The organism is Maribacter sp. Asnod2-G09, from assembly GCF_045063795.1.
Taxonomy (GTDB): domain Bacteria; phylum Bacteroidota; class Bacteroidia; order Flavobacteriales; family Flavobacteriaceae; genus Maribacter.
The window spans coordinates 807,400-1,268,772 of sequence record NZ_JBEFOA010000005.1; the positions used below are offsets into that span (position 1 = coordinate 807,400).

Sequence of the window (461,373 nt, forward strand, 5' to 3'; positions counted from 1 at the left end):
TGCCACATATGGAGGGCAAAATTCTGATTATGTCTTAGAATCTGAAAACAAATTTACAATGTTACAAGGCAACAAAGGTATTTTGTATGTAGATAAAAATGATACAGAAATAAAACTAAAGGTTACACCTATTAATGATCCTTTAGCTGAGGGAGATGAAACTATTACGCTTAAATTAATAGATGCGTTCGGGTATTTTTTAAATGTAAATGAAGCCTCTAGCCTTACCATTACTGATGATGACGAAGCCGATTACGTAGCCTATTTTAAAAATGAAATAACTACCCTTTTTGAAAATAATGAAAGTACAAATGAAGGTGAACTTATTTTCACCCTAGATTACCCCAACTCAACAGATACAGAAATAAGAATAGATTTTAGTATTGGCCAAGAAGAAGGCTCAGCAACCTTTAATGAAGATTATAAACTTTATTATATAAATACTTTAAATGAGCGTACAGAAATTACTGTTTTGGAAAATCTGTATATTACTATACCCATTGGAGAACAAGAAGGTAGATTAATTATAGAAATTTTAGAAGATACTTTGTATGATGAAATAGATGAACTTATATCGATAACTATTGATGATAGTGAATTTTATGAAACACAGGACCCTAGTACTAATAGTATAGTTATTAAAAATGAAGGGGAAGATGGCACCTCAACCATTTCAATTTTTGCAGAGGTCATAAGCTCATCTTGTGAAGGTGAAAATAATGGGCGTATTGGTTTAACTAATCGCTCCAATTATACGTTTAATGCCATTATTTCTAATGAAAACGGCATACTTTCAGATAAAACGACGGAACTTCCACCAACTAACGAGTCCCAAGAAGTAAGTTCAACATTTAGTAATCTCGCTCCAGGCACTTATAGTATATTTTTAGAATACAACGGTAATCTTCCTTTACCCGTAAACTATATACCGCCTTCTTTTGAACTAACGATTAGAAATCCGTCAGATCCTATTTTAATTGGGGCTACCATAGATGAAGGATTTAGAATAGCGAAACTACAAATAGAAGGCAGCAGTTCTTATGAGGTAGTTAGAAATAACGAGGTTTTTAAATTTAACTTAGGTTCAACTAATAAGACCATATTAGAAATTCCTATGACAAATGGTTTGAATTCATTTGAAATAAAAGGTGAGTCCGACTGTCAAAAAACTATCAAAACAAATCTATTTTTAGATGCGTTAAGTCCATATCCAAACCCTACAGACCATATGATATATCTGGGCGGTTTTCAAGATATAAACTCTACTAATATTTCCATTTCTGATTTAACAGGTAAATTGGTTGTTCATGAAGAAAATAAAGATATTAAGAATGGTGTATTAGAAATTGACCTAAGTGAACTATCGAATGGAGTTTATATTCTACATATTAAAATGCAGACCGGACCTAGTCTTGATTTAAAAATCGTAAAAAAATGAAAAGTAAACTAATTCTACTATTAATTTGCCTCTCAGCCATTTTTTCTTGTTCTGGAGAGTTTATTGCATCAAAAAGTGGCTTTATTAACCTAAGTGCACCAGATGGTAAATGCGAAGAAGGCAGTAATGACCCAACCAATGAAAATAAATTGAAAATAGTTTTTAGTTGGGATCCAAGTGAAAGTACTTTTGAAAATGGAGAACTAATTATAAAAGATAATCAAACTAAAGAAACGGTTGAAACACTACCAATTAATGTGAATGATTTGTTCACAGAGATTACTTTAGACCGAAACAAGTGGTATTCATGGCAAATAAGCGCAACAGAACAAGGTGCAAGCAAACCAGTTTTAAGTGATGAAAAAATGTTTTACAGTGAATTGATCTTAGTTGAAAATGCCCCATATCCCGTATTAATAAAACCTATACAAAATAATACCGAACAAGTAATATTTGAATGGGAAAGTCCACAAGAAGATCCATCACGAGATAATTTACGGTATAAAACATATTACACGGACAAAGCTGTTAGTGAAGATACTCCCATATCATCTTTAACTTTTGTGGAACGTGAAGTAGATGTTACGTCGAGTACGTATCCAAAAAGGGTGACAATTTCTACCAGTTTATTAGAGGCAGGAATAAACTATTTAAAAGTGGAAAGTATATTAACTAATCAAAATAACACTGAACTAAAATCAACATCGTATTGGAAATTTACTGTATCATCTAACCCTTAAGAAATGAAGGTTTTGAACAACATAGTAGTAGTTAAATTAGTACTCTTTATGTTCATTGGAATATTTGAAAAGTCCTATTGCCAATCCAAAAATCAAGACTTATTCAAAGACAAAAATTTATTAAGTCTAAAACTCCAATACACCAACAAACAAATAAAAAAGGAAACAGATAAACATAATGCTGTTTATACAGACTTAATCTATAAAACCGCAACTGGCTGGGACACCATTCCTGTTTACCTAAATGCCCGTGGAAATTTTAGGAAAGCAAATTGCTATTTTCCTCCTTTGAAAATGAATATTAAAAAATCATTTTCAAAGAATACAGTATTTGAAGAGCATAAAAAATTAAAACTTGTTTTGCCATGTTTACTGCAATCTAGAGGTAATGATGATGTACTAAAAGAGTACTTAGCCTATAAAATTTACGAAATAGTTTCAACTGAACATTTTAAAACACGCTTAGCATCAATAGAATATAAAGATACCCGAGGTGTAAAATCTGAAATTCACCCACTGGCCGTATTTATTCCAGAAAATTTACGCAAATCAACCATTTATGAAGAGGAAGAAGCATTTGCCTCTAAAAAACCAAAGACACATATACTTAAAGCAATTGTAATAGAAGACGATAAAGTAGTTGCAAAAAGGAGTGAAGCAAAAGTATTAGATAGATTTGTACACCCATTAAACCAAGCCGAAATACCATCTGTTACTAATGCCTTTTTTCAGTTTATGATCGGGAATACAGATTTTTCAACTGCCTATCAGCATAACCAAAAATTACTGTTCAAAGAAGGCGAAACAATACCTGTACCTTATGATTTTGACATGTCGGGCTTAGTAGACGCCAGCTATGCTGTAGTTTCTAATATTCAAAATACTGAACTTGACATTACAGATGTAAAACAACGTACTTACAGAGGCTTTAAAAGAGATGAAAAATTATTTCAAGAAGTACGTCAATTATTTCTAGATAAACGCCCAGAAATATATGACCTCATTGAAAGCCTTGAAATATATTTTGAAGACAAAAGAAGTCACGCGAAAGCTGAAGATTACATCAAAAGCTTTTATGCCATTTTAAAAAATGATTCTAAATTTAGGTCTCAAATTGTAAATGCCGCTAGATTAAAATAAGACGAACTACTTCAAATAAGATTTAAATTTCATCTTTGTGTTCACCCACCTTACAAGGTGTTTATAAAACTTGATGAAGCCAGCACTGAAAAAAGTAACTGCTATAATCGGAGTTGATTTTAAAACCACCCCATTTTTAAATAACAGTAAGGTAACCCACACCAAAAGAACAGCAAAAAGAAACAAAATAGTCTTTCTTACGGTTCGATAACTGATTTTTAAACGCTTAGTAAGCCAGATAAAATAAATACTTGCCAAAAAACTACAGAGAAAAGTAAGTACAACAATCCAAAATGTTGATACCTTATACATAAACTTATCTGTAATAAGCATAGCAATAATGTTGGCGTGAATAACAAGGCCGTTCATATCTGGAATGCTTTTACCCGAGGTAATATGATTTAAGGGTGTAAAATGCTTATCCTCCACATCAAAAACATTACCGGTAGGGCTTCCTAAATAACCTAATAATACAATTTTATCATGTATGATACTCTTATCATCCAACCCCATAAAATCATCAATAGTAAAGTAAAGAAAGTGGTCTAGATCTCCTTGATAATTAATAACTCGAGCTTCTTTTAACTTCTCGTCTAATTTATTAGATTCCCATTTTTTATGAGATAAATATTCTTGTGCAATTACTTTAGAAAAAGATTCATATGTAGTATTAAATTGTTGCCTTTCACTTTCAAATTCGCGTACTACAGTATTTTCACTATCAAACGTAAAATTTACGAAACCGGGTTCTTTATGAAACCTAAAAAAGGGATGATTAGATATAATTTCATCGTTTGAAAGTACTAATGAAGTAACAACTCGTTCTTTTCTAAGATAAATAGCCAACAAAGTATCTTCCTTGCTTTTTTGAAATTCTTTTAAAATTACATCGAACCCTATGACTTTTGGTTTTGCATCCAAAACCTGCTCCATCACCTGCGCAATCTCATATCTACTCTTATGCTCAACATTGATAAGTATTATATTAGGATTGATATTTTCATTCTTATTTAAACGTTCGGAGTAATAGACATCTAAAAAACTGAAATCTTTTACAGCTTTCGATAATGGATTAAAAAAAGAGGTGTTGAAAAAAAGAAGTGACAAGAAATAACAAACCAGCAAGGATAATAGCGTACTGAACAACCCGTCACGTACCAACACCCATTTACTTAACTTCTTTTTTTTCTTTTTAGCCATTGACCTTAATTATAGTATTACTCACAGAACTTATAATCTAAACAGATTGCTTTCTTTATGTCATCTTCAGAAAAGCCTAAAATTTTCAATGCTAAGATTAGTGCTTCCATTTCCTTTTTTAGCTCTGAATGAGATTCTTTGGTTAAAAGTTCAAAATTGTTGAATTTAATCTCATTAAAATCTGGAAAAGGTGAAGTGGTCACCGCCCATCTATAGGACTTACCAGGCTTTAATATTAAATTATCCTTATATAATATCAATGAATTTGATGTCGTACCTAATTTAGTAATGTGATTAGTGTCCAAATCTTGTAAATGAAAATATGTAGTTAATGAATCTGTTCTATTTTCCCAAGAGAAATTTATTTCAGGAACGTACCATTTGATGCTATCCATGGGTTCTGTAAGTTTAATATTTCTATCTTCTCTATACACAACACCGGGTTGTTGTCTTGATTCTTGCTTATTGGTGAATTGCCTCCATACGTAAGAAAAGTACTTTGAAGTAAATGATTCGTTCTCGGATTTTTTTCTAAAATTCTGAAGAGAATTATAGCTATATCCACGTGGTTCTTTTAATTCGAACAATTCTCCTAATCGATTTATCAAGAAAACGGTATCAAGTTTACGTAAGGTTAACGTATCGGATTTTCTAAAAACTGCACCACGTTGCACTGGCAAATCAACGTTAAAAAATGGTTGTCCAGATTTTTTAAAAATATAGAAGCTATTCTGTGCAATTGCCATATTTGAAAAAAGCAGCAACATAAAGCAAATAAAACCTAATCGTGATAGAAATAACCTTCCCATTTGTATTTTTTATATAAATAATGTGATAATTTTTTATAATATCCTATAAGTCCCAAACTAAAGACGACCACTGCGGTAATTACCGTTATTTTAAATAATATTCCGTTCTTAAAAAACAAAAGCGATATCCATGTAAAAATTGCGATGAACAAAAGCTGCACTAAGTTTAATCTTAGAATATAACTTGCTAATTGTCGCTTGTTTAAATATATAAAATAGGCTAACCCTACGAACGTTAACAGAATAGTTAATAATACTAATACCCAATTAGGCACAATTGTAATATAATTATTCGTCAACAGCATTTGAATAATATTGGCGTGTATAATCAAACCAAATGTATCTGGCGGACTTTTACCTACAAACTTCTTATTCATTGGAGTATAGTGCTTATCTTCAATATCATAGATATAATTATTTTCATTGCCCAAGTATCCTACCAAAATAATTTTATCTTTTAAAAATGGCATAGTTTCTTGATCTACAATATCTTTTCTTTCTAAAATCAAAAAGTTATCTCTATTGCCCGTATAATTGATAGGACGTTCTTTTTTTAAAAAAAATTCATGCCTACTTAGCCAATTATTTTGAAGGTATTTTTGCGCTACTAGAACAGGAAACGAAACCAAGGTTTGTGTATCCTTGTCCATTATGCCTTGAAAATTTCGTATTACAATAGATTCTTTATTAAAATTGAAATTGGAATAGCCTTTATTTCCTTCAGTATTAGATATGGAACTATGTGTTTCTATTTCTTTATCACCAAATATTGCGTAAGCAAAAACAAAAGCATCATTTTTTAATTTATTTGCTAAAAAATTATCCCAAACAGGATCTGTTTTTTCTTTAAAGATGACGTCCAGTCCTATCACTTTAGGCTTATGCTTCTGTACCTCATCCAACAGGTCTGCTATTTCTTTTCTATTAAGGCGATCTATGTTGACCAAAACAATTTTGTCATTCAGATCAAAATTATCGTCGTTTAATTTTTCAGCATAATACAAATCTAAATAGCTAAAGTCTTTGAAAGCATTTTTAAAGGGATTAAAGAAACTAAGATTTAACCCAATTATGGCAACTATAGCTACCACTAAAAAACTAAAAAGCATACAGAAAAAAGCTTCTTTAAAAAGTAAAAAGCCATTAGGTGGTGCTATTTTTCTTAATAGTGTTTTTATCAAAATCTTAAGGGTTAAGTTTACATTTTCTTAAAAAATGAAGATAATTCTTTTGAAAGAAGCATCAATTTTTGCCCCTCTAAATTTATAAAACTCATTCTTTCAAAATCTTTATCGATCATTAAACTTAATCTCCCTACATCACTCTTTATTAAAAGTTGTTTATACGGTTCAAAATCGGTCTCAACTGGGACTACCGCCCAATCATAAGAGGCATCATTTTTTAATAAGGACAATAATGCCTCCGTGCTCCTTTCGTTCAAGGTATCTTTTAAAAACAATTTATTAGAGTATTCATCCTTTGTTCCTGCTATCAATTGTTTCTTAATTTCATAGTCTACTATTAAATTGGCCCGTTTTAGAATATTAAAATTTTTTTCTTGAAGTATAGCCGATATATACTCGCTTTCATTATTTTCAATAGTATCTCCTCCACTTTTTAATACTTTATCTTGACAGTTACAGGATACTATTGCAAGCAAACCAATTACGACTATTTTGAGTTTTAACATGATTAAGACCTTTTAATATCTAAAATCATCATTGCCATGGAGCCTTCATCAAATTCAGCTTTAAAACCTATCTTTTCTTCATTCAACTCTATTTCATCTTTATTGATAAGCTTATCTTTAAAAATAACATAGAATTTATCTAAAAGCTCTCCTTCCATTTCATCCAATTGCTTTTTTACATTGGGCAGATCTATTTTTTCTAAGGAAAAAATAACGACTGTATAATCTGATTCTACATCTTCGTTAAGTGCAAAAAAAACTTTTGCGTTTGGCTTAGTATAAGGAATTATAACTTCTGCATTCTCAGCATTAATGTACGGACTAATAGAGTCGTTATGAGGAAAAAGTAAAGAACTAGGATTCTTTTTATCTACACCCAGAACATACACATAAGAAGGTGTATTCACTTTTGCCTTTATTCTATATCTGGTACCTTTAGGGTATGTTACCTCGGTTGAATAGTCGCCAATACTCTGCACCTCTTCCTCAACAACCACCTGTTGAAAACCATAAACAGAGCTTGTATAATCACTTTTTCCCATGTTTACGTTCATGTTAGAGCCATCTCTTAATATAAGCTCTAACTCTCCGGCCAAAATTGTTTTCTCTTTTGGCTCTGTTGTATTGGGAATCATCTCAAAGGCATACCTAGTATATTTTGGAAAATCTTCATATCTGATCCACATAAAACCGTCATTACCCCAGGTAGGTCCCCAACTATTCACTATCTCAAAAGATCCACCATATTTATCATCGTCATAACCAATGACACACATGGCGTGACCAACATCTGTTCCTAAATTATCTGGTTCAAAAACGGTCTTAGCGCTATAAAAAGAATTCTCGACCTTAAAACCTATAATTACCGGATTACCGTTTAAAAGTGAACGTTTTACACCATCTACTTTAACCTCTTCAGGTTCATCTGCCCCAAAAATTCTTGTAAAATCCTTAATTTTATTATCACCCGCAATCTCCAAAAGACTTTCAGGAATAGTGGTCTCGCACATTACATTAAAATCTTTGTAATAAGGCACTCCCTTATCTACCATGGTTTCCATAGCCTTACCAATAAACGCACCACCTTGGCAATTATAATCGTCCTGAACATTTGCATTTAAGTATGTGAAAACCGGTGAAAATGCATTTTCCGTAATAGTTGCTACTTCCTTGATATTCTTTAACCGTGCTTCTAATATTGTTCTACCATAATAAGCACTAGACCAACCAACACATGTACCATAGCCGCCTTGGTCTTTAATTGTAGGTACAAACTGTTTTAATGAGGTCGATGAAATCTCGGTTACCACATCTTGAAAAGCAACATTTCTCGCCTTTAATGGGGTTTTCTCGTACGCTTCATCATCAAATAACAAACCTGTTCTTGGTTGATTTTGACCCCAAGAAATACAACTGATAAAAAATGAAATGAATAATAGTGTTCTCATATGTAGATATTATAATGTTCTGAGAACAATTTAACATATTTTTTACAACCTAAAGTACCCACTATTAGGTATTTATCGATAAAATACGCTCATTATCAATTCTTGTAGTATATTTCTTAATTTAAGATGAAAAAAATTAAATTATTATGAGATTAAATTTTTATTGATTTCTTTTCTTAAGTAATACCCAGTAACAATAGTTGCCAGAACATCTGCAATGGGGAAGGAAATCCACACTCCCAGTTCACCAAGGTAATTAGGTAGTATTAGAATTAAAGGAATAAAGAAAAAGCCTTGCCTACTCAATGTCAATAACAAAGCTGGCACAGCCTTACCAATCGCCTGAAAATAAGCGGCACCAATTAGCTGAAGTGCAATAATCGGCGTAGCTGCAAATACCCAACGCATGGCAGATGGTGTATTCTCCATAACAAATGCGTTCGTAGTAAGTTCTAGCGCACTCATATTTGGTTTATCACTTAAAAAGAGTCCAGCGATTTCTGCAGGGAAGATCATGAGTCCTGTGAAAACTATAGTAGCTAACATTGCAGCAAATTTTATGGCGGTATAAATAGACTCCTTTACCCTATCATACTTTTGAGCACCATAATTAAACCCTGCAATAGGCAAAAAACCTTGTGTAACACCGAATACGGGAAAAAGCGCAAACATCAACATTCTACCTATTATAGCGTAAACAGCCACCATTGCTTCACCTCCTAAATCAAAAAGAATATTGTTCATCAGTAAATAGATGATACTTACTACCGCCTGACGAGATAGTGTCACTACCCCTAGCGAGCTAATTTCTTTTATAATCGAAAAGTCGATACTGAAATACTGGGCACTCAGTTTTAATTCGGAGTTTTTAGACAGAAAAAAATATAAGATATAACTAAAACACAAAAAGTAACTTATTGTAGTTGCCCAAGCGGCACCTGCCATTCCAAAATCTAAAACATTGATTAGCACATAATCTAAGACCAGATTCCCAATTGACGGAATAATCATCGCTATCATGGCAAACTTAGGCTTGCCTTCTGCCCTAATTACAGTATTGCCCATCATATTAAGTGCTAAAAATGGCACACCATATAATACGATAACATAGTAGATTTTAGCAAGCTCGAAAATGGAGCCTTTACCACCAAAAGCAGGTATTAGGGTATCTACATAAGTTAGCCCCACTGCCACCATAATTACAGTGATCAGTATGGTAAACGAAATTTGGTTACCAAATGTACGCAGTGCCTTTTCTTTATTATCAGCACCTAATGCACGCGAAATAATACTGGCACCACCAATACCGATAGCCATACCCAAAGCACCTATAAAAAAGGAAATAGGCAGTACAACATTTATTGCGGCAATGGCAATAGAACCGATCCAATTACCCACAAAAATAGAATCGACCAGTACGTTTAGCGACATTACCAATATACCTATACTTGCAGGTAATGCCTGTTTAATGAGCAAACTTGATATAGATTCCGTGCCCAATTGTTCTGCGGAAACGTTTGCCATTAGTGTGGTTTTTAATTAATTATATGCCTAGATCAAATTGCTAAACCGTAATCTCTTTATTTTGTTGAATTGCTGTTGCAATATGGTCCCATAAATTAAGGCGTTGTTGCAACGCTTTTTCAGAGCATTCTAAAACGTCATGCCATTTAGTCTCATCATCTCCGCATAATTCTTGAATCATTTTTAGTGATATCGGACCGTGGTCATCTCCATCTAACTCAATATGCCTTCGTAAATAGTACTCCAATTTAGGATATGCATCTTTACCAGCTTGATCAACAATTTTCAGGAACATATCCGGTATTAAATCTTCTCTACCAAAAGTAAATGCAGCAGCAATTTTATGAGGTTGTTGCGTATTAATAGTTTCAAAAGTAAAACTCAAGAATGACTTAACCGCATCATTCAAATCAGAATTATCAATTGTTTTAAGAACGCCATTCAACTCATTCATTCCATTTAGAAAACCTGATATTTTAGTAGTATCCGCGCCTACCTCAACCATAGCGTCCAGGTACATTTCATAATGACTTTTTAAAACACCCAACTCATTAACATCAGTTTCCTCTTCAAGAACGATCTCATTAATAAACCGTGCGGTATTTGTATTCTTTACCGGTTTCCATGGCAATGAAGTACAAGTTAAATTAATCTGTAATGCCTTTAAAAGCGACATAAAATCCCATACGGCATATACATGGCTTTCCATGAATATTTGTACATCAGTTACTGATTTCAGCTCCGAATAAAGTGCATGATTTCTTAATTGTTCTCTTAACGGTTGTAATATAATTTCTATTTCTTCGATTTTCATAGCAGTGATTGTCTAAGAATTATAATATTTTATGTGCTAGGCACTACATCTAGTTGATCAGTTGCTTGCCAATCATTTACCCACTTCGCCATTACATTTACCCAGGCATCATTATCGTTCATACAAGGAATATGCTTGTATTCCACACCACCAGCTTCCATAAACTGCTCTTTACCTTCCATTGCAATTTCTTCCAATGTTTCTAAACAATCACTCACAAATGCAGGGGTGATCACAGCCAACTTTTTCTTGCCTTCTTTAGCTAAGCGCTCAAATTCATAATCGGTATAAGGCTTTAACCATGGATCACCAGCCAAACGTGATTGAAACGAAGAGCTCACTTGCTCTTCCTTTAACCCCAAATATGCCTTTACCATTTCGGTAGTATCATAAACTTGGTGTCTATAACATGTATTATGGGCAACAGAATTTACGTTACAGCATGTACCGTCAATTTTACAATGAAAACTAGTAGGATCACTTTTACGAATATGACGTTCAGGAATACCGTGGTATGAAAACAAAATATGGTCGTAGTCAAAGCCTTCTAATCCGTCTTTTATACTCTCTGAAAGCGCTTTAATAAACTCCGGATGCTTATAAAAAGCTGGTAACGTAGTAATTTTCATTTCAGGAAAGCCTGCTTTTTGCTCTTCCAACACTTTTACGACCACCGTTTCAAAGCTAGACATCGCATAATGTGGATATAACGGAACCAGAAGTACATCGTCAACACCTTTATCTTTTAACTCTTGCATTGCCTTTTTAATAGACATGGTGCCATAACGCATACCTAAAGCCACTGGCATTTCGGTCTGTGTTTTTAATTTATTGGAGAATCGCTCAGATATAACAACTAACGGAGAACCTTCTTCCCACCATATTTTAGCATACGCTTCAGCAGATTTCTTTGGTCTGGTCTGCAAAATAATTCCCCTTACAAGAATTGTTCTTAACCATTTTGGAGCATCGATAACTCGCTCATCCATTAAAAATTCATCTAAATAGGGCTTAACATCTTTTGCAGTAGGACTTTCTGGAGAACCCAAATTGACCAATAATATACCTTTCATAGCGTATGTGTTTATTATTTGATTGCAAAAATAACACATGCAAATCGATGATATTTTAATTTTCGGCAATAGTTTTTCTATACTCTCATAAAGCAATCTAATAACTGCCTAAATAATTTTTAGTGCTGTTTAATTTTAGTAAGTTGTAATTCATCAAAAACTATAACACATTTTATAATGAATACATTTTTTGATACTGTTCCTAAAAGTGCCCTATATCTGTTTCTAGCTTCTACCTTAGGTATTCTTATTGCCTACTGGATTGTTTCGTACTTTATTAAAAAATATGGCAAAGATCCAAAATATCTATTGCCCAATGGAGCGTTTAGAAAAATTAGTCGACCCATTCTATTCATATTCCTTTCCATATTAATTCGTTCACAATCGTTACGTACGCTATTTCAAGTGGAGCATCATGAATATTGGTTTAAAAAAACGAGTACTATACTATTTATCGTTTCTGTAACCTGGCTGCTACTCAATTTATTGAAAATTGCAAAAAGTATAGTTGTCAATAATTATGATGTCAATGTCAAAAACAACCTGAAAGCCCGCCAAATATACACGCAGTTCAATATTCTAGAACGCATATTTATGATTACCATAATCATACTAGCAGCAGGTGCTGTACTTATGAGTTTTGAAAGTATTCGCGAATTAGGGGTCAGTATTTTTGCCTCTGCAGGTGTAGCAGGTATAATTATAGGTTTTTCAGCGCAAAAAATGATCGGTACCGTTTTGGCAGGTATTCAAATTGCCATTGCGCAACCTATTAAAATAGATGATGTAGTTATCGTAGAAGGAGAATGGGGTCGTATCGAAGAAATAACGCTAACATATGTAGTAGTGAAGATTTGGGATAAAAGAAGACTGATTGTACCCACGCCTTACTTCATTGAAAAACCTTTTCAAAACTGGACCAAGACTTCATCTGATATTTTAGGGACTGTTTTTCTTTATACCGACTACAACATATCTTTTGATGCGCTTAGAGAAGAATTGACCAAAATCTTAGAAAGTACAGACCTTTGGGACAAAGAAGTAAATGTACTTCAAGTAACGGAGAGTAAGCAAAATTCAGTAGAAATTAGAGCTCTTATGAGCGCAAAAGATTCCCCAACCGCTTGGGATTTGCGTGTACTTGTTCGTGAAAAATTAATTACATTTCTTCAGCAGAATTATCCAGAGAGTATTGCGCGAAATAGGGTTTTGCTAGAAAAATCTACCGATAAGAATAACAATTCATAATTTAGCTAGACCTTCTGTAATTTTAAAAAAATAAAAGACTTACGTTTTTAAGTACTAAATTCATATTTAATTAATCATTATTCCGTGAATAACCATACCAACACTACAAGAATAGCTCCCCAATTAATTGATACTTTAAAAATAGAAGGAAATAAAATTTTAAACGCTTGTAAGGCCTTAAATAGAAACACGAAATTTAGACCAGGTGTAAAATCGATCACTCATAAAGAATACCATAATATTGACTACACTGCTCAAAATATTATACTATTCGACCTACTCAAAATATACCATCTCTTTGCTTCAACTAACCAGAACACCTCTTTAACTAGCAAATTCATATTAATATATATTTATGAAAAGTTTCAAGGAAAAGATCTTTCTGAAAACTATAATTCTAAGATTCTTCAGCAACTACCCTCCTCAAAACAATTCGATAAAAATATTGAGGTAATTGAAAATATCTCTTTTTTTCAACCTATAGATGACATTAACGAAGAATTTTCTTCAAGTATCATCTTAAAAAAAATAAACAGTAATGAGTTTCTAAATATTGCATCGTTTTTAAATAGAATGGCATTATTAATGGCTCAATCTGACGGTAAAGTTTCTAAAGAAGAAAAAGATGCACTCGCTACTATTTCTAATAAAATAAACAACCCTAAACTACATATAGCGAATTCAAAATATGAAGATGTGCCCATCGATGACACATTAGAAAAGGTGATGACCGAGCTACATGAGCTTATCGGACTTGAGGAAATTAAAGAAAATGTCGAGAATTTAACCAACTTTTTAAAAGTACAGAAGCTACGTAAAGAGAACGGACTAAAAGTAAGTCAGAACTCCTTACACACCGTATTTATGGGACCTCCTGGAACAGGAAAAACTACTATTGCTCGCATGTTGGGTAGAATTTTCAAGCATTTAGGATATTTAAAAAGAGGTCATTTAGTGGAAACTGATCGGTCAGGCTTGGTAGCTGGTTATGTTGGGCAAACTGCAATTAAAACTGATGAAATTATAAGTGCCGCCACTGATGGCGTTCTATTTATTGACGAAGCATATTCTCTAACTTCTGGAGGATTAAATGACTTTGGATCAGAAGCTATAGAAGTACTCTTAAAACGTATGGAAGATTTAAGAGAGAATCTAGTTGTAGTAGTTGCTGGTTATCCTGACGAAATGGAAACCTTTATTCAGTCGAACCCTGGTTTACAATCTCGATTTAATAGATATTTCACCTTCGAACATTACAAACCTGAAACATTATTAGAAATTTTCAAGTTAATTGCTAACAAAGCTGATTTTAAACTTACAGAAGATGCAGAAGATAAAATTTCAGAAATTATTACCAGGGTATATGAAAAGAAACATCGTGGGTTTGGTAATGCCAGAACCATGCGTAATCTTTTTGAAAAAATAATTGAGCAACAAGCAAATAGAATTGTACTTATTGATTCGATTACCGAAAATATTTTAATCACCATAACAGAAGAAGACGTTCCTGAAATTTTAAAAACGGTAAAAGAGATCGTTGTTTTTAATGATTGATAATTAAATAAAAAAAATGACCACACAAGACCTAATTGATTGGTTTAGCAACAACCATATTTTCGCTATCGCTTATTTTGCAGTAATAATTATAGTTGCCTTACTATCAAATTTATTAGTAAATAGAAATAACATTTCAAATATTAAATATGTCATGTCAGTTTTGGTTTATGGCGTTACCATCCCTGGTGTTTTGGCAATTTTACTACTTCTTTATAGTATATTATTTTTACGAGCCAGTATCTTAAATGTAAATATCGTTGCTCACTTTTTACCAATAGTGGCAATGATTATAACCCTAATTATTATAAGTAGAAAAGTAAAAATGTCTCAGCTACCTGGTTTTGGTAAACTATCGAGCCTCATTATATTAATTTCTATAGTATTCATGCTGATTTTTGTACTTCAGCGAACTTATTTCGGAGTTATAATTTTAGGTGGCTTTACCCAAATGCTTGTAGTTTTTGCCGTTTTATTTATAATTCTAAAAATAGCATGGTCTAAATTGAGTAAATAACAGGCTAATTGTAACAAAAATTCATTTTAGGCTACATATAATAGTAACAACTATTTAGCGTTAGCAAAGTACCAAAGGTGATTCAAAGACTATAATTACTAAAAAATACATAAATTTAGACCTACATTTCTTGTAAGGGAAAAATTTTACCAACCAAACCCGTTTTAATGGCAAAAGAAAAATTTAATTGGAAAGCACTTTTTGTAAATGATGAAAATGCATCAACAGAAAAAGAAATAATTCCTCAAGAAGAAGAAAAAACAATTTCCTTTCCATCGGATTCAAATTCCGCTTCAAAAAATAAATTTCCTAATAAACCTACGACACAAACAGCTGTAGACAATTCAGTACTAGGCAAAGTAGTTGAAATGTATGAATCTGGTTTTGACTCTTTGAACAAACCCGGATACGACTTTTACGAATTTTTCAAAGCAATTAAGTCCGTAGGCAAAAATGATTCTTCTGTTTATCAAATGGCCTTTTCTATGGCTAAAGGGATCGATGCGAATGTTTCGAAAGAGTCTCTTTTAGAACAGTCTAACTTTTATATTCAAGAAATAGACAAAGTTCATCAACAATACCATGGTAAAGGGCAAGCTAAAAAAACCACTATCCAGAATGGTTTAAAGAGTAAAAAAGAAAGCCTTACTTCTGAAATCTCAGATTTAGAAAATAAAATTTCTGAATTACAGATACAGCTAAGTAACAAAAAAAATCAATTACAATCGATTGATTCTGATTTGATAAAAGACATTTCAGATGTAGAACAAAAAATTGTGGCTAACAATTTGGCAAGAACCAAAATTCTTGACACAATCAATGTAGTAATTGAAGGAATAAAAAACAATCTATAATAGAATAGAATGAACACAGCAGAATCAAAAAGTCACATTCTCGATTTACCGATTTTAAAACATTTCGATGATGAAAAGGGTGAGATTTCATTAAACCCAAATAATTGGCGTAATGGAGAAAAAGGCTTAAATGCAGCTTTAAAAATCGCTTTATTTGCGGCACTTGGCTACGGTGCCTGGGTATATATACTACCTCCGCTATTTACGGCACTTGGGCAGATCATTGCGTTAGCCGGCGTAGCAGTTTTTGTCATATTCTTTATTATGATGCTACCCGTTATTCTTAAAGGATTGAGAAGAGCAACAAGAAGCATTCATAAATCTTTAATACGTTATGATCCTTTTGGAGAATTACAGGAGCAAAAAGTAAAAATGCTAAAAAACCGAAAGGTTTTCAAAGAATCTAAAGCAAAGATAAAGGCTCTAAAAAGCAATATGGAAGCGGAGTCTTACAAAGCTGAAAAAGAGGCAAAAGATTATCAGACCAGAGTTGTTTCGCTACAAAAACAAGCCCAAAAGTTAAAAACTGAAATGGAGCGAATTGTAAGAGAGCGTGGGTCAGCAGGCAAAGACACCGATGAATATGTTGAGTTACATAGCAGTTTAGCGAAAAAATTATCAGAATCGCAACGCGTAACCCACCAGTTAGAACAAAGTAAAAGTTTTATTCAAAAATATGGCAGTAGAGCACATGTTATGGGTAAACTAGACCGTAAGCTAACCTTGGCAGGTACTGCTATTGATATTAAAATATCTGATTTTGAAGTTACTATTCAAATGCTAGAAAAAGAGTATGCTTTCGCAAAATCTGCAAAAGAAGCTACTGAAGGTGCAAAATCTGCAATGCATTTTACAAAAGACTGGGAACTAGAATACGCTTTAGATGTTATTACGGAGACCATCGCGATGGATATTGCCAGAACTCAAGAAAACCTATCTGACATTGATATGCTAACCAGCAAATACGATGTTGATAGCGATGAACTATATTCGCAACTTGATACTTTAGCCGATAAAATTAAAACGGGTAAAGATTATGTTCCAGATTCAGGTAAATACAATAACCCGAATTACAAATTAACTACTGAAGACAAGCAAGAAAGCGGTGGTTTTGGAAAAATGTTTGACTAATCATAACTATATAAATACAATTAAAAATGGGTAAAATTTTAAGGATTAAAAAACTTACTACGCTATCAGAACTTATTATCGCTGTTATACTATTAGGCGGTATTTTAGGTGCAGTATACTACTTTGCTCCTGGCTTAAGAGTTGGTGAGGCCAAAGTACTAGAAGGCATTAATGTTGACAAAAAAGAAGTTAACAATGTCATTACTTCTGCTAAGATGGAATTACCATCTAAAAGTGAATCTAGTGCTGTAGAAGATCAACCTTTAGTGCGAATTGCAGCATATGCATGGAACGCACAATCGGGTATCATCGTAGCTAACGGCGGACCGAAAACAACAAAAGGTTCTTTAATGGAACAAAACGGCGTTAATCTTGAAATTATTCGTCAAGATTGGCTTTCTGAACTTCGTAACATGCAAATGAAATTTGTTGAAGAATACGATCGAGGTGAAGAATTTCCTGATGCTGATAAAAGTGCATTTGCTATCATAATGATGGGTGATGGTGCTCCTTTCTATATCAGTACAATGCAACAAGCATTAGATGATAAGTTCGGAAAAGACAAATATCATGTACAAGTAGTAGGTGCTGTAGGTATTAGCTATGGTGAAGATAAACTGATAGGCCCACCAAGCTGGAAAGTTGATCCTAAAAGCATGAAAGGTGCTTTAATATCTACTGTTTTAGGTGATGGTGACTGGGTTACTGCTTTGAACTATGCTTTTGCAAACGGACTTAAAGTTAACCCTGATTCTAATACATATGATCCAGAAGCGGTAAACTTTTATCCCTCTCAAGATGATGATTATATCAAGTCTGCAGAAGAGTTGATTAAATCTCAAAAATCTGGCTGGACCGTTCCTTTGAAAGAAGTTAAAAACGGTAAATTAACTGGCAAGACTATCAACAAAAAAATCGACGGTTGTGCTACTTGGACACCTGGTGATAAAATGGTTTTTGATGCCTTGAGCGGATTTACTGATATCGCGTCAACTAAAGAATTCAACAATCAAATGGCTACTACTGTAATTGCAGTTAAAGAATGGTCAGTTGCGCATCCAAAAATTGTAAGTAATATTTTGAAATCTGCACTTACTGCTTCTAATCAAATGAAGCAATATGACGAGTGGCAAGTAAGAGCTTCAGAAGCTGTTGCTGAAACTTATGACTTAGAAACACCAAAGTACTGGTATGATATGTTTAAAGGTCAAAAGGGCAGTAAGAATGGTATTGATTACAACATGGGTGGTTCAAGAGTATTTAACTATTCTGATGTTATGCAGTATTATGGTATTACAGATGGTACAAATAGATACAAAGCAGTTTACAACCAAGTATCTAGTTATTTATTAGAGTTGAATCCTTTTGGGTTTAATGAATCTGTAAAACGAATTGTACCTTATGATGAAGCAGTTAATCTGTATTTTATAAAAAACATCAACGATATTGAATCGGGCACAGCTTATAAAGCCGATTACACGAAAGAAGCAACTGAAGTTTTAGCTTCTGGTGAGTGGAATATTAGTTTTGATACTGGTAGTGCTAATATCTCTGCTTCATCTGCAAGCACTTTAGAAAGCATCTATAACTTATTGGTACAAGCAGAAGACACGAAATTAAAATTAGAAGGTCATACAGATGATACTGGTTCTGCTGAAGCAAACTACGACTTGTCTCAAAGACGTGCACAAGCTGTTGTTACCTTCTTAAGAGGTAGAGGAATTCCACAATCTCGTTTCCAAACCGTTATTGGTAAAGGGGAAGATGAACCTGTAGCTGCAAACACTAGTAATAGTGGTAGAGCTAAAAACAGACGTGTTGTTATAGAATTATTAAAATAACATTCGCTTATTAAGATTTAATGACCGTCCCAAGAATGTGAAGAACATTGATTTTTTCCTTTTTGGGACGGTTCTTTTTTATAGAACTAGTTTATCATAAATCAAATGAAGAATTTATTTATTCCTTTTGAAAATATTGGCAAGAAACCAAGGCTATCAATTGCTGTAGGTTGGGTAGTACTGGTATTGGGTATTTGGTTTCTTTCAAGCATGGGAGAACGACACTTATTTCCGTCTCCACAACAGGTTTTACAAGGTTTTACCGAATTATATAACGAAGGGCTAGTCGTTCATATCGGCAGTTCGTTATTACTTTGCTTTTCAGCAATTGCTATTGCTATTGTAATTTCGTTAGTTATCAGTTATTTATCTACTGTACCGATTCTCAAACCTGTTGCCATTACCATTAGCAAGCTAAGATACCTTCCTTTAACAGGTATTACATTTTACCTAGCCATTCTTATAAGCGATGCTAGATCCATGCAAATATGGGTTCTGGTCGTTTTTATGAGCACCTATTTAACGACGTCATTGTTAAGTATGTTAAATGCTATTCCGCAAGAAGAATTTGACCACGCAAGATCATTAGGTTGTAACCGTTGGGAAGTTCTTTGGGAGGTTGTTGTAAAAGGTCGCATAGATTATGTAATTGATGTAATACGACAAAATCTTGCAATTGTATGGATGATGTTAGTTACCGTAGAATCGATTCTTGTAGCAGCTGGAGGTTTAGGTTTTTTAATCAAAAACTCAGACAAGTTCATGAATCATGGTAGAATTATAGCATTACAAATTGTTATACTAGCAGTAGGTCTTTTTATTGACTTCATTTTAAACTACCTAAGAAAAGCATTTTTCAGATATTCTAAAATATAATACCATGGCGTACGATATGCAAAATACCTTATTATACGTAGAAGACTTAAGTGTTGCATACGGTGATAAGACAATTATAAAAGATATTAACCTAACTGAAAAAGATGTCATTCGCGAGGGCAAAGTTACGGGGCAAGTAATCGCTATTGTTGGTCGTTCTGGGCGAGGCAAGTCTACACTATTTAAAGCACTTACCGGTTTAGTTAAACCCACAACAGGTAAAGTACTTATTGCAGATACGAACACCGGTACTGAAAACGATGCCAAAGAAGTAAACGAAGGTGATATAGGCTTTGTAGACCAAAAGTATACCTTGTTTCGAAACAAGACTGTTTATCAATCATTGCTATTTGCACTACGCAAGAAAAATATGCCGAAAGAGAAAAAGCATGAACAGATAATGACTTATTTAAAAGAGTGGGGATTAGAAAATGAAAAAGACAAATACCCTAATGAATTGTCTGGCGGTCAAAGACAACGAACGGCAGTAATTGAACAAATTTTCTGTTCGGGTCATTATATGGTTTTAGACGAACCTTTTTCGGGCTTAGATATCGGTAACATTGAAGATGTAAAAAAGGCTTTTAATCTAATTACCTCTTCTCATGAATTCAATACAATCATTTATTCTACGCACGACATTGAGTTAGCCGTTGAATTGGCAGATAGTATTTATGTCATAGGATACCCTACAATTGAGGGTAAAAAAATGGATTATGGCACTATAGTAAAACATTTTGATATGAAAGAAATGGAACTCGCTTGGAAAGATTTCGGACTTGATCATATTGAAGTGGTAAAACAAGTTAAAAACAGCATGCTAAGCTCTTAGTATTTTATTCACTGTTATGAAATATTTCTCTTTAATACTCTTTTTCCTTTTAGCTACTAACAGCATATTAGCGCAACAAATCACCTGCTCCCCTAAAGACAAGGCAGCCGTTGAAAGCAAACTAGCTGAAATTGACGGAATGTATAATGGTGATTTCGGCGAAACTATGGTGAACGTTGGTAAATCGTTTATGAAAACGCCGTATGTAGCCAAAACACTAGAGATCGGAGATACCGAAACATTGGTCGTTAATCTTCATGGTTTAGACTGTACCACATTCGTTGAGAATGTATTAGACTTTTCTAAGCTGTTGAGACAAGATGATCTGTCATTTGATGCATTCGTCAAAAACCTAGAAGTTATTAGATACAAAGATGGCGAACTAGAAGGTTACGCATCGCGTTTACATTACTTTTCTGAATGGATTGCCAACAATGCAGAGAAAGGACTTCTAAAAGATATTACCGGTGAAATTGGTGGTGCAGAAATCACCAAGGATATTAATTTCATGAGCACCCATAGAGATCTATATCCGTTTTTGTCGGATGATGCTAATTTCTCAAAGATCAAAGCTTCTGAAAACTATTTAAACAATCAGGCTATTTGTGTACTGGCACAAGATGAAATTGCCAAGAATGAGCATCTTATTCAATCTGGGGACATTATTGCATTAGCCACTTCTATAAACGGATTAGATGTTACCCATACCGGAATTGCAACCCGTGAAAAAGATGGCAGAATTCATTTACTACATGCATCGACCGGATCAATGGAGGTGGAAGTTTCTAAAAAACCGCTTGCAGAATATTTAAAAGGCATAAAAAGCAACACCGGTATGATGGTTGCGAGACCACTATAACTTTCTAACTACCTGCTAACGCTAATAAGTATTTTTTAGGTGTCGTATTATACTTCTTCTTGAACGCCGCTATAAAATGACTAGAGGTACTATACCCTACTTTGAGTCCGATTTCATTGACATTATACTGACCGGTTTCTAAAAGACGCTTTGCATATTCCATCTTATGATCAAATAAAAAGCTGTAGACCGAATCACCATAAATTTGCTTAAATCCTTCTTTCAGGCGTTTTAAACTCAAACCTATTTCACTTGACAGCTCAGCCAAAGTTGGTGGCTCTGCCATGTTAGCTAATATGATTTCTTTAGCTTTTTTAATCTTTTTCACATTTTCCTCATCTGCTAAATATGGGCATTGTTCAATATCTGCATTGGGGCTCCTATTAAAGTACAAGGCTATCAACTCGTAAATCTTACCTTTTACATAAAGCGATTTTATAGAAGGATGTAAATTATAGTTCACAATCTGACTCAAAATAACTGCTATCGAAGGTGAAAATGGTTCTTGAGAATAGTACTTTTTCTCCTTGTTATCTGAGCTTAAAAACGGAATATAATCTGCCTCTGCAGTGAATAAAGAATGAAACTTTCGCAAGGTCATTACCACAGAAACTAACGATGATTTTGGACTAAGACTTAAATTCAAAGGCAAGTCTAACTGCGTGTTATACAGCAACAAAGAATTCTCTTCTTTGACATCTAAACTATAATTACCTTGATTAAAGTTATAGCTACCACTACCCTTTAAACAAAAATGAATCTGAATAAATCGCTTGTTGATTTCACGGGTGTACTGCATAGCAACATCTTCCTCATTCTGAAATTTGAGTACGTAAAATCCGTCTTCAATTAAAACTTCGTCGTATGACCCTTGAGCGTTACTTTTTACATCCATTTTCTTAAATATATTTTATATCTATTTAGAAAGCATCTAAATAAAATAGTCCTTATTCGTTGAAACCATCATAAAATTATGGCTAATAAACTGATATTTATCATATTTTGACTAAAAATTCGGCAGACGATACTAATTGTACCGCTAGCGTTGTTTTTATTGGATGGATGCTCATATTTTTGTATCCGCTTTATGAAGGACTATCACATTTCTAAACATAACTCATTTTACACCATTGGTCTTAACTACAAAAAGGCTGATGCTGAGGCTCGTGGTAAATTTAGTTTAGACGAAGTGGCTGTAAAATCACTTTTAGTACAAGCTAAAGAACAGGGCATTGATGGGTTATTGGCAACATCAACATGTAACCGTACAGAGTTACATGGCTTTGCGCAACATCCTTTTCAACTTATAAAATTATTATGCGACCATTCTAACGGAACCGTTGAGGCGTTTCAAGAGGTAGCATATGTGTACAAAAATAAAGAAGCTATCAATCACCTCTTCAGAGTAGGTACAGGATTGGATAGCCAGATACTAGGCGATTTTGAAATCATCAGTCAATTAAAGCAAAGTTTTAAGCGTTCTAAAGAATTGGGTATTGCCAATCCGTTTATTGAAAGACTTTGTAATAGCATAATACAAGCGAGCAAGCGTATAAAGAATGAAACTGAAATTTCATCTGGCGCAACATCTGTTGCATTCGCATCTGTGCAATACATTATGCGTAATGTTGACAATGTTACCGACAAGAATATTCTTTTATTCGGAACCGGAAAAATTGGTCGTAATACGTGCGAGAATTTAATAAAGCACACTAAAAATCCGCATATCACCTTAATAAATAGAACTAAAGATAAAGCTGAGCAAATAGCAGGTAAGTTCAACCTAAAGGTGAAAGATTATGGCGATTTACAATCAGAAATAAGAACTTCAGATATTTTGGTAGTTGCAACAGGTGCACAAAAACCTACGATTACCAAAGAATTAATCTATACGAACAAACCATTATTGATATTAGATCTTTCCGTACCAAAGAACGTCGATGATTCTATTTCAGAAATGGACAATGTTACGGTAATTCATTTAGATCATTTATCTCAAATGACCGATGAAACCTTAGAGCGCAGAAAGCAATTTATTCCAGATGCAGAGGCTATAAACGAAGAGGTGAAAAATGATTTTAACCAATGGTTAGAAACTAGAAAATTTGCCCCAGTAATTAAGGCGCTAAAGCAGAAATTGAAAACTATTAAGGACGAAGAGTTAGACTACCAATCTAAAAAAACGGTCGATTTTAATTCGCACCAAGCTGATGTAGTAACCAATCGCATCATTCAAAAAATAACCAAACAATTTGCAAATCATCTAAAAGATGACACGGTAGATTCCAATTCAAGTTTAGAATTTATCCAAAAAGTATTTCAATTAGAATTGGACGAAAAATGAGTAAAGTAATACGATTAGGCACACGCGATAGTGAATTAGCCCTATGGCAAGCAAATACCGTAAAAAAACAACTTCAAGCATTAGGTCATAAAGTAAAATTAGTCCCTGTGAAATCTACGGGAGACCTAATTTTAGACAAACCCCTATACGAATTAGGAATTACGGGCGTGTTTACCAAAACATTAGATGTTGCCATGATCAATGGTGATATTGATATTGCCGTTCATTCTATGAAAGATGTACCGACTGCCTTGCCAGAAGGTATTGTAAAAGCTGCTGTTTTAAAACGCGGTAATTACATGGACATTATGGCGTTTAAAGACAATGAAGAATTCTTAGGTTCTCGCGATGGTGTAATTGCTACAGGTAGCTTGCGTAGACAAGCACAATGGCTAAATAGATACCCAACACATACGGTTGTAGATTTAAGAGGGAATGTCAATAGACGTTTAGAAAAACTGTACGAAAATGAATGGAACGGTGCAATTTTCGCTGCTGCCGGATTAGAACGCATTGGTTTAGAACCAGAAAACACAATCGGACTTACTTGGATGTTACCTGCCCCTGCACAAGGTGCTATCATGGTAGTTGCTATGGAAGAAGATGAAGAAATTCGTGAAGCATGCGCACAACTAAACCATGAAGAAACGGATACCTGTGTAAGTTTAGAAAGAGAATTTCTTAGAGAATTAGAAGGTGGTTGTAGTGCACCGATTGGAGCATTATCATATATCAATAAAGAAAATATAGTTACCCTAAAAGGTGTTTTATTGAATGTTGATGGAAGTAAAAAACTGGAAGCAGAATTGACCGCACCACTTGGTAAGCATCAAAATTTAGGTATCGACTGTGCGAAAAGTATTTTAGCCAGAGGTGGTAAACGATTAATGACCGAACTGGCAAATGCCGGATTAGAAGTCAACGTTTTTTCAACCAAAAAATTGACTCCGCCACAACAGTTGCTATTAAACATATCTGTGAATGCCGATTCAGATGATTTTATAAAAATTAATCCGAATCGTATTTCTCCTATTATCTTAAAACAGCCTCATAAAAATGTTGTTTTCACCAGTAAAAATGCGGTAGAAGCAGTATTGGCAAGTAGAGATGTTGCTGAGTTAGACTTTGAAAACATCTATTGTGTTGGCAGAAAAACACGAAGATTAATAAAAAACACTTTCGGTAAGGTGACACATTATGAAAATAATGCAAAAGATTTAGCCAACCATTTAGTGGAGTTTATTGATGGTACCGAGGTTACCTATTTTCATGGCAATCTAAGTTTAGAAGAACTACCAAGTATTTTAGAGGAAAACAATATTGAAGTTAATGCTATAGAAGCTTACCGAACTAAACTTTCAGGTAAAGCAATACCAAAAAGTGCAAAAGGGATTCTATTTTTTAGTCCGTCGAACGTAGAAAGCTATTTAAAAGAGAATTCTACAGACAGAGTAGCATATTGTATTGGTGAAACCACTGCAAAAGCAGCTAGGGAACATTTTAAAGAAGTTAAAGTTGCCAAAATACCTACTGTAGAAAGTGTTATTGAGTTGGTGAATGCAGATTATAAGGATTAGCTGTTGGCTGTTGGCTGCTAGCCATTGGCTTTTTTTAATAAATTATGAGGGACTTTAAAAAGCTTGAAATATGGAAAAATGGAATCACCATCGTCAAGCATGTTTATAGTTTAGCTCAAAAGTTGCCAAGCGAAGAAAAATTCGGACTTAAAAGTCAACTTTCAAGAGCAGCAGTATCAGTTCCTTCTAATATTGCAGAAGGATGCAGCCGAAATAGTGAAGTTGAATTTAAAAGATTTTTAGAGATTGCACTAGGTTCTCTTTTTGAAGTAGAAACTCAATTAATAATATCAGAAGAATTGAAATTTTTAGATAGCGAAGAATTGAAATCCATTTTTGACTTGATTTCAATAGAATCTAAAATGATTAATAGTCTAATTAGTAAAATAAAAAATAGCTAAAAGCCAAGGGCTAGCAGCTAAAAGCTATTACAAGAATATGAGCTTAAAAAACGACTTATTTCTAAAAGCCTTAAAAGGTGAAACGGTAGAAAGACCACCAGTATGGATGATGCGTCAAGCAGGTAGATATTTACCTGAATTCATGGCCATCAAAGAAAAATATGACTTCTTTACCAGATGTCAGACTCCAGAATTGGCATCAGAGATTACGGTTCAACCTATTCGTAGATACGGTATGGATGCCGCTATATTGTTTAGTGATATATTGGTAATTCCACAGGCAATGAACATTCATGTGGAGATGAAGCCGAATTTTGGTCCGTATTTACCGAACCCTATTCGTAGTCAAAAAGATTTAGACAGTGTTATTGTACCAGATGTTCACGAAACATTAGGTTACGTAATGGAAGCTATAAAAGCAACTAAAGAAAAATTGAACGACGAAGTTCCATTAATCGGTTTTGCAGGATCCCCTTGGACGATTTTATGCTACTGTGTACAAGGTCAAGGAAGTAAAACGTTTGATAAGGCTAAAGAGTTATGCTTTACCCAACCCGTTGTTGCACACGAATTACTTCAGAAAATTACAGATACAACCATTGCATATTTAAAAGCAAAAGTTGCTGCAGGCGTAGATGCGGTTCAAGTATTTGATTCTTGGGGCGGCATGTTATCGCCTACCGATTATCAAGAATTCTCATGGCAATACATTCAGCAAATTATCGATGCTTTAAAAGATGAAGCTCCGGTTATTGTATTTGGAAAAGGATGTTGGTTCGCACTAGGTGATATGGCAAAATCAGGCGCTTCTGCATTAGGTGTCGACTGGACCTGTTCTGCTAGAAATGCCCGTTATTTAAGTGGTGGCAAAATTACCCTTCAAGGTAACTTTGATCCATCTCGTTTGTTGTCTCCGCCTTCTGAAATCAAGAAGATGGTACACCAAATGATTAATGAATTTGGTAAAGACAGTTACGTGGTTAATTTAGGCCATGGTATTCTACCAAATGTTCCTGTTGAAAATGCCAAGGCATTTATTGATGCTGTAAAAGAATACAAGCAAGATTAACCCTAACAGGTTCAAAAAGCTTTAAAGTAGCCGATATAATAATCGCATAATGAATTCATTTCAACTACCAGATTTCGAAATTAATCCGATTTCAGAGAGAGATGGATGGCGTTTGTGCGATTTTATATCTGCCAATGCAGACCATATAAAAAGATACTTTCCTAAAACGGTAGCTGCAAATCTTAATCCGACCTTATCCAGTATTTTTGTACTTGAAAAAGTATCTGATTTTCTATCTGGCAAAGAGTACCTATTCACACTTAAAGAACCAGAAAACAGAAAAATTATAGGGCTGGTTTATTTAAAAGAACTCAAACGAGCAGCAAAAATAGCTGAAATTGCCTATTGCATATCCTACGACCTCAACAATAAAGGTTTTGCCACACAAGCAGTCAAAACCATATCAGAATGGGGCTTTAACGAACAACACCTACAGCGACTTAGAATCATAGCTCATAAATCTAACCTTGGTAGTATTAAGGTAGCAGAAAATTGTGGTTATCTTTGGAAAGAGACACTATTGAAAGAACACACTCCGCCTAACGAAGACCCGTTAGATATGGAACTTTATGTTTTACAGAATGAAAGATAAATTTTACGCTTACATAGAACAACTTCAAGATACTATTACTTCAAAATTAGAAGAAGTGGACGGTACAGCTACTTTTAAAGAAGACATTTGGGTACGCCCAGAAGGAGGTGGTGGTCGTACCAGAGTTATTGAAAACGGAGCAGTTTTTGAAAAAGGTGGCGTAAACATATCCGGAGTACATGGAGAGCTTCCGGATAGTATGAAGGCATATTTTGGAGTAGAAGATGCTAATTTTTTTGCCTGCGGATTAAGTTTAGTATTGCATCCAAAGAATCCGATGGTACCTACAGTTCATGCCAACTGGCGTTATTTTGAAATGTATGGTAAAGACGGCGAAATTGTAGATCAATGGTTTGGTGGCGGTCAAGACTTGACTCCGTATTACTTATTTGACGAAGATGCCGTTCATTTTCATGAAGTTTGCAAAACAGCTTGCGATAAACATAATCCTACATTCTACGACACCTATAAAAAACGTTGCGATGAGTATTTCTGGAACACCCATAGAAACGAAGCTCGCGGACTAGGTGGTCTATTTTTCGACTATTGCAAAGCAACTCCTGAGATGGACATGCAAGACTGGTATAACTTCGTAACCGAAGTGGGTAATAGCTTTTTAGATTGTTATGTACCAATCGTTATAAAAAGAAAAGATTTAGAATACACTAAGGAACAAAGGGACTGGCAAGAGATTAGAAGAGGTAGATATGTAGAATTCAATCTAGTTCATGACAAGGGTACGCTATTCGGTTTAAAGACAAACGGTCGAATAGAAAGTATATTAATGAGCTTGCCGCCACATGTACAATGGGTCTATGACCATCACCCAGAAAAGGGCAGTGAAGAAGAGCGTTTACTTGACGTATTGATGAAACCAAAAGAATGGGTGTAAGAATCATTCTATTTTGGATTATGCTATGCTTTACACAAGTAAGTATTGCTCAAAATTCACATTACAAAGAAGCTTTTCCTGATAAGGTAACTGTTCGGTTGTCTTTACAGACCACTTCTAATAGTTTTACTCTTAGAGATAAGATAACACGTGCAAAAACCGAGTTTATACCCAACGATAAAAGTTATTTAGGGCTATCCGTTCTATTTCGCTTTTTAGAGGTTGATTTTGGCTATGCACCTAACTTTCTCGCCGAGAATAAAGACAACGGAGATTCTAAACTAATCACCTTCAATATTCGAACATTTTTCGGTCAATACATGCAGACCTTAGATATCTACAAGCAAAAGGGATTCTTCACTAGAACATCTGAATTTACGTTGCCTGTAGATGATTTAAGAACATTTAAAATCGGAGGCACCTCTAGTTATATTTTTAATCCTGATTTTTCGTTTCGTGCTATCGGGTTTCAGAATGAATGGCAAAAGCAAAGTGTAGGTAGCTTTATTCCAAGTATATCATATTACTACACCAAGTTTAGGCTAGAAGATCCTATAATCGATAATCAATTGGAAAAATCTTTAAAGGTTGCTATTGGTCCCGGGTATTATTACAACTGGATTTTCGATGAAAACTACCTCGTTTCTGCTGGTGCAACTGGCGGATTAGGTTTTAACTATTCTAGCACAGATGGAAATTCTTCGTTTAATGGTTTAGCACAACTGATTTTTAGAATGACAGGAGGTTATAACTCAGAAAATTTCTTTAGTGGCATAAATATCAATACACAACTATTAAGTCACACATCTGATGAGAATTTCATTTTAGACGACTCCATAAGCTTTCTTGAGTTTTATGTAGGCTATCGATTTGATGCACCCAAGAAATGGATTCAAAAAGCTGATGAGATAAGTCGTAAATTCGGACTAGAATAATCAAAGTCAGAGCAATCAATTGATGCAATCGTTTGAGAATAACTGTAACTTTATAGTCAAGACTCGAAGCATTATCATCTAGATTATCGAATAAATCTCAATTACATGAAGCAAAAATATATCAAATAGACGCCTTCACCTCTAAGTTATTTGGCGGCAATCCGGCTGCAGTTTGTATTCTTGAAAAATGGTTAGAAACCGATTTAATGCAAAAGATAGCTGCTGAGAATAATTTGGCTGAAACAGCTTTTGCGGTGAAGAATACTAATCATTATGAGCTACGTTGGTTTACCCCAGAGATAGAAGTGGACTTATGTGGGCACGCTACCCTTGCAACTGCCTTTACACTCTATAATTACTACGGTTACAATGAAAATACCTTACGGTTTATTTCCCCAAGAAGCGGAGAGTTGTTAGTCCAAAAAAGTGAATCGGGATTATTAACTATGGATTTCCCTACGGATGATTTAATTGCAGTTTCAGAACAAATCAACATATCAAAAGCTGTAGGAAAACAACCGTTGGAAACATTCAAGGGCAAGACCGACTATATGCTTATTTATGAATCTCAGGAAGCAATAGAATCCATAGAACCTAATTTTCATTTATTGAATGAATTAGATTGTAGAGGGCTTATTGTTTCGGCAAAAGGCAACGATGTAGATTTTGTCTCACGCTTTTTTGCACCGCAATGCGGTATTCCAGAAGATCCTGTTACCGGTTCTGCGCATACTACTTTAACACCGTATTGGTCAGAGAAATTGAATAAGAAAATAATGACCGCCAAACAACTATCTGAACGTGGTGGTGATTTAGAATGTGAATATCATGGAGACCGCGTAAAAATATCGGGTAATGGAGTTTGTTACTTAATTGGCGAAATAGAAATATAGAATCTTTATCACTCTATTTAACCAATACAACGGCTTATAAAAGTTATCGAAAAGTAAAAACCTGTCCGCTTTATGACAATTGCCATTAACGAACAGGTTTATACTTGAACTCTTCTTAACTAATTTGAAAAAACTACTCTTCTACCGTTTCTAGATTATCATCAGAATTACGATCGATCAACTTGTTATACGGATCAATACCCGCTTTTAATGGTTTTTCATCAGTAACGATAGTAAATGTATTATCACCTGCAGAAAGCCACTTTAATTCAAAATAAAATGGGTTCTTGATAGTTACCCCATCATCACCGGTGATATCTTCTCCAAAGAGCCCTACATCTACCAAGTTCTTTTTATCATCAATCAGTTTTTCTTTACCCGTATCATCATAATAAATCTTCTTAGAATTTACTGTGAAAGTGGTTTCCCATTTGCCATTATCTAGCTTTTTGGTTTTAGCATCCATCACACGATTTTCATAAAGAACTATCTCTTTGAAACCGTCATCAACCTTGTATTTTAAGGAATCTGGAGTAACATTATAAATTGCTTTGTAAAAATCTTCAGAAGTTGGGTATACCCCTTTTTCAAAATACTTGTACTCATTTAAAAACTTCTTGAGTCCGGCATTTATGACATCCTCGCCAATAACATCTTGTAAATCATACATGATCATAGAACCTTTTTGATACCAAATATGCTGAGCGGTCTCTACATCAATTAATGGGCGTTCAGGTTTAAAGCTGAATGACCTTCTAGTTAAATATATATCTAAAGAGGGTTTTAAGAATGCTTTAATTCCATTTTCGCCATATTCTTGTTTCATGGTCATTAACGAAACGTACTCTGCCAAGGTTTCTGAAATAATGTTTGAGCCAGAAGTATTACTAGGCGTTACAATATGACCCCACCACTGATGGGCAATTTCATGAGACGTTGTACTGAAAGCATGATTTAAACTTTCTAAATTGGAATAATCTGCCACGAACCCAAAATCTTCAGAAAAAGGTATGGTAGTCGCAAATGACTGAGCAAAAATGGTATGTGCCGGAAACTCAATAATTCTTACTACCGAATAAGGATATTCATAAAAGTTATTGGAATTATAATCTAAAGACACCTTTACCCCTTTGATAAAGTGCTCTAAGTTATTTTTATGTTTTGGAGAATGATAAATCTCTATATTCACTTTTTTACCGCTAGGCGCTATCCAAGTATCTTTTTCGATCTCATAATCAGCTGAGACAAAACTGAAAAAATAATCAGACTTCTCTTCCATCTTATAATTATAATAGCTTCTGTCGTCATGATCCCATTTTTCGGTCAGAATTCCTGGCGCAACTGCTATTTGTCCTTTTACAGTACTAACGGTAGCTTCAAAATTCATAAAGTGACTATCCTCATTAAATCCGTTTTTCCTTACTGCCACACTATCCGTTCTTGGAGGTAAGATAAAATCCAGTTCTTTTAAACCATATTTTGTTCGCACTCCGTTTTCTATCAGTTTTCTTTCATAATGAAATGAAGGAAATATGCCGTCATTAAAAAAAGTTCCATTTCCTAAAATATCAGTTTCTCTGCCCATTGCAAAGCCATGAGTACGTGCTTTTGTTTCTATAATTAAGTTAGCTGTATCTTTTGGTTGCAAGGGTTCTGGTAGTTTATACAGAAATAAACGATTAACACTGTCGCTTACTACAGGTTTAATTTCGTTTCCATTATAAATAACATTCGTAATCTTTGTATCTGAAATAGGAAATCTAACCTCCATCATTACAGTATCAATAGGTACTATAGAAGGATTAATTACGGTAAAATCTCCCTTTGCATCTACCCCACGGGTCTCTGGAAAAATATCCACATTAGCTTTTAAATCTATTATCTCAATATGCGGCTTATCTATAAACCTAGTATACTTTTTTTCCGCTTCTGCATTAAGCTCTTCCCAATAATCTCCATTTTGTAAATTATTCAAAACTTTAAGGTTATAATAACTATAAGCCCCTACTGTAAAGAATGCAAAAACAAATAATAATGTATAAGTCAGTGTCTTTCCCCTGAACCTTTCTTTGGCAATTTTAAATCTTTCTTTCATAGAAGAATAGAAACCTCTATTCCATAAAACAACTCCAATGCTTGCTAAAATTGCAGTAAAAAGTATCCAATAAAAACTCAACCAAAATTGCCCTGTTAAATAATGTCCAAATCCGTTTAAATCACTTAAAAAGCTAGATGTTGTTCGTCCAAATATCAATAAAGGATTATTACTTCTAAACGCAAGCCCTAAGATTATTGGCAAACCGAAGTATATAATAACAACTAAAAAATGACCTAAAAATTTATTGTTCACCAAAACGTGAATAAAGAATGCCAATAACACGATAGCTAAATAGAAAGGAAATGTATCTGTAAGACTATAAGTCAAATACATACCTAACTCAAAATTAAAATAACCGTTACCTATTTGGTATAAAATACCTACAACTATATTTAGCAATGCTAGTAATAAAGCAACCCCTATAAGAGAAACTATTTTTGACAAATAAAGTGTTGAGTTGGTTACAGGTAAGGCATCATAAAACTCAAATGTTTTATTTTTACGCGTTCTATGCACGGCTTCACCAGCATAAATAATTAGAATAATTATAGAGAATACTAATAAAATGCTACCATTATTTTCAACCATAAACCTTGTTAATGGCAATGAAGGCGTACCTTCAATCTGATTAATTTGATAAGTTGAAAAAATAGCAGATATTACGGCAATTACTATTAAAACCAGAAATACAGTCTCTCTGATAACTGATAAAAATTCTATCTTACTTAATGACCACAAGTTCTCTCTTTGTGCTTTTTTACTAAAACTCTGCTTTACATTTACTGTTTCAGAGACTTCATAAACATCATCGTTTTCTTTATTACTTTTCTTTTTACTAGAAGTTAAAAAGCCTTTGTAAGAAAATTTTAATAGGGTAAATATGAAGATAATAATACCGACACTCAACCATAAAAGCCTATTAAGCATAAATTTACCTGTCAGCGCCAACTGGGTTGTATTTAACTCTGATACCGACCAGTATTTAGTTAAATATCCATAAGCAGATTCACCAAAAGGATCTACGTAGACACTTAGCCATTGCGTATCTAATGATACCATTAATTGACTTGCTACCGTAGTAATAATCAAAAGTAAAATACCCCCTAAATACAATATGGACATGCGCTTAAAAAAGGTCATCAAGCAAAAGAAGATACTTCCTACTAAAAAAGCATTAAACATTAAAAAATATACAAACGGAAAAAAGTAAGACCAAAAATTAAAATCGGTGTAGGTGCCATAATCAGGTCGATCTAAAATTACACCAAGAACATATCCAAACATTGCACCAAACATGGCTGCCAAATTCATTATAGTAACAATAGTAAAGCTTCCCCAAAAACGACCTAGAATATAATTTTTTTCTGATATTGGAAAAGAAAAATAGGTCTGCGCGGTTTTGTGCTCTTCATCTCTATATACAGGTACTCCCATTATAGCAGCATAAAAAAACAATGCCAATATACTTAGCACTCCGAATACACCTACAATGTTATTAGGACTATTGGTAAACTGTGCCGTGTTAGATTTATCAAATACCGCAAGAAGTAAGGGTATTAGAAACATAATAAATATGTAGATATAAGTGACCGGTCGTCTAAGCCTATACTTTAGCTCAAATAAGAATATTTCTTTCATATTAAACAGTTTGAGGTTGGTTAATACTATAGAAATAGAAGTCTTCTAAATTATTGGCAACTTCTTCAAACCCTTCACCTGGCACGCCTTCTGCGTATACATTTACATATAAATTACCACTACGTAAATAAGTGGATAATACATTATATTCTGACTGGTATTTTTCAACTTCTTCCTTAGCAATATTTTTACGGAATACTTTGTTATTTAATGTATTTGAGAGTTCTAACGGATGACCCTGCACCACTACACTACCCTCATTAAATACAGCCATATTTGTACATAGATTAATAACATCATCTACAATATGGGTTGATAGTATTACTACGGAATCTTCACCAAGTTCACTTAATAAATTATGAAAACGGTTACGTTCTAAGGGATCAAGACCAGCTGTTGGCTCATCTACAATAATCAATTTAGGATTACCGATCAATGCTTGAGCTATGCCAAAACGTTGTCTCATACCACCGGAGTAATCACCTAGATTACGCTTACGGAATTTGTAGAGGTTTACTTTATTCAATAAATCGGCTACATATGCCTTACGATCCGTTTTACTTTGTATCCCTTTTATTTTTGCGATATGATTTAGCATCATCTCTGCAGATACTTTTGGGTAGACTCCAAAATCTTGAGGTAAGTAACCCAACACCTTTCTAAGCTCATCCGGTTCACCGAAAACGTCAATATCATTAAATTCAATATGACCACTATCTGCCTGTTGTAATGTAGCAATAGTTCTCATTAAAGAGGACTTGCCTGCCCCATTAGGGCCCAGTAAGCCGAACATACCGGTACCAATTTCTAGATTAACATTGTTTAAGGCTTTTGTACCGTTTGGGTACGTTTTATTCAAATTTGTAATCGAAAGCATATTATTTAAGGTTTGATGGTTAGCATTCAGTTTATTTATAAGTATTCAAAATTTTAGAAATGTTACATTTTTTGTAGTTTCTTCCGCAGAGTAAGTGTAATTAATACCTTACAAGCAAGTAAAAGCATTCCATATTTATAAAAACCAGGAAGCCAAAATACATACAACAACTTAGCTATTAGATAATTAAAAAATATAAACATAGCGCTAGCTTAAAAAGTGAGGTTTAATGATAATTTCTTCTTATTAGTTAAAGCTATTCAGATAATTTATACATCTGAATAGCTTTATTTGATGACTTGTTTGGGAGTTTACAAGCTGTTTAAATACCCAACTACTTCTGTTGCTCCAGAAACTTTTGCATAATCTAAGGCTGTTGCTCCAATTTTAGATTCTTTTGAAGTGCTTGCACCCTCTGCAACTAATATTTTTACAATATCTAATTGGTTGTAACGAGCGGCGTACATTAAAGCTGTCATTTGAGCTCCGGTGTTAGAGACTTGCTCTATATCTGCTCCATAAGCGATAAAACTTTTCACAACCGCTACATCATCTTTAACAATCGCTAATACCATTGGCGATATATGCGTAATATTTGTTTGGTTGATTTTAGAGATTCTATTTCCTGAGTCAGTGTTTGCACTTACTGTGTTAAATACTGTACTAACTAAAATGCCGAATACGATAATTGATTTTTTCATGATTTAAAATTTAAGATTAAAATGTTTGTTTTTACTGAATTCAAAAATGTCCAGGCAGCTATTAAATTGTTAGCTAAATACGATCGTAAAATTTTTAAAGCTGAACGGATATCTTTTCGTAAAGAAAAGGCTGTTTCTCACTTAAAAACAAGTCACACTACCCTAAATTTATAAAAATAGGGCGCCCAAACTATATTTAAATATTTGATTATCAATTATTTAAATTGATTGTTGCTAAAAAACATGAAATACTTTCAACATTATCTAAAAGAGGAATTTAACCCTCTTTATTGATGTTTTTTATAAAAGTAGAAGGTGACAAACCTGTACTTTGCTTAAAGTATTTAGAGAATGAGTCGGCACTTTTATACCCAATTTCTTCTGCAATGGCTTTTACCGAATAAGAGCGGATTTGCTTATTTGTTTTTAGTTCGTTTATGATATAATCAATTCTAGTATCATTTACAAAAGCAGAAAAAGTAGTCTCTAGATTGTTATTAATAACATTGGAAAGGTAAGAGGTATTTGTTTTTAATTTCTTAGCAGTATTATACAAAGTGGTTTTTTGTTTTAGAAAAAAGCCTTGCTCTTGTAGTTCCTTAATTTGACTAATTAATGCTTCAATCTTCTCGTCTTTTATTTCAGTAGTATTGATACTATGATCAAGTGAATTGCTTAATGGAGTTTTGTTCTCTGTTCTTAGCATTAATGCCTCAAACCTTTTCTTTTCTCTTTTTTGTTTCCATAGAAAAACCGCTATAGAAAGCATTACAATTGCTATAATAGCACTCCATAAATAAACTACTTTATTCTTGTAACCTTTAGTGTCGTTATTACTTTCAATAAGTATACGTTGTTTATCTATGTCATAAAGATTATCTAACGTATTAAATTTAAACGAATTATAGGTTTCTAGAGCTTTATAATATTTCTGCTCATATTCTTTTCTTAAGTCATCTTCTCCCTTCTTTTTATAAATATCTATATATAATTTATAGAAATCTGGAGAAATATATTTTTGTTCCTTTAAAAAAATTGGTCGACTCTTAATCAAATTTAAATTGTTCAATGCGCTATCTACTTCGCCCAAGGTAAGATGGGCTTTACTTTTATTGATAAGCAAAGGAGAATCATATTCATTGAACCTATTAAATACCCAATGACTATATATTCTATAATTATCAATAGACGCTCTAAATTTTCCATCTTTAAAATCAATATTGGCCTCGTTTTTTAATAATAAAAAATGTTCTCGTCCATCCCCTGTAGATTCATCAATATTGTTTTCATATATTTCTCTATAAAATAACGTAGAATCTTTCATTCCCAGTTCATTATATAAATTCGACAAATCTAAGAACTGACGATGGTACACGGTATACCATCTTTTTTTTAAAAAATCTCCCTTAACATTAAGAAGCTTTAATTTAATATCTAATGCAACTCTGTATTTACCAATTATCTCATAGAACAATGCCATTTCTATTTCAGATAGAATAGCCAAATACTCATAATTACTATCATTAATTAATTGTGCCAAAGATTTAAATAGCTCAAAAGATTTATCGTATTCATAATTATTTTCATATGCACTAGCCAAATAAAAATCAGAAAGTACCGCTTCGTACGCAAAGTCATTTTTCTCTGCCATTCTACGGGCAATATGGCAGTTATTAATAGCTTCATCATACAAACCCTCAGCAATTTGAAAATCAATTAAAACCAGGTATATCGTTACTTGTTCTTTGATATTATATTTATCAATATTATTGAAGATTTTATTCATTTCAATTAATCTCTGTTCTCCTTTCTCATAAGGTTCATTGTAGATTTTTTGAACATTGGTAATCAAGCTATCAGATATACCCTCCATATCTTGCTGAGCATGAATTTTCTCAGCATGCCCAATAAAGATTAATAATAGAATAATGATGGATTTATACCATCTCAAATTTTGAAAACTCATTTAACTTTCCTTATTCAATTTTTTAATATACGATGATGGCGACAAGCCTGTATTCTGCTTAAAATACTTAGAGAATGAGTCGGCACTTTTATACCCGATCTCCTCGGCTATAGCTTTTACCGAATACGAGCGCAACTGCTTATTCGTTTTTAGTTCATTTATGATATAATTGATTCTTATATCATTTACAAAAGCAGAAAAAGTAGTTCCTAAATTATTGTTGATAATCGTCGAAAGATAAGAAGTGTTGGTTTTTAATTTCTTGGCTGTATTATGTAGTGTGGTTTTTTGTTTTAGAAAGAAACCTTGCTCTTTTAGTTCCTTAATTTGACTAATTAATGCCTCTACCTTCTCGTCTTTTATTTCAGTAGTATTGGTGCTAGGTTCAAGTGAGGTACTAAGTGGTGCTTTGTTCTCCGTTCTTTGCATTAATGCCTCAAACCTTTTCTTTTCTCTTTTTTGTTTCCATAGAAAAACCGCTATAGAAAGCATTACAATTGCTATAATAGCACTCCATAAATAGCCCACTTTACTCTTGTAACCTTTAGTATCGTTACTACTCTCAATCAGTATTCGCTGCTTGTCAATATCATATAGATTATCTAGCGTATTAAATTTAAACGAGTTATAGGTTTCTAGAGCTTTAAAATATTTCTGCTCATATTCTTTTCTTAACTCTTTTTCGCCCTTTTTTTGATATATATCTACATATAGTTTATAAAAATCTGGAGAAATATATTTTTCTTCTTTTACAAATGATGGCATACTTTGAATCAAATTTAAATTGCTCAACGCACTATCCACTTCGCCTAAAGCAAAGTGAGCTTTACTCTTTTTAATAAGTTCGGAAGAAATATATCCATTGAATCTTTTGAAACAAAAATTAATGTAATTTCTATATTTGTTTACAGCATTAGAATAATCCTCATTAGCAAAACTGATATTAGCTTCATTATTTATTAAAAGTTTTCGCTCTATGGAATTTTCAGAATATTCTGCAATTGTATTTTCATACAAGTCTCTATAGAAATAAGTGGAGTCTTTAACACCAAGTTGGTTATATAAATTTGCCATGTATATCGGCTGTGCTATATACCAAAACTTACTTCTATTTTTTAATTTTTCTCCTTTATTAAAATAAATATTCAACCTAATATCTAAGGCCTCTCTATACTTACCAATTAACTCGTATAAATCTGCCATTTCTAATTGTGACAAAATAGCTAAGTACTCATAATCACCATCATCAATCAATTGAGCCAATGATTTAAACAATTTAAAAGAATTGTCATAATTATAATTAAATTTAAGAGCTCTTGCTAAATAAAAATCAGAAAGCACAGTTTCATAAGCAAAACCATTTTCGCTAGCCATATTATGTGAGATATGGCAGTTTTTAATGGCTTCATCATACAACCCTCCTGACATTTGAAAATCTATTAAAACCAAATAGATGGTAACCTGTTCTTTAATATTATACGTATCAATATTCTTGAATATTTTATTTATCCCAGATAATGTTTGTTCACTTGTATCATAAGATTCTTTGTAAATTTCACGTATCTCAGTAATCAAACTGTCCGATATACCCTCTAAGGCTTCTTGAGCATGTATTTTCTCAATAGACCCAATAAAGATTAATAATAGAATAATGATGGATTTATACCATCTCAAATTTTGAAAACTCATTTAACTTTCCCTATTCAATTTTTTAATATACGATGATGGCGACAAGCCTGTATTCTGCTTAAAATACTTAGAGAAGGAGTCCGCACTTTTATACCCAATCTCCTCGGCTATAGCTTTTATCGAATACGAGCGCAACTGCTTATTCGTTTTTAGTTCATTTACGATATAATCGATTCTAATATCATTTACAAAAGCTGAAAAAGTAGTGCCAAGGTTATTATTGATGATATTAGAGAGGTAAGATGTATTCGTCTTTAATTTCTTAGCGGTATTATATAGCGTAGTTTTTTGTTTTAAAAAGAAACCATCATTTTGTAATTCGTTTATTTTATAAAGAATGGAAGTTACCGTTTTATCTGCCAAGTTTACATCTTGAACTTCGGTTGTGTTTTTAATAGTTTGATTAAACTCCATACTACTCCGCTTCATCAGTTCGTCAAACTTTTTGGCATCTCTCCTTTGCCTAATTACCAAAAATAAGGTGGCTATTAATACGATTACAACTACGGCCACCCACAAATATTTTATGTATTGCTGAAGTTTTGACTTTTCCACATTTTCTTTTACCTGAACCTCTTTTGTTTTTAAATTATGTAATTCGTCAATTGTTTTAAAAGCAAATGTGTTACGTCTTTGTTGAGCTTGGTCATAATTTTTTAAATATTCACTTGCCATTTCCTGCTGACCTTTAGCAGAATAAATATCATAATAAATTCTATAATAATCAGGATTTAAATACCGTTCAAACTTCGAAAATTCATCCATTTCTTGAATTGCTTCTAAGGTTATTAAAGCACTATCAAGTTTTCCTAATTCCACATAAGAGCGACCTTTTTTTATCAATGTCTCCTTATCTTCTATTCCAAAATCAATTTTAATAAGCTCTTCATATTTCTTGTATTTCTTTATAGCCTTTTTAAAATCATTGTTATAGTAAGCCAAATTACCCTCATACCAAGGAATAAAATCAGTAACCAAGGTTGGTTTATGAGTCTCAGTTAATTTATGATATTCTCTTAAGTATATTTGAGCTGAATCCTTTTTATTGAAAGAATTATAGAGATCAGCAATATCAAGCGAAACCCTCTGCCAATACACATTATTAATTGAATCTTTTCCTAATTTATAAGCGTCAATATATAATTTTAAGGCTTGATCCTTTCTTCCAATTATTGAATTCAAATGGGCAAAATCGCTCATTGTTATCCACTTATAAGAATGGTTAATTGGCAAAACATTATACTCCTCTCTCGTAATTATATTTGAATATACATTAAATGCATTTTCATACTCATAAATAGACACATAGGCTTTGGCAAGAATTAAATTAGCTTGTAAATAAAGTTTGTCATAACTATTCTCCTCACTTAACGTTACCGCTTTTTTAAGATTTATGATAGACTCTTTAATTTCACCATTAAATAACATCACATTACTGGTCTCCACATAAATTTTTACTTTCTCTTGAGGTTCTTTGAAATCATCTATCTCTTTAAGTAATTTTTGAGATGCAATAACACTCTTCTTATAGTCCGTTACGCTTAATTCGTAAATAGAATCTATTCTTTGTTCCAATTCAATATTTACAGATTGAGCAGAAAGATTATATAGTAATGAGAATATGAATAAGGTACCCAGCCAAACCTTTCTAACTCGACTCTCTTTAATCAATATTGTAATCAATTTACACTAGAATAAGAATTCGCCTACAAATTATAGCTTTAATTTGAAAACAGCGCCTTTTAACAGGCTTCTCTTATTCAATCAAAAGAACTTGAATAAAAATTTCTATTGGGCACCGAAATCTGAGACAATATATTTCTCCTCTGACTTCTTATAGCTACAGCTGGTGAAAGAACCCATATTGGCTTTCATTAGGCATTAAGAATCTTTTAACCGCTACCCTAATAAATTAAGCAAAAACCCCCGTCCCCATTATTCAAATTCCCCTATTTTTGTATAACTTCAAGATACATATGTTTTGACTGGGTAAAGTCTAAACTTTACAGAGAAAAAGCGATAAAGCGTTTGAATATAAATATTCAGGTATGGCAAAAAAAGGCAAGGCTAAAAATACGGTGAACAAAGCAAAGCATACCAAGCTAATGGATCGTAAGAAGAACAAATTGAAGAAAGAAGCCGCGTTAAGAAAAGAACGTTTAAAAGAAATTATTAGAAAGAGTAAAGAATCTGAATAAGCAATAAAATATAAAATTATGTACCCACTTATACGCCCAAGAAGATTACGTAGCAATGAAGCCATTAGAAGTTTGGTTCGTGAAACCATTATTTCGCCAAGTGATTTTTTAGTACCGTTGTTCGTTGTTGAGGGCAAAGGCATTAAAGAAGAAATACCTTCTATGCCCAATTACTACCGCCTTAGTTTAGACAATTTAACCAAAGAGGTCAAAGAACTTTGGAAAATGGGATTACGCTCGGTTTTACTTTTTGTAAAAGTACCCGATAACTTAAAGGACAATAAAGGTTCTGAAGCGTTGAATGAAAACGGATTAATGCAACTTGCCATTAAAACGGTTAAAAATGCATGTCCGGATATGTTGGTCATGACAGATGTTGCCCTTGACCCCTACTCTTCTTACGGTCATGATGGTATTGTTGCTGACGGTGAAATTTTGAATGATGAAAGTGTAGCCATTCTAGCGGAAATGAGTGTTTCTCATGCCAATGCAGGTGCTGATTTTGTTGCGCCTAGCGACATGATGGATGGTCGTATTCTTAGCATTCGTGAGGCTTTGGAAGATGAGGGATATTTAAACACCGGTATTATGGCCTATAGTGCTAAATATGCTAGTGCTTTTTACGGTCCGTTTAGAGATGCATTAGATTCTGCTCCTGTAGATATTAAAAATGTACCTAAGGATAAAAATACCTATCAAATGGATTTCGCAAACCGATTTGAAGCTATTCGTGAGACTCAAATGGATATTGATGAAGGTGCGGATATCGTTATGGTAAAACCAGGACTTTGCTATTTGGATATAGTTCGTGAAATTAAGAACGAAGTAGATGTGCCAGTTGCCGTTTATCAAGTTTCCGGGGAGTATGCCATGGTAAAAGCTGCCGCTGAAAAAGGATGGTTAGATCATGATGCGGTAATGATGGAACAGCTGACTGCCATCAAACGCGCAGGTGCAAATATCATCGCGAGTTATTTCGCTAAAGATGCCGTAAAACTCTTAGGATAGTCAATTACCTGAAGTACTGTTCATGAATAAAATATTTTTTATACTATTTGGTTTAATTAGTTGTTTGGCTGTTTCTCAAGAGACAACTAGCAAACCGCTTTTGCTTCCAGTGGGTTCTAGTTTGCAAGCATCTTCTTTGGCTGCTTACGGCTTGGATTCTGCTTATGTATATCGTAAAGTAGACAGTATTGTAACAACTGGTATAAAAAATAACGCTTTCCCAGGTGCTCAGGTTTTAATCGCCAAAGATGGGAATATTATTTTTCATGAGGCATACGGATTTCACACCTACGATAGCATTCAGCCTGTAGCATTAAATGACATTTACGATTTAGCTTCGGTCACCAAAATTTTAGGTCCGCTACCTGCAATTATGAAATTGGTTGATGAAGGTAAGCTAGATTTAGATGTTCCCTTTAGCACCTATTGGAAACCTTGGAAAAAACAAGAAGATAAAGCAAATATTACGCTTCGGGAGATTTTGGCGCATCAGGCGGGACTTCAACCTTATGTGGTATTCCTAAATGAAACTTTAAAAAATAACGGTCAGTTTAAAAAGAGGTTTATCCGCAGAAAATCGAATAACAGATTTAGCAATGAGGCATTTGATGGCATCTATGTAAAAAATAGATTCCACCGAAAAATGTACAAAATCATAAATCGCTCCGAAGTTTCGGCTGAGAAAAAATACAAATATTCCGGACTCACCTTTCTAATTTTTCCTGAGCTCATTACTCAAATTACTGGTGTTTCATATGCAGATTATATGGAGCAGGAATTTTACAAACCACTTGGTATGAAAACCTTCGGTTTTCTTCCAAGTACCAAAAATTTTAGCAACAAAATAATCCCTACAGAAGTAGATACTATGTACAGACATACGCTAACCCAAGGTTGGGTACATGATGAAAATGCCTCTTTATTAGGTGGTATTTCTGGCAATGCAGGTCTGTTTGGTACTGCAGATGATTTAGCGATTATTATGCAGATGTTTGTTCAAAACGGCCTTTATGCCGGCAAGCAATACATCTCTGAAAAGACGATTAAAGAATTTTCAAAAGTTCAATATCCAGAGAATGACAATAGAAGAGGTTTAGGTTTTGATAAGCCTTATTTGAATAACAATACCTTCAAAATTGCCGATACCTACCCTGCACCAGAAGTTGGCGCATCTAGTTTTGGTCATAGTGGCTTTACCGGCACTTTTGTATGGGCAGATCCAGAAAACGAATTAGTGTATATATTTCTATCAAATAGAGTGTATCCTACGAGAGAAAATCGCAATATTTACAACTTAAATATCCGCCCATCCATCCAACAAATATTTTATCAGGCATTTGATAACGCAAAACAGCACCAACCTTAGCATTTTTATTAATATCTTCGATTCATAAAACAACCCCATGGGACTACTACTTTTTTACGCATTCATTTCTATTTTCTTCTCTTTTCTGTGTTCTATATTAGAAGCAGTATTATTGAGCATAACGCCAACATTCATTAATGTAAAAATGAACGAAGGTCATGCCTATGCCAAAAAACTAGAGATACTTAAAAAAGATGTTGATCAACCCTTAATCGCCATTTTAACTATAAATACTATTGCCCACACCGTTGGTGCAATTTTGGTGGGTGTGCAAGCGAAAGTTGCCTATGCCGAATTATACGGTAGCGAAACCAAATCATTTTTAGGCATCACCTTTACAGAAGATTTAATGGTTGGTGTGGTTTCTACTATTATGACCATACTTATTTTGGTAGCGTCAGAGATTATACCAAAAACTATTGGTGCTACATATTGGAAACAATTGGCTAATTTCTCTACCAAGGCTCTAAATATTATGGTTTTGGGCTTAAAATATACGGGTCTGTTATGGTTGCTTCGTCTTTTTACCAAAATGGTAGGCGGTGGCAAACACCATGGTAGTGTATTAAGTCGCGAAGATTTTCATGCGATGACCGATATGGCACATGAAGAAGGTGTTTTTGAGAAGTCTGAATCTACGATTATTAAAAACTTATTGAAGTTCGATGAAGTTTTGGTGAAAGACATTATGACGCCAAGAGCGGTAATGAAAGTAGCATCTGACGAGAAAACGATTGCTAATTTCTTTACTGATAATCCGAAGTTGCGTTTTTCTAGAATCCCTGTGTATACCGATAATATGGATAATATTACCGGTTTTGTTTTAAAGGATAATGTTTTGGAAGAAATGATCAACCAGAACGGAGACATTCCGCTGAAAGATATTAAACGCGAAATTTTAGTAACCCGTAGAAGTACACCGATACCCACCTTATTTGAAATATTCATTGAAAAACGTGAAGCAATTGCTCTTGTTGTAGATGAATATGGTTCTGTAAGTGGTATTGTAACTATGGAAGATGTTATTGAAACCCTTCTAGGGCTCGAAATAATGGACGAGAGCGACAATGTTGCCGATTTGCAGAGTCTTGCTCGCAAAAACTGGGAAAAACGCGCTCAGGCAACGGGAGTAATAGAAAAGCCAACGTCACCAGACGAATAAATAGTAAATACCACTATGGCCGATGTTGCTTACATACAAACACCCCTTGGCGTTGCCAAAATTATGGGCGACACTGACGGCCTTACTTCTATAACCGTTTTAAATTCCGATGAACCCCTTACAGATGTTATACCGGAATCTTTAGAAGATGCTGTGTATCAACTGAACGAATATTTTGAAGGCACAAGAACGCAGTTTGACCTAAAACTGAACCCGTACGGAACCGAGTTTCAAAAGAAGGTTTGGGTGGAACTGCAGAACATACCTTACGGAAAATCGAAGTCTTATTTAGAGCTTGCCAAATTATTAGGTGATCCCAACGCCACCAGAGCTGCCGCCTCTGCAAATGCTCGAAATCCGTTATGGATCGTGGTGCCTTGCCATAGAGTTATTGGTACTGATGGTTCACTTACGGGCTACGCTGGCGGATTGCATAGAAAACAGTGGTTATTGAACCATGAGAGTCCGTTTAAGCAGCAAAGTTTGTTCTAAAACAGCTTATTTATTCCACCAAAAAACAAACTACTTGGTTTGTTTCCTTTCAAAATTCCGCTTCTTACATCGTACATCTTGCATTTTGTCGATTCAATTGCGATTGCTATCGTTGCTTTCCAGAACTCTCCACACATTTAAGCAGTAAAAAACAGACTGGTTGGTTGGTTCGTTGTTTTTAAGGTGATTCTCTTCTCTGTTCTACTTCTGGGTAATTAATTCTATAAAATTTATGATGATTATGGTTTTCCGTAATGGAATGTGAAGTGATAATTGTAGGTTTATTCTTTAGTAGTATATTAGCTAGGTACGCTTTAACCACCAAAACAAGAAATAAACGTACCCTGGTACGTTTATAAGTACGTTGGCATTAATTGTGAAAGACTGTAACATTCTTCCCCATTTATTATCTTATATGAAATTCAATCAATCAAAAAAATGAAAAAAGGACTCCTAGCATTATTCGCATTATTAATTTTTATCTCTTGTAACGATAACAAAACTGAAAAAGGAAGAATATTGGTTATAGTTTCAAATACAGAAGACATGGGCGACCCAGAAAAACATTTTGCTGGGAACAACCTTTGGGAAGTAGCTCCTCCATATCATATTTTTGTTTCTCATGGATATAAAGTTGATTTTGTTTCACCAACAGGAGGAAAAGTACCTTTCTCAATGGATCCTGTTGGAATAAGCAGTTATACTATAAAGTATGAAAATTTTAATGGCAATGTTGAAAATTCATTAACGCCTGATTTAGTAGATTATAAAAACTATAAAGCCGTTTTTATTGGTGGCGGATATGGACCATTATTTGATGTATCCAATAACAAAGACTTATTATCAATAATAGCCAAAATTTATGAAAATGGAGGAATAGTTGGAGGTTGCGGACATGGTCCTGGTGCTTTTGCAAATGTCAAACTTAGTAATGGTGATTATATGGTCAAAGGTAAAAAAGTAACTGGCTTTCCAAATTCGACTGAGATTACTAAAAGTTGGGCTAAAGAAGGTACTTTATTGCCTGTAATGCTGGAAGACCAATTGAGGGAAAATGGAGGAATATTTCAAACTAAAAGTAATTTGAATGATAAGCATGATGTTGTAATTGACAAAAGGATTGTATCAACCATGTTTCTTCCTTCTTCAGCAATAGTTGCAAAAGAAATGATTAAACAAATAGAAAACTAATGCCAACAATACCTATAGCAAATAGGGCAAAAAGAGCTGATTTTAATGGCTTGGGCGTGTTTGCTAAGTCCGCCAAATCTTTTGGATTTGGCAATTAAAAAATGAAACTAATTACAAAACAAAAAGCTCTGGCTCGTAGACCAGACGGAAACGAAAAGTTTCCTTGCCTGCCCTACTTGCCATAGCCGCACCGTTAGTTAACGTTTAAAAAAATTATGAATAACAAAATAGGAAATAAACTTTCTGAAACATTTGAGTTCAATAGAACATCCTTTTTATCTAAAATGGAATTACATCCTTTGTTTGAGGAATTTAAACCTTTTGTCTCTGAAATAAATATTGAAAATTTAACCTTACAATTTCACTCAGAAATCGATATCAATATTACTGAGTGGTGGACAAATAAGGAAAAAAAAGTCGATTTAGAATCTAAAATTTTTGCAATTCTATTTACCCATAGAGATTTATGCGCCAAAGAACCTGAAGCTTATGTTTATGGAATAAATGAAACAAGAACACCACTTAAGTTACAACTAGAGCCTTATCATCTGGATTCACACGACTATGCTGATGGATACTATGCAATGCCTGGAATAACATTAGGTTTCTGTAAAGAGTTGCATAAACTAGATTGGACAAGTTTAAAGAATACCGATTATGAAGATGTTGATTGGTATGAACTAGATGGTAGATTAGAATTATTTAATACTTATAAATTTGCAATAAAATTAGCACTCCATAACGCTCTAAAAAAACTAATGTCACAAAATAGATTTAGTAAAATTAACTCTATAAATCCTTTGCATTTTTTAATACAGGAGTACGATGAACAAGTATACCCCCTATTGTTTATGGAATAAAAACGAACTCCCAATATAGAACAGAGCTGAAAAACAAACCAATCTCTCTTTAGCCCGACAAAATACTTTACCGTTTCAATTCAAATAAAAACGAAACCAAAACAATGGAAATTTTACAAAACGCTCTATAAAGCAGTATTTTAGATGAAATTTAACAAAGAAATTTTTAATGATTTAAAGCCAGTTTTAAAAAATAAAGGGTTAGCAAATTCAAATTATTCAGAGCATAATGGAGGTTTAGATTTTTATAAGTCCAATAAGGATAGTGACTATAGATTAACATTAGACCTAGGTCTTGATAAGAAAGGATTTGTCAATATTTATGGAAGGATTTCTTTTCCCTACATTATAGATATACTAAGTACATTTATAGAGCTAAGACCAAATATTTATGAAGCTATAGTAGTGAACTACGATTTATATAAAAACAAAGATAACTGGACTAAAATCTTTAAAGAACTTGGAGCACTTCCTCTTCAAACACCTTTTGATATTCAGAAATTTGAAAATAAAATAATAAATCACGTAGATTCTTATATTTTACCATTTTTTCAAAAATTTTCTAATATTCAAGATGTAAATGATAAAATTTTAAATCTTTTACCAATAGAAGAATATGCGAACTATATACCTGGACAGACTAATTTTAAAGTTCTTATAATAATGAAATTATGTAATAGCTCTAAATATATTGATTTTAAAGAATGGGCATTAGAGGCTTATAATCAAGGTGTCAAGATAAATCCAACTAGATATGGAAAAGATCATGAATCATTAAAGGCATTAGTAAATTATCTTGACAATGAAGATTTTAAGGAATTACTTGATGCTGATTATGGAAACGATAGATTCTAAATTGAAATGAGAAAAGCCGGCAGGTAACAAATAACGGAATTAAAAAACAAACAAATTCTTCTTTAATCTGAGACAATAGTATTCTAAGCTCATAGATTCTAAAATCAATAAACAGAATACGCTCATAACCGTGTTTTATAACTTTACCATGAGAAAACTTCAATGCTATCTTTTAATTCTTTTGCCCATTCTAGCATTTTCGCAAGCACCTGAAATACCAAAAATTGACTTTAAATCTAATGCAGAAGAAGTAAACAGGTATGTTGAGCTATTTGGCTTGAATGATGCAGACGCATTGGTGGTTCGCCTCGCCTACTCTATACTGCCGCATATAGAACCAGAATCAAATTATATCGTTTACTTCAACAACGGTAAGGTAAGGCGCTTCAGAATTAATGAGTCCGCCCAACCAATGGCTTCCCCTAACATAAAGAGGATACGTGTTAAGAAAAAAAAGTATTCAGAGTATTGGGCATTTTTGAATCTCTGTGCTAGTGAAGGAAAATTCAATATAGACCAAAGTCAATTAGCGACCTTAGGAGAAAAAGCGAACTCATGGAAAAACGCCATAAGTGGCGGACAAACCTATACTTTCGGTTTATACCAAGGCGAAAATTATACAAAATATAAGAGCTTTTTACCATCTATGTTCACGGATGAAGAATATCCGGGATTCAAAGATAAACGTAAGTTAATCTATGTGATGGAAGGCTTTAAAAATCTCACTGAAGACTAATACATAATCGTTCCTTTTTAAAACTATGAAGTCATCTAATGCTTTGCATTGAGGATTACAAAACTGCCCAGTAAACAGTGGTAATTGAACCATGAGAGTCCGTTTAAACAGTAAAATTTGTTATAAAACAGCTGCTTTACCCAGCTAAAAAACAAACCACTTGGTTTGTTTAGCGCTCCAAATACCCATATAACTTCGTACGCCTTGCATTTTGTCGATACAAAGGTGAAGATTGCCGTTTACATCCAGAATTTTGAACTTATTCTACCAGTAAAAAACAGACTGGTTGGTTGGTTTGATGTTTTCAGCCATTTCTATTGAATATGGTTTATGGTCAGGGTTTTCATTCAGGAATGTACCGAGTCAATTGTAGGTTTATTCTTTAGTGGTATATTAGTGTACTCATAAATCAATTACATATACTCATTAATATTTAGGGATATGTGTAATTGTACACATAGCCATACGTTAGCTGTAATGTAAAAACCGAGATTGAAGAAACTACTCATAATAATATTGACAATGAATATATTTAATCTTTTCGGGCAAAGTAAGCCGAAAAATGACCCATATTGGGAATTCAATAAATCTGAACATTTTAAACCAAATCTAGAAAAAGGCGACTTCTTCAAATTAACAGGTTTTGATTTTGGTTGGTTTGTTCTTGAACCAATTTCAGAATATATCCAAGATGCAAATGGTGAACTCAAAAAAGGCAAAAATCTATCTTACGGTCAAAAAGCATTGTATTATTGGTGGTATGTTGATGCTCAAGTAAATAATGGTGGGTTTACTCAATATTATTATAATGATTACGGAAAATACACACCAACAGTCATAAAGGCATTAAAGCATATCGGAGACGATAAAATGGCTGAACTTGTGAACCGTTCTTACGAATTATATCTAAAAGAAAACAGGAAAATCAAAGATGCTAGACTTGGAGGTTGGGAAGAATTTAGCAACCTATATAGAGAAATCAAAGATTTTGATGATTTAGATGATGAATACTATAATCTAAATAATCAAACGATGAAAAATATTGAGAATTATATTCGCAAGAATCCTAATGAAATATGTTTAGATGAAGAAGGCAATGAATTTGACCTAAACTTTTCAGGAGAACTTAAAACATACCATTCAAACAAAAAGATTAAAGAGCTAATTCCACTCGAAAAAGGTGTCGTTTCAGGAACATTTAAAAGTCACTTTGAAAATGGAACATTAAGTGAAGAAATTTATTTCTATAAAGGCGAGCAAACTGGAGAAAGGATTGAATATTATGGAAATGGCAATAAAAAATATTCCATAACTAAAGACTTATCAAAAAATCAATTTGAACATTTATGGTATTTTGAAAACGGAAATTCTAAAAAGTTAGAACATAAACAATTAGACAAAGACGAAAGAGTTGGAGAATATAAAGAATGGCACGAAAACGGACAACTTGCCGAAACTGGTAATTACATATCAGCATATGAGCGTGACGGAGAATGGCTAGAATACCATAAAGACGGAAATAAAAAAATTGAAGCCGAATTTAAAAATGGTAATTTTTTAATTCATAATTGTTGGAATGAAAAAGGAGAACAAATCTTATCAAATGGTACTGGTCTTTATGTAAATGAATATTCGATTTATGATGGAGAGATTGACAGAAACGAACAGGAATATAAAAACTATAAAAGGGATGGAATACAGAAATCCTTTAAGAATGATAAATTAAACTTATACCAAGAAATGGTAAATGGTAAAGAACACGGAATAACAAAATCATATGACGAAAATGGAAATCTTGAATATGAGGCTGTTTATGAGAATGGAGTTGAAAAATCAAGAAAAGAATACAAAAACGAATAAAATACTACAGCTAACAATGTATAAAAAACATAGCTAGTAAGTGCTAAACTTAAAGTTCGTGCATACTTGCAAACACCGCCAAATTTTTAAATTTGGCTTTTAAAGAAAAAAGATAAAAACAAAATTAAAAAATTCGGCTCAGTATTAAACCGAAAAATAGTAGCATTTAACACGCTACGTTTCTTATACTAACCGTTAGCAAATATATGAATAAGGAATCGCCTATTTTAAAAGACCTAAAGCATTTAGAATATATAAGCAAGAACAAGCCCGATATTGTTTCTGGACTAATTGATAAAGGATATAATGACGATGAAATTATAAAAGAATTAGATAATTACGAGTTTAAAAACAATTGGAATGGCAACTATTTTGGTTTCATATTATTAGCTATATCTGGAGTTTTACTCTATTTCATAAAACCTGTTCGTGGTTTTTTTGAATACAAATTTAGTTCAAGTGGAGATTTTTTGAAATTAAACGAATTGGTTCTTAAGCCTTTTTTAGCTCTATTGTTGATTTTCATTGGTATCAACATTATAATAAACAGAGGTTATGTTAATAGAAATCTTAAACTAATAAGCATAGCATTTTTATTATTCTTTTGTTTCTCAATTTTAAGGGCTGGTACTATAAATAGTAATCCATTAACAATTATAGCTTCAATAGTAGCAATAGTTACCCTATTGAGTTTTAAATTAAATAACTCTAAAAAATCTGATGGTGAGGTTTTACTTAATTACATAAAATCTGAAAAGTCTAATAAAAATGCACTCAAACAAATATTTTACAAAAAATGGAAAGGTTCTTCCATATTCGTTTTCCTATTATTATCTTTTATTCTTTTTATCATTACCTCAATTTCAATAGATTATAATGATCCCGAAAAAATGCATATTCCTGTTTTATTAAGAAAGCCATCATCACTTGAGAAGATATTATTAATTACATCTAAAATATTACTTTTTGGGAGCTTTATTTGTGCTCTATTAATGAATATTAATTTTAAGATGTTCAAGCTTGTCTTAATAGGATTAATGGTGATATCTGCTGGACATATAATTACTTCTTTCACTCATATAGATTTTCAACCGACAATATATCCCGCGCTAATGATACTTTTGTCCGGAACTTTTAAGCTTCTGACAAAAAATACTTTTGCTAATAAAACCTAAACCTAATGCGGAGTTCAGGGCAAAACCGAAAGGTCTGTGTATATTTATAATGTTGCTAATCTCGATAGAAATCGGGAATGGATATAGCTTTAGAACAAGAAAAACAATAAACTTTAACTACGTCGGCAGACCTGCCGGCAGGCAGGCGGAAAAGAATAGTTTCCTTGCCACTGCACTACCCTTAACCAAACCTTTAGCTACAAATCGCCAAAACAAAAATGATAATAAAACAGTTAATTTTAGGTTTCACATTTGGAATATCAATGACGTTTATCTCTTGGATAGTTGGAATGGTAATTAATGGACTATTTATGAAAACTGAATACTATGAAAAAGTATCGAATCTGAATTTTATAAAAAATAAAGGACTGAATAAAAGAATTGGAATTAAGAACTTTAAATGGGTTGTGAAAAACACTTTTTTTAAGTTTTTCAATCAGAAAATAAAGTTGGAAGATAAAAACGCTGATTTAACTGAAATCAGAAGCGAAATGATGCTATCTGAAATTAGTCATTTAATTGGTTTTTTATTTGTTTCAATTGTTGCTTCTTATAAATGTATAACGACTGGTATATTATTCGGACTGGCAATGATGATACCGAATATATTAATGAATCTTTATCCTTCTTTATTACAACAAGAAAATAAAAGGCGAATTGATAAAATATTAAACAGAAAGATGAAAACTGTAGCTAACAATGTTTAAGAGAACATAGTGCTTTTGTTCTCAATCAAAAGTTCTGCGCTTATTAACAAATTCGCCAAATATAAAATTTGGCTTTTACTAAAATGATAAAACAAGATACTTAACTTGAATGAACTTCAGTTGATTTTACTTTTACTGATTTATACATTTTATAAAGTTTGATGAATGCTAATAACTCAACACCTACAATAACAAGATGAATAATTAAATCCATTGTAGGGGAAGCGGGTGCATTAACCAATGGAAACAAAGGATCTATAATTGTTTCAAACCCCTCGCGTAATATATTCATTATGAACATTACCAAGAATAATTTTATATCTTGAGAAATCATAATTATTATTGATACAATTGCCATTACAGCAGTTCTTGCAGCAAATTCGTAAGCGAGATTATAGTCTGCGACAGTTTCAATTGTAATTCCTGATGCTATAACTGCCTTATGGTCGAGTAAGAATTGATATACCTGTGAGAACATAATTAGTATTAATACTCCCTGTAAGATATTAATCCAAAGTGGAATTTTTGTTTTCATATTGTACCTATTTATAGATTGGTTACACAAAGTTACTTTTATTAGTAACTAATAGTTACTTTTGAATGAAAATTACATTCAGAATAACAAAAAAGTAGTTACTTATAAGTAACCATTGAAAGACTATGAAAGAAAAGAACCTCCAAAATTGTCCCCTTACTCAAGCACTTTTGGTAATTGGAGGAAAGTGGAAGCCAATAATAATTTCTCATTTACGAAAATCACCAAAACGTTTTGGACAACTAAATGCATTGATACCTAATATTTCAAGAAAAGTTTTAACAACTCAATTACAAGAATTGGTTAGAGATGAATTGTTAACTCGCCATAGTTACGCAGAAACACCACCTCGTGTTGAATATCGACTTACTGAAAAATCGAAGGAACTTGTACCTATTTTTCAATCCATGTCAGAATGGGGTATGTATTTGGTTGAGAAGAATAGTGAAAATAAAAGCGCTACTTAAGAAAGTACTGAGCTGAAAAATAAATAAAAACCTAGCTCAATCTATCCCCACAATTTCTATCATAATCTAAACCTGTTTTAGCTATTCCGTAAGCTTATTTAATCAATTTGTTCTAGACTGAAATAAAGCTAATTTTTGTTCTTTACTTATAAAATTATGCTGTCATATAACGACTAGTATTGACGGCTATGTTTACTAGCTGTTAGCTGCACAGAAAACGATGCTTATTAAACCATAAGAGCCCTTTTAAGCAAAAAAATTAATTCTTAAACACATGTGTTAACCAATTAAAAAACAAACCACTTGGTTTGTTAAATACTCCAAATACCCATATAACTTCGTACGCCTTGCATTTTGTCGATACAAAGGTGAAAATTGCCGTTTGTTTCCAAAATTTTGAACTAATTCTACCAGTAAAAAACAGACTGGTTGGTTGGTTTGATGTTTTCAAGGCAATTCTCTTCTGAGAGCTATTAATGACAATTAATTCCATCTATTTAATAGCGATAATGGGTTTTCATAATAGAATGTAAGATGTAAATTGTAGGTTTATTCTTAAATAGTATATTCGCTAAATACCACTTAACAACAAGACAGGAAATAAACGTACCGTGGTACGTTTATACGTACTTTAGGTAACATTAAAAAAACAAATGACAGACAACAATTTAAGTAAAAAGGTTAATTTTCTAATTTTCTATTCAATAATCAGTACAACATTCTTTTTATTATTTATAGTGTATTTAAATATTCAAAAAAATAAAAATCTTGATGAGTTAACAGTTAAACGTATAAACATAGTGGATGAATCTGGAACTAATTTAAGAATGGTCATCAGCAATGAAGTTCGACAACACCCAGGAATCATTAATGGAGAAAAACTCAAACCTCGAGAAAGACCGTCAGGAATTATTTTTTTTAATTCTGCTGGAGATGAATGTGGAGGATTAGTATATGATGGTAATGATAATAATGCAGGGATGGTTCTATCAGTAGACAAATTTCGTGATGACCAAATTATGCAACTTCAGTATATGGAAAATACAAAAAACAATGCAAGAAAATATGGATTGCAATTATGGGATTACCCTAAGGAAAACACCAACCAAGAACGAAACAAAAGGTTTGAAAAATTAGATTCAATTAACGATAAACTTTTAAAGAAAAATGAATATCAAAAAATGAGACTTGACAGCTTACTAATGGAAGACAGACTATTTATAGGAAAAAATTTCAACAAAGATGTTGGACTATTCATTAATGATAAAACAGGAAATCCAAGAATCAAAATATACATTGATAATAATGATACGCCTAAAATTGAACTTTTAGATATAAACGGAAAAACGATAAAATAACATCACCTAACAAGGCATATAATTAATGCCCTCCGGGAAACTAATCATATACTAAAACGTTACAACAAATAGCTCCAAAAAAAATAATTCATTAATGGAAAAAGTATCTGAATCTTTAAAAAATATCATTGGAAAATGGGTAGTTACAGAACTAACAAACCAGCATACTTTTTATCCACCTAATGAAGATGCTTTAAATCATATTAGTGAATGGCAATCTTTTGATATTAATAAAATTAAAGAAATCCCGAGTAATTTTCTTCTATATGGAATCGGAAAGGAGAACATTGAAATTAATCCTTTGACTGACATTCAAATTGAATTCACAGAAATCTTTAGGGCTAAATTGACATATCACTTTAAAATTTATTGCAAAGACAAAATTCTTAAAGAAATTTTTTGGGAGATTTCAACAGAAACTGAATATTGCGATTTAAGTATAGTCATGGGGGAAGTATATAATTATGCTCGATGTAAAATTGAAAAACTTGATGATAATGAATTGATACTAATAGAGAGAATTGACAATAACGAGTCGGATACTTATTTTCACAAAATCAAACTTAAAAAATTAAAGCAATCAAAAGGTTTTTTAAAACGTTTGTTCAATAGAAATTAAAATAAAGAATCCTAAAATCTTAAATGGAATTCCTATCTATTTGGAATTGAATCAGAACTTGCTTACTCGAATCCGTCGCAACTTGTTGTAAAAAACCTATACATAATACGGACTTTAGGGTTTAAACGGAAAGGTCTGTGTATATTTATAAGGTCGCTAAATCTTATAGATTTAGCTTTGAACAAGAAAAATAAAACTAAACAATAAGCTTTAGCTTAAGCGTTATCAAACTGCAAATAAAAGATGATATTAAAAAGAATTTTATTGATAGTTATTCTTGGAGTGGTGTTCTTAGGTTGCGAAACTGACTCGCTACCTTGTGAGGAAGGGTATATAGAATTACCAGGTCAAAATGGACCTGTTTGCGTGCCTGAAGGAGAGGTAAGAGCTGTTAACATGTCAACACCCCTAAGTTCAAATAAACGATAATAATATGCTGGTTAAAAATGCCATTTCTAGAGAAGACCTTGAAACCATTAAAAAGTGTAAAGCTTCAATGGAGCATATAGGTTGGGGTATAAAAGGAGTTAATATTATTGGAAACTCTTTAGAAACAGGAGCTAGATTTATTCCTGAAAAAGCGTTAAATATCCTTCAAAAATCTACAGAAAAAATATTGTTGGGATTACTAAAGGCTAATCTCCTTACCATTTCAAAAAACAAACAGTTAAAAGAACCTTCTAGTATTACGTATAAAGCTATAGTTATTGGCTCAGGAACAGTTGGTGGGTTTTTTGGTTCAACTACGGGCATTGGAACAGCCATTTTCGCTTCTGAAATGACCATTACCACAAAGTATATTTTACGAAGTATTATGGATATAGCTAGAAGCCAGGGTGAGGATATTTATTCCCTTGAAGGGCAAATGCAATGTATGGAAGTATTTGCGCTAGGAGGCAAGTCAAAAGATGATGATGGTATTGATACAAGCTATTATGTAGCACGCGCTGCTTTGTCATCAACTTTAAAGAATCTTACTTCGGCTAGCTTACAAGCGGCTATTAAGACTGCTGCAAATAGTTCTGTTGTTTTTGGTTCTAGTGCTATGAATAAATTCATCTCCCAAATAGCAGCGAGATTTAGTGTATTAATTAGCGAGAAGTTTATGGCACAAGCAGTTCCAATTGCCGGAGCACTAGGTGGCGGTTCTATGAACTTTATTTTTATCAATCATTTTCAGAAAATGGCTACTTCACACTTTACACTAAGAAGGTTGGAGCGTAAATATGGTGAAGATGCTGTGAGGAAGGCATATTCAAAAATCTAAAATAGCTCTAAAACTAACAATAAACCGGAAGATGAACTTCCTACTCAGTCACAAGTGTTACGCCGGACTTCTAACTTGGATGAAAAATAACTTAAACGGAAAAAAACGTTGGGTAAAAATTGCTATGATTAATAAGGACTTTAGGTCAAAACCGAAAGGTCTGCGTTTATTTTTGAAGTTGTTAGTTTAGATAGCTATCGAAAATGAATTTAGTTATTAAACAAGAAAAAGCAAATCATTAATCTATAGCTTCGTCGGTAGAAATAAAATTATTAATTTACTACTAAGTTCTTAGCTTAATCTAAATGTTAACTATCATCTAAAAACCGCTATGAAAATAAAACCATTTAAGTTAGAAAGGTATTATACCTTACACGAACATAGTGCTAAATATTCGTTGTGCAATTCTGATTGTGAAGCAATGACAATAGCCGATTTACTTTCATTAGAAAATGGAGCAAAAGAAGCGTTCGGAAACACTTGGTTGGGTTATACCCATACGCAAGGTAGTCCAGAATTAAGACGAGATATTACTTCAATTTATAGCAAAATAACGGCAGAGGATGTCATTGTTTGTACAGGGGCACAAGAACCAATTTTCTTGTTTTCCCATGCTGTGCTAAACTCAGACGATGAAGTTATAGTGCAAACACCTTGCTACCAATCTTTACAGTCAGTACCAGAAAGTATAGGGTGTAAGGTGTTGAGTTGGCATGTACGTTACGAAAAAAACGTCCCTTGTTTTGATATTGAAGCGTTAAAAAAAATGATAACTAACAAAACCAAAGTTATTTATTTAAATGCGCCACATAACCCTACTGGGTTTCTTTTTACAAGAGAAGAACAACAAGCAATTATAGAACTCGCAAGAATTAATAATATCATCATTTTTTGCGATGAAGTTTACAGAGAATTAGAACACAAACCTTCATTTGCAATTCCTGCTTTTGCAGATGCTTATGAAAATGGTGTTTCTATAGGTGTTATGTCTAAAGCATATGGTTTACCTGGTTTAAGAATAGGATGGCTAGCAACAAAAAACCAATCCATTTTAGAAAAAGTAGCTATTCTTAAAGAGTATACAACCATTTGTAATGCCGGACCAAGTGAATTTTTAGCAGGTGTTGCATTACGAAACAGGCATGCTATTTTAGATAGAAATCTAAAAATAATACAAGACAATCTTCCGCTTTATGATACCTTTTTTAAAAAATACGCAGACTTGTTTTCTTGGTATAAACCAAATGCCGGACCAATAGCTTTTGTAAAAATGCACTTTGATACTAATGACATGGATTTTGCCGAACAAGTGCTTAAAGAAAAGAGTGTATTAATACTTCCTAGTGGCGTGTATGATTTTAACGGCTATTTTAGAATAGGTTTTGGTAGACAAAAAACACCGGAGGCATTAGAACAATTTGAATCTTTTGTTTTAGAAAATTTAATGGGCAAATGATAAATATAACCTACGAACAAATAAACGATCTATTGAAAATAGAGGATTTATTTGAACCGGTAAAACAGGCATTTATTAACTATAACACATCATCGCTTATTGGGATTCCCGTAAGTTTACTTCACTTTCCCAATAATGCGGATACACATATAAAGACCGCTGCTATAAAAGGATATGATTACTTTTCTATAAAGGTAGTTTCTATGTTTCCTGACAATGCAAAGCAAAACCTATCTCCTTTTAGTGGCGCTATTTTTCTGTTTGATGCTAAAACAGGTTTTCCTACTGCCATTTTAAACGATAAAGGTATTATTACAGATTTAAGAACTGCAGCAGCAGGTGCTGTAATTACCAATTTTGTAGCTTCAGAATCTTCAAAATCAGTTGCTGTTATTGGTACTGGTATACAAGCATACCATCAAGTATTTGCTTTGGCGAAACTAAGACGAATCAATACACTTAACATTTATGGTCGTAGCAAGGAAAAAGCACTTTCATTAAAAGAAAAACTGACTCATTCTTTTCCTGACTTGAAAGTAGATGTAGTTGACAGCGTAGAGAAAACAGTAAAAGAATCTGAAATAATCATTACCACTACGTCAAGTAAAACACCTCTTATAAAGGGTGAATGGTTGCAGAAAGGACAACACATAACTGCAGTTGGTTCTGACGATATATATAAAAATGAAATGGATAGCGATTGTTTTAATGTTGCCGATACTATTTTTATTGATAGTCTAGAACTAAATAAACAATATGGGGAATATGCTCATGCAATAAAATCTTCACCACGTCTAATTGATAAGACCTTAGAGTTTGGTAATGCTTTTCAGAATACAGCATTTAAACATTCTGATAATAAAATTACAATAGCAAAACTGGTTGGTGTAGGAATCCAAGATCTGGCAGCATCGATTGTTGTAATGAATAAATTAAACAACCCAAGTTGATTCTTAAATAAAGAAGAATCACTTACCAATCACCCTGGCAGATCGCATAAAAACAGTAGTTATTAAACCATTAGAGCCTAGGTAAACTGTAAAGTTTCTCCTAAAATAGCTGCTTTACACAAACAAAAAACAAACCGCTTGGTTTGTTAAGGACCACAAACGCCTATTTAACTTCATATGCTTTGCATTTAATCGATACAATTACAATTGCTATCGTTATTTTAAAGAATATTTACCACATTTTAGCATCAAAAAACCAACTAGTTGGTTGGTTTTTTATTATTAAGGTAATTAGGTTCTGAATTTTATTATTGGCTTATAATACAGCGTTTACACGTCTCTTTTACAAACAAAAAACACTTACCGAATAGCAAAAAATGCTCTCTTTTGTTCTTTCTAATTAATAATTAAAATCACCTATTTCAATAGAAGTCAAACTAAGCTGTAAAAGACATAGGGCTGGTGTTCTGCTAAAACAAACAGGCAAATTTCTACATACATATACTTATTACACTACACTGACTTAAGTCATTCTTTATCCTTTGAACTAAAACTAATTTTGTTTAAAATAAAGTACGGTAATACGACAAGGAATCTAATTAATTTTTTGATTCTGTGTTTTTCAGAAAACCATACAGATTTCTTTAAGGTCGGGTTTGTTCATACAAGATTAGTTGCAAAACAATCGAAATTTAAACTACCACTTACTCTTAAACATAGTAACACTTTAATCAACAAAATTTTAAATTATGAAGGATTCTAATATTTATTTAAATGGCTTAGGATTAAGTTCTTTATCAGTTGCTGTCTACTTAATTCAGAAAGCCGGTTTTAACCCAGAAAATATTCACATTTTTGAAAAAAACCCAAAAACTGATTTAGTTGGAGGATCAATGGATGCATCTGTTAAAATGATCGACGGCAAACCTGTTTACCTTATGCGTGGAAGTCGCATGTACGAAGACAAAGTATATTGCTGCACAAAAGAGCTGTGGTCATTAATACCTTATGACGAACTTGGGTCTTGTTTAGACGACTATAAGCGTAATGCTGCAGAATGCAATATGAACACTGTGGTTAGACTACTACATGCAAACGGTGAGAAAGATACAGGACACGACCTCGGCTTAGGTACTAAAGAAGCTCTTGAAATGGCTCGATTAATAGAGATACCAGAATCAAAGATTCCGGCAGACGCCAAAATCACCGATTATTTCAGCGAAGACTTTTTCAAAAGTAATTACTGGTATATGTGGCGTGCGCTATTTGCTTTTCAGCCATGGCACTCTGCGATAGAGATGAAACGTTACATGAAACTATTTTACCACCGTATGTCTGATATGGATAAAATGACCTCATTAGAACGTACACGTTACACAAACTACCACTCGTTCGTACTACCTGCTATTAAACTCATCACAAAAAAAGGAGTTCAAATACATTATAATACTTGTATTACAGATGTAGATTTCAAAGAAAGTAATGATAAACGCTGGGTAGAACGCTTACATTTAAAAAATGCAGATGGTAAGGTATTAGATGCAATAGAGGTTAGACCAGAAGACAAAGCATTCTTAACTATTGGCTCAATTGTATCAAATCACTCTTATGGTTCACATGATAAGCCTGTAGCTACAGCACCCGTAGAAAAACCAGGCGAAGCATATGAATTATGGCAAAACATAGTATCAAAACAAGCAGACCTTGGCAGACCAGACCGCTATTTACGTGATGTTTCGCTTTCTAGAATGATGCACTTTACGGTAACTTTTAGAGGAAACCTTTTTGAAAGAAAATTTCAATGGTTAGTTGAACGACCAATGGGAGTACAAAGTCCCTTGCCTTTAACACAATCTCCATGGATATTGCACATACACACCTATCGCCAACCCTTTTTCCCTGGACAAGCGGAAGATACCTGCGTAATTTGGGTTTCTGCTTTAGGTGAAGATAATCTTGGTCAATTTGTAAAAAAACCAATGTATGAATGTACTGGAAAGGAAATTTTAGAAGAGCTTTTAGGACATTTATGGGGAGATCTAGACGAGAACGAAAAAACAGAACTTCTTGAAACATCGTACTGTGTGCCTTGTAGATTACCATACGGCATCTCTCAGTTTCTACCTAGAACCGAAGGGGACAGACCACCAGTTGTCCCAAAAGGTTCGCAAAATTTTGCGCTCTTAGGGCAATTTGTTGAAATACCAGACGGTATAGTTTTTACGACTGAATATAGTGTTCGTGGGGCAATATTAGCAATTAACGAATTAGTTGACTCGTCTATTGAGCCTCCTAAAATGTACTTTGGTCAACATCATTTATGGGATAATTTAAAAAATGCAAAAGCAATTTTAGGTTAACCACCTAAACTTTTTCTATCTTCAAACCAACGGTGTTTTTATCGTTGGTTTGAAGATTTATAATTAGAAAGCATTATTGCATCTTAATGATGTTATAAATAACGATTTACAATCTTTCATACCATCTGTTCTAACAAAACACTGAGGCAAAATAAATACCATAAAGATACATCTACTATCAAAAAAAGAGTTTCTAATTAATGAGCGCCAAAACAGCGACCAAAAATAACCTAAAAACCTACTGGCTTACTTTTATCAATAGTTCTGCAGGGCGTTGGTTTAAGAAAGTTATCATATTGATTATTTTCTCTTTGATCATAAATCATTTATCGACACCAGAAAGTTTTCCTGGTAGTGATGTATATAGATTCCCCATTGAAGGTTTTTTGGCATCTATTGTTTTGTGTATTCTTATAGGCATCATAACCGAGGTTAACTTTCAATATTACAAGAGGAAGCATTTCATTAAAAAAGTTGAAATCACAACTATTATATGGTTTATGGCTTCAACCTTAGGATATATTACACTCATGTATATTCCTGTAAATTTTATTTTTAGTCTAGTCGTAGACGGTGAAATTGAGTTCTATTATTTACTAATAGGTTTACTGATTACCTTACTATTGAGTTTTATTCTTATAGGGTTGTCGTATGCCCAAGACATTTACAATTTATATAAGTCATCTATAAAAGATGCTGTTGTAACCATAGAAAGCGGTGCAAAAACCACAAAACTCGCTTATGAAAATATTGCATGTTTTTTTAGTGAAAATAAAATAGTATTTGCTGTTAAAAATGATGGCACAACAATAAGCACCGATTTTATATTGAATGAGCTGGAAGAAAAAATAAACAATCAATTGTTTTATAGAGCCAACCGGCAAATTATAGTTCACAAAGATGCTGTAGAAGAAATAGAAAAAATTGAAAATGGCAAATTACGTGTTCAATTAAAAGCTGCTATTGAAAACGATGCTATTAAAGAAATAAATATCAGTCGGTACAAGCGAAAGGAATTCATGAATTGGTTTCAATAAAAATTATCGACTATTCAGTTATTAATATACTACCATTCAGTAAGAACATAAGTATTTAAAAGGGGTTTCAGCGTTTTTGTTCATTAATTCGCTTAGAATTTAAAAACTAAAACAATGAACAAAGTTACCTTACGTCAAATAGTAATTCCATTAATTACCATTGCAGTTATCTGCTTTATATGGTTTGGACCACTACAATTAAGTTATATAGAAAACATCGTTGTTTCTATAATAATCATCTTATCAAATTATATAGAATACAAAGGAAAACCATTTTCAGCGCTAGGCTTTCGACGAGAAAAATTCACGATAAAAAACATCTTAGTACTAGCACCTTTACTTGCTTTAGGTCTCTTTACTTTTTATGTCTTTTTACTGGTTCCTGGAGTTACAAAACTCACAGGAGTTCCCATAGATTATTCTAGTTTTAAAGAATTAGAAGGAAATCTCACCGCTTGCTTGATTGCTGTAGTAGTCGTGTGGGCTACTGCTGGGTTTGGAGAAGAAATTATTTTTCGTGGTTATTTTATGAGACAATTTGTAAAATTCTTTGGAGAAAGCAAATTCAGCATAGTTCTTAATATTGTCTTATTAGCTTGTTTTTTCGGCTTTATGCATAGTTACCAAGGAATTACCGGACAAATAGTTGCAGGTACCGTAGGAGGGCTCATAGCGCTGATATTCTACCTACGTAAATACGATTTATGGTTTGTAATTGCCGTACATGGTTTTTTTGATACCATATCGTTGATTTGTATTTACTACGGATTGGCATAATGAGAACTGGATACACTAGTTACATCATCACCTACCTTGATTAGATATTCACTGTGCATCTTATTTCATAAAACAATAACCCTAACAACAACGGATATAGGTTCATAATGAAAGATTTGCGTTTTACGTGTCTGCGAGCAGAAACATAAAACGCAAATCTTCTTAAATTCATAACGGATAGTAAGAAATAGATCATTCTAACCTCGCATTTTAATACCAAAAAACAAACCACTTGGTTTGTTTGGCTCCTGAAACACTCATTTAACTTCCTACTCTTTGCATTTTATCGATAAAATGGTGAAGGCTATCTTTTGTCTCAAGAATTTTGGGGACATTTTGATTATAAAAAACAGACCAGTTGGTCGGTTCGTTAATTATAAGGTAATAATCTTTATAATGTACTTCGTGACTAATTAAACCTAATTTTAGATTAGGAGTATCCTTAGAAAATATCAGCCGAACCGTAAACCACACTTAAATTTATTCGTGGATTACCATATTTCTTCTAAAAATATATTTTATCCCACTTATTTACGTTTAATCAATAGTTGGTTTAGATTTTAATCTATACCAGTATACTTAAACCTTTTAACAAATAGGAAGTCTAAGTAATAACTTATAACCTTTTCCCCATGCATTTTCTGAAATCAGTATCAGTTATCTTTTCCTTTACAACAATAATTAGCTGTAGTAATGATGACCAAAACACAACAACAGCAACAACAACTTGTTTTTCAGACCAAGTCTTAGACGATACAAGAGGCGATTGCAATACAACTTTGGCTTTTAATTCTGAGTTTGAGGAGTCCATGTCAGGTGGTATAAGAACAATCACAGCAAATAGTATTCCTGAACATATGGTGGGGATTTTTGGTGGAGGTCCTGGATCGCTAAATCCCAATGCTATTTCAGAACAATCTGAAACGTATAACATCACTCTAAACCCAACTGCTGCTTCAAGCTTTACTCCTTTACTTTCTACAACTGGCGTAGGTACAAATGTAGGTCCGCAATATTCTTTTGGCGTTTTATTAAATGGGGTGGAATTAGATCCTGTAGCTGCCGAGCCCTTCCCGCACGAAGGAATTATGAGTGCTAATGTAAATTGGGAATGGAATTTAGAGGCTTTAAATGTTAACTTAGGTTTAGACTGTAATAATGCACATGTTCAACCCACAGGAAAATATCATTATCATGGTTCACCAACCCTTTATTTGCAGAATTTAAATATTCCAAATGATCAAATGACTTTAGTTGGATACGCGGCAGACGGATTTCCTATTTATTATAAGTATGCATTTACAGACGCTTCGGATAATTCATCTTCTATAACTGAAATGACATCAAGTTACCAACTAAAAACGGGCAATAGAACAGGAGATGGAATAACTGCACCTTGCGATACGTACAATGGAGTTTACTCTAATGATTATGAATACAGTACAGGCTTAGGGACTTTAGATGAAGCCAATGGTAGAACTGGTGTTACGCCAGAATACCCATTAGGAACCTATTATTATGTAATAACTGATGAGTTCCCTAGCATCCCAAGATATTTTAGAGGAACACCTTCTAATGATTTTAAAATTGGTGCGTAAATGAAAAATATATTGATATGCTGTTTTGTATGTCTGTACAGTAGTTTAGTAGTAGCACATGAAACAAATGAAGCCTTTTTCGTAATTACTCAGAAAGAGAACACCATTGAAATTAAAGCTGAGTTTCCTTGGACAATGAGAAATGCTCTGATAGCATACAATCCTTCCCTTGAAAATACGGCGAGCAAAAAAGATTTTGAGCATACTTTTATTGAATACATTAAAGCAAATCTCATTCTAAAAAATAAATCTGGAGAGCTACTTCAATTTCAAAATTATAAGGAGTTAGATAATAACGGGCATTCTAATCAAAACAGTTATTTAATAGTCTTTAACGGTAGTAATTTATTTGAAGTCACCAATACAATTATGTTTAACGTTTATGACAATCAAGTCAATTACAACAAATTAGCAATCAGTTCAAAAACGTATAAAACCTCAAAAGCAACAAATCATTTTAATGTAAATCAAAAAATGCCATCAGGTAATTGGTATTTCCTTCTACTAATAATACCATTTATATTTTTGGGGTACAGATTTTATCAAAAAAACAATGACCACGGTATGAATAGTTAATTGTCTCGGTTTTAATTTGCTGAATGACGTGCTTTATTACCTAGCTAAGTATACCCTAATATGCTTAAAAATTTAAAACACAATAAACTCATCACAACATCAATTAAAATTGTCTGCTTTTATCAGATATAGGAAATTAAAATTCCCTATATCATTGAGTTAGTCAAAAGCGAAATTGTGTTAATTTCCTACTTATTAGTATCTTACCTTTCTATGCCTGATAAAATACATCTTGAAAATATCTTGTTTTTAGATATAGAAACCGTACCAGAAAAAAGTTCTTTTGACCAGTTAGATGAAACTACACAAGAACTGTGGGCGCACAAATCTCAATACCAACGAAAAGATGATGTAACGGCAGAAGAATTCTATGAACGTGCCGGCATATGGGCAGAGTTCGGTAAAATCATCTGTATTTCTGTAGGTTATTTTACGTTTCAAAAAGAGGTTCGCAGTTTTAGAATTACCACGTTTTATGGTGAAGAAGCTAAACTTCTACAAGATTTCAAAGGTTTACTAGACGAACATTTTAATCATATCAAGAATGTGCTGTGTGCTCATAATGGTAAAGAATTCGACTTTCCGTATATCGCTAGAAGAATGATTATTCACGGTATATCGCTACCTCAAAAACTAGACTTATTTGGCAAAAAACCATGGGAAATTCCGCATATAGACACCATGGAGCTGTGGAAATTTGGTGACTACAAACATTTTACTTCGTTAAAACTTATGGCACATGTGCTGGGCATACCTTCACCCAAAGAAGATATAGATGGCAGTATGGTACGTGTGGTATACTATGAACAAAACGATTTAAAGCGTATAGTTACCTATTGCGAATTAGATGTGCTTACTACTGCGCAAGTGTATCTAAGATTGCGAAATCAACCACTATTAACTGATATAGAGGTAAAGAAAGTAGCTAATGAATAGCATCTTGTTAAAATTAGCATCCATTCATATAAAAATAGCACTAATGATGTAATTTTGTTAGTAACAACATTTGTTCAAAAACGAGCCATATCTATGAAAAAAATCATCTTATTATTCTCTGTAGTTTTAGTACTGGCAAGCTGTTTACAAGAAAAGGAAATAAGCTCTATACATCCTGAAAACTGGACGAAGAGAAAAGCGACGGTCAATGCTAAAGATTCATTAGAATATGGGAAGTCTTATTTATCTATCTATTCTCAAATTTATAGTAGTTCTGAGCATAAGACCCATAATTTAACGGCAATGGTCAGTTTACGGAATACCAGCGATGTGGATACTATCTACCTAACTAAGGCAGAGTATTTTGACACTCATGGCGTATCATTACGTAATTACTTTACCCACCCTATTTATTTAGCTCCATTAGAAACTGCCGAAATCATCATAGATGAAATGGATGTGGAAGGTGGTACCGGTTCTAACTTTATTTTTGAATGGCATGCGCCAAAAGACTGTCCGGAGCCATTATTTGAAGGCGTTATGAATTCTACCGTTGGTCAACAAGGACTTTCATTTACTACACAATCTAGAAGAATAAAATAGGGTTCTAGTACTTATAGAATTTTGTGCTTTTACTTACCTCAGCATCTTGAATTTGTAATATATACAAACCTGAAGGTAAATCTGAAACATTGATTCTAGCATCTGATGCTTTATCCATTTTCAATGCAACACCACATGTACTCATTATTCTATAGGTAGCAGTATCAGACGTTTTTACATTCAATTGTATTTCATCTACCGCAGGGTTTGGATACACGCTAAACGCAATATCAGAATCTGCACTTAAAGCATTTAAGGTTTCCAACTCGGTTTCCGCACCTTTAAAAGTAAATGTTGCTACTTCACTAAATTCAGAAGCGATGTTCTGTGAGCAGAATGTTCTTAATCTAAAAGAATACGTAGTATCTGTCAACAAACCCTTCCAGCTAAAGTTATTTACAGAAATATACTCTGTAGACCATTCTTGTTGGTGAACTTCTTTATACTGAATTTCATAAAGTGCATCTTCTGAAGCATTCCATGCTAATTTTACGGTAGACATTTCAGCTTCATCAAGACCAACTTCTGGCGCATTTATAGAACAGGTTGTCATAGCAACACCCGAAACGATCAATGAAAAATCTTGCATAGCGTTTACAAGTTCATCTTTATGGGTAACAGTAATAGTATACGTACCATTTGCATTAGGTATTTCAACTCTTTCAAAAGGATCTACTTTGTTATCGCCTTTTGTGGCTGCGCTAGCTGCCTGAGCAGGATTCAATTTCCAAGGCAAAAAAGTTTGTCCGTTTTTAGTAATTCTAATATCAAGATCATTTACCAATGCTGCAGTAGTATTGTTCAATTCACCCGAATTAATAAAACTAGATTGTATATCTGTCCAAGAAATTGAAGCGATCAATGTTTCGTTACCTTCTGCAGTTACATCAAAAGAAAATGAATTTCCGTTTTCTAATGTCTCTTCGGCAATGTGGCTAGAGAAATCTTTGTTATTTAAAACCTCAGCAGCGGTTTTCGAATTCATGATTCCCCATCCCATTTTATAATCTGGACCTAAATCTTCAATATCATCTGCAGTATGTAAAGCCAAACCTTTTAAAGTGGCTGCTTTCATATACGCACCATATAATTCTTTATTGTACTGTTGTAACAACAATAATGACCCAGTAACACCTGGTGTAGCCATAGAAGTACCAGAAGAAGTTTCATAACTAGTATTACTAGCCGCATCTGTAGAAAGAACAGCACCACCGTTACCAGCAATGTCTGGCTTTATTCTACCATCATCAACCGGACCAAAACTACTGTAGGTACAAACATCAGCAGTTTTTAAATTTCCGTTTCCATCAATCTTAGAATTGGCACCAGCAACAGTTATATTATTTTTTGAAATGGTAAAACCTAACAATACATCAAAACCATCAGCTGTTTTACCGTATGTAGGTTCTAAGTTATCTCTACTCTTTTGTGCATTACCTGCAGCAGTTACCATTAAGTAGTAAGGAGCGTTGTACATAATCTTGTCCCAATCTTGAGCTACTTTCGTATAAGCACCAAAATACCAGTCTGGCACACGATCAGCCTTAATACCGTAAGAGTGGTTAGAAAGTAGAAGTCCGTCAGCAGCAGCTTCTGTTACTTCAATCTTATCTCTTGTCCAATCATGCGATACTACATTGGCCATATTTGCTACACCTTTAGCATCTCTTTTAAGTCCTGTAGAAATTATACTTCCTGTAACATGGGTAGCATGTGTATCAACCTCAGCATTATCATCACCAATAGTAACCCTAGATGTATATTCAATATGATTTTCTAACGCTACACCAGCATCCCAAACACCAACTTTCATTCCATCTCCATCTAAGTGAAGTCCCATTAAACCATCTGTATTTAATGTACTTGCTCTAGAAACCAAACCAGCCTGATCAGAATAAGTTTCATAATATAAAGGACTACCATCTACCCCTATACCCTGCAATTCGATTTTTTTACCGTTCGCTAAAGTTTCTTTGATTTTCCAGTTGTTCAGTTTTGCTACCTCTTTAAGATGAGTTCTTTCAAGAGCATACTCAGAAACCAAATTAGACTTGAAATTTGCCAATTCGGTTCTCTTGTTATTTTCAGCAATTTTCAATCGTTGTTGCGAAGTTTGCGCAGTAATAACATTTGTTGCCGAGAACACAAAAAGCAGCAGTATTAAGATACTACTTTTAAGGTAGGTTAAGTTGTAGGTAGTCAACATAGGTTTTAAATTGTAGGATTTGGACTACAAACATATTAACCTTGTTGAACGTTTCGGTGAATGACCTCTTTTATTCGACGAAATACTTAAACATAATGTTGAACCTGTTGTGAAACCATCATTTTATGATGTGTAAGATTTTTCTCTCGATATACGGTACTTTAAGAATTGAAGGTAAACATCGCATAAACCGGAAAATGATCGCTGTAACCACCCATATACCGATCAGATACAAAAGTTCTGTAGGGCGTACCTTTATACTTTCCCTTTTTCTCTTTTAAAGACTTATGATCAAAAATTGCCGCACTATCGAAACTATGCGTATTCTTTTGATTGTTAAAAAATGAATTGGACACTAAAATCTGATCAAACATATTCCATTTACTACCATAAACAGAAGATCCCTTACTATTAGGTATATGTATTTTCTCGAAAGGATTGAACAAAGATGCTTCCTCTTTTAAAATCTGCATACTCTTAGAAGAAGGGTCATCATTAAAATCGCCCATCACAATAATATTGGGATCCAATTCGGTTTCCTTTATTATTTTAATTTTCTCAACTATTTCGTTGGCAGCGATTACACGCTTGTATTCTGTTTCTACACCACCATCTCTTCTAGATGGCCAATGGTTTACAAACACATGTACCAACTCTTTATTTAACTCTCCCTTTACATATAGTATATCTCTCGTAGTATCTCTAACTCCCCCGGCATTATCGACCAGTAATAACAATGGTTCTGAATGTAAAACTTTAAAAAAACGCTTTCGATAAATAAGACCTGTATCTATACCCCGTTCATCTGGTGAATCGTAATGTATAAATCCATAATCCAAATCGTCCATAGCATCGGTATCTAACAATGCTTTAAAAACACTATTATTTTCGGCTTCGGCAACACCTATTAGTGCAGGTGGGTAAGGGTGATCTTCTTCGCCGATCTTAGCTATCGTCTTCGAGAGTTTCTCTAATTTACGCTGGTATCGCTCTACAGTCCACTTTTTTGCACCATTAGGTGTATAATCTTTGTCTAAAATTTTAGTATTGCGCTCTGGATCAAATAGATTCTCTAAATTGTAGAATGCAATCGTATAACGCTGTTTTTTTGTCTTTTTCTTAAAAAATGGAAATCGCATGTATTATTTTAAGGAGAAACTAACTCTAGAGAAGCAAAGAGACATTCGAGGAAAATTAATTTAATATTCATCGGAAAGGCTCAGAGCACAAAATCTCGATTATCGAGTCAATAAAAATACGAAATAGCTTATCGGTAAATGCTTAATTTTACACTTTACGGAATTTTATGATAGAAAAGAAGAGTATAGATTATGAAAAAGCGGTTCTTATTGGTATCATCAATAAAGACCAAAATGAAGAAAAGGTAAAGGAATATCTAGATGAACTAGAGTTTCTTACCTATACTGCTGGTGGTGAAGTTTTCAAACGCTTTACCCAACGTATGGATATTCCAAATCCGAAAACCTTAATAGGTACAGGGAAAATGGAAGAAATCGAAAAATACGTTGATGAGCATGAAATTGGCTCGGTAATTTTCGATGATGAACTTACACCTGGACAACAACGTAATATTGAAAAACAATTACGTTGTAAAATTATTGATCGTACCAGTTTAATATTGGACATTTTTGCGCAGCGTGCACAAACAAGTTATGCTAGAACACAGGTTGAACTTGCACAGTATGAATATTTGCTGCCAAGACTAACCGGATTATGGACACACCTTGAGCGCCAAAAAGGGGGTATTGGTATGCGCGGACCTGGGGAAACCGAAATTGAAACAGATAGACGTATTGTACGTGATCGTATTACCTTACTTAAAAAGAAGCTTAAAAAAATTGATCGCCAAATGGAGACCCAAAGAGGTAACCGTGGTGCTTTGGTGCGTGTTGCTTTGGTAGGATATACCAACGTTGGTAAGTCTACATTAATGAATGTGATCAGTAAGAGTGAGGTATTCGCCGAGAATAAACTATTTGCCACATTAGACACTACAGTAAGAAAGGTTGTTATAGGAAATCTCCCTTTTCTATTAAGTGATACAGTAGGATTTATCAGAAAACTACCTACACAGCTTGTAGAAAGCTTTAAAAGTACGTTAGACGAGGTGCGTGAGGCAGATTTATTGCTACATATAGTAGATATCTCTCACCCGCAGTTTGAAGAGCATATAGAATCGGTAAATCAGATATTATCTGAAATCAAAAGTTCAGATAAGAAAATGATTATGGTATTCAATAAAATTGATCAGTACGAGCACGAAACCATTGATGATGACGATTTAATAACCGAGCGTACGGGAAGACATTTTACCATTAATGATTGGAAACAAACTTGGATGGAAAAAGTGGGCGACCGTGCCATTTTTATATCAGCATTGAACAAAGAAAATCTAGATGAATTTAGAAAACGTGTGTATGACGAGGTAAGAGATATTCATGTTACACGTTTTCCGTATAATAATTTTCTATATCCAGAACATTTAGACGAGTATTAAATGTCAATTATAAACGAAATGATGTAGTTCATCGATGAAATTAAACCGATGGTAAATCTCACCACATTATGAGATCAGTTCACAACATAAATTGTTTGCAACAAGACCATATGAGTTAATTTTACAGTGTACTTAAGATAAGTCTTGACCCCAAATCGATATTTAACTTATGAAAACTAAAAAGTAAAACCCCAAATTTTACGATAATTACTTAACCGAAAAAAGCCCTCTATATAGAGGGCTTTTTTATTATATACTATTTTCTAAAATACTATCTAAGACTACAAAGAGTAGTTAAGACCTACTAAGAAATACGTTTGTAACTTGTTGTCAACAGTATCAAAAGTTTCAGTAGGTGTATCAGTTAATGCGAAATTTAAAGCTTCTTGCTTGTTATCACGTAAACCGAATTCAAAACCTAAACCAATACCGTTCCATAACGTGTAACCAAAAGAGTTGATCCAAGTTAAGTTAGAAAGGTCACCGCTTTTATAGCTTTGAAACATAGAAAGGTTAGACTTAAAGTTAACCGCACCAATTTGTCTCGTGTAATCAGCAACGATTTTAGCACCTAAAGAAGATTCAAAAACTGCATCGTTATCACTAAATACGAAGTTGTAGTTTAATGGGTGAATTACAACAACTAAATCAGTAATAGGAGTCCAAGTAGCACCAACACCTACATCAAGGTATCCTGGATCGTTAAAGTTGTTCAATATTGTGGTTCTATATTCTGCTAAACCAGAAATAGCCCACTTTTCGTTCAATTTTCTACCGTAAAGAGATGAGATGTTAAATACATCAGTACCTTGTTTGAAACTGTCATCATCAGTATCATCGTTCTTATCATCGAACTTTACCCATCCTAAATTGATATTACCAGAGTTTCTCCAGAAGAATTTCTCTTCGTTCAAATTAGCAAAAGCATTTACAGTTACACCAATGTTACCAGAAGATAAATCTGGAGTACCTTGACCGTACCAGTTGTTAAAGCTACTAAGGTTTGCACCAATAGTACCGAATGCACCTTTTTTCCATCCTGGTAATGCGTCTATAGCACCTTGAATAGCGTCGGCTCTTCCTTGAATAGCTGCGATAGAATCTTTCGCTGCACCTAATTGACCTTTTAGTTCTTCTTCTGTCTGAGAAAAACCAACAGTTGCAACAAATGCAAGAGCTAGAGTTAATACAATTTTCTTCATAATAATTAATGTTTATAATTTATAGTGGCGCAAAGGTAATAATACTTGAGAACTTCTTTAAGCACGATTATGTTATTTTCTTTTATATAATGGCACAGAAGAGCAAGCTTCGCCATACATAATAGACTTTGCAACCGGTTTTAAACGCTCTGCAAGAAACAGATATGCGTTAGCAGGTACAGGTTTTTTACTGCATCCTTTTATAATAATTAACTTATCTTGATACTCAGAAACATCAAGATTCTCAATTATAGATTGATAAATACTAGTTTCTAAATCTACTAAAGTACCTTGAATTGCCTTTTTGGCTATACCACTAAGTTTAACGCTTAATAATAAATATGCCCAACCGGGTACTATAGCATCGGTAGAACATTGCATAGCAACATAAGCACCCTCATATTGAGACCAATCATGTGCTTCAGCAAAAGCCCTGAATTCTTTTTCCTTCAGTATAAAACCTTCAAAAAGCCAGTCTTTAATATCCAGCACTACTCTTTTACCCTGCGGATAGTATTCTTCTAGGTTAAAAGTAATCAGTTTGCTTTGGGCAACTTTATTTACAATTTCATCTTGCATAAAGGCATCTTTTAAATTGAGAAAACAATCTATTTAAAGAAGTCCTAATTCTAATTTTGCTTCTTCGCTCATTAAATCTTGTGTCCAAGGTGGATCAAAAGTAATTTCAACCTCAGCATCTTTAATAGCATTTAATGATTTCACCTTCTCCTCTACTTCTGCAGGTAAACTTTCTGCAACCGGACAGTTTGGAGATGTAAGCGTCATTAAAATTTTTACCTCATTATCTTCATTTACTAAAACATCATATATCAATCCTAATTCATAGATATCTACAGGAATTTCTGGATCATATATAGTTTTTAAAATCTTAACGATTTTCTCTCCTAATTCTGCGCTGTCTTCAGCTATATTTTCATCACTCATAATCTTCTAGTCTTCAATTTGTGTTTGATACGCTACTGCGTATAACTTTAGTTGTTTGATCATACTTACCAAACCGTTTGCCCTTGTAGGCGACAAATGCTCTTTTAACCCAATTTCATCAATAAACTGCGTATCGGCATCTAAAATATCTTGTGGTTTTTGGTTGCTAAATGCACGTATTAGAATGGCAATTATACCCTTGGTAATTATAGCATCGCTATCTGCTGTGAATACCAATTTATTATCTTCTAATTCGGCATGTACCCAAACCTTACTTTGACAACCTTTAATAATGTTATCGTCAGTCTTAAACTCTTCGTTAATTAATGGAAGTGACTTACCAAGATCGATCATGTACTCATAGCGCTGCATCCAATCATCGAACATAGAAAATTCATCTATAATCTCTTCCTGTATCTCTTTAATTTCCATTGCTTTATTTTATGCAAAAATACGATAACAATTGAAGGATTTCAAACCTTAACATTACCTGTTAAACTTTGTATTACAACAACATACTTTTTGCTTTCAAAACACCCGCAACAAGTACATCTACTTCTTCTTTGGTATTATAGAAAGCAAAACTAGCACGTACGGTACCTGGTATTTTATAGAAATCCATAATCGGTTGTGCACAATGGTGCCCTGTACGAACGGCAATACCCAACTTATCTAAAATACTACCAATATCATATGGGTGAATGCCTTCGATATTGAATGAAATAACAGAAGTCTTGTTTTTAGCCGTACCGTAAATTTTGAGTCCGTCTATCTTCAGTAACTCTTGCGTAGCATATTCTAATAACTCATGCTCGTATTTGGCAATTTCATCAAAGCCAATGGCATTCATATAATCTAATGCAGCACCAAAAGCGATACCACCACAAATATTAGGGGTGCCAGCTTCAAATTTATGTGGTAGATCGGCATAAGTAGTTTTTTCGAAAGTAACCTCTGCAATCATTTCACCACCACCTTGGTAAGGCGGTAATTTATTTAGCCACTCTTCTTTACCGTACAACATACCTTCACCTGTTGGTCCACAAATTTTATGTGCAGAACAGGTATAAAAATCAACATCTAAAGCTTGTACATCTGCAACTAAATGCGGCGCAGCCTGTGCACCATCAATTAATACGGCAGCCCCAACTTTATGAGCTTTTTCTATAATTTCTTCTATCGGATTAATAGTCCCTAAAGCATTTGAAATATGATTACAAAAAACCAATTTCGTTTTATCATTTAAAAGTTCTTCATAAACATCCATTCGTAATTCCCCTTCTAGATTCATAGGAATTACTTTTAAAACAGCACCAGTACGCTCACATAACATTTGCCACGGCACAATATTAGAATGATGCTCCATCGCAGAAACGATAACCTCATCTCCTTTTTTGATTAAAGAAGCGAATCCGTTTGCAACAAGGTTGATACTATGGGTAGTACCTGAAGTAAAAATTATCTCATAAGATTTAGCAGCATTAAAATGCTTCTGAATCTTTATTCTAGCTTGTTCGTATTTATCGGTAGCTTCTTGTGAAAGTGTATGCACCCCACGGTGAATGTTAGCATTGTAGTTCTGATAATAATCTACTATTGCATCTATTACCTGCTGCGGAGTTTGCGATGTAGCGGCATTGTCTAAATAGACCAATGGCTTACCATTTACCTCGCGCTTAAGAATTGGAAAATCTTCCCTTATTTTTTTAATATCTAACATAGTCAATCTTCTTATATACAAAGATACCCGATAATGAAAACATATCGGGTATAGTACATTATCCTTTTGTGATAATCTGTGTTTACAGAGAATTAGAAACGAAATCCGACACCGGCTTTTATTAGACTGCCGTTATCATCATAATCATAGCGAAAAGTCTCGCCATTAATAACAGTATCTCCTTTTTTATTTATATTGATGTAATCATATTGAATTTGAAGGAAGAATCTCTTAGAAATATCATATGACAAACCTAAATTCAAGTTTAACCCTCCATCGGTAGAATTATCGTCAACTTCAGTATTACTACCGCTGTTATAATAATAATCATCTTTAACTATAGTATAACCCAACGCAATTTGAGGCTTAAGTTTCGCCAATCCTGGAATTGCCAACTCAGCAAACACTTTCGGCTGAATTAAAAGTTTTTTCACCTTATAATCATTTACCACATCAACATCCTCTTGACTACCATAAGTCCATTCATCATGGTTTTTTAAAAATGCAGCATTAAGACCGGCGCCAATATTTACTGCACCTAACTGAACAAATCGATATTTAATACCAAAATCTACTACACCATTCAATTCACCAAATCTTAGATTATCTGAAATATTTAAAGGGTAATTAGCCTCAACACTCCATTTCTGGTCTTGAGCATGTAAAACAATAGCGGTAAATACTAAAAATGAGGTAAGTAAAAGTCGTTTCATAAATTTCAAGTTAATTATTTATATGACGAAAATAACTAATTGACAATGTAAGAAAATACAACGGTTCGTTAAGAATAACCTAACGAACCGTTAATTTTAATTGAATAAAATAATGAATATCTTACAAATCGAACCCAAGGTTTACCCCTAGCTTCTCCGCAATCAATTTATTTATTCTTGTCTTAAGCTCAGGAATACGAACAGTAGATAATACATTATTAGCAAATGCATACATCAATAATGCTCTTGCTTCTTTCTTTGGTATACCTCTAGACTGTAAATAGAATAAAGCATCTTCATCTAACTGACCAATAGTACAACCGTGAGAACATTTTACATCATCTGCAAAAATCTCTAATTGTGGTTTTGAGTTAATGCTTGCTTTATCACTAATAAGAATATTATTATTCTTTTGGAAAGCATTTGTCTTTTGAGCAATTTTATCAACGATAATTTTACCATTAAAAACACCTGTAGAGCTATCGCCATAAATTCCCTTATAATCTTGATGACTTTCGCAATTTGGCTGCATATGATGCACTAATGTGTAATGATCCACATGCTGTTTTTCTCCTAGAATAGTAACACCATTCATGGTAGAGTCTATATATTCACCGTTCTGATAGAAGTTAAGGTTGTTACGAGTCAATTTACCACCAAAAGAAAAGGTATGAACATTAACAACACTTTTGTCTTTTTGATCAACATACGTGTTATCGATTAATGAAGCTGTAGCCGCATCATTCTGAATTTTATAAAAATCAACGATAGCACTTTTTGCAGCGAATATTTCGGTTACTGCATTAGTAAGTGTGTCGTTCGATGTTAAACTCTGGTGACGCTCAATAATTTGAACCTCAGCATTTTCTTCTACTACAATTAAATTTCTTGGTTGTAATAAAAGAGAAGCCTCATTACCGGTAGAGAAATGTAATATCTCAATTGGTTTTTTAGGCATTTTATTCTTCGGTATGTAGATATAAGCCCCTTCTCTACTAAACGCAGTGTTTAAAGTAGTTAAAGATTCATCTTTAGATGCGATTTTATTAAAATACACATCAATTACCTGCTTGTACATAGGCTTTGTAAGCGCTGCACTCATTAAACAGATATCAACACCATCATGCGTAGTTTCAGAAAGGTAAGAGCTATAAATACCATCAACAAAAACAATTTTGTAGGTATCAATTTCGTGAATAAAATAGCGTTTTACATCTTTATATTCCAACGCATTCTGTTCCTTAGGAAATATGCTGAAATCTATTTTTTGTAAACTATTTAATGAAGTGTATTTCCAAGCCTCTTCCTTTTTAGAAGGAAATCCTTTTTCCTCAAAGTTTTTTATCGCCGCCATACGAACATCGTGTACTGGATGTTCAACATCCACGTTGTTCTCAAACGCCATAAAAGAGGAAATCAATTTATCTTTTAAATCCATATTTTTTCAGTTGCCAGTTTACAGTAGCAGTTGGCAGTTCGCAATCTCTGATTACTACCAATGAATACTGTATACTTAATTACACCGCCGTTTCTTGCTTTAACCAGTCGTATCCTTTTTCTTCAAGCTCTAGAGCAAGTTCTTTACCACCAGATTTTACTATTTTACCATTGTGTAAAACGTGAACAAAATCAGGCACGATATACTCCAATAAACGTTGGTAGTGTGTAATTAATATTACAGCGTTATCCTTACTTTTTAGTTTGTTAACTCCGCTAGCAACAATACGTAAAGCATCGATATCCAATCCAGAATCGGTTTCATCTAATATACCAACCTTTGGCTCTAACATTGCCATTTGAAAAATCTCGTTTCTCTTTTTCTCACCACCAGAAAAACCTTCGTTCAATGATCTAGATAAGAACTTACGGTCAATTTCTAATAACTCAGATTTTTCACGAATCAGCTTCAACATATCCTTTGCAGGCATATCTTCAAGACCTTTAGCCTTACGAGATTCGTTGATTGCAGTTTTCATAAAGTTGGTTACAGAAACACCTGGAATCTCAACTGGATATTGAAAAGAAAGAAAAACACCTTTGTGTGCTCTCTCTTCTGGAGAAACTTCTTCTAAATCTTCACCACTTAATTCAATTGAACCTTGAGTAACCTCAAAACGCTCGTTTCCGGCAATTACAGAAGCTAATGTACTTTTACCAGAACCGTTAGGGCCCATTATAGCATGTACTTCACCTGCTTTAACCTCTAGGTTTATTCCTCTTAATATCTCCTTATCGTCTACGCTAGCATGTAGATCTTTAATTTTCAACATAATGTGTTACTTTAAATATTGTGGCGCCAATGGCGTTTTACTAAAATCTTAATTACTTTTTATCCTACAGAACCTTCTAAACTAATTTCCAATAATTTCTGTGCCTCAACAGCAAATTCCATTGGTAGTTTATTTAATACTTCTTTACTAAAACCATTTACAATTAATGCAATTGCTTTTTCAGTATCTATACCTCTTTGGTTACAGTAGAAAATTTGGTCTTCACCAATTTTACTTGTAGTAGCCTCATGCTCTATCATTGCTGTTTTGTTCTTTGCTTCGATATACGGGAAGGTATGTGCACCACATTCGTTACCCATTAACAAAGAATCGCATTGAGAGAAGTTACGAGCTCCTTCGGCACGGCTATTCACCTGTACCAATCCGCGGTAACTGTTTTGAGATTTACCTGCAGAAATACCTTTAGAAATAATAGTACTCTTGGTGTTTTTACCAAGATGAATCATTTTTGTACCTGTATCTGCTTGTTGGTAATTGTTCGTTACGGCAATAGAATAAAATTCACCGATAGAATTATCTCCTTTTAAAATACAAGAAGGATATTTCCATGTTACTGCAGAACCTGTTTCAACTTGTGTCCAAGATACTTTCGCATTTTTCTCGCAAATAGCTCTTTTCGTAACGAAGTTAAAAACACCACCTTTACCCTCACTATTACCAGGGAACCAGTTTTGAACAGTAGAATATTTTATCTCAGCACCATCTAGGGCAATTAGCTCTACTACGGCAGCGTGTAATTGATTTTCATCTCTTGATGGAGCTGTACAACCTTCTAGGTAACTTACATAACTATCTTCATCAGCAATTAGCAACGTACGCTCAAATTGACCTGTACCTGCTTGATTGATTCTAAAATACGTAGAAAGCTCCATTGGGCATCTTACCCCTTTCGGAATATAACAGAACGAACCATCGGTAAATACAGCTGAATTTAAAGCTGCATAAAAATTATCTTTTTGTGGCACTACAGAACCAATGTATTTTTTTACTAACTCTGGGTGCTCTTTTATCGCCTCTGAAATAGGCATAAAAATAATTCCCTTTTCCGCCAGTGTCTTTTTGAAAGTTGTTGCTACAGAAACAGAATCGACAACAATATCGACAGCTACATTTTGTAACTTCTTTTGCTCATCAACAGAAATACCAAGCTTACGATACATTTCTAACAAGTCTGGATCTACATCGTCTAACGTTTTGTTAGGGTCAGCAGATTTTGGCGCAGAATAATAACTGATTTTCTGAAAATCTGGTTTATCATAATGCACATTCGCCCATGTAGGTTCTTCCATACTTTCCCAAATACGAAAAGCTTCTAAACGCCACTGAGTCATCCATTCTGGTTCTTCCTTTTTCTTTGAAATCGCAATAACAATTTCTTCGTTTAAACCAATAGGAAATGTATCAGACTCAATATCTGTGTAGAAACCGTACTCATACTCTTTGGTTTCCAATTCTTTCTTTAATTCTTCTTCTGTATATGCCATATATTCATAGTTAATAAGCTAAAAGTAAATGAGTTAAAAATTAACTACATCTCTTTTTAACGTATTTAATATAGTTCGCTAGCTGTTTCGAAATTACAACAACTTGCTCTCTATACTCTATTAATTCTCTTTTATCAAAATATCCAATTTCTTCCATTACATTAAAAAGATTCCTAACTTCTCCCGAAGAACCTTTTGAAAAATAAAGAAATCTAATCAGCTCTTTATCTGTTTCTCGCTCAAAACCTTCAGATATATTATTAGAAATTGAAATAGTTGCTCTTCTTAATTGATCAACCATTGCAAAATCACTTTTCAAAGATTGTTTTTCAAGCAACTTATAGATTTTACCCGTAAAAGTTATTGATAATTTGTACACTTCTAAATCTTCAAAAGAACTATACATATTAACTTTTACTTTTTTACTTTTTACTGTTTAACTTAATTTCACAATGAAAAACTCTCGCCACAACCACACGTTCTTTGAGCGTTAGGATTGTTAAAAACAAAACCTTTTCCGTTTAATCCACCAGAGTATTCCAACACCGTTCCTACTAAATATAAAAAGCTTTTTTTGTCTACAATAATTCGCACGTTGTTGTCTTCGAATACTTTATCAGCGTCGTCTTTCTTATCATCGAAGTTTAACTCATATGATAATCCACTGCATCCGCCACTCTTTACTCCAACACGTACATAATCCGTCGTAGCATCAAAACCCTCTTCTGTCATTAGGTTGATTACTTTCTGTTTAGCCGTTTCTGATACTTGAATCATAATTAACTAGATTTAATCTAAATAGTTTACAAATATAAGTCATAAGTCCGTTTTTTCCATAGAACCTAACATTATTATAACGTATATATTAATAGAGAAATACTATACTTAAAAAGAACATGATAGTTATAATTGAAGAAGAACAGCTACTTGATTTTATTGAGCATTCCACATCGAACAAAACTAAATTCATTCTTTTACAACGTTACTGCACTTGCGCCTGTCTATACATAACAATTAAATATCACAAAATTTGATAATTCTTAATGTAAGTGTCATTATTCCATCACCGAAAAAAGCTAAGAAAGTGTTAAAAGCCACACCCAACCAACTCCTTAATCCACTAATTATCAATAACTAAACCTAAAAAACATGGTGAATTAAATTTCAAGCTAGCTCTAAATAGGGTTCAATCTAGCAGAATTGAGTTACCTTCAATACCAAATCAAACAACAACAACTTATTATGTCACACAACAAATCAAACGACAAAAACAACACCCGCCGAAAATTTATGAAGAATACCGGTATGGCGGCAGCCGGTTTTATGATTGTACCTAGACACGTTTTAGGCGGAACAGGGTTTGTCGCACCAAGCGACAAATTAAATATTGCCGGTATTGGCGTTGGTGGTAAAGGTCAAAGCGATATCGCTTCTTTTGCTGAGAGTCCGAATGTAAATATCGTATCACTTGCCGATGTAGATAACAGGCAAGCAATTAGATCTAGAGAAGCTTTCCCGAAGGCAAGTTATTTCAATGACTTTAGAGAAATGTTAGATAAAGAAGGCAAAAATATTGATGCCGTTTCTGTATCTACACCAGATCACAACCATGCCGTTGCAGCTTACCAGGCAATGTCTATGGGTAAACATGTTTACGTTCAAAAACCATTGACGCATGATATTTGGGAAGCAAGAATGTTGACCGAAGCAGCCAAAAAATTCAAAGTAGTTACACAAATGGGTAACCAAGGTGGTTCTGGTGACGGAGTTCGTACTATGAAAGAAATTTATGATACAGGCATTATTGGTGAAGTACATACCGTAAAATGCTGGACAAATAGAGCTATTTGGCCACAAGCATTACAAACACCTACCAAAAAAGACAAAATTCCGAAAGGCTTAAACTGGGATCTTTGGTTAGGCACTGCACAAATGCGAGATTACAATAATGCCTACCTGCCTTTTGACTGGAGGGGATGGTCAGATTTCGGAACAGGTGCACTTGGTGATATGGCATGTCATATTATGGACCCTGTTTATAGAATATTACCAATTCTATATCCTGATACCGTAGAATGCAGTGTTTCTGACTCGTTCAGCGGCAATTTTCAGTATAAAGACTACCCAAAGAGTTTCCCGAACTCCAGTAAAATACACTTAAGCTACCCAAGAACCGATGGCAAAGGAAAAATAAAAGTTACTTGGATGGATGGCGGATTATTACCTGAAAGACCAGAAGAACTAGGCGATGACGAAGCTTTAGGAAACTGGGATGGTGGCGTATTATTCATTGGTACAAAAGGAAAATTAATGGCAGATTGCTACGGTGCTAATCCGAGGTTATTACCATTAACACTTAACGAACAATTTGAAGTAGAACAAACTATAGCACGAGTACCAGAAGGCCATTATTTACAATGGGTAAATGCTTGTATGGCAGGCTACGGAAATGCAGAAACGAGTTCTTCTTTTGATTATGCTGGTCCGTTTACGGAGAGCATCCTTATCGGAAACTTAGCATTAAAATCATATTTTGAAGTAGACCCAACAGTTGAAAACCAAAGTTTTTGGGGTGGCGGAAAACAATACCACGGAAGAAAACGTTTACAGTGGGATGCAGCAAATATGAAGGTCACCAACTTCGAACCTGCAAACAAATATGTAAAACGTACTTACAGAGATGGATATTCGGTAGGATAAGACCAACATACAGTTACAATTTCAATAGTAAATCCGAAGCTTTTCAGCTTCGGATTTTTTTATACCATTCATCTTGTTTTACTTCTTATTTTTGCAACATGCTAGAAGATAAAGAACAAGAAAGAACATCGTTAGAGAAATTAGGTGAATTCGGACTCATAGAACACCTGACTAAAGATTTTAAAATCAAACAAGAATCTACCGTAAAAGGTATTGGTGATGATGCTGCAGTTTTAGATTTTGAAAACAAAAAAACAGTTATAAGCACAGATCTTTTAATAGAAGGGGTACATTTCAACCTTGCCTATATGCCATTAAAGCATTTAGGTTACAAATCTATAATGGTCAATCTTTCTGATATCTATGCCATGAACGCAACAGCAACTCAGGTAACTGTTTCATTGGCTGTTTCAAACAGATTTCCATTAGAAGCACTTGAAGAATTTTACGCTGGTGTGGCAACAGCATGCAAAGCATATAATGTCGATTTAGTTGGTGGTGACACCACCTCATCAAAAACAGGGTTAATGATTAGCGTTACCGCAATTGGTATCGCAAATGAAGAAGATATTGCTTACCGCTCAGGTGCTCAACCAAACGACCTACTAGTTATTAGTGGAGACTTAGGTGCTGCATACATGGGGCTACAAGTATTAGAGCGTGAAAACGAAGTTTTTAAAGTAAACCCAAATAGTCAGCCAGATCTAGAGCCGTATTCTTATATCGTTGAAAGACAATTAAAGCCTGAGGCTCGTAAAGACATTCCTGAACTATTGAAAAAATTAGATGTTCACCCAACATCAATGATCGATATTAGTGACGGACTTTCATCAGAGATACTACATTTAAGTAAAAGTAGCGGATTGGGTATTGACTTGTACGAAGACAAAATTCCTTTAGACCCAACGGTAATTTCAGCTTGCGAAGAGTTTAAAATGGATAGCATCCTTGTTGCACTTAGTGGCGGCGAGGACTATGAATTATTGTTCACGATAGACCAAAAAGAATTCACGAAAATTAAGGGTAATCCAAACTTGACCGTCATAGGGCATACCACAGGAAAACACGAAGGGGCATTCTTAATTTCTAGGAATAATACGAAGATTCCTTTAACCGCACAGGGTTGGAATTCATTTAGCTAAAAAAGGATTGATTATGATATAAATTCGTAGTTTGGGGCATGGAGAGTTATAGTGTATAAATGGAAACTGTTCTGAATGTTGGTTTTGGTATTGGAATCTTGATGTTTTTTTTACTATTGTTTAAAAAAGCAAAACAACAAGGAGATTACTTCTTTCTTGGTTGGATCGGCATTATGCTTTGCCAAGTCGCTTTTTACCAAATTACCATCTATCAATTTGAAATTACAGGGTTTTGGGCTATTTCTTTTTTTAGCCTTCCTTTATTGGGTGCGCCAGTCCTTTACCTTTATATTTTACATCTTACAGGACACAAAGTATCAGCTCGAACTATACTCTTCCATTCGAGCATATATGGTATTTATGTTATTATCCTATACGCTGCACAACAATATTGGGATACGTTAATAATAGCAAAAGACGGCTATCTACTTATTCAAAAAAGTGATACATTTTGGTCCCGATTGTATGCAGTTCCTTTAGCAATTTCTGGGCTTTTGTATTGTGTTTGGGATTTACTAATTCTAAAAGAACATAGAACCTCAATTACCACTCTATTTTCATTTCAGGAAAAAATAGATTTAAAATGGTTAACCTACGTTGTCAATTCATTTTTGATACTTTTCGTAATAACTTCAATTTGGATTTTTGGAGCTACTCAGTTTCAATTATTCCCATTAAAAAATGCATTTGCATTGGTCGGAATTTCATTAAGCTTAATGCTAATTGCTTTTGGATTTTACGGATTCAAACAAACTGCTGTGTTTTCCAGCATTGATTTTTCTCAAAACAATTCGCCAATACATAACTCTCCTGAAAAGCTAAAATCCCCTTATTCAAAATCAGGATTGACAGATGATAAAATTGAAGTTTTAGCGCAACAATTAGCAATTTTTATGATTCAGGAAAAACCATTTATGAACGAGAATCTCAATTTATCGCTACTTGCAGATAATTTAAATATTTCTCCATCTCACTTATCACAAGTCATAAACCAATATTATAAAATTAACTTTTATGATTACATTAATCAATATCGTGTTGAAATGGCTAAGACTATGATTAAGTCCAATGACTATGACCATCTTTCAATTTTAGGAATTGCATTTGAATGCGGTTTTAAATCAAAATCTTCTTTCAATCGATATTTTAAAAAAAATACAGGTAAAACTCCCTCCCATTTTAACTCTTAACCTCTTTTTTACAGGTGCCAACCGATAGGGTAGGTCGTGAAGATTATTATCTAAAGGTAATATTGCTTAAAACTTTAAAGTTATGAGCGACTATACTTTTACACACCAATTAAATATTTTGATACATGTTATTTCAGGTTGTTTAGCAATGGTAATGGGCATCATTGCTATGATAGCATCAAAAGGAAATAAAACACATAAGAAAAGTGGCATCTTATTTCTTGTGCTGATAGCTATTGTAATAATAACAGGGCTTATTGGGGTTTTTATTTTTAAAGTAAATACATTTCTTTTAGTACTTACATTACTGAGTGGATATCAAGCGTTTTCTGGATATAGAGTTTTAGGAAATAAAAAAAGCTTACCGAAACTATTAGATATTATTGTAGCAATAACAGCTTTGGTGTCCGGACTATATTTCATGCACTATATTGAAACGATTGGCTTAATATGGGCATCTGGGATTATTTATAGTACAGTAGCAGCATTATTTTTAATAATCGCTTATGATTTCGTTAGATATTTTCTACCTAAAAACAAATATAAAAATCGATGGCTTTATGAACACATCTATAAGATGATTGCTTCATTTACAGCTCTACTAGCAGCTTTTATTGGTACAGTTTTACCAGAACACAAACCTTATAGTCAATTTTTACCATCTATATTTGGAACGCTATTGGCAATAGGATTTATTCTCTTTTTTTGGAGAAAGAATAAAATCAAAAAAATATAGCCCAAAAAGAATTCCCGAAAATTAAGGGTAATCCAAACTTGACCGTCATAGGGCATACCACAGGAAAAGACGAAGGGGCATTCTTAATTTCTAGGAGCAATACGAAGATTCCATTAACCGCACAGGGTTGGAATTCATTTAGCTAAAAAAGGATAAACTATGCTACTTGTTGTGTTGCAGTAGTCGCAGTATGTCTTCTTTGATAAATATGTTCTAAAGTTCTATTGATATCTTGTAATTCAGGTGTTAAAACAGAAAGGTTACCACTTACATCGGTAGTTACTTCTTTTTGACAGTGAATACATTTGTACTCTTTTATATGAGACGTCACTTTTTTAGAAATTGAATAGTGATGGCCGAAGATGCTGCAGAATATTTTTTTCATGCTGTAGGATTTTATGCAAAAATTCGATTTGGGTAATCGAGAAAATGCGATTATATATTAGATTGAATTTCAAGGAAATTAACTTATGTTTTGTTTCCTTTGGTTAAAGTACAGCATATTAAAGGCCTGTACCAGTAATTGTTGTGAGTTTTACCTAACCTGTTGTCAATGCCCTTTTTTTTGGTGTTTCAGAAAATGAAAAACCTTGCCTTACCTGTTATTTAATAATCTTTCACTTAATTTGCATTCATGTTTAAAAAGAAGGAAACCCTCGTTACAGCCTTTGCTTTGTTCTCTCTTTTTTTTGGAGCCGGCAATCTAATTTTACCTCCATTATTAGGCTTTAATTCTGGCGACCAATGGCTCATAGTTACCATAGGTTTCGGACTATCTGCAGTAGCGATTCCGGTACTTGGTATTTTGGCACATGCAAAACTTCAAGGAACACTCATAGATTTTGGGAATAAAGTATCGCCAACCTTCAGTTTAATCTATGCCTTTTTCATTTATGCCATTGCTATTGCACTGCCTAGCCCAAGAACGGCTTCGGTAACACACGAAATGGCCATTCAGCCCTATTGGGATATCTCATCTTGGGTTACAAGTAGCGTTTACTTCGCTTTGGTTTTATTATTTGCCTTAAACCGTTCTAAAATTTTGAACATACTAGGTAAAATATTAACGCCTGCCATAATTCTAATTCTCCTTTTAGTGATTGGGATTACCGTTTTCTCTTTTCCTTTCGAATTCGGAAGCACTGCTATTGCTAGTCCGTTTACAAACGGAATACTAGAAGGCTATCAAACATTCGATGCTATTGGTGCTGTCGTGGTTGGCGGAGTAATTATCATATCTATCAATTTAAAATATACCCATGCCTCATACGAGGATAAAAAACTACTGATACGCAATGCCGCTTGGTTTGCTGGTTTATCGCTGTTTTTAATTTATATGGGACTGATACTTTCTGGATCTTTAGTACATTCTGTATTCGATGCCGATACCACGAGAACAGAAATATTATCTGGTTTAGCCATACAGAGTTTAGGTAATATTGGTAACTTATTTCTAAGTATTCTTGTTGGTTTGGCTTGTTTTACAACTGCTGTAGGGATTGTTACGGGGACAGCAGATTTTGTGGCGTCTAGATTTAATGACTCCAAATCTATTTATACGATAACAGCAATTTTAGGTAGTGTACTAGGTGTTTTAGTGGGGCAATTTAATGTCGCCTATATTATTGCTGTAGCCATACCTTCATTAATGTTTATTTATCCGATAACCATTATTCTAATTCTATTGAATGTATTGCCAGACAAATATGCATCTGTTTTTGTTTTTAGAGCGGTTACGATTACCACCATCATATTTAGTATTCCAGATTTCTTAGGTAGTATAAGCGCATTATCGCCCGCAGCAGACACCTTCTCTTGGATTCCTCTGCAACAATATAGTTTGGGCTGGGTATTGCCAGCTTTAGTTGTGTTTATGGCAATCAATGTAATAGGTAGAAGAAAGTCTCAATAAATTTTGATATACCTATTACCTATTTTTTCTCTTTTTCGAATAATAGTAAAAAGCATACGCGATTAAAATCATTACCACCAAAGGTAGATAGGTGCCGATAACGACACCTATCTCATAAGCACTACTAGGTGCTTCTTTAATTTTCTCTTCAATTTCGGAAGCCTCTTGAAGGAATATAAATAAACTCATATTTAAAACTCTATTTCTAAACTAATGGGACAATGATCACTGCCCATTACCTGATCATGAATTTCGGCAGATGTCACCTTATCCCAAATAGATTCACTTACCAAAAAGTAATCTAAACGCCAACCAACATTTCTACCACGTGCACCACCTCGTGCACTCCAAAAGGTATATTTATCGAACGTAGTAGGGTGTAACTTTCTAAAGCTATCTACCAAATTTACTTCTTTCAGCATGTGTTCAAATCCGTCAATTTCGACTTGTGTAAATCCCGATGTTTTGTTATAATTACTTTTCGGGTTTGCCAAATCATTCTCGGTATGTGCTACGTTAAAATCGCCTGTAATTATTAAAGGTTTTGATTTTGATAGCTCCCTTAGGTAGTTGGTGAAATCTTTATCCCATCCGGCACGGTAATCTAAACGTTTTAATCCGCTACCACTATTAGGTATGTACACGTTGATCAAGTGAAAATGTTCAAATTCAGAATGTGTAATCCTTCCTTCTAAATCATGTTCTTCAATACCCATGTCCTTATCGAACTTCACAGGTGCTTGTTTAGATAAAATTCCGGTACCAGAATAGCCTTTTCGTTCTGCACTATTGCTAAAAAGCTCGTAATCGGTAATATCTTTCAATGCTTCTGCTACCTGATCATCTTGCGCCTTGGTTTCTTGAACACAAAATACATCGGCATCAAAATCTTTTACGATGTCTTCGAATCCTTTTTTTACAGAAGCTCTTATGCCATTAACGTTCCACGATACTAATTTCATTCTATGCTCTTATTTGTTCATTAATTCTTCAATCTCATCTGCTTTGATCGGAATATTAGCCATCAAGTTAAAAGGTGCTCCCTTTTCTTGAATGACTACATCGTCTTCTAAACGAATACCCATATTCTCAGCGGGAATGTAAATACCTGGTTCTACAGTAAATACCATATTTGCTTTCATAGGTGTTTTCAATGCTCCGTAATCATGTGTATTCAAACCAATATGGTGACTAGTACCATGCATGAAGTATTTTTTATACGCAGGCCATTCAGGATTTTCATTTTGTACATCGGCTTTATCCAATAAACCTAACCCTAAAAGTTCAGAAGTCATTAATTTACCACATTCCTTATGATATTCTGCCCAAAGCGTACCAGGTACCAACATTTTAGTAGCATCGTCTTTAACACGTAACACAGCATTATACACCTCTTTTTGGCGTTTGGTAAATTTTCCGCTTACAGGTATCGTTCTGGTCAAATCACTAGAGTAATTAGCATACTCCGCTGCAACATCCATCAGAATTAAATCGCCATCATTACAAGGCTTATTATTCTCTAAATAGTGCAATACATTCGCATTATTGCCAGAAGCAATAATGGGTTGGTAAGCAAAACCTTTAGATCTATTTCGCACGAATTCATGTAATAGTTCTGCTTCAATCTCATATTCCATCACACCCGGTTTCACAAAACCAAGCAGTCTGCGAAATCCTTTTTCGGTGATATTACATGCGGTTTGCATAATATCAATTTCCTCAGGTTCCTTAATTCCTCTAATCTCTTGAAGAATAGGATTACTCTTTGCAACCTTATGTGCTGGATATTGATGTTTATATTTTTCAATAAATCGGTCTTCACGAGTTTGCGTTTCTACCGCTTGTCTATAATGCTCGTTAGTATTGAAATAAATAGTTTCAGCCTCGGTCATTAAATCAAAGAATATTTTCTCGAAATCTTGTAACCAACAAACTGTTTCAATACCAGAAACTTCCGTAGCTTTCTCTTTCGTTAATTTTTCACCTTCCCAAATAGCAATATGCTCATTTGTTTCGCGAACGAACAGCACCTCGCGATGCTTTTTATTAATCGCATCAGGAAAAAGCACTAAAATAGTTTCTTCTTGATCAGCCCCAGAAAGGTAAAAAATATCTCTATGTTGCTCAAAAGGCAACACACTATCTGCGCCTATTGGGTAAATATCATTAGAGTTAAAAACGGCAATGCTTTTAGGCTGCATGCGGTCCATAAACTTCTTTCGGTTCTTTATAAATAGGGAGTTAGGTATTTGATCGTATTTCATGAATTCTTATTTTGATATAAAATTACGCATTATGTGTTGTTTCCTTAAAAAATAGGGCATAGAATTGTAAGATTTACAAGAACACCTACTCATATTCTTAACTACAAATTGGCTAACTTGTATACCTAAACCAAACACAAACAACTCATGAAAAAAATCGCTTACCTATTAATAGGCGCTTTGTGCCTACAGGCATGCTCAGAAACCAAAAAAGAAGAATCACAAGCTGAGTTATTTACACGTATTGATACCGAAATCAAAGCAAATTCTAAAGGCTATAGTTCATTAAAAGAAGCTACTGAAACCATTGGTCACCGACTTACGGGTTCTACCAACGGTGCTAAGGCAGAAGAGTATACCTATAATAAATTTAAAGAATACGGTTTTGAAGATGTAGCCTACCAAACTTTTGAGGTAGAGGCTTGGGCAAGAGGCGAGGTTTCTTTACAGATTAATGATGAAGATATTAAAGTAGTTACTTTAGGTCACGCACCTGTAGAAGCACACGTTACCGGCGAAATTGTAGATATGGGTAATGGTCTAGATGCAGATTATGCCGCAAACCCAGATGCCGTTAAAGGAAAAATTTCCTTAGTATACATTAATATTTTACCAGATAGCGAAGAAGGATTGAGCAACTTACACCGTAGCGAGAAAACAGCTTTAGCCATAAAATATGGTGCTATTGGTATCATCATCATCAACCAAGTTGACAATGGAGTTTTATTAACAGGTACTGCATCGGTTACGGGAGAATTGATTCCGATTCCTGCTGTGTGTATTGGGAAAGAAGATGGTATGGCGTTGAAGGAAACTTTAAAGACAAAAAAGGCTACTGCTAAAATTGACATGACCAATACAAGTGATGTTATAAAAGCAAGAAACGTTGTAGCAACATTACCAGGGTCAGAGATTCCGCAAGAAGAAATTGTTATTGGCGGACATTTAGATTCTTGGGATTTAGCTACCGGTGCTATTGATAATGGTATTGGATCATTTGCTGTTTTAGACATCGCAAGAGCATTCAAAGCAAATAACCTTCATCCAAAACGTACTGTAAAATTTGTAATGTTTATGGGCGAAGAGCAAGGGCTACTTGGATCAAAATTTTTAGTAGAACAGGCTATTGAAAACAATACTATTGAGAACATTAAATACATGATGAACTTAGATATGTCTGGGAACCCAATTGGGATGAATGCCGGCGGAGAATTGGATAACGAGCAATTCTTTGCAGATTTAGGAGCTGCTATTCAAAAACAGGATACTATTTATCAAAATAAGTTTTCAAACAAATCTGGTTTGCATAGTGATCACCAACCGTTTATGCTAGAAGGTGTGCCAATTTTATCTGTTCACAGTAATCTGGACCGTTCTATTTACGGATGCTACCATTCTGATTGTGATGATTTTAATTTGGTAAATGAAGACCATATGAAAAACACCGCTCGTTTTGGTACAATGATGCTTTATGCCGTTGCAAATGCAGATACATTACCCGCTACGAAAATGGATAGCGAAACCACTAAAGAATTTATGATCAAGAATGATTTAAAGGAAAAATTAATCATTGGTAATGAGTGGAAATGGGAAGAATAAGTTCACTTAAAAAAATTATAATGAAGCAGGGTATTGTTCCCGCACTACTCTGCTTCTCTTTTTTAACAGGATGCTCTCAGCATACTGGAGAAAAACCAGTGAACTATTTTGATATTGTTCGTCCAGAATTTACGGGTCAGCTGGCATACAAGACCACCGATTTTGTTGAAGATTATTGGCGTGTTGTGGGTAATACGGGTTTTAACAAAACAATATACATTCTTGCAGATAGTTTACAAGCTGCAGGTTATGTTTTAGAGGAAAAAGCAAAAGAAAGCGACCGACTAACTTATCGTATTGAAAAGCGAGAAATGACCCACCAAACATGGGAACCTATATCAGCATCTTTACAAATTGTAGGAGAAGAAAAGCCATTGCTACTTTCAGAAACGAATCGGAACATGACCTATTTAAATTCAGTTTCTACTCCAAAAGAAGGAGTAAAAGCTGAAGTTGTCTGGATAAATTCTATGGATGATTTAGAGAACATTTCATTAAAAAATAAAGTTGTTTTTGCTGAAATGGGTGTTAGGCGGTTGTACAAATTAGCTTTAGAAAAAGGTGCCATTGGTATTCTTACGTATGATAATCCGGATTATTTGCAACCAGAAAAAAACAAGACCTCTATTCAGTTTAGAAGTCTTCCTTCTCAAGATGATGGTAATTTCTGGGGCATTGCACTATCCTACGAAGCAAAAGAGAAATTAGTAGCGCAACTTAAGAAAGGAAAAACTGAAGTTCTAGTTAATATTCAGACCAAAAGATACCCATCCGAAGAACTCACTATTGTTGCAGATATAAAGGGAAGCGAATTGCCCAACGAACGTTTGGTGTACAGTGCCCATATTCAGGAACCTGGCGCAAATGACAATGCTACAGGTGTTGGCACGCAGTTAGAAATGGCTAAAACAGCCGCTAAATTGTTTGCCGAAAACAAAATAGAATTCAAAAGAACCATGACCTTTTTATGGGGCGATGAAATCATTTCTACCAACCGGTATATTCAGGAAAATCCAGAACGTGCAAAAGTCATTAAATGGGGCATTAGCCTAGATATGGTGGGTGAAAACACTGCAGTAACTGGCGGTACATTCTTAATTGAAAAAATGCCTGACCCAAGTGCTATTTGGACACGCGGAAAAGATAAACATAGCGAATGGGGAGGTGAGGTTTTGAAATTAGCAGATATGAAACCGCATTACCTGAACGACTTTATCATTTCTACTTTCAAAGAGCAAGGTGAATATGCCAATTGGATAATAGAAACCAATCCGTTTGAAGGCGGCAGCGATCACACTCCGTTTTTGCAAGCAGATATTCCCGGACTTTTACTTTGGCATTTTACGGATCAATTTTACCATACCGATAACGACCGTTTAGATAAGGTATCTCAAGAAACTATGAAAAATGTGGGCACTGCAGCTTTAGTGAGTGGGCTGCAACTGGTAAACGCGTCAGATACATTTGTACATGAACAGATTAAAATTTTAAAAGAACAGGCTTTTGTTCGACTAGAAGACGAGTCAAAATTAAGTCTATTAGCACTTAAAAACGGCAGTAAAATCGACGAGGAAAAGCAAATTATTTCTGCTTGGGAAGATTGGTATGTTAAATCTCTCAGTTCTATAAACGATATAAATACCAATAAAAATTCAGCCGTTAAAACTGCTATTTCAAATGCCCAAAATGAAATACAGCAAAAATCGAATGAATTAAAAAAAGCGCTTCAATAAAAATTTATTTAGCATCACAGTACAATTTGCCAAGGGTATAAGTAATCAGTAACTTACCATCAGTATGATCAAACAAATGAAAATGAAAAACTCTTTCCTGTTATTTCTAGCCAGTATTACTATTGTATCGGCACAAATTCAACCCACTTCTTCACAAAAAGTTGATGAATCTTTAGTTGCAAAAAAAGTGATGGAAACCAATTCTCTGGTTAAAAACATTCCATTAAAAAATATTGGTCCGTCTGTAATGAGTGGTCGTGTTGTTGATTTGGCGGTCAATGAAAATAACCCTACAGAATACTATGTAGCCTATGCCTCTGGCGGTTTATGGTATACCAATAACAACGGTAATACTTTTACCCCAGTGATGGATGAAACTCAAACACAAAATCTTGGTGACATTGCAGTTCACTGGCAAAGCGGAACTATTTGGGCAGGTACTGGCGAGAATAATTCATCGCGTTCATCGTATGCAGGTATCGGAATACTAAAATCTACCGATAAAGGTAAAACTTGGCAACATATGGGGTTATCAGATTCGCACCATATTGGGCGTATTGTCGTGAATCCGGATAATCCAAATGAAGTTACCGTTGGTGTAACAGGTCATTTATATTCGAACAACAAAGAACGTGGTATTTACAAAACTACTGATGGCGGTAAAACATGGAAAAATACCTTATTCATAAATGACAAAACAGGTATGATTGACGTTGCAGTTTCCCCTAATAATTATAACATTCAATATGCTGCGGCTTGGCAAAAAGACAGAAAAGCTTGGGATTTTATTGGTAACGGCGAAGGTTCTGGTATTTATAAGAGTACAGATGCAGGCAGTACTTGGACTAAAATTTCTACTCCCACAAGTGGTTTTCCTACTGGTGACGGAGTAGGCAGAATAGGTTTGGCAGTTTTTGATGATAATACCGTTTATGCTGTTCATGACAGTCAGTTTAGAAGAAACGCATCCAAAGAAAAAAAAGAGAAGCAAGTTGGTTTGACCAAAGATGATTTTAAATCACTCTCAAAAGAACAGTTCTTAGATCTTAACGATAAAGACCTAAATGAATTTTTAAAGACCAATAATTTTCATGAAAAATACAGAGCTGCCAACGTAAAACAAATGGTACGTAGCAATGCCGTACAACCAACAGACCTTGCTTTGTATTTAGAAGATGCAAATTCTATGTTATTTAATACCCCTGTTGTTGGGGCAGAAGTATATCGTAGTAATAATGGTGGTACCACATGGACAAAGCAAAATGAAGATTATATAGACGATTTGTTCTATAGCTATGGATATTATTTTGCACAAATAACCGTAGACCCAAATAATGTAGATGCCATCTATTTATCTGGCGTTCCTATTATTTCATCAAAAGATGGTGGCAAAACATACACTTCTATAAATGGCGATAATGTACACTCTGATCATCACGCAGTCTGGGTTAACCCGAATTTACCGGGTCATTTAATTAACGGAAATGATGGCGGAGTAAATACTAGTTATGATGACGGTAAAAATTGGTTTAAAAACAACTCACCAACCGTAGGTCAATTTTATGCTATTGCCGTAGATAATGAAAAGCCGTACAATGTTTATGGTGGTCTTCAAGATAATGGCGTTTGGATGGGTCCGAATAATGCCGAAGAAAACACAAAATGGCAACAAACAGGTCAATACCCTTGGAAATCCATAATGGGTGGAGATGGCATGCAAGTACAAGTAGATAATCGCAATGCTAATATCGTTTACACGGGATATCAATTTGGGAATTATTTCAGAATCGATTTAGAAAATGACCTTCGCAATTATATTCAGCCAAAGCATGAGTTAGGTGAGACTCCCTATCGTTTCAACTGGCAATCTCCTATCCTATTATCACCCCATAATCAAGATATTTTATACATGGGAAGCAATAAGCTGCATCGCTCTTTAAATAAAGGTGATACTTGGGAAACCATTTCGGGCGATCTAACCCAAGGCGATAAAAAAGGTAATGTAGCATTCGGAACCTTAGCGACCATATCAGAATCTCCATTCAAATTCGGATTGATGTATACCGGTAGTGATGACGGCTTAATTCAATGCACAGAAAATGGTGGTGGAAATTGGGAAGTTATTTCTAAAAACCTACCTCAAAACTTATGGGTAAGTCGCGTAGTTGCTTCTAAACATGAAAAAAATAGAGTGTATGCTACTTTAAATGGCTACCGATCAGATGATTTTACACCTTATATATATGTAAGTGAAGATAAAGGTGCTACTTGGAAAAACATTTCGGCAAACATTCCAACTTCTGCAGTAAATGTAATTATTGAAGATACCGAAAATGAGAAGGTGTTATTTGTAGGTACAGACAATGGTTTATATGTCAGCTTAAACGGTGGCACATCATGGGAATCTCTTCAAAACGGAATGCCCAATGTTGCGGTACATGATTTGGTAATTCAAAAAGAAGCCAAGCATTTGATAGTGGGTACGCACGGTAGAAGCATTTACAAGGCAGATATTTCAGCATTGCAAAATATGACAACTGAAGTACTGGAAAAAGCATTACATACTTATCCGCTAGAAAACATAAAGCATTCTAACCGTTGGGGGAATTCATGGAGCTCTTGGTCAAAGGCAAGTACACCTGGTTTAGATGTCACTTTCTATTCTGATAGAGATGATGTGTACCAAGCTAAGATTAAAACATCTGACGACATTGTAGTTAGTGAAACAGAAATTATAGCGAATAAAGGACTAAATATTCTGTCATACGACTTAGCTTTTTCAAAAATTGGAAAACTAAATTACCTTAAAAAGCACAAAACCGTATTGAAGCAAGCTGATAACGGAAGTACTTATTTACCTAAAGGATCATACGTTGTTGAAATTAAAGGAAACGGTACCAGTGAAAACATCACTTTCGAAATAGAGTAAAAAATGAAGATAGTAGATTGGAATACACTGCCAGATTTAGGAGTAAGCCATAATGCGGATATTAAAAAAAGAACATTAATCAACCGTGGCGAAATTCCGCAATTGATGATGTATGGCACTGCCGTTTTTAAACCTGGTCAACAAGTAGAATTACATCAACATGATACGATGTTCGAAGTATTTCATATACAAACCGGTAAAGCAATTTTTACTATCTCTGGCAAAGAGTACCAAGTAGGCGCAGGAAATTGCATAACCATAGAACCAGGTGAAATTCACGGCCAGCACAATCCTTTTGATACAGATGTTACTTGGACCTATTTCGGAATTGCAACAGATTAAGAAAAACCAATTATGGAATTAACTTTAGGGATACCAGCACTACTTTTTCCAGCTATTTCGTTGACTATGCTAGCCTATAATGCTCGTTATTTAGCCATTGCAGCCTTAATTCGACAATTACATCAAAAATATCAAGAAACGGCATCGCAGTCCGTTGGTTTACAGGTACAAAAATTAAGAAAGCGACTTACCATAATTAAGAATATGCAGGCAACTGCTATTGTAAGCTTCCTTTTGGCCGTAATTACCATGACCTTAATTTATGCGGAATTCACCTTTTGGGCTAATTTGGTATTTAGTATAAGTTTATTTGCACTTATGATTTCATTGGTGCTTTCATTGATCGAAGTTCAATTATCGACCAAAGCCTTAGAAATTCAGTTGAAGGATATGGAGAAATAATGGTTACTCATCAAGTAAAGAATCCTAACTAATAACCTTACCGTTCGTCGATGTTTTTATAAGCTATTAGGTTAATATCTAGTATCTTTACCGCCTGACATAAATAGGCATGAAAAGAGTTCGAGAACTCGAATTATTTAATCAAATCAGAGAGATAAGAGAGTTTGAATTTGGAGTGTTTTATTTCTTCAAAGGAGGTATTGTTATATCTGAAATGAATGAAGGTGCTAAATTCAAGTGGAAGAATGCAAAAAAAGCAGTCTACGCAGCACAAGAAATCTATGAAAAGGGTATTCCATTAATTTATATTGCCAATAGGGTGAATAAATATCGTGTATCACCTTTTGAATGGTTCAAGTTTCACAAAAATCGTTTTGACATGCAGTATATTGCTTCAGTCGGTGCATTAAAAAACAATATACTCAGCTCAATATTGAAACAATTGATTTTTCCAAAAAGAATTCAAACATTCACAGAATTAGACGAAGCTGTAACCTGGGCGCTACATATCTCAAAAAAAGCACATTAGCTAGTAGTACTCCAAATCGATTTTTGTTCAAGAATTCGCATTTTAAACGAACTAATTCGAGAAAATTCTTAAACACACGAAAAATACATTTTAAAATCAATCTAAATAGACATACTAAAACTGCTTAATTCTTGTTAATAACTAGCTTGTGATGTACATTCGCATATAAAATTAACGACTAATGAGCGGATTTTTTAAATCTTCGATTGGTAGAAAGTACGCAATGGCGCTTTCTGCTTTCTTTTTAATGTTTTTTCTACTTCAGCATTTTGCAATAAACATCTTATCGGTTATAAGTCCCGATGCGTTTAATGAAGCTTCGCATTTTATGGGTACTTTTTGGGCCGTACAATATGTTTTGCAGCCTGTTTTAATTTTCGGTGTTATTTATCACTTTGTGATGGGTTTCATTTTAGAAGCTAAAAACAGAAGTGCAAGAGTAAAAACATACGCAAAAAACAATGGTGCTGCCAATTCATCTTGGATGAGCCGTAATATGATTTACAGCGGATTAGCTATTTTGGCTTTCTTAGTACTTCACTTTATCGATTTCTGGATTCCAGAAATCAACACCAAATTTATTGATGGAGACATGACCGGTTTGCTACCGAACGGTGAAGGATTCAGATACTATGAGGAACTTGCTCATAAATTTGAAAATCCATTACGTGTTGGTGCATATGTAATTGCCTTCATTTTCTTATCGCTACACCTTATGCATGGTTTCAGTTCTGCATTTCAGTCTGCCGGTGCATCTAGCATGAGAAAAGAAAAACTACAATTGTTTGCTAAAGTGTACTCGATCGCAATTCCGTTAGGTTTTATTTTCATTGCACTTTTTCATCATTTTAATCATTAATACCTATTACTTATGTCTGTATTAGACTCAAAAGTACCTAAAGGTCCGTTGAAAACGAAGTGGACCGATTATAAGAACCATATAGATTTAGTTAACCCTGCTAACAAACGTAATATTGATGTAATCGTTGTTGGAACAGGATTGGCAGGTGGTTCTGCTGCTGCAACTTTAGCAGAATTAGGCTATAATGTAAAAACATTTTGCTACCAAGATTCTCCAAGAAGAGCTCACTCTATTGCTGCACAAGGTGGTATTAACGCTGCAAAGAACTATCAAGGTGATGGTGATTCAACTTACCGTTTATTTTACGATACCGTAAAAGGTGGTGATTATCGTTCTAGAGAAGCAAACGTATATAGATTAGCAGAAGTTTCTGCAAATATTATTGACCAATGTGTTGCCCAAGGTGTACCATTTGCACGTGATTATGGCGGACTTTTAGACAACCGTTCTTTCGGTGGTGTATTAGTTTCTCGTACTTTCTATGCTAAAGGACAAACTGGCCAACAATTATTGTTAGGTGCTTATTCGGCAATGAACAGACAAATTGCACGTGGTAAAATTACCCCGTTCAATCGTCATGAAATGTTAGATGTAGTAAAGGTTGATGGTAAAGCTCGTGGTATTATTGCTCGTGACTTAGTTACTGGTGAAATAGAACGCCACTCTGCACACGCAGTAGTTATTGCTTCTGGTGGATACGGAAATGTTTATTTCCTTTCAACAAATGCAATGGGTTCTAACGCTACAGCTGCTTGGAAAATACACAAAAAAGGAGCATTTTTCGCAAACCCTTGTTATACTCAAATTCACCCAACATGTATTCCTCGTTCAGGAGATTATCAGTCTAAACTTACGTTGATGTCTGAATCTTTACGTAATGATGGTCGTATTTGGGTTCCTAAAAACATGGATGATGTTATGGCAATTCGCGAAGGCAAGAAAAAGCCGACCGATTTGTCTGAAGATGAAAGAGATTATTACTTAGAAAGAAGATACCCTGCATTTGGTAACTTGGTTCCACGTGATGTTGCATCGAGAGCTGCAAAAGAACGTTGCGATGCCGGTTACGGCGTAAATGCAACTGGCGAAGCTGTGTATTTAGATTTTGCTTCTGCAATTCAACGTTACGGTGTTGAGCAAGCTAAAATCCATAACATTTCTGACGCTTCACCAGCAAAAATATATGAATTAGGTGCCGCTATCGTAAAAGCGAAATACGGCAACTTATTTCAAATGTATGAGAAGATCGTTGATCAAGATCCGTACAAAACCCCAATGATGATTTACCCAGCGGTACACTATACCATGGGCGGTGTTTGGGTTGATTATAACTTAATGACTACTGTAGAAGGACTTTACTGTATAGGAGAAGCAAACTTCTCTGATCACGGTGCAAACAGACTTGGTGCTTCTGCCTTAATGCAAGGTTTAGCAGATGGTTATTTCGTATTACCATATACTATTGGTGATTACCTATCTCACGAAATTCGTACAGGTAAAATAGCAACCGATACTCCAGAATTTGATGCTGCTGAAAAAGAAGTAACAGATAAAATTAATTTCTTTGTAAACAACAAAGGGTCTCACTCTGTAGATTATTACCATAAAAAATTAGGTAATATCATGTGGGAGAAATGTGGAATGTCTCGTAACGCTGAAGGCTTAAAAGAAGCAATGGCAGAAATTAAGGCTTTACGTGAAGATTTCTACAAGAACGTAAGTGTACCTGGTACTGCAACCGAACTAAATGCAGAATTGGAAAAAGCGGGTCGTGTAGCAGATTTCTTAGAACTGGGTGAGCTATTCGCCAAAGATGCTTTAGAAAGAGAAGAATCTTGCGGTGGTCACTTTAGAGAAGAGTCTGTTGAGATCGGTGGAGAACAAGCAGGTGAAGCAAAACGTAACGATGTTGATTTCGCGTTCGTTTCTGCATGGGAATATAAAGGAGAACCTGGTGATGCCGTTTTACATAAAGAGGAGCTAGAGTTCAACGAAATCGAATTAAAACAAAGAAGTTATAAATAAATAGTATTGAGCTATTACATATGATTTACTTCATAAAATAATACTCATTACTCAATACTTAAAATATGAATCTGACATTAAAAATTTGGAGACAATCAAATGCCCAAGATAAGGGTAAAATGGTCGATTATAAAGTGACAGAGATTTCTGAACATATGTCATTCTTAGAAATGATGGATGTTCTTAACGAACAGTTGATTAATAAAGGTGATGAGCCTGTAGCTTTTGACCACGATTGTAGAGAAGGTATTTGCGGTATGTGCTCTATGTTCATTAATGGAGAAGCACATGGTCCAGATAGAGGGGTAACCACATGTCAATTGCACATGCGTATGTTCAAAGATGGCGATACTATTACTATTGAGCCGTTCAGAGCAAAAGCATTTCCTGTAATTAAAGATTTAGTTGTTGACAGAAGTTCATTTGACCGCATACAACATGCTGGTGGGTACATTTCTGTAAACACTTCAGGTAACACTCAAGACGCTAATGGTATTCCAATATCTAAGCACGCTGCAGATGAGGCAATGGATGCCGCGACATGTATTGGTTGTGGTGCTTGTGTTGCAAGTTGTAAAAATGCTTCAGCAATGTTGTTTGTAGGTGCTAAAGTATCTCAATACGCATTATTACCACAAGGTCAAGTAGAGGCTGTAGATCGTGTTAAAAACATGGTAGCACAAATGGACCTTGAAGGTTTTGGTAACTGTACCAATACTGGAGCATGTGAAGTAGAATGCCCGAAAGGAATTTCTTTAGAAAACATCGCAAGAATGAACCGTGAGTTCTTAAGCGCTAACGTTAAAAGTTAGACTTAACAATCATAAAGTTTTAAAAAATCCCGACCGTAAAGGTTCGGGATTTTTTATTTTTAAGATATGTCAGAAGGCTATCCCAAAGAAAGAATTAAAGTACCTAGGTTCAATGAAGAATCTGGTTTCTACACTACCCCACAGCGCTCAAAAATAATGAGCAAAATAAAAGGGAAAAATACCAAGCCTGAACTTGCATTTAGAAAAGCATTATACGCTGCCGGATATCGCTATCGCATAGATTACAAAAAGCTGATCGGTAAACCTGACATTGCCTTGCCTAAATACAAAACGGTCATATTCATTGATGGGGAATATTGGCATGGCAAAAATTGGGAAGAACGTAAACCAAAGGTGAAAACCAATCGAGAATTCTGGATTGCCAAAATAGAACGAAATATACAGCGCGATGATGAAGTAAACAGAGAACTTAGTCATTTAGGATATACGGTATTCAGGTTTTGGGAATCTGAAATCAAAAAAAATATAGATGACTGCTTAGCAACTACCCTTGATCATTTAAATACCGTGCAAATGAGCACAAAATGAGTTTTATAAAGTTCATTTAATAAATGTTTAACCCTTGTAAACCCTTATTTAATATAGCCTTAACGGATATCAGCATGTATGATTAGTAACTTAGTGATTAACAAAATTATTAATCGTAAAAACTATATAATATGAAGAGAATAGCAATATTAGCTACAAATGGATTTGAAGAAAGTGAATTAAAATCTCCAAAAGAAGCCATGGAAAAAGAAGGCTTTAATGTGGAAATTGTAAGTTTAGAAAAAGGAGAAATAAAAGGTTGGGCAGATGGTAATTGGTCTAACAGCTATAAAGTAGACAAAACACTAAACGAAGTTAAAGCTGAAGATTACAATGCCTTGGTTTTACCAGGTGGGGTTATCAATCCAGATTTATTAAGAAGAGAAGAAACAGCATTGGACTTTGTACGCGACTTTTTTAAATTAAAGAAACCAGTAGCCGCAATTTGCCACGCTCCTTGGACACTGATTAGTGCCGGAGTGGTAAAAGGAAGAAAAATGACATCGTTTAATTCCATAAAAGATGATGTAATCAATGCAGGAGCCAATTGGGTAGACCAAGAGGTCGTAGTTGATGAAGGATTTGTAACCAGTAGAAATCCGAATGATTTACCAGCTTTTAATTCCAAATTAATTGAGGAAATAAAAGAAGGAAAACATGAAATGCAGCATGCATAATTCATTCTAATGGAATTGATAAGCCCAACCAATAGGTTGGGCTTTTTTTATGTCCGTATTTAAAATTCATACATTTACTATTATGGATTATACACCACTTACCAAAGCTTCTAAATTACCCGATATAAAAACTACCATTTTTACAACCGTTGGCAATCTTGCACGTAAACATAAGGCTATTGATCTATCTCAAGGTTTTCCAAATTTTCAGGCTGATAGCAAATTAAAGGCATTGGTAAGTGAGGCGATTAACATCGGTTATAATCAATATGCACCCATGCAAGGGTATTACGGACTTAGAGAGGTAATATCAGACAAAATCACAACACTACACAATTACGAGTATAATCCTGAAAGTGAAATAACGGTAACCGTTGGCGCCACACAAGCCATTTTTACGGCAATTACAGCATTTGTCAACAAAGGTGACGAGGTAATTGTTATAAAACCAGCATACGACTGTTATGAGCCTGCAATCGTCTTAAATGGAGGAATACTATTTTATGTTCAATTAGATGCTCCAGATTATAAGATAGATTGGACAGCCTTTCAAAATAAGATTACCGATAAAACCAAAATGGTCATCATAAATACGCCTCATAACCCCAGCGGAACAATTCTTACCAAATGGGATATGGAACAGTTAGAGAAGATATTAAAACCCACCAATATTATTCTTTTGAGCGACGAAGTTTACGAACATATCATTTTTGATGGACAAGTGCATGAAAGTGCTTCGCGATTTCCAGATTTAGCCAACAGGAGTTTTGTCTGCGCTTCTTTCGGAAAAACATTTCATGTAACCGGTTGGAAAATGGGCTATTGTGTAGCACCAGCTGAACTGATGGCTGAGTTTAGAAAGGTGCATCAATTTGCGGTGTTCTGCGTAGATCATCCGGTGCAACGGGCATTGGCTATCTATTTGAAAAATAGATCACACTATCTAGATTTGAACAATTTTTACCAACAAAAACGAGATTTCTTTCTTGAAGGAATAAAATCGTCCAAATTCAAGTTTAAACCATCCCAAGGCACTTATTTTCAATTATTAGATTATACCAATATTTCAAATGAAGAAGATGAAGTAATTGGAAAGCAATTAATCACCGAAAACGGCATAGCATCTATACCAATCTCATCTTTCAATGTTCATAATAGAAATGATCATATGTTGAGATTCTGCTTTGCTAAAAAACAGGAAACTTTAGAAAAAGCAGTAGAAATTCTATGCAAGCTCTAATACCTATTTACTAAAAAGCAGCATTTACCTTAGTCATAAATTCACCAATTTTACTAGGCTCTAACCAACGAGTTACCACGACTACATCATTCTCTTTATCTATTACGATAAAGTTACCGCCAAAACCTGCAGCATAGTAGATGTTTTCTGATAGACCTTCCCAATGTCTAGCGCCCTTTTTATTTAACCACCACATGTAGCCATAATTTGCATTAGGTGTTGAAGGGGTAGTAGCTTTTTTAATCCAATTTTCTGAAATCAATTGGTCATTCTTCCATTTACCATTATTCAAGAACAACATACCAAAACGAGCCATATCTTCTGCGCTAATGAATATTCCTGCCCCTGAATGTCCGCCGCCAGTAACCGACTTCATTTGAAGTCCGTCAATCTCTGTCCAAGCATCATCATAACCAAACCAACGCCATGAAGAAGATGCATCGATTTTATCCATAATTTTTTCTTTTAAAACCAAAGGCATTGGTTTACGCCATACATGTGTAAGTGAATATGCCAATACGTTTACACGCACATCATTATATTCCATAACAGTACCTGGTACTTTAGGTGTTGCCAACTTCCAATCATCAATACCGCCTTCACTTGGTGGTCGATCTGCCCAATCTTTTCCTCCCCAAAGTTCACCAGACCATGCGGAGTTTTGTTGCAATAAATGTTCCCAAGTAATTTTAGAATTATGTACACCGTCAAAAGTGCCGTCCCAGATGTAGTCACCTACCAAATTCTTAGTATCAGTAATTAGCTTTTCATCTTCGGCAAGACCTGCCATGGTACTCAAAAAACTCTTGGTAACACTGAAAGTCATATCAACTCTTTTGGTATCTCCCCATTGAGCGACTACATATCCATTTTTAAGAATCATGCCTGCAGGACCGCCACGTTTTTTAGTCGGCCCTAATATTTTATGAAACGGTTCTTTTTCAAAGCCTTTTACAATAGCAATACGCAAATCTTTGGAGCCTGAATACTCATTTGCCTCTGCAAAATCAACCGCTTCATTTAGTTTGGCATCTTTAATTTTAAAATCTTTTGGTGCTTTTATTTCCCAGTCTGCATTTCGTTCTGGAAAGTAATATTCTTGCCCCTGTAGATTTAAAAAACCAAGGAGGGCTACGAAGGTGATAAAATGTAATTTCATGAAAGTTAGTTTAAAACTACAAGGTACTTAAATTGAAACGCATTAACCAATCTGTTTGCTCATCTGAACCTATAAAATATGGATGAGTATCGAATTTTTGAAATCCGTGGTGTTCATAGAATTTTATGGCGCGTTTATTCTCTTGCCACACACCTAGCCATAACATTTTCTTGTTTCGTTTTTGAGCAATAGTTTTAATGTGATGTAGAAATTGTTCCCCTAAACCCAAACCTTGATGCTTAGCTAATACATAAATACGCTCCAACTCCATACTATCATCTTTCTTTAATTCTGACTGTGCATCATTCACATTTAACTTAAAGTAACCAACAACTTCATTATTAGCATAAACAAAGTAAAAATTGCTATTAGGGTTAAGTAGTTCTCCTTTAATCGTTTCTAATGCAAAGGCTTTTTTAATGTAGATTTCAAAATCTTTTGGGTCATTATCTTTAGCAAAGGCAGTAACAAAGGTTTGTTCTGAAATTGACCTCAATTGATCCAGTTCTTGAAGAGAACATAAAGTATAAGTAAGTACCATACCCCTAAAATAAAAAAAGGAGCAAATTACTTTGCTCCTAACCGGGGGAAATTTTATAAAATGGTTGATTTGATAACTTTTCTGTTTCTAGTACTGCATGTTTATAACATGCAATTGTTCGTGGGCATTTTTCAATTGCGAACTTTTATTGTTTTTCGGCAAATATTTTACCTTCTGTTCTCATAAGTATTGTTCCTTCATCTGTCTCTTGCATTTTTACAAAATCATCGGGGAAATCAGTACCTGGGTAGCTGACTATGTATTCGTCACCGTTTACACTCCAGCTAAAATCTGTTAGATAAACCACTTGTCCATCTTTGTAACCATGAAATCTACCTAGATAGACATCATTAAAGATCCATTCTTCATTATCAACAACCATTTTATTCGTATTGGTAGCGGTTTTCACCGTATGGTTCCAAATGCCAATAATAGGATCGTTATTTTCTTCAATTTTTGAACAAGAGGTAACAAGTACCAACAAGATTAGGCAACTAAATACATACTTCATTTTAGGTTAAGTTTTTCAAAGCGATTTGGGATTCACTTTTTATTACACTTCAAATATATGTAGTCTTTTTCTTACAATAAAGTATTTGTGGTAAAACTTCTTAAAATTGTGGTGAACCTAGACAAGTTAGTTCATCAACCTTAAAATTAAAAGTTTAATTATAGGTTATTAAAATTCTCGTCGTCTAAAAAAAGGCAAAAAAAAAGAGCGACTTATTAAGTCGCTCTTTTATAATTTCGTTAAAGTAATTTATAACATAAATAACTTTTTGGTAAGTCTTAGAAATCCACTAAAGAAGTCATTTCTATATACTTGAATTTTATGTTCGTTTGCTGTGTGATTAATTTGAGAGTTCATGACGGTTAAGCAATTAATAGGTTATGGGTTTCATTGAGGTCTAAAGATACATCTGTTGTTCTCAAATATGACAATAAATGTTGTGTACCGAATATAACCTGTTGTGAAAAATATGAAAAGCTTATTTCATCGATGATTTACCCAACCCTATTAAAAATTCATCTCTGCAACTTCTCCTCTAATTATTAGATTACCTTCAGTCGCAGCTTTGATGTCATCTACCGAAACACCAGGCGCTCTTTCTAACAGTAAAAAGCCATCGTCTATAACCTCGAGTACTGCCAAATTAGTTACTATCTTCTTAACACAACCTACCCCTGTTAAAGGAAGACTACACCTCTTTAATAGTTTAGATTCACCTGCCCTATTGGTATGCATCATCGCAACGATGATATTCTCTGCCGATGCTACAAGATCCATAGCACCACCCATACCTTTTACCATTTTACCAGGAATTTTCCAGTTGGCTATATCACCGTTCTCAGCAACCTCCATAGCGCCAAGTATGGTAAGGTCTACATGTTTACCTCTAATCATAGCAAAACTCATTGCAGAGTCAAAATAAGATGCGCCAGGTAGCGCGGTAATAGTTTGCTTACCGGCATTTATTAAATCTGCGTCTTCTTCCCCTTCAAAAGGAAATGGACCCATACCTAGAATTCCGTTTTCACTTTGAAACTCTACACTAATATCTTCACGAACATAATTAGCAACTAGGGTAGGAATACCAATACCTAAGTTTACATAATAACCGTCTTCCACTTCTTGTGCAATTCTCTTTGCAATTCCGTTTTTATCTAACATGCTCTTATTTTTGACGTACCGTTCTTTGTTCTATTCTTTTCTCGTAATCTTTTCCTTGAAAAATGCGTTGCACGAATATTCCCGGAATATGTATTTGGTTTGGATCTAGCTCTCCTTCAGGTACTAATTCTTCAACCTCAGCCACAGTAATTGTTGCTGCACCACACATACATGGATTAAAATTTCGCGCAGTCCCTTTAAATATTAAGTTACCGGCAGCGTCACCTTTCCAAGCTTTTACAAAAGCAAAATCTGCCTTAAATGCTTCTTCTAATATGTACATTTTCCCATCAAATTCACGCACCTCTTTTCCTTCTGCCACTTCTGTACCATAACCAGCCGGAGTGAAAAAAGCAGGAAATCCAGATTGTGCAGCTCTACATTTTTCAGCCAATGTACCTTGTGGTGTTAGCTCAACCTCTAACTCTCCACTTAACATCTGTCTTTCGAATTCATCGTTCTCGCCAACATAAGAAGATATCATTTTTTTAATTTGATGTTGCTGCAACAATAATCCTAAGCCAAAATCATCAACTCCCGCATTATTAGAAATACAAGTGATGTCTTTTACACCTAAATTGACCAATTCACTTATCGCATTTTCAGGTATACCACAAAGTCCGAATCCCCCTAACATAAAGGTCATTCCGTCTTTTACTCCTGCTAATGCATCGGTTACGTTTGCTACTGTTTTACGTATCATTCTTTATTAAATTATCTAGTCACTAAATTACCCATTTAAAATGGATTAAATAAAAAAAGGTCTTGGTTTACACCAAGACCTTTTCATTAATACGATAGTATATGATTAGAAATCTAAATCTTCTAGATCATCTTCAATATCATTATCTTCTTTAACATCGGCTGCAAACTCATCGCAATTAATTTGTATCGACATATTACTTGGCTTCTCAAAATCTTCTTTAGAAATACCTAGCTCTTCGTCTGCATAATTCTTGGTCATATACAATCCCCATATTGGCAGCGCCATTGAAGCACCTTGTCCGTATGTAATACTTTTAAAGTGAACAGCTCTTTCTTCACCACCTACCCAAACACCGGTAACTAAATTAGGAACCATACCCATAAACCAACCATCACTATTATTCTGTGTAGTACCTGTTTTACCCGCAATAGGGTTCGTTAATTTATAAGGGTAACCCGTAATAATTTCATCATACTCAGGTCTCCACTTATTATAACCTGTAGTACGTAATCGTGTACCTGAACCCCCTTGGGTAACACCTTTCATTAGATCTAAAATAGCATAAGAAACATCTTTACTCAAAACATCTTTAGTTTCAGGAACGTATTCATATAAAACGGTACCATCTTTATTTTCTATACGAGTTACCATTACAGGTTTTACATATACCCCTTGGTTGGCAAAAGCACCATAGGCGCCTACCATGTCATATACATTAACGTCTACAGTGCCCAGAGCAATTGAAGGAACTTCTGGTATATCTCCAGAAAGACCGAGGTTTCGTACCATACTAACAACAGATTTTGGACCAACCTCATCTATTAATTGTGCTGTAACTGTATTTACAGAATTAGCTAATGCCTTTTTCAACGTATAGCTATTACCTGAATATTTAAGGTTAGAATTTCTTGGACACCATGGTTCAACATTACCGTGCTTACCAGCTTCGATACAATACTGCGTATCTGGGCGAGTTTCACAAGGAGATAATCGTAATTGATCTATAGCCGCAGCATAGACGAAAGGCTTAAAAGTAGAACCTGCCTGTCTTGCGCCCTGTATAACATTATCATATTGAAAATGCTTGTAATTGATACCACCAACCCATGCTTTCACATGACCGGTTTGTGGCTCCATAGACATCATTGCCGTTCTTAAAAAGGCTTTATAATAGCGAATGGAATCTCTTGGAGTAAGAATAGTATCTTTTTCTTTAGTCGGACTCTTCCAATCGAAAACGGTCATTTCGGCTTTCTTATCAAAAGATTCACGAATCTCTTTTTCAGATTTACCAGCAGCTTTCATGATTTTCCAACGCTCAGAATTCTTCATGGCTCGCTCCATAATTTTCTTCGTTTCCTCTGGAGTAATATCTAAGAAAGGTGCTGTTTTATTCCTATCTGGTGTATTTTGATGAAAAAATTCCGCTTGTAACTTTGTCATATGCTCATTGACCGCCTCTTCTGCATTAGCTTGCATTTTAGAGTCAATAGTCGTGTAGATTTTTAGTCCGTCTAAATACAGATTATACTTGTCTGGTTCATCACCTATCGCAGGTTTTGGATTCTTATTAATCCAATCTTTCATAAAACGCTGTAGATACATTCTAAAGTAAGTAGCTAAACCTACACTATGCGTTTCTGGATTATAATTAATATCCATCTTCATAGCCTGTAAAGAATCTTTCTCTACTTCAGAGATATATTCATATTTAGCCATTTGAGCTAAAACAACATCTCTACGGTCTTTCACCATTTCTTCCCTACGCATAGGGTTGAATAGGGATGAATTTTTGAACATACCCACCAACATGGCAGACTCTTCAATTTTAAGGTCTTTAGGTTCTTTACCAAAATAAATACGTGCAGCAGAACGAATACCATCGGCATTATTACCAAAATCATAGATATTAAAATACATACTAATGATTTCTTCCTTGGTATAACTACGCTCTAATCTTATCGCTAAAACCCACTCTTTAATTTTTTGCTGAATTGTTTCTAACTTATTTCTAGAACGAACCCCTACAAAAAGTTGCCGTGCCAATTGTTGTGAAATGGTACTTGCTCCACCCTTACTTCCTAAATATGCGAAAGCCCTAACAGTACCTCTGGCATCAATACCAGAATGGTCTTTAAAACGAGCATCTTCAGTTGCAATCAAGGCATTGACCAAGTTATCTGGCAATTCTTCGAACTTTACATCGGTACGGTTATCATCTAAATAAAATTTACCCAACAAATTACCATCAGAAGAGATGATTTGAGAAGCTAAATTTGTCTGCGGATTTTCTAAATACTCGTAAGAGGGCAGTTCACCGAAAAGTCCCCAAGAAGCAGATAGGAAAATTAATGCCACAATAGCAATACCTGAGCCAAACAAAATCCAAAACCATAATATGAATTTCGAAAAACTATTCGTTGTTTTTTTCTTTACCTCTTTTGCCATTGTTTACGGGGTGCTTTTTGTTACTTCTATACCTACATCTGTAATACCTTCTAGACCTATAATTCCAGAAACATTACCATTTTTACGCATCGCCTGTGATACCTCTATAGTATATACGCCAGAAGATGAAAAAACGATGTTTTCTTTATACCATAATTTATTTTCCTTGATACTGCCACTGCCCTTACCAAGCCAAGTACCATCTGGCAAAGACATTGCATATTCTAAAGTGTCTTTAGTTACCTCGCCTTCTGGTGTTGTCAATGCTGCAATGATAAATAGATTGCTATATGGGAAAGTATTGTCATTACGAACGTTGATAAAGATATCATGCGGCGCAATTGTATCCATTTTAGAAAGTGAAAATTCTAGCACATTATCTTTGTTCCAAACACCGTCTTCTAGTGTTCGGTACTCAGTTTTGATAATATTACTGTCACAAGAAGCAAATAGCACAAGTGCTAAAAAACAACAAGATATACTACGCATCTTTCTTTTGATTTCTATTACGATTTCTGTTCTTGTTCTTATTTCGGTTGCGATTTTTGTTCTTATTCCTATTTTTATTATTGTTTCCGCCACCTTTTGGTCTATCGAAACGTGTAAGGCTATCTTGCCCTACTACATTTTCGAAAACAACTTTTTCTTCAACGGCAATTTCCATTGCGTACATCTCTAAACTAGCTACTTTCTCTTTCTTTTTATTCTTCTCTAAGATTTCGTTTACCTGATCTTTAGAAAGTACATGCCAATTAGCAGGATCATCTCTATATGAAAACCACAGCATTTCTTTAAAAATATCAGTTTTCTGACAGAAAGCGAGTCCTTTTTCAGTGAATAATTTTGTGTCTTGAGCAGGAAAATCTTTAAGAGCATCAACATAGACATCTAGCTCATAATTTAAACAACACTTTAGTTTACCACATTGACCAGCAAGCTTTTGCGGATTCAATGATAGTTGTTGGTAACGTGCTGCAGAAGTACTTACAGACCTAAAATCTGTTAACCATGTTGAACAACACAACTCTCTACCACAAGAGCCAATACCACCAAGCCTTTGTGCTTCTTGACGATACCCAATTTGACGCATTTCGATACGAATACCGAACGCCTTTGCCATATCTTTTATCAACTGACGAAAATCTACACGTTCATCTGCCGTATAATAAAAAGTAGCTTTAGAGCCATCGCCTTGAAACTCAACATCAGAAATCTTCATTTGAAGTTTTAAGATAATGGCGATTTCACGCGCTCTTTTCTTAATTTCTTCTTCTCGATCTCTACATTTTTGCCAAATATCTATGTCTTTCTGACTAGCTTTTCTGTAAACTTTCGGAGCTTCTTCATCAGTAAAAGACACCTTCTTTCGCTTCATTTGCACACGTACAAGCTCACCTGTTAAGGTAACCATACCAATGTCATGACCTGATTGTGCTTGTGTGGCAACTATATCGCCTATGGAAAGTGAAAGATTTTCTGTGTTCTGAAAAAACTCTTTTCTACTATTTTTAAATCGTACTTCAACAAAATCGAATGGTCGTTCCCCATTAGGGAGCGACATATTTGAAAGCCAGTCAAAGACTGTCAGTTTATTGCAACCATCTGTACCGCAAGTACCGTTATTCTTGCATCCCTTTGGTTGTCCATCCTTACCGGTAGAACAACTACTACAACTCATATTATATATATTGGTTTGGTCGAATCTTATAAAATTCACCAAAAAAGGTTCATAAAAAACTTATAGGTAAAGATACAGTTTTTTTAATGTGAAATAAAAGTGAAATTAGCGGTGAAGGTTTTAAATAGCGACTTTACCAATAACCTAAGACCATTTCAAAAACATAAAAAGGCAACGAAAAACGCTGCCTTTTTATACTATATTGTATAGTTTAATGACTTAAACCTTATTAAATCATAAAGCCTACTTTTTAAACTTCAGCACTTCTGATCGGCCTTTTTTAAATATCTTATTGCTTACAACCTTACCTTTTCTCAACGCTTTTTGTTCTTCAAAAGGTAATTCATGTACTTCTTTACAAGTGTCTGAACAGCAATTATTCATTTTTTCAGCACAAGATGGGCATTGAATAAATAATAAATGGCAAGCTTCATTGGCACAATTTACATGCTCATCGCAAGGCTCGCCACATTGATGGCAATTAGCAATAACGTCATCACTAATACGCTCTCCCCTTCTGTGATCAAAAACGAAATTTTTACCCTTGAATTTATTTTCAAGATTGTTCTTCTCTACTTGTCGCGTGTATTCAATGATTCCGCCTTCTAACTGATATACTTGTTCAAAACCTTTGTGTTTGTAATAAGCACTAGCTTTTTCGCAACGAATTCCGCCAGTACAGTACATCACCAGTTTCTTATCCTTTTTATGATCTGCTAAATCTCGTTCTATAATATCAAGTGAATCTCTAAACGTATCTACATCTGGTGTAACGGCATTTTTAAAATGGCCTATTTCACTTTCGTAGTGATTACGCATATCTACGAGAACCGTATCAGGATCTTCAATAAGTTCATTGAATTTTTCAGCACCAACGTGAATACCCTTATTAGTAACATCAAAAGAATTGTCTTCTAACCCGTCAGCTACAATCTTCTTGCGCACTTTCACTTTCAATTTTAAAAACGAAAGGTTGTCTTGCTCTATGGCAATATTAAGTCGAACATTCTCTAGAAAAGAAATACTATCTAAATGCTCTTTAAAAACATTGAAATTTTCCGCTGGAACAGAAAGTTGGGCATTTATACCCTCATGAGCGACATAAATTCGCCCAAGAACATCCATATCGTTCCAGTTGATAAAAAGGTGGTTTCTAAAAATGTTGGTGTTACCAATGTGTGCATAGGTATAGAAAGAGATAGTAAGGCGTTCCTTACCCGCTTCTTCAATTAAAGCTGCTCTTTCTATTGCACTTAACGTATTGTACAGTTGCATGCTATACTAATATTTTAAGTCTGCCAATTGGCAGAAGGTTTATAGAAAAATTTTGAATGACAAAAATAGCTATAATATTGAAAAATGCACCTATTTTATTGCCGCTAACCACATTAGTTCATAAAAAAAGAGCCTTGTTTATAACAAGACTCTTTATCGACTATTCCATTTTTTTCTTTTTCATAGCCTTCTTAAAGAATAGAAAAAGGATATAGCCACCTATAATCGCCGACACTAAAAACAGCGATTTATAACCAATGAAGTAACTTCTATTTTATAAAAGATAGTAATTGCTTAAAATGGTTGCGTTATCGATTCAATATTATTCAAATCAAAAAAGATTTGGTAATTTAGCTTTCCAAAAAAATAGAAAATGAGTTCTGAAAAAGAAGCAAAATTAAAAGCATTAAAGTTGACCCTTGACAAAATGGATAAGACCTACGGTAAGGGCGCTGTAATGAAAATGGGCGATAGTGTTGTTGCAGATGTTGAAGTGATACCTTCTGGCTCATTAGGTTTAGATATTGCCTTAGGCGTAGGGGGTTACCCAAGAGGTCGTGTAATTGAAATTTACGGACCAGAATCTTCAGGTAAAACAACCTTGACTTTACATGCGATAGCAGAAGCGCAGAAAAATGGCGGTATTGCAGCATTTATTGATGCAGAGCATGCTTTTGACCGTTTTTACGCTCAAAAACTAGGTGTAGATATAGACAACTTAATTATTTCTCAACCAGATAACGGTGAGCAAGGTTTAGAGATTGCAGATAACTTAATTCGTTCTGGAGCAATCGATATAGTAGTAATAGATTCAGTTGCGGCATTGACACCTAAAAGTGAAATTGAAGGAGAAATGGGAGATTCTAAAATGGGTCTTCACGCTCGTTTAATGTCTCAAGCACTTAGAAAATTAACCGGTTCTATCAGCAAAACAAACTGTACCGTTATATTCATTAACCAATTACGTGAAAAAATTGGTGTAATGTTCGGTAACCCAGAAACTACTACTGGTGGTAATGCACTTAAATTTTACGCATCTGTTCGTTTAGACATTAGAAGATCTACACAAATAAAAGATACAGATGGTAATGTTCAAGGTAACAAGACCAGAGTTAAGGTTGTTAAGAATAAAGTAGCACCACCTTTCCGTACCACTGAATTTGATATTATGTATGGCGAAGGTATTTCTAAAGTTGGTGAGGTTATCGACTTAGGTGTTGAATATGAAATAGTAAAAAAGAGTGGATCATGGTTTAGCTATGGTGATACAAAATTAGGTCAAGGTCGTGATGCGGTTAAAAACCTACTTTTAGATAACCCTGAATTATTTGAAGAATTAGATGGCAAAATTAGAGAAGCCATTGCTGCTTTAAATGCTTAAATTTAGTTTTATTTAATTAAACATAAATGAGTTAACGCAACCATTGCACTTCATTCTCATCTTAAAACAAAACAGTTATATGATGAGAAATAAGTTGATGCTGTTGACCTTGGTCATAGCATTTATATGCAATGGTTGTTCTATTGATGATGATGACGCCAATTTCCATTTTACAGCATTGGAGATTGTCGATGCAGAAGTGCCAGAATCTTTTATTCTTAATGAGACTTATAAGATTTCTGTAAATTATTTAAAACCTGATAGTTGTACAAACTATGAAGGTTTTGACGTTGTTAAAGATTCCCTGACCATAAGAAGTGTTGTTGCCATTGGCGCAGTAAGAACTGATATTGATGATTGTATGGAAGAATTAATTCAAGAAACGGCGTCTTTCAACTTCCAGGTAATTTATACCGAACCCTATACATTTAAATTTTACAAAGGCGATAATAGTGACGGAGAGGCAGAATATATGGAAATTGTCGTTCCAGTAAACAACCCTTAAAACAACCAACCATTTGTGAGTCTAGAAGAACTCATACATAATTGCAAAAAAGGAGACCGTAAAGCACAGGAGCTGTTATATAGAGCCTATGCCACAATTCTCTATGGTATATGCCTAAAATATTCCAAATCTAAATCGCAGGCAGAAGACACCCTACATGATAGTTTTATGACGATTTATGATAAAATAGGTCAGTTTAAAAATAAAGGTTCTTTTGAAGGTTGGATGAAAAGAATTACCGTAAATACTGCGCTACAAAAATATAGAAAGCAAGAATACCTTAATGTAGTTACAGATAATACCGAAGAAGAAGTTACGGTAGATAATGTTTATGATGACATCAGTTTGCAAACGTTGCTAAGCTACATTCAAGAATTACCTAATAAATACCGCGCTACATTCAATTTATATGTAATGGATGGCTACACGCATAAAGAAATTAGTGTATTGTTAGGCACCACAATTGGCACCTCAAAATCTAATCTTGCTAGGGCACGCGCATTATTAAAAGAAAAAATAGAAACTAAGATCACGCAATCCATTGTAAGTATCTTAATTATAATATCAACACACTTTTTATAATCTTGGTGATTATAGATAGAAACAGTACTAGATGCAGAAGAAGAATATAGACGAACTTTTCCGAGATAAGCTGTCGGACTTCAAGCAAACACCAGACAATAAAGTTTGGCGTGCGATTGATGCGTCATTGAACAAAAAGAAGAAGAAAAGGATCATACCTTTATGGTGGTCATTTGGGGGTATTGCTGCTGCTATAATGATTGGTTTATTAGTATTTAATCCGTTTACAGAAAAACACACTAGCAATGAAATTCTGGTGGACACCGATAATGAATCAAAAACCATTCTTGATATTCAACCGGATACTCAAAATGAAATTTTTATTGATTCCATAGATACTACTACCAATGCTGTAGTCGAACAAAATATAGTTAGTGACAGCGAAGCGAACAGTGCTAAAAACAAGGCACTGAACAATCAGCAAGAATCTAATAAGATTTCTGCTCAAAAGACTAAAAACAGTTATAACAGGAATATTGAACCTAAGAAAGATGCTATTGCTGAAAACAATAAAAACGTTTCAGAAAATAGCAATTCTACGAATGAGACCTTAGTTACACAAAATAGACTGACAAAAGGTGTTGGCTCTAGTGATTCAAAAAACACATCTATCAGCAATCAGAACACCGAAGAAGCAATTGCTACCACAAACAAAGATTCTGATGCTCATTTAGATTATAATCTTTCAAAATCAGAAAGCACGGTAGCTGAAAATAGCACTATTGAAGAAGTTACCGAAGAACTTGAATCGAACAAGAAATCTATTTTTGATGAGATTGAAGATCAAGAAGAACTAAAAAAGAAAAAGCTAGCGAGCAACAGATGGTCTGCAGGCCCCAATGTTGCACCCGTATATTTTAATGCCATTGGCGAAGGCTCTCCGGTAAATTCAATTTTTAGTCCTAATGCAAAATCAGGAAATGTAAATATGAGCTACGGAGTTTCGGTAGCATATTCAGTCACGAAAAAATTGACAATACGTTCCGGGATCAATAAAGTAGACTACGGTTATGATACTGAAGATGTTGCTTTTTCATCTTCATCAAGCTTAGGTTCTAATAATGGTCAATTAACGAATATTGATTATGCTGAAACCTCTAGTACTTTAAAGATTTCTAGCAATAGGGTTGCTTCAGAAAAATTCAACACTACGAATTCTACCCAAGACATCACTGCAAAAAGTCCGACTAGAGAAGGCTATATGTCACAACAATTCGGCTATCTTGAATTACCAGTTGAATTAAATTATGCGCTTATAGATAAGAAATTTGGCATTAACCTTATTGGTGGTGTTAGCTCTTTATTTTTAATTGACAATGCAGTATCATTGACTTCTGGTGAACTAACTACTGAAATAGGAGAGGCTAATAATATAAACGACCTAAATTTTAGCGCCAATATGGGTCTTGGTCTCAATTACAATTTTTCTCCAAAGGTGCGATTTAATGTAGAACCGATTTTTAAATATCAATTAAACACCTTTTCTGAAGTAAACGGCACTTTTAGACCATATTCAGTTGGGGTATATAGCGGACTTACTTTTCAGTTTTAAAAGAAGCGCATTTATTGGGCTAACTATTTTTAGTTAAATCATTAAGTATCGTTTCCCTAACGCTTGTTCTTAGCTCTGCAGTATCTTCTGGGCGAATGGAATGTGTTTCAACAAATGAATGCACTTTAGCCCTACACTTACCAGGACCACCGCTTAAGAATGTAAAAGAGAATCTTTTCTTGTTATCATAAAAGGTCATAGGTACGACTGGTATTTTATGGGCTATGGCCATTTTAAAAGCACCATCCTTAAATTTATCTAACAATATATGTTCTTCGGGCACACCACCTTCAGGAAAAATACAAATACTTAACCCCTGTTGCAACCTTCTTTGCGCCCTTCTATACACAGCAGTTCTACTTTGTGTATTATCTCTATCTACCATTATACATACCCGTTTATAGAAGAATCCGAATAAAGGAATTTTAACTAACTCCTTCTTGCCAACAAATACAAAGGGGTTTCTACTTACTACAAGCATCAACATAATGTCAAGCATACTCGTGTGGTTCGCCACCAACATATAACTCTTTCTTTTCACTAAACGCTGCTCATATTTCACTTTTGGAAAGCAAAACATACCATACAGTATAAATCTAGCCCATAGGTTTCTGGCCATCCAAAAAAATTGCGGATACCATGCTTCTCTTGAGGCAAAAAGGACAAGGAAAGGAAAAAAGAGTAAAATAGGAATGGCTACTAAAATATAAAACCAAATGCGGTATATCGTTTGACCGGCTTGTTTAAGCAATTTAAGCATAAATCAAAAGTAGTAATTTAGGATAGTTTTTTCCTATTTGTTTTACCTTTGCTTTTATACAAATTAAGATAATGGCAAGAATTTTAACAGGTATTCAAAGTACAGGAACACCACATTTAGGAAATATTCTAGGCGCGATCAAGCCTGCAATAGATATGGCAAATGATCCTTCTAACGAATCTTTCCTATTTATTGCAGACATGCATTCATTGACACAGATCAAAAATGGTGCAGAATTACGTCATAACACCTATGCTGTTGCTGCAACTTGGCTTGCCTTTGGCCTGGATTTTGAAAATACCGTTTTTTATAGACAGAGCGATGTACCACAAACTACAGAGCTATCTTGGTACCTAAGCTGTTTTTTTCCGTATCAGCGTTTAACACTTGCTCATTCTTTTAAAGATAAGGCAGATAGGTTGGATGATGTAAATGCCGGACTCTTCACTTACCCTATGTTAATGGCTGCAGACATTCTATTATATGATGCAGATATTGTACCTGTTGGTAAAGACCAAATGCAACATATAGAAATGACCAGAGATGTCGCTTCTCGTTTTCATGCACAATTAGGTGAAACTTTTGTTATACCTGACGGAAAGGTGCAAGAAGAAACTATGTACATACCAGGTACCGATGGTGCAAAAATGAGTAAGAGCAAGGGTAATTTAATTAGTCTTTTTCAGACGGATAAAAAATTACGTAAACAAATAATGGGAATACAAACAGATAGTACACCAATGGAAGATCCGAAAGATCCTACGAACGATAATATATTCGGGCTATACAAACTACTAGCTAGCCAGCCTCAAATTGAAGAAATGAGCGCCAACTACCTAGCCGGAAATTATGGCTACGGTCATGCAAAACAAGCACTTTACGAAGTGATTGTAAATAAGTTTGAAGAACCTCGTGAGAAGTTTGAATACTACATGAACCACCTAAATGAAATTGACGACGCACTTGCATTGGGAGCAGAAAAAGCAAGAAAAGTAGCTGATGGCGTATTAGAAAGAGTTCGTGAAAAGTTGGGATATTAATTAATAATCCAGAAAACTACAAATATTAAAAACCGACCAATAGGTCGGTTTTTTGTTTCAATTACCACCGAGTCAGCTGCAAGTTTCTCGATTTAGAATGGCATAATATCGACAAAGTGATCAATTAGTTCATGCTACACTTTGAATATTCAAAAAACAAACCGTGTGGTTTGTAAAATATCAAATTGCCTCAAACAATTTTCCTGGTAAAGGTCTGATTACACCTTTCATTTCCATAGTCAACAAGGTCGAAGACGTTCTATAAATAGGCAGCTTACAATCTAAGGCGATACTATCTAAAATTTGCTTCCCATTATTCTGTAGGTAGGTGTAAATATTTTGTTCGACCTCATCTAGCTCAATAAAAAGCTGTCTCTGAATGGTCTTATTCTGTTTTTCAGCTATATCCCAATCTAGCAGATAAATTAAATCTGCAGCTGAAGTCATTACATGTGCTTTTTGCTGCTTAATTAGATTATTACAGCCCAAACTATATTTATCTGTTGTTCGACCTGGCGCGGCAAAAACATCTCTATTATAACTATTGGCAATATCAGCGGTTACCAGACTTCCGCCTTTTTCGGCAGATTCAACTACTACCGTAGCCTCACTTACACCGGCAATAATTCGGTTACGTTTTAGAAAATTTTCTCGTTCGGGGCTACTGGTACTCCAGAATTCGGTGTAGAATCCGCCATTCTTTAAAACATCGGCTTGATACTTAGCATGAACCTTTGGGTAGATTTGATTTAAGCCGTGAGCCAAACATCCTACGGTTTGCAGCCCATGTTTTACGGCTTCCCTCTGAATGCAAATATCTACTCCGTATGCAAACCCACTAATAATGACCGGATCTAACGGAGCAACTTCCTCAATAAACTGTTCGCAAAAAGCCATTCCGTAACTCGTAATATTACGGGTACCGACAACGCTAATCAATTTACGATTCTGCAAATCGATATTTCCTTTCTGAAATAAAAGAATAGGTCCGTCAATACAATGCTTTAAATATTTAGGATAATCTTCATCTAAAAAATAGGTACAACTAATATCGTTTTTGAGTACATAATTATATTCTGACTCGGCAGCTTCTAAATGTTCTAAGTCGAATAAATGTTTAATTGTATGGGTACCGATACCATCGATTTTTAGAAGATTTTGCTTTTTATCTTCGAAAATTGCGGAAGGACTACCACAATGTGAAATTAATTTCTTCGCAAGGATATCTCCAATATTCGGAACATGTTGTAACCGAAGTATTGCAACAAGTTCATCAGCAGTATGTTGTGTAGTTTTCATTTCTTGTTCACAAATAAGCGAAAAAAATATGTTAATAAAAAGTTACCGAAGGTGTTTTTATACCTCATTATTTTCTTCATATTTGTGATCCGATGGTTTTAGAACACTATATAAGCGATTTACTTTATAGGTACAACTGTGTTGTTGTTCCTGGATTTGGAGCATTCCTTACCCAAAAAAATTCTGCCAAAATAAACGTGGTTACCAATACGTTTAGCGCACCAAATAAATCTATTGTTTTCAATAGACAGCTGATCTCAAATGATGGGCTTTTGGTTTCTTATGTATCAAATGCAGAGAAGGTTTCATATGAAACAGCATTGGTTGAAATTGAAAAGCAAGTGAAAACTTGGCAAGAAGTTTTAATACAAGAAACTTCTTTACACCTTAAAAATATAGGTTCTTTAGCTAGAAACCATGAAGATAAAATATTGTTTCAACCTGCAAATGAAACAAACTATTTAACCTCTTCATTCGGACTTTCGAATTTCAACTCTATACCTGTAACTAGAGAGGTATTAAAAGAAGAGATTGTAGAACTTGAAGAAAAAATACCGTTCGTTATAAGTCCTGAACGTAGAGAAACTAGCCGTTTTAGACCTTATTTAAAATATGCTGCTATTCTAATGCTAGCATTTTCTACAGGCGTAACCGGTTATCGTGCATACCAACAAAAAAATACAAACGAGCAAGTTGCAAGACAAGATGCTGAAGAGTTTGTAAACAAACAAATACAAGAAGCTACCTTCTTCGACCTATCTCCATTAGAATTACCAACGGTTACCGTTGAAGCTACTACAACTTCAAAACCAGCTATCAACAAAGATGAGGCTACGCACTTTATAGTTGCAGGTGCTTTTAGAGTTAGAGGTAATGCTGATAGAAAAATCGAACAGCTTAAGGCAAACGGATTTAATGCTGGTTATTATGGCACGAATGCTTACGGACTTCACATGGTAACTTTTGATAGTTATACCAATGCAAACGATGCTTTAAAAGCATTGCGTGAAATTAAAAGTACGCAGTCAAAAGATGCTTGGTTATTAACCGAAAAATAAACCTACACACATTTTATTAGTACCCATGATGCCCGTATCTTTGCGGAAAATTTCTAATTAATGGAAGCAAAGACTCCTACAGCATCACGTACAACAATGACCGATTTGGTTCTCCCAAGTGAGACCAACGCACTTCAAAATTTATTTGGCGGCGAATTATTGGCACGTATGGATCGTGCAGCTAGTATTGCTGCCGGTAGACATAGCCGTAGAATTACTGTTACCGCTTCTGTAAACCATGTAGCTTTCAACTTGGCAATACCACTTGGTAGTGTTGTTACTGTCGAAGCAGCCGTTTCTAGAGCCTATAACACCTCAATGGAGGTCTACATAGATGTTTGGATAGAAGACCGCTACAGTGGCAAGAGTACTAAGGCAAATGAAGCTATTTATACCTTTGTAGCTGTTGATGAAACAGGCACGCCAACTGAAGTACCTGAATTAACGCCAGAAACTCCCCTAGAGATTACCCGTTTTGAAGGTGCACTTCGTAGAAAACAATTAAGTTTAGTATTGGCGGGTAAAATGACGCCTGACAATGCAACAGAACTTAAAGCTTTGTTTACGAAGTAAATAACCTTATCTTATTTTTATAATTTCGTTTGTTGTAATTGACAAAGAAAGTTTAAATTCGATCATTAACTCATCGAAACTTTCACTTGAGATTGAATCCTGCAAAGCCGAATCTCTCGTATAAACTTATAGAAACAAAATTATAATGAAAGACGGGATAATAAACTGGAATGTTGACCCCGAAATCTTTACTATATTCAACACTTTCCCTATTAGATACTATAGCCTCTCATGGGCTTTGGGTTGTGCTCTTTGCTATTTAATTGTCAAGCAAATTTATCGAAAAGAGAATATACCATTAGAAAATTTGGAACAACTGACAATGTATATAATTGCCGGTGCATTTCTAGGAGCGCGACTGGGACATTGCTTTTTCTATGAGCCACACTACTACCTTCAAAATCCACTTGAAATACTCTTACCAATTAGAAAAGTTGGAGAGTCATTTGAATTTATAGGTTTTCAAGGACTTGCAAGCCACGGCGGATTAGTAGGAATAGTTACAGCAATACTATTATATGCCAAAAAAAGTAAAACAAATGTACTATGGATAATGGACAGAATTGCACTTGGAACCTCTATTACTGCTGTATGTATTAGGATAGGAAATTTTATGAATTCCGAAGTTTATGGAAAACCTACAAATGGTGATTGGGGAGTAGTTTTCGAAAGAGATGACCTCATTCCAAGGCACCCAACACAACTTTATGAGGCTGCATCCTATTTACTGATTTTTTGTGTTCTTTTGTTTATCTACAAATCCAAAAAAATTAAAAGACAAAATGGGCTTATGGTCGGTGTTCTTTTTATTTTAATGTTTGTAGGACGATTTATGATTGAATTTGTTAAAGAGAATCAAGTTGAATTTGAAGATTCTTTTACTTTAAATATGGGACAAATTTTGAGTATTCCACTTATTCTTTTGGGGATTGCAATTACATTCTACAGCAAAAAGTCAAAAAGTTTTTATTCTTAAAAAAAATTAATCTTAAGTGCATTTGTAGAAAGCTGTTCATTTTAAATTTATTAATTATTAAGAACTAAAATCCGCCAAACGTAGTAAACATTGAAATTCATGAAAAAATACGTTGTAATCATTTTGGCTCTTATCACTTTATTTTCTTGCAAAAATCCAAATAAAACAAAGCAAGAAACTCTCGTAAAAACTGAATTTGAAGAAATAATTAATCAAGAATACGAGCTAATTAAACCCACTGAAAATGCAAAAAAGGTTTTAATTCTTTTTCCAGGATTTCCTCATAAAGCAGAAAACACTAAAAAAGAATTCAAAATACTTAAATATGCGAAAGAGAGTAACCTTGCAGTTATTTTCATGAACTACAATCAAAAACTGTGGCTTGAAGAAAATGAAAAGATTGCACTGGCAAAGCAACTAAAAAGCATATTAATACAAAACAACCTCCCTTCAAATGATGTTTATATTGGTGGATATTCAAGCGGAGGAAACGTTTCTTTATTGATTAGTTCATTCTTAAATGAAAATAAAAACTTTAAACTTAAACCTAAGGGTGTTTTTATTGTAGACTCACCTATAGACTTGGCTGCTCTTTACAAAAGCTCAAAAAAGAATCTAAAACGAAAGTTTTCAAAAGTATCAGTTACAGAAAGTAATTGGATAATTGAAAATTTGGAAAGTAAATTAGGAACTCCAAATGACAATATTTTAAAATATCAACAATACGCAGCTTATACTTCTGAAACTAAAAATATTGACAATCTAAAAGGCTTGAAAAAAACTAAAATTCGACTTTATACTGAACCAGATACACTTTGGTGGAAAAAGAACAGAATGGCAGATTATGACCAATTGAACAGTTATTACATCAAAAGCCTTTCTGAAGACTTAAAAGAAGCAGGATTTAACAAAGTAAAATACATACCAACACAGAATAAAGGATATCGAGCTAACGGAGAGAGGCATCCGCATAGTTGGTCTATTATTGATAGAGTAGAATTGATTGAATGGATAAATGAATGAAGATTCAGTTCAGATTATACCTGTTATTTTAAATTTGATAAAAAGCCAAACAAATCAACTTAGCCTATATCAAACTACATCAGCAACCCTTCTTACTAAATAGCCTCTCGGTACAAATCTTTTTCTAACTCCGACTGCTCTAAATCTACTTTAAAAGAAAGGTCCATTTCACTAGTGTTTACAATATTCCAAATATAAAGAGCAGCTAAACCAATGCTCCCAAGTATGAAAAAGGTGATGGAATAGGCAATTAGTCCGCCGTAGGCCAAAGCCAAACATGTAGCTAAGAACGCAACATATACCACTATTGGTTTAAGAGACCAGTTCAAATTAAAACTTGATGGTTTAGTAGTATTCTTCTCTATTTGATTTTGAGTAGACTCTGAATTTAAAGTGATTGTGCTGTTCATAATAGTTCCCTTTTACTAATTAATACAGTAAAATTCGGAAAAATTCGTCAACCCACACCTACATAATACTATGAATATCAATATGATAACTCAGAATTAAAGATATCATATTATTTAAATAACAGAAAAATAGTATTGATAATATTGCCTACTAAAAATTGAAGTTATCGGGATCGGGTCCAATACGTTCTCCTGTTTCCAATCCGTCTAAAAAGGCAATATCGGCATCAGATAGCTCAAAATCAAAAATATCGGCATTAGATGCAATTCGTTTTGCATGTACGGATTTCGGAATTGCAACAATACCTTTTTGAAGATTATAACGCAGAATAATCTGTGCCACGCTCTTGTTGTACTTTTTGGCTAAATCTGTACAAATATCCAATTCAAAAACCTTACCCTGCATAAACGGAGACCAAGACTCGTATTGAATTCCGTTATCGGCACAAAAATCGATTAAGTCTTGTTGTACCAAATGCGGGTGAAACTCCATTTGGTTCACCATAGGTACAACGGTACAATCGTTCATAACATCTTCTAAATGATGTTTCAAAAAATTACTTACTCCGATTGCTCTAATCTTCTTTTGAGCGTACAAATGCTCTAAAGCTTTCCAAGTTTCTTTGTATTTACCTCCAACCGGCCAATGAATTAAATATAAATCTAGGTAGTCAACACCTAAACGTTCTAAACTCGCATCAAAAGCTTTTAATGTCTCTTCGTACCCTTGGTCGGCATTCCAAACTTTGGTAACTAAAAATATTTCACTTCTATCTATTCCGCTTTCACGTATACCTTTACCTACACCTACTTCATTTTTATAAGCCGCAGCGGTGTCGATATGACGATACCCAAATTGAAGTGCGCTCTTAACCGCTTCAACAACTTCTTCATCATTATCTGATTGATAAGTTCCTAAACCTAAATAAGGCATCTTAACCCCATTACGTAATTCAAAACTTCCTTTAATATCTGTAATAATAGGTCCGTTTTTCATAAGAGTAAATTTTAAAGACGATACACCCAATCTTCTGGATTAAGACGAGAGGTATCTTGGTATAAGTAGAATTTTAATCGGGTTTGACCATTGTTCTTATTGGTGTACACCACACCAAGTTCTTCTTTACTAGTTACTTTATCTCCTTTTTTCACGTACAGTTCAGAAAGGTTGTAGTATGTACTAATAAAGTTACCATGTTTAATTTGTACCCCTTTATTACCGCCTGGTACAGCCAAAATAGCGATGACTTCCCCTTCAAAAATTGCACGAGCTTTTGAGCCCTCATCAGTAGCAATGATAACTCCGTTACTTTGGTGCTTGATCCCTGGATAAACCGGATCGGCATAAACTCCGAAACCTTGACTTTTAATTCCTTTTTCAACAGGCCAAATCAATTTACCTTTATTTGCGGAAAAGTTATTTGCAATGACGGTAGCCTCTGGAGTTAACACGAACTTACTTGAATTTTTGGTAGTACTTCCTGTTTTTTTATTGGAAGCTGCAATAGCACTTCTGATCAGTTTTTCAATTTGCTGATCTATTTTTCTAGATTCTTTCTTCTTCTTATCTATAGCGCTGGTATACTTACTCTCATTTTTACGAATTGTACCTAATAATGCTTTTTGAGTCTGTATTTCAGCAAATAATTGATTTTTCGCTTTTTTGTTTTGAGCCAGTAATACCTCTTTTACTTTACGCTCTTCATTCAAATCTGCATTTAAACGTGAAAGCTCTTCAGTTTTAGTCAATATCTGCGCTCCCTGCTCTTTTCTATAGTCTGTATATTGCTTCATATACTGAAGTCTTTTAAAGGCCTGAAAGAAGCTTTCTGAAGACAACAAGAACATTAATCTATTTTGTTTTGATTTGTTCTGATATGACTTCTGAATCATTTTAGCATACTCGTCCTTTACCTCTTGCAGCTCTGTCTTTAGCTTACCAATATTTCTGATGTTGGTGTTGATCTGCCTGTTCAACAAGTTTGATTGTTGATTGGTAACTCGAATTAATTGTTGGCGTACGGTAATCTTTTTATCCAACGCCTCCATCTGATCCAGAACATTCCCTTTCTCCTTTTTCTCAGCAAAAAGTAATCGGTTGATATCGCGTATTTCAGTTTGCAGCTGCTCGCGTTTTTCCTCTAGGGCTTTTTGCTCACTAGTTTGCGCAAAGGCGGATACCGTAGTGAACAGCACTAATAGAAAAAAACCATATTTAAATTTGAACAACATCTGCTTACAACTCTATTTCATTAAACCCTTTTGGTATTGAATATGGAAAGTTAACTTTTCCGTTCAATTCTAAATTTTTAAACTCCAGGTCAATCGTATTCATCTTATCCTTACTTATAGCCTTTACCATAATCTCATTAGGCAAAACCTCTTTATCTATACTTTGATAATTTTTATACGTAATTTCTAACAAACGTTTGTCCGCAGGTTGGGATAACTGCTGCAAAGCCATTTTAAAATTCTTAGGCTCTATTTGAAACAAGGTTTTATACAAAGTGCCCTGTTGCTTCGGAGTAAGTCTGTAGGCGTCTTCAGATATACCAATATCATACTTCTCATCTCTTAAATTTACAATTGCCTGACCGGTCAGTAAATTTTGTAGAATAGAAAAGTCTACCTCGGTACCCAATAAATCACTTAAATATGAAAAGTCGCCATCAAAATATTCGTTTTGTAATTTGTTGTAAAACGATACTCGATCCGGAGTAATATAAGCTTTAACAATCCCTAATGGAGCACTCATCCAAATGGCTTTATCTTTTTCCATTCGTAGGCTGACGGAAACACCTTGAGAAGATTCTCCATCTGAATAATTAATTTTTACCCTACCTGCCAATGTTTTAAAACCGGCTTCATTTTGGTAATGGGCTTTTATCACTGATTTAGATGATAATTTAGCGTCTACCGTACCACCAGAAATCACCTTTGTACTTTTACAAGATGCCATAAAAATTATAGCAACCATTAGTAAAGCATATTTAATCTTCATCATATTCAAAAACTTCGTCATTTAAAATCCCGATTTAATTTTACTAAGGTACATATTTGCTTTAGACGTATTATTGGTCGCGGTATATGCATTCGCCAATTCTTTATAAACAGCATTTTCTAAGGTTGCATCATCAATAATGTAATCTAAAGCAGTCTCTAGAATATCTATAGCATCTTTATGTTTCAGCGCTTTATTTAAAGCGGCTCCGTTGGCATAATAGAAATACGGTTGAGAAGGAAAACGCTCCATTGCCTCTTCGGTCGTTTCAAGTAAAACATCATTGTCAGAAGCTGAACTTAGCATACCCTCAATCTTAGATTTATAACCTGCTACACTATTTAGATCTTCAGAAGACTCCGTTCTCTTTACATCTGCTACAGCTACTGGTATGATTTCTTGTTTCGCAATCGAGTCATTAATTTTCTGCTCTAAATACTTTTGTTTTTTAGACGTTTTAATTCCTTTTAAAACAGACTTTGCAGTAAGGTAATCTTCATTTAAAAAATAGATTTCTGCCAAATTACCCCTTAGCTCAACATTACTCCAAGGTAATTCTGCTTTCACATCTTCTAGTACAGATTTTCTAGCATCAACGACATTAACCAAAGTTTCTGCGTACCAATAGTTTTCTGGTTCTCCGTTCAATGCTTCTAATGCATACTCTTGAGCGAGTATAAATTGTTTATCGTACAAATGAAACTTGGCAAGTTCAAAAGTAACAACGGTATTTTGTGGTTGTAGACGTTTACATTCTAAAAAGTAGGTAATGGCACGGTCATAATTTCGTATGCCCATTTGCTTTAGTCCTTCGAAAAAATTCTCTTGAAAAGTATCTGAGTATTCCTCTAGAAAAACTTCAGCACTTTGCTCTACCTCTAATTCTTGATTTTCTTGCGCATAGGTCACTCTCGGTGTAACAAAAACACCAACAAGCAAACCCAAAAAAATCAATTTCTTCATCTTTAGTATATAAATCTACTTTACACCTGTACTACCAAATCCGCCTTCACCTCTTGCGGTTTCAGACAGGCTATCGACAAGATGCCAATCGGCACGTTCATGCTTGGCAATGACCATTTGTGCAATTCGCTCTCCGTTTTCAACTACAAAATCTTCACTACCAAGGTTTATCAGTATCACTCCGACTTCACCTCTATAATCAGCATCAATTGTGCCAGGAGCATTAAGTACGGTTACTCCTTTTTTAGCAGCAAGACCACTTCTAGGTCTTACTTGAGCTTCAATACCTACAGGCAACTCAATGAAAAGACCAGTTGGTATAATGGCTCTCCCTAAAGGTTGTAATGTAACAGCTTCGGTAAGGTTCGCTCTTAGATCCATACCTGCAGATGCGTTTGTTTCGTAATGCGGTAAGTCGTGATTCGACTTATTAATTATTTTTATGTTCATCTATTTAAATATAATTTTTTAAGATTCTGAAACTCCAATTTATATACCAAGCCTAAGAACAACAATAATAGCGGTATACCCACAAAGAGGTTTCTATCAAATATGTAAAATGAAAGAATAGAAAACAATATAGATATTCCTAAATAAAAGATAATTTTTCTGAAGTTATAAGGGATAGGATAATACATACGCCCGAAATAAAACGAAAGCAACATCATGGTGCCGTAAGCCAATAAAGTTGCCACGGCAGATGCCATATACCCAAAATAAGGAATGAAAATTAAGTTTACGATTATAGTCAAAACCGCGCCGATCATAGAAATATAAGCTCCGAATTTTGTGCGATCGGTCACCTTATACCAAACAGAAAGGTTGTGATAAATACCTAAGAAAAAAGCCGCTAATAAAATTAATGGCACTACGGGCATCGCTTCCCAATACGCTTCATCACGCACAAAAAGAACCTTTAACACATCAGAAAAAACGACTACTGCCAACAATATGATACTCCCTAATACTACAAAGTAATTGGTTATCTGAGCATATGCTTTCTGTGGATTTTTTGTATCTGAATGACTAAAAAAGAAGGGTTCAATTCCCATTCTAAATGCAGTGGCAAATAGCGTCATAAATACGGCTAATTTTACACAAGCCCCATACTTACCCACTTCATCACTAGCGATTTCTATAGGTAATATCTTCTCCAGTAAAATTTTATCCAATACTTCATTTACGGTAAATGCAATACCCGCTATCATTACCGGCATGGCATACTTTATCATTTTCTTCCAAATATCCATATCAAAAACATATGGTCGTCGTAGATAAACCCTTAACATTAAAACTAATGTGACAGCACTTGAAACCAAGTTAGAAATTAAGATGTATGAAATCTCAAAATCTGGTTTGTAAATAGAACCTAAGAAACCTGAACTATCTGTAGCTGCAATTTTGGGTAGAAAAATTAAGAAAAAGGAATTCAACCCTAAGTTCAAGACAACGTTAATCAATTTTACTATGGCATAACGCATAGGTCTTTCATTTGCCCTTAACCAAGCAAACGGAATTATAACTAAAGCATCTAAAGCTAATATCCAAAAGACATAGCCTATATACTCATTTGATATTTCGAGAACATCTGATAACGAAGATTTAAACAGAAACCCAATGAGCATAAATAGTAAAGTTGACCCCAAAATGGACAACAATGATGTCGAAACCACTCTTTTTCTATTTTCTGTATCCTTATAGAATCTAAAAAAGGCAGTCTCCATACCATACGCTAAGAAGACATTGAAAATAGCAAAATAGGCAAAAATCACAACGACTTCACCATATGAACCTGGCTTCATTACACCGGTATAAATAGGAACCAATATAACATTAAGCATCCTTGGCAAGACAGTTGCCAAGCCATAGATTGCAGTTTGTTTAAAAAGTTTTTTGAGTGGATTCAAGCACTATACATTCAGGCGATAAAAGTACCTATTAAAAGCCTAGTTACAAAGTTAGTTTTTGGGTGCCCCCTTATAAATTAATGGTTGTTTTTGTTTTATGCCCTTTACCTTAGCATATTTCATTTCTCCATTTTCATTATAACTTACAACAGCTTCATCTGTATTTAATTTTAAATCTAATGTTTCAGATGATTCAGGATTGTTGTTAGGTATTCTAACCACAATCATCTTTTGGTTATCTACAGTATTTACAAGTGCTTTTACCTGCTTACCACGAAAATAAACTTCATTTAATTCAACATCAGAATTTTCAAATAGTGAAACCGGAATACGTAATTCGGTACCAGAGCCACTTTCTTCTCGACCGCCAGCATACTGCTGACATGTAGCATTACCAATCTCAAACGGAGTTTCTACTTGTAGTTTTTTCTGCGAGGTACAACTGGTTAAACAAAGACAAAAAATTAAAAAGCAACTAAGTACGTATTTCATTAGACCCATATTATTCTTATAAAGATAATAAGTAATATGGGTTTAATAAGTCATTTAACATGGCTATCGCAAATTAATGGCTTAGTCCTCTAATTGTAATTGTTTCAATTTTAAGAGTTCACTCTTTGCTTGTTTGTATAAAAACACAGAGAAGACCACTAAAAATACTACTGATGAGCATAGAATATAGATATAAAATCCGTTTGATAAAGTAGCCTTAAATAAGGGCAATAAAATTATAAACCCAACGGTATAAATTCCAACAGCCAAAGGTGTAACTACGTAATGTGTATATTTTCTAAAACTATAGTAACTGGTTAAATCGCTACGAAAAGTATTTGATTCTTTGCTGAAATTAATAGTTCTTAACCTCTTTAAACTATACAATTCAATAGCTATTCTAACCGCTAAACTACCAATCATTAAACCTATACCTAGTAAAAACGTAGTGCTTTTATAACCGGAAACATAAAGTAGAAACGCAACCAAAATGATAATCGTGATGGTCAAAACTACGTTACCTGTTCGTTGTTTTTGTTCTATGGATTTTACACTTTTTAAAAGCGCTTGAAATCCGTCTTCGGTGGCAGAAACTGTAGTTTGGTTCTGCCATTTTTTCTGTAAATCTTCAAAATTATTCATTATGGACACATTTTGTAAGTTGTTGTTTTATTCTATGTATTCTAGTACGGATGGCTTCATGCTTGATTCCCATTATCTCTGAAATCTCTAGCTGCGGTAATCCCTCTAGTTCCAATAATATTATAGCCTTATTGGTACTAGTTAATTTATTGATGCATTTGTAAAGCTGAACCAACATATCTTCTTTTTCTGTTGTGTTATCAACAGAATCGCTTATCTGAAGATTATCAATTTGCAAATTTTTATCCTTTTTACGTTCTCGTCTTATTTCTGCCAAGCATGTATTTACACAAATTCGGTAGATCCAAGTTGAGAGTCCGCTTTCATTTCTAAATCCGTCTAAATTCTGCCAAACCTTAATAAAAGTTTCTTGAGCTAAATCTTTGGCAACAGACTCGTTACCTACCGTATACCCCATGCACAATCGCATAACCTTGGGGTAGTTTTCCTTATAGATCTTTTGATATGTAATTTCTTTAGACCCCATTAGTTGTTCAACGCATTTTTAAGATTCTCGATAAACCATTGTGGTTGGTCATACATGATAAAGTGAGATGACCCATTAGCAAATTCAATGGTGTATTTGGTAAGCGCTTTATATTGTAGGTCATAAGTAGATTTCGCCATTTCTAAGCCATAAGGTTCTGTAGCGGCAAGTATGGTAACCGGTGCATTGATCTTAGCCAAATCTTCGCGTAAATCTAACTTTAATAAATCGGTATAACCATAGACATAGGTTTCTCTATCTGCCTGGATCATCCAATCTTTTATTCTTTCTTGATTTGATTGTTCTTTAGTCATACTATTCGCCATTTGTTCTGCCATTGCTTCAAAATCGGTATCGTGCATAGCTAATAGTTGTTTGTTATATGGAGAATCATACACCATGTATTCACTTTTATAATCTGGCATCATTAAAGCACCTGTTGAAGGTAAAGCATCGACAATGATTAGTTCTTTATATGAATTGCCATCTACTGCCATCCACAATGCCAATGCCCCACCTAAGCTATGACCAACTAAAACAGCGTTGTCTAATTCTTTTTCAGAAATATAGTTAACGACTCCTTCTTTAATTTTGGGTAACCATGGTTTTTCAATAGCAGGTACATCACCGAAGCCGGCAAACGTAAATACATGACATTCGTAATCTTTTGAAAGCTCTGCAACTGTAGCTTCCCAAACATCACCGGTACACGTAAAGCCAGAAAATAAAAGTATTGGTTCTCCTTCACCAGTAACTTCAACTTCAAAAGTTTTGTCTTGCGCAGTTATTGAAAATGAAGTCAGAATTAGTAATCCGAATAATAAAAATTTAATTGTTTTCATCGTAAGAGTTTTTGTTTTGTTCACCCTTTAGATTCAAAAATTAAAAAATGTTACGTCTTAAATTGAAAAAAAAATTATTCCAACTCTAAATCCATCCTTTTCATGGCTGTAGATGCTAAAATAAAAGCCGCTAAGAGAAATACTGCCGCTAAAGCATACGGTGCGCCAGGAAAGTAAATTGACGCCTCTGGTCGTATAAAATAGTAAAATACAGGAGCAAAGATTAATTGACCGAGTATGGCAGTAATACTAACCAGACCGGTAATGGATCCTTGCAAAATACCCTGTTCCTTTTCAGAAACTTGATTAGAAATTACACCTTGCACCGTAGGACCAGCAATACCACCTAATGCATACGGTATTAAGAATGCATACAGCATCCAAGGTTCTTTTGCGAATGAAAAAAGAAACATCCCAACTGTCCAAAGTAGAAATCCGAATATGATGACTTTACGCTTTCCAAATTTCGTTACAATTTTACCTACTAGATACCCTTGTACAATAGCCACAAATAGACCGACCACCATTAACGACAATCCTATTTGCTTCGGATTCCAATCATATCGCTCAATACCGTAATACGACCATGTTGATGGCAATGCCTGACCAGCAAGATTCGCTAAAAAGAAAGCAGATATCAATAATAAGATGCCTTTATAGTTTCGTAAGGCGAATAAAGAAACCCCGGGAATCATTTTTGAAAAATTGATTTGCCTTCTATTCTCTGGAGTCAAAGATTCAGGAACAAAGAAATACCCAAAAAGGAAATTGGCAAATGTTAAGCCTGCCGCAATGTAAAATGGAAGTCGAATATTAATCTCTCCGAAAAATCCGCCAATACCCGGACCGATTATAAATCCGATTCCGAATGCCGCACCTATCAATCCGAAATTCTTTGCCTTATTTTCTTTGGTACTTACATCTGCGATATAGGCAGAGGCAACGGTGAAACTAGCACCTGTAATTCCTGCTAAAAAACGACCTAGAAATAACCAGGTGATTGTTGGTGCCCAAGCATGAATCAAATAATCGATACTTAAACCTAAAAGTGCCAAAAGTAATATAGGGCGTCTACCAAATCGATCAGATATTTCGCCTAACACCGGTGAGAACAAAAACTGCATACCCGCAAAAGCAGTAGTCAGCCACATTCCGTAAATAATAGCCATGTGATTACCCTCTCCCGTTAACTCCATAATCAAATCTGGAATAATAGGAAGAATGATACCGATACCAATAACATCAACTAAGATGGTGATGAAAATAAAGAGTAAGGCGGTTTTTTTAGATTTCATGGTCAAGACAAAAGTCGGGTAAAAAAAGTAATCTTAAACCTATAAAAGCAAAAACCCCACTTTTAGGTGGGGTTTTCAACACTATATATTTTCAAGCTTTATATGACATCACTTATGTTAGTCACTTAATACAATAGAAGTATTAGTTATTTAATGCTTCTGCACCACCAACGATTTCTAAAATCTCGTTAGTAATAGCTGCTTGTCTTGCTTTGTTGTATGTTAATTTCAATTGATCACGCATTTCTGTTGCGTTATCGGTTGCTTTGTGCATGGCAGTCATACGAGCACCGTGCTCACTAGCGAATGAATCTCTAATACCTTTATACAATTGTGTTTTTAAAGATTTAGGAATCAATTGTTCAATGATCTCTAATTTCGAAGGCTCAAAAGTATAATCTGCACTTGCCGTTTCTTCAATTTCTAATGGTACAATTGGTAAAAACTGCTCGGTCATTACAATTTGAGTAGCTGCATTTTTGAACTTGTTATATACGACTTCAATACGATCATAAGTACCTTCTGTAAAAAGGGTCATTAAGCTTTCTGCTATCTCCGCAACATTATCAAAGGTTAAATCGTCATATACTTCGCTATGATTTGCGATTACATTGAAACGTTTTCCTAAAAAATCATTTGCTTTTTTACCGACAGCAACAAAATCTACCGATTTACCAGCATAAACATTATCTGCAAGATTAACCGATTGCTTTAAAATATTGGTATTAAAAGCTCCACAAAGACCTCTGTTAGAAGTAACGGAAACAATTAAAACCTTATTCACAACTCTATTATCGGCATAAACACTACCAGAATCACCTTCTAAACTAGCACTTAAGTTCTGTAGTAGCTCAGTTAATTTATCTGCATAAGGTCTCATTGCCGTAATAGCATCTTGCGCCTTTTTCAATTTTGCAGCAGATACCATTTTCATAGCACTGGTAATCTGCATCGTTGAAGAAACCGATGAAATCCTATTACGTATCTCCTTTAAATTTGCCATTTTATTCGGTATTTAGTATAAAGTACAAAGTATTAAGTAATTATAACACTTTGTACTTCATACTCAGTACTCAGTACTTTTTTAGTTCTTATATTTCGCAGAAAGCTCTTTACAAACAGAAGTCAATGTATCGGTAACCTCATCGGTTAACTTACCTGACTTCAATGTATCAAGAACACCTCTGTGCTTAGCGTTCAAAAACTCTAAGTAATCACGTTCGAATTCTTTTACTTTCTCTACAGGAACATCTCTTAACAAGTTCTTAGAACCTGCATAGATAATTGCAACCTGATCTTCAACAGTAAATGGATCGTTCTGTGCTTGCTTTAATATTTCAACGTTTCTACGTCCTTTTTCAATAACGTTCAACGTAGCTGCATCTAAATCTGAACCGAATTTAGCGAACGCTTCCAATTCACGGAATTGTGCTTGATCCAATTTCAATGTACCTGCAACTTTTTTCATTGATTTAATCTGAGCGTTACCACCAACACGAGATACAGAAATACCTACGTTAATTGCTGGTCTTACACCTTGGTTGAATAAATCTTGCTCTAAGAATATCTGTCCGTCAGTAATAGAAATTACGTTTGTTGGAATATAAGCAGAAACATCACCTGCTTGTGTTTCAATAATAGGCAAAGCCGTTAAAGAACCTCCACCTTTTACCATTGGCTTTAATACCTCTGGCAAATCGTTCATTTCTTTTGCGATATCATCATCATTGATAACTTTTGCTGCTCGCTCTAATAATCTAGAGTGTAGGTAGAATACATCACCTGGGTAAGCCTCACGTCCCGGTGGTCTTCTTAACAAAAGAGAAACCTCACGGTAAGCTACCGCTTGTTTAGATAAATCATCATATATAATTAATGCAGGACGACCTGTATCACGGAAGTACTCTCCAATAGATGCTCCAGTAAATGGTGCATATACTTGCATTGGCGCAGGATCAGATGCATTAGCAGCTACAATAGTAGTATAAGCCATTGCTCCTTTATCTTCCAATACTTGAGCGATACCGGCAACAGTAGATGCTTTCTGACCTATGGCAACATAGATACAGTAAACAGGCTCACCAGCATCATAAAATTCTTTTTGGTTTAGAATGGTATCGATACAAACTGTAGTCTTACCAGTTTGACGGTCACCAATAACAAGTTCTCTTTGACCTCTACCTACTGGGATCATCGCATCAATTGCTTTAATACCAGATTGCATTGGTTCAGTTACGGGCTCTCTATAGATTACCCCTGGAGCTTTACGCTCTAATGGCATCTCATAAGTATCGCCAGAAATAGGTCCTTTACCATCAATAGGGTTACCTAAAGTATCCACTACACGACCAACAATACCTTCACCAACTTTTACAGAAGCAATACGTTGTGTACGTTTTACGGTATCACCCTCCCCAACTGATTTAGAAGGTCCTAAAAGAACCACGCCAACGTTGTCTTCTTCAAGGTTCAAAACGATACCTTCAAGTCCGCCTTCGAACTCAACTAATTCTCCGTATTGAGCATTAGCTAATCCGTAGATTCTTGCGATACCATCACCTACAGTTAATACAGTACCTACTTCGTCTAAAGTAGCGGTAGCATCAAATCCTGATAATTGTTTCTTTAAAATTGCTGATACTTCAGCGGCTTTTACTCCTGCCATTTTTTACTTATTTATTTACAAGAACTATTATAATATTCTATTAAAGTATTTATATCCTCAATACTCGTATAATCCAAATCTTTGAAGGACTCAGGTAAACTTGAGCAATCTTCTAAATACTTTTTTAATCTTTCAAAATTTCTGTCCGCATTAGCGGTAATAAAGTTATATCCCCTATCCTGTACCTTAGTTTTTATTCCTTTTGCATCGGTTAAAGGTTTTTTGTAGAAAATAATTTTATCAGATTCTGATAAAACATAATAGTAAGATGAGTAATTAAAATTAAGACTAACTGCCGCTATGGCCGCCTCAAACTCGTCCACGTTAGTTTTAAAGCCTACATATTTACCAGCCGAATTACCTTCATCTATATAAAATTGTGTTCCCCTACTAGACTTGAAAGTCTTTGCCTTGTCCTTTCCCTTCTCATTAACATATGCAACATAAACTTCTTTTCCGTACTTTGAATTACCACCAACTTCCGCAACATTCTTGAATACCACTGATTCATCTTTCGCTGGATTAATCAACTCTTCAAAATTTATAGAAATTTTGCCTTCAAATTTTTCTCCTTCATCATCTATTACAAAACCTTGTTTTGCATAAATGTTTGGAGAAAGCAGTTTTCTTGCCTTATATCTTTTTACCGCCTCACTAAGCTTAATAGCTTTATACTCTTCATAGCCAAGATCTAAAATCGAATCTTTATTCTTACCTATAATTAGGTTTAATATTTCTTCCCTTATTTCCTGCTGATCCTTTTCAAAAGCGATGTTGGTATTATCAGACCTAAAATAATAATAATCATTTCCATAAAAAATAGCAACAAACTCATTTCTACCACCAGTAGGGATTAGCTCTAAAATTTTCTTATTAAAACGTTCACCAACTATAATTTTTGTGGTGCTTTCCTCAATCATGTCCAAGTTCTTCGGAAGAATAATTTTACCTAAATACTGATCATCAGAAGCTCTTTTGATTTCTCCTGTTTCTGACAGCTTATATAGTGGTCTCCTTCTATCAACCGTGGCTTTCATTTCAGCAAGCATTTTATCATTTTCTGCTTTCGCCATGTTGTAATCACCTGATAACTCTGGTCTATTAATAGCAAAAAAAGAATCTAAATTGGCAAGTCCATCTGTCGTTATCAAATTATATGCTTTTGCTAAAAGAACAGTAATTTGTTTTGAATTATTAGCAAAATTTAATGTGAACTCCATTCTAACGTCAGCGCTGTTTCCTTTGTTATCCGAAAGTTCTAACCATCTAAATCTATTATTTTCTTTTTCTCCATATATAATATAATCATGAAAAATAACATTTAAAGATTTAGAGCCATCAAAAGAAGTATAGGTGAACAAACTATCTTTTTCTACCAATTTGGCAACTTCACTCTTACCTAAGGTAACTATATCATTCTTAATTTTAACTTTACCATCAAAACCTTCACCATAGCTATCTATTTCTGGACCACCATAACCTGTCCTTTTTTCTTTATTTTGACTGGTTTTACCGACTTTGAAAAAATCTTCTAGACCAGATTGGTTTACACCAGATTCTGTAAACAAGTCAAAATTTCTACCCAATGACAACCCAATAGTATTCATAGGATCCGTTGACATCCCAACCATGTTATAATCTACAATATTAACCGTTTTAAACTCTGATGATGTTACGGTCATCCAATTATTTCGGTTCAAATCTATACCAGCTCCAGAGTTATTTACTTTAATATCTAAAATTTTCTTTCCAGATAAGTCTTCTATTGCATATAACATTTTATCTTCATCTACCTCAACTATTTTAGCAACATCTACTTTATTTACAACTATTTTGTCTTTACTTACTTTAATCTTAACTTTTTTTTGTTGACTAAAAACAACAGAACAAATAGTCAGAAAAAGTACCGAAAAAGAATGTTTTAAACTCATAATTGAATATTAAGGAAGTTATAGACTATTTGAAAATTCTCTTTTTAAATTATTAAGCTTGTTGCTTACGCTAGCATCATACTGTAAATCTCCAACTCTTAAGATGAAACCTCCAATTATACTTTCGTCAACCTTACTTTCAATGGTAACTTCATTACCGGTAAGTGCAGCAACTTTCTTTAATATTTTCTTCTCCATTGTAGCATCTAAAGGTACAGCAGTCGTAACATATGCTACATCTTTACCCTTTAATTGCTCATTGATGATAATGTATTTTAAGGCTACTTCGTTTAGCATTCCTAAACGTTTGTTGTCTACCAACATATTAATAGCACCTTCTGTAATAGAATGACTGTCCTTGAAAATTTCAAGTAATGCACTCTTTTTCATAGCACCAGAAACAACCGGACTAGCCAATACATCTCTAAGTTCTTTACTACCTGAAATAGTAGTGGTGATTGAACGCATATCTTTCTCAACAGCATCCAAGGCTTTATTATCCTTGGCCATATCCAATATTGCCTTTGCGTAACGTAATGCAGCTCTAGATTCGCTCATTATTTCTTTTAGTTAAGTTTTATATCGCTCAACATTGTATCTACCAACTTCAATTGCTTGTCGTTACTAGATAAATCTTCTTTCAATACTTTTTCTGCTATAGCTACAGACAATTCAGCAACCTGACTTTTAATGTCAGCAACAGCAGCTTTTTTCTCACTTTCGATTGCAGCTTGTGCTTGCTTCAACATTTTATCGCCTTCTAACTTCGCTTGCTCTTTAGAGTCAGAAATCATTTTTTCTTTGATTTCACGAGCTTCTTTCAACATCCCCTCACGTTCAGCACGCGCTTCTTGAAGCATCTTCTCATTATCAGCTTGTAAGTTCTGCATATCGGTACGTGCTTTATCAGCAGCAGCCAATGCTTCTTCTATACCAGCCTCTCTTTCGTTCAACGAATTCAAAATTGGTTTCCAAGCAAATTTTACCATTAAGAAAATTAATGCCAATAATAATATTGTTTGAACAACAAACAAACCTGGTGAAAAATCGTTCAATAAAACTTCCATATCCTAATCTTTAAAATCTAAATCAATAATTAAAAAAAACATTTCCTGTAACCAACCGTTACAGGAAGATGTCTTTGGGTTTTCGTGTTCTTATTTTCCTAAGAACAAAGCACCGAATGCTAAACCTTCTAAAAGTGCAGCTACGATAATCATCGCAGTTTGAATTTTTCCTGCCGCTTCTGGTTGACGAGCAATACCTTCCATTGCTTTACCACCGATTTGGCCAAGACCTAGACCTGCTCCGATAACGATTAAACCTGCTCCAATTAAATTGTAAGTTACCATACTAATTGATTTATATAATTAAATTAAAAAAAACTCTTGTTAAATAAAATCTCCTCTTACATCTTCAGCATCTGCCACTTCATGACCATGAGAATCATGCTCATGCTCGTGTTCATGTTCTGCAACCGCCATACCTATAAATAAGGCTGAAAGTGCAGTAAAAATATATGCCTGTAAAAAGGCAACCAACACCTCAATAAGGGTGATGAAAAATGATAAAACCAAAGATAAACCTGTTGCACCAACAACACCTAAACTTTTCTTAAGTGTAAACATGATCGCAATTAAACTCATTACTACAATATGCCCTGCAGATATGTTTGCGAATAAACGTACTAATAAAGAGAAAGGCTTAATGATAAATGCACCAGCTAATTCTATAATAGCTAATATAGGCTTCACGAAAACAGGTACACCTGGCATCCACAAAATGTGCATCCAATAATCTTTATTACCACTAACTGTATAGATAACCAAAGTAAATATTGCCAAACAAGCTGTTACTGCAATTTGACCCGTTACATTAAATCCGAATGGGGTAAGTCCCATTAAGTTTAGTATCCATATAAAAAAGAATACTGTTAAAAGATATCCTGTAAATTTTCTGTAATGCTTTTCACCAATATTTGGTCTTGCAATCTCGTCTCTTACATAAAGCACTAATGGCTCTAACACTCTACCAAAACCGGTAGGTATTTTTTTCTTTCCGTATTGTTTCGCCAGTGATGAAAAGGCCAATAACATTAATAGACCTACTAATAACACACCAACAACACTTTTGGTAATAGAGAAATCTAATGCTTTATGAGCGTTCGTTGCATGGTGCTCCTCATCAAAACTAACTGATGTTGCGCCATTATCTAACTCATAAATTTTACTGTGAAGTTTAACGAATTTAGAACCGTTTCTTTCAACTACAACCTGCCCGTTATCATCATGATGAAATTCTGATGACATGAAAGTTGCCAATCCGTTGCTTGACCAAAGAATTACAGGAAGCGGAAAACCAACGTGCTTTCTTTCTCCTGCATCGTTAGAATATGAAAACAAATGAAAATCGTGAGAATCTTTAAGGTGATGTAAAATATACTCATCTACCTGTTCCTTAGTACTAACTGTTCCTTCTGGTTCGGTATCAGATATAGCGAAACTTTGCAATGAAAAACAAAGTATTAGAAGTTGTAATAAGGTTTTAATCGTATTTGAAACTTGCATCATTAGTTCTTTATCAAAAAATTTAGCTCCTAGAAATTTTGCGCAAAAGTAGTTAATTATTGCATAATCTACCCAATTTTAAAGCTTTAAAATTTAGAGTCTTTTTTTGCGCATAATTTTCGAAATAAAAAACACTTCTAGAAACAAAAAAATAATCACCGGTATAAGCAGCGCACCCCTATATATTTGAGGCATAATCAGTTCCCCTAAGAGGTAAGGATAAAACAGTGCAGCAAAAATTGTAATCTTAAAAACCAGCACACCCATATACATAAAACCTAATTGTTCAAAAAATGAATTGTTTTTTGAAGTAATTAAAAATATGACGACCAATGTTAAGGAAAACAGGAAGTGAAATGTGTATGCTTTGATCAAAAGCGGACCAAAATAAGTTGGCGGATCTACCAAGACCAAATCTTGTAGAAAATAAGAAGTCGCGCCCACAACAGTGAACACGACTATATATAAAATGATATTTTTTAGCAACGTTTATTTATTTAACGCCATAACTTTTTTTATGACTAAATAGATTGACAAAAATACAGCAAGTAAAGTAAATGTGTCTTCTAAAAACGTTTTTTCAAATTTTTGATCTAACCATTCCCCTAAAAGATTACCCAAGAAAATAGTGACACCCATTTGTATGGCAACACCAGATAAGCTTGCGGCATTTCTTAAAAGTTCAGAATTGTCATTACGAGGCTTTTGCGGCTCCATTATTAGAAGATTTTAAACCTGCAGCACCTTTACCGCCACCCATAGTACATGAAGCGTTAAATGTAGCACCTGGCTCAACAGCCAACTTATTTACCGATACGGTACCTTCTATTACTGCAGAAGATTTTAAAGATAATAGGTCAGACACTAAAAGCTCGCCATTAAAGCTACCTTCGATATCTGCATTTACACATTCTACTTTACCATGAATGTAGCCATCTTTACCGATAACAACTTTACCTGAAGTTTTTACATTTCCATCTAGCTTACCGTCTATACGAAAATCTGCTTCAGATATTATATCTCCTTTAATTTTGGTATTCTTCTCTATTCTGTTAGGTTGACCTCCTACTTCATTCATAGCTCTAGGTTTTTGTCTGTCTGAAAACATTGTTCACGGTTTTGGGGTTAAAAGCGTATTTCTATAATCGATAATATTCTTGTGTACTTGAATAATCTTATAGTTCTCCGATAAAACTACAAAATTCTCATCAGCAACGAGGTAATCCTTATTGTTTTTTAGTAGCTCGGCATACCCAAGGGCAAAATCTTTAGATTTAAATCCGTGTACTACTACAAATTGGTCTTCTAGATTATAAATATCTCTAGAAACTATATTCTTATATCTAAGATCTACGATAGATTGCTCTAACAATTCTATCAACTTTAAAGCCTGTTCGGTATTACTTCTTTTAAACGGAAAAACTACTTTCCAATTCGATGTTCCTTTTGAATCTGTCTCGGGAGAAAATTCTTTTGGCTCTAACTTAGGAAGCTGCTCTGCAATCATCTGTTCAGCCTTTTTACCTTCCGGATTATTAGGGTACGTCAACGCCACATAATTCAATGCTTCTTTAAAAGGTTCAAAACCTTGAAGTCTACCAATTGCATTAGCCTTCAGCATCTCAAATTTTGGAACAATAGGGTCGCCGGTAAATCTATTAATGTTTTCCTCTGCACCTGTAATTACCTGTAAATACTGTTGTTCTTTATATTGTTTGAATAAACTCTCATAGCGCTTCTCTGGACTATCAGAACTATCTGCCAATACCGCTTGCGGATTCAATAGAATCTCAGCATATCTAGAGTCGGCATGGTTAGCAATAATGTCTGCCTTCATAGTCTCTTTCAACGGACTATCAACTTCTTCGTAAATCTTGTAAAGATTATATTTTGAAGGAAGAATCAATCGTTCTTCAGCATTAGATGCCAATACATCTTCTAATTTGGCAGCTGCCAACAGATTCTCGTTAAACTTCTCTTTATATATTAATCCTAATTGATAGTTAGCAAAATTACGTTCTGTCTTTAAGCTGTCAATAACAGCAACATCTGTAGGCAAACGGTCCATATAATAGTCTAAAGAGAATTTCTCATCTTCACTTACCACACTTAAACTATCGTTAGCACTTGTTGCATCTTGTAAAGCAACATTTTCAGTATTTATTACCGATTTGTCCGACCAACGCCAATCATCTGTCAATTCTCTATTGCCCCAACGATTCTTGAAATCGTTCTGACCATAACCTAAACTTGTAATATTATAGAAATAGAATTTACCTTTATTTTCTTTACCACCTTTACTATTGCTAAATGCAGCAAAACCATCGGTAATTCTTTCTTTCTCTTTTTTCTGTGCAGCTTCTTTTGCCTTCTGTAATTCTTCAATATGCTTTCCAAAATAAGCCAATTGCTCATCTTTAGACATTTGATAAATTGTAATTACACTGTCAGAATACTGAACGATGTCTTCGTATTTAATAACATCTTCCAAATTGTCGCGCTTCTTTTTAATAGCACGAAATTTTTTGGTGTTTTCATTAAGGTTGGTCAATACACTATCGTAATATGCACCAGCCGGTTTATAAACACTTTCATCAAAATTATATTCCGCTAAATTCTCGTAATTCAGTGCATTCAATTTTGGCTTGTTTTGCGAAGCACGTAAAGATTTATTGAAATAAACCAACGCCAAACTATCAGACTCTTGCTTTAAATGAAACTCTGCCAATTGTCTGTAAATACCATCTAAAAATGGTCTATTCTCTCTGTTGAGTTCTAATTTGGTCAAATACTCCAGTACCTCTTCTTTATTTTCAGCTGTAACCTCGGTATTCTTTAATTTTTCAATTTCGGCATTGATCATGTACACACGTGGCGACTTTCTATTTAATTCAATAACCTTGTCAAATGCGTAATTAGCACTGTCTTTAAAGCCTAGTTGATTATATAACTGACCTATAATATAATAGTACCTTCCTTTCTCTGGATTTTTTGTAGTGTAGTGCGATGCTATCTTAAGATTTTGAACTGCCGTATCTGGTGCATTTAGATTAATAAACGCTTGCGCCATCATTGCTCTTGCATCTGCATATTCTTGATCTTTTAAACGCTCATATTTCATTAAGCGTTTTAAGTTCTTTATTGCTAGATCATCGTTTTCTAACCTGATGTTTACTTTCTCTCTCCAAATACTAGCTTCGTTTAGCTTATCGCTTTCAGAATATTTGTTTAGTACATAATTGAAAGATTCTAATGCCGGAATGTAGCGTTCATCAAAATATCTTGCTTTCCCTAAAAGAAGAAAAGCTTCATCTATTTGTGGGTTTCGTTCTTCATCTTTAATATCCATACTATGGCGTTGAATAGCCTTAGTGGCTTTTTCTTCTGCAATAAGGAAATTAGGGTTGTTGTCTTCTGAGTCCAATTTAATTTCGCCGCTAACCTCTAAACGTTCTATAGGCAAGACTTCAAAATAATCATCTTGATAGGTATCGTTCAAAGTTTCTCGACCTTGTTCAAAAGCAATGTTACCATTATACAAGGTATTGTATTTGGTATTGAGCGCATGCCAGTTACGGTTTACGAACTTGTCTTTCTTAACAGAACATGCATTAAAAAGCATACTCGTTAAAAGACTTGATAAAATAAGTTTGTTTCTAAGATTCAAAATAGTTGATCTACGTATGTATGTTTAACTTAAAAACAACCAGATTATTATACCGTTCATCGGTAAACCGCATATTTATTTTTTAGCATTCGTAACATTTATAGACTACTACAACTGATTTTTACCGACCATGTAGTTTGCTTTGAATTATAATGACCAACAATCTATCTAATTACTGCAGATAATCTGATCAAATATGTATTCATCGGATTTTAGTTAGATCTCCTTAAAACATAGAAATGAAAAACCGACCTAATGGTCGGTTTTTAAATTTTACTATGAAATTTTGATGATTACTTACTTTCGATGAGTTCTAAATAGATTTCATTTTTAACATGACCGCCATTCTTAATTGCTATTACGATTCTTGACAGAAGCTCTTTAATTTCTAATAAGGTATTTGAGTTAGGAATTTTCCTTGTCAAATACATACCTCCGCCTTCTAAATCAAAAAATTTCAATTCTTTAATTAAAGAGTGTTTTCTATACCATGAATAATCACCCTTATTCTCAAGATAAACTGTTATTCTTATTTCGTTAGTACCTACCATGCTAAGACTTAAGTATACTTGTTTATTATCATTGAGATATAAATTGAAAGTAAAAATCTCATTTGAATATAACTTATACAAAGCATCGTCTACATATTGAGTTTCGAACGAAATCGGCTTATTTTTAGCCTTTAATAATGCTTCTAGTTCACTTTCCTTTTCACGTATTCTAATTTCATAGGCTTGGTTAAAGTAACTTAGTTTTCCTTTTTCTTCAATCTTAGTTTTATAATATTCAATTTGATCTTTTACTCTTTTAATCTTCGGATACTTTGAATCTTGCAATGTTAAAATAGCATCCAACTCATTCTTCAATCCACGCAAAGCAACCACATCAAACTCAATCTCGTCGTAAAAATGTAATTCTAGATTTTCATCGATTTGAGCTTGTATTCTAGTAATTTCCCATTGATAAAAATCAATTAAAGAATCTAAATCAGACGTCATTTAACTAGTTTAAGTATCTATAAAATTAAATAAATCAGTTTATTCCACAACTACCTGTGCACTCTCTGCACCAAAAAATACCTCTAATTCTTTTAAGGTTTCAGCAGATGTTTCAATGTCTTTGACTACTTCTCCTTTGTTCAATACCACTATACGTTCGCAAACTTCGGTTACGTGAATTAAATCGTGACTAGATACTAAAACGGTTACGTCTTTTTGTTCTGCGAGTTCTTTAATGATTTGCTTTAGACGAATTTGAGTTGTTGGATCCAAATTTGCAAAAGGCTCATCTAATATCACCACTTTAGGGTTTCCTATAAAAGAAGCTACAATACCAGCTTTCTTCTGATTTCCTTTAGATAAATCTCTCAAGTACTTCTTTTGACCTAAAATTTCGCCGTGAAAGAAATCTTGATATTGTGCCAATAATGCATCTACATCGGCTTTATTTTGACCGCGAAGGTCGCCTATAAAGTAGAAATACTCTTCGGGAGTCAAGTACCCAATCAGAAAAGTTTCATCTATAAACGATGATGTAAATGGTTTCCAATCTTCACTAGTGTTTACCTGAACATCATTATTAATGATATGACCTGTACTTGGCTGAATCAAATCTAACAACAAACTGAACAGCGTTGTTTTACCTGCCCCGTTATTACCCACCAAACCAAAACTTTGCCCCGTTGGAATGTTTAAAGATTCAATATTAAGAACTTGTTGTGAACCGTATTTCTTTGATAAATTTTCTATTGTAATCATAATCTTATTATTCTAATTTTTTAGGATGAAATGAAATGCGTCAAATGAAAAACCTTAACTCGCCTTCTCTTTAAAACCTGCAATCATTCCGTATTTCTTTTTCTTGTACTGTTCCGTGATCAAATCGATCAAGTAGTTCTTCATGGCAAAACCAATAATGCCTAGAACTGATAATATTCCGACTGCAACTTCTATATTAAAGATGTAATAAAAAATGGAAAAGATAATTATAGGAACCACCATTACCGGAAGCATAACCAAAAACTGAGTAGCACTTGCGCCTTGCATATTCCCAAACGGACTCTGATCTAATTCGATTCTCTTTTTATTAAATGAACCAAAATATAAAATGACCGGTATATTTACTCCTAAATTATACAATGCACAGCCAAAATTGATAGCAAACGCATCCCAACCGAAGTAAACATAGGGTAAGGTCAATAAAAACATAAATACTACACTTACCGTAATTAAAGATACTTTAGATTCTAAATACTTTCGCATAGGAATATTTTGCGACATCATCATGCTATAATAACTACTATCCCAAGCAGGAATAAACTGACCGAAATTACTTAAGAAAATACCTGTCATAAAAACGCCAACAAAAGCTTTCATCGGCATCATACTACTATACACATCTTGAGTGTAAAATATCAATCCGTAGAACACCATAAGTAAGGAAATATACACTTGAGACTTCGTTCTTTTATTTCTCCAAATCATTTTCAGATCAAGCTGCAAGAAAGAGCCCATCTCTCCAAAACGCTTTGTCCAAGACATATCTGAGGTATTTGCCTCTACTGCCTTTGTTTTAAGCTTTGCATCCAGATAAATTTTATCTCGCAAGAACTTATAATTCACATAATATATAAGAGCTGACAAAGCAATAGGAATCAATACCGTAATTGGGTATGCATAAAGCGCATGAAAAATAGGCGCAAAAAACTCTTTTATAGAAAACACTCCGAAATAATCCAATCCGAATCCTAAGACAAGAATACTACCTATGCCAATAAGAACCTTATCATTCTTATTAACAAGCAAATTCATATAGTTAATACTTAATACAATGCCTATAATACCAACTATCCATAGTAAAACATTTAAAACAGGGTAGTCATTAAATAGTAATACAATTGCAAAGGGCACTACAAAGAATAACGTCAATAAATTATAGATAGATGCCGCTGATCTACCTAATATATAATGTGCAATGGTACTTTTCATAACAGGAGTGGTCAAAAATGGTTTTATATCCATCACCGGAAGTTTCTGCATGAAATACCTTAAGAATAATTCAATTAAAATCCAGTAAATGAAATATTGGCTAATGCTCCACATGGGGCTCTGATCTGGGAATATTTCTTTTAAAAGAAAGTACATTCCGCCACCGGTAACTGCTAGCGATAAAAGCAGGTATACACCCATAAAGCCCATGAAAATTTTTATTCCCAGGCTTTTACCAAGGTTAGAGGATCTAAAAAAGGATTTCCATTGTAATGAAGAAAAACGTTTAAACATTCGGTTGGTTTTAGTATTCAGAATATAAGTAAGAAAAATCTTGAGTTTGTTACAAACAAAATTCAAAATATTCTTTAAGCTCCTATTTTATACCTTACTATATATCCATCAAAAATTAACCGATTAATTCCCCTTTCTTCTTATTCAAAAACTCCTTTTCCAAGGTATTTGAAGTTTGTAAAAGTGCTTTATCTAAAAAAGAAATTGCTAGTTCTTTCTCTCCTTTTTTGATATAATATTCGGCATAGCAACCGTAAAATAAATACGCTCTTTGTCCTAAATCAGATACATCTATACTATTTAGTAAGCGGAGTGTTTTTTCAAAATCACTCAATTGAAGACACACCGTAGCATGATTTAGAAGTATGAATGGATTGGGTTCAAACGCATACAACTGTTCATACCAATAAGCTATTTTTTTCCAATTGGTTTCCTCAAATGTCTTAGCATTTAAATGTTCTGATGCTATAGCTGCTTCGTAATGATACACAGAAGTGTCGTCATATTCAACTGCTTTATTCATAGCACTATTTCCCATTTTAACTAATGGAAAATACCATTTGGTACGGTCTTGCTCTTTCAAATTAACTATTTGATTATCAATGGATATTTTACTTTCTAATCGAGACATGTGAAAACATAGTAACGAAAAAAGTGCATACAAACTTCCGCTTCTAAATTGCTCTTTTTTCAACAGTAACTGACATAGACGAATAGCTTCACCACACAAATCTTCCTTGATAAGTTTATCTTTATTAGTAGAATGAAAACCTTCATTGAAGGTCAAATAAATAACTTCCATTACCCGTATCATTCGGTCATGAACAGCTTCGGGATTTGGATATATAAATTGAATATTGTTCTCTCGAATAGATTTCTTAGCACGGGTTAATCGCTTGACAATTGTATCTTCTTTGGTTAACAATGCTGAGGCAATTTCTTTAGTACTGAAACCTGAAATTGTTTTTAGCGCAAAAGCAATTTGCTCGTTAGGGTGTAAATTGGGGTGGCAGGCAACGAAAATCATGCGTAACTGACTATCGGCTACTTCATGGTCTAAAAAAAGTTCATCAATCTGTAACGTAGAAGCTCCTGAAGTAATAGTGAGGTTTCTATTCTTTTCTGCTTGTATACTCCGCAGAATATCAATGGTTCTGTTTTTAGCAACTCGGTTCAGCCAAGCTTCTGGGTTTTCGGGAATCTTTGTCCGCCATTGAGAGGTTGCTTTTATAAAAGTATCCTGTACCGCATCTTCAATACTTTCTATATAAGATAGTCCAAAAAAGCGGGTTAAAATAGCGACCATCTTCCCGTAGTGATGTCTAAAAAGATGGTCAACTACTTTATGTTTCATACATCTTATTGTTCAAAAACCATTACTTCCCTGATTTCAACAGTTCCGTCTAAATCATAATCTGGATAATCTTCAGCAATCTTAACCACTGCATCAGCATTTTCAGCTTGTACAATGTAATAACCGCCAATCAACTCTTTGCCTTCTATTAAAGGAGCATCAGTTACAGTACGTTTCGGACCAGAAACTCTTTTTACATGCGGAACTAAAGCGTCACCACCTTTTACAATACCTTGAGCCATCATTTTTTCATTCCAAGCGAACCATTTTCCCATTCGTTCTTGCAACTGCTCTGGCGATAAACCTAATTCTTGGTAATCCGCACCAATAAAAATCATCATAAAATCTTTCATAATTTAACTGTTTTAGTTTTTACATAGAACTCGCTTTAAGTTCTTATTGTTTACCCCATGACGTTACCGAAATCAAATTAGGGACAATTTTTAGATATTTTTTTTAAAAAGATAATTTAAACTGAAATACCTGTCAAAAGCATAGAGAAATTCACTTTTTTGACAAATGTCATATTTTATCGCAAAAGCATGCTTAATTTTGTAAATCGATTTAAAGAAACCAACATATGTCGCATTTTCACCCATTAACGGTAAAACATATTAAGAAATTGACACCAACTTCTGTTGCCGTTACATTCTCAATTCCGAAAGAATTGGCACAGACTTTCGCCTTTACGGCAGGTCAGTATATCACCATAAAAAAAGAAATTAAAGGTAAAGAACTTAGAAGAGCATATTCTATTAGTTCATCTCCTGAAAAAGATGGGATCACCATTGGTATAAAAAAGGTAGATAATGGAGGATTCTCAAATTACGCCAACTCAGAATTAAAAGTAGGCGATACATTAGAGGTGATGGAACCAGAAGGTCGTTTTGTATTCAATACAACCAAAGACGTTCAGAACATTGCTGCTTTTGCTGCGGGTAGTGGTATTACGCCTATAATGAGTATTGTAAAATCTGTTTTAGATAGTAACCCAAAGAATACATTTGTTTTGGTTTACGGAAACAAATCTTACGAAGAGACTATGTTTTACACCGATTTGGTAAAACTAGAACTAGAATATGCCAATCGGTTTTTTGTATACTTCACCAACAGCCAGACTCGTGAAGACAAGGCTTTATTTGGTAGAATAGATACCTCAACGGTAAATTATGCTTTGTTAAATAAGCATAAGAATGTTGATTTTGATGGCTACTATTTATGTGGACCAGAGGAGATGATCCGTTTGGTACAAGATACTTTGGTAGAGAATGAAGTGGATAAGGATAAAATCCATTTTGAGCTTTTTACTCCCACAGAAATAAAAGAAGAATTACCTATACAAGCAGATGGTCAAACTTCGGTTACCGTTCTTGTTGACGATGAAGAATTTCAATTTACGATGGATAAGAAAACAGTGATTCTTGATGCTGTTTTAAAGGAAAATATAGATGCCCCATACTCATGTCAAGGCGGAGTATGTAGTAGCTGTATTGCCAAAGTAACTGAAGGAAAGGCAGAAATGGTAATGAACCAAATTCTAACCGATAAGGAAATAGCAGACGGATTTATTCTTACCTGCCAAGCACACGCTACTACACCTACTATTAAGGTAGACTATGATGATGTTTAGGTAAGTACTAAATAAACTTTCTAAAAACGTCTTTGCGAACGTAGTGAAGCAATCTGTGAGATAGTTTCGTACTTCGCAAAGACGTTTTTTTATCTAATAACTATTCCGGAAACATCGTTTCAAATTTTCTCACCGCAGTCTCATACCCAATTGCATAGGCTTTTTCGATACCTCTTCGATCTAATAACCCAATATGTTCCAATTCTTGCGATTCGAGGATAAGATGACAATTATTGATTTTTTGTCGGTTAATCGCATAAATCATTAAACCGGTTACTCTGCCTGTCAATTGAAACGAATTGTTCAAATGCTTTTTCTCTAATTTAGAAACTACTGATACATTACTACCTATTACATATTCTACCCTAGACAAAACCGGCTCTGAAGGAAAATTATTCATTATTCCGCCATCGGCATATAATTCACCTTTATACTCCACCGGACTAAAAACAGGTGGTAATGCTGCAGAAGCTAATAAGGGTTTTATCAATTCACCTTTGTCAATAAAAAGCTCTTCTCCCTTTTGCAAATTGGTGGCTACTACATGAAGCTCTCTATTCAAAGCCTCAAAACTATCATCTGGAAAATACTGCTTAAAAGAAGATATGTAACTTTCACTGTTTAATAAACCCGGTTTTGCGACCGCGAAATAATTGTATTTAAAAAGCGGAGTCTCCTTAAAAAAACGGAGCATATCAATAACTGGTTTATCTGCTGCGTACAAAGCGCCTACTAAAGCACCAATACTACTTCCAGATACAACATTGGCCTCTAGACCAAACTCTTGCATTGCTTTAATTACCCCTATGTGTGCCATACCTCTAATGCCCCCACCGGAAAGCACTAAACCTACAGACTTTGAACCTATTTGCATCTATCTAGAATTAACTCAAAAAAAATGCCGAACGGATACTATTATCCGCTCGGCATAAAATTAATCATTAATGCGGACTATGAATCTAATCCGAAGGCATAATAATATTTACTTCCGTCTTCATAAATACCTTCTAACATAACTCCACCTTTTTTACCCTCAAGCGCAGATGCTACATCATCAATATCTTTTACACGTTTACCGTCAATATGCGTAATAATAAACCCTTCACGCATTTGGGTTTCTTTCTTGACTTTCCCAGGATATAATTTAGTAACCTGAACAGCACCGTCTAAACCAAACTTCTTTCCTAACTCTTTATCGACATTCTCAAAATCGGCTCCAAGTAGGTTGAATACTTCTTTATCTTCCTTCTTTATAATATTGGTACCACCTTGAGAGTTATGAAGCTCTACATCTAGCTCTTTTTCTTTACCGTTTCTATTTACTACAATAGTCACTTTATCACCTGGTCGTTTACCTGCAATAATTTCTTGCAGTCTTGGTGATGTAGCCGTTTCTTTACCATTTACACTAATAATAATATCTCCAGATTCAATACCTGCCAAATCTGCACCACTATCTTCACCTACTTGCTCTACCCAAACTCCTTTGGTAAAATCAACATCTTTCTCTTTGGCCAAGTTACTATCCATAGTTCTAATGGTTACCCCTAGCATACCACGTTGCACGTCACCATATTTTAAAAGGTCTTCAACCACTTTGGTAACTATATTACTAGGTACTGCAAATCCGTAACCTGTGTAAGTACCGGTTGTACTAGCAATAGCCGTATTAATTCCGACCAAATTACCGTCAAGATTCACTAGCGCACCACCACTGTTACCAGGGTTAATAGCTGCATCTGTCTGTATAAAACTTTCTACGGCAAATTTATCGGCATTAATATGAATATTTCTTGCTTTGGCACTAACGATACCTGCAGTAACCGTTGAATTTAATCCAAGCGGATTACCTACAGCCAACACCCATTCACCTACTTCTACATCATCTGAATTTACCAATGACATAGTTTTAAGATTGTCAGCCTTAATCTGTAAAAGTGCTAAATCTGTAGTTGGATCCGTACCTATTACGGTAGCCTTGTACGATTGATTGTTATATAAGGTAACCTCAACCTCATCTGCATTGTCAATTACATGATTATTGGTTACTATATAACCTTTGTCGTTAATGATAACTCCTGATCCCGTACCAACCCTAGGTTGCGAACTCGTACCTTCTGGAGATTGTCCTTTAAACATATCACCAAAAAACTCTTTAAAAGGGTCTGGCAATTCCCTAGCTCCTTGATTTTGATAGGATGATCCCGTTTGGGTTGATTTAATATGCACCACAGCATCTAGAACCTTCTCTGAAGTATCGGTAAAATCTAACGGTTTAATATTTCCTTCGTTATCCTTTGTATACAACGCATGTGCACCAGGAACAGATTCAACCACCGTTACTCCTGTGTTTTCTTTTTCGTTTTGTTTGTTCAATTGTATTACCCCTAAACTAACTGCAAGGGCAATAACCGCTGAGAAGAGGTAAACCTTCCAAGCGCCTTTGGTATTTGTGTCTGATTTCATATATAATTAATTTTTAAAATTCTTCTGATGTCTTAATGGCAAGAGCTATGCCATGTCTATGTCTGTCAATGCTAAAAAATATCTAAAACTTTTTGAAATTTTAAGGGATTTTTTAGACTAAGCAGTTTGTAACCTTAAATTTTTGTCAAAATAGACATTAAAAACAAGTTACTAATCCGATTTATGGGCATGTTTATAGTCGAATATGAAAAGTAGGATAATAAATAGGGGACTTAAAACCGACCACATGGTCTAAAACTGACATTTTGACTTAAAGTAAGATATTTCGTCTATTTTAATGATACAAATTAGTTATACTTAGAAAACCTTTGCTTTATTTTTACGTAAGTTTAACAACGAGAAAGAAAATTTAATTGAATTCACAGGGTACTACTGCAATTTTGGTATTTGCCAATTCCGCCAAAGAAGACTTGGCGAATAAGTCAATTCCTAAAGGTGAGCAATTATTTGATGTACTAACCAAAACCACTCTTAAAAAAGCAAAAAACACAGGTTTACCTGTTTTTCATTTTTCAGATAAAAATCAAGTTGGCGCTACTTTTGGCGAACGTTTTACAAATGCTATTGCTACTGTTTTTGATAAAGGATTTTCTAATTTAATTACCATTGGTAATGATACTCCCCATTTAAAAACACAACATCTTAAACATACTGCTAATCAATTAGCTTTAGGTAAAACTGTAATTGGTCCTTCTATTGATGGCGGTTTCTATTTATTAGGTTTACAAAAATCTAACTTCGATGTTGCTGAATTTCAAAATTTACCATGGCAACGATTCAGCTTATACCACCAAATTTCATTGTGGTTACAAGAAGAATCGTCTGAATTAATAAAATTACCTGTTCTACAGGATTTGGATAACGAAAGAGATTTACATTCCATACTATCGTTTTCCTTTGGTCTATCATCCACTTTGTTATTGTTGATTATAGGTTTATTAATAAGAAACAGAAGTCTATTCTACGCTAAACAGAACTTCTCAACTCTATTACCTAATAGCTTTCTTTACAATAAAGGCTCCCCTGTAGTTTCATTTATCTAAATCCCCCTTTATCCAATAGTTGGGTAAATGAAAACTCAGTCCAAAGCTATATATGAAACACTTATTACTAGTGTTGACATTGTTTATGATAAACATGGTCAATGCTCAAGAAACAATTACAGGTATTGTTAAAGATACCGATGGGAATACGATACCATACGTAAATATTCTATTGTCTGGCACCGTTACTGGATCGACTACCAATGAAAATGGTTTTTATAATATAAATGTACCCAACCTATCAGGCGAAATTGAATTCTCCGTTTTAGGATTTGAAACTCAAGTAGTTTCTATAAACAATAGACGAACCATAAATATAACTTTAAATGATTCTTCTGAAATTTTAGACGAAGTAGTATTGACTGCATTAGGATTAAAGCGAGAAACAAAAGAATTGGGTTATGTCGTTCAAAGTTTAGATGCCAAGGGAGTTACGGAGGTAAAATCTGTAAATTTCTTGGATAACCTTTCGGGGAAATTAGCAGGTGTAACTATTAACCAAGGCGCAACTGGCGTTGGTTCTTCCTCAAAAATTACTATTCGTGGAGAAGCTTCTTTCTCGAATAACAATCCGCTGTTTATTGTAGATGGTGTGCCGATAAATAACAACTCAGTCTTCAACTTTACCAATGAAGCAGCAGCCGGATTTCAAGAAATTGATTTTGGAAATGGCGCTATGGATGTGAATCCTGATGATATTGCCGAAGTATCAGTATTAAAAGGACCTAGTGCGGCGGCATTGTACGGTACAAGAGCATCTAATGGAGTCATAATCATAGAAACCAAAAGCGGGAAGAATTCGAAAGGATTAGGTGTGAGCTACAACACCAGTTTCTTTGTAGATTCAGCATTTCAATTACCCGATTTTCAAAATGAATACGGACAAGGGAATTCTGGTGAGTTTGCTTTTGTAGACGGATTAGGTGGTGGAACCAATGATTTAATAACCTACAGTTGGGGACCTCGTTTAGATGTTGGTAACCTTATTCCTCAATATGATAGTCCCGTGACATTGGCAGATGGTACCATTGTTCGCGGTGGCGATACTGCGCTTTATAATGGGAATACAATTACACCAACGGAATTTAAATCGAACCCTGATAACTTGAAGGATTTCTATGAAACCGGAACAACGTTAATTAATAATATCGCTATTTCTAACGGATTTGAAAAAGGTAACTATCGTCTTTCGTTTACGGATTTAAGAAGTGAGTCTATAATACCGGGAGTTAATTTAGACCGACAAACCGTAAGTGCACGTTTAAATTTTCAACCGATTGATAAATTACGCATCAATTCATCTATCAGTTATATCAATTCTAATAGTGATAATAGACCTTCTAATGGGTATGGATCTGAAAATGCCAATTATTCTTTAGTTGCTTGGGGTCCGCGCTCTTTAAACATTGAAAATTTAAAAAACTACTGGCAACCCGGTTTAGAAGGCATACAACAGTACTCATATAATTATACGTTTTTCGATAATCCGTATTTTATTCTTAATGAAAATACCAATTCGTTCAATAGAGATCGTGTTTTCGGAAACATCTCCGCTAGCTATGATATTACAGCGCATATAACGGCATCTATACGAACCGGAATGGATTATTCTAGCGAACTACGCCAACTGAAAAGAGCCTATAGTTCTAATCGTTTTTCTAATGGCGCTTATGCAGAGCATGATGTTTTCTATAGAGAAGTGAACACCGATTTCTTGTTGAACTATACAAATCAATTCAATGACTTTAAGGTAGATGTATCCCTCGGCGGAAATCGTTTAGATCAAAAGGCATTCACCTCACAAGCGCAAACCACAAGCTTAGCACAACCAGGCATATTTAGATTATCTAATGCAGCTTCACCTGTTGAAGTATTCGAGTTTGAATCGAATAAAAGAATAAACAGTTTTTACAGTTTAGCAAAATTCGGGTACAAAGATTACCTTTTTTTGGATGTCACAGGCAGAAACGATTGGTCTAGTGCTTTGGCAACTCCATTTTCAGTAGATAATACCTCATTCTTTTATCCATCGGTATCCAGCAGTTTTATATTATCTCAAGTGGTTGCTTTACCTAAAGCAATTTCATTTGCAAAACTAAGGGCAAGTTGGGCACAGGTTGGTAATGATACAAATCCGTATCAGACTACAGGTGCTTTTGTAGCGCAGACACCGTTTAATGGTCAACCTACTTTCAGTAATTCAAACACGATTGCAAATGCTAATCTACAACCAGAATTAACATCATCATTCGAAGTAGGCGCAGATGTTCGTTTGTTTGGCGACCAACTAAGATTTGATGTTTCTTACTATAATGCATTGACCAAAGACCAAATCATTTCTTTGCCCATAGGTATTTCCTCAGGTTATACGCAGCAAGTGGTTAATGGTGGTGAAGTTCGTTCTAAAGGAGTAGAAATTATTTTAGGTATATCGCCTGTTATAAGTCAGAATTTAAAATGGAACAGCACCTTAAATTTTAGCACGAATAAATCAACGGTAGAAAGTTTACCACAAGATGAAGGACGACTAACACTGGCATACTCTAGAATTTACGACAGTCAAAACCAAACGGTATTTTTACAGGCAGAAGAAGGTGGTCGCGTTGGTGATCTATACGGAACTGGATATTTGAAAAATGAAAATGGCGATTTTATCCTTACGGATGAGGGTAGATACATACCTGATAACGAACTCCAAAAATTAGGGAATTACAATCCCGATTTTATGTTAGGTTTTAATAATCAATTCAATTATAAAAACTGGAATATGGGTTTCCTTTTCGATTGGCGACAAGGCGGAATCATAGTTTCCAGAACAAGAGCTTTGGGTAATGTTGGGGGTCAGTTGGCAGAAACAGCAAACAGACCAGAAGAAGGAATTGTTCCCGAAGGCGTTGTGAATACAGGTACTACAGATAATCCTGTTTATACACAAAATACCGTTGCTGTAACGGCAGAAAGTTACTACCGTCAGTTTTATGACAGAAACCACGAGGAAAACAATACCTATGATGCTTCCTTTTTAAAGCTGCGTCAAGTATCCATTGGTTATACGTTTGACAATCTTAGTCTTTTCAATCAAGATGCAACATTGAGTCTATCACTTATTGGAAAAAACCTATTTGCAATTACAGAGAATCCGCATTTTGATCCAGAGCAATTAGCTGTTCAGGGACAAGGATTTATTAGCGGTGTAGAAGACATGTCATACGCCACCACCAGAAGCATTGGTTTCAAAGCCGGATTTAATTTTTAAGAAAAAGAAGATGAAACATATATATACCATTCTAATCTTGTTGTTGGTCGTTGGCTGCACAAAAGATTTTGAAGAAATTAATACGAACACCAACGATCCGGTTACGGTACAACCAAGCCTATTGTTAAGACAGGTTATCTATGACTTTGGTGAACAAATGTCTTATGAAGGTTTTACGGCAGGCAATCTCTTGGGTCAATACAGCACGGCATTAGATTTTAACCTGTTTGATCGTCATGATTTAAAGTCGCCGCAACTGGGAGGGAATCCGTGGCCTATATTCTATCAGAATTTACGTGATAATGAAATTATTCTGAATCTATCTCAAGAGAATACTGCATATACTGTTTATGAAGGTCCCGCAAGAATTATGAAAGCGTATATGGCGGCTGGCTTAACAGATTTATTTGGTGACGTTCCTTATTCCGAAGCATTTAAAGGAGATACTGAAACCGTGACTCCCACCTACGACACTCAAGAATCTATTTATATGGATGAAGATGGTGTATTCGATAATCTAGATAAAGGAATTTTAGCCATACAGAACTATACGGGAACCATAGCGTTAGAAGGTGATATTTTATTCAATGGCGATTTAGACGGATGGATCCGTTTTGCAAATTCGTTAAAGATTAAATATTTAATGCGTGTTTCAAGTAAAATGGATGTTGCTTCTCAATTGCAGGCAATCGCAAGTGAAGGTAATTTCATTGACGATAACAGCGAAAATGCCATTTTCAACTTTACCGATAGTGAGCCGAATAGCTTTAGACTCGCACAACTTAGGGTTGGTGATTTTAATAATTACGTGCTTTCTGAAACGATGGATGAAATTTTGACAGATTTAAACGACCCACGTATCGCACAATTGTATCAACCATTTGCAAATAGTACAAATGGTGGTTATAATGGATTATTAAATGGGATTGATGCTTCTGCCGGAGTATCCTTAGCTGATTACTCTTTATTAGGCGCTATTTTCAGAGAGAATACAGGACTTTTAGACGCCAACTTCATGACAAGCATGGAAACTCACTTTCTATTAGCGGAAGCTGCAGAAAAAGGTCTTATAGCTGCCGATACCGAAACACTTTATAATATGGGCGTAACACAAGCCTTTGAATATTGGCAAGTAGATTTACCGGCTGATTATTTAACCGTTGACGGAGCTTTAAGTAATGGAGACGCTTTAGAGAATATCATTACTCAAAAATGGATTGCAAATAGCATTAACGGTTATGAAGGATGGATTGACTATCGTAGAACAGGTTTTCCTCAATTGAAAACAATCTCGGCTAGTTTGAACAATGATTTGATTCCGATTCGCATGCCTTACCCTGCTGAAGAAGAAGCTTTAAATAATGCCAATTATACCGAAGCTTCAAATAAAACGGAAGGCAATAGTATAAATGTGGCTGTTTGGTGGGATGATGATGCCCCCTAACCCCCAAAGGGGGAATTAAAAAGTCCTCCTTTAGCTTCACTAAATGAGAAGAAGTTTTAACTAATTGAAACATTGAAAAGAAATATAATTTAATGAGTTACACCAGTATCATAGCATTTTATGAAACTCCCCCTTCGGGGGCTGGGGGGCTTTTAGCTTTGCTGCAATGGGGATTAATAATAGCATCAAGTTTGGTGTTGTTCTTCCTTTCTCCGTGGGCAAAAGATACCAATCAGTTTTTTAAAGCGGTTCAAAAGAAGAAAGCGCCCAATGCCTTCATGTTAATGGGTAGCTTAATCATCTCTTGGATATTCGCCAAAAGCATAACCAACGCCGCAAATTTAGGGTTAGACTTTGGTATTGTTGGTGGTGTTGCTTATGCTGGGTATTATCTATCATTTGCCGTAGCGGGTCTTGTAATTTATAAGATGAGACTACATGGAAAGTACACTAGTATTCATCATTTCTTATCCTCTAAATTTGGTAAATCAGCAGTAAATATTTTTTCTATTTTAATAGCATTTCGCTTATTTAATGAGGTATGGAGCAATACCATGGTTATCGGATCCTACTTTGGCGATATGGGTACCAGTCCATATTATTGGTCCATTTTAGTATTTACAGCACTAACATTAGCTTATGTTCTAAAAGGTGGCATGAGCAGTTCCATTTTTACCGATGTTGTCCAAATGGGGCTATTTTCCATTCTTTTAGCGGTAATACTGTTCACTATTTTCGGGAAGGATAATGCCATCACCACTACCGAAGTCGTTAATTCAGGTATTTGGTCATTTGAAACAGGTTTAAATTTATTGTTCGCAGCCCTATTGCAATCTTTCAGCTATCCCTTTCATGACCCTGTATTGACAGACAGAGGTTTTATCAGTAGTCCGAAAGTAACATTGAAAAGTTTTTTATGGGCAAGTGTACTAGGTGCTATTTGTATCATTTTATTTAGCATTATTGGCGTTTATGCCCAGTCTCAAGGTATGCAAGGTCAGGCTGCAGTACAAGTTGGTAAGGCATTTGGAACCGTAATATTGTTAGTCATCAATTTCATCATGATAACCTCAGCAGCATCTACCTTAGACTCCACATTTTCATCATTTTCAAAATTATTGGCATTAGATTTAAACTTAGGGAATACATTAAAATTTGGTCGTTGGTCTATGGTAGCAATTGCTGTTTTAGGCACCATACCAGTTTTTTTAGATGCAGAAATATTATCTGCTACGACAATTAGTGGAACCATGGTTATAGGGCTAACTCCTGTATTCCTTTTTTGGAAGGATAAAGCACCCAAAATTAGTTTTCACCTAAGCGTTTTTATAGGATTGCTATTTGGGTTCCTTTTAATTTTTAACTGGTTTCCAGACGATTTGATTTTCACGACCGGCAAGTATGCCGATTTACTTTGGATTAATTTTTGGGGCATTTTATGTTGCCTATTCGTTTATATAATACCTACATGGATAAAGAAATAAAACATATTGGTGCCAAGAACGGAAAGCTATTGCTTTTTGGTGGCGTGTATAGTAATCTACAAGCTTTAGAGCAACTGATTTCGATAGCCGAAGAGGCGGGAATTCAACCAGAGAACTGTATAAGTACCGGTGATATTACCGGTTACTGCGCACAACCTGAAGAAACGGTGCAACTGTTTCAAAAATGGGGTGCACTTAGTATTGCTGGCAATGTAGAATTACAACTTGCCAATGATAGCGAAGATTGTGGTTGCGATTTTAAGAGTGGTAGCCGTTGCGACGATTTTTCTAAAATGTGGTTTCCGTATACAAAGGGACATTTATCGCAACAGTCTTTAGCTTGGATGAAGCAAATACCAGAATACATCAGTTTTGACTATGGCAGCAAAAAAGTTACAGTAGTCCATGGAAACTATGGTAATACTTCAGAATTTGTATTCAAATCAAACGCCACAGAAAGTAAAGAACGTTGTTTTCAAGAGACCAATAGTGATATAATCATTGCTGGTCATTGTGGTTTACCTTTTCATCAAACTATAAAGGAAAATTTATGGTTGAATCCTGGTGTTATTGGTATGCCGGCAAATGACGGCACTACTCGAGTTTGGTATATGATTCTGAATATCGAGGACGGAGAAGTTACCTATAGCCATCATTCATTCGAATATGATGCCGAAACCGCACAACAGTTAATGTATAAAAATTACCTTCCTGAAGCCTATGGCGATACACTTACCTCTGGCGTTTGGGACAATATGGAAATACTCCCTGAAATCGAAAAAATGGGACAGGGAATTCCGATTCATTTTAACCAAGAACAAAAAGATTCAATAAAACCTAAAACACAAAAAAAGATGGCAAATACGTACTATGATCCAGCAGATTTAAGAAAATTCGGAAAAATAACAGAGTGGAGCGAAGAGCTTGGAACTAAATTTTTCGATTATTATGGTAAGGTTTTCGAAGAAGGCGCACTAAGTGCTAGGGAAAAGTCCCTAATTGCATTAGCAGTTTCGCATGTAGTTAAGTGTCCGTATTGCATTGATGCCTATACCAAAGACGGATTGCAAAAAGGGATTACGAAAGAAGAGATGATGGAAGCAGTACATGTTGGTGCAGCCATAGAAAGCGGAGCGACATTAGTGCATGGTGTACAGATGATGAATAAGTATAATAAATTGTCCATGTAAATTTCGTTGTTGGTTATTCGTTGATGGTTGTTGGTAGCAGCCTTCTTTAATAATAAATACATTGAAATTAAAGCTAGTTTAAAAAATATTGCAAATGGAATATTCATTATGAATATCCACGGTTAAGAAAAAGTAATTAATTGTTGTCATGTTAAAGTTTGAAGCATTTACAAAATGCCAACAACGAACAACGAACAACGAACAACTAAAAAATGGCTACAAAATCATTAAAAGCTAAAGGGAACGAATTAGCAGTTTCCAACAAACAATTAGAAATATTGAACGGAGGCATATTTGCTGATGGAGAGCTTCCTTATTTTAAAGATAAGATTGCCGAAATTGGTCACTTCCCGTTACGACCTAAAAAGCTGGAAATCTTGCAAATCAATGTGGGTTACATGTGTAATCAGGTTTGTGAGCACTGCCACGTAGATGCTGGTCCGGATCGTAAAGAGATTATGACGCGTGAAACAATGCAGCAGTGTTTAGAGGTCATCAAAAATACAGGAGCTCACACCTTAGATTTAACCGGTGGTGCACCAGAAATGAATCCTGATTTTGAATGGTTCGTAGAAGAAGCTGCAAAAGCCGGTATTAAAGACTTTATTGTTCGTTCTAACCTTACCATAATTAGAGCTAACAAGAAATATTATCATTTACCAGATTTCTTTAAAAAGCATAACGTACATGTAATTTCTTCCATGCCGCACTATACCCGTGGTAAAACGGATAAGCAAAGAGGAGACGGAGTTTTTGATAAGTCGATCAAAGCATTGCAAGAACTAAACGAAAGAGGTTATGGTTTGCCAGGTAGCGGACTCCGGTTAGATTTGGTTTATAATCCGTCGGGGGCATACCTACCAGGTGATCAAGCAGCAATGGAAAAGGATTTCAAAAAAGCCTTAAAAGAGGATTTTGACATTCAATTCCATAATCTTTTTGCCATCACGAATTTACCCATTGCACGTTTCTTGGATTATTTAATAGCGTCGGAGAATTATGAAGATTATATGTATGCTTTAGTAGAAGCTTATAACCCCTCTGCAGTAGAAAATGTAATGTGCACCAATACCATTTCTATTAGTTGGGATGGTTGGTTATACGATTGTGATTTTAACCAAATGCTAGATTTAAAAGTAGCTAGTAAGGTGAAACATATTAAAGATTATAATGAAGACTTGTTGAACGATAGAAACATTATCATATCACAGCATTGTTATGGTTGTACAGCAGGTGCAGGTAGTAGCTGTCAGGGTACTGTTGCTTAACACATTCAGAGACAAAATTTAAGAACCGTTTGATGCTTTAAATTGAACGGTTTTTTGTTTTTAATTCCCTAATAACACTATAAATCAACTAAATACAACACATACAGAACTGACCACTTAGTTTGTTTAGTAGTGTAAAAACGATGTTATACACCGATAAAATGTACGTTTATCGAAAAAAAATGCATCTAATCTAGAAATCCTGATGCTTTTTACTAATCTGACGTTCTATAAAAAGACCACATGGTCGGATTTACCCAAATCTAAATATTATGAACAAGAGCCTTAAGCGCATGGCTACCATGCAACGATTACAGAACACCGGATTAGAGTTGTTTTATGCCCAAGGGTATTACGATACTAGTATAGATGATATTCTAAAAAAGTTAGACCTTTCTAAGGGGGCATTTTATTATCATTTCGATTCTAAAGAAGACTACTTCGTACAAATCATTCAAAATTTATTGGCACGTAAAATCTATAGTACTTTAATAGAACCTATAGAGGGTCACGATAACCCGCTAACATTAATAACAAAATGTTTTGATGATGCCATGGAAACTGCTGTACATAACGAAATGGATTACGGGTGTATTTTAAGTAATTTCTTAACTGAATTCAACGGAAAGAATGAGGTAATTATGCGTCACTTAAATGAGATTGTTACCGTTTGGGAAGTAAATTTAGTAACAACGTTACAAAAAGGTAAATTCAATGGCTATTTAGATCGTCATGTAGATTGTGAAGCCGCGGCTACTTTTTTAATGAGCTCTTATTTCGGAGTTAGAATTTTAATGACCAGTGCAGCACCATCAGCCAAAAAATACAGATTTATGTCTCAGTTACGTCAATACTTTAAAAGTATAGAAGCCAAGCCCGTTAATTCTTAAACTGAAGTACTTAAAATTCCATTCATTTTCTGAACGATTGTTTCTGGTAGTATAGTTTCCATAACCTTATCATAACCATCAGGATATTTATTACCATAAATTGAAGTTGGTATTGCAGGGTATTTTATTCTATCGGATAAAAGTGCATGATGCTTTGGCTGATTAAAAGGGGAAAAACCTGCATACGGATGAGTAACGCCCCATATTGTTACGGTTGGCACACCAAACATAGCGGCTAAATGAGCATTTCCACTATCCATCGCTAGCATTAACTGAAGATTAGATATTAAGCTCAATTCGTCTGAAAATGACAATTTGCCTGCTGCATTTGAGCAATTGTTAAATTGAGATTCCCATTTTGCTAAAACCTCAATTTCCTTTTTCCCTCCTCCAAATAAAACTATTGAATATTTATTGGAAGCGTTAAGATCACTTAAAACTTTCTCCATCAATGGTAATGGATACATTTTCCCGCTAAAAGCTGCAAATGGCGCAACACCAATCAGCATCTTTTCTTCAAACTTGATTAAGCTTTTTGCTGAATCAGGAATTGGTCTTTTAGATAAGGTTTCCATCTCACTTATAGTAACAGGATAACCAAGCTTGCTAAAAACCTCAGCATAGCGTTCAAAAGTAGTTGGTAAAGGGTTAAAAGATATTCGTTTTGGATTTACCAAAGCTTTCTTAGCTGCCCTTCCCTTATCCACTTGAATGAATGGAATGGTAGATAGTTTAAAAAACTGTTTTAGAATAGAACTACGTAGAACATTATGCAAGTCTGCAACTGCATCAATCTGTAACGCCTTTAATTCTTTGTATAATTTCCAAAGACCCAAAATGCCTTTGTGCTTTACTTTTACATCAGCATTATAGACCTTTACATTAGGTATGTTGGCAAATATTGGCGCAGTAAAGGCTTTTGTTAAAACGGTGATTTTTACTTTGGGATATTTTTTAATGATACCCATAATAACAGGCACGGTCATAGCTACATCACCCATTGCGGATAGTCGAATGACCAGAATATGAATAGTTTTATTTGTTGCCACGAAGGATGGGGTTTAGTTCCTCATCATTATACATCTTCATTTGCTTATATACCTTCATATATTTTACACCACTTTCAATATCTGCAAGCAAATGGTCTATCGCTAAAGAAAGGTCGTTTTTCTGTTCAAGTAAAATTTCTAATTTAGCTTGGCATTTTTCTCTATGTTCTAAAGAAGCATCTGCTCTAGTAGCCTCTTGATTCATATGATAGATTTTCAACGCCAAAATAGACAGGCGATCTATTGCCCAAGCAGGGCTCTCTGTATTAATAGTAGCATCTGCCTTAACATCTACCGATTGGTATTTATTAAGAAAATAACTATCAATGAACTCCACCAAGTCAGTTCTGTCTTGATTACTAGCATCAATTTTACGTTTTAAAACTAAGGCGTCGTCTGGATTTATATCCGGATCTCTAATGATATCCTCATAATGCCATTGAACGGTATCAATCCAGTTTTTGCGATAAAGCAAATGCTCTATATCCTCTTTCGAATAAGGATTATGAAAACTTTGATACACATCATCTACTATGTGATATTTTTCAATACTGGTATTAAATATATTAAATGCGAATTCGCTAAACATATGAGCTGTTTTTAACAAAGATAAAGTTTAAAGCATAAACCTAAAGTTTCACAACAAAAACTATGATGGGTATTAAAATACTAGAAACAAGAATTAATTCTAGAAACTTGGGTTTCTTAATAGATTCAAGATAGTTGACGATGAAAATTACCGAAGGAAAAAAGGTAATCATCACGGCATTGTTATTTTTAGAAGTAACTAGCACGTTAACGACCAAGCCTATTACAAACGAAAATGCAATAAGTCTCATAACAATAACCTTACCCACACCCGATTTACTCAAGTGTACAAAAGCAGAAAAAGCAAGAGCTATATTGAATAAGGCATATAATGTCATTTTTAGGCTAGTCCACCATTTAATGGGGAATATAGCGTCATAGTTAATTGCAAAATCATAATGCTCTAGAATAAAATTAGGTTTGTCAAGTAAAATTAATATACCATACAGTATCATGAGAAAACAAAAACCTACCGATATGATTACCAACCAATTTCGAATGTTTTTTGGTTCATAAATATATATTGCGACAAAAACTAATAGCAAATAAAGCAAAGCCCATTCATAGAAAACACTTGAAATGCAGATCCAGAGTGAGGCGTCAAAAATTTTAAGTTTAATATTCTTTAGAGATTTAATACTTAGCAATCGCCTCATCGCGAGCAATAAGAAAAAACTGGTGAAAATGGCATTATTATCACCTAGCGTCTCAGGGAAAACCACAAAAAGCAGGGTGAAAAACAAAATTGCAAAAGAATTTGTACTCGTAAGTTTGTTACGTTTAACAACAAAGTCAACAATAAAGACACTGAATAATAAAATGGTCAAAATACCGATTGACGGGGCAATTTCTACATTGCTCATCGATAAATCAAAGAGGTAAAATTGGACTGACCAGTAGAAAAGAAACAAAAAAACCAGAAGAATGATGAAATTCACCGGTTTTGTTTTCTCAAAAATGCTTGAAATCATCTAAGCTTTTTATATTTTTGCTGGTAAATATAGTAATAAGATGAAATCATTTTTTGAAGGTATCGCAGATTTGTTCGTAAATGTACTATTTGCACCGTTAGATTTTTTACGTTTTGCAGATAGCTGGGCTTTGGCAAATATCCTAAATTGGGTATTTATGCTAATAGGTTCTGTAGCATTTGTGTATTGGATGCTTCAATTGAAAAAATATAACGATAATGGTGAAGAAGATAAGTCGAGTACTTCTCACTCTTACTTATAATATCAAATTAAATCTGTTATCAGTTTTTAATCTTTAAAAACTGATAACAGATTATTGATTAAAGATCAAAACCTAGATCTTTTCTATAATTCATTCCTTCGAAGGAAAGTTTTTCTACATTTTTATACGATTGCGCCAGTGCCGATTTAAAATCACTGCCAAAAGAAGTAATCGCCATTACCCTACCACCGTTAGTAACTACTTTACCATCTTTAAGTGTAGTACCTGCGTGAAATACCAGTGATTCTGTAATAGAATCAATACCGGTGATTTCTTTTCCTTTTTCGTATGAACCAGGGTAGCCACCAGAAACAGTCATAACTGTAGTAGCTGTTCTATCATCTAACTGCAAATCTATTTCAGATAATTCCTGATTAGCAACAGCTTGTAGCAATTCTACCATATCGTTTTGAATACGCGGCAAAACCACTTCAGTTTCAGGATCACCCATTCTAACGTTGTATTCAATAACCTTAGGATCATCACCAACTTTTATGAGTCCGATGAAGATAAAACCTTTATATGGCATCTTATCCTTTTTAAGCCCTTCTACCGTAGGTTTTACAACTCGTTGCTCAATCTTATCCATAAAGGTCTTACTTGCGAAAGGAACCGGCGAAATAGCTCCCATACCGCCAGTATTGAGTCCGGTATCACCCTCACCTATTCTTTTGTAATCTTTTGCTGTTGGTAGCACTTTATAACTATCACCATCGGTTAGCACAAAAACACTTAGTTCAATACCATCAAGAAACTCCTCTATAACCACAGTTGCGCTAGCAGCACCAAACTTCTCATCAACCAACATTGATTTTAATTCAACCTTGGCTTCGTTTAAGTCATTGAGAATAACTACACCTTTACCAGCAGCCAATCCGTCAGCTTTCAAAACAAACGGAGGATTTAATTCTTCTAAAAATTTAAATCCGTCTTCCACTGTCTCAGCTGTAAAGCTTTTATACTGAGCGGTAGGTATTTCATGACGCATCATAAACTCCTTCGCAAACTCTTTACTACCTTCTAAAGTGGCCGCCAATTTTTCAGGACCAATAACAGCCACATTTTTTAATTCTTTGTCATCAAGAAAAAAATCATGAATTCCGTTTACCAAAGGATCTTCTGGACCCACCATAACAAGTTGAATATTCTCCTTTAAAACTAATTTTTTAATAGCTTCAAAATCATTTACACCAATTGGTATGTTTGTTGCGATTTTTTCTGTACCGGCATTTCCTGGTGCTACAAATAGTTTTGATAGTTTATTACTTTGTGCCAATTTCCAAGCAAAAGTATGCTCACGACCACCTGATCCTAGAATTAAAATATTCATTTTATTAATTTTTGCAAAAATACTTCTTGCTCTTTTAAATTTTTATTTAGTAGAGAAATCTCTATGCTCTTTCTTCTGTAAGTCTTCTTGAGACAAGGATTTGAAATAATCGTATACGATTTTTAATCCTTCTGCTCTATGAACTTTCGGTTCCCATCCCAGAATTTCCTTCGCTTTTGTAATATCCGGTTGACGTTGTGTAGGATCATCTTGAGGAAGAGGTTTGTAAATTACTTTTTGTTTGGTTCCTGTTAAAGCAATAATCTCTTCTGCAAATTCTTTAATAGTAGTTTCATGCGGATTTCCAATATTAACAGGATCTGTATAATCACTAAATAACAAACGGTATATACCTTCTACTTGATCGTCAATATAACAGAATGACCTACTCTGAGAACCATCACCAAAAACAGTTAAATCTTCTCCTCGTAACGCTTGACCCATAAATGCAGGTACCACCCTACCATCGTTTAAACGCATTCTAGACCCATAGGTATTAAATATGCGAACGATACGGGTATCTAGTCCGTGATGTCTATGATAAGCCATTGTAATGGACTCCATGAAGCGCTTAGCCTCATCATAAACTCCACGTGGGCCTATTGGGTTAACGTTACCAAAATATTCCTCATTTTGAGGATGAACCAATGGATCACCATAAACCTCGGAAGTTGAAGCAACCAAAATTCTAGCGCCCTTTTCTTTCGCCAAGCCTAGAAGGTTTAGCGTGCCTAAAGATCCAACTTTTAAGGTTTTAATTGGAATTTTTAAATAATCAATAGGACTAGCTGGCGAGGCAAAATGTAAAATATAATCAAGCTTTCCAGAAACATGAACAAACTTAGTTACATCATGATGATGAAACTCGAAATGTTCTAAAGAAAATAAATGCGAGATATTATTTAAATCTCCAGTAATAAGATTATCCATTCCAATGACATGGAAACCTTCTGCAATAAAACGATCACATAGGTGAGAACCTAAAAAGCCTGCTGCACCTGTAATTAATATTTTTTTCATATTCTCTCTTATACACCTCTTGAAAACAAAACTGTCGTTACTGTTTTAAAAACAATCCTTAAATCTAAGGTTATACTTCGATTTTTAATATAGTATAAATCGTATTCTAATTTTTTAATTGAATCTTCTAAATTTTCCCCATATTTATATTTAACCTGAGCCCAACCCGTTATACCTGGTTTAATTAAATGACGGGTACCATAAAAAGGTACGAGTGAATTTAATTGATTAACAAATACTTTTCTTTCAGGGCGTGGACCGATAAATTGCATATCTCCTTTTATAACAGATAAAATTTGAGGTAATTCATCAATTCTAAAAACCCTTAATACTCTTCCAAATGGAGTTATTCTAGTATCATTTTTCACAGCCATTTTTGCACCTTCCTTTTCTGCATTAACCACCATTGATCTAAACTTATAAATATTAAATTCATTACCATGTAACCCAACCCTTTTTTGAGTATAAAACAATGGTCCTTTGTTAAAAAAAAGATTAAGAACAAAAACAAATGGAATACAAATTAAAAGAGCAGTGCCTACAAATAATGAAAGAACAAAATTTATAATGAAGCTAAAAATAGTATGTAAATACCTAATTTTACGGTTCCTAAATTGTAGGATTTCATAAAAACTATCATTATGAGATTGTATTGGTAAAGCTTCATAAGTATTTTCATAGAACGAGGTATACGAAATAACTTCCTTTCCTTTCAAAATAGATCTTAGTAAAATCTTTTCTAAATCATCTGGAAAGTCACTATAATTTTTAATGTTGACTATCCAAGAATCAACTTTTTCAGTTGCTACAAGAAACTTTTTTCTTACTTCACTATGCTGATTAAGGTTGTACGTTAACTTTACTTTATAAAAAGTTTCAACATCATCTCCATCAATCGATGATGTTACTTCTCTAAAATGTTTTTCAGTTTCTTTATCATATATCAACAGTACATTTCTGGTAGTTGGTATAACCCTAAAAACATTAACAAAAAATAATCGCCAAAGAGCAATTTCAATTGGGGTTAGTATTAGAAATACCAACAAAGGAATTCTCCAGAAACTTGTGTCAAAAAACAAAACGGAAAAGATAAAAACTATAAAAACAAATAATGCCGTTATATATAACGCTTGAGATACTACGTACTTTCTTTTTAAAGTTCTTTGTAAATTGTATAAGTCTAAAATATAGGAAAGTGTTAGAAAAGAGAATATACCAAATATGGTAACAATCACTTTTAGCCTAAATGAAACAAATTCAATATCAATTGCGTTATTAACAAATACATTTAAACTTGCTATTATAATAATTAAATCTCCTACTAAAAGAATAAATTTTCGTTCTATCGAATTTAGAATGGAAGGATTTGGCATTTTTACTTCTATATTTGCTTCAAAAATAAGCTTAATATATTTACTTACAATTTGTTAAATACATTGTTAATGTATTTTTTAGCAAGTAAGTTATAAGTGAAATTTGCCATAAGGTAGTTTTTTCCGTTAGTCCCTAATTCATCTAAAAGAATTTTATTTAATTTCAATATTTCAACAACCGCCTTGTTAATTTCATTTATGTTTTCTGCAGAAATCACGAATCCACAATTGGCCTTAGAAATAGGATTATCCTCAAAATCTCCTGACATTAAAATTGGCCGACCAGCATACATATACTCAAATATTTTTTGAGCAGAAATACCAAAATTATAAATCTTGGAGTCATGCCAACCTAAATACAATAAATCACATTTTTTTAAAAATGGTAAAACCTGTGATTTAGGAACTTTATCTAAAAAAATGATTTTGTCTGACATATCAAGTTTCTTCAAAGCCTCTTTTTCATTTCCAGACCCCAAAATCATAAGACATACATTCTCATTCAAACCTTGTATTGCTTCAACCATATACTCCATTGCATTCGCCTTCCCTAAGGTCCCTGCATATCCAATTATGAATTTATTTTTGGGTATTTTGCTTTCTAAATAACCACTAATTTCTTCAGCATCATTGTCTTTACTTATATTATAACCATTCGAAATCCATGAAAACTTAAAGTTATCATGATTTAAAACCGATTTTATATGTTTATCCGCATTAATCAATACAGACACATTGTGATCTGCTTTTTCATAGCCCAATTTCTCAATCCAAGCTAATAGTTTAACAAACAGATTATTCTTAGAATATCCTCCTAATTCTATAATAGTCAATGGCCAAATATCTCTTGTTTCAAAAATAAATTTAACATTTGGGTACTTCCTTTTAAAATAAAAAACAACGTTTAATACTGGAAATATCGACATTGAAGAAACTATAATAAAATCTGGTTTTGGTAATTTACTTTTTGGCAAGAAAAAAAGCAAAAAAGTAAATATAAACCAACTCAAAATACGTTGTAAACCTTTACTTTTTTTAAATCTATTTCCCTTAATTAAAATAGTTCTGATATTTGAATTAAGAATTTTAAATAATCCATTTATCTTAATATCTTTATGTGGAACATGGGAAAAAGATGATGTTATTAAAGTTACATCATAATTATTATCTTGAAATATATCTGCCAAATAAGAGTGCCTATATCCATTTCCATTGAGCTCAGGTGTTGTCAAATACTGATTAATAATCCATATATTCTTTGTAATATTCTCTTTCATGATAATAAGTTAATTTCCGTTTTCAACCAGCATCTTTTTGTAAATTAAAACCATTTGCTTCACGTTTTCATTCCAATCATACTTGTTCAAGACTCTCTCTCTGCCTTTTAAGCCCATATTTAAACAAAGCTCTGGATTCAAAAACAACCTAGTTAATTCCCTATAAATAGCTTCTGGATTTTTTGGTGGAATAATTATACCTGTTACGCCGTCCTCTACAACTTCAGGCAACCCCCCTACGTTAGAAACTATAACTGGTAATGCACAAGAACAAGTTTCCACAGCAGAAACCCCAAAACTTTCCAAAATGCTTGGGAATACACAAACATTCCATGAATTAATATATTTAGGAAGATCTTTATTATTTATTCTTCCATAAAATACAACTTTCTCTTTCAATTCTAAATCTTGAACCTGTTTTATAAGACTTTCGGTTTTACTCCCTTGTCCTATAATGTGTAATTTGGAATTAGGATAGTCCTTATTAAAAGATGCAAAACCTTCAATCAAGAAGTTAATTCCATACTTATCCTCAATATTCTTTGCAATCCCAATATTAAAAACATCTGTATTTCCTAATAATCTATTTGGTTTAAAAAGTTCGGTATCTACCCCAAATGGTGTCACTTCTATTCTATTAGGATAATTTGGATATACTTTATAAAACTGACTTTTCATTACATGACTAGTAGATGCTAAAATAGTTGCTTTATCTGCTACCCATCGAATAATTCTTTTATGAACAAAGCTTTTTTCTGGAAAATCATAAATATCACTACCCCACATAGAAAGTAAATGAGGATGCAATTGCCTATTAACAGCCAAAGCTGATAATGTACCATATCCAGACATATAATGAGTATGAATTAAATCTGGTTTAATTTTCAGGATAATATTCTTTAAAGACTTGTGATTTGTAAAATACCCCATAGGTGCTTTTCGAGGTAGCTTATGAATGACAATTCTATCATCAATACTTTCCAAAGGTTCATGCATGCTAGCTATATGTAACTCATCAACAAAATTAATTAGGCTATTAATCCATCTAATTGTATGTATAGAATTGATTTGGGCTACAATTAATAGTTTCATGTTTTTCAAAAGTATTTTAAAGAAAACTTAAAATGATTTTTTTCTTCCTGAATAAATCAACCAGTTAAATAGTAATGTTATAATAATAATTACGTAAAATATTAAGTGTCTAAAATAAAAATCAAACCATCCAAAAAACAAACCTACCAAGAAAAAGGAATAAAGTATTAATCCAAAAATAGTTTTTTTTATTAAAAAATTTATGAAGATTCCATAATTTACTATAGCAAAAAAGAAACATATGAACACAGATAATACTGGTCCAGAAGAGATAAAAATAGAACCTATAAATGTGGATACATTACTCCCTTTGTGATAATAAATATATGTGCTAAAATAATTAGGATTCAAAGCAGATTCAACTGGCAGCCCTGAAATTTTATTTATTATATTGTTTATTGGGTTAAAAATTTCTGCTACATATTCTCCCATCTTTATACCGCTAGCTAGATACTCGCTAAATCCAATCAAACCAGACCATGTATAATGAAAAAAATGAGTAAAAATAAACTCAAAACGTACCTTACTCCCTAAACTTATATAATATGATAGCGCAAAAAACCCAAAGCCTAATACCGAAATAAAAAGAGTTTTTTTAAAAAATGTTCTTGAAAGACCTCCGTTTTTTTCTTCTAATAAAACGAATCTAATTAAAAGTCCAGATATAACAGGGATTAATAACCATCCTTTAACTTGATATAATAAGTTAAACCAAATGATTATTAATATTAATAAATTAGTTAAATATTGCTTTTTTGACGTAACTATTATTAAGTACACTAAAATATATCTAAGTAAAGTTAGTGAATGCCCAAAAAGTCCACCTCCTGCAAATTTTGTTGCAAATGCCTCTGTACTAATTGAGTTATATCCCATACTAAGGACATTAATAATCAAACTATAGAATAGAACTAAACAAAAAAGAATAGTTATTAGTAGAACTAAAAAATTTAGGTTTTTTATCTTTAAATCTAATCCAAGTATATTCTCAAAAGGATTTACAACTTTTTTCTTAAGAAATAATTTAGCAATTATTAAACCTCCTATCCAAAATAAAACTGTACCAAGATTCCAAATAAAAACACTTAAAGGAGAGATAGACTTAAAACCTAGTGCTTCATGGAATAGAATATGTGTTAACAAGACTAAAAGGTATGGTAAAGTTAATGCAGAAATAGGAGTTATGAAGGTGCCATAAATTACCCTGTCTATTCTTAGATACATAAAAGTTTGGCAAACTAGTAAAAGGAAAAGGAAAATTACCATTTTCTTTTATAAAGGGTATCTATAAATTTCTCTTCATCAACTGTATTCATATTAACCGAATCTCTTAAAAGTGAAAAAGAAAACTTTAAAGCTTTTACAATACTCAAGTTCTCATTCTTAATTAATCCTATCATATTATAAAGTATAATACTTAATGCTAAAAAAGGCCAGGACAAATTAAAATTATTTCTTCTAGTATTAATTAATCTATTTAAAATATGAATATATCTTTTCCCTATTGTATTTACAGAGCTTAAACTAGTTCCCACTTTATGATATATAATGGAATCCATAACGCACCCTATTTTTTTATTCTTTTTTTTCATCCTTAACGAAAACTCAAAATCTTCTTCGCCAAAGAAAAAATCTTCTGTTAGTTTACCTAGTTCATGAGCGTTATATAGCAGTGCACAGCCCGTAATAAAAGTAATAGGCTTAATTGGTTTTTTCTCGTTTATTTTACTAATGTGTTGATATGGATAATAATATTTTTTCCAAAAACCCCCTAAAATAAGTTTGCCGCCGCAATTCCACAATACATCTTTTGGCTTATAAAGTCTTATTTGAGGAGTAAAAACAGCTATTTCTGGAGTATTAATTTTCGCTTGAATTAGAACATCTAGAAAATCTTCATTTACCTCTGTGTCATTGTTTAATAATAAAACAAGATTAGCACCAACTACTAAAGATGCCGTAATTCCTAAATTGTTGCCTTTAGCAAATCCAGAGTTTTCATGGTTTAAAACAAATTGAACTTTTTTAGAGACATCTATTTTTATTTCTGAACACTTATTAGCTGTTGTATAAAACTTAGAATAGGTAAAACTACTTTTATCTAACCACCCAGTTATTCTCTCTTCAGAATTATCATTAGAAAAGTTATCAATGAGTATAATACCATAGTTTGAATATGTAATACGCTCTAAGGATGCTAAACATTCTACAGTATCTTCAGGCTTTTTCCAATTTAAAATTATAATCTGGACAAAGGGTTGATGCATTAGATTGATTTAAATTTTTTAAATAGAAAATAAAATAAAAAGATTTCTGTCAAAGATACAGAAATAGCTACACCTTTGTCCTCATAAAACTGAACTAGAATAAGGCTCAAAGTAATTGCTATAATTCCAGAAAACAAAACTCCTCTTGCAAAATATTTGTCATAACCAAGGTTTACCAAGCCTACTATACCAATTACAAAATTTAAGCTGCCAAAGAAAACAAGAGGGCTTAATAATCTAATATCCAATATAGAGTCATCATATTTATCTCCAGCGATTAATCTAACGACTGCAGGCAACAAGAAGATTACAAACCCTACCACCAAAAGTAAAAAAAGCATATAATATTTTATAAACTTATTAAAGTGGTTTAGTGCTAACGTTTTCTCTTTTGTTTTCTGGCTAAATTTATTTGCATAATGTGGAAAAATACTTTGAGCAATAGGATTTAATATTGCTTGCATAGCCCTAACTATTTTTTCAGCGGCAGAATAAAACCCAACTATTTCAAACGAAGAGAAAAACCCAAGAATTAAAGTTCCAGATTCTCTATATAAACTCATTCCCAAGGTTGAAAAAAAGAGATTCAGGCTGTTTTTCATTCTTAAAATTAAGCCAGGAATATTAAATTTAACTAGTTTAACCTTAATAAATCTGTATGATATTAATGTGCTTATGATGCCAGAAATCATAAATCCAACACTTTGTATTATCATTAATAAATTTAAGTCCTCCTTTTGTGTAATTAATATAAAAATTACAGAAATCATTACAAGCTTTGGTAAAGCAGCTCCTAAGGTAATATACTTCATCTTTTCAAGACCTTGATAGAGGTAATTAGGCAATAAGGTTGTTCCAAAAACTACTCCAGAACCTAGAACTATTAAATTGGCTGTTTCAGAAAATTTAGGTATTTGACTAAACAAAAGTATAAGCACTAATAAAGAAATTATTGCCAAAAAAAACGAATCACCAATACTTCTGTAAAGATTAATGATAGCTTTTCTGGATCATTTTTATATATCGCTACCTCTTGGGTTGCAGAAAAATTGAATCCAAAATTTACAATCATAAGTATATACATAAGTATTGTATATACGAACGCATACTTACCATAACCTTCTGCTCCTAGAACTTCAATAAGATAAGGCAGTGTAATTATAGGGGTCAAAAAATTAACAACGTTTAAAGCAGAAAGCGAGAAAAAATTGTTGATTATTACCTTGTTCTTTTTTAAAATTTCCCTCATAAATGCATTATGTTCCAATTTTTTATTGTCCCATCTTGACTTGAGCTTAAAAATTCATGGTTATTCCTCTTTTGTAATTTCAAAATCATTTTATTGTGACCTTCTTTTTTTGAAATAATCTCATTATTTAAAATATCATAAATAAATAATGTTCCCGACCAGTCACCTAAAACCAATATGTTTTCGTTTAGGCTAATAAAATCCATCAATATTTCAGAAGAAATTTTTATGTGATTTTGAATTTTGTTAGCAATATTATACTTTGTCAATATCCCCAAATCATCAATAGTAAAAATCATCTCTTCTGATACTATAAACTTCATTAGTTTAGAATTGGTTTTAAATATTAAATTAGTAGAGTTACCATCTGTTTTAAAAAGCTCTCCATTATCTGTACAGAAAAACAAGTGTTCGTTAAATTTTTTGATTTGTCTGATTTTAGCGAATTTACCTATTTGGTTTACTAGACTTCCACTACTATAATACCAATTTAAATTACCATTGTTAAAAGAAACAGCAACAGCTAATGAATCATTTGGTAACGGTAGTAATTCATATGAAAGCATAGGACTATTCTCTTCAATTTTGTAGACTAATGAATACTTATCTTCTATAAGGTCAAAAATTCTTAAGGTTCCTTGACCTAATTTATATTTATTCGAAAGACTATGAATTTTAGAATCTATTAATTTAAAATCTAATAAGTATCCCCCGAGGTAAATTGTATTAATTTTTTCATTGTTCTTGGCAATTATTAAATGATCATTATTACTATAATATATAGTATCCGTTTTAAATTGAAAAGCTCTTATTGGCTTATTAGATTTTAAAATAACGTTCTGAGCCACTACTGTTACACCCAATAAACTAATACTAATGTTTAACACCAATTTTGACAGCATACACCCCTGTTATTAAAACTATAATTATACCCCAATGTCTATGAATATAAGATTCTGTTAAACCACATATCCCTATAATAATTAGATAGCTTAAAAATTCTACACTTAATGGTCGTTTTATTAAAGGAAAAATAAATATAATCAACCCGATCAGCAACCCCAAAACCCCTATCTGTATTAATATAGAAAGAAAGATGTTGTGGCTATTAAATCTTTCATCCAATAAATTTAATTTTCCATTAAAAAGAAAATTCCTGCCTAATTCATTAAATTCTTCATCTATGCCATAACCTAATAACGGTTTTTCTTTTACAAGTTCATATGATGACTCCCATATTTGAATACGCTCCGTCAATGCTAGTTTAAATGTTGTTTTTCCTTTAATAGTGCCACTTACAAATAGTGAAGTTGTTAGTAACCCTAAAAACAAAAAAACACCTATAAAAGCTTTTTTAGATTTAAACGAATAAAGCAAATATATAAAACCAATTACCACTAATGATATTAAAGCAATTCTAGAACGAATAAATACAACTAATCCTATGAAAAATAGTAAAAGAAATAGATTCTTTCTTTTTATTAAATCAGTGCCAAATAAAAAGTGATTTATACTTATAAGCAGAAATAAAGAATAATAAGTTGGGTGAACATTAAGCAAAATCTCTAATGTCCTATAAGTGAACTCATTATGGTCATTAAATAGATAACGCCCAATAGAAATTAAAACAGAAAAAAGTATTCCATAATTAAGATATCTTAAATATGAAGCCTTTTTCCAACGATCAAATATAATGGGCATACTGATTATTGGAATAAACATTAAAGGCAAATACTTGAGTAAAAGTTTATACCCATCAGTAAAAAAGCTATTAAGAAATATTAGCAGAAAAAAAAAGAAACTAATTCCTAAGTATATCTTTTGATATTTGTTTAAAATTTTAAAATTAACAACCAATGTATATATAGCGTAAGCTAGCGAAAAAGCTAAGGTCAAACTACTTAAACCTATTGATATTGGTAAGAAAAAAAGTGTTAGTGAAAGAAATATGTTCTCTCCTAAAAGGATTTTTTTCAAATTAATTTTTTCAGAGAACACTTTTTATTTTTTATTTTAAAAACGGATGGTAATTACCATTAACACCGATAGGCTCAGAATTTCTTATTTTATGAACTATTTCGATAGCGGTTCTTGCGGCTTCAATACCATACCCTTTGCCATCTAAAATATCTTTATATACCAGTGTGTGTAAATCCGTAAAACCTCCGCTAAATTCAAGTTCTTCTCCATCAATAGTAATCGATCTATAAGTAGTCTGACCTTTCTTCTGTACATCTTTTGGTAGGTATTCAGAATTAATAGATAAAAACCATCTAACTCTTGCATTTTCAAATTCAAGATATCCTGCTGCTCTATCTTTTTCATGAACATGAACAATATTTTCTTGAACATCTCCAAATATCCATGATAACATATCATAAAAATGTACACCTATATTTGTAGCTATACCTCCTGACTTAGAAACATCTCCCTTCCATGAAGTGAAATACCAATGTCCTCGTGAAGTTAAATATGTTAAATCAACTTCAAATTTCCTCTCCTTGCTAGCTTTTCGTACTTTTTCTCTTAATTCAATGATACTTGGGTGTACTCTTAACTGAAGAATATTATAGATTTTTTGCCCAGTTTTTTCTTCAACCTTTTTTAGTTTATCAATATTCCATGGATTTAAAACAAGAGGTTTTTCGCAGATGGCATCTGCCCCACTTCTAAGTGCAAACCTAATATGAGCATCATGCAAATAATTTGGTGAGCATATGCTTACATAATCTAAGAATAAGTTTTTATCATATTTTAATTTCTCAATATGCCTATCAAATCGTTCAAATTCAACAAAAAAATCTGCACTAGGAAAATAAGAATCAATTACACCTACACTATCTCCTTTGTCATATGCTGCAAGTAAGTTATTGCTTGTATCTTTAATGGCTTTCATATGACGAGGGGCAATATAGCCAGCAGCTCCTATTAATGCGAAATTTTTCATTATATTATTTTAATTAGGTTATTTGTAATATATTCTATGTCTTCTAAAGTTAAATAGGGATTCATTGGCAAACTCATAACTTCATTGGCGCAATTCTCGCTTATAGGAAAATCTCCTTTTTTATAGCCTAAGTACTGAAAACATTCTTGTAAATGCATTGGAATGGGATAATGAACAGCTGTTGGTATCCCTAGTTCATTTAAGGCAGACTGAACTTTTTCTCTATTTTCTAATCTTATGGTGTATTGTGCCCAAACCGACGACCTATCCTCTTTTATATAAGGGATTACAGCATGCCCTGTAAGGGCTTTAGAGTATTGATTGGCGACCCATTGTCTTCGTTCTATATCTGATTGATAATGTTTTAGCTTTACATTTAAAATTGCCGCTTGGATGTTATCTAAACGGCCACCCATACCAATATATTTATGTGTGTATCTTTGAACCTGGCCATGAACACGCATGGCCTTCATTTTGTCATTTAATTCTTCATTACTTGTAAAAACAGCTCCCCCATCTCCAAAGCATCCCATTGGTTTTGCAGGAAAAAAACTAGTACAACCAATTATAGAAGCATTACAACTTCTTTTTCCCTTATATAAAGCACCAAAACTTTGTGCAGCATCCTCAATTACTGCTAAATTGTATTTTTCGGCAATCTTATTAATTTCAGTCATATCAGACATTTGACCGTATAAAGACACCGGCATAATTGCTTTGGTCTTCTTTGTTATTGCCTTTTCAATCTTGGTAACATCAATATTATAAGTTTTTTCACAAATATCTACGAAAACAGGTCTAGCGCCCATAAAAGCAATTGTTTCTCCTGTTGCTATAAAAGTAAAAGGAGTCGTAATAACTTCATCATTTGGACCTATTCCTAAGGCCATTAGAGCTAGTAAAAGGGCGTCAGTACCAGAAGAACAGCCTAGCGCAAATTTTGAGCCTACGAACTGATTTAAACCTACTTCAAATTCTTCGGTTTCTTTCCCTAAAATGTATCGTCCAGAGGACATTACCTCTAAAGTAACCTGTTCAAATTCTGCTTGATGCTCTTTATAAGCTTTTTGAATATTTGCAAAATCTATTTTCATATTTATTTAGTTCTTGACACTATACTGTTTTCAATTCTATACTCTTGCCTACTTTCTATGCAGACGGCATGTCCTTCATTATTAAATTCTAATTTATGACCATATTCACCTACCCAACCAATTTGTCTTGCAGGATTGCCAACAACCAATGCATATGCAGCGACGTTCTTTGTTACAACAGCGCCAGCCCCGATAAATGCATATTCACCTATATCATTTCCACAAACTATTGTAGCATTTGCCCCAATAGAGGCTCCTTTTTTAACTGTTGTCTTGGTGTATTGATTTTTTCTATTTATTGCACTTCGTGGGTTAATAACATTTGTGAACACCATAGAAGGACCTAAAAAAACATCATCTTCACAAATTACACCTTTATATATGGACACGTTATTTTGAACCTTAACATTATTACCTAAAACTACATCAGGAGATACAACGACGTTCTGTCCAATATTACAGTTTTTCCCTAATATGCTATTAGCCATAATATGCGAAAAATGCCAGATTTTGGTGCCGTTACCTATTACAGAATTAACATCTATAACTGAAGTTTCATGAGCGAAATAATTATTCATGCCAATACTTTTATTTTAAATTATTTAACGCCAATTTTAAACTATCCTTCCAGTAAGGAATATCTATATCTAACGTTTCTTTAATTTTAGTTTTATCTAACACACTAAATTTAGGTCGTTTTGCGGGAGTTTGATATGCTTCTGATTTTATAGGATATAGACGAACATTAATTTTACTTTCATCAAAAATAGCCTTCGCAAAATCATACCAGCTAGCAACACCTTCATTACTAAAGTTATATATTCCAAAATCCGTCTTTACTTCTCTAATGATTTTCAAAATCACCTTTGCTAAATCCAAAGCGTATGTAGGTGTACCTATCTGGTCAACTACAACATTTAGAGTCTCTCTTTCTCTTCCTAATCTAAGCATGGTTTTCATAAAATTATTACCATGTTCAGAATAAAGCCAAGATGTTCTAATTATATAATATTCTTTGAATACTTCGGCTATTGCCAACTCTCCCTTAAGTTTTGTCGACCCATAAACACTTATTGGGTTCACCAAATCCTTTTCTGTATAAAAATTTGATTGAGCCCCATCAAAAACAAAATCCGTTGAAATATGAATTAAAACAGCATTATAGGCTTTACAGGCTAATGCAATGTTTTTAGCACCTAAAACATTAATTTTTTCTGCTATTTCGTTATTAGTTTCTGCATTATCTACTGCGGTGTAAGCAGCACAATTAACACAATATGAGATATTTTTGTTTTTAAAAAAAGTATTAACTGCTTTAAAATCAGTAATGTCTAATTGATCTACATCAGTGAAAATAAAACTTATATCTACTTGCTTATTTATACAATCTTTTACACTACTGGCTAATTGTCCATTTCCACCAGTTACAAGTACATTTATCATATTCTAGCATTATTCAAATTTGGAAGAACTACATCTTTTTCTGACACCTTAATATCGTCTACTGGTATTTTCCAATCTATTTTCAACGATGAGTCATTATAAATTATCCCTCCCTCAGAATCTTTTTTATAATAATTATCACACTTATAGAAAAACTCGGCTGTATCTGATAGAACAGAGAAGCCGTGCCCAAATCCTCTTGGTATAAAAAGTTGTTTTTTATTTTCTCCCGAAAGCTCAACTGCAAAATGTTGTCCAAAAGTTATAGAATTCTCTCTTAAATCAACTGCAACATCAAGTACTTTACCACTTAGTACTCTCACCAATTTCGCTTGGGCATATTCTCCTAACTGATAATGAATTGCTCTAATTACTCCATATTTTGAAAAAGATTGATTGTCCTGAATAAAATTTATAGTTTCACCAATGCCTGTATTGAACCTTTGTGCATTAAAAGACTCAAAAAAATATCCTCTGTCATCTTCAAACATATTTGGTTCCAAAACAAAGCACCCCTTTAGTTTTGTTTCTTTAAAAATCATTTGTTTTATTTAAAATACCCAAGAGGTTTTTTCCATAGCCACTTTTCATTAATGGTTCAGCAAGATTTATGAATTGTTCTTTGTTTATATACCCCATTTCGTAAGCGGCACCTTCAATAGCTCCAATTTTCAACCCTTGCCTTTCTTCAATTACTTCTACAAACTGTGATGCCTGCATTAATGATTGAAAGGTACCTGTATCTAGCCAAGCTGTACCTCTATCTAAAATACTTACATTAAGCTTACCACATTTTAGATATTCTTTATTTATATCTGTTATTTCGAGCTCACCCCTTGAGCTAGGCTTTATATTTGCCGCAATATTAACCACATCATTATCATAAAAGTAAATTCCCGGCACTGCAAAATTAGATTTGGGCTCTAAAGGCTTTTCTTCTATACTTATTGCTATACCGTCATCATTAAACTCCACAACACCGTATCTCTCGGGATCATGAACTCTATATGCATATATTATACCTCCATCTGGATCGTTATTGCTTTGAAGTAGCTTAGCAAGCCCGGAACCATAAAATATATTGTCTCCAAGGACTAATGCAACTTTGTCTTTACCTATAAAATCAGCCCCAATAATAAATGCCTCCGCAAGGCCATTTGGTGCTTCTTGAACTGCATATGAAAATGTACAGCCATACTTTTTTCCATCCCCTAATAAATCTTGAAATAATGGTAAATCTTTAGGAGTAGAGATTATAAGAATATCATTGATACCTGCGTACATTAAAGTAGATAAGGGATAATATATCATTGGCTTATCATAAATCGGCATCAATTGTTTACTAACAGAAAGAGTTAGAGGATGAAGTCGTGTTCCTGAGCCACCAGCTAAAATTATACCTTTCATAATCAAATTTAAATAGGAATTTATAAATACATTTTTGAATAATATTCTTGATAGTCTCCAGAAGTAACATGATTTAACCAATCTGAATTATCAAAGTACCAATCTATTGTTCTTTCAAGACCTTCCTCAAAAGTTACAGAAGGTTTCCAGCCTAACTCTTTATTAATTTTAGTAGCGTCAATAGCATATCTTAAATCATGACCAGGTCTATCTTTAACGTAGGTTATTAGCTTCTCTGATTCACCTTCTGCTCTTTTTAGTTTTTTGTCCATTACTTTACAGAGTAATTTGACTAAATCAATATTCTGCCATTCATTAAAACCTCCGATATTATACGTATCGTGATTTTTACCTTTATGAAAAACTAAATCAATAGCTTTTGCGTGATCTTCCACAAAAAGCCAATCTCGGGTATATTTACCGTCGCCATAAACTGGAAGAGATTTATTTTCCATAATATTATTTATGAATAGTGGAATAAGCTTTTCTGGAAAATGATATGGTCCATAGTTATTAGAACAATTGGTGATTACATATGGTAAACCATATGTTTCACCATATGCTCTTACAAAATGATCAGAACCAGCCTTTGAAGCAGAGTACGGTGAATTTGGATCATATGATGTTGTTTCCGTAAACAAGCCTTCTTTACCCAATGCGCCATAAACTTCATCTGTACTTACATGATAAAATCGCTTTCCTTCAAAATTATCTTTCCATGTATTTTTAGCTGCATTTAAAAGATTTACTGTACCAATAATATTTGTTCTTACAAAAGCAAGAGGGTCTTTAATAGAACGATCTACATGAGATTCTGCAGCCAAATGAATTACCCCATCAAAGTTAACATCAGCAAACAGTTTATTAATAAAACTTTCGTCTACGATATCTCCTTTAATAAACTTGTAGTTTGGCTTACCATCAATATCTTTTAAATTTTCAAGGTTACCAGCATAAGTCAAAGCATCAAGATTATAAATATTATAATTTGGATAATTCTTTACAAATCTTCTAACTACATGAGATCCAATAAAACCTGCGCCTCCTGTTATTAATATATTCATGCCTAAGTAATTCTTATTTACTTTATTATTTTTGCTTTTTTGTTCAAATAAACAAGTGCTGATAAAATGAAAAATACAGAAAGAAATATTACAGGAATCAACACAATACTTTTACCGAAAAACGATTTATGTTCCACTTGAGGTTGCCCTAAATTAATAATACTTACCGGTTCTGTTTGCTCCTCTAATTCTAACTTCTTGGTTTCAATATCTCTAATTAGCTTTGTTTTGTATTCAAAAATATCGGCGATATTTACTTGTTCTTGATTATCTAATATTATTTTTTCATTGGAAGAAGTGCTCCCTTTACTGGCTAACCCAAGCGTATAGTTCGTGATAATTTGATCTACTTGAGTCAAAAGCTTTTGATTCTCATCTATACGGGCTTTTGCATTACTTCTATACACTTCTAAAAGACCATTAAAATAAATGTTTGTATTAATATAACTCAATACTTTTTCCGCAAATACTTTACCGAAACTTGCATCCTTATAATAAAATGTAATTCTATGATTAAAAGAACTTTTATTCTGTAACTCTGCCCTAACAATATCTGCTATGGCATCAGTATTTTCAAAAGTTTGAAGCAATTCTAAATATTTAAGATCGCTCTCTGAATTACCAACCTCAGCGACTCTAGATATTTCGATATTTAATCCGTCAAAATCAATATTATCAACACCTATTGATTTAAAGAACAAAGTGTCTTTTGATTTAATGTTAGATTGTATTTCACTAACAACATCATACAAGTAGTTTTTACTTTCAATTTGAGGTTTAACAATTACTTCTGTTTTATACTTTTTAGATATAATTTGGTTTAAACCATATCCAATCGCAAGGCCAACGACAACAAGACCAATAAGTAAAAGCATGTTCTTTTTAAGGTATAAGAATACTCTTAAAATCCAGCGAAAAATAGCATTAAAGCCCCTTCCTATTAATTGAAATAATTGTCCCAAATCAATTTCATCAGAATTGTTTTGAGTTGATGGTGTTTGATTGCTCGCCATTCTATGTATTAAATATTTGCTTTAAAATTTTATCGGTGATTAAGTATGTAGGTTTCACTCCTGTCGTACCTAATCCTCCTGATGCTAATGTACTTCCTGTTTCTAACGGGTTATCTGATGCATAATATGCGTAACGTACTTTGACATCTTCACCTATACTCTTTCTAATTTTAGAAGCTGATTGTATCGCTTTTTGATAATGCACACCTTCCATCTCTAAACCAATTACATTCCAAGTTGACTTATGAAAGAACTTAAGAATATCTTTATTTTGAAGTGATGTTCCTAAAACAGTCACCATAGTCCCTTCAAAAACCTCTAAACCATAACCTTCAAAGTCCTTAGCACACAATTCATTTTTAAATGGATAATTGTCTGCTGTTCCTTCAAAAATATGTGCAGAAGGAATCATTAAATCTCCTTTTCCTCCTTCTAGAATACCTGCTTTTCCCATTATCGAAACAGAATCAACATTTATCAAAGACACATTGTTCTTTTTGGTATTGTACGGTTTCAATAATTCATCAATTGTTTCATACGCTTGCTCACCAAATGCGTAATCCATTACAAATATAACAGGTTTTTTATCAACCTCTTCTTCAGAAAATTCATACGAACAATTGTTGATTTTTATTTTTGCCGTATCAAATATCTGTACATCTATATTGGTTCCTGAGGTATCATCCATAATAATCATACCATTCTTCTCTGCCAAGTCCGTGACTTTCTTTCTTAGCGTTGCATTCCCTGAACTACTAAGTGCTTCAAAAATTTCTAATGAATCTGTATTCGGAAATTCAGTTTTCAAAGCTGCTTTTGCAAATAATGAATTCATAACACTATGCATATTGGCAGAAATAATATGGATTGGCCTATGCATAAGTTTGTTTTTAGTTAAAACCTCCTTTATGTTATTTGCCCATCTTTCTCCATGAATATGATGTCCTAATCGCTCTCTTAGCAAAGCACTAAATGTAACAGCTCTTTTCTCTCCTGAAATTTCTTCATCTAAGGCTAGTTTACCTAACCAATAAATAACATTCAAAAAACGATCTGGATTACTTTTTGTACTGAATTTTTTATAGACTTCTAAAATTTCTTCAAAAGACCTACCTAAAATATTGGCTGTATGTATAAGTGCAATTTCTCGCTCAGCCTGGGTCAATTCTTCTTTTTGAACCGCAGCTTCTAGTTTAGCCCAATCTCTTATAGTTCTTTCTGTATCTGTTATTAAAACACGCTTACATATTTTTTCAGATTCAATGAATAGAAATGTAAGGTGCGTAAGAATATCATAGATATCTGAACGACCTCTAGTGATTTCAATATTCATCTGCTCTTCGTCTATACGATAGCAGTTTCTTCTTCTTTTTGGCGGAATGATCGGATTGATATGAGAAATGCCATACCCTTCGTCTGAAGTAAGATTTATGAATGAACATTGCTCTATTCCTTCAGGTAATCTTTCTAAAACGTATATAAGTCCGTTTAATTCGGCTTTTTCTTCTCCTACAGAACCATATATTTCTGGTCTTAACTGTAATAGTGCATTTTTCAATGCCTCACCAGAAACTCCGTTTGGCTTATAAAAGCCTCTATTAAAAAGATGGCGCATAGTAATATACATGCGTTCTATCGCATTTGTAGACTCTTGTGCTCTTGTTGTTGTAATTGCTTTTCCCATTGATGATTTCAAACGAAATTACGATTTATAATTTGTTATTTAAAAGCTAGCTGCTCTATGCCTTATATTTTGACAGACTTTCAACTACTTTTCGGTCGTTAGATAGTCGCTGAACTTTGTTCTGTCCGCCGAGCTTACCTATTGATTTCATATACTCTAAAAACCCGCCACTTTTAACAGGAGTAATTTTTAAGGTTTGTAACACCTTACCCACAATAAGGTCATAATAATAACTATTCTGTTTTTGAAGTGCCAAATCTAGTTCTTGTATAAAAAGGTCCATATTAGTCGGTAGTTTTTCAAACTCTATAAACCACTCGTGATATGGCAATTCATTTTCTTGCGGTGTAATTTGTGGTGCTACTGTAAATTCACTCACACTAGCATCGGTGGCCTTGGTAGCTACCAACATCGCCTCTTCAACTTCTTTAGCGATAACGTGTTCCCCAAACGCAGAAATAAAATGTTTTATACGCCCAGATACTACTATTTTAAAAGGATACGTTGAAATAAACCTAATGGTATCTCCAAGATTATACGCCCATAAACCGGCATTTGTGGTAATAATCATGACATAATCTACACCAATTTCAACATCTTTTAGAGTAATCCTTTGGGGGTGTTCATCAAAAAATTCATCAGACCGTACAAATTCATAAAATATGCCTGCTTCTAATAGCAGTAACATACCCTTTTCTGTTTGAGAGTTCTGATACGCAAAGAAACCTTCACTGGCCGGAAACAATTCTATACTCGCTACTTTACGACCAATTAATGATTCAAACTTCTTTCTATATGGTTCATAATTGACTCCGCCATAAATAAAAAGTTCAAAATTCTTAAACAAATCACCTACATACTCATTGGTATTTTCCTTTAGTTTCTCAAAGTACATTTGAACCCAAGAAGGTATTCCGGCGATAACCGTCATATCTTCATTCTTGGTTTCTTCTACTATGGCATTTACCTTAGTTTCCCAATCTTCGATACAATTGGTTTCCCAACTTGGCATTCTATTTTTTTGCAAATAATTAGGCACATAGTGTGCCGAAATACCAGAAAGCCTACCCAATTTCACTCCGTTTTTCTCTGTTAAAACCGGACTACCCTGTAAAAAAATCATTTTACCAGTTACGAAATCAGCCTTGCCAGTTTCATGAATGTAATTAAGAATAGCATTTCTAGACGCTTTTACCTGTTCTTTAATACTACCTTCTGTAATTGGTATATATTTTGCTCCAGAAGTGGTGCCTGAAGTTTTTGCAAAATATAATGGTTTACCTGGCCAAAGAATATCTTCTTGCCCAGCAACCGCTAAATTCACATACTCTTTAAGTTCTTCGTAATCTCGTATAGGTACTTGAGCTATAAAATCGCTATGCGTTTTAATCTTCTTTAAGTTATGGTCTTTACCAAACTTTGTCTCACTACCTTTTGCAATAAGTTCTCTAAAAACGTTCTCTTGTGTCTCAATAGGATTACTGACCCACTTATCGGTTCTTTTCGCGATACGGTGTGCAAATATTTTGGCAGCAATAGTCTTTAGTGACATTTCGTTCTAATTAAAGTCGATATAATTTAAAGGATCGATAGGTGTTCCATTATCCCAAAGTTCAAAATGAAGATGTGGGCCTGTAGTGAGTTCTCCCGTATTACCAACTGCAGCAATTACTTCTCCACCTCTTACAATATTACCTTGATATTTTGATAATGACCCATTATGCTTGTATACACTTAACAATCCGCCTTCGTGCTCTATTATAATTACATAACCGGTATCTGCAGTCCATTCTGAAAAAATCACAGTACCATTTGCAATAGCTTTTACCGGACTATCGCTTACAGCAGTAATGTCGACCGCATAATGTTTTTCATTAGGATTGAAGCTCATAGTTACTGATCCTGAAACCGGAGTAAACAATACTAAATTTTTCTTATCAATTGTTCTTTCGAATAAGTTGTACTTGTCTTCAAGAGCAACCTCTGCACGTAATAACGAATCTTCTTTAATAGGGTTTAAATCTACTGAGGCTGGATCTAATTTAAACTGTTGAAAAAGAGAATCTCTATTTACTACCGTATTCTCAATATCACCCTTTAACACCATACGAATATTATCTAAATACTTGTTGGTATAATTTAGTGTTCGAATTAAAGAATCTGTTTTATACGTAAGTTCTGTGGCTTCTTTCTTTAGCCTTGTTGAAGAATAACCCGGTATATATTCTCGAAGTGGCGTAAAGGCAATTAACAGTGTTGTAAGTCCGATTAAGGTGATCATAAAAAGAGATCCTGTCACAAAAACATTGAGCCTACTTAACTTAAAAGAAATCTTTTCTTCGAAAGTACTTTCGTTTAGTATTACCAAACGGTACTTATGCAGAAGTTTCCTTTTTATTTCCTTTCTTTTTTTGACTTTCTTTTTGGCCATCTTAACAAAGATAAACTTAGAATTTAATTTTAGACCTTCTTTAAAATGAATAATTTACAAAGAGTTGCCCAAACTTAATTTAATTACAATATTCTCAACATTTTCAGCTCATAAAAAATATCTAAATATTACAAGTCTTGCTATAGATGACAAGTCAATTTTACAAACTTTTCCACATCTAAACTTAACTATAATCATATATAGTAAGTTTATTCCTACAAAAATGTCAAACAACAAATAAGTATAGGTATAACCCCTATATACCATCTATTGACAACAAAAATTACTTATTCTTTGTTTACATAGTTAGTTTTGAGATTAGTGTTAAAATGACCTACTAATCTAACATAAACAAAACTTGTTCATCAACTAGTTAATGATACAATCTCAAATACATATCAAATTCTTTCATAAATTAAGAAAATCTGGAGTTTTAATCGCCGTACTTCTATTTTTTACAGCTGTACAAGCACAAATTAATAATCCAGATTACCGTATAGAACTTAGCTCAACAAATATGGGTGTTTGCGGTGGTTCTAATGATGGCAGTAGCACTGTTACCATTACCGCCAAAACAACACAACTTCATACGTTCAAGATAATTTTTGATTTACCCGAAGGTATAACTTATAAAACTGGCACCGCAGTCATCGATTCTCAAACAGGATCTGCAGATTTTCTATTATCTGAATTTGATATTAGCGATTTAAACCAGCCCACTTTTCAAATTGAAAGACCTAGTAATACAAACTGGCAAATATCTGATGTTGTTACATTTACCTTTGAAAAAACAGGAGATTGCGATGCCGTACAATTCTCATATGATGGCGGACTCTTTAAAGATGTTCATACCATAAATTACATACAAAATACAACGGCCAAAACAGCTAACAATAGCGATCTAACGTCTAACGGTTACACACTATTAAAAGCATATTTAGCAGTAAATGATATTACAGCCGTAGATGCCTATGTTGGTGATGTTACCAATAGAAATGTTGTTATCAATAATTCTGGTAACGGTAGTATTTCACAATTTGACCATGTGGTAGAGGTGAGTCCGGGGTTACAAGCTAACTATGAACTCTCATTTAATGGCACTGTTTTAACGCCTTCTATAAGTGGTGATTTCTATTCCTATACTATCAATCTTAACTCAGCTCCATTTGCTGGTCAAGTTGGTGACGGTGACAATTTATTTGAAAACGAAAATATTACACTAGTAGAAAAACTAGTATTAACAAGCTGTGTAGACAATCAATCTACTCAGCACAGTCCTAGGTGGGGATGTACAGCTGGCACCTATTGCCAAGTTGGTGCTGCAATACCTGGGTTTATTGGTTTTAATCAAGAATGGTCAAATATTTCATTACAAACTATAAGTGATCCACGACCACGCTGGGATGCCCCTGTAACTTATACATACAGGTTAGAAAACGACGCAAGTGCAGACAATGCCTATAATGTTAATTTTAATATTGGCTATACTTGGGATAATAGAATGTCATCTACAGGGTTCAACCCGATGTACGGAGATGACAACGATACAAACAGACAATTATCTAATTTCAGATTTACTGGTGGATTGTCATTTACGCCCGTAAGATGGGAAAATACAACCACCGGAAGCTCTCTTGGCTTAGGGTCTTATCTTGTTGGTCAAGATTTCTTTACTTCGGATCCCGACGGACCTGGTGGATTACAAGATTTAGATGGTGACGGTTTCTTTGATGATTTATTACCTGGAGATTTTACAGAAATCAATGTAGATTTATCTATGTTACAGCTATCACCCGCATGTGATGCTATCGATGCTGAGTACTCGAAAAGTGCCAGTTTAAATATGGATGCTTGGGCAGTAAATACTTGTGGCAGCAGTAATAAATCCGTCCGTGAAGAACTCGAAAGACATTATGTAAATAGAGCGGCATTATTTAATGAAGATTTCCCCGAAGATTATGATTTAGATGCCGAAGACGGTGCAGTTTTTAATCTTTCATTTATTGGAAATTTCATAGCATCAAATCAATCACCAACATGTGACGGTATTGAAATGTTTTCAAATGATGCGTCAACTATTTACAAAGCAGTACTTGATGTGCCAGCGGGAGTTACGTTAGATCCTAGCGCAGATGCTCGTTATGCACAAGTAGGCAATCAGATTATATTCACCGAAACACAATTAGAAGATTTTGAATACAACTCTTACTACTTAAGAATACCTATAGACTTTGCGTTAAATATAGATTGTAGTACGTATTCGGGTCCAGAAAATCTGATTTTGAATTACGCTACTTCTTACGAAAGTTCATGCTACAATACTGATTTGCATTGTGGATCATTCAATGTTACGACACATTGCCCTAATGGTTGTAGTGCTCCAATGACAACCTCTTTCGACGCAAATAGAACAACTGCAGGTTGGACCGATGAAACCATGAGTACCAAAGTGGTTTTAGACCCTACAACTCATGCTACCAAATATTACATGCCCAAAGATGAAATGGTAGTTACTACTAGTGCTGTTATGCAGAACACTACTCAAGACAATTTGCTTTTTGAAATGCGCTATATCACTGAAAGCGGTGAAAGCATGCAAGACATCATTGATTTTACAGGCGGTACTATTACAATAAATGACCTTTCTTCTGGAACACCGCAAACATTTCCTATTACGAATTCACCGGTGCTTACGACAATTGGTACTAATGATAATCGATTTACTTTAGACTTATCTTCTTATCAAACACTAATTTCTCCCACGTATCAATATGGTGAAGGATTGGAAGCTGATGAAATATCATTGGAACTTAGTTTTCAATTTAAAGAAGACTTCCCAGAAGAAGCTTTTCTATATCAATTTCACACCTTTCAAGGTCGTTTTTACAGCTTAGACAGTTCTAATAATGAAATTGATTGTGGTGCGTATAATGAAAGAGCACACTTTTTTCAAACAGAAATTAATATTACTGCAGATATTGACAATAATACAGAAGGGTGCGATGAAAAATGGCTTTATGTTGGTCTAGCGCAAGCTTCATCGGTAGATGATAAATTCCCTGATGAGTTTAGACCACCTTTATTATGGAATTCTACTACAATCGAAATACCGACCGGTATGCATTTCAATGACCTTGTCAGTAGTTACGGTTACCCGAGTCTAATGCCAGAAAATGAAGATGCAGCATCATGGAACAACGGACTAAGTTATTCGGTTTCAGGTAATATTGTTACTATAACTCCCGGACCTCGATTTGTGCATTTAGATCAGGGTGGCAATAAATATCCTAGTGTTTCAATAAACCTAACAGCAACCAGTGCTACCCCAGCAATTAGTTCACATAACATTTCAGTAAATTATGATGAGTTTGCCTATGCAGATTCGCCTGTTACCAAAACAGAAAGCGATACTAAAGACTTTACTTACAACCAACCTGTTTTCTTCTTAACGTCAGATAATCCTACAGAAATTGGAAATTCAGAATTAGAAGGCTTCACAGTTGATATTTGCAAACAGAATTCGACAGAAATTGCCAACAATTGGCTTCGGGTAGATACCGGCTCCAATTATATGATTACAAATGCCTACTTAGTAAACGGAGCAACAGAAACTCCATTAACTTATAATACTGAAGGTGATGTTACCTATATTGAATTTGGTGACATGGAAGGCGGAACCTGGATCTGTAGACAAATTAGGTTTGAAGGCACATACAATTCTAGTAGCCCAATTGACTTAAACATTTCACACAATTATGATTGTATTGCTTACCCAACAAGTTACGGTAGCATTCCATATTTTGATGAAGAGGTTTTTACCTTAAATCCTGTTCCGGCAGCAATACAATTACAAATACTAAACCAGCCAAGTACAACAGTTGATACTTGTACCGATTTTAATATTACCCTAGAAGCAAGAAATGCTGGCGAAGGAGATTTAATTTCTCCTATTGTTGATTTTGATGTACCTGGCGATATTTCAGCTCTTTTAATAAACGGTCTTACTATTGAATACCCTAGAGGTTCTGGTAATATTGAAACATTGACCCCGACAATATCTGGTAACAATGTTTCTATCAACCTTTTAGACCACTCGTTTATTGCAGCAAAAAACGGAATACCCGGATCATTAAATGCTGCCTCGATAGATGAACAAATTGCTGTTATTAGTCTTACCTTAAATGCACAATGTAATTATGTTTCAAATACAGGTACGACATATACAATAACGGGTAATAGTCCGTTTGGGGATCCAGCGACCGGAAGCGGCAGTAGAACATCTGCTAATCCTATAATATTGACTGGTGCAGAACCACCTTACAGTACCAATAACAGTTTATCTGTTTCAAACACTGCAAGACTAGAAGGTTGTGAAGCAGAAACGGTGAATGTAAATACGATCATTGTTGATGGTGTGTCGGGTAATGATGATTATGTACGTGTAGTTTTACCAGATGGTATACAATATGTAGCTTCTTCATTTACATCGACAAGTGCTCTACCTCTTACTTACGTAGGTACAAATACAGTAGGTAGTCATCAAGAAATAGAATTAAAATTACCACAAGGTGCGACATCTGCCGATACCTTAACTTATAGTTTTGATATTAGTAATCAATCAACTAGTTGTTCAAGTACAGCTGATATTGATTTAACAACATATGTTACAACAACGGCCTTAAGTTGTATGGGTGTTTCGTGTGGTACAACAGAAATTGCTACTGGCAATGCCACTATCCCTGTTGAAACATTTAAATCTGAAATTACGGTTGCAAGTCCTGCACCACAAGCTACCTATCTAAATAATGGTACAGATTATACTTATGATTTAAATTTTAGTATTGAAAATATAGGTGCGTATACAGTTGCATCAGGAGCAACTTACGCTGTTTACTGTACCGATGCTTCAGATAATAAATCTGGCACAGCAATTTACACGGGTAGTTTAGACGCCGAAATTTTAAGCGGTAATACTATAAACGATATTGCTTCTTTTACAACGAGTGACTTTTGTGGCGCTGGAGGAAATCTATTGATAGAATTAGAACCTTCAGTTGGAAATTGCTTTTGTAATACGGTTTCATTTTTAATTGCATCAGTTGGTACTTCTGCAGATCTGTCCTTAGATAAATCAGTTTCGGATACTAATCCTGATATAAATGACGTAATTACCTTTACCATTGACTTGGCAAATGCCGGTCCGAATGACGCTACTAATGTAAGCATCGAAGATGTGGTTCCTGTTGGGTATGCTGTCGATGTTGCTACTATTTCAAATGGCGGAACAATTTCTGGAAAAACTATCACTTGGGACTTAGCAACTGTTGTTTCCGGCACGACTTCATTGACATATGATGTTTCGGTAAACGCACCTACTGGCGCAACGGACGAATATAAAAATATAGCGCAAGTAACCGCAAGTGACCAAACAGATCCAAATTCAACTCCGAACAATGATGACGGAGATCAGTCTGAAGATGATGAGGATGCTGTGGATACAATAAGTGTTAACGAACAAGCAGATCTGTCTTTGGACAAGTCGGTTTCGGATAGTAGTCCTGCAATAAATGACGTAATAACGTTTACAATTGATTTGGCAAATGCTGGTCCGAATGATGCAACCAATGTTAGTATCGAAGATGTCGTTCCTGTTGGGTATACTGTAGATATTGCTACTATTTCTAATAGTGGAACACTTTCTGGAAATACTATTATTTGGGACTTGGCGACTGTAAATTCTGGTACGACTTCATTTACATATGATGTTTCGGTAAACGCACCAACTGGCGCAACCGATGAATATAAAAATATAGCACAAGTAACCGCAAGTGACCAAACTGATCCAAATTCAACTCCGAACAATGATGACGGAGATCAGTCTGAAGATGATGAGGATGCTGTGGATACAATAAGTGTTAACGAACAAGCAGATCTGTCTTTGGACAAGTCGGTTTCGGATAGTAGTCCTGCAATAAATGACGTAATAACGTTTACAATTGATTTGGCAAATGCTGGTCCGAATGATGCAACCAATGTTAGTATCGAAGATGTCGTTCCTGTTGGGTATACTGTAGATATTGCTACTATTTCTAATAGTGGAACACTTTCTGGAAATACTATTATTTGGGACTTGGCGACTGTAAATTCTGGTACGACTTCATTGACATATGATGTTTCTGTAAATGCACCGACTGGAGCAACCGATGAATATAAAAATATAGCACAAGTAACTGCAAGTGACCAAACAGACCCAAATTCGACTCCGAACAATGATGACGGAGATCAGTCTGAAGATGATGAGGATTCGGAGGATACGGTAAGTGTTAGTGCACAAGCAGATTTAAGCTTGAGTAAATCGGTTTCAGATACTAATCCTGATATTTCAGATATCATAACGTTTACCATTGACTTGGCAAATGCCGGTCCGAATGACGCAACCAATGTTAGTATCGAAGATGTTGTACCTGTTGGATATACTGTAGATATTGCTACTATTTCAAATGGAGGTTCATTAACCGGTTCAACTATTACTTGGAATTTGGCGACTGTAACATCTGGCTCAATTTCACTAACCTATGATGTTTCGGTTAATACACCGACTGGCGCAACCGATGAATATAAAAACATAGCACAGGTAACCGCAAGTGACCAAACAGATCCAAACTCTACTCCGAACAATGATGACGGGGATCAGTCTGAAGATGATGAGGATTCGGTGGATACCGTTAGTGTTAACGCACAAGCAGATCTATCATTGAATAAATCGGTTTCGGATACTAATCCTGATATTTCAGATATTATAACCTTTACGATTGACTTGGCAAATGCCGGACCTAATGATGCAACCAATGTTAGTATCGAAGATGTTGTACCTGTTGGGTATACTGTAGATATTGCTACTATTTCAAATGGCGGTTCATTAACCGGTTCAACTATTACTTGGGACTTGGCGACTGTAAATTCTGGTACGACTTCATTAACATACGATGTATCGGTAAATGCACCAACTGGCGCAACGGACGAATATAAAAATATAGCACAAGTAACCGCAAGTGACCAAACAGACCCAAACTCTACCCCGAACAATGATGACGGGGATCAGTCTGAAGATGATGAGGATTCGGAGGATACGGTAAGTGTTAGTGCACAAGCAGATTTAAGCTTGGATAAATCGGTTTCGGATACTAATCCTGATATTTCAGATATTATAACCTTTACCATTGACTTGGCAAATGCCGGTCCGAATGATGCTACCAATGTTAGCATTGAAGATGTGGTTCCTGTTGGATATACTGCAGATGTTGCTACTATTTCTAATGGTGGAACACTTTCTGGAAATACTATTACTTGGAATTTGGCGACTGTAACTTCTGGTACGACTTCATTAACATATGATGTTTCTGTAAATGCACCTTCTGGTGCAACCGATGAATATAAAAATATAGCACAAGTAACTGCAAGTGACCAAACAGACCCAAATTCAACTCCGAACAATGATGACGGAGATCAGTCTGAAGATGATGAGGATGCTGTGGATACCGTTAGTGTTAACGAACAAGCAGATCTGTCCTTGGATAAATCGGTTTCAGATACTAATCCTGATATTTCAGATATTATAACTTTCACCATTGACTTGGCAAATGCCGGTCCGAATGATGCAACCAATGTTAGTATCGAAGATGTGGTTCCTGTTGGGTATACTGTAGATATTGCCACTATTTCTAATGGAGGTTCATTATCCGGTTCAACTATTACTTGGGACTTGGCGTCTGTAACTTCTGGTACGACTTCATTAACATATGATGTTTCGGTAAATGCTCCGACTGGCGCAACCGATGAATATAAAAATATAGCACAAATAACCGCGAGTGACCAAACAGATCCAAACTCTACCCCGAACAATGATGACGGAGATCAATCGGAAGATGATGAGGATGCTGTGGATACCGTTAGTGTTAACGAACAAGCAGATCTGTCCTTGGATAAATCGGTTTCGGATACTAGTCCTGATATTTCAGATATCATAACGTTTATGATTGACTTGGCAAATGCTGGACCGAATGATGCAACCAATGTTAGCATCGAAGATGTGGTTCCTGTTGGGTACACTGTAGATATTGCTACTATTTCTAATGGCGGAACACTTTCTGGAAATACTATTACTTGGGATCTGGCGACTGTAACTTCTGGCACGATTTCATTGACATATGATGTTTCGGTAAATGCACCGACTGGCGCAACCGATGAATATAAAAACATAGCACAAGTAACCGCAAGTGATCAAACAGATCCAAACTCTACCCCGAACAATGATGACGGAGATCAGTCTGAAGATGATGAGGATTCTGTTGATACTATTTCTATTAACAATATAGATTTATCATTAAATAAAACTTTGGCTGCAGGTTCTAATTCAACTCCGAATATAAATGAAAGTATTACTTATGAAATTACTTTAGCAAATGCAGGTCCCGAAACCGCAACAGGTATCGTAGTTGAAGATTATATACCATCAGGTTTAATTCCGGATGTATCATCAATATCGAACGGAGGAATATTTGCTGATAATACGATTACCTGGAATATTACTTCTCTAGGAGTAGAAAGCATCACGTTATCATACAGCGCAATGCTCGACATTCCGACAGGAACTGAAGATGAATATAAAAATGTAGCACAGGTAACTCAGGTAGATCAAACAGATTCCGATTCATCCGTAGATAATTATAATGCAAATACTCCAAATGAAGATGATGAAAGTGAGTATGAAGTTGCTACCCCTTCTATAGATATTTCTATTAATAAAACAGTTTCTAGTGAAACAGCGGCAATCGGAGACGAAGTCATTTTTACGGTAACCGCAAGTAATATTGGTAGTTTAGAAGCAACCAACCTAAGTATAGAAGAAAATATACCTAGCGGTTTTGTATTGACAGCTCAAAGCGTTGACATAGGAACATATGATTCGCAAACTGGCTTCTGGGATATCTCAGTACTACTACCTGGCGAGACTGCAGAACTTCTTTTAACAGTAACCGTACAAGACGCAGATGAATATACCAACATTGCCCGTGTAGATTACGTTGATCAACTAGATCAAAATATGGACAATGACCAGGATGAAGCTACCGTAACCTTAAACGAACCGTTAGAAGAAGAGTGTTTGGTCATTTTTAATGAGTTCTCCCCTAATGGAGATGGCAGTAATGAATATTTCTTTATTGAGTGTATTGAAGATTACCCGAATAACAACTTACAGGTATTTAACCGATGGGGAACTTTAGTTTATGAAACTAAAGGATATAACAATGATTGGGATGGTACATCTCAAGGTAGAGCCACTGTAAACGGTAGCGAAAAACTACCTGTAGGCACCTATTATTATATACTAGTGCCTAATGAAGATATTATTGACGCAAAAACAGGTTGGTTATATATAACTAGATAAATGTTGCAATGAAGTTGAAAATATACCACATATACATAAGCACAACGCTCATCTTAACCCTACTTGGGGTAGAGAGCGCACTTGCGCAGCAAGAACCACAGTATACGCAATACAATTATAACACTATGACTGTAAACCCAGCTTATACGGGATCTAAAGGTCATTTAACCGTTACATCTTTATTTCGAAGTCAGTGGGTTGGTCTAGATGGTTCGCCTAAAACTATTTCATTAGGCATAGATTCTCCACTTAGCACCTATGACGGTATCGGCTTATCGATTGTACAGGATCAAATTGGTCCGTCTTCAGAAACATATTTAGACTTTAATTACGCACATAATCTAATTTTAAATAGAAAGGGTCATCGATTAGCTTTAGGGCTAAAAGCTGGTGCTCGTTTTCTTAGCGTAGATTGGTCTAAAGGAACGTATCGTGATCCAGATGTTCTTTTTAATGAAAATATTAATAGTGAACTTTTACCATCTGTAGGTGCGGGCTTATTCTATTATACAGATAATGCTTATGTAGGTCTTTCAACGCCTAACGTATTATATAACAAACGGTATGATGCCATTGAAGAAGCCGTTGGTTCAGATAGAATGCACCTATATTTAATTGCAGGTTATGTTTTCAACTTAAACTCTACAGTAAAATTTAAGCCTTCTACTTTTGTAAAATATGTAGAAGGAGCTCCATTAATTGCAGATGTATCTTTCAATTTTCTTCTCAATGAAGCATTAACCCTAGGTGTAAATTATAGATGGGATGATTCAATTGGCGCTTTATTAGGATTTCAAATCAATCCGCAATTCAATTTAGGTTATGCGTATGACCTTACTACAAATAACTTGGGAACCTACAACTCAGGCACACATGAACTATTTTTACGCTATAGATTAATTTCAAAAATTACAAGGATAAAATCTCCACGTTTCTTCTAATTAAGGCAATAATATTGGGACTTAGCAGATTAAATACTACTTGGTATTTAAATTAAAAAAGAGTTAAGTGATTCATTCCACCAAATAAAAAATCACTTGATGTTAATATTAACAGCAAACTAATAAGTTTTTAGTATCTTTGAAATCCATTTTAAATCATAGTCTTATGACATTATTATCTACTTTTTTGGCCATAGGCGCTCCACAAATTATATTAGTGGTAGTCGTAATTCTACTATTATTCGGAGGTAAAAAGATTCCGGAACTTATGAGAGGTTTAGGTAGTGGAATAAAAGAATTTAAAGATGCCTCTAAAGAAGATGAGCAACTAGAAGAAAAGAAAAAGGAATAGGTAACAAACCATTCTTTCATATAATTTATAAAGTCCTGATTTTCAGGACTTTTTTATTTTATAGATTCTTTATAAGAATATTAGGTCGCGTTTTATAACCCCTCACACTCCATAAAACGTTAAAATTAACCGTTTATCGGGATCTCATTGGTTACGAGGCTACTAAATACTATTCATACACGACATAAAAACCCTCTTTCACAACAATTAATATTCAGAATATCGCTTTACTGCTAATTTCGTTAGACATATAGTACTAAAAATCCATAACTAACCGTTGGTACTATACTTAAAACCCCAGTTGAATGTAATGTTCAACTAAGAATTATGTCTATGAGAAGTGTATTAAATTTATTTTTTTTGTTCTTTATCGTTTTTGCACAAGCCCAAGGCTTTCAAGACGAAGTTGAGTCTGAGGTGTCAAACAATACTAACAATGCCGTCGTTTCTAATATAAATACTGATGATGACAAAAAAGCATTTCAAAAGGCTGCGGAAGAGCTGTCCATACCTTACAGGGCTTTTCATGATATTCCAGAAACCAAAAATGGATACTATATAATTTCTGGTACATTTTCTAAAAACAAGAATCTTAAATCTCAAATTAAAAAGCTTAATAGAAAAGGGTTTGAAGCAGGGTACTTTCAAAATCCTCAAAACCAACTATACTATTTATATTTAAATCATTACACAACTTGGGAAGATGCTATAAACGATTGTTCTACACAATTTGATAATCGTTATGATGATGAAATTTGGATATTAAAAATAATCAATAGTAATTTAAATACTGAATCAGAATCAGTAGCTGAGTTACCAACCGTATCAGAAACAGAAACAACTACAGCATTAGAAGCAAGCTCAACATTAGAAAAAACACCAGAACAAGTATTAGCTCAAGAAAGTTTATTAGAGACAGCATCTATACCAGTAGAAGATGTTTCTTATGATATGCTTACTGCATCAAAAGAAAATGACCCAGCTGTTAAATCAAAGCTTATAAAAAGAGCTGATGAATATTTTGATAAAATGTGGTATGCCGAAGCAGCCAAACTTTATGAGCAAGCTTTGTCTAAAGGAGAAAAAGCTTATACATATGATGTATTGAAGAAAGCAGGAGATGCGCATTACTTTAATACAGATATGGAAAACGCTTATAAGTGGTATAATATATTGTATACAAAGTATGAGTCTGACATGAGTTCTGACTACCTATTTAAATATGCTCACTCTCTTAAAGGTATCGGAAACTATAAAAGATCAAAACGTCTATTAAAATTATATAACAGAAAATTAGCTGGCGAAGAGATTGCACAAGATACAGAACAGAATGAAATAGTTTTAGATGGTCTTCTAAGAATGGAAGAGAAATTTGATATCGACAACCTGAACATTAATTCAAAGTATTCAGAATTTTCACCTATGTATTATGGTGGTGATGAAATGGTTTATGCATCTGCTAAAGATTCTTCTATATTTACTACCAGAAAATATAAATGGAACAATCAACCGTACTTAGATTTATTTGTTGCCAAAGTAAATGAAGAATCTCAAGATTTTAAAGATGCCATTAAATTTTCTAAAAAGATAAATACAAAATATCACGAAGCATCTGTTGCTTTTACACCTGATAATGAGACGATGTATTTTACCAGAAACAATTATGGTAAAAAACTAAAGCGTGATAAAAACGGTATAAATCATCTTAAAATTTATCGTTCTAAAAAAGTAGATGGAGAATGGTTAGAAGCTGAAGAAGTATCTTTTAACAGTGATAATTACTCTACGGGTCACCCAGCACTAAGTCCTGATGGAAAGCAATTGTATTTCGTTTCTGATATGCCAGGTAATATCGGTGATACAGATATTTTCGTTGTAGATGTTCTTGAAGATGGTTCTTTTTCTTCTCCAAGAAATCTTGGCCCAGAAATTAATACGGAGCATAAAGAAATGTTTCCATTTATAAATGAAAAGAAATTATACTTTTCATCTGATGGTCATGTTGGCTTAGGAGGATTAGACGTTTTTGAAGTTGCCTTTGATGATGAAGCTGGCTTTTTAGAAGTACGTAATGTAGGTAAGCCCGTAAATAGTAGTAAAGATGATTTCTCTTTTATTGTAGACGAAGAGTCTCAGAAGGGATACTTTGCATCTAACCGTGATGGTGGTAAAGGCGATGATGATATCTATTCATTTAAAACTTTACAGCTAGAAGAAATACCAACCAGTATAAATGCTATATCGGGTATTGTAACCGAGTTAATCACCGGCGATTTAATGCCAAATGCATTAGTTGAATTACTTGATGAAAATAACATCAAACTTAAAGAAATGGAAACCGACGAAAACGGAAACTTCATTTTTGAAGATTTAGATGCTGATACAAGATATGTATTAAAAACCACCAAAGGTTCATACTTTGATGATACCAGAGAAGCTGCAACAAAAGACAATGAAATTGTTAATGTAGATGTTTCTATGAGAAAACTTAATGATATGATCGCTGTTGAGAATGGCATTAAGAAGCTTAAGACAGAGATGATTCACTTTAACTTTGATAAATCATACATACGTGACGATGCTGCTGTAGAACTGAATAAACTTGTAGAAGTAATGAACGATTCGCCTAATATGGTTATTAAAATTGAATCTCATACAGATTCAAGGGGTGATGACGTTTATAACAAATACTTATCAGATAAGCGTGCTAAATCTACCAGAGACTACATCATTGCTCAAGGTATTGATCCAAGTAGAATTGAAAGTGCCATTGGTTATGGAGAAGAACAGTTAATTAATGGTTGTGATGGTACTGTTCGTTGTACAGAAGAACAACACTACCTTAACCGTAGATCAGAGTTTATTATCGTAGACATGTAATATAAAATAACATCAATAAAAAAGACCCGCTAATTAGCGGGTCTTTTTTGTTATAATACGTTCTTAGTTTTTATAGCTAGTAAATTTCAATGCTTGTCTTCTTACTTATATAAAGTACTTTTTACTTATCTATGATTACAAACGCTTTATCATTTTTCTAATACTTACCGAATATGCTGTTTATCTGTGTTTTTTTACTGTTGATAGATAGCGGTTTTAACCAATTACATTTTATAGAATAATTGGGCTTTTTACCTAAACTTTTCAATAAAGGCATTAAGATTGAACATCTTTACCAGCAAGAACTCCTAAATCATTGAACATGGAAAAAATTACCCTAGTTAAAGAAATATACGTTGAAGCCTTTAAAAATTGGAAAAGTTTCCTTTTAGAACACTACTTTAAAATATTTTCGTGGCTGTGTTTTTTATTGATTGCTTATGCTTCTTACGTTTTAATTTTTAGAGTATCTACAGGCTTTTCTTTCAGTAATTTATAATACACAACATAATAGCGTTTGTAATCAAACAACAAACCTATTTCACATACAAAAAAAGGCTCAGGAAATTCCTGAGCCTTTTACTTTTTATAAAACTAAATTGAATTAGTTATTTGTTTTGTTCATTAACATTGAACCGTACAGATTTCATAATTGCTTCTAGCTCGAACATGTAATCTCTTTTCTTGGTTGCCGGGGCAAAAACAAACCCTTCAACAATCAATTTACGATTGTTCTCTTTATCACTTATGATATAGGTTAAAAACGGACCTGCCATTGGATAAGCGGACATTTCCCAAATTCCCCTTACTTCTGCTGCTTTTTTACCTGAAACCTCAGCAGGAAAGACATATGGAGAAAAAGCTTTTTCTGTAATCATATGATTATTCTTTCCAGGAATATCTTCACCGCCAATATAAAGTCCGCCAATAGAATCGCGCATCTTTATAATGTCTTGAACAAAAGTAGAATCGTTCTGAAAGCTGTCCCAAGGCATCGTGTATGCGATAATATTCATATTGCCTTTTTGAATTTGACGATCTATCCACACAAAATTATCCTCTTCTCTACCTACTCTATAAATAGATGGTATTTTCATCGAAATATCGAATTTATCTTCTAGCGCCTTTTCTTTATTTAATGATTTCTCGAATCTTTTTTGGGCTTTTGCAATTTCAAGTGCTTTAAAGTCAGCTATAAATTCTGGTGCCGTCTTTTTAATATTTGCAATAATCTCTTCTTTATTCCGCCCTTTGATAACTCCCACTTTCTGTGGTTTAGCATACATGTTAGATTTCATATGGGCAACATTCAAAGTATCTTCCATTACATACAAGACAGAGCTTGTATTACGAATAGAACCCGTGAAAATTTGTTGTGGAATTTGAGTAACACTAAATAGTGCCTCGTCCCAAGTTAGACCTTGTGCAGCAGCAGTATAATTTTCACGAATTGCATCGCCTACATTACTGTTCCATAAATCATTATCTATAACTACCGTTAAAGTGTTCATGGCGCCTACAGACTCTGGTAGGTAATCTGCTTTGCCCTCTTCTTTACAGGCAATTGACAATCCTAAAATTGCTAAAAAACAAAGTAAAATTCTTTTTTTCATTGGTGTTTTGGTTTACGATGAACAGTCGCACAATTTAAGTTTTGTGCCTAGCTTTAAATTGTTACCACTAATACCGTTCCACTTTCGTAAATTATCTATAGTTACACCAGGATATTTTCTAGAAATCGTCCATAATGAGTCTCCGCTTCTAACTTCATGTGTTTTAGAATTGCTCGCAACAGCCGTTCTAGTGGGAGTTTGTTTGGGTTTTACAGAAGACCCCGAATTATGTTTAGGGTAAATTGTTAATCGTTGTCCGATTTTCAAATTATTACTTCGTAATCCATTCCATTGTTTCAATTGACTCACACGCACACCATAGCGCTCAGCAATTTTTCCAAGAAAATCACCATCTCTAACTCTATATCTAATACTATTTGCGTCTGCTTGCTTTGTAATTTGAGCAATCGGGCTTTCTTTACTTTTCAATTCCTTTTCTACATGAGCATAAATAGCTGCTTCATTCGCTACGAATTTTCCCATTTTGTGCACTGGTAATCTTAGCGCATGAGCTCGACCTTCTACAAAAGGAATAACGTCTAATTTATAATGAGGGTTAAGCACCTTTAATTCTTCTTTATCAATAGCCGCTAATTCAGAAATTTGATCAAAAGTAATTAGGCTTTTAACATGAATCGTATCTGTTTCAAAATAGGCGCGATCTGCTTTCTTTCCTTTTAAACCATGCTCTTCTGCATACTCAAAAATATACATGGTAGCTTGAAAAGCTGGAACGTAGCCAGCAGTTTCTCTAGGTAAATTTCTTCTAATATTCCAGTAATTACGCTGACCGCCACTTCTACGAATTGCTTTATTTACATTACCTGGACCAGAATTATACGCAGCCAAGGCTAAATCCCAATCATCATATATTCTATGTAATCTATTTAAGTAATTAGCGGCGGCGGCAGTTGATTTAATTGGATCACTACGCTCATCAACATAACTATTGATGTTTAATTTCATTTCTTTACCTGTACCATACATAAACTGCCAAAGACCTGTTGCCCCAACTCTAGAACGCGCTTTAGGGTTTAAGGCAGATTCTACAATAGACAAATATTTCATCTCTAACGGAATGTTCTTATTGTCAAATTCTTGTTCAAATAAAGGAAAGTAAAATTGGCTAATAGTAAGCATACGTTCCATTAAGCCTCTCTTTCTAGTAAGAAATGATTTGATTACGCTTTCTAAAGACTTATTGTATTCTACATTGAAAGGCGTTTTAGCGTTCAATTTTGCCAAACGCATTTTTAACGTATCTGTAGGTAAATCTAAAACGAAAGTAGAAACAGTATCTGGCTCTACCATAATTTCCTCATACATTTCATTGTAAAGAGGTGCTGCATCTACGAGTTCTTTCATCCAAAGACTATCGAACTTGGCTGCTAATGCATTATCCTGAAGATTATAAGAAGAAGATTCAGTTGGTTTGTATAAAACCAAACTTTCGGTTTTAGAACTTTTTACAACACCTAATTGATTCAAAGGGACCACTTCGGTTAGTGAATCATTGACAATTATAGTAGTGCTGTTTAATGAATCTGCGACAGTAGAAACAGTATTTTCTTGTTGTGCAGATCCTAAGACTGGCATTAAAGCTAATCCTAGTACATAAAAACACTTATAGGTTACTTTATTCATAATGGGGTAAATTACGTTAACGGAACAAACGAAAATCGTACATTTTTTAATGAGAATAAAATAATTTCTCTTAAAATGCACAAATTTTCGTTATATGCCGTTTATCGATAACCCCTTTACTAGTCTAATATAGCAGTGATCCCTGGTAATGTTTTACCTTCTAAACTTTCTAGCATTGCACCTCCGCCTGTTGATACATAACTAACTTTGTTTTCAAAACCGAATTGTTTCACTGCAGCAACAGAATCTCCACCACCAACTAATGAGAAAGAACCTGCCTTTGTAGCTTCTGCAATATAATTACCAACTGCAATAGTACCAGCAGCAAATTTTTCCATCTCAAAAACACCAATAGGTCCGTTCCAAAGAATTGTTTTAGAAGCTAAGATCACTTTTTTGAAGTTTTGTAATGTATCAGGTCCAGCATCCAATCCTTGCCAACCATCTGGTATTTTGTCAACATCTACAACTTGTGTATTCGCATTTGCATCAAAAGCATCTGCAGCAATAACATCTACTGGTATGTGTACATTAACATTTTTCTCCTTAGCCTGCTTAAGAATTTCCATGGCAAGTTCCATTTTGTCATCTTCACAAATAGAATCTCCTACTTTACCACCTTGCGCCTTAATAAAAGTATAAGTCATACCGCCACCGATAATCAAATCATCGATTTTATCAAGAATATTTTCGATGATAGTAATCTTAGAAGAAACTTTTGCTCCACCAAGAATTGCCAATACCGGTTTTTCACCTGTAGCCATCACCTTATCGATAGCTTCTATTTCTTTTGCTAATAAATAACCGAAACACTTAGCTCCCGGAAAAAACTTAGCTATTACCGTAGTAGATGCATGTGCACGGTGGGCTGTACCAAAAGCATCATTAACATATATATCTCCCAATTTTGAAAGCTTTTCTGCAAAAGCTTCATCACCTTTTTCTTCTTCACTATGAAATCTAAGGTTCTCTAATAAAAGTACCTCTCCGTTCTGTAATTCTGCAACCGCTTTTTCAGCTTCTTCACCCACACAATCTCCTACAAACTTAACGGTAACTCCGATAATATCAGAAACAGCATCTACAATGTGACTTAAAGATAAATCTGGATTACGTGTTCCTTTTGGTCTTCCCAAATGACTCATAAGTACAGCACTACCACCGTCTTCCAATACTTTTATTATTGTTGGCTTAGCTGCCTGAATTCTAGTGTTATCAGTTACTTCAAATTTGTCATTTAATGGAACATTGAAGTCCACTCTAATTAACGCCTTTTTATCTTCAAAATTAAAGTCATTCAATACTTTCATGTGCTATTACTTTTGTTAAGTAACAAATGTAAAGATTAAATGCCTTGTGATAAAGTGCTAAATAGGATAATTTACACCCAATACCATTAAATTTGTTGTGCTTTAAACAACTATATTTGAATCTATGTTATTCAATGAAATTTTAGGACTTTCACATATTAAAAAACACTTGGCATCAAGTGCAGATGCCGGTAGAATACCACATGCACAATTATTTGTTGGTCCAGAGGGGTGCGGTCTTTTGCCTATGGCATTAGCTTATGCTCAATATATTATATGTTCAAATACAAATGGAGAAAATAGTGGTGGCAATGAAGCTTGCAATTTAAAGTTCAAGTCATTTGCCCACCCAGACGTTCATTTTGCTTTTCCTGTTTCTAATTCTGATAAGGTAAAATCACACGCCGTCAGTAACCATTACATGAAAGAATGGCGAGAGTTTATACTAGAACAGCCCTATGGAAATCTTTTTGACTGGTACCGCCACATTGAAATTGAAAAGAAGCAAGGGCAAATAGGTGTTGATGAAGCTCAAGATATCGTAAAAAAATTATCATTAAAATCTTATGAAGGCGGTTATAAGGTGATGTTAATTTGGATGGCAGAAAAGATGAACACTGCAGCTTCGAACAAATTATTAAAGCTAATTGAAGAACCACCCGATAAAACAATCTTTTTACTACTGTGTGAAGACGAAGAGCAAATTATACAGACCATTAAATCTAGATGTCAGGTTGTTCATTTTCCTCCTTTAGCAGAAGACGCTATTGCCTCTGCCTTAACTGAGAAAGGCGCTAGTAAACCAGAAGCAATGCTATTGGCTCACGAAGCTAACGGTAATTACAATAAAGCTCTTGATCTTTTAAATAAGGACTCTGAAGATTTAGTTTTCGAAAATTGGTTCGTACAATGGGTTCGAACCGCTTTTAAAGCAAAAGGTAATAAAGCCGCTATTCATGAATTGTTGTTGTGGAGCGAAGAGGTTGCAAAAACCGGTAGAGAAACACAGAAAAACTTTCTAAGCTACTGCATTACGGTTATGAGACAGGCACTCATGATTAACTATGGTGCAGAAGAACTTGCCTATCTAAAAATACATGCCGAAGGATTTCAATTAAAGAAATTTGCACCTTTTGTGCATGAAAACAACATTTTGGATATTACCAAAGAGCTGGAAGATGCTATTTACCATGTAGAAAGAAATGGAAATTCGAAAATTATTTTTACCGATCTTTCTATTAAACTAACTAGACTCCTTCACAGAAAAAAGTCTGAACTTAACTAAACCACCATGAATATTTTACTAAAAAATTCCACTGTAATATTGTTGCTCTTATTTTTGATTATCACCTTTTTACAAAGCGGATTTGATAAAATAACCGATTGGAACGGTAATATATCTTGGCTGAAAGAACACTTCTCAAAAACTATTTTTAAAAATATAGTCCCTTTATTGGTCGGTATTATTTTGATAACCGAGGTTATTGCCGGTTTACTGTGTGTAGTTGGTGTATATGAGATTTTTAGTTCAGGAAGATCAAGTTTCGCGCTATATGGAGCAATACTATCAGGTATAACATTGCTTATGCTTCTATTCGGGCAGAGACTAGCAAAAGATTACGAAGGCGCTAAAACAATAGCTGTTTATTTTATACCAACAATTCTACTTGTATTTCTACTACAAGCTCAGAGCTATCATTTTTAATAGAAGGTAAAACCTACTTGTAACTGAATACTCATTTATATTCTAAAGTTTTGGAAACAAAAAACCCTCCTAGGTAGGAGGGTCTTGGAGGCATCGAGCGGATTCGAACCGCTGTACAAGCTTTTGCAGAGCTGTGCCTAGCCACTCGGCCACGATGCCATTTTTTAGCGAGAGCAAAAATAAACATTATTCCCAATTTAAGCTGCATTAACAACTAAGAAATTATATTTATTTAAGCTCGGATGGATTACTGAACAGATTGTCCTCTTTGTAAATTCAATGATACCGTTACCTTTTCTACGTCACCGTTTATAGGCGGATTGATTTTAGAAACGGAAACCATAGCTGAATCTACGGTCGGGAGTTCAATAAAAATTCGGTCGATTATTCTTTTTGCGACATGCTCCAATAACTTAGAAGGCGTTGCCATCTCTTGCTTTACAATCTTATTGATATGAACATAATCAACAGTATCTTTTAGCTCGTCGGAAACTGAAGCAATCAATAAATTTGTATCAACAGAAACGTTGACCAAATAATCACTACCAATATTAGTTTCTTGAGGCAAACACCCGTGGTGGGCATATGCTTTTATATTCTCTAATTGTACTTTACCCATTCTTTATATTCTGGAGATCAAATTTAATCAATCTACATCTAGAATTAATATGTACAACGACAATTACTGATACCCTGAAATAAATCTACCCCTAAGGTGATTACATGCGTACCAGAACTATACCCAAGAAGTTCGTTAAGAATAACTTGATAAGAGTATCCGAAGTAAAAATTACTTTTCTTTAAACCTGCGATAGGAGCGATATAAAGCGGATTACCAATTTGATCGTTCAAGAAACGATAATTGACACCTGCGTAGAAGTAATCTTCAAAATCGTAAAATCTAAATTTCAAGTTTAAATCGGTAACAGAACGCCCATCACTCTCGAACAATTGAAACAACACAGAAGGTTCAATTTCCATCTTGCTGGTTCTTTTCTTCATGTATCTATAACCTGTATACACATAATAGTTTCTTAGTCTATTAGGCTCGTATAAGGCGTTGAAATTACTTAAATTTTTATCTAAGATATTTGAAGCATTGATACTGAAATAAAATTTGTCATACCTATATAGTGCACCAATATCAAAGTTGTGATTTGTTGTTGCCTTATCGCCAACATATGCTGGATCGGCAATTAAATCAGGATTTGTGTTATCAATTCTAAACTGGTTAAAATTATACGAGATACCGAATGATAAAAACTCATCATCATAACGGTCTAAAGTAAGGTGGTGCGCAAATGAGAACCGAGCTCCCTGTTGCTTTGTTTCACCATTACTATCGTTATATAATACCATACCAATACCAGATTTTTCACCAACACGCATATCTGCTGCTAGAGATTGGGTATCGGGTGCATCTTTAATACCTACCCATTGTGTAAGACCATTAAGCCTTATTTTAACATGGTCACCAATACCTGCGTAAGTTGGGGACATTACAAAGGGGTTATCGGCAAGATATTGAGATAATTGAGGTATAGTAAGCTCCTGCCCTCTTAGGGAGAATACGCTTATAAATAATACCAGTGTCAATAGACTGTTCCGCATCATCATTTTAGGTTAAGTTTTTAACGGTATAAAGTAAAGTGTCCAACAAATTCTCTTTCATCACGATCGCCGTTCAGTTTAATTACATACCAGTAATCTCCGGTTGGCAATTCGTTGTCTAAGTATGTTCCATCCCAACCTTCAGAATCAACTTCTTGTTCGGAAACCACTCTACCATAACGATCAAATATTTTTATTAGTATTTGAGGGTATTGTTCAATGTTTCTAGGTATCCATAAATCATTCTGCCCATCGCCATTAGGTGTAAAGAAATTATCAACTTCAATGTCTATGAACTCCATAAATATGTTAGCAATCGTAGAACATCCGTTCTCATCAACAACACGAACTTCGTAGGTGTCTGTTCTTGTAACATAGAATATATTATTATCACCATTGTCAAAACCATCGAAGTAGTAAGTATAGCCTTCACGACCACCTTCTACAACAGCAGTTATTTCATTCATGTTATTCTGCTCCAAAACAAGTGTCAATGGCTCAAATGCTTCTATTACAAAGTCAATTGTTTGTAAACAACCGTTAGAGTGTGCAATGGTAATATAATGGTTACCTGGTGCCGAGTTTCTAAAATCAGGATTCAACTGAAAAGCAGCTGGATCAACAGAATCTATCGCATAAAGCACATCGCCGATTACACTATCATCTTCTAAAGTTATATTCACAAAATTGTCTGGTGTATCACTTGAACATTCATAAACTGGTACTACAGTAGCATTTAAGTTTACACCTGTTTCAATATCAACTACTACGTTAGTATCACAACCATTGGCATCTTTAATTACGATTAGGTAATTACCTGCAGCCATGTCATAGAATTCTGTTCTGTTCAATACAAAGTCTGCATCGTCATTAGAATTCAGTGCCGTGCTATATGGTGCCGTACCACCTGTTATTTCAAGGATGATAGAACCATCTTGACTATCAACACAAATTTCTGGTGTTGTCTCTGCAGTTACTTCTAAACTTGACGGCTCTGAAATAGTATATGTCAAGTATTCGAAACAGCCATTTTGATCTTGTGCAATTATTGTATACTCACCAGCTGTCAATTCGGTAAATGTACCATCAGCATAAAACTGGTTCAAGTTCGGAGAAATTGCATATTGATAACCACCAGCTCCGCCTGAAAGTGTCACCGTAATCTCGCCATCATTTTCACCAGAACATGTAATATCTATTACGCTATCTGTATATGTCAATGGTGTTGGCTCTGCAATAACAACGGTTTCAGGTGTTGTTTCACAGTCATCACTAATTACAGTTACATAATATGTACCTGCACTTAAATCTCTGAATACACCTTGCGATTGTGGACCCGCAATTCTAGAAGCTACGCTTAAAGAACTATCTGTAAACAATTCATATTGGTAGTTTCCTAATCCGCCATCAGCAGTTGCATAAATGATTGCCGTGCTTTCGCCAGTACAATTTAGTACTGCAGCAGTATCATCAACAAATAACAATAATGGCGGTATTTCGCTTTCAGTAATTGCATTAGATATTGCAGAGGCACAACCGTTAATTGCATCACGCACATAGAATTGATATCTACCCGCTTGATATGTACCAGTTTCTGGCAAGTAAACTACATTGCCTGTCATTGGTAAGAAGTTGATGTTGTCAACACTATACTCGTATGAACCACTACCACCTGATGCGGTAAGTTCAAATTCTGCACCTTGTGCACATGTTAATGCGTCGGTTCTAATTAAGCTAGCCTGTACTTCGGTTGGTTCTCTTACCTCAACAGTATTCGTTGTGGTATCACAGTTCCATCCGTCAACTACAGTAATACTATAGAAACCTGCACCTAAATCATTAAAATTAGGATTCGTTTGTGCTCCCGTTGTAGTTGTAATCGTAGTACCAGTTTCATCATAATAGTTCAACTGATAGCTATACGTACCGCTACCGCCACCTGTTACATTTGCAGTAACTACGGCTCCAGTATCACCGTAACAAGCTAAGTCTGTTACAAGCGGAGTTGCATTTGCCACTATTGGCGTCGCTGCTGCCAATGTTTCTGTATAGTTTACTACACATCCGGCATCATCGGTAATACTTATGGTGTAGGCGCCTGAAGCTAAATCAGTAAATATTCCTTCATTAACATCATCCATTGTAAACACGTCACCAGTTGTCGTATTTGTTAATACAATATCATAAAGCCTATATCCGCCTTCAACCTCTACTCTAATCACACCTTGGTCATCAGTACAAGTCGCTTCAGCCAAAGGAGTAACAGTTCCGCTTAACGCTATATCCGGAGATATAATAGTCACCATATTCGTGTCTTCTGAACATAAAGGAACATCGGTTTCTGTAATGGTAACATAATAGCTACCGCCAGATAATCCTGTAATCGTTCTTGGATTAACACTAGTATCTGATGCTGTAGCAGAAATAACAGATGCACCTGCTGCAGTAAACACTTCATAAGTGTAATTACCAGTATAGCCATCGATATCAATTTCCAAACTTCCGTTAGCATCACCAAAACATGTAACCTCTGATACAGGTGTAGCTGTTGCCGTAATGAAATCAAAAGGTGCTACCGTATAACTAGCTGTATTTACATAACAACCCGTATCTAAATCTGTAACTCTAAATACATAAGAGCCTACAGTAGTTAAATCGTACGTAGCAGAAGTTGCGGTAGAGCTTACTAATGTTGCCGTTGTATTACCAATTGGTAACAACTCATAACCATAGTTATGTGCCAAGCCATTATCGGCAACGGTGATTGTTATTGTTTCATCAACAGTACAATTAATAGCTACATCTTGAGCAATTGAAGCTGTGAACGTGTTAATAGGTTGAATTGTAACCGTATCAAACGTAGTACAACCTTTGGCATCTTTTACATATACATCAATAGTTTGTGCACTTCCTGTGTCTGAAACATTAAATGTATTCTGTGCTTGGAAAATAACATTATCAATACTGTATAAATACGGAGCGGTACCTGTTCCAGCGCCAGCAGTTGCCGTTATTGTTGCGGTATTAACACTATTATCTGCTGAACAGTTAAACGCTGTTGCCACTGCACTAACCGTTAATTCTAATGGTTCTGTGATAGTTTCATTCTTGATGTCTTCACAACCTCTACTAGAAATTACTCTTACTTGGTAATCACCTTCTGTTAATCCTGTAAATAAAGGATTTGTTTGAGATGCAATCGGAGTAACCAAATCAGCAATATCATATAATTCATATTCATACTCAGGATTCGTATTCGTTGCCGGGTCAATGTTAGCGCTAATACTACCATCTGAACCACCGAAACAACTTACGTTTACAATAGTTGCATCTAATAACACTGGATCAACCGGCGCATCTAATGTCTGAGTTACTGTTCTTTCACAAACAGGGTTTGTCGTATCTAAATCACTAACCACAAAAGTGTATGTCCCTTCCTCAGTTAAGTTTGTAAATACTCCTGTTGTTTGCGTTACAACACTACCAGATGGAGTTGTCATTTCAAACTCAAGGTTTGTGGAACCACCATTAACATTTACGGTGATTTCACCTCCTGGTATTGATGAACAATCAATAGACTTATCTACTGTCGTAGAAACATCCATTTGCTCATAAAGCACCACCGCATTGGTTGTAAAAGGACAACCCCATTGGTCTATAATCGTTACGTCATAACTACCAGCACCAAGACCTGTGAATACTCTCGTGTTTTGTGGTGCACGGAAATCAGTACCGTTTAATCTTAATTGGTATGTATAGTTACTTCCTTGTCCGCCAGTAGGCATACTCACTTCAATTTCTCCTTGTAAGTTTGTGCAGTTCTCTATGTTTACTTCTAATATTGCCGCTATTGGGTCTGGAACATCCAAAACAATGTTATCTTGAATTAATCGCTCACAACCTTCAGCGTCACGAACCCAAGCTTGATATGTTCCGGCCGAAAGCGAATTAAAAGTAGCACCTGCCACGAAATCTACAGTTGCAGGAACTCCCACACCTACATAGTATGTATAGCCACCCCAACCACCAACTACGTCAGTAATCGTTATTGAACCATCGCCTAAAGCACAAGTAATATCTGTTACTACTGTTGATCCGCTGATTTCAGCTGTAGGTCCTTTTATAGTGAATGCCTCTGTCTTTCTACAGTCTGGGCTATTATCTTGTCTAATTAAAACATAGTAATTACCCGCTTCTAAGCTAATGTCCGCTGTAGGTCCATTTGTTGTTGCCTCTGTACCAGAAATAACAATGGTATCATCGCCGGTATTTGCCAGTGTCCCTTCAGTGTCATAAATAGTCCAAGTAAATCCGCCAGGGTATGTTGCATCAACTAATTCAAAGTTAACTGCGCCCGTTGCAGTGCCATAACAAATAACATCACTTGTTTTTACAATATCAATGGTAAATGTATTTGGCTCTACGAGAGTTTGCGTCGCAGAAACGATACACCCTGTATCTAAATGCCTTGTTAGAATCGTATACGATCCCGCAGATAATCCGCCGAAAACGTTCATTGATTGGTAGTTTACACCATTATCAATACTATACTCAAATTTAGTAGCATCACCTAAGGTTGAAGTTACGACGACTGTTAATTCTCCATCACTAATTGGATTACAAGTAACCGTATTGGAAACATTTGCAACTGCATTAGTAATCTCATCAAAAGGAAGTATGGTTTCAGTTGTGCTACCAGCACATCCTTTATCATCATACACATTAATAGTATAAGTATCTCCTGCTCTATTTGAAACGTTTAAAACGTTAGACCCACCAGATTGGACAACGGCAGAACTACTATCTACAAACTCATAGATTACATAGTTACCGCTACCGCCGGTTATGGCAGCCTCGTCAACTGTAATTGTAGCGTTGTTAGGATTATTACCTACAGTACAACCGAATTCTACAACCGAAGTATTGATATTCGAAATTAATGCAGGTTCATCAATTACAATGTTACCAGAAACCGTACTACAACCATTGGTTCCTGTTGCAGTCACAACATAGGTATTTGGAGGTAAACCCTCAAACGTATTGTTGCTTGGGTTAAATGTTCCTGCTACAGGAGATATGGTAAACGTTAACGGGTTTACTCCGTTTTCCACTTGTGTCAATGTAATTGAACCATCATTAGATCCAAAACAAGTTATATCTATATGAGAATCTGTAAATACTGGCTGAATGGCAGGAGCTAACTCTTGCGTTACAGGGTACTCACAAACAGGATTTGTAGTATCTAAATCTCTTACTAAGAAACTATATGTACCAGCATCAACCAAACCTGTAAATGTTGGGTCATTCAACTGAGTTACTGCAGCACCAGCTGGAGGCGTCATTATAAACTCAAGGTTTGTAGAACCACCAGTTACGTTGATTGTAATTGTACCACCTGGTATACTTGTACAGTCAATTGCTTTATCTACCGAAGTAGTAGCGCTCAACTGCTCATACAAGAATCTAGAAGTAGTAGTAAATGCACAACCCCACTGATCTGAAACAATTACATCATATTCACCAGCACCAAGACCAGAGAAAACTAGCGTGTTTTGTGGTGCACGGAAATCTGTACCGTTTAATCTTAATTGGTAGGTATAGTTACTTCCTTGTCCGCCAACTACATTGCTAACCGTTAATTCTCCCTGTAAATTGGTACAGTTCTCTTGAGTAACAAGTAAATCGGCATTAATATCCTCAGGAACTTCCAAAACAATATTATCTTGAATTAATTTTTCACAACCTTCAGCGTCACGAGCCCATGCTTGGTAAGTACCAGCTGTAAGCGAATCGAAAGTAGCACCTGCCACGAAATCTACAGTTGCAGGAATACCTACACCTACATAGTATGTATAGCCACCCCAACCACCAACTACGTCAGTAATCGTTATTGAACCATCACCTAAAGCACAAGTAATATCTGTTACTACAGTATTTCCTGTAATATCAGCATCAGGACCTGCAATATTGAAAAATTCAACATCGGTACAATACGGATTGTCTGTTTGTGAAATAGAAACATAGTATTCGCCAACACCTAAGTTAATTATTGGTGTAGGACCGTTTGCGGCTTCTGAACCACTAACGACAGAAGTATTATCGGTACGGAAAATTTCCCAATCGAATCCTGTGTTATATGTAGCGTCAACTAATTCAAAAGTAACTTCGCCAGTATCCGTTCCAAAACAAATTACATCACTTGTCTTAACAACATCGATTGTAAATGTATTTGGTTCCTCAATAATAGCTGAAGCTGTTATGATACAATCCGTATCTGTATGTCTTATTAAGAAGTTATAGTTTCCTGCAGATAATCCGCCGAACACATTGGTAGGAACATAAGTTGAACCGTTATCGATACTATATTCATATTTAGTAGCATCACTAGCAGAAGACGTTGCCGTAACCGTAATTACTCCGTCACTACCTGGCGCACAAGTAACTGTTGTTGTTACATCTGCCGTAGCTCCTGTTAATTCATCATAAGGCAATACCGTAGCCGTGGTGCTACCTGAACAACCATTATCATCATACACATTAATTGTATATGTTTCGCCTGTTCTGTCTGTAACCGTTAACACATTTGATGTACCAGATTGAACAACAGCAGAACTACTATCAATAAATTCATACGTAACATAGGTATTGCTACCACCTGTTATTGCTACCGTATCTACAGTTACCGTTGCATTATTTGAATTGTTACCAACGGTACAACCAAATTCAACAACATCTGCATTCACGTTTGTAATTTGTAAAGGAGTACCTACCGGACTATCAACTTCCAACTCGCACCCACGACCAGAAGTAACACCTACCACATAATCTTCTGCAGGTAAGCCTGTAAATGTACCCGTTGTTTGTGGTGTGCCAACCGGAGTTAATGTTGATGGAGCTGTTCTAATATATAATTGATATCCATAAACAGGGTTATCCATTGATGCATCTAACGTTGCAACAATAGTACCATCAGAATCACCAAAACAAGTAACATCTGTCATCACCGTAGTAAATAATACAGGTGTAGCCAATTCAAGTTCTATAGTGGTTTGAGCACTACATCCGCTTAGTGTAGTATCATATACAAAAGCAGTATAGGTACCAGAATCCAAACCTGTAAAGCTAGCCAATGGTTGTGGCGCTCCGTTTACACTTACACCACCTTCAAATAATTCATATTCGTAATTTGTAGAGCCGCCAAAGCCTTTTATTAAGATTTCACCGTCACCTTCTGCACATGATGGTTGTGCAACAACCTCAGCAGAAATAGAAACAGGAGTGAAAATTTCAATGTTTGCTGTGTTTCCACATCCGTTAAAATCACGAACCTGAACAGTATAATTACCAGAACTTAGATCAGTAAATTGATGTGTAGTACCCGCAGTAGTTAACGTAGAAGACTGGTATGAACCACTGTTTACACTAAGTGTGTATGGTTGCGACCCTTCGCCGTCTAACGTAATTTCTATTATAAAGTCACCCTCATCTGCAGTACATTGGTTGATTACCAATCCAGAAATATCTGGAGTTGGATCATCTGCAATAGTAACATCTATAGGTAAAGCTGTTGAACAACCATTTCCGTCCATTACATAAATATCCCAATCTGTATTTACAGAAGGATCTAATTCTTTGTAATTATTAGTTTCATAATCGCCAGCTACCGGAATAACTCCGTCTTCAACATAGGCATATGTGTAAGATCCATTACCACCACCTGCAACAACAGTTACGTTAGCGTCTTCTGAACAGTAGCCATTATTTTGGTCTGCTAGAGTCAACGTAACTGGGTTCGGTTCTAAAATTCTGAACTCAAAAGTATTTGTACACTCAGGAGTAGCTGCCTCTTTGAAGAATAATACATAATCACCTGGAGGAATATTCGAAATTGTTTCCGTAGCTGTTGGACCAGGACCGATTGGACCTGTAACACTACCTGAATATGCACCACCTAATGGTGTGTTGCTTATACTTTCTCTTAATTCATAATTTATAGTAGTTACATTAGGGTCATAATCTATAAACTCGAAAGCAATTGACCCATTTGTATCACCAAAACAAGCAACATCGGTTACTATTGGAGTTGGTACTACATCGATTGCTGATAAATTAGGAATATCTACCTCAACGAAACTAGAACAGTTTGTACCTGTATCAAAAACTTGGAAAACATACGATTGACCAGGATTAAGGTTCTCATAGGTTGCTACTTCCTCATCTGGATTAGCACCTGCAGCCTCTGAGTTAGGAATAGTTCCCGCACCATATATGGTGAAATCATAATTACCCGAACCACCACTTGCCAAAAGTTCAACTGTACCACCGGTTACACAACTAACCGCAGGTATAACAGCATCTACAGATAAGTTAGGGTTAGAAAGAACTCTTACAGGGTTTTCATAGTATTCACAACCGTTAGCATCTAACACACGAACATAATAATCACCAAATGCCAGACCGCCAAAATTAACTACGGTAGCAGTCGTATTTACGACTGGGTTGGTACTAGTCGTTGTTGCAAGGTTATTAAGGTTATCGTAAAGTGTATATGTAAAATTAGGTGCACCACCACTTGTAATAGTAATTTCAATACTACCCGGCACATCACCAACGCCAACACCTCCACAACTAACATCGGTAGCAACCACATTTGCATCGAATAATACTGGGTCAACAACAGTTGCGCTGCCATTATAAATACATTCTTTAGAATCCCTAACAATATAATTATATGTACCTGCAGCTAAACCTGTGTATACTCTTTGGCTTGTAAAAGCACTACCATCAAAACTAATTTCATATGGTGATGACCCAAAATTAGGATCAACGTTAACTTCAACAATGCCGTTAGTGTCACCAAAACAAGTAGGATTGGTAATTGTTTCCGTTGCAACAGGATTTACCGTTGCGGTAACCGTAACCAAATTAGAAACAGCTGTACAACCTTGGTTATCTGTTACTCTAAATCTATAGGTACCAACTGTTGAAGTTGAATACGGGAATGTTCCTGCAAAAGCAGCATAGCCACCACCATTAACATCTAATTCATAGGTGTAAGGAGCATACCCACCATTGGCTACTAAATTCATAATTGCCTCTGGTGATACCGTACAATCTAAGTCTTTATTTAACGTAAGTATTGTGGTTAGTTGTGGTTCAATATCAAATGCTACGGTATCTGTACAACCGTTAGCATCTCTAATTTCAAAAGTGTAACTACCTGGTGTAAGGCTTGCAAACGTATTATCAGTTACAAATGTACCCGTACCTAACCTGTAGCTATAAGGAGCCACACCACCAGTTGCACCAACTTCAATAGTTGCAGAACCTGAAACAGAAGAATCAAAACACACATCAGAACTTGGTAAAATACTTGCTACCGGCGCAACAGGTGCTGTTAATGTAAAAGTATCCGTATCCGTACATCCGTTTGCATCGGTAACAGTTATAGTATGTAAACCTATTTGATCAAGACCAGTAAATATTCCTGTGTTTTGTGCTGGTGTTAACGAAGCGTCTGGTAATTGAATTACATAAGAATATGCAGCAGTACCACCTGTAACCGTAATATCTACAGCACCATCATCTATACATGTAGGTTGTGTTGCCGTATTAGAAACCGCTAAAACTGCAGGCTCATTAATAATTTGAGTCAATATTTCTGTACAACCGGTAATTGGGTTGTCAACATCTCTAACATAGAAAGTATAAGTACCAGCAGCTAAACCTGTTATTTGGTGTATTGCATCTGTATCGCTACCTTCAATAGTTGCAAAAGCACTATCATAGCTATACTCATAACCACCTGCTCCAAAATTCTCAACTTCAAAAGTTATGGTGCCAGAATTATCGGCATTACAATCTAAATCTTCATGAGATAAAATTGCAGCTTCAAAAGCATTACCATCTTGAACATCTACAATAATATCCGTAGTACAATCACTACCATAATCTACAGTAACAGTATGTTGACCAACTGCTACGTTATTAAATACATTGTTACCAATTTGAGGCGTATTACCATCAATGCTGTATGCATACGATGCATCATTTGGAAGTATTGTAATTATTCCTGTTCCATCACAACTGTAATCAACACTACTTGTTAAAGAAGGAGCCGTTGGTAAAGGAGCAATAATGATATTTGGAAGGCTTATTATACATGCAATATTATTTGCATCTCTTACTTGAACGGTAAATGTACCATCAGACAAGTCGGTGAAAACTGTTCCGCCAGTAGTTGCGGCTGTCCAAGTACCACCATTTAAGCTATATTGATAAGAACCAGAACCACCGGTTGTAGGGGTTATACCACCAACGGTGATCTCTGCTAATTGATTACAAGTATAATCTTCTGTCTGTGCACTTTCTGCTACTATTTCGGGTAACTCATCTACATCAACAGATAAAGTAATTTCACAATCGTTTACATCTCTAACTCGAACATCATAAGTACCTGCGGTAAGGTTATTAAAAGAACTTTCCGTACCGAAAGTACCACTATTGATACTATACGTATAAGGTGCCTCACCACCACTTGGGGCTAAAGAGATACTACCATTATTTCCACCAAAACAAGTAACATCTACAACAGTTTCTGTTGCGGCTACAGGAGCATCTTGAGCAATAGAAATATCATACATCGCAGGACACGCATCTGCGCCTCCATTATTGTCTAAAACATAAACATCGTAATCTCCAGAACCAGAAACGGTAACCGGATTCGTTGTTGCATAATCGCCAACTGTTGGAGTAACTCCATTGGCAACTACCGCATATACATAATTACCATCACCACCTGCAGCGGTAATATTTATTTCACTATCGGTACCACAAGCTGTAATTGTACTAGCACTTGCACTAACCGTTACTTGTTGTTCGATAGTTATGGTTTGAGCCGTAGCATCACAACCAAATGCATCTGTTACTTCTATAGTATAAGTACCATTTGAAAGTCCCGTGAAAGTATACGTTGTAGCATCTATTGGAACCGGAGTAACATAAGAACCACCATTGATTCTAAATTGGTAATCACCATTTCCTGCAGTAACATCTACCACAATAGTTGCATCATTACTACCACTGTAACACGTTGTTTCCTGTAAAGTGAAAATTGGTGTTTCTGGTGCTGTAACTACAATTGGAGTATCGCTTACATCTATACAACCATTTGTATCTCTAGCACGAACGTAATACGTACCAGCGGGCAATCCGTTAAAAACAGTATCTGATTGGTATGTAGTTACAATTCCAAGAGTATCTTCTTCTAATTGATACTCATAACCAGGAGTACCACCAGTTGCACTAGCCGTAATTTCTGCGCCACCATTGTTACATGTAAAATCTTGTGTAAGATCTGCATCGGCAACAACCAATGTTGGCTCTTCAATAATTTCATCGAAAAATGTGATACAACCTGGCAAAGAACTACCTGCTTCTCTAACATAAACTCTATAACTACCAGCTGCAAGTCCAGATATGGTTTGTGGAGATACCGTAGTACTTCCCAAAATACTAGCAAAATTATCTAAGCTATACTCGAATCCGCTTGTTCCGTAGTTGTCAACTTCAAAAGTTATAGAACCAGAATTATCTGCATTACAATCCAAATCTTTAGAAGAAAGCAAAGACGCTTCAATAGCATTTCCGTCTTCAACGGTAACCGTAATATCTGTGGTACAATCACTACCATAATCTACGGTAATAGTATGCTGACCAACTAAAACATTATTAAATACATTATCACCTATTTGAGGAGTATTACCATCAATGCTATAGGTATACGCTGCATCGTTTGGAAGAATTGTAATTATCCCTGTTCCATCACAACTATAATCAACACTGCTACTCAAAGATGGTACTGTTGGTAATGGAGCGATTATAATTTCTGGAAGATTTACAACACAATTAATATTGTTTGCATCTCTAACCTGAACCTGATACGTATTATCCGTTAAATCGGTAAAAACTGTACCGCCAGCCGTAGCCGCCGTCCAAACGCCACCGTTTAAGCTATATTGATAAGAACCAGAACCACCCGTTGTAGGTGTTACGCTACCAACAGTAATTTCTGCTAATTGATTACAAGTATACGCTTCTGTTTGTACGCTTTCTGCTATTATTTCAGGTAACTCATCTACATCTACAGATAAAATAACTTCACAATTATTTACATCTCTTACGCTAACATTATATGTACCTGCGGTAAGATTATTAAATGAACTTACGGTGCCAAAACTGCCACCATCAATACTATACCTATAAGGAGCTTCGCCGCCACTTGAGGCTAAGGATATACTACCATTATTTCCGCCAAAACAAGTTACATCTACAACGGTTGGTGTTGCAGCAACTGGAGCATCTTGGCCTATATTAATATCATAAACTGTTTCACAAAAATCTGCGTTTCCGCTATTATCCCTTACGTATACATCATAATCACCTGTTCCAGTAACCGTTACTGTATTGCTTGGGTCGAAATCACCCGCGGTTGGTGTAATTCCGTCAGCTACTACAGCATATACATAATTACCATCTCCACCAGCACCACTAATAGTAATATCGGTTTCAGTACCACAAGCAGTAATGTTACTTGCACTTGCAGTTACCGTTAAAGCTGGATTTACAGTAATACTTTCTGTACCTGTACAATTATTGCCATCTCTAACATCGATAGTATATGTACCCGCTGCAAGTCCAGAGAATATATTGGTACTACTAAAAGCACCACCATTCAAGCTATATTCAAAAGTTCCATCTCCACCAGAAGAAACACTAGCTGTCAATGTCAATAATACAGCAGCATCAAAACAATCTTGATTTGGTGTAATTACTAAAACTGGTGCCGTTGCAGGATCTAAATCGAAAGTAAAAGGAATGCTACAATTGTTAGCATCGGTAATTGTACCATTATAAGTTCCTGATTGAGATAATCCATTAAAAGCGCCTGTAGTATTAGAACCAAATACAGTAGCATCAGGATTATTAAGTTCATAAACATAACTTCCCCATCCGCCTGTAGCAAGAACACTTACACTACCTGCTGATGTACAACTAGGTTGTGTTTCTATTAAACTAGAAATTGTCAATGCCGAAGCCGGACCTTCTAATTCGTGAGTAGCAGTATATGTACAATTGGTATCCGTGTCTACAATTTCTATTGTATAAATACCAGCAGCTAAATTGTCGATATTATCAATTAAAGCTTCGGTACCACCAGTTCTTTCAACTCCTGCAGGACCTGTAATTGTATATGTAAAGTTTTGACCCCCTTGGAAGTTAACATTAAAACGAATAACCCCATCTGCAGCTCCAAAACAACTAATTGGTTGTGTAGTTTGCCCACTAGCCGATATTGGGTTAATCGCATTTATCGTATAATTTTCTTCATAAAAACAACCATCGGCATCTGTAACTCTTACCGTGTAGGTGTCAGGTGCCAAACCTTCAAAAACAGCTTCATTTCCTGAAGTGCTTGTTGGGCTAAGAGCAGAAGGTGTTGTAATTGTATATACATATGGTGCAGCACCATTAATTGCGTTTACCGTTAAATTAGATGTTCCAGTTGGACATGTAATTTGAGACTCCGTTATGGTTAAATCCGTTGGTGGATTTGGTCTGTCAATTACTATTTGGTTTGTAACAAAAGTACAGTTGCTAGCATCTCTTATGGTAATGGTATAAGTACCATCTGTAAGATTTTCAAAGCGATTTGCGTTTGCTGTTGTATCGGGAATAAAGTTAATTCCATCAATACTATATGAATACGGTGCGGTACCACCAGCCACATTTTGTGCTTCAATTATACCTTCTTGTAAACAGGTATAATCTTGAACCAAAACAGCTTCGCCACTAATTGCAGCAGTTGGTGCATTGATTGTAAATGTCTCTTCTGATAAACAAGTAGCTGTGCCTCTTGTCTGAGAAATTTCAACCCTATAATTACCTGCGGCAAGGTTTGGAAAACTACCAGTACTATTGTCCGTCAATGGTTGATTTGTGCCATCAAATAGAGCGAATGCCAAAGTATATCCATTTGCGCTTGCGACATTAAATTGAATTCTACCCGTAGTTTCGCCAAAACAAAGCACATCTGTAACCGTTGTTGGGTCGAAATCTGCAGTTGGGTGAAATTCTATTGTTACTGTATTAGATTCTACATGACAACCTCTTTCATCTAAAACTAGGAATATATATTCACCTGGTCCAGAAACACTAATTTCAGGATTATTACGAAAGTTAGTTGCTGGTATGTCAGAATAATCTGCATATGAGGTAACCGTTGTACCGCTATCATCTACATAACTCCATATTGCATAGGTATAGTCAGGCTCACCACCACTGGCATTCATAGAAATGATACCATCTTCACAAGTAATATGTTGCGTAACACTTGCGGTTAATTCTAAATCATTTTCATCTAAAACAGTTATTTCTTGTCTATGTGAACAACCATCATCAGTAGAAATATAGGCAATATAATCACCAGCACTTACATCTCTAAATGTAATATTATTATCACTTTCTCCATCTTGGCTATCTACGATAGTTCCCAATCCTCCATTGGTTCCATCATTTAATCTAATCTCAAAAGAATAAGGTGGATCTGCATTGGTAATTTGCAGATTAATTGTACCCATGTTAACACAGGTCTCAGGTGTAGCGGAAACTTCATAACTAATAACACGTTCACGAATAGCAATGGCATCAGTAGAGTATACACATGCATTTGCAATTGGATCACCATTAGTATCCGTTGGTGTATATTCAACTCTAAAAGAACCACTTTCGCCAGGTCCAAAATCAAAACTAGAACCGTTATTTGCACTAAATGGTACTATAATATTATTTGTTAAAGCATCAACCAGCTGAAAAGCATATCCATTACTAGCAGGTATTGTTATATTACCATCAGTATCACAAACGATATCCCTAGTAGTAGGCTCACCAAAATCAACGGTATTTTGAAAAGCTTTGAAATAAAAACGACTTATACAACCATTGTCGTAAATTACCGACAACCTATATTCACCTGGTGCATTCAAGGTATAATTACTTCCTGTACCAACTTCTGACCAGGTACATGTAAGTGCTCTATTTGCACAATCTTCACCCGCTTCAGCATTTGCACCACAGCTACCTTCATCTAAAAGTTCCCAGGTAACACTGTCTGCATCTACAATATTTACTATTAATGGTTGTGTATCATTAATACCACAAAGAAATATTTTTGGAAGTTCAGTGCCATCGACGCAATTGACAATTTCGCCAGGAATGTCATTATTAGGGTCAGTATCATTATTGACCTCGTTGAAATATTCAGTCACAGGATTAGGAGTTGCCCCAGAACCAAATGGTACTACCGTAATAATTTCTTTAAATCCTTTACATGGATCTGCAACAATTTTGTCTACGATATAGGTGCCTACTTCAGCAACCGTAATGGTACTTGGATCATTATCAGGATCACCATCATTTATTTCAACATCTATAGCGGTATTGAGTTCACCATCATTATCTACATCACGATACCACACATAAGAATCAAAACCATTACCTGCGTTTAATTCAGTGTCTAAACCACAAAGTTCTGTAGTTCTTGCGAAGTTACAGGCAGCAAGATCATCCAACAGAAAATTGGTTGCACCAGGTACCGTAAATCCACAAGCCGTAAAATCAGAAACACTTGGGTCATCAGTAACTTGTGCAGAATTTTGCACACCTCTATAAGTACCATATGCTAAATTTTCAATTTTATCTGAACACGCATCAATGAAATCAAAACAGTCTTCTGCTACTTGTACTGTAAAAAATATAGAATAATCTGGGTCTTTTTCATTAACATAAACATCTGGTATATGAAAAACAATTTCTCTAGTGTCTGGGGTATAGGTATACGTAATTTCATGACAAGTTCTTGGAGTACCTTCACAAATAGGTGCTGGAAATGTAAAATCTGAATCATTGAAAAAACTACGATTACCTTGAGGGCCAACATTTATTGGTAAAATATCTCTAATAGTATACCCTGTACCATCATCATTACCTATATTATGAAAGTTAAGCTCATAATCTATTATTTGCCCTAAATTTACACCTTGCCCAGTAATAATACCGCTGTCATCACCATAATCACTACCATGCTCTCTTACCACTTTCTTTAAAACAATATCAGGTGCAATTATGTCAACATCAAAAGACGCAAAAAAGATATCATATTTATCTTGAGAAGAACTCGCTCTTAAAATAGCACTTGTAGCATCGTTAGGAATAATACTATTGTCAGTACCATTGGGTATATTAAAATAATCCACATCCCAGCCAAGGGTGTTTAAACTATTAGGGTTTCTATCTAAGACCGGATTGCTGCCTATGGTTATACTTGAATTAAAAAAGTTATCGTCATCACCTGTATCATTTATTAGGGTAGTAAAAGTACCATTAGCATTTATTTGTAATGCGTCTCCTTCTAATGCGTTATCACCTTCTAATGCAGCAACACCCATGTTGGCCCTAACCGGGAAAGGAGCGGGTAATGTCGTAAAACCAGATACAGGAATATCTAAGGTTTCGCCAGAAGCAATACCAGCATACCCATCAAAAGTAGTAATATACTTATCATTGGGTAAATTCGGGTTTTCATAAACTACCACCATTTTCCAACCACCAGAGATACCTCCTCTAACAAAATCCGTATTATCTGCAATAATATTTGCTGCAAAGTATTCCCCATTAGGATCAGCCAATTCAGCTACCATTGAAGTAACGTCTTTATAATAAGCATATGGTGTATAACTACTAAATCGAGCATCAGTAATACCATCAAAAATTTCTTCTCCAACAATATCTTGATAAGCACCGCCTGGCAACTTAAATTTTATATTTCCTAGATTAGATCTATCTGATTCTGTATATACCGCAGCCCAATATAACCCGGCATACCGTACAATTGCACAATCAATATCGGGTACTGTTAATGTAGCACTACTTGAACTAAAAGTTGAAGGGTCATTATCAACATCTATGTAACGAATATCAAAATTATCATTTGATGTAGATGTATCAGGATTGTTATCATTGTAAGGGTCATTAGGTGTAGTTGCAGGTCTAGTGACCCACTCTACTCTCCATCTACCATTTCTCCATACCCATTCCCAACGCGCACTTGCAGCATTCCGCCTGTTCACAATATTATTCGCAATGAAAGTAATATCTCCACGAATATCTGCCTCATAACGTGGCGAAAAATCCTTGCCAATTTGAGAAGAGGCAGTTTGTAAACCTAGCGCTAAAAATAAAATGAAAAATAAACATTTTGAGTAATGTTTTCCCATAAGAGAAATGTGTTTGGTAAAATCTAAAAATTGAGTCAGTCTGGTCATTTTGTAAATTTGTTGAAGCCTTCCATTCATTCGATATCCATTTCGCATCGTTCAACAGGGGAATTCTCCATTAACAAATATTATCCATACTGGTTGGGTTAAGAATTAATTGTTGTAGTAACGAGCATTTCTGTTGTGAAACAGCAAATAGAATGGGTTTGTGATTTTGAGAAAAGAGTGTATTTCAACGATTAAGTACCCACTAGCGTAACTTTAATGTTTTGTTTTTTTTAATAATTAGGCAAAAATTAGTTGTGAAAACTCTCGAAAAACCTACCAGTTTTTGAATTCTAAAGTGGCAATTATTATATTAGAAGGGCCCAGTATTTGATAGAGGAAATTCGATTTTAAGCGGAAAAAAAATTGAGATAATACTATTAAAAAATGAGAGTTTTGAAGTCAATTCTTTCTTAAAAAACGCCTCAAATTTACTACGACACATTCTTAAGGTGGATATATAAAAGAAGTAGAAATAAGAATAATTGTATTAATAAAGATGATTGAGTTTTATAATAATGCACACAAAATGAATGCTTTTTAAATAGTTGTTATATTGATTTTATAAAAATTAATTCGAAATCCAGTCCATTAAAATGTACTTGGTTCAGGCGCGAATTAGTCGCTCTACAGAACAATTATTAATTTGAAGCATACTTTGTTGGGTATCAAATTCATAATCCCTAAAAGAGGCTAAAAAGTGAGTTAAACGAACTTCTTTAGTCCTTAGCCCCGCCAATTATCTATTGTAGTAAGCCAAGTATAAATTAAGAATGGCTATCTTTAAAATCTGCTATACTAATTCTACATATTATCTAAGTCTTTCTAAAAAGACGAGCTCGACCAACGAGTGCGTAGTGCATAGATGCTTTCTAATGCACAGATAATAACAACCCATTATTTTATAAAAATTTAAACAGAAACAATTGATTAAAAAATCGATTGCAGTATCTCTTTCAATTGTAGTACACAATTCGAAATGCGATGCTCTTACCGTAAATCAAAAATGAAAAGTGAACAGTTAATACCAAGAAATATAGAGATGTTCTATAACAAAGCATCTGAAGAAACCAGACTAGAAAAAGGCATGGGCCTATTTGAGTTTGAAAGAATAAAATCGCTTATTGAAAAATACCTTTCTACATCATCTTCTAAGATTATAGATGTTGGTGGTGGTACAGGAAAGTATGCTGAGTGGCTTGCCAAAAAAGGTCATGAAGTTTATTTGGTAGAACCCGTTGCTAAACATTTACAACTAGCAGAAAATAGAGCTAAGAAATTAAAGAACAAGTTCTCGGTTCATTTGGGTGAATCTAAAAAATTAGACTTCCCAAGTAATTATGCAGACCTCATCTTACTTCATGGTCCTCTTTATCATCTTCAGAGAAAAGAAGATAGAGAATCAACCATTATAGAAGCTAGGCGTGTTTTAAAAAAAGGCGGAATCATCTTAGGATTCGCTATCAATTATACGGCATCAACTTTGGTCGGGCTTTTAAATGGTCTAATACATAAAAGGTCATTCTTTGAAATGTGCAAGAATGAATTGACTACAGGAATACACAATCCGCCAGATGATTTTCCATGGCTCTTGGCCGAGGCTTATTATCACAAACCAGAACAATTAAAAGAAGAGTTCAGACATCAAGATTTAACGTACTTAAATATATATGCGGTTGAAGGAATGGCTTGGCTTGATAAAGACTTCTTTGCAAATATGCTGAATGATAAAAAGAGAAAGAACTTAATTGAACTATTACAAATTACAGAAAACGATAACAACATTTTGCCATTTAGTCCGCATATGATGATAGCAGTAAATAAACAAACACATGAAAAATAAAGACAGATATTTTAAAGCACTAATTGAAAATAAGAATCAATTAAATGAAATTGACTTAGGAGAAAAAATACAATTAGACGAAGATGAAACCAGAGAAGTAATTACACAACTATTATCTGAACATAGAATTAGATTTGAGGAAAAAAGTATTTGTAAGTATAGCGTTGTAAACAAAAAGAGTCGATGGTAATTAAATAAATATTGGTAGGGTTGATTTTCAAAAAACAGACTTCAATTAAAATGGGAAAAATAATTATCTTAATTATCAAGTTTCCAAAGTACAAGTGATATCTGGAAAACAAAGAGTTTTCCGTATACTTGCTAAGTCTTTTTTTTTTAGGATTGATTGGCGAGTACCTATCGCAAAAGACTTGCTTAATTATAAGCAATGTTCTTTTTTGCTTTTTTTACTCCGAATGAATTCGCATCAATCCATACAAGACTCCAATTAATAATAGGATCAGTATTATAGCTTTCAAGGGTTACTGTTTGTTCTTGGGAATTAAAACGATAGTATCCATTTATCCCTCTCGAACGAATTTTATTTCCGCACCTACGCTCTATTCTCCTTCCTAAGTTAAAGGTTATGCGATATTGACCGGTGCTCAAAAAACGAAGTTCGCTACCGATTTTCAAAGTTCTACTGCGCTTATAAACTGTAATTTCAGTATCACCTTTTTTTATAGTCTTATAAACCTTCCAACGATCAACTAGAAAAGATTTAGATATTTCTTTCTCTTGAGCAAAACACAGTTGAGCAAAAAAGAGGATTAGCAAGATTATTGGTTTTATCATAAATTGGTTAAAACAAGAACCGTTCCATCCGATGTACAAGTACTTTCAATTTAGCAATATGATAAGTTCGTATTTCAAAGTTAGTCCTCAATTATAATATCAAGTAACCTAAGGTGATTTCATTCGTCTTGAACTTATGAAAGAAATCATAGTTTTACTTCTTATACTAATTCAAGGTCAAGTTACATCTGATGTTATACTGAAGAAAGAATTGATCGGTACATGGAAGATTGAAAAAGTTTATATTACCCGACCAGGTATTTGCATTCCAAATGACATCAACCAAATAATTGGAAGCACTTTTACATTTACCGATGAACATTTACGCTATATAACTTCTAATAATAATTGGTTCTTGGTAAGTAATGATGATCAATTATACTGGTTTATCAAAGACGAACATCTTATTATAAAGTCAAATAATCATCAAGATTACCGTTCAAAAATCACTTTTGAAAAAGGTAAGTTGAAATTACATCTTAGTAATTTGATTGCGATTCGTTTGATAAAAATTTAGATCGAACTTATAAATCTTAAAATAGATTGTCACCTAAATTTAAAGACTATGAAGTTGTAAAAATATTAGGTTGAAACTTAGAGAAATATCACACCAATCAGAAACCAAATCAACAATTAAAGTATTGAAAAGATTTAAAATACCAATTTGTATGTTAATTGGTCTTTAGACAAACATATTCAATTTAACCTTGTATGTGAATGTTATAGAATCAAAAGGCATTAAAATATAACGATATGTATATTAAAGGGTTGGAAAAGCGCTATTATCAATAGCCTAAACCTTGTATTCAGTAGTAACAACAAAGCCCTTATCATCTAAGATGATAAGGGCTTTATATAATCGTTATGTTTACCTATAGTCGTTCTAAACCAACAGTTCTTGATTGACCCTCATAATCCACATCTTCTCGTTGTAGGAGTCGTTCAGCTTAGAGTAGTAAGAGATTAAAGCCTTGGTCCAAGAGTCGTGCTTTTTAAGGTATACGTATCTGTAATTGTTCTTAGGGTTGATGAAGTAACTTGCATTTAATCCGAATGAATTTAGCAAGGCTACAAATCGTTTTGCATTCTTAGGGTTGGCGAACACATTTGCAATAAGGTAATAACCAGAACCGGCACCTTCAATAACATAAGATTTTGAATCAGCTTCTCTAGAATCTACATTATCTCTAACCACCTCATTTGAGGTTAAAACATTAGAATCATACTTCGAAGATTTCTCTTTGATCTTATTTACATTGCTTGCGTAAGCCTCGTTAGTGTATCTATTATCAACATTCATAATCCAAGTGGCACCGTCATATGTACCGTTCAGTTTATTATCGTGAGCGGCTACAGCTTCTGCAAATGTATCATACCGTTGTAAGTATACGTACTTTAAACCTGTATTAGGGTTGTCAATATAATCAGCATTAATACCCTGCTCATTTAGACCGTCAATAAAGTTGTTCATGTACTGCCCACCTTTATATACATTGGCAACTACATAGTAACCATCTGTAACATCTGGTAAGTCTTTAAACCTTCTGCTTTTCACTCCGTCTTGAGTTACTTCTCTAGCTGCTTTCGCAACAGGGGTATCATTGTTTCGTGGTCTATTTGCAACTACAGCATCTTTAGGCTGCACTTGCTCTTTAAGCCTACTATCAGCCGAAATATTCGTATCGGTATAGTTTTCTGCAATTTCTTGCTTTTCTGTAACAGGATTCTCTCTTTGATTAGAAACTACTGCTACCCTATCTTGTTGTGTTTGACCAACTGCTTGATTGCTTGTAACCGCTTCACCTGAATTACTAGGGTTATAATTAGAAGAAGTATTTTGTTCTCCTGAATTACTCGGGTTATAGTTAGACGCAACCGCAGTATTACTATTCTCATCAAGGAAAAGCTCTTTTGCCTTATTTTCTAAGTCGGGTCTTTCTCCGTTGGTTTCATTTCTAACCATACGCATTACCATCGCAAAACGTCTTTCTAAATCAGATTGGCGAATAGCCTCTAAAGAATCTTGACGAAACATCAGCTCTTCGATGATGGCATCGTTTTCTGCCAATTTCATCTTTAACTCTTCTATCTCTTCATTGGTTGCAATATTCTCAGGCTCCTCATCATTCTGCACTAAATCATCTTCATAATCATCTTCTAACATTACCCTATCTTCGGTAAGGTTTGGAGAGAATGAATAGGCAAATGATATCTCATGCGTAACTCCGAAATTATCAAAGTTGTTAGACAATCCTTTTTCCATAGTATAGCCTAAAGAAATTCTTTGGTTCAGGTTAAAACCTACACCTGCGGCTGCACCATAAAAACTATCATATCCACCTTGAATCCATCCTAATTTTGGAAGGTCAAGAATTAAACTTCCTCCTAAGGTAACATCTTCTTCTCCTACTTTTCTAACTCTTGCCAAAGGCATTAAACGCCCTTGTTCAAAAATACCATCTTGCTTTTCAAACTGATGGGTATATTGTAAGTGACCAGAATATGTTTTGTCTTTAAACTCGGTTACCGATTCGCTCGTCTTTAAGTTGTAATCAAAAAGATTTTCAGCAAAAACACCAACATCGAACTTACCATAAGAAAGGTTAAAACCAGGCTGAAATGATAACAAGTTCTGATCTTGCAACCCTGCCAAGAAAGGATCTTCTTCAACAGTAGATGCTCTACCATTATCAAATCCACTTTGGTAGTAAGAAACGTTTGCGCCAAAAGTAAAGTTACTCTTGTCGTTCAATTTAATACCGTAGGCATAATTTGCCAACACACCAAAGTTACTTAAGATACCTTCTCTTTGAGAATATAGACTAAGACCTAATCCGGTTTTATCATTGATACGTCCACTATAGCTTAAGAAATAGTTTTGATTGTTATCATCAAATTGTACCGATTGGTTTCGGTGTAACAAATTGATATAGGATTTGTCTTCCCTAACCGTTGAAAACGTTGGGTTGATTAAGAATCGGTTATACTTCAGAAGGTTCTGGGCAGGAACATCGTATGATACAAACGGATTTTCCTCTTGCCCGCTAACCTTCATGATAGCTAACACAAATAACAATAGATATAAAACACTTTTCTTTAGCATGGTGAGCTTAACGTATTACTGTGATTGTACCTTGTTTAAGTACTTCACTGGCATTCCTGATTTTATAGTAGAATACCATGTTTTGTTTAGTGAACGCAGTAGTTGACTGCGGCCAGTTATTTTTATAATCGAATTCGTTTACAATTTCTTGCCCTTGTTCATTGTAGATAATTACATTGACATCGGCTTTATTAGAATAAGAGTTTGGTATGATCCATTGATCATTAATACCATCTCCGTTCACGGTAATTACATTAGGCACTTTAAAGGTGTCTAAATAAGTTACTTCTATCTGTCTAACAATCTCACAATTGTCAATAGAAGCTATTAGGGTATAACTACCGGCTTCGGTAAAGTTTACACTATCAGCGTTGCTTACTTCTACCGCATTGGCATCTAACCATCTGTAGGCTGTACCTCCGCTTGCTGTAACCAATCTAGTAGTACCTTCTGGCATTACTATTTCTGTACCTGGGTCAAGTGTAATTAGGTTTTCGTCTAACGGTGTAACAACAATCTCATTAGAGATTAAAGAACAACCATCTCTATCTATCGCTAAAGTATAGGTACCCGCGGTAGAAACCGTTAATACAGCATCTGTTGTGTTGATCGAAGCACCATCTAATTGCCATTGATAAGTAGCTGAACTTAAGTCGGTGGTTGTGCTTAAAGTAATAGTTTCGCCACCGCTACAGAAAACAGTTCCTGAGCTTGTAATACTTACCGTTTCGTTTGTTAGTAATTGAACAGGTAAAACATTAGAGTCTACATCAAAACTACCAACGGTTGCATTTAAATCGTAATCGCCATTTTCAGAATTTGAAGCCAAACTAATACTGTTGCTAGTTGCACCGCTTATAGCAGCACCGTCTTTACTCCATTCATAAGTAAATCCGTCAAGTAAAGCACTAGTAACATCTGTTTTAGTACCATCTGCAGCTACTGCGTTTATAAGTTCAACACCTAATGTAGTACTTGTGGTTTCACAAGATGTATACGCATCGGTATAGTTTATGGTCATTTCAAAAGAAGCAGGAGACACTACAGTAGTAACATCAGAGTTTTTAGAAGATACTGAACAAGCACCACCTGTTTGGGTAACTTCTGCATAGTACTCACCATCTTCAGTAATTGTAAGTGTGTTGTTTGTTTCACCAGAAATCTCAACAGTATTTCTAAACCATTTATAACTTGGTGTAATTGCTGTTGTGCTTACTGATAATACTTCGTTTTGTGTAGGCAATAAAACCATATTGATTTCATTATCTACAGAAACGGTATATAATTCTGCATTGGTTATAGCTACTACTGCAGATCTTTCATTACAGATACCTGTTCCAGAAATCTCTACTGCATAGTCACCTTCGAAACCTGCATTCGCAGCATTCACATTATATGAAGTTGCTGTTGCACCAACAATCTCAACATCATCTTTAAACCACTGGTAGCTCCAAGAAGCATCCGTTTGGTCTATACTTAACATTTCTGTATCGGTACTACATAAAGAAGTTTTGCTTGGGGCAGTAACTGCAATACCGGTTCCTGAACCGCCAATAGTTACATCTACAATATTAGAATCTGTGTTACCAGAACCGGTACATCTTGGTCCGTAATTGATATATACATTATACATACCCGATTGCGTAACGTTTAATGTATGCCCAGTTTCACTTGTTAATTCTGTTCCACTACGAAACCAAATATACTGATAGGTTTCTGGGTTGGCAATATTATCAACTTGCAACGTAATAGCACCAGTACTACACACCGTACCCGGAGGCACACCGTTACCCAATTCACTAATGTTTAGATTAGAGGTAACATCCATATAATACATATTATACGCCTCAGATTCGCTACCCACTTTTACAGGGTCGGTACTACGTACTCTCATCTTGTAGCCTTCACCACGAGTAGTTGTTGGTATCGCAAAACTTGTATCGAAATCTTTTACGGAATTTTGGTCGGTAATCGTTTTCAATACTTCTGGATTATCAAAGCTACCACTAGCATCAGATAATTCGAGTATAAACTCGTTACCTGCGTTAGCAGTTCCGATCCAGGTAATATTGACAAAATATTCGTTGAATCCGCTATTACCTGCACAAACGGCAGACCACGGAGTACTACCTGACAGGTTTGGATTGTCTGCAGGTTCTGGAGCATTAATTACTATTGCTTGCGCAGATAATTGAAAAGCGCAGAATAGCATGGATAGTGCTGTAAATACGGTAAGTTTGTTCAAAGTTTTCATATGTATTTGTAGTTATGGGGGCCACTACGGTTGAAAAGTTGGTTAATAAGTTTTTCCGTTCACAACATTTCTTAGACAAATATGTCATTAAATACGACGAAGTGGAACTTTATGTTGTCGGAAGGAAGATTTCTGTTGTGAAACTCATTTTATGTAAGGTGTATTTATTTTAAACCTGCCAATTAAGGCAATTTTGCTACTTTTGTACCCTGAAAAATAATGACATGAGTGAGACAACGAAGTCTTTGAATTTTATTGAACAAATTGTTGAAGAGGACTTGGTAAATGGTTATACCAAAGACGAATTACGTTTTCGTTTTCCTCCAGAGCCTAATGGTTACCTTCATATTGGGCATGCAAGCTCTATTTGCTTAAACTTTGGTTTAGGTCTTAGATATAATGCACCTGTAAATCTGAGGTTTGACGATACCAACCCAGCAAAAGAGGAGCAAGAATTTGTAGATGCCATCAAAAAGGATGTAGAATGGTTAGGTTTTAAGTGGGATACCGAACGGTATGCTTCCGATTATTTCCAACAATTATATGATTGGGCTGTTGAATTGGTTAAACAGGGCAAAGCTTATGTCGATAATCAATCTTCTGAAGACATGGCTACTCAAAAAGGTACACCTACAGAACCAGGAACCGATAGTCCGAATAGAAATAGGTCTATAGAAGAGAATTTAGAGCTCTTTGAAAAGATGAAAAACGGAGATTTTAAAGAAGGTACTCATGTATTAAGAGCCAAAATAGATATGGCTTCTTCTAATATGTTAATGAGAGACCCTATTATGTATCGTATACTACATAAGGCACACCACAGAACAAATACCGATTGGTGTATTTATCCGATGTATGATTGGACACATGGTGAAAGCGATTATATAGAACAAGTATCTCATTCTTTCTGTACGTTAGAATTCGCAATGCACCGCGAGCTATATAACTGGTTTTTAGATCAAGTATATGATGAAACTAAAGTAAGACCTAAACAACGCGAGTTTGCTCGTAGAAATTTAAGTCACACTGTAGTTAGTAAAAGAAAACTGGCTCAATTAGTAGAAAAGGGTGTAGTTGATTCTTGGGATGACCCTAGAATGCCAACCATTTCTGGTTTAAGAAGAAGAGGCTATACACCAGAATCTATCCGCAATTTTACAGATACTATAGGTATAGCAAAAAGAGATAACCTAATAGATGTTTCTTTATTAGAGTTTCAAGTGCGTGATCACTTAAATAAAGTTGCACCAAGAGTTATGGGTGTTTTAGATCCTCTGAAAGTAGTTATTACAAATTACCCAGAAGGTGAAGAAGAGTGGTTAGATGCTGAAAACAATCCTGAAGATGAAAGTGCCGGTTCTAGAAAAGTTCCTTTTTCAAGAGAATTTTATATTGAAAAAGAAGATTTTAGAGAAGAAGCGAATAAGAAGTTCTTTAGATTAAAACTTGGAAAAGAGGTTCGCTTAAAGAATGCATACATTATAAAGGCGGAATCTTGCACAAAAGATACTGATGGGAATATAATAGAGGTACAATGTACGTATGACCCAAAAAGTAAAAGTGGTAGTGGTACTGAAGAAAGCTTGCGCAAAGTAAAAGGAACCTTACATTGGGTTTCAATAAAACATGCTGTCGAAACCGAAATTCGTTTATACGATCGTTTATTTACAGATGAAAGTCCGGATACTCATAAAGACAAGGATTTTATGGAATTTGTAAATCCAGATTCTTTACAAGTAATTAAAGGTTATGTAGAACCTCATCTTAAAGAAGCACAAATTGGAGACCGTGTTCAATTTCAACGCATGGGATATTTTTGTGTTGATCCCGATACTACAGCTGATAATTTAGTTTTTAATAGAACCGTAGGTTTACGCGATTCTTGGGCAAAAATTCAATAGAAATTAAAGTATAAGTATTTCTTATTACTATCACCCTTATTAATTGGGGTTTATTATTAAAATCCGCTTGCAGGCACGCTGTCTACAAGCGGATTTTTTAATTTAGACTCATTGGTATTATTTAATAAGAAGAACTCCGTTAATCGCTTTAAAACAAGAATTGTACCGTTCTTTGATTGATAGGGATTAGTGCTGTAGATTTAAATATAACATCTATAAAAAAATCCCGAAAACCAAGGTTTCCGGGATTCATATAAAAGTTTACCAAGATTAAAATTTATTCTTTAATCTTCGGCTTATTGGTTTTCTTCATGCTTTCTCCTATCATGTTACTTGCCGTAAAACTAGCAACCATATTATTTAACATGTCACTACCAGCTTGTGGTGAATTAGGTAACAATATTAAATTCGTATTTGTTTCTTCTCCGATACTTTGTAATGTATCATAATGTTGCGTTACCACAATTAGGGCAGAAGCCTCTTGTGAATTAATGCCAACTTTATTCAATACTTCAACAGATTCTTCCAGACCACGAGCAATTTCTCTACGTTGATCAGCAATACCTTGACCTTGTAATCTTTTACTTTCAGCTTCAGCTTTTGCTTTTTCTACAATCAAAATACGAGCAGCATCACCTTCAAACTGCGCAGCAGTTTTTTGACGTTCAGAAGCGTTAATACGGTTCATAGCTTCTTTAACCTGTGCATCTGGATCAATGTCGGTTACCAAAGTCTTGATAATATCAAAACCATAATCAAGCATCGCTTCTTGTAATTCAGATTTTACAGCTATTGCAATATCATCTTTCTTTACAAAAACATCATCTAATTTCATTTTAGGTACTTCTGCCCTAACTACATCAAATACATAAGATGTTATTTGCTCATGCGGATATTCTAATTTGTAATAGGCATCATACACTTTCTCTTTAATAACCACATATTGAACAGATACTTTTAGCTTAACAAATACATCATCAAGTGTTTTTGTTTCTATAATAACGTCTAATTGCTGAATTTTTAAACCTATTCTTGCAGCTATTCGTTGCACAAAAGGAATTTTAAATTGAATACCAGATTGTCTAACACTGGTAAATTTTCCGAAAGTTTCTATTAAAACAGCGGTTTGTTGTTTTACAATAAATACACCCGATAGGATAGTGGCAATCACTAAAAACGCAATCGGAATCCAAATAAATGAGCCCATGATTTTTTCTTTTAAAGTTAATATTGGAAGATACTAAATGCCTTCATACTATTAGTAGCATTTATTCCATATTTGTTACAGAATAATGGGTATAACTACATAATCTTCAATTTATATGGTAATTGCTATTTCCAATCCAACGATACAATTGAATTTCTAACACCTATAAACTCCGTTCTCGATTACTTAAATTAGACCTAAACAAAAAAATGTAAACCATGCTTATCTCTATAAATCCGAAATTACCGATGCGAAACAGAAATGCTACCATAGACTATTATGTTAATTCGCTCGGATTCAAAAAAGTAGGCGCCATTGATTATCCTGAGTATTTAATGGTAAAAAAAGACGACATCGAAATACACTTCTTTTTGTTCGAAGCTCTAAATCCAAAAGAAAACTATGGTCAAGTATATATACGTACCATTGATATTGATGCAACATACCAATCGTTATTAAATACTAACGTGCCCATACACCCTAATGGCAACTTAAAGATAAAGCCCTGGGGGCAAAAAGAATTTTCGCTTTTAGATCCAGATAAAAATCTATTAACCTTCGGAGAATCGTTCAACCAATAGAACTATACATAAAAGAAAAAGGGAGCTCAAATGAGCTCCCTTTTATATAATTCAATGTATCTATTAGATATCAAAACGATCTAAATTCATCACCTTCGTCCAAGTTCTACTAAAATCGCGAACAAATTTCTGCTTCGCATCTTCTGTACCATAAACTTCGGCTAAAGCACGTAACTCTGAATTAGAACCAAATATTAAATCTGCTCTAGTACCTGTCCATTTAACAGCTCCCGTTTTACGATCGCTACCTTCAAATACAGTGTCATCATCAGAAACTGCCTTCCAAGTAGTACCCATATCTAAAAGATTAATAAAGAAATCATTGGTAAGCAACCCGGGCTTATCGGTAAAAACTCCGTTAGTAGAACCATCATAATTAGCGCCAAGTACACGAAGTCCACCAACCAATACAGTCATTTCTGGTGCAGTTAAGGTTAGTAGGTTCGCTTTGTCAATTAACAATTCTTCTGGCTGAATAGAAATATTCCTATTGGTATAGTTTCTAAATCCGTCAGCAAGTGGTTCAAGTGCATCAAAAGCTTCAATATCTGTTTTCTCTTGTGTCGCATCGGTACGACCAGCGTTAAATGCTACTTTAGTATCGTATCCTGCTAGTTTGGCAGCATTTTCAACAGCGGCCGTACCTGCAAGAACAACTAAATCGGCAAAAGAAACTTTCTTATTACCAGACTGACTATCATTAAACTCTTTCTGAATCTTCTCTAACATAGCAGTAACCTTAGCTAATTGCGTAGGGTTATTCACTTTCCACCCTTTTTGAGGCGCTAGACGAATACGACCACCATTGGCACCACCACGCTTATCTGACCCTCTATAAGTAGATGCAGAAGCCCAGGCTGTAGCAACTAACTCTGAAGTCGAAAGACCTGAAGACAAAATTGTTTTCTTTAAACTTGCGATATCGTCATCATTAATTAATTCAAAATCAACCGCTGGTACTGGATCTTGCCAAAGTAATTCTTCTTTTGGAACTTCAGGACCTAAATAACGATCCACAGGCCCCATGTCACGGTGCGTTAATTTATACCAAGCTCTTGCATATGCATCTTTAAATTCATCTGGATTCTCTAAAAAGTTTCTAGAAATTTCTTCATAAGCTGGATCTATACGTAAAGACATATCTGTAACCAACATAAACGGTTGGTGTGTCTTTCCTGGAATATGTGCATCTGGCATTTCACCAGCACCTGCATCGCCAACTGGCTTATATTGCCAAGCCCCAGCCGGACTCTTTGTTAATTCCCATTCGAATCCGAATAAGTTTTCAAAGAAGTAATGACTCCATTTTGTAGGTGTTTGTGTCCAAGCACCTTCTATACCACTCGTAATTGTATCAGCACCAGAACCGGTACCAAAACTACTCTTCCATCCTAAACCTTGTTCAGTAATATCAGCTGCTGCAGGTTCTGCACTTACATATTTTTCCGGATCTGCAGCACCATGCGTTTTACCAAATGTATGACCACCAGCAATCAAGGCCACAGTTTCATAATCATCCATAGCCATTCTTTTGAATGTCTGTCTTATGTAATGTGCAGCTTCTAAAGGATCAGGATTTGCATTATGCCCTTCTGGGTTTACGTAAATCAATCCCATGTGTGCAGCACCTAAAGGATTTTCTAATTTATCTCCTTTTTCATCATAACGCTCTTTGTTTCCTAACCATTCAGTTTCAGACCCCCAATAAATATCTTCTTCTGGTTGCCATATATCTTCACGACCACCTGCAAAACCGAACATTGGTAAGCCCATACTTTCATGAGCAACATTACCTGTAAGAATTAGTAAATCTGCCCAAGAAATCTTTTTGCCATATTTCTGCTTAATTGGCCATAATAATAATCTTGCCTTATCTAGATTAGCATTATCAGGCCAGCTATTTAATGGAGCGAAACGTTGGTTACCAGCACTTGCACCACCTCTACCGTCAGATATACGATATGTACCTGCACTATGCCAAGCCATACGAATAAAGAATGGTCCGTAATGCCCGTAATCAGCAGGCCACCAGTCTTGACTAGTAGTCATTAAATCGGTTAAATCTTTCTTAATAGCAGCTAAATCTAAAGATTTAAACTCTTCGGTATAATTAAAATCATCGTCCATTGGATCTGCCATTTTCGAATGCAACCTTAGTATATTAAGATTCAACATATTTGGCCACCAATCTCTGTTCGTTGTTCCGCCACCAGCTGCTTGATGCATTTCGCCATTTAAAAATGGACAATTCGCTGCAGCGGGATCATTAACATCCCAAGCTTCACCTTTATCGTTAGTACTACTCATGATTATATAAATTTTAAGTTGTTTTTAATTTTATGTAAAACTATTAGTATTGTGTCTATGATAAACTAATTTATCATAAATAATATTTATAGTAAGATATCCTTGTACTTTTTACTTTACTATTTTATTGTCATATATGTTTTTTAATCCTTTCAAAATCAGAATATCCTAAAGATAAACACATATGAGTGAAATTTAAATCGAAATACCTAAGATTTAATAATTTAGTAAGACAAACTAACAACTCAAACTAATGAACATATTTTCCTCAAAGGAATATTCTATTAAAAAGTCATCGACTTTATTAAATAAATACACCTATTTAAAGTACCTATTTTTAGTTTGTTGTTTTTTACAAAATATAATTGCTCAAGACATACCTAACCCAGATAATGTTATAGGCTTTGAAATTGGGTCGGACTTTAACCTTGCTACTTACGAACAATCTATTTCTTATTTTGAAAAATTAGCTGCAGCTAGTGATATGGTAGAAATAAAGTCTGCCGGAAAAACATCTGAAGGAAGAGAATGGCAATATGTATTAATTTCTACTCCTCAAAATCTAGAAAAAATAGATCACTACAAATCTATTTCACAACAGTTAGCACATCCAGAAAATCTAACAAAGGAAATGGCAAAAGCGTTGGCAAAAGAAGGAAAAGCTATCGTAGATATTAGTGGTGGGCTGCATGCCTCTGAAGTAGCGGGTGCACAACATATACTTACTTTGGCATATGACCTAGTTAAAAATGCAAAAACAGAGAAGTACGACGCAATTTTTGAAAATGTTATTCTAGTTCTTTGGCCATCACTAAACCCAGACGGGCAAGATATTATTGCCAACTGGTATCTAGGTAATGTAGGTACACCTTATGAAGTAGCAACTACACCATGGTTATACCAAAAGTATGTTGGGCATGATAATAATCGTGATGCATATATGTTGAATCAGCTAGAATCTCGTGTTGTTGGTCGTGTTTGGCGAGAGTGGGAACCAAGTATTATACATGTACATCATCAATCATCTCCTTTTCCTACTAGAATATGGTTACCGCCTTTTGCAGAACCCGTTGCACCCCAAACTCCTCCATTAATGGCAAGAGAAGTAAATATGATTGGTATGGCTATGGCACAAGAATTAGAAACTGAAGGTCTGCCTGGTGCAGTACACATGGGTAAAGGTTTTGATGCTTGGTACCCAGGTTATATTGATTACATGCCAATGATGCAGAACATACCATCATTTTGGACAGAAACATCCCTATATAAATTTGCAACTCCGCATTTTTATACCATTAAGGATTTTCCGAAAGAAAGAGCAGACTTAAGAGTAGAATCGTTGTATTCTAGCCCGTGGAAAGGCGGATGGTGGCGTTTAGGTGATGCAGTGAAATATATGGAAACCGCCTCAATAGCGGTTTTAGATTATGCCGCTAAATATAAAGAAACCTTATTGTTTAATAAATATCAAGCAGGTACCGCAACAATTGAAAAATATAAACAAGAGCCACCCTATGCCTATTTCATCAAACAAAAACAACGTGATCCTGTTCGCCCCGTAGAATTTCTAAAGAGATTAGCCTTCAACGGTATTAAAATTTCTCAATTAGATACCGATGTTTCATTTGAAGGCAATGATTACCCTAAAGGAACTTGGGTAATACCTATGGCCCAAGAATTTGGTGAATTAGCCAGACAACTAATCGACATTCAAGAATATCCTGATTTAAGAGAATCACCCGACGGACCATTAGAACAACCTTATGATGCAGCAGGCTGGACATTACCATACCAAATGGAGGTAGAGGTTATTGCAGCTATGACACCTTTATCACAATTGGTATATTCTAGCTTAAGCCCAATAAAAGGCAGCGCTATACCAGAAAATTATAATAACGATATCGATTTAAGCAAAACAGATTTTATTGGCGGTGCGGGTTTTGACACCAACGAAGTTGCCGCAGGCATTAAACCGTTACCGGGAACCTTAAAAGGTAGTGGAAGTACCATGGTTATCAATCCGAAAGAAAATAATTCATTCCGGGTTATTGGCGATGCTTTGAGTCAAAATATTCCCGTTTGTTACGACTCAAAAAAACAAACCTATGCCATAAGCAACACATCAAAGTCACAAATGCAAAAATGGGTGAATGAATATGCTTTGAACGCAAGATTAGTTTCAAGTAAACCTAAAACCAAGATAACATCTCGAATCGCTGTTTATGATCCGTGGAAAGCTAGTATGGATATGGGTTGGACAAGATGGCTTCTAGATAATTTTAAAATACCATATACTGTCGTTAGAAATGCCGATATCAATAATGGCAACTTAAATGAGAAATTTGATGTAATTCTTATGGCTTCAGAAAAACCGGGAACTATAGAAAATGGCTTTCAAAAAGGAATGGCTCCACCACAATATACTGGAGGGTTAAAAGGTTTGGGAGTCAGAAATATAGAAGCTTTTGTTAGTACTGGTGGCACATTGATTTGTTTAAATAAGAGTACAGATTTTGCAATAAAAGAACTTCATTTACCAATTGAGAATAGTGTAGAAAAATTAAAGAAAAATGAGTTTTTTACTGGTGGTTCTATCCTAGAAGTAACCAATAATAATCTACATCCAGTTATGGCGGGTATGCCCGAAAAATCTAGTGTATTCGTCTTCGGTAGCCCTGTATTCAACACACTTGAAGGATTTGAAGGTGAAATACTGTCTAAATATCAAGAAAAAGGATCTCCATTATTATCAGGTTATTTAGTTGGTGAAGAATACATGAACGATAAAGCAGCAGCCGTAGATGTTCATTATAAAAACGGGCATGTCGTTCTTTTTGGATTTCAGCCACAATGGCGAGGTCAATCAATGGGTACGTATAGAACTTTATTCAATGCATTATTATATACAAATGACGTTGCAAGAAATCATGAAGTATTAGAAGATTGGTCTACTACAGAAGACGAAAAAACAGAAAAAGAACTTGAGGTCAAATCCGAAGAACAAAAGCAAATTTCAAATTAACTAAATAGTAGGATTGCAGGTTATAAAGAGCCCTTAAATGTTAAACATTTTATTTTAACAAATCCTTCTAATAACTGTTTCGTAAATCTGTCTATATTGCCCGTTAACCGACCCAAAATAATGCCTAAAATCACCAAAAGACAAAGACAAGCAAAATGGCTGCGTATTTTTAGAAAAGTACATAGGGCCACTGGTGCGGCTTTGTTCATTTTCTTCTTTATTATCTCTATCACCGGACTTCTTTTGGGATGGAAAAAACACAGCGGAGGAGTAATTCTATCAAAATCATATGAAGGCACTTCTACAGAATTAAAACATTGGTTACCTATTGATAGTTTACACACGCTCGCTAATACCTATCTTTTAGAAAACGTATCTAAAGAATTATCCACTAAAATTGATAGAATTGACATCAGAAAAGAAAAAGGGATGGTCAAATTTATATACGCAGATCATCTTTGGGGGCTACAGTTAGATGGGGCAACTGGCAAATTACTTCATGCTGATCTCCGATATTCTGACCTTATAGAGCAATTACATGATGGTTCAATTTTAGACGATTATGTAGGCACGAGCAATAATCAAATTAAAGTATTTTACACCACAGTAATGGGTCTTGCCCTTCTGCTTTTTACAGTAACTGGCTTTTGGTTATGGTATGGACCAAAGCGCATGCGAAAAAATAAAACAACGGCTTAAAAATTAAGGTTAGCTTTGGGGTCTTAATAAGGCTCAATAATTATGGCAGACCAAAAGAAAAAAGAGGGTTTAGAAAAACCAACTTTACACCCAAGAAACAAACATACCGGTCGTTACGATCTTAAAGCGCTTAAACTAGTAAATACTGATTTAAAGCCGTTTGTAACTAAAAATAAATACGGAAATTTTACAATAGACTTCTTTAATCCGGTTGCTGTAAAAGCCCTGAATAAGGCAATTTTAATTTCTCAATATGGACTAGACTTCTGGGATATACCAGATGGTTTCTTGTGTCCTCCTATACCAGGAAGAGCAGACTATATTCACCACATTGCTGATATCTTGGCGGCCAGTAACGATGGAAATTTCGTTAAAGGCGATAAAATTAAATGCCTAGATATTGGAGTAGGAGCTAATTGTGTATACCCAATAATTGGAAATAATGCTTACGGTTGGTCTTTCATAGGATCTGATATAGACCCAAAGGCGATAGAAGCAGCACAAAAAATTGTGACGTCAAACCCTTCTCTTCATGGTAAAGTCGAATTTCGACTTCAACCCAAACCTGAACATATATTTTCTGGAATTTTAAATACCGATGAAAAAGTAGATTTAACTATCTGCAACCCACCATTTCATGCTACACAAGCGGAAGCGGAAGCCGGAACACTTAGAAAATTAAGTAATCTAAAGAAAAAAAGGGTCAAGAAACCCGAGCTGAATTTTAGCGGTCAAGGTGGAGAACTTTGGACAGATGGCGGAGAAAAACGATTTGTACTTAATATGATCAATGAAAGTGCGCAATATTCTAAAAATTGTGCCTGGTTTTCAACTTTGGTTTCAAAGCAATCTAACCTACGTGCGTTTTATGATAGATTAGAAAAAGTAGGAGTTGTGGAGCACAAAACTACACCAATGGGGCAGGGTAATAAACTAAGTAGAATAATTGCTTGGACATTTTTATCGGCCGCAGAAATGAAATCTTGGGCAGTAGATAGATGGGTAAACGAATGAAATTTTGCCGCGGACCTTTTTTAATCATCAAAGGAGGTATTTTAAGCGGTCCTATTTGGTAAATTGACCCGAAGGGTCGAAATTTTTTTGAAAATTCAGCAAAAACGCTAAAATGGCAGGAGAAACCGATTTAAATATACTTTTAAGGACTTTAAAACCTAGTTTGAACAAAGGGAATTATGTTTTTATATCTGTAAAAGATATTCCGCATATTTCTAGGGAAAATATTTTATTTGAGTTCAAAGAAAAAGAAGGTATAACCATCATCTTAGAACAAGCAAAAGCCGATGAATTAAATTTTAAATACGAATTTGTTGCATCTTGGATTACACTTACCGTTCATTCTGCATTAGATGCTGTTGGTTTAACAGCTGCAGTTTCTACAGCACTAACAAAACATAATATCAGTTGCAATGTTGTTGCGGCATATTATCATGACCATATTTTTGTTTCAACCAAAGACACAAAAAAAGCAATGGAAGTTTTAAGTGAATTTTCAGGAAAATAAAGACTCCTTCATTTTCCTGAAAATTTTATTTTATCCCAATTTATTTAAAGCTGTTTCTATTCTAGAGATACTTTCCTCTTTACCGATCATGGCCATAATATCGAAAATATGTGGTCCTTTCATATCACCAACTAAGAATAGACGTAAAGGTGGCATCACTTTTCCAAAAGACAATTCTTTCTCGCCAATCCATGATTTTACAATGGTTTCGCTGTTTTCAGAAGAAAAATCTTCTATGGATCTTAATACCGAAATAAGATCGTTCATGATTGAAGCGGTATCTTCTTTCCATTGTTTTTTTGCAGCTTTCGCATTATACTCATTAGGCGCTACGAAGAAATAATCGCTTAAGTCCCAAAAATCAGAAACAAAAATTGCGCGCTCTTTTATTAGCGTAACCACTTTGGTAACATACTCTAAATCTAGTTTGTCATCATCAGAAATATGCTGTTTTACTGTCGGTAAGAATAACTTAGCCAACTCATTATCAGCAGTTTCTTGAAGATAATGCTGGTTGTACCATTTGGTTTTTTCTGGATCAAATCGAGCTCCAGATTTATTTACACGGTCTAGACTGAAGGTTTCTACCAATTCATCTAAAGAAAATAATTCTTGTTCCGTACCAGGGTTCCATCCTAATAATGCCAAGAAATTTATAACCGCCTCAGAAAAATAACCTGATTCTTTATACCCAACAGATTCGTTCCAAGAAAGAGGAAAAACAGGGAATCCCATTTTTTCGCCATCACGTTTGCTCAACTTTCCTTTTCCTACCGGTTTCATTATCAACGGTAAATGCGCAAATTCTGGAGCATCCCAACCAAAAGCATCATACAATTGCTTGTGTAGTGCCATAGAAGGCAACCATTCTTCACCACGAATTACATGGCTAATTTCCATTAAGTGATCGTCAACAATATTTGCCAAATGGTAGGTTGGCATACCATCACTCTTAAATAATACCTTATCGTCTAAAACATTGGTATCAATTTTAATTGTGCCCCGTATTAAATCTTGTAAGTGTAATGTTTCGTCTGGCGGAGTTAAAAAACGAATAACATAATCCTCGCCATTATCTAACCTGGCTTTAACCTCTTCGGGCATTAAAGACAATGAATTATCAAGCTTTAATCTATTATGCCAATTGTAAATAAAGGTTTTACCTTTTTCTTCATGGTCTTTTCTATGACCATCTAAACTTTCAGAAGTATCAAAAGCATAATATGCATTACCGCTTTCAACTAAATCATCAGCGTATTTTTTATACAAAGATTTTCGCTCGCTCTGTCTATATGGACCAAATCCGCCGTCTTTACCTATTCCCTCGTCAAAAGGAATTCCGCACCAATTTAAAGAATCAATAATATATTGCTCAGCACCTGCAACATATCTATTCTGGTCGGTATCTTCTATTCTAAGAATAAAATCTCCGCCATGTTTTTTAGCAAATAAATAATTAAATAGGGCAGTACGAACTCCACCAATATGTAATGGCCCAGTAGGACTAGGGGCAAAACGAACACGAACTTTCTTCGACATACTTTTTATATAAGTCCACAAAGATACATAACCGCTACTTTGTATCTAAAAATTTACAAACAGGATTTAATATCATCTTCTCAAAAAATACACTTAGATGCGTAGTTATCAAATACACAGTGTTTTGATTTAACAAATATTTCCCAACAAACATAGGTGATATCCGTTATCTTGGTATAAAAAAGAACAATTGCAAGACTATAAACACATTTTAGACCGATTAAATCAGTTTATTCAGAAACACTACTCTCAAGTTCTACTGAAAGGTATATTATTATTCTTTGCCTTCGGATTACTGTTTTTCTTATTGATTCTAGGGATAGAATATTTTCTATGGATGAACACTACCGGAAGAATGATACTTTTCGGAATTTTTATAGCTGTTGAACTATTTCTACTCTTCAAATACATTTTAACCCCAATTTTCTACTTATTTAAATTAAAACAGGGCATCGGACCAAAAGATGCTGCACAAATGATTGGGAAGCATTTTCCTGAAGTAGGAGATAAACTTACTAATTTATTAGATCTGGCAAACGACCCAGAACAATCAGAATTATTACTCGCTAGTATAAACCAAAGATCAAAACTGCTAGACCCAATTCCGTTTTCGAATGCAATTGACTTTAAAGATTCCTTAAAATATTTGAAGTATGCTATAGTTCCGATTGCCATAATAGGTTTATTGTTAATATCAGGAAATTGGAGCAGTTTTTTTGGTACTTATGAACGGGTAGTGAACTATGAAATGGCATATGAAAAGCCAGCACCATTCCAATTCGAATTATTATCAGATAATTTGAAAATATTACAAGATGAAACCTTTACCATACAGGTTGCAACAAAAGGTGAAGTAAAACCTGAAAATGTATATATAGAAATAGATGGCAAACAGATTCTTTTGCAACAAAACAATGGTTTCTATAAATATGAATTTACACCACCGATAACTACAACAAACTTTAAATTCGCAGCAAATAAGGTAAATTCTAGGGAATATACACTTACCGCTTTAGAGACGCCTTCCATTTTAGATTTCACCATGAATCTTACATATCCTTCATATCTAAACAAGCCAAATGAAAGTATAAAAAGTACGGGAAACGCTGTAATACCTGAAGGAACCAAAATACAATGGAAAATAAACGGTGAAAATACCGATAAGATTAATCTATCCACAAAAGACACGATACTACAGCTAACAAAAGAAAATAATACGTTCGAACTGGTAAAACGTATTTACAATGATTTCAATTATGAGCTAACAACCACCAACAAAAATGTTGAAGACTACGAACGTCTAACCTACAACTTTAAAGTAATTAAAGATGGGTACCCTACTATCAAGGTTAACCAAGTTCTAGATAGTTTGAATCCGAATGTATCTTACTATACTGGTAATGCAACAGATGATTATGGTTTAAGAAAAATAGATGTTGTGTATTTTGAAGTTGGAAAAGAAGAAGAAAAGAATAGTATAAACCTATTGAAATCAACTTCGAACTATGAGCAATTTTATTACACTTTCCCCTCTGGTTTAGAACTAAAAGAAGGCAAAAATTATGGTTTTTATTTCGAGGTTACTGACAACGATGCTATACATAATGGTAAGACCATAAAGAGTCAAATATACCAGCAGGTATTGCTAGATGAAAATCAATTAAAAAACAAAGATTTAGAGTCGCAACAATCACTAATAAAAGACCTTGATAAATCGTTACAAAAATTTAAAGAACAGAAAGCATCTTTAGAAGAAATTAATCAAAATCACAAAGAAAAAAACAGTCTTAATTTCAATGACAAGAATCAAATAAAAGACTATTTAAAAAAACAAGAACAGCAAGAACAGCTGATGCAAAAATTCAGCAAAGAATTAAAAGAAAATTTAAATAAGGAAAATAAAGATGACAAATTAAACCAATTGTTAAAAGAACGTTTAGAACGTCAAGAAGAGCAAGCTAAGAAAAACCAACAACTCCTTGAAGAACTTAATAAAGTAGCTGATAAAATAAAGAAAGAAGACCTTACCAAGAAACTAGAAGAACTAGGTAAAAACCAACAAAACAGTCAACGTAGCCTTGAACAGTTATTAGAATTAACCAAACGGTATTATGTTACAGAAAAAGCTTCTCAGATTGCACGCGATTTAGAAGAATTAGCCAAAAGACAAGAAGAACTTTCAGAACAAAAAAATGAAAATAATACCGCTGAAAACCAGAAGAAACTAAATGAAGAATTTGATAAAATTTCAGCTGAAATAGATGACCTAAAAAAGGACAATGACAAGCTCAAAAAACCAATTGATATAAATATTGATAAAAGTAAAAAAGAGGGGGTAAAAGAAGACCAAAAAGAGGCACTAGAACAACTTGAAAAAAACACCTCTCAAGACCAGAATAAACCAACCAGTTCTGACGCAAATAAAAAGCAAAAATCTGCTTCAGATAAAATGAAAGAAATGAGTGAACAACTTAGCGAATCATCTTCTGGTGGAGGCGGTGGTTCATCTGTAACTGAAGATGCAGAAATGCTGAGACAAATTCTTGATAACCTTATCATATTTTCATTCAAACAAGAAACTTTATATGACAGACTAACAGCCAGAGAAGACCAAGATGCTACTCAATATTCTGAAACGGTGCGCGATCAGAATCAATTAAAGGGTTTATTCGAACATGTTGATGATAGTCTTTTTGCATTATCACTTCGACAGGCTGAGCTTTCAGAATTTGTGAATGAACAAATTACCGAAGTGTATTATAACATTGATAAATCTTTAGAAACCATGGCAGATGGTCAAATGTTTCAAGGAATTTCTCATCAGAAGTATGTCTTGACAGCAGCAAATAGCCTTGCAGATTTTTTAGCAGAAGTAATGGAAAATATGAATTCGAGCATGCAAATGGGCAAAGGTTCTGGACAAAGCGAAGGTGGTTTTCAATTACCAGATATCATCAAAGGACAACAGCAATTAGGTGAAAAAATGGGTCAACAAGGTAAATCTGGAAGTGAAGGAAAAGAAGGTGAAAGTGGGGAAGGTAAACAGGGTGAAAATGGAGAAAGTGGTGAAGGTGGAAAACAAGGCGAACGTAGTAAACAGGGCACTAACGGAAAAGAAGGAGAGAGTGGAAATGACGGGGAAAATGGAAAAAATGGAGAAGGAAAAAGTGGGAAAAATGGTGAAAATGGACAGGGTGGAGAAAACGGGCAAGGAAATAATGGGTCTAATGGCACAAATGGACAAGGGCAAGGCGCAATGAGTGAAAATGAACTAAAAGAAATATATGAAATCTATCAAAATCAACAAAAATTAAGACAAGAATTAGAAAAACAACTTGAAAATATGATTAATTCTGGTGATCAAAAATTGGGTCAAAAATTGATCAAACAGATGGAAGATTTTGAGAACGATCTTTTAGAAAATGGAATAACACAACGTACCATCAACAAAGCCAATACTATACAGTATGAATTGTTGAAATTAGAGAATGCAGCACTTAAGCAAGGAGAGAAATCTGAGCGAGAAAGTAATAGGAATACCAAAGACTTCACAAATCCTATTACTACTAAACCCTCATTATTAGATAATTATCGTAATGAAGTTGAAATTTTAAATAGGCAAAGCTTACCTTTGCGGCAAAATTTTCAATCTAAGGTTAAAGAGTACTTCAAAGCAAATGATTAATTACAATTACCTAACAGAATTTAAACTTGTAGCTGAAAATAACTTCGATTCATGGATTACAAAATCTTGTAATACCGAAGGGTTTTCTATAATTGAACTCAACTACATTTTTTGTAGTGATGACTACTTGCTTAAAATAAATCAAGATTACTTACAACACGATTATCTAACAGACATTATCACTTTTGATTATGTGTCAGGAAAAAATGTGTCGGGCGACCTATACATTTCAATTGACCGCGTAAAAGAAAACGCAAAAGAGTTTAATGTTTCATTTGATAATGAATTAAAACGCGTAATGATTCATGGGGTTTTACATCTTATGGGTTATTCGGATAAATCGGATGCAGCTACTGCCGAAATGCGCGCTAAAGAAGAAGAAAAAATAAAGCTGTTCCACGTGGAACAATAGAAAATATGTTTGGAGAAGAATATGATGTAATTGTAGTTGGCGGAGGACACGCCGGTGCAGAAGCGGCAGCAGCAGCTGCAAACTTGGGTTCAAAAACCTTATTAGTAACCATGAATTTGCAAAATATAGGACAGATGTCTTGTAACCCGGCAATGGGTGGAATTGCAAAAGGACAAATTGTTAGGGAAATCGATGCACTCGGTGGATATAGCGGAATAGTTTCTGACAAATCCGCCATACAATTTAAGATGCTTAACAAATCTAAGGGACCTGCAATGTGGAGTCCTAGAACACAAAACGATAGAATGCGTTTTGCAGAAGAGTGGCGTTTAATGTTAGAACGTACTCCGAACGTAGACTTTTATCAAGAAATGGTTTCTGGATTGTTGGTAGAAAATCATAAAGTTGTTGGTGTAAAAACCTCTTTAGGAATTGATATAAGATCAAAAGCAGTTGTATTAACTAATGGTACTTTCTTAAATGGACTTATCCATATTGGTGAAAAACAATTTGGTGGAGGTAGAGCAGGAGAAAAAGCAGCAACTGGAATTACAGAACAATTGGTTGAATTAGGTTTCGAAAGTGGAAGAATGAAAACCGGTACTCCACCACGAGTAGATGGTAGATCATTAGATTATTCTAAAATGATTGTACAACCTGGAGATGCAATTCCTGAAAAGTTTTCTTATACAAATACAAAACCATTAGCACACCAACGTGATTGTTACATGACACATACAAGTGCAATGGTTCATGATTTGTTACGTGAAGGATTTGACAGATCACCAATGTTCAATGGTAGAATAAAAAGTATTGGTCCAAGATATTGCCCTTCTATTGAAGATAAAATAAACAGATTTGCTGATAAGGATAGTCACCAAATGTTTATTGAACCAGAAGGCTGGGAAACTGTAGAAGTATATGTAAATGGATTTTCAACTTCTTTACCTGAAGATGTTCAGTTCAAAGCTTTGCGTTCTGTCGTAGGTTTTGAAAAAGTAAAATTCTTTAGACCAGGTTATGCGATAGAGTACGACTACTTTCCGCCAACACAATTAAAGCATACACTAGAAACTAAGCTAGTTGAAAATTTATATTTCGCCGGACAAATAAATGGAACCACCGGATATGAAGAAGCAGCATCGCAAGGATTAATGGCTGGAATAAACGCACATCTGAAAATTAAAGAAGAGAACCCGTTAATACTAAAAAGAGACGAAGCTTACATTGGTGTATTGATTGACGACCTAATTACAAAAGGTACAGAAGAACCATATCGTATGTTTACATCACGTGCAGAATATAGAACATTACTTAGACAAGATAATGCTGATTTAAGATTAACACCTTTAAGCCATGCTATAGGTTTTGCAACAGATTCAAGAATGAAAAGAATGGAGCAAAAACTAGAACAGTCTGAAGCTCTTGTTAACTTCTTTAGAGAAACTAGTGTACTACCAAAAGACATAAATCCTATTTTCGAAAGCGTTGATTCATCATTAGTAAAACAGTCTGATAAAATGTACAAAGCATTTTCAAGACCAAATGTTACTATGGACCACATGCTTCAACTAGGTGCAGTATCTGAATTTGTTGAACAAAATAAATTCGATGGTGAAATTCTTGAACAAGCAGAGGTACAAATAAAATATTCTGGCTACATAGCAAAAGAAAAATTGAATGCTGATAAACTTCATAGATTAGAAGCAGTTAAGATTCCCCCTAATTTTGATTACTCACAATTGAAATCTTTATCTTTTGAAGCAAGAGAAAAAATGACAAAAATTCAACCAGTTACCATTTCTCAAGCATCAAGAATTAGTGGAGTTACTCCGAGTGACATCAGTGTACTTTTAGTTTTTCTTGGAAGGTAGGGCAAATTGTTCCACGTGGAACAATGAAAATTTATAAGATCAATTTCAACATTCATAATTAAGTCATGCCTAACAATATTTCAAAAATCTCGACAAAAGATTTTCTTGTAACTCTAGAATCATTTGAATTAGAATATGATTCTAAAACTGATATGCTAGTTACAAAACCTATACCCCAAGATTTAGAAAAATACTACGACCCAAATAACTATATTTCACATTCCGATAGTGGAAATGGTTTACTTGAAAAAATTTATCAAACTGTAAAAAAATACACATTAAATAATAAAGTAAAGCTGATAAATGAATATACCATAGACGAAAAAAAATTACTTGATATAGGATGTGGAACAGGAGAATTTCTAATTAGTGCAAAAAACAAAAATTGGGAAACAGTAGGGGTGGAGTTGAACGATAGTGCAAGAAAAAAAGCAATAGATAAAAAACTAGAAATTTATAAATCATTAGATGATTTAAATAATCAAAAATTTGATGTAATAACTCTATGGCATGTACTTGAACATCTACCAGATTTAGACAAGCAGATAAATAAGATAGCATCTCTTTTAAATAAAAATGGTACACTCATAATAGCTGTTCCAAATTACAAATCATATGACGCTCAATACTACAAAGAGTTTTGGGCTGCCTATGATACCCCAAGACATCTATGGCATTTTTCACAGAATGCAATAAGAAGTATTTTTAAAAATAAAAAAATCGAAGTAGTCAAAACGCTACCAATGTACTTCGATTCTTATTATGTATCACTATTATCAGAAAAATATAAATCTGGTTCTTCAAATTACTTAAAAGCATTATACAGAGGATTTATCTCAAATATGAAGGCGAAGAAATCTACTGAGTATTCTTCTCTAATATATGTGCTAAAAAAAGAGTAAAAAGCTATTTAGAGACGTTTTAAGAGATTTTATAGCATAAATCATATACTATATTTAAATTATCATAATAATCCCTTAAATATACTTTAAAATAAGTCATTAAAATAAGTAAAATCGATATTATAAATAAATACGATAGGATATTTCTATGTTTACTTAAATCTCATCATTTATATAGATTTTAAAATATTTTCATTCTAAAAGCTTTATTACTTTTGCACGACATAAAAATGAAAAAATGAAAAACCTAATTTTAATTTTCGCTATCGCATTATTAGCATCTTGCCAACAAGAAAAAATCGGATACGTAGATAACGTAAAATTGATGGATGAGTATCAACAAAAAATTGATGTTGAATCTAAATTCAAAGTTAAAGCAGATGCTTTAGCAAAAACTAGAGATAGTATTTCTCAAGCTTTTCAATTTGAGGCACAAGCTTTTCAAACTAAAGCTCAAAAAATGTCTCAATCAAAAGCTCAAGAAGAATATGCAGAAATGCAACAGAGAGGTCAAATTATTGGTCAACAACTTCAACAGCAAGATCAACAATTACAAATGGAAGGCCAAACTGAAATGGACAGCATAGTTTCTAAAGTAAAAGAAGAAATTAAAGCTTACGGTCAGACAAACAATTACACTTATATTTTAGGTGGTGGAGATGGTGGTAGTGTTCTTTATGGTAAAGACGCTAACGATCTTACTGATGAAATAGTAAAGTTGCTTAACGATAAGTACAAGAAATAAAACTATTATTTACTTCAATTAAAAAGCCGGTCAATGACCGGCTTTTTTTATTCTATAGAATTACTTTCAAATCTTTCTAATTCATGTTCTATATTAAACTGATCCTTAGGTAGAAAACCTTTTACTATTAGAACGATACCACAGATCACCAATATAACTCCGATTATCTTTTTTACATAAACAATTCTACTTGGCGTTAGCTTACGTTTTAATTGCTTGGCTAAAAGAATTTTAAAAATATCAGTAACAAAATAGGAGAGTAGTACAGTTGCAAAAAAGGTAAAGAAACGATTAGGTTGATTATCTAGAGTAGGACCAATAATTATAATAATACCTAACCAGAATACAAGTACACCTATATTAATAAAGTTGAGTAAAAATCCTTTTACAAAAAGACCAAAGTAATCAGATTTTCTAATCTTTTTAGAATCAACAGGTATTGCTTTTTTATCCACTTTAAAGAAAGTAACAAGACCGTATACCAAAAGTATGACTCCGCCAAAAACATAAAGACCTGGTTGATTACTTAAATTTTCAAGAAGTTGAAAACTACTAAAATAAGCTACAAGAATAAATAATACATCTGCTAGTAGCACTCCTATATCAAATGTAATAGCAGCTCTAAAACCCTTTACTGCACTAGTTTGTAACAAGACAAAGAAAACCGGCCCAACCATAAAGCTTAGGAAAAAGCCCAAAGGAATTGCTGCCTGTATATCTTCTAACATGTACTATTGCATTCTTTTAATGGTACCACCAAATACCGTTTTCTCTTCAAGTTTCTTAGGATCGCCAAATACAAGAACTTCTCCACCAGCTTTAACAGTTGCCTTTACATAATCTTTTGCATTAATCTCTGCCCTTGAACCAGCATTTACATTAATAGTAGAAAAGTTGGTAACAAAGCCTTTACCTTCATATACACCACCAGTATTAATTTGAACATCTTGCAGATTTGAAGAACCTGCTGTTCTTATAACTCCACCAGAGACTGACTTTATTAACATTTGTTCTACTTCTGCACTAACAATTAATTCGCCACCCTCTTGAGCTTTTAGTTCTAAAATATCTTGTTTAATGATATTTTCTGTAACAATTCTCGCATCTTCATTGACATCAATAACTAAAATATCTGCAGCATAATATAAATCTATAAAAGTTTTATAACCACTGAATATTTTACCGATTTGCATCCGTATTTTTAAAACACCTTCGTTATTAACAATGGCTACTTTACTAGTATTCTCACCAGTAATAACAACCTTATTTTCTGTAGATTTAATAAGATTGATAGATAAACCATCAAAAACTTTCAACTCTTTAAAAGGTTCTAAGTTTTGGGTAACCTCATTATCTTGGCCAGTAACCAAAAGACATCCTAAGAGAAACATTATAAGTAAAACTTGTTTCATTCTTTTCTGTGTAATTTTTCAAAGAATACATTTCAATTTTGAAATGTATTCTTAATTCAGGCTTCTTATACCAAAATCTATTCCAAATTATTTATTACTATCTGGAATCAAAGCAAAATCTAAATGCCTTTTCACTAAATCGGTGCTTTTTACCATAACAGTAATTTCATCACCTAAGGTATATGTCTTCTTGGTACGTTCACCAACAATAGCATATTGCTTCTCGTCAAAGATATAATAATCTCCTTTGATGTCTCTTATACGAATCATGCCTTCACATTTATTATCAATGATTTCAACATAAATTCCCCATTCGGTAACACCACTAATAACTCCGCGGAATTCTTCATCTTTATGGTCCTGCATGAATTTAATCTGCATGTACTTAATAGAATCACGTTCAGCACTTGATGCTAAATATTCCATATCTGAAGAATGCTTACATTTCTTCTCAAATTCTTCAGCATTTGCAGAACTACCACCATCTAAATAATGCTGTAATAATCTATGCACCATTACATCTGGGTATCTTCTAATCGGAGAAGTAAAATGAGTATAGTAATCAAAAGCTAATCCATAATGCCCAATATTATCTATAGTATAAATCGCTTTACTCATACTACGTATCGTAAGCGTATCTACCATATTCTGTTCTTTTTTACCTTTTACATCTTGTAGTAATTGGTTTAAAGAAGAACTTATAGATTTCTTATCCTTAAAATCTAATTTATGTCCGAATTTAGAAACGATACCATTTAAAGCCATTAACTTATCTGGGTCTGGATCATCGTGTATTCTATAAACGAATGTCTTTTTAGGTTTTTGTTTACCAATAAATTCAGCAACTTTTCTATTTGCCAAAAGCATAAACTCTTCAATCAGCTTATTCGCATCTTTAGATTCTTTGAAATAAACACCGATCGGTTCGCTATTCTCATCAAGATTAAAACGAACTTCAACTTTATCAAAAGAAAGCGCACCTTGATCCATACGTTTAGAGCGCATTATTTTAGCAAGCCTATCCATTTCTAGCGTAGCCTCTACAACATCTTTAGAAACGCTATATGCAGCTTCTCTTATCGATATATCTTCAGGTATATTGCCGTTACCATTCTCAATGATATATTGAGCCTCTTCATATGCAAAACGTTCGTTAGAATCGATTACAGTTCGTCCAAACCATTGATTTCTTATAATCGCATTGCTATCTAGTTCAAAAATTGCAGAAAAAGTATATTTTTCTTCATTAGGTCTTAATGAACAAGCATTGTTAGAAAGTACTTCTGGTAACATAGGTACCACACGATCTACTAAATAAACAGATGTTGCTCTTTCATAAGCTTCATCATCTAAAATGGTGTCTTTTTGTAAGTAATGAGAAACATCGGCAATATGTATACCTATCTCATAATTACCATTTTCTAATTTTTGAAACGATAATGCATCATCAAAATCTTTAGCATCTTTTGGATCAATGGTAAACGTAAGAACATCTCGTATATCTCTACGTTTTTTAATTTCTTCTTCTTTAATGCTGGTATCTAGACCATCTGCAAAATTCTGAACATCTGCAGGAAAAGAATATGGTAAACCATACTCCGCTAAAATGGAATGAATTTCAGTATCATGTTCACCAGGTATACCTAAAACTTCGGTAACCCTACCAAAAGGAGAATCAACATCATCGGGCCAATCGGTTATTTCTACTAAAACCTTTTCACCATCATTTGCTCCATTTAATTTATCCTTTGAAACAAAAATATCGGTATACATTCTAAAATCTGAAGGTCTTACGAATGCAAAAGTCTTCTGCATATCAACAATACCAACAAAAGTTGTTTTATATCTTTCAAGTACTTTAACTATTTCACCTTCAAGCTTTTTACTTTTCTTTCGGGGATAGATATATACTTCAACTTTATCTTTATGAAAAGCTTTATTTAATTTATTGGCAGGTATAAAGATATCATCGTCCATACCATCAACAACGATATAGGCATTACCCTTACCGGTAACATCTACAGTACCTTCGTGGTAAGACTTTGTATCTTCTAAAACTTTGTACTGACCTCTGTCAATTTCTTGAATTCTTTTTTTCTCTTTAAGCTCAGTTAACCTTTTAATGAGGGTATTTCTATCTTGAGCATCTGTAATATCAATTTTAGCAGCAATCTGCTTATAGTTGAAACTTTTATTTGGCTCCTTTTCAAGAACGGTAAAAATTCCTCTTGTAATTTCGTTCTTTCTATGGTTCTTCGCCTTCTTATTCTTCTTCGACATTTAAACTTTTAATTTATTGGAAAATTACGAATTATAATCCACTAGCTGTTATTCTACTTCTTATTGAAAAGTTAAGTAAACGAGTTGTTATTAACATATATATCATATTAGACATTTTTTCTTTTAAATTAAATTAAATATTAATGGTTATTATAGCTTGTTAATATCTAGAATAACTTATTTCAATATTACTTGTCTTTATGAGATACTAATACTTGTTGACAACCTATTATATTAATCTACAATTGAAAATCAGTATTTTGAGAAGTTATTAAACGTGGTTTATAAGTGCTATTAACATGAATTTATTAATAACTAAATGTAATTTTAATGTTAACTAGGGTTGTTAATTTGATGAAAATCCTCTAATAGTTTCTAATATTTAAATTCGTCTTCAGAAGATTAAAAGTGTAAGCAGATGTTAACTTTAATAACCAAATTTTTAAGCAACTTTTTCTAAACAATTTATGCATTAAGTAATCTTGCTTATAACATACTAATTAACAATTTTAATTTCTGATCTAACAACAATTGTTGTGAACCCCTCGTTTTTTGTTGTGAATGCCTGATTATTGTACCTTTAGCATGGTTTTGTTCTACCCCCACTAGATATAAACCTTGAACTAATAACCTTTAAATATAAAGTATATGAAAATAGCTATTGGTAATGACCATGCTGGTACAGAATACAAGTTAGCTATTATAGGTTTACTTAAATCTATACATGTTGAAGTTATTAACTATGGTACAGATGGTACTGATAGTGTTGATTATCCTGATTTTGCGCACCCTGTGGCATTAGATGTTGAAAATGGTACTGCCGATTATGGAATTTTAATCTGTGGTAGTGGTAATGGGGCTTGTATGACCGCTAATAAACAACAAAATGTAAGAGCTGCCTTATGTTGGACAAAAGAGATAACGAAACTAGCTAGAGAACACAACGATGCCAATATATTAAGTTTACCGGCGAGGTATATTTCTTTACCTCAAGCACTTGAAATGGTTTCTACGTTTTTAAACACTTCTTTTGATGGAGGTAGACATGAACGCAGAATTGAAAAGATTCCACTTCAGTAGATAGTTATTATAACTATGTTGATAACCCAAAATAGTTATTACAACTAATTAATAATCAAATATTTATTAGGTTATAGATATGAACATATCTAATTAATTAAGCAAACTCATGTTAGATATTAAAGTAATTGGTTTTAAAGAATTCGATATTGAAGAACTGTACAAAGTACTACAATTACGAAGCGATATTTTTGTCGTAGAACAAGATTGTGTTTATTTAGATTTAGATGGCAAAGATGGTAAAGCTTTACACATCATCGGATTTAAAGACAATACGGTAGTAGCGTATACAAGAATTTTTAAACCAGGCGATTATTTTGACCAAGCGAGTATTGGCAGAGTAGCAGTACATAAAGATTTTAGAAAATTCGGTTATGGTAAAGTAATTATGGAAGCTTCTATTAAAGCTGTAGAAGAACGTTTTATTGAAAATGAAATAAAAATTTCAGCTCAAAAATACCTAACCAAATTTTATACTGATTTAGGATTTAATGCCACAGGAAAAGAATATCTAGAAGACGGTATACCGCATTTAGAAATGATCAAAAAATAAAAAAGTCCGCAATTAGCGGACTTTTTTAATACGTTATTTTAAAATATTAAATTTTGATAGGCGTTTTATTACTTAAGTTGATATCCTCAAGCATATTATCTGTAAACTTATAATGACCTTTAGTAGTTATTATTCTAAATCTGTTAGAGTTCATTCTACTTAAAGTATCTAAAAACAACCATTTCGATTTCAATAATCTGGTTTTTGGTGATTTTAAACTTATATCAAAATAATATTTTCTTCCATTTTTAATAGCTACGATGTCTGGCGTAATGTTGTCTTCCATACCTTTTCTCGAATATGATTTCGGAGTTTCGTAACCCTCCATATCAGCCTTAATATTCTCGAAACCGGTAGCTTCTAAATGTTGAATTGACTTTTCTAAAAATTCTACGTTTTCTGACTTTTCTACTTTTACCATACCTAATAAAATAACAAAAAAAAGGACAATTCCTAATTTTAAACGTTGATTAACAATATGTTGAGTTTAAAAACAGAAATTTTAAACCTATTCTTTTTTTGATAATTAAAGAGGTTAATGTACTTTAAAACTCTAGAAGAGAAAGATGTATTAAGTTGATTTTATTTTTTCTGAGAGTACTTCTCCTATTTTTCTAACCACACCTACAACCAAAGCATTACCCATAAAAAATGCTCTTTTAGTATTTGAAATACCTTCAAGTAGCGTATGATTATCTGGGAACATATTCAAGCGTTCCAATTCTACAGGGGTTAATCTACGAAGTCCTTTTTTGGTGTTAATAACATGTTTAAAGCGCGAAGCGCTTTTACCGCCTTCACCAGTTATGATTGTTCTTGATGCATTATCCAACGCATCAGGAAAAATCATACTACCCTCATTATAATGGTACGCAAAGCCAGATTTAGAAGTCCGGGTTTCTTTCTTAGAACCTTTTAAATAATACCATTTATCATGCTCCTCTTCAGGAATATAAAATTCTTCGGGTATTTCTTCTTGCTGTAAAACATCGGCTAAGACTGTTCTTTTACCAATATAACTAGCCTTAGTTTTAGCGGTGTATACTTTTCCTTTAATGAATACTCCGGTATTTTGAAAGGGAGATAATTTTTCACCCAAATTAAAATTTTCAGATAGCGATACAAGGTCATCGGCAATATCGAACGAAATCATTTTTGAAGAAGTACTTGATATCGGAAAAGCCGTTGCTATAGTTCCTTTTTCAAAAATCCATTCTTCGGCTGTAGTTTTTTTAAATTGTTTATAAAGCGGCGTAGATTTATGGTATCCTAAGAAAAAAATACGTCTTCTTCTTTGTGGCATTCCGTAATCTGCAGCGTTGATAACCCGCCATTCTACGGCATAACCTAAATCATCTAAACTTTTAAGCATTATGGCAAAATCTCTACCTCTTTGATTTGACGGAGATTTTAACAATCGATCTACATTTTCAAGAAATAAGTATTTCGGCGGATTTTTCTTTTCCGATAAAATTCTATGAATGCTCCACCATAGAACCCCTTTTTTACCAATAAGACCTTTAGAATTGTTCAGTGTAGCGGCAACGGAGTAATCTTGACAAGGAAAACCACCAACTAAAATATCGGCATCGGGTATATCTTTAGTGGGTACCTCAGAAATATCTTCATTTCTATGATTCTCATGACCGAATCTAGCTTCATAAACTGTAGAGGCGTGCTGCGCTTTCGTACTAGGCTCAAATTGGTTACTCCAAACTACTTCGTAGTTCTCGGTATCCTCTAATCCTAAGCGAAATCCGCCAACACCCGCAAAAAGTTCTATGACCTTTAGTTTCTTCATTTGCGATAAAATTACATAATTTCACAAGGCTAATACTATTAGAAATTATTTTACAGATGAAGAGAATAATCTTAAAGAGGTCTTTTGTATTGATTTTGATTGCTTTAAATACAGCATGCAGTGTACATATTGATGAAAAGAAATTATTGGTCAAAGAAATTGAGATCATAAAAAGCACTTTTGCACCCGATAAGCGTACTGCACTTTTTAATTTAGAAGTATTAGATGGACCATCGGGTTTTACTTTAACTGGAGAAACTAATTTACCATTAGCTGTAGATTCTTTAAATAGTCTTTTAAAGGAAAAGGGAATTACTGCTACCAATGATATAAAAATTTTACCAGCAGAAGATTTAGAAGGTATGACCAAGGCGGTTATTAACATCTCTGCAGCCAATCTTAGAAGTAACCCTAAACATTCGGCAGAACTGGCTACACAGGCCACTTTAGGTACTGTTGTTAATGTTCTAAAAAAAGAAGGAGATTGGTACTTGATACAAACACCAGATAAGTATTTGGCTTGGGTAGATTTAGGCGGAATAGAATTAATGAATGCAGATGATATAAAGGGGTGGAGAACTGCGGATAAAATTATTTATGCCAATACTTATGGGCATGCATTTAGTTCTGAAGAGGCTAAAAACAGAATATCTGATGTAGTTGCCGGAAGCTTATTAAAACTATTAAGTAGTAATGAGGAGTTTTTTAAAATAGAATTTCCAGATGGTAGACAGGGGTACATTTCTAAAGACGAAGCAGAAGAATACGATACTTGGTTATCAAATTTAAGTTATAACGCAGATTCACTTATTGCTACTTCAAAAACCTTAATGGGTGTACCATATTTATGGGGTGGTACTTCTACAAAAGGTGTTGATTGTAGCGGTTATACAAAGACTATCTATTACTTAAATGGTATGGTAATTCCGCGCGATGCATCTCAGCAAGTGCACGCTGGTAAGCCTATAGATTCTATTGCAGATTTTAGTAAATTACAAAAAGGAGATTTATTGTTCTTTGGAAGAAAAGCAACAGAAACAAGCTCAGAGAAAGTAGTTCATGTAGGTATGTGGATTGGTGACAATCAATTTATACATTCATCTGAAATGGTACGTATAAGCAGTGTTGATAAAGATTCGCCAAATTATGATGCGTTTAATGTAGGTAGATATTTAAGAACCCAACGCTTATTAAATGAAGATGATCCTTTACTTCTAAACCTAAATATTACAAAACCGTTAAAAGATTAAATATTTTGTTTTTTAAAGAGGCGTTTCATCGATTTTAAGATAAATAATATAACATAGTAATAATGAGCTCGTTTTAATATGGAACGATCATTTACGTACTATGAAAAAAACAATTCTTCTAGTTTTAATCTGCTGTTTTGTAGGATCATCTTTTGCCATCGCTCAAAACGATGCTGCCACAATTTATTTTAAGGACGGAACTAAACTTCAAGGTTTAGCTAAACTTATAAATGGAGACCAGGTAAAATTTAAAAAGGTTAAAGGAGATAAGGCACAAAAATATCATTTCGATAACCTTGAACAGGTTGTTATAAATGATAGAGAAGAGGCTTCTACCTATATTTATTTAGAAACTCGAGAAGGCTATTTCAATGTAGTAAGAGAACTGGAAATAGGTGCTGTAAATTTATATGTTCTTGAACAAACCGGATATTCTGCACCCATGTTTGTAGGTGGTGTAAACGGTCAAATGAATATGGCGCACGGTAATTACTACGATATTAAAAATCTTTATGTTAGAAGAGGTGTAAGTGGAGAAATTACACACTTAGGGTCTAATCAACTTTTTAGTAAGAATTTTAAAAATGCAGCTTCTACTTATTTTTCAGATTGTCCGGTTTTAGTGGAGAAAATTATAAATAAAGAATACAAGAAAAAGCACATTAGAGACATTGTAAATTTTTATAATTTAAAATGTAATGAGCAGCATGTGCTTATTCTTAAAAAATAGTTCTACCGCTTTTATTAATCTGCAGTAATAAACTCGCGTATATCTTTACTTAATTTAATAAAATCTGGTTCATGTGTATACATCATATGTCCCGCTTCATAATACTTCATTTCAACACGCTCTTTTACGATTCCGTTTCTATCAAATGTATATTCAGCATCAAAAAACGGAGTAATTAAATCATAATATCCACTCGCTACCATTACTTTCATAGCTGTATTTCTACGCATGGTTTCACCTAAATCTGGTGCAGTATTTACAGGCATTGGTTCCCAATATTTTCCGTCGGGTACTGTTCTCCATCTCCAATTAGACCCACCACCAGAAGTAATATAGGGTCTATCCATTTTCACCTTTAATTCTGCAGCGAAATAATGATTTAAGCTAGCAGTATAGGCAGCACTTATTTGATAACTTGCCGCATCGCCCAAATGCGGATTCTCAGAAACTTTATCTTCCTCATCACCCATAAATCGTCCGTCTAATCTACCGATAGCCAAACCTTTTTCTTCTAGTAATTTTTTCTGAAATCTACCCATTAATATTCTCAAGTTAGATTGTAGAATATATGTTTTATCTAATCCTGTGAAATAAGAAAGCTTTTCAGCTATTGTGTTCTTTTCAGCTTCACTTAACGAATTACCTTTGTATAAAGAAGGTATATAAGTGTTGTATGTAAAATCTCTACATTCTTGTGTAAAGCTTTCTAAAGACTTGCCCAGACCTGCTTTTTTATGATACCAGGCAGTAGCAGCCATACTGGGTAAATAAGTAATGAACGAAGTAATATTGTTCTTAACTGAAGTTGAACCGGCATAATCTAATGCTTGCGATATAAGTATCATTCCGTTAAGAGCCATATTTTGACCAGAACCTTCCAAGGCTTTCCCTAATGCAGCAGCACGAGTAGTTCCATAACTTTCACCTGCTAAATATTTAGGCGAAAACCAACGTTCATTTTCGGTCACCCATTTTCTAATAAACTGGGCAAAAGAATTCACATCTTCTTTTAATCCGTAGAAATCTTTCCCTTCTCCTTTACCAACCAAACGACTATAACCGGTACCTACGGGATCAATAAAAACTAAATCGGTAACATCAAGTAAACCATGGTCGTTGTTTACTAAATTGTAAGGTGCTGCGCCATCATCAGATTTTGCATCAGAATCTACTTTTACAATTTTTGGTCCGAAGAACCCCATGTGTAACCACATCGAAGCAGATCCTGGTCCGCCATTAAAAACAAAGGTTACCGGTCTTTTAGCAACATCTCCCATATTGGTTTTGGTGTAGGCAACAGACCAAAATGTAGCAATAGAATCTCCGTCTTTATTAGTTAAAAAAGTTTCTTTAGCTGTTGTTGTATAATCTATAGCTGTACCACCAAAAACACCTTTGTGCTTGGTTATAAAAGATTTTGCTTCTGGTATGGGTTTCGTTTTAGTTTCCTTTTTTGGGTCTTGAGCTTGCAAAAATTGAAGAAAAAATAGACTGGTCGCTAGTAATAGAAAATTTCTCATTTTGAGTAAAAGTATTGATGGTGTCGTTAGTTTGTACTTTTAAAAGTAACAATAATAAATGAACAGATGTACTGGTATTGATTGGAATATCTCTCAATAATCGCATCGCCTAAGGTATCAGAACATTGAGTATATTTATATATGTATTTTTTGCATCAGTTCCCTTTTTCTGATAATTCAACCAAACACCATCAACATGAAAAAACAACAACTTAAATCTCAACTACTCGGAACTTCACTTTTATTTTTATTAGGATGCGGATTAATTACCTCGCAAGAAACAAACGATGGTTGGGAAACCATGTTCAATGGTAATGATTTAGATGGGTGGATCACCAAAGTGCACCATTATGAAGTGGGCGATAACTATGCAGATACCTTTAGGGCAGAAGATGATATGGTGAAGGTGAGGTATGATAAATATGAAGGAGAATTTAACAATAGGTATTCTCATTTATACTATGACAAACCATTTTCAGATTTTCATTTTACGGTACAGTATAGATTTCTAGGCGAACTATATAGAGGTGCACCAGATTATACAATTTTGAACAGCGGTGTAATGTTTCACTCTCAAGACCCAAAAACAATGCTAAAAGAACAAGATTGGCCCATAAGTGTTGAGATACAATTTTTAGCGGGAGTAGAAGAAGGTGTAGAACGCCCAACAGGTAATATGTGTTCACCAGGTACCGATGTAGTTTTTGAAGGTAAAATTGACCCAAGACATTGCATTAATTCAACATCCGATACGTATTATGGTAATCAATGGGTAACGGCAGAATTAGTAGTTTATCACGATTCATTAGTTAAACATATTATAAATGGTAAAACAGTACTAGAATACACAAAACCACAAATTGGTGGAGGTGTAGCCAAAGGTTATGACCCTAAAATGAAACAAGATGGCAAGTTGTTAACAGAAGGTTTTATTGCTCTACAAAGCGAAGGGCAACCAATTGATTTCAAAAATATAAAAATTAGAAATTTAAAAGGATGCACAGACCCAAAAGCAACGAACTACAAAGAGTATTACGAGGTTTCAGATACAAAAGCATGTATCTATAATTAGAATGGTCACTTAATATTTAAGTAAAGAATACTATTTTAAAATAGCGCTGTATTTAGAATTATTGCTTAACAATTCGGTAGCTGCTAAAATAGCATCATCGTTATTTAAGTAATATTGGTATAAACCATCTCTGTAGAAATAACGCTTTACAATTTCATCTTCAAGATTCTTTTGAATCTCACTTTGGTATTTGTCCAACGCGTTGATTTTCCCTTTATCAATGTTCGCTAACAAGGTTTTATAACTGTCTTGAACATCTGAGCCTAAAAAGTCGTTTTCATCGCCAGATAGCGCTTTTTTAATGGCTTGCTCTGCTTTGGTCTCAAAAGAGAAACTACTCTGTTTTACATAGCTCTTAAAAGCATTAAAATCGGCATCTGTAAATTTAAAGTCGGCAACAGCATTATACTTATGTGCATAATGGTAATTAGTGGCATAATCGAAAATGACGTTATTCTGTAGCAATGCCAATGTTAAGTCATTGGTTTTAGAAGTAGCTACTTCAATATCTGGTAAAATACCACCGCCGTCTTGTACTTTTCTACCATTACGGGTCGTAAAATCATTGAAGGTAGTATTACGTACCGCTTTACCACTTTCATCTCTGTTCCAATAATCTAACGATTGTATGCAACGACCAGAAGAAGTGTAATATCTAGAAATGGTCACTTTTAATTGTGTACCATAAGTCAATTTTAGCGGGCGTTGTACCAAGCCTTTACCAAAACTTCTAGCACCCATTATTACCGCTCTGTCTAAATCTTGTAAACTACCAGAGACTATTTCACTTGCAGATGCACTGCTTCCGTTTACCAATACCACTAATGGAATTTTCTCATCAACGGGTTGGTTGTTGGTGTGGTATTCTCGGTTGAATTTTTTAACCTTAGATTTCGTTGTCACTACCAATTCCCCTTTTGGTACGAATAAGTTAGTCACATTAATAGCTTCAGATAATAATCCGCCAGGGTTGCCTCTTAAGTCTAAGATGATTTTTTCTGCACCTTTACCTTTCAAGTCCAATAAAGCAGATTTGGTCTGTTCTGTTGCTTTGGCGTTGAACTTAGCCAGAACAATGTATCCGGTTTTATTATCGATCATCTTAAAGAAAGGCACAGCATCTACTTCAATACCTTCACGTGTAATGGCTGTAGTATTTAATTTACCTTGTCTTTTGTAAGTAACATTTATTGTTGATCCGTTAGCTCCTTTTAGAAGCTCACTCGCATTATCTTCAAAATCGGCTACTTTGATATCACCAATCTGTATTATTTCATCACCGGCCTTCAATCCTGCTTTATCTGCGGGGTATCCTTGGTGTGGTTCTATAATTAGTAATTTATCATCAAAAGAACGTACCATGGCGCCAATACCAGAATATTCACCGGCATTGTTTATGCGATACGTTTCAACATCTTGTTCGTTTAAAAATTTGGTATAGGGATCCAATTCGTTCAGCATATTTTTAATGGCGGTATCCATTAATTCTGCTGGGTTGGTTTCGTCCACATAGTTCATGTTCAATTCTTTGAACAAGGTGGTAAAGATTTCGATCTGTTTGGCTATTTCAAAAAAGTCGCTTTTATAACTACTTCCTACAAATAGAAAAGCGATGGCAATTATGGGTACAAGTACTTTTTTACTTATTATTTTTTTCATCAATCTGTAGCTTAAACTTGTTTAAAACGAGCTTCATTTTATGATCTAACTGCTCAAAGGTGGGCATATCCTTACCAAGGTATAAAAATAGAAACGCAAAGTTTGCATCTGTATTGTTAAAAACCAGTGCTTTATTAAGTCTGTAAGACTCTCTTAGCAAACGTTTAATCCTATTTCTATCGACCGCACTTTTAAAATTTCGTTTAGATACTGTAACTGCGGTTTTAATAGGCACTTCTTTTTGTTCTACGGATAGATAAATTAATTTCAACGGATAAACAGAAATACCCCTACCCTCTTCGAACAACTGGGTAATGAGTACTTTACTTTTTAGTTTTTCCTTTTTTCCGAAGGATGCATCCATTATAAAAGAAGTATTAAAAAGAATTAGCCCCCAATGTGGGGGCATAAATATCTAAAAGTTTAGCAAAAGAAACTACTCTGCTTGCCAAACATTATTCTCTAAATTAACATCTGCCATTAATTGCGAAGGATCAATAACAATTGCTTTTATTGAAGACATTGGTTTGTTTATAGTAAAGTTATACGTTGGGTAAGCCCAAGGCCAGTCTTCTATAACAGTTCTTTCAATACCCTCATAAGGGTTTGCTTTTTCACCACGCATCATACGTAACGGAGCATAAAAAGTTTCTTTAGAATCATCATTATATACTACCAAAATATCTAAAGGCATTGGCATTAAACCAATACGCTCTAAGGTAACTGTAGTATTGTTTTCTGATGCAGCAACCTCTTTAATTGCATAATCAATAGTATTTGTTGTCTGTGTCCAATCGGTTAAATACCAGTCTAGTTCAAAACCAGATACTTTTTCAGCAACACGTTTAATGTCGTTAGGCACAGGGTGCTTAAACTTGAACTCATCGTAGTATTGACGAATAGTTTCCATCAATTTATCTTGACCGATAACATAACCAAGTTGAGATAAAAATATAGAACCTTTACTGTAAGCAGAAATACCATAGGCAAAGTTAAGAGCATAACGATCCGCATAGGTACCTTGTGGTTGTTCTTTACCCGAAAGCGCTAAGTTTCTATACCCTTTGTAAGTACCCTCAAACGGATTCTCTTTTTCGTAATCCATTATTTCGCTCATACAAAGTTTAGAAATAAAAGAAGTAAACCCTTCATCCATCCACTCATGTTTAGCTTCATTAGTGGCTAATATATGTTGAAACCAAGAGTGTGCCATTTCATGCGCCATAACACCAACTAGACTACCAAATTTACGGTTACCCGTTATTAAGGTAGACATCGCATATTCCATACCACCATCGCCACCTTGAATAACCGAATATTGATCATATGGGTATTTACCAATGTTCTTGCTAAAAAACTGCATAGCCTCAATAGTTTTAGGCTGAAGGTTTTTCCAGTTCTCTAAAATTTCAGGATTGTCTTTGTAAAGAAAATGAAGCACAGGTCCGTCAGGTACCTGTTGAATATCATGAATGTATTCTGGATCTGCAGCCCACATAAAATCATGAACCATTGGCGCTTTAAAATGCCAGGTTAATGTCTTACCTTTTTGTTTTTTGATTTTAGTGCCAGGTGTTTCATACCCATGACCTATCTCATTAGGGTTTTGTAAATAACCTGTACCACCAACAGTGTACTCTTTATCAATGGTCAATTTTACATCAAAATCTCCCCATACCCCTTGAAACTCACGAGCGATATATGGATCTGCATGCCAGCCTTCAAAATCATATTCTGCTAGTTTTGGGTACCACTGGCTCATAGATAAGGCAACACCTTCTTCACTATTTCTACCAGAACGTCTAATTTGTAAAGGCACTTGACCTTTAAATTCCATATTAAAAGTAGACTTCGCACCAGCAGCTATCGGCTTAGCTAAATCAACAACTAACACTGTTCCTTCTTCTGAAAAAGTAACCTTACTACCATCTTGTGTTAAAGAGGTCGCATGTAAGTAACCTATTTCACTATCGGTAAGTGATGCTATTCTACTTTTCTTGTCTGGCGTAGTCATTCTATCATCTGGATCTGCGATGTTCTGCAGGCGAATATCCATTTCACTACCAGGTTGAAAAGCGTTGAAATACAAATGAAAATAAACACGTTTTAACTCATCGGGTGAGTTGTTTGTGTATACCAAGGTTTGAGTACCGGTATATTGAAAATTGTCAACATTCATATCTACCGCCATGGTATAATCAACATGTTGTTGCCAATAGTCTGTCTTGTTTTGTGCCAGCAATCCTATTGAAAAAATAGCTGTTAGAAACGTAAAAAATGATTTAGTCATATGAGTTGTGTAAGTATTATAATTTAACCTGATTTGCAGCTACTTTACTAGCTAAAACTAGTGCGTTGTATGCATTCGCAATTTTACCAGAAGTAGAAATTTCATTTAAAGAACCGCTTTTGCCCGTGTTTTTACCCAATACTACTTTTGTTTTAATAGGTAAACCAGATTGCAGTATTATTTTTTTCACTTGAGCAGCCGTTAAACTTGGGTATTGAGACATTACCAAAGCGGCAACACCTGCAACACCTGGCGCTGCCATAGAAGTACCCGGAGAATATTCGTATTCGTTATTAGGGTATGAAGAATAGATATCTGTACCCGGAGCAAAAATATCAACATTTATCTTACCATAATTAGAATAGCTAGCAACTAATTCAGAACCATATTTAGGATTCAAAGCACCAACTGTAATAACATTGTCAGTAATTTCTGGTCCGTTATTTATTTGATCATTAGGGAAGTTTGCGTTGACCGGGTTATCTAAGTCAGCACCATCATTACCCGCTGCATGTACAAAAAGCACATTGTTATCGGCAGCATATTTTATAGCATCATTCACCCAGTTAGCATTCGGAGAAAAAGACTTACCGAAACTACCATTAATTACTCGTGCACCATTATCAACAGCATAACGAATACCTCTTGCAATATCTTTATCGTATTCATCACCATTAGGCACAGCTCTAATACTCATAATTGCTACATTATTGGCAACACCGTTTGCACCTTTACCATTATTACGTTCAGCAGCGATAATACCCGCTACGTGAGTACCATGACTTTCGTCATCAACTCTATTGTTAGGGTTTCCGTTACCATAATCAACGTCGGTAATATCGTAAGCATCATCACCAACAGACGTTCTTCCGTTAAAATCTTTATTAAGATTGTAATTAAGTTGTTCAGTGTAATATTTAAGTCCGTTAGTTAAATCTTTAAGAACACCAGGTATCGTTTCATTAATACCGAACATTTGATTTAGTATGGCAACATTTCGCTGCATAGCTTCATCTGTTGCTTTAATGGTCGATAGATCTTGTTTGGTATAAGTATCTTTCTTTAAATACTTCTTTACATCTGCATCTGCATTTTTTACAGCCTGGTATATAGATTCATACTGCTCTTTACCCTGCAAAGCCTCATTGTATTTAGCATCTAATTTAGTTTTAGCTTTTGATAAGGTAGCGGCGTCACCAATATTTAAACGAAGCATACGAACATATTCTAACTGCTCATTATAAGACTCGCCTAAGAAATTATAACCATGAATGTCATCTATGAATCCGTTACCATCATCATCAATACCGTTACCGGCTTTCTCTTTAGTATTTGTCCATAATACATTAACAAGGTCTTCGTGGTTTAAATCAATACCAGAATCAAGAACGGCAACAATTGTTTTTGTTCCTTTTCTGTTTTTGATGATTTCGCTGTATGCTTTATCGACACTCATACCAGGTATCGTATCGGTAACTAGATCTAAATGGCCCCAGTTATTTTTTTCACTGGTAGTAAGATCAGAAATTTTTAAAGGCGTAGCATCTATGTTTTCAACGGGAGTAAGAACTAGTCCGCTTCCTCCAACTGATTTTGTGCTTCCACACCCGGTTAATATCGCAGCTATTGATAGTGCGAAGATTGATTTTAAATATGTATTTGTCATACGTGGGTAACTTTTTATAATTTAATTATAGTTAAATATGATTGTGTATAGTTAATTGAAGAGTTCATTGAACGTATAAACCTGATTTAAACGAACACCTTTTTCGGTATGCCTTAATGTACATAATTGGTTATGTGCATCGTGCTCAAAAAACAGATAGTAATTGTTATCTGCAGCTTCGTTCAAGAATAACGCTTTTTCTGCCATTGTCATAAGTGGTCTTGTATCATACCCCATAACATAAGGCAATGAAATATGACCTACGGTAGGTATAAGATCTGCCATGTAGACAATGGTCTTACCTTGATATGAAAATTGCGGTAGCATTTGCTTTTCTGTATGCCCATCTACAAAACGAATATCGAAACCTAGCGGACTATTTTTTAAAAATTCACCTTCTGTGTGATTAATAAAAGTCAAGTGACCACTTTCTTGCATCGGTATTAAGTTCTCTGTCAAGAAAGAAGCTTTTTCTCTTGGGTTGGGTTCTGTTGCCCATTTCCAATGTTTTTCATTGGTCCAAAATTTGGCGTTTTTGAAGGCAGGTTCATATCCGGTTTTATCTTTGTTCCACTGAATGGCACCACCAACATGATCAAAATGAAGATGGGTTAAAAATACATCGGTAATATCATCTCTATGAAAACCATGTTTTTTTAAAGAAGAATCTATAGTAAAATCGCCCCATTGATAGTAATAGCCAAAAAACTGATCAGACTGTTTATTGCCCATTCCGGTATCAACTAAAATTAATCTATCACCATCTTCAATTAAAAGACTTCTAGCTGCAATATCAATTAAATTGTTGTTGTCTGCGGGATTTGTTCTTTGCCAAATTACTTTCGGTACAACGCCGAACATAGCACCACCGTCCAATTTAAAATTACCAGTTTCAACAGGATAAATTTTCATAAGGAGCAAAATAATAAAAGTGTATGAGATCTTAGAATTATTAAGAAAGTATTATCATTTAACCCTTAGATTATAAGACTAATTGAAGGTGTAGTGGTATTAAAGTGAAAATAAGTTGATAAAGTAATAAAGCGTATTCGGATAATAAATATGCAAGAAATTAATCTTCGCTCAATAAATCACCAATAATATGATGTGCCAAAGGTTTGATTAAATGTTTGCTAACCACAGGGTAGTCTTTTCCCTTCTCAGAATCTAAAGTATCGATAGACGAACTTAATATATATATTTTGCAGTGATCAGTAAGTGTGTCTGGTAATTTAATGTATTCGTCTAAAAATTCGAACCCGTTCATTCTTGGCATTTTAATATCCAAGAAAATAACATCGGGGTATGCTTTTGCATTATCTACAATACTGTTTAGATGCGCTAATGCCTCATGCCCAGAGGTCATGGTAGTAATTTGTGAAATATTGTCCTCTTTCGAAATAATGGCTTTATTTATGAAATTGTCCACATCCGAATCGTCAATCAATAAAATATTTATATCCTTAGCCATATTATTATTTACCTGATTCATTTGGTATTTTTAAAGTAAACGTTGATCCTTCACCTATTTTCGATTTCACATCTATTGTTCCATTCAATTTAGATAGCACTTCTTTTACGATAAACAGCCCAATACCAGATCCCATTACCTTAGAAGATACCCTGTAAAACATTTCAAATATCTTTTCTAGTTGGTCATCTTCCATACCAACACCGTTATCTTTTATAATTAAAACCGCTTCTTTTTTGTTGGTTTTTACATTAATCCAAATAGCGGCATCATTATTAGAAACATCATGATATTTAATTGCGTTAGATATAAAATTATTCAATATAATTGAAATTCTCTTACTATCTGATACAAATTCTATCTTGTCGTTAACACTGACTTTTATGTTTATTTTATCGGTGTTTTCTAAATACCATAAACTCTCAAGAGAATGTTCGATTAAAGTACTAAAATTTATAGAATCTAACTTAATAGCTAGGTGTTTATTTCTAGAGTATTCGATAATATCTTTGATAAAGTCATCTAATCTTTCGATAGACTTTTTCATCATATTTAAATGTTGAAACAATTTGGGGTCAATATCTTCAATCTGTATTAGTTGAATCAACCCTAATACAGAAGTCAAAGGGGCTCTTAATTCATGAGAAGCGCTATAAACAAAACTATCTAATTCTGAATTTGTCTTTTGAAGTTCATGAAATTGGGTCTCTAGGTTACCTTCGGCTTCTTTTCTTTTTGAGTCATCAAAAATATTGACCAAATAACTAATTTGACCTTTTAAGCGTAAAGGAACAATAGACATTATAAGAGTTTTTTTCACTCCACTTTTAAGTTCAATTTTATACTCTTCGTTTATAATTTCACCTACATCAATAAATTTTTTCCACAGCCTTTCTCTTTCCTTTAAATTGATAAAAACCTCTTTAGATTCTAAAATTGTTTTACCTATTAATTTTTTACTGGTAGTTTCTAGAATGGTGTATGCGGTTTTATTAGCATCAATTACATGTCTTTGTTCATCTAATATAAGCATACCCATAAGGTTTGTTTGAAAGGCTTTAGAGAATTTCTCTTGGCTTTCTTTTAAGGCTTCTTCTGCCAAAACATTTTTTGTAATATCCATCGAAGTGCCTCGATAGATAATAGGCTCGCCTTTATCATTATATTCTACTTCAGAATAAGATAAAAAGTATTTAAACGAGTTATCTTTTAGTTGAATTCTGTAGAAATTCGGATTCGATTTTGAATTGTCGTCATTATTATGTTGAGATAATTTGGCATCCACAATTCCTATATCTTCATGATAAATAATTTCTCTTAATAATGTTGGGGTCATTATAATGTTTGGGTCAATTTCATGAATGGCGTACATTTCTTTTGACCACTCGATTACATCGCCACTCATATCCCAATACCAGTAACCAAACTTACCAATTCGTATCGCAGAATCCATTTTAGACTGTAGCGATAGTATTTCGTTATCGGCTTCTTTTTGTGCTGTTATATCAATGATAGTGCCCCTATATTTAATAGGTTCGCCATCGTTATTTCGTTCTGTCTCAATTTCTCCGAGCAAATGTTTTATACAATTATCTTTTAGAATTATTCGGTAAGAGAAAGAGTTGTTATCAAATTCTACTGCTAAATTTTGAAGAAGATTTCTATGACCTTCAATATCATCTGGGTGAATTATTGTTTCGAGAAATTCCAAATTTATTTTAGTACCCGGTTCAATACTATAAATCTCATACATTCTGGGTGACCAATTGAGAACTCTCGTATTAAAATCAAAATCCCAATACCCAATTTTACCAATTCTCATGGCGGCATCCATTCTATTTTTAAGTTCGATAATTTCAGAATCTGCCTCTTTTTGTTCTGTTATATCTATTACAGTTCCTTTAAAATCAATCGCTCTGTGATCAGAATCTCTAATAATCTCAATTTCTACCATTAAATGTTTTATAGATCCATCTGTTACAATGATTCTATAAGTAAAGGCATGGGTACTTTTTTCTTTGATGATCTCCCTGATATTTTGACGGTGCATTTCTAAATCATCTGGATGAATTAGAGTTTCAAGATAGGGTATCGTCAAAACGGTGTCTGGGCTTATATCATAAATGTCATAGATTAATGGGGAACAGATATAGGTGTCCGTTTTCATATCGAAATCCCAATATCCAATTTTACCGATACGGATTGCGGCATCCATCTTGTTTTTAAGAGTTAAAATCTCTTGTTGTGTTTTTTTATTTTCGGTTAAATCGAAACCAATAGAACCTATCGCAATCGGTTGGTTGCTTGTTTTGTCTTTAATTAAGAAGCCAGAAAATTCTAGGGGAATTGATGTTTTTGTTTTAAAGTTTTTAAGCGGCACCTCTCCTGTCCAAAGACCTTTTTCCATTATAGTAGGTAAGTGGGTGTTCTCTATAACGTCTTTATAATCGTCGTGAAAATAATCAAATATTGTGGTTTCTTTAAAATTGAAATTACTTGGTAAATTAACCATTTTCTTACCAGCGTCATTCATAAACAAAGGCTCCCCAGCTAAGGTGGCTAAACCAATAAAGCCCGGACTGTTTTCTATTATAGAAATTAATTTTTGTTTTTCTTGATCAGCTCTTTTACTACTAGTGATGTCTCTAAAGTATATAGAGAGTCCGCTTGGCGACGGGTATAAGTGGTTTTCAATCCACATATCTACATCTTCATGGTATTGCTCAAAATGTGTATACACCTGTCTAGCTATTGCTCCTTTAAACATAGCATATGCTTCAGAACCTTTGAATCTAGGGAATTCATCCCATACATTTTTACCTAACATTTCAATAGGGTCTACTCCTAATATTTTTGCAGCTTTAGCATTAATATCGGTAAAACACCAATCTTGGTCAAATGCTACAAAAGCATCAGAAATTCTTTCTGTAAACTGTTTGTACTTTTTCTCACTTTTAATAATTTCAAGACTGGCTTGTTTGGCTTGGGTTTGGTCAACATAAGTACTTAATGTAAATGTGTTGCTTAAATATTCATACGGTTCTACAGATGCAATTAAGTGTAGTACTCCACCTTTTTTCGTTATAAATTCAATCTCAATTTTATCTATTCTCTTAGCACTAGCAAGAGCATTTATTGCCGGGTTTGTTTTTGAAGCTTCAGCTATATTGATCAATCCTAATTCAGAGATAGTTTTACCTTTAATTTCTTCAAGTGAATATCCTATTAGATTTAGAAAATAAAGATTAGCATCTACAAAGCGGTTCATATGGTCTCTGATAACCATACCTACAAATCTATTATTATAGGCTTTTTCGAATCTCACCAAGTTTTCTTCAGCAGCTATTTCAAGCTCTTTTCTTTCGGTAACATCTCGTACAATACCTAAAATAGTTTTATCATTGAGCTTTTTAGCACTTACTTCTCCATAAAACAGACTTCCATCTTTTTTAACTAATCTTCTTTCAGACCTTACTGTTTGCCCTTCACGCATTTCTTTATAACGCGGAGGTTTCTTTGCTGTATCTTCTTTGATGGTTATATCTAATAAATGCTTCGTTAACAAATCTTCTTTAGTATAACCAAACATCTGTAAGCCATAAGGATTCGCATCAACTATATTTCCGTCAAAATCAACTAAAAATATACCATCTGAAGCCCCTTCAATTAACAATTTGTAGCGTTCTCTACTATCTTTTAATAGTGCTGTTTTCTCATTTACCAATGCATTCAACTTTGAAGGTTGTCGCATTAGAAACCATGAAAGTAAACCACAAACTAAAGAAAGTAAAATACCTAAAATAGAAAATAATATGGTGGTAGAATTGGCATTGTTGGTATTCAGAAAAACATATAATTTCCACTCTCCTTGGCTAGTAGTAAGTGGTAAAGTAATGGCACCTTCTTTAGAAATTTTCTTTGAAGAATAGAAGGTTTCTTCTGTTTTATCAGAATTGATTTTTACCAATTGATACGAGAATTGCTTGTTGTGAATGGCGTCTAATTGAATAGCATTAATAACCGTCGACAAACGAACGACTGCCGCCGCAAAACCATTAAATTCTCCGTTTTTATATAACGGTCTACGACCAATTATTCCCGAACCACCTTGGTGCAGATAAATAGGGCCGGCAGTATAGTAATCATTTCTTTCAATAGTAGTTATAGCACCAAATTTATTGTCGGGATCATTTAAAATGTTCAGTCCTAAAACTTCATTTCCTTTTAGGGGGTATACATGTGTTATTACACCTTCTTTATTTACTAGCTCTAATGCATCAATACTATTGTTACTATTTAATAGCAGTTGAGCTACACTATCAAAATCATCAGGTATACCATAGTGTTCAACTATAAAAGCTAAGGTTTGAGTGGCATTAAAGCTTTGACCCAATATATTTTGTAGGTCTATTTTTAATTTAGAAACACGTTGCTCAATTTCTTGTTGTTCTGTTTTTTGATGAAGCTGGTGCTTCTGGTAAGCAATGAACTGGGTAATTATTAATACAATTAAAAATGCAAAAAACCCGTAAAGTAGCGGGCTTTTAAAGATGGACCGGGTGTTGGTATCAGACATTTTTATTAATATAAATTAAATAATATCGCTTAAAACTATATTGTTCGCAATTACAGCTTAAATAGTCGATGTATACGAAGTTAAAAAAGTCACTCTTACAAAGGCGTTTTTTCTTCACTTTTTGTAAGGTTTTATTAGTGTGCTTACTACACTTATTATCTATGTGTTAGGTGATTATGTCGATAGAAATTAAACCTTTTTAAAGCAGCGATTAAAACTGTTTAACTAAATAGTGGTAAAAACAGCTTAAACAGGGTGATTGTGGCTATTACTATAAAACAAAAACGAATTAAACAGAGACACTTTTACAAAGAAGTTGGTTAAGTTGTTTGCCAAAGTAGAGCATAGCCTTAATCTCTTTAACACTTAGTAGACGTTCTTTTTTAAGAATAAGTATAGAATTACCATTGGTTTCTATGTGATAATAGGGGTTGCTTTCTAAGAATAGAATAAGCTCATTGGAAAATAAATCTTCAATGTCTTTTGTATGTTCACCGCTTAAGAAAAAACGTTTGTTGAAATCTTGATGGTTTTCTAAGGCTATATCTTTAAAACCGGCCATGCCGTATACAAAATCTAAAAGACCTTCTTTGTCTAAAGAAAAAACGGGTATTTTATGCTTCAGTTTAATATGTAAAATAGTAGTTTTCACTACTTCTTTAGCAATAAACTCCCCTTCGTTAAATTCTACATCAAACAAATGAAAGGTTTTGGTATTGTCGTAAAAGCTATTGTAGTAGTATGGAACTCTTCTATTTTTAAAGAAAATAAACTTGTTTAAAAATTTAGTTTTATCAGACCTTTTTGGCTCATAAGACCATTGATATTCTTTTGCCATGGTCTTTAAAAGGCGCTGTCTTTTGGTAAAGTATTTTTCTATAGAACCTAGTTTATTGAGCGGTAATATTTTTCTAATAGCAAACGGATGTTTAGAGTCGGCACCATGCTTGTCTAGACCTATAATCTCAATACTTCCCTCTTTTTTTGTAAATGTATCTACATAGTTCTCTAAACCCTCCATAACCGTGTGATCTACAAAGCTACAGTGCGAAAAATCTAAGATTACATTTTCATTTTCTGGGATGATATCTAACTTGTTCTTTAGTTTATAGAAATTAAGAAAAGTGGCAAAATATTTAACGCTGATATAATAATTACCAGCATCTTTCTCTTTAAACATTAAAATATTTGGCTTGGTCAAGTGATTTATAAAAAGAGATAAACTTCTGTTTAGCACTACATGAATAATGAAAGTAACCAATATACCCATCGCAATACCTGATATTAAGTTGGTAAACAATGTGGTCAAAAGAGTAGCTAAAAAGATTACAATTTGCTCTTTACCGATACGAGCAACTTTTTGCAGATTTTTCGGAGTCGCAAGTTTATAACCTGTAAACACCAATATTGCTGCCAATGCAGCTAAAGGAATTCGCCTTAATTGGTCTTGAAAAAGCAATACAAAAATGACCAAAAATAAAGCATGAAAAATATTTGCAGATCTATTCGTAGCTCCATTATTAACATTGACCGAACTTCTAGCAATAACGGTTACAACATTTAAACCACCTACCAAACCACTAAGAGAAGTAGCAAGCCCAAGAGCTTTAAGATCCTTATTTACATTTGATCTTCTTCTTTCAGGATCAAGTTTGTCAACCGCCTTAATACTTAAAAGCGATTCTATACTTGCTATAAGGGTAATGGCAAAAACAGTAGTTATAAAATCAATGTCTAGAGCTTTTGAAAAATCAGGAAAAGCCAAGTTCGACAATACATTGTCTGGTATATTAACCAAAAATTCTTCTTGTAAAGGATAAGGTAGTCCTAATGAAACAAATATGTAACTAAACCCTACAGACAAAATTAGAATCCACATGGGTGCGGGAATAAGGTGTAAATATTTGTTTCTTATTTTAGAGTAATACGCCATAATCAAAAGCGCAATTACACCTATAATTGCAGCGATAAGTTCTTCTATATGATAGTTTTGATAAAGACCTATTATTCCTTCTGGGATCTGTAACAACAAATGAATTATACTGCCATGTTCATTATTATGCCCGATCATAATATGAAATTGTTTGGCTAAAATACCCAAGCCAATAGCTGCCAGCATACCTTCAATAGCGGATGCCGGAAAGAAATCTGCAAGTCTTCCCATTTTAAGAAACCCAAGAAGCATCATTAGAACACCAGAGAAAACAATAGCTGCAAGTGTAAATAAATACCCAGCGTACAGATCACCACCACCAAGGGTTGTAATGGCACCTAACAAAACAATAACCAAACCATTTCCGGGTCCTGTAATGGTCACATTCGAGCCACCCAGAATCGCCACAACTATACCGCCTACGACTGCAGCTATAATACCCGATATAGGGGGAGCCTCGCTTGCAAGAGCTAGTCCCAGCCCAAGAGGCAGGGCTATTAACGAAACAACGAAACCAGAAAATAAATTCTTCGGAAGCGTGGCTATAAAGTTTGAATTACTCTTCTTTTTAGCTGTCAAATCTATTTTCTAACAATTAATAAATCGGTTGGTAGATCAGATAGAATATATTCAATGTCATGCGGAAATATTCGATCCCAAATACTTGTTTTAATAGGTGCGTTCATAACCAACAAGTCAGCTCTTACCACCTCGGCATAATGCCCAATAGAATATCCTCTTTTACCAAAAATACTTTGTGTTTTCACCTTAATGCCTTTAGTAATATTTTCTGGTAGTGAACAGACTATAGTGTTAACCCTCGAATCTTCTCTATGTCTAATACGTTGTTTAATGATATTCGCCTTTTTTAACGTACGGTCATCTTCAACGTCCACCTGAATTTCTTTTGACATAATTTCTTCAACAATGGTAATTTGTTGCGCACCTAAAAGGCTCGATACATAAAAAGCATGTTCAATGGCCATTGGTGTTTCTGGGGCATCTAGACCGTTGACGACAATGTGCTTACAAGGCACTCTTTTTTGTGTAGGTTTAATTAACAGAAGAACAGAGCAATGAACTTTACGAGTTAGTTTTCTGGCAATGGAACCCACATAAAATTGAAACTTATTTTCATGCTGCAAGGCACCTAAAATCAACAGGTCAACCTTTAAATCGATACAGGCTTTAGTAATAATTGTCTCTGGATTGCCTTCTTTCCAAACCACTTCGATGGTGTCACCAGAATGTTCGGTTTCAGAAATTATTTGATTAATCTTTTCAGATTTTTCAGTGGTCTTTTCTCCTACATGTAGAAGAATAAGTTTGCAGTTTAGGTAATATGCAATGCGACTAGATTCTAGTATATTTACTTTGAGTGAAGGCGAAAATGCAAAGCCGAATAAAATGGAATGATATAACTTGATAAGTAGTTGGTTCTAGTATTGTGCTGAACAAGATAGGGCTAAATAATTACAAGTGAATTGGTGCTGTCGAACCCAGCACTCAAAAATGCATTGTTTCCCTTAGTCTTTATGTTATATAGTGCCGTTTAATTGTTATTTTTATACAAAATAAAATGTATGCTAGAGCTTGCAGGAATTATCATTTTAGGAATACTTGCTCAATGGGTGGCATGGCGCTTAAAACTACCCGCAATTTTACCATTAATTCTTATAGGTTTAATTGTTGGTCCAATTTCAACATTATACACCGAAGATCATTCTAAAATTATAGAACCAATCTGGAACGGAACTAAGGGTCTTTTTCCTGGGGATAGCTTATATTACTTTGTTTCACTGGCGATAAGCATCATTTTATTCGAGGGCGGACTAACACTTAAGCGTTCAGAGATTAAAAATATAGGTCCGGTAATAACCAAGCTTATTACGCTTGGTAGCTTAACGACCTTCTTTGGCGCAGCATTGGCGGCTTACTTTTTATTCGGACTTTCATGGCAGTTGTCTTTCTTATTTTCTGCTTTGATAATTGTAACGGGTCCTACGGTAATCACCCCGATTTTAAGGAACATTCCACTTAAAAAAGATGTTTCTGCCATATTAAAATGGGAAGGAATTTTAATAGATCCCATTGGTGCATTGGCAGCGGTATTGGTCTATGAGTTTATAAGTGTTGGCGAAGGTCAAGCGTATACCATGACTGCATTAGTTGAGTTCGGAAAAATTTTGTTATTCGGTTTTACCTTTGGTTTCACATTTGCTCATGCACTGACATTCTTAATCAAAAAGAGTCTTATTCCGCATTATTTATTGAATGTAGTATCGCTATCTGTGGTATTGGGCGTTTTCGTCATGTCAGATGTTTTTGCACATGAATCTGGCTTACTGGCGGTTGTTGTTATGGGTATGGTAATGGGTAATACCAATTTACCGAATATTAAAGAATTACTCTATTTTAAAGAATCATTAAGTATTCTTTTAATCTCTATACTATTCATTTTATTAGCTGCGAATATTGATATTTCAGATCTAGAATTAATTTATACATGGAAAACCATAGTATTGTTCTTAGCTATTGTATTGATCATTAGGCCACTTGGTGTTTTCTTAAGTTCTATTGGTTCTAATTTAAGGTTTAATGAAAAGCTTTTTATTAGCTGGGTAGGTCCAAGAGGTATTGTTGCAGCTGGTATTGCATCTTTATTTGGTTCTAAATTAATAGCTAAAGGAGAACCAGGGGCAGAGTATATTACCCCATTAGTTTTCATGATTGTTTTGGGTACGGTTTTATTAAATGCTACTACAGCAAGAATTTTTGCTAAGCTAATAGGTGTATTTCTAAATAAGTCTGAAGGAATTTTGATTCTTGGAGCATCGAAAGTATCTCGCTTAATTGGAGAGTATTTGCATAAAAACGACAGGCATGTTGTATTAATAGATAATAACCAATCTAATATTGATAAAGCCGAAAAATTAGGTTTAGAAGCTATCTCGGCCAACATTTATTCTGATAATTTAACCGATAATATTGAACTTAACGATATTGGTTATTTAATGGCATTAACAGCAAATTCAGATATTAATAAGTACGCCATAGATAAATTTCAAGATGCTTTTGGGGAGAATGGGTCTTTTAGATTAGTAGATGCCGATGAAATGGGGGATCCAGAGAACAACCCAAAAGAAGGATTGTTTTCACACACCGATGATTTTATTAAATTGACCGAAGCATCAAGAAAATTTCCTGCCATACATGAAATAGAACTTCACGATACAGAGCATTATGAAGGTTTGATTGAAATAACAAAAGCCGATGCAGACATTGTTCCGTTATTCCTGATAGATCCAGAAGGAGAAATACATATTATCACTGCATTTAGTAAAGAATTCACAGACATTCAGAAAGGTTACAAACTGGCATACTTGGGTAAAATGTTTCCAAACGAAGACCCGGACAAAGAAGAAGCCAAAGAAAGCTAAAAGCACCAAAAGCTTGAGTCATTTTCTTATAATGATCCTTATTGGTTATTATGTAAACGATATAAGATTTAAAAGAATTTTTTCCGCTACTGTTGTATATACATAAGAGATTTGACACTATTATCTATTTATTTTTGGCAGGTTGTAAATTTTCTAAACACCATGATCTCGCAATATTTTGTAAATCGATTTCGTTAAGTAGGTAAGAAAAACCAACCAAAACCAAATTTTTTTATGAAAAAATCAATTTTATTTTTAGCATTATGTGCTACCGTAGCTTTTACTAGTTGTTCAAAAGATGACGATGATAATGGATGTAAATCATGTACCGCTGCAGATCAAAAAGTAGAAATTTGCGATAATGGCGACGGAACATACGATTTAACCGTTGGTGGTGAAAGCGCCGGAACGTTAGATGAATCTGATTTAGAAGGTATGTCTCCACAACAAGTAGTAGATGCAACTTGTGAAGCTTTAAATTTATTTTCCGATTTCTAAAATAGGAAATTAGTATTTTTTAAAAGTCCTACATTTTAAATGTAGGACTTTTTTGTTTTCTAAAATCTATATCCAAAAGAATACCCAACTCATCCCTTTTTTATCCCAATTGGGCAGAATCTACTTTATTTAAGCACGTACTGACTATAGTTTTACGGTATCAATCAAAAAACGACCAGTCATGAAATTTAAATTAACTTTTCTAGTAGTAGCGCTATTCATCACAGCAACTTCTATTTCACAAAATACCATCAACGGTATAATCACCGACACAACAGAAGCGCCGCTTTCTTTCGCCAACATCATTCTATATGAAGTAGGAAAAGAAGAACCGATATCCGGTGTAATTAGCAATGATAATGGGGCTTATGTATTTGCAAACATTGCCAATGGCAACTATGTAATAGAAGTATCGGTATTAGGTTTTGAAACCAAAAAATCTGATGAACTTCAATTATCAGAATCAAATTTAAAAATTGATTTTACTTTACAAGAAGAAACCCAAAACTTAGACGAGGTTGTTGTAAAAAGTAAACGACCACAGTTTAAGCAGACAGCAGAAAAGCTAATAGTTGATCTTGAAAATTCAGATATGGTGAACACCAATCTTCAAGATGTGGTAAAAAAGGTTCCCGGCATTATATTGACCAACGGTAATGTAAGCTATGCAGGTCAGGGTAATATTAGAATACTAATCAACGGCAAGACTACAGATTATATGGATACGGCAAGTTTGTTGAGAGATTTGCCAGCGGACAATATTTCTAAAGTAGAATTAATACAACAACCAGGTTCAGAATACGATGCAGAAGGCGCCGGACCAATTTTAAACATCATTTTAAAGAATAATGTAAAGTTAGGTACACATGGTAACGTTAAGCAAATGGTGGGTTATGAAAATAGATTTGAATATGCCACAAGTGCTTCGGTTGCGAGCTATAAAAACAAACTTAATTGGCAATTAAGTGCAGGATATAGAAAATCAACTTCTAGAGATGATTTAACACTGTCTCGTAAAGTTCTTGATGACACTTATGAGCAAACCTCAAAATCTGCTTTTGACCCCATAATTATTAATATTGTTACAGGTGTAGATTATTACCTTACAGAGAAGCATTCAATTGGTATAAGTGGTAGAATAGTGAACAGCGACTCTGACCGAATTTCAAATAACAATACTACAATATCAAGCGCAACATCAGACATTACCCTATTAACCGATAATAGTTTCGATAGAAATAGAAACATTAAATCTTTGAATCCGTATTACGAATTTAAAGATGATAAGAACAAACTAGTACTAGATTATAATTTTGTGGACTATGGCTATGACAATGAAAACAATTTATATCAGGTGGGAACATCAGAACTACCGTATGAAAATAGGCGTTACCTTCAAGATGCATCTTATAAAATTAACACCTATAAAGCTGACTATAAACGAACGGTTAATGATAATTTCTCTTGGAGCGCCGGCGCAAAATATTCAGATGTAGAATCAGATAGTGATTTGCAAACTTTTACAGAAAATGATGAAAATGTTTTTCAATTTCAGCCAGCGGAGAGTAATAGGTTCTTGGTAGATGAAACAATTCTGGCTTTGTATACTAAATTAAATGCAAAGGTTGATAAATGGAGTTTTTCTGGAGGATTACGTTGGGAAGAAAGTGATACCGAAGGTACGGCGACAACTACGGGAGAAACAAGAACAAGAAAAATCTCAAAGCTATTTCCGAGCGCAAGTATCAGTAGAAAAATTACAGAAGAAATTAGTGCAAATTTGGCGTATAGTTACCGCATTCAAAGACCTTCTTATAGCTCACTTAACTCTTTTGTGTATTTCTATGATCCGTTTACTTTTGAAGAAGGAAATCCTAATTTAAAACCTGCATTTACAAATAGCTATCAGTTTAATTTGACGTATGAAAACCAACCGTTCTTTAATATAAGTTATAGAGAAACGTCAGATCAATTGTTTGAAATTATTACCCAGAACGATGCATCTGCACAGACCTCTAGAACTATGATTAACTTGGCTGAAAACAAAAACTGGAGTTTTAGCTTTTATGCGCCGTTAGATTTTATAGAGAATATAGATGGTTATTTTGGCGTTCAGGCGAATCATAATGAATATACCTCTAAAAATTTAGAACCGATATTAGACTTGTCTAAATGGAGCTTCACCGGTTTTGCAGGAGTTGAATATGAGTTGCCCTGGGAAATTAATTCAGAAATATCTGGATATTACACCTCTGGCGGTTTAGATGGAATCATTGAATATGACTGGTTGGCCGGTATGGATATCGCTATTAGCAAAAGCTTTCTTGATGATAAATTAAAGGTTAGTTTAGAGTATGAAGAATTGATTCAAAGACCTTTTACCGGTAGTGTAAGCTATGATAATGTAGACGCAACAATCGTTTCTAATTGGGCAAGAAACAATGTATTTTTACAATTGAACTATAGCTTTGGGTCTAAATTCGGAAAAAACAATAAGCGAGAGAACGCTTCAAAAGACGAACAAAACCGTATTAAACAAGACAATTAATACATAGTACTAAATGAACACTAAACTAAACAGGTCCGACTTTATATTACTGGCTATTATTATTGGTGTAACATCACTCTTTAATGTTTGGCAGTATTATGTTTATGGTAATGATTTGTTAGAATACATAGTTGATATTCCAACGTACATAGTAATGGCATGCATTGCTATTGGCTTGTTCATGTATTGGTTGTTGCCAAATTTCTTATTGAAGAAAACAAACTACTTTCTATTGATAAGCTTAGCAATTATAATATTAACCGTTACTGGTTTCATTGAGAATCTTGCCGGGTATTGGTCATGTGAAAATGATTGCAGAACTTATCCTATTTGGCACAGAGCGTTACTAGATGGTCTTTTTGCTGGTGCAGATAATGTTGGTATTCCCTTGGGAATATTATTAACCAAAAAGTTTTATGAAAGCCAAACTCAAGTCATAAAAATTCAAAAACAACAGAAAGAAAATGAGCTAAAACTTCTTCGTTCGCAACTAGACCCGCACTTTCTTTTTAATAATCTAAACACTCTAGATGCTTTAATAGATAGTAATGCAGATAAGGCAAAAGAATATATAAATCGCCTTTCATTAATCTACAGATACTTAATTCAAACAAAAGACGCTGAGGTTATGGAACTGTCAGAAGAAATGAACTTAGCCGATAATTATATGTTTCTAATTCAAACGAGATTTGGTGACGATTACAGTTTTCAAATCAATAAGAATATCGATTTTTTAAATAAGTTCTTACCCACAGGGGCTATACAGGCATTGTTAGAAAATGTGGTAAAACACAATAAAGCAAGTGGAGAAAACAAAGTACATGTGGTCATAGATATTGATGAAGATAGGTTAACTGTTATGAATCTAAAATCAAATTCTACGAAAACTAAAGACAGTTTGGGCACAGGTCTTCTAAACCTAAAAGCACGATACGAGCTACTTTCTAAAGAGTTACCTCAAATAGAGGAAACTGAAGCAGAGTATAAAATTTCAATTCCGATAATTAAACTAAGCAACTAATTAGAAGCCTATGACACTTTTAATATTAGAAGATGAAATTCCTGCATATCAGAAATTGTTAAGCCACCTTAAAACATTTTTTGATGATGAAATAACAAGTCATTGGGCTAGGTCTATTGTAGAAGGCAAAACACTTTTAGCGTCAAATTCATACGACCTAATTTTGTCTGATATTAAGTTGTTAGACGGAATTTCTTTTGATTTGTTCAATGAGGTTGAGGTTACCTGTCCTATAATATTCTGCTCCGCTTATGATGATTATTTGTTCCAGGCATTTAATACCAATGGTATTGCCTATATCTTAAAACCATACACCAATGCTGATTTTATAAAAGCTTTAGAAAAGTATGAGTCCCTTTTCAAACAGGGAGATTATGATAGTAAGCTAAGCAACGAAACATTAAATGCATTAAAATTGGCACTGCAAGATGAGCAGACCAATTATAAGAAACGGTTTGTAATCAAAAGACCTAATGGCATTCAGCTCTTGAACACTTCTGAAATTAGTATGATAGAAGCCTCAGGAGATTTCTGTATTGCCGTTGACCAAGAAGGCAAAAGACACCCCATATCGCAAACAATTGGGAGTATCGTACAACAGCTACCACCCAAAAAGTTCTTTAAAATTAACCGGAGCGAAATTGTACATATCGATTTTATAGAACAGATAGAGAGTCACTTTAAAAACCGATTACTCATAACGGTAAAGGGGTGTAAAGAAAAAGCAATGACCAGTACTTCTACCACTTCCGATTTTAGAAAGTGGTTAGAGTAAGTTAGTCGTTCAACTTTAATACCGCCATAAATGCTTCTTGTGGCACCTCAACATTACCTACTTGACGCATACGTTTTTTACCTTTCTTCTGCTTTTCAAGAAGTTTACGTTTACGAGAAATATCACCACCATAACATTTTGCAGTTACATCTTTACGTAAGGCTTTTGTAGTTTCTCTAGAAATAATTTTTGCACCAATAGCCGCTTGAATAGGAATATCAAACTGTTGTCTTGGTATCAGTTCTTTTAACTTGGCACAAATCTTCTTACCAATATTTACGGCATTATCAGCATGTAATAATGCAGATAGCGCATCTACCGGCTGTGCGTTTAGTAAAATATCTACACGAACCAGTTTAGAAGGTCTCATGCCTATAGGCGTGTAATCGAAAGAGGCATACCCTTTAGAAACCGTTTTTAAGCGGTCATAAAAATCAAAAACGATTTCTGCCAAAGGCATGTCGAAATTAAGTTCAACACGCTCGGTGGTCAAATAGGTTTGATTGGTAATTACACCACGCTTTTCAATACATAATGACATTACGTTACCTACGAAATCAGCTTTCGTAATAATGGTAGCTTTAATATAAGGCTCTTCAACATGATCAATACTTGACGGGTCAGGTAAATCTGTTGGGTTGTTTACAACAATCGGTGTTTCTGGATCTTTACGTGTAAATGCGTGGTAACTAACGTTAGGTACCGTAGTAATTACCGTCATATTGAACTCTCGTTCTAAACGCTCTTGAATAATCTCCATGTGTAACATTCCTAAGAAACCACATCTAAATCCGAATCCAAGTGCAGCACTACTTTCTGGTGCAAATACAAGAGAAGCATCATTCAATTGTAGTTTTTCCATCGAAGCACGTAGCTCTTCAAACTCATCGGTATCAACAGGGTAAATACCCGCAAATACCATTGGCTTTACATCTTCAAATCCGCCAATTGCGTTTTTGGTTGGGTTGGCAGCATCAGTTATCGTATCACCTACTTTAACTTCGCGAGCATCTTTTATCCCAGTAATTAAATAACCAACATCACCAGCCTTAACACTCTTTTTAATTTCTTGATTCAACTTCAAAGTACCTACCTCATCGGCATAATAGTCTTTGTCTGTTGCTACAAATTTTATTTTTTGTCCTTTTTTAATTTCACCGTTTATAACTCTAAAATAAGTTTCGACACCTCTAAACGGGTTGTAAACAGAATCAAACACCAATGCCTGTAACGCTTCGTCTGGGTTACCTTGTGGCGCAGGAATACGCTCAATAATCGCCGCTAATATTTCTTCAATACCAATACCGGTTTTTGCAGATGCCGGAATTACTTCCTCAGCCTTACAACCTAAAAGATCAACGATATCATCTGTAACCTCTTCGGGGTTGGCACTTGGTAAATCGACTTTGTTTAAAACAGGTATGATCTCAAGGTCGTTCTCTAAAGCTAAATATAAATTAGAAATCGTCTGCGCTTGAATGCTCTGTGCAGCATCTACCACCAACAATGCACCTTCACAGGCGGCAATTGATCTAGAAACCTCGTATGAGAAATCTACGTGACCAGGTGTGTCAATTAAATTTAAAATATATTCTTCACCCTTGTAGGTGTATTCCATTTGTATGGCATGACTTTTTATAGTGATACCACGCTCTCTTTCAAGATCCATACTATCAAGCAACTGTTCCTTTTTCTCTCGATCGGTAACAGAACCGGTAAACTCTAACAGTCTGTCTGCCAGGGTACTTTTACCATGGTCAATATGTGCAATAATGCAGAAATTTCTAATGTTTTTCATAGCGGTAACAGTAATAATAAAGCCAATTTATACCAGGATTCTTGCCCCGGCATTAAAGAGCAATTGCAAATATAATCTAATTTATAGCGCTAAGCTTGAGTGTAGTTACCTATTTATTGTTGTATAGATTGGTTTGGATTACATATATTGTAAAGGATTACAACGTTTTTTTAACTAGATTTGATTACCAACCCCGAGTCACCATTGAAACTACTAACAGTTATTTTATTCTTTTGCATAGGTATGTCCCATTTTGGGTATAGTCAAACCTTTGAATTAAAAGGTGAGGTTAAAGACCAATACCAAGAACCCGTCGCATTTGCGTCTGTATTTCTACTGACCGTTACAGATTCTGTATTGGCTAAAGGAAGTTCTGCTGATGAAAATGGAGCGTTTTTATTCTCTGATGTTGCAGAGGGTCTCTATTTTTTAAAAGCGTCTTATGTAGGTCAAACTTCAGAAAATTTAGCGATTGAGATTTTAAAGGATACCAAAATCGGAGCTGTAATAATTGAGCAGCAAGCAGAACAACTTAATGAGGTAACCGTTACAAGCAATAAACCTGTAGTAAAAAGAGAAGTTGACCGCATTGTTTTCAATGTAGAAAACACGGTTATCTCTCAGAATAGTTCGTGGGATATTCTTCGTCAAACACCAGGAGTCATTATGATGAATGATGAGTTGAAAGTAAGAAATCAGGTAACAACGGTTTATATCAATAATCGTAAAGTGCAACTGTCTGCAGAAGAGGTTAGAAGTCTGTTAGAAAACTACCAAGGCGAGAATATAAAATCGGTTGAGGTTATTCATAATCCGCCAGCAAGCTATGACGCCGAAGGTGGTTCTATTTTGAATATTGTTACTAGTAAAAATGTATCTGTAGGCTATAAAGGCAATGTTAATGCTGGGTATACGCAAGGAGTTTTTCCGAAGTATAATTTTGGAACATCGCATTTTTATAAGACTAAAAAGTTAAATGTAAACGCAAGTTACAATTACACCCCAAAGAAGGAGTTCAAGAATACTTTGAGCAATACCAATTTTATGGATAATACCAGTATTACTTCTATTTGGGATACAGATTTTGATCAAGTAATACGCACTAACACCCATAGTACGGGGGTATCGGTAGATTATGAATTTGATGATAAGAACGCTCTAAGCTTAACGAGCAACGCACAGTATCAACCAAAAAAGGATGCTGATTTTTTTCAGGAAACTACCATTAAAAACAGCGCAGGGTTTTTAGATTCGATTTTTACATCAAACAGTTTTTTAAGCGAACAAAAGCATAATATTTCGGGTGATCTTACTTTTAAACATCAGTTTAAAGACCAAGGAAATTTAACTGTAAATGCACACTATACAAATTTTGGTTTAGACCGAAATCAAGATGTAGACTCAGATTATTTTCAGCCTAGTGGCTCATTTCTGCGCGATTTTAATTTCTCGACTATTGCCGATCAACAGATAGAAATAAAGACCGCTCAAATAGATTACACTGATTATTTTGGCAGTGTATTTTTTGAAACAGGGGCAAAAGGTTCTTTTATTGATTCTGAAAGTAGATTAGATTATTTTTTACAAAATAACGGTACGCAGTTTATACCCAATTTATCTGATGACTACACCTATGACGAAAGTGTGTATGCGGGTTATTTTAGCCTTTCTAAAGACTGGGAAAAATGGAGCATAAAAACAGGGTTACGTGCAGAACAAACAGAAAGCACGGGAGTGTCTGTAAATGTATCAAACATTAACGAGCTTAGTTATTTTGAACTTTTCCCTTCATTGTATATTCTGCACAATATCAATGACCACCATAGTCTATCTTTTGATTATGCCAGAAAGGTACAACGCCCTCGTTATGAAGATTTGAATCCGTTTAGAACCTATATTAATGAACGAACCTTTAAAGAAGGCAATCCTAATTTAACACCTAGTTTCAGCCATAATTTTAACTTGAATTATACCCTTAATCAAGAATACTTTTTTGACTTTTACTACCGTGATAATGGTATGTATATCTCTACACTTACTTTTCAAGATAATGATAATCTTGTTTTAAGAGATGTTACCCAAAACGTGTTAGAGAGTACCTCTTACGGCTTTGATTTTTCATACGGTAAGTCAATTACCAACAATTGGTATTTGTACAGTTATATTTCTCTTTTTCATGAAGAGGAATCTTTCATTTCATTACAAAGCGATGAGTATTCTTTTACCAATGATTTTGACGGTGCATACATAGACCTTACCAATTATATAACGCTGTCTAAAGATGGAAGTTTTAAAGGGGAATTAGGCTTGGTATATTTATCAGGTTGGTTACAAGGATCATTTATACAAGAAGAGACCACTAATTTAACCGTAGGTTTAAGAAAATCATTTTTAAATAACAGAGCTGTATTTAGCGTAAGCGCAAATGACCTATTAGGTAAATATAATGGGTATGTATCTTCTAAATATTTAAACCAAGACAATGGTTATATCACAACTCCTGAAACCCAATATGTAAAATTTGGCTTCACGTACAACTTTGGTAATTTTCGCCTAGAAGATAACCAGCGAGATATAGATAAAATAGAACGCGAACGTCTTGAATAAAGCTAACTATTTAACTATCAGAACCTTTGTTTTTTATTAAGAAAAATTTAAGAATTCTGTAAGACAATTCAATATTACTTTCCTACATTTAGGTGTTATATGCACACTAATGACTAGGAATTTACACTTAACACTACTGTTTTGTCTTACGTTTTCTTTAGCGTTTGCCCAAGATTTTTTAATTAATGGTGTAGTATTAGATGACAATCAAAATCCTGTTGTTTTAGCGAATGTAATTTTATTGACCGGCGAAGGTGAATTCATTAAAGGCACGGTAACAAATGATCAAGGTTTATACGAGTTTAAAGCGGTTATCCCTGGTACTTATAATATTGTTGCTAGTTACATAGCAAATACTATTGAGAGTTCTAATATTTCAATTACAGAAAATACTGAAGTAAAGCCTTTAATTCTTAAAAGTTCTCAAGAGTTAGATGAGGTTGTAGTTATTCAAAAAAAGCCGGTATTAGAACAATTAGCAGACCGTCACATTTTTAGTGTTGAAAACACCGCACTATCTGATGGTGATATTTGGGATGTTCTAAAACGTACCCCAGGTGTTATGGTAATGAATAATCGTTTATACATTAACGGTAGTCCTAATGTAAATGTGATGATCAATGGTAAGCTAGTGAACTTACCAGAAAGCGACATTGTAAATCTTTTAACGGGTAGCTCAGCCAGCAATGTAGAAGCTATTGAAGTAATTACGAGTCCGCCAGCTAAATACAGTGCCGAGGGCGGATTACTGATTAATATTAAAATGAAGAAAAATCTGGTTGCTGGGTATAACGGTGCTGTATTCAATAGATATACACAAGGGGTATTACCAAAACATACGTTAGGAACAGACCATTTTTTTAAAGGAAAAAAGATAGATTTCTCTACCAACTATAGCTTTAGTCATAACAGAAACTGGACGAGATATACCGACATTACTACCTATTTGGAAAACGGACAAGAAAACGAGATTTGGACAGCTATACAAAAAATAATAGGCAAGAAGAAAAGTCACAACATCAACCTCTTTTTAGATGTACAATTAAATGAAAAGAACACATTAAGTATAACCTCTACCTCTAATTTATCACCAGATGGAAATACAGATTATTTCTCAATTACAGATATCAATACCATCGATGGCGATTTAACTGCTAGGTTAGATGGTTTAAACGTACAAAATGATGATTCATATAACACATCTAACTATCTAGATTGGGTATATAAATTAAATGATAAAGGAGCAGAACTAACTACTAATGCCCACTTTACTTACTATGATTCTAAACAGAACCAGGTATTGAACAATAACATAGTACAGGGCTTTACAGAGAATACATCAGAAAACACATTGAATATAGGGTCTGATCAAATTATAAACCTTTTTAGTGCACAAACAGACCTTACACTACCGCTAACAGAGCAATCTGTAATGGAGACAGGCTTGAGAGTGGCAACTATCAATTCTGAAGCAAGTATTATGCAATCTGGTTTTGATGATTCGGTAGACGGAATAAGCCCTACAGAATCTGGTTTGTTTGATTATGACGAACAAATTTATGCAGGTTATGTCAGTTTGAATAACAATTGGGAAAGTTGGAAATTAAATGTTGGTTTAAGAGCAGAGTATACCGATACCGAAGGTAATTTAGACATGTCGGCTTCTATAAACACAACTTCTTATTTTAAACTTTTTCCTAATATGGCGCTTTCATATAAGAAAGAGAAGAATGCCTTTTACTTAAAATACTATAGAAGAATTACAAGGCCGAGATATAGTAGCATCAACCCTTTTCAATTCTATTTAACGGCAAATTCTCTTTTTGAAGGTAATCCTAATTTAAAGCCGGCGTTTAGTGATTATATGCAGTTCGATTATGTCTATGACCGCGATTATAAAGTGGTATTATTTGTGAATAGAAAATCTAATGAACAAGCGCAACAAATCATCCAAGACAACGAAACCAATACATTAAGAACTCAATATATAAATTTAGAATCCAATTATTTTTATGGTATCGATGCAAGTGTGTCGAAAGAGCTTACGTCATATTGGTATCTATATGCTCTTATTAGTCATTATCATGACAAAAAGAGCTTTACAGACCTGAATACAAATAGCATAGTAGAGAATTCTATTTGGACTACCTTTATTCGCGCCAACAATTACTTCACGCTTCTTAAAGATGAATCACTTTTTGCCGATGTTACCTATACGTATTTTTCACCATACATTAATGGTAATGCAACCTTTGAACCGTATAGTAAATTAGGGGTATCGTTTAGAAAAACCTTTTGGAATAAAGACGCAAGTATTTCTATGGGTGTTGAAGATATTGTTAATAACGGTAATACACTTTCAACGAGAAATTATCTTGATCAACGAAACACAGTAAGCGCTAGGGTCGAGAATAGATTATTTGTTTTAGGCTTTAGATATAAATTCGGAAACTCTAAAATACGAGACAACTCCAAAAGAAAGAATACAGACGAAGGCAAGCGTTTGTAAAGGTTAAGACGAGAGCATTAACCCACAAGCTCCAACACTTATAAAGCAATACACCCCCGCTAAAATCATAAAGACTTTACCTGTTTTTTCCTCAAATACTAAAACAAGTATTTCAATCTGTTTTAATAGTCGTTAAAACCATACAATTTATACAAAAGTCTACGTAATGCCCTTGTCGTAATTTTATATAACTTTGCAACCCAAAAATAAAATACGCCAGTGCCCAAAATAGGAGACATACAACTACCTGATTTCCCGTTGCTTTTAGCACCGATGGAAGATGTGAGCGACCCACCATTTCGCGCCCTTTGTAAAGAGCAGGGAGCAGATGTGGTTTATACAGAATTTATTTCTTCGGAAGGATTAATTCGTGATGCCGCAAAGAGCGTCATGAAATTAGATATTTATGAAAAGGAACGCCCAGTAGGAATTCAAATATTCGGCGCTAATTTGGAAAGTATGCTTCAGTCTGTAGAGATTGTGGAGAAATCTAAACCAGATATCATAGATATTAATTTTGGTTGCCCTGTTAAGAAGGTAGTCTCAAGAGGAGCAGGAGCTGGTATATTAAAAGATATCGATTTAATGGTCTCTTTGACCAAGGCAATGGTAGAGCACAGTAATTTGCCTATTACCGTAAAAACAAGACTAGGTTGGGATGATGATTCTATTAGAATCGTTGAGGTTGCAGAGCGGTTACAAGATGTAGGTTGTGCGGCAATTTCAATTCATGGTAGAACCCGTGCGCAAATGTATAAGGGTAATGCTGATTGGAACCCGATTAGAGACGTTAAGAACAACCCTAGAATGCATATACCTGTATTTGGTAACGGTGATGTCAATTCTCCGGAAACAGCGATGAAAATGCGTGATGAATACGGATTAGATGGTGCCATGATCGGTCGTGCAAGCATAGGTTACCCTTGGATTTTTAGAGAAATAAAACACTTCTTTGAAACGGGTACTCATTTAGCTCCACCAACGATGGAAGAGCGTGTAGAAGCAGCCCGTCGTCATTTACAAATGTCTATAGATTGGAAAGGTGAAATATTAGGCGTTTTTGAAACCCGTAGACATTATACGAACTATTTTAAGGGCATTCCTAACTTTAAGGAGTATCGTATGAAAATGGTGACCAGCGATGATTCTGCATCAGTATTTGCTGCCTTTGATGAGGTTTTACAGAAGTTTGGCGACCACCAATTTACAAAAGCTTAAAGGTCTACCAATTTTTTATTGATTCGGCTACTTGCAATTTTAGATGCAATGATACCTAATACAATAATTGTAGCGAGAACAATGGCAATATTGATGAATTCAAATTTCACAGGATAAGCCAACGACGGCGTAATTTTCAACCAACTAAAAGCAAGTTGCGACCATACTATTAGCACACCAATCAGCACACCAATAAATCCGCCAAAACCTGTTACTAGAATTCCCTGTACAAAGTAAATTCTACGTAATTCTTTAATAGTTGTACCAAGACTGTATAGTGTTTTTGAATTCTGCTGTTTGTCTAAAATCATCATAATAATAGCACCAACAACATTAAAAAGCGCAATGATAAGTACTAAGGTAAAGATGAGGTATGTAGCAACGTTTTCAGTATTCAGCATTTTATACAACGTACTGTTCAGTTGTTGTCTATTTTTCAATTGCACATTAGAACCTAGAATAGACTGAATTTCTGAACGTACAGCACTTGGTTCTACACCTTCATCCATTTTAAAGTTGATTCCAGAGACAGTAAGTGAGTCTTTTTCAAGTAAAGCTTGCGTTAAACGTAAATCTGCAAACACGTATTTATTATCCAAATCTGCCTCAACGGCATAAACACCGCCAATGACCATAGGTAATTGATTGTAGAGTGATGAAATACTTTGTTGCGAAATAGAGCCCTTGCCAGGTTTAAAAGCATAGATCTGCATGGGGCTACGAAATTGGTTGATGGTTACCCCAAGAATATTGGCGATACCCAAACCTGATACCACTTGAGTATCGTTAATAGTCCAGTCGCCAATGTATAGCGTACTATCGACACCGGTTACTTTAGTATAATTACTATCAACACCTTTTATGTAGGCAATATGGTTTTTGCCACGATGCTCAAGAGATACTTTTTCTTCGAGCTCTTTGGAGTAAAATGCGAGTCCGTCTACAGACTGTAAACGTTGTTCTTGTTCAGGAGTAATGGTAAAAATCTTTCCGGCTACGGGAGAGGCTTTTAAGTCTGGATCAAAAGATTCGGTAAACGAAAGGCTAAAAGTTTTTAATCCGGCGAAAGCCGAAAGCACAATAAACAGTGCTGCAGAGCCAATAACTATAACTAAAAAGGTAATAAAATTAATGATGTTGACCGCGTTCTGGGTGCTTTTAGAACGCACATACCTTTTAGCGATATAGAGAGGAAAATTCAACCGATCAGCTCTTTTTACGTTTAGGTAACAAATCTCTGTTTTCTATAGGGTTTTCTTCGCGTTTTAATGACTTTTCAATATTCTCAATGTAATCTAAAGAATCATCAAGGTAAAAAAGCAACTCGGGCACTCTACGCAATTGGTTACGTGTACGCTGAGAAAGCTCGTGTTTAATAAGCGGTTGGTTAGACTTAATCCCTTCCATTAATTCGCCAGCCTTATCATTCGGGAAAATGCTCAAATATATTTTAGCGATAGATAAATCGGTAGTCACCGCAACCTTAGAAACGGAGATAAGCGTATTTCGTAGTCCGCCATCAATGGCAGCCTTTTGTAGAATATCTACAATATCTTTCTGAATGACTCCAGCTATTTTACGTTGTCTTTGCGTTTCCATACTGCAAAAATACATAGAAATTGTATCTTAACCCCTATATGATGTACACTGAAGCAAATAAGGCATGAAAAAGATTGAACATTTAGGTATAGCGGTAAAGAACATGGAAGATTCTAATGCACTTTTCGAGAAACTGTTGGGTGTAGCGCCTTATAAACAAGAAGAAGTAGCATCGGAAGGTGTAATGACATCTTTCTTTCAAAACGGACCTAATAAGATAGAGCTTCTAGCAGCCACAGAGCCAGACGGACCTATAGCCAAATTCTTAGAAATAAAGGGCGAAGGCATACACCATGTGGCTTTTGAGGTAGAAGATATCGTCCAAGAAATGGAACGGTTAAAGAAAGAGGGCTTTACACTTTTGAATGAGAAACCCAAAAAAGGTGCTGATAATAAGCTAGTAGCCTTCGTTCACCCAAAGACCGCAAATGGGGTGTTGGTAGAGTTGTGTCAAGAAATTAGAGACTAAGCATTATTTTGTTTGTGTCGATTAAAAATAAGTAGTAATATTGCAACCGCAATTCGCGAGTTCTGAAATTACCGGTTTGAGCACCAGTCTTTATCGATTTTAATCGAAAAAGTTTTACAGAGCAATTTTAGAATTGTTACCGGTCCTATAGCTCAGCTGGTTAGAGCACCTGACTCATAATCAGGTGGTCCCTGGTTCGAGTCCAGGTGGGACCACATTTAAAACTCCATTAAATCATTTGATTTAATGGAGTTTTTTTTATTTTTAGGCATGTCTTCACATACCTACATTCTCCACAGTAAAAGCACTCAATAAATTCTATATCGGTGCATGCCATGAAGATTTAGAAAAACGTATTGAAAATCATAACGGAGGTACATACGGAGCAAAAAGCTTTACTTCGATTACAAATGATTGGGTTTTTTCTTAAAGTTTGATTGTGATGATTATGCCCATGCAATTCGCCTAGAACGAAAAATAAAATCAATGAAGAGTAGCGTTTATATTCGGTCTAAGCTAAATATTGCAAATAGCTTTATTAAAATTTAATTAAAGAACTCAATTGGTTCAAAAAATTCGGTACCTACTCCGAAGGGAATTAATTTTTTATGTTGTAATCTACCAATTACACATGCAGGATGAGTTCCAAATTTTGATGCAAATTGTAAGATGTCATTTGTGTTTAAAGGCAAATTATTTAACATTTCAGTCTCTTCACTTTCCGACAATATGATATCTGATGCAAATTCGTTTGCTTCTTTTTCAAAAACTTGATTCTCACCAGTGTAATTAACATTTTCAATTGAAATATATTTTTTTCCGTGTAATAATATATGTCCAACTTCATGAAAAAATGTAAACCAAAAAATATCATTTCTTTTATATCTTCCACTTAGTTGAATAAGTGGAACATTGTTAATCCATCTTGTTGAACCATGAATGGCTGTTTTAGGTAAACATGGTGTATGTATAACTTTAAGTCCTACGGAAGAACAAATAGATTGAAGTTTTTGAAAGAAATCATCTGGTTGTTCAGCCATTATATTCTTAATATTAGGCAATAATTTTTTTAAAGCAGATTTATTAAATTCCGGAACAAATAAACCTTCTGATTGTATCTCCCCCTGCCTTAACCAAGAGGCAATAGCATTTGCATTTTCTTGGTCTTTTAATGAAATTCTAAAGGCGACTTGAAGCTTTTGATTAATATAATAATCTTCCCAAGCTTTTAAGTTTGCAACTTCAAAATAGTTGAATAAATTGATTACCTTTTCATTAATTTTAAGAGTTTTAGGAACCCAGCCAAAACTAGCCATTTTTGCATAAGGAAAGTCTTTAGCCCAAGATCGGGCTACTTCTATAGCTCTTTGGTAGCTTATTCTTGCTTGATATTCATCAAAATTACTTTGAGCTTCAATCCAAAAATGTGTTGGAATTTTTAAAACTTGTTCAAACAATATTGCCATATCAGGTGTAATTGAGCTTTCTCCTTTTAAAACTGCTGTAATAGTTTTTTCAGGCTTACCTGTTTTAATAGCAAACTCCTTAGATCCTATTTCCTTTTCTTCTAATGCTTCTAATAAAATTTCACCAGGATGAGTTACGCTCTCTGGAAAATATTGATTTATAGTTGCCATAATGTTTTGTTTTAATGGTAATCTTGAATGTTGATAATTTCTACTCCCAAAATTTGAACCCAAATAAATTTGCCGTGGGCATCGGTAGGTATGGGGTTTTCTTGAGGGGTAAATAAAAGTCTGTAAGGGTGATCTAAATCACATGCCCACTGACCTTTTAAGTTTCCTGTTAGTTCATGAAACCTTCCTGGTGCATACCGTAAATCTTCTAGGGATTTTGCAGCTTTAATTTAGTCAAGTCTTTTTTTGTATAGCTTGAATCTTTTTTGACCTAATTTTTTTTGACCATCCCTATCACTGTTGGCAAATTTCTTTAGTTTCCTATCTCCAAACCTAATATCCATTGCAAATTTAAGATTATTATTAACATTTAGTGTTAATTAAAAAATAAAATTATTTGATAACATATTTATAATTGACTCTAAAGTTTAGGGGGAAGAAACGGAATCTTTTGAAAGTACAATTAGAAATAATGTTTTTAAAGTTAAAAAACCGGGATGATACAATCTACTATTTATAAGTTTAATATTTTTTAATCAACCACCAATTCCTCAACAACACCCCCATCAAATCACGAACTCTGAAATTAACATTTCTTTTAACACAATCTTTCTTAGTAACATTTACCTAGCTCTTTACTATTTCTTAATTTACTAGTTCAAACAAACTAATTCGAAAAATGACTACAAAAAACTCTTGCTACAAGGCGGCATTGCTGACCCTTGTACTAGCCATTTCGTGCATATCTGTGACGATGGCACAAACTGTACCTTCACCAGAAGATGTTTATGGTTTTAAGGTTGGTGCCGATTATAAACTGGCAGATTACAGCCAAATTGAAGACTACCTTTCTAAACTAGACGCTTCTTCTGAACGCGTTAAAAAAGTGGAAATCGGGACTACTGTATTGGGTAGAAAAATGTACATCTTGTTTATTTCTAGCGAAGAAAATCTTAAAGATTTAGATAAGTGGAAAGACATTAGTACTAAACTAGCTCGTGTTCAGGTTTCAAATGACGAGGCTATGAAACTATCTAAAGAAGGTAAAGCTGTGGTTTGGATCGATGGTGGTATGCACTCTACCGAATTGGCGCATGGGCAAATGACATCTGAACTGGCGTATACTTTGACCACTTCAGAAACTACAGAAATGAAAAAAATCAGGGAGAATGTCATTACGATATTGATGCCTGTAATGAATCCTGATGGGTTAGATATTGTGGTAGACTGGTACAAAAAGAACTTAGGTACCGCTTATGAAACATCGCGTCCTCCGATCTTGTATCATTATTACATGGGTCATGATAACAATAGAGATTGGTTCATGAATACCATGCCAGAGACGTATAATGTTACTAAGATATTGTACAATGAGTGGTATCCGCAGATTGTATATAACCACCACCAATCTTCACCATCTTGGACAAAAATATCATTACCACCTTATGCAGATCCAGTAAACCCAAGAATTCACCCAGCAATTACTGCAGGTGTAAGTGAGTTAGGTTCTGCAATGACCAAAAGATTTTCATTAGAGAATATGCCAGGTGCAATTGCCGATAATTTCTATACCATGTTCTGGAACGGTGGTGGGCGTACTGTGCCTTACTATCATAACATGATCGGAATCTTAACCGAAGTTGGTCATACGAGTCCGACGCCTAGATTTTATGATCCGGAGAAACTACCTAAAACCGTAGCTGGTGGTACGCCAACCGATGGTACAGATATCATGTACCCAGATCCATGGAAAGGTGGTGAGTCTCACTTTCGCGATGCTGTAGATTATATGTTGACTGCGACGTGGGCAACGCTAGACTTAGCAGCAGACCGTAAGAGCAATTACCTGTACAACATTTACAAAATGGGAGCTTCGGCAATTGAAAAGTCGAAAGAAGAAGGTCCGTTTGCATATATAATCGGTAAGGATCAATGGGATGCTTTTGAATCTGTGAACTTGGTAAATGTGTTACTAAAGGGTGGAATCGAAATTGAAAAAACAACCAAAAGTTTTGAGGTCAACGGAAAGAAATATGAAAAAGGTGCTTATGTAATTTATACGGCACAAGCGTTTAGACCGTATTTGATGGATTTATTAGAGAAGCAAAATTATCCAACACGTTTTCAATACCCAGGCGGACCACCAGATACTCCGTATGACTTAGCAGGTTGGACATTGCCGATGCAAATGGGAATTGCAGTTGATAAAATTGCAGAGCCTTTTGACGTAGCAACTGAAAAGGTATCAGACGAAGCATCATATTATGAAGGTGATGTAAAAGGAAATGCTTCCTTCGGATATTTGCTTAGTGCCAACAGTAATGCATCTGTAATTGTAACCAATAAAGTATTAAAAGAAGGTGGTACGGCATATAAAACCAAAGCAGCTTTCAAATCAGGTAAAACAACATATCCGCCAGGTGCTTATATCGTTTCTGGTGGTAGTGCTTCTGTAGAAGAATTGGCAGCTGAATATGGTTTAGAAGTAATAGGATTATCCGCAGAACCAAAAGTAGAAATGACCAAGGTACATGCGCCTAAAGTAGGATTGTACAAGTCTTGGGTTTCTAATATGGATGAAGGATGGACGCGTTTTATAATGGATGAATATTCGTTCGAAACAGATACCCTTCATGATAAAGACATTCAAACTAAAGATCTATCTCAATATGATGTTTTAATACTTCCGTCGCAACGACCAAAATCAATTTTACATGGTAATTCGCCTTTAAAAATGCCAGAGAAATTTACAGGTGGTATAGGTTTAGAAGGATCGGTAGCACTAAGCAATTATGTAAAAAATGGCGGAACATTAATAGCGTTCGATGAAGCTAGTAACTATGTCATAGAGCAATTTGGTTTACCATTAAAGGATGCTACAGCAGGTACAGAAAGTACAGAGTTCTTTATACCTGGTTCATTGATTAAAGCGGGAATAGACACAACACATCCGTTAGCATTTGGTATGCAAGACACGGTAGCGGTTTCGTTTAATAAGAGTCGTGCTTTTGTTATTGATAAGCAAACCAAAAAAGGAGAAGGCGGTACAGAAGATATCAAAGATGCTCCGGCTCCAGAAGTTGAGGTTATTGCCAACTATGCAGAAAAAGATTTGTTGATGAGCGGCTGGGCAATGGGCGAGAAAAAGTACATCGCTAAAAAGCCGGCTATGGTAAAAGCAACTTATGGTAAAGGTTCGGTAGTATTATTCGCATTTAGACCACAATTTAGAGCACAACCAAGAGGAACGTATAAGCTTATTTTCAACTCCATTTTTGAAGGAGCTGCAGAGTAAGTGAATTATAATTTAGAAATCCAGTTTTTTTAAAGTGACATTGAGCGCAAACGAAATGCTTTAACAGTCAGAATGTAAAATTTGACTATTTTAATATCTAAAATGCCCATCAATTATTGATGGGCATTTTTTATTTTTCGCCAATTAATTAAACTGGCTACTACTGAAGAACTTATTTTGTAATCGGAGTAAGCACGATATTTCTATAGGCAACATTACCATGGTCACCTTGTAAATATATAGGTCCTGGTGCAAAAACATCTGAGTTTATTGCCCCACCGGTTGGTCCTTCAGCTGCTACATTGTCTATAATTTTCTTTCCATTTAAAATTACCGTAACATGGCGGTCTGCTAAAGTAATATCCATTGTTTGCCATTCACCTGCAGGTTTTTCTGCATTTTCACTTGGAGTAACACGGCTGTAAAGAGCACCCATATTATGACTGTCCAGTTCTAGACCGTATGAGTCAACCACCTGTATTTCGTATAATCCCTTAAGGTAAACACCGCTGTTATTTCCTTTAGGCACATTAACCTCTAATTTTAAATTGAAATCTTCAAACTCTTGATTGGTACGTAGGTTGCCATAATAAATATGCTCACCATTTTCTGGTTGTACAGGATCGTTTTGCATGGTTCCATTTACCACTTTAAACCCGTTAGGGCTTTTAGGGTCAATTGTTCTCCATCCATCCATATTTTTACCGTTAAAAAGTTTGATTGGCTTACCATATTTTAAGGCGCTCAAATCTGGTACAGGTCCTACTGTTGGCATTCTTGTGCCAGTGAAATAACTAATGTTTTCACCTGTATTTCCCCAAGCAGGTCCGGTCATGGTACCAGCGATGGCATCATTTATTTTGGTAATACGCATCGTCCAAGTTCTGGTGTGGGTACGCGCTTTGCCTGAGGTAGTTTTTAGTTCCTCTTCAGAAGTACGGGTAACAATTAAGGTATTTTCATCAACTAAGTACACATCAGATACGGGTAAAACACTACCACCGATCCATAATAATTCGCCGTCTAGAACACCTTGCTGCTCGTGTACTTTTAGCCATGCAACGCCACCACCGACAACATCGATAGTCCAAGTGCCAAGAAAGGTGTTTTCGGGTTCAGGTAAAATGTTTTTGGTAATTGCAAAAGATGAGGTTATGGCACATAAAAATGCCATGAAGAAAACTGGTAATTTTTTCATGATTTAGTTTGTGTTAGGGTTTTGGTTTGATTGTACAAATAGTAAGCACAAGAATTAAAAGTAAGGATTAATATAATGCGTTACCCCTGTTGTTTTAAAGTTTAACAGCAAATTAGGGTACATAGAAATGTATTGTTTTTCTTGAAAAATTAGTGTTAAGAAATAGTAAGTTTTTTAAATTTTCAAAAAACTTTTATAGGTAAATATTCCTACAAATACCATGGTTGTTGACGTAGCGTAAATATTACGGAAAACCGTAATAAATAGGCGTACAATATTTTTTTAATCGGTTTGTTAAGTATAGACCTAACAAATTAATTAAAACCAAAATCACCATGAAAACATTTAATCAATTACTATTACTCTCCTCTATTGCAGTGATTAATTTTAGCTGTGAAAAGTCAACCTCAGAAGAGTTTGAAGAAGTTAACGGAAACGTGGAAACAAAGCTTATCAGCTCAATAAATGTTACGTCTGCCGAAGATTCAGAAGACAGCGAAAACATTTTATTTTCGTACAATAATGATTTACAATTAACGTCTATTTTCGACGGAACAGAATCAACAAATTTCATTTATGAAGAAGGAAATTTAAGTAATGTTTCAGGTAATGCTGACAACGGAAATGTCGAAGAATTATATGAATCGCCGTATGATGCTTTTGAAACGGGACAAATAGAAGAATATGATGACAATGGTAACCCATCTGTAATCAAATTTATAGAGTACGATTATGATTATATGACTGGCGAAGAAGAAGTGGTGTACTACACAGCAGAAATCTCTTATGACGATAAGCCAAATCCGTTTTACAAAACGGCAGAAGCAGCAGGTATGATTGTTGTTTTAGATCAAATAAAATTAAATTTTGCTGAAGCTCCACAGGCAGAAGAAATTGTAAGGGCAAAAGCATTGTTCCCGAATAACAATCCGTCGCAAGTAGTGTATAAAAATGAGGAAGGTGAAATAGAATACACTATAAACTTATCTTATACTTACGATGGCGATTACCCAACAGCAGCAACGGTTTCTACGGTTTCTATGCATTCAGACGAAAACGAAACTTACGTAACCACCTTCACTTATGTAGGTGACTAAGTAAATACAAATTTTTTTAGATAATAGAAAGCAGCCTAATAGGCTGCTTTCTTGGTTTTTAAGTAGTTTATATCTTGTAAACTTCAATTAAATTCAAAAAACTGATTTTTGTATTTCCTAATAAAATGTTAAATTGAAGCAGCCCTTAATATTAGTATACTAAAGTTCCCCCAGAATTCATTAGTGTTGCTCTTTATTAATGGGCTTTTTTATTGATGTCTATTTAAGACAAGACTTCTTACACTCCAATTACCCCATTCAAGCAAAACACCAAAACCTACTTTCAAGAAAATCTGTCGATTTAACAGTGTAGCAGCGAAAATTCTAAAAATTCAATTAACTTTAAAAGGTATATGCCTTGGCGGCAAATTTTACCGCGCAGAATTCAAAGAATAATCTTAAATTAGGCAAACACTTAATAAAATGTATTTGTAAATAATGGCAAAAATTGAAATTAAAGGTTCCCCCGAAGAGCTTGAAAGAGTAGCCACTTTCTTGGCAAACAACAATATAAAGTTCGACGTTGTTAATGATTACGGCAATCATTCTCTAGAAGATTTAGATAAGTATGCTGATCTTATTACGAAGTTCTCAGCTGCTGTGCCTGAAAAATAAGCAACAATATGAAAGGCTTACAAGAAATAAAATCTGAAATTGACCAGTTGGTTAGTACTAACGGAAAAACAGAACTAGAGGTAGTAGAGGCGCTTCACAAATATTACTTCAACAAAGCTGTAACGGCAGAGATAAAACTGTATAAGAAGAAAAAGAAAAAGGTAGCTCAGATAACGAAAGATCTTAAAATTAGTCACCGTAGGTTCTATAAAATCTTAGAAGATAAAAAAGTAGAGTTCACCAAATACAATAAGTCTAAAGAAGAAGCAGTAGAGTAATTTTCATTAGCGATTTGGTTTAATTTAAAAGAAATGGCGATTACAAAACACATGTTGGTATTGCTTATTTCTATTTTGTTATGCCATAATATCAATGCCCAAAAGGTTGCGGTGAAAACCCAAGTACAAACTACGGTTTATATTGAATGTGACGATGATGGTTGTTTTGGCAGCTACTATGGCAAAGAATTTATAGCCGGATCAGATGTTGCTCATCAATTCTCTAACACCATGTCTGCAAAAGTTGGAGATAAATTAAAGGAACTCTATGCTCAAGATAAATACGTAAAAGTAGATTTTGAAAACATATACATGTCTACCAAGGGCATGGGATCTGGCGTGGTAACCTATGAGTTGAAGATTCCGTTTGTTACGGTGGCTACAAAATGTGATGCCTATACATCTTTTGATCATGTTGGCGGCTGGAATCATATACCATCTTTACCCAGAAGAAAAAAGGAATTAAGTTCTCTGTTAATGCCCGGCGAATCTTTAGATATCAGTAAGCTAAAAACGACCACTGAAGGACTACAGGAATATTGGATTCAATGGAAGAACAAAACTACACAACATAACTGTAACCAGAATTAAAACCAAACCATATGGCATTTCAGAAAAGAGAGCTAGTAATTGCATCACCTTTTTTGATCATTGCCGTGAATTTTGCGGTTGCTTTTGGCTTTGGTGAATTTATGGGAAAATGGGCATTTATACCTATGATTCTTATAGGTTGGGCACTTTGGTTGTTCTTTATAGTTAAATACGGAGGAAAAGAATCAATTACCAATTGGTTAAAGAAAGCTAAAGGAGCTTTAGGTTGGAAATTGGTAGCGATAATGGTCGGATTGATTCCGTTACCCCTTTTTCTAATGCACTATCAATTGTTAGATCATTGGACTATTTGGTTGCCTTGGATTCTACTTGCAGTATTTAATCCCTTTATTGAAGAGTTTTACTGGCGCGGACTATTGTTAGACTATACCAAAACATGGTCTAATTGGTCTTCTGTATTATTTACTGGAGTACTATTTGCCATTAATCATGCAGCATTCGGAGTCAACTCCGTCGTAAATAGCGGATTTGAATTAGTAATCTCTACCCTAATTATGGGTGTCGTTTGGGCGTGGGTTTATAAAAAGACAAACAGCCTACGTTGGACTATCTTCTCTCATTTTTTAGTCGATTTTCTTGGTGTTTCAGCAGCAGCTTTCTTAGATTTATATGAGAAAGGAAACTGGTGATAAAATTTAATTTAACGAATATGAATCAAGAATCACTCTCTAAACTAAGTAACGAAGAACTACTTAAAAAGTATACAGCCGCTAAAACTATGGTTTGGCTCTTGGCAATTGTTTTAACCGGAGTTTTACTCTTTTTTATCTACGTTTCTATACAAGATGGACTTACTCCGTTATTGGCAGTTCCGTTAGCGTTATCAACCATCATTCCTTTGAATGTAAAGAACATGAATACGTTTAAAAAGGAATTGGACTCTAGAAAATAAGTGTTCAATTTTTATCAAGTAATTAGAAAAATAACAGTTAAAAAATGAAAAGTACAACCATATCAATCATAGGAATGGTAATAGCGATAATCACAATAGTATCTACTTTTATTAAGGGTAATGATACTGGTTCTTTATTCGGATTTGAAATGGATATTTGGATGTATCGCTTAGTTTGGCTTGCCTTGTTCGGGGTGATTTTGAATGGTTATTTAAAGGAGAAAAAGAATACCTGATTGTTCAAAAAATTGAATAATATTATCATTTTAGGCACAATTGAAAGTAAAAAATGATAAAATAGTATTATTCTATAAGTTTGTACGTAGATTTCCGTAATCAATCACCAAATACTTCGACTCACACATTACATGAAAAAGCGTAAGATTAAAATCAGTGATATCATATTTGTGGTGTTCATTTTGTTGTTGATTATTCCACAGACAAGAACGCCAATTCAGGTAGCGGTCAATAAACTGAAAGTAGCAATTTGGTCGCCCAGTATTGAAGATGAAGAAGACCAAAATGAGGTTACTCCGTTTCAATATGCTGTTGTTGATTTACAAGGTGAAACTCAAAGCATATCGGTTGGTAAAGGCAAGGTTACTTTTATCAGTTATTGGGCAACTTGGTGTCCGCCATGTATTGCAGAATTACCAGGAATTCAAGAATTGTATAAAGACTACGGAGACAAAGTCAATTTTGTACTACTGACCCAAGAAGAACCAGAAAGAGTGCAGCGGTTTATTGAAAAGAGAGGTTATGAACTACCTATCTATTTTCCACAAATGCAAACTCCCGAAATATTGCAAGAAAATAGCATCCCCACTAATTATGTAATTGATGCTACAGGAAAAATCATCATAAAAGAAACCGGTGCCGCAGATTGGAACAGTAAAAAAATACGTAATCTGTTAGATGAACTTATAGAGAAGTAAAGTAGTTTACTTCGAGGTAACTAACGAACAAAAAAAGCCGGAATCAAAATTCCGGCCCTTTCCACATCTCCCAATCAAAGAAACATTAATCAATCATTTCACTCAATATTTTTCCACTTTCGTTGAAAACCACATCTTTTTCATCATTCCATCCTTTTTCTAGCTCAACATCATAAGTAGTAGAACCGTCCATAGTAGTTTTTTCGACAGAATCTACTTTGTATCCGGCATAGTTACTGGCAATTACAGCGGTAATGGCTTGTGGTAAATCTGCTGCGGTAATTTCATGTTCCGCTTTAGTAGCTATTCCATCCGTAGTATACCAAATTTCATGCTCCAGTCTATTACTGTCAAATTCAACTTTGTATGAATGTCCCTCTAATTCCCACTCCACATCACTTGCCTGAGGGTAATTTTGCTCAAAACTCTGTCTTAAATTTGCGGGCACAGCATTAGAGTTAATATCTTGTGCAAATACGGTACATACACCCAATACGGTTAAAGCTATTGTTGCTAAATTCTTATTTTTCATTATCAGTAAATTTTTAAATTCCCTTCAAAGAAAAGAGCCAAATCTAGAAGAAATTGGGAATGCTGATAATTTTACTTTTTTTAGCGATTAAATGCTTAGGGTTATAATTCCCATATCTTTCTAGAATTCTTTTATATTGTTGTTGCAAACAACAGTGCCATGAAAATTCTAATAATAGAAGACGAACCACAAATGCTAGAGAATATGCGCCAAACTTTAGAGCGCGAGCAGTATATGGTAGAAACAGCTGCAGATTTTGCAACCGCCAGCACTAAAATTGGGGTGTATGATTATGATTGTATTCTGTTAGATATAACGTTACCAGACGGTAATGGTTTAGAACTTTTAAAACAATTAAAGCAGTTGGGTAAAGATGACGGGGTAATTATCGTTTCGGCAAAAGACTCTTTAGACGACCGTATAAAAGGACTTAATTTAGGTGCAGATGATTACTTGCCCAAACCTTTTCATATGGCAGAATTACATGCACGGGTAAAAGCAATAGTTCGTCGTAGAACCTTTGATGGCAATAAGCTCATAGAAATTGGTAACGTAAGCATCGACCCAGAAAGTAGAAGCCTTCATATTAACAAAAAAGAGGTAGTTCTTAACCGTAAAGAGTATGATGTACTTTTGTATATGATATCTAATAAAACACGTTTGGTGACCAAAACTGCATTGGCTGAACATGTGTGGGGAGACCATATTGACCAAGCAGATAGTTTTGACTTTATCTATTCTCAAATCAAAAACCTACGTAAAAAACTTTCAGATGCTGTGGCAAGTATAGAGATAGAAGCCGTTTATGGTGTTGGGTATAAATTACAGGTCATATAATTTGTAGCAACTATGAAACTTCTAAATCACACTACAAAATACTTTGCAATACTGCTCATCGTATTGATATCTATATGGGCGGTGATCTTTTATTTTGCCATGTTAGATGAGGTTTATGATAGTTTAGATGATGGCTTAGAGAATCAAAAAGAATTAATAATAAGAGCCGTAAACGATGATCCAGATTTGCTGCAAGACACAGAATTCGGAGTCAATAATTACACCATTAAAAACACTCAGGTTGGTGCTCATGCCAAGTTTAAAGATAGTTATCGCGATACGTTAATGTATATGCAGAACGAAGATGAATACGAACCCATTCGTATGCTTGAAAGCACCTTTCAACAAGACGGTAATTATTACAAAATAAAGCTCATTACTTCTATGGTCGAAGAAGATGACCAAATAGAAAACTTATTTAAGTATTTGGTAGGTCTTTACTTAGTATTGATTTTAAGCATTGTGGTGCTTAACAACTTGGTTATGAAAAAAGTGTGGAAGCCATTTTATACACTCATTGATAGGTTGAAAGGCTTTCGTATAGAAAAGGACGACCCCATAAAATCAGAACCTACAACAATAGACGAGTTTAATTTATTGAACCAAAGTGTAGAACGTTTAACAGAGAAATCGCGCGATAGCTATGTAGCCCAAAAAGAGTTCATAGAAAATGCAGCACATGAATTACAGACGCCGCTTGCCATTGCTATTAACAGGTTAGAGCTGTTGTTAGAGCAAAATGAACTGTCAGGTATACAATCGCAAGAAGTTGGTGGTGTTCTAGATAATCTTACCCGGTTAACGCGATTGAACAAGTCATTGTTATTACTTTCTAAAATTGATAACAAACAGTATTTAGAAGAAGAGACAATTGATTTTAATGAGCTGATTGCTAATATTTCGACAGATTTCTCAGATTTTGCTACACATAAAAACATGCGTTTAAACGTTTTGGCAAATGCTAATGTACAGTATACGATGAATACCGATTTGGCTATTGTCATGATGACCAACTTAATTAAAAATGCCATAATACATGGGCAGGCTGGTAAAGAAATAGACATTGTTATTGATGCAGATAAAATAATTGTCAGAAATTATGGTGTAGCAACAGCATTAGATAGCAATAGTCTTTTCAAGCGTTTTAAAAAGACTTCTTCAGATAGCCGCTCTACCGGATTAGGACTTGCCATTAGTAAGGCTATTGCAGATAAATATCACCTACAGTTGCAATATTCATATGCTGAGAAGCATAATTTTACGCTAATTTTTCCTTAGCTGCGTTAAGCTTTTTATAAAAAAGCGCTTCAATAATATTGTTCCTATTTCTTTACAGATTTGAAGATTAGTTTTGTGTAAACAGTTTTAAATAAAAGAATTATGACAACTAATAATAACATGATGAGTATGGCAAAAGTAAAATTCTGGACAATTGCTGCCATCGTTTTAGGTATGAGTTTTCTTTTTATGAACTTTAGAGATTGGATGCCTTATGATAGTGCTGACAAGGGAGCTTTTGAAATTTCTGAACGATGGAAATTGCCTAAAGAATTACGCGAAGTTTCTGGTATATCTTGGATGGATGAAAATAAAATAGCCGCTGTGCAAGATGAAGACGGAATCATATTTATTTATGATTTGGAAAGTAAAAAGGTGATACAAGAAATTGAATTTGCTGATGCCGGCGATTATGAAGGTCTTTCGGTAGAAGGGGATAATGCCTATGTTTTAGAGAGTGATGGCACGATTACTATAGTGGAGAACTTTCGAGATTCAAATAGAAAAATAACATCTTACGAAACCAGTTTTGATGAGAAGAATAACATGGAAAGTTTAGAATTAGATGTGGCAAATAATCGATTGCTGATGATACCTAAAGACCGCGATATTGATTCAGATGATTTCAAAGGTGTTTATGCTTTTTCATTGGAGGATTATAAGTTGGTTTCCAATCCTGTAATGCGTTTAGATATGGGTGATGAAGTATTGAAGCATTTTAGGGAGAAGAAGGTGTATAAGAACTTTCGCCCTTCAGACATTGCCATACACCCAAAGACCAAAGAAATATATATGTTAGAAGGCGCAAAGCCTAAACTATTGATCTTAGATGAAAACGGAATCGCTAAAAAAGGCTATCGATTGGACAAGAGTATATTTCCACAACCAGAAGGTATTACTTTTAGTCCCGATGGAGAATTGTATATTTCGAGCGAAGGAAAAAAAGACGGTATCGGTACCATCACCAAGTTGAAACTGAAGCCTTAAAAGTCAACTTTAACCTAGCTTAGCTTTTGCGCAATATAAGCTGCCATAAAATCTTTTTTGCTGAGTGCCTTATCAGCAAAATCGAAGAGACTATAACAACGATCTAAATTTTGATTCTCGTAAGTAACCTTGTAATACTTGTTATTGTTTAGGTAGTCAGTTAATGCACGTAAGCCATGAATAAATGGCATAAAAACAGCACCTAATGGTAAACTGTCTTTATCTGCGGTTGTTAAAAATGAACTATTAACAGCTAAGCCATCAACAAAAGCTTTAAACAATAATTCATCAAAGTTTATCAATTCGTGGTTCTGCTCATCTTCAGGTGCGTTATTAACTACAGTTCTAATAGCATCACCAAAATCATAGAAGAAATAACCCTTCATAATAGTATCAAGGTCAATAAGACACAATGCTTTCTTTGTCGATTTAGAGAATAAGATATTATTTAGTTTAGTATCGTTATGGCAAATTCTAACTAGTAAATTAGTAGTATCTAAATGTTGAAGTTCTTTGAGAAATGATTGTGCTTTTTTAATGGCGCCGTTGGCAATTTCTATTTTTTGCGCATCAGCATTCTGCAGTGCTTCTTGAAACTCTAGAGTTCTAAAATCTAGATTATGAAACTTGGGTAGGGTATCATTAAATAATGCCGTATCTACATTTTGCAAGAGCTGATGAAACTTACCAATAATGCGTCCCGCTTCAAAGGCAGTTGAGGTTTCGGTTGTTGTATCGTACGTGGTACTATTGGGTATGTAGGTCATCATGCGCCAGAAATCATTATCCTGAATAAGATGATTGGTTCCTGCAGTTGTATTCAGAAAAGTAATTTGACTATAATCTTCTGCTTTTAGCACAGGTATAGCAAATTGAATATTATCCATCAGAATACCAGCATTTTTAAACACCTGGGTATTTATCTTTTGAAGTATATATTGTTGGTCATCATCTTCCGTAACCAAATACGTGTCATTAATGAGTCCGCTAGTCAAGGGTGACCATTTTAATGAATTTCCGTTAAGGTTGAATTCAATCAGTATTTTTTGGATGGATTCTTTAGTCATTTTTTAGCACTAAGATTCAGTTTTTAAAGGTATGTAAAACTTGCGCACTGTTTTGAACAAACTTAGTAGCCACAAACAGCATTTAATAAGAATTTTCTTTATTTTGTGCAGTTGGCCTAATTATAATACGATTTTCAAATTATCGCAGTTAATAACTAAACCAATCAAATTTCCCCCAAGAATGAGTAAGATTAAAACCTGCCTAAAAGTTGTTGTATTTTTATTTACAACCACTTACGTACAAGCACAATGCGAAGTTTTTAAAAGTGAAATCAGCGATGTACAACGTTATATGTCGCAATTTAGTCAGCTCTCAGATTCATTGAGTACCGCTGTTGAAACTGCTTCTTTTGATGCCTCTATTAGTAAGGCAAGAAAAAGCACAAAAGCTGCAATGTTGTTAATGGGTCAGGCAGTTAATGCAGCAGATGAAGCTGTAATTTTAGCATCAGAAGCTCAATATGATTCACAGACCTGTGGTTTACAAGACACCATGAGTTATACGATTGATGCCGAAAGACATACTATTGATTCTCGTGACTTTTCTACCGAAGCTTTTGAGAATGTAAAAAATGCCTCAAAGGCAAACAACTTAGGTAATTTACAGTTTTACATGCGCAAAGCGCAAAGGCTTATGCGAGAAGCACAAGAGTCTGCAGATTCAGCAGTATATGCAGCAGACAATGCGCATTATAGCTGTAGCCATGACGTTGCCCATCTTAGTTTTGAGAATTAGATCACTCCTCTTTCTTATTTACTAAACCTTTGGTAAACTCATTTAAGGTTTCCACTTTTTCTTCGAAATCTCCTTTGATGGTTTTTCTAAACTCGTTGAGGTTTTTTACCAGGTCGTCTATATTTTCTGGAATAACATCCTCAAAAAATTGACGCAATCTTTTGGCGGTAGTAGGTGATTTTCCATTGGTGGAAATCGCCACTTTTACATTTCCTTTGGTAACGATGCCGCCCATGTAGAAATCGCAAAAAGGAGGATTGTCGGCAACGTTCACTAATATTTGTCTTTCCCTACAATCATGATATACTTGCTCATTTACAGGCACATTATCTGTAGTTGCTATGGCAATATTTTTCCCTTTCAAATAAGAAACATCATAGGTTGCCACATTCATTTTTATATTGAACTTGTTGGCCAATGCAATAGTTTCTTCCCTAAACATTGGGGAAACCATTTCAACTTGTGCGGTGGGACTTGACTTTAATAGAAAAGTCAATTTTTCTAAGGCAACATTGCCTCCGCCAACAATTAAAATCTGAAGGTTAGATACTTTTAAAAATACGGGGTAAAGCTCATTCCGTTCCATTTGCAATTTTATTTTCTTCTGTTTTATAGTTGATGGTAACACGTGTACCTTTTCCAAGTTCAGAGTTTATAAATAAACGACCGTTAATATAGTCGATACGTTCTTTCATAAAAAACAGCCCCATACCGCCTTCACTATTATTTTTTGGTAATTTTCCTAAAATAGAATCATCAAAACCTTTGCCATCATCATCTATGACTACACTTAAAATAGGATAGGAGTAATTTAAGGTAACCAAAATATAATTTGCTTCTGCATATTTTATGGCATTGTTGACCGCTTCTTGGGTAACACGATAAATATTGGTTTCTGCCAAAGAATCGAATCTTATATTGTCATCTGTTTTATTTTTAAACAAGATATTTTTACCGGTCAATTTAGAAAGCTCAGTGGTCATTTTATGTATTGCAGGGAAAATGCCATGATCACTTAATTCTGGCGGAGTAAGATTAAAAGTAGCTGTTCTGACCCCTTTTATTAAGTCTGATGTCAGGGACTTAAAATAAGCTATTTTCTCTCTCGTCTTGTCCTTGTTTTCAATATCAATTGATTCAATATTAAATTTAAGTGCGGTCAACATTTGTCCAATACCATCATGGATATCTTTGGCAATACGCTTGCGCTCCTCTTCTTGACCTTCTACGATCTGGCTTGCTTGCACCTTTTTTTGCTGCATGCGTTCTTCAAAATTCTGCTTAGTTAACTCTTGTACTTTAAGTTGATTTTCTTTTCGTTCGGTGATATCTGAACACAGAATTAAAATATCTTGTTCTAAGGTAGATTGATGCATGGGTACTATTGACATATCTAGCCAAATTGTAGTTCCTTTGGTGGTTACCACCTGGAGCTCTTCTGTACGCATCACATTTTTCCTATTAATTTTCAGAACTTCTTTGAGATAAGACTGTTGACCTTCTTCAACGGTCAATATTTCTGAAATAGGCTTGTTTACGGGTGTGGTCTCATGACCTAATAAATCTAAAAACTTCTTGCTTATAAAAACAATAGACCCATCTTTACGTATACTGGCAAAAAGAGCAGCATTATCAATAACAAAATTTAGTTCTTGCAACTCTTTGAGCGAGCGTTCTTTCTCGTCATATAAGCTTTGAATTTTATCTAGCTGACCCTTTGACTCCTCATCTTTACCCATTAAATGACCAATGGTATTTTTAATTTGGATGGATAACGGTCTAAAAATTACGAAGATTTCTAACAGCAAAATCAATAAAGAGAATGCCAACAACCAATATTCTTTTCGTTTTAGTTTCTGAAGTTGCTCATTGCTGCGGGCATCATACTCATTTACAATTTGATCCATAATACTTAAAAACGGACGCTCATTATGCAACAATGCGTTTAGGTCATTTTCTTGAACATTGGCGTTAATATTTTGCTCGTGAGTTGCAAGAATATTTTCAACAGCTGTGACCATGGCAGAATGGTGCGGCTCTAATTCTTTAAAAAGCGACTGTACTTTGGGGTCATCTTCGTAAGGCAGGTTAAATGAAGCATCGCCTAAGTGAAGTCCGTCGTGCGATACTTTCCAAACGCTTAGTGTTTTCTCAATTTCAGATAATATTAATTTTTTATCTGTAGGGTCGTTACTATTTTTTAGTAGCAAGGTTTCTTTCACCAGTTTTTGGCTAAAGGCACGTTGTCTACCCGCTACATTAATAAGTTCAGAATCGCCAGATTGTGCTTTTAGGTGCAATTGAATCAGCACTTGGGCAATAATAACTGTAAGCGCAATGGCAGCCAATGCCAATAAATACCACTTACGTATACGTATAAACGTAGCCGTGTCCAATGGTATATTGTGCTCGTTATTGGCCATAAAAGTGATTGGTAAATTATACTTAGGCGTGCAGTGCCTTGGTAATTAAATCTAAAGAATATTTAGACAACGGTAATTTTAAAGCCGCTTCTTGACCTTTCTTAGACATTTTTTTCCATGTTTTCTGAAGGATGTCTATTGTCTTATCTTCAGGATGTTTATGCGCAAAGGGTTCAAAATAGAACTCTAAGAATACTAAGCAGATAACATCTTCTAAAGATTGGGTTTCTTCGTTTTTCTTTAGCTGTTTTTTCTCTAAAAGAAATTTGACATTGTCAATGGTTTCATCGTCATAACCAACATCTTCTAAAATAGAAGCTGCTTTTTTACCGTGGAATTTTTTTAGTTCTTGTCGCCATCTTAGATATCCCTCGCGGTTCATTTCATAAGACTCCCGAGGTATTTCCCATCTACATATATGTTGGCATCTTGCGGTAAGGCGCAAAGCTTCAGAAGCAGTTGGGTCAAATTCGTTTAAGCGTTCTGTCATTCGAATACCGTAGAGTACTTCTTTAGGGTAGGTAGTACCTTCAAAAACTTCAGTATTTGGATCTTGCTTGTTGGCTTCGTCAAAATGTTGAAATGCTACCAGTAATTTATCTGTCGTCGCCATAAGTCAATTATTTACTCAAAGCTATTCAGAAAAGCCAACATACACAAAGTCATTTTCTATTTTAATAGGATATACCGCTATCGGGTCCAAATCACTATTTAAATTTTCACCATTTTCCAATGAAAATGTCTTTTTGTGTAATGGGCAGGCTACCATTGGTATACCCTTATGGTCACCGATCATACCTCTGCTTAAAACCATTTCTTGTTTTTCAGGAGAAAGGTTTTGGCAAGCGTACCAAGTATTTAGTCGTTCAAAATTAAATACAGCAATTTGTAGGTCTTTATATTTTACACAAGCGCCTCCATCTTTTGGAAACGCAGTAACTGGTGCTGCTTTAAACCAAACGGTTACTTCCTCTGGTTTTACGGTCTTATATTTATCTGAAATTATAGTCATTTTTTAAATTTTGGAAATTCGTTGTTTAAAACGTAGTTAGACCCATTTTTCTGGCATTTTTTGTTCTCTTAATGGAACAAAAACTAAGTTGTCATCTTCTTCTTCACTATTTACAAAGTGATTAAAACGCTTCATCATTTCTGGGTCGTTAATAGCTTGTGTCCATTCACACTCAAACTTATTAACTAGTGTTTGCATTTCATTTTCTAAATCTTCTGCAATTCCTAATTTATCTTCAATAATTACTTCTTTTAAATAATTAAGTCCACCTTCTAAACGTTCTTGCCATGCCGCTGTTCTTTGTAATGGTTTTGCAGTACGCATGTATAACATTAGGTAACGGTCAATATATTTAATTACGGTTTCATTATCTATTTGTTCTGCAAATAACTCAGCATGTCTTGGTGTAGCGCCACCATTACCGCCAAGGTATAAGTTCCAACCACCTTCTACGGCAATTAAACCAAAATCTTTTCCACGTGCTTCGGCACATTCACGAATACAACCAGAAACACCACCTTTAATTTTGTGTGGAGCACGTATTCCTCTATATCTATTTTCCAATTCAATACCAAAACTTACACTTTCAGCCATACCGTATCGGCACCATGTAGAACCCACACAAGTTTTTACCGTACGTAGAGATTTACCGTAAGCATGACCACTTTCAAAACCATGGTCTATTAAATCTTTCCAGATTAATGGTAATTGGTTTAAGGTTGCACCAAATAAATCAATACGAACACCACCAGTTACTTTTGTATATAAATCATATTTCTTAGCAATTTCTCCCAGTGCAATTAACTTATCTGGTGTAATTTCTCCGCCAGGAACACGAGGAACAACAGAATACGTTCCATTACGCTGAATGTTTGCTAAGAATCTATCATTAGAATCTTGTATGGCATACTCTTTATTAGCAGTATCTGCATTAATACTAGCCATTAAAGATGCTACAAGTGGTTTGCATAATTCGCAGCCATGACCACCATTTCCGTGATTATCTAGAACTTCATTAAAGGTTTTGTAGCCTTTTACTTGTATTATTTTGTATAAATCTTGTCTGTTTAAATCAAAATGTTCGCAAACGGCATCTTTAACTTCAATACCTAAAGATTTTAGAGTAGCCTCGGTAAGGTCTTTTACCATGGGTTTACATCCACCACAACCCGTACCTGCTTTAGTACAACTAACCACATCGGCAAGGTCTTTAGATTCACCACTCTCAATAGTACCGCAAATTTGTCCTTTTGTAACATTTTCACAAGAACATATTTGTGCTTCATCTGGTAAATCCATAACATCACCAAAAGAACCACCACCTTCACTTGCAGGTAAAATTAATTGAGAAGCATCTTCAGGAATAGCCATTCCGTTTAAAAATATTTGGTGCAGCATGCTATAATCTGATGCATCACCAACTAGAATACCACCTAATAAGGTTTTACCATCAAGGCTTACATTTATTCTTTTATAAAGGTGCTGTGTTTTATTTTCAAAAATTATAGAGTGTCCTTTTGCAGCAGGCATAAAAGGCTCGCCAAAACTAGCAACGTCAACCCCAATTAACTTTAATTTGGTCGACATGTCTATCTCAGCAGGCATTAGTGTTTCTGTATGACCTATAATTTGGTCTACTGCTACACCGGCCATATCGTATCCAGGTGCAACTAACCCATATATCATTTGATTATAAAGAGCTATCTCGCCAATGGCGTATATATTGCTATCAGATGTTTGCATTTTGTTATCGACAACAATACCGCCACGAACACCAACTTCTAATCCTGAACTTCTGCCTAGCTCATCTCTCGGGCGAATTCCTGCAGAAACTACTAACATTTCAACGTCTAAAACATCATCCTCGCCAAATTCCATTCCTGTAATGTATCCGTCATCCCCAAGAATTTGATTGGTAGCTTTACTTAGGTGTATGTTTAAACCAATAGATTCTAGTTTTAATTGTAGTACTTGACTACTTCTAGAGTCTAACTGTCTCGGCATTAATTTTGGTGCGAACTCTACGATGTGTGGTTCTAAGCCCATATCCATAACTGCCTTACCAGCCTCTAATCCTAGAAGTCCGCCACCTAAAACAGCAGCTTTTGCATTCGGACTTTTAGCCTTTAGTTTTGCAGCATAAGCCAACATACCTTCTAAATCTTCAATAGTTCTGTATACAAAAACACCTTCTTTCTCAACACCTTTAATAGGCGGTACAAAAGCAGATGATCCTGTTGCTAAAACCAGATAGTCATAAGAAAACGCTCTGTCTTTGGCTGTGGTGATGGTTTTATTCGTTCTATTGATGTCGGCAACGCGTTCATCTACAATTAATTCTATACCATTTTCTGCGTACCATTCTGCCGGAGCCATTTCTAGGGCTTTAGCATCTTGGTTTTCAAAAAATTCACTTAGGTGAACTCTATCATATGCAGGTCTGGGCTCTTCTCCAAAAACAATAAGTTTAAATTGTTTGCTTTCTTCTTTAGCTACAAACTTCTCACAAAATTTGTATCCTACCATTCCATTACCGACAACTAGTATAGTTTTCATACGCTTACTTATTTAGCTACAGAGCAATATTACGTATAAATACGTATATATTCTATGTTTATATCAGAAAAAATACGTATTCTTGTTGCTGAATCGATAATTAATAAAGCTAAATACTATGAAGATGGAATTAGAGAAAACGGCAAAAGTTAGTTTAGTAGGAGCAGGTCCAGGAGCTAAAGACCTAATAACAGTAAGGGGTTTGAAGGTGTTGAACGAAGCGGATGTTATATTATACGATGCATTAATTAGCGATGAACTTTTATCTGAACTACGTACCGATATACCTAAAATATATACAGGAAAAAGATGTGGAAAACACTCTCATACCCAAGATGAAATCAATGAACTAATAGTAAAATACGCATTTGAGTTTGGACATGTGGTGAGATTAAAAGGCGGAGATCCATTTGTTTTTGGCAGGGCAAACGAAGAGATAGAATATGTAGAAGCATTTGGTATACCTGTAAGTATTATACCTGGTATTTCAAGTTCAATTGCCGTACCATCTAGTCAAGGAATACCAATGACCAAAAGAGGGGTAAGCAGTAGTTTTTGGGTGATGACCGCCACTAAAAAAGATGGTACATTCTCACAAGATTTGCAATATGCAGCAAAATCATCTACCACAATGGTCATATTAATGGGGATAAAAAAGCTAAGTAACATAGTAGATGAGGTTAGTAAATACAGGGGTAGAATGACTCCCATAGCTGTAATACAAAACGGAACCACAGAAAATGAAAGCTGTGTTGTGGCTACCTTAGATAGTATTCATCATCATACATCTAATATAGATACAACGATGCACGGTATTATAGTAATAGGTGATGTAGTAGCCGATCATCCATCTTTCTTTGAAGAAGAAGTACAGCGTATATTGCATGATGCTATTTAAAGTACATTTCTTCCTTTAAAAACTACTTTCTACGTAGCAATTTTACAAAACAACTTCTTGTTTTAAATCTGAAATTCCGAATAACTGATTTTCGTCTTATTGAAATTCCGAATGTGATAATAGACTTACCGTAATAATTAAAATTGTGTAATTATACGTAGTAAATGGTCAAATTATTTAAAACTACGTATAATTACGTATTAAATAGTTTAGGTTTGTACTGAGTTATAAACGAAACCTTTACTATTATGGAAAATCAATCTAAAAAATCCACAACCTTAAAGTTAACTGATTTGAAAAGTATGCCAATACGTACTTTTTGGATTACATCAATAGCATTCTTTATATGCTTCTTTGCTTGGTTTGGTATTGTACCATTTATGCCAGATGTAGTTAAGGATTTAGGATTGACTCCCGATCAAAAATGGAACTCTATAATATTAGCGGTTACAGGAACGGTTTTCGCTAGATTATTAATTGGAAAGTTATGTGATAAATACGGACCAAGATTATGTTATACCTACTTATTAATATTAGGAGCCATACCAGTAATACTTATTGGCTTTGTTCAAACACCAACGCAATTCTTAATATGTAGATTGTTTATAGGATTTATTGGTGCATCATTTGTAATTACTCAGTTTCATACTTCTATTATGTTTGCCCCCAATATTGTTGGTACTGCCAATGCTACTTCCGCAGGATGGGGAAATTTAGGTGGTGGTGCCAATCGTCTTGGTATGCCATTAATTGCCGCTGCGGTGGTAAGTTTTGGTGTTGCCGATGAAATTGCTTGGAGGTATTCAATGATTATCGCTGGTGTAATTGCGATGTTAATGGGTGTTGTATATTACTTTTTTACGCAAGATACTCCTGAAGGCAATTTTAAAGAACTGAAAGAAGCTGGTAAAATGCCGAAGCTTAAAAAAGATGAAGAATCATTTGTAAGTGTATTAAAAGATTATAGAGTGTGGATTCTTTTCATCGTATACGCAGCATCTTTCGGTATGGAACTTACTGTATACGGTACTATGGATGATTACTTGCAAAACACATTCGGACTAACAAGGTCTACAGCAGGTAACTTGGTGCTTTCATTTGCACTCATGAATATTTTTGCACGAACCTTAGGCGGATTTTTCGGTGATCGTTTTGGTAGATTAAAAGGATTACGCGGTAGGGTTCTTTTTTTGACCGTAATACTAGCGCTTGAAGGTATTATGCTTTCAACATTTTCTTTAGCTACAAGTTTTACCATGGGTATTATATTCTTAATTGCTTTTAGTGTTACAGTACAAATGGCAGAAGGTGCAACCTTCTCGGTAGTACCATTTATAAACAAAAAAGCAATTGGTTCCATATCTGGTATTGTAGGTGCAGGTGGTAATGTAGGTGCTTTTTTAGCGGCACTTTTATTAAAATCTAAATCGGCATTGGCAGAGACCAATGCTTTGGCAGCAAATGCAAATTTAGGTGAAGAAGCTATGAAAGCAGCACAATCTGCTGCAGCATCGGGTGCAGTTTCTAGCGGTTACTTTATTATTGGTGGCTTTGTAATTGTTACCGCATTGACAACCTTGGCAATCAAATTCTCGGCAGAAGACGAAAAACAGGTGAAAGAAGAATTGAGTACAGTTAACAAGCCTGTAATTGATTTATCTCCAAGTACTATATAAATAAGATTAACTATGCGTACAGGCACAACAAACATATCAAAGTTCTCTTCCAATAATTCGGAACTACTTGATAGTGCCTGTGGTATTTGTACCAACAAGAAATGCTTAATTCAAAAGAATATTCATTCTTCTAATATTGACGAATTAGTACAAGCAAGAAAAGAAATTAAATGTAAAAAAGGGCAGCAGTTTATCATGGAAGGTGCTTCTGTTACCGGACTATTTTTTCTACTAAGTGGCAAGGTCAAAGTATTAAGAACCGGTCTTCATGGTAAAGAACAAATTGTACGCTTTGCAACTCCGGGTGAAATTATTGGGCATAGAGGTTTTGGTACAGAAGAAACCTATCCCATAAGTGCTATTGCTTTGGTAGATTGTACACTCTGCTATTTTTCAAAAGAAGTATTACAGCAAACATTAAGAGAAACACCTACCCTAACATATGATTTCATGTTGTTTTATGCGAACGAACTTAATCGCAGTGAAATTCGAGTAAAATCGCTATCTCAAATGACGGTTAGAGAACGTGTCATAGATACTTTATTATATATCAATCGTAAGTTTGGGCAAACCACCGGATTTTCTTCCCTTTTATTAAGCAGGCGAGAGTACGCAGATTATGCCGGTACAACAGAAGAACAAGTCATAAGAATGTTCTCTATTCTTAAAAAAGAAGGCCTATTGATTACCAAAGGCAAAAGAGTAGGCATTTCTGATATTGAATTACTTAAAAAAGAAATATCAGAACATAATTTCTACTTAGACAGCTAATAGTACGTACTCTTTTTATTCTTCTATTTACGTAGTTAACACCACTCATTTTGGTACATATAAGTTTCTGTAAAACAATGCTTTATTGTTTAAAAACTGTTTTTTGGCAGTTTTTAATATGGTTTTTTAAGAGGTTGTAATGTGTTTTAAAAAGAGGTTTAAACCTCGCTAATATCATTTATGAAAAATGTTGTTACGTATATATTTGTAGAAATAAGTATTAATACGTAGAACACTAAATTATAAGATTATGAAAAACATTTTTACCTCATCTATTTTAACGCTTTCCCTCGCCTTGGTATTTACGGCTTGTGGAGATACAAAGAGTAAGAAAGCCGAATCGGTTGCTGAAGAATCGGTTGCCTCAAAAACTAAAATGTTGGATATTGAAAAGCCACAGTTAACTTTTGGTTTTATAAAACTTACCGATATGGCGCCTTTGGCCATTGCCAAAGAAAAAGGCTTTTTTGAAGAAGAAGGACTTTTCGTTTCGGTAGAAGCACAATCGAACTGGAAAAATGTTTTAGACCGTGTAATCGATGGTCAATTAGACGGATCACATATGTTGGCAGGTCAGCCAATTGCTGCAGGAGCAGGTTTTGGTAGACAAGCAGAATTGGTTACTCCGTTTTCAATGGATTTAAATGGTAACGGAATTACGGTATCTAACGATGTTTGGTCTAAAATGAAGCCAAATGTACCTGCAGATTCTGATGGTAAGCCAATTCACCCAATAAAGGCAGATGCTTTAAAACCGGTAATTACATCTTATAAAAATGAAGGGAAACCTTTTAAAATGGGAATGGTCTTTCCGGTTTCTACTCACAATTACGAATTGCGTTATTGGTTAGCTGCCGCAGGTATTCACCCAGGTATGTATACTGCAGATAATGTTCAAGGGCAGATAGATGCCGAGGTTTTACTTTCTGTTACGCCTCCGCCACAAATGCCAGCTACATTAGAGTCAGGTACTATTTACGGATACTGTGTAGGTGAACCTTGGAACCAACAAGCGGTTTTTAAAGGTATTGGTGTACCTGTAACTACAAACTATGATATCTGGAAAAATAATCCTGAGAAAGTATTTGTAATGACGAAGGAATTCGTAGAGCAAAATCCGAATACTGCCATAGCTGTAACCAAAGCATTGATCAGAGCTGGTAAGTGGTTAGATGAACCAACTAATAGAGCTGAAGCGGTAGAAATATTATCTATGTCTCAATACGTAGGTGCGCCAAAAGAAGTGTTGGCAAATTCTATGACAGGTACATTTGAATTTGAAAAAGGAGACAAGCGCGAAATGCCAGATTTCAATGTTTTCTATAAGTATAACGCAACATATCCATTCTATTCTGACGGTATTTGGTTCTTAACGCAAATGCGTAGATGGGGTCAAATTCCTGAATCAAAATCTTCTGATTGGTACGCAAGTACGATTAAAGATATCTACAGACCAGATATATGGAAAAAAGCCGCAGATCTTTTAGTTGCAGAAGGTCAGATACCAGCAGCAGATGTTCCAGATACGGACGGTTACAAAGCAGCTACGGCAGATTTCATAGATGGAACTAGTTATGATGCCAAAGATCCAATTGGGTATATCAATAGTTTTTCGATCGGAAACAAAGACAAGAAATAATTAAAGTAATTCATTGACCTTAAATTAAATAGTATGGAACAAGAAATGGTCTTAAAAAACGAGAATAGTTTGTCTTCTAGTTTGAAGCAAATGCTTTTGAAACTTACGCCAAGTATTAAAAAAGATGGCATTATAAAATCCTTAAAAAATACTGGTATAACCCTTCTGTCCATCTTATTGTTTATTGGTTTATGGCAAATGGGTTCTAAGGCACTTTATAATAAAGAAGCAGATTACAGAATTGAAAAAGCACTAACGGAAAGAGGCGAAGAGGCTGCTGCTGCAGAACGTGCATGTATTGAATCTGGTGACAGTAGTTGTCAGCCAAATACATTGCCATCGCCTTCTCAAGTATGGGCATCATTAAAATCTTTAGTCGCAGACCACCAGGTTATTCGTGCCGATAAAGCTGCATTTGCAGAGAAAATGGCGGTCACTAATGAGAAAATGATTTCTCAAGGTAAAGATCCAATTGTATATACCGGTAGAGCCTCATTTGTAGATATCGTTTTAACAAGTATAAAAACAGTATTTGCAGGTTTTCTTTTAGCAATGTTTATCGCAGTACCTATAGGGATAATTATAGGTCTTAGTCCGTCATTACGAAGCGCCTTCAATTGGTTCATTCAAATTTTTAAACCAGTATCGCCAGTGGTATGGTACCTGTTGGTTTTTATGATCGTAAAGACATTGTATATCGGTGACAGCTCTGATAATGCATTTGTTATCTCATTTATTAGTGTTGGTCTTTGTGCCATGTGGGCAACCTTGGTTAATACGGCAATGGGTGTTGCATCAGTAGATAAAGATTATATCAATGTTGCCAAGGTATTAAAGCTGGGCACTTTTCAAAAAGTATTCAAGGTGATTTTACCTTCTTCGTTACCATTGATTTTTACAGGACTACGTATTACACTTTCTGTGGCTTGGATGGTATTGATCGCGATTGAACTTTTAGCACAAAGTCAGGGATTGGGGCTTTTCGTTTGGGAAGAGTTTCAAAACGGGGCCAACGATTCTAACTCAAAAATCATTGTGGCAATGTTTGTCATTGGTATCATTGGTTTCTTGTTAGACAGACTGATGCTTGCCGTACAGAATATGGTTTCTTTCAATAAAAATGAAATGGCATAACGCCTTCAAAAGATAGAACATGGCATACTTAGAACTAAATAATATATACAAAACCTATGGTGAGGGAGAGAACAGTACAGAGGTACTTTCTAATATCAACCTTACTATGGAAGAAGGAGAGTTTGTTGCTATTGTAGGCTTTACCGGTAGTGGAAAAACCACTTTGGTAAATCTTATAAACGGCTTGTTACAACCAACTAGCGGTGAGGTGCTGTTTAAAGGAGTTTCCGTTACCGATACTAGTCATGAACGTGGCGTGATTTTTCAAAACTATTCGCTTTTACCATGGCTAACCGTAGGTCAAAATATTTACATGGCCGTAAAAGAGGCTTTTCCTAAAGAGAGTAAAAAAGTGCTGATGGAAAGGGTAAAAGAGTATGTAGGTATGGTAAACCTTAGTCCTGCAATCAACAAAAGACCTAAAGAATTATCGGGTGGTATGCGTCAAAGAGTAGCGGTTGCCCGTGCCTTGGCTATGAATCCTGAAATGATCATTATGGATGAACCTTTAGGAGCCTTAGATGCTTTGACCCGAGGAAATCTACAAGATGAAATTTTGAATATCTGGAGTCAAGACAAGCGTACTGCATTATTGATTACCAATGATGTTGATGAGGGTATTTACATGGCAGATAGAATAATTCCTTTAAAACCAGGGCCAAATGCAACTTTAGGTCCCGAGTTTAAAATTAACATTGAAAGACCTCGAGATAAAACGGCAATGAACGATAATCCTGAATACAAGAAAACAAGAAACGCCATCATTGAATACTTAATGGATATCGGCGATGAAAGAAAAACAGTTTCTGACGTAGAATATAAATTACCAGAGCTAACGCCTAAAAGCTTTGTAGCCTAAAGAAATAGCAAATGAACACAACACAACAATCTGACGAAGTATATTCAGAAAATGGCATTGTCTATCCTGATAATGTAATGCTTGACCTTGCTAATTTAAAAAAGGTATACCCAACGCCAAAGGGAGATTACGTAGTGCTCGAAGACTTAAATCTTCAAATTTTAAAAGAAGAATTTGTAACCATAATAGGGCATTCGGGTTGTGGTAAAACAACCATGCTTTCTATGATTGCAGGGCTGAACCCAATTTCCGGAGGTAATATTTCAGTACTGGGAAATCCGGTAAAAGGTCCGGGTCCAGATAGAGGGGTCATATTTCAATCTCCAAGTTTAATGCCTTGGATGACGGCCTTGCAGAATGTATTACTTGGAGTAAATCAGGTTTTTCCGCATGCAACAAAAGGGCAGCGTCAAGACATTGCAAAATACTATTTACATAAAGTAGGTCTAGAGAATGCCTTTCACAAAAAAGCATCAGAATTATCTCAAGGTATGCAACAACGTGTAGGTATTGCCAGAGCATTTGCCATAAAGCCAAAAGTATTATTGCTAGATGAACCTTTTGGAATGCTAGATTCTTTGACCCGAGGAGAACTGCAAGATATTCTCATAGAGATCTGGAACAAAGAAAAGATTACTGCGGTCATGATTACACATGATGTCGATGAAGCCATCTTTTTAGCAGATCGCGTGGTGATGATGACCAGTGGACCAAGTGCTAAAATCGGAGATATCCTATCCATAGATTTTGAAAGACCAAGAACTCGTAAATCCGTTTTAGAGAACGATGATTATTACACGTACAGAAAACACCTAATAGACTTTTTAGAACACTAACAAATAACTCAATCAAACATTAAAAATTACGATTATGAAAAAGCAATATTTACTCATCACCTTATTGTTTCTGGCAGCAAATTCAATTTATGCCCAATTTACCTTAGACGGGCAGTTTAGACCAAGAACAGAATATAGAAATGGTTTCGGAAGCATAATTCCTGATGCGGCAGATGCCGGTTTCGCAATTTCTACACGTGCACGTTTAAATGCAAAGTATGAATCGGAAGCATATCAATTTTATTTAAGCATACAAGATGTGATGGTTTGGGGTGAGAACAGACAAATTTTACCAGATGACCAGAACGACTCTTTTGCTGTATTTGAAGCATGGGCAAACATTAATTTAGGCAAAGGCTGGTCTACTAAGTTAGGTAGACAAGTTATTTCATATGACGACCAGCGTATTTTCGGCGGACTCGATTGGGCGCAACAAGGTAGAAACCATGACGCGGGACTTTTAAAGTACAAGAAAGATAAATTTATGTTAGATGTAGGTCTAGCTTTTAGTCAAGATTTTGATAACCCAACAGGATTTCAATCTGTAGGTACAGCTTATAATACATCTGGGTTTTTTACCTATAAAACCATGCAATATCTATATGCCAAACAACAATGGGATAAATTCTCTGGTAGTATTTTAGCATTGAATAACGGATTTCAAAATTTTGATACCGAAGGTGCTGCAGATGGGGTAAGTAGTTTACAAACTATTGGTACGCACCTAGCATATAAAGCAGGAAGTTTCAGCGCAAATGCCAACTTGTTTTTACAAACAGGCGAAAGACAGAACGAGGTTAAAGTTGGTGGTGCATATTTGTTAGGTTTAGAGCTTGGGTTTAAGGCTAGCGATAAAGTGTCTTTAGGTGTAGGTACAGAAGTGATCAGCGGAAACAAAGCGGATACTACGGACAAAACAGAAGCATTTTTTCCACTATATGGTACCAATCATAAGTTCAACGGCTTCATGGATTATTTCTACGTAGGTAACCACGCAAATTCGGTAGGTCTTTTTGATATTCATGCCAGTGCAAAATTCGATTTAGGTAAGCAATCTAGTTTATTGGTTAAGGTATTGAACTTTAGCGGTGAGCAAGAATTACCAAGCGGAGAAAAATCTTTGGGTACAGAAATCGATTTGGTATTTGCCAAAAAGTTCAATGGCTACGGTCTTGCAATCGGATATTCTCAAATGTTCGCTGCAGATGGTATGTATGAACTTAAAGGGGTTACAGAAGATTTAGCGGCAAGTAGTCAAAACTGGGCTTGGGTACAATTAACGATTAAGCCTCAATTTTTGAATACCAAAAAAGAATAGAGTTTTACAAGAATTTAGTTAGTTATATGGTCTATGCAGCATTGGTTGTGTAGGCCGTATTGTTGTTTTTAAAATATGTAATTTAGCACGGTACGTATAATTACCTATATTTTGAGTGAAACAACGAGGATAGTATTGGCAGATGATCACGCTTTGGTTAGGGACGGAATCCGTTCTTTATTAGAATCTGAATCTGATTTAGAAGTGATCGGTGAAGCATCGAATGGCAAAGAAGCTATTGAATTGGTAGGGAAGGTAAATCCTGATCTTCTAATCATTGATATTAGAATGCCCGTCATGAACGGTATTGATGCCGTAGCTGAATTGACCAAAAGTAATTCTGAGGTGAAGACCATTATACTATCTATGCACGACTCAGAAGAATATATTTTAAAATCTATTAGCTCTGGAGCCAATGGGTATTTATTGAAAGATACCGATAAATCAGAATTCATTAAGGCAATACATACCGTTAGAGAAGGCGGTAAATACTTTAGCGGAGACATAAGTAATGTTTTGGTCAATAACTTATTGGGAGCAAAAAAAGAGGTTGTTAAAGAAGAGTCACCTCGTAAAAGTGCTGATAATGTTTTTGATTTAACGAATAAAGAATTGAAAGTATTAGAGTTGGTATTGTCTGGTTTAACGAATCAACAGATATCAGAAAAACTTCAAAATAGTAAACGTACTATTGAGACACATCGTTTTAATTTAATGCGTAAGATGGATGTAAAAAACCTCATTGACCTTTCTAAAAAGGCGCAGAAGCATAATTTGATTTAGAAAAATTCTAAATGAAAAATAATATCCTCATAGCCTTTGTAGCGTTTGTATTGATTTTTAATTCTTGCGATGATTGTGAGGATAAAGATTGCTTTACACCACCAAATGGATTCACCTTTGAATTGGTCAACAAAACAACGAAGGAAAATCTTTTTACAAACGAGACCTTTAGTTCCAATGAAATTAGTGTAACAAACCTTGTCGACAACTCGAATTTAGAATTTGATTTTATAGATGAAGATGATGTTAATCTGATTCAATTAAATTCTATTGGTTGGGAATCTGAAACAATAGAGGTATTGATTACCGTGTCAGGTATTGATATATTAAATTTAATCGTTGACGCAGAAAGAACTTCAGAAGATTGCTGCGAGTTTACGAAATATAATGACATAAAAATTGAGAACGCTGAATTTGAATTGAATGAGGAAAATGGAATTTATACCATCCTCGTAACTCAGTAAACTAAATTATAGATTTTTATTTAATGCGTAAGATGGATGTAAAACCTCATCAATCTTTCTAAAATCACAGAAGCATAATTTGATTTAGGTACTTGTTTGGTTGTTTGCTGCAATGGTAAATAATATTTTCGGAGATAAATATCTTTAGAATTCTAATTTTAATACAAAAACAAAATTACACTTACACCGCAAGAAATTAATTCGATGACTACCGCAGAAAAACGTAAAATATTATTTGAAGGCTTAGATCCTTTGTTAAAATCAAATGGGTATAAACTTTATAAAGCAGGTACAGATCCTAGTTATGTTTATTTCGACGGAATAGTTGCCCAAGATTTCTTTTTCAATTTTAAAAGTTATGGTAAAATAACTTTTTCAAAAATAGGTATTACCCATTACGAAGTTGAAAATTACATTCTTGATTTAGATTTTTTCCCAGAACATTTTAATGATAAGAAAAAATATCACCTACATACCGCGTATGATTGGTCAAGCATTGGTTCACATAGTTTTGAAGCTAATAATCTTGAGGAAATAGAAAAAGGTATAGAGTTAATCAAAAATTATATAAACGGCGATGGTAAGCTGTTTTTAGACAACTATTTGTCTTTGCCGAATATTCTTAAAAGAATGGATGAACTTGACAGTGAGGGTATACTCTGGCAGGATAGAAAAAATGGAGGAATTTTAGCAGGTACGTTAGATGCTGAATTTAGAGGTTTAATTATTTCAAAATTATGTAATGATTTAAATTATGATTCCAAGTTAGAAATGACAGATAAAGTTTTCGAAGAACCAAACTATGCTAATTGGAAACCCTATTACGAAAAGCTCAAGATTGTTTTACCTTCAATACAACCAAAATATAATTTAGATAGTTAATAAAGAATAGAGGTGATTACTAGTTCAAGCGATGACACGCAATACCAAGAAAAATTAGACTTACAACGCAAGAAATTAATTCTATGAATATTACTGAAAAACGTAAAATATTATTTGACGGTCTATTACCCATATTACAACCTTTAGAATACAAATCATTCAAAACAGGTGGTAATCCTTGTTTCATTTATTTTAAAAACGATATCGCCATCAAAATCGGTTTTAATTTTTTTGATATGGGAGACATTACATTTTCTGGTTTTGGTATAACTCATTATGAAGTTGAAGATTATATTTTAGATCTAGATTATTTTCAGGATTTTTTTAAAGAGAAAAAACGTCATCATTTACCTACCGTTTACGATTGGACTACTAAAGGTCCTTTTGGGTTTAATGCAACTACTCATGAGGAAATAGAGCAAGGTATAGAGTTAATCAAAAATTATATAAACGGCGATGGTAAGCTGTTTTTAGACAACTATTTGTCTTTGCCGAATATTCTTAAAAGAATGGATGAACTTGACAGTGAGGGTATACTCTGGCAGGATAGAAAAAATGGAGGAATTTTAGCAGGTACGTTAGATGCTGAATTTAGAGGTTTAATTATTTCAAAATTATGTAATGATTTAAATTATGATTCCAAGTTAGAAATGACAGATAAAGTTTTCGAAGAACCAAACTATGCTAATTGGAAACCCTATTACGAAAAGCTCAAGATTGTTTTACCTTCAATACAACCAAAATATAATTTAGATAGTTAATAAAGAATAGAGGTGATTACTAGTTCAAGCGATGACACGCAATACCAAGAAAAATTAGACTTACAACGCAAGAAATTAATTCTATGAATATTACTGAAAAACGTAAAATATTATTTGACGGTCTATTACCCATATTACAACCTTTAGAATACAAATCATTCAAAACAGGTGGTAATCCTTGTTTCATTTATTTTAAAAACGATATCGCCATCAAAATCGGTTTTAATTTTTTTGATATGGGAGACATTACATTTTCTGGTTTTGGTATAACTCATTATGAAGTTGAAGATTATATTTTAGATTTAGATTATTTTCAGGATTTTTTTAAAGAGAAAAAACGTCATCATTTACCTACCGTTTACGATTGGACTACTAAAGGTCCTTTTGGGTTTAATGCAACTACTCATGAGGAAATAGAGCAAGGTATTGAACTAATAAAAAATTACATCAATGGAGATGGTAAGCTGTTTTTAGACAACTATTTGTCTTTGCCGAATATTCTTAAAAGAATGGATGAACTTGACAGTGAGGGTATACTCTGGCATGATAGGAAAAATGGAGGAATTTTAGCAGGTACGCTAGATGCGAATTTTAGAGCTTTGATAATTTCTAAACTATGTAATGACACTAATTATGAATCGAAAAAAGCAATGGTGGATTTGAAACTAGAAAAGCCAAACTATGCCAATTGGAAACCCTATTACGAAAAGCTAAAGTCCGTTTTACCTTCAATACAGCCAAAATATAATTTAGATTGTTAATAAAGAATAGAGGAGATTACTAGTTCAAGCGATGACACGCTTTACCAAGAAAAATTGGACTATTTACCGCTTTATTGTTGCGATGATGGCATTTTTAGCAAAATTTTCTCCAGAAATGTTCATAGCTAAAACAGTCAATTCCGCCTAAAAGTATGCTCAGTACAGTTCACCCAATCAACATTTCGTTTTAACATTTCAGCACCCCACTTTCCCATTTATTGATCAATTCTCAGTGTAATAATGAGAAAATTGCGGATCACTCGATTATAAGCAAAACATTTATGATAAAAAAGTACGTATTTATACGTACTTTTTATAATTTGCAGTATACTTCTGAACCATTCTTTATCATCGATAAAATGAATAGCAATAAAACTCATAAAACAATATGTTCCTATTGCGGTGTAGGCTGCGGTATACTTGTAGATGTAGACGCTAAAGGAACTATTTCTGTAGATGGTGATCCTGATTATCCATCTAATAAAGGTATGCTTTGTACAAAGGGGCGTAATCTTAACTACGTAGCACAAGATACTACAGATAGAATTCTATATCCAGAAATGAAGTGGAGTCGAAACCACCCTTTACAACGCGTTTCTTGGGATGCAGCTTTTGAGCGTGCTGCTGCCGTATTCAAGAGTATTATAGCGAAACATGGTCCAGATAGTGTTGGTTTTTATGTGTCAGGACAGTGTTTAACAGAAGAATACTATTTAATAAATAAACTGACCAAAGGATTTATTGGCACAAACAATATAGATACCAATTCTAGACTTTGCATGAGTTCTGCAGTTGTTGGATATAAGAAAACCTTGGGAGAAGATTCTGTTCCCATTTCATATGAAGATATAGAACTGGCGGATTGTTTTTTGATTGCAGGAGCTAATCCGGCATGGTGTCATCCTATTTTATATAGAAGGTTAGAAAAGCATAAAGAAGAGAATCCGCAGGTAAAAATCATTGTTGTAGACCCACGTAAAACACAGACGTGCGCAGGGGCAGATTTACATTTACAAATTCTACCGGGCACCGATGTTATTCTTTTCAATGCCATAGCCCGTCGATTAATTGAGAAAAGAAAAATAGATTCCGCCTTTATAAAAAAGCACACCGCAAATTATGAGGCGGTTAAAGAAATGGCGTTTACCTTATCACTGAAAGAAGCTGCTAAAAAATGTGGTATTCCCGTTGGTGATATTCGTAAAGCTGCCGAATATATAGGTAATGCCAAGAAGTTCATTAGTATGTGGACCATGGGGCTGAACCAAAGTGTAATTGGTGTTGCTAAAAATGTATCGCTATTAAATCTATCTTTATTAACGGGGCAAATAGGCAAACCAGGTGCCGGACCATTTTCATTGACAGGTCAGCCAAATGCCATGGGCGGTAGAGAAGTCGGTGGTATGGCAAGTTTACTGGCAGCACATAAAAATTTAGGGAATGCTGCACATAGAAAAGAAGTGTCAGATTTTTGGGGAGGTGGTGAAATACAAGCAGAGCCAGGCTACACCGCAACAGAAATGTTCGATGCCCTTGATGAAGGAAAGTTAAAAGCAGTTTGGATCGTTTGTACCAACCCTGCGGTAAGTATGCCTAATTCGAACAAAGTAGAAAGAGCTTTAAAAAAGGCAAAATTCGTAGTAGTTCAAGATATTTCTCATAATTCTGAAACAACAAAATTTGCCGATCTATTATTACCTGCAGCAGGGTGGTTAGAGAAAGAAGGCACGATGACCAATTCAGAAAGACGAATTAGTCATTTACCTAAAGTAATAGATGCACCAGGTGAAGCTTTGCCAGATGCAGAAATTATATGGCGTTTTGCACAGGCAATGGGCTATAAAGGCTTCGATTATAAGAATAGTAGTGAGGTTTATGACGAGCACTGTTTATTGACAAAAGGCACGGAAATAGACATTTCAGGCTTGTCATATGAGCGTTTGATTAATGAAGGAAGTTTTCAGTGGCCTGTGCCTCATAAAACACATAATGGTACACCTAGGTTATTTACGGATCGTAAGTTCTTTACCAATGACAAGAAAGCACATTTTAATGCTCCGTCGACGTTGTATAATAAGTCTGAAGAAACCGATAATAACTATCCGCTAATATTAAATTCAGGGCGCGTTCGTGATCAATGGCACACCCGAACCAAAACAGGTAAGGTAAAAAGGTTATTGACCCATATACCACAGCCTTATCTAGAAATGAATGCGGTAGACGCCTATTTGAGAAAAATAAAGGAAGGTGATATTGCAGTTGTAAAAAGTAGAAGAGGGCAAGTACAGGTGAAAGTGCAGCTTAATTATGACATAAGAGAGTCTGTTGTTTTCTTACCCATGCATTGGGGTAAAGTATTGAATAATGATTTTGGTAGGGCAAATAACCTAACCAACGATTTGGTCGATCCTGTATCAAAAGAGCCAGATTTTAAATACTGCGCCGTTGAGGTTACCAAGTTTGTAAAAGAAAAACAGAAAGTAGTTGTAATTGGTGCTGGTGCTGCGGCATACCGCTTTATACAATCGTACAGAGAAAAAAATAGTATTGACGAATTACACGTCTTCTCAAAAGAAAAAGACCCCTTTTATAATCGCGTATTGCTACCTGAATATGTAAGTGATGAGCTTTCTTGGGAAGCCTTAGAGAAGTTAAAAGATGGCGAGCTACAAAAGCTAGAGGTCTCTTTACATAAAGGTATTGGTATCGACAATATTGATGCAGAAAATAAAACGGTTTTAGATTCTGACGGAAAAGAGCACAGCTATGATTTGTTGATCATGGCAACCGGTAGTAGGGCATTTATACCAAGTGATGTACAAATACAATTACCAGGTCGTTTTACCATGCGTGAACGAGGAGATGCCGATAAATTAAGAAAATACCTCGCAGAAACCGGACTGCAAGCTAAAGACCAAAATGTGGTTATAGTCGGTGGTGGTTTGTTAGGTTTAGAGCTTGCCGCAGCTTTAAAGAAAATAGATATTAATATTAGTATTATTCAACGCGCACCGCGTTTAATGGAGCGTCAATTAGATACTATTGCCAGTCGCTTATTGGCTGAAGATGTGGTAGAACGAGGTATAAATCTGTATTTCGATAATGAAGTAAGTACTGTTTTTGAAGATAAGGATCAAAAACATAGCCTATCTGTAAATCTAAAAACAGGGCGTTCTATTCAGTGCAACGCAATAGTCTATGCTATTGGTACGAGACCGAATATAGAATTGGCAAAACCAACGGGGATCAAAACCCGAAGAGGTGTAGTCGTAAATTCATACTTGCAAAGTAGTGATCCATCGATATTTGCTTTGGGAGAAATTGCGGAGTTCAAAAACTCACTATTTGGTATTACCTCGGCTGCCGAGCAGCAAGCAGATATTGCAGCTAACTTTATTCTAGGGGACTTTAGTAGTATTTACAATGGTTCGGTTTTAATGAACATTTTAAAGTTCGAAAACCTGGATCTCTGCAGTATCGGTATGGTGAATTCACCAATAGGAGATTCTTCTTATGAAGAAATTATTTTAATGGATGTGAGCAAGCGCTTTTATAAGAAGTGTATTGTAAAAGATGATACCCTTCAAGGTGCCATTTTATTGGGTGATAAAAATGAGTTTGCAGAATTTAAAAGACTGATAGAAGAAGAAATCGAACTATCTGAAAAACGGAATGAGTTGCTTCGTGGAGCATCGACCTCTGTACCGCTAAAAGGTAAATTGGTCTGCTCTTGTAGTCAGGTCGGTGAAGGTAATGTAGTAGATGCAATAAACGGCGGATGCTCAGATTTCAACAAACTATGTTCAGAAACAGGTGCCGGTTTGGGTTGTGGTAGTTGTAAGCCCGAGATTAAAGATTTATTAAAGAAACAACTGGTATTAGCAAATTAAAATAGCGAGACATGAACGATGATCTTCATAGAATACTGATAAAAGGTGGTGTTACTTCACCTGGTGAATTGAAAGATATTATTACCATGCTGGAGTCTGCCGGACTCACAAGTGTGAATTTTGGGTCTCGACAAGATATTTTGTTTCCGCTAAAGGATGCAAAAGAAGAACAGCTAGAAAGTATCTCGAAATTCAACACCGATATTATTGCCAATCGTACTTATCAGAACATTGTAAGTTCGTATGTATCTGCAGATATTTTTGATATGACCTATTGGTTAAAGGGTTCTACCTACTTATATATTTTAGAAGGATTTGATTTTTTACCCAAGCTGAAAATCAATATTACAGATCCAAAACAACGCTTGGTTCCTATTTTTAGTGGTAACCTCAACTTTATAGCATCTGAACAAGAAGATTATTGGTACCTGAATATAAAACTACCACACTGGAAAACGTCTGCTTTTTATCCGGTGCTTATTTATAGTTGGGATATAAATTCTATCTCAAAACAGATTGAAGAAATTTATGAAGATATTACCGATATAGATGAATTGTTTTTTGTGATGAACAAGAACTTAGAAACCAACAACAAAACCATGGAAAAGGAATTGAAGGTTCCTTTTCAGACCTTTCCGTATTATGAAGGTATGAACCGTTTGGGTTCAGATATGTATTGGCTTGGTCTTTATTGGAGAAATAATAAATATGACCTTTCCTTCTTAAAAGAATTCTGTGGCTTTTGCTTAGATAACAGTATTGGTAAAATTTGTATTACTCCGTGGAAATCTTTTGTAGTAAAAGGAATAAAAAAATCTAGCAGACCTGCCTTAGAGCGCTTTTTAGGTAAAAGAGGAATCAATGTAAGGCATTCTCAATTAGAGATGAACTGGCATGTGCCTATTGATGATGGCGAGGCGCTGGAGTTAAAGAAGTATTTGGTTCGAAGTTTTGATCAAAATGATATAAGTACCTACGGACTTACTTTTGGTATTAGCAATGAGGTGGGTAAACGTTCGCACTTTGCCTCGGTGATTATTGAAAAGAATAGTTTGCCCACCATTGTTAAAGAATTTGAAGTCCGCCCCACATATAACGTGTTGCATTTCGAGCATTTTGACCCTAATAGTCAAAAGTACATTACCTATGCTCAAGATATCGATAAGATAGAATTACCAGGGTTATTGATGGAATTAAGTAAAATGTACTTTGATCAATTAGGTCGCGCAGAAGATGATGAAGAAACGACAAGTGTTGAAGTTGTAGAAGCAACACAATCGTTATATCAATGCCAAGACTGCTTAACGGTTTATGATGCGACTTTCGGGGATGAGGAATTTAATATTGCCGCAGGTACCAAATTTGAAGATATTGATGACGCATATGAGTGCCCCATGTGTTCGGCTCCAAAAGCTACATTTAAGGAAGCTATGATACAAATGAGTTAAAGGCAACTAGCTGTAAAATAATAACTTACAAGGTGTAAATGAGTTGAAATAAGTGCAATGGAGACAAGAAATTTATTTATGAAGTTAAAAGGCTAGAATGTTTCGGCATAAATTTGCGGTATAATTCTAAATAACCGCTCATGACCAGGGTAAATATAAATGATCAAACTAAAGAGCCAGCATTGGCAAAAGCTTTAAAATTTACTATTGTAATTGCTGCAATCGGCATTTTGTTATGTATACTTTTAATGACTTTCGGAATGTAACCAATGCAGTTAGCTTATTCTTGCTAAATTTAGAAAAGCTGTTTTAATTAGGGCTGCATTACGGGGAGTTCTAATATTCGTTCTGGACCGTAGAACTTCAATGCAATACCAAATACAATTACTGAGATTATCATCCCTACCATAAAAACGGTATATGTCCACCGTAAAATTCTATACTTTCTTTCTAAAACAATTCCAAGAAAATAAAGGTCTTTAGTTAATGAGCTATAGATATAATCTTTGTCTTTAATAAGTTCAGACATTGCCCAGTTATACTGTTCTAACTTCATTTTATGAAAATTACCGAAGAACAACAGATTTACTTTTTTAGAGGTGACTTCTTCCTCTGTAAATTGACCAGAGGTTACATTCGGTTTGGTCGCTAAAATTGACATCACCATAGATACTACACTAAAAATAATAAATAGAAATGTTGGGTAAAATAGATAGTCATTAGAAGGATTATCTAATTTAGGCACCAAATTGGCCAATGCCATAGAAATAATAATCGCGTTCACAGAAAGTAAAATATTCGCCTTTGTATCAGCAATATCACTCAGTTTTAAATGATTGCTTAGTGTAACTCTGTATAATGTCTGTATTCCTCGATCTGGTAATTCTCCCTTAAATTTAGCTTTTAAACTTTCCTTTTTAATGAGCTCTTTATTCTTCTTTTTAGCTTTGATGAGCCTTTTAATGTTCTTGTCTTTTCCTTCTTGCCAATTAGTTATGGCATATTCGGTATAAAAATGGTGCTTAGCTCGCAATAGGATAATATTTTCTTCTCGCCAGTCTGCAGAAGTGTTACTTTCTTTACCAATTAAAAAAAGCTCTTCTCTTAGCAATTCGGTAGTTGCCATAAAATTCTTGACGTGAAAATGAGAAGAATCTGCATCGCGAATTATTTTTTCTAATTCATTTTTTGGCTCGTACCCTTTTTTAGTTGCCAGAATTAGGTTGCAAACATTTTTGATAAAAGTTGGAGTACAATTATGCTTGGTTAAAAAATCTTTAGATAATTGGCAGCTATGCTCTTCATGGTTCTCATAAGAAACAGTGTAGCCAAGGTCATGAAACCAAGCAGCAACCAAAAGTAATTCGCTTTCTTCATCGCCAATTTTTTCGCCTTCAATTAGTTCTTTGGTACTATCTACAACACGTTGTGTATGCCTAAGATTATGATAGAGATATCTAGGGTCTGTACTGCCAGTTAATAAATTAGTGGCAAATTCTTCGGCTGTAGCAACTTGTGTAGACATGATGGTTTTATAAAACTTTAGAAAAGTACAAAAATAATTCTCTTGCGTTTAGTGGATAGTTGGAAACCTTCGTGAATTCATCTTCATTGAAAGTAAGAATCGATAAACCTTAACACATAAGGTATAAGTTAGTACGACTAAAAAGGTGAGAATAAATTATTCTCACCTTTTGTTTTTTGAGTAGTGTTCTTTAATTCGTAAAAAATACGTTTGAAATTATAACACCGACAATAAGAAGTACCAAAAAGGCTACGAGTATAGTTATGCCGACTTTAGTTTTTTTATTTTTTTGCAGAATGTATTGTTGTGTTTCTTCTTCTGATTCTTTAACGAACTTTGTCTCTTGTGTATTTTGTGTCATAATTTTATTTTTTAATGTAAACCGTTTTCTTGTTTACGAATTCTAAGATGCCTTCTCTAGATAGTTCTCTACCATAGCCAGATGCTTTAGTACCACCAAAAGGCAATCGAGGATCAGATTTTACCATATCATTTATAAAGAATGCGCCATCGGGTATATTAGATATTACATCCATTGCGGCATCAATATCTTCGGTGAATAACATACTACCGAGTCCTAATCTAGAATTAGCGGCTAAGGCAATAGCTTCTTCTCTATTTTTTGCTTTGGTAATGGCAGCAACAGGCCCAAAAGTTTCCTCTTTAAATACGGGCATGTCTACAGTAACATCGGTTAGTATGGTAGGTGAGAAATAAGCATCGTTTCGCATATTACCCAGCACAACTTTAGCACCTTGTTTAATAGAATCGTTAACTTGTTTTTGAAGTTCTTCGGCTAAGTCTTCACGAGCCATAACACCAATAAAAGTATCTTCTTTCATTGGGTCACCGTTTTTAAGTGATTTCACTTTTGCCGTAAATTTTTCTAGAAAAGCATCATAAATGTCTTCACAAACTATAAAGCGTTTTGCAGCGATACAACTTTGACCCGTATTCTGCATACGTGCCGTTACCATAGTATCGATGTGCTGGTCTAAATCGGCATCTTCCCAAATAATACAAGCGTTGTTTCCGCCAAGTTCAAGAACAGATTTCTTTAAGTTTTTTCCTGCTGTACCTGCTATTGATTTACCTGCTTTTTCGCTTCCGGTTAAGGTTACCGCTTTGATTCCGTCATTGGCAATAAGCTTTTCAATCTCTTCATGTCCCGCTTTTAAACTTTGAAAACATCCTTCAGGATATCCTGCATCTAAGAATAGCTTTTCAATAGCCATAGAACAACCGGTTACATTTTGTGCATGTTTAAGCAATGCAGTATTACCAGCGGTTAATGTAGGTGCCGCAAAACGTAGTACTTGCCAAAAAGGATAGTTCCAAGGCATCACGGCAAGAATGCACCCTAAGGGGTCGTGACTTATAAAACTCTCATCGGCATCGGTTTCTATGACCTCATCGGCTAAAAGGTCTTCAGCGTTGTGCGCATAAAAATCACATGCCCAAGCACATTTTTCAATTTCAGAAATACCTTGCGAATAAGGTTTTCCCATTTCTTGGGTCATCAGTTCTGCATATTCCTCTTTACGGTCTATAAGCAGTTCTGCCACATTGGAGAGCAATTCACACCTGTCTTCAATTTCCACAGCTGCCCATGAAGCTTCTATGGCTAGGGCTTTTTGTAATTTTTTTTCTATATCGGCAGTGCTGTCTTGTGTATATGTCTTAACAACTTCACCGTTGTACGGATTCTTAGTTTCATATTCTTTCATAGTTACAAATTTAGAGGTAAACAGTTTGATGCATTAATTCGTTTCAAATAATTCTTAACCCTTTTAGGCTATTGTTAACGTCAATATTAAAAGGTTTTGAGTTAAGTAGTTGTATCTTTATTTTAGACATTTGTACAACACGATAAACAATAGTTTATCATGTATTAAAAAACGTTTAATCTAAAATATATAATATGAACAATAGTGGAAATACATTATTAGCAATTATCGCAGGATCTGCCATAGGTGCAGCCTTAGGAATTCTTTACGCACCAGATAAAGGTGAAAATACAAGAAGATTAATTGCTGATCAAGCAGCTGCAACAAGAGATAATTTTGCAGATAGTGCAGTTGATCTTAAAAATAGAGTTGCTTCTAAAATGTCTGACGAAAAAGACACTTTAGACACAAGAGTAGAATCTTTGGTGTCTGATTTAAGTTATAAAACAGAAGATGTTATTTCAACCTTAGAGAAGAAATTGGCTGAGTTGAAAACAAAAAACAAGAAACTGCAGAAAACAGTATAAATGGGAGTTATTGAATCACTTAACGAAACGTCTAACAAGGCAATTGATGTAGGAGAGGTTTACTATAAGAAAACCCAAGAATACTACAGGCTAAAAGTGTTTCAACAATTAACAATGACCACTGGTATGCTGCTGAAAATGGCAGTTATAGGTGGTCTTGCTTTTTTGGCACTTATATTTATAACGGTAGCCGGTGTTGTCTTCTTGGCAAATGTTCTCGAGAGTATGGTAGGCGCTTGTTTAATTGCCGGAGCTTTGTTTATCGTGTTATTAATTTTAGCTTATTTTTTTAGAGGCAAAATTGATAATATGCTAGTAAAAAAGCTGTCGGTTAAATTCTTTAATTAAGAAGATATGTACAAAAATTTTGAGGAAATAGAGTTCAATTTAAAACGCTTGAAATTAGAGCGCGAAATTGCTTTAGAAGAGCTTAAAGGATTGAAACAAGATGTACAAGAAGACTTGAGTCCGTATAACTGGGTGTCGACCGCATTTTCTGCTGCCAAGAAATTTGGTATGTTATATATAATGCGAAAAGTAGTAAAATAATATACAACTAGATTGCCTTTACAATCTAGTTGAAAGTAAAAAGCACCTCTTTAAAAGAGGTGCTTTTTTATATACTGTTATTTAGTGTAACTTATTCTTTCGACCAGGCGTCAAGCATCCAACTTACTTTTTCGATTTCGCCGATATAGCCACCGATCATATCAATAGTTCCTTCATCACCACCAGCTTCAGCTTTCTTAATCACCTTGTTCATTTGCTTCAACAAAATTTCATGTTGATCTAAAATGTGGTCTACCATATCGGTATCTGCAATAAGAGAAGATGTTTCTTTAATAGAAGACATTTCAAAATATTTTGAAAACTCGCTAGTTGGGTTATGTCTTAGGGTTAAGATACGCTCAGCAATTTCATCGATTTTAATTCTTGCATCGGTATATAGCTCTTCGAACTTAATATGAAGGTCAAAAAAGTTTTTTCCAGAAACATTCCAGTGGTAACCTCTTAGGTTTTGATAGTATAAATTGTAATCTGCCAACAACGTATTCAATTCATCAACGATTGGCTGTATATCTTTTGATTTTATATCTAAATAGCTCATAATTTTGTTTAATTATTCTGCTACAAAATTAAAGGATATGGAAAGTTATCATTGACTCAGAAGCGGCAATGATGAACGTTTTACGGTTTAGAAGTGATGTAAAGCTTATTCTTCTACCAAAGGTTTTAAGTTGATATATGAGTAGTTTATTTCACCTACGTGGTCATACTCGGTAGAATTATGTTTTAATGAACCCCAATCGAATTGATCGTTTAAATTATTCTCTTTGTAGTAATTGGTCAAGCCATCGGTTAAGAGTAAATATTCGCTCAATTTAATTTCGTTTTTCAACAATTTATGAGCGATAATAAGATCTTCGCCAAAGAGTTTTATGCTATTGCCAACTTTGGTTAAAGCAATTTCTTTACCATAATGTAGTATGATTTTTAGGCCGAGAATTTCGGGTATTGATTCGGCATCTTTATTCTTTATATGTTTTTTTCGAAGGGATGCTAGTTCCTTATAAAATTCGGTATAAAACTTTCTACACTGTTCAATAAGATTTTCTAAGCTCGGCATTTCACCAGTCTTAAAAAATAGAACTGCATCGCCTTCTATCTCAGAAACTTTGAGTCCGATTTTATTCGTGTAGATAATTTGATTTAGAAGCGCAGGAATGATTTTCGAACTTAATTCAAAATCAGTTTCACTCATAAACTCCGTAAATCCGCTTATGTCTGGTATACATATTAACATGGGTTCTCCTTTCATAAGCAATGGATATTTATAATAGGAAAGGTAGAGAACTTATGCGGTTAAAAAGAATCCGTATAATAAAAATTCTACCGCAATCGAACCTAGTGTATGTGAATTATGAAATAGCTAAAAGAAGTTTTTAGGCTACAAAAGAGTTGTATAGAACACCAATATAGCCGCTTGATTTGTTATTTTTGTTTCATGTTGTGCAAAAAAGAGTAAACAAAATTATTCACTTTGTGCAATTGCCAAACTTAAAAGAATATAATAGATGAATTATTCAGAACTACTGGCGAGTGAGCCGCATGATGTCGCTGCGCACATGCACTTAAAATATGTAAACAGAGAAGCTTTATCTATACTGCGAATTAAAGAGAAAGATCAGTTTTTGTATTTACTAAAGAATAAACCGCTCAGTAAAAAAGCTGAATTATCTAGAATTAAAAAACTGGTGATTCCGCCGGCATGGCAAGAAGTAAAAATTGCACCGATTGCCAATGCACATTTGCAAGCAGTAGGTTTTGATGTCAAGCATAGACTTCAATACCGTTACCATGAATTGTGGTTACGAGTAAGAAACAGAACCAAGTTTTTAAGAATGCATCAATTTGGGGAAGCTTTGCCTGTAATTCGAAAAAAGGTAGATGAAGATTTACAGTTAGATGGGTGGCCTAAAGAAAAAGTTCTCGCCCTAATTGTAAGGTTAATGGAAGAAACCCATATACGTATCGGTAATCAACAATATGCAAAACGAAACAAAACCTATGGCTTATCGACCTTAAGAACAAGGCACTTAAAAACCAGTAAGAATAAGTTAAAATTTGAATTTACCGGTAAGAAAGGCAAAAAGCATAGTATCACCTTAAATAATCGCAGGCTACGAAGGTTGGTTTTGCAATGCGAAGAAATACCTGGATGGGATCTTTTTCAATTCTTTGACGAAGACGGAACCAAAACGGGAGTTGATAGTGGTATGGTCAATGAATATTTACAAGATATAAGCGGAGAACTTTTTACTGCGAAAGATTTTAGAACATGGTCAGGTACGCTCATATTTTTTGAATCGCTTATGGAAAATGAGCCTACCGATGCAGAAAGTGAAATTAAAAAGAATGTTATAAAAGCATTTGACGCTACTGCCAAAGCATTGGGTAATACTAGAAATGTATGCAAGAAATACTATGTACACCCATTTGTAGTCAAAAAGTATGAAAAGAGTGAGCTCAATGATGTTTTTGAAAGCGTAGAGAAGGCAACTTCATCAGAATACCAAACCGCAGCAGAAAAAGCATTGATAAACCTAATAGCCGATTTTAATCCGTTATTAAATTTAGATATAAAGTAGAAGTATTAAAAGCTTGTTTATAAATTAATCGGCACGTTCTACTTCACTTTCGCTCTTTAAAACATAATCGCCATCTTCTTGTTGAATGTAAAGTGCTTTGTCATCATCGCTACCATTTCTAGTAACTTCATTTCCTTTAATTGTCTTTGTTGTTTTTGAAGTATAAGTTTCTTCAACTTTACCTTCGGCAGTACCATTGCCCCAAGACCATTTTACAGTTGTACCTTTTCTTATCATAATACATGTATTTAATTGTTTGTGCTTTCCATCACAGCTAGTTTTTTGGAGAACCATGTGATGGAAATAACCATTTAGAGTAGCACAAACGTGAGAACTAATTTGATACTACAAGTTCTAAAATTTGACCGTTTATTGTGTAAGATGGTCACTATATTTTTAATCCTATACACCTGATTATTAACCCAATTCAAAGGAGTTAATGCTACTTTTTTTTAAGGTAAAAAGTACCCTAGATCAACTTTATATTTGACATCAAAACAATACAGATGATACAATTAATTACAGGTATATCGATAATGATAGTATTAGCATTCGTCAGTTTATTGCTAAGAGATTTTATCGTTGACAGTATCGATACTGATAACAGCAGTGATCAAGAAGATGCATTTTGCGAAATTGATATGGAGCATGTATTAATGTATTCAGATACATCAAAGAGTAAAGATGTTATTGAGCTGAAAAGAAAATTACAAGAATTTAAGAATAGAAACAAATTTTACAAGATGTAATTGTGATTGACATCTTTAAATAAAAAATCACATCATTAAAACTATACAAAATGAGTACATATACAGAAGAAGTAGGAAATAAATTAAATGAACTTTTAGAAAAAACATATGATGCCGAAAAAGGATTTAAAAAGGCATCAGAAAACACTGATAATGTTCAGTTGAAAGCTTTTTTCGAAACAAAGGCAAAGCAACGTTACGATTTTGGTCATGAATTAAAGGCAGAAATCAAAACGTTTGGTCAAGAGATTGATAAAGGCGATAGCATGGCAGGTAAAGCACATAGAGCCTGGATGGATGTAAAAGCACTATTCTCTCTAGATAATGCAGAAGCCATGTTAGAAGAGGCGATTAGAGGAGAAAAAGCTGCAATTGAAGAGTACGAAGATGTTTTAGAAGATACTTCTTTACCATCTACAACGGCAACTGTTTTAAGAAGTCAGAAAGAGGCTATTAAAAACGGACTCTCAAACATTAAAATGTTAGAAGATATTAGGTAAGTACATGTTTAGTGAATGTAAAAAGAGGCTATAAATAGCCTCTTTTTTTATGCTTAATTTCTTCAAATATTTACCTGCTAGGTAACAATTAATAAGCTCTTTTTTAATGCGTTATCTTTTTATGTTTCTGCAATAATACTCCTTCGTTTTATTAACGAATTTTGTATTTAATGAAAATGATTGATATGTATTTTAAAATTTCAAATACAGCAAAAATGAAAGAGATAGAACAAGATGTAAATGCCTTGTTCAAGTATCCAAATTTATATACTCCGCAGGTAGTCATTAGCGGCTTAAGTGAAGTCTCTATTCCCATAATTACCATGAATGAACCTAATGCTGTCAATTTAGCTATTTGGGGTTTATTGCCAAGTACTTTTAATGATGATTGGGAGCTATTTCAAAAGCTGACGAACACGTTGACTATTTCTGCTCAAAAAATAGATACGAATATATGGTATCATGATTCGTTTAAGAATAGTAGGTGTATTATACCGGTAACCGGGTTCTTTACTTCGGTATTGAAAAACGGAGAAATATATCCTTACCATGTAAGTAGTATAAATGGCGGAATATTATACTTAGCAGGTATTTATACTATTCTAGATGATGGGTTTATAACCTGTTCTTTACTTACTGGTCCGCTTGAGAAAGAAGTGGTCAATTACCAGAACTTAGTAGATTATATGCCCGTAATTATAGATCATGATGATAAATATGAATGGCTTTCAGAAGATACCAGAATAGAAAGGGCGCAAATGATATTACAACCGCCACATTCAACAGATTTAGAAATAAGACCTATTGCAAGAAATCTGTTTAATCAAGATATCTCATATGACAGTATGTTAATGCCCTATGAGTATCCAGAAAGCTAGCGTAATGAAGAGTTCTTATTTTTTAAATGCTTTCTATAATCTGTTGGTAGAATGTCATAAGCTTCAAAGAATATTTTAGAGAAGTAACTTCTACTTTTAATACCAATAGCATACACAATTTCAGACACCGATAAATCGGAATTTTTTAGATAATCTTTCGAGATTTCTAATTTCAGCTGTCTAACATATTCATTCACGGTTTTTGAATACAGAATCTTAAAACCAATTTGAAGTTTTTTGGGGCTTAGTCCAGATTCTGCGCTTAATGATGTTATAGAAACAGTATCAGAAATATGCTCTAATATGTAAGTGGTTAATTTGTGAATCTTTAGAATATCCTCTTTAGAAATAGCTTCAGGTAAATTCATGTTTTCTTCAAAATTTTTATGTTCTAATAACTGTAGCGATAGAATTAAATAAAGTCTACCTTCAAGAGAAAGAGACCTAAGCATACCGCTGGTAGCATCAACATCGTTTAACAATTTAATTTCATCTGCAATTCTTAAACTAAAACTGCCACCGTGTTGAAAAGTAGCTTCTCCTTTACTATCATTAAATAATGAGACCAATAGTTGATTTAATTGAGATACATTATTATGTTTCTTTTGTAAATACTCTTGACGATTAATTCGTATAAAATTGATTTTTAAAGTCTCATTCTTCGGAAACAGAAATGTCTTTTCGGCATCACGTTTATGCGATATAATCGTATTTTGAAATTGCTCTAGTCTTGTATAAGAATCTGTATTGTTCTCGCTGTACTCAAAATACCCACTTGTGATAAAGATAAACTCTATTGGTGCCAGGTCTTTGGTTTCAAAAACAAGCTTAGTTTCTTCGTTCAGTTTTATGTTACAATCAATTAGGGAAACTCCCCAATTAAAATCTATGGTTCTCAAAGAGCCTTTACCAGCTGTATTATTAAAAGTTAAAACACTTTCGCCCCAGTTTTCTATAAGCTCGCCTTGTATACATTTCTGTATTTGAGTAAACATATCGCTAGACTTAGAACTATTTATGGTTAACTTTTTCATTGTTTTATTTTATGTACAATGGCAATTGTACTTTACAAAAAAACTAGAAAAAAGAGAATAACCTTAACACTTTCAAGATGTTAATTGACACAAATGCGCTTTTGGTAGATGAGTTAATATTCATTTTTTTACAACTAAGCGCTCTCTCTTAAAAAGCTCATCTTTGGCTTGAAAGTTATTGGAAACTATATAGTTAACAAGTTTACCGATATGCTTACATATTAAAAATGTTAACCTAATTATTAAAATCTATATTATGAAAAAGTCACTATTAATGATTGTATTTGCATTTGCAACAATGAGCATTGCAACAAGCTGTAGAGAAGAAAAAACAACAGGAGAGAAGATTGAAGAAGGAATGGATGATGTTGGAGATGAAATCGAAGATGGAGCTGATGAAGTTGAAGACGCGGTAGAAGATGCTACAGATGACAACTAGTATAAAATATTGCTATGAAAAGAAAAGCCAGGTAGTTTACTACCTGGCTTTTTAAGTTTTAAAAGGTTTAGTTTAATCTTTCTTTCCATTTCCTGTCAGGACATCTAAAAGACCGTCTTCTAAATTGATCCATAGATAATTAAAGAATGATTTATTCTTTATTCGTTCAGTTTCTATATCACCATATCTATACCCATCTTCATCTGTTTTTGACCCATCGTTTATAAATAAATTGCCAATAAATGAAAGTACTTTTTTTACTCCATTTCTTTCTTTGTTAAGTACTTGAAATTCAAAATCTTCGTACCTCATTTTAATATCTCCCATAGCAGTATACTCATCACCAGAAATGGTAAAGTAAAGCTGATCGATGGTACCTGTAGTTTGGGTTCTTAAATTGGGCACCAAAAAATCATTTAAACTAGAGGTATTGAAATTAGATAATCCGCCAGAAATTAGAAAAGTACTCCGGGGGTCATAAACATCAAATTGCCAATTGAGATGAAATTTTCCTGTTCCCATTAAATCGGCATTAAGTTGAATTTGAACCGGGTCTTCAATGCTTTTTTTGTTCGATAAATTACCGATTTTAGCATCTAAATTTTCAAAACTCAATGCACCTGCTCTTGCATCATTCGGAATATTCTCTTCATAGACTATTGCTCCTTTTTCGATAAAAACGGAGTCAATTGCTACTTTAAATGGCAGTTTTTGCAATAATTTGCCATAAAGAGGCTTATTTTTAAAATCTTCTAATCTAGATTTGTCGCGGTATACTTCTAGTTTAGGTTGTGAAAGTAAAAGTTCTTTGAAGTTTACGAATAGCGAATCATTACTGACCAAATAGTTGTGATTTTCAACTTTTATGGCAGGAATAGATAAATTAATATAATCTCTTTGATAGGTGATTTCTCTACTTAATTCAGCTTTAGAGTAGACAGTAGAAAGTACAATATCGGTAATATCAATAGTCGAATTGTTTATCACCATCGACTGCATTTCAAGCTTCTCGAATTTACCTAAGGGCGCATTGAAGTTTTGAATTTCAATGTTGTATTTTGAAAATGTAAAGGGAATATATTTTGTTATAATATCCGGATCGGTAGCTACTTCTTTTAACGAAAGATTTATTTGGTCTACGGCTATTAATGAGATTTCTTCACTAGCATCCCAAATTTCTACCCTTCCTTTATTAAATATGATTTCTTCAACAAATATTTCTTTTAATAATTTGATAGGGTTGCTTTTATTGGCAACTACATTATCAGTGTCTTCAGGGCAAGTTTTAAAATTTAGATGAGGTTTGGTAAGTGTAAGCGATTTAATGTAAATAGATTTTTGAAATAGAATTTTCCAATAGTCAAGGCCTTTGATGGAGAGCATTTGTGCATCCACCTTAATTTCGCATGAAGAAGTCTGCCTACCCAAATTAACTACAGCAACGTCTTTAAATGCTATGTTACCTTTTAAAAGGCTTATCGTCAATTTGTCATAAGAAAAATCTATATGATCAGGTATCTTTCTTTCTAAAAAGCTAACAACCTCTTTTTTCATTTTCCATTCGGCAAGCATATAGCCGCCAACGCAGAAAATAAGAAGAAAAACTAGCCATTTTAAAATTTTGGACATAAGGTATCTTTAAAAGCAATTTGTTTAGAAGTTTGGCAAACCCTATGTATCAGCGTAAGCGTTGCGTTTTTAAAATCGCTACTACTTATAAGGTTTATCAATACCTGCACTATCAGGGTCCATATATTGCTTGAAGTCAGATGCGCTTGTAAGCTCAATAAAATCTTTACCTTTTATAACTATAGCATTTTTGAGTAAACTAGGGTTCTTGTTTAAAATTTTCAACCAATCGTCATCATCAAGATCAACAGATGTTTCGCCATATGCTTCTTTAAAATCTGGGTGCTTGGTATTCACCAAGTCAGAAATGTTTTTGTTAAGCCCGTCAGCTAATTCTGCCCATTGGGTACCTGTCACGTTCGTTTTAGATATATCGATAGTTAAATGATCTTTACCTGAAGATTCAACATAGGCATTCAATTGCTTGCCTATTGAATTTTGAGAACTATAATATAAGGTTATCTGTTTTTTGTCCATAGCGATTACTCCCATTACTTTTTTTTTAAAAGTACTCACATCTAGAGGTAGTAATTAACTCGTTTAAAACTAAAAGTATCTTAATAGGTTTAATCAAACTAGGGCTTAAGCAAATTATAGTATCTTGTTAAGGAACAAAATAATTAATAATGAATACTGTTTTTTGGCTTGCATACATAGCGGTAACTTTATGGAGTATAGTCAATATTATATTTAATGGATCTAAGGCAACTAAGATGGTTAGTTGGTCTTTATCTGTAATAATTTTCCCCTTTTTGGGTCCGCTTTTATATTACCTATTTGGTATTAACAGAAGAAAATTTAAGCTGTTTAAACTAAAGCAGACCGAAAAACGAAGACTGTATTCAGAAACCCATAAAGAGCTTGAGGGTGGTGAACAAAGTGTGCATAGGTTCGACGACTATAAACCAGAAAAATTAGCCTCACTTATTCGAAAAAATAGCTATTTCGCACCCTATGAAGGTAATGAGGTAACCTTGTTAAATAGTGGAGAAGAAGCGTTTGGGTCTATATTTAAAGCCATAGAAGAGGCTAAAGATTTCATACACCTTCAATACTACATTTTAGCAGAAGGCATGTTGTTAGACAGGTTTCACGAACTGTTTCAAAAGAAGATAAAAGAAGGTATAGAAATTAGAATGTTATACGATTCTTTTGGTAGCAATTCTATGCGTGGAAAGCGAGTAAAACGGTTTATAGATATAGGGGTAAAAGCATATCCGACGATGCCAATTCGTTTTGGAAATCTATTGTTCACCCTTAATTATAGAAATCACAGAAAAATAATAATCATTGATGGCAAAGTTGGTTTCACCGGCGGATTCAATGTGTCTGATAAATACATGAAACCAGTATCTGAGCTTGGTGTGTGGCAAGATTTACATTTAAAAATAGAAGGCCCTGCAGTAAATAGTTTACAACGAGTTTTTGTAAAAGATTATCATTTTGCAGGTAAAGAAGAATTGTTGTTACAAGACAAGTATTTTCCAAAAGTAGAACCTGTTGGTAATACGGTAACACAGATAATTTCAAGCGGTCCAGATTCTAAATATCCTGCAATTATGCAGCAATACTTGGCAATGATCAATATTGCAACAAAACGTATTTGTATCGCTAATCCGTATTTTATACCTGGAGAACCGGTTTTAGAAGCAATTAGAATAGCGGCACTAAGCGGAGTAGAGGTTACGTTGCTTACCCCTAAAATATCAGATTCTTTATTGGCTCAATATAGTATGTTTTCCACTTTTGAAGCTTTGTTAGAAGTAGGAGCTAATATTTATTTAAGACCAGATTTTTCTCATAGTAAGGTTATCATTATCGATGGAGAAATAGTTTCTGTAGGCTCAGGTAATTTTGATTATAGAAGCTTTGAGCACAACTTTGAAACCAATGCTATTTTGTATGATAAAGAAAAAGCTTCTGAAATAGAAGAGCTATTTTCAAAACATTGTACCGATGAGGCGAAGGTAGATTTAGAAAAATTTAAAAAGAGATCGCCGTTCAGTAAGTTTTTAGAAGGTCTTGCCAAATTCTTTAGTCCCCTACTTTGATAAAATTCTTATACAAACACAAATTGAATTATTTAATCTTAATACTATTAAGTTACACTATGGTTGCATCTGCACAACATACAATACCCAATGAAATAACTGAAGAGGCAAAAATAGCGCTTTCTCACTATCCTGAACTTGCCAATACTAAAATTGAATTCAAGTTTAAAAAGGAAATCAAAAAGTCAACAATGCAGGCACAGCCCTCATTTTGGAGTGTATTTAAGTCTAAGAAAAATAGGTCTTATAATATTTTGATTAGCGAAAGGATAAAGATTGCCGATTCGGTGTACTATACCAAAGACATACCTTCAGAAATTATGATAGGGTGGTTAGGTCATGAACTCGGTCATGTAATGGATTACCAGCAGCGAAGTGGATTTAATTTAATAGGCTTCGGTTTTAAATATGTAACCTCTGAAAATTATATACGAGAGGCAGAGCGCCGTGCAGATTCTTTTGCCGTTACACATGGTATGGAAACTTATATTCTTGCCACCAAAGAGTTTATTTTAAAGAAAGCAGGATTAACACAAGAATACGTAGACCGTATTAAAAACCTGTACCTATCTCCAGAAGAAATTATGTTATTGGTTGAAGAAAGAGATGCGTTAAGTCAAGGTAAATAGGGGCTTAATTGTGCTCATTTACAAAAGCTTCCCATTCGGCAAACTTTTCTTCTTTCATTACTCGCTCCATTTTTACTTGTCCGCCTTTCTTTTTGTTGCTATCGTTCCAATCATAAAACACATCAGGATTAATAGTAAAAACCTTCACTCCTTTTAGAGCTTTAGACCTTGCAACTTTGTAGTTTTTATTGGCAGCTTTTAAAGACTCATCTAGCTTTTTAGCTATTTCTTTTGGGTCTTGGGTAGCGTTAGTTCCTAAATACCAGGTATGGTAGAAACCGTCTTCATACTTTTTTGCACAGAGGGTATATTCAGGTATTTCAATATCAAAGGTTTCCATGATGTCTTGTAGAGCATCATCCAATTTATTGACCGATAATTGCGAACCCACCGTATTTAAGAAGAATTTGGTACGCCCTGTAATTTTAATTTCTGCACGTTCCACATCGGTAAACTCAATGGTGTCTCCAATTAAATAACGCCATGCACCACTAACTGTGCTGATTATAAGAACATAGTTCTGACCGGTTTCAACCTCTGATAAAGTTAGCGAAGGAGCATCTTGAGAAAGAGAACCATCTTCTAAAATATAATCAGGATTAAAGGGAACAAACTCAAAATAGATTCCGTTATCCGTTACTAATTTCATAGCATCGGTTTCTGGTCTTGCTTGAAATGCAATAAATCCTTCAGATGCTAAATAGGTGTCAATTACCGTTACCGGTTTCCCCATTAAGGCATTAAAACTCTTCTCGTACGGTCCAAATGCAACTCCGCCAGAAGTGTATACCTGCAGGTTTGGCCAAATCTCGTGAATGTTGTTGAGGTTGTGCTTTTTAATGACTTCTTTCAACATTAACTCGATCCAAGAAGGGATTCCGCTCAGTGCGCCAATATCCCAATCTGCAGCTTTTTCAGCAATTTTAGCAACACGTTCATCCCAGTCATCAATTTTGGCAATTTCTTTACCTGGTTTGTAATACCCACTAAACCATGAAGGGATGTTGCTCGCGCTTATACCACTGATTTCACCTTCTAAATGGTCGTCGTTTTCAACTAAATCAGTAGAACTACCTAACATTAAAATTCCCGTTTCAAAGAAATCTGCCGGAAGATCGAAATTCGAAATCGCCAAAACTTGCTTGATACCTGCCTGTCTAATAGCATCTATCATTTCATCGGTCACCGGAATACGTTTACTTGTTTTTCCTGTAGTACCTGAGCTTAATGCAAAATAATCGGGACTGCCAGGCCATGTAACATCAGTCTGGTCTTCGTGCAATTTATGCCACCATTTCTCATTGATTTGATTATAATCAAAATAAGGCACGGCATCACGAAATGCTTGCTGCGGTTCCTCACTTTCTAGAATATTATTGAAGTCATAGGCTTTACCAAAAGAAGTATCTTTCGCGGTCTCCAACAGATTTTGAAGAACAGCTTTTTGATCTTCAATAGGGTTGTCATCACCAGTAATTTTGTCGGTAATATCGATAACTCCTTTTATAAAATTTCCTATGATATTCATGTGTAACGGTATTTTAGGTTAGTACTGCTAAATTACTGGTTACGTGGGGTAAAGATTAACCCTAATCTTAAATATGTGGACTTTATTGGGTTGAGGTGTTAAGGAAGTTTAGAAAGTAAGCTCTTTTCATTTGGTTTAGCCTTAAGTCATTTTTTAATTATACAATTCCTAAAATCTAAAAAATTGGTCAGCATTGCAAACAGGTATTAAGCCTTGATTTTTTATTTCCGTTCTATTGTTACCCAAGAATTATCGAATCCGATTGCTTCAAGTATTTTGGTCTTGTCAAGTTTTTCAGGTTGCTTTATTTTCAGTATCAGAGTTTTTTCAGGTACAATTTCAGTTATTGTGAATTGAGAACCGTGAGGTTGCCAAGTGAAACGCTTATTTGCGCTTTTGTGTTCAGCGCCTTTGTCGTAACCTTCCAAGTTTCCATTCTTGTTCCAAATAAATTCATACAAGTCGGAATCATACCTTATAGTATCAAATTCGAAAACTGCTACTTGTGATAAGTCATTTGATTTGACAAGTACAACTGTTCGAAGATGTTTAAACTTTTCTCGAATTGCAGATACTCTTTCGTTCCAAATCTCTAAAACTTGCTCTCCGATAACATTTGGGTCTACATTCGTATCGATTGTTCCTCCATATGAATATACAGGTGAATTTCGTCCTGAGATGAGACGAATTTGTTTTAATTTTTTAAAGTCTTTTATGTTAGACTTAACAGTTTTCGCACCCCAAGCAGTATTACCCATTACAACATCATCCAAACCAACATTAGATGGTTTCCAATCAGCTCCGACACATTTAGCAAATATTTGCTCCCATTCATCTCCTTGTAAATCTGGTCTACCTTTACTTGCAAGTAAATAGACAATTTCTTGACCTAAAACATATGGAAAATTAGAATTAAACTGATTTAATGGATAAGCGGAAACCGACTTTGTTACAGTTCTTAATTTTGGTGATTGTTTTGCCATTAACTTGGATTGTATTGTAAGTCATATTCTCTTAGAACTGTGGCTTGGTCTAAACTTGTAGCAACATATGGTAATAGTTTTTCTACAACTGCTTTTATCATATTCACGGGAACAGCGTTTCCAGCTTGTTTTTTTGCTTGAGCATCACTAACGATGATTTTGTACCAATCAGGAAACCCTTGTAGTCTAAACATCTCTCTTGGTGTTAGTCTTCTTTCTCCATTTACTAAAAGATAATTATGAGAAGCACCTGAGCGAAGTGCACAAGAATAAGGGTAAGAACAAATGTTACCTGATTTGTTTTCGTGCCAAATAGATGGATAATAAGAAGATTTGTGCTTGTTTTTTCTCTTTTCTCTTATATATTCAGATGCAAAATATTTATCGTCTACTTTTTTTTCTAAAATTTTTTTTAAAGATTTATATGGTTTTTCTGGTGTTGGAAAAGTAAACATTATTGGTTCACGATGACCAACTATTACAACTCTTTCTCGTTTTTGCGGTAATCCATAATCCAACGCATTCAAAACACTATACTGAACGTGATAACCTATGTCTTTTAATGCTTGAACGATTACCTTCAAAGTTTTTCCACCATCGTGTCCTACAAGTTGTTTCACATTTTCTAGAATAAATGCTTTGGGCTTTTTTTCTTTAATTATACGCGCAATATCAAAAAACAAAGTTCCTCTTGTATCATCCATTCCTTTCATTTGCCCAATGATACTGAATGGTTGACAAGGAAATCCTCCAAAAAGAATATCGTGGTCTGGAATGTCTTTTTCGTCGATTAAAGTTATGTCGCCTGCAGGTCTTTCTCCAAAGTTAGCTTCATAACTGTCTTGGGCATATTTATCTATATCAGAAGAAAATACGCATTCAGATTTAACATCATTTTCCTCACAAGCTTCTTCAAAAGCTACTCTAAAACCTCCAATTCCGCAAAAGAGGTCTATGAATTTAAGTTTTTCGTTGTACATTTTATAAAGATAATTATCTATTTAAAACATTCTATTAATCACTAGATTATAATTAATAAATTTTTGTTAATGAAATTATTGCTAATTAATACTTAAATAAACAAACCCACCATTAACTAAGCATAATAAGTACTGCACCCACAGCAGTCAAAACCAAAATCATCTTTCTAAAGAATGCTTCTTTGATGTGTTTTATAAACCGAATACCCACAAAGAAACCTATAAGTATACCTGGTAAAAGCATTAAGTTTAAGGTCAGCGATTCAATGGAGATGGTTTTCCAAACAAAAAAATGAAAGGGTAGTTTAATGATATTTATGATTAAAAATAACCAAGCAGCAGTACCTATAAATTGATTTTTAGGTAAGCGCATGGCTAAAAAGTAAATATTGGAAAATGCGCCTGCTAAGTTTCCGACCATGGTGGTAATACCGGCTATGATACCAATAGATCCAGCAAATGTCCAATGCGAAGGTACGGTCTTGTCTTTTTTACGATCCCAATAAAACATCATACCTACGGTAATGATAATTATGGTCGCCATTCCTATTTTAAAAAACTTTTCGGGCAGTTCGTTTCCTATGAATACACCTATTAATAAGCCAACGAGCATCCACGGCAGTACCTTAAAAACATATTTCCATTGGGTATATTTATTATAGTAGATAACGGAAAAAATATCTGCAAGAACTAAAAGAGGTACCACCATGCCTGTAGACTGTCTTGCGCCAAATGCTAAAGCCATTATGGTAACGTTTAAAACAGCAATACCTTTAATGCCTGCCTTAGATAATCCTATGATAAAGGTCGCAATTGATGCCAAAATCCAAGCGGTTGGGGTAATTTCTGTAGTTATTGATAGAAGCACGTGGTACGTTTAGCGTATTAGGTATAAGAATGTCCTAAAATAATATATCTTTAACAATCAACCTAAAACCAACTTATGGAACTCAGTACGTTAGACTATACATTTATTATAGTTTTCTTCTCCCTTGTCTTAGGCATAGGGTTTTATGTATCAAAAACATCGGGTAAAAATTCATCAGAGTTTTTTCTATCGGGTCGTACTATGCCATGGTGGCTTTTAGGGCTTTCGATGGTAGCAACTACCTTTTCAACAGATACGCCTAATCTGGTAACAGATATCGTTCGTACCAACGGAGTCTCTGGTAACTGGGTATGGTGGTGTTTCTTGATAACAGGTATGTTGACCGTTTTCGTTTATGCTAAACTATGGCGTAAGTCGAACGTAAATACAGATTTAGAATTTTATGAAATGCGCTATGGCGGAAAACCGGCTAGCTTTTTAAGAAAGTTTAGAGCTATTTACTTAGGGGTTATTTTCAATGTAATTACCATGTCGGCCGTAACATTGGCAGCGATAAAAATAGGAAGCATTATGCTAGGCTTAGAACCTTGGCAAACGGTTGTAAGTGCCGGATTAATTACAGTAACCTTTAGCGCCCTTGGCGGATTCAAAGGTGTGGTGTATACCGATTTTCTCTTGTTTTTCGTAGCTATGGCAGGTGCCATAGGTGCTGCATATTACTTAGTGAATATTCCTGAAGTTGGCGGAATCGAAGCTTTAATGGCGAATGAGAACGTAGCTTCTAAACTAAACATATTGCCAGATTTCAGTAATAAGAAGGCATTGATTACCTTATTTATAATTCCCCTAGCCGTGCAATGGTGGAGTTCTTGGTACCCAGGTGCAGAGCCAGGTGGTGGTGGTTATATTGCGCAACGTATGTTAGCGGCAAAAGATGAAAATCATGCAATTGGTGCAACATTCTTTTTCAATATTATGCACTATGCATTAAGACCATGGCCATGGATTCTAGTCGCATTGGCTTCTATAGTAGTATATCCAGATTTGGCGAGTATACAAGAAGCTTTCCCAAATGTAACTCCAGATAAATTAGGTCATGATTTAGCATATTCAGCAATGTTGACCAAACTACCTAGCGGATTGTTGGGGGTTGTTTTAGCATCCTTAGTTGCGGCATATATGAGTACAATAAGTACACAGTTAAATTGGGGTTCTTCGTATATCGTTTTTGATTTTTATAAGCAACAGATAAATCCTAATGCATCTGAAAAGAGATTGGTAGCAGTAGGTAGAATTTCTACGGTTGTTTTAATGTTATTTAGTGCTGCATTGGCATTGTTGCTTCAAAATGCACTTCAATTATTTGATATATTATTGGCTTTTGGTGCCGGTACCGGACTTATATTTATACTAAGATGGTTCTGGTGGAGAATTAATGCATGGAGTGAGATTACTGCGATGTTCGCATCGGGTATTATTTCTATCATATTAAAACTGACTCCCGTAGGTGCATATCTTTTTGCCACGGAAACAGGCGTTTTGCCAGACTGGTCAGAATACATATTTATTGTAGTGTTGACTACGGCGATTTGGTTGATAGCGACATTTATGACACAACCAGAATCTAACGATACCTTAAGAAGTTTCTATAAGAAGATTCAACCAGGTGGGCCGGGTTGGTCTAAAGTAGTCGCCGATGCAAAAACCGATGCAGTAGAGATTGTAAAAGATAAAGAAAAGTGGAGTGTACCCGCAGGTATAACGGCAATGTTGTTAGGGGTTATTCTAATTTATTCTATAATGTTCGCTACAGGGTATTGGATCTATGGCAGAACAACACAAGCTATTGTTTTAACCGTAGTATCAGCAATTGCAGGAGTGTTGTTGGTAAAAGCTTGGAACCGCTTAAAAGGTAATATCTTATAGTAATAGGATGATAAAAGACAGAATTTTATCGGTCGATATTTTTAGGGGAGCTACCATATTACTAATGGTCTTGGTAAATACACCAGGTACATGGTCTAATGTGTATGCCCCTTTCCTCCATGCCGATTGGCATGGCTACACACCGACCGATTTAGTTTTTCCTTTCTTCTTATTTATTGTGGGTACATCAATTGCATTCTCCTATAAAAATAGAACCGTAGATGCTAAAGCCTATAAGAAGATTGCGATAAGAGCATTGAAGTTAATTGCATTAGGACTCTTCTTAGGTGCGTTTCTTATTCACTTGCCGTTCTTTAAAAGCTTCAGTGATATTCGTTTTCCTGGGGTGTTGCAACGCATAGGTGTCGTGTTCTTTTTTGCCGCATTGTTATTCATCAACCTGAATTGGAAACAGTTGATTTGGGTAACAGTGATATTATTAATAGGATATTGGTTGTTGATGACTTTTGTTCCTGTAGACGGAGTGACATCAACATTAGAAAGGGCACCAAATAATTTAGCCAATTGGATAGATGTAAAAGTATTCGGTTCTCACAATTACAAAGCAGATTATGACCCAGAAGGATTGTTAAGTACCATACCTTCAATCGCAAGCTCCTTATTAGGAATATTTACAGGTCTTATTTTAACCAGCAAGCAAGAAAAGAAAGCCACCATTTTAATGGGGTTGGGCGGTAGTCTTCTTATTATAGGACATATTTGGGATATTATTTTTCCAATCAATAAAGCCCTTTGGACAAGCAGTTTTGTGTTGGTAACCGCAGGTTGGGCAAACTTGATTTTAGCGCTTATTTATTACTTGACCGACGTCAAGAAAATAGAATTCGGCTCCGTCTTCAGATATGCAGGGGCAAATGCTATTGTTATTTATTTCTTGTCAAGTTTTATTAGTAAGGTAATGGGTCAAATACAAGTTGGCGATACCTCGTTACACGGGTGGTTATTTCAAACCGTATATGTACATGATTTCCTGGAGCTAGAAACATCGTCCCTTTTATATGGGTTAAGTGTAGTGCTATTCTATAGCCTAGTGGGCTATATTCTATATCAAAAAAAGATATTTATTAAGGTATAACTGGTTATTTCGCCATCAACTTTGCAACATACTTCCCAATAACATCAAACTCCAGGTTTACAATAGTACCCGGTTTGTACGTATTAAAACGAGTATGCTCGTAAGTATAAGGTATAATCGCTACTTCAAAAGTATTCTTACCAGAATTCACTACCGTTAAACTTGTGCCATCAATAGTAATAGAACCTTTTTCAATGGTCGGGTTTCCGGTTTTTGCATCGTAGGTGAAAGAGAAAATCCAACTGCCATTATCTTCCTTTACACTAGTACATTCCCCGGTTTGATCAACATGACCTTGAACAATATGTCCGTCTAACCTAGACCCTAAAATCATAGCGCGTTCTAAGTTTACAGTATCGTTCGTTTTTAAGGTATCAAGGTTGGTTTTGCTTAATGTTTCAGCAATTGCGGTTACGGTATAGGTAGTATCCGTTAGGCTAACAACCGTTAAGCAAACACCGTTATGTGCAACACTTTGATCTATTTTCAGTTCAGGTGTTAAACTCGATTCTATAGTAATATCTAAGTTACCGCCTTTAGCTTCAAGAGAAGTAACCTTACCTAATGTTTCAATAATTCCCGTAAACATGTGTCGTTTAATTTAAGTAATTTTGTGCTTCAATATTTATATCCCAATGTATAAATGGGATAACCACTTTATCTTCCTTTCGGGAGATTGAAACCATTTTTATGGCTTTAGGTGGGGTTACAAAGGTACAGATTATCATGGAGGAAAATAGGAAAATTAGGTTAGGCATCTCTATAGGAGACTTAAACGGAATAGGTTGTGAGGTAGCGTTAAAAACATTCGAAGACAGCAGAATGTTAGACTTTTGTACTCCCGTTATATTTGCCTCTAATAAGACGGTTTCTTTTCAAATGAAACAATTAAAGCTCAATATTGTTTTTAACGGAATACCAGAAGCTTCGAAAGCCATAGACAATAAGATTAACATTGTAAATGTTTGGAAAGAAGTACCTAGAATTAATTTTGGGCAGGCGACTAAAGATGGTGGTGAATATGCCATTAAATCATTGCGAGCTGCAGTAGACGCATTAAAAAAGAGAGATATAGATGTGTTGGTAACGGCACCGATCAATAAAAACAATATTCAGTCAGAAGAATTTAAATTTCCAGGGCATACAGACTTTTTAGCACAGGAGCTTGAAGGTGAAAGTTTAATGTTTATGGTGACAGATACCTTAAAGGTAGGTTTGCTTACAGATCATGTAGCTGTAAAAGATGTTTCTGCTGCAATAATTCCGAGACTAATACGAGATAAGATCAATACCATAGAAAAGTCGTTGATGATGGATTTTGGTATTCGTAAGCCAAAAATCGCTTTGTTAGGTATAAATCCGCATAGCGGAGATAATGGCGTAATTGGTAAAGAAGATGATGAGGTAATGAAGCCGGTTATTAAAGAAATGTCTAATATGGGTCATTTAGTATATGGACCATACTCAGCAGATAGTTTTTTTGGATCTGATGGCTATAAAAAGTTCGATGCAATTTTAGCGGCATATCATGACCAAGGATTAATTCCGTTTAAAACAATAGCATTTGGTCAAGGTGTAAATTTCACGGCAGGTTTAAGTAAAGTGAGAACATCACCGGATCACGGTACTGCCTATGAAATAGCAGGAAAAGGGGTGGCTGACGAGAGTTCGTTTAAAGAAGCGGTCTTTATGGCGCTGAAGATATTTAAGAATAGAACCGAGTACGAAGAGCTCACAAAAGATGTATTAAAAAAGCAGCGTTTAAAGCGGGAACGTTAATTTTTGATCAGATAAAAAAGTTATAAAGATAAATAGTTGATAACTATTGTCTTTTATCAAAATTATAGTATCTTTGCACCCGCCTTTTATGGGCGATTAGTGTTAATTTAAGTGTGTACGAGATGAAGCAAAAGGAGTTCAATATTCCTTTCTCAGGATTGAAGCAAGGGAAACACAACTTTAATTACCAGATTGAAAATACGTTCTTTGATTCTTTTGGATACGATGAGTTCAACGCTACCAACATCAATTTAGATGTAGTACTTAATAAGACAAGTACAATGATGGAGGTTGATTTGGAAGCATCAGGAACAGTGAATGTTGATTGTGATATAACTAGCGAACCGTATGATCAAGCTATAAGCGGAGATTTGCATTTGGTAGTTAAGTTTGGTGAAGAGTATAATGACGAGAATGATGAAATATTAATTCTTCCGCATAACGAACACCAATTGAACATTGCGCAGTATGTGTATGAAATGCTAGTATTGGCAGTTCCACAAAAAAGAATTCATCCTGGTATTGAAGATGGCACTTTAGAATCTGAAGTGTTAGACAGGTTAAACGAGCTTCAACCAAAAGAGAAAAGATCAGAAAAAGAAGAAAACGATCCCCGTTGGGACGAATTAAAGAAACTATTAACGGATAAATAAGGTTTAAATGGCACATCCTAAGAGAAAAATTTCCAAAACAAGGAGAGACAAAAGAAGAACACATTATAAGGCAGTAGCTCCTACTTTGGCTACAGATTCTACAACTGGCGAGACTCACCTATTTCACAGAGCTCACTGGCACGAAGGAAAATTACATTATAGAGGTCAAGTTTTGGTTGACAAAACCGAAGAAGCAGAAGCTTAGGACCTTTTTACATTATACTAAACTCCCACTTCATTTGAAGGAGGGAGTTTTTTTTAGCCCAATTTGTTTTTTAGCACCTTGTTATTCAGATAATTTAAGGAGTTAAACTGATGTGACTATTAATTGCAATTTTTCAAAAACCCGATAACTTTACCCAAAAAGTCGTTGAAAATCACTAATTTTCATGACTTTTGACAGGTTTTTTAAGTTTTTTACAAGAAAGCAAATAAAGTATGACCAAAATTACAGCAGCTATTACCGCGGTAGGAGGCTATGTTCCCCAGTTTGTAATGACCAACAAAATGCTTGAGGATTTGGTTGATACCAATGACGAATGGATCACTACCAGAACGGGAATTAAAGAAAGAAGGGTACTAAAGAAGGAAGAAGGAGAAGGTACGTCGTATTTAGCCATTAAAGCGGCACAAGACTTAATGGAGAAGAAGGGGCTAGATGCTTCAGAAATAGACCTTGTTATAGTTGCTACGGCAACACCCGATAGTATGGTAGCTTCTACAGCTGCTTTTGTTGCTTCAGAAATTGGAGCCGTTAATGCCTTTGCATACGATTTGTTGGCTGCATGTTCAAGTTTTCTTTTTGGCATGTCAACAGTTGCCGGTCATATCGAAACCGGTAGATATAAAAAAGTATTACTTATAGGTGCAGATAAAATGTCATCTATCATTGATTATACCGACCGTACTACATGTATCATTTTTGGTGATGGTGCAGGTGCCGTTCTTTTTGAGCCTAATACAGAAGGTCTTGGTTTGCAAGATGAGTATTTGAGAGCAGACGGTAGCGGAAGACAATTTTTGGGCATGGAAGGTGGCGGATCATTAATGCCGGCTACTATAGAAAGTGTGACCAATAAAAAACATTACATTTTTCAAGAAGGTAAAACGGTGTTCAAATTTGCGGTATCTAATATGGCAGATGTAGCAGCGAAGATCATGGATCGAAATGACCTTACCGAAGAAGATGTAGACTGGCTAGTGCCGCATCAAGCGAATAAACGTATAATTGATGCCACAGCTAAAAGAATGGGTGTAGGCGAATCTAAAGTGTTGATGAATATTCAGCGCTACGGTAACACCACTTCAGCGACCTTACCACTATTATTATTCGATTACGAAAAACAGCTTAAAAAAGGAGATAACCTGGTATTTGCAGCCTTCGGCGGCGGCTTTACATGGGGTTCTATCTACTTGAAATGGGCGTATTAACTAACAACAACTACCAATTATAACTTAGAAAATATGGATATTAAAGAAATTCAAAGCCTTATCAAGTTTGTGGCCAAGTCAGGCGCTAGCGAGGTAAAACTGGAGACGGACGATATTAAGATCACGATCCGTACCGGAAGCTTATCAGCTAATTCTGAGCCAACTTACGTACACACTATGCCTATGGCACAGCCAGCAGTGGCTGCCCCAGCAGCAGCTGCGGTAGAAGCACCAGCGGCAGCGGCAGCGGCACCTGCAGCAGAAGCTGAGGACGATAAGTATATTACTATAAAGTCTCCGATTATTGGTACTTTTTACAGAAAGCCTTCTCCAGACAAACCAGTTTTTGTTGAGGTAGGACAAACTATTGGTACAGGAGATGTACTTTGTGTTATTGAAGCAATGAAATTGTTCAACGACATAGAATCTGAAGTTTCTGGTAAAATCGTTAAGATATTAGTAGATGATTCTTCACCAGTAGAGTTTGATCAACCATTATTTTTGGTAGATCCGTCTTAACCAAATTTTGAGTAGTTATTGTTAGATGCCGTTGCTAAATGGTGTTTAAGAATGTTATGTAACCAAGAACTTAAAATTTAAAAGATGTTTAAAAAAATACTGATTGCCAATAGGGGAGAAATCGCATTGCGTGTTATTCGTACCTGTAAAGAAATGGGTATTAAAACGGTAGCTGTATATAGTAAGGCAGATGAAGAAAGTTTACATGTGCGTTTTGCAGATGAAGCTGTATGTATTGGTCCTGCTGCTAGTAGCGAATCCTATTTAAAGATCCCTAATATAATTGCAGCTGCAGAGATTACAAATGCAGATGCTATTCACCCAGGTTATGGTTTTCTTTCAGAAAACTCAAAGTTCTCACGTATATGTGCAGAGCATGATATAAAATTTATTGGTGCCTCTGGTGATCAAATAGACAAAATGGGAGATAAGGCTACGGCCAAAGAAACCATGAAAGAAGCTGGTGTACCATGTGTACCTGGTTCAGAAGGTCTTTTGAAAGATGTTGCAGATGCCAAGAAGATAGCCAAGAAAATGGGCTATCCTGTAATGATCAAAGCTACTGCCGGTGGTGGTGGTAAGGGTATGCGTGCTGTAATGGCCGAAGACAAAATGGAAGAGCTTTTCGATAGCGCCGTAAACGAAGCAACTGCTGCTTTTGGTAACGGTGGTATGTACATGGAAAAGCTGATTGAAGAACCACGCCATATTGAAATTCAAATTGTAGGTGACCAATTCGGTAAAGCATGTCATTTATCAGAAAGAGATTGTTCTATTCAACGTCGTCACCAAAAGTTGACAGAGGAGACTCCGTCACCTTTCATGACAGATAAGTTAAGAGAGCAAATGGGTGAAGCTGCGGTTAAGGCTGCAGAGTACATAAAATACGAAGGTGCCGGTACCATAGAATTTTTGGTAGATAAGCACCGTAAGTTCTATTTTATGGAGATGAATACCCGTATTCAGGTTGAGCACCCAATTACAGAGCAGGTTATTGATTACGATTTAATTCGTGAGCAAATACTTGTAGCTGCAGGTGTGCCGATTTCAGGTAAAAATTACCTTCCAAAATTACATTCTATCGAGTGTAGAATTAATGCGGAAGACCCATATAATAACTTTAGACCATCGCCAGGTAAGATTACAACTTTACATACACCAGGTGGTCATGGGGTAAGAATGGATACGCACGTATATAGTGGGTATAGTATTCCTCCAAATTACGATTCAATGATCGCTAAATTGATTACTACTGCCCAAACTAGGGAAGAGGCAATCAACAAAATGAAGCGAGCTTTAGATGAATTTGTAATTGAAGGAATTAAGACCACCATTCCGTTTCACAGGCAGTTAATGGATCATCCAGATTATTTAGCTGGTAACTACACAACAGCCTTCATGAACGATTGGAAAATGAATCCACTTAAAGAAGATTAATCAAGAAAACTCCAACAGCAATGTTGGAGTTTTTTTATGTCCTTTTTTTAGATTGATTTTTCTATCTTATATCACAATCAAAATGCTACTATGAATTTAAGCTACTGGGAACGTACATCGTGGTTTTCGAATATCGATTATACCGTTATTGGCAGTGGTATTGTAGGCTTAAATTGTGCTTTAGAATTACGACGAAAGCATCCGAAGGCACGTATGCTTATTTTGGAAAAAGGAAAACTTCCTCAAGGTGCGAGTACTAAAAATGCAGGGTTTGCCTGTTTTGGCAGTATTTCTGAAATTTTATCCGACTTAAAAACACACTCAGAACAAGAGGTAATTAACCTGGTGCAAGAACGATATGATGGTATACATTCTTTACGCAACCTTTTAGGAGATGCCGCTATTGGTTATCAGAATAATGGCGGACACGAATTATTTTTAAACAAGGATTTAGATTTGTACGAGCGTTGTCTGAAGGAATTAAAGTCGATAAACGAGTTTCTACACCCCGTTTTTAAAGCGGATGCCTTTAGGGTTACTCCAGATAGCTTCGATTTCAAAGGAATTAACAGCAACTATATTTCTCAGGTTTTTGAAGGGCAAATTGATACCGGTAAGATGATGACATCTTTAGTGCAATTAGCGCAGCAAAAAGGCATCACAATTGTAAATTCAACCAAAGTACATTCTTTAGAAGATGCAGGTTCAGAAGTAATTGTCAAAACAGATGACCTAGAATTTACAACCAAAAAATTACTGATAGCTACCAATGGTTTTGCCGCTCAATTATTATCGGAGAACGTGAAACCTGCACGGGCACAAGTGTTGATTACCAAGCCAATTAAAGATTTGCATATAAAAGGCACCTTTCATTTAGAAGAAGGCTATTACTATTTCCGCAATATTGATAATCGTATTTTGTTGGGTGGTGGGCGTAATTTGGACTTTAAAGCCGAAGAAACTACTGATTTTGCTACTACTACCTTGATTGAAAACAAACTAAGGCAACTGTTAAATACAGTCATTTTACCAGATACCGACTTTGAAATCGATTACAGCTGGAGCGGTATTATGGGGGTTGGTCAACAGAAGAAACCCATTGTAAAACAAGTGTCTAATAATGTGGCATGCGGAGTGCGACTGGGCGGTATGGGTATTGCCATAGGCAGCACAATTGGTAAAAAATTGGCTAATTTGTTGAGCTGATGTATACTCCGTTTAACCTGTTTTTTTAAATCTTATCCAAAAGGCAACATTACTCTCAATTTTATTTATAAATTGTATACCCCCTTTGATTATCTATTACCCTAAATACGCTTATTAGTTTGCCTTAGAACAGCAATCTTTTAAGGTGGTTTGTAATAGCAAGTTTACTATATGAAAAAATTGATTAGAAGAATTACCTCGGCTACATTTCTAGCCGTTATAGGAATAGTGTTTCTAAATAGCTGCGGATTGACGAAAACCCACTATCAGCGAGAATACGCTAGGGTATGGAAAGAGCATATAAAAAGTGAGGCTTGGAAACAATCTCTTATTGCCGATAATTCATATACCAAAGAAGACTTATATGCCAGTACAGAAGAAGTTGCATTGGCTGATGATACTATGGAATCAGGATTCTACTCTAAATACGAATCTTTAGTATCTAGAGCTTACTTTAAGATCATTACCGAAGCAGAAAAGGCAGATGCGCAAATTACGGCAGATTATAAGTTGCTAAACGATGGTGAATCAATAGAAAAGGTAGATAAGAAAAAGGTTCAAGCAATTACAAACCGTTTCGAAGCACATAAGGCAATGCTAAGCGGACTTAAATCGTGGAATATATTTAGCGATGATCGTTCTGGTGATTTAGACTATTTTAAAGCTGAAAATAAAATAGAGATTCAAAAGATGATAAGTGCTGGTGAAAGTGATAATCAAATTGTAAATTACTTGATCTATAAACTGGCAGATCTGTACCACATTGAAGGAAACTGAATCACTTAAGATTTTAAAAAAAGAGGCTTACGCCTTTTGCGTGCATTTCGTTAACGATAGGCTAGCAAGAATACAAAATCAAATTAAAGAATTGGAGTCGGCACTAACCTCAGAGACAAAGAGTAGTGCTGGCGATAAGCATGAAACCGGTCGTGCTATGATTCAGTTAGAGCGTGAAAAACTAGGTCAGCAGTTATCAGAATTAGAAAAAACCCAACAATTACTTTCAAAGGTGCCTAAAGACAGAAATGCCCCAACGGTAGGTTTAGGTAGTTTGGTCGTTACAGATTCATTTATGTATTACATAGCCATTTCGGCAGGTGAATTTAAGAGTAAACCTAAATCAGTATACTGTATATCTGCCGCAACACCTATTGGTAAACTCGTCTTTGGGAAATCAGTCGGCGATGTTTTTAGTTTTAATGGTAAGGAGTTGGCTATTGTTGGTGTTCAATAAATACATCCTGATATTTATTTGGTTATCTTAAACCAGTAAAGATAGCCTTAACCACTTTTACAACCACCAATCATGGAAATATTCTACTTACTACTCGCGGTCATTGCCATAATTATATTGACGACAAAGCTTAAGATTCATGCTTTTCTAGCATTGTTTATCATTTCAATTTTATACGGAATTTTTGCTGGTATGCCTTATGCTGATATCATTGTATCTATCAATGATGGTTTTGGCGGTACGCTTGGTAAAATAGGTCTGATTATAGTACTTGGAGTCATCATTGGTGCGTTTTTAGAGCATACCGGTGGCGCATTTGCCATTGCAGAGAAAGTGTTGGGTTTAATAGGGAAGAAAAGAGTGACAACGGCAATGGGTATTATCGGTTATATCGTGTCTATTCCTGTCTTTGCAGATAGCGGTTTTATGCTGTTACATCCCTTAAATAAAAGTCTTTCCAAGAAAGCCAAAATATCCATTGCTGGTCCGGCAATAGCATTGGGTTTGGGCTTAATGGCATCGCATACGATGGTTCCTCCAACTCCCGGTCCTATAGCTGCGGCAGGTATTCTTGGGGCAGATTTAGGTTTGGTTATCGCTTTCGGATTTCCCACCAGTATTGTCGCCTTGATTGTCGGAATCATATTCGCTAAAAAGTATGCATCAAAAACTATGATAGCACCAGATGTTGAAGATGCACTAGAAGCAGAACAAGAAATTAAAGATTCGCCTAGCGCCTTAAAAGCATCAATACCCATTCTAGTGCCTATTTTTCTAATTGTCTTGAAGTCCGTTCTAAACTCTATGGATGTCGGACAAGAAAACGGACTATTAGATTTTATCAATTTTGTGGGAGAACCGGTCATCTCATTGTTGATTGGCGTATTCCTATGTCTGCTCTTACCTAAAAAATTAAATTATGATATGCTTTCTTCTGCAGGTTGGGTAGGCAAAGCAATTAAAGATGCGGCTTCTATATTATTGATAACTGGCGCTGGCGGAATTTTTGGTAAAATATTACAGAATTCTGGTATTGCAGAAATTCTAGGGCAAACCTTGACGGACTATAATATGGGTATTTTCTTGCCATTTGTATTGGCTGCTGCCTTAAAAACGGCACAAGGTTCTTCTACGGTGGCACTGGTAACCACAGCATCGATAATCATGCCTATGATGTCATCTTTAGGTTTTGATACCGAAATACAGAAAGCTTTAGTCGTAGTAGTTATTGGGGCGGGTTCTGCGGTAATCTCTCATGCAAACGATAGTTTCTTTTGGGTGGTAACACAAATGAGCGGCATGAATGTGAAAACTGGGTATCGCCTTTTCGGCTTAGGTACAGGTGTTCTTGGTCTTACCGGTGCGATAACCGTATTCGTATTCTATACCATTTTCGCATAAAAAACAAGAAATTTAATAATCTGGCTTTCCCCGATTCTGCTTTTTGAGGGAAGCAATTTTCTTGCCTTTTAATCTTTTTTCAATAGATGATCTGGTAGGTCTACTTTTCTTTCTAGCCTTAGGGACTATCAAAGATTTTTCTAGAAGTTTAAAGAATCGTTTAATTACCAATTCTTTATTCTTGTGCTGGCTGCGAGATTCATCGCACTGTAAAATCAGTAAACCTTCTTTACTTAGTTTGTTTTCTAATTTTAGAAGCGCTCTCTTTTTCTGGCGTTCTGTTAGTCCGCCCGAAGCTTCAATATGAAAAGATAATTCTACTTTAGAAGAAACTTTATTAGCATGCTGACCACCAGGACCACTACTTCTTATGGCTTTAAATTGTAACTCGGTAAGAATCTGTTCTTGGTTCACAACATGTTTTTAAATTAATTAGCAGCAGCTTCTTGTATGCGCTGATTGATAGTTTCTATAGCCACATTTAAAAACAATTCTTTCCCTTTTGGGTATAATTTATCTGCATTGAAAAAGATGGTTTCATCATCATCGCTTTTACTTTCTGTTAAGTAATAGGCACCCATTGGGTATGCTTTTTCTACAATAACATGAAAGCCAGATGAAGGCGAAACTCGAAACTCGTGAGCATAGACAATTATTTTTCTTTTTGTATTCGCATAGGTTTTAAGTACATCTATAGAAATCATACTTGCCTCGCCAAAAAGTGAAGCGACATATAAGTTTTTAGGATTTTTATAAAGCTCCATAGGTCTTGCCCTTGCTATAATCCCTTTATCGCGTAAAACAACGGCACGATCGGCAAAAGGTAAAACATCGTTTACATCGTGAGTTGCAACAATAGTGGTAATAAGATTCTCTTTCAGGTAATTGAAAATATTTCGACGTAAGCTATTTTTTAGAAAGTTGTCGATATGACTAAAGGGTTCATCTAAAAGTAACACTTGCGGCTTTTGAGCTAGTACTCTTGCTAAAGCGACACGTTGTTGCTGACCACCACTTAAGGTTTTCACCTTCTTATCGGCAAATTCGGTCATCTCTATCATCTCTAATAACTCTTCAGTTCTTTCTTTTAATTCATCGGGATAAAAAACAGAAAGATACTGGCTAATGTTTTCAGCAACGGTAATGAACGGCATCAAATCAAAATCTTGAGATAGGTACTTTATGAAAGGCGCACCAGGAACCAAATTGTAAGCCGGACCTAAAATTTGTTCGTCTTCCCAAAAAATTTCGCCCTGTTCTAAATCCATCAAACCGTACATTAGTTTGAGCAAGGTACTTTTACCGCATCCGCTTTCACCAATGATAGCCACATGCTCTCCACGTTGAATACGTAAATTAATAGCTTCTAAAACTGGAAGTTTATCATATGAAAATGATAGATTCTCTACTCGTAACATGTTTTTATTCTTAGGAATGCAAAATTGAAAAATCCGTTCCAATTTGAAACGGATATTTCAATAATTTATTGATTTCAAAAGGTAATTACTCCTTAAAATCTTTCAAAATACTTTTATTAGGTAGCTCGGTATAACCCATATTATAGAGTGTAAAGCCATAAATGTCTGCATATTGCTCTATAGTTTTACTTACCGGCGTACCTGCACCATGACCGGCATTTGTTTCAATTCGTATTAATGTTGGATTAGAACCTGCTTGTTTTTCTTGAAGTTCTGCGGCAAACTTAAAACTATGTGCCGGTACTACTCTGTCGTCATGATCACCGGTGGTGACCAAAGTAGCAGGGTAAGTTGTACCCGCTTTTACATTATGCACTGGCGAATATCCTTTTAAGTACTGAAACATTTCATCATCGTCTTCTGCAGTACCGTAATCATAAGCCCATCCTGCGCCAGCCGTAAATGTATGATAGCGCAACATATCCAAAACCCCAACAGCAGGCAATGCTACTTGCATTAAATCTGGTCTTTGTGTCATTGTGGCGCCAACTAGCAATCCGCCATTAGAACCTCCGCGAATAGCTAAGTATTCTTTCGATGTATATTTATTATCCACTAAATATTCTGCAGCTGCAATGAAGTCATCGAATACATTTTGTTTTTTAGTTTTGATGCCTGCATCATGCCATTTTTTACCATATTCGCCACCACCACGAAGATTGGGAACAGCATAAATTCCGCCTTGTTCCATCCAAACGGCATTACCGATACTGAATGACGGAGTTAAACTCACGTTGAATCCGCCATAGGCGTAAAGAATTGTTGGATTTTTACCATTCAACTCCGTGCCCTTTTTATAAGTAATGATCATAGGCACCTTAGTACCATCTTTGGAGGCATAGAAAACTTGCTCAGAAGTATAATCTGCAGGGTTGAAATCTATTTCTGGTTTCCAGTACAGTTCATATTCACCCGTTGCAGGCTCAAATTTATAGGTAGAACTGGGAGTGTTGTAATTGGTAAAAGAGAAATACAATTCTTTATCCTCTTTCTCACCACCAAATCCGCCAACGGATCCTATACCCGGTAATTTTACTTCTCGAATTAGTTTACCATCATAATCATATTGATTCACCTTCGAAATGGCATCGACCATATATTCGGTAAAGAAATAACCGCCACCCGTATTCGGACTTAATACATTTTCTGTTTCCGGAATAAAATCTATCCAGTTTTTTGCTTCAGGATTAGCAGCGTCAACCGTAACTATTTTCTTGTTAGGTGCATTTCTATTGGTAACGATATACAGCTTAGAGCCGATATTGTCAATAACATAGTTGTCAGAATCAGTGTCTTCGAGCATGGGGATAAGTAATCCGTTTGGGTCCTCTAAATTTTGAATAAACAGTTTGTTGCCAGAAGTAGATACAGATGCACTTATTAATAGATACTTGTTGTCTTCGGTAACATTAGCCCCAATATAGCGATGCTTTTCTAGAGAAGTGCCACCAAATATAAGCTCGTCGTCTTTTTGTGGCGTACCCAATTTATGATAGTATACTTTATGTTGGTCGGTTTTAGCCGATAGCTCACTACCTTTTGGTTTGTCATAACTAGAATAGTAAAAACCTTCATTACCTTTCCAAGAGAGTCCGCTGAATTTAATATCAATTAAAGTGTCTTCGACAATCTCTTTAGTTTCAGCATTTAGAATAATCGCTTTTCGCCAATCGCTACCACCTTCAGAAATTTGATAGGCTGCTAATGAACCATCTTTAGTAAAACTCAAACCCGCCAAAGATGTAGTGCCATCTTCTGAAAAGGTGTTTGGGTCTAAAAATACCTCAGGCTTTTCATCGCCTTTAGCTCTATAAACAACATATTGATTTTGGAGTCCGTCATTTTTCATGAAATAGGTATAATCTCCTTTTTTAAAAGGCGACCCTAGTTTCTCATAATTCCACAGTTTTTCAAGACGATTTTTTAAATCGTTTCTAAAAGGAATATGTTCTAAATAACCGAATGTAGTTTTATTCTGTTCTTTTACCCAAGCTTCGGTTTCTGGACTTCTATCATCTTCTAACCAACGATAGGGGTCTTTAACTTCGGTGCCAAAATAAGTATCTACAGTATCAACTTTTGCGGTAACAGGATAATTCACAATAATGGGTTCAGGTTTAGATTCGTTTTTACAGGAAGAAATGAGCGCAAAGACAAGTAGCGCAGGTATTACTTTTTTCATGAGTAGTTCAGTTTGTACTAAAATACCATAAAAAAACCTTCAAAACAGTGAAGTTTTGAAGGTTTTAACGTTGTAAAGGGTATAAATTAAACTAAGCCTTTTTCTACTAGGTATTCTGAAATTTGAACAGCGTTTGTTGCTGCACCTTTTCTAAGGTTATCGGCAACGATCCACATATTCAAAGTGTTTCTTTGGGTTTCATCTCTACGTATACGACCAACGAAAACCTCATCTTTATCATGAGCATATATTGGCATTGGGTAGGTATTCGTATCAGGATTATCTTGAACAGTTACTCCGGGCATTTCGTTTAACAAACGACGAACCTCGTTAAGTTCAAAGTCATTTTCGAACTCTACGTTTACAGATTCTGAATGTCCGCCAGCGGTAGGTATACGTACTGCGGTAGCACTAATTGAAAAAGTACGATCATCTAGAATTTTCTGTGGTTCACGTGCCAATTTCATTTCTTCTTTAGTGTATCCGTTTTCCATGAAAACATCGCAATGTGGTAATGCATTTCTGCCGATTGGGTAAGGGTATGCCATTTCGCCTTGTACACCTGCAATTTCATTTTCTAGTTGTTTTACCGCTTTTACCCCAGTACCAGAAACCGACTGATAGGTAGAAACAACAACACGTTTCATTTTATATTTCTTGTGCAATGGGTATAGTGCCATTACTAACTGAATGGTAGAGCAATTAGGGTTTGCTATAATTTTATCTTCAGCAGTAAGTTCGTGAGCATTGATCTCAGGAACAACCAATTTTTTGGTCGGATCCATTCGCCAAGCAGAAGAGTTGTCTACTACGGTAGTACCAACTTCTGCAAATTTTGGAGCCCATTCTAAAGAAGTGTCACCGCCTGCAGAGAAAATGGCAATATTTGGTCTTGCGGCTACAGCATCTGCTAAACCTATAACCGTATGTTCTTTACCTTTAAAGGTCATCTTTTTACCTACAGAACGTTCAGAGGCTACCAATAATAACTCCGTTAATGGAAAATTACGTTCTGCCAATACTTTCAACATTACATCGCCAACCATGCCTGTGGCACCAATTACAGCTACTTTCATTTGTAAAACAATTATATTAAGCGGCAAAAATACGTATTACTGGTACTTGCACAAGTAAAAAAGAATAGAATAATCAAAATATAACAAATTGTTTAAAATATAACAAATGATTATGTGGAGGTAACTTGGAAAGTGTGCTATAAAAAAGAACCGTCAACAATGTTAGCGAAACAAAGTTGACGGTTTTAATTAATGTAAGTTGCAGTGCAACGGTACCCTATAACTAGGGAGTATTATTAAGATTACTTTTTTAAAGCATCTCTTATCTCTGCTAATAACTCTTCTGCAGTTGGTCCTGCTGGTGCAGCTGGAGCTGGAGGAGTTTTAGTTTTGTTGTAAGCTTTAACAATGATAAACATTACGAATCCAACAATAAGAAGGTTAACGATAGCATTTACCCATGCACCCCAACGGATAGCATTTTCTGGCTTAGCGATTGCGCCATCAGCACCAACAACAGCTTCATCTAATACGATTTTCAAATCAGCGAAATCAACTCCACCTGCGAAGTGACCTACGATTGGCATGATGATATCAGCAACAAATCCGTTTACTACTAATCCTACTGCTCCAGCTAAAATAACTGCTACAGCAAAATCGATGACGTTACCCGTCAAAATAAAATTCTTGAATTCTTTTAACATGTTTACTTAATTTATATTAATGGTTAAATTTAAAAAGTAACGCAATTTACTAAAAAATTTGATTCCTTAATGAAATGTTAACGATTCAATTTATTAAAACTCGCTTTATGCGTTGAGAAAGTCCCGTAAGTATTTCATACGTTATGGTTTGGGCAGTCTCCGCAAATTCGTTTGCGGACAGGCTTTTTCCAAAAATTTCTACTTCATCCCCTTCTTCACATTCAATATTGGTGACATCGACCATAATCATATCCATACAAACATTTCCAATAATTGGAGCTAATTTTCCGTGTATACTAACATATGTTTTTCCATGACCATATTCTCTACCAATACCATCTGCATGACCTAAAGGCAAGGTTGCGGTTATGGTTTTGTGGTCAGATTTGTATTTACGATTGTAGCCAACAGATTCCCCCGTAGGTATAGTATGTTTTTGAGAAATAATCGTTTTTAGGGTCATTACAGGTTGTAATTCTGCATCTATATGTGGTTCGTTACCATAACCGTAAAGTCCGATTCCACTTCTAACCATATCATACTGTGCATGTGGGTAATTGATAATACCCGAAGTATTTAGCACATGCTTTAAAGTCTTGGTTTTGAAAAGTTCATCTGCTTTATTACAAATAGCGTTGAACCGTTCTAGCTGAAGGTTGGTAAAGTCGGTTTCGTTAGCATCTTCAGTAGCGGCTAAATGCGATAACAGTGCAATGACCTGAATCGCTTTTTGTTGATCAATAAGAGAAGAGATTTCAGGTAAGTCATCCGCAGAAAAACCTAATCTATTGAGTCCTGTATTAAATTTTAAGTGAATAGGATATTCTGTTTTACCCATTGCTTCGGCAGTTGCTATAAAATCAGATAGAATATTTTTTGAATATATGCTAGGCTCAAGATTCTTTTCGATGAGCGTTTTAAAATGGGTTTTCTGTGGGTGAAGCACTAAAATAGGTGCAGTAATACCGCCTTCTCTAAGCGTTACACCTTCATTTACATAAGCAACAGCAAAATAATCAACGCCTAAATTTTGAAGGTATGTGGCAATAGCAACAGAATCACTGCCATAAGCATATGCCTTTACTACCGCCATAAATTTGGTGTCGGGCTTTATTTTAGAACGTAAAAAAGTGTAGTTATGACCAAGTGCCTTTAGATCAATTTCTAAAACGGTTTCCTCTGCCTTAGCCATTTTCATTCTTTTTGATGGTATCGATTTCCTCAGATTTTACATCCATCGTTTTCACCTTTTCTTTCAGCATAGCCTTGTAATATGCACCTCTGCTTAAAGGTTCATATTCATTTACTTCGCCCAACATGACCAATTTATCGTTATTAGATTTTCTAAAACTATAATTTGCCAAGTTGCCCGTACGTGTGCAAATGGCGTGTACTTTGGTGACATATTCTGCGGTAGCCATAAGAGCAGGCATGGGTCCGAATGGTTTTCCTTTAAAGTCCATGTCTAATCCGGCAACAATAACTCTAACACCTTTATTTGCTAGGTCATTGCAAATGGTAACTATTTCATCATCAAAAAATTGGGCTTCATCAATGCCGATGACATCGCAAGTATCTGCAAGAATACGAATATTGGCAGCTGCGGGTACCGGAGTAGAACGAATTTCATTGGCATCATGCGAAACCACCATTTCATCATCATAACGGGTATCTACCATAGGTTTAAAGATTTCAACCTTTAATTTGGCAAACTGCGCTCTTTTAAGTCTACGAATCAATTCTTCTGTCTTTCCAGAAAACATTGAGCCGGCAATGACTTCTATCCAGCCGAATTGTTCTTTATGATTAACTGTGTTTTCAAGAAACATTTTGTAATTTTAGACGAAAATAATGGGTTTTTCGTTTATTCTTTAAAGATGTTAAAGGTATTTAAAAAACCCACTATTTAGGTCTTTACCGTAAAATTTGTGAGATGAAAAATAAGTTGAAACTGGAATTGAGAAAGTTATCTACAGAAATTTTGACTGCTGATAATTTAGATGATGTAACAAATTTGTATGAGGTTTCTAAAAACCTATACGAGAAACTTGCTGTGCTTAAGTTTATTGAGGTAGAACTTAATGATATGGAAGTTAATGTATCTAAAAATGCTATTGCGGCAAAATTTGAAGAAATGGCGAATGCCGTAATGAAAGGAAATACAGGAGTGCCGGAAAGTAATCCGCATGAAGAGGATATAGTGAAGCACCCAGGCATGGAAACTATTAAGGGTTTCATTTCTGAAATGCCAGATAATGATCAGTTAGAAGATGTTTTGGCAGAATTTATGTCAAAGCCTAATCTAATGAAAAATGACATGGAGCTTTTTACACCATCTAAAGAAGACTTAAAGCAAACGGATGCTGCACCAAAATCATTAAATGACCGTTTGGCAAAAAGTAATGTAAAAGTAGATTTGAATGATCGCTTGGCATTTGTAAAACATTTATTCAATGATAACATGGAAGATTACAACCGTGTGCTATCTCAGTTAAATACCATAGATACTGAAGAACGCTCAATTTCATTTATAAAAAATATGGTGAAGCCAGACTATAATAATTGGGCTGGTAAAGAACCCTATGAAGAGCGATTTATTGAATTGGTATCTCGTAGATTCTCTTAATTAAGATTAAGATTTGTATCAAAAACCCAGCACCTGTGTTGGGTTTTTTACTCAATAATCAAGATTTAAACACCTTGCGTTTACGTCGAAATTTAATTTAAATTTTCAATTCAATGCCTCGTGGGTCTGCCTTGAGGTTTTTTACTTTAAAATACATGGGAAAGCTTTATTTAGTACCTACACCGATCGGAAATTTAGAGGATATGACCCTAAGGGCAATTCGAATTCTTAAGGAGGTAGATTTAATACTTGCGGAAGACACACGTACCAGCGGAAAATTATTACATCATTTTGAGATTGGCACGCAGATGAAAAGCCACCATATGCACAACGAGCATAATATGGTCGACTATCTAGTAGGAAAACTAAAAGGAGGTGAGAATATTGCACTAATTTCAGATGCAGGTACGCCGGCAATTTCTGACCCCGGATTTTTGTTAACTCGTGCCTGTGTAGAAGCGGGCGTTGAAGTGGAATGCTTACCAGGGGCAACAGCATTCGTGCCGGCATTGGTCAATAGTGGCTTGCCGAACGACAAGTTTGTTTTTGAGGGTTTTTTACCCGTAAAAAAAGGAAGACAGACCCGATTGAAATTACTGGCAGAAGAACCACGTACCATTATCTTTTATGAATCTCCACATAAGCTATTAAAGACCTTGGGTAATTTTGTGGAATATTTCGGAGCAGAAAGACCTATTTCTGTCTCAAGAGAGTTGACCAAGCTGTACGAAGAAACAGTTCGAGGCACAGCCGAAGAAGTACTAAAGCATTTTACAGAGAAACCACCAAAAGGGGAAATTGTAATTGTTGTTGGGGGTAACAAGTAGAAACTTCTGCAACAGCTTCAAATTCCTATAACCCAAGTGTTAATTCTAAGAAATTCGTAAGAATATTACAAAATCAGAATTATCTTCGTGGCGATTAATGAAAAAAATTCTCACATATACATTTATACTGTTATACCTCACGGCGATGGTAAAACCGGTATTGCCTGTGTTGGAGTATGTAATTAATCAAGACTACATTGCTGAAGTTTTGTGTATTAATAAAGATAAACCGATGCTTAATTGTGATGGTAAATGCTACCTGTCGCAAATGATAAAAAAGCAGCAACAAGAAGATCATCAAGATATTCCTTCTGCGGATCTTCGTGAATACCCTATTGGTTTTGTAAGTATTTTCGATTTCAATTTTCAAAGTACAATAGTTGAAACAAAAGTGGTTTCAATGCATCCTAATTTAAACGAGAAACAGTTTATATCGGCTGTTTTTCATCCGCCTAACTTCTTGTCTTAAATACAACTTAGCATACGTATGCCTTTTTTGAAAAGGTAGATGCTGTTGTACACCCGCACCACGACACATAATCTATAGTCGTGTACACAATCAATTATTTTAAAATCATGCCTAAGACATTGTCATTAGGTAAAACCATTACATAAACTAAGGTGTAGTACGTCGTAATACTTTTGGTAAAAACCAGAGGTATAGCTTCGCGAATTATATCGAATAATTAATAAATCAACACATGAAATCTATATATAAAATTTTTGCAATAACTCTATTATTAAGTGTATTCGCTAGCTGCAGTAGCGATGATGATGCAACGGCAGAACTAATGGGAGAAAACAGTGTAACCCTAGAGTTCGATAATAGTGTAGGATCAGACGATTTACTATTGGCAACTTCTAGTTATACCAACTCGCAGAACGAAACTTTGACCATTACAAGATTAAATTACATTGTAAGTAACTTCAGTTTAACCAATGATGCAGGTGAAGTATTTACATATGATAAAGATGACAGCTATTTTGTTACAAGTGAAGAAACGGGTAGCACAGAAGTAGTACTAGAGAATATACCAGCAGGCACGTATGTATCTGTAACTTTCGGTGTAGGCGTAGACCAAGAAAAATACCTTCAAGGTGCAGAAGGTCAAGGCGATTTTTTAACTGTAGCAGAAGAAACCAACATGATGTGGTCGTGGCAAGCGGGCTACAAGTTTTTAAATTTTGAAGGAACTTTTACTTCAGAAACGGTAACAGAAGCAACAGACTTTAAAGTACACATGGGTAGCCACGGATCTAGTTTAGATAACTATAAAGAAGTAACCTTGAGTTTGGGTACAGATGCTTTAGTAAGTGATGAAATGTCTCCTATAATCCATATGGTAGCAGATGCCAATACCATTTTGGACGGGGAGAATAAACTGTCTTTGACTGAGCAGTCGGTTATAATGGTAAGCGAAGAAAAATCACCAAAAGTAGCATTGAACACTGCCAATATGTTTACAGTAGATCATGTTCATAACGGTACGGGAGACTCACACTAAATTAATAGGGGTCGCTCATTTTTGGCGACCCTATTTTAAAATTATAACAGATGAAATATCTATTTTGGGTATTACTGTCCGTTTTTTTGGTGTCATGCAATGAAGATGATGAGTACGTAGTTATTGAGAATACTTTTTTAACGGTAGACGTTCCTGAGAATTTTCCTGAGTTGGCTTATGATATTGAAGCAAATCCGCCAACACAATTGGGCTTTGAGTTGGGTAAGAAATTATTCTATGATGGCAAACTATCCTCAAGCGGATTTATCTCTTGCGGCTTTTGTCACGAGCAGAGTTCAGCGTTCACCCACCACGGACATCAATTTAGTCACGGCGTAAATGACTTAGAGGGTACAAGAAATACGCCTACCATATCTAACATGGCATTTTTTACCGAATTTGCTTGGGATGGTGCTACATCACACTTAGATCTTTTTCCAATAATCCCTATTACCAATGAGGTAGAAATGGGTGAAACCATGACTGGTGTCATCAATAAACTCATAGCCGATGCCGAGTATCAAAAAGAATTTGAAATGGCTTTTGAAGAAGGTGGTGTAAACGCAGAGAATTTTTTAAAAGCGATATCTCAGTTTATGGTTATGATGATTTCTTCAAATAGTAAATACGATAAGTATGTTCGAAATGAAGAAGGTGGAGAATTGACCGAAACAGAAACATTTGGTTTATCGGTTTTTCAGCAAAATTGCGCTTCATGCCACGCTACAGATTTATTTACAGATGGTAGTTTTAGAAACAATGGTCTACCGCCTAATCCGCAATTAAATGATATTGGCAGAGCAGAGGTAAGCGGTAGCGATAGTGATAATTATAAGTTTAAAGTACCAAGTTTAAGAAACGTATCATTGACTGCGCCCTACATGCATGATGGCAGGTTCGGTAGTTTAGAATCTGTGTTAAATTTCTACACCAATGGTATGATAGCATCAGAAACCTTGGATGATTCTTTACAAACCGAGGACGGATTAGGAATTGCATTAAACGATGAAGAAAAAGAGGGATTGTTAGCCTTTTTTGAAATTTTGACGGATGATACTTTTATAAATGACGAACGATTTTCAGAATATTAAAATATGAATAAGATTATAATAATATTGATGCTTGGCGGATTATTTACTGCTCAAGCAAACGATTTGCCAGAAGAAACTAGCGAATGTATTTGGAAAAATACAGCCTATAAATATTTCTGTGATACCTGCGGATGCGGAGGAAATGGAGGTAGTATGGGTTTCGGAACCGGATTGAATAATAACTTTGTGGGTTTAAGATACATTGGTCAAAAGTATCGCTCTAGAGATGGTATTTTTGATAATTCCCCATGGATAAATGAAAACTTCAACACCGTACAGGCATGGGGAAAATTCCCAGTTGGGAAACGAGTTTTGGTAAATGCCCTGCTTCCGTATCATTCGCATAACAGAACATTTGCCGATAATACAGAGCAGACTATAAATGGTATTGGTGACGCAACAGTTTTAGCATATTATAATGTGCTTCGTCAAACACCCGATAGTGTAATTTCCATTAAACCAGAACATGCATGGCAAATTGGTGGTGGTGTAAAAATGCCCACCGGTAGCTTTGATGCTGCGAACATTGAAGGCAGTGTCAACCCAAGTTTTCAATTAGGAACTGGTAGTTGGGATTATATTTTGGCAACTAATTATGGTATTACGCATAGAAATTGGGGGTTATCTGCATTATTGAATTACACCATAAAGACAGAGAATAGTAAAAACTACTTGTTCGGTAATCAATGGAATGCAGCACTGAATACCTATAAAACATATTATGTTTCTCCGTCAGTATCTTTTACTCCGCAAGTAGGTTTAGGTGCCGAGTACTTTGAAGAAAACAAGGAGTTTAGTCTGATAGTGCCAGATACTGGAGGCGATGTATATTTTGCACGCTTCGGATTAGAAACAAATTATAACAGATATGCATTAGGCATTTCAAGTATGATTCCGATTTCGCAAAATTTGAATGAAGGTAAAGTAGAGGTGAAAAATAGGGTTTCGTTATATTTGAATATCAATATTTAAGAAATAACCCTTTTTAAGTCCAAAACCAGTAACGATGACATTAGCAGAGTTCAAGAATAAACTAAAGACCACACCGAAAGAAATTAATTTTTCTGACACCATGGTTGTAATTGATTCTAAATATAGTTTTACACCAACTGCATATACTAACGGTAATGTAAGTAATGAAGTTGGTCAAAATTCAGGTTCTTGTAAATTATTCTCTTTTGCTATTAAAGAAGGACTTTCAAAAGAAGAAACTTTGGCTTGTTTTGGTCAGTATTATTTTGACGAAGTACTTCTTGATCTTAAAGGAAGCTCGCACCAAAATATAAGAAACTTTATGAATACGGGCTTTGAAGGCTTGACTTTTGATGGCGAAGCATTGAAGTTGCTTTAGGGTCATAAATTATACATCAATTACGCCATGCAAGATTTATTATCTGAAATAAGAGGTTGTGAAGTTTGCAAGGCGCATTTGCCTTTAGAGCCGCGGCCTATTGTTGCAGGTTCTAAAAACTCTAAAATAATAGTAATAGGTCAGGCACCGGGCAGAAAGGCCCATGTAGAAAATAAACCGTGGGATGACCCAAGTGGTAAGAAGCTACGAGAATGGTTAGGTGTCACTGATGAAGAATTTTATAATCCTGATAATTTCGGAATTATACCCATGGGATTCTGTTACCCAGGTAAAGGTAAGTCGGGTGACTTGCCACCTAGAAAAGAATGCGCCCCGTTATGGCACCCAAGAGTATGGGAAGAATTTAAAAATGTGAAACTGATATTGCTAATCGGCAAATACGCGCAAGACCAATATCTAGGTAAACAAGCAAAAAAGAATCTGACGGAGAACGTTTTACACTACGAGGAATACTTGCCAAAATATTTTCTTCTTCCTCACCCATCGCCAGTAAATCGTTTTTGGCGAAGTAAAAATCCATGGTTTGAAGAAGATGTTGTTGGGGAGTTACAGCAATTAGTAGCTAAGATTTTGAAATAGGTTCCGTCATTTCACCCTATAGTACTAGGTGGAAATTTAAAGTATACATCAATAACATCATGCAAGATTTATTATCTGAAATAAGAGATTGTACTGTTTGTAAGGCGCACTTGCCTTTAGAACCACGACCCATTGTTGCAGGTACTACGAATTCTAAAATCATATTGGTAAGTCAGGCGCCAGGTAGAAAAGCTCATGTTGAGAACAAAGCTTGGGACGAACCCAGTGGCAGAAAACTGCGAGAATGGTTGGGAGTTTCTGATGAGGTATTCTTTAATCCTGATAATTTTGCGGTATTGCCCATGGGGTTCTGTTATCCTGGTAAAGGAAAAACTGGCGATTTGCCACCTAGAAAAGAATGCGCCCCATTATGGCATTCGCAAGTATGGGGTGAATTTAAAAACGTAAAACTGATTCTACTTATTGGTAAATATTCACAAAACCAATATTTAGGGAAGCAAGCAAAAAAGAATCTGACCGAAAACGTTTTGCATTACAAAGAATACCTGCCAAAGTATTTTCTTTTACCACACCCATCGCCAGTAAATCATTTTTGGCGAAGTAAGAATCCGTGGTTTGAAGAAGAGGTAGTTGGGGAACTGCAGGAATTGGTTGCTAAGATTTTGAATTAGTTATTCGTCATTGCGATTCCGATAGCTATTGGAAGAAGCAATCTGTTTGTTTTAAGTAGGTGTTCCAAATGGTTCTCGATACCCTCCTACTCGGCGGCCTGACATTTTAAATTCAATGAAAAAATTGAATTTAAAACCACTCGAACGGACAGTAGAGAAACTGAGAAAAATAATTTTTAGAATAATCAGTGTTGCTTGCACTTTCAAATCGCAATTTTTAATTTCTCCTAACTCCTAACTCCTAACTCCTAACTCCTAACTCCTAACTCCTAACTCCTAACTCCTAACTCCTAACTCCTAACTCCTAACTCCTAACTCCTAACTCCTAGAAAAACCACCCTATATTGTTGTATTTTTGTAGCCTACAAAAAACATAAAATTATGAGTACAACAAATCATATTAGCACAAAGTGGTTGGGCAACATGTCTTTCGAAAGTAATAATCCTTCAGGACATTCGCTACGAATAGATATCGCCAAAGAAGATGGTGGTGACGGTAGCGGATTTAGACCAAAAGCATTAATGCTTTCTTCATTAGCAGGTTGTTCAGGTTTAGATGTCGCTGCATTGATTAAGAAGATGAAATTGGAGGTCGATGAATTTCACATTGAAACCATTGCAAACTTAACAGATGAGCATCCTAAGTTTTATGATAAGGTTGGTATAGAATATCATTTTCATGGTGAAGACCTAAACGAGAAAAAACTACAAAGAGCAGTAGACTTATCTGTAGAAAAGTATTGCGGAGTAATGGAAATGTTCAGACAATTCGCCGAGCTAGATATTAAGACTGTTTTTCATAAGAAGTAAAACGTCATTGCGATTCCGATAGCAATCGGAAGAAGCAATCTGTTTGTTTGGTACACCTAAGTTAGAGATTGCTTCGTGCCTCGCAAAGACGATATCGATTATAATCTGAACACTGACAACTGATACTGCCAACTGTTACTTAGAACTGATACTGAGAACTGATACTGAGAACTGTTACTGAGAACTGCCAACTGAAATTGTAAACTGAACACTGAATAGAATGCGCTGGACAATAAAACCAAAACCGAAACAAGAAGATATCGATGCTTTAGCCGATGCGTTAAAGGTCGATGATTTGGTGGCGCAGTTGTTATTACAAAGAGGAATTTCTACGTATGAAGAGGCGAAGAATTTTTTTCGTCCGCAGTTAGAAGATTTGCATGATCCTTTTTTAATGAAGGACATGGATATTGCGGTGAACAGAATTGAAGAAGCTATTGCTAACGGTGAGAATATTCTGGTGTATGGCGATTATGATGTAGATGGTACTACGGCCGTTGCTTTAATGTCATCGTACCTGTTGAGTTATTACCCGAATGTGGCGACCTATATTCCCGATCGGTATGATGAGGGATACGGAGTGTCGTTCAAGGGAATCGATTTTGCAGAGGATAACGGATTTACATTAATCGTTGCGTTAGACTGCGGAGTGAAAGCAATTGACAAAGTAGCTTACGCAAAAGATAGGGAAATTGATTTCATCATTTGTGACCACCACAGACCTGGAAAAACATTGCCCGATGCCGTGGCAATTCTGGATCCAAAACGAGAAGATTGTAGCTATCCGTATGATGAATTATGTGGTTGCGGAGTTGGTTTTAAATTGATTCAGGCATTAGGTTCTCGAAGAGGAGAAACTATTGACGACGTCATATATTACCTTGATTTAGTGGCAACTGCAATCGGGGCAGATATTGTACCAATAACCGGAGAGAATCGAATACTGGCTTTTTATGGCTTGCAGGTTATCAATCAGCAACCTAGGACTGGATTCAAAGCTATTATCAATCAGATTAATAAAACAGAGCTTACCATTACCGATGTAGTGTTCATTATTGCACCTAGAATTAATGCTGCCGGTAGAATGAAACATGGTCAATATGCGGTAAATCTTTTGACCGAGACCAATATGGATCAAGCCATACAGTTTGCTGCTGAAATCGAAAAATTCAATACCGATAGAAGAGGTTTAGATCAAGAAATTACGATAGAGGCACTGGGTCAAATTCAAGAGAATCAAGAAGAAGAAGGTTTCACTTCTGTCGTCTATAAAGATTCTTGGCATAAAGGAGTGATTGGTATAGTAGCATCACGATTGACGGAAACCTATTATAGACCCACCTTGGTTTTTACCAAAAGTGGCGATAAGTTGGCAGCATCGGCACGATCGGTCAGAGGGTTTGATGTGTATAATGCCCTAGAAGGTTGTGCAGATTATATTGAGCAGTTCGGCGGACATAAATATGCCGCAGGATTGACCTTGCTAGAAGAGCAGTATAATAATTTCAAGCATCAGTTCGAGAAAGTGGTGAAAGAGAGCATTGATCCGCAGATGTTAATACCAGAAATTACAATAGATACGGTTATTGAGTTGCAAGATATCACTCCGAAATTAATGCGAATTCTAAAGCAGTTTGCCCCTTTTGGTCCCGGTAATATATCTCCGATATTCATGGCAGAAGATTTAAAAGATACCGGTTATGCCAAAGGTGTCGGTAAAGAAGAAGCACATTTAAAAGTCGCTGTTGTTCAGCATGGCAGTCATAAAATTGACGGCATCGGCTTTAATATGGGTGATAAACTATCGTTGGTAACGGGTAGAAAGCCATTTAGCGCTGTTTTTTCTATTGATGAAAATGAATGGCAAGGTAATGTTAGCTTACAGTTGAAATTAAAAGACATCAAATGAGAATAGAACATATCGCTATTTGGGTTACTGATTTAGAAGCAATGCGGGCATTTTATGAAACATATTTTAATGCCGTAGCAGGAGAAAAATATCACAACCCTACGAAAGAATTTACCTCTTACTTTTTAAGTTTTACTGATGGTGCAAGGTTGGAACTTATGCATAAACCAACGATTTATGCCGCTTCTGAGAATAAAGTAAATACCGGATTCATACATTTTGCCATGTCGGTAGGATCAAAAGAACAAGTAGATTTTTTGACTGAAAAGTTGAGAGAAAACGGATTCACAATTGCCGGTGAGCCTAGAACTACAGGCGATGGCTACTACGAAAGTGTCATTCTCGACCCAGAAGGGAATCAAATAGAAATTACGATTTAACAATACTATTTATAATTGTTCTAAATAAGATCTATATATTTATACTAAATATGAAGATTCTTATGAACGATATACATCCTATTTACCAGAATGATTTTGGAATAGCCTTCCAATGGAAAAAAGAGAATCCCACCCAATCCAATAAAGTACAAGTGATTTTCAGGGATATCGGACTATTGCTTACCCAAAGCGAATTACGTTATTTTGCCACTTGTATTAAAGATACTGTAGAAAACGGAAAGGGGAATCTTTGTGGAGATTGCAAAACGAAAGAAACTTGTCGGTCATTGTTATTGAACACTCCCGCTCAGCAAGTAACCTTTGCGGTAAGCTATCAAGAAGCCATTGAGGTTAGAGATTTAATAAATGGTACGTTATTTAGGTTAGAGTTAGATTCCTATTTCAGAGAATTAGGCATTGAATAGGATGCAATAAAATTCTTATTACTTCCATCGATTAATTAGTCACTCAATCGCTTACTGCTCTTTAATTTATTAAATATTTTTGGACTCTATTTAGCGATAGCACTATGAGCGTTAATGATCCCTATGCTGCCTTAAGATTTAAGGAATTCAATATTTTTCTTCTAGTTCGTTTTGCCATGGTTTTTGCCTGGTCTATGCAATTCATTGTTATAGAGTGGCAAGTGTATTCAATGACGAAAGACCCATTGTCATTAGGTATTATTGGTTTGATGGAAGTGATACCAGCAGTAAGCATGGCACTTTTTGCGGGTCATATCGTAGATCAAAAAGAGAAGCGCAATTTGCTGATAAAGTGTATTTGTGGTTTCTCGGTCATTAGCTTCGGTCTGTTTATGCTAAGTCTGCCTTCTGTTTTGGAAAGCTATGAAACCAAAGTTATTCTCTACGGAATTTACGCCTTGGTATTCTGTGGCGGATTAGTTCGTGCCTTTCTTGGTCCCACTATATTTTCATTAATAGCTTTAATTGTACCAAAAAAAATATATCCGAATGCTGCTACATGGAGTAGTACTACTTGGCAAATGGCATCTGTACTAGGTCCCGCATTAGCAGGATTCTCCATTAGTCTTATAGGCGTACATTGGTCTATGTGTGTCATTTTCGGTTTTTCGTTATTGGCATTGACTGCACTTTTCAATATTTCGAAGAAACCAATTCTTAATCCTAAGATAGGAGAACCTGTTTTTCAGAGTTTAAAAGAAGGGTTAACCTTTGTATTTAAAACCAGAGCAGTATTAGGTGCTTTGGCCTTAGATATGATCGCCGTACTTTTTGGTGGTGCTGTGGCATTGTTGCCCATTTTTGCGCAAGATATATTACATGTAGGATCAGAAGGCTTCGGCGTTTTAAGAGCTGCACCAGCAGTTGGTGCTGCGTTAACCATGTTGGGTTCTACGAGGTTTCCATTACATAAAAATGCAGGAAAGAAATTATTATTCGCCGTATTCGGATTCGGAATATGTATGATTGTCTTTGGATTATCTACCTATTTCTGGCTGTCTGTTATCGCCTTGTTCTTAAGCGGAGCGGTAGACGGGGTGTCAATGATTATAAGACAAACGATATTACAATTAAAGACTCCCGATAACATGCGTGGGCGAGTAGCTTCTGTAAATTCAATGTTTGTGGGTTCATCAAATGAACTTGGTGCATTTGAAAGCGGAGTAACAGCAAAATTGATGGGCACGGTAACAGCAGTTGTTTTTGGCGGCACCATGACTTTATTAACGGTGGGGCTTACGGCAATTGTTTCGCCTAAATTTAGAAAGCTCGATTTACAGAAAGATGTTGAAGAGCATGAGAGTTAAAGTAGGTAGTTATAGTTCATAAAAAAAGCCCCTTAAAAAGGGGCTTTTTTTATTGTAGGTAATGCTTAATGTTTGGGTCATTAAGCGGGGGAACTTGTAGGTAAACTGAAGATTTGGGAATCAACACTTAATCTTAACAACAGTGTAAAGGTATAACCGATTGGTAGTTTACACTAACTTTTGTTGTGAAGTGCTACTTTTAACATGTAAGAAAAGGATTACATGTTGTTTGGTGATATTTTTAACCTGAATAAGTATGATTTTGTAAAAAAGACATCATATAAAAAATGTAAATTATTTGCTTTTTCTGAAGTGTAAATGAATAGCATTTCGATTTTAAAAAATTTATGAGATTTTATAGATTAACAAATAATAATTGAAGTAAAAAAGTTAAAACAACGAAAAAGCCCCTAAAATAGGGGCTGTTCTTTAAAGTAGGTACACTTAAAATTTGGGTTTTAAGCTGGGGAAACTTGTAGGTAATGTGAAGATTTGGGTCAACACTCAAACTTAATAACACTGTAAAGATATAACGAAGAACTAGTTTTATAAAACTATTGTTGTGAACTGCTCAATTCTTGTTGTAAGAAAAGGATTACATTTAAATTTGTGTATTTCATCGATGTTTTTGATGAAATTTAGCTGAATTCTTTCAGTGAAAGTTGCTGACCATCAAACTCGGCATAAGTGTAGTAACCGATCCAATCTCCAAGATTGGTATATTTTGAATTTTCTTTTAATTCTATTTCTAAAGGAAGATGTCTATGACCAAAAATGAAATGGTCGTAATGTTGCGTTTCTAATTTTCGTTTGGCATATAGCACTAACCATTCTTTGTCTTCACCTAAAAACTTGGCATCATCATCGCCACTAATCAGTTTATTACTAACAGAAAGGTGTTTTGCCAAGCGAACTCCGATATCTGGGTGTAACCATCTAAAGAACCATTTGGCTAATGGGTTGGTAAAGACCTTCTTCATTCTCTTGAATCCCTTATCGTCTGGTCCTAGTCCGTCACCGTGGCCTATAAAGAAAGAAGCTCCGTTAATGGAGTATTGCTGAGGTTTGTGGTAAACAGGTATGTTTAATTCTTCTTCAAAGTAACCGTTCATCCAAAGATCATGATTACCAACAAAGTAGTGTATTTGTATACCGGCATCAGACAGTTCTGCAAGCTTTCCTAGTGTTCTGGTAAATCCTTTTGGGATAACGGTGGTATATTCAAACCAAAAATCGAACAAATCACCCATTAAGAAAATGACTCCGGCATCCGACTTGATCGTATCTAGCCAACGAATAAACTTTAGCTCTCTCACTCTACTTTCTTCCATAGTAGGTGCGCCTAGGTGGTTATCACTAGCAAAATATACTTTTTTTCCTGCGGGAAGTTCAATGTTCGTCATCAGGATGTAAATATAATAACTGTTTTGCGTACCACGGGAATACACGGGTCAAAATAAGAGAATGCAATTCTAAATCAAACGGCAACATCTTTTTCGTTCAGTACTATTTTTATGGGTAGGTGATCACTAAACCCTTTCTCATTGAAGGTTGAAGAATTGGGTCTACCAAACTTTACAGGTTTCTGGTAAGATCCAGAAGTAAGCTCAGGGTATGCAATGATTTCTACTGTACTCAATTTAAATGGTAATTCTGACTTCTCTGACAAAATACTTTTAGAAATCATAAACTGATCTAACATATTATACTCATTACCAAATACGAATGTACCTATTTGAGCATCTAAAAATCGATGCATTACATTATAAAAGTACTTTAGGCGCACTCTATTACTTTTCACCAAGGCTTTGTTATTGATAGCCTTTAAATATGCTGTAATACTCTTGTTATAAGGGTTGTCATTGAAATCTCCCATTAATATGATATTGGCATCATTACCTTGTTCTTCGTAAATTCTTTCGATCCAGTACGATAAATTTTCCGCTACCATAATTCTAAATGGTTCACTCTCAAGTTCACCGCCAGATCTAGAAGGCCAATGGTTAAGTACACATACCAGCTTGTTGCCATTGGCAGTGTTGATGTGTACTTGAAATAAATCTCTTGTGGTATTTCGTTTTATAATACGTAGACTGAAAGTTTGTTGCTCAGGTCCGTATTTGGTCTTGTCATAAATAAGCGCTGTATCAATACCTCGTTTATCTTCTCCTTCAGAGATAACATAACCATAGTTCTTGTCAAGTGCCGTGCTCATGGCATCAATAAGTAATTCGATAACATATTCATTTTCTACCTCACAAACTCCCAATAAATCAGGACCTTTACCATCGTTGAATTTTGATATGACTGCGGTTAGGTTCGCAATTTTCCTATTAAGAATAGCAGCGTTCCATCCGTCAAGTTCCTTACCTAAATGGTTATTTAAAAATTCACTTCGTCTCGGAGAATTTTCTACATCAAATAGATTTTCAAGATTCCACCAGTAAATATGATGCTTTGTCATGTTGTTATATTAAGGAGATTCCCTAAAAATAAAACAATTTAAAAGCTTGTAAAGTAAGTATATGGTTAAGTTTTGTTGAACTTAATTGTCACTGGCATACCACTCTGCAAAAGAAGTATCTGTTTCTTGCAGTTTTAAAGAGAATAAAGAAATGTTTTCAGGAAGGCGAGATTTTATTTTCGTGGCAAAATCTATGACCATATTTTCACTTGTAGGTTGGTAATCTGCCAAGATAACGTTGTGCCCTCTATCGGTCAATTCTTTGGCCAGTTCTACGTGAGGAGTATTTTTATTGAATACGGTAGCGTGATCAAAAACATCAACGATATCTTCTTTGACTATTTTTTTAAGATCTCCGAAATCGATTACCATCCCTAATTTTACGTGGCTGGTGTCTGTAATAGGTCTGCCAATAACGGTAACGGATAATTTATAACTATGACCATGTACATTTCTACATTTACCGTCATACCCGTAAAGTGCGTGTCCGGTTTCAAAATTGAATTGTTTGGTAATACGAATATTGCTCATGACCTATAATTATATGGCAAAGGTAGGGAATCTTTAAAAGGATTTATAAGAAGAAATCATTCTAAAACAATCTCGGTATTTCCAGAGATTAAATTAACGTGGCAACAGTCTGCAGTAACTTCATAAGTTTCGTTGATGACCTCTTTATTGTCAATAATACCTTTAAAAGTCAGTGTAGCGGTCGAATTTTGATATTGAACCCGATTTGCGTCACTAAGAATAGGATAGAAGCCTTGTTCTTTGAGGTATTGATATTCGTCACCGTTGAAATCTGCAGCAAGGTTTTTACCAGTTTCATTATCGATAATCTCATAGCTGTCAAGGGATACTGGTTCACCCGACGCATCTTTAACGCTTACGGTTATAGTTACAAAATTAAGTGTACAAATGGCTTCAGAACAATCTTGCTGTTCAGCATCGTCATTATCGTTGCAAGCAACTAAGAATAGAGATAGAAATGCTAGTATGATTTTTGCGAACATAAAACTGGTTTTTTATAAGATGTTCAAATACCAATTCGTTGCGTAGAGACGACTTGAATTACCTCTTATATTTCTTTTTCGCACGCATTTTGTTCACTACATAAATGATTAAAACAGAAAGTGCAAGAACTGGAAATACGAGGTTGCCGTTTAAAAATTGAAAAAACTCCATACTAATGATTTAGAAACAGAACGAATAGCTGTTTCAGTTATTGTTTATTTTTTAAATTTTGACAGTGCTTTTCTAGTAAAATCAGAAAGGGCTAATTTACCGGTGATAGCTGCGCGTTCTGTCAATAAGGTATCCCAATGGTCGGTACCTTCCCACAAAACTTTCTTCCATTCGGTTAAAGCTTCGGCATTATAGCTTGCCAATTTATGAATGAAGAAGTCAAGTTCTTTATCCATTTCGTCTGCAGAGTCATATACTTTATTGAACAGTCCTTTTTCTTGAGCCCAATAAGCACTTTTCCATTCCGTAGGTGCCAAAGACATTTCGCCCATAGCGGCATTACCTATTTTACGGGCAACGGCAGGTGCAATTACTAAAGGTGCAATACCAATACTAAGCTCAGAAAGTTTAATAGATGCATTTACGTTAGAATATACATAATCGCAAGCAGCGGCAAGACCTACGCCACCACCAACAGTTTTACCATGTACGCGACCAACAATTACCTTCTTGCATTTACGCATGGCGTTTATGACATGGGCAAATCCACTAAAGAATGCCTTACCTTCTTCAAGGTTAGACACTTCAAGTAACTCATCAAAAGAAGCACCGGCACAAAATGCTTTTTCTCCTTCAGATTTTAATAGAATAACAGATATGGCTTGATCTTCAGAAAGTTCATTAATTGTATCTGTTAAGCGTTCTAGAAGTTCAGAAACGAATGAATTACTAGCAGGATGCCCAAACTCTACATGAGCAACTTTACCATCTATTCGTGTATATAAACTTCCATTTTTTCTTGAAGTGACCATAGCATTTTATTTTACTCGATAATCGAGATTACCTACTTAGAGATTTGTCTTGAAGTAGCTTATACAAAATTACGGATTTTGCAATAAAGGTTTGAATTTGTTTCTGAATTTCCATACCAGTGCACCACCCCTTATAAACATCCAAACGGTGAAGGCAAGCCATATTCCTGTTAATCCCCAGTGAAGATATTTTCCTAAGAACAGCATTGGCACAAACCCTAAAAAGGTAGCTACTAGCAAGGTGTTTCGTAAATATTTCATCTCACCTAAACCTTTAAAAACTCCGTCTAAAACGAAAGCGGTGCTATTAAAAGGAAGACCTAGAATAATGATATAGAAGATGCCGTAAAAAGCAGAAAGCACCAAAGGCTCGTTAGAAAACAAGCTACCTAAAGGTTTATAGAAAATAGTAGCCAAAGCCATAATGACTAGACTGACTATGAGTCCGTATTTCGTAATCTTTTTAGCCAATAACCAGAGTCCGTCATAATTACGTTCTCCCAATAATCTACCGCCCATAATATTACCGGCAGCACCATAACCATCAATAAAAAAGGCAGAAAATAGCCAAAGGTTAATAGCAATAGTATGTGCACCAATATATTTATCGCCAAGCGCGGTTGCTTCTCTTACGGCAAGAATAAGTGCGGTATTCAAGGCAATGGCACGAACAAATAAATTTAAGCTCATAATAACCAAACGACCAAGTTCTTGGTGAACGGGTAATTTAAATTTCAAGCTAATATCGGTCTTCGTCCAAAGTAGGTAGAATGCCATTAGTGCCATAATCGCTTGCGCAAGCAAACTAGCATAAGCGGCACCTTCTAAATACATGGCAGGTATGAATCCTTCAATGCCGTATACAAAAGCAAAATCTAGAATAACATTTAAAACTGCACCGGTAATAGCGATGACCATGGGCCAATAGGTATTCTGTAATCCGCGGAAAATACCCATCACCGCGAAAACGAATAAAGTTAAAGGAAACCCCCAAACGCGAATGGAGTAGTAGCTAATGCAGTACTGCAGTATTTTTCCTTTAGCATTTAAAAGTTCAAAAATTTCTTGAATCACAAAAATGGTAGACAGCAAAACCAGAATACTCAAAGCAATATTGAGGTAAATAGCCTGTGCGGGTAATGTTTTGACTTCTTCTAGTCTACCGGCACCTAAATACTGCGAAATAATGGAGGATATAGCACTACGCGTTTGCCCAAGAATCCAGATGAGCATCGAAAGAAAAGAACCTACAATACCTGCTGCGGCAAGAGATTCTAATCCGTCTACCGGAATATTACCCACAATAGCAGTATCGGTTATCGACAACAAAGGTTCTGCAATACCCGCAATAGTTGCTGGGATTGCCAAGGCATTTATAGATTTTAAATTAACTGAAGTCTTCAAAAAATAGGGTTTCTATAGTACAAGTTCGTAGCAATGAAAAGGATGCTTGCTTTGGTTGGGGAAAAAGATATCTCCTAATTTTGTATAACCACGTTGCTCGTAAAATTTCTTATTTCTTTTGTTCTGGCTAAAGGTATCTAACCTAACGGATACAGCATTGTTTTCTCTGGCAAAGTTTTCAGCGAAGTCCATTAAACGCTGAGCAAAACCCTTACCTTGATGTTTAGGGTGCACGGCTAGGCGATGAATATAGTAGTTATTTACATTTTCTGTTAGCCAGTTTACAGAAGTGTATTCTTCATCCATAAAAAGGGAAACAACAATACAACCTACTATTTCGTTATCATTTTGAAGCACATAAAGTTCATCGCGTTCAATGTCATTTTCAAATGCCTGTTTAGAAGGGTAATCGGTCGTCCATTGGTAAATTCCATTGGCTTCCATAGCAATTCTACAAGCATCTGTCATGATAAGAATTTTAGGTATTTGCGATATCTTTGCCGGTGCTATCATAAAAGCGATTTAATTAAATTGTAAATTTAGAGTTATAAACAACACTTTTTATCATGATGAATATTCTTGTTCCGATCGGGACCTCCTCAAATGCGAATCAAACATTACAATATGCAGTAGATTTTGCACAAGACTTTGGTGCAGAAATATATGTAATGGAAGTTTTTAATGTCAGCGGAAAAACAGGAACGCTTGCCAATATAACACAAAAGGTAGCCGATAATTCAAAGGAAAGATTAAAGGAAGTAGTAGGCACAGTAGATACAAAAGATGTCTCTATAAAAATAGCAAGCTTTAACGGTGAGTTAAAAGACGGATTAAAAGAAATTGATAAGGGAATTGGTATTGACCTAATTATTTTGGCACCAAGAAGTAATGATATTAAAGAAGAGAATTATTTAGGACAAACTTCTGGAGCCATTATTAAAAGAACGAACATACCAGCATTGATCGTACCAAAAGGAACAGCGTATAAGTCGTTTACAAACATTTTGGTAGCCTTTAAATCTGGAATTCTAAAAAGAAAAAGAATTCTTGATCCGTTAATTGAGATTAAGAACAAGCACAACGCCAATGTGAATTTATTGATGGTGAAAACACCAGGATATTCAGATGACGATTTAAAGATTAATACGGCATTGATGGACATAAGTTCTCAATTGACCTTTACAGAAAACTCAACAACGTATCATGGTGTTTTAGAGCATTTTCAAGCAAAACACCCCGATTTATTGTGTGTTTTTAGAAGAAAACGTGGTTTTTTCAAGAAATTATGGGAAAAGAGCACTATTTCAAAATCGGAGTTTTACGCCCCTGTACCGGTCTTGGTATTAAGTGTAAAGAAAGATTAAGTAGTACTTTGTTAGCATAGTAAAATAGGTTTTCTTTGAGCTTCTCGAAAAGCGGGGGATTAGCGTAGTTTTCTTGTGCGTTCCAAAAGCATTCGGGAAGGTCGTTTCGATATTGAATTGAGATTAAGAAATTTAGGGGGATTAGCTCAGTTGGCTAGAGCGCTTGCCTGGCAGGCAAGAGGTCACCGGTTCGAATCCGGTATTCTCCACGTAAAAGGCTTCCAGTAATGGGAGCCTTTTTTTGTTGCTATTTCGAAGATTAATTCAAGTGTTTAGTTTCACTATAATACTAAAAGAATAGAGCGTCCTCCCGTGAATAAATTCCATTTACTAAACACTAGTTTACGCATTACTTCCTCCTAAAGCCATTTTACATTTTCTTTAGATGTACAATATCACGATCATTAAAATGTTATTATAACACGATTATTGATGATACATACAACCCCCAAAAGAAAATCATTAAAATGAAGAAAATTATTTTCACTTACCTGTCTATTCTATGTTTATTCGGTTGCTCCAGTAATGATACAGAAGAACAATTAAACCTTATAAATATTCAAATAGACCTAGATCAAGTAGAAGAATACTCAAATGACTATGAGTATACAGACTTTATGGTAAAGGTATACGATACCAAAGAAGATTATTTCAATGAAGTAAACGCAGTCTTTTCGGGTAATATAGACGCTACTGGCAAAATTTCAATTTCAGAAAATTTAGAGGAAAAGAGTTACTATGTAGATATTTATACAGAAGATAAAGTATTAAGTAATTGGGAAGTAATTGATTTAGATGTAGACGCTTCTAATATTATAAAGTTTTCTCCTGCAAACACCAATGAGTCTTATTCTACGGTGTACATGACAGATCATAGAAGGTTAGTTGGCAATTGGTCTTTTCTATCTTATGAACAAATCAGTAATGACAATGAGGAAAGAACGGATAAAGTGTTTTTATCCATCAACAAAGAATATACGGCCACTTCATATGAAACGTATGACGGAGTAGCATATCAATTACACTTTAAACTACTAGGAAATGGATATTTAGAATTGGTTACGATACAACCTAGCCCAGATAATTACCCAGTAAACCAGACCAGTACACAAGATTTGGTAGTACAGATAGAACAAGATGGATTATTATATTTTACAAATTACTCTGGTGATAATGTAGTTTATGTTAGAAATTAGATAAATGGTTTCTTATAAAATATTAAAAAAGGCTCCCAGTTTTGGGAGCCTTTTTTATTTTAGAACTATCGGCTATGTTGTATGAAATGAAAGTTACCACATGACCACTTTAACTAACTATATGTTTTTAATAGTTAAATTGGTTACGTCAATTATCTTAAATAAACCTAGTTTTACTGTACGAAATGAATAATGAAATCAATACCATTTGGCTAGACCTTAATGAAGAATTGTATCATTTCATTTTGGGTAAGATCAAAGACGAGCAAGTGTCAAAAGACATTCATCAAGAAGTATTCTTAAAAATACAGACCAAAATCCATCAGCTACAACATACCTCTAAACTAACAAGTTGGGTGTATCAGATTACAAGAAACACTATAATCGACCATTTTAGAAAACAAGGCAAAAGCACAGTAGCTATTGATGAAATTGATCTGGCAGAAGAACAGTCGGGAGATTTTGACTATGCCAAGCTTACTAACTGCATCAACCAAAAAATAGGGCAATTATCAGCACAGCATAAAGAAGCAATTGTATTGACCACCTTTCAAGAATACTCGCAAAAAGAGCTTGCCCAGCATTTGAATATCTCGTATTCAGGCACGAAATCTAGAGTTCAAAAAGCTAGAGAAATATTAAAGGTTCAACTGTTGTCTTGCCCCAATGTAACATCTGATCGTTCAGGTAAACTGCTCGATTTTGAAAATAATGAAGAATAGCTACGTCTTTTTTTAGAGTCCGCCGTCTATCTGGTATAAACCTTAAAAAGATAAGATGAGCGAATTAAAAAAAGTAACCGTACAAATACTAAATGCCTTTACAGAAAATGATAAGGGTGGTAACCCGGCAGGTGTCGTTTTAGATGCAGATACACTATCTCATGAAGATAAATTACATGTTGCCAAAAAAGTGGGGCTCTCTGAAACCGCTTTTATTTCTAAATCCAATACGGCAGATTTTAAGCTAGATTTCTATACTCCCACCAAGCAGATAGCGCATTGTGGGCATGCTACTATAGCCGCATTCTCGTACTTAAAACAGTTGGGGTTATTAAAGGGCAATTCCTCTTCAAAAGAAACAATTGATGGAAACAGAAAAATAGAAATTCAGGGCGATTTGGCTTTTATGGAGCAATTAGCACCAACATATGTAGACCCTGCAGATAGGGAAAACGATATTTTAAATTCCCTAGGATTGACCAAAACAGACCTCTTGCCAAATGCACCAATGCAAGTAGTCAATACCGGTAATTCTTTTCTATTGATTCCCGTGAAAGATGTAAAAACGCTAGAAGATATTACACCACATTTTGATGCCATAGAAAACATTAGCGAGGAATTTAATTTGATAGGATATTATGTGTTTACAATTGATGGAGTAGCAGAAATAGATGCGACAACAAGAATGTTCGCGCCACGCTATGGTATTTTAGAAGAAGCAGCAACGGGTATGGCCGCAGGTCCTTTAGCTAGTTATTTGTTTGATGTGTTGCAGCAAAAGCAAACCAATTTTAAAATTCAGCAAGGTAAATATATGAGTCCGTCATCATCAAGTGCTATTGAAGTACAATTGCAAATAGAGAATGAAACAATAACTGGACTCATGGCTGGTGGTAAAGGGGTAGTGGTACGTGAATTGGAAGTTAAGTTATAAGCAGTAAAAGCAACCAATCACTTTGTACTTAATACTTTATACTCCAATAGAATTTTTCATACACTTTGAATTTTAAAATGGGAATACCATATTAATTTATTTTAAGATTTAGAAATATTAAAAATAATCACTAACTTTCTAAGGATTAAGATATTGTGTCTAAACAATGTTTTTTGTTAAAGCAGTATTGATGCAAGTAAATTCCCCTAATATGTATTGCCGGTAAAATTATTCCCCCTTTGTGGTAAAACACTTATTGACTAGAATAATAACCAAAAATTATATATTATGAGAACTATTAAGATGACTATGCTTTTTATGCTTGCTGTGCTTTTAACACCATTTATCAATACCGCACAAGAAGTTTCGGCTACTATGGATTTTGAGAATGCAGAAGCCAATGTAGCTGTTGTATCAAATTACGTAAATGCAGTGCAAAACGAAGATTTGGAAACTATGATAGCGCAATTGGCAGATGACGCGAAAATATATGGTCTCAGCGGAGGTCCTACTAACGTAATGAACCCTTCTCAATTGTCTGAATATTATAAAGAAAGTTTTGCAACTTCTACACATTCAATTGACCCAAACACATCTTATGCACCGATAAAAGTAACTGGTGGCATAAACGAGGGAGAATGGGTCATGGTGTGGACTACAGACACTATTTCAAATAAGAAAACCGGTCAAGAAATTGCGATTCCTGCACAGGTTACATGTGTTGTTGAAGAGGGTAAAATTACAATGATGGCGCATTATTACGATCAATTAAATGTAATGACGTCTGCGGGTTACACGCTACAACCTCCTACAGAATAATAAATGAACCTGTCGTATTCATATAAAACCCAGAAGCTTTTTCTGGGTTTTGCTTTTTATCTTTTTTGAACTGAAAAGCCAATTCACATCCTTTTACGGGTATCTGTATAGCTATATACTTAAGACTTAGTACTCATTACTTAATACTATTTTTTCTCCTAACTCCTAACTCCTAACTCCTAACTCCTAACTATTTTATACCTCGTACTTCAAACTTCGTACCTCGTACTTTTCTTTTACGGTTACCCGTAATACTACATTGAAGAAAAATACTACCTTGTTGATCGGTTCTAAAACATTACTTCCCCTGCCGTTTTAGAATGTAATTATTTTATTTAATATTTAGGTGTAAAGTAACTTGTTGCTTTATACCGTTGTTGTGCCTAATTAAAAAAACTGCCGAATATGAATAAAATTACAGCTTTTGCAGATGAATATGGTAATAATTCTTTCCAATTTTCAACTCAAGGAAGTCACTTTATTGTTGCCACTGTAATTTGTAATTCAGACAAAGTTACGGAACTTGAAAATTCAGTAGACGAAATACGAAAAAAACACAATTTCCAAACTGGAGAAATTAAATCAAGTGGAATTTCAAAAAACCATAAAAGGAGAATAAGAGTATTATCTGACGTAGTTAATTTAGATTTATCAGTTTACGCAGTAATCGTAGATAAAAGAAAATTAAAAGGGAAAGGATTTAGTTATAAAAAATCATTTTATAAATATTTAAATAATCTTTTATACAAGGAATTATTCCGAATTTTTCCTCAATTGGAATTGTACGTGGATGAACACGGAGGAAACGATTATATGTTGGAGTTTAAAGCTTATGTAAATAAACATCATCAAAAAACTTTGTTTTCAGGTTCTCAATTTGGAATTGAAAATAGTAAACAGAGTAATTTAATACAGATAGCAGATTTAATCGCTGGAACACTTGGATATATTTATGACGAAATCAAAATTTCAGAATATAGCGAAGAATTCAAAACATTAATAAAACCAATAGTAAGTGATTTAAACTTCTTCCCAAAAGATTATAATTTTTCAGATTTTGTAGAATCTAATACTGACAATACATTCAATCCTTTAATTGCAGAAGTAAGTCATTTGAGAATTAACGATTTTATAGAAAAAGAAAGTGGAAATGACCAACAGAAAATTGACCAGATAAACTTCTTAAAACTACTGCTTTTATATCAAAGGGTTTATTATAAATCAAGATACATTTCAACAAAAGAGATATTTAACCACTTAAATCAAAGTAGGGAAAAACCTTTAAAAGAAGAGTATTTTAGGTCTAAAGTTGTTGGAAATTTAAGAGATAAAGGAATTTTAATTTCATCTAGTCCAAAAGGTTACAAAATACCAACTTCCGAAAAAGATTTATATTCATTTATAAAACACGGAAACCGAATTATTTTACCAATGGCTAACCGAATTAGGCAAATGAGAAACACAATAAAATTAGCGTCTGGAAATGAATTAGATTTATTAGATAATCCAGATTTTAAAGAACTGAAAGAAATGCTAAATAACTAGGCACAACAAAGAACTGAGGTAAAAAACAAACAAATTCTTCCTTAATCTGAGACAGTATTATTCTAGGCTTATAGATTCTAAAATCAGATTCTTTGAGCTTTTTTGTTTGCTAAATTAAGTGCTTAATCAAACAACTAATTACAAACAAAAACGTTAAAGTCAATCAACTAAAACTACAAAATGGGATTAGATTTAATATCGCAAAGAGATTGTGAAGTAAAAGAAATTGTACCTCAAGAAGAACTTTTAAATCAAATTAAAGATCGCAATAGAGGTTTTGCAGTTTTAAATATGATTATTGAAAGTGGCAAAACCAGAGAAGAAGCATTAGAATCTTCATTTACACAAACCTTGGTAACACCAGAAGGGAATAAAAATGTAAGTGTAAAAGTTTCTGATTTAATTGAAAAAACTAACCATTTAGAACAGCTAGGGAAAAAGTGCGAAAATTGCCCTATTTCTCAAAATACAGCGTTTGGTTGTATTGGATATGTTTCTTATCCGATATCACAAAAATGTGAAAAATGGCTTGCAACAATTGCCGAAGAATCAAATAAAAAAGGGTTACCCTACTCAACAACAATAGTTTTTATTGAAGATCAAAATGTAACCGGACAACGATTTGGCGAAATGCGTAATCATGGGCAAACATTTTTTGAAAGCTCAAAGCCAACAGAAATCGTTTTAAGCAAAAGTCTCTTTAAAAAGAAAACAATAGACACCAATAAATTACTAGAAGTAACTGTGCTCAATGGACTAATGCAAACCACTCATATCAACTATTTACTAATGTTATTTGGTGGTATTGTTTCAGATCAAGTTGAACCAAAAGACAGATATTCTAAATTTAGCAATGAAGATAAAAAGTATGTTTATCTAGACTTGAATTTGCCTAAAGACAGTGACAAAAGTATTACAGAATTCTATAATTATTTTCATCATCTATTTATCGCATTAGTAAACGGGCACGATGTGTTTATGGATTAAGAACTTTATTTGATCGGCAATCTTTATATCCTAAATAAATAATTATAATGTTTGAAACGGGAGTTTTCAACAAAGCCGTAATTATTACTACCACAGAATATTTGCTACTCAACCTTAATCCTTATTTTTAGATAATGAAAGAAGGCTTAATAATCGCTTTAATTTATAACAGAACCCTAAGCAAATTCTTTAAAGTATGAGCCAACAAAAGCTACTGCAAGCCGTTTTTCAAGACCAGAAATCAAGAGAAATACTAGCTATAAATTCCTTCGGTGACATCCTCTTTAAGACCGATAATACCCAAGGCGATTGTTATGCTTTATTGCAGATTTACATAAATAATAACAATACGCATGGGGAGTATGCCTTTTATTTTAGACAACACATACTGGGTAATAGCGAAAAACAATACAAGCAATTTTTAAGCGGTAAGGGCTTGTTTAGAACCGCAGAACAAAAAGAATTACACGAGACGCTAATGTTGCGTGAGGGGCTGCTTGAAACTCTTGAAAAGAAACTAGCTAAAAAACCGAACGAAGTTTACATAGCGAATGCCTATTTAAGCAATTTAGATAATATAGAGGCTTTCTACACCCTACCCAGTGACGCTTTTTATGAGAAGCTATTGCAAGAGTGTACGTTTAATGAAGACACACTTACCGACCTTACCGAGATAGAGAATATAGGTGATAAGCCGCCTTTTTATATTCAAAAGTTATATTGGGGCTACGGCAGGGAAGATAGCGCGGTAAAAGAGAAGTTATACGATTGTATAAACCTTCAAGATTTATCGGTCTGGAACGAATTTGGAGATTTTTTAAATGAACAGGTTTCAAAATTACAGCAGCTGAGTAGTGTAAGCGTGTATAATATGCATAGCATTCCATATGCCTTTTTAAATCAGCTACATACGTTGCCAAATTTGGTAAGCCTTACATTGGGCAGGCATGCATCGAACGCATTAGATCACCAATATCAGCTAAAGACTTTGCCTGAGAATTTAGTTGCGTTACAAAATCTAAAATACTTAAATCTAGATGGCAATCAGCTTACCGATTTTGCAGAGATAAGTAGATTATCTCATTTAAAAACCTTGAGTTTATACAACAATCAGTTTAAAGATTTAGAAGGTATAGCGGGTCTGCAGCATTTAACGGAATTGAATTTGGCGAACAATGCTATTACAGAATTACCGGTAGCCTTAAAAGAACTGTCTCAATTAAAAGTGCTGATTCTTAGTAAAAACCCTTTACAAGAAATACCGAGTTGGTTGGGCGAACTTACCCAGCTTGAAGAGCTTCATTTAGAGCAGACACAATTAAAAACACTGCCAGAAAGTATTGGTCAATTGACCCAATTAAAAGTATTGGGGCTGAAGAAGAATCCGTTTGAGACATTGCCAAAGGTCATGGCAAAGATTCCTAAACGTGTTTTAGATTTGGAATTAAGAAACAGGGCGTTGTTTGATGCCAAGGCAAAACAAAAACTTTCAGAATACCCAGAAGGAGACTTCTTGTTTGAATCTGATCTCAATTTTAAGCTATTGGTTATTCAAAAACTTATGTATGAAGATGAGGTGCTGCTGCCAAAGTTTACTATTTATGATTTTGCCGAAACACATGATATCGATATTGAAGAAAGGGGATATGACATACTTCCGGAAGCGGTAGCGTATTTCAAAAACATAAAAATTCCGTCTAGCCTGTTAATAGATATTGAAGAATTATCTCCTGACGGAGGCAGTGAAATTTACGGTCAGTTGTATCCTTTTTGGGACGGGGAAGATGACTGTTTTCATATAAAAAGCATAGCCGATATAGAATACTTGCCGCGTTTGAAACGAACCAACAATTTATTCTTCAACAAAGACTTGGTGAAAGAACTAAGAAAAAGAAAGATCAAGGTAAGTAACTATTAGGGCGTGTCTGCTGTAATGTTTACCTAACCATTTATACTTTATGTATCTTTTTGATTCTGAATTATAACTATTATTTTCACTATCCCACTATCCCACTATCCCACTATCCCACTATCCCACTATCCCACTATCCCACTATCCCACTATCCCACTATCCCACTATCCCACTATCCCACTATCCCACTATCCCACTAAAACCCTAATATCCACCAAAAAGTACACAAGATTCGAAAATGTGTGTAAGGCAAAAGCCTATCCTTCATTTTACCTTTGTCCTATTCTTTAGACATATAAAAAACAGGATATAATGAGTACAACGCAATTTGGTAAAAAAGGGTGGACACCCGATAGAATTACAACTCTTAAGGGTAAAACATTCGTTATAACGGGTACTACGAGCGGTACAGGTTTTGAGGCGGCAAAAATTTTATTGAAAAAAGGGGCGAAAGTGGTGATGCTGAACCGTAACCCAAAAAAATCGGCAGATACCATAGCAATTTTAAAACAAGAGCTAGGTAATGCCATATCGGTAAGTAATATAGAAATGGACTTGGCGTCATTGGCATCCGTTAGAAAAGCTGCCGAAGAAGTGCTGAAAACGGTACCACAAATAGATGCATTGATGTGTAACGCTGCTATTGCCCAAGTACCAAAACAGACATTTACGGAAGATGGTTTTGAAAGTCAGTTAGGGGTAAACCACTATGGTAACTTTTTATTGCAGGCATTGCTATATCCACGCATTGAAGAATCGAATGGGCGAATAGTGACTGTAGGTAGTATGGGCTACAATTTGGGAATTAAGACCATACAGTTCGATGATATGAACTGGGACAAAAATTATAATCCGAATGCAGTGTATAGTCAAAGTAAGTTGGCACAAATCATGACAGTTTATGAATTACAAGATAGGTTAAAAGCAGCAGGAAAAACTGGTTTAAAATCATATGCCTGCCACCCTGGGGCATCTTCAACTTCATTAATTAAAACCAGCGGAAGTTTATTGACACGTTTCATTTGGCAAATCATGAAACTGACGCCAATGGTGCAATCTGCAGAGAAAGGATCATACCCAGAATTAATGTGCGCTACAGAACCCGATTTGGACCAAACAGCATTTTACGGCCCTACAGGTAAAAATTATTGGACAGGTCCCGTTGGGGAGTGCAAATTAGAGCCACATGCAAAAGATAAGCCGGTAATGAAAAGACTTTGGGAGCTATCGGAAAAGGAAACCGGTGTAACTTGGAATTTGTAAATTAGTAATCGACCAAAATAATAACCATGGATATTTTAAAAGCAGCAACAGATTGGGCAAAGGCAGAACTAGTTTCAACTCCGTTTTTCATGCTCTTCGGCCTGGCATTTTTACTGGCAAGCTTTGGGTTTTGGCAATTGGGCAAGACCGATATGGCAAGAGCTTACATTATACCTACTTTGGTAGCGGGTTCTTTACTTATGATCATTGGGTTGGGATTGTTCTTTACCAATAAATCAAGAATACCTCAATTTGAAAAAGCATACAAAACAGATGCACCGGCATTCGTAGTATCAGAACTTGAGCGTGCCGAAGCTACTCTAAAAGAATATAATACGATTGTTTTTACTGCAATTCCGATAATTATAATAGTTTGTGCGTTGGTATTGTTATTTGTAAGCACACCTATTTGGAGAGCGAGTATGATTACAACAATAGCGATGTTGGTCGCCATTTTGTTGGTTGATGGTACCGCACATGCCAGAATAGACGGTTACAATAAACAATTACAGTTGGCAGCTAAAGAAATGAACAAGTAATATGCAGCACTTTAAAACCTTATCGGCATTTTTGGAGTATTTAGAGCTACCCGGTCCAGAACACCCTATGTTAAGTGTGTTTTCTGCCACGGAAGATGGTTTTCTACCTTGCCCAAAAGAAAGTTCGCCACCCATTACCAACGACTGTTATTCCATCAGTTTTAAAAAGATTGTAAAGGGCGATTTAAACTATGGTAGAACAACATATGATTTTACCAATGGAGCTTTGTTTTTCATAGCCCCAAGGCAAGTATTACAGTGGGATAGTAGCGCAGTTTTTGAGCAAAATGGTTTTTCAATCAACTTTCATGAAGACTTTTTAAAAGGGACGGAATTGGCGCAACAGATTAAGAAATACGGCTACTTTTCGTATTCGGTCAATGAAGCGTTACATCTATCACCAAAAGAAGAAAAGCAATTAGAATCCATAGTAGAAAATATTGAAATAGAGTATCAGAATAATCAAGATGAGTTCAGTAAAGACATCATCATATCACAGTTGAGCACCCTTTTAAAATATGCCAATCGCTTTTACGAGCGACAGTTTTTAAATAGAAAAGAACTTTCTACAAGCTTGCTAGAGCAGTTTAATGCACAATTAATAGCGTATTTTGAATCTGGACAATTACAGGAAAATGGAATACCGAGTATAGAGCAGATAGCGAATAAAATGTCGGTTTCTCAGCGTTACCTAAGTGATACCTTAAAGAAAGAAACCGGTAAAACTACTACCGAGCATTTGCAATTGCTTTTAATTGATGAAGCAAAGAATATGTTGTTACAGCCCAGTAAAAGTATCGCTGAGGTAGCATACGAGTTGGGATTTGAATATCCGCATTATTTTTCACGCTTATTTAAAAAGAAAGAAGGCATTAGCCCTACGGCGTATCGAGAAAAGTATAGTATGAATTAAATGGTTTTTATTCATAGCTGTTGTTTGTAATTACCGTGTAACAGGCAGATTTATTACTGGTTATGCGCATAATAGGAATGCGTTAAAAGTAAAGAACTTGTATATTTGATATGAAATGCAGTAGGTAGTAATTAGTAAAAGCATATCAAAATGAAAGATACTTCAAAGATTGGTTCTTTTTTAATAGTCTTTTTATTATTATTTCTGTTTCAAGGGTGTGATTCTGGCACAAGTTTAGATGACGATACCGAAATAGAAACAGAAGCCGAAAAAGAAAGTGAATCTGATGTGGAGACCAATGAAGATACAGAGGCAGATGCAGCCAATGATTTACTAATGAAATCGATACTACTATCTCAAATTTATAGTTTAGAAGATTTTATTTTTAATGACTGGGTAGATTTGTATAAGATTAAGTTTAGGGTAAGTGATGTAAGAAATGAATTGGTAAATGGTTTTAATCCAGAAGGTGGACTTACCGATGATAGCCGAGAAACAGTACGTTTAAAATCATGCGAAATAGGTACGTATAATCTAAAGAGTTATGCGCCAAACAATCCGGATAGTCATTATATTGAGGAGGGATCCGCCGTTTTTTTCGACTTTTATGGCGTTAGTTTAAAAACAGCAGATGAGATACTTGAGGAATGTCCAAATACTACCATTAGCGGTATTAGTTACTACCATGGTGTAGTTGATTTTACATATACTGAATCTGCAGGTCAGAACGGTTTAAAGAGGGATTACAATGCTAAGTTTGGTAATTATCCTAGTATTGCGGATCCAGAGCCTTACTATTCATACGATCAGTCATTGGTAGCGCTTTATGGCGATATGAATTATAAAGAAAACCTGTCTTCGTTGACTATAACAAGTCCGTATATAGACTACTACAGAGCATTGAATTACGTACCGCAAGGAGGTTACAATAGAGACGAATTTGAGCCTTTAGAAAGAAGGATTCTAGAAGATTATACAATAGATTTAGAGTCTGATAAAATTATAGGGTCATATAAAAGAACCTATACCGTTAATCTGTTTTTTGGTGGAGATTATTTAGATGTTAACTATAGCATAATTCTAAAAAACATTGATTTCTCTGGTTTTGAAAGTACGCTTGCAGGCTCATACTTAAATGGAGAGGTAGCTTATGAAATAACTATGGAGGGCTTTAATGGTGAAGAAGATAGATCAGCTACCGGACAAGTAGATTTTAATGGTGAAGCTAAAGATATTCACTATACCTACAAAGGTATTTCAGAAACCTTGCCAAGTGATCGAGTAAGTTATTAATATTAGATAAGGACTTAAGCCATAATACAGATGTGCCAAATGTTACCTATCTAAATTAATGCAAGCCATCATTGTCCTTTGCTCAAGTTAGTAAGTGATTTTAAAAAAGTTTTCCTAAAAAAAGTTTTCCTAAAAAAAGTTTCAGGAAAAGAAAATTAAAGACTTGATGGAAGATGAAAAATTGGGCAAAAGTTTTTTGTCGGTTTAATTTATCATTCCTTCACAAGCTCCTTACTCAATTCCTCTAAAGAAACCCCTTTGGTTTCGGGCATTTTGGTAATAGCCCAAATAAGTTGCAATACCATCATTGCGCAGAAGAAGTAGTAGATATACCACACTTGGTCTTTTAAAACTCCCTCCGTAGCATCCAAGAAAAACGGAGTGATCAATGTAATGATCGATGCAAATACCCAATGAACGCTAACACCCCAGGATTGCCCGTAAGCACGTACACTGTTAGGGAATATCTCTGAGATAAACACCCATATTACGGCACCTTGACCAATAGCGTGGGAGGCAACAAATGTACAGATGAAGGTAATGGTGAGTGTAGAACCTAAATCCATCTGAAAACAAAGTCCCACCATAATTAAACTAATAATATAGCCGATGGATCCAATAATGATCAATTGTCTTCTTCCTAATTTATCTAACAAGCGTATACCAATAAACGTGAATACAAGATTTACGATACCAATGGCTATAGAGTTGAATAGCGATTCTTTTCCACCCAAGCCTGCTTGTTCTAAAATTTCAGGAGCATAATAGAGTACGAAGTTGATACCAGATAGCTGATTGAAAAAAGCAATAAAGAACGCTAGCCAAAGTACTTTAGAATATTTCTTTTGAAATAGTTTTTCACTTTTGGTGGTATGTTGCAAATCGGTCTTTATCTCCAATAATTGCTGTTCAGCCTTTTCTGTTGTATGTATGATTTCCAATATTTTTAAAGCCGCTTCATCATCCTTTTTATGTAAAGCCAACCATCTCGGACTTTCTGGTACGGTTAATACCATTGCTGTGTAAATAAATGCGGGTATAGCTTCTACGCCTAACATCCATCGCCAATCATTTATTCCGTCAAAACCTTTTAATAACCAATTAGAAACAAAGGCAATTAGAATACCGAACACCAACCAGAATTGATAGAGTCCGCCAAGCTTACCACGATTTTCTTTCGATGTAATTTCAGAGATATAAATAGGAGCGGCAACCGAAGAAATACCAACGCCAACACCACCAATAAAACGAAATGCCGAGAATGAATACGGGTCTTGAGCCAATGCAGAACCTAATGCAGAAACCAAAAAAAGAATACCGACCCAAAGTAAAGTTTTTTTACGCCCTAGGTTCTTGGTAGGTATGCCACCAAAAAGAGAACCGACAACAGTACCCCAAAGTGCCATACTCATAATGAATGTACCATGAAATAGGGGCGAGGTGTTCCAAAGTTGTTTTATGGGTTCATTTGCGCCTGATATTACTACGGTATCAAATCCGAATAAGAAACCTGCAAGCGCTACGGTGATAGACCAAACGATAATTTTGTTCATTGTTGAGTATTAAGTTGCCATTAAATATAATCAATGAAAACCGTTAATTCTTAATCTAAAAGGACAACAAAAAAATTATAGAATTGCTAACTTGTGGTATCATTAAAAATTGAACGATGAAAGATTTAAAAAATAAAGTAGCTTATATAACAGGAGGTACTAAAGGAATAGGGTTTGCAGTGGCACAAACATTACTAAAGCAAGGTATGAGGGTTGCTATTAGCGGTAGATCACAGAGCAGTGTAGACCAAGCGTTAAAAGATTTTAATAATGATGCTGTTTTAGGTATTGTATCTAATGTTGGTAAAATGGCAGATGAGAAAAATGCCGTTGCCAAAATAATGGAGAAATGGGGTCAAGTAGATGTGGTCTTGGCAAATGCCGGAGTTGGTCATTTTGCACCGATAGATGAGATGACAGATGAAGAGTGGCATCAAATGATAGACACCAACTTAAATGGTGCCTTTCATACGCTAAAGGCATCTGTAGAAGAATTGAAGAAGTCTAAAGGGTATTATATAACATTGGCTAGTTTGGCAGGCACGAACTTCTTTGCAAAAGCTGCAGGGTATAATGCGTCTAAATTTGGCGTAGTAGGTTTTACACAAGCTGCCATGTTAGATTTAAGACAGTATGATATTAAAGTGTCTACGATAATGCCAGGTTCGGTGTCAACACATTTTAATAACAACGAGCCAGATGAAAAAGACGCCTGGAAAATTCAACCAGAAGATATTGGTGAATTGGTGTTAGACTTATTACAAATGAACGAAAGAACCTTACCTAGTAAAATTGAGGTAAGGCCTACAAGACCAGACAAGAAGTAGTATTACACTTCTTTTTCGGTAAACGGAATGTTAGTATTGCATATTTCTGTAACTAACTGACCAAGTATCTGCTCGAAATCAAAAATGACCTCATTCGTAATGATGTGGTTTTTACTGGTTGCTCGGGCAGATTCTTTTTGTGCGAATAGCAACGTGCCTTCTGCAAAATTCTTTAGCGAAATGATACCTGCTTGAATAGATAGATTTTCTGCGGGATGTGTTTTAGAATACATCAGTCCGTAGCAAAGTAATTGAAATGCTTTACTGTATTGATATTCTTCGGTTAGTATGTCCCATGCTACAATCTCTACATTACGGCGTTCTACTTTCCCGGTTTTATAATCTATGATACGGGTTATACCGTCATATTCATCTACACGGTCTAATTTTCCTTTTAAGATAATAGGGAAATCTAGTCCGGCAACTTCTAGAGGTACTGATAGTGCTTGCTCTAAAGCAATAATAGTTATACTATGGTCTACAAGTTCTTTAACCTCGACATCGATAAATGTCTGTATGTATTTCAGAATTACATGAAAAGAAATGTAGTTTTTACCAGAACTGATGTTTCCATCTTTGAAGGTCTTTTCAAAATTCTGAGCGACAATGGTCGGTATTCCTTTTCGAATGCCATTAAGTAAATCTGCCGTAAGGGGTTTACCAATTAAAGGCGTATACAATTCTTCTAGGCTATCATGAACAATGGTACCGAAAGTATTGGGTGCCAAGGTTTCTTCTACTTGTAGTACCTCATTTATATTTAATAGGTTCTGCTTATAGAAATCGATAGGGTTTCTAATATAGTTACTTAACGAACTAGGTGAAAACCCTTTTCTAGCCTTGTCTTTAATAAGCGCTGCCAGCGAAGTGGTTTTTTCAACCTGTTCAATTTCTTTGGTTATAGGTTGTATAGTTGGTGTAGCGATAAATGATTTAATATTGGTTCTGTTATCATCTGTCAACAACTGTGTAATCAATCTACTTCGCTCTCCGCCTTCCAAGGCATCTGGCTCGGTATTGTACAATATATATATATATTTGGCACGTTGTAATAAGCGATAGAAGTGATAGGTGTAAACCGCATCTTTCTCTTTATAAGTTGGTAATCCGTTTTTGATTTTTAGGTCGTACGGTATAAATGAGTTGTTAGATTTACCGGATGGTAATACACCTTCGTTTACAGACGTAATAATGATTGTTTCAAAATCTAACAAGCGACTTTCTAGCATTCCCATAATCTGAATACCTTCAATAGGGTTCCCTTGAAAATCTAAAGTTTCTGAGCTTAACAGCTGTGAAAACAGATGTTTTAAACTTTTAAGATTATTGATATACGTAAAGCTGTTACAAAGATCTTTTAGCTGATTGAATAGTGTAAAGAATTTATAAAGCTGCTCTAGCAAAAGTGAATTTTCTTTTACAACATCGATAACTCGTATAGCTTCAATAAGAGCCAAAAAATTATCTATAAGTCGATTCGGGTTATTCTTTACATCTTCGAATAGTAAGTTGATTGCTGCATTTTCTGATAAAAGTTCGCGTATTTGCGCATTGGTGATGTAAGACCAGTTATTTGTTTTGATTTTGGATATTAAACTGTCTGTAGAGACTTCATTTGCATCAAATAATAGTACGGCATACGAATGTGTCAAAAGATTTAGTAAGTGCTTGTAGAACCATCCTTTTTCTGTCTTTTGTTCATGAAACTCAATTAGGTTGGTAAAAAAGCTGGCCAAGGTAGTAGACGCTAACTTTTGACCCATGGTAATATTGGTAGCCGGTATATTATCTGGAATAGAATTTAATAACGGATTTAGTAATTCTTCATTGCCAAGTACTATGGCAGCATTACGTAATGCGTCTGGCGAGTCATTCTGAAGCTTGTACAGTAGATCGCCTACATAATTTACTTGAGAGATGTTTTTAGGCACCCCAATAATTTCAATATGCTTTTCGGTATTGTAGTAATTGGTTAGTCCCGCAAGAGGTTTCCCTTTTAGAACATTCCATGTACTTTGATAGTTTCTTATAAAGAAACCGGCATCATGAATATTGTCTTGTAAAAAGTAAGGGTCAATATCCCAATAGATATCAGCATCTGTTTTTTCAAGAATGGTCTGTATCAAAATACTCTCTGCAGTGTTCAAGGCATTAAAACCAAGAAAGATGTGTTTTTTATTCGTGTTTTCAAGGTAGTTTGGTAATTCAGAAACCGAGGTTTTATAGATGAGTCCCTGGTGGCCAAGTCCCTGTTCTAATAATCTGCCATTAAATTGTTTGTAGATGTCTTCTAAATACCTCCAAAAGTGAAGGTAATTTTCAATCATTTCAGAATTATCAGGATTCAATGACCAATGGTTGACTTCCTGAATGGCAGCAACATTTTGGTATAGGGTAGAAGCATCAACTAAGTAACGGTCTACTTCATTAAAATCTTGTAAAAGTATTTGTCCCCATTTTAAAAAAGAATCAAAAGATTCTTTTTCATAATTACCCACTTTTAAATAGGCATTATAGAGTTCAAATAATTGTGTGGTAGTATTTGCGGTGACTAGGTTAGAAACCTTTTCAATAAAATCTTCAATACTATAGATTTCTGGGGCAAGTACTGTTTGAGTAAGTGATTTTGATAGTATTTTTTTAAGAAATACACCCGCACGTTTACTAGGTAGAATAAAAACTACTTTGCCAGTATCTGGGTTATTTTTTAAAACGTCTAGTACTACATCTTGTATAAAACTCTGCATAGTGTAAAAATAAAAAAGCCCCGCAATATTGCGGGGCTTTTAGTTATTAAAACACTTAGGTTTTTATAAACTTATTTTACTAAGTTGATTTCTACCCTTCTGTTTTGAGCTCTACCAGCTCTTGTATTGTTTGTAGCCATTGGCTTAGACTCACCGTAACCTACAGCAGATAATCTAAACTCTTCGATTCCTTTGTCTACTAAGAATTCTTTTACAGAAAGAGCTCTTGACTCAGAAAGGCTTTGGTTTAATTTTTCGCTACCTACGCTGTCAGTATGACCTTCAACAGTAAACTTAGCGTTAGGGTATTCTTTAAGGATTGTGATAATGTCAACCATTACAGAAGTAGACTCAGCTTTGATAGAAGATTTACCAGTATCAAATAAGATAGTTCTAGCGTAATCATTCAATTGCTTTTGAACTTCTTCAGTTACTTCAGGACAACCAGCGTTAGCTACTGTACCAGCAACATCTGGACATTGATCATCTTTATCAAGTACACCGTCACCGTCTTTATCAGCCCAAGGACAACCTTTGTTTTCAGCAGGACCAGCTTCAGAAGGACAAGCGTCATCTTTATCAGCAACACCATCGCCATCAGCATCAGGACAACCAGCTAAAGCAGGAAGACCAGCTTCGTTTGGACAAGCATCATCTTTATCAGCAACACCGTCACCGTCAGCATCAGGACATCCGTTCATTTCTTTAGAACCAGCTTCGTTAGGACAAGCATCTTTGCTGTCTTCGATACCATCGCCGTCAGAATCAGGACAACCGTTGAATGCTTCAAGACCAGCAACTTCTGGACAAGCATCATCTTTATCGTAGATACCATCACCGTCAGTATCAGTACCACCAAATTTAACTGAAATACCAGCTAAGTGTTGGAAGTGAGGAGCTAAGTAATCTTCGAAAGCATGCTTGTAAGAAGATTGTAATGTAAGACCTAAGTTTTCAGTAAACCAGATATTAACACCAATACCACCATTTGCAGTACCAGCACCGATTTCATCAATCCAAGTATAACCACCACCGATCTCTACGAAAGGATCAATAACAGTTTGTCTTTTTATGATATCATATTTAATTGTACCATCTATAGCGTAGTGAGAAAGGTCGTCAACGCTAGTATCACCTAATTTGCTAATCTTGTTAAGAGAACCTCTAGCTCCAACAGAGAAACCATCTCCAATTGACTTAGATACTCCTACATAAGAGATAGAAGGTAAAATGTTCCAGTGATCGTTCACATTGAAGAATTCGTTACCGAAAGAACTTACATCCGAAGTTGGATATACGTCAATGGCATTAACCCCAAATTGCACTTGCCAAGGGTTATTCTCGTCTTGCGCTTGTATGCTGTTGATACCTACTACAAGTAGGGCAACTGCCAATAATTTGCTAAGATGTTTCATGTATTAAATTTTAAGTTTAAGTGTTTATTAGCTGCAAATGTAACTTGTTAAATATTATTAACAAAATCAATTTCCTATTTTTTTTAGCGCATTTAATAGATTAAATACTGCATTTAAACGATTTTTAATTCTTTTCCGACTTCTGTAAAAGCTTTAATGGCAGCATCTAAATGCTCTTTTGTATGTGCAGCAGATAGTTGAACCCTAATACGGGCCTTACCTTTGGGCACTACAGGGTAGAAAAATCCGATGACATAAATTCCTCTTTCCAACAATTTATTTGCCATATCTTGAGATAATTTGGCATCGTATAACATTACGGGTACTATAGCAGAATCTCCGTCAACTATGTCGAAACCTGCATTTTTAATGCCTTTTTTGAAGTATGCAGTATTTTCTTGCAATTTATCTCGTAACGAAGTGTCGTTTTCTAACATATCGAATACCTTAATAGATGCCCCTACAATAGCAGGTGCTAAAGAGTTAGAGAACAAATAAGGTCTAGAGCGTTGTCTTAGTAATGTGATAATTTCTTTTTTACCAGTGGTGTATCCGCCCATGGCGCCACCTAATGCTTTACCTAAAGTTCCGGTAATAATGTCAATTCTGCCCATTACTCCTTTTTCTTCTAAGGTTCCTTTTCCTTTTTCACCTATAAATCCGGTGGCATGGCATTCATCTATCATAACTAAAGCGTCGTACTTATCGGCTAGATCACAAATTTTATCTAACGGAGCTACAATACCATCCATAGAGAAGACTCCGTCGGTAACAATAATTTTAAAACGAGCTCCGTCTTCGTTCGCTTTTTTAAGTTGTGTTTCTAGATCTTGCATGTCGCTATTCGCATAACGATAGCGCTTAGCTTTACACAAACGCACACCATCAATAATAGAGGCATGGTTTAGAGAATCAGAAATAATAGCATCTTCTGCATTCAGCAAAGGTTCGAACACCCCGCCATTGGCATCAAAGGCAGCGGCATATAATATGGTGTCTTCTGTACCATAAAAGTGGGCGATCTTTGCTTCTAATGTCTTGTGTATATCTTGAGTACCACAAATAAATCGAACAGAAGACATACCGAAGCCATGCGTATCCATAGCATCTTTAGCCGCCTGTATAACATCGGGGTGAGATGAAAGTCCTAAATAATTATTAGCACAAAAATTGATCACCTCTTGCCCGGTGTTAATTTTAATAACAGCATCTTGCGGAGAAACAATAATCCGTTCCTCTTTAAAGAGTCCGTCATTTTTGATGTTCTCAATTTCTTGCTGTAGATGTTCTTTAATTTTTCCGTACATATTCCTTTATATATAATCTAGTTCTATTTCAGTATTAATATACACAATGATCTTATGATCCATGGTGTAACCCATATTTGAAAAACTCTGGGCGTAAGTATTTATTTGATGATGATATTTTGGGTTTTGCTCTCCCGTCTTGTAATCTATAATGGTAGCGTGGTTGTTTTTTAATACCACCCTATCTGGTCTTTGAACGGTACCATCTGCCATTAATAGATCGCGTTCATTTAGTACTTCAACATCATTTTGGTAAAATTGCGTCAAATCTTTATGAAAGATGACCTTTTTTACAATTTCCTTTATTCCGTTTACTTCTTGCTCTTTTATCAATCCTTTTTGTAGCGCCATTTGCACGGCTCTATCTAAATCGGCAGTTGTAAAAATAGCGCCCAATATATAATGTATAACATTTCCTTGATTAATGGCGACATCTAAGCCTTCGTCCCATAAAGTACCGGCTAATGCAAGTATCTTAAAATCGGGTCTATTTATGTTGGTATATATATAAGGTATAGTAAGTTGATCTGTACTGGTTTGTTTTTTAGAGGTCTGTGGTATTAATGCACCAAAGTCGTATGATAGTTTGTCTTGCTGATATTCGCCTATACTCTTTAGAAAATGAATGAAAAGACCGGAATAACTATTGGTATTGTGTTCTCCTTTTCTGTCAAGTTTGTTGGCGCTAATAATAAACAGGGCATTAACCGCTCTAGTAAGTACTACATACAGAAGGTTGAAAGCATCTAGCTGTAATTTTTGATGGTCAATTTCATATAGTAATGATTCAAGTTCACCGTATTCTTGAACTTCTTGCTTTTTATTTATAAGTACTTCGGAAAAGCCAAGGAATTCATCTTTTTTTACTGGAAGCCATAATTTAGGGTCAATCTCTTCGTACACGTTTGAATTTGCATAAGGAAAAATAACTACCGGAAACTCCAGCCCTTTAGATTTATGAATGGTCATAATCTGTACCGATTCAATATTTTCGGGTGTACTGATGCTTGCCGAGTTACCTTTCTTATCCCAATAGTCTAAAAATGACTGCATGTCAGAACCATACTTTTGCTCTACATCAAAAACCAAATCCATAAATGCAGAAAGGTGCGCATCTGAAGTTGGAATAAGATCAAAGGTTTTTATGGCATAAGCCAATCCGTCAAAAACCGAAGCCTGTCTTAGTTTAGAAGCATCAAAACCATAAGTTTCTAACAAGTGTGTATTAAGCTTTCCTAAATTCTCATAGATATAGGCATGCTTATCATTTTTGCCTTCCGACAGAAAATTTAAAATCTCATATTGGATCTCTAGTTCAGTAGGTTGAACCATATGCCTTATCAGCTGAACTAAGAAAATAGCTTTGGCACTTTCACTAAGTAATAGAGAATCTGAAGAAACAACGGGAATTTGGTGCTGCATTAAAAAATCTGCCAACATAAGACCATGTTTTTTCTTTCTTATAATAATACAGATATCGCTATAGGAATACCCTTGGCTTAAACATTTTTGAATAGTTGCCAATGTGTTCGCTGCATATTCCTCATCAGTATCTTCTTCTAGCAAGGAAATATTTACGTAACCGCCCTCTTTCTGATTGGTTTCTTGTGTATTGCCAATTTTAAAGAACTCTTGGTAAATATCGTTTTCTAAAAACGGACTAATACTTTGAAAAAAGTTGTTATTGAAGTTGATGATTTCTGCATAACTTCTATAGTTTTTTGGCAAAGTAACCAGGTCTGATTGAATTGTAAATGGGTGTGCTTGGTGCGTTGCCAACTCAAGAAATTGTTCGGCTTTACCACCACGCCATCTATAAATGGCTTGTTTTGGGTCTCCCACCAAAAATAAAGATCCGGTGCTACCTAATTCATCTTCACCCTCCATGGCGCTACCAATTAAAGGAATAAGATTTTCCCATTGCATTTGCGAAGTATCTTGAAATTCGTCGATGAAATAATGACGATACTTTTCTCCAAGGCGCTCGTAAATAAAAGGTGCAGGTTGGTCTTTGACCTCTTTTGCAATTAAGGTGTTAAATTCAGAAATAGACAATTGGTCTTTTTCTTCTTGAATAATCTTCAGTTCTTTTTGTATCGCATTTAGTAATGCAAAAGGAATGATGTTTCTATTGATGTTAGCATACAATCCCCTCTTATATATAAGCTGTTTTATAGCTTGATAATGATGAAGTAATTGTGTTGCTAATTCTTCTGGATCATTTTTAACGGTTGCTTTTACTATTTTTCCTTCAATTAATTTATCCTCTAGTTTGTTATTGTAGAGTTGTGTAGGTGTAAAGTTGCCAGCTACTATTTTTTTGAAATGATTAGGTAAGGTTTCTCTAGGGAAATCTTTTAAATCTAACCCAGATGAAGTGATAACGTCAAGAGCAGCAGTAGCAAGTTCTACAATTTTTTTCTCTAAAGTTTTGGTTTCTTTTTTAAGATGAGCTTGAAGTTTTAGAAAATCGCCTAATTCTATTTCTTGTAAATGTTTTAAATGTTCGGCATTGTTTTCATCGAAAATCAGTTTACCGATTTTTAAGAGATCAAAACCAATATCCCAACTTCGGTCATCTTCAATTTTTTCAATGGCAAAATCTAAAAGCACTTTCGTAAACTCAGGATCCTCACCGGCTTTACTAATTACACGCTCAACAGCTTCTTGTAAAAGTAGGTCTACATCAAGAACAACCTCAAAATTCTGAGGGATCTTCAAATCTTTAGCGAAAGTTCTAATAAGTCTGTGGGTAAACTTATCTATGGTAGAAATATCAAAAAAGGCATAGTTATGTAGTATTTGCTTTAATCTAAGTTTGCTTAATGCTGGTAGCTCTTCAAAAGTGTAATTGGTTTCGTTTATGATGTCATTAAATAACGGATTGGCGCCTTCAATAGAAGTAGTTTTAGAAAACTCGAACAGGCTGTTCAATATTCTATGTTTCATCTCATTTACTGCTTTGTTCGTAAATGTGATAGCCAATATTTTTCTGAAATTCTGCGGCGAAGCCAGTATAATTTTCAAGTAAACCTTAGCAAGAGCATAGGTTTTGCCAGATCCGGCAGAGGCATTGTATATGGTAAAAGAATTACTGGACACTGATTTTTACTGCAAATTAAGGATTCCTGTACAGTTCTTAACAAATTATTACATGAATATAAATGTTAAAATTCGTAACTTTGGAATACAATTAATATTAATCTAAAAACACATAAATTATGGCTTTTGAACTACCAAAATTGCCTTACGCCTATGACGCTCTTGAGCCTCATATCGATGCAAGGACAATGGAAATACATCATACAAAACATCACCAAGGATATACATCTAAATTAAATGCTGCTATAGAAGATACTGACCTTGCTGGGAAGTCTATAGAAGATATTTTAACAGGATTGGATATGAGTAATGGTGCTGTTAGAAATAACGGTGGCGGATTTTACAATCACTCTTTATTCTGGACAATTTTATCACCAAACGGTGGTGGAAAGCCAAGTGGAGAATTAGCAGCTGCAATTGATAGCGCTTTTGGTTCTTTCGAAGAATTCAAAAATAAGTTTACAACTGCTGCAGGTACAAGATTTGGTTCTGGTTGGGCATGGTTATGTGTTCATAAAGGTGGTAAAGTAGAAGTATGTTCTACACCAAATCAAGACAATCCATTAATGCCAGGTGTTGAATGTGGAGGTCAACCAATTTTAGGTTTAGACGTTTGGGAACATGCATATTACCTAAATTACCAAAACAAGAGACCAGATTATATTGAAGCGTTTTTCAATATCATTAACTGGGATGAAGTTTCGAAAAGATACGCAAGTAACAAATAAGAAATAGTAGAAATATTCTTAACTATCTTGTAGGAAACCACTTATGAATTATTCATAGGTGGTTTTTTTGGTTTTAAAATAGAAAAGGGCGGAGAAGTCTCCACCCTTTTCGTCCCAAATCTTACCATAAACTTAACCTACTTATGCTATGGCGAGACTAAATTACTGGTATTGAGTAAATAAAAAAAGGATTTTTAAGAAAAAAATAAACTTTTATTTAAGAGAAGATGTTTTACTAGGGGTAGGTCATTAGGGCTAACTAGTTGTTTTATAAGCCAATTGGTATAAAATAAAAAGACGGAGCAATGCTCCGTCTTTTCCCCAAATCTTACCATGAACTTAACCTACTTATGCTATGGTTCTGTAAATATATAGGCATACGGGGTTTTATAAAAAGCTATTCGTTGTACGTCACAAACTTAGGTTGTACTACTAGAATTAAAAATTTAGGAAGATTTTCTGATTGTGAAGTTAGAAATGGCCGTAAAATAAAAAGACGGAGCAATGCTCCGTCTTTTCCCCAAATCTTACCATGAACTTAACCTACTTATGCTATGGTTCTGTAAATGTATATGCATAAAGGGTATTATAAAAAGCTATTCGTTGTACGTCACAAACTTAAGTTGTACTGCTAGAATTGAAAGTTTAAGAAGATTTTGTGTGGTTGTAGTGTTAGAAATGGCTGTAAAATAAAAAGACGGAGCATTGCTCCGTCCTTTTCCCCAAATCTTACCATGAACTTAACCTACTTATGCTATGGTTCTGTAAATGTAATAGGCTTATTAATGATTATAAAAGGTATTGGCTGAAAGTCTCGTAATTACGTTTAAAAGAGCTTTGTGAAGAAACGGATTACAAAGTTGTAGTGTCCGAAAAATTAGTAAATAAAAAAGGTGGAGAAACCTCCACCTTTTTTGCCCCAAATCTTACCATGAACTTAACCTACTTATGCTATGGTAGCTCTAAATGTAAAGCTGGTTAAGTCAAATCGACCATTGAGTCGTTAAAATACCGTATTCATCGATGAAATGCATAAAATGAATGCATTTCATCGATGTATTATTTAATATGCGCGTTCGTTGTTGCCTTCATAAAAGTTTATGAAAGCCTTATTTACTACTCTATTTCCACCTGGTGTTGGGTAGTTACCGGTAAAATACCAATCGCCTAAGTTTTTAGGACAAGCCTCATGTAGGTTTTCAATGGTTTGGTAAATAATAGAAACTTCAGCGTTTATCCCCTCAGGACTAAGCAGCTCTCCTGTTTTCTTTGAAATTTGTTTCGCTGTAAAAGGAGCATAGAATTCTTTAACGTAATTAATTACATCGTTATCATGACTATTAACCTGTGTCAAGCACTTTTTGTAAATATCTTCTACAATATGCATAGAGTTATTGTCTTCGTGTAAAGCTAAAGCTGCTTTGAAGGCTATGAAATCTTCTAGTTTTGCCATATCAATACCATAACAATCTGGGTATCTAATTTGCGGTGCAGAAGATACTACGATAATTTTCTCAGGAGATAATCTATCTAATATTCTAAGGATACTCTTTTTAAGTGTAGTACCACGAACAATACTATCATCTATAATAACTAGATTGTCACCTTTTTTTACTGACCCATAAGAAATGTCATATACGTGTGCTACAAGATCATCTCTGCTGCTATCTTGAGTAATGAATGTTCTTAGCTTCGCATCTTTAATAGCAACTTTCTCTATTCTAGGGCGTACATCTAGTATTTCATGTAATTGTTCACCTGTAATACCTGTGCCTAAAGCTAGTATTTGTTCTTCCTTTTTCTTGTTTAGGTAGTTTTGAGCTTCCTTAACCATTCCGTAGAAAGAAGTTTCAGCTGTATTTGGTATATAAGAGAAAACGGTATTCTTAATATCCTCGTTAATAGCTTCTAATATTTGAGGAAATACCAACTTACCTAAAGCTTTACGCTCTTGGTAAATTTCTTTATCGCTACCTCTAGAGAAATAGATACGTTCAAAAGAACAAGCTTTTCGCTCTTTAGGTTCTAGTATTTGTTTAATGTCGCTGGTGCCATTCTTTTTAATAATGATAGCTGCACCCGGATCCAATTCTTTTACTTCTTCATAAGGTACATTGAAAACAGTTTGTATTGCCGGTCTTTCTGATGCTACTACGACAACTTCGTCATCTCTATAGTAGTATGCAGGTCTAATACCGCTTGGGTCTCTAAGTACAAAAGCATCACCATGACCAAGTAAACCAGCCATTGCGTAACCACCATCAAAATTTTTGGCAGCCCTTCTTAATATTTTATACACCTTTAAACGTTCGGCTATAAGTGGAGAAGCTTCTTGTTTGGTATATCCTTCCTTTTTAATCTGCTTGTATAATTTAGCAACTGCATCATCTAGAAAATGACCAATTTTTTCCATTACGGTAACGGTATCGGCCATTTCTTTTGGGTGTTGCCCTAGCTGAATAAGATTATCGAACAGTTCGTGAACATTCGTCATGTTGAAATTACCAGCAACGATAAGGTTACGGTGCATCCAATTGTTTTGTCTTAGAAACGGGTGAACACTTTCAATACTATTTTTACCAAAAGTACCATAACGTACATGGCCTAAAAGTAATTCGCCTATATAAGGTATGTGCTTTTTTTGTAAAGCCACATCATCTTCATACTCCGGATGCTCTTTAAGTTCCGTATTAATACGATCGTTGATTTGTGCAAAAATATCTTGAATAGGTTGTTGTTGACATGAACGCACACGGCTCATATAACGTTCCCCAGCTTCTACATCTAATTTAATACTGGCAAAACCTGCACCATCTTGACCGCGATTGTGCTGTTTTTCCATCATTAGATACATTTTATTTACACCATAAAATGCTGTTCCATACTTTTCCTTGTAATACTCTAATGGTTTTAGTAACCGTATTACAGAAATACCACACTCATGCTTAATTGCGTCACTCATTGTTTTTGGTATTAAAAAAGCCCCAAAAAATTGAGGCTAGGGGATTATTGTAATTCTATATCAAACTGAGTCAGTCTTTTAAACTGATGCAGTCTCTCTCTAATTTCTTTACGATCTAAATCAACCATTCTTTCTGTGCCAAATTTCTCAACACTAAAGGATGCTAAATTAGATCCGTGAATAATAGCCTTCTTCATATTCTCAAAAGAACTATCATCGCTAGCTGCTAGGTAGCCAGAAAAACCACCTGCAAAAGTATCGCCTGCACCTGTTGGATCAAATACCTCTTCTAAAGGTAATGCCGGTGCAAAGAATATTTGGTCTTCATTAAATAACAAAGCACCGTGTTCTCCTTTTTTGATGACCACATATTTAGGTCCCATGGTAAAAATCTTTTGTGCTGCTTTAACTAAAGAGTATTCGCCAGTTAATTGTCTAGCTTCCTCATCATTAATAGTTAATACATCTATATGTTTAATGACTTCCATTAAATCATTCAAAGCATTGTCCATCCAAAAATTCATGGTGTCCAATATGATTAATTTTGGTCGTTTTTTCATCTGATTAATTACACCTAATTGAACAATTGGGTGAAGATTACCTAGCATTACTACATCGGCATCATTATAATCTTCAGGAACTACAGGGTTAAAGTCTTCTAAGGTGTTTAATTCTGTAACAAGCGTATCTCTTGAATTTAAATCGTTATGATATTTACCTTTCCAGAAGAAAGTTTTACCACCTTTCACGATTTCTAAGCCAGAAATATCAATACCTCTGTCAGTTAAAAGATCTAAATATTCTTGTGGTAAATCATCACCTACAATAGAAATAATAGCTGAATCTACATCAAATTGAGATGCTGCTAAGCCAATATAGGTAGCTGCGCCGCCCAATATTTTATCTGTTTTTCCAAAAGGAGTTTCGATGGCGTCAAAAGCGACAGTACCTACTATTAAAAGCTTGCCCATAAAATTGTAAAAATTTAAGCTGCAAATATACGATTTTGAAGGGCTAATTAAAATGGTTTTTCAAATACAAATGGTAATAGTTATTAAAGGTGAATTGTTGATATAAAATGCCAACTATTTCCTACCAAAATCAGCAGGAATTTCTCCCCAAGCTTTTGTTTCCCATTTTACGATAACAGTACTGTATTGGTTTTTCTTTAGCCATTCAACAGCTCTATCTACAAGTTCAAAAAGATTCTTGTTTTTGGCAGATACGGTTAGTTTGGTGTTGCATTTCTTCTTGCGCACCCAGCTCATGGCTGTTCTAGAATCTGTGTAGATAATGCGGTCACTATTACGCTCTTTCAAAAATGCTAGTCCGTGAACCAGCGCTAAAAACTCCCCAATATTATTAGTCCCTTGCGGAAAAGGACCCTGTTTAAATAATTTTTTACCCGTTTTAGTATCTACACCTTGGTATTCCATAACTCCGGGATTTCCGCTAGAAGCAGCATCAACAGAAATGGAATGATAATTAGGTTGCCCTATTCTTACTAACTCTTCTTTAGATAATGAAGAGGTTGTTTTTTTCTTTCCTTTAAAATCGGCATAATTACCATTGTAGGCTTTTTTGGCGACCTCAAAAGATTCAAAAGATTTGTATTCTGCACCGGCATAGTTTGCGATAGATTTTTTGCATTCCTTCCATGAATCAAAGATGCCTGGCTTTTTACCTTTCCAAACAACATAGAATTTTCCCTTTTTTGCCATTATTGTTTTAATAAAATTTCGTCGATGACTTTAGGGAAATACTCATATTCTAATTGATGAACTTTAGATGCAATATCTTCTGCGGTATCGTTTTCACCAATAGTCGCTTTCGCTTGTTTAATGATTGCGCCTTCATCGTAATTTGCATTTACATAATGTATGGTAATACCAGTTTCGGTCTCTTTTTGCTCTTTTACGGCATTATGAACATGCATGCCGTACATACCCTTGCCGCCATATTTAGGTAAAAGGGCAGGGTGTATGTTTACAATTTTATTTGGGAATGCATTCGTAATAGCTTCTGGTATTTTCCATAAAAAGCCAGCTAAAACTATAAGGTCGGGCTCTAGAGACTGCATCATATTTAAAATAAAGTCGCTTTTGGAAAAGGCTTGACGGTTAAAGAACAAGGCGTTTATTTCAAGTCTATTGCACCTTTCTATGACTTTGGCATCGCTTTTGTTAGTTAATACACAGCATATAGTAACATCTTTACGGAGTTTAAAATAGTTGGCAATGTTTTCAACATTAGATCCAGAACCTGAGGCAAAAAGAATAATTTTTTTGGTTTTCAATACAAGTGGTCTTTTTAAGAGAGCAAACAATAAAATTAAAGTTCGGCAAATAAAGCAAATTTAAAGCTTGTCAGAATTTAGAAAAAAACGATTATCATTTACAGTTCTAACTACCTCACTACTTTTCAATACCTTTTATCAACGTTACCGAAACAAAATATTAATATGGTAAAATTACTGCACATGTCTTTAATTTTATTAAATTACCATACATTTTAACGACAATTAGTGTAATTAAACCAAAGTTTTTTATTTTTGCCTTCAATTTAAATTTTTAAAACAAATATTATTATGTCAGACATTGCATCAAGAGTTAAAGCTATCATCGTTGATAAATTAGGAGTTGATGAAAACGAAGTGGTAACCGAAGCTAGCTTTACTAACGATTTAGGCGCAGATTCATTAGACACGGTAGAGTTGATAATGGAGTTCGAAAAAGAATTTGATATCCAAATTCCAGACGATCAAGCTGAGAATATCGCAACTGTTGGTCAAGCGATCAGCTATATAGAAGAAGCGAAGTAAAGCATGTTTTCTTAAATAGAATTCAAATTATCCATGTGGTAAACACTCCGCATGGATAATTTTTTTTAATTTACGCTTGGTTTAGATTTAAACAAACAAAAGTTAAATGCAGTTAAAGCGAGTTGTAGTTACAGGTTTGGGGGCACTTACCCCAATAGGTAACAATATTGAAGAGTATTGGAATGCCTTGATTAACGGTAAAAGTGGATCGGCACCAATAACTTATTACGATACAGAAAAATTTAAAGTAAAATTCGCATGTGAGTTGAAGAACTACAGCACCGAAGATCACTTTGAAAGAAAAGAAGGGCGTAAGCTTGATAGATTTGCACAATATGCACTTGTATCTTCTGACGAAGCTATTCTTGATTCTAAATTAGATTTAGAAAAACTTGATAAATTTCGTGTTGGCGTTATTTGGGGAGCAGGAATCGGAGGATTGGAAACTTTTCAGAACGAGGTCATGAATTTTGCTAATGGTGATGGTACACCAAGATTCAATCCATTCTTTATACCAAAGATGATTGCAGATATAGCACCAGGAAACATTTCTATAAAACATGGTTTTATGGGTCCTAACTATACAACTGTTTCAGCATGTGCCTCTTCGGCAAATGCGATGATAGATGCCTTAAACTATATACGTTTAGGTCATTGCGATGTAATTGTAACAGGTGGTAGTGAGGCTGCCGTAACTATTGCAGGTATGGGTGGTTTCGGGGCAATGCACGCATTATCAACAAGAAATGATAGTCCAGAAACGGCTTCAAGACCTTTTGATGCAACTAGAGATGGTTTCGTTTTAGGTGAAGGAGCAGGGGCATTGGTTCTTGAAGAATATGAGCATGCAGTTGCTAGAGGAGCAAAAATTTATGCAGAAGTAGCAGGTGGTGGTATGACAAGTGATGCTTACCATATGACTGCACCACACCCAGATGGGGTAGGAGTGGTTAGAGTAATGCAAAACTGTTTAAAAGATGCAGGTCTTTCAATTGAAGATGTAGATGCTATTAATACACATGGTACTTCTACACCTTTAGGTGATGTTGCAGAGCTAAAAGCAATTACCAAAGTATTTGGTGAACATGCAAAAGATATAAATATAAATTCTACCAAATCTATGACCGGTCACCTATTAGGTGCAGCCGGAGCTATTGAAGCAATTGCATCGATTTTGGCAATGGAACATGGTATAGTGCCACCAACTATTAACCATACTACGGTAGATGAGAATATAGATCCTAGTTTAAACCTTACATTGAACAAAGCTCAAAAACGAGATGTTAAAGTTGCCATGAGTAACACATTTGGTTTTGGTGGACACAATGCATGTGTGGTTTTTAAAAAAATTGATTAATTAGTTTTATGTCATTTCCCACAAACTTATTTAATTCCCATCCAAAAGAGGATGGGGATTTTTTTTTGGGAATAACCAAAATCTTAGGTTTTAAACCTAAAACCTTATCTTTTTATAAAAAGGCCTTTCTTCATAGGTCAATGAATGTAAAAGATGAAAAGGGTAATGCTATGAACTACGAACGGCTAGAGTTCTTAGGAGATTCTATGCTAGGTACTATAATTTCTAAACATCTTTACAGTGAAGTGCCAGAAGGTGACGAAGGTTACTTGACCAAAATGCGATCTAAAATTGTTAGTAGAGAGCATTTAAATGAACTAGGTAAAGATTTGGGTTTAATTAATTATGTAGAAAGTAGAATACCTAAATCGCACTTTGGTCAAAATATACATGGTAATGTATTTGAGGCATTAGTAGGTGCAATCTACCTTGATCGTGGTTATAAATATTGCGAAAAATTTATATACAAAAGAGTTGTAGAGCCCTATGTTGATATTGAACAACTAGAAGGTAGGGTAATAAGTTATAAGAGTTTAGTAATCGAATGGTGTCAGAAGAAAAAGAAATCTTTTGACTTTGACGTTTATGAAGATACAGGCAATGATCCATTAAAACATTTTGCTGTTAAGCTTTCAATTGGTGGTAATGTTGTGGCAAAAGCTAGGGCAACTTCAAAGAAGAAAGCAGAAGAAAGAGCCTCAAAAAGAGCTTTTTTTGCCTTGCAGGACAAGATGGGAAATTAATCATTTCACAAAATGATAAAAAGCTAACATTTTATTAACTTTTAATGTGTTTTTATCAATTTATCTAACTAGGCTTTATAGCTTAGAAGTTTTATATTTACCGTTTTGTTGAAGTATGGCTGCGACTTATAAAATAAATGATGATTTTTATGATGAATCTTTCAGCCTTATAGCTTTACACACTACCTTAGAAGATTTTGCTTTAGCCTACGGATTAAACCAAAGTGTTAAGTCAAAATTTGTAAGAGCAAAAAAGAATTTTATTCTTGCTGAAAATAAATCCTTTCCCATTTTTGAATGGGAAGATGAGTACAATGATATGTATTGGGTATTAGTTGCCAATCATAGCAGTGAAAAAGAACTTATTGTACGAGACGATTTATTTAAGAACGAAACAACATATAAGACACCTAGGCTCATACCTGAGTATAAGGATGTCGACTATCTATTAAAAATAGAAACTGAGAAGGATTTTGATATAAATTCCTTAATAAAGAACATATTAATGTTGCCAAGGGTTATGGCAGCTTATGAAATAAGTACAGACAAACTAAAATCAAAGAACAATCTAATTTTTTAAATATGCCAACTGTAAAAAAGACGAAAATTGTTGCCACCTTAGGGCCTGCAACTAGTAAGAAAGAGGTACTCAGGAGCATGATTGATGCAGGAGTAGATGTATTCAGAATAAATTTTTCTCATGCCGATTACGACGATGTTAAAGAGCGTGTAAAAATGATACGTGAGTTAAATGATGAAATGGATACGTACACATCTATTTTAGCAGATTTACAAGGACCTAAATTACGTGTAGGCGTAATGGCTGGTGACGTTGTAGTTAGCCCAGGTGATGAAATAACATTTGTAACTGGTGAGCCTTTTGAAGGTTCTGCGGAACGTGTTTACATGAATTACAAAGAATTTCCTAGAGATGTAAAAGCTGGGGAGCGTATTCTTTTAGATGATGGTAAACTTATGTTCGAAGTAGTAACAACCAATGGAAGTGATGAGGTTTTAGCCAAGGTAATACAAGGTGGACCACTGAAATCTAAGAAGGGTGTTAACTTACCGAATACAAATATTTCTTTACCGGCACTTACAAAAAAGGATATTGCAGATGCCGAATTCGCTATTTCTTTAGAGGTAGATTGGATCGCTCTTTCTTTTGTTCGTTTTAGTCAAGATTTAATTGATTTACAGAACATCATCAATAAGCATTCAGATCATAAAATTCCAATCATTGCTAAAATTGAAAAGCCAGAGGCTGTTGAAAATATAGATAAGATTGTTGCTTACTGTGATGGTTTAATGGTTGCACGTGGAGATTTAGGGGTTGAAGTTCCTGCTCATGAAGTACCGTTAATTCAAAAGCAATTAGTTTTAAAAGCTAAGAAAGCTAGAATACCGGTAATTATTGCTACCCAAATGATGGAGACAATGATTACTAGCCTTACACCAACAAGAGCAGAAGTAAATGATGTAGCAAACTCTGTTATGGATGGTGCAGATGCAGTAATGTTATCTGGTGAAACTTCTGTTGGTAATTACCCAGTACAGGTTATTGAGAAAATGTCAAGCATTTTAGAGAGTGTTGAAGGTTCAGATTTAATACATGTACCGCATGATCCACCACATATTCGTACAAAGAGATTCATTACTAAATCTATTTGTTATCATGCAGCTACAATGGCCAACGATATTAAAGCAAAGGCAATATCTACATTAACAAATAGTGGATATACAGCTTTTCAAATTTCTGCATGGAGACCAAGTGCACATATTTTGGTATTTACTTCAAACAAAAGAATACTTACACAGTTGAATTTGTTATGGGGAGTAAAAGCTTTTTATTATGATAAATTTGTATCTACAGATGACACTGTCGATGATGTAAACCGTATAGCTTTCAATAAAGGATACTTGCAAGTAGGCGATATGATTATTAGTCTTGCTGCAATGCCTATTAAAGATAAGGGTATGGTAAATACATTAAGAGTTAGTGAAATAGAATCAGGCGATATTTAGTCAGATTTAAAATATAATTCACAAAAAAGGGTCGCTATTTAGCGACCCTTTTTTTATGCTTTAACAACAACTGTTAAGCAACTTCTTTTTCAAAGGCTATAAAATTAACGACATCACCTTTGTTGTCAAAAATAGGTTCTCCTTGAATCCAACATTTATAAGTAGATCCGTCTTTTCTATAGTTGACTACAGTAACCTCAAAAGGTTTCTTTTCTTTTACTGCTTCAGAGATAATTTTTAAGGTAGATTTTGATGTCAAGTTACCTTGAAACATTTTAGGGCTTTTGCCTATAATTTCTTCAGGGTAATATTGACTCATATTCCACATGTTCTTAGTGGCAAAAACGATGTTTAATTTGGCATCTGTAACCACAACAACATTCTTGTCTGCTTTTAATTTGGTATCGAGAATTTCGGTATCAATATTCCAAGAATTAGCAGAAACCAAACTTAATAAAGCAACAGTATCTTCTTCGGTTCGTTTTATTTCTTCATAATTAGAAGCATAAAAATCCCAAGATAGAACAGGTAACATTGTAAAGTCTTGGCTTTTTCTAAACTTGATTACGGCATTGTCGTAATCTTTTAAATCTATCATTCTGTGTAGCTTAGAGTAATAATTAAAATTTCTTTTTCATAGCAATTTGCTATAAAGCTAAAATTTTACCTGTAACGGTTATAATTTTAAGAGAGGATTAGTATTAATGTTTAAGTGTTCGTTGGTTATACTTCAAAAAGTGATTGTAAAAGTTGAACACAAAAGAGCTGATTTTTCTAATAAATTTCCTAAAAACACAAAAAACCCTAACAGGAATAGATCCTGTTAGGGTTGAGAAAATCCATTTTTAATAATTAAAATGATGTTAGTTCCATCCGCCACCTAAGGCTTGATATACATTTACTCTTGCCATTAATTGGTCTTTTTTGGTTTCAACCAATTCCATTTTAGATTCGAGCGCTTCACGTTGTGTTAGCAATACTTCGATATATTCAATTCTTGCAGATTGAAATAAACGTGTAGATAAATCGATAGATTCTGTCAATGCCTTTACTTGGGTTTCTTTCAACGCATAACTCTGTTTCAGGTTCTTCATTTTAGACAATTGATTTACCACTTCGATGTATCCACTTAAAATGGCTTTTTCGTATTCATACACTGCTTGTATTTGTTTAGAATTTGCGCTGTTATATTCGGCTTTAATTGCATTTTTATTGATTAGGGGACCAGCTATGTCGCCAACTGCACTATATATTAAAGCTGCTGGAGTCTCGGTTAAGTACTTAGGTTTAAATGCCTGAAGTCCTAATCCTGCTTTCAATCCGATAGAGGGGTAAAAGTTAGCTCTTGCTACTTTAATATTAAGTTTCGCAGCTTCTAATTCATATTCCGCCTGTCTAATATCTGGTCTGTTTAAAAGAAGTTGAGACGGTAATCCGGCATAAATAGTATCCATCTCGGTTTCGATAAATCCTTCAGAATTACGAGTAATTGATTGAGGTTGACGCCCTATTAAGAAATTCAGTTTGTTCTCCATTTCAACAATTTCTTGTTGTACTTCAAATTTGTGACTTTGATTTTTTAAAACCTCTGCCTCAAATCTTTTTACGGCAAGTTCTGTAGCTCTTGCAGCCTCTTTTTGTAAGCGAACCATTTTTAGTGCGTTATTCTGCAGTTCAAGATTTTGCTCTATAAATGCTAATTGATTATCTAAAGCAACAAGCTCATAATAAGAATCTGCAATTTCAGCAATTAATCTAGTCACCATAAAGTTTTTACCTTCAATGGTAGATAGGTATTCTAAAGCAGCTGCTTTTTTAGAGTTGCGCAGTTTTTTCCAAACATCTAACTCCCAAGTAGCGAAAAGTCCGGCAGAGTAATCTGTTAGTGGCTCAGGAAACTCTTCACCGTCCTTAATATCCAGATTCTTTTCTACTGCTCCGTTACGGGTATATTCACCTACTTTTTCAACTTCAGCGCCAGCACCATAGCTTATGAAAGGGAGGTATTCTCCCTTTCTAGCTTTTACCTCATTTTGGGCAACATCAATCTGCTGCATCATAATGCGTAGTTCTTGGTTATTAGTCAATGCCGTATCAATCAATTTTGTCAGGTTTTCATCTTTAAAGAAATCTGACCATTTTAATTGAGCACTGTTTGTAGAATCTGTTGTTTGATCAACATATTTTGATGGCATATTTGTATTCGCCTCTTTCAAGTCTTTTGTAGGCACGCATGAATAGAATAAACCTACGTTCATAAGAACCACCAAAAGTAGTTTTCCATGCTTTATGGTTTTTTTATTTTTGATCATCTTCTTCTTCTTTGGTTAGTTTTTTAATCATTTGCTTTAATTCGCGAAGCTTTTGGCGTGTTTTACTTTCACCTTCACTTATACGTACAAATTCTTCAGAAATGGGTTCATCAGATTCCCCTTTTATGAGTCCGCGACCGTCTGCAATTGTTGCAAAAATGTAGTATAGCCCTGGTATAATAAGAACACCGATAAGTGTTCCCATAAGCATACCGCCCATGGCAGAACCACCAATTGTTTTATTCGCAATTGCCCCAGCACCATGTGCAACAACTAACGGAATAAGTCCTGCGATAAATGCAAATGAGGTCATTAAAATAGGTCTAAACCTCACTTTTGCACCTTCAATAGCAGCTTCTAAAATAGTACTGCCCTGTCGTCGTTTTTGAACCGCGAATTCGACAATAAGTACCCCATTTTTACCAAGAAGTCCGACCAGCATTATTAGTCCGATTTGAGCATACACATCATTGGCTAACCCCATTGCTTTTAGCATAAAGAAAGAACCAAGAATACCTATTGGTAAGGATAGAAGTATAGCAAAGGGAAGTAAAAAGCTTTCGTACTGCGCTGCAAGAACGAAATACACAAAGATTAATACGACTAGAAATATGTATATAGATTCATTACCTCTTTGCGCTTCATCATACGATAAACCTTCCCAAGCAACGTCAAAACCTCTAGGTAGTGTTTGCTCCGCTACCTCATTAATTGCGGCAATTGCATCGCCACTGGTAAACCCTTCAGCAGGTAAACCTCTAATTGAAGCAGAATTATAAAGATTGTATCTGGTAATTTCATTTGGTCCCAATTTCTTCTCCATAGACATGAAAGCAGAATAAGGTACCATTTCACCCTCTTCGTTTTTTACGAACAGTTTTTCTAAATCTGAAGGCAATGCTCTGTATTCTGGAGCAGCTTGGGTATAAACTTTAAAGAATCTACCAAAACGAATGAAACCTTGTTCGTAGGTACTACCAATTAAAATGTTCAGGTTTTCCATTGCTTTACTGATGGAAACCCCTTTTTGCATGGCGATTTTATTGTTTATTTTTAATTCGTACTGCGGATAGTTGGCAGAGTAGAAAGTAAATAAACCTGTAAGTTCATCACGTTCAGATAGTGCCTCCATAAAATCATTGTTGATTTTTTCAAATTCGTGATAGTCGGTACCATCTGTCTTATCTAAAAGACGCATTGAGAATCCGCCAGAAGAACCAAAACCAGGTACAGCAGGAGGTTCAAAGTATTCAATAACGGCACCGAGGTCTTTTGTTTCTTCCTCTAACTCTTCCATTATTTCATGAACCGAGTGATGGCGATCACCCCAAGATTTTAGGTTGATCAACACCGTACCAGCGTTAGACCCACGACCTTCGGTCATAATTTCATAACCAGCTAAAGACGAAACAGATTCAACACCTTCAGTTTCTTCACAAATTTTCTGTAGTTTTCTAGCAACGTCATTTGTACGCTCTAAAGTTGATCCCGGCGGAGTCTGTATAATTGCGTAGATCATTCCTTGATCTTCGTTAGGTATAAAGCCGGCAGGTAATGTTTTATTGGTAAAGAAAATACCAACACAGAAAGCACCTAAAATACCAAAAGTCAGTACTCTCCTAGCAACAATCTTATTTAAGATTTTAGTATACCTGCCGGTAAGTTTTTCAAAACCTCTGTTGAACCAATCTATAAATTTATCTACAGGAGATTTTTTACGCACTTTACCGTGATTATTTTTAAGAATCATGGCACATAAAACCGGAGTTAATGTAAGTGCGACAATAGCGGATAAAACGATAGATCCAGCCATAGTAATTGAAAATTGGCGATAGAATACACCAACGGGTCCAGACATGAAGGCAATTGGTATAAATACTGAAACCATTACAAGGGTAATTGCGATAATAGCACCACCGATTTCGTTTACCACAAGTTTTACAGCCTCATACGGACCTAAATGTGTTTCTTCCATTTTAGCATGTACCGCTTCAACCACAACTATGGCATCATCGACCACAATACCAATGGCGAGTACCAGAGCGAACAACGTAATTAGGTTAATGGATAGCCCAAACATTTGCATAATAAAAAATGCACCAATCAAGGATACTGGTACCGCAATAATTGGAATAAGAGTAGAACGCCAATCGCCTAAAAATAGAAATACAACAATGGCAACCAAAATAAAGGCATCTCTTAAGGTATGTAATACCTGTTCTATTGATGCATTCAAGAAATTAGAAACATCATAACTAATTTTATAATCTAAACCAGTAGGCAAGTCTTTTTTGAGTTCAGCCAATTTTGTTTTAACTTCTTCAATGACATCACTAGCGTTACTGCCAAAAGTTTGTTTTAATACAATAGAGGCAGATGGTTTACCGTCTAAGTTAGAATAGATATCAAAAAATTCACTACCTAATTCTACATCTGCTACATCGCCTAATTTTAGAATTTCACCTTCTGCAGTGGCTTTAAGAATAATGTCCTTGTACTGTTGTGGTTCATCAAACCTATCTTGGTACATGAGTACATATTCTAAAGATTGTGATGTTTTACCAGAACTTTGACCTATTCTACCAGGGCGAGCTAAAATACTTTGCTCTTCCATAGCTTCTAGAATCTCTTCTGCAGAAACGTTATAAGCACGCATACGGTCTGGTTTTAACCAAACACGCATGGCGTATTTACGACTACCTAAAATTTGAGCACTTGCAATACCATCTATTCGCTGAATTTCAGGAATCATTTTGGTGTATGCGTAGTTGTATAAAAACAATTCATGATCATCAGAATTGTCACTGTACAGGTTTACATACATTAACATACTTGGTTGAACCGGAGTGATAATTACACCTTCTCGTTGTACCAATTCAGGTAGCAAAGGCATAACTTGATCTACTCTAGTTTTTACTCTTACCACAGCTTGATCTGGATCCGTGCCAGGTTCAAAAATGATACGTATGGTACCTTCACCTGCACTAGTAGCATCAGATGCGATGTAACGCATATCTTGAACGCCATTAATTGCGGTCTCTAGCGGAATAAGGGTAGATTTTACCAAAACGTCTGCACTAGAACCAGGGTAGGCTATAAAGATATTCACCGTAGTAGGCGAAATATCTGGGAACTGTGAAATAGGCAATTGCTTTATGGAAAGCAATCCCACAAAAACGATTATTACCGATATGACAATAGCCAATACCGGTCTTTTTATAAACTTACTGAACATGTCTTTTGTATTTGTTTGGTTATTCCGCGTACACGGCTAATTTTGAAATCACTTCATTTGGTTCAGCAAATTCAGTTTCAATTTTTTCATTGTTTTTTACCATACGAATACCATCTATAAGTATTTTGTCGCTTAGTTTTAAACCTTTGCCAATTACAAAAAGGTGAGGAAGTTCTGCAGCTACAGAAATCTCTGTTTGGTGTACTACATTGTCTTGATCTAAAACAAAAACAAATCGTTTGTCCAATATTTCAAAAGTTGCTTTTTGAGGAATAATCAGTGCATCTTTAAAAGGGATGGTCATGAGAATACTACCAGTTTCACCATGTCTAAGAATTCTATCAGGATTTTGGAAGGTTGCTCTAAAAGCAATGTTACCAGTTTCATTATCAAATTCTCCTTCAATAGTTTCAACAATACCTTTTTGATTAAAACGCTTGTTGTTCGCCATTAATAGATGCACTTCTTTTTTGGTGTCCCTATCCGTGCTTATGATATAATCTAAATACTCGGCTTCTGGAACATTGAAATACACCCACATTTTTGAGTTGTCTGACAATGTTGTAAGTAATTCACCCTCGTCTAAAAGGCTACCTTCTCGAACATGTAAGTGATCCATAATACCATCAAAAGGAGCACGGATATTTGTAAAGCCTAAATGGGTTTGTGCCAATGAAACTTCGGCATTAGCTTTGTCAAAATTAGCTTCTGCCATGGCAAGTTCATTTTTAGAAACGACATTACCATCGGTTAAAAGTTGGGTATTTTGTAATTCTATTTCAGCAACCTTTGCTTCTGCTTTCGCTTTCTGCAAGTCTGCTTCGTAGATGTTGGGCATAATATTGAACATTTTTTGCCCTTTTTTCACTAGCTGCCCTTCATCAACGTGAATTTCCTTCAAATACCCTTTCTCTAGGGCTCTAAGTTCAATATGTTTAAATGAATTAATATTACACACATAATCTTTAATGATCGATGTGTCTTTTTTAATGGGACTGGTAATTAGAAATTTAGTGTGCTCTTCTTTTTTTTCTTTTTTTGAATTACAACTTGCCGCAATAAATAAACTGCATGCGGTAGCGATCAGGAGTACGCTCTTGGTCATAAAATTGAATATTTAATTGATTGGAAAATGAAATATAAAGATGCGGAGACACTCAATTTATAAGACAAGTAGATTAATGGATCTAAACTGGCTGTTGTCTTAAAAATGATGTCAGGTCAGAATAAAATCTTGACCGAAAGAAATTTTAAATACGGAATACCTGATATAGGACAAAGCGCCTATCTGCTGTGGGTAGAAAAGTAAATAGCCTTTGAAGTGAATTGCTATTTGTAAAATAACTAAATAAGAATAGTACTGATAAAAGGTAAAAAGAAATTGAAGCATGGTGGTGTTCACCAGCTTTTTTAAAGAAAGTATGTTCACTCTCTTCTTCCTCAATTTCTACAGCTTCAATCTCAATAACCTTGTCTAAATTACCGAAAGTGCCTTTAAGAACTGCATTATGATCAATTACCGAAACTAGATTGTTATCTAATGAATTGGTTAATTGTTGAATGGCATGAAAAGAAGTACCCCCTATATTGTTATTAGCAAATAGAGGACTGTATATACCAGATAGTAATATACAGGTAGAAAGAAGAAATTTTAAAAAACCTTTTTTCATTTAAGAGAACAAAATTATTCTAGCCAATAATGCTGTACAACTAATTGCCGTTAATTTTTGTTAACATTTGATATTATTGGTTTAAAGAGAGAAAATGAAAGATGATTAATTAGAAATCGAATTTTAATTGAACTAAAATTGATTTATCGTCAATTTTTTTAACCGTCTTGTCTTCTGTATTTAAATTAGATAAGGAGATTCCTAGAAGTCTAACAGAGTTTTGTAGCTCTTCTTGATACAAAAGATCTTTTGCAGTTTCTAAAATTAGATCTTTATCTGAGATAAAATAAGGCATAGTTTTACTTCTAGTATTCAAGGTAAAATCACTGTATTTTATTTTTAACGTAATTGTTTTACCTGCTACCTTAGATTTCGTCAATCTTCTTTCAAGTTCTTGGGCAATATGTTCTAGGCGTTCTAGCATAAAAACCTCACTGCTGAGGTTTTCATTGAAAGTGCGTTCTGCACCAACGGATTTTGGAATGCGATGTGGTTTAACTTCGCTGTTGTGTATACCCCGTACCACGTGGTAATAGTAAGGACCGCTCTTACCAAAATTCTCTGCTAGAAATTCGATAGATTTTCCTTTTAAGTCCTTACCGGTAAAAATGCCCAGCTTATACATTTTTTCAGCAGTGACCTTACCTACACCATAGAACTTACGTATATCTAATTCTTCCAAGAAAGGAATTACCTCTTCTGGATTTACTGTTTTTTGTCCATTGGGTTTATTGATATCGCTGGCAACTTTAGCAATAAATTTGTTGATGGAGATACCTGCGGATGCATTTAAGCCTGTTTTCTCTAATATACGTTGTCGTATTTCAGTGGCCAACATAGTAGCGGAAGGATTTCCTTTTTTGTTGACGGTAACATCAAGATAAGCTTCATCTAAAGATAGCGGTTCAACTAAATCTGTATACTCAAAAAAGATAGCTCGTATTTGTTTTGAAATTTCCTTGTACCGTTCAAACCTAGGTTTAACGAAGGTTAACTGCGGACAGTTTTTTTTAGCCATAAATCCGCTCATTGCACTACGTACACCATATTTACGGGCTTCATAATTGGCTGCAGAAACTACACCTCTTTTTTCACTGCCACCTACTGCCAGAGGTTTTCCCTTTAAATCAGGATTATCCAGTTCTTCTACAGATGCATAAAACGCATCCATATCAACATGAATAATTTTTCGAAGTGGTATTTCATTGGGCATAAGCAAATTTAAGACTTATCTTAGTTTTTGGATAGTAGTTTTAACCATTCATATGATAGAAATAGAGCGTAAATTTTTGGTGAAATCTGACGATTACAAGTCTGAAGCAACATCTAAAACACGTATTGTTCAAGGTTTTTTGAATACAGACCCTAGTAGAACGGTAAGAGTAAGAATTAAGGGTGATTTAGGTTTCATAAACGTTAAGGGTAAATCAAATAAAACAGGAACTTCTCGTTTTGAATGGGAAAAAGAAATTTCTGTTGAAGAAGCCGAAAGTCTATTGAAATTATGTGAAAAAGGAATTCTGAACAAAACCAGGTATGAAATTACTATTGGAAATCACGTTTATGAAGTTGATGAATTCTATGATGATAATGAAGGCTTAACTGTTGCTGAAATTGAATTAAACGATGAGAATGAATCTTTTCAAAAACCTGCTTGGTTAGGCATTGAGGTAACCGGAGAGGTTAAATATTATAACTCTCAAATTAGTAAAAATCCTTTTAGGAATTGGAAAGATTAGGTGGTTTTTTAATCCCCTGTAAGGGCACAATAATTAAATGCTCTAATAATTCTTCGTTACTATAGCTGTCGAAAAAATCGCGATTCGGTATCATTACTTCATTCGTTCGATGCATAAATAGCTCACAAATTAGTTTAATATTTTTTTTCTCTTAATAACCCATTTCTTTCTGCAGCTTTTAGTAGGTCTAAAACATAGATCCAAACAATTGCTTGGGTGAAATCATCGTAAAGCTTGAATGCTTTAGGGTAGTATTTTTTAAGTCCGTATAAAAAAGTAGGACTTAAGTTTCTCAACTCCTTAAGTCCTACACTATAATTATGTATAATTTTACTAAATGGGTCTGATGTTTGTTCAGACATTTAAAAAAAGCTACTCATGTTTTCATAATTACGCTTAAGTAGTAAGGTAACACTTTCTTGAACTAGATTATCTTTATTTTCAAACAGTTCGTATAGTGTTTTTTTAGAGATGCAAGGGTCTCAGCAACATCATCCATTCCGACCCTTTCACATCTATATTTAGAGAAAAGCGCTAACGCTTGTTCAGTATATTCGCTTCTTTTTAGCATTATAATAAGCATTAACCTATTGCCATCCGCCACCAAGAGAACGATATAATTCAACCGTTGCTGATAGTTGCGAAAACTTATTGGCAACTAGGTTTAGCTCTGCATTTAGAGAATTCTCTCTAGCTGTTAAAAGATCTAGATACGTTAAATAACCACTATTCAATAATTCTTCTGAATTATTTTCGGCACGTTTTAATGCTAATACTTGCTTAGAGATAAATTCTTCTTTTTCAACTGCAATATTGTAGTCATATAAAGCTTCAGATACTTCTCTACCAGCAGTTAAAAGAGCCTTTTTAAAACTCAGTAAAGACTGCTCTTGTTGTACTTGGGCAACCTCATAAGCGGTTTTAATTTTTCTACCATTGAAAATCGGTTGTGTAAGTCCGCCTACTAAGTTTGCAAATATTGAACTGGAATCTAACCAATTGTCAAACTCTAAACTTTGAAATCCACCTTGTGCCGACAAAGTTATTGATGGGTAGAAATTACTTCTCGCAACGTTAGTTAGTTCAAAACTGTTCATTAAACTATATTCTGCTTGCATAATATCTGGTCTATTACGAAGTAAAAGCGCCGGTACCCCAAGCTGCATTTCACTAGCTAAAGATTGTTCATCGAGCGTATTACGAGAATAGGTCTGTGGTTGTTCGCTTAATAAAATACTTAATGTATTTTCTGCTTGGTACAGTAAATTTTTAATATCCAATAGTTGGCTCTGAGCGCTATATAATTGCGCTGCAGTTTGGTCAACACCAACTTGGTTTGTTTGCCCTGCTTCTTTTAAGGCAGTAATAGTCTCTAAACTTTTAGAGCGGTTTTCAATCGTCTCTTCAGTAACTAAAATCTGCTTATCTAATGATAGAATTCTATAATAGGTCGTGGCAATTTGGGCTACTAGGCTCGTTTTTACCGCTTTATGCGCAGCTACAGTTTGTAAGTAGCTAGCATCACTTGCCCGTTTAGTACTTCTAATTTTTCCCCATATATCTGCTTCCCAAGAAACAGTACCAGAAGTTTCGAATTGGTTATAAGGTTGCGTAAAAAAGCTTCCAAATTGTCCGTTCTCGCTTGTTCTTGCAACTCTTGTTGCACTTGCAGCACCATTAATGGTAGGCAAATAGCCTGCTTTACCCTGCTTAACATAAGACTCGGCAGCTGCAATGTTCTGTAGCGCAATGCGAATGTCAAGGTTATTTTGTAATCCTCTTTGAATATAAGTCTTCAAATGAGCATCTGTAAAAAGGTCTTGGTATGAAACCGACGCAAATGATACACTGTCTTGCGGTAAATTATCGGTTCGATACAAGTTTTCTGTTTCGACATCTGGTCGCTCGTATGTTTTTGCTGTAAAGCAAGACTGCAACAACAATGGCAGTATAGCAACCAGTATAAGTTTATTTGATATTATTTTATTCATGATTTCTTTAGTTCTATTATTCTTCAATAGTTGGTTGTGGAGCACCTGTAAAACGCTCTTGAATAGTTTGGAAAATAACGTACAATGCCGGTATAACGAATACACCGAATATGGTACCGATTAACATACCACCAACAGCACTCATACCAATAGATCTATTACCAACAGCACCAATACCCGATGATAATGCCAATGGCATTAAACCAAGAATGAATGCGAATGATGTCATTAAAATTGGTCTAAGTCTGGCTTTTGCACCATCGATAGCAGAGTCGATAATCGACATACCGTGTTTTCTACGTTGCAATGCGAACTCTACAATAAGAATGGCATTTTTCGAAAGCAGACCAATAAGCATAATCAATGCAATCTGAAAATAGATATTATTTTCAAGTCCGGCAATGCTAACAAAACCAATAGCGCCAGCAATACCTACGGGTAATGAAAGTAGAATTGATAATGGTAGAATATATGATTCGTACTGCGCACTTAGTAAGAAGTATACAAATACCAAACTCAAAATAAAAATAATGATGGTTTGGCTACCTGCGCTATTTTCTTCTTTAGTAAGTCCAGAATATTCATAGGTATAATTATTAGGTAATACCTCTGCAGCTACTTCTTCAATTGCTTTAATCGCATCACCAGTTGAATACCCAGGGTTCATAGCTCCGTTGATTTTTACAGAACTCAATAAGTTAAATCTACTTACCACCTCTGGACCATAAATTTTCTTCAACGATACAAATTGCGAAACGGCAACCGATTCTCCATTAGCATTGGTTACGAATATATGGTTCAATGAATTTTCATCGGCTCTATCTTCGGGTTTAGCTTGAATCATTACACGGTATTGCTTACCGAATTTATTGAAATCTGTAGTATAAAGACCACCATAATAACCTTGCATAGCACTAAAAACATCAGTAACAGCTAAGCCTGCCATTTTAGTTTTCTCAACATCTACATCTAATTCATATTGAGGGAAATTGGCGTTGAAGTTAGTAATCGCGTATTGTACCTCTGGTCGTGCATTAATGGCACCTAAGAACTCATTGGTAACTTTACTTACGGTTTGCCAATCATCAGCATCTTTACTCTGTAAGTTCATCTCAAAACCGGTAGAATTACCAAAACCACGAACACTTGGCGGCGTAAAGAAGAATATTTTAGCATCTTTTAATCCCGCTGTTTTTGCGAACAGGCTTCCTACCACTTCTTGAACAGATTCTCCTTCACCTTCTCTTTCACCCCAATCTTTAAGACGAAGAACAGAGAAACCATATGATCCACCGTTAACACTATTTAGAATACTGAACCCGGTAATGTTCATTCTAGCTTCTATGATATCCATAGATTCATAAATAGAATCGAGTTTCTTTACAGTTTTTTGTGTTTGTTCTAAAGTAGTACCAGGAGGCATTGTAACATCAGCAAATAATAACCCTTGATCCTCATTCGGTATAAACCCAGTAGGTGTAGATTGAAATAGTAAAACTGCAATAACTGCGAATATGACAAGCGAAACTCCAGTTAGCCATTTTCTTTTGGCTATATATTTTACTGATCCAACATATTTATTAGTTACCGCATCAAAACCAGTATTGAAAGCTGAGAAGAAACGTTTTACAACACCTTTCTTTTTTTCTTCGGATGTATGATGAGGTTTCAGTAAAAGAGCAGCCAAAGCCGGACTCAGTGTCAAAGCGTTTACAGCAGAAATAAGAATTGCTATTGCCAATGTGATACCAAATTGTTGGTAGAACACACCAGAAGATCCACTAATAAATGATACAGGAATAAATACTGCCGACATTACCAAGGTAATAGAAATAATTGCACCTGATATTTCTGACATGGCAGATTTCGTAGCCGTTTTAGCATTTGTAGCGCCTTCTTCCATTTTAGCATGCACGGCTTCTACCACCACAATGGCATCATCCACTACAATACCAATTGCAAGTATCATTGCAAATAGCGTTAACATGTTAATAGAATACCCAAATAATGAGAGGAAGAAGAATGTACCAATAATTGCAACTGGTACTGCAATTGCTGGTATTAATGTCGATCTAAAGTCTTGTAAAAATATGAATACCACTAAGAATACTAATAAAAAGGCCTCGATCAAAGTTTGTATCACGTGATCTATAGATGCACTTAAGAAATCTTTAGTGTTATAAGGTATTACATAATCTAGTCCTTTAGGGAAATCGGCTTTACTCTCTTCTAAAATTGTTTGAATTTCATCGATAATAGCATTTGCATTTGAGCCAGAAGTTTGAAAAACACCAACGGCAGCACCAGGCTTGCCCATACCTTCATTCTTAGTCCCGTAATTAAAAGCTCCCAATTCAATTTCGGCAACATCTCTAAGTCTTAAAAATTGTCCGTTTTCTTGAGCCTTAATAATGATATTTTCATATTCAGCTTCATTTGAAAGACGACCTTTATATTTTAATACATATTCGTAAACACCATCGGCATTTTCACCAATTTTACCTGTTGCAGCTTCGAGATTTTGTTCTGTAAGTGCAGCTTGAATATCGGATGGCATTAGCTTATAAGCGGCCATTTTTTCTGGATTAATCCAGATACGCATAGAATAATCTTTAGCACCAAATACAGTAACGTTACCTACGCCTTCAATACGTTGTAATTTTGGTACGATGTTAATTTTAGCATAGTTTTCTACAAAGGTGGCATCATACTCATCGTTATCAGAAAAGAGTGAGAAGAATAATAATGCACTGGTCTGAGATTTTTGTGTGATAACCCCTGTTTGAACAACACTTTGAGGTAATACACTATTTGCTCTTGCAACCCTGTTCTGTACGTTTACTGTAGCAATATCTGGATCAGTACCTAATTTAAAAAATACGTTTATGGTTGAAGCACCGTCATTACTTGCATTAGAAGTCATGTACAACATGTCTTCAACACCATTAATTTGCTCTTCTAGTGGAATTACAACACTATTAAGTACGGTTTCTGCATTTGCACCTGTATAGGTACTTGTAACTTGCACCGTTGGTGGTGCTATTTCTGGGTATTGTTCTATAGGCAAGGTCGTTAAACCTAAAACACCTAGAATAACTATAATGATCGAAATCACCGTAGAAAGTACGGGACGATCTATAAATCTTTGAAACATTGTTGTTTATTTATATGTTTTAATGAATAGCGGATGCTTACTTGGCTGGGCTAATAGCCATTCCGTCTTTTAATTTAGAAACTCCCTCAATAACAATAGTAGTTCCATCTTCAATTCCATTTTCAACTAAAAAGCCTTTTTGCGTTGTGGTAATGATATCTAATGGCATTGTAGTAACCGTATTATCATCTTTTAAAACGTAAACCAGTTTTTTACCTTGAAGATCAATAGTTGCAGTTTGTGGTATTTCATAAGAACCACTATAAATAGTCGGAATTTTAATTTTACCAGTACTACCGCTACTTAATAAGTTATTTTTATTGTCAAAATCTGCTCTTGCTGTTACACTACCGGTTGTACTATTAATAATAGTATTGATCATAGCAATTTTGCCAGGTTCAGCGTAATCTTCACCGTTGATCATAATTAAAGTTACCTCTGGGGCTTGCTCTAAGTCTAAAACGTTATTATCATTTTTAGGCAAAGACTCTTTTAGTTTTAAAAGCTCTTTCTCGTTCATTGAAAAATAAGCACGAACCTCGCTAATATCAGAAACTGTAGTTAATGGTTTAGCCATTGCAGAACTTACAAGCGCACCAATTTTAAAAGGAATCTCGCCAATATACCCATCAACAGGACTAGTGATACGAGAATAACCAATGTTAGAAGTAACACTTTGGTAATTTGCTTGTGCTTGTGCAAGTTGTGCTTTTGCAGTTTCTAATTGCACCGGGCTAATGATATTCTTATCTACTAAAGGCTTTAACTTATCAACTTCCACTTGCGCTACATTTACAGAAGCTTTTGCAGCGTTAGCATCTTGATTTAAAGTTTGAGTTTCTAATTTAAAAAGTAACTGACCTTTTTTAATTTTTTGACCTTCTTCAACATATACTTCTTGCACAAAACCAGATACTTTTGGCCATATTTCTACATTCTGTTTACCTTCAAGAGTAGTTGAGAATTCATTATATATAGTTAAGTCTTGCTTTTCTAATTTAGCGACTTTCAAACTTGGTGGTGGAGGTGCAGCCGGACCTTGAGCTGGTTTTTCTGATGAACCAAAGCACGAGCTTAAAAGAAGCACTGCACTTAATATTCCTATAATTGATAACTTTTTCATTTTAATTGGATGTTTATTTGTATTTGAAAATATAATTGAACCTGTTAAGGTTTTGTTAATTCAGGTTGTTCGGTATAAAACGAACTTAATTTATAAATTTTTTTAAATCAGCTTTCTTAGGGCTTCTATTGTTTCTTTATTAGTAGCTTCATTTTGGTCAAGACAATTTAAATACGCGTCCATTTTTGCTTTATTAGAAATGTATTTTTCATTGTTGTACTGTTGATCATACTTGGCAACTTTTTGAATCATTTTAGATTCATTAGTAGCTTTCTTAATAGCCTGCTCTAATTTTTTAATGAAAAAAGTGCTCTTGTCAGATATTTTAAAATACCTTCTTCTATCGCCAGATTTAGTAAAATAGGTTATCATACCTAATTGTAATAGTAAATTGAGCGATGTAGAAATAGAGCTTTTACTTGCCCCTCTTTTCATTTGACAATCGTCGAATGTAAGACCTACTTCTTCAGTTACTACAAGATTTCCAAATATTCTTGCAGCCAATGGAGGTAGATTATATTCAGCTTCAAAATGTACGCCTAGCTCTTCTATTAATCTTTGTTTATGTTCTTCTTTTTCCATGATTCGAAATTTGAAGCGACAAAGGTATAGTTAGTTCGGTTACAAACAAACTAAAAGAACTTAAATTTTGTTAAAGCTTGTTAAACTTATGTTACAGTCACAAAGATAACTGCTAACTATTTGAAAATTAATTCAATAAAAGATATTTTTAACTGTTTGGGTATTTAAAAAACGTCGTGTTTTCTATGGGAAGAAGACTCTGTTAAGCAACTTATAATAATTGTTAATGTAGAAAGAAGTGATTTAAGAAGCAAAAATGCCCTCTTTTTCAATTAGTGGAATAGTAATGAGGTTTGTTTCGGCAACTGAATTTTTATCGAAGACAAATCGTTTCTCGTATAATTTGCTATCGGCATAGAACGTAACATAAAACTCGTTGTTCAATGTTAAAACATCTTCTTGTACAACTTCAATCTTTTTAAATGATTTGGCTTCTACAACACCAATATTATGTCTCATTATTGAAGTTTTACGATCACCTTCATAACCTTTTGAAACTACCATAGTCATTTCAATAGCAGTTTCGCGATCGTTTAAGATATAAGCATTCCAGTCTTTGTCCAAGAATTCTTCGTTCCATTCGCGAATAATGGCGACGTGTACATCTTTAACAATAGGTATTTCAATATCTTTTTTCACAAGGCGATATTATAGGGCGCTTCTAAATTGCTCTAAAAAGCGTAAATCATTTTCGCTTAATAAACGTATATCAGTTATTTGATGAAGAAGCATAGCTATACGGTCGATACCAACTCCAAAAGCGAAACCTGAATAAACCTCAGGATCTAGTCCGCAATTTGTTAGCACATTTGGGTCTACCATACCGCAACCACCAATTTCTAACCAGCCAGTACCTTTGGTTATTTTATAGTCAGATTCAGTTTCTAGTCCCCAGTATACATCAACTTCAGCACTAGGCTCTGTGAATGGAAAGTAAGAAGGTCTTAGCCTAATTTTAGACTTTCCGAAAAGCTCGGCCGTAAAGTATTGAAGTGTTTGTTTTAAATCTGCAAACGAAACATCTTTATCAATATACAAACCTTCTACTTGGTGAAAGAAGCAATGAGAACGTGCTGAAATAGCTTCGTTTCTATATACTCTACCCGGAGATATGGTACGAATAGGAGGTTGGTGGTTTTCCATATAACGAACTTGAACCGATGAGGTGTGTGTACGCAAAAGAATATCTGGATCAGTTTGAACAAAGAAAGTATCTTGCATATCTCTTGCAGGATGGTATTCTGGTAAATTCAATGCCGTAAAATTATGCCAATCATCTTCTATCTCTGGACCTTCAGAAACGTTGAAACCAATTCTAGAGAAAATATCAATGATTTTATTCTTAACTATTGAAATAGGATGACGCGCACCTAATTCTATAGTATTACCAGGTCTAGACAAATCGCCATATACCTGTTCGTCTGTTTGGTTACTTTCTAAAACCTCTTTTAAAGATTCTACTTTTTCTGTAACAGTATTTTTAAGTTGGTTTACGGTCTTCCCGAACTCTTTTTTCTGGTCGTTTGGTACATTTTTAAACTCCGCAAAGAAGCTGTTAAAAATACCTTTTTTACCTAAATATTTAATTCGAAACGTTTCAACAGCTTCCATATTGTCAGCTGTGAACGATGCTACTGCAGAAATTTCTTCTTTTATCTTATCAATCATGAATGTTGATTAAAGCCGCAAATTTAAAACTTTTAAAACAGGTATGATATGTTTTTGTTGCTTAAGATGAATTAGCTATTAGCAAATTTATCTTTTACATTAGACTTAACATAGGTTAAACACTCATCAAACGATTTAAAAATATGCTCTTCTGGTATTAATTCTGGAATAACACCAACACGTTCCATCATATATCTAGGCTGTTTAAGGACATCAACAAATAGAATATCAATTCCAGATTTTCTAAGTCCGAACAAAACATCTTCCAAGGTATATAAGCCTGATTGATCCATGTATTCCATTCTGCCCATTCTTATGATTACGGTAGATGCCGTATTGGGTATTTGATCCGCCAAATGTTGAAACTCACTCGTAGATCCAAAGAATAATGGACCTTTTAAATGTTTTATGAAAACTTCTTCTTGTAAACTTAAAGGAAAAGCGGCCTCATCTGGCCAGTTAACTTCTTTCTCCAACGACTTTACATCTGAGCGTTCTGCGGTTAAATCGCCCATTTTTTTCATGAACATTAAAGAAGCGAGAACTAAACCAACACCCACTGCATATACTAAATTCCAAATAGAAGATAGTACAAGTACCACAAGCATGATTACCACTTCTGAACTAAATTTTAAAGGACCTATGCTTAAATCTTTAGGTAAACTTGGTATAGCCTTAAGGCCTTTATAATCCATTACGCCTAGACCAACGGTAACGAGTATACCTGCCAAAACAGCTGCCGGTATTTTTGACGCGATAGGGCCAAGGGCTAAAAGGACAATAAGCAGTAGAATGCCTGCCACCATACCAGATAATTTGGTTTTACCACCCGCATTTATATTTACTACAGTACGTATGGTAGCACCTGCACCAGGTATACCACCAAATATTGCTGCTATACTGTTACCTATACCTTGACCTACCAATTCTTTGTTTGGCTTATGCTTTGTTTTGGTCATATTATCTGCGACCACAGAGGTTAGCAGGGAATCTATGGCGCCCAGTAAAGCTAAAGTAAGAGCCGTAAAGACATATGGAGTAACAGTGTTTAAATCGAACTCGGTAAAGATGCCTAGATTTGGCATAGGAAAACCACTTGGTATTTCTTCTATAGTTCTATAATTCAGTCCAAAACCGTATGCTACACCAGATACTACAATCAATGCAACCAAAGCACTTGGTATTGCAGTAGTAATTTTCTTGAAGCCATAAATAATAATGATTGTAGAAAGGGCAAGAATTAATTCTAGCCAAATAATATTATTTAATGCTCTTGGTAATACTTTAATAGCGCCTATTACTCCCGATGCTTCAGAGTTTGCCAACGTCTGTGCCTCTTTTAGCTTATCTGCTTCGGTAATATCTTCAGCTTTAGAAATTGTTTCCTTAAAATCCTCGAGAACTAAAATACCTTCGCCGGCCTCTTCTTTTAATATGTTTTCTAAAATAATTTGTTCTGCCATGGGTTTGTAATTATTTACAAACTCGGCATCTTCTTTTGGGTAATAACCAATTGCGGGTAAAATTTGTGTTACTAGTATTATAACACCAATTGCAGTCATAAAACCAGAAACTACAGGGTATGGAATGTATTTAATGTACTTACCTATTCCTAAAAGACCTAGACCTATTTGCATTAACCCTGCCAATAGAAAAACTACTAGAATAGCTGGTAATGCTTTTTCTATGCTGCCATCGTTCATGGCTACTATACCGCCAATTACCACCATGCTTACTGCGGTCATAGGTGCAGTAGGACCAGAAATTTGTGTATTTGTTCCACCAAAAAGTGCAGCGAAAAAACTTATGAAAATTGCACCATATAATCCGGCACTTGGTCCCATACCTGAGCTAACCCCAAACGCTAGTGCTAGCGGTAAAGCAACGATACCCGCAGTGATACCGCCAAATAAATCTCCTTTGAAATTTGAAAATAGATTTTTCATATTCATAAAATAATCAATTTAAGTGAAATAGAATCACATCTTTGAGACCGGATTCTACTCATATTTTATTAATAAATTATCGTTGGCTGCGAATAATTGATTGATTTCCTAGTATAATAAAACCGATGAATTTCATCGGTTTTATAAGCTCTATTTTATATAAACGACTTCTAGTTGTAGAAATCAACGGCACCTGTAGCAATATCATACATAGCACCTACTATTAGTACTTCGCCGTTTTTTTCCATTTCAGCTAAAACGGGACTTTGAGTTCTAATATTATCAATAGTCAATTCTACATTTTTTGCAGAAACGCTATCTACAAATTCTAAATTTTTAGAATTTCTTAAACTCTCGTCGGTTGGTTCTTTAACCGCATCTACCGCAGGTTCTATCTTATTGATAAGAGCGGTAAGGTTACCTAATCGCGCATGATCACAAGCACCTTTAATAGCACCACAGCTTGTATGACCTAAAACGACAATTAATTTTGTGCCGGCTAGTTTACAACCAAATTCCATACTACCTAATATATCTTCGTTTACAAAGTTACCAGCTATTCTAACGCTAAAAATGTCTCCTAGTCCTTGGTCAAAAACCAATTCGGCAGAAACTCTAGAATCTATACAACTTAGTATGGTAGCGAAAGGAAATTGACCTTCACTAGTATCGTTAACTTGTTCTAAAAGGTTACGATTTGCTTTTAAGTTATTTTGAAATCTCTGATTTCCTTCCTTTAAGAAATCTAAAGATTTCTTTGGGGTCATCGTTGCTTGAGTTTCTTTAGTATGTGCTTTCATATTATTTTTTTATTAAGATATTTTTTAATTACTGTTGTAAAATCAGTATTAACTTTTTATAATTTTTAGCTTAAACTTACATTCGATTTTGGTCGTTGCTCAAAGAATTCGATATAACTTGGCGGATTCTCTACAACACCGCGCTTAGAAATAAGCTTAATGTCAATATTTCTTTCTTTGGCCTTATGGCTGAAATCTTCTAATATTTCTATAATATCATAATCTAAGAATCTTGTTTTTAAGACGTCAAGTTCTAAGTAGGTGTTCTCAGGAAGACTGTCCAACTCTTTCAAAATAGCACCTTTGTTGAAAAAAGTAACTTCTTCTGCCAAAGTCATTTTAATTTTATGCTTACCATCACTATTATCTTCGATATGAAGAAAGTGAGAGTTTTGGTAGCTCTTTAATAAAATAACAACGATACCTACAGCAAGACCTAAACTAATACCAACTAGTAAATCAGTAAAAACAATACCTATAACAGTTACAAAAAATGGTATAGATTGTTTCCATCCTAATTTATACATTTTTATGAATAAGGCTGGTTTTGCTAATTTAAATCCTACAATAAACAAAATAGCAGCCAAAACCGATAACGGAATCATATTCAATAATGTTGGAATCAAGACTACAGAAATCAATAATAAGAAACCATGAATTATGGCAGATAATTTAGTTCTACCACCAGATTGTATGTTGGCCGAACTACGAACGATTACTTGAGTTATTGGTAAACCACCAATAAGACCAGATACGATGTTACCAGCACCCTGTGCAAGTAATTCTCTGTTGGTCGGCGTTACATTTTTATGCGGGTCTAGTTTATCTGTTGCTTCTACACAAAGTAAAGTTTCTAAACTGGCAACTAACGCAATGGTAAAAGCAGTAATCCAAACTTGCGGATTAGTTATGGCACCAAAATTAGGAAAGCGAAATTGCCCTATAAAAGATGAAAAATCTTCTGGTACAGGAACACTTACTAAGTGTTCTTTTGATATTCCTAATACTTCGTTGTCTTGTGTAAAAACATAAAATAAGATACCAATAGCAACAGCCACCAATGGACCTTGTATAATTTGAAATACTTTACCTTTTTTAGAAAGTACCTTATCCCAAAGTAAAAGAATGGCAAGACCAATAATAGCAATTAAGGTAGCGCCCGGGCTAATATTATTTATAGTATTAAGAATCTCTGAAAATGTATTTTCACCATCTACTTGAAAAAATGCCCAATCACCTTCTGGGTCAGGATCGTATCCGAAAAAGTGAGGAATCTGTTTTAGAATGATAATAATACCAATACCGGTAAGCATTCCTTTAATTACAGAAGACGGAAAATAATAACCAATTACTCCAGCCTTTAAAATTCCGAATACCATTTGGATAATTCCACCTAGCACAACTGCTACTAAGAAATTTTCATAACCGCCTAGCGTACCAATTGCTGTTAATACAATTGCAGCAAGACCTGCAGCAGGGCCACTAACTCCGATTTTAGAACCACTAAGGCCACCCACTAAAACACCACCGATAATACCGGCGATTACACCTGAAAATAATGGAGCTCCACTAGCTAAAGCAATACCTAGACATAATGGTAGTGCAACGAAAAATACAACGATACTCGCAGGAATATCATTTTTGATATGTTTAAACATGTAAATAATATAATTGTGCCCTCGAATTAGTTCAGGACAGATTAGTTAATTGATAAAGAACAGAAATGACTAAATAGTCTGGTCTGGTGGGGGAGATAATACTTCTAATGATAGGTCTTGGTAACCTTCAATATTAAAATTGCTATTAATTGAATTTTCAAAAATGGCAACTATTGAAAAATCTAAAGAATTTTCTTTAACGAACTTTTCTTCACCCATAGATTTTTTACCAGACTCTTGTTCTTCTTCGTTAAGGTTGGTAATTACTATTGGGTTGTCAACATCGCATAGCGTTATAATGCTCGGTGCAGTAACTGCAAAAAGCCATAATAACAATAAAGTAATGCGTGCGAAAAATGTCATATACTAAAAATCAATCGTAAAGATAGTGTTGAAATGGTTAAATACTGTTAACAATCTTCTAAAAATCCTTTAACAGTTTAAGTTCGTAGTTTTGAATCCACCCTGTTTTACCATCTGATAATCTAATTTTATTCCAATCATTTAACTGGTCTAAAACATTTACTTTGGTACCTGCATGAATCAAAAATACTTCTGCACTAGTGTTATTAGGCTCAGATTTTACAATGCTTTCTTCAGCGAAAATTATTGCAGGTTGATTTTTATCAAAATCATTTCGTTGTATAAATGCGAAAAGAACAGAAATTAAACATAAGAACAGCGCAAGTAAACTACCAATAAATGTAAATCGTTTTCTAGTGCTGTAACTAGAGTTGTAAAAGTAGATGTATAGAAGAACAAAAAGCAACATAAAGCCAATGGCTACATACGCCCATTGATCAAAAGTTAATTTACCTGTTATGTTTTTATACAGTTTTGATAATCCCGTTTCGGGCATGGTATCAATAGCATCAATGGTCATGTTCTGAGCATAACTCAAATTTGTTTTTACCTCTGTATCGTTTGGTGATAGCAGTAAAGCTTTCTCATAAAAATAGATGCTTTCAGCAATTTTATTAAGCTTGTAATATGAATTACCTAGGTTATAGTATACGGCAGTAGAATGCTTGCCATTACTAAGAATATCGTTATAATACGTTACTGCCTGTTCATACTCACCGGCATTATATGCTTCGGTTGCCTGCTCAAACAATTTGTCGTTCTGAGCGGCGCAAAAGAAAACCGAGAAAAGGCTAATAAGAGTAGCTAGCTTTTTGAACATACTTATAATTGTTTATCCATTATAGAAATTACCTCGCTTGCCTTATCATAATCGGCTTGCATTTGTACGTTTGAGAATGGGCTATATCTTGCCGCTTCGCAATTTTTAAGAAGCGCTATAAAGCTGTCTACTGTAGTGTCGTCTATTTGCTTCTCTGTAAGCAGTTCGTTGATTTTATCTTTACTGAACTCTGAAGTTTCAATCTTCAGCTTAGCCTTCAAGTAATTATGTAGCGCTCGTTCAAGTGCGACATAAAAAGATTCTTTATTGCCCAATTGTTTTCTTGCCGCAGATAAATACTTGCGAGCAAGTTTGTTCGCTTTTCTAATTTTATTGCCAACAATATCACCAGCGATAGCATCTCTTTTCTTTCTAAAGAAAATGGCTAAAGGAATTAGTAATAACGGACTCAATAACCACGCATAGAAGGCGGTGGAATTAAAAAAGTATGAAGCTGATTGACTTGTTAGATTAGGTGTAAGTTTTAAGAAATTGAATTCATTTCCGCTGCTAATAACCGATTGCTTGTTGCTATTGGTATTTGCATCAGAATTAGACGAAGCACTTAACGGACCTTCTAAAACATTAATAACAATTTCATCGGATGTTAACGTGGTATATTTTCCGGTGGATGGATTAAAATAACTAAAGCTCAAAGGTGAAATAGGATATTTACCTCTAAAAGATGGCACTATGGTGTATTGGTTGCTCACCTTACCTTGCATACCTGCCAAGGTAGTTCTAACACCTTCTGTAAACTCGGGCTCATAAACTTCTAACGCACTTGGTAATTCAGGTTCTGGAAGCTTAAATAATTTTAAATTTCCCTTACCACTTACTTCTACCGTTGCTTGTAAAGATTCTGTCGCGTTTAAACTCGTTTTGCTTGTCGTTACTGAAAAATCAAAATCACCTACAGCACCATTAAAATCAGCAGGTTGATTGTCTATTGGTAATGCTTTTACATTAATAGTTCTATTACCGGCAGATACAGTTTTGTTTGTTTGGGCAAACATTCGTTGACCAAAGAAATCTCGTCTTGCAGTAGGAACATCAACCGTTACCTCAAGAGATAAAGGTTCGATGTTTAATTTTCCAGATTTTTGAGGATAAAGAACCACACGTTTTAAGATTACATAACGATATGGTTTGCCTTTGTAAGTGCCATTTTGCGCACTAAGCATGTTTACTTTAATATCTTGACTCCAGAAATTATTATAAGTTGGGTTGTCTAAAGGTTGATAATTCGACACCCTAATATCTGGGCTTACATACAATTTGTAAATAACCGTAATGGCTTCATTTAAATACGGATTGGTTTTTGAAATCTCGGCAACCAAATGTAAATTTTCATCTGCTATATCATCAGCTGTCATTTGATCACTAGGCTTATCAACCGCTGCAGTTACTTCTACATTTTGCGCCAATGACTTATAGGTTTCCCCACCAATTACAATAGATGCTTGTTTAATAGTGAATTTACCTCTTGCAGTAGGAGATAGTGTGTATGAATACGATTTCGAGTAACTTCTAACACCATTGATCCATGAAGAACTAATAGATTGAGAAGGTCCCATAACTACTTTGAATCCGTTGAAATCTGGCGGACTAAAATTATCGCCATCACGGTTCATAATAAAATCTACACGCAGTCTTTCGTTTAAACCAAGCTTAGGTTTGCTTAGTTTCATCTCAAAAGTAACAGCACTGTTATCTTGGCCCATCATCAAAATTGATGATAGAAAAACGGTTAATACTAACCCAAGTTTAGCTATGGACTTAAAGTCTACCAATCTTTTTCGGTTTTAATTTTAGCACCTTTTACCTTTTTAGCATCGATTTTATCTTGTACCTTTTTTTCTGCATTTTGCATGGCTCTCAATAAATTCTCGACCTGCTGCTTAGAAAGTTGATTAGGTCTAGGTTGTTGTTGCTCTTGTTCGTTGTCGCCATCGCCCTGTTCAGGTTTCTTCTTTTGATCAGATTTGTCCCCTTCACCGTCCTTGTTGTCATCTTTCTTCTCTTCGTCTTTATCGCCTTCGTCACCCTTGTCACCGTCTTCGCCTTGGTCTTTCTTGTCCTCGTTGTCGCCTTCGTCCTTTTTATCTTCGTCTTTGTTCTCGTCTTGATCTTTGTCCTTATCCTTATCGTCTTGATCTTGCTTGTTTTCGTCTTGCTCTTTTTTCAAAAGCTCTTTTGCCAAGGCTAAATTATAACGGGTTTCTTCATCTGTAGGATCATTACGTAAGGCTTCTTTATAAGCTTCTACCGCCTTAGCATAATCTTTACGCTTCATAAAAACATTACCCATATTGTGGTAAGCTTTGTGTTTATCTGCTTTAGATGTAGATGCTTCGCCAGCTTCTTTAAATCTACCAAAGGCTTCATTATACGTTTCATTTTCATAATAGGCGTTACCTAAATTGTAAGGGGCAGCACTGTTATCTGAACTCTTTGAAATTGCCTTTCTGTAATCTACTTCTGCAGCAATAAAATCATCTTCTGATAATGCCTTGTTAGCATCCCAAGTAAGATTGGTAGATGATTGTAAAGACTTTTGTTTTTCTTTCTCATCAACCTCTTGAGCAAAAGATGAAAAGCAAATAAAAAGTAGTATTAAAACTGTATTTATTTTATTCATTTCTTTTCTCATTGAACAAATTAAGTTTCTTTAACCAGCTTGTCTTGCGGTCCAAGATAAATATATCTAAAAAGAGAAGCAACAATGCCCCGCCAATAAACCATTGAAACTGATCTTTATATTCTGCGAATTGTTTGGCTTCGAATTCCTTCTTATCCATTTTCAACAATTCTTCTTTAATAAATTCTACAGCTGCATCGGTGTTAGAACCATCTATATATTGTCCATCACCTTCATTTGCGATATCTACTAAAACATTCTCATTTAATCGAGTAATTACGGTTTCACCTTGACTGTCCTTTTTTAAGCTTTCTAAAATTCCGTTTCTTTTAATCGGAATCGGAGCACCTTTTTCTTTACCAACACCTATAGTGTAAATAATAATACCTTCATCAACGGCATCTTCTACAGCGTCTATGGTAGAACCTTCAGAATGATCTTCGCCATCAGAGATAATAAATAATACACGGTTGGTCTGTTCTGCATCATCGTAATAAGTAGTAGCTAGTTCAATCGCTTGGTCAATAGCCGTACCTTGAGATGTTAGCATATCTGTATTCATGCCCTGTAAGAACATTTTTGCAGCACCATAGTCAGTTGTAATTGGTAGTTGTGGGTATGCTTGCCCAGCGTAGGCTATAATACCGATACGGTCACTTGCAAGTTGGTTTATAATTTCAGAAACCAATCTTTTTGCCTTCTCCAATCTGTTTGGGGCAATATCTTCTGCAAGCATACTTTTACTTACATCAACAGCAAAAACAATATCTACCCCTTCTCTTTTAACGGTCTCTAGTTTTGTGCCAATTTTAGGATTTACAAGACCTACAATCATAAGCGCCAATGCAAGAATAAAAACAACCAATTTTAAACCTCCTTTATTATAAGAACGATTTGGTGTCAGCCTTTTTAAAAGTTCAGTGTCTGCAAATTTCTTTTGTGTTCTCTTTTTCCATACCAATAATAATAGGAACAACACCACTATCACCGGAATGATAATGAGTAAATAGAAATATATTTTTTCGTCGTACTGTACCATATTATACAAAGCTTCTAAAAAGCGTGTTTCTTAAAATCCATTCTAATAAAAGCAATCCTCCAGCTAATAAAATCCAAAGTCTAAATTTCTCTTCGTAGCGGTAATATTTAAATTCCTCTACCTCAGTTTTTTCTAGTTTGTTGATTTCATCATAGATTTCTTCTAGAGATTCGTTGTCAGTAGCTCTAAAATATCTCCCTCCTGTAGTATTTGCGATATCTTTCAGTAATTCTTCGTCTATTTCTACCTGTCGCATGCCAAACCTGAAAGAGCCATCGGCATTATAAGAAATAGGTGTAAGGGCATTACCGTTAGTACCTAGACCAATAGTATATGTTTTAATGCCAAATTCGAGTGCAAGTTCAGATGCGGTTTGTGGCTCAATAAAACCAGTGTTGTTAACACCATCGGTCAACAAGATGATGATTTTACTTTTCGCCTTACTATCCTTTAAGCGGTTAACAGAAGTTGCTAGTCCCATACCAATGGCGGTACCATCATCTAATTGCCCGTATGAAATTTCTGAAAGAGCATTAAGCACAATAGCTTTATCTGTAGTAATGGGTGTTTTAGTATACCCTTCACCAGCATAAGCAACAAGACCAATACGGTCATTAGGTCTTTGCTTGATGAAATCTGCAGCAACTTCTTTCAGTGCCGATAGTCTGTTAGGTTTTAAATCTCTTGCAAGCATACTAGAAGAAACATCAATAGCCATTACAATATCAATACCTTTTGTGGTTTTGGTTCTTGTAGATATATCTTCTGTCTGTGGTCTTGCCAGCGCTACAATGATGGCACCTAATGCCAATATGCGCAGAATAAACAAACCTGGCTTTAATTTTGGCAAAATACTATTATAGGTAAAACCTTTTGCGCTAGAAATTCGCAAAGATGCGGTTTGCTCTTTTTGTTTAAATATATACCACACGATTGCTAATGGCAGTAATAAAAACAGCCAAAAGAAATCAGGATTTGCAAATGATATATTCTCGAACATTTATAATTCTGTTTTTACTTCAACCGATGCTAAAATTCGGTCTACTATTTCTTGTGCGTACGTGTCATCTTTTAACCAAGTAAGAATTACATACTGTTGAAAACCTTTTCCTCCAAATAGGAGCACGGTATATTCGCCTTCCATTAATTCTTCAGATCCTGGTGCTAAAAATTTACCACTACCATAAACTTTCACCCCTTTAACTCCGCTAATAGTGCTAAACTCTTCTTGCTTGGTAATGATGTTCTTTGCACCCTGACTTTCAAAATTCGATAAAATCTGTTCAATGGTTTTATCAAACTCTGGTTCTACATCTTTTTGTGCTAGTGTTACAGATGTTGTTGCTACATTAAAAAGACCGATCGGACTAGAATATTGAAATGCCTGTATATCTTCAATGGCAGCTTTAGCTTCTGCAGGTAATTTTATTTTTTGACGGACCAAAACCTGAGGAGTCTCTACTTGAATAGGAGGAAAACCATAACTACTACGTACCCATTCGCCCTCTAAAAGTTCTTTTGTAGGGTGCCCTAAAACGGTATCTTTTAAATAACCGAATCCGAATTTTACGCCGGCAATGGTAATGCCTATTAGAATTAAGGCTACGGTAGATATTATAGCAATTTTTATTTTCTTCTTTTTAGCCTTGCGCTCAAGCTCTTCTTGGTATTCGGCTTGT

399 protein-coding genes, 3 tRNA genes and 2 pseudogenes (2 of these 404 cut by a window edge) are annotated in these 461,373 nt (G+C 34.8%); 206 read left to right on the plus strand and 198 right to left on the minus strand.

All coding sequences use genetic code 11. The annotated features are described in order from the left end of the window. The 3 genes in view from ACJJVT_RS15460 to ACJJVT_RS15470 are tightly spaced (at most 48 nt apart) and all read left to right on the plus strand, a layout consistent with a single transcriptional unit that may run on beyond the window. Window positions 1-1,438 carry the final stretch of a T9SS type A sorting domain-containing protein gene (locus ACJJVT_RS15460; RefSeq protein ID WP_405399902.1) on the plus strand. 5,054 nt of this gene lie to the left of the window's left edge, so only the last 1,438 of its 6,492 coding nucleotides appear in the window; its start codon lies off the left edge, out of view; its stop codon occupies window positions 1,436-1,438. Continuing rightward, window positions 1,435-2,178, plus strand: a complete 744-nt coding sequence (locus tag ACJJVT_RS15465) for a hypothetical protein (protein ID WP_405399903.1) — start codon at window positions 1,435-1,437, stop codon at window positions 2,176-2,178. Before ACJJVT_RS15460 ends, ACJJVT_RS15465 begins: the two co-directional genes overlap by 4 nt. 48 nt (window positions 2,179-2,226) lie before the next feature. After that, complete coding sequence (locus ACJJVT_RS15470; RefSeq protein WP_405399904.1) at window positions 2,227-3,318, plus strand: hypothetical protein; 1,092 nt, start codon at window positions 2,227-2,229, stop codon at window positions 3,316-3,318. A 6-nt stretch (window positions 3,319-3,324) separates the two neighbouring features. Here the strand turns inward: ACJJVT_RS15470 and ACJJVT_RS15475 are convergent, their stop codons facing one another. The 8 genes from ACJJVT_RS15475 to hemH form a co-directional block, all read right to left on the minus strand. Continuing rightward, window positions 3,325-4,518 carry a CHASE2 domain-containing protein gene (locus tag ACJJVT_RS15475; protein ID WP_405399905.1) on the minus strand — a complete coding sequence of 398 codons (1,194 nt, stop codon included), beginning with the start codon at window positions 4,516-4,518 and terminating at the stop codon, window positions 3,325-3,327. 17 nt (window positions 4,519-4,535) lie between these two features. Then, entirely contained in the window at window positions 4,536-5,327 is a 792-nt protein-coding gene (locus tag ACJJVT_RS15480) for a hypothetical protein (protein ID WP_405399907.1), read from the minus strand. Next, on the minus strand, window positions 5,300-6,508 hold the full coding sequence (locus tag ACJJVT_RS15485) for a CHASE2 domain-containing protein (protein ID WP_405399909.1): 1,209 nt from the start codon (window positions 6,506-6,508) through the stop codon (window positions 5,300-5,302). Before ACJJVT_RS15485 ends, ACJJVT_RS15480 begins: the two co-directional genes overlap by 28 nt. A gap of 17 nt (window positions 6,509-6,525) precedes the next feature. Next, window positions 6,526-7,017: a hypothetical protein gene (locus ACJJVT_RS15490; protein ID WP_405399911.1), complete on the minus strand. Its 492-nt coding sequence runs from the start codon at window positions 7,015-7,017 to the stop codon at window positions 6,526-6,528. A 2-nt stretch (window positions 7,018-7,019) separates the two neighbouring features. Then, window positions 7,020-8,465: a C1 family peptidase gene (locus ACJJVT_RS15495; RefSeq protein ID WP_405399913.1), complete on the minus strand. Its 1,446-nt coding sequence runs from the start codon at window positions 8,463-8,465 to the stop codon at window positions 7,020-7,022. A gap of 144 nt (window positions 8,466-8,609) precedes the next feature. After that, window positions 8,610-9,989 (minus strand): MATE family efflux transporter, encoded by a 1,380-nt coding sequence (locus ACJJVT_RS15500; protein ID WP_405399914.1) that lies wholly within the window; start codon window positions 9,987-9,989, stop codon window positions 8,610-8,612. 40 nt (window positions 9,990-10,029) lie between these two features. After that, window positions 10,030-10,803, minus strand: a complete 774-nt coding sequence (locus tag ACJJVT_RS15505) for a DUF3050 domain-containing protein (RefSeq protein ID WP_405399916.1) — start codon at window positions 10,801-10,803, stop codon at window positions 10,030-10,032. A gap of 29 nt (window positions 10,804-10,832) precedes the next feature. Continuing rightward, window positions 10,833-11,876, minus strand: coding sequence for a ferrochelatase (gene hemH / locus ACJJVT_RS15510; protein WP_405399917.1), 1,044 nt, complete (start codon window positions 11,874-11,876; stop codon window positions 10,833-10,835). A gap of 177 nt (window positions 11,877-12,053) precedes the next feature. On the opposite strand from hemH, the gene ACJJVT_RS15515 reads away from it, so the two are divergent. From ACJJVT_RS15515 to ACJJVT_RS15555, 9 genes are all read left to right on the plus strand, one after another. After that, window positions 12,054-13,124 carry a mechanosensitive ion channel family protein gene (locus tag ACJJVT_RS15515; RefSeq protein WP_405399919.1) on the plus strand — a complete coding sequence of 357 codons (1,071 nt, stop codon included), beginning with the start codon at window positions 12,054-12,056 and terminating at the stop codon, window positions 13,122-13,124. An 84-nt stretch (window positions 13,125-13,208) separates the two neighbouring features. Next, window positions 13,209-14,678, plus strand: a complete 1,470-nt coding sequence (locus ACJJVT_RS15520) for an AAA family ATPase (protein ID WP_405399921.1) — start codon at window positions 13,209-13,211, stop codon at window positions 14,676-14,678. A gap of 16 nt (window positions 14,679-14,694) precedes the next feature. Further along, window positions 14,695-15,195, plus strand: coding sequence for a hypothetical protein (locus tag ACJJVT_RS15525; protein ID WP_405399922.1), 501 nt, complete (start codon window positions 14,695-14,697; stop codon window positions 15,193-15,195). Window positions 15,196-15,362: 167 nt separating this feature from the next. Next, entirely contained in the window at window positions 15,363-16,049 is a 687-nt protein-coding gene (locus ACJJVT_RS15530) for a hypothetical protein (RefSeq protein ID WP_405399923.1), read from the plus strand. Window positions 16,050-16,058: 9 nt separating this feature from the next. Then, window positions 16,059-17,180, plus strand: a complete 1,122-nt coding sequence (locus ACJJVT_RS15535; RefSeq protein ID WP_405399924.1) for a hypothetical protein — start codon at window positions 16,059-16,061, stop codon at window positions 17,178-17,180. 26 nt (window positions 17,181-17,206) lie between these two features. Next, window positions 17,207-19,021 carry an OmpA family protein gene (locus tag ACJJVT_RS15540; RefSeq protein WP_324024532.1) on the plus strand — a complete coding sequence of 605 codons (1,815 nt, stop codon included), beginning with the start codon at window positions 17,207-17,209 and terminating at the stop codon, window positions 19,019-19,021. Window positions 19,022-19,126: 105 nt separating this feature from the next. Continuing rightward, a complete protein-coding gene (locus ACJJVT_RS15545) occupies window positions 19,127-19,897 on the plus strand; it encodes an ABC transporter permease (RefSeq protein WP_405399926.1) in 771 nt (256 codons plus the stop codon). Between the two features lie 4 nt (window positions 19,898-19,901). Then, on the plus strand, window positions 19,902-20,729 hold the full coding sequence (locus tag ACJJVT_RS15550) for an energy-coupling factor ABC transporter ATP-binding protein (RefSeq protein WP_405399927.1): 828 nt from the start codon (window positions 19,902-19,904) through the stop codon (window positions 20,727-20,729). 16 nt (window positions 20,730-20,745) lie between these two features. Beyond that, window positions 20,746-21,588: an N-acetylmuramoyl-L-alanine amidase-like domain-containing protein gene (locus ACJJVT_RS15555; RefSeq protein WP_405399928.1), complete on the plus strand. Its 843-nt coding sequence runs from the start codon at window positions 20,746-20,748 to the stop codon at window positions 21,586-21,588. 4 nt (window positions 21,589-21,592) lie between these two features. Here the strand turns inward: ACJJVT_RS15555 and ACJJVT_RS15560 are convergent, their stop codons facing one another. After that, window positions 21,593-22,483, minus strand: coding sequence for a helix-turn-helix transcriptional regulator (locus ACJJVT_RS15560; protein WP_405399930.1), 891 nt, complete (start codon window positions 22,481-22,483; stop codon window positions 21,593-21,595). Window positions 22,484-22,675: 192 nt separating this feature from the next. On the opposite strand from ACJJVT_RS15560, the gene hemA reads away from it, so the two are divergent. From hemA to ACJJVT_RS15600, 8 genes are all read left to right on the plus strand, one after another. After that, window positions 22,676-23,932, plus strand: a complete 1,257-nt coding sequence (hemA, locus tag ACJJVT_RS15565; RefSeq protein ID WP_405399932.1) for a glutamyl-tRNA reductase — start codon at window positions 22,676-22,678, stop codon at window positions 23,930-23,932. Beyond that, window positions 23,929-25,509: a hydroxymethylbilane synthase gene (hemC, locus tag ACJJVT_RS15570; RefSeq protein WP_405399934.1), complete on the plus strand. Its 1,581-nt coding sequence runs from the start codon at window positions 23,929-23,931 to the stop codon at window positions 25,507-25,509. Before hemA ends, hemC begins: the two co-directional genes overlap by 4 nt. Window positions 25,510-25,553: 44 nt before the next feature. Then, a complete protein-coding gene (locus ACJJVT_RS15575) occupies window positions 25,554-25,910 on the plus strand; it encodes a four helix bundle protein (RefSeq protein ID WP_405399937.1) in 357 nt (118 codons plus the stop codon). A gap of 37 nt (window positions 25,911-25,947) precedes the next feature. Beyond that, the gene (gene hemE / locus ACJJVT_RS15580) at window positions 25,948-26,979 is read left to right on the plus strand and encodes a uroporphyrinogen decarboxylase (RefSeq protein WP_405399938.1); all 1,032 of its coding nucleotides are present in this window, start codon (window positions 25,948-25,950) and stop codon (window positions 26,977-26,979) included. A gap of 49 nt (window positions 26,980-27,028) precedes the next feature. Beyond that, complete coding sequence (locus ACJJVT_RS15585) at window positions 27,029-27,571, plus strand: GNAT family N-acetyltransferase (RefSeq protein ID WP_405399939.1); 543 nt, start codon at window positions 27,029-27,031, stop codon at window positions 27,569-27,571. Beyond that, window positions 27,561-28,463, plus strand: coding sequence for an oxygen-dependent coproporphyrinogen oxidase (gene hemF, locus ACJJVT_RS15590; protein ID WP_405399940.1), 903 nt, complete (start codon window positions 27,561-27,563; stop codon window positions 28,461-28,463). The genes ACJJVT_RS15585 and hemF overlap by 11 nt, the downstream gene beginning before the upstream one ends. Further along, window positions 28,454-29,398 carry a DUF4421 family protein gene (locus ACJJVT_RS15595; RefSeq protein WP_405399942.1) on the plus strand — a complete coding sequence of 315 codons (945 nt, stop codon included), beginning with the start codon at window positions 28,454-28,456 and terminating at the stop codon, window positions 29,396-29,398. The genes hemF and ACJJVT_RS15595 overlap by 10 nt, the downstream gene beginning before the upstream one ends. Before the next feature lie 116 nt (window positions 29,399-29,514). Beyond that, window positions 29,515-30,291, plus strand: coding sequence for a PhzF family phenazine biosynthesis protein (locus ACJJVT_RS15600; protein WP_405401050.1), 777 nt, complete (start codon window positions 29,515-29,517; stop codon window positions 30,289-30,291). Between the two features lie 133 nt (window positions 30,292-30,424). On the opposite strand, the gene ACJJVT_RS15605 is transcribed toward ACJJVT_RS15600, so the two are convergent. The 6 genes from ACJJVT_RS15605 to ACJJVT_RS15630 form a co-directional block, all read right to left on the minus strand. Next, window positions 30,425-34,027 carry an ABC transporter permease/M1 family aminopeptidase gene (locus ACJJVT_RS15605; RefSeq protein ID WP_405399943.1) on the minus strand — a complete coding sequence of 1,201 codons (3,603 nt, stop codon included), beginning with the start codon at window positions 34,025-34,027 and terminating at the stop codon, window positions 30,425-30,427. Window position 34,028: 1 nt separating this feature from the next. Further along, window positions 34,029-34,904 carry an ABC transporter ATP-binding protein gene (locus ACJJVT_RS15610; protein ID WP_405399944.1) on the minus strand — a complete coding sequence of 292 codons (876 nt, stop codon included), beginning with the start codon at window positions 34,902-34,904 and terminating at the stop codon, window positions 34,029-34,031. A 311-nt stretch (window positions 34,905-35,215) separates the two neighbouring features. Beyond that, a complete protein-coding gene (locus tag ACJJVT_RS15615) occupies window positions 35,216-35,605 on the minus strand; it encodes an ankyrin repeat domain-containing protein (RefSeq protein ID WP_405399945.1) in 390 nt (129 codons plus the stop codon). A 277-nt stretch (window positions 35,606-35,882) separates the two neighbouring features. Then, window positions 35,883-37,571: a helix-turn-helix domain-containing protein gene (locus ACJJVT_RS15620; RefSeq protein WP_405399947.1), complete on the minus strand. Its 1,689-nt coding sequence runs from the start codon at window positions 37,569-37,571 to the stop codon at window positions 35,883-35,885. Then, on the minus strand, window positions 37,572-39,260 hold the full coding sequence (locus ACJJVT_RS15625; RefSeq protein ID WP_405399948.1) for a helix-turn-helix domain-containing protein: 1,689 nt from the start codon (window positions 39,258-39,260) through the stop codon (window positions 37,572-37,574). Then, entirely contained in the window at window positions 39,261-40,943 is a 1,683-nt protein-coding gene (locus ACJJVT_RS15630; RefSeq protein WP_405399949.1) for a helix-turn-helix domain-containing protein, read from the minus strand. A 365-nt stretch (window positions 40,944-41,308) separates the two neighbouring features. Between ACJJVT_RS15630 and ACJJVT_RS15635 the strand changes: the two genes are divergently transcribed. The 12 genes from ACJJVT_RS15635 (at window position 41,309) to ACJJVT_RS15690 (ending at window position 52,870) form a co-directional block, all read left to right on the plus strand. Beyond that, window positions 41,309-41,458 carry a hypothetical protein gene (locus ACJJVT_RS15635; protein ID WP_405399950.1) on the plus strand — a complete coding sequence of 50 codons (150 nt, stop codon included), beginning with the start codon at window positions 41,309-41,311 and terminating at the stop codon, window positions 41,456-41,458. An 18-nt stretch (window positions 41,459-41,476) separates the two neighbouring features. Continuing rightward, window positions 41,477-42,466, plus strand: a complete 990-nt coding sequence (gene hemB, locus ACJJVT_RS15640) for a porphobilinogen synthase (RefSeq protein ID WP_405399952.1) — start codon at window positions 41,477-41,479, stop codon at window positions 42,464-42,466. Window positions 42,467-42,488: 22 nt separating this feature from the next. Next, window positions 42,489-43,832 (plus strand): serine hydrolase domain-containing protein, encoded by a 1,344-nt coding sequence (locus ACJJVT_RS15645; protein ID WP_405399953.1) that lies wholly within the window; start codon window positions 42,489-42,491, stop codon window positions 43,830-43,832. Between the two features lie 37 nt (window positions 43,833-43,869). Continuing rightward, complete coding sequence (locus ACJJVT_RS15650; RefSeq protein WP_405399954.1) at window positions 43,870-44,994, plus strand: CNNM domain-containing protein; 1,125 nt, start codon at window positions 43,870-43,872, stop codon at window positions 44,992-44,994. A 15-nt stretch (window positions 44,995-45,009) separates the two neighbouring features. Then, complete coding sequence (locus ACJJVT_RS15655) at window positions 45,010-45,486, plus strand: methylated-DNA--[protein]-cysteine S-methyltransferase (protein ID WP_405399955.1); 477 nt, start codon at window positions 45,010-45,012, stop codon at window positions 45,484-45,486. A 438-nt stretch (window positions 45,487-45,924) separates the two neighbouring features. Beyond that, window positions 45,925-46,677: a type 1 glutamine amidotransferase domain-containing protein gene (locus ACJJVT_RS15660; protein WP_154367327.1), complete on the plus strand. Its 753-nt coding sequence runs from the start codon at window positions 45,925-45,927 to the stop codon at window positions 46,675-46,677. 215 nt (window positions 46,678-46,892) lie between these two features. After that, window positions 46,893-47,537: a hypothetical protein gene (locus tag ACJJVT_RS15665; RefSeq protein ID WP_405399957.1), complete on the plus strand. Its 645-nt coding sequence runs from the start codon at window positions 46,893-46,895 to the stop codon at window positions 47,535-47,537. 144 nt (window positions 47,538-47,681) lie between these two features. Next, window positions 47,682-48,392, plus strand: a complete 711-nt coding sequence (locus ACJJVT_RS15670) for a hypothetical protein (protein ID WP_405399959.1) — start codon at window positions 47,682-47,684, stop codon at window positions 48,390-48,392. A 148-nt stretch (window positions 48,393-48,540) separates the two neighbouring features. After that, window positions 48,541-49,128, plus strand: a complete 588-nt coding sequence (locus ACJJVT_RS15675; protein WP_405399960.1) for a hypothetical protein — start codon at window positions 48,541-48,543, stop codon at window positions 49,126-49,128. 492 nt (window positions 49,129-49,620) lie between these two features. Continuing rightward, window positions 49,621-50,988, plus strand: a complete 1,368-nt coding sequence (locus ACJJVT_RS15680) for a DUF4375 domain-containing protein (protein WP_405399961.1) — start codon at window positions 49,621-49,623, stop codon at window positions 50,986-50,988. Window positions 50,989-51,194: 206 nt separating this feature from the next. Continuing rightward, entirely contained in the window at window positions 51,195-52,163 is a 969-nt protein-coding gene (locus ACJJVT_RS15685; protein ID WP_405399962.1) for a hypothetical protein, read from the plus strand. A gap of 311 nt (window positions 52,164-52,474) precedes the next feature. Continuing rightward, window positions 52,475-52,870, plus strand: coding sequence for a hypothetical protein (locus ACJJVT_RS15690; protein ID WP_405399963.1), 396 nt, complete (start codon window positions 52,475-52,477; stop codon window positions 52,868-52,870). A 100-nt stretch (window positions 52,871-52,970) separates the two neighbouring features. Here ACJJVT_RS15690 and ACJJVT_RS15695 read toward each other — a convergent pair whose 3' ends face one another. Next, complete coding sequence (locus ACJJVT_RS15695; RefSeq protein ID WP_405399965.1) at window positions 52,971-53,405, minus strand: hypothetical protein; 435 nt, start codon at window positions 53,403-53,405, stop codon at window positions 52,971-52,973. Window positions 53,406-53,530: 125 nt separating this feature from the next. Here ACJJVT_RS15695 and ACJJVT_RS15700 point away from each other — a divergent pair, with 125 nt between their 5' ends. The 14 genes from ACJJVT_RS15700 (at window position 53,531) to ACJJVT_RS15765 (ending at window position 67,409) form a co-directional block, all read left to right on the plus strand. Then, on the plus strand, window positions 53,531-53,872 hold the full coding sequence (locus ACJJVT_RS15700) for a winged helix-turn-helix transcriptional regulator (RefSeq protein WP_405399966.1): 342 nt from the start codon (window positions 53,531-53,533) through the stop codon (window positions 53,870-53,872). 653 nt (window positions 53,873-54,525) lie between these two features. Continuing rightward, window positions 54,526-55,230 carry a hypothetical protein gene (locus tag ACJJVT_RS15705; RefSeq protein ID WP_405399967.1) on the plus strand — a complete coding sequence of 235 codons (705 nt, stop codon included), beginning with the start codon at window positions 54,526-54,528 and terminating at the stop codon, window positions 55,228-55,230. Between the two features lie 94 nt (window positions 55,231-55,324). Beyond that, window positions 55,325-55,849, plus strand: coding sequence for a hypothetical protein (locus ACJJVT_RS15710; protein WP_405399968.1), 525 nt, complete (start codon window positions 55,325-55,327; stop codon window positions 55,847-55,849). A 243-nt stretch (window positions 55,850-56,092) separates the two neighbouring features. Further along, window positions 56,093-56,278, plus strand: coding sequence for a hypothetical protein (locus tag ACJJVT_RS15715; RefSeq protein WP_405399969.1), 186 nt, complete (start codon window positions 56,093-56,095; stop codon window positions 56,276-56,278). A gap of 4 nt (window positions 56,279-56,282) precedes the next feature. After that, window positions 56,283-57,116, plus strand: a complete 834-nt coding sequence (locus ACJJVT_RS15720) for an EcsC family protein (RefSeq protein ID WP_405399970.1) — start codon at window positions 56,283-56,285, stop codon at window positions 57,114-57,116. Between the two features lie 331 nt (window positions 57,117-57,447). Beyond that, the gene (locus ACJJVT_RS15725) at window positions 57,448-58,572 is read left to right on the plus strand and encodes an aminotransferase class I/II-fold pyridoxal phosphate-dependent enzyme (RefSeq protein ID WP_405399971.1); all 1,125 of its coding nucleotides are present in this window, start codon (window positions 57,448-57,450) and stop codon (window positions 58,570-58,572) included. Beyond that, window positions 58,569-59,522 (plus strand): ornithine cyclodeaminase family protein, encoded by a 954-nt coding sequence (locus ACJJVT_RS15730; RefSeq protein WP_405399972.1) that lies wholly within the window; start codon window positions 58,569-58,571, stop codon window positions 59,520-59,522. The genes ACJJVT_RS15725 and ACJJVT_RS15730 overlap by 4 nt, the downstream gene beginning before the upstream one ends. Window positions 59,523-60,271: 749 nt before the next feature. Beyond that, on the plus strand, window positions 60,272-61,882 hold the full coding sequence (locus ACJJVT_RS15735; RefSeq protein WP_405399973.1) for an oleate hydratase: 1,611 nt from the start codon (window positions 60,272-60,274) through the stop codon (window positions 61,880-61,882). A gap of 200 nt (window positions 61,883-62,082) precedes the next feature. After that, window positions 62,083-62,919: a LytR/AlgR family response regulator transcription factor gene (locus ACJJVT_RS15740; protein WP_405399974.1), complete on the plus strand. Its 837-nt coding sequence runs from the start codon at window positions 62,083-62,085 to the stop codon at window positions 62,917-62,919. A gap of 114 nt (window positions 62,920-63,033) precedes the next feature. Further along, window positions 63,034-63,696, plus strand: coding sequence for a CPBP family intramembrane glutamic endopeptidase (locus ACJJVT_RS15745; protein WP_405399975.1), 663 nt, complete (start codon window positions 63,034-63,036; stop codon window positions 63,694-63,696). A 632-nt stretch (window positions 63,697-64,328) separates the two neighbouring features. Further along, on the plus strand, window positions 64,329-65,294 hold the full coding sequence (locus ACJJVT_RS15750) for a YHYH protein (RefSeq protein ID WP_405399978.1): 966 nt from the start codon (window positions 64,329-64,331) through the stop codon (window positions 65,292-65,294). Further along, window positions 65,295-65,870 (plus strand): hypothetical protein, encoded by a 576-nt coding sequence (locus ACJJVT_RS15755; protein ID WP_405399979.1) that lies wholly within the window; start codon window positions 65,295-65,297, stop codon window positions 65,868-65,870. A 213-nt stretch (window positions 65,871-66,083) separates the two neighbouring features. Beyond that, entirely contained in the window at window positions 66,084-66,806 is a 723-nt protein-coding gene (locus tag ACJJVT_RS15760) for a 3'-5' exonuclease (RefSeq protein WP_405399980.1), read from the plus strand. Window positions 66,807-66,899: 93 nt separating this feature from the next. After that, entirely contained in the window at window positions 66,900-67,409 is a 510-nt protein-coding gene (locus tag ACJJVT_RS15765) for a DUF3124 domain-containing protein (RefSeq protein WP_405399981.1), read from the plus strand. A 4-nt stretch (window positions 67,410-67,413) separates the two neighbouring features. Here the strand turns inward: ACJJVT_RS15765 and ACJJVT_RS15770 are convergent, their stop codons facing one another. Both ACJJVT_RS15770 and ACJJVT_RS15775 read right to left on the minus strand, forming a co-directional pair. Beyond that, window positions 67,414-69,615 carry a S8 family serine peptidase gene (locus ACJJVT_RS15770; RefSeq protein ID WP_405399982.1) on the minus strand — a complete coding sequence of 734 codons (2,202 nt, stop codon included), beginning with the start codon at window positions 69,613-69,615 and terminating at the stop codon, window positions 67,414-67,416. Between the two features lie 161 nt (window positions 69,616-69,776). Continuing rightward, window positions 69,777-70,754: an endonuclease gene (locus ACJJVT_RS15775; RefSeq protein ID WP_405399984.1), complete on the minus strand. Its 978-nt coding sequence runs from the start codon at window positions 70,752-70,754 to the stop codon at window positions 69,777-69,779. Between the two features lie 167 nt (window positions 70,755-70,921). On the opposite strand from ACJJVT_RS15775, the gene hflX reads away from it, so the two are divergent. After that, window positions 70,922-72,133: a GTPase HflX gene (gene hflX, locus ACJJVT_RS15780; RefSeq protein WP_405399985.1), complete on the plus strand. Its 1,212-nt coding sequence runs from the start codon at window positions 70,922-70,924 to the stop codon at window positions 72,131-72,133. Between the two features lie 281 nt (window positions 72,134-72,414). Here the strand turns inward: hflX and ACJJVT_RS15785 are convergent, their stop codons facing one another. The 11 genes from ACJJVT_RS15785 to ACJJVT_RS15835 all read right to left on the minus strand — a co-directional run bounded on the left by ACJJVT_RS15785 (window position 72,415) and on the right by ACJJVT_RS15835 (window position 81,265). Next, window positions 72,415-73,335, minus strand: coding sequence for a DUF3078 domain-containing protein (locus ACJJVT_RS15785; RefSeq protein ID WP_405399986.1), 921 nt, complete (start codon window positions 73,333-73,335; stop codon window positions 72,415-72,417). 72 nt (window positions 73,336-73,407) lie between these two features. Beyond that, window positions 73,408-73,914, minus strand: a complete 507-nt coding sequence (locus ACJJVT_RS15790) for a DUF2480 family protein (protein ID WP_405399987.1) — start codon at window positions 73,912-73,914, stop codon at window positions 73,408-73,410. Between the two features lie 33 nt (window positions 73,915-73,947). Continuing rightward, window positions 73,948-74,280, minus strand: coding sequence for an SUF system Fe-S cluster assembly protein (locus tag ACJJVT_RS15795; protein ID WP_073241624.1), 333 nt, complete (start codon window positions 74,278-74,280; stop codon window positions 73,948-73,950). A gap of 6 nt (window positions 74,281-74,286) precedes the next feature. After that, window positions 74,287-74,712: a SufE family protein gene (locus tag ACJJVT_RS15800; protein WP_299318741.1), complete on the minus strand. Its 426-nt coding sequence runs from the start codon at window positions 74,710-74,712 to the stop codon at window positions 74,287-74,289. 73 nt (window positions 74,713-74,785) lie between these two features. Then, window positions 74,786-76,000 (minus strand): aminotransferase class V-fold PLP-dependent enzyme, encoded by a 1,215-nt coding sequence (locus ACJJVT_RS15805; RefSeq protein ID WP_405399989.1) that lies wholly within the window; start codon window positions 75,998-76,000, stop codon window positions 74,786-74,788. 92 nt (window positions 76,001-76,092) lie between these two features. Next, window positions 76,093-76,713, minus strand: a complete 621-nt coding sequence (locus tag ACJJVT_RS15810) for an outer membrane protein (RefSeq protein WP_405399990.1) — start codon at window positions 76,711-76,713, stop codon at window positions 76,093-76,095. Window positions 76,714-76,834: 121 nt separating this feature from the next. Next, window positions 76,835-78,151 (minus strand): Fe-S cluster assembly protein SufD, encoded by a 1,317-nt coding sequence (sufD, locus tag ACJJVT_RS15815; RefSeq protein WP_405399991.1) that lies wholly within the window; start codon window positions 78,149-78,151, stop codon window positions 76,835-76,837. Between the two features lie 79 nt (window positions 78,152-78,230). Next, a complete protein-coding gene (sufC, locus tag ACJJVT_RS15820; protein WP_405399992.1) occupies window positions 78,231-78,983 on the minus strand; it encodes a Fe-S cluster assembly ATPase SufC in 753 nt (250 codons plus the stop codon). Window positions 78,984-79,042: 59 nt separating this feature from the next. Further along, window positions 79,043-80,488: a Fe-S cluster assembly protein SufB gene (sufB, locus tag ACJJVT_RS15825; protein WP_405399993.1), complete on the minus strand. Its 1,446-nt coding sequence runs from the start codon at window positions 80,486-80,488 to the stop codon at window positions 79,043-79,045. Between the two features lie 40 nt (window positions 80,489-80,528). After that, a complete protein-coding gene (locus ACJJVT_RS15830) occupies window positions 80,529-80,894 on the minus strand; it encodes a four helix bundle protein (protein ID WP_405399994.1) in 366 nt (121 codons plus the stop codon). A gap of 41 nt (window positions 80,895-80,935) precedes the next feature. Continuing rightward, window positions 80,936-81,265 carry an iron-sulfur cluster assembly accessory protein gene (locus ACJJVT_RS15835; RefSeq protein WP_073241609.1) on the minus strand — a complete coding sequence of 110 codons (330 nt, stop codon included), beginning with the start codon at window positions 81,263-81,265 and terminating at the stop codon, window positions 80,936-80,938. A gap of 513 nt (window positions 81,266-81,778) precedes the next feature. Here ACJJVT_RS15835 and ACJJVT_RS15840 point away from each other — a divergent pair. The 5 genes and pseudogenes from ACJJVT_RS15840 to ACJJVT_RS15860 all read left to right on the plus strand — a co-directional run. Beyond that, window positions 81,779-83,188, plus strand: coding sequence for a Gfo/Idh/MocA family protein (locus ACJJVT_RS15840; protein WP_405399995.1), 1,410 nt, complete (start codon window positions 81,779-81,781; stop codon window positions 83,186-83,188). Between the two features lie 98 nt (window positions 83,189-83,286). Beyond that, the gene (gene thiL / locus ACJJVT_RS15845) at window positions 83,287-84,330 is read left to right on the plus strand and encodes a thiamine-phosphate kinase (RefSeq protein WP_405399996.1); all 1,044 of its coding nucleotides are present in this window, start codon (window positions 83,287-83,289) and stop codon (window positions 84,328-84,330) included. A 59-nt stretch (window positions 84,331-84,389) separates the two neighbouring features. After that, the gene (locus ACJJVT_RS15850; protein ID WP_405399998.1) at window positions 84,390-85,520 is read left to right on the plus strand and encodes a helix-turn-helix domain-containing protein; all 1,131 of its coding nucleotides are present in this window, start codon (window positions 84,390-84,392) and stop codon (window positions 85,518-85,520) included. Between the two features lie 82 nt (window positions 85,521-85,602). Beyond that, window positions 85,603-86,256, plus strand: coding sequence for a hypothetical protein (locus ACJJVT_RS15855; protein WP_405399999.1), 654 nt, complete (start codon window positions 85,603-85,605; stop codon window positions 86,254-86,256). A gap of 11 nt (window positions 86,257-86,267) precedes the next feature. Next, window positions 86,268-86,402 (plus strand): annotated as a pseudogene (locus ACJJVT_RS15860) (thiamine-phosphate kinase); the annotation flags it as partial. Between the two features lie 11 nt (window positions 86,403-86,413). On the opposite strand, the gene ACJJVT_RS15865 reads toward ACJJVT_RS15860, so the two are convergent. Next, complete coding sequence (locus ACJJVT_RS15865) at window positions 86,414-86,641, minus strand: hypothetical protein (RefSeq protein WP_405400000.1); 228 nt, start codon at window positions 86,639-86,641, stop codon at window positions 86,414-86,416. Window positions 86,642-86,890: 249 nt separating this feature from the next. Between ACJJVT_RS15865 and ACJJVT_RS15870 the strand changes: the two genes are divergently transcribed. After that, on the plus strand, window positions 86,891-88,168 hold the full coding sequence (locus ACJJVT_RS15870; protein WP_405400001.1) for a branched-chain amino acid transport system II carrier protein: 1,278 nt from the start codon (window positions 86,891-86,893) through the stop codon (window positions 88,166-88,168). Between the two features lie 15 nt (window positions 88,169-88,183). Here the strand turns inward: ACJJVT_RS15870 and ACJJVT_RS15875 are convergent, their stop codons facing one another. Genes ACJJVT_RS15875 through ACJJVT_RS15885 form a run of 3 tightly spaced genes read right to left on the minus strand, consistent with a single transcriptional unit; the run spans window position 88,184 to window position 90,432 of the window. Beyond that, the gene (locus ACJJVT_RS15875; protein ID WP_405400002.1) at window positions 88,184-88,357 is read right to left on the minus strand and encodes a hypothetical protein; all 174 of its coding nucleotides are present in this window, start codon (window positions 88,355-88,357) and stop codon (window positions 88,184-88,186) included. 2 nt (window positions 88,358-88,359) lie between these two features. Beyond that, the gene (locus ACJJVT_RS15880; protein WP_405400003.1) at window positions 88,360-89,130 is read right to left on the minus strand and encodes an exodeoxyribonuclease III; all 771 of its coding nucleotides are present in this window, start codon (window positions 89,128-89,130) and stop codon (window positions 88,360-88,362) included. 9 nt (window positions 89,131-89,139) lie between these two features. Beyond that, entirely contained in the window at window positions 89,140-90,432 is a 1,293-nt protein-coding gene (locus ACJJVT_RS15885) for an aminopeptidase P family protein (RefSeq protein ID WP_405400004.1), read from the minus strand. Window positions 90,433-90,579: 147 nt separating this feature from the next. Here ACJJVT_RS15885 and ACJJVT_RS15890 point away from each other — a divergent pair, with 147 nt between their 5' ends. The 12 genes from ACJJVT_RS15890 (at window position 90,580) to ACJJVT_RS15945 (ending at window position 104,131) form a co-directional block, all read left to right on the plus strand. Then, window positions 90,580-92,031 carry a M20/M25/M40 family metallo-hydrolase gene (locus ACJJVT_RS15890; protein WP_405400005.1) on the plus strand — a complete coding sequence of 484 codons (1,452 nt, stop codon included), beginning with the start codon at window positions 90,580-90,582 and terminating at the stop codon, window positions 92,029-92,031. 20 nt (window positions 92,032-92,051) lie between these two features. Continuing rightward, entirely contained in the window at window positions 92,052-93,764 is a 1,713-nt protein-coding gene (locus tag ACJJVT_RS15895) for a M28 family peptidase (protein ID WP_405400007.1), read from the plus strand. Between the two features lie 82 nt (window positions 93,765-93,846). Continuing rightward, the gene (locus tag ACJJVT_RS15900) at window positions 93,847-96,693 is read left to right on the plus strand and encodes a WD40/YVTN/BNR-like repeat-containing protein (RefSeq protein ID WP_405400009.1); all 2,847 of its coding nucleotides are present in this window, start codon (window positions 93,847-93,849) and stop codon (window positions 96,691-96,693) included. A 3-nt stretch (window positions 96,694-96,696) separates the two neighbouring features. Next, window positions 96,697-97,035 carry a cupin domain-containing protein gene (locus ACJJVT_RS15905; RefSeq protein WP_405400010.1) on the plus strand — a complete coding sequence of 113 codons (339 nt, stop codon included), beginning with the start codon at window positions 96,697-96,699 and terminating at the stop codon, window positions 97,033-97,035. Between the two features lie 12 nt (window positions 97,036-97,047). Then, entirely contained in the window at window positions 97,048-97,437 is a 390-nt protein-coding gene (locus ACJJVT_RS15910; RefSeq protein ID WP_324024653.1) for a DUF2721 domain-containing protein, read from the plus strand. A 109-nt stretch (window positions 97,438-97,546) separates the two neighbouring features. Then, the gene (locus ACJJVT_RS15915; protein WP_405400012.1) at window positions 97,547-97,966 is read left to right on the plus strand and encodes a hypothetical protein; all 420 of its coding nucleotides are present in this window, start codon (window positions 97,547-97,549) and stop codon (window positions 97,964-97,966) included. Window positions 97,967-98,147: 181 nt separating this feature from the next. Continuing rightward, window positions 98,148-98,825, plus strand: coding sequence for a succinate dehydrogenase cytochrome b subunit (locus tag ACJJVT_RS15920; RefSeq protein WP_282074883.1), 678 nt, complete (start codon window positions 98,148-98,150; stop codon window positions 98,823-98,825). A gap of 12 nt (window positions 98,826-98,837) precedes the next feature. Beyond that, window positions 98,838-100,853, plus strand: coding sequence for a fumarate reductase/succinate dehydrogenase flavoprotein subunit (locus ACJJVT_RS15925; RefSeq protein WP_405400013.1), 2,016 nt, complete (start codon window positions 98,838-98,840; stop codon window positions 100,851-100,853). A gap of 65 nt (window positions 100,854-100,918) precedes the next feature. Continuing rightward, a complete protein-coding gene (locus ACJJVT_RS15930) occupies window positions 100,919-101,665 on the plus strand; it encodes a succinate dehydrogenase/fumarate reductase iron-sulfur subunit (protein WP_324024657.1) in 747 nt (248 codons plus the stop codon). 66 nt (window positions 101,666-101,731) lie between these two features. Then, window positions 101,732-102,214 carry a very short patch repair endonuclease gene (locus ACJJVT_RS15935; RefSeq protein WP_405400015.1) on the plus strand — a complete coding sequence of 161 codons (483 nt, stop codon included), beginning with the start codon at window positions 101,732-101,734 and terminating at the stop codon, window positions 102,212-102,214. Between the two features lie 131 nt (window positions 102,215-102,345). Further along, the gene (locus ACJJVT_RS15940) at window positions 102,346-102,891 is read left to right on the plus strand and encodes a type 1 glutamine amidotransferase domain-containing protein (protein ID WP_405400016.1); all 546 of its coding nucleotides are present in this window, start codon (window positions 102,346-102,348) and stop codon (window positions 102,889-102,891) included. A gap of 82 nt (window positions 102,892-102,973) precedes the next feature. Beyond that, window positions 102,974-104,131 carry a methionine aminotransferase gene (locus ACJJVT_RS15945; protein ID WP_405400017.1) on the plus strand — a complete coding sequence of 386 codons (1,158 nt, stop codon included), beginning with the start codon at window positions 102,974-102,976 and terminating at the stop codon, window positions 104,129-104,131. 10 nt (window positions 104,132-104,141) lie between these two features. Here the strand turns inward: ACJJVT_RS15945 and ACJJVT_RS15950 are convergent, their stop codons facing one another. The 9 genes from ACJJVT_RS15950 to ACJJVT_RS15990 all read right to left on the minus strand — a co-directional run bounded on the left by ACJJVT_RS15950 (window position 104,142) and on the right by ACJJVT_RS15990 (window position 113,610). After that, window positions 104,142-105,290, minus strand: a complete 1,149-nt coding sequence (locus ACJJVT_RS15950) for a serine hydrolase domain-containing protein (RefSeq protein ID WP_405400018.1) — start codon at window positions 105,288-105,290, stop codon at window positions 104,142-104,144. A gap of 16 nt (window positions 105,291-105,306) precedes the next feature. Then, complete coding sequence (locus ACJJVT_RS15955) at window positions 105,307-105,786, minus strand: GNAT family N-acetyltransferase (protein WP_405400020.1); 480 nt, start codon at window positions 105,784-105,786, stop codon at window positions 105,307-105,309. A 190-nt stretch (window positions 105,787-105,976) separates the two neighbouring features. After that, a complete protein-coding gene (locus ACJJVT_RS15960) occupies window positions 105,977-106,342 on the minus strand; it encodes a hypothetical protein (protein WP_405400022.1) in 366 nt (121 codons plus the stop codon). A 507-nt stretch (window positions 106,343-106,849) separates the two neighbouring features. Next, window positions 106,850-107,503, minus strand: a complete 654-nt coding sequence (locus ACJJVT_RS15965; RefSeq protein ID WP_405400024.1) for a CoA transferase subunit B — start codon at window positions 107,501-107,503, stop codon at window positions 106,850-106,852. A 4-nt stretch (window positions 107,504-107,507) separates the two neighbouring features. Continuing rightward, complete coding sequence (locus ACJJVT_RS15970) at window positions 107,508-108,206, minus strand: CoA transferase subunit A (RefSeq protein WP_405400025.1); 699 nt, start codon at window positions 108,204-108,206, stop codon at window positions 107,508-107,510. 105 nt (window positions 108,207-108,311) lie between these two features. Then, window positions 108,312-110,657, minus strand: coding sequence for a transglycosylase domain-containing protein (locus ACJJVT_RS15975; protein WP_405400026.1), 2,346 nt, complete (start codon window positions 110,655-110,657; stop codon window positions 108,312-108,314). Window positions 110,658-110,660: 3 nt separating this feature from the next. Next, window positions 110,661-111,146, minus strand: coding sequence for a gliding motility lipoprotein GldH (locus tag ACJJVT_RS15980; protein ID WP_405400027.1), 486 nt, complete (start codon window positions 111,144-111,146; stop codon window positions 110,661-110,663). After that, on the minus strand, window positions 111,139-112,335 hold the full coding sequence (locus ACJJVT_RS15985; RefSeq protein ID WP_405400028.1) for a stage 0 sporulation family protein: 1,197 nt from the start codon (window positions 112,333-112,335) through the stop codon (window positions 111,139-111,141). Before ACJJVT_RS15985 ends, ACJJVT_RS15980 begins: the two co-directional genes overlap by 8 nt. Before the next feature lie 243 nt (window positions 112,336-112,578). Beyond that, a complete protein-coding gene (locus ACJJVT_RS15990) occupies window positions 112,579-113,610 on the minus strand; it encodes a rhodanese-related sulfurtransferase (RefSeq protein ID WP_405400029.1) in 1,032 nt (343 codons plus the stop codon). A 373-nt stretch (window positions 113,611-113,983) separates the two neighbouring features. Here ACJJVT_RS15990 and recA point away from each other — a divergent pair, with 373 nt between their 5' ends. The 4 genes from recA (at window position 113,984) to ACJJVT_RS16010 (ending at window position 117,630) form a co-directional block, all read left to right on the plus strand. Then, window positions 113,984-114,991 carry a recombinase RecA gene (gene recA / locus ACJJVT_RS15995; RefSeq protein WP_027065412.1) on the plus strand — a complete coding sequence of 336 codons (1,008 nt, stop codon included), beginning with the start codon at window positions 113,984-113,986 and terminating at the stop codon, window positions 114,989-114,991. Window positions 114,992-115,070: 79 nt separating this feature from the next. After that, window positions 115,071-115,496: a hypothetical protein gene (locus tag ACJJVT_RS16000; protein ID WP_405400031.1), complete on the plus strand. Its 426-nt coding sequence runs from the start codon at window positions 115,071-115,073 to the stop codon at window positions 115,494-115,496. Window positions 115,497-115,511: 15 nt separating this feature from the next. Further along, window positions 115,512-116,078: an RNA polymerase sigma factor gene (locus ACJJVT_RS16005; RefSeq protein WP_405400032.1), complete on the plus strand. Its 567-nt coding sequence runs from the start codon at window positions 115,512-115,514 to the stop codon at window positions 116,076-116,078. Window positions 116,079-116,109: 31 nt separating this feature from the next. Further along, entirely contained in the window at window positions 116,110-117,630 is a 1,521-nt protein-coding gene (locus ACJJVT_RS16010) for a hypothetical protein (protein WP_405400033.1), read from the plus strand. A 19-nt stretch (window positions 117,631-117,649) separates the two neighbouring features. Here ACJJVT_RS16010 and ACJJVT_RS16015 read toward each other — a convergent pair whose 3' ends face one another. Beyond that, entirely contained in the window at window positions 117,650-118,390 is a 741-nt protein-coding gene (locus ACJJVT_RS16015) for a lysophospholipid acyltransferase family protein (protein WP_405400034.1), read from the minus strand. Between the two features lie 71 nt (window positions 118,391-118,461). Here ACJJVT_RS16015 and trpS point away from each other — a divergent pair, with 71 nt between their 5' ends. Next, window positions 118,462-119,430: a tryptophan--tRNA ligase gene (trpS, locus tag ACJJVT_RS16020; protein ID WP_405400035.1), complete on the plus strand. Its 969-nt coding sequence runs from the start codon at window positions 118,462-118,464 to the stop codon at window positions 119,428-119,430. Window positions 119,431-119,610: 180 nt separating this feature from the next. On the opposite strand, the gene dprA is transcribed toward trpS, so the two are convergent. After that, window positions 119,611-120,729, minus strand: a complete 1,119-nt coding sequence (gene dprA, locus ACJJVT_RS16025) for a DNA-processing protein DprA (protein WP_405400037.1) — start codon at window positions 120,727-120,729, stop codon at window positions 119,611-119,613. Window positions 120,730-120,821: 92 nt separating this feature from the next. Here dprA and ACJJVT_RS16030 point away from each other — a divergent pair, with 92 nt between their 5' ends. The 4 genes from ACJJVT_RS16030 to ACJJVT_RS16045 all read left to right on the plus strand — a co-directional run bounded on the left by ACJJVT_RS16030 (window position 120,822) and on the right by ACJJVT_RS16045 (window position 124,359). Next, entirely contained in the window at window positions 120,822-121,787 is a 966-nt protein-coding gene (locus ACJJVT_RS16030; RefSeq protein WP_405400038.1) for an SPOR domain-containing protein, read from the plus strand. Between the two features lie 60 nt (window positions 121,788-121,847). After that, window positions 121,848-122,360, plus strand: coding sequence for an acyl-CoA thioesterase (locus ACJJVT_RS16035; protein ID WP_405400040.1), 513 nt, complete (start codon window positions 121,848-121,850; stop codon window positions 122,358-122,360). A 145-nt stretch (window positions 122,361-122,505) separates the two neighbouring features. Further along, on the plus strand, window positions 122,506-123,336 hold the full coding sequence (gene lgt, locus ACJJVT_RS16040) for a prolipoprotein diacylglyceryl transferase (RefSeq protein WP_405400042.1): 831 nt from the start codon (window positions 122,506-122,508) through the stop codon (window positions 123,334-123,336). Window positions 123,337-123,435: 99 nt separating this feature from the next. Next, window positions 123,436-124,359 carry a hypothetical protein gene (locus ACJJVT_RS16045; RefSeq protein ID WP_405400043.1) on the plus strand — a complete coding sequence of 308 codons (924 nt, stop codon included), beginning with the start codon at window positions 123,436-123,438 and terminating at the stop codon, window positions 124,357-124,359. Window positions 124,360-124,454: 95 nt separating this feature from the next. Here ACJJVT_RS16045 and ACJJVT_RS16050 read toward each other — a convergent pair whose 3' ends face one another. From ACJJVT_RS16050 to ACJJVT_RS16185, 28 genes are all read right to left on the minus strand, one after another. Beyond that, window positions 124,455-124,769 carry a hypothetical protein gene (locus tag ACJJVT_RS16050; protein ID WP_405400045.1) on the minus strand — a complete coding sequence of 105 codons (315 nt, stop codon included), beginning with the start codon at window positions 124,767-124,769 and terminating at the stop codon, window positions 124,455-124,457. Between the two features lie 151 nt (window positions 124,770-124,920). Then, complete coding sequence (locus ACJJVT_RS16055; protein WP_405400046.1) at window positions 124,921-125,766, minus strand: aldo/keto reductase; 846 nt, start codon at window positions 125,764-125,766, stop codon at window positions 124,921-124,923. An 11-nt stretch (window positions 125,767-125,777) separates the two neighbouring features. Continuing rightward, on the minus strand, window positions 125,778-127,001 hold the full coding sequence (locus tag ACJJVT_RS16060) for a murein hydrolase activator EnvC family protein (protein ID WP_405400047.1): 1,224 nt from the start codon (window positions 126,999-127,001) through the stop codon (window positions 125,778-125,780). A 4-nt stretch (window positions 127,002-127,005) separates the two neighbouring features. Next, entirely contained in the window at window positions 127,006-127,791 is a 786-nt protein-coding gene (locus ACJJVT_RS16065; protein WP_405400048.1) for a DUF4292 domain-containing protein, read from the minus strand. Further along, window positions 127,792-128,733 carry a tetratricopeptide repeat protein gene (locus tag ACJJVT_RS16070; RefSeq protein WP_405400049.1) on the minus strand — a complete coding sequence of 314 codons (942 nt, stop codon included), beginning with the start codon at window positions 128,731-128,733 and terminating at the stop codon, window positions 127,792-127,794. Between the two features lie 15 nt (window positions 128,734-128,748). Then, on the minus strand, window positions 128,749-129,183 hold the full coding sequence (gene dut / locus ACJJVT_RS16075; protein ID WP_405400050.1) for a dUTP diphosphatase: 435 nt from the start codon (window positions 129,181-129,183) through the stop codon (window positions 128,749-128,751). Next, window positions 129,180-130,640: a lipopolysaccharide biosynthesis protein gene (locus tag ACJJVT_RS16080; protein WP_405400051.1), complete on the minus strand. Its 1,461-nt coding sequence runs from the start codon at window positions 130,638-130,640 to the stop codon at window positions 129,180-129,182. The genes dut and ACJJVT_RS16080 overlap by 4 nt, the downstream gene beginning before the upstream one ends. 51 nt (window positions 130,641-130,691) lie before the next feature. Then, a complete protein-coding gene (locus ACJJVT_RS16085; RefSeq protein ID WP_405400053.1) occupies window positions 130,692-131,132 on the minus strand; it encodes a hypothetical protein in 441 nt (146 codons plus the stop codon). 81 nt (window positions 131,133-131,213) lie between these two features. After that, window positions 131,214-131,774 carry a hypothetical protein gene (locus ACJJVT_RS16090; protein WP_405400054.1) on the minus strand — a complete coding sequence of 187 codons (561 nt, stop codon included), beginning with the start codon at window positions 131,772-131,774 and terminating at the stop codon, window positions 131,214-131,216. Further along, on the minus strand, window positions 131,767-132,261 hold the full coding sequence (locus ACJJVT_RS16095; RefSeq protein WP_405400056.1) for an RNA polymerase sigma factor: 495 nt from the start codon (window positions 132,259-132,261) through the stop codon (window positions 131,767-131,769). Before ACJJVT_RS16095 ends, ACJJVT_RS16090 begins: the two co-directional genes overlap by 8 nt. After that, window positions 132,261-133,103, minus strand: coding sequence for an alpha/beta fold hydrolase (locus ACJJVT_RS16100; protein ID WP_405400058.1), 843 nt, complete (start codon window positions 133,101-133,103; stop codon window positions 132,261-132,263). Before ACJJVT_RS16100 ends, ACJJVT_RS16095 begins: the two co-directional genes overlap by 1 nt. A gap of 74 nt (window positions 133,104-133,177) precedes the next feature. After that, complete coding sequence (locus ACJJVT_RS16105) at window positions 133,178-134,398, minus strand: TCR/Tet family MFS transporter (protein WP_405400059.1); 1,221 nt, start codon at window positions 134,396-134,398, stop codon at window positions 133,178-133,180. A gap of 142 nt (window positions 134,399-134,540) precedes the next feature. Further along, the gene (gene atpG, locus ACJJVT_RS16110; protein WP_405400061.1) at window positions 134,541-135,401 is read right to left on the minus strand and encodes an ATP synthase F1 subunit gamma; all 861 of its coding nucleotides are present in this window, start codon (window positions 135,399-135,401) and stop codon (window positions 134,541-134,543) included. Between the two features lie 81 nt (window positions 135,402-135,482). Beyond that, window positions 135,483-137,063: a F0F1 ATP synthase subunit alpha gene (atpA, locus tag ACJJVT_RS16115; protein WP_405400063.1), complete on the minus strand. Its 1,581-nt coding sequence runs from the start codon at window positions 137,061-137,063 to the stop codon at window positions 135,483-135,485. 11 nt (window positions 137,064-137,074) lie between these two features. Beyond that, window positions 137,075-138,994, minus strand: coding sequence for a hypothetical protein (locus ACJJVT_RS16120; RefSeq protein ID WP_405400065.1), 1,920 nt, complete (start codon window positions 138,992-138,994; stop codon window positions 137,075-137,077). An 18-nt stretch (window positions 138,995-139,012) separates the two neighbouring features. After that, a complete protein-coding gene (atpH, locus tag ACJJVT_RS16125) occupies window positions 139,013-139,552 on the minus strand; it encodes an ATP synthase F1 subunit delta (RefSeq protein ID WP_405400067.1) in 540 nt (179 codons plus the stop codon). Between the two features lie 8 nt (window positions 139,553-139,560). Next, the gene (locus ACJJVT_RS16130; RefSeq protein WP_133671321.1) at window positions 139,561-140,061 is read right to left on the minus strand and encodes a F0F1 ATP synthase subunit B; all 501 of its coding nucleotides are present in this window, start codon (window positions 140,059-140,061) and stop codon (window positions 139,561-139,563) included. 90 nt (window positions 140,062-140,151) lie between these two features. After that, window positions 140,152-140,346 (minus strand): ATP synthase F0 subunit C, encoded by a 195-nt coding sequence (gene atpE / locus ACJJVT_RS16135; RefSeq protein ID WP_027065438.1) that lies wholly within the window; start codon window positions 140,344-140,346, stop codon window positions 140,152-140,154. Window positions 140,347-140,385: 39 nt separating this feature from the next. Further along, the gene (gene atpB, locus ACJJVT_RS16140; protein ID WP_405400069.1) at window positions 140,386-141,564 is read right to left on the minus strand and encodes a F0F1 ATP synthase subunit A; all 1,179 of its coding nucleotides are present in this window, start codon (window positions 141,562-141,564) and stop codon (window positions 140,386-140,388) included. Window positions 141,565-141,654: 90 nt separating this feature from the next. Continuing rightward, window positions 141,655-142,047 carry a DUF6168 family protein gene (locus ACJJVT_RS16145; RefSeq protein WP_405400070.1) on the minus strand — a complete coding sequence of 131 codons (393 nt, stop codon included), beginning with the start codon at window positions 142,045-142,047 and terminating at the stop codon, window positions 141,655-141,657. A 3-nt stretch (window positions 142,048-142,050) separates the two neighbouring features. Beyond that, on the minus strand, window positions 142,051-142,278 hold the full coding sequence (locus ACJJVT_RS16150; protein ID WP_036150997.1) for an AtpZ/AtpI family protein: 228 nt from the start codon (window positions 142,276-142,278) through the stop codon (window positions 142,051-142,053). After that, a complete protein-coding gene (locus ACJJVT_RS16155; RefSeq protein WP_405400073.1) occupies window positions 142,256-142,669 on the minus strand; it encodes a polymer-forming cytoskeletal protein in 414 nt (137 codons plus the stop codon). Before ACJJVT_RS16155 ends, ACJJVT_RS16150 begins: the two co-directional genes overlap by 23 nt. A 3-nt stretch (window positions 142,670-142,672) precedes the next feature. Then, window positions 142,673-145,183, minus strand: coding sequence for a tetratricopeptide repeat protein (locus tag ACJJVT_RS16160; RefSeq protein WP_405400075.1), 2,511 nt, complete (start codon window positions 145,181-145,183; stop codon window positions 142,673-142,675). A 338-nt stretch (window positions 145,184-145,521) separates the two neighbouring features. Continuing rightward, window positions 145,522-146,226 carry a hypothetical protein gene (locus ACJJVT_RS16165; protein WP_405400077.1) on the minus strand — a complete coding sequence of 235 codons (705 nt, stop codon included), beginning with the start codon at window positions 146,224-146,226 and terminating at the stop codon, window positions 145,522-145,524. Between the two features lie 39 nt (window positions 146,227-146,265). Continuing rightward, complete coding sequence (locus tag ACJJVT_RS16170; protein ID WP_405400079.1) at window positions 146,266-146,985, minus strand: ABC transporter ATP-binding protein; 720 nt, start codon at window positions 146,983-146,985, stop codon at window positions 146,266-146,268. Between the two features lie 54 nt (window positions 146,986-147,039). After that, window positions 147,040-148,509, minus strand: coding sequence for a DUF5687 family protein (locus ACJJVT_RS16175; protein WP_405400081.1), 1,470 nt, complete (start codon window positions 148,507-148,509; stop codon window positions 147,040-147,042). 115 nt (window positions 148,510-148,624) lie between these two features. Then, window positions 148,625-149,863 carry an RNA polymerase sigma factor gene (locus ACJJVT_RS16180; RefSeq protein ID WP_405400082.1) on the minus strand — a complete coding sequence of 413 codons (1,239 nt, stop codon included), beginning with the start codon at window positions 149,861-149,863 and terminating at the stop codon, window positions 148,625-148,627. A gap of 5 nt (window positions 149,864-149,868) precedes the next feature. Beyond that, window positions 149,869-150,216: a YciI family protein gene (locus ACJJVT_RS16185; RefSeq protein WP_405400084.1), complete on the minus strand. Its 348-nt coding sequence runs from the start codon at window positions 150,214-150,216 to the stop codon at window positions 149,869-149,871. Window positions 150,217-150,443: 227 nt separating this feature from the next. Here ACJJVT_RS16185 and ACJJVT_RS16190 point away from each other — a divergent pair, with 227 nt between their 5' ends. Next, the gene (locus tag ACJJVT_RS16190) at window positions 150,444-151,493 is read left to right on the plus strand and encodes a 2Fe-2S iron-sulfur cluster-binding protein (RefSeq protein WP_405400085.1); all 1,050 of its coding nucleotides are present in this window, start codon (window positions 150,444-150,446) and stop codon (window positions 151,491-151,493) included. A gap of 100 nt (window positions 151,494-151,593) precedes the next feature. Here the strand turns inward: ACJJVT_RS16190 and ACJJVT_RS16195 are convergent, their stop codons facing one another. Beyond that, complete coding sequence (locus ACJJVT_RS16195) at window positions 151,594-152,367, minus strand: patatin-like phospholipase family protein (protein ID WP_073241497.1); 774 nt, start codon at window positions 152,365-152,367, stop codon at window positions 151,594-151,596. A 77-nt stretch (window positions 152,368-152,444) separates the two neighbouring features. Further along, window positions 152,445-153,959 (minus strand): Do family serine endopeptidase, encoded by a 1,515-nt coding sequence (locus ACJJVT_RS16200; RefSeq protein WP_405400086.1) that lies wholly within the window; start codon window positions 153,957-153,959, stop codon window positions 152,445-152,447. Window positions 153,960-154,333: 374 nt separating this feature from the next. Here ACJJVT_RS16200 and ACJJVT_RS16205 point away from each other — a divergent pair, with 374 nt between their 5' ends. The 8 genes and pseudogenes from ACJJVT_RS16205 (at window position 154,334) to ACJJVT_RS16240 (ending at window position 164,555) form a co-directional block, all read left to right on the plus strand. After that, window positions 154,334-155,023, plus strand: a complete 690-nt coding sequence (locus ACJJVT_RS16205; protein ID WP_405400087.1) for a DUF2064 domain-containing protein — start codon at window positions 154,334-154,336, stop codon at window positions 155,021-155,023. A 52-nt stretch (window positions 155,024-155,075) separates the two neighbouring features. Then, complete coding sequence (locus tag ACJJVT_RS16210) at window positions 155,076-158,279, plus strand: SusC/RagA family TonB-linked outer membrane protein (RefSeq protein ID WP_405400088.1); 3,204 nt, start codon at window positions 155,076-155,078, stop codon at window positions 158,277-158,279. 10 nt (window positions 158,280-158,289) lie between these two features. After that, complete coding sequence (locus tag ACJJVT_RS16215; RefSeq protein WP_405400089.1) at window positions 158,290-159,723, plus strand: SusD/RagB family nutrient-binding outer membrane lipoprotein; 1,434 nt, start codon at window positions 158,290-158,292, stop codon at window positions 159,721-159,723. 92 nt (window positions 159,724-159,815) lie between these two features. Next, on the plus strand, window positions 159,816-161,207 hold the full coding sequence (locus ACJJVT_RS16220; protein ID WP_405400090.1) for a sodium:solute symporter family transporter: 1,392 nt from the start codon (window positions 159,816-159,818) through the stop codon (window positions 161,205-161,207). Continuing rightward, window positions 161,192-161,827, plus strand: a pseudogene (locus tag ACJJVT_RS16225) (metallophosphoesterase family protein); the annotation flags it as partial. The gene ACJJVT_RS16220 and the pseudogene ACJJVT_RS16225, both read left to right, overlap by 16 nt. Before the next feature lie 234 nt (window positions 161,828-162,061). Beyond that, window positions 162,062-162,397 carry an arsenosugar biosynthesis-associated peroxidase-like protein gene (locus ACJJVT_RS16230; RefSeq protein WP_081819435.1) on the plus strand — a complete coding sequence of 112 codons (336 nt, stop codon included), beginning with the start codon at window positions 162,062-162,064 and terminating at the stop codon, window positions 162,395-162,397. Between the two features lie 212 nt (window positions 162,398-162,609). Beyond that, a complete protein-coding gene (gene arsS / locus ACJJVT_RS16235; RefSeq protein ID WP_405400091.1) occupies window positions 162,610-163,665 on the plus strand; it encodes an arsenosugar biosynthesis radical SAM (seleno)protein ArsS in 1,056 nt (351 codons plus the stop codon). A 272-nt stretch (window positions 163,666-163,937) separates the two neighbouring features. Continuing rightward, a complete protein-coding gene (locus ACJJVT_RS16240) occupies window positions 163,938-164,555 on the plus strand; it encodes a TetR/AcrR family transcriptional regulator (RefSeq protein ID WP_405400092.1) in 618 nt (205 codons plus the stop codon). On the opposite strand, the gene ACJJVT_RS16245 is transcribed toward ACJJVT_RS16240, so the two are convergent. Genes ACJJVT_RS16245 through ACJJVT_RS16255 form a run of 3 tightly spaced genes read right to left on the minus strand, consistent with a single transcriptional unit; the run spans window position 164,552 to window position 167,055 of the window. Further along, on the minus strand, window positions 164,552-165,604 hold the full coding sequence (locus ACJJVT_RS16245) for a glycosyltransferase family 9 protein (RefSeq protein WP_405400094.1): 1,053 nt from the start codon (window positions 165,602-165,604) through the stop codon (window positions 164,552-164,554). The genes ACJJVT_RS16240 and ACJJVT_RS16245 overlap by 4 nt on opposite strands. Continuing rightward, entirely contained in the window at window positions 165,591-166,193 is a 603-nt protein-coding gene (locus tag ACJJVT_RS16250) for a DUF4254 domain-containing protein (RefSeq protein ID WP_405400095.1), read from the minus strand. Before ACJJVT_RS16250 ends, ACJJVT_RS16245 begins: the two co-directional genes overlap by 14 nt. A 40-nt stretch (window positions 166,194-166,233) precedes the next feature. Next, the gene (locus tag ACJJVT_RS16255) at window positions 166,234-167,055 is read right to left on the minus strand and encodes a hypothetical protein (RefSeq protein ID WP_405400096.1); all 822 of its coding nucleotides are present in this window, start codon (window positions 167,053-167,055) and stop codon (window positions 166,234-166,236) included. A gap of 148 nt (window positions 167,056-167,203) precedes the next feature. Here ACJJVT_RS16255 and ACJJVT_RS16260 point away from each other — a divergent pair, with 148 nt between their 5' ends. After that, window positions 167,204-167,425, plus strand: a complete 222-nt coding sequence (locus ACJJVT_RS16260; RefSeq protein ID WP_299318433.1) for a DUF6341 family protein — start codon at window positions 167,204-167,206, stop codon at window positions 167,423-167,425. A 58-nt stretch (window positions 167,426-167,483) separates the two neighbouring features. Here ACJJVT_RS16260 and purD read toward each other — a convergent pair whose 3' ends face one another. From purD to ACJJVT_RS16370, 22 genes are read right to left on the minus strand one after another with little or no spacing between them, the layout of a single operon-like run. Beyond that, window positions 167,484-168,755 carry a phosphoribosylamine--glycine ligase gene (gene purD, locus ACJJVT_RS16265; RefSeq protein WP_405400099.1) on the minus strand — a complete coding sequence of 424 codons (1,272 nt, stop codon included), beginning with the start codon at window positions 168,753-168,755 and terminating at the stop codon, window positions 167,484-167,486. Window positions 168,756-168,797: 42 nt separating this feature from the next. Then, window positions 168,798-169,775 (minus strand): UDP-glucuronic acid decarboxylase family protein, encoded by a 978-nt coding sequence (locus tag ACJJVT_RS16270; RefSeq protein WP_405400100.1) that lies wholly within the window; start codon window positions 169,773-169,775, stop codon window positions 168,798-168,800. An 8-nt stretch (window positions 169,776-169,783) separates the two neighbouring features. Next, window positions 169,784-171,148: a sugar transferase gene (locus ACJJVT_RS16275; RefSeq protein WP_405400101.1), complete on the minus strand. Its 1,365-nt coding sequence runs from the start codon at window positions 171,146-171,148 to the stop codon at window positions 169,784-169,786. Window positions 171,149-171,192: 44 nt separating this feature from the next. Further along, complete coding sequence (locus ACJJVT_RS16280; RefSeq protein WP_405400103.1) at window positions 171,193-172,425, minus strand: glycosyltransferase family 4 protein; 1,233 nt, start codon at window positions 172,423-172,425, stop codon at window positions 171,193-171,195. A gap of 9 nt (window positions 172,426-172,434) precedes the next feature. Continuing rightward, window positions 172,435-173,517, minus strand: coding sequence for a glycosyltransferase (locus ACJJVT_RS16285; RefSeq protein WP_405400104.1), 1,083 nt, complete (start codon window positions 173,515-173,517; stop codon window positions 172,435-172,437). Window positions 173,518-173,544: 27 nt separating this feature from the next. After that, a complete protein-coding gene (locus tag ACJJVT_RS16290) occupies window positions 173,545-174,741 on the minus strand; it encodes a DUF6337 family protein (RefSeq protein ID WP_405400105.1) in 1,197 nt (398 codons plus the stop codon). Window positions 174,742-174,776: 35 nt separating this feature from the next. Further along, window positions 174,777-175,784: a glycosyltransferase gene (locus ACJJVT_RS16295; protein WP_405400106.1), complete on the minus strand. Its 1,008-nt coding sequence runs from the start codon at window positions 175,782-175,784 to the stop codon at window positions 174,777-174,779. Further along, the gene (locus ACJJVT_RS16300; RefSeq protein WP_405400107.1) at window positions 175,784-176,743 is read right to left on the minus strand and encodes an oligosaccharide flippase family protein; all 960 of its coding nucleotides are present in this window, start codon (window positions 176,741-176,743) and stop codon (window positions 175,784-175,786) included. The genes ACJJVT_RS16295 and ACJJVT_RS16300 overlap by 1 nt, the downstream gene beginning before the upstream one ends. Continuing rightward, on the minus strand, window positions 176,734-177,033 hold the full coding sequence (locus ACJJVT_RS16305; RefSeq protein WP_405400108.1) for an oligosaccharide flippase family protein: 300 nt from the start codon (window positions 177,031-177,033) through the stop codon (window positions 176,734-176,736). Before ACJJVT_RS16305 ends, ACJJVT_RS16300 begins: the two co-directional genes overlap by 10 nt. After that, on the minus strand, window positions 177,030-177,935 hold the full coding sequence (locus tag ACJJVT_RS16310; protein WP_405400109.1) for a hypothetical protein: 906 nt from the start codon (window positions 177,933-177,935) through the stop codon (window positions 177,030-177,032). The genes ACJJVT_RS16305 and ACJJVT_RS16310 overlap by 4 nt, the downstream gene beginning before the upstream one ends. Beyond that, window positions 177,907-179,010, minus strand: coding sequence for an O-antigen ligase family protein (locus tag ACJJVT_RS16315; RefSeq protein ID WP_405400111.1), 1,104 nt, complete (start codon window positions 179,008-179,010; stop codon window positions 177,907-177,909). The genes ACJJVT_RS16310 and ACJJVT_RS16315 overlap by 29 nt, the downstream gene beginning before the upstream one ends. Window positions 179,011-179,041: 31 nt before the next feature. Further along, entirely contained in the window at window positions 179,042-179,980 is a 939-nt protein-coding gene (locus tag ACJJVT_RS16320) for a Gfo/Idh/MocA family protein (protein WP_405400112.1), read from the minus strand. After that, window positions 179,980-181,074 carry a DegT/DnrJ/EryC1/StrS family aminotransferase gene (locus ACJJVT_RS16325; RefSeq protein ID WP_405400113.1) on the minus strand — a complete coding sequence of 365 codons (1,095 nt, stop codon included), beginning with the start codon at window positions 181,072-181,074 and terminating at the stop codon, window positions 179,980-179,982. The genes ACJJVT_RS16320 and ACJJVT_RS16325 overlap by 1 nt, the downstream gene beginning before the upstream one ends. A 2-nt stretch (window positions 181,075-181,076) precedes the next feature. After that, entirely contained in the window at window positions 181,077-181,652 is a 576-nt protein-coding gene (locus ACJJVT_RS16330) for an acyltransferase (protein WP_405400114.1), read from the minus strand. Between the two features lie 10 nt (window positions 181,653-181,662). Continuing rightward, the gene (rfbD, locus tag ACJJVT_RS16335) at window positions 181,663-182,517 is read right to left on the minus strand and encodes a dTDP-4-dehydrorhamnose reductase (RefSeq protein ID WP_405400116.1); all 855 of its coding nucleotides are present in this window, start codon (window positions 182,515-182,517) and stop codon (window positions 181,663-181,665) included. Continuing rightward, window positions 182,514-183,059, minus strand: a complete 546-nt coding sequence (gene rfbC / locus ACJJVT_RS16340; protein ID WP_405400118.1) for a dTDP-4-dehydrorhamnose 3,5-epimerase — start codon at window positions 183,057-183,059, stop codon at window positions 182,514-182,516. Before rfbC ends, rfbD begins: the two co-directional genes overlap by 4 nt. Beyond that, a complete protein-coding gene (gene rfbA, locus ACJJVT_RS16345) occupies window positions 183,049-183,924 on the minus strand; it encodes a glucose-1-phosphate thymidylyltransferase RfbA (RefSeq protein ID WP_405400119.1) in 876 nt (291 codons plus the stop codon). Before rfbA ends, rfbC begins: the two co-directional genes overlap by 11 nt. Before the next feature lie 20 nt (window positions 183,925-183,944). Then, window positions 183,945-184,988: a dTDP-glucose 4,6-dehydratase gene (gene rfbB, locus ACJJVT_RS16350; protein WP_405400120.1), complete on the minus strand. Its 1,044-nt coding sequence runs from the start codon at window positions 184,986-184,988 to the stop codon at window positions 183,945-183,947. Between the two features lie 17 nt (window positions 184,989-185,005). Continuing rightward, window positions 185,006-186,001: a hypothetical protein gene (locus tag ACJJVT_RS16355; RefSeq protein WP_405400121.1), complete on the minus strand. Its 996-nt coding sequence runs from the start codon at window positions 185,999-186,001 to the stop codon at window positions 185,006-185,008. 1 nt (window position 186,002) lies between these two features. Then, window positions 186,003-187,685 carry a DUF6909 family protein gene (locus tag ACJJVT_RS16360; RefSeq protein WP_405400123.1) on the minus strand — a complete coding sequence of 561 codons (1,683 nt, stop codon included), beginning with the start codon at window positions 187,683-187,685 and terminating at the stop codon, window positions 186,003-186,005. 55 nt (window positions 187,686-187,740) lie between these two features. Continuing rightward, entirely contained in the window at window positions 187,741-189,237 is a 1,497-nt protein-coding gene (locus tag ACJJVT_RS16365; RefSeq protein WP_405400125.1) for a GH3 auxin-responsive promoter family protein, read from the minus strand. 6 nt (window positions 189,238-189,243) lie between these two features. After that, window positions 189,244-190,116, minus strand: coding sequence for a M23 family metallopeptidase (locus ACJJVT_RS16370; RefSeq protein ID WP_405400126.1), 873 nt, complete (start codon window positions 190,114-190,116; stop codon window positions 189,244-189,246). 376 nt (window positions 190,117-190,492) lie between these two features. Between ACJJVT_RS16370 and ACJJVT_RS16375 the strand changes: the two genes are divergently transcribed. From ACJJVT_RS16375 to ACJJVT_RS16395, 5 genes are all read left to right on the plus strand, one after another. Then, window positions 190,493-199,564, plus strand: a complete 9,072-nt coding sequence (locus tag ACJJVT_RS16375; RefSeq protein ID WP_405400128.1) for a gliding motility-associated C-terminal domain-containing protein — start codon at window positions 190,493-190,495, stop codon at window positions 199,562-199,564. Between the two features lie 8 nt (window positions 199,565-199,572). Beyond that, complete coding sequence (locus ACJJVT_RS16380) at window positions 199,573-200,505, plus strand: type IX secretion system membrane protein PorP/SprF (RefSeq protein WP_405400129.1); 933 nt, start codon at window positions 199,573-199,575, stop codon at window positions 200,503-200,505. Window positions 200,506-200,671: 166 nt separating this feature from the next. Continuing rightward, window positions 200,672-200,857: a twin-arginine translocase TatA/TatE family subunit gene (gene tatA / locus ACJJVT_RS16385; RefSeq protein WP_299798826.1), complete on the plus strand. Its 186-nt coding sequence runs from the start codon at window positions 200,672-200,674 to the stop codon at window positions 200,855-200,857. 333 nt (window positions 200,858-201,190) lie between these two features. Continuing rightward, on the plus strand, window positions 201,191-203,737 hold the full coding sequence (locus tag ACJJVT_RS16390) for an OmpA family protein (protein ID WP_405400131.1): 2,547 nt from the start codon (window positions 201,191-201,193) through the stop codon (window positions 203,735-203,737). Between the two features lie 322 nt (window positions 203,738-204,059). Beyond that, a complete protein-coding gene (locus tag ACJJVT_RS16395; protein WP_405400132.1) occupies window positions 204,060-204,236 on the plus strand; it encodes a DUF6747 family protein in 177 nt (58 codons plus the stop codon). A gap of 109 nt (window positions 204,237-204,345) precedes the next feature. On the opposite strand, the gene ACJJVT_RS16400 is transcribed toward ACJJVT_RS16395, so the two are convergent. From ACJJVT_RS16400 to ACJJVT_RS16410, 3 genes are all read right to left on the minus strand, one after another. Continuing rightward, window positions 204,346-205,350 (minus strand): DUF4837 family protein, encoded by a 1,005-nt coding sequence (locus ACJJVT_RS16400; protein WP_405400133.1) that lies wholly within the window; start codon window positions 205,348-205,350, stop codon window positions 204,346-204,348. 12 nt (window positions 205,351-205,362) lie between these two features. After that, the gene (locus tag ACJJVT_RS16405; protein WP_405400134.1) at window positions 205,363-206,994 is read right to left on the minus strand and encodes a LysM peptidoglycan-binding domain-containing protein; all 1,632 of its coding nucleotides are present in this window, start codon (window positions 206,992-206,994) and stop codon (window positions 205,363-205,365) included. A gap of 119 nt (window positions 206,995-207,113) precedes the next feature. Next, on the minus strand, window positions 207,114-208,304 hold the full coding sequence (locus ACJJVT_RS16410; RefSeq protein ID WP_405400135.1) for a phosphoglycerate kinase: 1,191 nt from the start codon (window positions 208,302-208,304) through the stop codon (window positions 207,114-207,116). Window positions 208,305-208,428: 124 nt separating this feature from the next. On the opposite strand from ACJJVT_RS16410, the gene ACJJVT_RS16415 reads away from it, so the two are divergent. Both ACJJVT_RS16415 and ACJJVT_RS16420 read left to right on the plus strand, forming a co-directional pair. After that, a complete protein-coding gene (locus ACJJVT_RS16415; protein ID WP_405400136.1) occupies window positions 208,429-209,589 on the plus strand; it encodes an ATP-binding protein in 1,161 nt (386 codons plus the stop codon). Window positions 209,590-209,595: 6 nt separating this feature from the next. Continuing rightward, complete coding sequence (locus ACJJVT_RS16420; RefSeq protein WP_405400137.1) at window positions 209,596-210,009, plus strand: DoxX family protein; 414 nt, start codon at window positions 209,596-209,598, stop codon at window positions 210,007-210,009. An 85-nt stretch (window positions 210,010-210,094) separates the two neighbouring features. On the opposite strand, the gene ACJJVT_RS16425 is transcribed toward ACJJVT_RS16420, so the two are convergent. The 4 genes from ACJJVT_RS16425 to ACJJVT_RS16440 all read right to left on the minus strand — a co-directional run bounded on the left by ACJJVT_RS16425 (window position 210,095) and on the right by ACJJVT_RS16440 (window position 229,001). Continuing rightward, window positions 210,095-210,168, minus strand: a tRNA-Cys gene (locus ACJJVT_RS16425). An 88-nt stretch (window positions 210,169-210,256) separates the two neighbouring features. Continuing rightward, window positions 210,257-210,628, minus strand: a complete 372-nt coding sequence (folB, locus tag ACJJVT_RS16430; RefSeq protein WP_073241426.1) for a dihydroneopterin aldolase — start codon at window positions 210,626-210,628, stop codon at window positions 210,257-210,259. 44 nt (window positions 210,629-210,672) lie between these two features. Continuing rightward, window positions 210,673-211,620 (minus strand): type IX secretion system membrane protein PorP/SprF, encoded by a 948-nt coding sequence (locus tag ACJJVT_RS16435; protein ID WP_405401051.1) that lies wholly within the window; start codon window positions 211,618-211,620, stop codon window positions 210,673-210,675. A 20-nt stretch (window positions 211,621-211,640) separates the two neighbouring features. Next, window positions 211,641-229,001 (minus strand): T9SS type B sorting domain-containing protein, encoded by a 17,361-nt coding sequence (locus ACJJVT_RS16440; protein ID WP_405400139.1) that lies wholly within the window; start codon window positions 228,999-229,001, stop codon window positions 211,641-211,643. 1,003 nt (window positions 229,002-230,004) lie between these two features. Here ACJJVT_RS16440 and ACJJVT_RS16445 point away from each other — a divergent pair. Then, complete coding sequence (locus ACJJVT_RS16445) at window positions 230,005-230,841, plus strand: class I SAM-dependent methyltransferase (protein ID WP_405400141.1); 837 nt, start codon at window positions 230,005-230,007, stop codon at window positions 230,839-230,841. After that, window positions 230,831-231,031 (plus strand): hypothetical protein, encoded by a 201-nt coding sequence (locus ACJJVT_RS16450; protein WP_405400142.1) that lies wholly within the window; start codon window positions 230,831-230,833, stop codon window positions 231,029-231,031. The genes ACJJVT_RS16445 and ACJJVT_RS16450 overlap by 11 nt, the downstream gene beginning before the upstream one ends. A gap of 185 nt (window positions 231,032-231,216) precedes the next feature. Here ACJJVT_RS16450 and ACJJVT_RS16455 read toward each other — a convergent pair whose 3' ends face one another. Next, a complete protein-coding gene (locus ACJJVT_RS16455) occupies window positions 231,217-231,636 on the minus strand; it encodes a hypothetical protein (protein ID WP_405400143.1) in 420 nt (139 codons plus the stop codon). A 136-nt stretch (window positions 231,637-231,772) separates the two neighbouring features. Here ACJJVT_RS16455 and ACJJVT_RS16460 point away from each other — a divergent pair, with 136 nt between their 5' ends. After that, on the plus strand, window positions 231,773-232,153 hold the full coding sequence (locus ACJJVT_RS16460; protein WP_405400144.1) for a hypothetical protein: 381 nt from the start codon (window positions 231,773-231,775) through the stop codon (window positions 232,151-232,153). Between the two features lie 366 nt (window positions 232,154-232,519). Here the strand turns inward: ACJJVT_RS16460 and ACJJVT_RS16465 are convergent, their stop codons facing one another. Both ACJJVT_RS16465 and ACJJVT_RS16470 read right to left on the minus strand, forming a co-directional pair. Continuing rightward, window positions 232,520-234,739: a type IX secretion system membrane protein PorP/SprF gene (locus ACJJVT_RS16465; protein WP_405400145.1), complete on the minus strand. Its 2,220-nt coding sequence runs from the start codon at window positions 234,737-234,739 to the stop codon at window positions 232,520-232,522. A 7-nt stretch (window positions 234,740-234,746) separates the two neighbouring features. Next, window positions 234,747-236,993, minus strand: coding sequence for a gliding motility-associated C-terminal domain-containing protein (locus tag ACJJVT_RS16470; RefSeq protein WP_405400148.1), 2,247 nt, complete (start codon window positions 236,991-236,993; stop codon window positions 234,747-234,749). Between the two features lie 224 nt (window positions 236,994-237,217). Here ACJJVT_RS16470 and ACJJVT_RS16475 point away from each other — a divergent pair, with 224 nt between their 5' ends. Next, entirely contained in the window at window positions 237,218-238,894 is a 1,677-nt protein-coding gene (locus tag ACJJVT_RS16475) for a glutamine--tRNA ligase/YqeY domain fusion protein (protein WP_405400149.1), read from the plus strand. A 277-nt stretch (window positions 238,895-239,171) separates the two neighbouring features. On the opposite strand, the gene ACJJVT_RS16480 is transcribed toward ACJJVT_RS16475, so the two are convergent. Next, window positions 239,172-240,101: an SPFH domain-containing protein gene (locus tag ACJJVT_RS16480; protein WP_405400151.1), complete on the minus strand. Its 930-nt coding sequence runs from the start codon at window positions 240,099-240,101 to the stop codon at window positions 239,172-239,174. Between the two features lie 218 nt (window positions 240,102-240,319). Here ACJJVT_RS16480 and ACJJVT_RS16485 point away from each other — a divergent pair, with 218 nt between their 5' ends. Beyond that, a complete protein-coding gene (locus tag ACJJVT_RS16485; protein WP_405400152.1) occupies window positions 240,320-240,682 on the plus strand; it encodes a bleomycin resistance protein in 363 nt (120 codons plus the stop codon). A gap of 63 nt (window positions 240,683-240,745) precedes the next feature. Here the strand turns inward: ACJJVT_RS16485 and katG are convergent, their stop codons facing one another. Beyond that, the gene (gene katG, locus ACJJVT_RS16490) at window positions 240,746-242,989 is read right to left on the minus strand and encodes a catalase/peroxidase HPI (protein ID WP_405400153.1); all 2,244 of its coding nucleotides are present in this window, start codon (window positions 242,987-242,989) and stop codon (window positions 240,746-240,748) included. A gap of 253 nt (window positions 242,990-243,242) precedes the next feature. On the opposite strand from katG, the gene ACJJVT_RS16495 reads away from it, so the two are divergent. The 4 genes from ACJJVT_RS16495 (at window position 243,243) to ACJJVT_RS16510 (ending at window position 248,232) form a co-directional block, all read left to right on the plus strand. Next, entirely contained in the window at window positions 243,243-246,011 is a 2,769-nt protein-coding gene (locus tag ACJJVT_RS16495; protein WP_405400154.1) for a M14 family zinc carboxypeptidase, read from the plus strand. Window positions 246,012-246,131: 120 nt separating this feature from the next. Next, on the plus strand, window positions 246,132-246,710 hold the full coding sequence (locus tag ACJJVT_RS16500; protein ID WP_405400155.1) for a PepSY domain-containing protein: 579 nt from the start codon (window positions 246,132-246,134) through the stop codon (window positions 246,708-246,710). A gap of 42 nt (window positions 246,711-246,752) precedes the next feature. Then, window positions 246,753-247,724: a 23S rRNA (adenine(1618)-N(6))-methyltransferase RlmF gene (gene rlmF, locus ACJJVT_RS16505; protein WP_405400156.1), complete on the plus strand. Its 972-nt coding sequence runs from the start codon at window positions 246,753-246,755 to the stop codon at window positions 247,722-247,724. Window positions 247,725-247,836: 112 nt separating this feature from the next. After that, window positions 247,837-248,232 (plus strand): ACT domain-containing protein, encoded by a 396-nt coding sequence (locus ACJJVT_RS16510; protein WP_405400157.1) that lies wholly within the window; start codon window positions 247,837-247,839, stop codon window positions 248,230-248,232. Window positions 248,233-248,262: 30 nt separating this feature from the next. Here ACJJVT_RS16510 and gltX read toward each other — a convergent pair whose 3' ends face one another. Then, a complete protein-coding gene (gene gltX, locus ACJJVT_RS16515) occupies window positions 248,263-249,771 on the minus strand; it encodes a glutamate--tRNA ligase (RefSeq protein ID WP_405400158.1) in 1,509 nt (502 codons plus the stop codon). A gap of 190 nt (window positions 249,772-249,961) precedes the next feature. Here gltX and ACJJVT_RS16520 point away from each other — a divergent pair, with 190 nt between their 5' ends. The 5 genes from ACJJVT_RS16520 to ACJJVT_RS16540 all read left to right on the plus strand — a co-directional run bounded on the left by ACJJVT_RS16520 (window position 249,962) and on the right by ACJJVT_RS16540 (window position 257,389). Further along, the gene (locus ACJJVT_RS16520; RefSeq protein WP_405400159.1) at window positions 249,962-253,456 is read left to right on the plus strand and encodes a hypothetical protein; all 3,495 of its coding nucleotides are present in this window, start codon (window positions 249,962-249,964) and stop codon (window positions 253,454-253,456) included. Continuing rightward, window positions 253,449-253,868 (plus strand): rRNA maturation RNase YbeY, encoded by a 420-nt coding sequence (gene ybeY, locus ACJJVT_RS16525; protein WP_133685797.1) that lies wholly within the window; start codon window positions 253,449-253,451, stop codon window positions 253,866-253,868. The genes ACJJVT_RS16520 and ybeY overlap by 8 nt, the downstream gene beginning before the upstream one ends. 5 nt (window positions 253,869-253,873) lie before the next feature. Beyond that, a complete protein-coding gene (gene mnmG / locus ACJJVT_RS16530; protein ID WP_405400160.1) occupies window positions 253,874-255,742 on the plus strand; it encodes a tRNA uridine-5-carboxymethylaminomethyl(34) synthesis enzyme MnmG in 1,869 nt (622 codons plus the stop codon). A gap of 65 nt (window positions 255,743-255,807) precedes the next feature. Continuing rightward, on the plus strand, window positions 255,808-256,644 hold the full coding sequence (locus ACJJVT_RS16535; RefSeq protein WP_405400162.1) for a class I SAM-dependent methyltransferase: 837 nt from the start codon (window positions 255,808-255,810) through the stop codon (window positions 256,642-256,644). Between the two features lie 238 nt (window positions 256,645-256,882). Continuing rightward, a complete protein-coding gene (locus tag ACJJVT_RS16540) occupies window positions 256,883-257,389 on the plus strand; it encodes an OmpH family outer membrane protein (protein ID WP_405400164.1) in 507 nt (168 codons plus the stop codon). Window positions 257,390-257,436: 47 nt separating this feature from the next. Here the strand turns inward: ACJJVT_RS16540 and ACJJVT_RS16545 are convergent, their stop codons facing one another. From ACJJVT_RS16545 to rnr, 3 genes are all read right to left on the minus strand, one after another. Next, on the minus strand, window positions 257,437-258,117 hold the full coding sequence (locus ACJJVT_RS16545; RefSeq protein ID WP_405400166.1) for a LysE family translocator: 681 nt from the start codon (window positions 258,115-258,117) through the stop codon (window positions 257,437-257,439). Between the two features lie 3 nt (window positions 258,118-258,120). Then, on the minus strand, window positions 258,121-258,801 hold the full coding sequence (locus ACJJVT_RS16550) for a head GIN domain-containing protein (RefSeq protein ID WP_405400168.1): 681 nt from the start codon (window positions 258,799-258,801) through the stop codon (window positions 258,121-258,123). Window positions 258,802-258,888: 87 nt separating this feature from the next. Continuing rightward, entirely contained in the window at window positions 258,889-261,081 is a 2,193-nt protein-coding gene (rnr, locus tag ACJJVT_RS16555; protein WP_405400170.1) for a ribonuclease R, read from the minus strand. 648 nt (window positions 261,082-261,729) lie between these two features. On the opposite strand from rnr, the gene rpiB reads away from it, so the two are divergent. Both rpiB and ACJJVT_RS16565 read left to right on the plus strand, forming a co-directional pair. Beyond that, window positions 261,730-262,161 (plus strand): ribose 5-phosphate isomerase B, encoded by a 432-nt coding sequence (gene rpiB / locus ACJJVT_RS16560; RefSeq protein WP_405400171.1) that lies wholly within the window; start codon window positions 261,730-261,732, stop codon window positions 262,159-262,161. A 109-nt stretch (window positions 262,162-262,270) separates the two neighbouring features. After that, the gene (locus tag ACJJVT_RS16565) at window positions 262,271-262,714 is read left to right on the plus strand and encodes a GNAT family N-acetyltransferase (RefSeq protein WP_405400173.1); all 444 of its coding nucleotides are present in this window, start codon (window positions 262,271-262,273) and stop codon (window positions 262,712-262,714) included. Between the two features lie 46 nt (window positions 262,715-262,760). Here the strand turns inward: ACJJVT_RS16565 and ACJJVT_RS16570 are convergent, their stop codons facing one another. Beyond that, window positions 262,761-263,135, minus strand: a complete 375-nt coding sequence (locus tag ACJJVT_RS16570; RefSeq protein ID WP_073241380.1) for a hypothetical protein — start codon at window positions 263,133-263,135, stop codon at window positions 262,761-262,763. A gap of 150 nt (window positions 263,136-263,285) precedes the next feature. Then, window positions 263,286-264,515 carry a DNA (cytosine-5-)-methyltransferase gene (dcm, locus tag ACJJVT_RS16575; RefSeq protein WP_405400174.1) on the minus strand — a complete coding sequence of 410 codons (1,230 nt, stop codon included), beginning with the start codon at window positions 264,513-264,515 and terminating at the stop codon, window positions 263,286-263,288. Between the two features lie 56 nt (window positions 264,516-264,571). Here dcm and ACJJVT_RS16580 point away from each other — a divergent pair, with 56 nt between their 5' ends. Together ACJJVT_RS16580 and ACJJVT_RS16585 are read left to right on the plus strand one after the other, a co-directional pair. Continuing rightward, window positions 264,572-265,765 carry a C40 family peptidase gene (locus ACJJVT_RS16580; RefSeq protein ID WP_405400176.1) on the plus strand — a complete coding sequence of 398 codons (1,194 nt, stop codon included), beginning with the start codon at window positions 264,572-264,574 and terminating at the stop codon, window positions 265,763-265,765. 100 nt (window positions 265,766-265,865) lie between these two features. Next, the gene (locus ACJJVT_RS16585; RefSeq protein WP_405400178.1) at window positions 265,866-266,495 is read left to right on the plus strand and encodes a hypothetical protein; all 630 of its coding nucleotides are present in this window, start codon (window positions 265,866-265,868) and stop codon (window positions 266,493-266,495) included. 14 nt (window positions 266,496-266,509) lie between these two features. Here the strand turns inward: ACJJVT_RS16585 and ACJJVT_RS16590 are convergent, their stop codons facing one another. After that, window positions 266,510-268,015 carry a S10 family peptidase gene (locus tag ACJJVT_RS16590; protein ID WP_405400180.1) on the minus strand — a complete coding sequence of 502 codons (1,506 nt, stop codon included), beginning with the start codon at window positions 268,013-268,015 and terminating at the stop codon, window positions 266,510-266,512. A 196-nt stretch (window positions 268,016-268,211) separates the two neighbouring features. On the opposite strand from ACJJVT_RS16590, the gene ACJJVT_RS16595 reads away from it, so the two are divergent. Beyond that, the gene (locus ACJJVT_RS16595; RefSeq protein ID WP_405400182.1) at window positions 268,212-269,087 is read left to right on the plus strand and encodes a DUF1080 domain-containing protein; all 876 of its coding nucleotides are present in this window, start codon (window positions 268,212-268,214) and stop codon (window positions 269,085-269,087) included. A gap of 30 nt (window positions 269,088-269,117) precedes the next feature. On the opposite strand, the gene ACJJVT_RS16600 is transcribed toward ACJJVT_RS16595, so the two are convergent. The 9 genes from ACJJVT_RS16600 to ACJJVT_RS16640 form a co-directional block, all read right to left on the minus strand. Beyond that, entirely contained in the window at window positions 269,118-270,746 is a 1,629-nt protein-coding gene (locus tag ACJJVT_RS16600) for a S41 family peptidase (RefSeq protein WP_405400184.1), read from the minus strand. Further along, entirely contained in the window at window positions 270,727-271,155 is a 429-nt protein-coding gene (gene rnpA / locus ACJJVT_RS16605) for a ribonuclease P protein component (RefSeq protein ID WP_405400186.1), read from the minus strand. The genes ACJJVT_RS16600 and rnpA overlap by 20 nt, the downstream gene beginning before the upstream one ends. Window positions 271,156-271,182: 27 nt before the next feature. Continuing rightward, entirely contained in the window at window positions 271,183-273,036 is a 1,854-nt protein-coding gene (locus ACJJVT_RS16610; RefSeq protein ID WP_405400188.1) for a M1 family metallopeptidase, read from the minus strand. A 16-nt stretch (window positions 273,037-273,052) separates the two neighbouring features. Beyond that, a complete protein-coding gene (locus ACJJVT_RS16615) occupies window positions 273,053-274,702 on the minus strand; it encodes a S8 family serine peptidase (RefSeq protein WP_405400190.1) in 1,650 nt (549 codons plus the stop codon). Between the two features lie 51 nt (window positions 274,703-274,753). Further along, on the minus strand, window positions 274,754-275,614 hold the full coding sequence (locus ACJJVT_RS16620; RefSeq protein ID WP_405400191.1) for an MBL fold metallo-hydrolase: 861 nt from the start codon (window positions 275,612-275,614) through the stop codon (window positions 274,754-274,756). 160 nt (window positions 275,615-275,774) lie between these two features. After that, window positions 275,775-276,194 (minus strand): response regulator, encoded by a 420-nt coding sequence (locus ACJJVT_RS16625; protein ID WP_405400193.1) that lies wholly within the window; start codon window positions 276,192-276,194, stop codon window positions 275,775-275,777. Beyond that, complete coding sequence (locus ACJJVT_RS16630; RefSeq protein WP_405400195.1) at window positions 276,178-280,749, minus strand: PAS domain S-box protein; 4,572 nt, start codon at window positions 280,747-280,749, stop codon at window positions 276,178-276,180. Before ACJJVT_RS16630 ends, ACJJVT_RS16625 begins: the two co-directional genes overlap by 17 nt. Before the next feature lie 289 nt (window positions 280,750-281,038). Continuing rightward, complete coding sequence (locus ACJJVT_RS16635; protein ID WP_405400196.1) at window positions 281,039-283,261, minus strand: SulP family inorganic anion transporter; 2,223 nt, start codon at window positions 283,259-283,261, stop codon at window positions 281,039-281,041. A gap of 2 nt (window positions 283,262-283,263) precedes the next feature. Further along, the gene (locus ACJJVT_RS16640) at window positions 283,264-283,911 is read right to left on the minus strand and encodes a universal stress protein (protein WP_405400197.1); all 648 of its coding nucleotides are present in this window, start codon (window positions 283,909-283,911) and stop codon (window positions 283,264-283,266) included. Window positions 283,912-284,265: 354 nt separating this feature from the next. On the opposite strand from ACJJVT_RS16640, the gene ACJJVT_RS16645 reads away from it, so the two are divergent. The 5 genes from ACJJVT_RS16645 to ACJJVT_RS16665 all read left to right on the plus strand — a co-directional run bounded on the left by ACJJVT_RS16645 (window position 284,266) and on the right by ACJJVT_RS16665 (window position 290,964). Then, window positions 284,266-286,122, plus strand: coding sequence for a cation:proton antiporter (locus ACJJVT_RS16645; RefSeq protein ID WP_405400198.1), 1,857 nt, complete (start codon window positions 284,266-284,268; stop codon window positions 286,120-286,122). A 234-nt stretch (window positions 286,123-286,356) separates the two neighbouring features. After that, window positions 286,357-286,620, plus strand: a complete 264-nt coding sequence (locus ACJJVT_RS16650) for a hypothetical protein (RefSeq protein WP_405400200.1) — start codon at window positions 286,357-286,359, stop codon at window positions 286,618-286,620. 181 nt (window positions 286,621-286,801) lie between these two features. Beyond that, window positions 286,802-289,168 carry an outer membrane beta-barrel protein gene (locus ACJJVT_RS16655; RefSeq protein WP_405400202.1) on the plus strand — a complete coding sequence of 789 codons (2,367 nt, stop codon included), beginning with the start codon at window positions 286,802-286,804 and terminating at the stop codon, window positions 289,166-289,168. Window positions 289,169-289,181: 13 nt separating this feature from the next. Next, window positions 289,182-290,189, plus strand: a complete 1,008-nt coding sequence (locus ACJJVT_RS16660) for a sensor histidine kinase (RefSeq protein WP_405400203.1) — start codon at window positions 289,182-289,184, stop codon at window positions 290,187-290,189. A 10-nt stretch (window positions 290,190-290,199) separates the two neighbouring features. Then, window positions 290,200-290,964, plus strand: coding sequence for a LytR/AlgR family response regulator transcription factor (locus ACJJVT_RS16665; protein ID WP_405400206.1), 765 nt, complete (start codon window positions 290,200-290,202; stop codon window positions 290,962-290,964). Window position 290,965: 1 nt separating this feature from the next. Here ACJJVT_RS16665 and lepA read toward each other — a convergent pair whose 3' ends face one another. After that, the gene (gene lepA, locus ACJJVT_RS16670; RefSeq protein WP_405400208.1) at window positions 290,966-292,762 is read right to left on the minus strand and encodes a translation elongation factor 4; all 1,797 of its coding nucleotides are present in this window, start codon (window positions 292,760-292,762) and stop codon (window positions 290,966-290,968) included. A gap of 204 nt (window positions 292,763-292,966) precedes the next feature. Between lepA and ACJJVT_RS16675 the strand changes: the two genes are divergently transcribed. The 3 genes from ACJJVT_RS16675 to dusB all read left to right on the plus strand — a co-directional run bounded on the left by ACJJVT_RS16675 (window position 292,967) and on the right by dusB (window position 299,096). Beyond that, window positions 292,967-295,369: an outer membrane beta-barrel protein gene (locus ACJJVT_RS16675; RefSeq protein ID WP_405400209.1), complete on the plus strand. Its 2,403-nt coding sequence runs from the start codon at window positions 292,967-292,969 to the stop codon at window positions 295,367-295,369. Between the two features lie 109 nt (window positions 295,370-295,478). Beyond that, window positions 295,479-297,878 (plus strand): outer membrane beta-barrel protein, encoded by a 2,400-nt coding sequence (locus ACJJVT_RS16680; RefSeq protein WP_405400210.1) that lies wholly within the window; start codon window positions 295,479-295,481, stop codon window positions 297,876-297,878. Window positions 297,879-298,097: 219 nt separating this feature from the next. Beyond that, window positions 298,098-299,096, plus strand: a complete 999-nt coding sequence (gene dusB / locus ACJJVT_RS16685) for a tRNA dihydrouridine synthase DusB (RefSeq protein ID WP_405400211.1) — start codon at window positions 298,098-298,100, stop codon at window positions 299,094-299,096. On the opposite strand, the gene ACJJVT_RS16690 is transcribed toward dusB, so the two are convergent. After that, complete coding sequence (locus tag ACJJVT_RS16690) at window positions 299,093-300,298, minus strand: ABC transporter permease (RefSeq protein WP_405400212.1); 1,206 nt, start codon at window positions 300,296-300,298, stop codon at window positions 299,093-299,095. The genes dusB and ACJJVT_RS16690 overlap by 4 nt on opposite strands. Window positions 300,299-300,302: 4 nt before the next feature. Continuing rightward, window positions 300,303-300,695 carry a 30S ribosome-binding factor RbfA gene (gene rbfA / locus ACJJVT_RS16695; RefSeq protein WP_027065546.1) on the minus strand — a complete coding sequence of 131 codons (393 nt, stop codon included), beginning with the start codon at window positions 300,693-300,695 and terminating at the stop codon, window positions 300,303-300,305. 64 nt (window positions 300,696-300,759) lie between these two features. Between rbfA and mce the strand changes: the two genes are divergently transcribed. Further along, window positions 300,760-301,164 (plus strand): methylmalonyl-CoA epimerase, encoded by a 405-nt coding sequence (gene mce / locus ACJJVT_RS16700; RefSeq protein ID WP_405400213.1) that lies wholly within the window; start codon window positions 300,760-300,762, stop codon window positions 301,162-301,164. A gap of 141 nt (window positions 301,165-301,305) precedes the next feature. Then, a tRNA-Ile gene (locus tag ACJJVT_RS16705) sits at window positions 301,306-301,379 on the plus strand. A 330-nt stretch (window positions 301,380-301,709) separates the two neighbouring features. On the opposite strand, the gene ACJJVT_RS16710 is transcribed toward ACJJVT_RS16705, so the two are convergent. Beyond that, a complete protein-coding gene (locus tag ACJJVT_RS16710; RefSeq protein WP_405400215.1) occupies window positions 301,710-302,801 on the minus strand; it encodes an ImmA/IrrE family metallo-endopeptidase in 1,092 nt (363 codons plus the stop codon). 679 nt (window positions 302,802-303,480) lie between these two features. Here ACJJVT_RS16710 and ACJJVT_RS16715 point away from each other — a divergent pair. After that, window positions 303,481-306,096, plus strand: coding sequence for a M14 metallopeptidase family protein (locus tag ACJJVT_RS16715; RefSeq protein WP_405400216.1), 2,616 nt, complete (start codon window positions 303,481-303,483; stop codon window positions 306,094-306,096). A 172-nt stretch (window positions 306,097-306,268) separates the two neighbouring features. Here the strand turns inward: ACJJVT_RS16715 and ACJJVT_RS16720 are convergent, their stop codons facing one another. Beyond that, window positions 306,269-307,294, minus strand: a complete 1,026-nt coding sequence (locus ACJJVT_RS16720) for a DUF1080 domain-containing protein (RefSeq protein WP_405400217.1) — start codon at window positions 307,292-307,294, stop codon at window positions 306,269-306,271. A gap of 335 nt (window positions 307,295-307,629) precedes the next feature. Here ACJJVT_RS16720 and ACJJVT_RS16725 point away from each other — a divergent pair, with 335 nt between their 5' ends. From ACJJVT_RS16725 to ACJJVT_RS16760, 8 genes are all read left to right on the plus strand, one after another. Further along, a complete protein-coding gene (locus ACJJVT_RS16725) occupies window positions 307,630-308,391 on the plus strand; it encodes a hypothetical protein (protein ID WP_405400218.1) in 762 nt (253 codons plus the stop codon). Between the two features lie 438 nt (window positions 308,392-308,829). Continuing rightward, the gene (locus tag ACJJVT_RS16730) at window positions 308,830-309,006 is read left to right on the plus strand and encodes a hypothetical protein (protein ID WP_405400219.1); all 177 of its coding nucleotides are present in this window, start codon (window positions 308,830-308,832) and stop codon (window positions 309,004-309,006) included. A gap of 8 nt (window positions 309,007-309,014) precedes the next feature. Continuing rightward, a complete protein-coding gene (locus ACJJVT_RS16735; protein WP_405400220.1) occupies window positions 309,015-309,284 on the plus strand; it encodes a hypothetical protein in 270 nt (89 codons plus the stop codon). A gap of 33 nt (window positions 309,285-309,317) precedes the next feature. Continuing rightward, window positions 309,318-309,875, plus strand: coding sequence for a hypothetical protein (locus tag ACJJVT_RS16740; protein ID WP_405400222.1), 558 nt, complete (start codon window positions 309,318-309,320; stop codon window positions 309,873-309,875). Between the two features lie 11 nt (window positions 309,876-309,886). Next, a complete protein-coding gene (locus ACJJVT_RS16745) occupies window positions 309,887-310,525 on the plus strand; it encodes a CPBP family intramembrane glutamic endopeptidase (protein ID WP_405400223.1) in 639 nt (212 codons plus the stop codon). 20 nt (window positions 310,526-310,545) lie between these two features. After that, the gene (locus ACJJVT_RS16750; protein WP_405400224.1) at window positions 310,546-310,788 is read left to right on the plus strand and encodes a hypothetical protein; all 243 of its coding nucleotides are present in this window, start codon (window positions 310,546-310,548) and stop codon (window positions 310,786-310,788) included. A gap of 44 nt (window positions 310,789-310,832) precedes the next feature. After that, window positions 310,833-311,024 carry a hypothetical protein gene (locus ACJJVT_RS16755; protein WP_405400225.1) on the plus strand — a complete coding sequence of 64 codons (192 nt, stop codon included), beginning with the start codon at window positions 310,833-310,835 and terminating at the stop codon, window positions 311,022-311,024. A gap of 132 nt (window positions 311,025-311,156) precedes the next feature. Then, complete coding sequence (locus ACJJVT_RS16760; RefSeq protein ID WP_405400226.1) at window positions 311,157-311,723, plus strand: TlpA family protein disulfide reductase; 567 nt, start codon at window positions 311,157-311,159, stop codon at window positions 311,721-311,723. Window positions 311,724-311,808: 85 nt separating this feature from the next. Here the strand turns inward: ACJJVT_RS16760 and ACJJVT_RS16765 are convergent, their stop codons facing one another. Continuing rightward, window positions 311,809-312,255 (minus strand): PepSY-like domain-containing protein, encoded by a 447-nt coding sequence (locus ACJJVT_RS16765; RefSeq protein ID WP_405400227.1) that lies wholly within the window; start codon window positions 312,253-312,255, stop codon window positions 311,809-311,811. Window positions 312,256-312,414: 159 nt separating this feature from the next. Here ACJJVT_RS16765 and ACJJVT_RS16770 point away from each other — a divergent pair, with 159 nt between their 5' ends. The 3 genes from ACJJVT_RS16770 (at window position 312,415) to ACJJVT_RS16780 (ending at window position 315,357) form a co-directional block, all read left to right on the plus strand. Next, window positions 312,415-313,092, plus strand: a complete 678-nt coding sequence (locus tag ACJJVT_RS16770) for a response regulator transcription factor (protein ID WP_405400229.1) — start codon at window positions 312,415-312,417, stop codon at window positions 313,090-313,092. Window positions 313,093-313,104: 12 nt separating this feature from the next. Next, complete coding sequence (locus ACJJVT_RS16775) at window positions 313,105-314,370, plus strand: histidine kinase dimerization/phospho-acceptor domain-containing protein (protein ID WP_405400231.1); 1,266 nt, start codon at window positions 313,105-313,107, stop codon at window positions 314,368-314,370. 102 nt (window positions 314,371-314,472) lie between these two features. Continuing rightward, entirely contained in the window at window positions 314,473-315,357 is an 885-nt protein-coding gene (locus ACJJVT_RS16780; RefSeq protein ID WP_405400233.1) for an SdiA-regulated domain-containing protein, read from the plus strand. Window positions 315,358-315,371: 14 nt separating this feature from the next. Here the strand turns inward: ACJJVT_RS16780 and ACJJVT_RS16785 are convergent, their stop codons facing one another. Continuing rightward, window positions 315,372-316,424 carry a phosphotransferase enzyme family protein gene (locus ACJJVT_RS16785; protein ID WP_405400235.1) on the minus strand — a complete coding sequence of 351 codons (1,053 nt, stop codon included), beginning with the start codon at window positions 316,422-316,424 and terminating at the stop codon, window positions 315,372-315,374. A 181-nt stretch (window positions 316,425-316,605) separates the two neighbouring features. On the opposite strand from ACJJVT_RS16785, the gene ACJJVT_RS16790 reads away from it, so the two are divergent. Beyond that, window positions 316,606-317,160 carry a hypothetical protein gene (locus ACJJVT_RS16790; RefSeq protein WP_405400237.1) on the plus strand — a complete coding sequence of 185 codons (555 nt, stop codon included), beginning with the start codon at window positions 316,606-316,608 and terminating at the stop codon, window positions 317,158-317,160. 1 nt (window position 317,161) lies between these two features. Here the strand turns inward: ACJJVT_RS16790 and ACJJVT_RS16795 are convergent, their stop codons facing one another. From ACJJVT_RS16795 to nirB, 5 genes are read right to left on the minus strand one after another with little or no spacing between them, the layout of a single operon-like run. Beyond that, the gene (locus ACJJVT_RS16795; protein WP_396632772.1) at window positions 317,162-317,746 is read right to left on the minus strand and encodes a bifunctional precorrin-2 dehydrogenase/sirohydrochlorin ferrochelatase; all 585 of its coding nucleotides are present in this window, start codon (window positions 317,744-317,746) and stop codon (window positions 317,162-317,164) included. Next, a complete protein-coding gene (locus ACJJVT_RS16800; RefSeq protein WP_405400239.1) occupies window positions 317,733-319,583 on the minus strand; it encodes an ATP-binding protein in 1,851 nt (616 codons plus the stop codon). Before ACJJVT_RS16800 ends, ACJJVT_RS16795 begins: the two co-directional genes overlap by 14 nt. 22 nt (window positions 319,584-319,605) lie before the next feature. Further along, complete coding sequence (locus ACJJVT_RS16805; RefSeq protein WP_405400241.1) at window positions 319,606-320,196, minus strand: DUF4202 domain-containing protein; 591 nt, start codon at window positions 320,194-320,196, stop codon at window positions 319,606-319,608. Between the two features lie 21 nt (window positions 320,197-320,217). Then, window positions 320,218-320,595, minus strand: a complete 378-nt coding sequence (nirD, locus tag ACJJVT_RS16810) for a nitrite reductase small subunit NirD (protein ID WP_405400243.1) — start codon at window positions 320,593-320,595, stop codon at window positions 320,218-320,220. 36 nt (window positions 320,596-320,631) lie between these two features. After that, a complete protein-coding gene (gene nirB, locus ACJJVT_RS16815) occupies window positions 320,632-323,151 on the minus strand; it encodes a nitrite reductase large subunit NirB (RefSeq protein WP_405400244.1) in 2,520 nt (839 codons plus the stop codon). Window positions 323,152-323,275: 124 nt separating this feature from the next. Between nirB and cobA the strand changes: the two genes are divergently transcribed. From cobA to ACJJVT_RS16895, 16 genes are all read left to right on the plus strand, one after another. Continuing rightward, window positions 323,276-324,049, plus strand: a complete 774-nt coding sequence (gene cobA / locus ACJJVT_RS16820; RefSeq protein WP_405400246.1) for a uroporphyrinogen-III C-methyltransferase — start codon at window positions 323,276-323,278, stop codon at window positions 324,047-324,049. A gap of 248 nt (window positions 324,050-324,297) precedes the next feature. Then, window positions 324,298-325,725, plus strand: a complete 1,428-nt coding sequence (locus tag ACJJVT_RS16825; RefSeq protein ID WP_405400248.1) for an MFS transporter — start codon at window positions 324,298-324,300, stop codon at window positions 325,723-325,725. Window positions 325,726-325,737: 12 nt separating this feature from the next. Further along, complete coding sequence (locus ACJJVT_RS16830; RefSeq protein ID WP_405400249.1) at window positions 325,738-326,496, plus strand: Crp/Fnr family transcriptional regulator; 759 nt, start codon at window positions 325,738-325,740, stop codon at window positions 326,494-326,496. A gap of 250 nt (window positions 326,497-326,746) precedes the next feature. Then, complete coding sequence (locus ACJJVT_RS16835) at window positions 326,747-328,135, plus strand: CmpA/NrtA family ABC transporter substrate-binding protein (protein ID WP_405400250.1); 1,389 nt, start codon at window positions 326,747-326,749, stop codon at window positions 328,133-328,135. Between the two features lie 90 nt (window positions 328,136-328,225). Further along, window positions 328,226-329,269 carry an ABC transporter permease gene (locus ACJJVT_RS16840; protein ID WP_405401052.1) on the plus strand — a complete coding sequence of 348 codons (1,044 nt, stop codon included), beginning with the start codon at window positions 328,226-328,228 and terminating at the stop codon, window positions 329,267-329,269. A gap of 19 nt (window positions 329,270-329,288) precedes the next feature. Further along, complete coding sequence (locus ACJJVT_RS16845) at window positions 329,289-330,128, plus strand: ABC transporter ATP-binding protein (RefSeq protein ID WP_405400251.1); 840 nt, start codon at window positions 329,289-329,291, stop codon at window positions 330,126-330,128. Between the two features lie 11 nt (window positions 330,129-330,139). Next, window positions 330,140-330,964 carry an ABC transporter ATP-binding protein gene (locus ACJJVT_RS16850; protein ID WP_405400253.1) on the plus strand — a complete coding sequence of 275 codons (825 nt, stop codon included), beginning with the start codon at window positions 330,140-330,142 and terminating at the stop codon, window positions 330,962-330,964. Window positions 330,965-330,998: 34 nt separating this feature from the next. Then, a complete protein-coding gene (locus ACJJVT_RS16855) occupies window positions 330,999-332,282 on the plus strand; it encodes an alginate export family protein (protein ID WP_405400255.1) in 1,284 nt (427 codons plus the stop codon). Between the two features lie 111 nt (window positions 332,283-332,393). After that, window positions 332,394-333,065 carry a response regulator gene (locus tag ACJJVT_RS16860; RefSeq protein ID WP_405400256.1) on the plus strand — a complete coding sequence of 224 codons (672 nt, stop codon included), beginning with the start codon at window positions 332,394-332,396 and terminating at the stop codon, window positions 333,063-333,065. 11 nt (window positions 333,066-333,076) lie between these two features. Next, on the plus strand, window positions 333,077-333,529 hold the full coding sequence (locus ACJJVT_RS16865; protein WP_405400258.1) for a hypothetical protein: 453 nt from the start codon (window positions 333,077-333,079) through the stop codon (window positions 333,527-333,529). A gap of 204 nt (window positions 333,530-333,733) precedes the next feature. Beyond that, window positions 333,734-334,411 (plus strand): hypothetical protein, encoded by a 678-nt coding sequence (locus ACJJVT_RS16870; protein WP_405400260.1) that lies wholly within the window; start codon window positions 333,734-333,736, stop codon window positions 334,409-334,411. 83 nt (window positions 334,412-334,494) lie between these two features. Beyond that, window positions 334,495-335,172, plus strand: a complete 678-nt coding sequence (locus ACJJVT_RS16875; protein ID WP_405400262.1) for a hypothetical protein — start codon at window positions 334,495-334,497, stop codon at window positions 335,170-335,172. An 83-nt stretch (window positions 335,173-335,255) separates the two neighbouring features. Next, window positions 335,256-335,933, plus strand: a complete 678-nt coding sequence (locus ACJJVT_RS16880) for a hypothetical protein (protein ID WP_405400264.1) — start codon at window positions 335,256-335,258, stop codon at window positions 335,931-335,933. A 359-nt stretch (window positions 335,934-336,292) separates the two neighbouring features. Continuing rightward, complete coding sequence (locus tag ACJJVT_RS16885; RefSeq protein WP_405401053.1) at window positions 336,293-339,823, plus strand: molybdopterin-dependent oxidoreductase; 3,531 nt, start codon at window positions 336,293-336,295, stop codon at window positions 339,821-339,823. An 11-nt stretch (window positions 339,824-339,834) separates the two neighbouring features. Beyond that, the gene (locus ACJJVT_RS16890; RefSeq protein ID WP_405400265.1) at window positions 339,835-341,271 is read left to right on the plus strand and encodes a rubredoxin; all 1,437 of its coding nucleotides are present in this window, start codon (window positions 339,835-339,837) and stop codon (window positions 341,269-341,271) included. A gap of 140 nt (window positions 341,272-341,411) precedes the next feature. Then, complete coding sequence (locus ACJJVT_RS16895; protein ID WP_405400267.1) at window positions 341,412-341,537, plus strand: hypothetical protein; 126 nt, start codon at window positions 341,412-341,414, stop codon at window positions 341,535-341,537. 47 nt (window positions 341,538-341,584) lie between these two features. On the opposite strand, the gene ACJJVT_RS16900 is transcribed toward ACJJVT_RS16895, so the two are convergent. After that, window positions 341,585-342,796, minus strand: a complete 1,212-nt coding sequence (locus ACJJVT_RS16900) for a Pycsar system effector family protein (RefSeq protein ID WP_405400268.1) — start codon at window positions 342,794-342,796, stop codon at window positions 341,585-341,587. 365 nt (window positions 342,797-343,161) lie between these two features. Then, entirely contained in the window at window positions 343,162-344,523 is a 1,362-nt protein-coding gene (locus ACJJVT_RS16905; protein ID WP_405400269.1) for an NAD-dependent succinate-semialdehyde dehydrogenase, read from the minus strand. A gap of 194 nt (window positions 344,524-344,717) precedes the next feature. On the opposite strand from ACJJVT_RS16905, the gene ACJJVT_RS16910 reads away from it, so the two are divergent. The 3 genes from ACJJVT_RS16910 to ACJJVT_RS16920 are packed head-to-tail and all read left to right on the plus strand — an operon-like array spanning window position 344,718 to window position 345,599. Next, window positions 344,718-345,050, plus strand: a complete 333-nt coding sequence (locus ACJJVT_RS16910; protein ID WP_405400270.1) for a YtxH domain-containing protein — start codon at window positions 344,718-344,720, stop codon at window positions 345,048-345,050. Then, the gene (locus ACJJVT_RS16915) at window positions 345,051-345,398 is read left to right on the plus strand and encodes a phage holin family protein (RefSeq protein WP_405400272.1); all 348 of its coding nucleotides are present in this window, start codon (window positions 345,051-345,053) and stop codon (window positions 345,396-345,398) included. 6 nt (window positions 345,399-345,404) lie between these two features. After that, entirely contained in the window at window positions 345,405-345,599 is a 195-nt protein-coding gene (locus ACJJVT_RS16920) for a hypothetical protein (RefSeq protein ID WP_299798917.1), read from the plus strand. 91 nt (window positions 345,600-345,690) lie between these two features. Here the strand turns inward: ACJJVT_RS16920 and ACJJVT_RS16925 are convergent, their stop codons facing one another. Together ACJJVT_RS16925 and ACJJVT_RS16930 are read right to left on the minus strand one after the other, a co-directional pair. Next, window positions 345,691-346,158: a Dps family protein gene (locus ACJJVT_RS16925; protein ID WP_405400274.1), complete on the minus strand. Its 468-nt coding sequence runs from the start codon at window positions 346,156-346,158 to the stop codon at window positions 345,691-345,693. A gap of 105 nt (window positions 346,159-346,263) precedes the next feature. After that, window positions 346,264-346,869, minus strand: a complete 606-nt coding sequence (locus ACJJVT_RS16930; protein WP_299798919.1) for a DUF2652 domain-containing protein — start codon at window positions 346,867-346,869, stop codon at window positions 346,264-346,266. 256 nt (window positions 346,870-347,125) lie between these two features. Between ACJJVT_RS16930 and ACJJVT_RS16935 the strand changes: the two genes are divergently transcribed. Beyond that, the gene (locus ACJJVT_RS16935; protein ID WP_405400276.1) at window positions 347,126-348,199 is read left to right on the plus strand and encodes a DNA topoisomerase IB; all 1,074 of its coding nucleotides are present in this window, start codon (window positions 347,126-347,128) and stop codon (window positions 348,197-348,199) included. A 24-nt stretch (window positions 348,200-348,223) separates the two neighbouring features. On the opposite strand, the gene ACJJVT_RS16940 is transcribed toward ACJJVT_RS16935, so the two are convergent. Continuing rightward, window positions 348,224-348,436 (minus strand): DUF2945 domain-containing protein, encoded by a 213-nt coding sequence (locus ACJJVT_RS16940; RefSeq protein ID WP_299318098.1) that lies wholly within the window; start codon window positions 348,434-348,436, stop codon window positions 348,224-348,226. A gap of 269 nt (window positions 348,437-348,705) precedes the next feature. On the opposite strand from ACJJVT_RS16940, the gene ACJJVT_RS16945 reads away from it, so the two are divergent. The 3 genes from ACJJVT_RS16945 to ACJJVT_RS16955 all read left to right on the plus strand — a co-directional run bounded on the left by ACJJVT_RS16945 (window position 348,706) and on the right by ACJJVT_RS16955 (window position 350,326). Then, window positions 348,706-348,948 carry a hypothetical protein gene (locus ACJJVT_RS16945; RefSeq protein ID WP_405400278.1) on the plus strand — a complete coding sequence of 81 codons (243 nt, stop codon included), beginning with the start codon at window positions 348,706-348,708 and terminating at the stop codon, window positions 348,946-348,948. A gap of 50 nt (window positions 348,949-348,998) precedes the next feature. Further along, a complete protein-coding gene (locus ACJJVT_RS16950; protein ID WP_405400280.1) occupies window positions 348,999-349,448 on the plus strand; it encodes a PA2169 family four-helix-bundle protein in 450 nt (149 codons plus the stop codon). A 215-nt stretch (window positions 349,449-349,663) separates the two neighbouring features. Further along, the gene (locus tag ACJJVT_RS16955; RefSeq protein WP_405400281.1) at window positions 349,664-350,326 is read left to right on the plus strand and encodes an SOS response-associated peptidase family protein; all 663 of its coding nucleotides are present in this window, start codon (window positions 349,664-349,666) and stop codon (window positions 350,324-350,326) included. Here ACJJVT_RS16955 and ACJJVT_RS16960 read toward each other — a convergent pair. After that, the gene (locus tag ACJJVT_RS16960; protein ID WP_405400282.1) at window positions 350,323-351,360 is read right to left on the minus strand and encodes a helix-turn-helix domain-containing protein; all 1,038 of its coding nucleotides are present in this window, start codon (window positions 351,358-351,360) and stop codon (window positions 350,323-350,325) included. The two genes, ACJJVT_RS16955 and ACJJVT_RS16960, sit on opposite strands and share 4 nt — an antisense overlap. Window positions 351,361-351,616: 256 nt before the next feature. Between ACJJVT_RS16960 and ACJJVT_RS16965 the strand changes: the two genes are divergently transcribed. Next, window positions 351,617-351,799 carry a membrane protein gene (locus ACJJVT_RS16965; RefSeq protein ID WP_036150642.1) on the plus strand — a complete coding sequence of 61 codons (183 nt, stop codon included), beginning with the start codon at window positions 351,617-351,619 and terminating at the stop codon, window positions 351,797-351,799. Between the two features lie 72 nt (window positions 351,800-351,871). Here the strand turns inward: ACJJVT_RS16965 and ACJJVT_RS16970 are convergent, their stop codons facing one another. Both ACJJVT_RS16970 and ACJJVT_RS16975 read right to left on the minus strand, forming a co-directional pair. Then, window positions 351,872-353,428, minus strand: a complete 1,557-nt coding sequence (locus ACJJVT_RS16970; protein ID WP_405400284.1) for a hypothetical protein — start codon at window positions 353,426-353,428, stop codon at window positions 351,872-351,874. Window positions 353,429-353,509: 81 nt separating this feature from the next. Beyond that, the gene (locus ACJJVT_RS16975; protein WP_405400285.1) at window positions 353,510-353,920 is read right to left on the minus strand and encodes an arsenate reductase family protein; all 411 of its coding nucleotides are present in this window, start codon (window positions 353,918-353,920) and stop codon (window positions 353,510-353,512) included. A gap of 134 nt (window positions 353,921-354,054) precedes the next feature. Between ACJJVT_RS16975 and cls the strand changes: the two genes are divergently transcribed. Continuing rightward, window positions 354,055-355,479, plus strand: a complete 1,425-nt coding sequence (gene cls / locus ACJJVT_RS16980) for a cardiolipin synthase (RefSeq protein WP_405400287.1) — start codon at window positions 354,055-354,057, stop codon at window positions 355,477-355,479. Window positions 355,480-355,538: 59 nt separating this feature from the next. Continuing rightward, window positions 355,539-356,108 carry a hypothetical protein gene (locus ACJJVT_RS16985; RefSeq protein WP_405401054.1) on the plus strand — a complete coding sequence of 190 codons (570 nt, stop codon included), beginning with the start codon at window positions 355,539-355,541 and terminating at the stop codon, window positions 356,106-356,108. Window positions 356,109-356,112: 4 nt separating this feature from the next. Here ACJJVT_RS16985 and ACJJVT_RS16990 read toward each other — a convergent pair whose 3' ends face one another. From ACJJVT_RS16990 to ACJJVT_RS17005, 4 genes are all read right to left on the minus strand, one after another. Further along, window positions 356,113-357,636: a GH3 auxin-responsive promoter family protein gene (locus ACJJVT_RS16990; RefSeq protein WP_405400289.1), complete on the minus strand. Its 1,524-nt coding sequence runs from the start codon at window positions 357,634-357,636 to the stop codon at window positions 356,113-356,115. Between the two features lie 221 nt (window positions 357,637-357,857). Further along, complete coding sequence (locus ACJJVT_RS16995) at window positions 357,858-358,619, minus strand: hypothetical protein (protein WP_405400290.1); 762 nt, start codon at window positions 358,617-358,619, stop codon at window positions 357,858-357,860. Continuing rightward, the gene (locus tag ACJJVT_RS17000) at window positions 358,619-359,599 is read right to left on the minus strand and encodes a DNA cytosine methyltransferase (RefSeq protein ID WP_405400291.1); all 981 of its coding nucleotides are present in this window, start codon (window positions 359,597-359,599) and stop codon (window positions 358,619-358,621) included. Before ACJJVT_RS17000 ends, ACJJVT_RS16995 begins: the two co-directional genes overlap by 1 nt. A 112-nt stretch (window positions 359,600-359,711) precedes the next feature. Continuing rightward, window positions 359,712-360,467, minus strand: a complete 756-nt coding sequence (locus tag ACJJVT_RS17005; RefSeq protein ID WP_405400292.1) for a sulfite exporter TauE/SafE family protein — start codon at window positions 360,465-360,467, stop codon at window positions 359,712-359,714. A 75-nt stretch (window positions 360,468-360,542) separates the two neighbouring features. On the opposite strand from ACJJVT_RS17005, the gene ACJJVT_RS17010 reads away from it, so the two are divergent. Further along, complete coding sequence (locus ACJJVT_RS17010) at window positions 360,543-362,354, plus strand: sodium:solute symporter family protein (RefSeq protein WP_405400293.1); 1,812 nt, start codon at window positions 360,543-360,545, stop codon at window positions 362,352-362,354. Between the two features lie 7 nt (window positions 362,355-362,361). Continuing rightward, complete coding sequence (locus ACJJVT_RS17015; RefSeq protein WP_405400294.1) at window positions 362,362-363,450, plus strand: acyltransferase family protein; 1,089 nt, start codon at window positions 362,362-362,364, stop codon at window positions 363,448-363,450. 4 nt (window positions 363,451-363,454) lie between these two features. Here the strand turns inward: ACJJVT_RS17015 and ACJJVT_RS17020 are convergent, their stop codons facing one another. Continuing rightward, window positions 363,455-364,039 carry a riboflavin synthase gene (locus ACJJVT_RS17020; RefSeq protein WP_133685699.1) on the minus strand — a complete coding sequence of 195 codons (585 nt, stop codon included), beginning with the start codon at window positions 364,037-364,039 and terminating at the stop codon, window positions 363,455-363,457. 137 nt (window positions 364,040-364,176) lie between these two features. Between ACJJVT_RS17020 and pdxA the strand changes: the two genes are divergently transcribed. From pdxA to ACJJVT_RS17070, 10 genes are all read left to right on the plus strand, one after another. Further along, window positions 364,177-365,229, plus strand: coding sequence for a 4-hydroxythreonine-4-phosphate dehydrogenase PdxA (pdxA, locus tag ACJJVT_RS17025; RefSeq protein ID WP_405401055.1), 1,053 nt, complete (start codon window positions 364,177-364,179; stop codon window positions 365,227-365,229). A gap of 122 nt (window positions 365,230-365,351) precedes the next feature. Continuing rightward, window positions 365,352-365,882 carry a YceD family protein gene (locus ACJJVT_RS17030; protein WP_405400296.1) on the plus strand — a complete coding sequence of 177 codons (531 nt, stop codon included), beginning with the start codon at window positions 365,352-365,354 and terminating at the stop codon, window positions 365,880-365,882. Between the two features lie 7 nt (window positions 365,883-365,889). Further along, window positions 365,890-366,087, plus strand: coding sequence for a 50S ribosomal protein L32 (gene rpmF / locus ACJJVT_RS17035; protein WP_027065618.1), 198 nt, complete (start codon window positions 365,890-365,892; stop codon window positions 366,085-366,087). Window positions 366,088-366,320: 233 nt separating this feature from the next. Further along, a complete protein-coding gene (locus ACJJVT_RS17040; protein ID WP_405400298.1) occupies window positions 366,321-367,313 on the plus strand; it encodes a beta-ketoacyl-ACP synthase III in 993 nt (330 codons plus the stop codon). 33 nt (window positions 367,314-367,346) lie between these two features. After that, the gene (gene accB / locus ACJJVT_RS17045) at window positions 367,347-367,832 is read left to right on the plus strand and encodes an acetyl-CoA carboxylase biotin carboxyl carrier protein (protein ID WP_405400299.1); all 486 of its coding nucleotides are present in this window, start codon (window positions 367,347-367,349) and stop codon (window positions 367,830-367,832) included. Between the two features lie 84 nt (window positions 367,833-367,916). Beyond that, entirely contained in the window at window positions 367,917-369,269 is a 1,353-nt protein-coding gene (gene accC / locus ACJJVT_RS17050; RefSeq protein WP_405400301.1) for an acetyl-CoA carboxylase biotin carboxylase subunit, read from the plus strand. 90 nt (window positions 369,270-369,359) lie between these two features. Beyond that, window positions 369,360-370,475 carry an NAD(P)/FAD-dependent oxidoreductase gene (locus ACJJVT_RS17055; protein WP_405400303.1) on the plus strand — a complete coding sequence of 372 codons (1,116 nt, stop codon included), beginning with the start codon at window positions 369,360-369,362 and terminating at the stop codon, window positions 370,473-370,475. 171 nt (window positions 370,476-370,646) lie between these two features. Further along, a complete protein-coding gene (locus ACJJVT_RS17060; protein ID WP_405400305.1) occupies window positions 370,647-371,252 on the plus strand; it encodes a hypothetical protein in 606 nt (201 codons plus the stop codon). Further along, window positions 371,239-371,709, plus strand: coding sequence for a 3-oxoacyl-ACP synthase (locus tag ACJJVT_RS17065; protein WP_405400306.1), 471 nt, complete (start codon window positions 371,239-371,241; stop codon window positions 371,707-371,709). The genes ACJJVT_RS17060 and ACJJVT_RS17065 overlap by 14 nt, the downstream gene beginning before the upstream one ends. Window positions 371,710-371,781: 72 nt before the next feature. Next, complete coding sequence (locus ACJJVT_RS17070; RefSeq protein WP_405400308.1) at window positions 371,782-373,110, plus strand: GntP family permease; 1,329 nt, start codon at window positions 371,782-371,784, stop codon at window positions 373,108-373,110. A 12-nt stretch (window positions 373,111-373,122) separates the two neighbouring features. Here ACJJVT_RS17070 and arfB read toward each other — a convergent pair whose 3' ends face one another. The 7 genes from arfB to ACJJVT_RS17105 all read right to left on the minus strand — a co-directional run bounded on the left by arfB (window position 373,123) and on the right by ACJJVT_RS17105 (window position 380,319). Beyond that, the gene (arfB, locus tag ACJJVT_RS17075) at window positions 373,123-373,524 is read right to left on the minus strand and encodes an alternative ribosome rescue aminoacyl-tRNA hydrolase ArfB (RefSeq protein ID WP_405400309.1); all 402 of its coding nucleotides are present in this window, start codon (window positions 373,522-373,524) and stop codon (window positions 373,123-373,125) included. 14 nt (window positions 373,525-373,538) lie between these two features. Further along, complete coding sequence (locus ACJJVT_RS17080; protein WP_405400310.1) at window positions 373,539-374,528, minus strand: ABC transporter ATP-binding protein; 990 nt, start codon at window positions 374,526-374,528, stop codon at window positions 373,539-373,541. An 85-nt stretch (window positions 374,529-374,613) separates the two neighbouring features. Further along, a complete protein-coding gene (locus ACJJVT_RS17085; RefSeq protein ID WP_405400311.1) occupies window positions 374,614-376,770 on the minus strand; it encodes a prolyl oligopeptidase family protein in 2,157 nt (718 codons plus the stop codon). An 86-nt stretch (window positions 376,771-376,856) separates the two neighbouring features. Beyond that, complete coding sequence (locus ACJJVT_RS17090) at window positions 376,857-377,846, minus strand: aspartate-semialdehyde dehydrogenase (protein ID WP_405400313.1); 990 nt, start codon at window positions 377,844-377,846, stop codon at window positions 376,857-376,859. Window positions 377,847-378,088: 242 nt separating this feature from the next. Further along, window positions 378,089-378,490 carry a large conductance mechanosensitive channel protein MscL gene (gene mscL / locus ACJJVT_RS17095; RefSeq protein WP_276491319.1) on the minus strand — a complete coding sequence of 134 codons (402 nt, stop codon included), beginning with the start codon at window positions 378,488-378,490 and terminating at the stop codon, window positions 378,089-378,091. Between the two features lie 85 nt (window positions 378,491-378,575). After that, window positions 378,576-379,682, minus strand: coding sequence for an alanine racemase (gene alr / locus ACJJVT_RS17100; protein ID WP_405400314.1), 1,107 nt, complete (start codon window positions 379,680-379,682; stop codon window positions 378,576-378,578). Further along, on the minus strand, window positions 379,675-380,319 hold the full coding sequence (locus ACJJVT_RS17105; RefSeq protein WP_405400315.1) for a thymidine kinase: 645 nt from the start codon (window positions 380,317-380,319) through the stop codon (window positions 379,675-379,677). The genes alr and ACJJVT_RS17105 overlap by 8 nt, the downstream gene beginning before the upstream one ends. Before the next feature lie 104 nt (window positions 380,320-380,423). Between ACJJVT_RS17105 and ACJJVT_RS17110 the strand changes: the two genes are divergently transcribed. The 14 genes from ACJJVT_RS17110 (at window position 380,424) to ACJJVT_RS17175 (ending at window position 392,013) form a co-directional block, all read left to right on the plus strand. Then, on the plus strand, window positions 380,424-381,116 hold the full coding sequence (locus tag ACJJVT_RS17110; RefSeq protein WP_405400317.1) for a hypothetical protein: 693 nt from the start codon (window positions 380,424-380,426) through the stop codon (window positions 381,114-381,116). A gap of 155 nt (window positions 381,117-381,271) precedes the next feature. Continuing rightward, window positions 381,272-381,943 (plus strand): 16S rRNA (cytidine(1402)-2'-O)-methyltransferase, encoded by a 672-nt coding sequence (gene rsmI / locus ACJJVT_RS17115; RefSeq protein WP_405400319.1) that lies wholly within the window; start codon window positions 381,272-381,274, stop codon window positions 381,941-381,943. Window positions 381,944-382,040: 97 nt separating this feature from the next. Next, window positions 382,041-382,412, plus strand: coding sequence for a hypothetical protein (locus ACJJVT_RS17120; protein ID WP_405400320.1), 372 nt, complete (start codon window positions 382,041-382,043; stop codon window positions 382,410-382,412). 232 nt (window positions 382,413-382,644) lie between these two features. Then, the gene (locus ACJJVT_RS17125) at window positions 382,645-383,448 is read left to right on the plus strand and encodes an MbnP family protein (RefSeq protein ID WP_405400322.1); all 804 of its coding nucleotides are present in this window, start codon (window positions 382,645-382,647) and stop codon (window positions 383,446-383,448) included. Between the two features lie 50 nt (window positions 383,449-383,498). Beyond that, window positions 383,499-384,539, plus strand: coding sequence for a cytochrome-c peroxidase (locus ACJJVT_RS17130; protein ID WP_405400323.1), 1,041 nt, complete (start codon window positions 383,499-383,501; stop codon window positions 384,537-384,539). 3 nt (window positions 384,540-384,542) lie between these two features. After that, entirely contained in the window at window positions 384,543-385,511 is a 969-nt protein-coding gene (locus ACJJVT_RS17135) for a transporter (protein WP_405400325.1), read from the plus strand. A 34-nt stretch (window positions 385,512-385,545) separates the two neighbouring features. Further along, the gene (locus ACJJVT_RS17140; protein ID WP_405400327.1) at window positions 385,546-385,890 is read left to right on the plus strand and encodes a HopJ type III effector protein; all 345 of its coding nucleotides are present in this window, start codon (window positions 385,546-385,548) and stop codon (window positions 385,888-385,890) included. A gap of 27 nt (window positions 385,891-385,917) precedes the next feature. Next, window positions 385,918-386,490, plus strand: coding sequence for a uracil-DNA glycosylase family protein (locus ACJJVT_RS17145; RefSeq protein ID WP_405400329.1), 573 nt, complete (start codon window positions 385,918-385,920; stop codon window positions 386,488-386,490). Window positions 386,491-386,549: 59 nt separating this feature from the next. After that, window positions 386,550-387,122 (plus strand): uracil-DNA glycosylase family protein, encoded by a 573-nt coding sequence (locus ACJJVT_RS17150; protein WP_405400331.1) that lies wholly within the window; start codon window positions 386,550-386,552, stop codon window positions 387,120-387,122. Window positions 387,123-387,503: 381 nt separating this feature from the next. Then, entirely contained in the window at window positions 387,504-387,932 is a 429-nt protein-coding gene (locus ACJJVT_RS17155; protein WP_405400332.1) for an OsmC family protein, read from the plus strand. A gap of 220 nt (window positions 387,933-388,152) precedes the next feature. Then, complete coding sequence (gene recJ, locus ACJJVT_RS17160) at window positions 388,153-389,841, plus strand: single-stranded-DNA-specific exonuclease RecJ (RefSeq protein ID WP_405400334.1); 1,689 nt, start codon at window positions 388,153-388,155, stop codon at window positions 389,839-389,841. Continuing rightward, window positions 389,838-390,221 carry a VOC family protein gene (locus tag ACJJVT_RS17165; protein ID WP_405400336.1) on the plus strand — a complete coding sequence of 128 codons (384 nt, stop codon included), beginning with the start codon at window positions 389,838-389,840 and terminating at the stop codon, window positions 390,219-390,221. The genes recJ and ACJJVT_RS17165 overlap by 4 nt, the downstream gene beginning before the upstream one ends. 62 nt (window positions 390,222-390,283) lie before the next feature. Next, window positions 390,284-390,646, plus strand: a complete 363-nt coding sequence (locus ACJJVT_RS17170) for a hypothetical protein (protein WP_405400338.1) — start codon at window positions 390,284-390,286, stop codon at window positions 390,644-390,646. A 104-nt stretch (window positions 390,647-390,750) separates the two neighbouring features. Next, the gene (locus tag ACJJVT_RS17175; protein WP_405400339.1) at window positions 390,751-392,013 is read left to right on the plus strand and encodes an MFS transporter; all 1,263 of its coding nucleotides are present in this window, start codon (window positions 390,751-390,753) and stop codon (window positions 392,011-392,013) included. A 638-nt stretch (window positions 392,014-392,651) separates the two neighbouring features. Here ACJJVT_RS17175 and ACJJVT_RS17180 read toward each other — a convergent pair. From ACJJVT_RS17180 to ACJJVT_RS17210, 7 genes are all read right to left on the minus strand, one after another. Further along, window positions 392,652-393,416 carry a UDP-2,3-diacylglucosamine diphosphatase gene (locus tag ACJJVT_RS17180; protein ID WP_405400341.1) on the minus strand — a complete coding sequence of 255 codons (765 nt, stop codon included), beginning with the start codon at window positions 393,414-393,416 and terminating at the stop codon, window positions 392,652-392,654. Window positions 393,417-393,490: 74 nt separating this feature from the next. Beyond that, window positions 393,491-394,477, minus strand: coding sequence for a hypothetical protein (locus tag ACJJVT_RS17185; protein ID WP_299798966.1), 987 nt, complete (start codon window positions 394,475-394,477; stop codon window positions 393,491-393,493). A gap of 81 nt (window positions 394,478-394,558) precedes the next feature. Then, a complete protein-coding gene (locus tag ACJJVT_RS17190; RefSeq protein WP_405400342.1) occupies window positions 394,559-395,008 on the minus strand; it encodes a 6-pyruvoyl trahydropterin synthase family protein in 450 nt (149 codons plus the stop codon). A gap of 56 nt (window positions 395,009-395,064) precedes the next feature. After that, the gene (locus ACJJVT_RS17195) at window positions 395,065-395,490 is read right to left on the minus strand and encodes a hypothetical protein (protein WP_405400344.1); all 426 of its coding nucleotides are present in this window, start codon (window positions 395,488-395,490) and stop codon (window positions 395,065-395,067) included. A gap of 216 nt (window positions 395,491-395,706) precedes the next feature. After that, window positions 395,707-396,474, minus strand: a complete 768-nt coding sequence (locus ACJJVT_RS17200) for an enoyl-CoA hydratase/isomerase family protein (protein ID WP_405400346.1) — start codon at window positions 396,472-396,474, stop codon at window positions 395,707-395,709. Window positions 396,475-396,543: 69 nt separating this feature from the next. Beyond that, window positions 396,544-397,878 carry an MATE family efflux transporter gene (locus ACJJVT_RS17205; protein ID WP_405400347.1) on the minus strand — a complete coding sequence of 445 codons (1,335 nt, stop codon included), beginning with the start codon at window positions 397,876-397,878 and terminating at the stop codon, window positions 396,544-396,546. A 12-nt stretch (window positions 397,879-397,890) separates the two neighbouring features. After that, on the minus strand, window positions 397,891-398,391 hold the full coding sequence (locus tag ACJJVT_RS17210) for a GNAT family N-acetyltransferase (protein WP_405400350.1): 501 nt from the start codon (window positions 398,389-398,391) through the stop codon (window positions 397,891-397,893). A gap of 53 nt (window positions 398,392-398,444) precedes the next feature. Between ACJJVT_RS17210 and ACJJVT_RS17215 the strand changes: the two genes are divergently transcribed. From ACJJVT_RS17215 to ACJJVT_RS17275, 13 genes are all read left to right on the plus strand, one after another. Beyond that, window positions 398,445-399,242 (plus strand): universal stress protein, encoded by a 798-nt coding sequence (locus ACJJVT_RS17215; RefSeq protein ID WP_405400352.1) that lies wholly within the window; start codon window positions 398,445-398,447, stop codon window positions 399,240-399,242. A gap of 135 nt (window positions 399,243-399,377) precedes the next feature. Further along, window positions 399,378-399,451: transfer RNA gene (locus ACJJVT_RS17220), tRNA-Ala, on the plus strand. 258 nt (window positions 399,452-399,709) lie between these two features. Further along, window positions 399,710-400,438, plus strand: a complete 729-nt coding sequence (locus ACJJVT_RS17225; protein ID WP_405400354.1) for a hypothetical protein — start codon at window positions 399,710-399,712, stop codon at window positions 400,436-400,438. 185 nt (window positions 400,439-400,623) lie between these two features. Then, window positions 400,624-401,160: a sigma-70 family RNA polymerase sigma factor gene (locus tag ACJJVT_RS17230; protein ID WP_405400356.1), complete on the plus strand. Its 537-nt coding sequence runs from the start codon at window positions 400,624-400,626 to the stop codon at window positions 401,158-401,160. A gap of 55 nt (window positions 401,161-401,215) precedes the next feature. Beyond that, window positions 401,216-402,094, plus strand: a complete 879-nt coding sequence (locus tag ACJJVT_RS17235; protein ID WP_405400357.1) for a PhzF family phenazine biosynthesis protein — start codon at window positions 401,216-401,218, stop codon at window positions 402,092-402,094. Between the two features lie 288 nt (window positions 402,095-402,382). Continuing rightward, window positions 402,383-402,913: a nuclear transport factor 2 family protein gene (locus tag ACJJVT_RS17240; protein ID WP_405400359.1), complete on the plus strand. Its 531-nt coding sequence runs from the start codon at window positions 402,383-402,385 to the stop codon at window positions 402,911-402,913. Between the two features lie 405 nt (window positions 402,914-403,318). Beyond that, entirely contained in the window at window positions 403,319-404,458 is a 1,140-nt protein-coding gene (locus ACJJVT_RS17245) for a DUF3800 domain-containing protein (RefSeq protein WP_405400361.1), read from the plus strand. A 180-nt stretch (window positions 404,459-404,638) separates the two neighbouring features. Then, complete coding sequence (locus tag ACJJVT_RS17250) at window positions 404,639-405,445, plus strand: hypothetical protein (protein WP_405400363.1); 807 nt, start codon at window positions 404,639-404,641, stop codon at window positions 405,443-405,445. A 196-nt stretch (window positions 405,446-405,641) separates the two neighbouring features. Continuing rightward, window positions 405,642-407,363, plus strand: a complete 1,722-nt coding sequence (locus tag ACJJVT_RS17255; RefSeq protein WP_405400364.1) for a leucine-rich repeat domain-containing protein — start codon at window positions 405,642-405,644, stop codon at window positions 407,361-407,363. A gap of 307 nt (window positions 407,364-407,670) precedes the next feature. After that, window positions 407,671-408,621, plus strand: a complete 951-nt coding sequence (locus ACJJVT_RS17260; RefSeq protein ID WP_405400365.1) for an SDR family oxidoreductase — start codon at window positions 407,671-407,673, stop codon at window positions 408,619-408,621. 26 nt (window positions 408,622-408,647) lie between these two features. After that, entirely contained in the window at window positions 408,648-409,160 is a 513-nt protein-coding gene (locus tag ACJJVT_RS17265) for a hypothetical protein (RefSeq protein WP_405400367.1), read from the plus strand. Between the two features lies 1 nt (window position 409,161). After that, on the plus strand, window positions 409,162-410,073 hold the full coding sequence (locus ACJJVT_RS17270) for a helix-turn-helix domain-containing protein (protein ID WP_405400369.1): 912 nt from the start codon (window positions 409,162-409,164) through the stop codon (window positions 410,071-410,073). Window positions 410,074-410,223: 150 nt separating this feature from the next. Next, window positions 410,224-411,366 (plus strand): hypothetical protein, encoded by a 1,143-nt coding sequence (locus ACJJVT_RS17275; RefSeq protein WP_405400370.1) that lies wholly within the window; start codon window positions 410,224-410,226, stop codon window positions 411,364-411,366. 212 nt (window positions 411,367-411,578) lie between these two features. Here ACJJVT_RS17275 and ACJJVT_RS17280 read toward each other — a convergent pair whose 3' ends face one another. Then, entirely contained in the window at window positions 411,579-412,919 is a 1,341-nt protein-coding gene (locus ACJJVT_RS17280; RefSeq protein ID WP_405400372.1) for a sugar porter family MFS transporter, read from the minus strand. A gap of 116 nt (window positions 412,920-413,035) precedes the next feature. Between ACJJVT_RS17280 and ACJJVT_RS17285 the strand changes: the two genes are divergently transcribed. Beyond that, complete coding sequence (locus ACJJVT_RS17285; RefSeq protein WP_405400373.1) at window positions 413,036-413,746, plus strand: SDR family oxidoreductase; 711 nt, start codon at window positions 413,036-413,038, stop codon at window positions 413,744-413,746. Window positions 413,747-413,748: 2 nt separating this feature from the next. Here ACJJVT_RS17285 and ACJJVT_RS17290 read toward each other — a convergent pair whose 3' ends face one another. The 4 genes from ACJJVT_RS17290 to ACJJVT_RS17305 form a co-directional block, all read right to left on the minus strand. Beyond that, complete coding sequence (locus ACJJVT_RS17290; RefSeq protein WP_405400374.1) at window positions 413,749-416,493, minus strand: PD-(D/E)XK nuclease family protein; 2,745 nt, start codon at window positions 416,491-416,493, stop codon at window positions 413,749-413,751. Between the two features lie 71 nt (window positions 416,494-416,564). Next, on the minus strand, window positions 416,565-417,908 hold the full coding sequence (locus ACJJVT_RS17295; RefSeq protein ID WP_405400376.1) for an OmpA family protein: 1,344 nt from the start codon (window positions 417,906-417,908) through the stop codon (window positions 416,565-416,567). Window positions 417,909-418,021: 113 nt separating this feature from the next. Next, the gene (gene kbl, locus ACJJVT_RS17300) at window positions 418,022-419,215 is read right to left on the minus strand and encodes a glycine C-acetyltransferase (protein WP_405400377.1); all 1,194 of its coding nucleotides are present in this window, start codon (window positions 419,213-419,215) and stop codon (window positions 418,022-418,024) included. A gap of 6 nt (window positions 419,216-419,221) precedes the next feature. Next, window positions 419,222-422,317: a UvrD-helicase domain-containing protein gene (locus ACJJVT_RS17305; RefSeq protein ID WP_405400378.1), complete on the minus strand. Its 3,096-nt coding sequence runs from the start codon at window positions 422,315-422,317 to the stop codon at window positions 419,222-419,224. Between the two features lie 119 nt (window positions 422,318-422,436). Here ACJJVT_RS17305 and ACJJVT_RS17310 point away from each other — a divergent pair, with 119 nt between their 5' ends. Next, window positions 422,437-423,045, plus strand: a complete 609-nt coding sequence (locus ACJJVT_RS17310; protein ID WP_405400380.1) for a superoxide dismutase — start codon at window positions 422,437-422,439, stop codon at window positions 423,043-423,045. 1,063 nt (window positions 423,046-424,108) lie between these two features. Here ACJJVT_RS17310 and ACJJVT_RS17315 read toward each other — a convergent pair. From ACJJVT_RS17315 to ACJJVT_RS17330, 4 genes are all read right to left on the minus strand, one after another. Beyond that, window positions 424,109-426,007, minus strand: a complete 1,899-nt coding sequence (locus ACJJVT_RS17315) for an amidophosphoribosyltransferase (protein WP_405400381.1) — start codon at window positions 426,005-426,007, stop codon at window positions 424,109-424,111. A gap of 44 nt (window positions 426,008-426,051) precedes the next feature. Continuing rightward, the gene (locus ACJJVT_RS17320) at window positions 426,052-426,978 is read right to left on the minus strand and encodes a PfkB family carbohydrate kinase (RefSeq protein WP_299325906.1); all 927 of its coding nucleotides are present in this window, start codon (window positions 426,976-426,978) and stop codon (window positions 426,052-426,054) included. Between the two features lie 114 nt (window positions 426,979-427,092). Further along, the gene (locus tag ACJJVT_RS17325; protein ID WP_405400382.1) at window positions 427,093-427,728 is read right to left on the minus strand and encodes a viroplasmin family protein; all 636 of its coding nucleotides are present in this window, start codon (window positions 427,726-427,728) and stop codon (window positions 427,093-427,095) included. Then, complete coding sequence (locus tag ACJJVT_RS17330; RefSeq protein ID WP_405400384.1) at window positions 427,728-428,303, minus strand: phosphoribosylglycinamide formyltransferase; 576 nt, start codon at window positions 428,301-428,303, stop codon at window positions 427,728-427,730. Before ACJJVT_RS17330 ends, ACJJVT_RS17325 begins: the two co-directional genes overlap by 1 nt. A gap of 291 nt (window positions 428,304-428,594) precedes the next feature. Here ACJJVT_RS17330 and ACJJVT_RS17335 point away from each other — a divergent pair, with 291 nt between their 5' ends. The 5 genes from ACJJVT_RS17335 (at window position 428,595) to pyk (ending at window position 432,953) form a co-directional block, all read left to right on the plus strand. Then, on the plus strand, window positions 428,595-428,828 hold the full coding sequence (locus ACJJVT_RS17335; protein ID WP_008269813.1) for an acyl carrier protein: 234 nt from the start codon (window positions 428,595-428,597) through the stop codon (window positions 428,826-428,828). A gap of 106 nt (window positions 428,829-428,934) precedes the next feature. Further along, a complete protein-coding gene (fabF, locus tag ACJJVT_RS17340) occupies window positions 428,935-430,185 on the plus strand; it encodes a beta-ketoacyl-ACP synthase II (protein ID WP_405400385.1) in 1,251 nt (416 codons plus the stop codon). 8 nt (window positions 430,186-430,193) lie between these two features. After that, the gene (rnc, locus tag ACJJVT_RS17345; RefSeq protein WP_405400386.1) at window positions 430,194-430,928 is read left to right on the plus strand and encodes a ribonuclease III; all 735 of its coding nucleotides are present in this window, start codon (window positions 430,194-430,196) and stop codon (window positions 430,926-430,928) included. A 115-nt stretch (window positions 430,929-431,043) separates the two neighbouring features. Beyond that, window positions 431,044-431,508, plus strand: a complete 465-nt coding sequence (locus ACJJVT_RS17350; protein WP_405400387.1) for an IPExxxVDY family protein — start codon at window positions 431,044-431,046, stop codon at window positions 431,506-431,508. A 2-nt stretch (window positions 431,509-431,510) separates the two neighbouring features. Beyond that, window positions 431,511-432,953 (plus strand): pyruvate kinase, encoded by a 1,443-nt coding sequence (gene pyk, locus ACJJVT_RS17355; RefSeq protein ID WP_405400388.1) that lies wholly within the window; start codon window positions 431,511-431,513, stop codon window positions 432,951-432,953. Between the two features lie 73 nt (window positions 432,954-433,026). On the opposite strand, the gene ACJJVT_RS17360 is transcribed toward pyk, so the two are convergent. The 6 genes from ACJJVT_RS17360 to dinB form a co-directional block, all read right to left on the minus strand. Then, a complete protein-coding gene (locus ACJJVT_RS17360) occupies window positions 433,027-433,551 on the minus strand; it encodes a PAS domain-containing protein (RefSeq protein WP_405400389.1) in 525 nt (174 codons plus the stop codon). Between the two features lie 265 nt (window positions 433,552-433,816). Then, on the minus strand, window positions 433,817-435,265 hold the full coding sequence (locus ACJJVT_RS17365; protein WP_405400390.1) for a TolC family protein: 1,449 nt from the start codon (window positions 435,263-435,265) through the stop codon (window positions 433,817-433,819). Next, window positions 435,252-438,500 (minus strand): efflux RND transporter permease subunit, encoded by a 3,249-nt coding sequence (locus ACJJVT_RS17370; protein ID WP_405400391.1) that lies wholly within the window; start codon window positions 438,498-438,500, stop codon window positions 435,252-435,254. Before ACJJVT_RS17370 ends, ACJJVT_RS17365 begins: the two co-directional genes overlap by 14 nt. A 19-nt stretch (window positions 438,501-438,519) precedes the next feature. Then, window positions 438,520-439,605, minus strand: a complete 1,086-nt coding sequence (locus ACJJVT_RS17375; protein ID WP_405400392.1) for an efflux RND transporter periplasmic adaptor subunit — start codon at window positions 439,603-439,605, stop codon at window positions 438,520-438,522. 145 nt (window positions 439,606-439,750) lie between these two features. Continuing rightward, entirely contained in the window at window positions 439,751-440,170 is a 420-nt protein-coding gene (locus ACJJVT_RS17380) for a hypothetical protein (protein ID WP_299799011.1), read from the minus strand. Window positions 440,171-440,279: 109 nt separating this feature from the next. Beyond that, window positions 440,280-441,383 carry a DNA polymerase IV gene (dinB, locus tag ACJJVT_RS17385; protein ID WP_405400393.1) on the minus strand — a complete coding sequence of 368 codons (1,104 nt, stop codon included), beginning with the start codon at window positions 441,381-441,383 and terminating at the stop codon, window positions 440,280-440,282. 52 nt (window positions 441,384-441,435) lie between these two features. On the opposite strand from dinB, the gene ACJJVT_RS17390 reads away from it, so the two are divergent. Beyond that, on the plus strand, window positions 441,436-441,909 hold the full coding sequence (locus ACJJVT_RS17390) for a CYTH domain-containing protein (RefSeq protein WP_405400395.1): 474 nt from the start codon (window positions 441,436-441,438) through the stop codon (window positions 441,907-441,909). Window positions 441,910-442,043: 134 nt separating this feature from the next. Here the strand turns inward: ACJJVT_RS17390 and ACJJVT_RS17395 are convergent, their stop codons facing one another. The 17 genes from ACJJVT_RS17395 to ACJJVT_RS17475 all read right to left on the minus strand — a co-directional run. After that, window positions 442,044-442,271: a hypothetical protein gene (locus tag ACJJVT_RS17395; RefSeq protein ID WP_405400396.1), complete on the minus strand. Its 228-nt coding sequence runs from the start codon at window positions 442,269-442,271 to the stop codon at window positions 442,044-442,046. Window positions 442,272-442,496: 225 nt separating this feature from the next. Continuing rightward, window positions 442,497-443,900, minus strand: coding sequence for a TolC family protein (locus tag ACJJVT_RS17400; RefSeq protein WP_405400398.1), 1,404 nt, complete (start codon window positions 443,898-443,900; stop codon window positions 442,497-442,499). A 16-nt stretch (window positions 443,901-443,916) separates the two neighbouring features. Then, on the minus strand, window positions 443,917-447,054 hold the full coding sequence (locus tag ACJJVT_RS17405) for an efflux RND transporter permease subunit (RefSeq protein ID WP_405400400.1): 3,138 nt from the start codon (window positions 447,052-447,054) through the stop codon (window positions 443,917-443,919). A gap of 37 nt (window positions 447,055-447,091) precedes the next feature. Then, on the minus strand, window positions 447,092-448,177 hold the full coding sequence (locus tag ACJJVT_RS17410; RefSeq protein ID WP_405400401.1) for an efflux RND transporter periplasmic adaptor subunit: 1,086 nt from the start codon (window positions 448,175-448,177) through the stop codon (window positions 447,092-447,094). A gap of 102 nt (window positions 448,178-448,279) precedes the next feature. Beyond that, window positions 448,280-448,759, minus strand: coding sequence for a GbsR/MarR family transcriptional regulator (locus ACJJVT_RS17415; protein ID WP_405400402.1), 480 nt, complete (start codon window positions 448,757-448,759; stop codon window positions 448,280-448,282). A 243-nt stretch (window positions 448,760-449,002) separates the two neighbouring features. Continuing rightward, window positions 449,003-449,398: a hypothetical protein gene (locus ACJJVT_RS17420; protein ID WP_405400403.1), complete on the minus strand. Its 396-nt coding sequence runs from the start codon at window positions 449,396-449,398 to the stop codon at window positions 449,003-449,005. 9 nt (window positions 449,399-449,407) lie between these two features. Beyond that, the gene (pheS, locus tag ACJJVT_RS17425) at window positions 449,408-450,427 is read right to left on the minus strand and encodes a phenylalanine--tRNA ligase subunit alpha (RefSeq protein WP_405400404.1); all 1,020 of its coding nucleotides are present in this window, start codon (window positions 450,425-450,427) and stop codon (window positions 449,408-449,410) included. Between the two features lie 71 nt (window positions 450,428-450,498). Beyond that, the gene (locus ACJJVT_RS17430; RefSeq protein ID WP_405401056.1) at window positions 450,499-452,373 is read right to left on the minus strand and encodes a SulP family inorganic anion transporter; all 1,875 of its coding nucleotides are present in this window, start codon (window positions 452,371-452,373) and stop codon (window positions 450,499-450,501) included. Window positions 452,374-452,543: 170 nt separating this feature from the next. Beyond that, window positions 452,544-453,173: a carbonic anhydrase family protein gene (locus ACJJVT_RS17435; RefSeq protein ID WP_405400405.1), complete on the minus strand. Its 630-nt coding sequence runs from the start codon at window positions 453,171-453,173 to the stop codon at window positions 452,544-452,546. Window positions 453,174-453,238: 65 nt separating this feature from the next. Further along, on the minus strand, window positions 453,239-454,831 hold the full coding sequence (locus ACJJVT_RS17440; protein WP_405400406.1) for a SulP family inorganic anion transporter: 1,593 nt from the start codon (window positions 454,829-454,831) through the stop codon (window positions 453,239-453,241). Between the two features lie 69 nt (window positions 454,832-454,900). Further along, on the minus strand, window positions 454,901-455,194 hold the full coding sequence (locus ACJJVT_RS17445) for a hypothetical protein (RefSeq protein WP_405400407.1): 294 nt from the start codon (window positions 455,192-455,194) through the stop codon (window positions 454,901-454,903). A 58-nt stretch (window positions 455,195-455,252) separates the two neighbouring features. Continuing rightward, entirely contained in the window at window positions 455,253-456,014 is a 762-nt protein-coding gene (locus ACJJVT_RS17450) for a tetratricopeptide repeat protein (protein WP_405400408.1), read from the minus strand. Window positions 456,015-456,016: 2 nt separating this feature from the next. Next, window positions 456,017-457,741 carry a BatD family protein gene (locus tag ACJJVT_RS17455; RefSeq protein ID WP_405401057.1) on the minus strand — a complete coding sequence of 575 codons (1,725 nt, stop codon included), beginning with the start codon at window positions 457,739-457,741 and terminating at the stop codon, window positions 456,017-456,019. A gap of 59 nt (window positions 457,742-457,800) precedes the next feature. Continuing rightward, window positions 457,801-458,655: a tetratricopeptide repeat protein gene (locus ACJJVT_RS17460; RefSeq protein WP_405400409.1), complete on the minus strand. Its 855-nt coding sequence runs from the start codon at window positions 458,653-458,655 to the stop codon at window positions 457,801-457,803. Continuing rightward, window positions 458,648-459,694, minus strand: a complete 1,047-nt coding sequence (locus ACJJVT_RS17465; protein ID WP_405400411.1) for a VWA domain-containing protein — start codon at window positions 459,692-459,694, stop codon at window positions 458,648-458,650. The genes ACJJVT_RS17460 and ACJJVT_RS17465 overlap by 8 nt, the downstream gene beginning before the upstream one ends. A gap of 1 nt (window position 459,695) precedes the next feature. Continuing rightward, window positions 459,696-460,694, minus strand: a complete 999-nt coding sequence (locus ACJJVT_RS17470) for a vWA domain-containing protein (RefSeq protein ID WP_405400413.1) — start codon at window positions 460,692-460,694, stop codon at window positions 459,696-459,698. Then, on the minus strand, window positions 460,695-461,373 hold the 3' end of the coding sequence (locus tag ACJJVT_RS17475; protein ID WP_405400415.1) for a hypothetical protein. 983 nt of this gene lie beyond the right edge of the window; the window shows 679 of its 1,662 coding nt (coding positions 984-1,662); its start codon lies off the right edge, out of view; its stop codon occupies window positions 460,695-460,697. It lies immediately after the preceding gene.

Coding starts and splice junctions, on each gene's coding strand:
- hemF (WP_405399940.1), top strand. CDS start 27,561: ATGAAAGATAAATTTTACGCTTACATAGAACAACTTCAAGATACTATT.
- ACJJVT_RS16280 (WP_405400103.1), bottom strand. CDS start 172,425: ATGAAAGAGAATATTACAAAGAATATATGGATTATTAATCAGTATTTG.
- ACJJVT_RS16470 (WP_405400148.1), bottom strand. CDS start 236,993: ATGAAAACTTTGAACAAACTTACCGTATTTACAGCACTATCCATGCTA.
- ACJJVT_RS17450 (WP_405400408.1), bottom strand. CDS start 456,014: ATGTTCAAAAAGCTAGCTACTCTTATTAGCCTTTTCTCGGTTTTCTTT.
- ACJJVT_RS16665 (WP_405400206.1), top strand. CDS start 290,200: ATGACACTTTTAATATTAGAAGATGAAATTCCTGCATATCAGAAATTG.
- accC (WP_405400301.1), top strand. CDS start 367,917: ATGTTTAAAAAAATACTGATTGCCAATAGGGGAGAAATCGCATTGCGT.
- ACJJVT_RS16645 (WP_405400198.1), top strand. CDS start 284,266: ATGCTAGAGCTTGCAGGAATTATCATTTTAGGAATACTTGCTCAATGG.
- ACJJVT_RS17085 (WP_405400311.1), bottom strand. CDS start 376,770: ATGAAAAAAGTAATACCTGCGCTACTTGTCTTTGCGCTCATTTCTTCC.
- ACJJVT_RS15810 (WP_405399990.1), bottom strand. CDS start 76,713: ATGAAACGACTTTTACTTACCTCATTTTTAGTATTTACCGCTATTGTT.
- ACJJVT_RS16995 (WP_405400290.1), bottom strand. CDS start 358,619: ATGGCAAAACAATCACCAAAATTAAGAACTGTAACAAAGTCGGTTTCC.
- ACJJVT_RS16290 (WP_405400105.1), bottom strand. CDS start 174,741: ATGTATCTAAGAATAGACAGGGTAATTTATGGCACCTTCATAACTCCT.
- ACJJVT_RS16030 (WP_405400038.1), top strand. CDS start 120,822: ATGGTTTTAGAACACTATATAAGCGATTTACTTTATAGGTACAACTGT.
- dinB (WP_405400393.1), bottom strand. CDS start 441,383: ATGCCCAATGAAATACCACTTCGAAAAATTATTCATGTTGATATGGAT.
- ACJJVT_RS15785 (WP_405399986.1), bottom strand. CDS start 73,335: ATGAAGAAAATTGTATTAACTCTAGCTCTTGCATTTGTTGCAACTGTT.
- ACJJVT_RS16610 (WP_405400188.1), bottom strand. CDS start 273,036: ATGACTAAATCATTTTTTACGTTTCTAACAGCTATTTTTTCAATAGGA.
- ACJJVT_RS15870 (WP_405400001.1), top strand. CDS start 86,891: ATGTTTAAAAAGAAGGAAACCCTCGTTACAGCCTTTGCTTTGTTCTCT.
- ACJJVT_RS17265 (WP_405400367.1), top strand. CDS start 408,648: ATGGATATTTTAAAAGCAGCAACAGATTGGGCAAAGGCAGAACTAGTT.
- ACJJVT_RS16285 (WP_405400104.1), bottom strand. CDS start 173,517: ATGAAACTATTAATTGTAGCCCAAATCAATTCTATACATACAATTAGA.
- ACJJVT_RS16940 (WP_299318098.1), bottom strand. CDS start 348,436: ATGATAAGAAAAGGTACAACTGTAAAATGGTCTTGGGGCAATGGTACT.
- rsmI (WP_405400319.1), top strand. CDS start 381,272: ATGGGAAAGCTTTATTTAGTACCTACACCGATCGGAAATTTAGAGGAT.
- ACJJVT_RS16775 (WP_405400231.1), top strand. CDS start 313,105: ATGAAACTTCTAAATCACACTACAAAATACTTTGCAATACTGCTCATC.
- rlmF (WP_405400156.1), top strand. CDS start 246,753: ATGGCAGACCAAAAGAAAAAAGAGGGTTTAGAAAAACCAACTTTACAC.
- gltX (WP_405400158.1), bottom strand. CDS start 249,771: ATGTCGAAGAAAGTTCGTGTTCGTTTTGCCCCTAGTCCTACTGGGCCA.
- ACJJVT_RS16380 (WP_405400129.1), top strand. CDS start 199,573: ATGAAGTTGAAAATATACCACATATACATAAGCACAACGCTCATCTTA.
- ACJJVT_RS16550 (WP_405400168.1), bottom strand. CDS start 258,801: ATGAAACAAGTTTTACTTATAATGTTTCTCTTAGGATGTCTTTTGGTT.
- ACJJVT_RS16905 (WP_405400269.1), bottom strand. CDS start 344,523: ATGAAAGAATATGAAACTAAGAATCCGTACAACGGTGAAGTTGTTAAG.
- ACJJVT_RS17070 (WP_405400308.1), top strand. CDS start 371,782: ATGGAAATATTCTACTTACTACTCGCGGTCATTGCCATAATTATATTG.
- ACJJVT_RS16175 (WP_405400081.1), bottom strand. CDS start 148,509: ATGTTTAAACGTTTTTCTTCATTACAATGGAAATCCTTTTTTAGATCC.
- ACJJVT_RS16445 (WP_405400141.1), top strand. CDS start 230,005: ATGAAAAGTGAACAGTTAATACCAAGAAATATAGAGATGTTCTATAAC.
- ACJJVT_RS16500 (WP_405400155.1), top strand. CDS start 246,132: ATGCCTAAAATCACCAAAAGACAAAGACAAGCAAAATGGCTGCGTATT.
- ACJJVT_RS16755 (WP_405400225.1), top strand. CDS start 310,833: ATGAAAAGTACAACCATATCAATCATAGGAATGGTAATAGCGATAATC.
- ACJJVT_RS15890 (WP_405400005.1), top strand. CDS start 90,580: ATGAAAAAAATCGCTTACCTATTAATAGGCGCTTTGTGCCTACAGGCA.
- ACJJVT_RS16330 (WP_405400114.1), bottom strand. CDS start 181,652: ATGAATAATTATTTCGCTCATGAAACTTCAGTTATAGATGTTAATTCT.
- ACJJVT_RS17170 (WP_405400338.1), top strand. CDS start 390,284: ATGAACGATATACATCCTATTTACCAGAATGATTTTGGAATAGCCTTC.
- ACJJVT_RS17175 (WP_405400339.1), top strand. CDS start 390,751: ATGAGCGTTAATGATCCCTATGCTGCCTTAAGATTTAAGGAATTCAAT.
- sufB (WP_405399993.1), bottom strand. CDS start 80,488: ATGGCATATACAGAAGAAGAATTAAAGAAAGAATTGGAAACCAAAGAG.
- ACJJVT_RS15855 (WP_405399999.1), top strand. CDS start 85,603: ATGAGCGACTATACTTTTACACACCAATTAAATATTTTGATACATGTT.
- ACJJVT_RS16715 (WP_405400216.1), top strand. CDS start 303,481: ATGACTACAAAAAACTCTTGCTACAAGGCGGCATTGCTGACCCTTGTA.
- ACJJVT_RS16240 (WP_405400092.1), top strand. CDS start 163,938: ATGAACAAGAGCCTTAAGCGCATGGCTACCATGCAACGATTACAGAAC.
- ACJJVT_RS17275 (WP_405400370.1), top strand. CDS start 410,224: ATGAAAGATACTTCAAAGATTGGTTCTTTTTTAATAGTCTTTTTATTA.
- ACJJVT_RS17020 (WP_133685699.1), bottom strand. CDS start 364,039: ATGTTTACGGGAATTATTGAAACATTAGGTAAGGTTACTTCTCTTGAA.
- ACJJVT_RS17280 (WP_405400372.1), bottom strand. CDS start 412,919: ATGAACAAAATTATCGTTTGGTCTATCACCGTAGCGCTTGCAGGTTTC.
- trpS (WP_405400035.1), top strand. CDS start 118,462: ATGGCAAGAATTTTAACAGGTATTCAAAGTACAGGAACACCACATTTA.
- hemC (WP_405399934.1), top strand. CDS start 23,929: ATGAGTAAAGTAATACGATTAGGCACACGCGATAGTGAATTAGCCCTA.
- ACJJVT_RS15925 (WP_405400013.1), top strand. CDS start 98,838: ATGTCTGTATTAGACTCAAAAGTACCTAAAGGTCCGTTGAAAACGAAG.
- ACJJVT_RS17460 (WP_405400409.1), bottom strand. CDS start 458,655: ATGAATAAAATAAATACAGTTTTAATACTACTTTTTATTTGCTTTTCA.
- ACJJVT_RS17105 (WP_405400315.1), bottom strand. CDS start 380,319: ATGTTTCTTGAAAACACAGTTAATCATAAAGAACAATTCGGCTGGATA.
- ACJJVT_RS15660 (WP_154367327.1), top strand. CDS start 45,925: ATGAAAAAAGGACTCCTAGCATTATTCGCATTATTAATTTTTATCTCT.
- hflX (WP_405399985.1), top strand. CDS start 70,922: ATGATAGAAAAGAAGAGTATAGATTATGAAAAAGCGGTTCTTATTGGT.
- ACJJVT_RS17000 (WP_405400291.1), bottom strand. CDS start 359,599: ATGTACAACGAAAAACTTAAATTCATAGACCTCTTTTGCGGAATTGGA.
- ACJJVT_RS17120 (WP_405400320.1), top strand. CDS start 382,041: ATGAAAAAAATTCTCACATATACATTTATACTGTTATACCTCACGGCG.
- ACJJVT_RS16395 (WP_405400132.1), top strand. CDS start 204,060: ATGGAAAAAATTACCCTAGTTAAAGAAATATACGTTGAAGCCTTTAAA.
- ACJJVT_RS16085 (WP_405400053.1), bottom strand. CDS start 131,132: ATGAAATACGTACTTAGTTGCTTTTTAATTTTTTGTCTTTGTTTAACC.
- ACJJVT_RS16475 (WP_405400149.1), top strand. CDS start 237,218: ATGAGTGAGACAACGAAGTCTTTGAATTTTATTGAACAAATTGTTGAA.
- hemB (WP_405399952.1), top strand. CDS start 41,477: ATGTACCCACTTATACGCCCAAGAAGATTACGTAGCAATGAAGCCATT.
- atpA (WP_405400063.1), bottom strand. CDS start 137,063: ATGGCAGGAGTAAAAGCCGCTGAAGTATCAGCAATTTTAAAGAAACAA.
- ACJJVT_RS15740 (WP_405399974.1), top strand. CDS start 62,083: ATGAGCGCCAAAACAGCGACCAAAAATAACCTAAAAACCTACTGGCTT.
- ACJJVT_RS15985 (WP_405400028.1), bottom strand. CDS start 112,335: ATGAGTTGTAGTAGTTGTTCTACCGGTAAGGATGGACAACCAAAGGGA.
- ACJJVT_RS15700 (WP_405399966.1), top strand. CDS start 53,531: ATGAAAGAAAAGAACCTCCAAAATTGTCCCCTTACTCAAGCACTTTTG.
- ACJJVT_RS16595 (WP_405400182.1), top strand. CDS start 268,212: ATGAAAAAACAACAACTTAAATCTCAACTACTCGGAACTTCACTTTTA.
- ACJJVT_RS16865 (WP_405400258.1), top strand. CDS start 333,077: ATGAAAAATAATATCCTCATAGCCTTTGTAGCGTTTGTATTGATTTTT.
- sufD (WP_405399991.1), bottom strand. CDS start 78,151: ATGGATTTAAAAGATAAATTGATTTCCTCTTTTATGGCGTTTGAGAAC.
- ACJJVT_RS16915 (WP_405400272.1), top strand. CDS start 345,051: ATGGGAGTTATTGAATCACTTAACGAAACGTCTAACAAGGCAATTGAT.
- ACJJVT_RS15795 (WP_073241624.1), bottom strand. CDS start 74,280: ATGAGTGATGAAAATATAGCTGAAGACAGCGCAGAATTAGGAGAGAAA.
- ACJJVT_RS16185 (WP_405400084.1), bottom strand. CDS start 150,216: ATGAAAGATTTTATGATGATTTTTATTGGTGCGGATTACCAAGAATTA.
- arsS (WP_405400091.1), top strand. CDS start 162,610: ATGGCTACAAAATCATTAAAAGCTAAAGGGAACGAATTAGCAGTTTCC.
- ACJJVT_RS16105 (WP_405400059.1), bottom strand. CDS start 134,398: ATGAAATCTAAAAAAACCGCCTTACTCTTTATTTTCATCACCATCTTA.
- ACJJVT_RS16495 (WP_405400154.1), top strand. CDS start 243,243: ATGAACATATTTTCCTCAAAGGAATATTCTATTAAAAAGTCATCGACT.
- ACJJVT_RS17270 (WP_405400369.1), top strand. CDS start 409,162: ATGCAGCACTTTAAAACCTTATCGGCATTTTTGGAGTATTTAGAGCTA.
- ACJJVT_RS16630 (WP_405400195.1), bottom strand. CDS start 280,749: ATGTCTGATACCAACACCCGGTCCATCTTTAAAAGCCCGCTACTTTAC.
- mce (WP_405400213.1), top strand. CDS start 300,760: ATGAAAAAGATTGAACATTTAGGTATAGCGGTAAAGAACATGGAAGAT.
- ACJJVT_RS17375 (WP_405400392.1), bottom strand. CDS start 439,605: ATGACCAAGAGCGTACTCCTGATCGCTACCGCATGCAGTTTATTTATT.
- ACJJVT_RS16190 (WP_405400085.1), top strand. CDS start 150,444: ATGTCGCATTTTCACCCATTAACGGTAAAACATATTAAGAAATTGACA.
- ACJJVT_RS15950 (WP_405400018.1), bottom strand. CDS start 105,290: ATGAAATTACATTTTATCACCTTCGTAGCCCTCCTTGGTTTTTTAAAT.
- ACJJVT_RS17405 (WP_405400400.1), bottom strand. CDS start 447,054: ATGTTTCAAAGATTTATAGATCGTCCCGTACTTTCTACGGTGATTTCG.
- ACJJVT_RS15545 (WP_405399926.1), top strand. CDS start 19,127: ATGAAGAATTTATTTATTCCTTTTGAAAATATTGGCAAGAAACCAAGG.
- ACJJVT_RS15960 (WP_405400022.1), bottom strand. CDS start 106,342: ATGAAGTATGTATTTAGTTGCCTAATCTTGTTGGTACTTGTTACCTCT.
- ACJJVT_RS15645 (WP_405399953.1), top strand. CDS start 42,489: ATGAATAAAATATTTTTTATACTATTTGGTTTAATTAGTTGTTTGGCT.
- ACJJVT_RS17430 (WP_405401056.1), bottom strand. CDS start 452,373: ATGAAAAATCTATTTTCAAATTTCAAAGGAGATTTATTTGGCGGTATC.
- ACJJVT_RS16415 (WP_405400136.1), top strand. CDS start 208,429: ATGTTATTCAATGAAATTTTAGGACTTTCACATATTAAAAAACACTTG.
- ACJJVT_RS17255 (WP_405400364.1), top strand. CDS start 405,642: ATGAGCCAACAAAAGCTACTGCAAGCCGTTTTTCAAGACCAGAAATCA.
- ACJJVT_RS16935 (WP_405400276.1), top strand. CDS start 347,126: ATGAATTATTCAGAACTACTGGCGAGTGAGCCGCATGATGTCGCTGCG.
- ACJJVT_RS17215 (WP_405400352.1), top strand. CDS start 398,445: ATGATGAATATTCTTGTTCCGATCGGGACCTCCTCAAATGCGAATCAA.
- ACJJVT_RS16835 (WP_405400250.1), top strand. CDS start 326,747: ATGAAAAACATTTTTACCTCATCTATTTTAACGCTTTCCCTCGCCTTG.
- ACJJVT_RS16760 (WP_405400226.1), top strand. CDS start 311,157: ATGAAAAAGCGTAAGATTAAAATCAGTGATATCATATTTGTGGTGTTC.
- ACJJVT_RS15970 (WP_405400025.1), bottom strand. CDS start 108,206: ATGATACGTAAAACAGTAGCAAACGTAACCGATGCATTAGCAGGAGTA.
- folB (WP_073241426.1), bottom strand. CDS start 210,628: ATGGGTAAAGTACAATTAGAGAATATAAAAGCATATGCCCACCACGGG.
- ACJJVT_RS16660 (WP_405400203.1), top strand. CDS start 289,182: ATGAACACTAAACTAAACAGGTCCGACTTTATATTACTGGCTATTATT.
- atpB (WP_405400069.1), bottom strand. CDS start 141,564: ATGATGCAAGTTTCAAATACGATTAAAACCTTATTACAACTTCTAATA.
- ACJJVT_RS16655 (WP_405400202.1), top strand. CDS start 286,802: ATGAAATTTAAATTAACTTTTCTAGTAGTAGCGCTATTCATCACAGCA.
- ACJJVT_RS16565 (WP_405400173.1), top strand. CDS start 262,271: ATGTTAGATATTAAAGTAATTGGTTTTAAAGAATTCGATATTGAAGAA.
- ACJJVT_RS16910 (WP_405400270.1), top strand. CDS start 344,718: ATGAACAATAGTGGAAATACATTATTAGCAATTATCGCAGGATCTGCC.
- ACJJVT_RS15625 (WP_405399948.1), bottom strand. CDS start 39,260: ATGAGTTTTCAAAATTTGAGATGGTATAAATCCATCATTATTCTATTA.
- ACJJVT_RS17380 (WP_299799011.1), bottom strand. CDS start 440,170: ATGAAAAAAGGTTTTTTAAAATTTCTTCTTTCTACCTGTATATTACTA.
- ACJJVT_RS16255 (WP_405400096.1), bottom strand. CDS start 167,055: ATGAGCAATGTAGAAATTGCCCCGTCAATCGGTATTTTGACCATTTTA.
- ACJJVT_RS17210 (WP_405400350.1), bottom strand. CDS start 398,391: ATGATAGCACCGGCAAAGATATCGCAAATACCTAAAATTCTTATCATG.
- fabF (WP_405400385.1), top strand. CDS start 428,935: ATGCAGTTAAAGCGAGTTGTAGTTACAGGTTTGGGGGCACTTACCCCA.
- ACJJVT_RS16375 (WP_405400128.1), top strand. CDS start 190,493: ATGATACAATCTCAAATACATATCAAATTCTTTCATAAATTAAGAAAA.
- ACJJVT_RS16480 (WP_405400151.1), bottom strand. CDS start 240,101: ATGGGCTCATTTATTTGGATTCCGATTGCGTTTTTAGTGATTGCCACT.
- ACJJVT_RS17195 (WP_405400344.1), bottom strand. CDS start 395,490: ATGTTCGCAAAAATCATACTAGCATTTCTATCTCTATTCTTAGTTGCT.
- ACJJVT_RS15905 (WP_405400010.1), top strand. CDS start 96,697: ATGAAGATAGTAGATTGGAATACACTGCCAGATTTAGGAGTAAGCCAT.
- ACJJVT_RS16795 (WP_396632772.1), bottom strand. CDS start 317,746: ATGGAACGGAATGAGCTTTACCCCGTATTTTTAAAAGTATCTAACCTT.
- atpG (WP_405400061.1), bottom strand. CDS start 135,401: ATGGCAAATTTAAAGGAGATACGTAATAGGATTTCATCGGTTTCTTCA.
- ACJJVT_RS15535 (WP_405399924.1), top strand. CDS start 16,059: ATGAACACAGCAGAATCAAAAAGTCACATTCTCGATTTACCGATTTTA.
- ACJJVT_RS16100 (WP_405400058.1), bottom strand. CDS start 133,103: ATGAAAACAATTAAATTTTTATTATTCGGATTACTAATTCTGACTTCA.
- ACJJVT_RS17335 (WP_008269813.1), top strand. CDS start 428,595: ATGTCAGACATTGCATCAAGAGTTAAAGCTATCATCGTTGATAAATTA.
- ACJJVT_RS15885 (WP_405400004.1), bottom strand. CDS start 90,432: ATGAAATACGATCAAATACCTAACTCCCTATTTATAAAGAACCGAAAG.
- ACJJVT_RS16440 (WP_405400139.1), bottom strand. CDS start 229,001: ATGACCAGACTGACTCAATTTTTAGATTTTACCAAACACATTTCTCTT.
- ACJJVT_RS17090 (WP_405400313.1), bottom strand. CDS start 377,846: ATGAAAGTAGCTGTAATTGGTGCCACAGGCATGGTTGGCGATGTAATG.
- ACJJVT_RS16950 (WP_405400280.1), top strand. CDS start 348,999: ATGAGTACATATACAGAAGAAGTAGGAAATAAATTAAATGAACTTTTA.
- ACJJVT_RS16875 (WP_405400262.1), top strand. CDS start 334,495: ATGAATATTACTGAAAAACGTAAAATATTATTTGACGGTCTATTACCC.
- ACJJVT_RS16455 (WP_405400143.1), bottom strand. CDS start 231,636: ATGATAAAACCAATAATCTTGCTAATCCTCTTTTTTGCTCAACTGTGT.
- ACJJVT_RS16535 (WP_405400162.1), top strand. CDS start 255,808: ATGCCTAACAATATTTCAAAAATCTCGACAAAAGATTTTCTTGTAACT.
- ACJJVT_RS17145 (WP_405400329.1), top strand. CDS start 385,918: ATGCAAGATTTATTATCTGAAATAAGAGGTTGTGAAGTTTGCAAGGCG.
- ACJJVT_RS17225 (WP_405400354.1), top strand. CDS start 399,710: ATGAAGAAAATTATTTTCACTTACCTGTCTATTCTATGTTTATTCGGT.
- ACJJVT_RS17465 (WP_405400411.1), bottom strand. CDS start 459,694: ATGGTACAGTACGACGAAAAAATATATTTCTATTTACTCATTATCATT.
- ACJJVT_RS15920 (WP_282074883.1), top strand. CDS start 98,148: ATGAGCGGATTTTTTAAATCTTCGATTGGTAGAAAGTACGCAATGGCG.
- ACJJVT_RS16090 (WP_405400054.1), bottom strand. CDS start 131,774: ATGAATAATTTTGAAGATTTACAGAAAAAATGGCAGAACCAAACTACA.
- recJ (WP_405400334.1), top strand. CDS start 388,153: ATGCGCTGGACAATAAAACCAAAACCGAAACAAGAAGATATCGATGCT.
- ACJJVT_RS16050 (WP_405400045.1), bottom strand. CDS start 124,769: ATGAACAGCACAATCACTTTAAATTCAGAGTCTACTCAAAATCAAATA.
- hemE (WP_405399938.1), top strand. CDS start 25,948: ATGAGCTTAAAAAACGACTTATTTCTAAAAGCCTTAAAAGGTGAAACG.
- ACJJVT_RS15595 (WP_405399942.1), top strand. CDS start 28,454: ATGGGTGTAAGAATCATTCTATTTTGGATTATGCTATGCTTTACACAA.
- katG (WP_405400153.1), bottom strand. CDS start 242,989: ATGAGTAGTACTAACGATAAAGGTGAAGCTTGGGATGTTAATGATCCC.
- ACJJVT_RS15705 (WP_405399967.1), top strand. CDS start 54,526: ATGACAGACAACAATTTAAGTAAAAAGGTTAATTTTCTAATTTTCTAT.
- ACJJVT_RS16210 (WP_405400088.1), top strand. CDS start 155,076: ATGAAACACTTATTACTAGTGTTGACATTGTTTATGATAAACATGGTC.
- ACJJVT_RS15775 (WP_405399984.1), bottom strand. CDS start 70,754: ATGCGATTTCCATTTTTTAAGAAAAAGACAAAAAAACAGCGTTATACG.
- ACJJVT_RS17360 (WP_405400389.1), bottom strand. CDS start 433,551: ATGATAGATTTAAAAGATTACGACAATGCCGTAATCAAGTTTAGAAAA.
- ACJJVT_RS15945 (WP_405400017.1), top strand. CDS start 102,974: ATGGATTATACACCACTTACCAAAGCTTCTAAATTACCCGATATAAAA.
- ACJJVT_RS17030 (WP_405400296.1), top strand. CDS start 365,352: ATGAAGCAAAAGGAGTTCAATATTCCTTTCTCAGGATTGAAGCAAGGG.
- ACJJVT_RS16420 (WP_405400137.1), top strand. CDS start 209,596: ATGAATATTTTACTAAAAAATTCCACTGTAATATTGTTGCTCTTATTT.
- ACJJVT_RS16200 (WP_405400086.1), bottom strand. CDS start 153,959: ATGAAATCAGACACAAATACCAAAGGCGCTTGGAAGGTTTACCTCTTC.
- ACJJVT_RS16830 (WP_405400249.1), top strand. CDS start 325,738: ATGCGTACAGGCACAACAAACATATCAAAGTTCTCTTCCAATAATTCG.
- ACJJVT_RS16150 (WP_036150997.1), bottom strand. CDS start 142,278: ATGGAGCCGCAAAAGCCTCGTAATGACAATTCTGAACTTTTAAGAAAT.
- ACJJVT_RS15480 (WP_405399907.1), bottom strand. CDS start 5,327: ATGGGAAGGTTATTTCTATCACGATTAGGTTTTATTTGCTTTATGTTG.
- kbl (WP_405400377.1), bottom strand. CDS start 419,215: ATGTACGGAAAAATTAAAGAACATCTACAGCAAGAAATTGAGAACATC.
- ACJJVT_RS17165 (WP_405400336.1), top strand. CDS start 389,838: ATGAGAATAGAACATATCGCTATTTGGGTTACTGATTTAGAAGCAATG.
- ACJJVT_RS15585 (WP_405399939.1), top strand. CDS start 27,029: ATGAATTCATTTCAACTACCAGATTTCGAAATTAATCCGATTTCAGAG.
- ACJJVT_RS16985 (WP_405401054.1), top strand. CDS start 355,539: ATGGTTGCATCTGCACAACATACAATACCCAATGAAATAACTGAAGAG.
- ACJJVT_RS16925 (WP_405400274.1), bottom strand. CDS start 346,158: ATGAGCTATTTAGATATAAAATCAAAAGATATACAGCCAATCGTTGAT.
- ACJJVT_RS16070 (WP_405400049.1), bottom strand. CDS start 128,733: ATGAAGAAATTGATTTTTTTGGGTTTGCTTGTTGGTGTTTTTGTTACA.
- ACJJVT_RS16965 (WP_036150642.1), top strand. CDS start 351,617: ATGAAAAAGTCACTATTAATGATTGTATTTGCATTTGCAACAATGAGC.
- dprA (WP_405400037.1), bottom strand. CDS start 120,729: ATGAAAACTACACAACATACTGCTGATGAACTTGTTGCAATACTTCGG.
- ACJJVT_RS16295 (WP_405400106.1), bottom strand. CDS start 175,784: ATGCATCAACCCTTTGTCCAGATTATAATTTTAAATTGGAAAAAGCCT.
- ACJJVT_RS16740 (WP_405400222.1), top strand. CDS start 309,318: ATGGCGATTACAAAACACATGTTGGTATTGCTTATTTCTATTTTGTTA.
- ACJJVT_RS17455 (WP_405401057.1), bottom strand. CDS start 457,741: ATGATGGGCCAAGATAACAGTGCTGTTACTTTTGAGATGAAACTAAGC.
- ACJJVT_RS15515 (WP_405399919.1), top strand. CDS start 12,054: ATGAATACATTTTTTGATACTGTTCCTAAAAGTGCCCTATATCTGTTT.
- ACJJVT_RS16325 (WP_405400113.1), bottom strand. CDS start 181,074: ATGAAAATAGATTTTGCAAATATTCAAAAAGCTTATAAAGAGCATCAA.
- ACJJVT_RS15990 (WP_405400029.1), bottom strand. CDS start 113,610: ATGCAACTGTACAATACGTTAAGTGCAATAGAAAGAGCAGCTTTAATT.
- ACJJVT_RS17230 (WP_405400356.1), top strand. CDS start 400,624: ATGAATAATGAAATCAATACCATTTGGCTAGACCTTAATGAAGAATTG.
- ACJJVT_RS17110 (WP_405400317.1), top strand. CDS start 380,424: ATGAAAAATAAGTTGAAACTGGAATTGAGAAAGTTATCTACAGAAATT.
- ACJJVT_RS15610 (WP_405399944.1), bottom strand. CDS start 34,904: ATGCTTTCGATTACAAATTTGAATAAAACGTACCCAAACGGTACAAAA.
- ACJJVT_RS16970 (WP_405400284.1), bottom strand. CDS start 353,428: ATGTCCAAAATTTTAAAATGGCTAGTTTTTCTTCTTATTTTCTGCGTT.
- ACJJVT_RS16435 (WP_405401051.1), bottom strand. CDS start 211,620: ATGCGGAACAGTCTATTGACACTGGTATTATTTATAAGCGTATTCTCC.
- ACJJVT_RS15615 (WP_405399945.1), bottom strand. CDS start 35,605: ATGAAAAAATCAATTATCGTATTCGGCATTTTAGTTAGTACAGTATTT.
- ACJJVT_RS15880 (WP_405400003.1), bottom strand. CDS start 89,130: ATGAAATTAGTATCGTGGAACGTTAATGGCATAAGAGCTTCTGTAAAA.
- ACJJVT_RS16485 (WP_405400152.1), top strand. CDS start 240,320: ATGCTTATCTCTATAAATCCGAAATTACCGATGCGAAACAGAAATGCT.
- ACJJVT_RS17395 (WP_405400396.1), bottom strand. CDS start 442,271: ATGTCTGAACAAACATCAGACCCATTTAGTAAAATTATACATAATTAT.
- ACJJVT_RS16960 (WP_405400282.1), bottom strand. CDS start 351,360: ATGAAAAAGTTAACCATAAATAGTTCTAAGTCTAGCGATATGTTTACT.
- hemH (WP_405399917.1), bottom strand. CDS start 11,876: ATGAAAGGTATATTATTGGTCAATTTGGGTTCTCCAGAAAGTCCTACT.
- ACJJVT_RS17350 (WP_405400387.1), top strand. CDS start 431,044: ATGGCTGCGACTTATAAAATAAATGATGATTTTTATGATGAATCTTTC.
- ACJJVT_RS17445 (WP_405400407.1), bottom strand. CDS start 455,194: ATGACATTTTTCGCACGCATTACTTTATTGTTATTATGGCTTTTTGCA.
- ACJJVT_RS15715 (WP_405399969.1), top strand. CDS start 56,093: ATGATATTAAAAAGAATTTTATTGATAGTTATTCTTGGAGTGGTGTTC.
- rpmF (WP_027065618.1), top strand. CDS start 365,890: ATGGCACATCCTAAGAGAAAAATTTCCAAAACAAGGAGAGACAAAAGA.
- ACJJVT_RS16510 (WP_405400157.1), top strand. CDS start 247,837: ATGGCAGGAGAAACCGATTTAAATATACTTTTAAGGACTTTAAAACCT.
- pheS (WP_405400404.1), bottom strand. CDS start 450,427: ATGATTGATAAGATAAAAGAAGAAATTTCTGCAGTAGCATCGTTCACA.
- lepA (WP_405400208.1), bottom strand. CDS start 292,762: ATGAAAAACATTAGAAATTTCTGCATTATTGCACATATTGACCATGGT.
- ACJJVT_RS16930 (WP_299798919.1), bottom strand. CDS start 346,869: ATGAAAGGAGAACCCATGTTAATATGTATACCAGACATAAGCGGATTT.
- ACJJVT_RS15730 (WP_405399972.1), top strand. CDS start 58,569: ATGATAAATATAACCTACGAACAAATAAACGATCTATTGAAAATAGAG.
- ACJJVT_RS15500 (WP_405399914.1), bottom strand. CDS start 9,989: ATGGCAAACGTTTCCGCAGAACAATTGGGCACGGAATCTATATCAAGT.
- ACJJVT_RS16975 (WP_405400285.1), bottom strand. CDS start 353,920: ATGGGAGTAATCGCTATGGACAAAAAACAGATAACCTTATATTATAGT.
- ACJJVT_RS16720 (WP_405400217.1), bottom strand. CDS start 307,294: ATGAAAAAATTACCAGTTTTCTTCATGGCATTTTTATGTGCCATAACC.
- ACJJVT_RS15550 (WP_405399927.1), top strand. CDS start 19,902: ATGGCGTACGATATGCAAAATACCTTATTATACGTAGAAGACTTAAGT.
- ACJJVT_RS15725 (WP_405399971.1), top strand. CDS start 57,448: ATGAAAATAAAACCATTTAAGTTAGAAAGGTATTATACCTTACACGAA.
- ACJJVT_RS15665 (WP_405399957.1), top strand. CDS start 46,893: ATGAATAACAAAATAGGAAATAAACTTTCTGAAACATTTGAGTTCAAT.
- ACJJVT_RS15895 (WP_405400007.1), top strand. CDS start 92,052: ATGAAGCAGGGTATTGTTCCCGCACTACTCTGCTTCTCTTTTTTAACA.
- rfbA (WP_405400119.1), bottom strand. CDS start 183,924: ATGAAAGGTATAATTTTAGCTGGTGGCTCAGGAACACGACTTCATCCT.
- ACJJVT_RS15475 (WP_405399905.1), bottom strand. CDS start 4,518: ATGGCTAAAAAGAAAAAAAAGAAGTTAAGTAAATGGGTGTTGGTACGT.
- ACJJVT_RS16750 (WP_405400224.1), top strand. CDS start 310,546: ATGAATCAAGAATCACTCTCTAAACTAAGTAACGAAGAACTACTTAAA.
- ACJJVT_RS17150 (WP_405400331.1), top strand. CDS start 386,550: ATGCAAGATTTATTATCTGAAATAAGAGATTGTACTGTTTGTAAGGCG.
- ACJJVT_RS15605 (WP_405399943.1), bottom strand. CDS start 34,027: ATGAAAGAAATATTCTTATTTGAGCTAAAGTATAGGCTTAGACGACCG.
- ACJJVT_RS15530 (WP_405399923.1), top strand. CDS start 15,363: ATGGCAAAAGAAAAATTTAATTGGAAAGCACTTTTTGTAAATGATGAA.
- ACJJVT_RS15525 (WP_405399922.1), top strand. CDS start 14,695: ATGACCACACAAGACCTAATTGATTGGTTTAGCAACAACCATATTTTC.
- ACJJVT_RS16780 (WP_405400233.1), top strand. CDS start 314,473: ATGACAACTAATAATAACATGATGAGTATGGCAAAAGTAAAATTCTGG.
- ACJJVT_RS16270 (WP_405400100.1), bottom strand. CDS start 169,775: ATGAAAAAAATATTAATTACAGGTGCAGCAGGCTTTTTAGGTTCTCAC.
- pyk (WP_405400388.1), top strand. CDS start 431,511: ATGCCAACTGTAAAAAAGACGAAAATTGTTGCCACCTTAGGGCCTGCA.
- ACJJVT_RS17155 (WP_405400332.1), top strand. CDS start 387,504: ATGAGTACAACAAATCATATTAGCACAAAGTGGTTGGGCAACATGTCT.
- ACJJVT_RS17125 (WP_405400322.1), top strand. CDS start 382,645: ATGAAATCTATATATAAAATTTTTGCAATAACTCTATTATTAAGTGTA.
- ACJJVT_RS15675 (WP_405399960.1), top strand. CDS start 48,541: ATGAGAAAACTTCAATGCTATCTTTTAATTCTTTTGCCCATTCTAGCA.
- ACJJVT_RS17415 (WP_405400402.1), bottom strand. CDS start 448,759: ATGGAAAAAGAAGAACATAAACAAAGATTAATAGAAGAGCTAGGCGTA.
- nirD (WP_405400243.1), bottom strand. CDS start 320,595: ATGACTATAATTTCAGATAAATATAAGACCGTAAAACCAGAGGAAGTA.
- ACJJVT_RS15910 (WP_324024653.1), top strand. CDS start 97,048: ATGGAATTAACTTTAGGGATACCAGCACTACTTTTTCCAGCTATTTCG.
- atpH (WP_405400067.1), bottom strand. CDS start 139,552: ATGAGCGAATCTAGAGCTGCATTACGTTACGCAAAGGCAATATTGGAT.
- ACJJVT_RS16045 (WP_405400043.1), top strand. CDS start 123,436: ATGAAAAAATACGTTGTAATCATTTTGGCTCTTATCACTTTATTTTCT.
- ACJJVT_RS16625 (WP_405400193.1), bottom strand. CDS start 276,194: ATGAATCAGGTAAATAATAATATGGCTAAGGATATAAATATTTTATTG.
- hemA (WP_405399932.1), top strand. CDS start 22,676: ATGAAGGACTATCACATTTCTAAACATAACTCATTTTACACCATTGGT.
- ACJJVT_RS16620 (WP_405400191.1), bottom strand. CDS start 275,614: ATGAAAATTTATCCTGTTGAAACTGGTAATTTTAAATTGGACGGTGGT.
- ACJJVT_RS16955 (WP_405400281.1), top strand. CDS start 349,664: ATGAAAGAGATAGAACAAGATGTAAATGCCTTGTTCAAGTATCCAAAT.
- ACJJVT_RS17055 (WP_405400303.1), top strand. CDS start 369,360: ATGAATTTAAGCTACTGGGAACGTACATCGTGGTTTTCGAATATCGAT.
- rnc (WP_405400386.1), top strand. CDS start 430,194: ATGTCATTTCCCACAAACTTATTTAATTCCCATCCAAAAGAGGATGGG.
- ACJJVT_RS15560 (WP_405399930.1), bottom strand. CDS start 22,483: ATGGATGTAAAAAGTAACGCTCAAGGGTCATACGACGAAGTTTTAATT.
- ACJJVT_RS17285 (WP_405400373.1), top strand. CDS start 413,036: ATGAAAGATTTAAAAAATAAAGTAGCTTATATAACAGGAGGTACTAAA.
- ACJJVT_RS16095 (WP_405400056.1), bottom strand. CDS start 132,261: ATGGGGTCTAAAGAAATTACATATCAAAAGATCTATAAGGAAAACTAC.
- ACJJVT_RS17015 (WP_405400294.1), top strand. CDS start 362,362: ATGATAAAAGACAGAATTTTATCGGTCGATATTTTTAGGGGAGCTACC.
- ACJJVT_RS16785 (WP_405400235.1), bottom strand. CDS start 316,424: ATGACTAAAGAATCCATCCAAAAAATACTGATTGAATTCAACCTTAAC.
- ACJJVT_RS15540 (WP_324024532.1), top strand. CDS start 17,207: ATGGGTAAAATTTTAAGGATTAAAAAACTTACTACGCTATCAGAACTT.
- ACJJVT_RS16850 (WP_405400253.1), top strand. CDS start 330,140: ATGAACACAACACAACAATCTGACGAAGTATATTCAGAAAATGGCATT.
- ACJJVT_RS15835 (WP_073241609.1), bottom strand. CDS start 81,265: ATGATTCAAGTATCAGAAACGGCTAAACAGAAAGTAATCAACCTAATG.
- ACJJVT_RS17320 (WP_299325906.1), bottom strand. CDS start 426,978: ATGGGCAAGCTTTTAATAGTAGGTACTGTCGCTTTTGACGCCATCGAA.
- ACJJVT_RS15490 (WP_405399911.1), bottom strand. CDS start 7,017: ATGTTAAAACTCAAAATAGTCGTAATTGGTTTGCTTGCAATAGTATCC.
- ACJJVT_RS15670 (WP_405399959.1), top strand. CDS start 47,682: ATGAAATTTAACAAAGAAATTTTTAATGATTTAAAGCCAGTTTTAAAA.
- rpiB (WP_405400171.1), top strand. CDS start 261,730: ATGAAAATAGCTATTGGTAATGACCATGCTGGTACAGAATACAAGTTA.
- ACJJVT_RS16310 (WP_405400109.1), bottom strand. CDS start 177,935: ATGCTGTCAAAATTGGTGTTAAACATTAGTATTAGTTTATTGGGTGTA.
- ACJJVT_RS17310 (WP_405400380.1), top strand. CDS start 422,437: ATGGCTTTTGAACTACCAAAATTGCCTTACGCCTATGACGCTCTTGAG.
- ACJJVT_RS16570 (WP_073241380.1), bottom strand. CDS start 263,135: ATGGTAAAAGTAGAAAAGTCAGAAAACGTAGAATTTTTAGAAAAGTCA.
- ACJJVT_RS17260 (WP_405400365.1), top strand. CDS start 407,671: ATGAGTACAACGCAATTTGGTAAAAAAGGGTGGACACCCGATAGAATT.
- ACJJVT_RS16360 (WP_405400123.1), bottom strand. CDS start 187,685: ATGGGAAAAGCAATTACAACAACAAGAGCACAAGAGTCTACAAATGCG.
- ACJJVT_RS17235 (WP_405400357.1), top strand. CDS start 401,216: ATGAGCGAATTAAAAAAAGTAACCGTACAAATACTAAATGCCTTTACA.
- ACJJVT_RS16895 (WP_405400267.1), top strand. CDS start 341,412: ATGACCAGGGTAAATATAAATGATCAAACTAAAGAGCCAGCATTGGCA.
- ACJJVT_RS16015 (WP_405400034.1), bottom strand. CDS start 118,390: ATGCTTAAATTGCTTAAACAAGCCGGTCAAACGATATACCGCATTTGG.
- ACJJVT_RS16215 (WP_405400089.1), top strand. CDS start 158,290: ATGAAACATATATATACCATTCTAATCTTGTTGTTGGTCGTTGGCTGC.
- ACJJVT_RS17180 (WP_405400341.1), bottom strand. CDS start 393,416: ATGACGAACATTGAACTTCCCGCAGGAAAAAAAGTATATTTTGCTAGT.
- purD (WP_405400099.1), bottom strand. CDS start 168,755: ATGAATATTTTAATTCTAGGATCAGGTGGTCGTGAGCATACTTTTGCT.
- ACJJVT_RS16650 (WP_405400200.1), top strand. CDS start 286,357: ATGAAAAAATCAATTTTATTTTTAGCATTATGTGCTACCGTAGCTTTT.
- ACJJVT_RS16540 (WP_405400164.1), top strand. CDS start 256,883: ATGAAAAACCTAATTTTAATTTTCGCTATCGCATTATTAGCATCTTGC.
- ACJJVT_RS16845 (WP_405400251.1), top strand. CDS start 329,289: ATGGCATACTTAGAACTAAATAATATATACAAAACCTATGGTGAGGGA.
- ACJJVT_RS15735 (WP_405399973.1), top strand. CDS start 60,272: ATGAAGGATTCTAATATTTATTTAAATGGCTTAGGATTAAGTTCTTTA.
- atpE (WP_027065438.1), bottom strand. CDS start 140,346: ATGGTAACTTACAATTTAATTGGAGCAGGTTTAATCGTTATCGGAGCA.
- ACJJVT_RS16825 (WP_405400248.1), top strand. CDS start 324,298: ATGGAAAATCAATCTAAAAAATCCACAACCTTAAAGTTAACTGATTTG.
- ACJJVT_RS16735 (WP_405400220.1), top strand. CDS start 309,015: ATGAAAGGCTTACAAGAAATAAAATCTGAAATTGACCAGTTGGTTAGT.
- ACJJVT_RS16680 (WP_405400210.1), top strand. CDS start 295,479: ATGACTAGGAATTTACACTTAACACTACTGTTTTGTCTTACGTTTTCT.
- ACJJVT_RS15495 (WP_405399913.1), bottom strand. CDS start 8,465: ATGAGAACACTATTATTCATTTCATTTTTTATCAGTTGTATTTCTTGG.
- recA (WP_027065412.1), top strand. CDS start 113,984: ATGAGTTCTGAAAAAGAAGCAAAATTAAAAGCATTAAAGTTGACCCTT.
- ACJJVT_RS16790 (WP_405400237.1), top strand. CDS start 316,606: ATGAGTAAGATTAAAACCTGCCTAAAAGTTGTTGTATTTTTATTTACA.
- ACJJVT_RS17390 (WP_405400395.1), top strand. CDS start 441,436: ATGATAGAAATAGAGCGTAAATTTTTGGTGAAATCTGACGATTACAAG.
- rbfA (WP_027065546.1), bottom strand. CDS start 300,695: ATGGAAACGCAAAGACAACGTAAAATAGCTGGAGTCATTCAGAAAGAT.
- ACJJVT_RS16725 (WP_405400218.1), top strand. CDS start 307,630: ATGAAAACATTTAATCAATTACTATTACTCTCCTCTATTGCAGTGATT.
- accB (WP_405400299.1), top strand. CDS start 367,347: ATGGATATTAAAGAAATTCAAAGCCTTATCAAGTTTGTGGCCAAGTCA.
- ACJJVT_RS15720 (WP_405399970.1), top strand. CDS start 56,283: ATGCTGGTTAAAAATGCCATTTCTAGAGAAGACCTTGAAACCATTAAA.
- rfbD (WP_405400116.1), bottom strand. CDS start 182,517: ATGATAAATGTACTTGTAACTGGTGGAAATGGACAATTAGCCAGTAGT.
- ACJJVT_RS15505 (WP_405399916.1), bottom strand. CDS start 10,803: ATGAAAATCGAAGAAATAGAAATTATATTACAACCGTTAAGAGAACAA.
- ACJJVT_RS17185 (WP_299798966.1), bottom strand. CDS start 394,477: ATGACAAAGCATCATATTTACTGGTGGAATCTTGAAAATCTATTTGAT.
- ACJJVT_RS16000 (WP_405400031.1), top strand. CDS start 115,071: ATGATGAGAAATAAGTTGATGCTGTTGACCTTGGTCATAGCATTTATA.
- ACJJVT_RS17325 (WP_405400382.1), bottom strand. CDS start 427,728: ATGGCAAAAAAGGGAAAATTCTATGTTGTTTGGAAAGGTAAAAAGCCA.
- ACJJVT_RS16035 (WP_405400040.1), top strand. CDS start 121,848: ATGGAAGCAAAGACTCCTACAGCATCACGTACAACAATGACCGATTTG.
- nirB (WP_405400244.1), bottom strand. CDS start 323,151: ATGAAAACTATACTAGTTGTCGGTAATGGAATGGTAGGATACAAATTT.
- ACJJVT_RS15980 (WP_405400027.1), bottom strand. CDS start 111,146: ATGCGTAGTATATCTTGTTGTTTTTTAGCACTTGTGCTATTTGCTTCT.
- ACJJVT_RS15975 (WP_405400026.1), bottom strand. CDS start 110,657: ATGGCAAAAGAGGTAAAGAAAAAAACAACGAATAGTTTTTCGAAATTC.
- ACJJVT_RS17410 (WP_405400401.1), bottom strand. CDS start 448,177: ATGAAAAAGTTATCAATTATAGGAATATTAAGTGCAGTGCTTCTTTTA.
- ACJJVT_RS15470 (WP_405399904.1), top strand. CDS start 2,227: ATGTTCATTGGAATATTTGAAAAGTCCTATTGCCAATCCAAAAATCAA.
- ACJJVT_RS17370 (WP_405400391.1), bottom strand. CDS start 438,500: ATGTTCAGTAAGTTTATAAAAAGACCGGTATTGGCTATTGTCATATCG.
- ACJJVT_RS15620 (WP_405399947.1), bottom strand. CDS start 37,571: ATGAGTTTTCAAAATTTGAGATGGTATAAATCCATCATTATTCTATTA.
- thiL (WP_405399996.1), top strand. CDS start 83,287: ATGCTAGAAGATAAAGAACAAGAAAGAACATCGTTAGAGAAATTAGGT.
- ACJJVT_RS16410 (WP_405400135.1), bottom strand. CDS start 208,304: ATGAAAGTATTGAATGACTTTAATTTTGAAGATAAAAAGGCGTTAATT.
- ACJJVT_RS16765 (WP_405400227.1), bottom strand. CDS start 312,255: ATGAAAAATAAGAATTTAGCAACAATAGCTTTAACCGTATTGGGTGTA.
- ACJJVT_RS16920 (WP_299798917.1), top strand. CDS start 345,405: ATGTACAAAAATTTTGAGGAAATAGAGTTCAATTTAAAACGCTTGAAA.
- rnpA (WP_405400186.1), bottom strand. CDS start 271,155: ATGCCCCCACATTGGGGGCTAATTCTTTTTAATACTTCTTTTATAATG.
- ACJJVT_RS17140 (WP_405400327.1), top strand. CDS start 385,546: ATGACATTAGCAGAGTTCAAGAATAAACTAAAGACCACACCGAAAGAA.
- ACJJVT_RS16870 (WP_405400260.1), top strand. CDS start 333,734: ATGACTACCGCAGAAAAACGTAAAATATTATTTGAAGGCTTAGATCCT.
- ACJJVT_RS15965 (WP_405400024.1), bottom strand. CDS start 107,503: ATGTTAGATAAAAACGGAATTGCAAAGAGAATTGCACAAGAAGTGGAA.
- tatA (WP_299798826.1), top strand. CDS start 200,672: ATGACATTATTATCTACTTTTTTGGCCATAGGCGCTCCACAAATTATA.
- ACJJVT_RS16840 (WP_405401052.1), top strand. CDS start 328,226: ATGCTTTTGAAACTTACGCCAAGTATTAAAAAAGATGGCATTATAAAA.
- ACJJVT_RS16250 (WP_405400095.1), bottom strand. CDS start 166,193: ATGTTTAGCGAATTCGCATTTAATATATTTAATACCAGTATTGAAAAA.
- ACJJVT_RS17365 (WP_405400390.1), bottom strand. CDS start 435,265: ATGATCAAAAATAAAAAAACCATAAAGCATGGAAAACTACTTTTGGTG.
- ACJJVT_RS16320 (WP_405400112.1), bottom strand. CDS start 179,980: ATGAAAAATTTCGCATTAATAGGAGCTGCTGGCTATATTGCCCCTCGT.
- ACJJVT_RS15940 (WP_405400016.1), top strand. CDS start 102,346: ATGAAGAGAATAGCAATATTAGCTACAAATGGATTTGAAGAAAGTGAA.
- ACJJVT_RS16800 (WP_405400239.1), bottom strand. CDS start 319,583: ATGGCCAATAACGAGCACAATATACCATTGGACACGGCTACGTTTATA.
- ACJJVT_RS15695 (WP_405399965.1), bottom strand. CDS start 53,405: ATGAAAACAAAAATTCCACTTTGGATTAATATCTTACAGGGAGTATTA.
- ACJJVT_RS16545 (WP_405400166.1), bottom strand. CDS start 258,117: ATGTTAGAAGATATACAGGCAGCAATTCCTTTGGGCTTTTTCCTAAGC.
- ACJJVT_RS16370 (WP_405400126.1), bottom strand. CDS start 190,116: ATGGCCAAAAAGAAAGTCAAAAAAAGAAAGGAAATAAAAAGGAAACTT.
- ACJJVT_RS16405 (WP_405400134.1), bottom strand. CDS start 206,994: ATGAATAAAGTAACCTATAAGTGTTTTTATGTACTAGGATTAGCTTTA.
- ACJJVT_RS16580 (WP_405400176.1), top strand. CDS start 264,572: ATGAAGAGAATAATCTTAAAGAGGTCTTTTGTATTGATTTTGATTGCT.
- ACJJVT_RS16230 (WP_081819435.1), top strand. CDS start 162,062: ATGGCAAATACGTACTATGATCCAGCAGATTTAAGAAAATTCGGAAAA.
- ACJJVT_RS16065 (WP_405400048.1), bottom strand. CDS start 127,791: ATGACGAAGTTTTTGAATATGATGAAGATTAAATATGCTTTACTAATG.
- mscL (WP_276491319.1), bottom strand. CDS start 378,490: ATGTTAAAAGAATTCAAGAATTTTATTTTGACGGGTAACGTCATCGAT.
- ACJJVT_RS16805 (WP_405400241.1), bottom strand. CDS start 320,196: ATGGCGACGACAGATAAATTACTGGTAGCATTTCAACATTTTGACGAA.
- ACJJVT_RS16305 (WP_405400108.1), bottom strand. CDS start 177,033: ATGAGGGAAATTTTAAAAAAGAACAAGGTAATAATCAACAATTTTTTC.
- pdxA (WP_405401055.1), top strand. CDS start 364,177: ATGGAGGAAAATAGGAAAATTAGGTTAGGCATCTCTATAGGAGACTTA.
- ACJJVT_RS17290 (WP_405400374.1), bottom strand. CDS start 416,493: ATGCAGAGTTTTATACAAGATGTAGTACTAGACGTTTTAAAAAATAAC.
- ACJJVT_RS16165 (WP_405400077.1), bottom strand. CDS start 146,226: ATGACGTCTGATTTAGATTCTTTAATTGATTTTTATCAATGGGAAATT.
- ACJJVT_RS17295 (WP_405400376.1), bottom strand. CDS start 417,908: ATGAAACATCTTAGCAAATTATTGGCAGTTGCCCTACTTGTAGTAGGT.
- ACJJVT_RS16615 (WP_405400190.1), bottom strand. CDS start 274,702: ATGACAAATACATATTTAAAATCAATCTTCGCACTATCAATAGCTGCG.
- ACJJVT_RS16450 (WP_405400142.1), top strand. CDS start 230,831: ATGAAAAATAAAGACAGATATTTTAAAGCACTAATTGAAAATAAGAAT.
- ACJJVT_RS15875 (WP_405400002.1), bottom strand. CDS start 88,357: ATGAGTTTATTTATATTCCTTCAAGAGGCTTCCGAAATTGAAGAGAAA.
- ACJJVT_RS15710 (WP_405399968.1), top strand. CDS start 55,325: ATGGAAAAAGTATCTGAATCTTTAAAAAATATCATTGGAAAATGGGTA.
- ACJJVT_RS16355 (WP_405400121.1), bottom strand. CDS start 186,001: ATGGCGAGCAATCAAACACCATCAACTCAAAACAATTCTGATGAAATT.
- ACJJVT_RS16275 (WP_405400101.1), bottom strand. CDS start 171,148: ATGCCAAATCCTTCCATTCTAAATTCGATAGAACGAAAATTTATTCTT.
- ACJJVT_RS16945 (WP_405400278.1), top strand. CDS start 348,706: ATGATACAATTAATTACAGGTATATCGATAATGATAGTATTAGCATTC.
- ACJJVT_RS16010 (WP_405400033.1), top strand. CDS start 116,110: ATGCAGAAGAAGAATATAGACGAACTTTTCCGAGATAAGCTGTCGGAC.
- ACJJVT_RS17130 (WP_405400323.1), top strand. CDS start 383,499: ATGAAATATCTATTTTGGGTATTACTGTCCGTTTTTTTGGTGTCATGC.
- ACJJVT_RS17060 (WP_405400305.1), top strand. CDS start 370,647: ATGAAAAAATTGATTAGAAGAATTACCTCGGCTACATTTCTAGCCGTT.
- ACJJVT_RS17135 (WP_405400325.1), top strand. CDS start 384,543: ATGAATAAGATTATAATAATATTGATGCTTGGCGGATTATTTACTGCT.
- ACJJVT_RS15685 (WP_405399962.1), top strand. CDS start 51,195: ATGAATAAGGAATCGCCTATTTTAAAAGACCTAAAGCATTTAGAATAT.
- ACJJVT_RS15690 (WP_405399963.1), top strand. CDS start 52,475: ATGAAAACTGAATACTATGAAAAAGTATCGAATCTGAATTTTATAAAA.
- ACJJVT_RS16465 (WP_405400145.1), bottom strand. CDS start 234,739: ATGCTAAAGAAAAGTGTTTTATATCTATTGTTATTTGTGTTAGCTATC.
- ACJJVT_RS16220 (WP_405400090.1), top strand. CDS start 159,816: ATGAGTTACACCAGTATCATAGCATTTTATGAAACTCCCCCTTCGGGG.
- ACJJVT_RS16390 (WP_405400131.1), top strand. CDS start 201,191: ATGAGAAGTGTATTAAATTTATTTTTTTTGTTCTTTATCGTTTTTGCA.
- ACJJVT_RS17080 (WP_405400310.1), bottom strand. CDS start 374,528: ATGTTACGAGTAGAGAATCTATCATTTTCATATGATAAACTTCCAGTT.
- ACJJVT_RS17240 (WP_405400359.1), top strand. CDS start 402,383: ATGAGAACTATTAAGATGACTATGCTTTTTATGCTTGCTGTGCTTTTA.
- ACJJVT_RS15915 (WP_405400012.1), top strand. CDS start 97,547: ATGAAAAGAGTTCGAGAACTCGAATTATTTAATCAAATCAGAGAGATA.
- ACJJVT_RS17315 (WP_405400381.1), bottom strand. CDS start 426,007: ATGAGTGACGCAATTAAGCATGAGTGTGGTATTTCTGTAATACGGTTA.
- ACJJVT_RS17435 (WP_405400405.1), bottom strand. CDS start 453,173: ATGAAAGCACATACTAAAGAAACTCAAGCAACGATGACCCCAAAGAAA.
- ACJJVT_RS16260 (WP_299318433.1), top strand. CDS start 167,204: ATGAAATCATTTTTTGAAGGTATCGCAGATTTGTTCGTAAATGTACTA.
- ACJJVT_RS15575 (WP_405399937.1), top strand. CDS start 25,554: ATGAGGGACTTTAAAAAGCTTGAAATATGGAAAAATGGAATCACCATC.
- ACJJVT_RS15865 (WP_405400000.1), bottom strand. CDS start 86,641: ATGAAAAAAATATTCTGCAGCATCTTCGGCCATCACTATTCAATTTCT.
- ACJJVT_RS17440 (WP_405400406.1), bottom strand. CDS start 454,831: ATGTTTAAACATATCAAAAATGATATTCCTGCGAGTATCGTTGTATTT.
- ACJJVT_RS16880 (WP_405400264.1), top strand. CDS start 335,256: ATGAATATTACTGAAAAACGTAAAATATTATTTGACGGTCTATTACCC.
- ACJJVT_RS15840 (WP_405399995.1), top strand. CDS start 81,779: ATGAAGAATACCGGTATGGCGGCAGCCGGTTTTATGATTGTACCTAGA.
- ACJJVT_RS15635 (WP_405399950.1), top strand. CDS start 41,309: ATGGCAAAAAAAGGCAAGGCTAAAAATACGGTGAACAAAGCAAAGCAT.
- ACJJVT_RS16890 (WP_405400265.1), top strand. CDS start 339,835: ATGAACGATGATCTTCATAGAATACTGATAAAAGGTGGTGTTACTTCA.
- ACJJVT_RS16885 (WP_405401053.1), top strand. CDS start 336,293: ATGAATAGCAATAAAACTCATAAAACAATATGTTCCTATTGCGGTGTA.
- dcm (WP_405400174.1), bottom strand. CDS start 264,515: ATGAAGAAACTAAAGGTCATAGAACTTTTTGCGGGTGTTGGCGGATTT.
- ACJJVT_RS16855 (WP_405400255.1), top strand. CDS start 330,999: ATGAAAAAGCAATATTTACTCATCACCTTATTGTTTCTGGCAGCAAAT.
- ACJJVT_RS16130 (WP_133671321.1), bottom strand. CDS start 140,061: ATGGAAGTTTTATTGAACGATTTTTCACCAGGTTTGTTTGTTGTTCAA.
- cobA (WP_405400246.1), top strand. CDS start 323,276: ATGGAATTAGAGAAAACGGCAAAAGTTAGTTTAGTAGGAGCAGGTCCA.
- ACJJVT_RS16160 (WP_405400075.1), bottom strand. CDS start 145,183: ATGCTTTTTAATGCATGTTCTGTTAAGAAAGACAAGTTCGTAAACCGT.
- ACJJVT_RS16120 (WP_405400065.1), bottom strand. CDS start 138,994: ATGAGTTTAAAACATTCTTTTTCGGTACTTTTTCTGACTATTTGTTCT.
- ACJJVT_RS17040 (WP_405400298.1), top strand. CDS start 366,321: ATGACCAAAATTACAGCAGCTATTACCGCGGTAGGAGGCTATGTTCCC.
- ACJJVT_RS16585 (WP_405400178.1), top strand. CDS start 265,866: ATGAAAAAAACAATTCTTCTAGTTTTAATCTGCTGTTTTGTAGGATCA.
- ACJJVT_RS16055 (WP_405400046.1), bottom strand. CDS start 125,766: ATGAAAAACGGACCTATTATTACAGATATTAAAGGAAGTTTTGAATTA.
- mnmG (WP_405400160.1), top strand. CDS start 253,874: ATGTTTGGAGAAGAATATGATGTAATTGTAGTTGGCGGAGGACACGCC.
- ACJJVT_RS15770 (WP_405399982.1), bottom strand. CDS start 69,615: ATGTTGACTACCTACAACTTAACCTACCTTAAAAGTAGTATCTTAATA.
- ACJJVT_RS16060 (WP_405400047.1), bottom strand. CDS start 127,001: ATGTTGTTCAAATTTAAATATGGTTTTTTTCTATTAGTGCTGTTCACT.
- ACJJVT_RS15930 (WP_324024657.1), top strand. CDS start 100,919: ATGAATCTGACATTAAAAATTTGGAGACAATCAAATGCCCAAGATAAG.
- ACJJVT_RS16590 (WP_405400180.1), bottom strand. CDS start 268,015: ATGAGAAATTTTCTATTACTAGCGACCAGTCTATTTTTTCTTCAATTT.
- ACJJVT_RS17245 (WP_405400361.1), top strand. CDS start 403,319: ATGAATAAAATTACAGCTTTTGCAGATGAATATGGTAATAATTCTTTC.
- ACJJVT_RS16900 (WP_405400268.1), bottom strand. CDS start 342,796: ATGTCTACACAAGTTGCTACAGCCGAAGAATTTGCCACTAATTTATTA.
- ACJJVT_RS16180 (WP_405400082.1), bottom strand. CDS start 149,863: ATGAAACATAAAGTAGTTGACCATCTTTTTAGACATCACTACGGGAAG.
- ACJJVT_RS16770 (WP_405400229.1), top strand. CDS start 312,415: ATGAAAATTCTAATAATAGAAGACGAACCACAAATGCTAGAGAATATG.
- ACJJVT_RS15830 (WP_405399994.1), bottom strand. CDS start 80,894: ATGTATAGTTCTTTTGAAGATTTAGAAGTGTACAAATTATCAATAACT.
- ACJJVT_RS17250 (WP_405400363.1), top strand. CDS start 404,639: ATGGGATTAGATTTAATATCGCAAAGAGATTGTGAAGTAAAAGAAATT.
- ACJJVT_RS15750 (WP_405399978.1), top strand. CDS start 64,329: ATGCATTTTCTGAAATCAGTATCAGTTATCTTTTCCTTTACAACAATA.
- ACJJVT_RS16195 (WP_073241497.1), bottom strand. CDS start 152,367: ATGCAAATAGGTTCAAAGTCTGTAGGTTTAGTGCTTTCCGGTGGGGGC.
- cls (WP_405400287.1), top strand. CDS start 354,055: ATGAATACTGTTTTTTGGCTTGCATACATAGCGGTAACTTTATGGAGT.
- ACJJVT_RS15800 (WP_299318741.1), bottom strand. CDS start 74,712: ATGGAAATTAAAGAGATACAGGAAGAGATTATAGATGAATTTTCTATG.
- ACJJVT_RS17200 (WP_405400346.1), bottom strand. CDS start 396,474: ATGGTCACTTCAAGAAAAAATGGAAGTTTATATACACGAATAGATGGT.
- ACJJVT_RS16745 (WP_405400223.1), top strand. CDS start 309,887: ATGGCATTTCAGAAAAGAGAGCTAGTAATTGCATCACCTTTTTTGATC.
- ACJJVT_RS15555 (WP_405399928.1), top strand. CDS start 20,746: ATGAAATATTTCTCTTTAATACTCTTTTTCCTTTTAGCTACTAACAGC.
- ACJJVT_RS16710 (WP_405400215.1), bottom strand. CDS start 302,801: ATGGCAACTATAAATCAATATTTTCCAGAGAGCGTAACTCATCCTGGT.
- ACJJVT_RS15650 (WP_405399954.1), top strand. CDS start 43,870: ATGGGACTACTACTTTTTTACGCATTCATTTCTATTTTCTTCTCTTTT.
- ACJJVT_RS17400 (WP_405400398.1), bottom strand. CDS start 443,900: ATGAATAAAATAATATCAAATAAACTTATACTGGTTGCTATACTGCCA.
- ACJJVT_RS15805 (WP_405399989.1), bottom strand. CDS start 76,000: ATGTTAGATATTAAAAAAATAAGGGAAGATTTTCCAATTCTTAAGCGC.
- ACJJVT_RS15935 (WP_405400015.1), top strand. CDS start 101,732: ATGTCAGAAGGCTATCCCAAAGAAAGAATTAAAGTACCTAGGTTCAAT.
- ACJJVT_RS17010 (WP_405400293.1), top strand. CDS start 360,543: ATGGAACTCAGTACGTTAGACTATACATTTATTATAGTTTTCTTCTCC.
- ACJJVT_RS17190 (WP_405400342.1), bottom strand. CDS start 395,008: ATGAGCAATATTCGTATTACCAAACAATTCAATTTTGAAACCGGACAC.
- ACJJVT_RS16460 (WP_405400144.1), top strand. CDS start 231,773: ATGAAAGAAATCATAGTTTTACTTCTTATACTAATTCAAGGTCAAGTT.
- ACJJVT_RS16155 (WP_405400073.1), bottom strand. CDS start 142,669: ATGTTTTCAGACAGACAAAAACCTAGAGCTATGAATGAAGTAGGAGGT.
- ACJJVT_RS15765 (WP_405399981.1), top strand. CDS start 66,900: ATGAAAAAAATCATCTTATTATTCTCTGTAGTTTTAGTACTGGCAAGC.
- ACJJVT_RS15760 (WP_405399980.1), top strand. CDS start 66,084: ATGCCTGATAAAATACATCTTGAAAATATCTTGTTTTTAGATATAGAA.
- ACJJVT_RS16365 (WP_405400125.1), bottom strand. CDS start 189,237: ATGTCACTAAAGACTATTGCTGCCAAAATATTTGCACACCGTATCGCG.
- ACJJVT_RS15790 (WP_405399987.1), bottom strand. CDS start 73,914: ATGCAAGATGAAATTGTAAATAAAGTTGCCCAAAGCAAACTGATTACT.
- ACJJVT_RS16990 (WP_405400289.1), bottom strand. CDS start 357,636: ATGAATATCATAGGAAATTTTATAAAAGGAGTTATCGATATTACCGAC.
- ACJJVT_RS15755 (WP_405399979.1), top strand. CDS start 65,295: ATGAAAAATATATTGATATGCTGTTTTGTATGTCTGTACAGTAGTTTA.
- ACJJVT_RS15900 (WP_405400009.1), top strand. CDS start 93,847: ATGAAAAACTCTTTCCTGTTATTTCTAGCCAGTATTACTATTGTATCG.
- ACJJVT_RS15655 (WP_405399955.1), top strand. CDS start 45,010: ATGGCCGATGTTGCTTACATACAAACACCCCTTGGCGTTGCCAAAATT.
- ACJJVT_RS16170 (WP_405400079.1), bottom strand. CDS start 146,985: ATGATTACAATAGAAAATTTATCAAAGAAATACGGTTCACAACAAGTT.
- alr (WP_405400314.1), bottom strand. CDS start 379,682: ATGGCTAAGGCAGAGGAAACCGTTTTAGAAATTGATCTAAAGGCACTT.
- sufC (WP_405399992.1), bottom strand. CDS start 78,983: ATGTTGAAAATTAAAGATCTACATGCTAGCGTAGACGATAAGGAGATA.
- ACJJVT_RS16400 (WP_405400133.1), bottom strand. CDS start 205,350: ATGAAAAAAAGAATTTTACTTTGTTTTTTAGCAATTTTAGGATTGTCA.
- ACJJVT_RS16600 (WP_405400184.1), bottom strand. CDS start 270,746: ATGAAAAAAATAATAAGTAAAAAAGTACTTGTACCCATAATTGCCATC.
- ybeY (WP_133685797.1), top strand. CDS start 253,449: ATGATTAATTACAATTACCTAACAGAATTTAAACTTGTAGCTGAAAAT.
- ACJJVT_RS15745 (WP_405399975.1), top strand. CDS start 63,034: ATGAACAAAGTTACCTTACGTCAAATAGTAATTCCATTAATTACCATT.
- rfbC (WP_405400118.1), bottom strand. CDS start 183,059: ATGATTTTTAAAGAAACAAAACTAAAGGGGTGCTTTGTTTTGGAACCA.
- ACJJVT_RS15850 (WP_405399998.1), top strand. CDS start 84,390: ATGGAAACTGTTCTGAATGTTGGTTTTGGTATTGGAATCTTGATGTTT.
- rfbB (WP_405400120.1), bottom strand. CDS start 184,988: ATGAATATATTAATAACAGGAGGCGCAGGTTTTATTGGATCTCATGTA.
- ACJJVT_RS16730 (WP_405400219.1), top strand. CDS start 308,830: ATGGCAAAAATTGAAATTAAAGGTTCCCCCGAAGAGCTTGAAAGAGTA.
- lgt (WP_405400042.1), top strand. CDS start 122,506: ATGAAAGACGGGATAATAAACTGGAATGTTGACCCCGAAATCTTTACT.
- ACJJVT_RS15465 (WP_405399903.1), top strand. CDS start 1,435: ATGAAAAGTAAACTAATTCTACTATTAATTTGCCTCTCAGCCATTTTT.
- rnr (WP_405400170.1), bottom strand. CDS start 261,081: ATGTCGAAGAAGAATAAGAAGGCGAAGAACCATAGAAAGAACGAAATT.
- ACJJVT_RS17470 (WP_405400413.1), bottom strand. CDS start 460,694: ATGTTCGAGAATATATCATTTGCAAATCCTGATTTCTTTTGGCTGTTT.
- dut (WP_405400050.1), bottom strand. CDS start 129,183: ATGAACATAAAAATAATTAATAAGTCGAATCACGACTTACCGCATTAC.